This is a genomic window from Curtobacterium sp. JUb34 (assembly GCF_003755065.1).
Lineage (GTDB): Bacteria > Actinomycetota > Actinomycetes > Actinomycetales > Microbacteriaceae > Curtobacterium.
The window spans coordinates 894,834-1,347,516 of sequence record NZ_RJVH01000001.1 but is presented as its reverse complement, the minus strand read 5'-3'; the positions used below and the strand labels follow the sequence as shown (position 1 = coordinate 1,347,516).

The 452,683-nt window shown below is 70.8% G+C and carries 440 protein-coding genes, 4 tRNA genes and 1 riboswitch (1 of these 445 running past the window's edge); of the genes, 158 read left to right on the top strand and 286 right to left on the bottom strand.

All coding sequences use genetic code 11. The features are described from left to right. Positions 1–437: 437 nt before the first annotated feature. From tyrS to infC, 15 genes are all read right to left on the bottom strand, one after another. Positions 438–1,751 carry a tyrosine--tRNA ligase gene (gene tyrS, locus EDF63_RS06525; protein WP_123312133.1) on the bottom strand — a complete coding sequence of 438 codons (1,314 nt, stop codon included), beginning with the start codon at positions 1,749–1,751 and terminating at the stop codon, positions 438–440. A 126-nt stretch (positions 1,752–1,877) separates the two neighbouring features. Continuing rightward, the gene (locus tag EDF63_RS06520) at positions 1,878–2,573 is read right to left on the bottom strand and encodes a DNA-3-methyladenine glycosylase (RefSeq protein ID WP_185021304.1); all 696 of its coding nucleotides are present in this window, start codon (positions 2,571–2,573) and stop codon (positions 1,878–1,880) included. Next, positions 2,570–4,006, bottom strand: a complete 1,437-nt coding sequence (gene argH, locus EDF63_RS06515; protein ID WP_123312132.1) for an argininosuccinate lyase — start codon at positions 4,004–4,006, stop codon at positions 2,570–2,572. The genes EDF63_RS06520 and argH overlap by 4 nt, the downstream gene beginning before the upstream one ends. Positions 4,007–4,098: 92 nt before the next feature. Next, entirely contained in the window at positions 4,099–5,295 is a 1,197-nt protein-coding gene (locus EDF63_RS06510; protein ID WP_123312131.1) for an argininosuccinate synthase, read from the bottom strand. A gap of 9 nt (positions 5,296–5,304) precedes the next feature. Continuing rightward, on the bottom strand, positions 5,305–6,276 hold the full coding sequence (gene argF / locus EDF63_RS06505; protein ID WP_123312130.1) for an ornithine carbamoyltransferase: 972 nt from the start codon (positions 6,274–6,276) through the stop codon (positions 5,305–5,307). Further along, complete coding sequence (locus EDF63_RS06500) at positions 6,273–7,442, bottom strand: acetylornithine transaminase (protein WP_395871515.1); 1,170 nt, start codon at positions 7,440–7,442, stop codon at positions 6,273–6,275. The genes argF and EDF63_RS06500 overlap by 4 nt, the downstream gene beginning before the upstream one ends. A gap of 50 nt (positions 7,443–7,492) precedes the next feature. Then, a complete protein-coding gene (argB, locus tag EDF63_RS06495; protein ID WP_123312128.1) occupies positions 7,493–8,545 on the bottom strand; it encodes an acetylglutamate kinase in 1,053 nt (350 codons plus the stop codon). Continuing rightward, the gene (gene argJ, locus EDF63_RS06490) at positions 8,545–9,705 is read right to left on the bottom strand and encodes a bifunctional glutamate N-acetyltransferase/amino-acid acetyltransferase ArgJ (protein ID WP_185021322.1); all 1,161 of its coding nucleotides are present in this window, start codon (positions 9,703–9,705) and stop codon (positions 8,545–8,547) included. The genes argB and argJ overlap by 1 nt, the downstream gene beginning before the upstream one ends. 62 nt (positions 9,706–9,767) lie before the next feature. Next, positions 9,768–10,865, bottom strand: coding sequence for an N-acetyl-gamma-glutamyl-phosphate reductase (locus EDF63_RS06485; protein ID WP_123312127.1), 1,098 nt, complete (start codon positions 10,863–10,865; stop codon positions 9,768–9,770). 78 nt (positions 10,866–10,943) lie between these two features. Further along, positions 10,944–13,436, bottom strand: a complete 2,493-nt coding sequence (gene pheT / locus EDF63_RS06480; RefSeq protein ID WP_123312126.1) for a phenylalanine--tRNA ligase subunit beta — start codon at positions 13,434–13,436, stop codon at positions 10,944–10,946. Beyond that, on the bottom strand, positions 13,436–14,476 hold the full coding sequence (gene pheS, locus EDF63_RS06475) for a phenylalanine--tRNA ligase subunit alpha (RefSeq protein ID WP_123312125.1): 1,041 nt from the start codon (positions 14,474–14,476) through the stop codon (positions 13,436–13,438). Before pheS ends, pheT begins: the two co-directional genes overlap by 1 nt. 67 nt (positions 14,477–14,543) lie before the next feature. Further along, on the bottom strand, positions 14,544–15,407 hold the full coding sequence (locus EDF63_RS06470) for an RNA methyltransferase (protein WP_123312124.1): 864 nt from the start codon (positions 15,405–15,407) through the stop codon (positions 14,544–14,546). Between the two features lie 65 nt (positions 15,408–15,472). Continuing rightward, complete coding sequence (rplT, locus tag EDF63_RS06465) at positions 15,473–15,856, bottom strand: 50S ribosomal protein L20 (RefSeq protein WP_111086285.1); 384 nt, start codon at positions 15,854–15,856, stop codon at positions 15,473–15,475. 27 nt (positions 15,857–15,883) lie between these two features. After that, positions 15,884–16,078 (bottom strand): 50S ribosomal protein L35, encoded by a 195-nt coding sequence (gene rpmI / locus EDF63_RS06460; protein ID WP_111086286.1) that lies wholly within the window; start codon positions 16,076–16,078, stop codon positions 15,884–15,886. Positions 16,079–16,138: 60 nt separating this feature from the next. Beyond that, complete coding sequence (infC, locus tag EDF63_RS06455) at positions 16,139–16,825, bottom strand: translation initiation factor IF-3 (RefSeq protein ID WP_123312123.1); 687 nt, start codon at positions 16,823–16,825, stop codon at positions 16,139–16,141. Between the two features lie 288 nt (positions 16,826–17,113). Between infC and EDF63_RS06450 the strand changes: the two genes are divergently transcribed. Beyond that, positions 17,114–17,470, top strand: coding sequence for a DUF1844 domain-containing protein (locus EDF63_RS06450; RefSeq protein WP_173170823.1), 357 nt, complete (start codon positions 17,114–17,116; stop codon positions 17,468–17,470). A gap of 104 nt (positions 17,471–17,574) precedes the next feature. Here the strand turns inward: EDF63_RS06450 and EDF63_RS06445 are convergent, their stop codons facing one another. Continuing rightward, entirely contained in the window at positions 17,575–18,918 is a 1,344-nt protein-coding gene (locus EDF63_RS06445; protein ID WP_123312122.1) for a phosphotransferase, read from the bottom strand. A 141-nt stretch (positions 18,919–19,059) separates the two neighbouring features. Here EDF63_RS06445 and EDF63_RS06440 point away from each other — a divergent pair, with 141 nt between their 5' ends. The 4 genes from EDF63_RS06440 (at position 19,060) to EDF63_RS06425 (ending at position 24,386) form a co-directional block, all read left to right on the top strand. Next, complete coding sequence (locus EDF63_RS06440) at positions 19,060–20,520, top strand: CHAD domain-containing protein (protein WP_123312121.1); 1,461 nt, start codon at positions 19,060–19,062, stop codon at positions 20,518–20,520. Between the two features lie 73 nt (positions 20,521–20,593). Then, positions 20,594–21,049, top strand: coding sequence for a MaoC/PaaZ C-terminal domain-containing protein (locus tag EDF63_RS06435; protein ID WP_123312120.1), 456 nt, complete (start codon positions 20,594–20,596; stop codon positions 21,047–21,049). Positions 21,050–21,136: 87 nt separating this feature from the next. Further along, entirely contained in the window at positions 21,137–23,005 is a 1,869-nt protein-coding gene (locus EDF63_RS06430; RefSeq protein ID WP_123312119.1) for a glycoside hydrolase family 2 TIM barrel-domain containing protein, read from the top strand. A 151-nt stretch (positions 23,006–23,156) separates the two neighbouring features. Beyond that, complete coding sequence (locus EDF63_RS06425) at positions 23,157–24,386, top strand: hypothetical protein (RefSeq protein ID WP_185021303.1); 1,230 nt, start codon at positions 23,157–23,159, stop codon at positions 24,384–24,386. A gap of 31 nt (positions 24,387–24,417) precedes the next feature. Here the strand turns inward: EDF63_RS06425 and EDF63_RS06420 are convergent, their stop codons facing one another. Continuing rightward, a complete protein-coding gene (locus EDF63_RS06420; protein WP_123312118.1) occupies positions 24,418–25,476 on the bottom strand; it encodes an amidase domain-containing protein in 1,059 nt (352 codons plus the stop codon). Positions 25,477–25,586: 110 nt separating this feature from the next. Between EDF63_RS06420 and EDF63_RS06415 the strand changes: the two genes are divergently transcribed. Continuing rightward, the gene (locus EDF63_RS06415; protein WP_123312117.1) at positions 25,587–25,970 is read left to right on the top strand and encodes a hypothetical protein; all 384 of its coding nucleotides are present in this window, start codon (positions 25,587–25,589) and stop codon (positions 25,968–25,970) included. Between the two features lie 105 nt (positions 25,971–26,075). On the opposite strand, the gene EDF63_RS06410 is transcribed toward EDF63_RS06415, so the two are convergent. The 5 genes from EDF63_RS06410 to galU form a co-directional block, all read right to left on the bottom strand. Beyond that, positions 26,076–27,944 (bottom strand): hypothetical protein, encoded by a 1,869-nt coding sequence (locus tag EDF63_RS06410; RefSeq protein ID WP_148061740.1) that lies wholly within the window; start codon positions 27,942–27,944, stop codon positions 26,076–26,078. Between the two features lie 177 nt (positions 27,945–28,121). After that, positions 28,122–28,197: transfer RNA gene (locus EDF63_RS06405), tRNA-Ala, on the bottom strand. A gap of 73 nt (positions 28,198–28,270) precedes the next feature. Continuing rightward, positions 28,271–29,362, bottom strand: a complete 1,092-nt coding sequence (locus EDF63_RS06400; RefSeq protein WP_185021302.1) for a hypothetical protein — start codon at positions 29,360–29,362, stop codon at positions 28,271–28,273. A gap of 73 nt (positions 29,363–29,435) precedes the next feature. Beyond that, complete coding sequence (locus EDF63_RS06395) at positions 29,436–30,095, bottom strand: GNAT family N-acetyltransferase (protein ID WP_111086296.1); 660 nt, start codon at positions 30,093–30,095, stop codon at positions 29,436–29,438. An 87-nt stretch (positions 30,096–30,182) separates the two neighbouring features. Continuing rightward, positions 30,183–31,073 carry a UTP--glucose-1-phosphate uridylyltransferase GalU gene (galU, locus tag EDF63_RS06390; protein ID WP_123312114.1) on the bottom strand — a complete coding sequence of 297 codons (891 nt, stop codon included), beginning with the start codon at positions 31,071–31,073 and terminating at the stop codon, positions 30,183–30,185. 115 nt (positions 31,074–31,188) lie between these two features. Between galU and EDF63_RS06385 the strand changes: the two genes are divergently transcribed. The 3 genes from EDF63_RS06385 (at position 31,189) to mscL (ending at position 32,631) form a co-directional block, all read left to right on the top strand. Next, positions 31,189–31,773, top strand: a complete 585-nt coding sequence (locus EDF63_RS06385) for a 5-formyltetrahydrofolate cyclo-ligase (RefSeq protein WP_111086298.1) — start codon at positions 31,189–31,191, stop codon at positions 31,771–31,773. Between the two features lies 1 nt (position 31,774). Further along, on the top strand, positions 31,775–32,059 hold the full coding sequence (locus EDF63_RS06380; protein ID WP_123312113.1) for an FmdB family zinc ribbon protein: 285 nt from the start codon (positions 31,775–31,777) through the stop codon (positions 32,057–32,059). Positions 32,060–32,130: 71 nt separating this feature from the next. After that, positions 32,131–32,631: a large conductance mechanosensitive channel protein MscL gene (mscL, locus tag EDF63_RS06375; protein ID WP_123312112.1), complete on the top strand. Its 501-nt coding sequence runs from the start codon at positions 32,131–32,133 to the stop codon at positions 32,629–32,631. Between the two features lie 89 nt (positions 32,632–32,720). On the opposite strand, the gene EDF63_RS06370 is transcribed toward mscL, so the two are convergent. Continuing rightward, positions 32,721–33,302, bottom strand: a complete 582-nt coding sequence (locus tag EDF63_RS06370; RefSeq protein WP_123312111.1) for a CDP-alcohol phosphatidyltransferase family protein — start codon at positions 33,300–33,302, stop codon at positions 32,721–32,723. Positions 33,303–33,617: 315 nt separating this feature from the next. Beyond that, complete coding sequence (locus tag EDF63_RS06360; RefSeq protein WP_123312109.1) at positions 33,618–37,472, bottom strand: ATP-binding protein; 3,855 nt, start codon at positions 37,470–37,472, stop codon at positions 33,618–33,620. 162 nt (positions 37,473–37,634) lie between these two features. Between EDF63_RS06360 and EDF63_RS06355 the strand changes: the two genes are divergently transcribed. From EDF63_RS06355 to EDF63_RS06340, 4 genes are all read left to right on the top strand, one after another. After that, positions 37,635–38,507: a CoA ester lyase gene (locus tag EDF63_RS06355; RefSeq protein ID WP_111086303.1), complete on the top strand. Its 873-nt coding sequence runs from the start codon at positions 37,635–37,637 to the stop codon at positions 38,505–38,507. 10 nt (positions 38,508–38,517) lie between these two features. Next, entirely contained in the window at positions 38,518–38,985 is a 468-nt protein-coding gene (locus EDF63_RS06350) for a DUF6264 family protein (protein WP_123312108.1), read from the top strand. Positions 38,986–39,167: 182 nt separating this feature from the next. Continuing rightward, positions 39,168–40,415: an FAD-dependent oxidoreductase gene (locus EDF63_RS06345; protein WP_123312107.1), complete on the top strand. Its 1,248-nt coding sequence runs from the start codon at positions 39,168–39,170 to the stop codon at positions 40,413–40,415. 59 nt (positions 40,416–40,474) lie between these two features. Next, positions 40,475–41,353, top strand: coding sequence for an aldo/keto reductase (locus EDF63_RS06340; protein ID WP_123312106.1), 879 nt, complete (start codon positions 40,475–40,477; stop codon positions 41,351–41,353). Between the two features lie 77 nt (positions 41,354–41,430). Here EDF63_RS06340 and EDF63_RS06335 read toward each other — a convergent pair whose 3' ends face one another. Together EDF63_RS06335 and EDF63_RS06330 are read right to left on the bottom strand one after the other, a co-directional pair. Then, entirely contained in the window at positions 41,431–41,901 is a 471-nt protein-coding gene (locus tag EDF63_RS06335) for a hypothetical protein (protein ID WP_185021324.1), read from the bottom strand. After that, positions 41,901–42,311, bottom strand: a complete 411-nt coding sequence (locus EDF63_RS06330) for a hypothetical protein (RefSeq protein ID WP_123312103.1) — start codon at positions 42,309–42,311, stop codon at positions 41,901–41,903. The genes EDF63_RS06335 and EDF63_RS06330 overlap by 1 nt, the downstream gene beginning before the upstream one ends. A gap of 114 nt (positions 42,312–42,425) precedes the next feature. Between EDF63_RS06330 and EDF63_RS06325 the strand changes: the two genes are divergently transcribed. Further along, positions 42,426–43,391: an NAD(P)H-quinone oxidoreductase gene (locus EDF63_RS06325; protein WP_123312100.1), complete on the top strand. Its 966-nt coding sequence runs from the start codon at positions 42,426–42,428 to the stop codon at positions 43,389–43,391. Here EDF63_RS06325 and EDF63_RS06320 read toward each other — a convergent pair. The 3 genes from EDF63_RS06320 to EDF63_RS06310 are packed head-to-tail and all read right to left on the bottom strand — an operon-like array spanning position 43,388 to position 45,865. Beyond that, a complete protein-coding gene (locus EDF63_RS06320; RefSeq protein WP_123312098.1) occupies positions 43,388–44,164 on the bottom strand; it encodes an amino acid ABC transporter ATP-binding protein in 777 nt (258 codons plus the stop codon). The two genes, EDF63_RS06325 and EDF63_RS06320, sit on opposite strands and share 4 nt — an antisense overlap. Beyond that, complete coding sequence (locus tag EDF63_RS06315; protein ID WP_123293349.1) at positions 44,161–45,039, bottom strand: amino acid ABC transporter permease; 879 nt, start codon at positions 45,037–45,039, stop codon at positions 44,161–44,163. Before EDF63_RS06315 ends, EDF63_RS06320 begins: the two co-directional genes overlap by 4 nt. A 4-nt stretch (positions 45,040–45,043) precedes the next feature. Beyond that, a complete protein-coding gene (locus EDF63_RS06310; RefSeq protein ID WP_123312096.1) occupies positions 45,044–45,865 on the bottom strand; it encodes an ABC transporter substrate-binding protein in 822 nt (273 codons plus the stop codon). Positions 45,866–46,329: 464 nt separating this feature from the next. On the opposite strand from EDF63_RS06310, the gene EDF63_RS18400 reads away from it, so the two are divergent. The 3 genes from EDF63_RS18400 to EDF63_RS06295 all read left to right on the top strand — a co-directional run bounded on the left by EDF63_RS18400 (position 46,330) and on the right by EDF63_RS06295 (position 48,169). Further along, positions 46,330–46,821 carry a hypothetical protein gene (locus tag EDF63_RS18400; protein ID WP_131877413.1) on the top strand — a complete coding sequence of 164 codons (492 nt, stop codon included), beginning with the start codon at positions 46,330–46,332 and terminating at the stop codon, positions 46,819–46,821. Between the two features lie 152 nt (positions 46,822–46,973). After that, positions 46,974–47,597 carry a hypothetical protein gene (locus EDF63_RS06300; protein WP_123312092.1) on the top strand — a complete coding sequence of 208 codons (624 nt, stop codon included), beginning with the start codon at positions 46,974–46,976 and terminating at the stop codon, positions 47,595–47,597. Beyond that, on the top strand, positions 47,594–48,169 hold the full coding sequence (locus EDF63_RS06295) for a hypothetical protein (protein WP_123312089.1): 576 nt from the start codon (positions 47,594–47,596) through the stop codon (positions 48,167–48,169). Before EDF63_RS06300 ends, EDF63_RS06295 begins: the two co-directional genes overlap by 4 nt. 42 nt (positions 48,170–48,211) lie before the next feature. Here the strand turns inward: EDF63_RS06295 and EDF63_RS06290 are convergent, their stop codons facing one another. Genes EDF63_RS06290 through EDF63_RS06280 form a run of 3 tightly spaced genes read right to left on the bottom strand, consistent with a single transcriptional unit; the run spans position 48,212 to position 51,818 of the window. Next, entirely contained in the window at positions 48,212–48,709 is a 498-nt protein-coding gene (locus EDF63_RS06290) for a cupin domain-containing protein (RefSeq protein ID WP_260232988.1), read from the bottom strand. After that, the gene (locus EDF63_RS06285; protein ID WP_260232987.1) at positions 48,706–50,133 is read right to left on the bottom strand and encodes an amidohydrolase family protein; all 1,428 of its coding nucleotides are present in this window, start codon (positions 50,131–50,133) and stop codon (positions 48,706–48,708) included. Before EDF63_RS06285 ends, EDF63_RS06290 begins: the two co-directional genes overlap by 4 nt. Continuing rightward, positions 50,130–51,818: an adenosylhomocysteinase gene (locus EDF63_RS06280; RefSeq protein WP_123312085.1), complete on the bottom strand. Its 1,689-nt coding sequence runs from the start codon at positions 51,816–51,818 to the stop codon at positions 50,130–50,132. Before EDF63_RS06280 ends, EDF63_RS06285 begins: the two co-directional genes overlap by 4 nt. 49 nt (positions 51,819–51,867) lie before the next feature. On the opposite strand from EDF63_RS06280, the gene EDF63_RS06275 reads away from it, so the two are divergent. From EDF63_RS06275 to EDF63_RS06250, 6 genes are all read left to right on the top strand, one after another. Then, a complete protein-coding gene (locus EDF63_RS06275) occupies positions 51,868–52,143 on the top strand; it encodes a glutaredoxin domain-containing protein (RefSeq protein WP_123312083.1) in 276 nt (91 codons plus the stop codon). A gap of 413 nt (positions 52,144–52,556) precedes the next feature. Further along, positions 52,557–53,396, top strand: a complete 840-nt coding sequence (locus tag EDF63_RS06270) for an amidohydrolase (RefSeq protein WP_221180529.1) — start codon at positions 52,557–52,559, stop codon at positions 53,394–53,396. A gap of 42 nt (positions 53,397–53,438) precedes the next feature. Then, a complete protein-coding gene (locus EDF63_RS06265) occupies positions 53,439–54,308 on the top strand; it encodes a fumarylacetoacetate hydrolase family protein (RefSeq protein ID WP_123312079.1) in 870 nt (289 codons plus the stop codon). Further along, positions 54,308–55,066, top strand: a complete 759-nt coding sequence (locus EDF63_RS06260; RefSeq protein WP_123312077.1) for an SDR family NAD(P)-dependent oxidoreductase — start codon at positions 54,308–54,310, stop codon at positions 55,064–55,066. The genes EDF63_RS06265 and EDF63_RS06260 overlap by 1 nt, the downstream gene beginning before the upstream one ends. An 87-nt stretch (positions 55,067–55,153) precedes the next feature. Further along, entirely contained in the window at positions 55,154–55,831 is a 678-nt protein-coding gene (locus EDF63_RS06255) for a FadR/GntR family transcriptional regulator (protein ID WP_111086323.1), read from the top strand. A 96-nt stretch (positions 55,832–55,927) separates the two neighbouring features. After that, the gene (locus tag EDF63_RS06250; RefSeq protein ID WP_123312075.1) at positions 55,928–56,206 is read left to right on the top strand and encodes a GlsB/YeaQ/YmgE family stress response membrane protein; all 279 of its coding nucleotides are present in this window, start codon (positions 55,928–55,930) and stop codon (positions 56,204–56,206) included. Positions 56,207–56,300: 94 nt separating this feature from the next. Here EDF63_RS06250 and EDF63_RS06245 read toward each other — a convergent pair whose 3' ends face one another. The 9 genes from EDF63_RS06245 to EDF63_RS06205 all read right to left on the bottom strand — a co-directional run bounded on the left by EDF63_RS06245 (position 56,301) and on the right by EDF63_RS06205 (position 66,579). Further along, a complete protein-coding gene (locus tag EDF63_RS06245) occupies positions 56,301–57,269 on the bottom strand; it encodes an aldo/keto reductase (protein ID WP_123312073.1) in 969 nt (322 codons plus the stop codon). Continuing rightward, positions 57,266–57,592 (bottom strand): L-rhamnose mutarotase, encoded by a 327-nt coding sequence (locus tag EDF63_RS06240; RefSeq protein WP_123312071.1) that lies wholly within the window; start codon positions 57,590–57,592, stop codon positions 57,266–57,268. The genes EDF63_RS06245 and EDF63_RS06240 overlap by 4 nt, the downstream gene beginning before the upstream one ends. After that, on the bottom strand, positions 57,592–58,917 hold the full coding sequence (locus tag EDF63_RS06235) for an alpha-L-fucosidase (protein ID WP_123312069.1): 1,326 nt from the start codon (positions 58,915–58,917) through the stop codon (positions 57,592–57,594). Before EDF63_RS06235 ends, EDF63_RS06240 begins: the two co-directional genes overlap by 1 nt. Positions 58,918–58,951: 34 nt before the next feature. Then, the gene (locus EDF63_RS06230; protein ID WP_123312067.1) at positions 58,952–59,842 is read right to left on the bottom strand and encodes a carbohydrate ABC transporter permease; all 891 of its coding nucleotides are present in this window, start codon (positions 59,840–59,842) and stop codon (positions 58,952–58,954) included. Continuing rightward, complete coding sequence (locus EDF63_RS06225; RefSeq protein ID WP_123312065.1) at positions 59,835–60,809, bottom strand: carbohydrate ABC transporter permease; 975 nt, start codon at positions 60,807–60,809, stop codon at positions 59,835–59,837. Before EDF63_RS06225 ends, EDF63_RS06230 begins: the two co-directional genes overlap by 8 nt. Before the next feature lie 107 nt (positions 60,810–60,916). After that, complete coding sequence (locus EDF63_RS06220) at positions 60,917–62,155, bottom strand: sugar ABC transporter substrate-binding protein (protein WP_260232986.1); 1,239 nt, start codon at positions 62,153–62,155, stop codon at positions 60,917–60,919. 67 nt (positions 62,156–62,222) lie between these two features. After that, a complete protein-coding gene (locus EDF63_RS06215; RefSeq protein ID WP_123312061.1) occupies positions 62,223–63,560 on the bottom strand; it encodes an enolase C-terminal domain-like protein in 1,338 nt (445 codons plus the stop codon). A 318-nt stretch (positions 63,561–63,878) separates the two neighbouring features. Further along, a complete protein-coding gene (locus EDF63_RS06210) occupies positions 63,879–64,463 on the bottom strand; it encodes a TetR/AcrR family transcriptional regulator (RefSeq protein ID WP_123312059.1) in 585 nt (194 codons plus the stop codon). Between the two features lie 61 nt (positions 64,464–64,524). Then, positions 64,525–66,579 (bottom strand): MDR family MFS transporter, encoded by a 2,055-nt coding sequence (locus EDF63_RS06205; protein ID WP_123312057.1) that lies wholly within the window; start codon positions 66,577–66,579, stop codon positions 64,525–64,527. A 189-nt stretch (positions 66,580–66,768) separates the two neighbouring features. Between EDF63_RS06205 and EDF63_RS06200 the strand changes: the two genes are divergently transcribed. Both EDF63_RS06200 and EDF63_RS06195 read left to right on the top strand, forming a co-directional pair. Continuing rightward, positions 66,769–67,728 carry a phosphotransferase gene (locus EDF63_RS06200; RefSeq protein ID WP_148061739.1) on the top strand — a complete coding sequence of 320 codons (960 nt, stop codon included), beginning with the start codon at positions 66,769–66,771 and terminating at the stop codon, positions 67,726–67,728. A gap of 71 nt (positions 67,729–67,799) precedes the next feature. Beyond that, complete coding sequence (locus EDF63_RS06195; RefSeq protein WP_123312053.1) at positions 67,800–68,246, top strand: hypothetical protein; 447 nt, start codon at positions 67,800–67,802, stop codon at positions 68,244–68,246. Between the two features lie 33 nt (positions 68,247–68,279). On the opposite strand, the gene EDF63_RS06190 is transcribed toward EDF63_RS06195, so the two are convergent. From EDF63_RS06190 to EDF63_RS18620, 3 genes are all read right to left on the bottom strand, one after another. Next, positions 68,280–69,737 carry a flotillin family protein gene (locus EDF63_RS06190; RefSeq protein ID WP_123312051.1) on the bottom strand — a complete coding sequence of 486 codons (1,458 nt, stop codon included), beginning with the start codon at positions 69,735–69,737 and terminating at the stop codon, positions 68,280–68,282. A gap of 143 nt (positions 69,738–69,880) precedes the next feature. After that, positions 69,881–70,708: an ammonia-dependent NAD(+) synthetase gene (nadE, locus tag EDF63_RS06185; protein ID WP_123312238.1), complete on the bottom strand. Its 828-nt coding sequence runs from the start codon at positions 70,706–70,708 to the stop codon at positions 69,881–69,883. Positions 70,709–70,748: 40 nt separating this feature from the next. Further along, positions 70,749–70,916, bottom strand: coding sequence for a hypothetical protein (locus EDF63_RS18620; protein WP_185021301.1), 168 nt, complete (start codon positions 70,914–70,916; stop codon positions 70,749–70,751). A 409-nt stretch (positions 70,917–71,325) separates the two neighbouring features. On the opposite strand from EDF63_RS18620, the gene EDF63_RS06180 reads away from it, so the two are divergent. Further along, a complete protein-coding gene (locus tag EDF63_RS06180; RefSeq protein WP_123312049.1) occupies positions 71,326–71,763 on the top strand; it encodes a MarR family winged helix-turn-helix transcriptional regulator in 438 nt (145 codons plus the stop codon). A gap of 149 nt (positions 71,764–71,912) precedes the next feature. Beyond that, positions 71,913–73,349: an MATE family efflux transporter gene (locus EDF63_RS06175; protein WP_123312047.1), complete on the top strand. Its 1,437-nt coding sequence runs from the start codon at positions 71,913–71,915 to the stop codon at positions 73,347–73,349. A gap of 233 nt (positions 73,350–73,582) precedes the next feature. Here the strand turns inward: EDF63_RS06175 and EDF63_RS06170 are convergent, their stop codons facing one another. Both EDF63_RS06170 and EDF63_RS18615 read right to left on the bottom strand, forming a co-directional pair. Continuing rightward, positions 73,583–74,194: a copper resistance protein CopC gene (locus EDF63_RS06170; protein ID WP_123312046.1), complete on the bottom strand. Its 612-nt coding sequence runs from the start codon at positions 74,192–74,194 to the stop codon at positions 73,583–73,585. Positions 74,195–74,234: 40 nt separating this feature from the next. Beyond that, positions 74,235–74,402, bottom strand: a complete 168-nt coding sequence (locus EDF63_RS18615) for a hypothetical protein (RefSeq protein ID WP_185021300.1) — start codon at positions 74,400–74,402, stop codon at positions 74,235–74,237. A 213-nt stretch (positions 74,403–74,615) separates the two neighbouring features. Between EDF63_RS18615 and EDF63_RS06165 the strand changes: the two genes are divergently transcribed. After that, positions 74,616–75,329 carry an alpha/beta hydrolase gene (locus EDF63_RS06165; protein ID WP_123312237.1) on the top strand — a complete coding sequence of 238 codons (714 nt, stop codon included), beginning with the start codon at positions 74,616–74,618 and terminating at the stop codon, positions 75,327–75,329. A 122-nt stretch (positions 75,330–75,451) separates the two neighbouring features. On the opposite strand, the gene argG is transcribed toward EDF63_RS06165, so the two are convergent. Further along, positions 75,452–76,894, bottom strand: a complete 1,443-nt coding sequence (argG, locus tag EDF63_RS06160; protein ID WP_123293324.1) for an argininosuccinate synthase — start codon at positions 76,892–76,894, stop codon at positions 75,452–75,454. A gap of 110 nt (positions 76,895–77,004) precedes the next feature. Here argG and EDF63_RS06155 point away from each other — a divergent pair, with 110 nt between their 5' ends. Together EDF63_RS06155 and EDF63_RS06150 are read left to right on the top strand one after the other, a co-directional pair. Then, on the top strand, positions 77,005–77,559 hold the full coding sequence (locus EDF63_RS06155) for an RNA polymerase sigma factor (RefSeq protein ID WP_123312044.1): 555 nt from the start codon (positions 77,005–77,007) through the stop codon (positions 77,557–77,559). Next, complete coding sequence (locus EDF63_RS06150; protein WP_123312042.1) at positions 77,556–78,434, top strand: hypothetical protein; 879 nt, start codon at positions 77,556–77,558, stop codon at positions 78,432–78,434. The genes EDF63_RS06155 and EDF63_RS06150 overlap by 4 nt, the downstream gene beginning before the upstream one ends. Positions 78,435–78,545: 111 nt before the next feature. On the opposite strand, the gene EDF63_RS06145 is transcribed toward EDF63_RS06150, so the two are convergent. From EDF63_RS06145 to EDF63_RS06130, 4 genes are all read right to left on the bottom strand, one after another. Next, positions 78,546–78,620: transfer RNA gene (locus EDF63_RS06145), tRNA-Arg, on the bottom strand. A 13-nt stretch (positions 78,621–78,633) separates the two neighbouring features. Continuing rightward, the gene (locus tag EDF63_RS06140) at positions 78,634–79,737 is read right to left on the bottom strand and encodes an epoxide hydrolase family protein (RefSeq protein ID WP_123312040.1); all 1,104 of its coding nucleotides are present in this window, start codon (positions 79,735–79,737) and stop codon (positions 78,634–78,636) included. Between the two features lie 57 nt (positions 79,738–79,794). After that, positions 79,795–80,469, bottom strand: coding sequence for a cation diffusion facilitator family transporter (locus tag EDF63_RS06135; RefSeq protein WP_123312038.1), 675 nt, complete (start codon positions 80,467–80,469; stop codon positions 79,795–79,797). Beyond that, positions 80,466–80,819: a helix-turn-helix transcriptional regulator gene (locus tag EDF63_RS06130; RefSeq protein ID WP_123312036.1), complete on the bottom strand. Its 354-nt coding sequence runs from the start codon at positions 80,817–80,819 to the stop codon at positions 80,466–80,468. The genes EDF63_RS06135 and EDF63_RS06130 overlap by 4 nt, the downstream gene beginning before the upstream one ends. A gap of 119 nt (positions 80,820–80,938) precedes the next feature. Here EDF63_RS06130 and EDF63_RS06125 point away from each other — a divergent pair, with 119 nt between their 5' ends. Further along, the gene (locus EDF63_RS06125; protein ID WP_123312034.1) at positions 80,939–81,772 is read left to right on the top strand and encodes a CPBP family intramembrane glutamic endopeptidase; all 834 of its coding nucleotides are present in this window, start codon (positions 80,939–80,941) and stop codon (positions 81,770–81,772) included. 128 nt (positions 81,773–81,900) lie between these two features. Here the strand turns inward: EDF63_RS06125 and EDF63_RS06120 are convergent, their stop codons facing one another. The 3 genes from EDF63_RS06120 to EDF63_RS06110 all read right to left on the bottom strand — a co-directional run bounded on the left by EDF63_RS06120 (position 81,901) and on the right by EDF63_RS06110 (position 84,694). Then, a complete protein-coding gene (locus EDF63_RS06120) occupies positions 81,901–82,395 on the bottom strand; it encodes an HNH endonuclease (RefSeq protein WP_123312032.1) in 495 nt (164 codons plus the stop codon). Positions 82,396–82,777: 382 nt separating this feature from the next. Further along, positions 82,778–83,821, bottom strand: a complete 1,044-nt coding sequence (locus tag EDF63_RS19055) for a C40 family peptidase (RefSeq protein ID WP_123312030.1) — start codon at positions 83,819–83,821, stop codon at positions 82,778–82,780. A gap of 177 nt (positions 83,822–83,998) precedes the next feature. Next, positions 83,999–84,694 carry a metal-dependent transcriptional regulator gene (locus EDF63_RS06110; RefSeq protein WP_123312028.1) on the bottom strand — a complete coding sequence of 232 codons (696 nt, stop codon included), beginning with the start codon at positions 84,692–84,694 and terminating at the stop codon, positions 83,999–84,001. Positions 84,695–84,868: 174 nt separating this feature from the next. Here EDF63_RS06110 and serC point away from each other — a divergent pair, with 174 nt between their 5' ends. Further along, entirely contained in the window at positions 84,869–85,984 is a 1,116-nt protein-coding gene (serC, locus tag EDF63_RS06105) for a phosphoserine transaminase (protein ID WP_123312026.1), read from the top strand. 90 nt (positions 85,985–86,074) lie between these two features. On the opposite strand, the gene EDF63_RS06100 is transcribed toward serC, so the two are convergent. Next, a complete protein-coding gene (locus EDF63_RS06100; protein WP_123312024.1) occupies positions 86,075–86,782 on the bottom strand; it encodes a DUF3027 domain-containing protein in 708 nt (235 codons plus the stop codon). A gap of 4 nt (positions 86,783–86,786) precedes the next feature. Then, entirely contained in the window at positions 86,787–87,164 is a 378-nt protein-coding gene (locus EDF63_RS06095; protein ID WP_111085215.1) for a cold-shock protein, read from the bottom strand. Positions 87,165–87,273: 109 nt separating this feature from the next. Here EDF63_RS06095 and EDF63_RS06090 point away from each other — a divergent pair, with 109 nt between their 5' ends. From EDF63_RS06090 to EDF63_RS06070, 5 genes are all read left to right on the top strand, one after another. Next, positions 87,274–87,519, top strand: a complete 246-nt coding sequence (locus EDF63_RS06090; protein WP_148061738.1) for a hypothetical protein — start codon at positions 87,274–87,276, stop codon at positions 87,517–87,519. A gap of 28 nt (positions 87,520–87,547) precedes the next feature. Next, a complete protein-coding gene (locus tag EDF63_RS06085) occupies positions 87,548–89,311 on the top strand; it encodes a helicase-associated domain-containing protein (protein ID WP_123312020.1) in 1,764 nt (587 codons plus the stop codon). Positions 89,312–89,359: 48 nt separating this feature from the next. Further along, positions 89,360–91,057, top strand: coding sequence for a DNA repair helicase XPB (locus tag EDF63_RS06080; RefSeq protein WP_123312018.1), 1,698 nt, complete (start codon positions 89,360–89,362; stop codon positions 91,055–91,057). 51 nt (positions 91,058–91,108) lie between these two features. Beyond that, complete coding sequence (locus EDF63_RS06075) at positions 91,109–91,804, top strand: response regulator transcription factor (protein WP_017888045.1); 696 nt, start codon at positions 91,109–91,111, stop codon at positions 91,802–91,804. Between the two features lie 63 nt (positions 91,805–91,867). Then, positions 91,868–93,574: a cell wall metabolism sensor histidine kinase WalK gene (locus EDF63_RS06070; protein ID WP_123312016.1), complete on the top strand. Its 1,707-nt coding sequence runs from the start codon at positions 91,868–91,870 to the stop codon at positions 93,572–93,574. 557 nt (positions 93,575–94,131) lie between these two features. On the opposite strand, the gene groL is transcribed toward EDF63_RS06070, so the two are convergent. The 6 genes from groL to EDF63_RS06040 all read right to left on the bottom strand — a co-directional run bounded on the left by groL (position 94,132) and on the right by EDF63_RS06040 (position 98,964). Further along, positions 94,132–95,754 (bottom strand): chaperonin GroEL, encoded by a 1,623-nt coding sequence (gene groL, locus EDF63_RS06065; RefSeq protein WP_123312014.1) that lies wholly within the window; start codon positions 95,752–95,754, stop codon positions 94,132–94,134. 261 nt (positions 95,755–96,015) lie between these two features. After that, positions 96,016–96,219, bottom strand: coding sequence for a cold-shock protein (locus tag EDF63_RS06060; RefSeq protein ID WP_111085222.1), 204 nt, complete (start codon positions 96,217–96,219; stop codon positions 96,016–96,018). Between the two features lie 181 nt (positions 96,220–96,400). Then, complete coding sequence (locus EDF63_RS06055) at positions 96,401–97,006, bottom strand: LytR C-terminal domain-containing protein (RefSeq protein WP_123312012.1); 606 nt, start codon at positions 97,004–97,006, stop codon at positions 96,401–96,403. Next, positions 97,003–97,314: a DUF3263 domain-containing protein gene (locus tag EDF63_RS06050; protein ID WP_221180528.1), complete on the bottom strand. Its 312-nt coding sequence runs from the start codon at positions 97,312–97,314 to the stop codon at positions 97,003–97,005. Before EDF63_RS06050 ends, EDF63_RS06055 begins: the two co-directional genes overlap by 4 nt. A gap of 97 nt (positions 97,315–97,411) precedes the next feature. After that, complete coding sequence (locus tag EDF63_RS06045) at positions 97,412–98,491, bottom strand: DUF2332 family protein (protein ID WP_123312008.1); 1,080 nt, start codon at positions 98,489–98,491, stop codon at positions 97,412–97,414. Next, positions 98,491–98,964 (bottom strand): GNAT family N-acetyltransferase, encoded by a 474-nt coding sequence (locus tag EDF63_RS06040; RefSeq protein ID WP_185021299.1) that lies wholly within the window; start codon positions 98,962–98,964, stop codon positions 98,491–98,493. The genes EDF63_RS06045 and EDF63_RS06040 overlap by 1 nt, the downstream gene beginning before the upstream one ends. A 65-nt stretch (positions 98,965–99,029) precedes the next feature. Between EDF63_RS06040 and msrB the strand changes: the two genes are divergently transcribed. Beyond that, positions 99,030–99,437 carry a peptide-methionine (R)-S-oxide reductase MsrB gene (gene msrB / locus EDF63_RS06035; protein WP_123312006.1) on the top strand — a complete coding sequence of 136 codons (408 nt, stop codon included), beginning with the start codon at positions 99,030–99,032 and terminating at the stop codon, positions 99,435–99,437. A gap of 37 nt (positions 99,438–99,474) precedes the next feature. After that, positions 99,475–99,550, top strand: a tRNA-Thr gene (locus EDF63_RS06030). Between the two features lie 199 nt (positions 99,551–99,749). On the opposite strand, the gene EDF63_RS06025 is transcribed toward EDF63_RS06030, so the two are convergent. Together EDF63_RS06025 and EDF63_RS06020 are read right to left on the bottom strand one after the other, a co-directional pair. Further along, positions 99,750–100,781, bottom strand: a complete 1,032-nt coding sequence (locus EDF63_RS06025; RefSeq protein ID WP_123312004.1) for an aldo/keto reductase — start codon at positions 100,779–100,781, stop codon at positions 99,750–99,752. A gap of 81 nt (positions 100,782–100,862) precedes the next feature. Then, the gene (locus EDF63_RS06020; RefSeq protein WP_123312002.1) at positions 100,863–101,642 is read right to left on the bottom strand and encodes an alpha/beta fold hydrolase; all 780 of its coding nucleotides are present in this window, start codon (positions 101,640–101,642) and stop codon (positions 100,863–100,865) included. Between the two features lie 34 nt (positions 101,643–101,676). Here EDF63_RS06020 and EDF63_RS06015 point away from each other — a divergent pair, with 34 nt between their 5' ends. Beyond that, positions 101,677–102,414 carry an NAD(P)H-hydrate epimerase gene (locus EDF63_RS06015; protein ID WP_123312235.1) on the top strand — a complete coding sequence of 246 codons (738 nt, stop codon included), beginning with the start codon at positions 101,677–101,679 and terminating at the stop codon, positions 102,412–102,414. Positions 102,415–102,425: 11 nt separating this feature from the next. Here EDF63_RS06015 and EDF63_RS06010 read toward each other — a convergent pair whose 3' ends face one another. Beyond that, entirely contained in the window at positions 102,426–103,568 is a 1,143-nt protein-coding gene (locus EDF63_RS06010; protein WP_123312000.1) for a glycerol dehydrogenase, read from the bottom strand. A gap of 112 nt (positions 103,569–103,680) precedes the next feature. Here EDF63_RS06010 and EDF63_RS06005 point away from each other — a divergent pair, with 112 nt between their 5' ends. Beyond that, complete coding sequence (locus tag EDF63_RS06005; RefSeq protein WP_123311998.1) at positions 103,681–104,577, top strand: neutral zinc metallopeptidase; 897 nt, start codon at positions 103,681–103,683, stop codon at positions 104,575–104,577. Between the two features lie 81 nt (positions 104,578–104,658). Here the strand turns inward: EDF63_RS06005 and EDF63_RS06000 are convergent, their stop codons facing one another. Next, positions 104,659–105,603: a thioredoxin domain-containing protein gene (locus EDF63_RS06000; protein WP_185021298.1), complete on the bottom strand. Its 945-nt coding sequence runs from the start codon at positions 105,601–105,603 to the stop codon at positions 104,659–104,661. Between the two features lie 263 nt (positions 105,604–105,866). On the opposite strand from EDF63_RS06000, the gene EDF63_RS05995 reads away from it, so the two are divergent. Further along, positions 105,867–106,967 (top strand): ABC transporter ATP-binding protein, encoded by a 1,101-nt coding sequence (locus EDF63_RS05995; protein WP_123311994.1) that lies wholly within the window; start codon positions 105,867–105,869, stop codon positions 106,965–106,967. An 88-nt stretch (positions 106,968–107,055) separates the two neighbouring features. After that, entirely contained in the window at positions 107,056–108,369 is a 1,314-nt protein-coding gene (locus tag EDF63_RS05990) for a DUF4032 domain-containing protein (protein WP_123311992.1), read from the top strand. Between the two features lie 272 nt (positions 108,370–108,641). Here EDF63_RS05990 and rlmB read toward each other — a convergent pair whose 3' ends face one another. The 4 genes from rlmB to EDF63_RS05970 all read right to left on the bottom strand — a co-directional run bounded on the left by rlmB (position 108,642) and on the right by EDF63_RS05970 (position 112,884). Continuing rightward, positions 108,642–109,652, bottom strand: a complete 1,011-nt coding sequence (rlmB, locus tag EDF63_RS05985; RefSeq protein ID WP_123311990.1) for a 23S rRNA (guanosine(2251)-2'-O)-methyltransferase RlmB — start codon at positions 109,650–109,652, stop codon at positions 108,642–108,644. Positions 109,653–109,731: 79 nt separating this feature from the next. Beyond that, on the bottom strand, positions 109,732–111,141 hold the full coding sequence (gene cysS / locus EDF63_RS05980) for a cysteine--tRNA ligase (protein WP_123311988.1): 1,410 nt from the start codon (positions 111,139–111,141) through the stop codon (positions 109,732–109,734). A 17-nt stretch (positions 111,142–111,158) separates the two neighbouring features. Further along, positions 111,159–112,337 carry a 2-C-methyl-D-erythritol 4-phosphate cytidylyltransferase gene (ispD, locus tag EDF63_RS05975; RefSeq protein WP_123311986.1) on the bottom strand — a complete coding sequence of 393 codons (1,179 nt, stop codon included), beginning with the start codon at positions 112,335–112,337 and terminating at the stop codon, positions 111,159–111,161. 64 nt (positions 112,338–112,401) lie between these two features. After that, positions 112,402–112,884, bottom strand: coding sequence for a CarD family transcriptional regulator (locus EDF63_RS05970; RefSeq protein ID WP_017888066.1), 483 nt, complete (start codon positions 112,882–112,884; stop codon positions 112,402–112,404). Positions 112,885–113,093: 209 nt separating this feature from the next. Between EDF63_RS05970 and EDF63_RS05965 the strand changes: the two genes are divergently transcribed. Next, the gene (locus EDF63_RS05965; protein WP_148061737.1) at positions 113,094–113,558 is read left to right on the top strand and encodes a hypothetical protein; all 465 of its coding nucleotides are present in this window, start codon (positions 113,094–113,096) and stop codon (positions 113,556–113,558) included. Positions 113,559–113,649: 91 nt separating this feature from the next. On the opposite strand, the gene EDF63_RS05960 is transcribed toward EDF63_RS05965, so the two are convergent. Continuing rightward, positions 113,650–114,330: a response regulator transcription factor gene (locus EDF63_RS05960; RefSeq protein ID WP_111085241.1), complete on the bottom strand. Its 681-nt coding sequence runs from the start codon at positions 114,328–114,330 to the stop codon at positions 113,650–113,652. Further along, on the bottom strand, positions 114,327–115,493 hold the full coding sequence (locus tag EDF63_RS05955; protein ID WP_123311982.1) for a cell wall metabolism sensor histidine kinase WalK: 1,167 nt from the start codon (positions 115,491–115,493) through the stop codon (positions 114,327–114,329). Before EDF63_RS05955 ends, EDF63_RS05960 begins: the two co-directional genes overlap by 4 nt. A gap of 146 nt (positions 115,494–115,639) precedes the next feature. On the opposite strand from EDF63_RS05955, the gene phoU reads away from it, so the two are divergent. Both phoU and EDF63_RS05945 read left to right on the top strand, forming a co-directional pair. Next, the gene (gene phoU, locus EDF63_RS05950) at positions 115,640–116,308 is read left to right on the top strand and encodes a phosphate signaling complex protein PhoU (RefSeq protein ID WP_111085245.1); all 669 of its coding nucleotides are present in this window, start codon (positions 115,640–115,642) and stop codon (positions 116,306–116,308) included. 59 nt (positions 116,309–116,367) lie between these two features. Next, positions 116,368–116,916: an AAA family ATPase gene (locus EDF63_RS05945; RefSeq protein ID WP_123311980.1), complete on the top strand. Its 549-nt coding sequence runs from the start codon at positions 116,368–116,370 to the stop codon at positions 116,914–116,916. A gap of 58 nt (positions 116,917–116,974) precedes the next feature. On the opposite strand, the gene EDF63_RS05940 is transcribed toward EDF63_RS05945, so the two are convergent. Then, positions 116,975–117,721, bottom strand: a complete 747-nt coding sequence (locus tag EDF63_RS05940) for a phosphoglyceromutase (RefSeq protein WP_123311978.1) — start codon at positions 117,719–117,721, stop codon at positions 116,975–116,977. A gap of 45 nt (positions 117,722–117,766) precedes the next feature. On the opposite strand from EDF63_RS05940, the gene EDF63_RS05935 reads away from it, so the two are divergent. Continuing rightward, on the top strand, positions 117,767–118,543 hold the full coding sequence (locus tag EDF63_RS05935) for a class I SAM-dependent methyltransferase (protein WP_123311976.1): 777 nt from the start codon (positions 117,767–117,769) through the stop codon (positions 118,541–118,543). A 98-nt stretch (positions 118,544–118,641) separates the two neighbouring features. On the opposite strand, the gene EDF63_RS05930 is transcribed toward EDF63_RS05935, so the two are convergent. The 3 genes from EDF63_RS05930 to EDF63_RS05920 form a co-directional block, all read right to left on the bottom strand. Further along, positions 118,642–119,718 carry a folate-binding protein YgfZ gene (locus EDF63_RS05930; protein WP_123311974.1) on the bottom strand — a complete coding sequence of 359 codons (1,077 nt, stop codon included), beginning with the start codon at positions 119,716–119,718 and terminating at the stop codon, positions 118,642–118,644. Further along, positions 119,718–120,320 carry an FABP family protein gene (locus EDF63_RS05925; RefSeq protein ID WP_111085252.1) on the bottom strand — a complete coding sequence of 201 codons (603 nt, stop codon included), beginning with the start codon at positions 120,318–120,320 and terminating at the stop codon, positions 119,718–119,720. The genes EDF63_RS05930 and EDF63_RS05925 overlap by 1 nt, the downstream gene beginning before the upstream one ends. A 137-nt stretch (positions 120,321–120,457) precedes the next feature. Then, entirely contained in the window at positions 120,458–120,739 is a 282-nt protein-coding gene (locus EDF63_RS05920; RefSeq protein WP_148061736.1) for a hypothetical protein, read from the bottom strand. Positions 120,740–120,940: 201 nt separating this feature from the next. On the opposite strand from EDF63_RS05920, the gene EDF63_RS05915 reads away from it, so the two are divergent. The 3 genes from EDF63_RS05915 to EDF63_RS05905 are packed head-to-tail and all read left to right on the top strand — an operon-like array spanning position 120,941 to position 124,511. Continuing rightward, entirely contained in the window at positions 120,941–121,624 is a 684-nt protein-coding gene (locus EDF63_RS05915) for a response regulator transcription factor (protein WP_111085255.1), read from the top strand. Beyond that, complete coding sequence (gene mshD / locus EDF63_RS05910; protein WP_123311970.1) at positions 121,624–122,451, top strand: mycothiol synthase; 828 nt, start codon at positions 121,624–121,626, stop codon at positions 122,449–122,451. Before EDF63_RS05915 ends, mshD begins: the two co-directional genes overlap by 1 nt. Before the next feature lie 56 nt (positions 122,452–122,507). Next, the gene (locus EDF63_RS05905; RefSeq protein ID WP_123311968.1) at positions 122,508–124,511 is read left to right on the top strand and encodes a serine/threonine-protein kinase; all 2,004 of its coding nucleotides are present in this window, start codon (positions 122,508–122,510) and stop codon (positions 124,509–124,511) included. Between the two features lie 88 nt (positions 124,512–124,599). Here the strand turns inward: EDF63_RS05905 and EDF63_RS05900 are convergent, their stop codons facing one another. The 3 genes from EDF63_RS05900 to EDF63_RS05890 are packed head-to-tail and all read right to left on the bottom strand — an operon-like array spanning position 124,600 to position 133,046. Next, a complete protein-coding gene (locus EDF63_RS05900) occupies positions 124,600–128,835 on the bottom strand; it encodes an FtsK/SpoIIIE domain-containing protein (RefSeq protein WP_123311966.1) in 4,236 nt (1,411 codons plus the stop codon). 36 nt (positions 128,836–128,871) lie between these two features. Beyond that, complete coding sequence (locus tag EDF63_RS05895) at positions 128,872–130,290, bottom strand: hypothetical protein (RefSeq protein WP_123311964.1); 1,419 nt, start codon at positions 130,288–130,290, stop codon at positions 128,872–128,874. After that, the gene (locus tag EDF63_RS05890) at positions 130,287–133,046 is read right to left on the bottom strand and encodes a hypothetical protein (RefSeq protein ID WP_123311962.1); all 2,760 of its coding nucleotides are present in this window, start codon (positions 133,044–133,046) and stop codon (positions 130,287–130,289) included. The genes EDF63_RS05895 and EDF63_RS05890 overlap by 4 nt, the downstream gene beginning before the upstream one ends. A 252-nt stretch (positions 133,047–133,298) precedes the next feature. Between EDF63_RS05890 and EDF63_RS05885 the strand changes: the two genes are divergently transcribed. After that, on the top strand, positions 133,299–133,892 hold the full coding sequence (locus EDF63_RS05885) for a hypothetical protein (RefSeq protein ID WP_123311960.1): 594 nt from the start codon (positions 133,299–133,301) through the stop codon (positions 133,890–133,892). Between the two features lie 705 nt (positions 133,893–134,597). Here EDF63_RS05885 and EDF63_RS05880 read toward each other — a convergent pair. The 3 genes from EDF63_RS05880 to EDF63_RS05870 form a co-directional block, all read right to left on the bottom strand. Continuing rightward, entirely contained in the window at positions 134,598–135,044 is a 447-nt protein-coding gene (locus EDF63_RS05880) for a hypothetical protein (protein ID WP_148061735.1), read from the bottom strand. A 22-nt stretch (positions 135,045–135,066) separates the two neighbouring features. Then, positions 135,067–140,418 (bottom strand): DUF6531 domain-containing protein, encoded by a 5,352-nt coding sequence (locus EDF63_RS05875; protein WP_123311955.1) that lies wholly within the window; start codon positions 140,416–140,418, stop codon positions 135,067–135,069. A gap of 106 nt (positions 140,419–140,524) precedes the next feature. Beyond that, on the bottom strand, positions 140,525–140,806 hold the full coding sequence (locus EDF63_RS05870; RefSeq protein ID WP_027466625.1) for a hypothetical protein: 282 nt from the start codon (positions 140,804–140,806) through the stop codon (positions 140,525–140,527). 207 nt (positions 140,807–141,013) lie between these two features. Between EDF63_RS05870 and EDF63_RS05865 the strand changes: the two genes are divergently transcribed. From EDF63_RS05865 to pstB, 6 genes are all read left to right on the top strand, one after another. Then, complete coding sequence (locus EDF63_RS05865) at positions 141,014–143,179, top strand: RNA degradosome polyphosphate kinase (protein WP_123311951.1); 2,166 nt, start codon at positions 141,014–141,016, stop codon at positions 143,177–143,179. Further along, a complete protein-coding gene (locus EDF63_RS05860) occupies positions 143,176–144,123 on the top strand; it encodes an NUDIX domain-containing protein (protein ID WP_123311949.1) in 948 nt (315 codons plus the stop codon). The genes EDF63_RS05865 and EDF63_RS05860 overlap by 4 nt, the downstream gene beginning before the upstream one ends. A 305-nt stretch (positions 144,124–144,428) precedes the next feature. Continuing rightward, positions 144,429–145,532: a phosphate ABC transporter substrate-binding protein PstS gene (pstS, locus tag EDF63_RS05855; RefSeq protein ID WP_123311947.1), complete on the top strand. Its 1,104-nt coding sequence runs from the start codon at positions 144,429–144,431 to the stop codon at positions 145,530–145,532. Positions 145,533–145,706: 174 nt separating this feature from the next. Beyond that, a complete protein-coding gene (pstC, locus tag EDF63_RS05850; RefSeq protein WP_123311945.1) occupies positions 145,707–146,657 on the top strand; it encodes a phosphate ABC transporter permease subunit PstC in 951 nt (316 codons plus the stop codon). A gap of 13 nt (positions 146,658–146,670) precedes the next feature. Next, a complete protein-coding gene (gene pstA, locus EDF63_RS05845; RefSeq protein ID WP_123311943.1) occupies positions 146,671–147,756 on the top strand; it encodes a phosphate ABC transporter permease PstA in 1,086 nt (361 codons plus the stop codon). Positions 147,757–147,790: 34 nt separating this feature from the next. Next, positions 147,791–148,570 carry a phosphate ABC transporter ATP-binding protein PstB gene (pstB, locus tag EDF63_RS05840; protein WP_111085283.1) on the top strand — a complete coding sequence of 260 codons (780 nt, stop codon included), beginning with the start codon at positions 147,791–147,793 and terminating at the stop codon, positions 148,568–148,570. Between the two features lie 187 nt (positions 148,571–148,757). Here the strand turns inward: pstB and EDF63_RS05835 are convergent, their stop codons facing one another. The 3 genes from EDF63_RS05835 to EDF63_RS05825 form a co-directional block, all read right to left on the bottom strand. After that, entirely contained in the window at positions 148,758–149,639 is an 882-nt protein-coding gene (locus tag EDF63_RS05835; protein WP_123311941.1) for an anti-sigma factor domain-containing protein, read from the bottom strand. Beyond that, positions 149,636–150,235, bottom strand: coding sequence for an ECF RNA polymerase sigma factor SigK (gene sigK / locus EDF63_RS05830; protein ID WP_123311939.1), 600 nt, complete (start codon positions 150,233–150,235; stop codon positions 149,636–149,638). The genes EDF63_RS05835 and sigK overlap by 4 nt, the downstream gene beginning before the upstream one ends. A 592-nt stretch (positions 150,236–150,827) precedes the next feature. Further along, on the bottom strand, positions 150,828–151,457 hold the full coding sequence (locus EDF63_RS05825; RefSeq protein WP_123311937.1) for a DNA-directed RNA polymerase subunit beta: 630 nt from the start codon (positions 151,455–151,457) through the stop codon (positions 150,828–150,830). Positions 151,458–151,583: 126 nt separating this feature from the next. Here EDF63_RS05825 and EDF63_RS18395 point away from each other — a divergent pair, with 126 nt between their 5' ends. The 4 genes from EDF63_RS18395 to EDF63_RS05810 all read left to right on the top strand — a co-directional run bounded on the left by EDF63_RS18395 (position 151,584) and on the right by EDF63_RS05810 (position 153,158). Then, positions 151,584–151,745, top strand: a complete 162-nt coding sequence (locus EDF63_RS18395) for a DUF2207 domain-containing protein (protein ID WP_146249745.1) — start codon at positions 151,584–151,586, stop codon at positions 151,743–151,745. Positions 151,746–151,798: 53 nt separating this feature from the next. Next, positions 151,799–151,871, top strand: a tRNA-Lys gene (locus tag EDF63_RS05820). A 52-nt stretch (positions 151,872–151,923) separates the two neighbouring features. Further along, on the top strand, positions 151,924–152,673 hold the full coding sequence (locus tag EDF63_RS05815) for an SGNH/GDSL hydrolase family protein (RefSeq protein ID WP_185021297.1): 750 nt from the start codon (positions 151,924–151,926) through the stop codon (positions 152,671–152,673). A 164-nt stretch (positions 152,674–152,837) separates the two neighbouring features. Continuing rightward, positions 152,838–153,158 carry a hypothetical protein gene (locus EDF63_RS05810; protein WP_111085292.1) on the top strand — a complete coding sequence of 107 codons (321 nt, stop codon included), beginning with the start codon at positions 152,838–152,840 and terminating at the stop codon, positions 153,156–153,158. A 113-nt stretch (positions 153,159–153,271) separates the two neighbouring features. On the opposite strand, the gene EDF63_RS05805 is transcribed toward EDF63_RS05810, so the two are convergent. Further along, the gene (locus EDF63_RS05805) at positions 153,272–154,204 is read right to left on the bottom strand and encodes an aldose 1-epimerase family protein (RefSeq protein ID WP_123311933.1); all 933 of its coding nucleotides are present in this window, start codon (positions 154,202–154,204) and stop codon (positions 153,272–153,274) included. Beyond that, a complete protein-coding gene (locus EDF63_RS05800; RefSeq protein ID WP_185021296.1) occupies positions 154,201–155,046 on the bottom strand; it encodes a DeoR/GlpR family DNA-binding transcription regulator in 846 nt (281 codons plus the stop codon). The genes EDF63_RS05805 and EDF63_RS05800 overlap by 4 nt, the downstream gene beginning before the upstream one ends. Positions 155,047–155,110: 64 nt before the next feature. On the opposite strand from EDF63_RS05800, the gene galT reads away from it, so the two are divergent. Together galT and galK are read left to right on the top strand one after the other, a co-directional pair. Then, positions 155,111–156,208 carry a galactose-1-phosphate uridylyltransferase gene (gene galT / locus EDF63_RS05795; RefSeq protein WP_123311931.1) on the top strand — a complete coding sequence of 366 codons (1,098 nt, stop codon included), beginning with the start codon at positions 155,111–155,113 and terminating at the stop codon, positions 156,206–156,208. Beyond that, complete coding sequence (gene galK, locus EDF63_RS05790; protein ID WP_123311929.1) at positions 156,205–157,341, top strand: galactokinase; 1,137 nt, start codon at positions 156,205–156,207, stop codon at positions 157,339–157,341. Before galT ends, galK begins: the two co-directional genes overlap by 4 nt. A 22-nt stretch (positions 157,342–157,363) precedes the next feature. On the opposite strand, the gene EDF63_RS05785 is transcribed toward galK, so the two are convergent. The 3 genes from EDF63_RS05785 to glyA form a co-directional block, all read right to left on the bottom strand. Then, entirely contained in the window at positions 157,364–157,867 is a 504-nt protein-coding gene (locus EDF63_RS05785; protein ID WP_123311927.1) for a hypothetical protein, read from the bottom strand. A gap of 201 nt (positions 157,868–158,068) precedes the next feature. Further along, complete coding sequence (locus tag EDF63_RS05780) at positions 158,069–159,001, bottom strand: tetrahydrofolate dehydrogenase/cyclohydrolase catalytic domain-containing protein (protein WP_260232985.1); 933 nt, start codon at positions 158,999–159,001, stop codon at positions 158,069–158,071. Further along, positions 158,998–160,302: a serine hydroxymethyltransferase gene (glyA, locus tag EDF63_RS05775; RefSeq protein WP_395871447.1), complete on the bottom strand. Its 1,305-nt coding sequence runs from the start codon at positions 160,300–160,302 to the stop codon at positions 158,998–159,000. The genes EDF63_RS05780 and glyA overlap by 4 nt, the downstream gene beginning before the upstream one ends. A gap of 53 nt (positions 160,303–160,355) precedes the next feature. Continuing rightward, a riboswitch (ZMP/ZTP riboswitch) is annotated at positions 160,356–160,441 on the bottom strand. 37 nt (positions 160,442–160,478) lie between these two features. Here glyA and clpS point away from each other — a divergent pair. The 8 genes from clpS to nagA (EDF63_RS05735) all read left to right on the top strand — a co-directional run bounded on the left by clpS (position 160,479) and on the right by nagA (EDF63_RS05735) (position 166,648). Then, positions 160,479–160,784, top strand: a complete 306-nt coding sequence (gene clpS / locus EDF63_RS05770) for an ATP-dependent Clp protease adapter ClpS (RefSeq protein ID WP_185020990.1) — start codon at positions 160,479–160,481, stop codon at positions 160,782–160,784. Continuing rightward, positions 160,781–161,257 carry a DUF2017 family protein gene (locus EDF63_RS05765; protein WP_123311925.1) on the top strand — a complete coding sequence of 159 codons (477 nt, stop codon included), beginning with the start codon at positions 160,781–160,783 and terminating at the stop codon, positions 161,255–161,257. The genes clpS and EDF63_RS05765 overlap by 4 nt, the downstream gene beginning before the upstream one ends. After that, positions 161,254–162,183, top strand: coding sequence for an N-acetyltransferase (locus EDF63_RS05760; RefSeq protein WP_185021295.1), 930 nt, complete (start codon positions 161,254–161,256; stop codon positions 162,181–162,183). The genes EDF63_RS05765 and EDF63_RS05760 overlap by 4 nt, the downstream gene beginning before the upstream one ends. 77 nt (positions 162,184–162,260) lie before the next feature. Continuing rightward, on the top strand, positions 162,261–162,686 hold the full coding sequence (locus tag EDF63_RS05755; RefSeq protein WP_123311921.1) for a MarR family winged helix-turn-helix transcriptional regulator: 426 nt from the start codon (positions 162,261–162,263) through the stop codon (positions 162,684–162,686). 100 nt (positions 162,687–162,786) lie between these two features. Next, positions 162,787–164,124, top strand: a complete 1,338-nt coding sequence (locus tag EDF63_RS05750) for an MFS transporter (protein WP_221180527.1) — start codon at positions 162,787–162,789, stop codon at positions 164,122–164,124. A 39-nt stretch (positions 164,125–164,163) separates the two neighbouring features. Beyond that, a complete protein-coding gene (gene purU, locus EDF63_RS05745; RefSeq protein WP_395871512.1) occupies positions 164,164–165,069 on the top strand; it encodes a formyltetrahydrofolate deformylase in 906 nt (301 codons plus the stop codon). An 8-nt stretch (positions 165,070–165,077) separates the two neighbouring features. Next, entirely contained in the window at positions 165,078–165,485 is a 408-nt protein-coding gene (locus EDF63_RS05740; protein ID WP_123311917.1) for a YrdB family protein, read from the top strand. Then, positions 165,482–166,648 (top strand): N-acetylglucosamine-6-phosphate deacetylase, encoded by a 1,167-nt coding sequence (gene nagA / locus EDF63_RS05735; protein WP_123311915.1) that lies wholly within the window; start codon positions 165,482–165,484, stop codon positions 166,646–166,648. Before EDF63_RS05740 ends, nagA (EDF63_RS05735) begins: the two co-directional genes overlap by 4 nt. A gap of 5 nt (positions 166,649–166,653) precedes the next feature. On the opposite strand, the gene EDF63_RS05730 is transcribed toward nagA (EDF63_RS05735), so the two are convergent. Further along, positions 166,654–166,956, bottom strand: a complete 303-nt coding sequence (locus EDF63_RS05730) for a hypothetical protein (protein WP_123311913.1) — start codon at positions 166,954–166,956, stop codon at positions 166,654–166,656. A gap of 141 nt (positions 166,957–167,097) precedes the next feature. After that, positions 167,098–169,554 (bottom strand): GH92 family glycosyl hydrolase, encoded by a 2,457-nt coding sequence (locus tag EDF63_RS05725; RefSeq protein WP_260232984.1) that lies wholly within the window; start codon positions 169,552–169,554, stop codon positions 167,098–167,100. A 294-nt stretch (positions 169,555–169,848) separates the two neighbouring features. Between EDF63_RS05725 and EDF63_RS05720 the strand changes: the two genes are divergently transcribed. Then, the gene (locus tag EDF63_RS05720; protein WP_123311911.1) at positions 169,849–170,445 is read left to right on the top strand and encodes a hypothetical protein; all 597 of its coding nucleotides are present in this window, start codon (positions 169,849–169,851) and stop codon (positions 170,443–170,445) included. Between the two features lie 24 nt (positions 170,446–170,469). Here the strand turns inward: EDF63_RS05720 and EDF63_RS05715 are convergent, their stop codons facing one another. Beyond that, positions 170,470–171,366, bottom strand: a complete 897-nt coding sequence (locus tag EDF63_RS05715) for an SDR family NAD(P)-dependent oxidoreductase (protein WP_148061734.1) — start codon at positions 171,364–171,366, stop codon at positions 170,470–170,472. Positions 171,367–171,443: 77 nt separating this feature from the next. On the opposite strand from EDF63_RS05715, the gene EDF63_RS05710 reads away from it, so the two are divergent. Then, complete coding sequence (locus tag EDF63_RS05710) at positions 171,444–172,019, top strand: TetR/AcrR family transcriptional regulator (RefSeq protein ID WP_123311907.1); 576 nt, start codon at positions 171,444–171,446, stop codon at positions 172,017–172,019. On the opposite strand, the gene EDF63_RS05705 is transcribed toward EDF63_RS05710, so the two are convergent. Continuing rightward, on the bottom strand, positions 171,961–172,248 hold the full coding sequence (locus tag EDF63_RS05705; RefSeq protein ID WP_123311905.1) for a hypothetical protein: 288 nt from the start codon (positions 172,246–172,248) through the stop codon (positions 171,961–171,963). The genes EDF63_RS05710 and EDF63_RS05705 overlap by 59 nt on opposite strands. Before the next feature lie 45 nt (positions 172,249–172,293). Here EDF63_RS05705 and EDF63_RS05700 point away from each other — a divergent pair, with 45 nt between their 5' ends. Continuing rightward, positions 172,294–173,481: a MalY/PatB family protein gene (locus tag EDF63_RS05700; RefSeq protein WP_123311903.1), complete on the top strand. Its 1,188-nt coding sequence runs from the start codon at positions 172,294–172,296 to the stop codon at positions 173,479–173,481. Between the two features lie 9 nt (positions 173,482–173,490). Here the strand turns inward: EDF63_RS05700 and nagB are convergent, their stop codons facing one another. After that, positions 173,491–174,276 carry a glucosamine-6-phosphate deaminase gene (gene nagB, locus EDF63_RS05695; RefSeq protein ID WP_123311901.1) on the bottom strand — a complete coding sequence of 262 codons (786 nt, stop codon included), beginning with the start codon at positions 174,274–174,276 and terminating at the stop codon, positions 173,491–173,493. Between the two features lie 59 nt (positions 174,277–174,335). On the opposite strand from nagB, the gene EDF63_RS05690 reads away from it, so the two are divergent. Further along, positions 174,336–174,815, top strand: coding sequence for an NUDIX domain-containing protein (locus EDF63_RS05690; protein ID WP_123311899.1), 480 nt, complete (start codon positions 174,336–174,338; stop codon positions 174,813–174,815). Between the two features lie 165 nt (positions 174,816–174,980). Here the strand turns inward: EDF63_RS05690 and EDF63_RS05685 are convergent, their stop codons facing one another. From EDF63_RS05685 to EDF63_RS05670, 4 genes are read right to left on the bottom strand one after another with little or no spacing between them, the layout of a single operon-like run. Then, entirely contained in the window at positions 174,981–176,051 is a 1,071-nt protein-coding gene (locus tag EDF63_RS05685; protein ID WP_123311897.1) for an ABC transporter ATP-binding protein, read from the bottom strand. Further along, positions 176,048–176,938, bottom strand: a complete 891-nt coding sequence (locus tag EDF63_RS05680; protein WP_123311895.1) for an ABC transporter permease — start codon at positions 176,936–176,938, stop codon at positions 176,048–176,050. Before EDF63_RS05680 ends, EDF63_RS05685 begins: the two co-directional genes overlap by 4 nt. Beyond that, positions 176,935–177,915, bottom strand: a complete 981-nt coding sequence (locus tag EDF63_RS05675) for an ABC transporter permease subunit (protein ID WP_123312229.1) — start codon at positions 177,913–177,915, stop codon at positions 176,935–176,937. The genes EDF63_RS05680 and EDF63_RS05675 overlap by 4 nt, the downstream gene beginning before the upstream one ends. A 5-nt stretch (positions 177,916–177,920) precedes the next feature. Next, positions 177,921–179,063, bottom strand: coding sequence for an ABC transporter substrate-binding protein (locus EDF63_RS05670; RefSeq protein WP_123311892.1), 1,143 nt, complete (start codon positions 179,061–179,063; stop codon positions 177,921–177,923). Between the two features lie 198 nt (positions 179,064–179,261). Here EDF63_RS05670 and EDF63_RS05665 point away from each other — a divergent pair, with 198 nt between their 5' ends. Further along, a complete protein-coding gene (locus EDF63_RS05665) occupies positions 179,262–179,699 on the top strand; it encodes a YdeI/OmpD-associated family protein (RefSeq protein WP_123312228.1) in 438 nt (145 codons plus the stop codon). 126 nt (positions 179,700–179,825) lie between these two features. Here the strand turns inward: EDF63_RS05665 and EDF63_RS05660 are convergent, their stop codons facing one another. The 8 genes from EDF63_RS05660 to EDF63_RS05625 form a co-directional block, all read right to left on the bottom strand. After that, positions 179,826–180,689 carry an NAD(P)H-hydrate dehydratase gene (locus tag EDF63_RS05660; protein ID WP_123311890.1) on the bottom strand — a complete coding sequence of 288 codons (864 nt, stop codon included), beginning with the start codon at positions 180,687–180,689 and terminating at the stop codon, positions 179,826–179,828. Continuing rightward, the gene (locus tag EDF63_RS05655) at positions 180,679–181,419 is read right to left on the bottom strand and encodes a histidine phosphatase family protein (protein ID WP_123311888.1); all 741 of its coding nucleotides are present in this window, start codon (positions 181,417–181,419) and stop codon (positions 180,679–180,681) included. The genes EDF63_RS05660 and EDF63_RS05655 overlap by 11 nt, the downstream gene beginning before the upstream one ends. Positions 181,420–181,452: 33 nt before the next feature. After that, positions 181,453–182,424 carry a hypothetical protein gene (locus EDF63_RS05650; RefSeq protein WP_123311886.1) on the bottom strand — a complete coding sequence of 324 codons (972 nt, stop codon included), beginning with the start codon at positions 182,422–182,424 and terminating at the stop codon, positions 181,453–181,455. A 322-nt stretch (positions 182,425–182,746) separates the two neighbouring features. Further along, a complete protein-coding gene (locus EDF63_RS05645; RefSeq protein WP_123311884.1) occupies positions 182,747–185,869 on the bottom strand; it encodes a glycoside hydrolase family 38 C-terminal domain-containing protein in 3,123 nt (1,040 codons plus the stop codon). Positions 185,870–185,906: 37 nt separating this feature from the next. After that, a complete protein-coding gene (locus EDF63_RS05640) occupies positions 185,907–186,806 on the bottom strand; it encodes a carbohydrate ABC transporter permease (protein WP_395871437.1) in 900 nt (299 codons plus the stop codon). Then, positions 186,806–187,756, bottom strand: a complete 951-nt coding sequence (locus EDF63_RS05635; protein WP_123311882.1) for a carbohydrate ABC transporter permease — start codon at positions 187,754–187,756, stop codon at positions 186,806–186,808. Before EDF63_RS05635 ends, EDF63_RS05640 begins: the two co-directional genes overlap by 1 nt. Positions 187,757–187,863: 107 nt before the next feature. After that, positions 187,864–189,222, bottom strand: coding sequence for an extracellular solute-binding protein (locus EDF63_RS05630; RefSeq protein WP_123311880.1), 1,359 nt, complete (start codon positions 189,220–189,222; stop codon positions 187,864–187,866). Between the two features lie 202 nt (positions 189,223–189,424). After that, a complete protein-coding gene (locus EDF63_RS05625) occupies positions 189,425–190,267 on the bottom strand; it encodes a PhzF family phenazine biosynthesis protein (protein WP_123311878.1) in 843 nt (280 codons plus the stop codon). Between the two features lie 171 nt (positions 190,268–190,438). On the opposite strand from EDF63_RS05625, the gene EDF63_RS05620 reads away from it, so the two are divergent. Then, on the top strand, positions 190,439–190,948 hold the full coding sequence (locus EDF63_RS05620) for a hypothetical protein (protein WP_123311876.1): 510 nt from the start codon (positions 190,439–190,441) through the stop codon (positions 190,946–190,948). Positions 190,949–191,041: 93 nt separating this feature from the next. Here EDF63_RS05620 and EDF63_RS05615 read toward each other — a convergent pair whose 3' ends face one another. From EDF63_RS05615 to EDF63_RS05605, 3 genes are all read right to left on the bottom strand, one after another. Continuing rightward, the gene (locus EDF63_RS05615) at positions 191,042–193,456 is read right to left on the bottom strand and encodes a lamin tail domain-containing protein (protein WP_123311874.1); all 2,415 of its coding nucleotides are present in this window, start codon (positions 193,454–193,456) and stop codon (positions 191,042–191,044) included. A 165-nt stretch (positions 193,457–193,621) separates the two neighbouring features. After that, positions 193,622–194,542, bottom strand: a complete 921-nt coding sequence (locus EDF63_RS05610; RefSeq protein WP_123311872.1) for a hypothetical protein — start codon at positions 194,540–194,542, stop codon at positions 193,622–193,624. Positions 194,543–194,623: 81 nt separating this feature from the next. After that, positions 194,624–195,871 (bottom strand): ROK family transcriptional regulator, encoded by a 1,248-nt coding sequence (locus EDF63_RS05605; protein WP_123311870.1) that lies wholly within the window; start codon positions 195,869–195,871, stop codon positions 194,624–194,626. 85 nt (positions 195,872–195,956) lie between these two features. On the opposite strand from EDF63_RS05605, the gene EDF63_RS05600 reads away from it, so the two are divergent. Next, a complete protein-coding gene (locus EDF63_RS05600; RefSeq protein ID WP_123311868.1) occupies positions 195,957–196,412 on the top strand; it encodes a GNAT family N-acetyltransferase in 456 nt (151 codons plus the stop codon). Positions 196,413–196,426: 14 nt separating this feature from the next. Further along, the gene (locus EDF63_RS05595) at positions 196,427–196,774 is read left to right on the top strand and encodes an MGMT family protein (protein WP_260232983.1); all 348 of its coding nucleotides are present in this window, start codon (positions 196,427–196,429) and stop codon (positions 196,772–196,774) included. 39 nt (positions 196,775–196,813) lie between these two features. On the opposite strand, the gene EDF63_RS05590 is transcribed toward EDF63_RS05595, so the two are convergent. From EDF63_RS05590 to sucC, 8 genes are all read right to left on the bottom strand, one after another. Next, positions 196,814–197,239 carry a DUF805 domain-containing protein gene (locus EDF63_RS05590; RefSeq protein ID WP_123311866.1) on the bottom strand — a complete coding sequence of 142 codons (426 nt, stop codon included), beginning with the start codon at positions 197,237–197,239 and terminating at the stop codon, positions 196,814–196,816. Positions 197,240–197,276: 37 nt separating this feature from the next. Next, positions 197,277–199,085, bottom strand: coding sequence for an ABC transporter ATP-binding protein (locus EDF63_RS05585; protein WP_123312225.1), 1,809 nt, complete (start codon positions 199,083–199,085; stop codon positions 197,277–197,279). A 110-nt stretch (positions 199,086–199,195) separates the two neighbouring features. Then, positions 199,196–201,004 carry an ABC transporter ATP-binding protein gene (locus tag EDF63_RS05580; protein ID WP_123311864.1) on the bottom strand — a complete coding sequence of 603 codons (1,809 nt, stop codon included), beginning with the start codon at positions 201,002–201,004 and terminating at the stop codon, positions 199,196–199,198. 577 nt (positions 201,005–201,581) lie between these two features. Next, positions 201,582–203,216 (bottom strand): bifunctional phosphoribosylaminoimidazolecarboxamide formyltransferase/IMP cyclohydrolase, encoded by a 1,635-nt coding sequence (gene purH / locus EDF63_RS05575; protein ID WP_123311862.1) that lies wholly within the window; start codon positions 203,214–203,216, stop codon positions 201,582–201,584. Further along, positions 203,213–203,806 carry a phosphoribosylglycinamide formyltransferase gene (gene purN, locus EDF63_RS05570; RefSeq protein WP_111085342.1) on the bottom strand — a complete coding sequence of 198 codons (594 nt, stop codon included), beginning with the start codon at positions 203,804–203,806 and terminating at the stop codon, positions 203,213–203,215. Before purN ends, purH begins: the two co-directional genes overlap by 4 nt. A 41-nt stretch (positions 203,807–203,847) precedes the next feature. Continuing rightward, positions 203,848–205,833: a DUF6350 family protein gene (locus EDF63_RS05565; RefSeq protein ID WP_123311860.1), complete on the bottom strand. Its 1,986-nt coding sequence runs from the start codon at positions 205,831–205,833 to the stop codon at positions 203,848–203,850. 104 nt (positions 205,834–205,937) lie between these two features. Beyond that, the gene (gene sucD, locus EDF63_RS05560) at positions 205,938–206,825 is read right to left on the bottom strand and encodes a succinate--CoA ligase subunit alpha (RefSeq protein ID WP_123311858.1); all 888 of its coding nucleotides are present in this window, start codon (positions 206,823–206,825) and stop codon (positions 205,938–205,940) included. 11 nt (positions 206,826–206,836) lie between these two features. Next, complete coding sequence (sucC, locus tag EDF63_RS05555; RefSeq protein ID WP_123311856.1) at positions 206,837–208,006, bottom strand: ADP-forming succinate--CoA ligase subunit beta; 1,170 nt, start codon at positions 208,004–208,006, stop codon at positions 206,837–206,839. 178 nt (positions 208,007–208,184) lie between these two features. Here sucC and EDF63_RS05550 point away from each other — a divergent pair, with 178 nt between their 5' ends. The 6 genes from EDF63_RS05550 to EDF63_RS05525 all read left to right on the top strand — a co-directional run bounded on the left by EDF63_RS05550 (position 208,185) and on the right by EDF63_RS05525 (position 212,838). Then, a complete protein-coding gene (locus EDF63_RS05550) occupies positions 208,185–209,816 on the top strand; it encodes a RecQ family ATP-dependent DNA helicase (RefSeq protein WP_123311854.1) in 1,632 nt (543 codons plus the stop codon). Positions 209,817–210,013: 197 nt separating this feature from the next. Continuing rightward, positions 210,014–210,307, top strand: a complete 294-nt coding sequence (locus EDF63_RS05545) for a hypothetical protein (protein WP_123311852.1) — start codon at positions 210,014–210,016, stop codon at positions 210,305–210,307. A 47-nt stretch (positions 210,308–210,354) separates the two neighbouring features. Continuing rightward, positions 210,355–210,720, top strand: a complete 366-nt coding sequence (locus EDF63_RS05540; RefSeq protein ID WP_123311850.1) for a hypothetical protein — start codon at positions 210,355–210,357, stop codon at positions 210,718–210,720. A gap of 92 nt (positions 210,721–210,812) precedes the next feature. Continuing rightward, positions 210,813–211,616, top strand: coding sequence for an oxygenase MpaB family protein (locus tag EDF63_RS05535; RefSeq protein WP_185021294.1), 804 nt, complete (start codon positions 210,813–210,815; stop codon positions 211,614–211,616). 5 nt (positions 211,617–211,621) lie between these two features. Then, positions 211,622–212,230 carry a hypothetical protein gene (locus EDF63_RS05530; protein WP_111085350.1) on the top strand — a complete coding sequence of 203 codons (609 nt, stop codon included), beginning with the start codon at positions 211,622–211,624 and terminating at the stop codon, positions 212,228–212,230. Beyond that, positions 212,230–212,838: an FHA domain-containing protein gene (locus EDF63_RS05525; protein WP_123311846.1), complete on the top strand. Its 609-nt coding sequence runs from the start codon at positions 212,230–212,232 to the stop codon at positions 212,836–212,838. Before EDF63_RS05530 ends, EDF63_RS05525 begins: the two co-directional genes overlap by 1 nt. A 12-nt stretch (positions 212,839–212,850) precedes the next feature. On the opposite strand, the gene EDF63_RS05520 is transcribed toward EDF63_RS05525, so the two are convergent. Continuing rightward, on the bottom strand, positions 212,851–217,272 hold the full coding sequence (locus EDF63_RS05520) for an FtsK/SpoIIIE domain-containing protein (RefSeq protein WP_123311844.1): 4,422 nt from the start codon (positions 217,270–217,272) through the stop codon (positions 212,851–212,853). A gap of 107 nt (positions 217,273–217,379) precedes the next feature. Here EDF63_RS05520 and EDF63_RS05515 point away from each other — a divergent pair, with 107 nt between their 5' ends. From EDF63_RS05515 to EDF63_RS05470, 10 genes are all read left to right on the top strand, one after another. Beyond that, the gene (locus tag EDF63_RS05515) at positions 217,380–217,676 is read left to right on the top strand and encodes a WXG100 family type VII secretion target (RefSeq protein WP_071404660.1); all 297 of its coding nucleotides are present in this window, start codon (positions 217,380–217,382) and stop codon (positions 217,674–217,676) included. A 107-nt stretch (positions 217,677–217,783) separates the two neighbouring features. Next, on the top strand, positions 217,784–218,110 hold the full coding sequence (locus EDF63_RS05510; protein WP_148061733.1) for a DUF6507 family protein: 327 nt from the start codon (positions 217,784–217,786) through the stop codon (positions 218,108–218,110). A 2-nt stretch (positions 218,111–218,112) separates the two neighbouring features. Further along, the gene (locus EDF63_RS05505) at positions 218,113–219,999 is read left to right on the top strand and encodes a WXG100 family type VII secretion target (protein WP_148061732.1); all 1,887 of its coding nucleotides are present in this window, start codon (positions 218,113–218,115) and stop codon (positions 219,997–219,999) included. After that, the gene (locus EDF63_RS05500) at positions 219,996–220,859 is read left to right on the top strand and encodes a hypothetical protein (RefSeq protein ID WP_123311839.1); all 864 of its coding nucleotides are present in this window, start codon (positions 219,996–219,998) and stop codon (positions 220,857–220,859) included. The genes EDF63_RS05505 and EDF63_RS05500 overlap by 4 nt, the downstream gene beginning before the upstream one ends. Continuing rightward, entirely contained in the window at positions 220,859–221,539 is a 681-nt protein-coding gene (locus EDF63_RS05495) for a hypothetical protein (RefSeq protein WP_123311837.1), read from the top strand. Before EDF63_RS05500 ends, EDF63_RS05495 begins: the two co-directional genes overlap by 1 nt. Positions 221,540–221,544: 5 nt before the next feature. Next, on the top strand, positions 221,545–222,135 hold the full coding sequence (locus EDF63_RS05490) for a hypothetical protein (protein WP_123311832.1): 591 nt from the start codon (positions 221,545–221,547) through the stop codon (positions 222,133–222,135). Positions 222,136–222,159: 24 nt separating this feature from the next. After that, positions 222,160–223,011 (top strand): phosphoribosyltransferase family protein, encoded by an 852-nt coding sequence (locus EDF63_RS05485; RefSeq protein ID WP_123311831.1) that lies wholly within the window; start codon positions 222,160–222,162, stop codon positions 223,009–223,011. Beyond that, a complete protein-coding gene (locus EDF63_RS05480) occupies positions 223,008–224,588 on the top strand; it encodes a nicotinate phosphoribosyltransferase (protein WP_123311829.1) in 1,581 nt (526 codons plus the stop codon). The genes EDF63_RS05485 and EDF63_RS05480 overlap by 4 nt, the downstream gene beginning before the upstream one ends. Then, the gene (locus tag EDF63_RS05475) at positions 224,585–225,235 is read left to right on the top strand and encodes an NUDIX domain-containing protein (protein ID WP_123311828.1); all 651 of its coding nucleotides are present in this window, start codon (positions 224,585–224,587) and stop codon (positions 225,233–225,235) included. Before EDF63_RS05480 ends, EDF63_RS05475 begins: the two co-directional genes overlap by 4 nt. Positions 225,236–225,253: 18 nt before the next feature. Further along, positions 225,254–225,889, top strand: coding sequence for a pyridoxal 5'-phosphate synthase (locus tag EDF63_RS05470; RefSeq protein WP_123311826.1), 636 nt, complete (start codon positions 225,254–225,256; stop codon positions 225,887–225,889). 92 nt (positions 225,890–225,981) lie between these two features. Here EDF63_RS05470 and EDF63_RS05465 read toward each other — a convergent pair whose 3' ends face one another. The 5 genes from EDF63_RS05465 to EDF63_RS05445 all read right to left on the bottom strand — a co-directional run bounded on the left by EDF63_RS05465 (position 225,982) and on the right by EDF63_RS05445 (position 234,781). Next, positions 225,982–228,357: a GNAT family N-acetyltransferase gene (locus EDF63_RS05465; RefSeq protein WP_123311824.1), complete on the bottom strand. Its 2,376-nt coding sequence runs from the start codon at positions 228,355–228,357 to the stop codon at positions 225,982–225,984. Beyond that, complete coding sequence (locus tag EDF63_RS05460) at positions 228,354–229,727, bottom strand: lysine N(6)-hydroxylase/L-ornithine N(5)-oxygenase family protein (RefSeq protein WP_123311822.1); 1,374 nt, start codon at positions 229,725–229,727, stop codon at positions 228,354–228,356. The genes EDF63_RS05465 and EDF63_RS05460 overlap by 4 nt, the downstream gene beginning before the upstream one ends. After that, positions 229,724–231,082, bottom strand: a complete 1,359-nt coding sequence (locus EDF63_RS05455; protein ID WP_148061741.1) for a pyridoxal-dependent decarboxylase — start codon at positions 231,080–231,082, stop codon at positions 229,724–229,726. Before EDF63_RS05455 ends, EDF63_RS05460 begins: the two co-directional genes overlap by 4 nt. Before the next feature lie 231 nt (positions 231,083–231,313). After that, positions 231,314–233,758, bottom strand: coding sequence for an ATP-dependent helicase (locus EDF63_RS05450; RefSeq protein WP_123311818.1), 2,445 nt, complete (start codon positions 233,756–233,758; stop codon positions 231,314–231,316). Positions 233,759–233,770: 12 nt separating this feature from the next. After that, the gene (locus EDF63_RS05445; protein WP_123311816.1) at positions 233,771–234,781 is read right to left on the bottom strand and encodes a glycerophosphodiester phosphodiesterase family protein; all 1,011 of its coding nucleotides are present in this window, start codon (positions 234,779–234,781) and stop codon (positions 233,771–233,773) included. Between the two features lie 106 nt (positions 234,782–234,887). Between EDF63_RS05445 and EDF63_RS05440 the strand changes: the two genes are divergently transcribed. Next, a complete protein-coding gene (locus EDF63_RS05440; RefSeq protein WP_123311814.1) occupies positions 234,888–235,877 on the top strand; it encodes a DUF817 domain-containing protein in 990 nt (329 codons plus the stop codon). Between the two features lie 36 nt (positions 235,878–235,913). Beyond that, complete coding sequence (locus EDF63_RS05435) at positions 235,914–236,786, top strand: Bax inhibitor-1/YccA family protein (RefSeq protein WP_111083414.1); 873 nt, start codon at positions 235,914–235,916, stop codon at positions 236,784–236,786. Between the two features lie 288 nt (positions 236,787–237,074). Here EDF63_RS05435 and guaA read toward each other — a convergent pair whose 3' ends face one another. From guaA to EDF63_RS05410, 5 genes are read right to left on the bottom strand one after another with little or no spacing between them, the layout of a single operon-like run. Further along, positions 237,075–238,655, bottom strand: coding sequence for a glutamine-hydrolyzing GMP synthase (gene guaA / locus EDF63_RS05430; protein ID WP_123311811.1), 1,581 nt, complete (start codon positions 238,653–238,655; stop codon positions 237,075–237,077). Then, the gene (locus EDF63_RS05425) at positions 238,652–239,098 is read right to left on the bottom strand and encodes a DUF3817 domain-containing protein (protein WP_123311809.1); all 447 of its coding nucleotides are present in this window, start codon (positions 239,096–239,098) and stop codon (positions 238,652–238,654) included. Before EDF63_RS05425 ends, guaA begins: the two co-directional genes overlap by 4 nt. Positions 239,099–239,108: 10 nt before the next feature. Further along, positions 239,109–239,888 (bottom strand): SURF1 family cytochrome oxidase biogenesis protein, encoded by a 780-nt coding sequence (locus tag EDF63_RS05420; RefSeq protein ID WP_123311807.1) that lies wholly within the window; start codon positions 239,886–239,888, stop codon positions 239,109–239,111. Positions 239,889–239,893: 5 nt separating this feature from the next. Then, entirely contained in the window at positions 239,894–241,345 is a 1,452-nt protein-coding gene (locus EDF63_RS05415; RefSeq protein ID WP_123311805.1) for a cation:proton antiporter, read from the bottom strand. Positions 241,346–241,348: 3 nt separating this feature from the next. Continuing rightward, entirely contained in the window at positions 241,349–241,879 is a 531-nt protein-coding gene (locus tag EDF63_RS05410; RefSeq protein ID WP_071260110.1) for a cation:proton antiporter regulatory subunit, read from the bottom strand. An 84-nt stretch (positions 241,880–241,963) separates the two neighbouring features. Between EDF63_RS05410 and EDF63_RS05405 the strand changes: the two genes are divergently transcribed. After that, a complete protein-coding gene (locus EDF63_RS05405) occupies positions 241,964–242,464 on the top strand; it encodes a hypothetical protein (protein WP_123311803.1) in 501 nt (166 codons plus the stop codon). A 58-nt stretch (positions 242,465–242,522) separates the two neighbouring features. Here the strand turns inward: EDF63_RS05405 and EDF63_RS05400 are convergent, their stop codons facing one another. From EDF63_RS05400 to EDF63_RS05370, 7 genes are all read right to left on the bottom strand, one after another. After that, positions 242,523–244,409, bottom strand: a complete 1,887-nt coding sequence (locus EDF63_RS05400) for a glycerol-3-phosphate dehydrogenase/oxidase (RefSeq protein ID WP_123311801.1) — start codon at positions 244,407–244,409, stop codon at positions 242,523–242,525. 65 nt (positions 244,410–244,474) lie between these two features. Then, on the bottom strand, positions 244,475–245,593 hold the full coding sequence (locus tag EDF63_RS05395) for a GuaB3 family IMP dehydrogenase-related protein (RefSeq protein ID WP_123311799.1): 1,119 nt from the start codon (positions 245,591–245,593) through the stop codon (positions 244,475–244,477). A 219-nt stretch (positions 245,594–245,812) separates the two neighbouring features. Then, positions 245,813–246,004, bottom strand: coding sequence for a hypothetical protein (locus tag EDF63_RS05390; RefSeq protein WP_027466695.1), 192 nt, complete (start codon positions 246,002–246,004; stop codon positions 245,813–245,815). A 146-nt stretch (positions 246,005–246,150) separates the two neighbouring features. After that, positions 246,151–246,957 (bottom strand): ABC transporter ATP-binding protein, encoded by an 807-nt coding sequence (locus EDF63_RS05385; protein WP_185021293.1) that lies wholly within the window; start codon positions 246,955–246,957, stop codon positions 246,151–246,153. After that, positions 246,954–247,856, bottom strand: coding sequence for an ABC transporter ATP-binding protein (locus EDF63_RS05380; RefSeq protein WP_123293178.1), 903 nt, complete (start codon positions 247,854–247,856; stop codon positions 246,954–246,956). Before EDF63_RS05380 ends, EDF63_RS05385 begins: the two co-directional genes overlap by 4 nt. Then, on the bottom strand, positions 247,849–248,835 hold the full coding sequence (locus EDF63_RS05375; protein WP_123311797.1) for a branched-chain amino acid ABC transporter permease: 987 nt from the start codon (positions 248,833–248,835) through the stop codon (positions 247,849–247,851). Before EDF63_RS05375 ends, EDF63_RS05380 begins: the two co-directional genes overlap by 8 nt. A gap of 12 nt (positions 248,836–248,847) precedes the next feature. Next, positions 248,848–250,242, bottom strand: coding sequence for a branched-chain amino acid ABC transporter permease (locus EDF63_RS05370; protein WP_260232981.1), 1,395 nt, complete (start codon positions 250,240–250,242; stop codon positions 248,848–248,850). Between the two features lie 253 nt (positions 250,243–250,495). Between EDF63_RS05370 and guaB the strand changes: the two genes are divergently transcribed. The 3 genes from guaB to EDF63_RS05355 all read left to right on the top strand — a co-directional run bounded on the left by guaB (position 250,496) and on the right by EDF63_RS05355 (position 253,978). Beyond that, positions 250,496–251,998, top strand: a complete 1,503-nt coding sequence (gene guaB / locus EDF63_RS05365) for an IMP dehydrogenase (protein ID WP_123293173.1) — start codon at positions 250,496–250,498, stop codon at positions 251,996–251,998. 74 nt (positions 251,999–252,072) lie between these two features. Next, positions 252,073–252,456, top strand: coding sequence for a VOC family protein (locus tag EDF63_RS05360; protein ID WP_123311795.1), 384 nt, complete (start codon positions 252,073–252,075; stop codon positions 252,454–252,456). A gap of 190 nt (positions 252,457–252,646) precedes the next feature. After that, on the top strand, positions 252,647–253,978 hold the full coding sequence (locus tag EDF63_RS05355) for an ABC transporter substrate-binding protein (RefSeq protein ID WP_123311793.1): 1,332 nt from the start codon (positions 252,647–252,649) through the stop codon (positions 253,976–253,978). Positions 253,979–254,100: 122 nt separating this feature from the next. On the opposite strand, the gene rarD is transcribed toward EDF63_RS05355, so the two are convergent. After that, on the bottom strand, positions 254,101–255,063 hold the full coding sequence (gene rarD, locus EDF63_RS05350; RefSeq protein WP_185021292.1) for an EamA family transporter RarD: 963 nt from the start codon (positions 255,061–255,063) through the stop codon (positions 254,101–254,103). A 122-nt stretch (positions 255,064–255,185) separates the two neighbouring features. After that, a complete protein-coding gene (gene groES, locus EDF63_RS05345) occupies positions 255,186–255,482 on the bottom strand; it encodes a co-chaperone GroES (RefSeq protein ID WP_110893972.1) in 297 nt (98 codons plus the stop codon). A gap of 160 nt (positions 255,483–255,642) precedes the next feature. Between groES and EDF63_RS05340 the strand changes: the two genes are divergently transcribed. Further along, entirely contained in the window at positions 255,643–256,833 is a 1,191-nt protein-coding gene (locus tag EDF63_RS05340) for a class I SAM-dependent methyltransferase (protein WP_123311791.1), read from the top strand. Here the strand turns inward: EDF63_RS05340 and EDF63_RS05335 are convergent. From EDF63_RS05335 to glmS, 13 genes are all read right to left on the bottom strand, one after another. Continuing rightward, positions 256,826–257,596 carry a DUF4190 domain-containing protein gene (locus EDF63_RS05335; protein WP_123311789.1) on the bottom strand — a complete coding sequence of 257 codons (771 nt, stop codon included), beginning with the start codon at positions 257,594–257,596 and terminating at the stop codon, positions 256,826–256,828. The two genes, EDF63_RS05340 and EDF63_RS05335, sit on opposite strands and share 8 nt — an antisense overlap. Positions 257,597–257,674: 78 nt before the next feature. Further along, positions 257,675–258,730: a tRNA (adenosine(37)-N6)-threonylcarbamoyltransferase complex transferase subunit TsaD gene (tsaD, locus tag EDF63_RS05330; RefSeq protein WP_123311787.1), complete on the bottom strand. Its 1,056-nt coding sequence runs from the start codon at positions 258,728–258,730 to the stop codon at positions 257,675–257,677. Beyond that, positions 258,717–259,262 carry a ribosomal protein S18-alanine N-acetyltransferase gene (rimI, locus tag EDF63_RS05325; protein WP_123311785.1) on the bottom strand — a complete coding sequence of 182 codons (546 nt, stop codon included), beginning with the start codon at positions 259,260–259,262 and terminating at the stop codon, positions 258,717–258,719. Before rimI ends, tsaD begins: the two co-directional genes overlap by 14 nt. After that, a complete protein-coding gene (gene tsaB / locus EDF63_RS05320; protein WP_123311784.1) occupies positions 259,259–259,894 on the bottom strand; it encodes a tRNA (adenosine(37)-N6)-threonylcarbamoyltransferase complex dimerization subunit type 1 TsaB in 636 nt (211 codons plus the stop codon). Before tsaB ends, rimI begins: the two co-directional genes overlap by 4 nt. 24 nt (positions 259,895–259,918) lie before the next feature. After that, complete coding sequence (locus EDF63_RS05315; protein ID WP_123311782.1) at positions 259,919–261,085, bottom strand: Fic family protein; 1,167 nt, start codon at positions 261,083–261,085, stop codon at positions 259,919–259,921. Between the two features lie 154 nt (positions 261,086–261,239). Beyond that, positions 261,240–261,794, bottom strand: a complete 555-nt coding sequence (locus EDF63_RS05310; protein ID WP_148061731.1) for a hypothetical protein — start codon at positions 261,792–261,794, stop codon at positions 261,240–261,242. 37 nt (positions 261,795–261,831) lie between these two features. Further along, positions 261,832–262,440: an NAD(P)H-dependent oxidoreductase gene (locus EDF63_RS05305; protein WP_123311778.1), complete on the bottom strand. Its 609-nt coding sequence runs from the start codon at positions 262,438–262,440 to the stop codon at positions 261,832–261,834. A gap of 64 nt (positions 262,441–262,504) precedes the next feature. After that, entirely contained in the window at positions 262,505–262,975 is a 471-nt protein-coding gene (locus EDF63_RS05300) for a GNAT family N-acetyltransferase (protein WP_123311776.1), read from the bottom strand. A gap of 11 nt (positions 262,976–262,986) precedes the next feature. After that, positions 262,987–263,499 carry a tRNA (adenosine(37)-N6)-threonylcarbamoyltransferase complex ATPase subunit type 1 TsaE gene (gene tsaE / locus EDF63_RS05295; protein ID WP_260232980.1) on the bottom strand — a complete coding sequence of 171 codons (513 nt, stop codon included), beginning with the start codon at positions 263,497–263,499 and terminating at the stop codon, positions 262,987–262,989. After that, the gene (gene alr, locus EDF63_RS05290) at positions 263,496–264,662 is read right to left on the bottom strand and encodes an alanine racemase (protein ID WP_185021291.1); all 1,167 of its coding nucleotides are present in this window, start codon (positions 264,660–264,662) and stop codon (positions 263,496–263,498) included. Before alr (EDF63_RS05290) ends, tsaE begins: the two co-directional genes overlap by 4 nt. Beyond that, the gene (gene alr / locus EDF63_RS05285) at positions 264,659–265,762 is read right to left on the bottom strand and encodes an alanine racemase (protein ID WP_123311772.1); all 1,104 of its coding nucleotides are present in this window, start codon (positions 265,760–265,762) and stop codon (positions 264,659–264,661) included. Before alr (EDF63_RS05285) ends, alr (EDF63_RS05290) begins: the two co-directional genes overlap by 4 nt. Next, positions 265,759–266,133 (bottom strand): holo-ACP synthase, encoded by a 375-nt coding sequence (locus EDF63_RS05280; RefSeq protein ID WP_123311770.1) that lies wholly within the window; start codon positions 266,131–266,133, stop codon positions 265,759–265,761. The genes alr (EDF63_RS05285) and EDF63_RS05280 overlap by 4 nt, the downstream gene beginning before the upstream one ends. Before the next feature lie 7 nt (positions 266,134–266,140). Then, positions 266,141–267,988: a glutamine--fructose-6-phosphate transaminase (isomerizing) gene (gene glmS / locus EDF63_RS05275; RefSeq protein ID WP_123311768.1), complete on the bottom strand. Its 1,848-nt coding sequence runs from the start codon at positions 267,986–267,988 to the stop codon at positions 266,141–266,143. Between the two features lie 70 nt (positions 267,989–268,058). Here glmS and EDF63_RS05270 point away from each other — a divergent pair, with 70 nt between their 5' ends. Together EDF63_RS05270 and coaA are read left to right on the top strand one after the other, a co-directional pair. After that, positions 268,059–268,544, top strand: a complete 486-nt coding sequence (locus EDF63_RS05270) for a glutathione peroxidase (protein ID WP_123311766.1) — start codon at positions 268,059–268,061, stop codon at positions 268,542–268,544. A gap of 105 nt (positions 268,545–268,649) precedes the next feature. Continuing rightward, the gene (coaA, locus tag EDF63_RS05265) at positions 268,650–269,594 is read left to right on the top strand and encodes a type I pantothenate kinase (protein ID WP_123311764.1); all 945 of its coding nucleotides are present in this window, start codon (positions 268,650–268,652) and stop codon (positions 269,592–269,594) included. A 336-nt stretch (positions 269,595–269,930) separates the two neighbouring features. Here coaA and glmM read toward each other — a convergent pair whose 3' ends face one another. The 5 genes from glmM to truA form a co-directional block, all read right to left on the bottom strand. After that, positions 269,931–271,304 (bottom strand): phosphoglucosamine mutase, encoded by a 1,374-nt coding sequence (gene glmM, locus EDF63_RS05260; protein ID WP_123311762.1) that lies wholly within the window; start codon positions 271,302–271,304, stop codon positions 269,931–269,933. 22 nt (positions 271,305–271,326) lie between these two features. Next, positions 271,327–271,812, bottom strand: coding sequence for a 30S ribosomal protein S9 (rpsI, locus tag EDF63_RS05255; protein WP_111083442.1), 486 nt, complete (start codon positions 271,810–271,812; stop codon positions 271,327–271,329). Between the two features lie 37 nt (positions 271,813–271,849). After that, entirely contained in the window at positions 271,850–272,296 is a 447-nt protein-coding gene (rplM, locus tag EDF63_RS05250) for a 50S ribosomal protein L13 (RefSeq protein ID WP_071259898.1), read from the bottom strand. Between the two features lie 257 nt (positions 272,297–272,553). Beyond that, a complete protein-coding gene (locus EDF63_RS05245) occupies positions 272,554–275,637 on the bottom strand; it encodes an ExeM/NucH family extracellular endonuclease (RefSeq protein WP_123311760.1) in 3,084 nt (1,027 codons plus the stop codon). 81 nt (positions 275,638–275,718) lie between these two features. Further along, positions 275,719–276,573 (bottom strand): tRNA pseudouridine(38-40) synthase TruA, encoded by an 855-nt coding sequence (gene truA, locus EDF63_RS05240; RefSeq protein ID WP_260232979.1) that lies wholly within the window; start codon positions 276,571–276,573, stop codon positions 275,719–275,721. A 90-nt stretch (positions 276,574–276,663) separates the two neighbouring features. On the opposite strand from truA, the gene EDF63_RS05235 reads away from it, so the two are divergent. Both EDF63_RS05235 and EDF63_RS05230 read left to right on the top strand, forming a co-directional pair. Next, the gene (locus tag EDF63_RS05235) at positions 276,664–277,662 is read left to right on the top strand and encodes an ATP-binding cassette domain-containing protein (RefSeq protein WP_123311758.1); all 999 of its coding nucleotides are present in this window, start codon (positions 276,664–276,666) and stop codon (positions 277,660–277,662) included. Next, on the top strand, positions 277,659–278,492 hold the full coding sequence (locus EDF63_RS05230; protein ID WP_123311756.1) for an ABC transporter permease: 834 nt from the start codon (positions 277,659–277,661) through the stop codon (positions 278,490–278,492). Before EDF63_RS05235 ends, EDF63_RS05230 begins: the two co-directional genes overlap by 4 nt. 9 nt (positions 278,493–278,501) lie before the next feature. Here EDF63_RS05230 and EDF63_RS05225 read toward each other — a convergent pair whose 3' ends face one another. From EDF63_RS05225 to infA, 8 genes are all read right to left on the bottom strand, one after another. Beyond that, positions 278,502–281,708, bottom strand: coding sequence for a BTAD domain-containing putative transcriptional regulator (locus EDF63_RS05225; protein ID WP_123311754.1), 3,207 nt, complete (start codon positions 281,706–281,708; stop codon positions 278,502–278,504). Between the two features lie 40 nt (positions 281,709–281,748). After that, on the bottom strand, positions 281,749–282,867 hold the full coding sequence (locus tag EDF63_RS05220) for an aromatic acid exporter family protein (protein WP_123311752.1): 1,119 nt from the start codon (positions 282,865–282,867) through the stop codon (positions 281,749–281,751). 158 nt (positions 282,868–283,025) lie between these two features. Further along, positions 283,026–283,595: a 50S ribosomal protein L17 gene (gene rplQ / locus EDF63_RS05215; protein WP_123311750.1), complete on the bottom strand. Its 570-nt coding sequence runs from the start codon at positions 283,593–283,595 to the stop codon at positions 283,026–283,028. A gap of 63 nt (positions 283,596–283,658) precedes the next feature. Then, positions 283,659–284,654 carry a DNA-directed RNA polymerase subunit alpha gene (locus tag EDF63_RS05210; RefSeq protein WP_071259847.1) on the bottom strand — a complete coding sequence of 332 codons (996 nt, stop codon included), beginning with the start codon at positions 284,652–284,654 and terminating at the stop codon, positions 283,659–283,661. Positions 284,655–284,844: 190 nt separating this feature from the next. Next, positions 284,845–285,243: a 30S ribosomal protein S11 gene (gene rpsK / locus EDF63_RS05205; RefSeq protein ID WP_017885507.1), complete on the bottom strand. Its 399-nt coding sequence runs from the start codon at positions 285,241–285,243 to the stop codon at positions 284,845–284,847. A 9-nt stretch (positions 285,244–285,252) separates the two neighbouring features. Then, the gene (rpsM, locus tag EDF63_RS05200) at positions 285,253–285,627 is read right to left on the bottom strand and encodes a 30S ribosomal protein S13 (protein WP_058728274.1); all 375 of its coding nucleotides are present in this window, start codon (positions 285,625–285,627) and stop codon (positions 285,253–285,255) included. Positions 285,628–285,813: 186 nt separating this feature from the next. Continuing rightward, positions 285,814–285,930, bottom strand: coding sequence for a 50S ribosomal protein L36 (gene rpmJ / locus EDF63_RS05195; RefSeq protein WP_071276701.1), 117 nt, complete (start codon positions 285,928–285,930; stop codon positions 285,814–285,816). 70 nt (positions 285,931–286,000) lie between these two features. Continuing rightward, the gene (gene infA, locus EDF63_RS05190; RefSeq protein WP_017885509.1) at positions 286,001–286,222 is read right to left on the bottom strand and encodes a translation initiation factor IF-1; all 222 of its coding nucleotides are present in this window, start codon (positions 286,220–286,222) and stop codon (positions 286,001–286,003) included. 294 nt (positions 286,223–286,516) lie between these two features. Here infA and EDF63_RS05185 point away from each other — a divergent pair, with 294 nt between their 5' ends. Then, positions 286,517–287,803 (top strand): LCP family protein, encoded by a 1,287-nt coding sequence (locus EDF63_RS05185; RefSeq protein ID WP_260232978.1) that lies wholly within the window; start codon positions 286,517–286,519, stop codon positions 287,801–287,803. 128 nt (positions 287,804–287,931) lie between these two features. Here the strand turns inward: EDF63_RS05185 and map are convergent, their stop codons facing one another. The 44 genes from map to EDF63_RS04965 all read right to left on the bottom strand — a co-directional run bounded on the left by map (position 287,932) and on the right by EDF63_RS04965 (position 323,782). Continuing rightward, on the bottom strand, positions 287,932–288,765 hold the full coding sequence (gene map / locus EDF63_RS05180) for a type I methionyl aminopeptidase (protein WP_123311746.1): 834 nt from the start codon (positions 288,763–288,765) through the stop codon (positions 287,932–287,934). Between the two features lie 6 nt (positions 288,766–288,771). Continuing rightward, complete coding sequence (locus tag EDF63_RS05175; RefSeq protein WP_123311744.1) at positions 288,772–289,362, bottom strand: adenylate kinase; 591 nt, start codon at positions 289,360–289,362, stop codon at positions 288,772–288,774. After that, positions 289,359–290,681: a preprotein translocase subunit SecY gene (gene secY, locus EDF63_RS05170; protein WP_111083457.1), complete on the bottom strand. Its 1,323-nt coding sequence runs from the start codon at positions 290,679–290,681 to the stop codon at positions 289,359–289,361. Before secY ends, EDF63_RS05175 begins: the two co-directional genes overlap by 4 nt. Positions 290,682–290,828: 147 nt before the next feature. Next, a complete protein-coding gene (gene rplO / locus EDF63_RS05165; RefSeq protein WP_027466723.1) occupies positions 290,829–291,293 on the bottom strand; it encodes a 50S ribosomal protein L15 in 465 nt (154 codons plus the stop codon). Then, entirely contained in the window at positions 291,290–291,475 is a 186-nt protein-coding gene (rpmD, locus tag EDF63_RS05160) for a 50S ribosomal protein L30 (RefSeq protein ID WP_173168934.1), read from the bottom strand. The genes rplO and rpmD overlap by 4 nt, the downstream gene beginning before the upstream one ends. Then, positions 291,475–292,308 (bottom strand): 30S ribosomal protein S5, encoded by an 834-nt coding sequence (rpsE, locus tag EDF63_RS05155; RefSeq protein WP_123311742.1) that lies wholly within the window; start codon positions 292,306–292,308, stop codon positions 291,475–291,477. Before rpsE ends, rpmD begins: the two co-directional genes overlap by 1 nt. Continuing rightward, the gene (gene rplR, locus EDF63_RS05150) at positions 292,305–292,679 is read right to left on the bottom strand and encodes a 50S ribosomal protein L18 (RefSeq protein ID WP_031259041.1); all 375 of its coding nucleotides are present in this window, start codon (positions 292,677–292,679) and stop codon (positions 292,305–292,307) included. The genes rpsE and rplR overlap by 4 nt, the downstream gene beginning before the upstream one ends. Positions 292,680–292,681: 2 nt before the next feature. Then, the gene (gene rplF, locus EDF63_RS05145; RefSeq protein WP_111083459.1) at positions 292,682–293,218 is read right to left on the bottom strand and encodes a 50S ribosomal protein L6; all 537 of its coding nucleotides are present in this window, start codon (positions 293,216–293,218) and stop codon (positions 292,682–292,684) included. 6 nt (positions 293,219–293,224) lie between these two features. Next, positions 293,225–293,623, bottom strand: coding sequence for a 30S ribosomal protein S8 (rpsH, locus tag EDF63_RS05140; RefSeq protein WP_017885519.1), 399 nt, complete (start codon positions 293,621–293,623; stop codon positions 293,225–293,227). A 153-nt stretch (positions 293,624–293,776) separates the two neighbouring features. Beyond that, entirely contained in the window at positions 293,777–294,370 is a 594-nt protein-coding gene (gene rplE / locus EDF63_RS05135) for a 50S ribosomal protein L5 (protein WP_111083460.1), read from the bottom strand. Next, positions 294,370–294,729 carry a 50S ribosomal protein L24 gene (gene rplX, locus EDF63_RS05130; protein WP_111083461.1) on the bottom strand — a complete coding sequence of 120 codons (360 nt, stop codon included), beginning with the start codon at positions 294,727–294,729 and terminating at the stop codon, positions 294,370–294,372. Before rplX ends, rplE begins: the two co-directional genes overlap by 1 nt. A gap of 3 nt (positions 294,730–294,732) precedes the next feature. After that, on the bottom strand, positions 294,733–295,101 hold the full coding sequence (gene rplN / locus EDF63_RS05125) for a 50S ribosomal protein L14 (protein WP_111083462.1): 369 nt from the start codon (positions 295,099–295,101) through the stop codon (positions 294,733–294,735). 31 nt (positions 295,102–295,132) lie between these two features. Then, a complete protein-coding gene (rpsQ, locus tag EDF63_RS05120; RefSeq protein ID WP_111083463.1) occupies positions 295,133–295,417 on the bottom strand; it encodes a 30S ribosomal protein S17 in 285 nt (94 codons plus the stop codon). Next, entirely contained in the window at positions 295,417–295,737 is a 321-nt protein-coding gene (rpmC, locus tag EDF63_RS05115; protein WP_111083464.1) for a 50S ribosomal protein L29, read from the bottom strand. Before rpmC ends, rpsQ begins: the two co-directional genes overlap by 1 nt. Beyond that, complete coding sequence (gene rplP, locus EDF63_RS05110; protein ID WP_111083465.1) at positions 295,737–296,156, bottom strand: 50S ribosomal protein L16; 420 nt, start codon at positions 296,154–296,156, stop codon at positions 295,737–295,739. Before rplP ends, rpmC begins: the two co-directional genes overlap by 1 nt. 2 nt (positions 296,157–296,158) lie before the next feature. After that, complete coding sequence (gene rpsC / locus EDF63_RS05105) at positions 296,159–296,971, bottom strand: 30S ribosomal protein S3 (protein ID WP_017885527.1); 813 nt, start codon at positions 296,969–296,971, stop codon at positions 296,159–296,161. Then, a complete protein-coding gene (rplV, locus tag EDF63_RS05100) occupies positions 296,971–297,363 on the bottom strand; it encodes a 50S ribosomal protein L22 (RefSeq protein WP_111083466.1) in 393 nt (130 codons plus the stop codon). Before rplV ends, rpsC begins: the two co-directional genes overlap by 1 nt. Positions 297,364–297,388: 25 nt before the next feature. Then, positions 297,389–297,670 (bottom strand): 30S ribosomal protein S19, encoded by a 282-nt coding sequence (gene rpsS, locus EDF63_RS05095; RefSeq protein ID WP_017885529.1) that lies wholly within the window; start codon positions 297,668–297,670, stop codon positions 297,389–297,391. An 11-nt stretch (positions 297,671–297,681) separates the two neighbouring features. Further along, positions 297,682–298,521 (bottom strand): 50S ribosomal protein L2, encoded by an 840-nt coding sequence (rplB, locus tag EDF63_RS05090; protein WP_111083467.1) that lies wholly within the window; start codon positions 298,519–298,521, stop codon positions 297,682–297,684. Between the two features lie 18 nt (positions 298,522–298,539). Continuing rightward, positions 298,540–298,839 carry a 50S ribosomal protein L23 gene (gene rplW, locus EDF63_RS05085; RefSeq protein WP_111083468.1) on the bottom strand — a complete coding sequence of 100 codons (300 nt, stop codon included), beginning with the start codon at positions 298,837–298,839 and terminating at the stop codon, positions 298,540–298,542. Beyond that, positions 298,836–299,495, bottom strand: coding sequence for a 50S ribosomal protein L4 (gene rplD / locus EDF63_RS05080; protein WP_123311740.1), 660 nt, complete (start codon positions 299,493–299,495; stop codon positions 298,836–298,838). The genes rplW and rplD overlap by 4 nt, the downstream gene beginning before the upstream one ends. A 2-nt stretch (positions 299,496–299,497) precedes the next feature. Beyond that, positions 299,498–300,154: a 50S ribosomal protein L3 gene (gene rplC / locus EDF63_RS05075; protein ID WP_017885533.1), complete on the bottom strand. Its 657-nt coding sequence runs from the start codon at positions 300,152–300,154 to the stop codon at positions 299,498–299,500. A gap of 12 nt (positions 300,155–300,166) precedes the next feature. Then, positions 300,167–300,475 carry a 30S ribosomal protein S10 gene (gene rpsJ / locus EDF63_RS05070; RefSeq protein WP_017885534.1) on the bottom strand — a complete coding sequence of 103 codons (309 nt, stop codon included), beginning with the start codon at positions 300,473–300,475 and terminating at the stop codon, positions 300,167–300,169. A 508-nt stretch (positions 300,476–300,983) separates the two neighbouring features. After that, positions 300,984–301,811 carry a DarT ssDNA thymidine ADP-ribosyltransferase family protein gene (locus EDF63_RS05065; RefSeq protein ID WP_123311738.1) on the bottom strand — a complete coding sequence of 276 codons (828 nt, stop codon included), beginning with the start codon at positions 301,809–301,811 and terminating at the stop codon, positions 300,984–300,986. Between the two features lie 79 nt (positions 301,812–301,890). After that, positions 301,891–302,868 (bottom strand): DNA topoisomerase IB, encoded by a 978-nt coding sequence (locus EDF63_RS05060; protein ID WP_123311736.1) that lies wholly within the window; start codon positions 302,866–302,868, stop codon positions 301,891–301,893. A 190-nt stretch (positions 302,869–303,058) separates the two neighbouring features. Further along, on the bottom strand, positions 303,059–304,246 hold the full coding sequence (gene tuf, locus EDF63_RS05055; RefSeq protein ID WP_123311734.1) for an elongation factor Tu: 1,188 nt from the start codon (positions 304,244–304,246) through the stop codon (positions 303,059–303,061). 148 nt (positions 304,247–304,394) lie between these two features. Beyond that, positions 304,395–306,512 (bottom strand): elongation factor G, encoded by a 2,118-nt coding sequence (fusA, locus tag EDF63_RS05050; RefSeq protein WP_123311732.1) that lies wholly within the window; start codon positions 306,510–306,512, stop codon positions 304,395–304,397. Positions 306,513–306,599: 87 nt separating this feature from the next. After that, entirely contained in the window at positions 306,600–307,070 is a 471-nt protein-coding gene (gene rpsG / locus EDF63_RS05045) for a 30S ribosomal protein S7 (RefSeq protein ID WP_055950927.1), read from the bottom strand. Positions 307,071–307,075: 5 nt separating this feature from the next. Continuing rightward, positions 307,076–307,444, bottom strand: a complete 369-nt coding sequence (gene rpsL / locus EDF63_RS05040) for a 30S ribosomal protein S12 (protein ID WP_017885540.1) — start codon at positions 307,442–307,444, stop codon at positions 307,076–307,078. 228 nt (positions 307,445–307,672) lie between these two features. Next, complete coding sequence (locus tag EDF63_RS05035) at positions 307,673–308,830, bottom strand: hypothetical protein (RefSeq protein ID WP_123311730.1); 1,158 nt, start codon at positions 308,828–308,830, stop codon at positions 307,673–307,675. A gap of 36 nt (positions 308,831–308,866) precedes the next feature. Further along, entirely contained in the window at positions 308,867–309,352 is a 486-nt protein-coding gene (locus EDF63_RS05030; RefSeq protein WP_123311728.1) for a DUF6121 family protein, read from the bottom strand. A gap of 27 nt (positions 309,353–309,379) precedes the next feature. Continuing rightward, positions 309,380–309,940, bottom strand: coding sequence for a hypothetical protein (locus tag EDF63_RS05025; RefSeq protein ID WP_123311726.1), 561 nt, complete (start codon positions 309,938–309,940; stop codon positions 309,380–309,382). A 209-nt stretch (positions 309,941–310,149) separates the two neighbouring features. After that, positions 310,150–310,881, bottom strand: a complete 732-nt coding sequence (locus EDF63_RS05020; protein ID WP_148061730.1) for a hypothetical protein — start codon at positions 310,879–310,881, stop codon at positions 310,150–310,152. Then, positions 310,878–311,642: a hypothetical protein gene (locus EDF63_RS05015; RefSeq protein ID WP_123311722.1), complete on the bottom strand. Its 765-nt coding sequence runs from the start codon at positions 311,640–311,642 to the stop codon at positions 310,878–310,880. Before EDF63_RS05015 ends, EDF63_RS05020 begins: the two co-directional genes overlap by 4 nt. Then, entirely contained in the window at positions 311,639–312,691 is a 1,053-nt protein-coding gene (gene pilM / locus EDF63_RS05010; protein ID WP_123311720.1) for a type IV pilus assembly protein PilM, read from the bottom strand. Before pilM ends, EDF63_RS05015 begins: the two co-directional genes overlap by 4 nt. A gap of 13 nt (positions 312,692–312,704) precedes the next feature. Then, a complete protein-coding gene (locus EDF63_RS05005) occupies positions 312,705–313,538 on the bottom strand; it encodes an A24 family peptidase (RefSeq protein WP_395871402.1) in 834 nt (277 codons plus the stop codon). Continuing rightward, the gene (locus EDF63_RS05000) at positions 313,535–315,337 is read right to left on the bottom strand and encodes a hypothetical protein (protein WP_123311718.1); all 1,803 of its coding nucleotides are present in this window, start codon (positions 315,335–315,337) and stop codon (positions 313,535–313,537) included. Before EDF63_RS05000 ends, EDF63_RS05005 begins: the two co-directional genes overlap by 4 nt. A gap of 11 nt (positions 315,338–315,348) precedes the next feature. Further along, on the bottom strand, positions 315,349–316,053 hold the full coding sequence (locus EDF63_RS04995) for a hypothetical protein (RefSeq protein ID WP_123311716.1): 705 nt from the start codon (positions 316,051–316,053) through the stop codon (positions 315,349–315,351). Further along, entirely contained in the window at positions 316,053–317,435 is a 1,383-nt protein-coding gene (locus EDF63_RS04990) for a prepilin-type N-terminal cleavage/methylation domain-containing protein (protein ID WP_148061729.1), read from the bottom strand. The genes EDF63_RS04995 and EDF63_RS04990 overlap by 1 nt, the downstream gene beginning before the upstream one ends. Before the next feature lie 81 nt (positions 317,436–317,516). Further along, a complete protein-coding gene (locus tag EDF63_RS19050; protein WP_123311712.1) occupies positions 317,517–317,945 on the bottom strand; it encodes a type II secretion system protein in 429 nt (142 codons plus the stop codon). Positions 317,946–318,138: 193 nt separating this feature from the next. Beyond that, complete coding sequence (locus tag EDF63_RS04980) at positions 318,139–319,362, bottom strand: type II secretion system F family protein (RefSeq protein ID WP_123311710.1); 1,224 nt, start codon at positions 319,360–319,362, stop codon at positions 318,139–318,141. Then, positions 319,362–320,888 (bottom strand): type IV pilus twitching motility protein PilT, encoded by a 1,527-nt coding sequence (locus tag EDF63_RS04975; protein ID WP_123311708.1) that lies wholly within the window; start codon positions 320,886–320,888, stop codon positions 319,362–319,364. Before EDF63_RS04975 ends, EDF63_RS04980 begins: the two co-directional genes overlap by 1 nt. A gap of 19 nt (positions 320,889–320,907) precedes the next feature. Beyond that, complete coding sequence (locus EDF63_RS04970) at positions 320,908–322,575, bottom strand: GspE/PulE family protein (protein ID WP_123311706.1); 1,668 nt, start codon at positions 322,573–322,575, stop codon at positions 320,908–320,910. A 178-nt stretch (positions 322,576–322,753) separates the two neighbouring features. After that, complete coding sequence (locus tag EDF63_RS04965) at positions 322,754–323,782, bottom strand: GNAT family N-acetyltransferase (protein WP_185021290.1); 1,029 nt, start codon at positions 323,780–323,782, stop codon at positions 322,754–322,756. A gap of 85 nt (positions 323,783–323,867) precedes the next feature. Between EDF63_RS04965 and EDF63_RS18390 the strand changes: the two genes are divergently transcribed. After that, on the top strand, positions 323,868–324,263 hold the full coding sequence (locus EDF63_RS18390; protein ID WP_111083488.1) for a VOC family protein: 396 nt from the start codon (positions 323,868–323,870) through the stop codon (positions 324,261–324,263). A gap of 177 nt (positions 324,264–324,440) precedes the next feature. Beyond that, positions 324,441–325,598, top strand: a complete 1,158-nt coding sequence (locus tag EDF63_RS04955) for an Ig-like domain-containing protein (protein ID WP_148061727.1) — start codon at positions 324,441–324,443, stop codon at positions 325,596–325,598. A gap of 80 nt (positions 325,599–325,678) precedes the next feature. Here the strand turns inward: EDF63_RS04955 and rpoC are convergent, their stop codons facing one another. From rpoC to EDF63_RS04925, 6 genes are all read right to left on the bottom strand, one after another. After that, positions 325,679–329,560: a DNA-directed RNA polymerase subunit beta' gene (gene rpoC, locus EDF63_RS04950; RefSeq protein WP_123311697.1), complete on the bottom strand. Its 3,882-nt coding sequence runs from the start codon at positions 329,558–329,560 to the stop codon at positions 325,679–325,681. A 44-nt stretch (positions 329,561–329,604) separates the two neighbouring features. After that, the gene (gene rpoB, locus EDF63_RS04945; protein ID WP_111083490.1) at positions 329,605–333,093 is read right to left on the bottom strand and encodes a DNA-directed RNA polymerase subunit beta; all 3,489 of its coding nucleotides are present in this window, start codon (positions 333,091–333,093) and stop codon (positions 329,605–329,607) included. Between the two features lie 407 nt (positions 333,094–333,500). Next, entirely contained in the window at positions 333,501–334,112 is a 612-nt protein-coding gene (locus EDF63_RS04940; RefSeq protein WP_123311695.1) for a hypothetical protein, read from the bottom strand. A gap of 315 nt (positions 334,113–334,427) precedes the next feature. Then, a complete protein-coding gene (locus EDF63_RS04935) occupies positions 334,428–335,078 on the bottom strand; it encodes a response regulator transcription factor (protein ID WP_123311693.1) in 651 nt (216 codons plus the stop codon). After that, positions 335,075–336,316 (bottom strand): sensor histidine kinase, encoded by a 1,242-nt coding sequence (locus EDF63_RS04930; RefSeq protein ID WP_123311691.1) that lies wholly within the window; start codon positions 336,314–336,316, stop codon positions 335,075–335,077. Before EDF63_RS04930 ends, EDF63_RS04935 begins: the two co-directional genes overlap by 4 nt. After that, positions 336,313–336,882 (bottom strand): hypothetical protein, encoded by a 570-nt coding sequence (locus EDF63_RS04925; RefSeq protein ID WP_123311689.1) that lies wholly within the window; start codon positions 336,880–336,882, stop codon positions 336,313–336,315. Before EDF63_RS04925 ends, EDF63_RS04930 begins: the two co-directional genes overlap by 4 nt. Positions 336,883–337,025: 143 nt before the next feature. Between EDF63_RS04925 and EDF63_RS04920 the strand changes: the two genes are divergently transcribed. From EDF63_RS04920 to EDF63_RS04895, 6 genes are all read left to right on the top strand, one after another. Then, entirely contained in the window at positions 337,026–337,868 is an 843-nt protein-coding gene (locus tag EDF63_RS04920) for a spermidine synthase (RefSeq protein WP_123311686.1), read from the top strand. Between the two features lie 116 nt (positions 337,869–337,984). Further along, entirely contained in the window at positions 337,985–338,629 is a 645-nt protein-coding gene (locus EDF63_RS04915; protein WP_123311684.1) for a DUF4064 domain-containing protein, read from the top strand. Between the two features lie 125 nt (positions 338,630–338,754). After that, positions 338,755–339,585, top strand: coding sequence for a hypothetical protein (locus EDF63_RS04910; RefSeq protein WP_111083497.1), 831 nt, complete (start codon positions 338,755–338,757; stop codon positions 339,583–339,585). After that, a complete protein-coding gene (locus tag EDF63_RS04905; RefSeq protein ID WP_123311682.1) occupies positions 339,582–340,073 on the top strand; it encodes a SprT-like domain-containing protein in 492 nt (163 codons plus the stop codon). The genes EDF63_RS04910 and EDF63_RS04905 overlap by 4 nt, the downstream gene beginning before the upstream one ends. Before the next feature lie 47 nt (positions 340,074–340,120). Next, on the top strand, positions 340,121–340,816 hold the full coding sequence (locus tag EDF63_RS04900; RefSeq protein ID WP_123311680.1) for a CGNR zinc finger domain-containing protein: 696 nt from the start codon (positions 340,121–340,123) through the stop codon (positions 340,814–340,816). Between the two features lie 75 nt (positions 340,817–340,891). After that, a complete protein-coding gene (locus EDF63_RS04895) occupies positions 340,892–342,151 on the top strand; it encodes an Nramp family divalent metal transporter (protein ID WP_123311678.1) in 1,260 nt (419 codons plus the stop codon). A gap of 46 nt (positions 342,152–342,197) precedes the next feature. Here EDF63_RS04895 and EDF63_RS04890 read toward each other — a convergent pair whose 3' ends face one another. Both EDF63_RS04890 and EDF63_RS04885 read right to left on the bottom strand, forming a co-directional pair. Beyond that, on the bottom strand, positions 342,198–342,500 hold the full coding sequence (locus EDF63_RS04890; RefSeq protein ID WP_111083501.1) for a DUF427 domain-containing protein: 303 nt from the start codon (positions 342,498–342,500) through the stop codon (positions 342,198–342,200). Positions 342,501–342,566: 66 nt separating this feature from the next. After that, a complete protein-coding gene (locus EDF63_RS04885; protein WP_260232977.1) occupies positions 342,567–343,172 on the bottom strand; it encodes a hypothetical protein in 606 nt (201 codons plus the stop codon). Positions 343,173–343,269: 97 nt separating this feature from the next. Between EDF63_RS04885 and EDF63_RS04880 the strand changes: the two genes are divergently transcribed. After that, positions 343,270–343,902 carry a GNAT family N-acetyltransferase gene (locus EDF63_RS04880; RefSeq protein WP_123311676.1) on the top strand — a complete coding sequence of 211 codons (633 nt, stop codon included), beginning with the start codon at positions 343,270–343,272 and terminating at the stop codon, positions 343,900–343,902. A 3-nt stretch (positions 343,903–343,905) separates the two neighbouring features. On the opposite strand, the gene EDF63_RS04875 is transcribed toward EDF63_RS04880, so the two are convergent. Further along, positions 343,906–344,673: a carbonic anhydrase gene (locus EDF63_RS04875; protein WP_148061726.1), complete on the bottom strand. Its 768-nt coding sequence runs from the start codon at positions 344,671–344,673 to the stop codon at positions 343,906–343,908. A gap of 74 nt (positions 344,674–344,747) precedes the next feature. Between EDF63_RS04875 and EDF63_RS04870 the strand changes: the two genes are divergently transcribed. The 3 genes from EDF63_RS04870 to EDF63_RS04860 all read left to right on the top strand — a co-directional run bounded on the left by EDF63_RS04870 (position 344,748) and on the right by EDF63_RS04860 (position 346,305). Beyond that, entirely contained in the window at positions 344,748–345,230 is a 483-nt protein-coding gene (locus EDF63_RS04870; RefSeq protein ID WP_123311672.1) for a hypothetical protein, read from the top strand. A 132-nt stretch (positions 345,231–345,362) separates the two neighbouring features. Continuing rightward, positions 345,363–345,935, top strand: coding sequence for a DUF1684 domain-containing protein (locus tag EDF63_RS04865; RefSeq protein ID WP_123312217.1), 573 nt, complete (start codon positions 345,363–345,365; stop codon positions 345,933–345,935). Between the two features lie 10 nt (positions 345,936–345,945). Continuing rightward, entirely contained in the window at positions 345,946–346,305 is a 360-nt protein-coding gene (locus tag EDF63_RS04860) for a GntR family transcriptional regulator (protein WP_228511368.1), read from the top strand. A gap of 38 nt (positions 346,306–346,343) precedes the next feature. On the opposite strand, the gene EDF63_RS04855 is transcribed toward EDF63_RS04860, so the two are convergent. After that, complete coding sequence (locus EDF63_RS04855; RefSeq protein ID WP_123311668.1) at positions 346,344–347,177, bottom strand: endo alpha-1,4 polygalactosaminidase; 834 nt, start codon at positions 347,175–347,177, stop codon at positions 346,344–346,346. 288 nt (positions 347,178–347,465) lie between these two features. On the opposite strand from EDF63_RS04855, the gene EDF63_RS04850 reads away from it, so the two are divergent. Further along, positions 347,466–349,070, top strand: a complete 1,605-nt coding sequence (locus tag EDF63_RS04850) for a DEAD/DEAH box helicase (protein WP_123311666.1) — start codon at positions 347,466–347,468, stop codon at positions 349,068–349,070. A 144-nt stretch (positions 349,071–349,214) separates the two neighbouring features. Continuing rightward, positions 349,215–349,424 carry a CsbD family protein gene (locus tag EDF63_RS04845; RefSeq protein ID WP_123311664.1) on the top strand — a complete coding sequence of 70 codons (210 nt, stop codon included), beginning with the start codon at positions 349,215–349,217 and terminating at the stop codon, positions 349,422–349,424. Positions 349,425–349,523: 99 nt separating this feature from the next. Here the strand turns inward: EDF63_RS04845 and EDF63_RS04840 are convergent, their stop codons facing one another. Further along, positions 349,524–350,066, bottom strand: a complete 543-nt coding sequence (locus EDF63_RS04840) for an NUDIX hydrolase family protein (RefSeq protein ID WP_111083509.1) — start codon at positions 350,064–350,066, stop codon at positions 349,524–349,526. A 73-nt stretch (positions 350,067–350,139) separates the two neighbouring features. Here EDF63_RS04840 and EDF63_RS04835 point away from each other — a divergent pair, with 73 nt between their 5' ends. After that, positions 350,140–350,757: an alpha/beta hydrolase gene (locus EDF63_RS04835; RefSeq protein WP_123311662.1), complete on the top strand. Its 618-nt coding sequence runs from the start codon at positions 350,140–350,142 to the stop codon at positions 350,755–350,757. Positions 350,758–350,905: 148 nt separating this feature from the next. Here EDF63_RS04835 and EDF63_RS04830 read toward each other — a convergent pair whose 3' ends face one another. Beyond that, positions 350,906–351,562: a PadR family transcriptional regulator gene (locus tag EDF63_RS04830; protein WP_123311660.1), complete on the bottom strand. Its 657-nt coding sequence runs from the start codon at positions 351,560–351,562 to the stop codon at positions 350,906–350,908. Between the two features lie 161 nt (positions 351,563–351,723). Between EDF63_RS04830 and EDF63_RS04825 the strand changes: the two genes are divergently transcribed. Further along, positions 351,724–356,502, top strand: coding sequence for a DEAD/DEAH box helicase (locus EDF63_RS04825; protein WP_123311658.1), 4,779 nt, complete (start codon positions 351,724–351,726; stop codon positions 356,500–356,502). Beyond that, positions 356,495–357,274 (top strand): Fpg/Nei family DNA glycosylase, encoded by a 780-nt coding sequence (locus EDF63_RS04820; RefSeq protein ID WP_123311656.1) that lies wholly within the window; start codon positions 356,495–356,497, stop codon positions 357,272–357,274. Before EDF63_RS04825 ends, EDF63_RS04820 begins: the two co-directional genes overlap by 8 nt. 37 nt (positions 357,275–357,311) lie before the next feature. Here the strand turns inward: EDF63_RS04820 and EDF63_RS04815 are convergent, their stop codons facing one another. Further along, positions 357,312–358,238, bottom strand: coding sequence for a LysR family transcriptional regulator ArgP (locus EDF63_RS04815; protein ID WP_123311654.1), 927 nt, complete (start codon positions 358,236–358,238; stop codon positions 357,312–357,314). Between the two features lie 70 nt (positions 358,239–358,308). Here EDF63_RS04815 and EDF63_RS04810 point away from each other — a divergent pair, with 70 nt between their 5' ends. After that, the gene (locus EDF63_RS04810) at positions 358,309–359,028 is read left to right on the top strand and encodes a LysE/ArgO family amino acid transporter (protein ID WP_123311652.1); all 720 of its coding nucleotides are present in this window, start codon (positions 358,309–358,311) and stop codon (positions 359,026–359,028) included. A gap of 14 nt (positions 359,029–359,042) precedes the next feature. On the opposite strand, the gene EDF63_RS04805 is transcribed toward EDF63_RS04810, so the two are convergent. From EDF63_RS04805 to EDF63_RS04775, 7 genes are all read right to left on the bottom strand, one after another. After that, positions 359,043–360,518, bottom strand: a complete 1,476-nt coding sequence (locus EDF63_RS04805; protein ID WP_123311650.1) for an amino acid permease — start codon at positions 360,516–360,518, stop codon at positions 359,043–359,045. 133 nt (positions 360,519–360,651) lie between these two features. Beyond that, entirely contained in the window at positions 360,652–361,524 is an 873-nt protein-coding gene (locus EDF63_RS04800) for a hypothetical protein (RefSeq protein WP_123311648.1), read from the bottom strand. Between the two features lie 12 nt (positions 361,525–361,536). Continuing rightward, positions 361,537–362,355: an alpha/beta fold hydrolase gene (locus EDF63_RS04795; protein WP_123311646.1), complete on the bottom strand. Its 819-nt coding sequence runs from the start codon at positions 362,353–362,355 to the stop codon at positions 361,537–361,539. 138 nt (positions 362,356–362,493) lie between these two features. After that, positions 362,494–362,754 (bottom strand): type II toxin-antitoxin system RelE/ParE family toxin, encoded by a 261-nt coding sequence (locus tag EDF63_RS04790; protein WP_123311644.1) that lies wholly within the window; start codon positions 362,752–362,754, stop codon positions 362,494–362,496. Then, positions 362,751–363,011 (bottom strand): type II toxin-antitoxin system Phd/YefM family antitoxin, encoded by a 261-nt coding sequence (locus tag EDF63_RS04785; RefSeq protein WP_123311642.1) that lies wholly within the window; start codon positions 363,009–363,011, stop codon positions 362,751–362,753. The genes EDF63_RS04790 and EDF63_RS04785 overlap by 4 nt, the downstream gene beginning before the upstream one ends. 28 nt (positions 363,012–363,039) lie before the next feature. Beyond that, positions 363,040–363,552 carry a methylated-DNA--[protein]-cysteine S-methyltransferase gene (locus tag EDF63_RS04780; protein ID WP_111083519.1) on the bottom strand — a complete coding sequence of 171 codons (513 nt, stop codon included), beginning with the start codon at positions 363,550–363,552 and terminating at the stop codon, positions 363,040–363,042. Further along, a complete protein-coding gene (locus EDF63_RS04775; protein ID WP_395871508.1) occupies positions 363,549–365,141 on the bottom strand; it encodes an AlkA N-terminal domain-containing protein in 1,593 nt (530 codons plus the stop codon). The genes EDF63_RS04780 and EDF63_RS04775 overlap by 4 nt, the downstream gene beginning before the upstream one ends. Before the next feature lie 370 nt (positions 365,142–365,511). Here EDF63_RS04775 and EDF63_RS04770 point away from each other — a divergent pair, with 370 nt between their 5' ends. Continuing rightward, positions 365,512–366,048, top strand: a complete 537-nt coding sequence (locus EDF63_RS04770) for a molybdenum cofactor biosysynthesis protein (protein ID WP_123312216.1) — start codon at positions 365,512–365,514, stop codon at positions 366,046–366,048. A 76-nt stretch (positions 366,049–366,124) separates the two neighbouring features. Here the strand turns inward: EDF63_RS04770 and EDF63_RS04765 are convergent, their stop codons facing one another. From EDF63_RS04765 to folE, 5 genes are all read right to left on the bottom strand, one after another. Further along, positions 366,125–366,667: a type 1 glutamine amidotransferase domain-containing protein gene (locus EDF63_RS04765; protein WP_123311638.1), complete on the bottom strand. Its 543-nt coding sequence runs from the start codon at positions 366,665–366,667 to the stop codon at positions 366,125–366,127. 115 nt (positions 366,668–366,782) lie between these two features. Further along, entirely contained in the window at positions 366,783–367,436 is a 654-nt protein-coding gene (locus EDF63_RS04760; protein ID WP_123311636.1) for an HAD-IA family hydrolase, read from the bottom strand. 40 nt (positions 367,437–367,476) lie between these two features. Further along, positions 367,477–368,235, bottom strand: a complete 759-nt coding sequence (locus EDF63_RS04755; protein WP_260232975.1) for a pyrimidine reductase family protein — start codon at positions 368,233–368,235, stop codon at positions 367,477–367,479. Next, positions 368,232–369,167: a dihydropteroate synthase gene (folP, locus tag EDF63_RS04750; protein ID WP_123311632.1), complete on the bottom strand. Its 936-nt coding sequence runs from the start codon at positions 369,165–369,167 to the stop codon at positions 368,232–368,234. Before folP ends, EDF63_RS04755 begins: the two co-directional genes overlap by 4 nt. Continuing rightward, the gene (folE, locus tag EDF63_RS04745) at positions 369,164–369,775 is read right to left on the bottom strand and encodes a GTP cyclohydrolase I (RefSeq protein WP_123311630.1); all 612 of its coding nucleotides are present in this window, start codon (positions 369,773–369,775) and stop codon (positions 369,164–369,166) included. Before folE ends, folP begins: the two co-directional genes overlap by 4 nt. 157 nt (positions 369,776–369,932) lie before the next feature. Here folE and EDF63_RS04740 point away from each other — a divergent pair, with 157 nt between their 5' ends. After that, positions 369,933–371,408, top strand: coding sequence for an NCS2 family permease (locus EDF63_RS04740; protein WP_123311628.1), 1,476 nt, complete (start codon positions 369,933–369,935; stop codon positions 371,406–371,408). 52 nt (positions 371,409–371,460) lie between these two features. Here EDF63_RS04740 and EDF63_RS04735 read toward each other — a convergent pair whose 3' ends face one another. Then, positions 371,461–371,913 (bottom strand): hypothetical protein, encoded by a 453-nt coding sequence (locus EDF63_RS04735; protein WP_123311626.1) that lies wholly within the window; start codon positions 371,911–371,913, stop codon positions 371,461–371,463. Between the two features lie 132 nt (positions 371,914–372,045). On the opposite strand from EDF63_RS04735, the gene EDF63_RS04730 reads away from it, so the two are divergent. Next, positions 372,046–372,309: a hypothetical protein gene (locus EDF63_RS04730; protein WP_123311624.1), complete on the top strand. Its 264-nt coding sequence runs from the start codon at positions 372,046–372,048 to the stop codon at positions 372,307–372,309. 19 nt (positions 372,310–372,328) lie between these two features. On the opposite strand, the gene EDF63_RS04725 is transcribed toward EDF63_RS04730, so the two are convergent. Further along, positions 372,329–373,588: an MFS transporter gene (locus EDF63_RS04725; RefSeq protein WP_123311622.1), complete on the bottom strand. Its 1,260-nt coding sequence runs from the start codon at positions 373,586–373,588 to the stop codon at positions 372,329–372,331. Then, positions 373,585–374,157, bottom strand: a complete 573-nt coding sequence (locus tag EDF63_RS04720; protein WP_123311620.1) for a transcriptional regulator — start codon at positions 374,155–374,157, stop codon at positions 373,585–373,587. The genes EDF63_RS04725 and EDF63_RS04720 overlap by 4 nt, the downstream gene beginning before the upstream one ends. A 90-nt stretch (positions 374,158–374,247) precedes the next feature. Here EDF63_RS04720 and EDF63_RS04715 point away from each other — a divergent pair, with 90 nt between their 5' ends. Continuing rightward, positions 374,248–374,763, top strand: a complete 516-nt coding sequence (locus EDF63_RS04715; RefSeq protein WP_123311618.1) for a DUF1697 domain-containing protein — start codon at positions 374,248–374,250, stop codon at positions 374,761–374,763. A 24-nt stretch (positions 374,764–374,787) separates the two neighbouring features. On the opposite strand, the gene EDF63_RS04710 is transcribed toward EDF63_RS04715, so the two are convergent. Both EDF63_RS04710 and EDF63_RS04705 read right to left on the bottom strand, forming a co-directional pair. Further along, on the bottom strand, positions 374,788–377,298 hold the full coding sequence (locus EDF63_RS04710) for a glycoside hydrolase family 65 protein (protein ID WP_123311615.1): 2,511 nt from the start codon (positions 377,296–377,298) through the stop codon (positions 374,788–374,790). A 77-nt stretch (positions 377,299–377,375) separates the two neighbouring features. Continuing rightward, positions 377,376–378,143: an HAD family phosphatase gene (locus EDF63_RS04705; RefSeq protein WP_123311613.1), complete on the bottom strand. Its 768-nt coding sequence runs from the start codon at positions 378,141–378,143 to the stop codon at positions 377,376–377,378. A 147-nt stretch (positions 378,144–378,290) separates the two neighbouring features. On the opposite strand from EDF63_RS04705, the gene EDF63_RS04700 reads away from it, so the two are divergent. Continuing rightward, positions 378,291–379,643 carry an APC family permease gene (locus tag EDF63_RS04700; RefSeq protein ID WP_123311611.1) on the top strand — a complete coding sequence of 451 codons (1,353 nt, stop codon included), beginning with the start codon at positions 378,291–378,293 and terminating at the stop codon, positions 379,641–379,643. A 24-nt stretch (positions 379,644–379,667) separates the two neighbouring features. On the opposite strand, the gene EDF63_RS04695 is transcribed toward EDF63_RS04700, so the two are convergent. From EDF63_RS04695 to hxlB, 3 genes are all read right to left on the bottom strand, one after another. After that, positions 379,668–380,408 (bottom strand): alpha/beta hydrolase, encoded by a 741-nt coding sequence (locus EDF63_RS04695; RefSeq protein WP_123311609.1) that lies wholly within the window; start codon positions 380,406–380,408, stop codon positions 379,668–379,670. A 118-nt stretch (positions 380,409–380,526) separates the two neighbouring features. Then, positions 380,527–381,153 carry a 3-hexulose-6-phosphate synthase gene (gene hxlA, locus EDF63_RS04690; protein ID WP_111083537.1) on the bottom strand — a complete coding sequence of 209 codons (627 nt, stop codon included), beginning with the start codon at positions 381,151–381,153 and terminating at the stop codon, positions 380,527–380,529. A gap of 11 nt (positions 381,154–381,164) precedes the next feature. Beyond that, positions 381,165–381,728: a 6-phospho-3-hexuloisomerase gene (gene hxlB, locus EDF63_RS04685; RefSeq protein ID WP_123312215.1), complete on the bottom strand. Its 564-nt coding sequence runs from the start codon at positions 381,726–381,728 to the stop codon at positions 381,165–381,167. A gap of 111 nt (positions 381,729–381,839) precedes the next feature. Here hxlB and EDF63_RS04680 point away from each other — a divergent pair, with 111 nt between their 5' ends. Next, positions 381,840–382,685, top strand: a complete 846-nt coding sequence (locus EDF63_RS04680; RefSeq protein ID WP_123311607.1) for a LuxR C-terminal-related transcriptional regulator — start codon at positions 381,840–381,842, stop codon at positions 382,683–382,685. Here EDF63_RS04680 and EDF63_RS04675 read toward each other — a convergent pair. Next, positions 382,669–383,163 (bottom strand): helix-turn-helix domain-containing protein, encoded by a 495-nt coding sequence (locus EDF63_RS04675; RefSeq protein ID WP_123311605.1) that lies wholly within the window; start codon positions 383,161–383,163, stop codon positions 382,669–382,671. The genes EDF63_RS04680 and EDF63_RS04675 overlap by 17 nt on opposite strands. Before the next feature lie 318 nt (positions 383,164–383,481). On the opposite strand from EDF63_RS04675, the gene EDF63_RS04670 reads away from it, so the two are divergent. Both EDF63_RS04670 and EDF63_RS18385 read left to right on the top strand, forming a co-directional pair. Then, entirely contained in the window at positions 383,482–383,772 is a 291-nt protein-coding gene (locus EDF63_RS04670; RefSeq protein ID WP_123311603.1) for a hypothetical protein, read from the top strand. A 317-nt stretch (positions 383,773–384,089) separates the two neighbouring features. Beyond that, positions 384,090–385,667, top strand: a complete 1,578-nt coding sequence (locus tag EDF63_RS18385) for a tetratricopeptide repeat protein (protein ID WP_148061725.1) — start codon at positions 384,090–384,092, stop codon at positions 385,665–385,667. Here EDF63_RS18385 and EDF63_RS04655 read toward each other — a convergent pair. Together EDF63_RS04655 and EDF63_RS04650 are read right to left on the bottom strand one after the other, a co-directional pair. Then, complete coding sequence (locus EDF63_RS04655) at positions 385,664–386,371, bottom strand: response regulator (RefSeq protein ID WP_123311597.1); 708 nt, start codon at positions 386,369–386,371, stop codon at positions 385,664–385,666. The two genes, EDF63_RS18385 and EDF63_RS04655, sit on opposite strands and share 4 nt — an antisense overlap. Continuing rightward, positions 386,368–388,860, bottom strand: a complete 2,493-nt coding sequence (locus EDF63_RS04650; RefSeq protein WP_123311595.1) for an ATP-binding protein — start codon at positions 388,858–388,860, stop codon at positions 386,368–386,370. The genes EDF63_RS04655 and EDF63_RS04650 overlap by 4 nt, the downstream gene beginning before the upstream one ends. Positions 388,861–389,093: 233 nt before the next feature. Here EDF63_RS04650 and EDF63_RS04645 point away from each other — a divergent pair, with 233 nt between their 5' ends. Then, a complete protein-coding gene (locus tag EDF63_RS04645) occupies positions 389,094–389,858 on the top strand; it encodes an Abi family protein (protein WP_123311593.1) in 765 nt (254 codons plus the stop codon). A gap of 8 nt (positions 389,859–389,866) precedes the next feature. On the opposite strand, the gene kdpC is transcribed toward EDF63_RS04645, so the two are convergent. The 6 genes from kdpC to EDF63_RS04620 form a co-directional block, all read right to left on the bottom strand. Then, the gene (kdpC, locus tag EDF63_RS04640; RefSeq protein ID WP_123311591.1) at positions 389,867–390,469 is read right to left on the bottom strand and encodes a K(+)-transporting ATPase subunit C; all 603 of its coding nucleotides are present in this window, start codon (positions 390,467–390,469) and stop codon (positions 389,867–389,869) included. Positions 390,470–390,471: 2 nt separating this feature from the next. Beyond that, complete coding sequence (kdpB, locus tag EDF63_RS04635) at positions 390,472–392,565, bottom strand: potassium-transporting ATPase subunit KdpB (protein ID WP_123311589.1); 2,094 nt, start codon at positions 392,563–392,565, stop codon at positions 390,472–390,474. Further along, positions 392,562–394,244 carry a potassium-transporting ATPase subunit KdpA gene (gene kdpA, locus EDF63_RS04630; protein WP_185021288.1) on the bottom strand — a complete coding sequence of 561 codons (1,683 nt, stop codon included), beginning with the start codon at positions 394,242–394,244 and terminating at the stop codon, positions 392,562–392,564. The genes kdpB and kdpA overlap by 4 nt, the downstream gene beginning before the upstream one ends. A 14-nt stretch (positions 394,245–394,258) precedes the next feature. After that, a complete protein-coding gene (locus EDF63_RS04625; RefSeq protein ID WP_017887940.1) occupies positions 394,259–394,348 on the bottom strand; it encodes a potassium-transporting ATPase subunit F in 90 nt (29 codons plus the stop codon). Next, complete coding sequence (locus EDF63_RS18610) at positions 394,345–394,515, bottom strand: hypothetical protein (RefSeq protein ID WP_181437361.1); 171 nt, start codon at positions 394,513–394,515, stop codon at positions 394,345–394,347. Before EDF63_RS18610 ends, EDF63_RS04625 begins: the two co-directional genes overlap by 4 nt. Before the next feature lie 61 nt (positions 394,516–394,576). After that, entirely contained in the window at positions 394,577–395,533 is a 957-nt protein-coding gene (locus tag EDF63_RS04620) for a YafY family protein (protein ID WP_123312213.1), read from the bottom strand. 62 nt (positions 395,534–395,595) lie between these two features. Between EDF63_RS04620 and EDF63_RS04615 the strand changes: the two genes are divergently transcribed. Together EDF63_RS04615 and EDF63_RS04610 are read left to right on the top strand one after the other, a co-directional pair. Beyond that, a complete protein-coding gene (locus tag EDF63_RS04615) occupies positions 395,596–396,015 on the top strand; it encodes a VOC family protein (RefSeq protein ID WP_123311587.1) in 420 nt (139 codons plus the stop codon). 95 nt (positions 396,016–396,110) lie between these two features. Then, positions 396,111–396,644: a hypothetical protein gene (locus EDF63_RS04610; RefSeq protein ID WP_123311585.1), complete on the top strand. Its 534-nt coding sequence runs from the start codon at positions 396,111–396,113 to the stop codon at positions 396,642–396,644. 13 nt (positions 396,645–396,657) lie between these two features. Here the strand turns inward: EDF63_RS04610 and EDF63_RS04605 are convergent, their stop codons facing one another. Then, positions 396,658–397,470 (bottom strand): putative RNA methyltransferase, encoded by an 813-nt coding sequence (locus EDF63_RS04605; RefSeq protein ID WP_123311583.1) that lies wholly within the window; start codon positions 397,468–397,470, stop codon positions 396,658–396,660. Positions 397,471–397,505: 35 nt separating this feature from the next. Here EDF63_RS04605 and EDF63_RS04600 point away from each other — a divergent pair, with 35 nt between their 5' ends. From EDF63_RS04600 to EDF63_RS04590, 3 genes are all read left to right on the top strand, one after another. Next, the gene (locus EDF63_RS04600) at positions 397,506–398,261 is read left to right on the top strand and encodes an SDR family NAD(P)-dependent oxidoreductase (protein ID WP_123311581.1); all 756 of its coding nucleotides are present in this window, start codon (positions 397,506–397,508) and stop codon (positions 398,259–398,261) included. A 67-nt stretch (positions 398,262–398,328) separates the two neighbouring features. Next, positions 398,329–399,267: an aldo/keto reductase family oxidoreductase gene (locus EDF63_RS04595; RefSeq protein WP_123311579.1), complete on the top strand. Its 939-nt coding sequence runs from the start codon at positions 398,329–398,331 to the stop codon at positions 399,265–399,267. A 21-nt stretch (positions 399,268–399,288) separates the two neighbouring features. Next, complete coding sequence (locus EDF63_RS04590; protein WP_123311577.1) at positions 399,289–399,816, top strand: GNAT family N-acetyltransferase; 528 nt, start codon at positions 399,289–399,291, stop codon at positions 399,814–399,816. Here EDF63_RS04590 and EDF63_RS04585 read toward each other — a convergent pair. The 5 genes from EDF63_RS04585 to EDF63_RS04565 form a co-directional block, all read right to left on the bottom strand. Continuing rightward, complete coding sequence (locus EDF63_RS04585; protein WP_148061724.1) at positions 399,813–400,025, bottom strand: hypothetical protein; 213 nt, start codon at positions 400,023–400,025, stop codon at positions 399,813–399,815. The genes EDF63_RS04590 and EDF63_RS04585 overlap by 4 nt on opposite strands. Positions 400,026–400,089: 64 nt before the next feature. Continuing rightward, positions 400,090–400,320 (bottom strand): hypothetical protein, encoded by a 231-nt coding sequence (locus tag EDF63_RS04580; protein WP_123311573.1) that lies wholly within the window; start codon positions 400,318–400,320, stop codon positions 400,090–400,092. 34 nt (positions 400,321–400,354) lie between these two features. Beyond that, on the bottom strand, positions 400,355–403,510 hold the full coding sequence (locus EDF63_RS04575; RefSeq protein ID WP_260232973.1) for a GH92 family glycosyl hydrolase: 3,156 nt from the start codon (positions 403,508–403,510) through the stop codon (positions 400,355–400,357). Positions 403,511–403,557: 47 nt separating this feature from the next. Then, positions 403,558–405,207, bottom strand: coding sequence for a serine/threonine-protein kinase (locus tag EDF63_RS04570; protein ID WP_123311571.1), 1,650 nt, complete (start codon positions 405,205–405,207; stop codon positions 403,558–403,560). 120 nt (positions 405,208–405,327) lie between these two features. Further along, a complete protein-coding gene (locus EDF63_RS04565; RefSeq protein WP_123311569.1) occupies positions 405,328–406,146 on the bottom strand; it encodes a phosphatase PAP2 family protein in 819 nt (272 codons plus the stop codon). A gap of 103 nt (positions 406,147–406,249) precedes the next feature. Here EDF63_RS04565 and EDF63_RS04560 point away from each other — a divergent pair, with 103 nt between their 5' ends. Continuing rightward, positions 406,250–406,795, top strand: coding sequence for a hypothetical protein (locus tag EDF63_RS04560; RefSeq protein ID WP_123311567.1), 546 nt, complete (start codon positions 406,250–406,252; stop codon positions 406,793–406,795). A gap of 73 nt (positions 406,796–406,868) precedes the next feature. On the opposite strand, the gene EDF63_RS04555 is transcribed toward EDF63_RS04560, so the two are convergent. From EDF63_RS04555 to EDF63_RS04520, 8 genes are all read right to left on the bottom strand, one after another. Then, complete coding sequence (locus EDF63_RS04555) at positions 406,869–408,554, bottom strand: bifunctional 3'-5' exonuclease/DNA polymerase (protein WP_123311565.1); 1,686 nt, start codon at positions 408,552–408,554, stop codon at positions 406,869–406,871. A gap of 48 nt (positions 408,555–408,602) precedes the next feature. Then, complete coding sequence (locus EDF63_RS04550) at positions 408,603–408,809, bottom strand: hypothetical protein (protein WP_111083557.1); 207 nt, start codon at positions 408,807–408,809, stop codon at positions 408,603–408,605. A 34-nt stretch (positions 408,810–408,843) separates the two neighbouring features. Then, positions 408,844–409,614, bottom strand: a complete 771-nt coding sequence (locus EDF63_RS04545) for a hypothetical protein (protein ID WP_123311563.1) — start codon at positions 409,612–409,614, stop codon at positions 408,844–408,846. Continuing rightward, positions 409,611–410,471, bottom strand: coding sequence for a carbohydrate ABC transporter permease (locus EDF63_RS04540; RefSeq protein ID WP_185021287.1), 861 nt, complete (start codon positions 410,469–410,471; stop codon positions 409,611–409,613). The genes EDF63_RS04545 and EDF63_RS04540 overlap by 4 nt, the downstream gene beginning before the upstream one ends. Then, entirely contained in the window at positions 410,468–411,445 is a 978-nt protein-coding gene (locus EDF63_RS04535) for a carbohydrate ABC transporter permease (RefSeq protein WP_123311561.1), read from the bottom strand. Before EDF63_RS04535 ends, EDF63_RS04540 begins: the two co-directional genes overlap by 4 nt. An 11-nt stretch (positions 411,446–411,456) precedes the next feature. Continuing rightward, entirely contained in the window at positions 411,457–412,782 is a 1,326-nt protein-coding gene (locus tag EDF63_RS04530) for a sugar ABC transporter substrate-binding protein (protein ID WP_123311559.1), read from the bottom strand. Between the two features lie 23 nt (positions 412,783–412,805). Next, positions 412,806–414,056, bottom strand: coding sequence for a Gfo/Idh/MocA family protein (locus EDF63_RS04525; RefSeq protein WP_123311557.1), 1,251 nt, complete (start codon positions 414,054–414,056; stop codon positions 412,806–412,808). A gap of 148 nt (positions 414,057–414,204) precedes the next feature. After that, positions 414,205–414,993 (bottom strand): DeoR/GlpR family DNA-binding transcription regulator, encoded by a 789-nt coding sequence (locus EDF63_RS04520; RefSeq protein WP_185021286.1) that lies wholly within the window; start codon positions 414,991–414,993, stop codon positions 414,205–414,207. A gap of 132 nt (positions 414,994–415,125) precedes the next feature. Here EDF63_RS04520 and EDF63_RS04515 point away from each other — a divergent pair, with 132 nt between their 5' ends. Genes EDF63_RS04515 through EDF63_RS04495 form a run of 5 tightly spaced genes read left to right on the top strand, consistent with a single transcriptional unit; the run spans position 415,126 to position 419,816 of the window. Beyond that, a complete protein-coding gene (locus EDF63_RS04515; RefSeq protein ID WP_123311553.1) occupies positions 415,126–416,004 on the top strand; it encodes an SIS domain-containing protein in 879 nt (292 codons plus the stop codon). Next, on the top strand, positions 416,004–416,909 hold the full coding sequence (locus tag EDF63_RS04510) for an ROK family protein (protein ID WP_123311551.1): 906 nt from the start codon (positions 416,004–416,006) through the stop codon (positions 416,907–416,909). Before EDF63_RS04515 ends, EDF63_RS04510 begins: the two co-directional genes overlap by 1 nt. Further along, complete coding sequence (gene nagA, locus EDF63_RS04505) at positions 416,906–418,027, top strand: N-acetylglucosamine-6-phosphate deacetylase (protein WP_123311549.1); 1,122 nt, start codon at positions 416,906–416,908, stop codon at positions 418,025–418,027. Before EDF63_RS04510 ends, nagA (EDF63_RS04505) begins: the two co-directional genes overlap by 4 nt. Further along, positions 418,024–418,983 carry a 1-phosphofructokinase family hexose kinase gene (locus tag EDF63_RS04500; protein WP_123311547.1) on the top strand — a complete coding sequence of 320 codons (960 nt, stop codon included), beginning with the start codon at positions 418,024–418,026 and terminating at the stop codon, positions 418,981–418,983. The genes nagA (EDF63_RS04505) and EDF63_RS04500 overlap by 4 nt, the downstream gene beginning before the upstream one ends. Further along, entirely contained in the window at positions 418,980–419,816 is an 837-nt protein-coding gene (locus EDF63_RS04495; RefSeq protein ID WP_123311545.1) for a class II fructose-bisphosphate aldolase, read from the top strand. The genes EDF63_RS04500 and EDF63_RS04495 overlap by 4 nt, the downstream gene beginning before the upstream one ends. A gap of 28 nt (positions 419,817–419,844) precedes the next feature. On the opposite strand, the gene EDF63_RS04490 is transcribed toward EDF63_RS04495, so the two are convergent. The 3 genes from EDF63_RS04490 to EDF63_RS04480 all read right to left on the bottom strand — a co-directional run bounded on the left by EDF63_RS04490 (position 419,845) and on the right by EDF63_RS04480 (position 422,533). After that, positions 419,845–421,233, bottom strand: a complete 1,389-nt coding sequence (locus EDF63_RS04490; RefSeq protein WP_123311543.1) for an L-serine ammonia-lyase — start codon at positions 421,231–421,233, stop codon at positions 419,845–419,847. A gap of 55 nt (positions 421,234–421,288) precedes the next feature. Beyond that, positions 421,289–421,483 (bottom strand): PspC domain-containing protein, encoded by a 195-nt coding sequence (locus EDF63_RS04485; RefSeq protein ID WP_123311541.1) that lies wholly within the window; start codon positions 421,481–421,483, stop codon positions 421,289–421,291. A gap of 111 nt (positions 421,484–421,594) precedes the next feature. Then, positions 421,595–422,533 carry an NADP-dependent oxidoreductase gene (locus tag EDF63_RS04480; RefSeq protein WP_260232972.1) on the bottom strand — a complete coding sequence of 313 codons (939 nt, stop codon included), beginning with the start codon at positions 422,531–422,533 and terminating at the stop codon, positions 421,595–421,597. 79 nt (positions 422,534–422,612) lie between these two features. On the opposite strand from EDF63_RS04480, the gene EDF63_RS04475 reads away from it, so the two are divergent. Further along, positions 422,613–423,431 carry a shikimate 5-dehydrogenase gene (locus EDF63_RS04475; protein WP_123312209.1) on the top strand — a complete coding sequence of 273 codons (819 nt, stop codon included), beginning with the start codon at positions 422,613–422,615 and terminating at the stop codon, positions 423,429–423,431. A 136-nt stretch (positions 423,432–423,567) separates the two neighbouring features. Here the strand turns inward: EDF63_RS04475 and EDF63_RS04470 are convergent, their stop codons facing one another. Genes EDF63_RS04470 through EDF63_RS04460 form a run of 3 tightly spaced genes read right to left on the bottom strand, consistent with a single transcriptional unit; the run spans position 423,568 to position 426,170 of the window. Beyond that, positions 423,568–424,011, bottom strand: a complete 444-nt coding sequence (locus tag EDF63_RS04470) for an SRPBCC family protein (RefSeq protein WP_123311539.1) — start codon at positions 424,009–424,011, stop codon at positions 423,568–423,570. Positions 424,012–424,016: 5 nt separating this feature from the next. Continuing rightward, positions 424,017–425,462, bottom strand: a complete 1,446-nt coding sequence (locus tag EDF63_RS04465) for an NAD(P)/FAD-dependent oxidoreductase (RefSeq protein WP_123311537.1) — start codon at positions 425,460–425,462, stop codon at positions 424,017–424,019. Positions 425,463–425,501: 39 nt separating this feature from the next. After that, complete coding sequence (locus EDF63_RS04460) at positions 425,502–426,170, bottom strand: hypothetical protein (RefSeq protein ID WP_111083572.1); 669 nt, start codon at positions 426,168–426,170, stop codon at positions 425,502–425,504. 102 nt (positions 426,171–426,272) lie between these two features. Here EDF63_RS04460 and EDF63_RS04455 point away from each other — a divergent pair, with 102 nt between their 5' ends. Then, the gene (locus tag EDF63_RS04455) at positions 426,273–426,548 is read left to right on the top strand and encodes a hypothetical protein (protein ID WP_123311535.1); all 276 of its coding nucleotides are present in this window, start codon (positions 426,273–426,275) and stop codon (positions 426,546–426,548) included. Between the two features lie 32 nt (positions 426,549–426,580). On the opposite strand, the gene EDF63_RS04450 is transcribed toward EDF63_RS04455, so the two are convergent. From EDF63_RS04450 to EDF63_RS04440, 3 genes are read right to left on the bottom strand one after another with little or no spacing between them, the layout of a single operon-like run. Further along, positions 426,581–427,108, bottom strand: a complete 528-nt coding sequence (locus EDF63_RS04450; RefSeq protein ID WP_123311533.1) for a GNAT family N-acetyltransferase — start codon at positions 427,106–427,108, stop codon at positions 426,581–426,583. Between the two features lie 26 nt (positions 427,109–427,134). Next, on the bottom strand, positions 427,135–428,412 hold the full coding sequence (locus EDF63_RS04445) for an ABC transporter permease (protein WP_123311532.1): 1,278 nt from the start codon (positions 428,410–428,412) through the stop codon (positions 427,135–427,137). Continuing rightward, complete coding sequence (locus EDF63_RS04440; protein ID WP_123311530.1) at positions 428,409–429,155, bottom strand: ABC transporter ATP-binding protein; 747 nt, start codon at positions 429,153–429,155, stop codon at positions 428,409–428,411. Before EDF63_RS04440 ends, EDF63_RS04445 begins: the two co-directional genes overlap by 4 nt. Before the next feature lie 80 nt (positions 429,156–429,235). Between EDF63_RS04440 and EDF63_RS04435 the strand changes: the two genes are divergently transcribed. Next, on the top strand, positions 429,236–429,865 hold the full coding sequence (locus EDF63_RS04435; protein ID WP_123311527.1) for a TetR/AcrR family transcriptional regulator: 630 nt from the start codon (positions 429,236–429,238) through the stop codon (positions 429,863–429,865). A gap of 148 nt (positions 429,866–430,013) precedes the next feature. Here EDF63_RS04435 and EDF63_RS04430 read toward each other — a convergent pair whose 3' ends face one another. From EDF63_RS04430 to EDF63_RS04395, 8 genes are all read right to left on the bottom strand, one after another. After that, positions 430,014–431,024 (bottom strand): glycine betaine ABC transporter substrate-binding protein, encoded by a 1,011-nt coding sequence (locus EDF63_RS04430; protein ID WP_123311525.1) that lies wholly within the window; start codon positions 431,022–431,024, stop codon positions 430,014–430,016. Beyond that, a complete protein-coding gene (locus tag EDF63_RS04425) occupies positions 431,021–431,782 on the bottom strand; it encodes an ABC transporter permease (protein ID WP_111083579.1) in 762 nt (253 codons plus the stop codon). Before EDF63_RS04425 ends, EDF63_RS04430 begins: the two co-directional genes overlap by 4 nt. Beyond that, complete coding sequence (locus EDF63_RS04420; RefSeq protein ID WP_111083580.1) at positions 431,779–433,056, bottom strand: ABC transporter ATP-binding protein; 1,278 nt, start codon at positions 433,054–433,056, stop codon at positions 431,779–431,781. Before EDF63_RS04420 ends, EDF63_RS04425 begins: the two co-directional genes overlap by 4 nt. Further along, complete coding sequence (locus tag EDF63_RS04415; RefSeq protein ID WP_123311523.1) at positions 433,043–433,690, bottom strand: ABC transporter permease; 648 nt, start codon at positions 433,688–433,690, stop codon at positions 433,043–433,045. Before EDF63_RS04415 ends, EDF63_RS04420 begins: the two co-directional genes overlap by 14 nt. 208 nt (positions 433,691–433,898) lie before the next feature. Then, complete coding sequence (locus EDF63_RS04410) at positions 433,899–434,603, bottom strand: DinB family protein (protein WP_123311521.1); 705 nt, start codon at positions 434,601–434,603, stop codon at positions 433,899–433,901. Beyond that, entirely contained in the window at positions 434,600–435,211 is a 612-nt protein-coding gene (locus EDF63_RS04405) for a hypothetical protein (protein WP_123311519.1), read from the bottom strand. Before EDF63_RS04405 ends, EDF63_RS04410 begins: the two co-directional genes overlap by 4 nt. A gap of 58 nt (positions 435,212–435,269) precedes the next feature. Beyond that, positions 435,270–436,148, bottom strand: a complete 879-nt coding sequence (locus tag EDF63_RS04400; protein ID WP_123311517.1) for a phosphotransferase — start codon at positions 436,146–436,148, stop codon at positions 435,270–435,272. Between the two features lie 117 nt (positions 436,149–436,265). Further along, the gene (locus EDF63_RS04395) at positions 436,266–436,916 is read right to left on the bottom strand and encodes a ScbR family autoregulator-binding transcription factor (protein ID WP_123311515.1); all 651 of its coding nucleotides are present in this window, start codon (positions 436,914–436,916) and stop codon (positions 436,266–436,268) included. A 74-nt stretch (positions 436,917–436,990) separates the two neighbouring features. On the opposite strand from EDF63_RS04395, the gene EDF63_RS04390 reads away from it, so the two are divergent. Further along, complete coding sequence (locus EDF63_RS04390) at positions 436,991–437,434, top strand: hypothetical protein (RefSeq protein WP_123311513.1); 444 nt, start codon at positions 436,991–436,993, stop codon at positions 437,432–437,434. 21 nt (positions 437,435–437,455) lie between these two features. Here the strand turns inward: EDF63_RS04390 and EDF63_RS04385 are convergent, their stop codons facing one another. Both EDF63_RS04385 and EDF63_RS04380 read right to left on the bottom strand, forming a co-directional pair. Continuing rightward, positions 437,456–438,613: a PP2C family protein-serine/threonine phosphatase gene (locus EDF63_RS04385; protein WP_123311511.1), complete on the bottom strand. Its 1,158-nt coding sequence runs from the start codon at positions 438,611–438,613 to the stop codon at positions 437,456–437,458. Next, positions 438,610–439,386, bottom strand: a complete 777-nt coding sequence (locus EDF63_RS04380; protein WP_260232971.1) for a ThuA domain-containing protein — start codon at positions 439,384–439,386, stop codon at positions 438,610–438,612. Before EDF63_RS04380 ends, EDF63_RS04385 begins: the two co-directional genes overlap by 4 nt. A 51-nt stretch (positions 439,387–439,437) precedes the next feature. Between EDF63_RS04380 and EDF63_RS04375 the strand changes: the two genes are divergently transcribed. After that, a complete protein-coding gene (locus tag EDF63_RS04375) occupies positions 439,438–439,890 on the top strand; it encodes a DUF3817 domain-containing protein (protein ID WP_123311508.1) in 453 nt (150 codons plus the stop codon). A gap of 283 nt (positions 439,891–440,173) precedes the next feature. On the opposite strand, the gene EDF63_RS04370 is transcribed toward EDF63_RS04375, so the two are convergent. Further along, positions 440,174–442,384, bottom strand: coding sequence for an NADP-dependent isocitrate dehydrogenase (locus tag EDF63_RS04370; protein ID WP_123311506.1), 2,211 nt, complete (start codon positions 442,382–442,384; stop codon positions 440,174–440,176). 193 nt (positions 442,385–442,577) lie between these two features. Here EDF63_RS04370 and EDF63_RS04365 point away from each other — a divergent pair, with 193 nt between their 5' ends. Both EDF63_RS04365 and EDF63_RS04360 read left to right on the top strand, forming a co-directional pair. After that, entirely contained in the window at positions 442,578–442,943 is a 366-nt protein-coding gene (locus tag EDF63_RS04365; protein ID WP_123311504.1) for a hypothetical protein, read from the top strand. Between the two features lie 321 nt (positions 442,944–443,264). Beyond that, a complete protein-coding gene (locus tag EDF63_RS04360; RefSeq protein WP_123312207.1) occupies positions 443,265–444,956 on the top strand; it encodes a sodium:proton antiporter in 1,692 nt (563 codons plus the stop codon). Between the two features lie 19 nt (positions 444,957–444,975). Here EDF63_RS04360 and EDF63_RS04355 read toward each other — a convergent pair whose 3' ends face one another. Continuing rightward, entirely contained in the window at positions 444,976–445,470 is a 495-nt protein-coding gene (locus tag EDF63_RS04355; RefSeq protein ID WP_123311502.1) for a hypothetical protein, read from the bottom strand. Between the two features lie 162 nt (positions 445,471–445,632). Here EDF63_RS04355 and EDF63_RS04350 point away from each other — a divergent pair, with 162 nt between their 5' ends. The 6 genes from EDF63_RS04350 to uraD all read left to right on the top strand — a co-directional run bounded on the left by EDF63_RS04350 (position 445,633) and on the right by uraD (position 451,452). Next, positions 445,633–446,640 carry a M23 family metallopeptidase gene (locus EDF63_RS04350; protein ID WP_123311500.1) on the top strand — a complete coding sequence of 336 codons (1,008 nt, stop codon included), beginning with the start codon at positions 445,633–445,635 and terminating at the stop codon, positions 446,638–446,640. A 129-nt stretch (positions 446,641–446,769) separates the two neighbouring features. Beyond that, entirely contained in the window at positions 446,770–448,029 is a 1,260-nt protein-coding gene (locus EDF63_RS04345) for a hemolysin family protein (RefSeq protein WP_123311498.1), read from the top strand. Positions 448,030–448,144: 115 nt separating this feature from the next. Then, on the top strand, positions 448,145–449,056 hold the full coding sequence (locus EDF63_RS04340; protein ID WP_123311496.1) for a helix-turn-helix transcriptional regulator: 912 nt from the start codon (positions 448,145–448,147) through the stop codon (positions 449,054–449,056). Between the two features lie 39 nt (positions 449,057–449,095). Further along, entirely contained in the window at positions 449,096–449,821 is a 726-nt protein-coding gene (locus EDF63_RS04335) for a class I SAM-dependent methyltransferase (RefSeq protein ID WP_123311494.1), read from the top strand. Positions 449,822–450,002: 181 nt separating this feature from the next. After that, entirely contained in the window at positions 450,003–450,485 is a 483-nt protein-coding gene (locus EDF63_RS04330) for an FBP domain-containing protein (protein ID WP_123311492.1), read from the top strand. A 169-nt stretch (positions 450,486–450,654) separates the two neighbouring features. Further along, a complete protein-coding gene (gene uraD, locus EDF63_RS19045) occupies positions 450,655–451,452 on the top strand; it encodes a 2-oxo-4-hydroxy-4-carboxy-5-ureidoimidazoline decarboxylase (protein ID WP_123311490.1) in 798 nt (265 codons plus the stop codon). Between the two features lie 10 nt (positions 451,453–451,462). Here the strand turns inward: uraD and EDF63_RS18865 are convergent, their stop codons facing one another. Beyond that, on the bottom strand, positions 451,463–452,683 hold the 3' portion of the coding sequence (locus tag EDF63_RS18865) for a nucleobase:cation symporter-2 family protein (RefSeq protein WP_221180526.1). 432 nt of this gene lie beyond the right edge of the window; 1,221 of the gene's 1,653 nt are visible here — the last part of the coding sequence; the start codon falls outside the window, past its right edge — the gene reads right to left on this strand; it ends in the stop codon at positions 451,463–451,465.

The window sequence follows — 452,683 nt, the reverse complement described above, 5'->3', positions numbered from 1 at the left end:
ACCAACCCGAAGGAAGGCCAGGCACGAGGTCAATCAATAAATTGGCATTGACAATGTGCACGCTGTTGAGTTCTCAAGGACCAGACGCACTCCCCCGCTCGACACCCGAAGATGCTCCGCCAGAGAGGCTTGTGTACTTGGCTTGCCACCGGTGTGTCGTCGGACCCGGAGGTCCTGTGGCTCATCCCGAAGGGAGAGAACCGGTGGGCTTGTCATCCTAGGCGTCGAAGCGATCGAGCACAAGGCTCGATCTGAACTTCAGTGGAGGACGGTCCCGCTTGAGGGCCGGCGTGCTCTGGGCTTTCGCTCCAGCCGCTCCGCCGCACCTTTGGGGTGACGAGTAGGAACTTTACGCAGGCCTGGGCGGGTGTGCCAAGCCAGGCCCGATCCCGGGCGTGTCGCGTTGTGCAACACGCGTCGGCCGGGTGTCCGCAGGGTCAGGCCAGCGTGACACCGGCGAGGGTCTTCTTGCCGCGGCGGAGCACGAGGACTCCCCCGGGCAGGGCGAGGTCCGACAACGGTGCGGCGGGGTCCTCGGCACGGACGTTGTTCACGTACACGCCGCCCTGGTCGATCGCACGCCGGGCCTCGCCGAGGGACTTCACGAGCTCGGTCTCGACGAGGGCCCGTGCCACGTCGGCTCCGGGCTCGAGGGTCACCGATCCCGGCAGCTCCGCGATCGCCGACCGCAGCGTGGCCGGGTCGAGCGCACCGAGGTCGCCGTTGCCGAAGAGCGCGGCCGCGGCGTCGATCGCGGCCTGGGTCGCGTCGACCCCGTGCACCAGCGCAGTGACCTCGAACGCCAGGGTCCGCTGCGCTTCGCGTCGGAACGGTTCGTCGGCGACCGCCTGCTCGAGCCGCTCGATCTCGGCGCGGGACAGGAACGTGAACTCCCGCAGGCGGGCGATCACGTCGGCATCCGCGGTGTTGAGCCAGAACTGGTACAGCGCGTACGGCGAGGTCATCTCGGCGTCGAGCCAGATGGCGTTGCCCTCGCTCTTGCCGAACTTCGTGCCGTCCGAGTTCGTGATCAGGGGCGTCCCGAGCGCGTGCACCGTCGCACCCTCGGCACGACGGATGAGCTCCGTCCCCGAGGTCAGGTTGCCCCACTGGTCCGAGCCCCCCGTCTGCAGCGTGCAGCCGTACTGCCGGAAGAGCTCCCGGTAGTCGAGGCCCTGCAGGATCTGGTAGCTGAACTCGGTGTAGCTGATGCCCGCGTCGGAGTTCAGCCGCGCGGCGACGGCGTCCTTCTTGAGCATCGAGTTCACCCGGAAGTACTTGCCGACGTCGCGCAGGAAGTCGATGGCGGACATCGGTGACGTCCAGTCCAGGTTGTTCACCAGCCGCACGCCGTTGTCTCCGTCCGCACTGAGGAACCGGGACACCTGCGACTGCAGTCGCGCCACCCACTCGGCGACGGTCTCGCGGGTGTTCAGCGTGCGCTCCGCCGTCGGACGGGGGTCGCCGATGAGTCCCGTCGATCCCCCGACGAGCGCGAGCGGCTTGTGCCCGGCCAGCTGCAACCGACGCATGGTCAGGAGCTGCAGGAGGTTGCCGCAGTGCAGCGACGGTGCCGTGGGGTCGAACCCGCAGTAGTACGTGATCGGGTCACCGTCGAGGGCCTCTTGGAGTGCGGTCTCGTCGGTCGAGACCTGCACCAGACCACGCCAGCGCAGTTCGTCCCACACCGAGGCGAAGGTGGGGTCGTTCTGCTGGCGCGTCAGGACGTCTTGAGCGGTATCACTGGACACCCCGCCATCGTAGCGGCGGCGCACCACCGACAGGCGCCGTCGACCGGGAGGCCCGTGGCGCGTCCGGGCCCACGCCGCCGGTTCCGGCGCGACGCGGCAGCGGCGGGCCGGCCGTGCCGGTGGGGATCAGTCGAGGGCACCCTTGTGCCGTCGGTACGTCGAGACCGTCGGGTCGCCCGTCAACCAGAAGCGCCAGGGGTACTGCGCACCGCCGGCGATGCCGCCGACGCCGGTGCGCGGTCCGCGCGAGACGCGTGGGACCGTTCCGGCCCCGCCGGGGCCGGGTGCGGTCTCGGTCAGGAGTTCCTCGACGACCCGAGCCGGCGGGGCGGAGGCGAGCCGGGCCTCCAGGCCGGGTGCCAACGTGAGCACGAACGGACCGGACCCGTCGAGCAGCGAGGTGCCGTCGTCCTGCCCGAGCACCGCGCCGAGCGCGCCACCGAGGTTGCCGGGGCCGCGCGCCAACGCGACGTCGGCGACCGACGGGCCACGTCGTCCACGTGCTGTCTCGACACCCTCGATCACCTGCGCCCCGCGGAGCAGGGAGCCGGAGGAGGTGCCCGCCGGCGCGCTCACGACGTTGACGCAGGTGTGGATGCCGTACGAGCGGTACGCGTACAGGGTCCCCGGAGCGCCGAACAGGTGACGGTTGCGCTCGGTCGGCCCGCGGTGGCCGTGCGAACCAGGGTCGGTGGGCCCGAAGTAGGCCTCGACCTCGGTGATGCGCAGCGTCACACCCCGGCCCGTGATCGTCGCACCGAGCAGTGCGGGTGCGACGATCGGCGCAGGCTCGGCGAGCATCGCGAGCAGCCCCTCGGTCATCGCGTGAAGGGAGCGCCCTCGGCGAGGTCGTGGACGCGGCGCGTGACGGAGGCCAGCTGCTCGGCGACGCGGTCCGGAGCGGTGCCGCCGACACCAGAGCGGGACGCGACGCTGCCCTCGATCGTGAGCACGGCACGGACACCGGGGGTGAGGTGCTCGGAGACGGAGCGGTACTCGTCGTCCGTCGGGTCGTCGAGCTCGATGCCGCGCTCTTCGCAGTACCGGACCAGCGCACCGGACACCTCGTGGGCGTCACGGAACGGCACGCCCTGGCGGACCAGCCACTCGGCCACGTCGGTCGCCAGCGAGAACCCCTGCGGTGCGAGCTCGGCCATCCGGTCCGTGTCGAACGTGAGCGTCGCGATCATGCCGGTGAAGGCGGGCAGCAGGACCTCGAGCGTGGCGACCGAGTCGAAGACCGGCTCCTTGTCCTCCTGCAGGTCGCGGTTGTAGGCGAGCGGCAGGCCCTTCAGGGTCGCGAGCAGCCCCGTCAGGTTGCCGATGAGACGACCGGACTTGCCGCGTGCGAGCTCGGCGATGTCGGGGTTCTTCTTCTGCGGCATGATGCTCGACCCGGTCGAGAACGCGTCGTGGAGCCGGACGAAGCCGAACTCCTTCGTGTTCCAGAGGATGACCTCCTCCGACAGGCGCGAGACGTCGATGCCGATCTGCGCGAGCACGAACGCGAACTCGGCGACGACGTCGCGGGCGGCCGTGGCGTCGATCGAGTTGTCGGCCGGCCGGTCGAACCCGAGCTCCGCGGCGATCGCGGCGGGGTCGAGGCCGAGCGAACTGCCGGCGAGGGCACCCGCACCGTACGGGCTGACGCTCGCACGGCCCGCCCAGTCGCGGAGGCGCTCGAGGTCCCGCACGAGCGGCCAGGCGTGCGCCAGCAGGTGGTGCGCGAGGAGGACGGGCTGCGCGTGCTGCAGGTGCGTGCGACCCGGCATGATCGCCGCCGGGTGCTCGTTCGCCTGCTGGGTGATCGCGTCGACCAGGTCGATCACGAGCCGTCCGATGCGCCGCCCGTGGTCGAGCATGTGCATGCGGCCGAGTGTCGCGATCTGGTCGTTGCGGCTGCGGCCGGCGCGGAGCTTGCCGCCGAGTTCCGGACCGAGGTCGGCGATCAGCAGTCGTTCGAGGGCGCCGTGGACGTCCTCGTCGGACTCGTCCGGCAGCAGTGTGCCGTCCGCGTGCGCGGCCTCGAGCCGGTCGAGCCCGGCGAGCATGCGCTCGAGCTCGTCCGCCGTCAGGTACCCGGCCGCGTGCAGGGCCCGGGTGTGCGCGCGGGAGCCGGCGATGTCGTACGGCGCGAGCTGCCAGTCGAACTGCGTCGACTTCGACAGCGCGGCGAGGGCCGCACTCGGGCCGTCGGCGAAGCGGGCGCCCCAGAGGGCTCCGGTGTTGGTGGCGTCGGTCTTCTCGTCGGTCATGTCGTCCTGCGTCGTTGTCGTCGGGCCGGGTGGCGGTGGGGCGTCGTCCGCCGGGTGGCGGCGGGTGTCAGTCCGCCGGGTGGCGGCGGGTGTCAGTTCGCCGCGTCGCGGCGGGCGGAGATCTTGCTGGGGAGCGACCAGAGCTCGATGAAGCCCTTGGAGAGGGACTGGTCGAACGTGTCGCCGGTGTCGTACGTCGCGAGGTCGAAGTCGTACAGGCTCTGCTCCGACCGACGGCCGTTCACCGTCGCCCGGCCGCCGAGCAGCTGCAGGCGGACGTCGCCGGAGACGTGCTGCTGGGTGTGGTCGATGAAGGCGTCGAGGCTGCGCTTCAGCCCGCCGAACCACAGGCCGTCGTAGACCAGGTCGGCCCACTCCGACTCGACACCGCGCTTGTAGCGGTTCACGTCGCGCTCGAGGGTGAGACGCTCGAGTTCCTCGTGCGCCGTGATGAGCGCGATCGCCGCCGGGGCTTCGTACACCTCGCGCGACTTGATGCCGACGAGGCGGTCCTCGACGACGTCGATCCGGCCGACGCCGTGCTTGCCGGCCACGGCGTTCAGCTCCTGGACGATCCGCAGCACGCTGAAGCGCTGCCCGTCGAGCGCCACCGGGACGCCGCGCTCGAACGTGATCGTCACCTCGTCCGCGTCACGCTGCACGGCGGGGTCCTGCGTGTAGGCGTAGAGGTCCTCGGTCGGGGCGTTCCACGGGTCCTCGAGGAAACCCGTCTCGACCGCACGACCCCACACGTTCTGGTCGATCGAGTACGGCGACCGCTGCGACTGCTGGATCGGCAGCGCGTGCTGCTCGGCGTACGCGATCGCCTTGTCGCGGGTCAGGGCGAGGTCGCGGACCGGTGCCACGCTCCGCAGGTCCGGGGCGATCGCCGCGACCGCTGCCTCGAACCGGACCTGGTCGTTGCCCTTGCCGGTGCAGCCGTGCGCGACGCTGTCGGCGCCGAGCTGCTTCGCCGTCAGCGCGAGGTGCTTCGCGATGAGCGGGCGGCTCAGCGCCGACACCAGCGGGTAGCGCTTCTGGTACAGCGCGTTGGCCTTGAGGGCAGGCACGATGTACTCGTCGGCGTACTCGTCCTTGGCGTCGACCACGATCGACTCCACGGCCCCGCAGTCGAGCGCGCGCTGCCGGATCGCGTCGAGGTCCTCGCCGCCCTGGCCGACGTCGACCGCCAGCGCCACCACCTCTTTGCCGGTGGCGTCACGCAGCCAGCCGATCCCGACGGAGGTGTCGAGGCCGCCGGAGTACGCGAGGACGACGCGGTCTGCCATGCGGTGCGCCTACGCGGTTGCCGCGGCGGTCGCGGTCGCGGACGCGGTCGCGGACGCGCCGTTCGCGGCGAGGAGCCAGGCCAGCAGCGCCTTCTGGGCGTGCAGACGGTTCTCCGCCTCGTCCCAGATGATGCTGCGCGGCCCGTCGATGACGTCGGCGGTCACCTCGAAGCCGCGGTCGGCGGGCAGGCAGTGCATGAACACCGCGTCGTCGGCGGCGTGCGCCATGAGGGCGTCGTCCACCCGGTACCCGGAGAAGGTGTCCAGACGCGACTGCTTCTCGGACTCCTTGCCCATCGACACCCACGTGTCGGTGACCACGACGTCGGCGCCGGCGACCGCGGCCACCGGGTCGGTCACGACCAGCACGGACCCACCGGTCTCGGCCGAACGGTGCTCGGCATCGGTGACGACCTGCGGGGACGGCGAGAACTCGGCCGGGGCAGCGACGCGGACGTGCATGCCCGCCGTCGCGCCGGCGAGCAGGTACGACTGGGCCATGTTGCTCGCACCGTCGCCGATGAACGCCACCGTCTGGCCCGCCAGCGTGCCGCGGTGCTCGCGGATGGTGAGCAGGTCGGCGAGCAGCTGGCACGGGTGGAAGTCGTCGGACAGCGCGTTGACGACGGGGACGGTCGTGTCGGCAGCCATCTCCTCGAGGCCGGCCTGGCCGTAGGTGCGCCAGACGATCGCCGACACCATGCGCTCCAGCACACGGGCGGTGTCGGACGGGGTCTCCTTGCCGCCGAGCTGGCTGTTCGCCGTCGAGATGATCAGCGGGCTGCCGCCCAGGTCGGAGATGCCGACGTGGAACGACACCCGGGTGCGCGTCGACGACTTGTCGAAGATGACCGCGACGCTCTGCGGGCCGGCGAGGGGCTTCGCACCCCAGCGGTCGGCCTTCATCTGGTCGGCGATGTCGAGGATCGCGGACTGCTCGGCCTGGCTGAGGTCGTCGTCCCGGAGGAAGTGGCGGGTCATGCGGAGGTCTCCTGGGCGGCAGCGACGGCCGCGAGGCTCTGGGCGAGGATCGACACGAACTCGTCGATCTCGGCGTCGGACACGATGAGCGGCGGCGCGAGGCGCAGGCTCGACTCGTTCGGCGCGTTGATGATGAGGCCACGCTCGAGCGCGGCGGCGTTGACCGCAGCCGCGACCGGACCCGTGAGCCCGACGCCGATGAGCAGGCCGGTGCCGCGGACCTCCTCGACGAGCGGTGAACCGATGCCGGCGATGCCGGCTCGGATCCGCTCGCCCTTGACCACGGCGGCCGCGACGAGGTCGGCGCGCTCGATCTCGGCGAGCACCGCGTTCGCCACCCGGGTGCCGAGCGGGTTGCCACCGAAGGTCGAACCGTGCTGGCCCGCCGAGAACAGGTCGGACGCCCACCCGAACGTCACGAGCGCACCGATCGGGAAGCCACCGGCGATGCCCTTGGCCACCGTGATGGCATCGGGGGTGAAGCCGTGCCCCTGGTAGGTGAACCAGTTGCCCGTCCGTCCGACGCCGGTCTGGATCTCGTCGAGGATCAGCAGCGCACCGTGCTCCTCGGTCAGTCGGCGTGCCGCGAGCAGGAAGCCCTCCGGCAGGTCGACGACGCCGGCCTCACCCTTGATCGGCTCGATGATGATCGCCGCGACGGTGTCGTCGATCGACGCTTCGAGCGCTGCGACGGTGGAGTCGATGTGCTCGACACCCGGGATCATCGGCAGGAAGTCCTGCTGCAGCGCGGGCTTGCCGGTGAGCGCGAGCGCACCCATCGTGCGGCCGTGGAACCCCTGCTTGAGCGCGAGGATGCGGGTCTTCTGCCCGTCCGCGCCCTTGTTCAGGCGCGCGAGCTTGAAGGCGGCCTCGTTCGCCTCGGCACCGGAGTTGCCGAAGTACACCCGCCCGGCGTCGCCCGCACCGGTGATGCGCTTGAGGCGCTCCGCGAGCTCGAGCTGCGGCGGGGTCGCGAAGTAGTTCGACACGTGCACGAGCTTCGCGGCCTGGTCGGCGATCGCCTCGACCAGGACGGGGTGCGCGTGGCCGAGCGAGTTGACGGCGATGCCCGCCAGGAAGTCGAGGTACTCGTTGCCCTCGACGTCCCAGACACGGCAGCCCTGTCCGCGCTCGAGCATGATCTTCGGCGGCGTCAGGGATCGCATGAGCGACGCCCCGAACCGGTCGTTCCAGGTCTCGGTCTGCGTCTCGCTGCTCACTGCTGCTGCCCCTTCTCGGTCGTGCTGGCCACGTGTTGGCCGGTGCTGGTGCTCGTCGACGGTGCTGCCACGCGTCGGCCGATCTCGGCGTGGGTCATCTGGTTCTCGGTTCGTCGGCTCGGGTCCGGGATCACCTCGGTGCCCGCACCGCGCAGGGTGAAGACCTCGAGCAGGATCGAGTGCGGGATCCGGCCGTCGATGATCGTCGCCCCGCCGACCCCGCCGACCACGGCGTCGAGGCACGCGGTCATCTTCGGGATCATGCCCGACTCGAGGGACGGCAGGAGCTCGCGGAGCTCCTCGACCGCGATGAGGTCGACGAGCGAGTCGCGGTCCGGCCAGTTGCGGTACAGGCCGGGGACGTCGGTGAGCATGATGAGCTTCGACGCACGCAGCGCGATCGCCAGGGCACCGGCCGCCGCGTCGGCGTTCACGTTGAGCGCCTGGTCCGGGTGGGCGTCGTCGATCGCGATGCTCGAGACCACCGGGATCCGGCCGGCCTCGATCGCGGCGAGCACCCCGGAGGGGTCGACGTGGGTGATGTCACCGACGTGGCCGAGGTCGTACTCCTGCCCGTCGACGACCACGCCCTTCTGCTCACCGGTGAACAAGGACCCGCCGTCGCCGAACACGCCGACGGCCAGGCCTTCGCCGTGCTCGTTCATCAGGTCCACGATCTCGCGGTTGACCTCGCCCGCCAGGACGTCGCGGACGACCGTGATCGCCTCGGTCGTGGTGACGCGGTAGCCACCTCGGAACTCGGACTCGATGCCCTGTTCCTTGAGCGCGGCCGAGATCTGCGGACCCCCACCGTGCACCACGACGGGGTGCAGGCCGGCGTAGCGGAGGTAGACCATGTCCTCGGCGAACGCCCGCTTGAGATCGTCGTTCACCATGGCGTTGCCGCCGAACTTGACGACGACGACCTTGCCGGAGAAGCGCTTGAGCCACGGCAGGGACTCGATCAGGGTCGCGGCCTTGACCGCCGCGAACTCGTGTTCTTCTTCCTTCGTGAGGGGCGTCCCGGCCCCTTCGGTGTCGTTCGCCATCAGCTGGAGTACGCGCTGTTCTCGTGCACGTAGTCGTGCGTGAGGTCGTTGGTCAGGATCGTCGCCGCGTGCGTCCCGACACCGAGGTCGATGCGCACGTGGGTGTCGCGCGGCGTCAGGTCGACGGTGTCGCTCGGCTGGTCCGGCGCACCGGCGTGGCAGACCCGGACACCGTTCATGCTGACGTCGACCGCGTACGGGTCGAAGTCGGCGTCCGTCGTGCCGATCGCCGCGAGCACCCGGCCCCAGTTCGGGTCGTTGCCGAAGACCGCCGCCTTGAACAGGTTGTTGCGGGCGACGCTCCGGCCGACGGTCACGGCGTCGTCCTCGGTCGCGGCGTGCACGACCTCGATCGTGATGTCGTGGCTCGCGCCCTCGGCATCCTGCTGCAGCTGGCGGGCCAGGTCCGCGCAGACCGCGGTCAGTGCTTCCTGGAAGTCGCCGACCTCGGGTGTCACCCCGCTCGCGCCCGACGACAGCAGCGCGACGGTGTCGTTCGTCGACATGCAGCCGTCCGAGTCGACGCGGTCGAAGGTGATGCGGGTGGCCGCGCGGAGCGCCTGGTCGAGCTGGTCCGGCGTCTGCACGGCGTCGGTGGTGATCACGACGAGCATCGTCGCGAGCCCTGGTGCGAGCATGCCCGCGCCCTTCGCCATGCCGCCGACGGTCCAGCCGTCCTCGGTCACCACGGACTGCTTCGCCTTGGTGTCGGTCGTCATGATCGCCGTGGCCGCATCCGGGCCGCCGTCGGCGCTGAGTGCGGCGCTCGCCAGGTCGACCCCGCGCAGCACGCCGTCGCGGAAGGTCTGGTCGCCGACCCCGATCAGGCCGGTGGAGCAGACGACGACGTCGCCGGCGCCGATGCCGAGGGCGTCGCCCACTGCTTCGGCGGTCATGTGCGTGGTCTGGAAGCCGAAGGGGCCCGTGAAGCAGTTGGCACCGCCGGAGTTCAGGACGACGGCACGCGCAGCGCCGTCACCGACGACCTGGCGGGACCAGATCACCGGGTGCGCCTGCGCACGGTTGCTGGTGAACACCGCGGCCACGGCCGCGTCGGGGCCGTCGTTGACGACGAGCGCCACGTCCGGCTTGCCGCTGGTCTTGAGGCCGGCGGTCACGCCGGCCGCGCGGAAGCCCGCTGCTGCGGTCACACCCTGCAGGGCCGGGAGGCCCGTGGCCGCGTCCGTCCCGCCGGTGGCGGTCGGTCCGTTGCTTGCGTCGGTCACGGTGCGACTCCGTCCACGCTCAGGCCCAGGGTCTCCGGTAGACCGAGGGCGATGTTGGTCGACTGGACGGCGGCGCCCGCCGTGCCCTTCGCGAGGTTGTCGAGTGCCGTCACGGCGACGACGCGGCCCGCGGCCTCGTCGACGGCGATGCCGACGAGTGCGGTGTTCGCACCGATCGTGTCCGCGACCCGGGGGAACTCGCCCTCGGGCAGCAGGTGCACGAACGGCTCGTCGGCGTAGGCCTGCTCCCAGGCGAGTCGCACGTCGCGCGCGCTCACCCCGGGGGTGATCTTGGCGGTCGTCGTCGCGAGGATGCCGCGCGACATCGGGACGAGCACGGGCGTGAACGAGATGGTCACGTCGGCAGCACCCGCCACGACCAGGTTCTGCTGGATCTCCGGGACGTGCCGGTGCGTGCCGCCGACCGCGTAGGCGCTGGCGGAGCCCATGATCTCGGACGCCAGGTAGGTGTTTGCGAGCTTCTTGCCGGCACCGCTCGGGCCGACGCTCAACACCGCGACGATGTCGTCCGACTCGACGAGTCCGGCCTGGATGCCCGGCTGGATGCCGAGCGTCACCGCGGTGACGTTGCACCCGGGGACGGCGATCCGCTTGGTGCCGACCAGGGCCGAGCGCTGCTTGCCCTGCGATGCGATGTCCTCGACCTCGCGCCACTCGTCGGCCGAGCCGGGGGCCGGGGCGGCGAGCAGGAGCTCGGGCAGGCCGTAGGTCCAGGCGCCGTGGTACTCGCCGCCGTAGAACTGCTCCCAGGCCGCGGGGTCCGTCAGGCGGTGGTCCGCGCCGCAGTCCACGACGAGGGCCTCGTCACCGAGCTCCTCGGTGATCGCGCCGGACTGACCGTGCGGCAGCGCCAGGAACACGACGTCGTGCCCCCGGAGCGTCTCGGCCGTCGTCTTCTCGAGGGTCAGGTGCGACAGCGAGCGGAGGTGCGGCTGCGTCGCGATCAGCGGCTGTCCGGCGTTCGAGAACGCCGTCACCGTCCTGACGTCGAACTCGGGATGGGCGGAGAGCACGCGCAGGAGCTCACCACCCGCGTAGCCGGAGGCTCCCGCCACGGCGACGGATACGGACATGGGATTCCACCTTTGGTCGGACTGGTCGTCGAGAGAGTCGGAGGCGGCGACCCCGGGCGGTGCTGATCCCGTCGTGGGTCAGTCGCGCAGGGTCGCCCCGAATCGCTCGCCGGCACGTCGGACTGCGCCGTCACGGGCCTCGGTGGCCTCGGCAGCGGTCAGCGTGCGGTCCGTGGCACGGAAGCGCAGGGCGAACGTCAGGGACTTCTGTCCCTCGTCCACGCCGGAGCCCCGGTAGTCATCCACGAGCCGAGCATACTCCAACAGGTCTCCGGCACCAGAGCGGACCGCATCCAACACGTCACCGGCCGGGACCCCGGCGTCGACGACCAGGGAGAGGTCCTGCGTCGCAGCGGGGTACGACACGATCGGCGCGACCGCGACGAGGTCGGGGGCCGCGGCCACCATGGCGTCGAGGTCGAGCTCGACCACGGCCACCACGCGGGGCAGCACCGCAGCAGCGGACAGCTCCGGCAGGAGTTCGCCGGCGACGCCCACGACGGTGTCGCCCACGAGCAGCGACGCCGCGCGGCCCGGGTGCAGCGACGGGTGGGTGGTCTGCGCGACGCGGAGTTCGACGCCGACGGCCCACGCGACCTGTCGCGCCGCGTCGATCGCGTCGGCGATGCCGTACGGCTCGGCGGCGACGCCGGCCTGCTTGACGACTCGGTTGCCGGTGAGCAGCGCGGACACGTGGAACGGCTGTGCGGGCAGGGACGCGTCGAGTGCCTGGAGCGTCGCACGGTCGGGCAGCGCGGCACCGGCCGGGACCTCGTCGGTACCGAGCGTCACGCCCGTCGCCGGCAGGAACACCCGCGAGGTCTCGTAGAGCGCGACATCGAGCAGGCCGCGCGCCACGTTGCGGCGGGCGGCGTCGACGAGGGCCGGTACTCCGCTGCGGCGGAGCAGGTTCTGCTCGCTGTCGAGGGCGTTCGCGAGCACGACGCTCGGGCCGCCGTCCGGGTCGATCCCCGGGTAGGCGTCCTGGGTCGCCGCGGAGACGAACGGTGCCGTCACCGCTTCGACCAGGCCCGCCGCCGCGAGGGCCGCGGAGACCCGACGTCGCGCCTGCTGGTGCGGGGTGAGTCCGCGTCCGGGCGGGGCGACGGGCAGCACGCTCGGGATGCGGTCGTACCCGACGATCCGCGCGACCTCCTCGACCAACGTGGTGTCGTCGGTGAGGTCGGGGCGCCAGGTCGGCGGTGTGACGGCGAGCTGCTCGCCGTCGGCCTGCACCGTGGCACCGATCGCGCGGAGGGTGTCGACGACCTCGGTGTCGGTGTAGTCCACCCCGATGAGCTCGGCCGGACGAGTGGTCCGCATGGTGACCGTCGCGCGGGGCTCGGTGTCGACGAGGGTCGATCCGAGGGCGTCGGCCGTCCCACCCGCCAGCTCGACGAGGAGCTCGACGGCGCGGTTCGCAGCGGCCTCGGCCACGAGCGGGTCGACGCCGCGCTCGAAGCGACGGGAGGCTTCGCTCGGCAGCTTGTGCCGGCGAGCGGTCCGCGCGATCGAGACCTGGTCGAACCCGGCGGCCTCGATCAGGACGTCGGTCGTGCTCGCCGAGATCTCGGTCCGCGCACCGCCCATCACCCCGGCGAGTCCGACGGGACCGTCGTCGTCGGTGATGACGAGGTCCTCGGGGTCGAGCTTCCGCACGGCGCCGTCGAGGGTCTCGAGCGTCTCGCCCGCAGTCGCACGACGGACGCCCAGGCCACCACGCACGGTCGACAGGTCGTACCCGTGCAGCGGCTGGCCGAGCTCGAACATGACGTAGTTCGTGATGTCGACGGGCAGTGAGATCGAGCGGACGCCTGCCAGGGCGAGGCGGGACACCATCCAGGCGGGTGTCTTCGCCGTGGGGTCGATGCCGCGGACGACCCGGGTGACGAACGTGCTCGCGCCGACGCGACCCCGGATCGGTGCCTGGTCGTCGATCGTCACCGGGAAGCCCTCGGCCGTGCGGGGGGCGACGCGGTCGACGGGGTCGTGGAAGCTCGCACCGGTGGCGTGGGCGTACTCGCGCGCGACACCGCGCATGCTCAGCACGTACCCGCGGTCCGGCGTGACGTTGATCTCGACCGCGGCGTCGTCGAGGCCGAGGAGCGCGATGGCGTCCTCGCCCACGGTCGGCTCCATGTCGAGGTCCGCGAAGCGGAGGATGCCCTCGTGCTCGTCGCCGAGACCGAGCTCACGTGCCGAGGCGATCATGCCGTCGGATACGTGGCCGTAGGTCTTGCGGGCCGCGATCGGGAACGGGCCGGGCAGCACGGCGCCGGGCAGCGTGACGACGACGAGGTCGCCCACGTCGAAGTTGTGCGCACCGCAGACGATGCCGCGCGGCTCGGGCTCGCCGACGTCCACCTGGCACCAGTTGATGGTCTTGCCGTTCTTCTGCGGCTCGGGGACGCGTTCGAGCACCCGGCCGACCACGACGGGGCCGGTCAGGTCGAAGGTGTGGACGTCTTCTTCCTCGAAGCCGACCGACACGAGCGCCGCGTGGACGTGCTCGAGGGTGACGTCCTCGGGGAGGTCGACGGACTCGCCGAGCCAACGGAGTGGGACGCGCATCAGACCACCGTTCCGAACTGCTGCGAGAAGCGGATGTCGCCCTCGAGGAAGTCACGCATGTCGTTCAGGCCGTTGCGGAACTGCAGCGTCCGCTCGATGCCCATGCCGAAGGCGAAGCCCTGGTACTCGTCCGGGTCGATCCCGGCGGCACGCAGGACGTTGGGGTTGACCATGCCGCAGCCACCCCACTCGACCCACCGGGCGCCGCCCTTGGCGTTCGGCTGCCAGACGTCCATCTCGGCGCTGGGCTCGGTGAACGGGAAGTAGTTCGGGCGCAGGCGGATCTGGGCCTCGGCGCCGAAGACCTGGCGGGCGAAGTGCTCGAGCGTGCCGCGCAGGTGCGCCATCGTCAGGCCCTTGTCGATCGCGATGCCCTCGACCTGGGTGAAGACCGGCAGGTGCGTGGCGTCGAGCTCGTCGGCGCGGTACACACGGCCCGGGGCGATGACGTAGAGCGGGAGGTCGCGGGACAGCAGCGACCGCACCTGCACGGGCGACGTGTGGGTGCGCATGACGAGGTGCCGGTCGACGGGCTCGACGAAGATCGTGTCCGCCATGGCCCGGGCCGGGTGGTCCTGGTCGAAGTTCAGGGCGTCGAAGTTGAACCACTCGTGCTCGAGCTCGGGGCCTTCTGCCACTTCCCACCCCATGCCGACGAAGATGTCCGCGACGGCTTCGTTGAGGAGCGAGAGCGGGTGGCGCGAGCCGGTCGGGCGGTGCGCCGGCAACGCGGTGACGTCGACGCGCTCGGCCTCGAGCCGCGCGCGCTCTTCCGCCACGGCGAGGACCGACTCCTGCTCCGCGATCGCCGCGTTCAGCCGGCCGCGGGCCTGGCCGACGAGCTTGCCGGCGGCGGCCTTCTGCTCCGGCGGCACACTGCGCATCGACGCGTTCATCCGAGCCAGCGGCGACTGCTCACCGGTGTGCTCGGCCCTGGCCTGCTTCAGTTCGGCGACCGTCGTCGTGGCGCGGACGGCGGCGAGTGCTGCGTCCACGGCGTCGGCGACGGCCGATTCGCTGATCTCGAGAGGTTCTGACACGAGACCTAAGCCTACCGGCCGACGGGATACCACCCGCCTGCACCGGTCGGACTGTGGAGAGGAGGGGTCAGCTCCGGAGCGCGAACGCCGACTCGTACAGGCAGACCGAGGCAGCCGTCGCCAGGTTCATCGACTCCGCCTGGCCGTAGATCGGCACCTTCACCGCACGGTCGACGAGCGCGAGGTCCTCGGTGGTGAGCCCGCGGGCCTCGTTGCCGAACACCCACGCGGTCGGGCCGTCGAGCATGCCCTCGGCCCGGACCACCGGCAGGTCGTCTCCCGACACGTCGGCCGCGAGCACCGTGTACCCGAGCGCCTTCGCCCGCGCGATCGTGTCGGCCAGGGTCACGCCCACCGACACCGGCACGTGGAACAGCGAGCCCGTGGTCGAACGGACGACCTTCGGGTTGTACGGGTCCACCGACCGCCCGGTGAGGACCACCGCGTCGGCGCCGGCGGAGTCGGCGGCGCGGATGATCGTGCCGGCGTTCCCCGGGTCCCGCACCTCTTCGAGGATGGCGACCAACCCCGGCAACGTGGCCGGCTCGTCGGCGTCCCCACGGGCCTCCAGGTCGACGGCAGCAGCTGCGTCACCGACGCGACGGTCGGGGAAGACGTCCTTCACCGACGTCGGGAACTGCTGACAGACGGCGACGACGCCCTGGGGCGTCACGGTGTCCGCCATCGCGTCGAGCACCTGCTCCGTCACGAACCAGGTGTCGACCGGCGCGTCGTCGAGCCCGTAGCGGGCTGCGGCCGTCGGCGTCACGTAGAGCTCGCGCAGGAGCTCCGGGGCGTACTCGAGTGCTTCACGCACCGCCTGCGGCCCTTCCAGCAGGAACAAGCCCGTTTCGGCACGGACGTCCTTCTTCGACAGGGCCGCGACGGCCTTCACGCGTCCGGCACGGGGGTTCTCGAGGAGATCGCTCACGACCCAAGTCTAGGAACGACGAAACCCCCGCCGTGCGGCGGGGGTTTCGCGAGCAGAAGAACTGACTACGCAGCCTTCGGAGCCGAGGTGTCGGCCGGGAGGGCCTTCTTCGCGGTCTCGACGAGCGCGGTGAAGGTCTCGGGGTTGTTCACCGCGAGGTCGGCGAGGATGCGACGGTCGACCTCGACACCGGCCAGACCCAGACCCTGGATCAGACGGTTGTAGGTGAGGCCGTTCGCGCGGGACGCAGCGTTGATGCGCTGGATCCACAGGCGACGGAACTCGCCCTTCTTCGCGTGACGGTCGCGGTACGCGTAGACGAGGGAGTGGGTGACCTGCTCCTTGGCCTTGCGGTACAGACGCGAACGCTGGCCGCGGTAGCCCTCGGCGCGCTCGAGGATGACGCGGCGCTTCTTGGCGGCGTTGACCGCTCTCTTTACTCGTGCCATTGCACTATTCCTTTACGATCCGGGGGCTCAGTGGCCGAGGAGCTTCTTGACGTTCTTCGCGTCTGCCTTGGAGAGGACCTGGTCCTCGTTCAGGCGGGCCTTGCGCTTGGAGCTCTTGACCTCGAGGTTGTGACGCATACCGGCCTGCTGCTTCATGACCTTGCCGGTGCCGGTGATCTTGAAGCGCTTCTTCGACCCGGAGTGGGTCTTCTGCTTGGGCATGGTGGTGCCTTTCCGTGGGATGGATGGGGGCCGCGTCGTTGCGGGGTCGGTCGGGGTGACCTACTCGGCGGGGCTGTCGCTGTCGGCAGGCACGGAGGCCTGCTCGGGTGCGGCGTCCGCCGCCGGCGCCTCGGCCGGCTGGTCCTTCGCTGCGTGCTCGGACGCACGACGCTCGGCCTTCTGTGCAGCGCGCTTCGCGTTCTGCTCGCCCTTGACGTCGGACTTGTTCTTGAGGGGGGCGATGATCATCGTCATGTTGCGGCCGTCCTGGGTCGGACGGGACTCGACGACGCCGAACTCGGCGATCTCCTCCGCGAACTTGTGGAGGAGACGGACACCCTGCTCCGGACGCGACTGCTCGCGGCCACGGAAGAGGATCATCGCCTTCACCTTGTCGCCACCGAGGAGGAACCCCTCGGCGCGCTTGCGCTTCGTCTCGTAGTCGTGCACGTCGATCTTCAGACGGAAACGGACCTCTTTCAGGTCCGTGTTCACCTGGTTGCGACGGGCTTCCTTGGCCTTCTGAGCGGCCTCGTACTTGAACTTGCCGTAGTCCATGATCTTGGCCACGGGCGGCTTCGAGTTCGGCGCGACCTCGACCAGATCCAGTTCGGCTTCCTGCGCGAGGCGCAGTGCCATGGCGATCGGGACAACGCCGACCTGCTCACCCTGCGGGCCGACGAGTCGGACTTCGGGAACGCGGATTCGGTCGTTGGTACGGGGATCGGTGATGCGGAGCTCCTTCAATCAGGTGGTGGTCGTCCGGGACGTATGCCCTGGACGACAGCACGAGAGAGGAGATCTGACGCACGGATCGGAACCCGTTCGGCAGCCGCCCTGCGTCGGATCCGTGGACCCGACCGACGTGTGCACCCAGTTGCGGTGCACTCGCGGAGCGGTGGTGACCCGGTAGCCTGGTGGAACGCGGCCGCGGGTGGGAGAGACTCCTCTTTCGTGACACCGTCCGAGCGATCCAGGAGAACCTGGTGGCACACGGACAGCATCTGCCGCGAGAGAGTCTAGCAGAGGAGCACCGTGACCGACACCCCGATCGACGACGACGGCAGCGGCATCGACGCCGCCAGGGACATCTCGGAGGTGCCGGCCGTCGAACTCATCAACACCGTGGCCGTGCACCTGCTCAGCGCGGCGGCCGTGAAGGTCGGCCTGGCCGACGACCCGCAAGAGCAGACCGACCTCGACGAGGCGCGCAAGCTCATCACCGCGCTGGCCGGCCTGGTCACCGCTGCGGCGACCGAGATCGGCGACCACCACGCCCGTCCGCTGCGCGACGGCCTGCGTTCGGTGCAGCTCGCGTTCCGCGAGGCGTCGGCGATCCCGGACGCGCCGGGCGCCGGCCCGGGCGAGAAGTACACCGGCCCCGTCAACTGACGGCTGGCAGCTGACGCGCGACGGGCCCTGTCCGTCAGGGCGTCGGACGGGAGGCCCGTGGCGGGATCGCCACGGGCCTCCCGTCCGTCTCGGGGGTGCGTGGGTCAGGACGCGCCGCGGCCGACCAGGCGCGTGACGGCCGCGAGCGGGATGCCGACCCAGTCGGGTCGGTTCCGGGTCTCGTAGACGACCTCGTAGACGGCCTTGTCGAGCTCGAACGCGTCGAGCAGCTCGCGGTGGGCGCTGAGGTCCGCGCCGGTCCCCCGCTGGTAGCCGGCGAGGAATCGCACCCGGGCCTCGTCCGCCCACGCTGCGGCGTCGACCGGTTCCGCGTCGTGCGCCAACGCTCCGGCGACGTAGTCGAACGACCGGAGCATGCCGGCGACGTCACGGAGGGTGACGTCCGGCAACGAGCGTTCGGCCAGGGGACGGAGCGGCTCCCCCTCGAAGTCGAGGAAGACCCAGCCGCGCGGCTCGGGGGCGGCGAGCACCTGGCCGAGGTGCAGGTCGCCGTGGATGCGCTGCAGGTCCGGCCAGGGCGTCGCCGTGGCACCGGCGTAGACCGCTCGGATCGCATCCGCGTGCTCGGCGACGGCCGGGGCCTCGCGCGCGGCCGTGTCGAGCCGCTCGTGCATCGTCGCGACCGCTGCGTCTCGTCGGGCCGCGTCGGCGGGTTCGGACGGCAGCGCCTCGGCGAGGGTGCGGTGGACGTCGGCCAGCGCCGCACCGAGCTGCTCGGCCCGGTCACCGAAGGGTGTGCCGGCGTGTGCTTCCTCGAGCGCCACGCGCCAGGCGTCCTCGAGGCCCGGGAGGAACTCCTGCGCGAACGCGAGGTGGCCGGTCGCCGTGCCGCTGCCCTGTCCGACGTCGGGCCAGCTGCCCCGCAACGCGCCGTAGACCAGGGGGACCCGTGCACTGCCGGCTGCGGACAACGCGAGCTGCGTCGTGACGTCGGGGTTGTCGCCGTGGTGCAGGACGCGGAACACCTTGATGATGACCCGGGCACCGGACTCGGTGTCGCAGATGACCGAGGTGTTGGACTGCTCACCGGTCAGGACGCGCGCACCGGTGACCCGGCCGATGGAGCGCAGGCTCTGCGGGTCGGCGTCGATGCGTGCGGCGAGCGCCGTGATCCACGCGTGGTCGGTGGTGGCGTCGGCGATGGTGCCGTCGGGGCCGCTGGTCACGGGTGACTGGTAGAGGACCGGAGCCGCGGGTGCTGCGGGGGCTTCGTCGAGGACGAGTCGGGTGCCGTCGGCGGTGGAGAGGGTGCGCAGGCGCGGCACGGACCCCTTCGACGCGTACCACCGGCGGTCGGCGATCCAGGACTCGAGGTCGTGGTCGCTGGGTGCGGTGTCGCCGGGGTCGGGTGCGGTGTCGCGGGTGTCGGGTGCGGTGTCGCTGGTGTCGGGTGCGGTGTCGCTGGGGTGGCGGGCTCCGTCGCTCATGCTGCGGACCGTACGCGCCGAGTGCTGGCGAGGTGCCGAGTCCGTTCCTCATCCCTGCACAGCTCGCGGTTCTGGGCCACCCGTCCACAGAACGCGCCCGCGCTCGGACCGCACGGGCGCCGGCGGACGACACTTGCGGACATGCCGAGCCAGCACCCCGCCCCCGACACCGCCCGCACCGATCCCCGCCGGAGCTGGCGGGTCCCCGACGACCGCCGACTGCCCGCGCTCGAGCCCCTCGCATCGGCCGTCGAACGGCACGAGACCGTGACGCTCCGCGAGACCCTCTGGGACACCGAGGAGCGCGTGCTCGCGGGCGAAGGGGTGACGCTCACCCGCGCCCACGACGGTTCGTGGAGCCTCGACCGCGGCGAGGGTCCGGAGCCGCTGGGCCCGGACCTCGACTTCCCCGACGTCGAGCAGCCCCCGCGCGATGCGGTCGAGGTGTTCCTGCGCGGGCGGGCGGTGGCGACGGTCCGCCTCCGGGACACCACGACGACCCTCGTCACCCTGCGCGGCAAGGACGGTCGGGTCCGGGCCGAGATCGCCGACGTCCGGGTGGACGAAGGCGACCCGGACACCACCACGCTGCGGTCCGCGCGGTGGTGGGCGCTGTCGGACGACGGGCGGGACGGCGCCACCGCACGGGCGGCGGAGCGGGCCCTGGACGACGCGGCCACCGAGCCACCGTCGACCTCGGCCGTCGCGGTCCCGCCGACTCCCGTGCTCGCACCGGAGCGGCGCGGCAACCGGGCGAAGCGACCACGTTCGGGCACCGCTGCTGCGTTCGTGCTGCGGGTGCTCGAGTCGCTGCGCACCGACCTCGTCGCGGTCGACCCGCGGGTCCGTGCCGACGAGCACGAGTCCGTGCACGACTTCCGCAAGGTGGTCCGTCGGCTGCGGAGCGTGCTCGCGGCGTACCGCGGAGCGCTCGACCGCGACGCGACCGAAGCGCTGCGGGCCGCCCTCGCCCAGGTCGGACGGGTCGCCGGTGCCGCCCGCGACGCCGAGGTCCTGCACGGCGGGCTGTTCCGGTCGGCAGCGCGGGCTCCCGACGGATTCGTCGACGCGCCGACGCTGGACCGGATCGGCGAGCGTGCGGCGGCGCTCCGGAGCGCGGCCGCAGCGGAACTCCGCCAGGTCCTGCGTTCCGACGACTGGTTCCGCGCGCTCGATGCGCTGGACCAGATCCTGCTCCGCGCCCCGGCCGGACCGCACGCCCAGGACGACGCCGCCGCCTTCGTCGCGAAGCGCGTCGACCGCGAGCGCGCCCGGGTCCGGCGGCTGATCGACGGCGGATCGAACGACCTCGACGCCCTGCACGAGATCCGGAAGGCGGCACGGCGCCTGCGGTACGCGCTGCAGGCAGCCGGTGACGTCGCCGACCTGGGGAAGCGGCGGCTCGGTCGGCTGCGGCGGGTGCAGGAGACGCCCGGCGACGCCCTCGACGCCGCCCACGCGGCAGCCGCCTACCGTCGGCTGTCCGGTCCCGCTGCTCGGGACGGCGCCGACACCTTCGGGTACGGGGCGCTGGCGACGGCCGAGCACGCGATGCTCGAGCGCGGGCTGCGACGCTCGCGGAAGGTGCTCGCCCGGCTGTGAGCGAGGCCGGGCGTGATGCTCGGCGTGATGCTCGGCGCGCTGCTCGTCGGGCTGCTCTGCGAGAATCGCAGGCGTGCCCCACTACCTCGAGGACCTCGCCGCCGGACAGACCTTCACGACCCCGGGTCGCACGATCACCGAGGCGGACGTCGTGTCGTTCGCCTCGTGGACGAACGACAACAACCAGGTGCACACCGACGTGGAGTTCGCCGGCAAGACCCGGTACGGGCAGCGGATCGTGCACGGGCTGCTCGGCACCTCGCTCTGCCTGGGGCTGATCGCACGGACCGGGGTGTTCGAGGGGTCGGCCGTGGCACTGCTCGGGATCGACCAGTGGCGGTTCACCGCGCCGGTGTTCATCGGGGACACCGTGACCTGCGAGGTCGAGATCCTGTCGACACGCCTGACGAGCTCGGGGAAGACCGGCATCGTCGAGCGGACGGTCTCGCTGCGGAACCAGCGCGGCGACGTCGTGCAGCAGGGACGCATGGACGTGATGGTCCTGACGCGCGACGCCGCGATCGCCTGACACCGCTCCGGGCACCCACCGGTTCTGCCGGGTGGCAAACCTTGCGACGCCCTTTACAACGATGTACCGGAGCGGGAGCATGGAGCCATGAGCACGCTCGACGGCACCGTGGCCGCACCTGACACCGCATCCGCTCCCGCACTCCCCCTCGCCTCGCGGCAGGACGGCACGTACCCTCGGCCGCAGATGCTCCGCGCCGCCTGGGCCGACCTCGACGGCACGTGGTCCTTCCGGAACGACGGCGACGACTCCGCCTGGAGCACCGGGTTCCCCGACGCCCGCGACATCGTCGTGCCGTTCCCGCCCGAGTCCGTGGCCTCGGGGATCGACGAGCCCGGCTTCCACCCGGTGGTCTGGTACTCCCGTGCGATCACCCGCGCCGACCTCGAGGCCGCCGGACACGGCACCGCCGCACCCCGACTCGTCCTGCACTTCGGCGCCGTCGACTACCGCGCCCGCGTCTGGATCGACGGCCAGTTCATCGGCGAGCACGAGGGCGGCCACACGCCGTTCTCGTTCGACGTGACGGACGCCCTCGCCACCGACCCCGACGCCGACGCCGTCCACACCCTGGTCGTCCGCGCCGAGGACGACCCGCACGACCTGACCCAGCCCCGCGGCAAGCAGGACTGGCACGAGGACCCGCACGCCATCTGGTACCGCCGCACCACCGGCATCTGGCAGACCGTCTGGCTCGAGGCCGTGCCGACCGCCTCGATCGAGTCCCTGCGCTGGACCAACGTCGACCACGCCACCGTGCGCCTGACCGTCCGGATCGCGGGCGACCGCACCGGCGGCGAGCGCCTGCGCGTCGTCGCCCGGTGGGACGAGCGCGACGAGCACCTCGCCACCGTCGAGTCCACGCTCGGCGACAGCTCGGACGAGTTCGACGTGGTCGTGCCGATCTCGCGGCAGACGAACGGGCAGGCCGAGGACGAACTGCACTGGACCCCGGACGCCCCGCGCCTGGTCGACGCCACGGTCTCGCTGCTCCCCCGTGCCGGTACGACGCCGATCGACTCGGTCGCGTCCTACTTCGGGCTCCGCACCGTCGGGATCGACGGCGGCACCTTCCTGCTGAACGGCCGCAGCCATGACGTCCGCAGCGTGCTGAACCAGGGCTACTGGCCGGACTCGCACATCGCCGCACCGTCCCGCGAGGCACTGCGCCGCGAGGTCGAGCTCATCAAGGAGCTCGGCTTCAACGCCGCCCGCAACCACCAGAAGATCGAGGACCCCCGGTTCCTGTACTGGGCGGACCGGCTCGGCATCCTGGTCTGGGGCGAGGCCCCCGGCGCCTACGCCTTCTCGCCGCGGGCCGTCCAGCGCCTGATGCGCGAGTGGATGGACGCCGTCGAGCGCGACGCCTCACACCCGTCGATCGTCACCTGGGTGCCGGCGAACGAGAGCTGGGGCGTGCAGCACATCGCCACCGACCCCGCGCAGCAGGCCTACGCCCGGGCACTCGCCGACGTCACGCGGGCGATCGACCCGACGCGTCCGGTGATCTCGAACGACGGGTGGGAGCACACCAACTCCGACATCGTCACGGTCCACGACTACGAGGGCGACGGGCCGCGGCTCGCGGCGACCTACGCGGACGACACCGCACGGACCCGGCTCCTCGGTGGCATCGGCCCGGCGGATCGCCGCATCCTCGTCGGGGGTGCCGAGGACCAGGGCCAGCCCGTCATGCTCACCGAGTTCGGCGGCGTGAACTACCAGCCGGGCGTCCAGCGCGAGGACGGCTGGGGCTACACGTCAGCCAGCGACGGCGACGACTGGGTCACCCGGATCACGGCGCTGTACGACGCGATCCGGGCGAGCTCGTTCCTCGCCGGCTCCTGCTACACGCAGCTGACCGACACCATGCAGGAGACCAACGGTCTGCTCAACGCCGACCGCTCCCCGAAGGTGCCGATCGAGCAGATCCGTCGCGCGGTCACCGGTCGCTGACCGGGAGGCTCGCACTTCGTGAGCAGGAATGGTCGGGTCCGGCAGACGGACCCGACCATTGCTGCTCACGAAGCACGCAGATCGGCGCGCGGCCCGGCGCGCGGCCGGCCACCGGAGCGGGCACGGGCCCTGGTCTGGGAGGATCGGGCGGGTGACGAGCGTGGCGGAGACGACCCGGGCCTCCCGGTCGGGGGTGCGCAGCCTGCTGACCGGGCCCCGCAGTGCGTGGACCGCGCCCCTGCTCATCTGGGCGGCATCACGGGTGGTGAGCACGCTGCTGCTCGCGACGATGTACGTGTTGGCGACGGCGAACGACTGGACGTTCGCGTCGTACCGGCGGGATCCGTCGTTCTTCACGTTCTCCGGGTCGTGGGACGCCTCGTTCTACCGGACCATCGCGGAGCACGGCTACCCGGCCACGCTCCCCGTCGACGACGTGGGGCACGTGCTGCCAAACGCCTGGGCGTTCCTGCCCGTGTTCCCCGCGATCGTGCGGGTCGTGATGACCGTCACCGGAGGCTCGTTCTGGGTCGCCGGCGTGCTGGTGGCGACGATCGCGGGAGCCGGGGCCTGCGTGCTGCTGTACCGGCTGGTGCTCGCCGTGGGCTGCTCGCACCGGGCCCGCTGGGCCACCGCGCTCTTCGCGTTCGCGCCGACCGGGTTCCTGCTGCAGGTCGCGTACGCCGAGAGCCTGCTCCTCGTCCTGCTGTTCGGGGCGCTGCTGGCCCTGGTGCGGCGGCGGTACTGGCTGATCGCGCCGCTCGGGGTCGTCGCGGCGTTCACGAAACCCGGAGTCCTCGCGCTCGCGGTGGCGCTGGCCGTGCACCTGGTCGTGCGGTGGGCGGAGTCCCGACGGTCCGCGCGACCCGCCGAGGTGTTCCCGTGGCGGGACCGCATCGCGATCGTGGTCTCCGGACTCGTCGTCGCGGCAGCGGGACTCGCGTGGCCGGTGATCGCCTCGGCGGTGACCGGGCGGCCGAACGCCTACCTGGACACCGAGCTGTCGTGGTGGGTGGGGTTCGTCGGGCGACAGCACTTCGCCCCGCTGACGCCGTGGTTCGCGATGGCCTCGACCTGGCTCGGGCCGATCGGCATCGTGCTCGTGGTGGCGGTGCTCGGCGGTGCGGTGTGGTTCTTCACCCGACGGAGCACCCGCGCGCTCGGCACCGAGGTGCTCGCGTTCACGGCGTCGTACGGGCTCTACCTGGTGGCGGTGTTCCTGCCGCAGCAGTCGTTGCCGCGGCTGCTCATGCCGATGGCGCCGTTGCTCGGGTCGGACGTGTTCGTGCGGACGCGGCGGCGGGCGGTGACGTGGCTCGTGGTCGGGGTGTGCCTGCAGCCGGTCGCGATCGTGCTGCTGTGGTTCCTCGGGTACCCCTGAGCTGCGGGCTGATGCAAGTCGGCCTGTCTGCCTACGCGTCGAACGTGTGGAACCAGGCCGTCCCGCCCGGGTGCTGCACCGTGATCATCTCGTCGAGGTCGCGGTACGGGCCGTCCTGGTTGTGGCTCGCCGACTTGATGCGGATGGTGCCGTCGGACTCGGTGAAGACCTCGGACACGATGGTGGTGTGGTCCGGCGACCCGTTCGCGTTCCAGTCGTAGAAGACGATGTCGCCGACCTTGACCTTGTCGCGCTCGTCCGAGCTCCGACGCGTCAGCCCGAACTCCGCGGCGTTCGTCTCGAGCCACGGGTCCATCGTCGGGCAGTACGTCCACGTGGCGCTGTGCTCGGCACCGGCGGCCCGGTTGTACCAGTCGGACCGCTGCTCCCAGCCGCGGGCGATGAGCGTCTGGCTGACGTAGTTCGCACAGTCACCGCCGATCGGGTTCATGGTGCCGTACTCGGACAGGTTGTAGTCCTTCCAGTGCGCCATCGCGTACTGGAGCTGCCGGTCGACGTCGGTCAGCGCGGCGTAGGCCACCGACGACGTCGCGACAGCGGTGGACGGGTCGGGCACCGGGGCGGTCGTGGGTGCGGGCGTCGCCGTGGCCGAGTCCTGCGTCGCACCGGTCTGCCCGTCGTTCGCGGCACTGCCGTTGCCGTCCGACGACTGGTTGGCCGACGGGCTCGGCTCGATCGACTCGGTGAAGAGCGCGACGTCGGCGTCACCGGCGGTGTACATCGCCTGGTGCGGGGCCGTGAAGGTGACCTTCGACGCCGTGGCCGTGACGTCACGAGCGGCGACACCGCCGACGGTGACGCCCTTGACCGCGGCGAGACCGGTTCCCGCGACGGTGACGGTGACGCCGCCGGCGAGCGGGACCTGCGCCGGGGTCAGGGACTTCGCGACGGGCTTCGGGGTGGTCGTGCTCTTGCCGGCGTTGCCGTCCTCGGCGTTGTCGTTCTTGCCGCTGCTGCCGTTCTTCTTGCCGGCATCGTCGCTGCCGGACGAGCACGCGGCGACCGCGAGCCCGATCCCGGCGACACCGGCGAGGGACAGGAGGGCGCGACGGTTCATCGAGGCAGTCATGACACAGCCAGCGTAAGCGACACACCTGACGTTCCGGCACGGCATGATCGTCGTCGGGGGGCGAGCGTCCTCCGTGTCCGCACGGACGCCTTCGAGAGGATCAGCAGACCATGCCCGAGAGTCACGACTTCTTCGTCGCCACCGACCCCGAGACCGCTCGCGGCCAGGTCCGCTCGGCACTCGCCAACGAGGGCTACACGGTGGAGGACGCCGAGCAGGGCGCGCTCCGAGCCACCCGCGGCAGCCTGGGCCTCACGCTGCTCATCGGTGGCCTGGCGAACGACCGAACCTTCCACACCCGCTTGGACGTGCAGATCATGGTCACGCCGGACGGCCGCACGGTTGCACGGCTGCTGCGCGGGTCCGGCAAGTCCGCGATCAAGGGCGGTGCGCTCGGGGTCTCGCGCGGCAACCGTGCCTTCGAGCAGGCCGCGAACGCGATCCACACCGCGTTCGCGCAGGCGGGGGTGCTGACGGACAGCTTCGCGAGCTGACGCGGTCGCGTCGCCGGGGCGCGGGTGCGGACCGGTCCGCACCCGTTTTCCGACAGGACACCCGACGAACGACTCGTGGATCGTCGCGAACCGCGTGCGGCCTCGTCAGGAGCAGGACCAGTTGCGGTCGATCTCCGTCGAGCCGAACGGCGTCTTGTACTGGGTCATCGCGATCGGGCCGCCGAGGAGCCGCGCACCGGAGCATGCTGCCTGCGCCTGGTCGAGGCGGCCGTCACCGATCGCGATCCAGCTCGGCAGGGGCCGGAGCGGGCTCGTGGTCGGGACGGTGCCCATGATCGTGCGGAACTGGTACGAGGTCGAGTAGACGCCGATCTGCGTGACACCGCTGCGCTTCAGGGCCGCGACCATGCCCTCGAGCGCCACCCGGTTCTGACCGGTGTCGCTCAGGTGGGACAGGCCGGTCTCGACGTCGAGCCACCAGCGGTACTGCCCCGGGTTCGCGACGCCCCGGGTGTTCGCTGCTTCGTAGGCCCTGGCGTAGCCGTACATGTACGAGCACGCCGACGTCGTCTTCCAGGTCGGCTTCGCGCCAGACTGTGCCGTGCACGTGCCGTACGGGTTCGTCACGGACTGCCCGTCCGGCGCGGCGTTGGACGTTGGCCAGACCGATGCCGCAGCCGCCCCGGGATTGGCGAACAGCGCGTAGACCTGCGTCTTCGGCTGTGCGGTACCGCCGGCGGACGATGCAGCCCAGGACAGCTGCTGCTGCAGGCACGGGTTCGTGGTGTTGCCGAGGCTCGAGTTCACCCCGACGATGCCGAAGGACTGGTCGGTCGGCACGCTCTTGCCGCACTGCGGGTACGAGACGTCGACCCCCGTCCCCGACCCGCTGTTGCCGTTGAGGAAGTACCCCACGACGTCGACGTACACGGTGGCCCTGCCCGCAGACACCTTCGCCTGCACCTGCCCACCGGACGCCAGGGGTGCGATGAGCGCGTTGCCGATGGTCTGCCCCTTTGCGTAGACCTGCGTCGGCACACTCGAGGCGAGCCCGGCGCCGACGACGCGGAGCGATCCCCCGACGCTGCCGCCGCCGACCTTGGCGTTGATGACGGCCGCGGTCGCGTTGCGCGGCACACCCGCGGTCCCGGCGACGGTCACCCTCGTGGCGGTGGTGCCGGCGGCGACGGTCGCGGCGCGGACCGGGTGCGCCGACACGAACACCGACCCGTTGGCGTTCGGCGCGTAGTACCCGACGACGTCGGCGAGCACGCGCGCGGACCCGGAGGAGACCTTGGCCTGGACGGCACCGCCGGACAGCCGGACGGTGGTCGTGTTCGCGACGGTGGTGCCCTTGGAGTACATGAGCGAGACGACGCCGGCGTTGTTGCCGGACGGGGTGAGGCGCAGTCGGCCGCTCGTCGCGGGACGGGACACGTCGGCCTGCAGCACGACGGCAGTGGCGTTCGACGGCACGCCCGCCTTGCCCGCGACGACGATGCGCTTCGCGCCCGTGGTGACGGTGCCGTTCAGCACGTTCGTCGGCGCGAGCGGCGTGTAGGTCGACCCGGTGGCGCTGGTGCCGTACCAACCGGCGACGTCGAGGGCGACGGTCGCCTTGCCGGCCGAGACCTTCACCTGGGCCTTGCCGCCGGTGAGTCCGACCGTGGTGGTGCCGGAGATCGGTTGCGCCCTGGCGAAGTTCTGGATGGCGGGGCTCGCGGTGCTGCCGAACGGGGCGACGCTCACGTACGCGGCCGCACTCGGCGAGGTCACGGTCGCGGTCAGCACGACCGCCGTCGCGTTCGACGGGATGCCGTTCCGGCCGCCGAGCGTCACGGTCGTCAGCTTGCTCGTCGCGGTACCGGACCAGGCTCGCGCCGGCGCCACGGGCGTGAACCGCCCGGTGGTCGGCGCTGCGGCCGAGGCCGGCGCCACCGGGGCGACCACGAGCAGCCCGGCAGTGACGGCGAGCACCGTCCCGATCGATGCGATGGCAGTCCTGAAGCGCACGTGTTCCCCCGTTCCCCGCGCCCTGTCGGCGCACCGGGAGTCTAGGACGATGCGCTCAGCAACACACCACCCCTGTCCGCGAACTGTGCATGACGACACAGTGACGCGAGCCTGTGGAACACACCGAACGCAGAACGGCCCGGAACCTGTTGGTTCCGGGCCGGATCGGCTTTGCCTTGGTGGAGCTAAGGGGATTCGAACCCCTGACCTTCTCATTGCGAACGAGACGCGCTACCAACTGCGCCATAGCCCCAAGTGCTCGACCACACTAGCACCACCGTTCGGCCGAACCGAAATCGTGGCCAGCCGGTCGGGCGAGCCGCGACTCAGACCGCGCGGCGCCGACGCATGATCGCGTCGAGGTCGGCCTGCTGGTACGCGTCGTCGTCCAGGACACCCATGCCGGCCCACTTGCTCGGCGGACCCGTGGGCGTGGCCGGTTCGTCAGGCGTCGCGGCGACGAGCTCCGGGACGGCGGGAGCACGCAGCCCCAGCCGCTCGGCGAGACGCCCCTGGTCGTGCGCCGACAGCGACGCCGCCGCCTCTTCGAGCTCCGGACGCATCCGGGACACGGTGGCGAGCGACGGATCGGACTCCCCCGCACGGATCGCCGCGGCTTCGGCGTCCGCCTCGGCCTTGGCCTCGGCGACGCGCTCCTTGAGTCGCGCGGCGAGTTCGGCGGACGACTCCGGCGTGGCAGCGGGGGCCGTCGGACGCTCCACGTACAGCGGCTTCGGCACCCGGTTCGGGGTCCAGCTGCGGTCCTGCGCGGGTTCTGCGGACTGCTCGGTGGTCAGTGGCGGCGCCGGGTCCGTCCACGTGGTCGTGGGCCGGGAGGCACGGCTCGCGCCCGCCTCGGCCGCCGCGACACGGGTCTTCCGCGCCGTCGCCACCTGGTGCAGCTGGGCGAGGACCGCTGCGGACCCACCCGCGGCGAGGAGCCCGGCGACGCCGACGAGCCACAGGGCCGGTGCCGCGACGAAGACGACGAGCGCGACGACGACGCCGAGCGTGCCGAACAGGGTGGCTCCGAGGCGGGAGCGGCGCATGCGCATCGCGGTCAGGGCGGGCACCGACGACGCACGCTCGAGGACCGGGGCCTGCTCGGCGAGGCGGCGGGTGATCTCCCGCTGGCGCGCGGCTTCGTGGGCGCGGACGATGGCGGTGCGCTTGGCTTCTTCGGACCGGGCGACACGCTGCGCCTCGGCCAGTGACTTCGCGTTCATCTCGACACGGACCTCGTCGGGGAGCTCGGCGGTCTGCGCCAGGATCCGCAGGGTCTGCTGCAGCCGGATCGCGTTGCGTTCGGTGGCCAGGTACTGGCGTCGGGCGGCCCACGACGGCATCAGGTAGACGAGCCAGAGGACGGCCGCGACGAGCAGGACGATGCCGCCACCCCACGAGCCGATTCCTGCCATGCGAACACGGTAGGGGCGGGGGTATCCCCGTCGCGTGATTGCGGAACGCGTGTTGCGCGTGTCGCGGCGGAATCTACAGCCGGGGCGTGGTGGTGATCGGCAGCGCCGCTTCGTCACGGGCGGCGAGCGGTACGGCACCGAGGCCGGGTGGCACCTGCCCGCGGACCCACCGCTCGAGGACGCCCTCACGGACCTCTTCGGCCACGAGCGCGAAGCAGAAGTGGTCGCGCCAGTCGCCGTTGATGTGGATGTACCGGCGACGCAGCCCTTCGTACCGGAAGCCCAGCTTCTCGACGACGCGCAGGGACGGGGCGTTCTCGGGCCGGATGCAGATCTCGATGCGGTGCACCCCGACCGCGCGGAAGCAGTGGTCGACGGCGAGGGCGACCGAGATCGGGGTGACGTTGTGTCCGGCGGCGTCCTCGACGACCCAGTAGCCGATCGAGGCACTGGCCAGCGACCCGTAGGTGATGCCGGAGACGTTCAGCTGCCCGACGAACCGGCCGTCGAGCTCCATCGCGAACGGCAGTCCGAGTCCCGCGCGGGCGTTGGCCTGGAGCGCGCGGATGCTGCCGCGGACGTCGGTGGAGACGTGTCCAGAGGGGTTCGTGGCCTCCCAGGTGCGGAGCCACGATCGGTTCGACGCGAGTGCGAGGTCGAGGTCGCGCGTGTCACGGAGCCGGAGGGGCCGGATGGTGACCCGCCCGTGGGACAGGGTCGGGATCGTCGTCATCGCTTGGTTCCTCCGGGATCCCGCCGCTGTGCGGGACGGGGTGTCCCGCCCGGGTCCGTGTGCACGGACCCGGGCGGGATGGCCGACTCATTCGCCCGCGTTGAACTCCTTCAGCCACGACTTGAGGTCGGGGCCGAGGTCATCGCGGTCCGAGGCGAGCTGCACGATCGCCTTGATGTAGTCGAGTTTGTCACCGGTGTCGTACCGGCGTCCACGGAACACGACGCCGTACACGCCGCCGGTCCACTCTTCGGCGCTCGCCATCTTCATGAGCGCGTCGGTGAGCTGGATCTCGCCGCCCTTGCCGGGCTCCTGCTTCTCGAGGACGTCGAAGACCTCGGGGCGGATGACGTAGCGGCCGATGATGGCCAGGTTCGAGGGCGCCTCGCCCTGCGGGGGCTTCTCGACGAGCCCGGTGATCTTCACGACGTCGTCGGTGTCGGTCGGCTCGACCGTGGCGATGCCGTACAGGTGGGTCTGCGACTCGGGGACCTCGAGCAGCGCCACGATCGTGGCGTTCTTCTCACCCTGGACCTCGATCATGCGCTTGAGCAGCGGGTCGCGGGCGTCGATGATGTCGTCGCCGAGGAGCACGGCGAACGGCTCGCGGCCGACGTGCATCTTCGCGCGGAGCACCGCGTGGCCGAGGCCGAGCGGGTCGCCCTGACGCACGTAGTGCATGTCGGCGAGGTCCGTCGACTGGTTGACCTTCTGCAGCTTCTCGTGGTCACCCTTCTTCTTGAGGGTCTCCTCGAGCTCCGACACGTGGTCGAAGTGGTTCTCGAGTGCGTTCTTGTTGCGGCCCGTGATCATCAGGACGTCGGTGAGTCCTGCGCCGACGGCCTCTTCCACCACGTACTGGATGGCTGGCTTGTCGACGACGGGGAGCATCTCCTTCGGCATCGCCTTGGTCGCGGGGAGGAAGCGAGTGCCCAGCCCTGCCGCTGGGATCACCGCCTTGGAAATCTGGAAGCCCATGCCCCAGACCGTATCCGATCCGGGTTTCCGGGGCATGTCATCGCTACAGGGGACACGGCATCAGCGCGTTTCCCGGCGGGAAGCCGCAACGGATGCCCTCGGTAGACTCCTGCGCATGATCGCCGATCTCGGGAACGAGAAGCGCGCCCTGCGAGCCGAACTCCGGCAGCGGCGGCGCACCCGGACCACGACGGAACGCGACGCGGACAGCGCGGCGCTCACCGCCACCCTGCAGCGCTTCGCCGAGGAGCGCCAGGTCACCTCGCTGGCGCTGTACCTGTCGGCGTCCGACGAGCCGAACGTCCGCCCGTTCCTGAACTGGGCGTTCGCGCACGACATCCGCGTGCTCCTGCCGGTCACGCGCGAGGACGGCCTGCTCGACTGGGCGGTCGGCGACGGTGAGAGCGAGACCGAGGGGATCTTCGGCATGCCGGAGGTCGTGGGCGAGGTGCTGTCCCCGCTCGCCATCAACGACGTCGACGCGATCCTCGCTCCCGCGGCGGCGGTCGGGCACGACGGCGTCCGGATGGGATGGGGTCGCGGCTACTACGACAAGACCCTCGGGTCCATGGCGAAGCGCCCGCCCGTCTATGCTGTGATCTTCGACGCGGAGTACCTCGACGAGGTCCCGCGCGAACCCCACGACGAACCCGTCGACGGCATCATCACGCCGTCGCGCATCATCACGTTCCGGAGCTGACGTGCCCACCTACTCGTACCGTTGCACCGAGTGCGACAACGCGTTCGACATCAAGCAGTCGTTCTCCGACGCCACCCTGACCGAGTGCCCGGTGTGCGGCGGTGTCCTGCGCAAGGTGTTCTCCCCCGTCGGTGTGACGTTCAACGGCGGCGGCTTCTACCGCACCGACTCCCGCCCGGCGCCGAAGTCCGAGGGCTCGTCGAGCACGCCGGCGAAGTCGGAGACGAAGGCCACCCCCGCGAAGACCGAGTCGAAGCCGAGCACGCCGAAGCCCAGCGCGTCGTGACCACCAGGACTCCTCGCCGATAGGTTGATGGAGTCGCCGTCCGGCGGCTGTCCTCGACCGGAAGGAGTCCCGTGAAGGGCTTCAAGGAGTTCCTGCTCCGCGGCAACGTCATCGACCTGGCCGTCGCAGTCGTCATCGGTGCTGCGTTCACCGCGATCGTCACCACGATCGTCAACGCACTGATCAACCCGCTCATCGGCGCGGCGTTCAACGCGTCGAGCCTCGACGAGGCACTGGTCTGGAAGATCCCGACGGTGTCCGGCGGCCACGCGTCGATCCTCTTCGGCGCGATCATCGGCGCCGTGCTCAACTTCGTCATCGTCGCCGCGGTCGTCTACTTCGCCCTCGTCGTACCGGTCAACCACCTGAAGAAGGTGGCGTTCGAGCGCGTCAAGAACGACGAGGAGCAGACCCCGCAGGACGTGCCCCCGACCGACGTCGAGGTGCTGCTCGAGATCCGCGACCTGCTCCGCTCCCAGAAGGGTGTCTCGACGAGCACCGGGACCGGCGCCCACATCGCCCCGAACACCGCTCCCGAGGGACCCGGCATCGGCGGCTCGACGAAGCTCTAGCAGCGCACCGGAACCAGGTTCCGGACACGACACCACGGAGATCCGCGGTGCTGTGTCCGGAACCTGGTTTCGTTCGGGGCGGGTGACCGTCAGGCGGTGACGCGGCGGCGCTTCGCGAACATCGCCAGGGCGTACTGGATGCCGGCGAGCACGTGGCCCACGGTGCCGAGGTACACGAAGACCAGGGCGACGCCCCGCACCCACGGCGCGTTCTCGTCGACGGCGTGCACGGCCGAGAAGAGCAGCACCGGCAGGCCCACGAAGAGCAGTGCGGAACGGATCTTGCCCGTCCAGGTGACGTCGAGGTCCGGGTTGCCGCGGAACAGCACGCTCGACAGCACGACGAGCACGAGGTCGACGAGCACCACGACGGCGACGACCCACCACGGCAGCAGTCCGGTCAGCACGAGCGACAGCACGATCGCGATGATGGCGAGGCGGTCGGCGACGGGATCGATCGCCTTGCCGAGCTTCGAGCCCTGGTCGAACTTGCGCGCGATGAAGCCGTCCGCCCAGTCGCTCACCCCGATGACGACGAGTACGACGAGCGCCCAGCCCGGGTGTCCGGCGACGACGAGCCACACGAACACCGGGATCAGCAGCAGCCGGACCAGCGAGATCAGGTTCGGCCAGGTCTGCCAGTCGGGGCGCTGCCGTACGGTGTCAGTCATCGCAGGACAGGCTACCGGTTCACCAGTGGGGCGGGACGTCGCGCCGGAGCTGGTCGTCGTTCTCCCCGTCGCGGTGTCGCGCCGGTTCCGGTGGCGGTGCCGGGTCGTAGCCCGGCACCGGCTGGGTGGTGACACGTCTGCGGCGCCGCACCGGGCCTCCCGACAGATCGTCCGTCTCGCTTCCGGTCGACGCTGCTGGACCGGGAGGCGCGGCTGACGACGCGTCGTCGGCTCGCGTCCACGTGCCCACCAGCTGGTCCGTCTCCGGCGTCACCGGACCGGCGGGCCGCGAGGCCCGCCGACTCGGCCGGTCGGTCATCGGCGGGCGGGAATCGGCGGGATCGAGATCTCCTGCGTGGCACCACGGTCGACACCGAGCACCGCGGCGACGGTGTTCGCGACGCGGTCCGGGTCGGAGAACAGCTGGAACGCGTGCACCCGCACGTAGTGCCAGCCGAGTCGGCGCAGGACCTCGGGGCGCAGGCGCAGGGACTCGCGCAACGAGCCCTTGACGAGCGACGCGTCGGTCTCGATCGTGACGCAGACCCCGCCGTGCGCGGCCACCAGGCCGAGCTTGCCGCGGTGCCCGAGCGCGACCGGGATGCCACGCATCTCGAGCCGGCGGGCCAGGTCCACGAGCAGCGGGTCGGAGTCGTCCGGCACGTACTCGGCGGTGGTGCGCGCACGCACCTCGGCCAGGATCTCGGCGAGGGCGACGGTGCCGTGGCCCATCCGCTCGGCCTCGATGTCGGACGGCTGGAAGCAGGTGACGATCACCATCGAGCGACGCGCACGGGTCATCGCGACCGCCAGCAGCCGCTCGCCGCCGGGCTTGCCGAGCGGACCGAAGTCGCGCAGGACGCGGCCGTGCGGGGTGCGGCCGTAGCCGATGGAGAACACGACGCGGTCGCGGCTCTGCGCCACCGACTGCTCGAGCGTCGCCACGATGAACGGCTCGGCACGGTCGCCGATGACGAACTCGGTCAGGTCCTTGTGGCCCTGCGCCGCGGTCAGCACGGCCTGCTCGACGCGCACGGCGTGCTTCGCCGAGGCGGTGATGACCATGAGCGACTCGCTCGGGCGGGTTCGGGCGTGGTCGATGACGAGTCGGACCACGCGGTCCACCTCGGCGTCGACGCTCTCGACGGCGCCGGACTCGGGGTCCGGCACGGCCTTGCCGTCGCTGACGTAGTCGAGCGCGATCGAGCCGTGGCCGAGGAACGATCCGGCCCACGGGAGCGACTCGATCTTGCCGCCGTAGAAGCGACGGTTCACGAGCTCGGCCAGGTCCTCGCCGCCGGCACGGTACGACCGCGAGAGCGACAGGGTCGGCAGCAGGGTGGAGAGCTTCGCCAGGGCGGAGTCGGCGTGGAAGGCGTCGAGGGTGCCCTCGTCGACCTGCAGCGCACGGTGCTCGGGGTCGACGGTGATGCGGAACGGCGACGGCGTCTGCGTGACCGGGTCACCGAAGACGACGGTCTGGCGCGCACGACGGACGGCTCCGACGGTCTCGGCGATCGTCACGGCTCCGGCATCGACGAGGATCACGGTGTCGAACGGCATCGTGTCGGCGATCTGCGAGACCTCGTACGGGCTCGCGAGCCACACGGGCGCGATGGATCGGGACAGGTGCGGTGCGGAGTCCTGGAGCAGCCGCGAGGTGATCGCACCCTCGCGCAGCTGGGTCTTCAGCGCCGTGGCCTCTTCCGGCCAGTCGACGAGTCCGACCTTCCAGTTCTCGGCGAGCTGCCACGCGAGGCCCTGGGAGACCCCGGCCGCGTGGGCGTCGTCGACGAGGCGGAAGTCGGCCTCGACCCGGTCGAGCATGTCGGTGTTCGCGCCGAGCAGGGCCCGGTCGGACTCGAGCATGGTCTCGAGCGCGGACTGCCACCAGGCGAGCTCGAGCTCGGCCGGCACCTGCAGGTCCGGCACGTGCCGGTTCGCCAGGTCTGTGATGAGCGGCTCGAGCTGCAGGTCGCGCAGGGTCTGCATGAGCTCGGTGCGCTCCTGCAGGTTGTGCAGGACGTCGGACTCGGCCGCGAGCTCGGCGATGGTGGGGACGAGCTGGTCGACCGGGGTGTTCGCGAGCTGACGGTCGCGCTCGGTCCGGCCGAGCGGCTCGTCGAGGCGCGCGAGGTCCTCGGCGACGTTCGAGAACAGCACCTGCACGTCCGCGATGCCCGTGGGCACCTCGGGGTTCACGCCGGCGGCGACGTAGCGCTGCCAGAGCACGCGCTGCTGCTGCACCCGGGTCAGGGCCTCGTGCAGGTCGGAGACGTGCACGCCGGGGCGGACGTACTCGCGAGCGAGCTTCTTCAGGCGACGACGGTTCGTCGAGGACATCGGGGCACCCTCGCCACGCGGGGCCGTGGCGGCGACGAGCTCCGACACCGAGCGGTCGAAGACCACCGGCAGGAAGCGGTCGAGGGTGTCACGGATCTCGGTGAGCAGGCGCAGGTAGATGCCGAGCTCGTTGATCGTCGTGAACTGGCGCATGTGCGTCGTGGCGACGAGGTCGTGCGCGCGGCGGAGGAGCGTCGGCAGCCCCTCGGAGTCGAGGTCCTTGGCGATGCGGTGGGCGCGCTGGGCGCCGTCGCTGGTGGAGAACTTCGCGCCGTACCAGGGCGAGTCGTCGGGGCCGTAGCGGAACTCACCGAGGTTGGCCGCGCTGACCATCGTCTCGGCGACACGCGAGCGCCCCTCGACCATGGACGCCACGGACTGCTTCGACAGACGCGCGGTCGTCGACGGTGGGACCGGCAGGAGCGACAGCCGCGAGAGCTCGACCAGGCAGTCGAGCACCGAGACGCCGAAGTCGGCGTCCTTGCGGGTGAGCGAGCCGCGGTAGTCCTTCAGGACCTTGCGGAGCCGGACCAGGGCGTCGTCGACCTCGCGGAGGTTCGGACGTGCGGCCTTCTCGTTCCGCGCGATGGCACGGACGACGTCACGGCGCAGGGTCGAGGGCGTGACCGCGACGCCGGGCAGCTGCACCTCGCCGAAGCGGGCCGCGATGCCCCGCAGGGTCGCACGGCGCGGGCTCACCACGAGGACGCGCTTGTTCGCGGCGACCAGGCCACCCAGGGCGTTCACGATCGTCTGGGTGCCGCCGGTGCCGGGCAGGGTCTTCACGACGATGGAGTTGCCGGCCGCGATCTGCGCGATCACGTTCTCCTGCTCGTCGTCGGCGTCGAGCAGCAGGGTGTCGGTCTCCGGGCTGCGCTCGTCCGACGGCGTCTGCTCGACCGGGTGGTAGGACTGCTCGACCTGCCACTTGGCGCTCGGGTTGCCGGCGAGGGCGTCGAGCACCGGGTGGGACAGGTCGCCGGTGTCCTCGACCATGCCGGTCGCGACCTCGGCGAACGTGGAGACCACGAGCCGGGCGTGCACCGAGAAGCCGGGGATGTGCGCGGTCAGGCCGCGCAGTCGGTCGATGACGGGGTTCGGGGTGAACGAGCCGTCCTGCTGGGCGAGCGCCACGAAGGACTGCGCGTCGAGGATGACGCCGAACTGTTCGTGCAGGGCGTCGGCGAGCCCCGGGTTGAGCACGGGCTCGCCGAGGAGTCGGACCTCGAAGTCACGGCCGTGGCGGCGGATCGCCAGCGGGCGCAGGAGCACCGGGCCGCGGAACTGCTCGTCGCCGTGCTTCCAGTCGGCCATGCCGATGCCGAGCTTGACGGCGTCGATGCCGCGCACCGTCGCGAGCTCGGTGCCCTTCGCCTCGACCTGGCCGGCGGCGACACGGGCGGCACGGATGGCCACCTCGTCGCGGATCAGGCTGGACAGCAGGGTGGTCTTGCCGGTGATGAACTGGGCGAGGCCGCCCGGGTGCGTCGTCGACAGCTCGATGCGGGCGCGGGGGTGGTCGCTGAAGTGGGTGAGCGGGCTCGTGCCGCCGACGCCCGTGAGCTGGCCGCGCCAGCCGTCCCACGTCGGTTCCGCCGCGTTGCCCGCCTGCAGCCGGGGGTCGCCGAGGCTGATCGCCTGCGGGCTGGTCAGCTGCAGTTCCGGGCGGAGCGTACGGTCCGGTTCGTCGTCGGTCCGGTCCTCGTCCACGTCCTGCTGCTCGTCTCGGTCGTCTCGCTCATCGCGGTCGTCTCGCTCGTCGTCGGGGCGCGCGGGGGCACCCTCGACGGGGACGTCGTCGTTCACGTCGTCCTCACCGTCGGTCACCCTGTCCGCTCGCCACACATCCGACACTGTAGGCGGGAACGCGCGCCCTCTCTGGCAATGAACCGAGGTTTCGGGGTTTCCGGCCGACGCGGCACCCGCCAGACCGGCCGCGTCGCACGGCCGATGGGACGCCCGTGGCGTCCGATGTGGTACCAACGGGGCATGGCCATCGACGACCGCACCACCCCGTCCGCCCCCACGCCGAACCGGCGTCGATCGGTCCCCGCCGAGATCTCCCGCTCGTGGCTGCTCGTCTCCGGTACCGCGACCGACCGGTTCGAGAAGTCCCAGCGGTCCCGCGCCGACCAGATCATCCTGGACATCGAGGACGCCGTCGACCCCGCCGCCAAGCCCTCGGCACGGCAGGGCGTCGCCGCGTGGCTGGCCGGCGGCGGCGAGGCCTGGGTGCGGATCAACGACGTCACGACCGACTTCTGGGCCGACGACGTCGAGGAGCTCCGCGGCCTGCCCGGGCTGCAGGGCGTGATGCTCGCGAAGACCGAGTCCCCGGCGCAGGTCACCGACACGTGGCACCGGCTCGGCGGCCAGACCCCGGTGATCGCCCTCGTCGAGTCGGCGCTCGGCATCGAGGAGTCCGTCTCGATCGCGCGGGCGCAGGGTGCGTTCCGGCTGGCGTTCGGCTCCGGCGACTACCGCCGCGACACCGGCACGAGCGCCGACACCCTGGCGATGGCGTACCCGCGGTCGAAGCTCGTCGTCGCCTCGCGCGTCGGCGACCTGCCCGGCCCGATCGACGGCCCGACGGTGGGGTCGTCGCACCCGATCCTGCGCGAGCAGTCCCAGGTCGCGGTCTCGCTCGGCCTGACCGGCAAGCTGTGCCTGGACACCGAGCAGCTGCCCGTCATCAACGAGGTCATCTCCCCCACGCCGACCGACGTCGCCTGGGCGCAGGACTTCCTCGACGACTTCGAGGCCCGCGGCAAGGTCATCCGCGACGGATCCGACCTGCCGCGCCTGGGTCGGGCGCAGAAGATCCAGCGACTCGCACAGGCGTTCGGCGTGGAAGCGCGGTAGGACTGCTCCCATGACCTGGTCCAACGTCCCCGGCGGTCCGCCGCAGTCCTCGCCCGGCCCCCAGGACCCGCAGCGCGCGGCCTGGGAGCGCGGTGGCACCACGCTGTTCCCGCCCGCGAAGCTCGCCGACCGGATCTCGACCGTGCTGCTGCTGGCCTTCGGTGCGGTCATGACGATCGTCACCGCCGTCGTCGGCATCATCGCAGTCATCTCGGCGACCGCGACGTGCGACGCCTCGGCCGGGTGCACTCCCGGCGGCTACATCGGCGGTACGGCCATCGCGGTGGGTGGTGCGTTCGTGATCGGCGTCGCCACGATCGTGCTGGCGATCGGCGCGTGGATCCGCCGGAAGTCGTCGTGGTGGATCGCCGCGGTCGGCTTCGTGCTCGCGATCGGCGTGATCGCGTGGGGCGGGGTCGTCTTCGCGAACGCGGCCGACGGCGAGACCGCGTCGTCGTCGGTGTCCGCGAGCGCCTAGCGCCGACGCGCACCGCGCTGGTCCTGCCGGACCGACTCCGAACGACACGATCGATGTCTCACGACGTCGAGACTGTCGCACCGCGTCGCGTCGCGCGGGCAGACGCGACCGGGCGCCGGACGGGAGGCCCGTGGCGGACACGGCCCCGGGCCTCCCGTCCGACACGGCGTAGCGTCCAGGGCATGGTGACGGTGTCGCGGACGACGGTCGCGGTGGTCGGCGGCGGCCCCGCCGGGGTCGTCCTCGGACTACTGCTCGCCCGGGCCGGCATCGACGTGCGCGTCATCGAACAGCACGACGACTTCCACCGGGACTTCCGGGGCGACACCGTGCACGCCTCGACGATCCGGTTGCTCGACGAGCTCGGCCTCGGCGAGCGCTTCCGGGCGCTGCCGCAGTCTCGGCTCGACGACTTCTCCCTGCCGATGCCCGACGGGTCGCGGCTGCTGCTCGGTGACTTCTCGCGGCTCGAGCCCCCGTACGACCACGTGGCGATGGTGCCGCAGTGGGACCTGCTCGACCTGCTCGTCACCGCTGCCCGGCAGGAACCGTCGTTCGACATCGCGATGGGCCTCGCGGCGACCGGGCTCATCGAGGAGAACGGCGTCGTCACCGGGGTGCACCTGCGCCGGCGCGACGGGAGTGGGGACGCGGAGGAACTCCGCGCCGACGTCGTGATCGCGTGCGACGGACGGAACTCGGTCCTGCATCGGGCCGCGGGCTTCGTGCCGCGGGCGTTCCCGGTGCCGTTCGACACCTGGTGGTTCCGGCTGCCCCGGCGTCCGGGAGACGCGGCGAGCGCCCTGACGCCGGCGTTCTCCGACCGGGACGTGCTGCTGAGCTTCCCGCGGCCCGACTACCACCAGGTCGCGTACTTCGCCCCGAAGGGTTCGGACGCTGCACTGCGGGCCGAGGGCGTCGGCGCCTTCCGGGCGCGGGTGGCCCGGCTCCGTCCGGACTTCGCCGACCGGGTCGACGCGATCGGCTCGATGGACGACGTGCACGTGCTCGACGTCCGGATGGACCGGTTGCGGCGGTGGTGGCGGCCGGGTCTGCTGTGCATCGGCGACGCGGCCCACGCGATGTCCCCCGCGGGTGGGGTGGGGATCAACCTGGCGGTGCAGGACGCCGTGGCGACCGCCGCGATCCTGGTGCCGGCGCTCCGGCACGGGCGGAGCGGTCCGGCGCTGAACCCTGCGCTGGCCGCGGTGCAGCGCCGTCGGAGGCCACCGGCCGTGGTCGTCCAGTCGGCGCAGGCCGTACTGCACCGCGTCGTCTTCGAGCGGGCGTTCGCGGGGCAGCTGCGGAACGGGCCACCGCTGCTGCCCGTGCTGCTCGCCCGGTACGTGCCGCCGTCGCGGGGCCTCTACGCCCGGGGCATCGCCTTCGGCCCGCTGCCGGAGCACGCGCCGGGCTGGGCGCGGCGCTGAGCCGGGGACGAGCGACGCACCCTGGGCGTGACCGTGCGCCCCCGGCGCATGCTGGGCGCATGAAGCAACGAGTCATCGGAGACGTGTCGGTCAGTGCCATCGGTCTGGGCGGGATGCCCATGTCGATCGAGGGGCGCCCCGACGAACGACAGTCCATCGCGACCATCCACGCCGCGCTCGAGAACGGTGTCACGCTCATCGACACCGCCGACGCGTACCACCTGGCCGCCCACGACGAGGTGGGGCACAACGAGGAGCTCATCGCCCGGGCCGTGCGGGAGTTCCACGGCGACACCGAGTCCATCCTCATCGCCACGAAGGGCGGACACCTGCGACCGGAGGCCGGCGCATGGGCGCAGAACGGCCACCCGGAGTACCTGAAGCAGGCGGCGAAGGCCTCGGCGAAGCGCCTCGGCGTCGAGGCGATCGGCCTGTACCAGTTCCACCGTCCGGACCCCGCGGTCCCCTACGCCGAGTCCGTCGGAGCACTCGGTGAGCTGCTCGACGAGGGGGTCATCCGGATGGCCGGCATCTCGAACGCCGACCCCGACCAGATCCGGACGGCGAACGAGGTCCTCGACGGACGGCTGGCCTCGGTGCAGAACCAGTTCTCGCCGAAGTTCCGGTCGAGCGAGCCGGAACTCGAGCTCTGCGACGAGCTCGGGATCGCGTTCCTGCCGTGGAGCCCGCTCGGCGGCATCGCGAACGCCGCCGATCTCGGCACCGCCTACGAGGACTTCGCGTACATCGCGCGGGACCGTGGCGTCACACCGCAGGTGATCGCGCTCGCGTGGGAGCTGCAGAAGAGCGACGTGGTCGTGCCGATCCCCGGGGCGTCGCGCCCGCAGTCGATCCTCAACTCGCTGACCGCACCGACCGTGAAGCTGCGGCCGGAGGACGTCGCGCGACTCGACGCATCGCAGCCGGCTGCCGTCTGAGCCGCCCCGGCACGACGACGCCCCGCGGTTCCGGTCGGAGCTGCGGGGCGTCGTGGTGCCGGGGCCTGGTGTGGCGACTAGTTGCTCGGGCAGACCGCCGAGACCTCGTTCAGTGAGGACTGCACGTCGGTCTGGGCGTCCTTCGCCTCGGCGGAGTCGGCCGAGCCGCTGGAGGTGAGCGCCGAGGCGTACTCCTTCGCGTCCTCGGTGAAGTCCTCGAAGGCGTCGTGGACGTCGTCGTTCGTGACCTTCGGCAGCGCAGCGTCGAGGCGGTCGGTGAACTCCCCGACCAGCTTCGCGCGCGCCGCGGGGTCCGCCGGCGCCGAGGACGACGTCTGCTCGGCGATGAACGACTTGAGCTCGTTCTCGACCAGGGCGCACGCCTCGGTCGTGGTCTGCTTGGCGGCCGACGTCTTCGACGGGGCGGACGACTTCGACGGAGCAGACGTGTCCGCCGAGTCGCCGTCGTCGGACGATCCGCCGGAGCAGCCCGCCAGCAGCGCCACGGCGACGAGCGCCGTGGTCACCGCGGTGAGGGTGCGGCGCATCAGGAGTTGCACTCCTTCTGGAAGGCGTTGCCGGCGTCCTGCACCTTGGTGCTGGACTTCGTGAGCGCCGAGACGTCGGCCGACTGCGGGTCGTCAGCGATGTCCTCGATCTGGTCGACGAGGTCACCGTAGGCGTCCTCGAACGCCTCGCCCTTGTCCTGCAGGTCGTCGTCGGACAGGTCGTCGACGCCGTCGGAGATCTTCTCGTCGAGCTCCTTGAGCTTGGTGACGGCGGCGTCCGGGTCGGACTGCAGGTTCGCGGCCTCGGACTGCACGCCCTCGGCAGCGGACTTGACCGTCTTCTCGAACTGGGTGCACTGCTCGGCCTTCGACGGCCCGGTCGAACAACCGGCGAGCAGGGTGAGCGCAAGGCCGGCGGTGGCGAGCGCGATGAACTTGTTCTTCGGCATGGTGGAGAGTCCCCCTCGATCGGTCCACACTCCCCCGGATGAGGTGCAGATCCGTCATCGAGCGTACATGGGGCACTCACAGGATGACCGGCCGCCCGGCGTACCGTCGAGGGCATGCGCGCCATCACCTTCGACGACACCACCATGTCCGTGACCGACCTGCCCGACCCGGTGCCCGCCGCGGGCGAGGTGCTCATCGAGGTCGCCGCCGCCGGGGTGAACAACGCCGACCTGCAGCAGCGCGCGGGGAACTACCCGCCGCCGCCCGGCGCTTCGGAGATCCTGGGGCTCGAGGTCTCCGGCACCGTCCGGGCCCTCGGCGACGGGGTGACCTCGGTGGCCGTCGGCGACCGCGTGTGCGCCCTGCTGTCCGGCGGCGGCTACGCCTCGCTCGTCGTGGCTCCCGCGACGCAGGTGCTGCCGGTCCCCGACTCGGTCGACCTGGTCGAGGCCGCCGGCCTGCCCGAGGCCGCCTGCACCGTGTACTCGAACATCGGCATGCTCGCCCGACTCCGCCCCGGCCAGACCCTGCTCGTGCACGGCGGCACCGGCGGCATGGGCTCCCACGCCGTGCTGTGGGCGAAGGCGCTGGGCACGACGGTGATCGCCACGAGCGGCGGTGACCGCAAGGTCCAGGCGTCGCGGGACCTCGGTGCCGACCTGGTCGTCGACCACCGCTCCGAGGACTTCGTCGAACGCGTCCTGGCGTTCACGGACGGCGTCGGGGTCGACGTGGTGCTCGACGTCGTCGGGCCGTCGTACCTGGCGCGGAACCTGCAGGCCCTCGCGCCCAACGGGCACATCGCCGTCATCGCCTCGGGCAGCGGCAGCACCGCCGAGCTCGACCTCGGTGCCCTGATGCGGAAGCGGGCGTCGATCAGCGGCACGACGCTGCGCGCCCGCCCGCTCGCCGAGAAGGCCGCCATCGTCGCCGCCGTCCGCGAGCACGTCTGGCCCTTCGTCGCCGACGGCAGCGTCCGACCGGTCGTCGACACCGTCCTGCCGCTGGCCGAGGTCGAGGAGGCGCACCGGAAGGTCCGCGACGGCGAGGTCGTCGGGAAGGTGCTGCTGACGCCCTAGGCGTGGACGCGGGAGAGGAACTCGACCAGTGCCGGGTGCTGCGGTGCGTCGAGGACCTCGGCGGGGACACCCTGCTCGACGACCTCGCCCCGGTGTAGGAACACGATCCGGTCGGCGACGTTCCGTGCAAAGTGCATCTCGTGCGTGGTCATCAGGATCGTCGAGCCCTGCCGCTTCAGTTCGGTGACCAGGTCGAGCACCTCGCCGACGAGCTGCGGGTCGAGTGCGCTCGTGACCTCGTCGAGCAGGAGGAGCTCGGGGTCGGACGCGATGGCCCGGACGATCGCGACGCGCTGCTGCTGCCCGCCGGAGAGCCGGTCCGGGTAGGCGTCGGCGAACTCCGCCAGCCCGATGCGCTCGAGCAGCCGACGCGCGGTCGCCTCGGCCTGCGCCCGCCCGACGCCGTGCACCTGGCGCGAGGCGAGCGTCACGTTGTCGAGCACGGTCATGTGCGGGAACAGGTTGAACTGCTGGAAGACCACGCCGATGCGGGCGCGGACACCGTCGACGGCGATGCGGGGATCGGCGATGTCCGTGCCCTGCAGCAGGATCTCGCCGTCGTCGATGCCCTCGAGCAGGTTCACCGTCTTGAGCAGGGTCGACTTGCCCGAGCCGGACGCGCCGATGACGCAGATGACCTCGTGGCGGTGCAGCGTCAGGTCGATGCCGCGCAGGACCTCGTGCTCGCCGAAGGCCTTGCGCACCCCACGCAGTTCGAGGACCGCAGCGTCCGCACCCGACGCACCACGGGCCTCCTGGCCGACCTCGCTCATACGGTCCCTCCGATCTGCTCGCGCCGCTGCTGGCGGCGTGCGATCGCGTCCGTGACGCGGATCAGCGGCAGGCTGATCACCACGAACAGCAGTCCCGCGACGAAGTACGGCGTGAAGTTGTAGGTCTCCGCCTGGGCGATCTGCGCCGACCGGACCGCGTCGACGGCGCCGAGGATCGAGACCAGGCCGACGTCCTTCTGCATCGAGACGAAGTCGTTCATCAGCGCCGGTGTGACCTTGCGGATCGCCTGCGGCAGCACCACGAGCCGCAGGGTCTTCGCGTGCGACAGTCCGAGCGACCGGGCGGCGAGGCGCTGCGACGGGTGCACAGCCTCCATGCCGGCACGCAGGACCTCGGCGATGTACGACGAGTACGTCAGGACGATCGCGATGGTGCCCCAGACCTCGGCGGGCAGCCGCGGGAACACCCCGAGCCCGGGGATCCCGTACCCGACCAGGTACAGCACGATGATGAGCGGCAGGCCGCGGAACAGGTCCGTGTAGCCGGTGGCGAGCATCCGCAACGGGAAGAAGACCGGGTTCCGCAGGCCCCGCACCACCGCGAGCAGGGTGCCGAACACCGCGACGCCGATGGCGCTGAAGAACAGGATGCGGACGTTGAGCCAGAGCCCCAGCAGGATGTCCGGGAACGTGTCGATCGCGGTCTGCGGATCGAAGAACGACTGCTGGACCGCTGCCCAGCCCGGGGTGTTCACGACGCCGAAGTAGGCGATCGCGATCACCACGAGCGTCGACACCACCGACACCACGATCGACCGGCGTCCGCGCTGCCGGCGGTAGAGCCGCCGCTCGGCCTCGACCTGGCTCGGCGCGGCTGCGGCGACCGGGGTACCGGCGCCTGCTGGCACGGTCATGCGGTTACTTCAGGACCGGGGTGTTGGTCTCCGAGGAGAGCCACTTGGTCTGCAGGTCCTCGAGCGTGCCGTCGTCCTCGAGCGACTTGAGTGCCTTGTCCACCTTGCTCGTGAGCTCCGAGCCCTTCGGCAGGACGAAGCCGAACTGGTCACCCTTGCCGTCCGACGGGAACTGCGCCGACACCGTGCCGTCGTCGAGCTGCGCTGCGGCCATGTAGAACGCCGTCGGCAGGTCGGTGACGATCGCGTCGATCTGGCCGGACTTGAGCGCCAGGACGGCGTCGTCGTTCGAGTTGAAGACCTGCGGGGTGATCCCGAGCACGCTCTTCACGCTCGCGATCGACGTGGACCCGGTGGCGACACCGATCGCGTCCTGCTTGAGGGCGGCGATGCTCGTGTCGTCGACGGCCTTCGAGGTGCTGGTCGTCACCACGGCCTGCGTGGTCGTGTAGTACGCGCTCGACATGTCGACGGCCTTCTTGCGCTTGGCGTCGATGGAGAACTGCTGGACGTTGAGGTCCCAGTCCTTCGGCCCCGGGGCGATCGCGCTGTCGAAGGTGCTGCGCTTCCAGACGACGTCGGACTTGGTGTAGCCCATCTCCTTCGCGACCGCGTAGGCCACGGCGGACTCGAAGCCCTTGCCGGACTCCGGCTTGTTGTCCTCGATCCACGGCGAGTACGCCGGCTCACCGGTGGCGATCGTCAGCTTGCCGTCGGTGACGGTGCCGTCGTCGTTGCTGCCGCTGCCGGCGGCGCACGACGTCAGGGCGAGGGCGGCGACCGCGGCTGTTGCGACGGCGAGGGTGAGGCGGAGGGATCGGGTCACGGTCGGGCCTTCGTGCGAGGGGCTGGGGGCAGGTCGAAGTGTACTTCGCGGTGGGATACCAACGCGACTCCGGGTGCCCCTCGTGACCCGGTCTCGTGTCACACACCAGTCGACGGGTCGACGTCTGGCTGGTAATCTGGCGACGCGGGCTGAACCGAGCGCATGCTCGGCTGAGGTCTGAGATCAAGGGGCGTCCCAGCACGGGGCGCCCCCTTTCTGCGCTCTGGACCTCCTCCGCTCTGTCCCGCAGAACGACGGCGTCGTGCCGAGCGCACCAGGCGATCAGCCGAGATCTGCAGTCACAGCCGGTCGCGCATCAGCCTCCGATGCCAACCCAACGTCGACGACGCGGGAGGTCACGGCAACGACTTCCCGTCCGGCCAAGAGACGGGTTGCCTAGATCGCTGTCGCCGTGCAGTATGTGTGCATCCGGTAACACTTCACCGGCTACTCAAGGGTGAGAGATGACCAAGAAGAACACATTTTGTGCTGTACTCGTGTCGACCGCGGTCGCGGCTTCAGTGCTGGCACCCGCCGTCCCGGCACATGCAAGCGATGAACTCCTACGGGCCGCGATCCCGCCGCACGTCGTGGTCGATGGGAGCTTTGATCCCGACAGTGAGGTCGTAATGGTCGGCGACGGCCCCACGACCCAGTCCGGTAACTGTAAGGACCGCGCCTTCACGGTGCTACCGGTCATGGGCCAGTCCGTCAACGGCTGCAACGTGATCGGCTGGAACGCCGCAGCGCGGGCCCCGTACAAGTGGTACAAGCACATGGGTACCACCAACCCCTGCATCTGGGGCAAGGGGTTCAACTCCAAGCACGCACCCACCTGGACGGCGATCGGCTGTGGCTCGGGGCAGACGAAGACCGTTCCGTGGGGCAATGTTGCCGGCACCAAGAAGATGAAGGGGCTCACCGCGGTCGGCTGGGCCGGCGTGCAGTGGCAGTGACACGGCACAGCATGCGGCGACGCGGGCTCGGGGTCATCGCCTCGAGCTGCGTCGCCGCAGCTCTTCTGTCGGGTTGCGCATCCGGCGAACTTCGAGCGGCTCCTTCCGGCCCGGCGCCCCGGCCCGACGAGCCTGCGCTCGACGTGGCTTCGATGCAGTCGATCGCTGATCAGCTCCGCGATTCCGTGCCGTGCGACGACGCCGACGCGTTGCTCGATGACCTTGCCTTCTGGGACGCGATGCGGGGATTCGATTGCTTCAACGGTGGTGATGCAACGTTCGTCCGCGCCTACGCTCACACCGCGTCCGTTCCGCAGACGCTTGAGGACTGGGCCGACACGTTCAACGGGGAACGTGCCGTCGCTCGCGGTGAGAACTGGTACGTGATCGGACCACCTGCCATCGTCGCGGCGTTGGACGCTCCTCCAGACGCGCCGAAGATCGCCGGGGATGCCGGGTCCCCCACGAAGCTGACAGCGGAGCAGGACTACCTCACCACCTGCACGCAGTTCGTCGCGAGCGAGGGAGAGCGGTACGTGAACCATCCGAGTGGGCGCAACGAGACAGCGGCCCAGTACGACAGGTTGTTCCCGGCCGTCACTGCCGAAGTGCACGCAGCAGTCGACAGCCTCGGCAGGGACCGCATCCGCAAGGTCCCGGACACGGAGCGATGGGTAGCAGCGCTCTCACCGATCGGTCCTCGCCTCAAGGCGAAGTGCGCGACCGCGTACGAGAAGGTGGCCGCCACCGTGAGTCCAGTCGAGGGAAGCCCATGACGAGCACGTCCAGGCCTGCTTCGGAGCGCACCGCGGTCGCGACCACCGGAACGATCGCATCACTCAGCAGCACCGTCCTGTCCGTCGACAACCTGCTCGGCTTCGGTGGCTCCCACCTGTTCGGCTTCGGCGCGGCGGCGTTCTTCGTCGCGTTGGCCGTGCTCGGTGGATCGGCCTGCATGGTGTTCGCAGTGCGTGGACGTGATCTCGCACCCGGCGTCGCCGCCGCATCCGTGGCGGGGTTCGTCGTGACACAGTCGCCAGCTCTCGGCACCGATCTGTGGCTCCCGCTGTCGACCGCGTTGCACGCGCTCGTGCCGCTGGCGTTCGCGGCCTCCGCGCTCGTCACATGGAGCAGATCTCCGATGAAGGTGCTGCGCGTGGGGTCGTCGCTCACGGCGATCCTGGCGGTGTCGTGGGCGGTGGGCGGGTTCGTGCCGCTGTGGCTCGAGTTGTTCCTGGCCCTGCAGGCGGCAACGCTGCTCGCAACCACGGCCCTCATGGCCGGCCCGTTGCTTCCACGTGTTGCTGGCTTCGTGCGCAACATCTGGGACAACGCAGCAATCCGCTGACCAACCTTCACCACTCGACGCCGCGGTCACGCAAGTGATAGGTCAGTCGGCCATCGTGAAGTCCTCGAACGAGAAGCCCGGCGACACGAGGCAGCTCAGCAGCACCTCGCCGTCGTTCGGGATCGTCCGCTGCCACACGCCACCGTGCACGAACGCCTGCGCGTCGTTCACCCGGTCGCGACCGGCGTCGGGCCCGAGGGTGATCCGCGCACCGGGCTCGGGAGCATCGCCGGAGCCGCCGAGTTCGAGCTCGACGGTGTCCGGACCGTGCCACATCCAGATCTCGTCGCTCGTCACCCGGTGCCAGGCCGAGGCCTCGCCCGGGGGCAGCAGGAAGTGGATCAGGGTCGCGGCGGGGCGGTCACCCGCGGGCGTCGTCACCGTGGCCGGCGAGGTCCAGGTGCGGACGTACCAACCGCCCTCGGGGTGCGGCTCCATGCCGAGGGCGATGGCGCGCTTCGGCAAGTCGAGCCACTCGATCAGTGCGCCGTCGACGGTGCGACGGGCGGCCATGCCGGGGCGGGGTGCGGGCTCGGTCATGATTCCTCCACAGGGATGACAGGGCGGTCGGGTGATGGCGTGGTCACGCCGGTCAGCGCTCCGTCGACGGCGCGGACGACCCCGCGGATGACGGTGGCGGCTGCGCGCCCGGCGCCGTCCTCGACGAGCTCGGCGAGTGCGTCGGGCACGGTCCGGGCGTCGACGTCGAAGACGGCCAGGTCGGCGCGGGCGCCCACGGCGAGGTGGCCGATGCGGTCCGGTCCGACGGCGAGCCCCATGGCGTGCGCACCGCCGAGCGTCGCCGCCGCCAGGAGCCGCTCGTGCAGGTCGCGGTGCCCGTAGCCCTGGGCGCGGGCGATCCGGTGCAACGCGGTGACGTCGGCCATCAGGTCGAGGGACGGGGACGACGACAGCGAGTCGGTGCCGATGGCGATCGGGCTGCCCTCGCGCAGGTAGTCGGCGACGGGCGGCGGGTCGAGGCCGATGACGGCGTTCGACCGCGGGCACAGGGCGACGGCGGTGCCACGGGCGCGCAGGAGCGCCCGGTCGGCTGCGGTCATGTAGACGCCGTGCGCGATGTGGCAGTCCGGCCCGAGCACGCCGAGTCGGTCGACGAACGCGGTGGCGCTCGCCCCGAACCCGAGGGCTCGCAGCGCCCGGAACGAGGGCACGTTCGCCAGGTGCCAGTCGTTGCCGTGGCCGACGCCGTCGACACCGTCGAGTCCGGGGACGGGTCCGAGGGCGACGCGCTCCCCCTCGAAGGCAGCTTCGCCGAGGTGCAGGTGCAGTCGGAGTCCGCGCTGCCGGACGATGTCGGGGAGTTCGAGCAGGGGCGCGACCTCGAGCGAGTAGGGCGCGTGCGGTGACAGGCCGGCCCCGGGGGTGGTCGGGATCCGGGCGAGTTCGTCGAGCACCTGGTCGCGGCCGTGCGACTGCCAGGCGTCGTTCTCCCAGTCCATCACCTCCCAGTAGGCGATGCCGCCGAGGCCGGCGTCTTCGAGCGCGGTGGAGGCCTCGATGTCGGTGACGATGTCCGCGATGCTCGTGACGCCGGCGCGGATCGACGCCGCGGCGCCCGCAGCGGCTTCGGCCCGCCAGTCGTGCGGCTCGGCGTAGTCCTGGTTGAACGCGGCCGCCCAGTCCTCGAAACCGTTGTACTGGCCTCGGCCGACACTGGCCATGCCGGTGTACTGCAGGTGCGAGTGCGCGTTGACGAGCCCCGGCAGGAGGGCTCCGCGCCACTGCCGTTCGGTGAACGTCGTGCCGGAACCGGCGAGCTGGTCGACGACCCAGGACCGGTCGCCGACGTGCAGGATGCGGCCGTCCTGCACGGCGACCGCGCCGTCCGCGATCGGGGGCGCGGTCATCGGCACGACGACGCGTGCCGAGTGCACGACGACCGGGTGGTCGGCACGCGGGTACGTGGCGCTCGGGTGCAGGTCGCTCGGGGGCGCAGCGCTCATGCGGGGTCTCCGAAACGGCGCGTCCGGACGTCCGGCTCGCGGTCCGCCGGGTGCTCGGCAAGGGGGACGGGAGGAACGGGGTGCGCTCCGAAGGCGGCGAGCGCCGTGCGCGCGGTCGCGTCGTCGACCGCGGGGTCGATGGGCACGACGGCTCGCGCCAACTCGTCGCCCCGCTCGAGCAGCATGCGGACCGCCCCGAGCTGCGCCGCGAAGGACAGGTCCATGATCTCGATCGGGTTGCCCTCGGCCGCCGTGATGTTGATGCACCCGCCGCGGTCGAGCACGATGGGCCCGCCGTCGGCATCGGGGAACACGAGGCGCTCGGCCTTCGGGCCCACTTGCTGTCGGGTGGCGCCGGCCGCCATCGCGTCGGCCAGCGCGACCTCGTGGTCGACCCCGCCCGCGACGGCGACGACCGCCCCGTCCGCGCACGAGCGCAGCACCCGCAGGTCGATGGTGTCGGCGACCCCGGTGGCGCTCAGCACGAGGTCGGCGTCCTGCACGGCCTCGGCGAGCGGCGCGACGGCGTGGCCGGCGAACAGCGCCTGCAGGGCGCGCACGGGATCCGTCTCGGCGACCGTGACCCGGAACCCGAGGGCGGACAGCACCAACGCGACCCCTTCGCCGACGTGCCCGAACCCGGCGACGACCGCCGCGCCTCCCGACTTGACTCGGTGCGTACCGGACGGGAGCCCGTCGACCAGGTCGAGCACCGCGAACACCGTCGACTGCCCGGTGCCGTACCGGTTGTCGAAGAACGTCTTGGTGCGGGCGTCGTTGACGGCGACCACGGGGATGCCGAGCTCGCCCCGCGACGCCATCACGCGCAGGGGTCGGAGGCCGCTCGTGGTCTCCTCGGCCGCGCCGAGCATCGTCGGCAGCAGGTCCGGTCGTTCCTGGTGGGCGAGCCGGATGACGTGCGAACCGTCGTCGAGCAGGATGTGCGGCCGGGTGTCGAGCATCGCGAGGGCGAGCGCCTTCTGCTCCGGCAGTGTGGCGGTGCTGCTCGCGTACACCGGCAGACCCGCTGCCCGGAGCGACGCGGCCACGGCGTCGTCGGTCTCGTCGGCGTGCGCGTAGACGACGACCTCTGCCCCGGCGTCGCGCAGCAACAGGCTCAGCACCGCCGTCTTCGGCTCGAGGAACATCGCGACGCCGATGCGGGTGCCACGGAGCAGTCCGCCGTCACGGAGTTCCGCGGCGACCGCACGCGAGACGGGCATCGAGCGTCGTGCCCAGCGCAGGCGCGCGTCGGCGGCCGGGTCGTCCTCGGGGTCGCGACCGGTGGAGACCAAGAAGACGTCGTCGGAGAGCATCGGGACGCCGAGCACCCCTGGGCGTGCGGTGACGACGGGACCGAAGGCGTCCTCATCGACGGCGGGCAGGTGCCGGCCGGCGTCGATCACGATGAGCGTGGCGCCACGGGGACGGTCGGCCTCGCGCTCGATGGCGGGGGTGGAGTCCTCGGGGGAACCGAGGCACCAGAGCTGGTCGATCGGTTCGTGCTCCGCGGCCGGGCGTGCGCCGAGTCCGGTGAGCAGCTCGTGCAGCGCCGCGGCGTCGCGGGGGTCGCCACCGACGATGCGGAACCGGCGAGCCGCCACGAGCAGGTTCGTCACCGCGGCGAAGCGTCGGACGGCCGCCGACGCCCAGGATCGCGTCTCGGGGTCGGGTCCTGGCGGCATGCGTCAATCGTAGGGAATGCACGGGGGCCCGCCGACGTACTCTCTGGGCATGAGCGATGCAACCACGACCGAAGCGTTCGACAAGGTGACGATGTTCGGCGCGGACTGGTGCCGCGACTGCCGCCGGTCGAAGGCGCTGCTCGACACCCTCGGTGTCGACTACGAGTACGTCGACGTCGAGCAGGACCTGTCGGCGGCCGACCGGGCCGAGGCGATCAGTGGGCGGAAGAACATCCCCGTCGTGGTGCTGCCGAACGGCAAGCACTTCGTCGAGCCGTCCGACGCCGAGCTGCGCGCCGAGCTCGAGGCCTCCGGCGCCGTCTGAGCTGCGGGCGGCTCGGCCGAGATCTGTCGCTTCCGCGAAAGCGACAGATCTCGGCCGAACATCGGCGGCAGACTGTCGCGCTGGCGGCACCGACCGCGCGACGGGACGAGATCTGTCGCATTCGCAGGATGCTCTGGGATCAACCCGGCCGGGAGGCACGGTGCGCGCCCGACGCGCGCCGCGCCTCCCGGCCGGGGTCGTGTCCCGAGCCCGCGTGTCCGTGTCGAGCCCGGCTGGCGCCGGCGCTGGCACTGGCGCTGGCGCTTCCGCGAAAGCGACAGTGTGCCGCCGAACATCGGCGGCAGACTGTCGCTCTTGCGGACCGGACCGGCTGATGACGCCAACTTCTGTCGCTTTCGCGCCGAGCACACCACGCACGGGCGGACATCGGATGAATGGGGCATCATGAGCGCGTGATCATCGACGCTCACCACCACCTCTGGAACCCTGCCGACCGGCCGTACCCGTGGATGGACGACTCCGTCGCCCCGATCCGGCGGCGGTTCGACGTGGACGACCTCCGCGCGGCGACGCAGGGCACCGGCGTGACGCGGACGATCGTCGTGCAGGCCGTGCACGACCCCGGCGAGACCGCCTGGCTGCTCGAGCAACCCGGACCCGTCGCAGGCGTCGTCGGCTGGGTGGACCTGACCGCGCCGGACGTGACCGACCGGATCGCCGCCGTTCGAGCACTGCCCGGCGGCGAGCGCCTGGTGGGCATCCGGCACCAGGCGCAGGACGAACCCGACGCGGACTGGCTCGCCCGCCCCGACGTCGTCCGCGGGGTCCACGCACTCGCCGCCGCCGGCCTGGCGTTCGACGTCCTCGTCCGTGCGCGCGAGCACGCCGCCGCTCTGACCCTGATCGATGCCGTCCCCGAGGCGTCGTTCGTCCTGGACCACGCGGGCAAGCCGTCGATCGACACTGGCGATCCGGCCTGGCGGGGACGGATGACCGACTTCGCCGCGCGCCCGAACGTCACGTGCAAGGTCTCCGGTCTGCTCACCGAGGCCGGCCCGCACTGGCGCGACCGCCCGGTCGACCGGTACGTCCGCGGGGTCGTCGAGCAGTTCGGTCCCGAACGGTCGATGTTCGGCTCGGACTGGCCGGTGTCGACCCTGGCGACCGGGTACGCCGACGTCGTGCAGCGGACGACGTCGGCACTCGACGACCTGTCGACGACCGAGCACGAAGCCGTCCTCAGCGGTACCGCGGAACGCGTCTACCTTGTCCGCGGCCGCACTCAGACATAGGATGTCTTCGGCTGCACTGGCGCAGCCGGAGAGCGAGGAACGATGCAGTTCGCACGACTCGGCCCGGCGGGGAGCGAGATCCCCGTGGCCATCGACACCGACGGCGAGGTCTTCGACCTCCGCTCCATCACCAGTGACGTCAACGGGGCCTTCTTGGCCTCGGACCCGGTCGGCCGCGTCGACCACGCACGCAGCGCTGGCGACCTGCCGAGCATCGACCGAGACCGGGCCGACGGCATGCGGCGCGGTGCACCGATCGCCCGGCCCGGCAAGGTCGTCTGCATCGGCTTGAACTACCGCGACCACGCTGCCGAGACCGGCGCCGACATCCCCACGGAACCGATCGTGTTCATGAAGGACCCGATGACGGTGATCGGCCCCGACGACGAGGTCCTGATCCCCCGGAACAGCACGAAGACCGACTGGGAGATCGAGCTCGCGATCGTCATCGGCCGCACCGCCCGGTACTGCGAGTCCGATGCAGCGGCCGAGGCGTCGATCGCCGGCTACGCCATCGCGAACGACGTGTCCGAGCGCGAGTTCCAGCTGGAACGCGGCGGGCAGTGGGACAAGGGGAAGTCCTGCGAGACCTTCAACCCGCTCGGCCCGTGGCTGGTGACGCCCGGGTCGCTCGACGCCGCCGGTCTCGACCCCGCGGCACTCGCGCTCCGGCTGACCGTCAACGGCGAGGTCCGGCAGGACGGCACCACCGCCGACATGATCTTCCGGCCTGTGGAGATCGTCCGGTACCTGTCGCAGTTCATGGTGCTGTACCCCGGCGACGTCATCAGCACGGGCACCCCGGCGGGGGTGGCACTGGCCGGTCACGCGCCCTACCTGCAGCCCGGCGACGTCGTCGAGCTCACCGCCGACGGGCTCGGCTCGCAGCGCCAGACGGTCGGGGCAGCCTGATGGCAAACCCAACCGGCAGCCACGACGGCGTCCGGGCGATCGTCACCGGGGGCGCGTCCGGCATCGGCGCCGCGATCGCCGTCGCACTGCGGGACCGCGGGACGACGGTCGCCGTCCTCGACCTCCAGCCGTCCACCGCCGAGGGGTTCGTCTCCGTCACGTGCGACGTCAGCGACGACGCCTCCGTCCGCACGGCCGTCGCCACCGCCGTCGAGCAGCTCGGCGGCCTCGACGTCCTGGTGAACAACGCCGGCATCGGCGCGCAGGGCACGGTCGAGGACAACCCCGACGACGAGTGGCGCCGCGTGTACGAGGTCAACGTCCTCGGTGCCGTCCGGCTGTCGCGGGCCGCGCTCCCCCACCTGCGGGCGTCGGGCAACGCGAGCATCGTGAACACCTGCTCCATCGCCGCGACCGCGGGGCTGCCCCAGCGGGCGCTCTACTCGGCGACGAAGGGCGCGATCGCCGCCCTGACCCGCGCCATGGCAGCCGACCACATCCGCGAGGGCATCCGCGTCAACGCCGTGAACCCGGGGACCGCCGACACCCCGTGGGTCGCGCGGTTGCTGTCGACTGCCGGTGACCCGGCCGCGGAGCGCGCTGCCCTCGAGGCCCGGCAGCCGCACGGTCGGCTCGTGCAGGCGGAGGAGGTCGCCGAGGCGGTCGCGTACCTGACGAGCCCGCTCGCCCGGTCGACGACGGGCGTCGACCTGGCGGTCGACGGCGGGATGCAGGCCCTCCGGCTGCGGCCCGCCTGATGGTCGGCCCGTGACGACCGGGAGGCCCGGCTATCGTCGACCTGTCCGCTCGCGTCCGCGAGCGGGCCGGGATCAGGAGGTGGTGACGTGGCGTCGCTGACCGACGATGCGATCGCACGCATCCAGCAGATGATCGTGAGCGGTGAGCTCCAACCCGGGCAGCGCCTCCCGCCCGAGAAGGAACTGAGCGAGTCACTCGGCCTGTCGCGGAACAGTCTGCGCGAGGCGGTGAAGGCCCTCGAGCTCATCCGCGTGCTCGACGTCCGGCGCGGCGACGGCACCTACGTGACCTCGCTCGAACCGGGCGTCCTGCTCGAGGCCGTGTCGTTCGTCGTCGACATGCACCACGACCGATCCCTCGTCGACCTGCTCGAGGTCCGACGCATCCTCGAGCCCGCGTCCGCCGTCCTGGCGACCGCGCGGGCCTCGGAGCAGCAGATCGACGAGCTCGCCACGCTGATGCAGTCCGTCGGCGAGGACACCGGTGTCGAGGACCTCGTGGCCCACGACCTGCTGTTCCACTCGACCATCGCGGGCATCGGCGGCAACCAGTACCTGTCCGGGCTGCTCGACGCCCTGTCGAGCAAGACCGTGCGGGTGCGGGTCTGGCGCGGGCTGACGCAGAACGGCTCCGTGCAGCGCACCCTCGACGAGCACGCCGCGATCGTGGACGCCATCCGACGGCGCGATCCGCAGCTCGTGCAGGCCCTGGTGGTGTCGCACGTCGAGGGTGTCGAGCGCTGGTTGCGGCGCTCCCTCGACTGAAACCGAGAACGCGTGCAGGTGGGTGGGTGTTGCGTTGGTCGTCGGCCCTGACTCCGGCAACCATGCCGCGGCAACCGCACCCACGAGGAGGAAACCGTGCTCGGTCTCATCATCAGCTTGATCATCGTCGGACTCATCGCCGGCGCCATCGCCCGGCTCGTCGTCCCCGGCAAGCAGAACATCTCGATCCCCATGACCATCCTGCTGGGCATCATCGGCTCGTTCGTGGGCGGGTTCCTCGGGTTCCTGATCTTCCAGCACGACCCGATGGACGGCTTCTTCCAGCCCGCCGGCATCATCGGTTCGATCATCGGCGCCATCATCGTGCTGATCATCTACATCCGCTTCTCGGGTCGCAGCGCCAAGACCCGCTAGGCACCAGCGCCCCCGCCGGAACCAGGTTCCGGACACAGCACCACGGAAACGCCTGGTGCGGTGTCCGGAACCTGGTTTCGTTTCGGCAGGGACGTCAGTCGTGCAGCAGGCCGGCCGCGCGCAGGTCCTCCCACAGGGACTCCGGGACCACGGCCGCGGCCCGCTCCACGTTCGAGCGCACCTGCTCCGCGGACTGCACGCCGAGCGCGATCGCGGCGACCGCGGCCGCTCGGCGCGGGAACGCCAGCGCAGCCTCGGGCAACGTGACCCCGTGCTGCTCGCACACGTCGGCGATCGCGTTCGCCCGAGCGACGAGCTCGGCCGGAGCAGCCGCGTAGTCGTAGGTCGCCGTGGCGTCCGGCCGGTCCCGCCCGAGCAGCCCCGAGTTGTAGACCCCGACCGCGACGACCGCGACGCCGAGTGAGGCGCACCGGGCGACGAGCGCCGCCGCGGGCTGTTCCAGGAGCGTGTACCGCCCCGAGAGCATGACGACGTCGCAGAGGCCGGTGGACACCGCGGCGTCGAGGGCATCGACCGAGTTCGACCCGACACCGACGGCCCGGACGACACCCTCGTCCCGCAGCTCGGCGAGCGTCGGCAGTGCCTGTGTCAGGCCGTCCTCGAGCGAGTAGACGTCGGGGTCGTGCAGGTACGCGACGTCGACGTGGTCGAGTCCGAGCCGTCCGAGCGACTCGTCCAACGACCGCCGCACGCCCGACGGCGACGGGTCCCACTGCCGCACGGTGTCGTTCGGCACCGCGAACCCGCCGGACGCCAGGTCGTCCCCGTCGCCGCGACCGGGCACGAGCAGCCGCCCGACCTTCGTCGACACCAGGAACGAGTCACGCGGGCGGTCGGCGAGCGCCGCCCCGAGCCGTCGTTCGGACAGCCCGAGGCCGTAGTGCGGCGCGGTGTCGAACCCGCGCACGCCCTCGTCCCACGCGGCGTCGACCGTGGCACGGGCGTCGTCGTCGGACACCGCGCGCAACAGGTTCCCGATGCCGGCGCCGCCGAACCAGAACGGTCCCCGGTCGAGGTCGAGGTCGAGGTCGAGCTCCGTCATGCGTCCACCTGGCCGGCGAGCGACCAGACCCGCGGGATCCCGTCGTCGTTCCCCGAGTAGTCGTCGTCGGCCTCGAGCAAGGGGTTGATCGTCTCCTGCCACGCGGCGTTGACGGGGTCGTCGGCGAGCGCCCGACGCATCGCGCGGTAGTCCTCGACCTCGATGAGGTGGACCAGGTCCAGCCCGTCGCGCCACACCGTCCAGTCGTGCACGCCGGCCTCGCGCAGTCGGGTCGCGAGCGCGGGCGGGACCGAGGCGTGCACGGCGTCGTACGCGGCCTCGTTCCCCGCCCGCAGTCGGGTCCTCGACAGGATGCGCTGCATCAGTCGCGCAGGAACAGTTCGACCACCGGCACGGCGACGTCCGGCCGCACGATCGGCAGCGTGAGCGTCAGTGTCCCGGCCGGCTGCCCGCCGAGCCCGGTGTTCTGCGCGCGGGTCCCCGGCGGGATCTCGCGGAAGTGCAGCTCCGACGCGTCGTTCAACAGCTGCGCGTACGCCACCTTGCCGGCCAGGTCGGGCAGGTGCACGTGCTCGAACGGCCACGCGAACAGGTGCAGGTACAGGCGGTTGCCGTTCTGCGTGTACACGGTGTTGCGTGGCGCGACGAAGGACGACGGCCCGGCGCCGTAGACGGACCGGGCGTGCTGGTGCATCCACGTGCCGATGCCGTCGAGGGTCTGGCGGGAGACCCCGTCGAACTCGCCCCGGCCGGTGGGTCCGATGTTGAGCAGCATGTTCCCGTTGTTCGAGACGCCGTCGACGAGCATGCGGACGAGCAGGTCGACCGGCTTGAGGTTCACGTTGTCGCGGTCGTAGCCCCACGAACCGTTGAGTGTCTGGCAGGCCTCCCACGGCACCGGAGCACCGTCGACCTCCATCGGCTTGTCCGGCTGGTACTGCTCCGGAGTGACCAGGTCGCCGGGGATGTCGAGCCGGTCGTTCACGATGATGCCGGGCTGCAGGCGCTTCGTCAGGGCCATGAGCTCCTCGGAGCCCCAGTCGTCCCGACCCTTGCCGCCCCAGATGTCCTCGTGGTCGTTGTCCCGGTACGAGAAGTCGTAGAACAGGTAGTCGACCTGCCCGTAGTCGGTGAGCAGCTCCTCGACCTGACCGTGCAGGTACTCCCGGTAGCGCGACATGTCGCGGCCCTGGTCGAACGCCTCGATCTCCTCGGGCGAGTCGTCGCGCCGGGGGTGCACGCCGTCCACCGTGAAGTCGGGGTGGTGCCAGTCGATGAGCGAGTGGTAGAAACCGACCCGCAGCCCCTCGGCCCGGACGGCGTCGACGAACTCGCGCACGATGTCGCGGCCGAACGGGGTGTTCGTGGACTTGTAGTCGGTGAGCTTGCTGTCCCAGAGGCAGAAGCCCTCGTGGTGCTTCGTGGTGAGCACGACGTACTTCATGCCGGCTTCGCGAGCACGGCGGGCCCAGTCAGCGGCGTCGAACAGGTCGGGGTCGAAGTGGTCGAAGTACTTCTGGTAGTCGGCGTCGGTGATCCGTTCGCGGTTCTTCACCCACTCGTGCCGTGCCGGCAGGGCGTAGAGCCCCCAGTGGATGAACATGCCGAACCGGTCGTGGGTGAACCACGCGGGGAACCCGGCGGCGTCGGTCGCGGTCTGCGGCTCTGCAGGTGCGGTGATGGTCATGAGGCCAGTGTTCCTTTCAGAGGGGGGAGGGGTGTCACCGGCCGCCGAGGCCGCTGGTGACGATGCCCTTGACGAGGTGCTTCTGCAGCAGGACGAGCAGGATCACGGTGGGCAGCATCGAGATCACCGACGCCGCCATCACGAGGTTCCACTCGGAGCCCTGCTGCCCGAAGAACTGCTGCAGGCCGAGCGGGATGGTGCCCCGGGCTTCGACGTCGTTGACGATGACGAGCGGCCAGAGGAACGAGTTCCAGTACGAGATGAACGAGAACACCGCGAGGACGGCCATAGTCGGCCGGGCGAGCGGGAGCATGACCGAGAAGAAGGTCCGGATGGCACCGGCACCGTCGACCCGGGCGGCGTCGTCGAGTTCCTGCGGCACGGTCAGGAAGAACTGCCGCACCAGGAACGCGCCGAGGGCCGTGAACGCCCACGGGATGATGAGCGCCTGGAACGTGTCGACCCAGCCGAAGCCCTGCATCATCACGTACATCGGGATGACGAGGACGTCCTGCGGGATCATCAGCGTCGCGAGGAACAGGACGAAGACCGTGTTCCGTCCGCGCCACCGCAGCCGAGAGAACGCGTACCCGGACAGCACCGCGACGGCGACGTTGATCGCGGTGCCGGCAGCGGCGACGAAGATCCCGTTGAGGATGAAGCGGGCGAAGGGCAGGTACGTGAACGCCTGCGCGTAGTTGCCCCACTCGATCGATGAACCCCACAGGGTCGGCGGCGTCGTGAACACGTCCGCCGAGGGCTTCAGGCTCGTCGCCACCATGTAGATGAGCGGCGAGACGAACAGCAGGGCCACCAGGCAGAGCAGCACGTAGCCGACGGCGTGCCGCACCCGGCCGGACTGGCGGTGCGTGCGGGGCAGCGCCCGCGGGTTGATCGTCCGGTTGGACGAGGTCAGTTCAGTCATAGTGCACCCACCGCTTCTGTCCGAGGAACTGGATGGCCGTGATCCCGAGGATGATGACGAACAGCACCCAGGCGCCGGCCGATGCCAGTCCGAGCTGCTGCGTCTGGAACCCCGTGTTGTAGATGTACTGCACGAGGGTCTCCGTCGAGGTGCCCGGTCCGCCCTTCGTCAGCACGAACGGTTGGACGAACACCTGGAACGACGTGATCAGGGTCATCATCGTGGCGAAGAAGATGGACGGCGAGATGAGCGGGAACTTGATCCGCCAGAACATCTGCCAGGCGTTGGCGCCGTCGAGCTGTGCCGCTTCGAGTTGGTTCTCGGGCACCGAGTCGAGTGCCGCCGAGAAGATCAGCATGTTGTAGCCGAAGCCCTGCCAGACGCTCATCGCGACGACGGCGAGCATGGCCCAGTTGTCGTCGGCGAGGAAGTTCGGTGCGTTCACGCCGACGGTCGACTGCAGGGTCGCGTCGATGGCACCACCGGGCTGGTAGAGCATCCGCCAGACGACGACGTTCGCGACGATCGGCGTGATGGTCGGGATGAAGAACAGCACCCGGAACACGTGGCGGTGCCGGATCTTCGGTGTCAACCACGCGGCGAGGCCGAGCGAGACCACGAGGTTGAGCGGCACGTAGAGCACGACGAACAGCACCGTGTTGAGCGTGACCGTCCGGAAGATCGGGTCGGAGAACAGCTGCGTGTAGTTCGACAGCCCGGCCCACGACCGTTCGCCGAGCATCGGCCAGTTCATGAAGCTCACGACGAGCGACGCGAGGATCGGGAACGCCGTGAACACGACGAGTCCGATCGAGTGCGGTGCGGCGAAGGCGGCGCCCCACCACGAGCGGCGGCCGAGTTCGGCGTCGGCGCCGCCGGTCTTCCGGCGGGGTGTGCCGCCGGTCGCGACCGCGACCGGCGGAGCGGCGACCGCCGCTTCGGCGGGTGGGTCCTGGATGGTGGTCATGCGACGACCTCCTCGTCGTTCGCGCGGTCCTGCACTTCGGATGGGGCGGATGGGAGGCGCGGGGCGGGGTCGGCCCGCGCCTCCAGTCCGTCAGGGGGTGACGCCCGTCACTGCGAGCCGAGCTGGCTCGCGATGGACGACATCGTCTCCTTGCCGGAGGTCTGTCCGTTCACCGCCTGCAGCGCGTACTGCGCGAAGAGCTGGTTCAGCTGGTCGCTCTGCTTGTTGCCCGGCAGGGGCGTGGCGTCGTCGAGTCCGGTCTTCAGCGCGTCCTCGACCCCGTCGATGCCGGCGTTGTCGTACCAGGCCTGCTGCGCCGCGGTGCGTGCCGGGAAGGCGCGGCCCTGCTCGGCGAGCGAGGTGAGCGTGGCCTCGTTCGTCATCGTGCTGATGGCCTTGAACGCCTGCTCGGGGTACTTGCACTGCTTCGAGATGCCGAAGCCCGACCCGGCCGCGAACGAGCTGGGCCCGTCCGTGCCGGAGGGGATCGTGGTGATGCCGAGGTCGAACTTCACCTTGGCCTTCTGGCTGATGATCGACCACGGGCCGTCGCTGTACATCGCGACGTCGCCGGACACGAACGCGTTGTCGTCGGTGGAGCCGTCGGTGCTGGCCTGGGTGGCGTAGCCGTCCTTGACCAGGCCGCCGATCCAGTCGAGCCCCTCGGCGAACTCCGCGTTCGAGGCGTCGAGCGTGCCGTCGGCGTCGATCACGCGGCCGCCGTTGTAGCCGAGGATCATCGACTCGAGCGGGATGTCCTCGACGCTCGTGCCCCAGATCGGGGTGCCGGCCGCCTTGAGGTCCTTCGCGGCAGCCTCGAACTCGTCGACCGTCCAGCCGGGCTTCGGCTCGGCGACGCCGGCCTTCTCGAAGATGTCCTTGTTGTAGAACATGACCATGGGGCCGGTGTCGTAGGGCAGACCGTAGAGCTTGCCGTCGACCTTCATGCCGTCGAGCCCGGTCTGGTCGTACTCGCTCAGGTCGAGGTTCGCCTTCTCCGCCATGTCGTCGATCGGCACGAGGACGTCCGTGTAGTTCGCAGCACGGAGCGACTGGATGCTCACGATGCACGGCGCGGTGCCGGTGGAGAGCTGCGTGCGGAGCTTCGTCCAGTAGTCGTTGAAGGGTGAGCCCTGGATCGTGACGTCGACCTCGTCGTCGGTCTTGACGGTGTCGGCGACCTTCTGCCAGGCGGCCTTGTCCTCCTTCCCGGCGATCCACATGGCCCAGGTCAGGGCGTCCGCGGACTGGCCGTCACTGGCGGTGCTGCCGGACGAGCAGCCGGTGAGCACGAGGGCGGCAGCTGCTGCTGCCGCGAGCCCCGCGGTGAGTCGTCGTCGTTGCATCGGTGTCTCCACTTCGTCGTGGTGATGGGGTGTGTGGGGTGGGTTGCTGGCGTGCTTGCGTGCCGGCTCAGGCGACGCGGACCGCGTCGGGGACCGTCTCGGTGTCGACCACGGCCCAGGCCGGGCCGTCCGGGAAGGCGTAGGCGTCGAGGGAGCCGGCGAGCATCTCGGTGCCGGCTCCGGGGGCGGTCGGCGGCCAGTAGCGACCGTCGTGGACGTCCACCGGGGTCACGAAGTGCTCGTGCAGGTGGTCGACGAACTCGATGCAGCGGGTGTCGAGGTCGCCGGTCAGCGCGACGGCGTCGAACATCGACAGGTGCTGCACCGCCTCGCACAGGCCGACGCCGCCGGCGTGCGGGCAGACCCGGACGCCGTGCTTCGCGGCGAGGAGCAGGATCGCGAGGTTCTCGTTGACCCCGGCGACGCGGGTGGCGTCGATCTGCAGCACCGACATCGATCCCGCCTGGATGAGCTGCTTCGCGATCACCCGGTTGGCCATGTGCTCACCGGTCGCGACGGGGATCGGGGCGATCCGCCGGGCGATCTCGGCGTGCGCCAGGATGTCGTCGGGGCTCGTGGGCTCCTCGACCCAGGCGATGTCGAACGGGCGGAGCCGCTCGATCCAGGTGACGGCTTCGTCGACGTCCCACCGCTGGTTGGCGTCGATCGCGATGCGGACGTCGGGGCCGACCGTGGCGCGGGCGATGCCCATCCGGCGGACGTCCTCGTCGACGTCGCCGCCGACCTTGAGCTTGATCTGCTCGAAGCCCTCGTCGACGGCCTCGCGGCAGAGCCGGGCGAGCTTCTCGTCGTCGTAGCCGAGCCAACCCGGGGTGGTCGTGTACGCCTGGTAGCCCTGCTGCTCGAGCCGAGCCCGACGGGTCGCACGGTGCGGTTCGGCGGCCCGGAACAGCTCGAGCGCCTCGGTCGGCGTGATCGCGTCGGTGAGGTACCGGAAGTCGACCAGGTCGACGAGCTCCTCGGGGCTCAGGTCGGCGAGCAGTGCCCAGAGGGGCTGTCCGGCGCGCTTCGCCCGGAGGTCCCAGAGCGCGTTCACGACGGCGCCGATCGCCATGTGCATGACGCCCTTCTCCGGGCCGAGCCAGCGCAGTTGCGAGTCGTGGACCATCGCCCGCCAGGTGCCGCCCATGTCGGCCAGGACCGCTTCGGCGTCGGCGCCGACCACGTGGCCGCGCAGGGCGGCGATCGCGGCTTCCTGCACCTCGTTGCCGCGGCCGATGGTGAAGACGAAGCCGGTGCCGACGAGACCGTCCAGGGCGTCGGTCGTGATCTCGACGTAGGCGGCCGAGTAGTCGGGTGCGGGGTTCATGGCGTCGGATCCGTCGTGCTCCCGAGAGGTCGGGAAGCGGATGTCGCGCACGTGCAGACCGGTGATGCGGCTCATTCGTGTCTCCTGCCGTCCGGTCTCCGTCGACCGAACGAGGTAATCAAAACATCGGATGTCTCCGGCGTCAAGAGAACGCTTCGTCACGTTCTGGTCTCGAACGGCGCAAAGTCGTCGGATGGCTGTGCGCGTTGCGCCCGTGTGGCCGATCCGTGAAAGCGACAGATCCCCGCCGACTGTTCGCGGGGATCTGTCGCGCTCGCGGCACCGTCGACAGCGGGGACGCGCATCTGTCGCTTCGGCGGGGGCGACCGGACCACGGACGGGAGGCGCGGTGCGGGTCGGACCCACGCCGCGCCTCCCGTCCGTGGTCGCGTCTCAGGCGGTGGCGAGCCGGCCCATCTCGGCCACCACGCCGCGGAGGCGGTCCGCCAGCTCGTCGCGCGAGCCGTCGGCGAAGCGGTGCGCCGACTCGATGAGCGCCGCCATGACGAGCGTCACCGCGGTCCGCGCGGAGTCGACGTCGGTGCGCTCCGCGGCGACCTCGAACACGGCGAGCCGGGCCCGCGCCATCCACTGCAGCATCGCGGGCACCATCTCCGGGCGCTCCTGCACGAGTTCCTTCACGCGGCGGCGATCCGCGGGCAGCGTCACCGTCCGGGCGACGAGGTCGCACAGGTCCGACACGAGCGGACCCTCGGCGGTCAGGAACGCCTGCCGAGCAGCCTCGGGGACCGAACCGTCGGGGAGCCCGAGTGCCGCGTCGCCCTTCGACGGGAAGTAGTTGAAGAAGGTGCGGGGCGAGACCCCCGCGTCGGCGCAGATCTCCTCGACCGTGACACCGGCCAGGCCGCGGTCGATGACCAGTGCCAGCGCAGCCTGGTGGATCGCGTGCCGGGTCTGCTGTTTCTTGCGCTCCCGCAGGCCGCTGTCACCCGCCGGGTGGGATTCGATCGTGCTCACTGCTGCTCCTGGTGCGGGTCGGGGCCTCCCGTCTGGCGACGGGAGGCCCCGGTGGCCGCTCCTACGCGCGGTCCCGCTGGACGGGGATCGAACCGGTGACGGGCGCCGTGGGCGACCCCATCGTGTCGGCCGCCTTCACGGCCTGCACCTCGAGGTCGTCAGCGGTCCCGGCCTGGTCGGCCTGCTCCTGCAGGGCCGAGCTCTTGCGGAGCGGCGGCGCCTTGAAGAACCAGCTGAGGACGAACGCGAGCAGGATCACGGCGAAGCCGACCCAGTAGACCGTCACGGCCGACGCGTTGAAGCCGGTCATGAACGGCTTGGTCAGTGCCGGGGTCGCGCCGTTGAGGTAGGACGTGTCGCTCGTCTCGCTGCTCGAGCTGCTGCCGTCGCCGGCCCCCTCGTCGATCTGCTTCGACAGCTCGGGAGCGAGCTCACCGACCCAGTACGAGCGCTGCGAGGCGTCCGCCCAGTCGACCACGAGCGTGCCGTCCTGCACGCTGGCGTGCGCCTTGTCGGCTGCGGCGGTCAGGGCCTGCTGCTGAACGGCCTCCGGAGCGCCGGCCGTGGCCGTGGTCACCTGCGCCGTGGCCTGGTCGAGGCCGGACTGCACCTGCGACTTCAGCGGGGTGACGATCGGGTTCCAGATCTGCTCCATGACGCCCGCGTTCGCCTTCGCCGTGGCGACGGTCGGGTTCAGCGCGGCATCGAGCGCACCGGACAGGTTCTTCTGGTCCGCGGTGGCGTGCAGGATGTTCGCCGGCATGATCGAGAACAGGACGCTCAGCAGGACCGCCGTACCGAGCGTTCCACCGATCTGGCGGAAGAACGTGGCGGACGACGTCGCCACACCCATGTCTCGCGGCTGCACGGAGTTCTGCGAGGCCAGGGTGATGCTCTGCATGAGCTGTCCGAGGCCGAGGCCGATCAGGAACATCCCGATCATCAGGAACCAGAGCGGCTTGTCGATCGTCATGAACGTCAGGACGACGTAGCCGACCGAGACCAGGGCCGTGCCGATGACCGGGAAGATCCGGTAGCGACCGGTGCGGGCGACGATCTGCCCCGAGGCGATCGAGGCGATCATCAGACCGCCGATCATCGGCAGGGTCGCGAAGCCGGACTCGGTGGGCGTCAGGCCGGTCACGATCTGCAGGTACAGCGGGATCGTCAGCATGGCGCCGAACATCGCGAAGCCGACCAGGAACCCGAGGATCGTGGCCATCGAGAAGGTGCCCGAGCGGAACAGCTTGAGCGGGATGATCGCGTCGTCCTTCATGAGGGTCTCGATCACCAGGAAGGCGACGAGTCCGAGCGCGCCGATCACGTAGCAGGCGATGGCGCCGGCCGAACCCCAACCCCAGGTGCGGCCCTGTTCGGCCACGAGCAGGAGCGGGACGAGGGTCGCGATGACCGAGGTGGCACCCCACCAGTCGATGCGCGGCTTCGCCTTGGCGTCACCGAACTTCGGCAGGTGCAGGAAGGCGATGACCATCAGGAGCGCCGCGACACCGATCGGCACGTTGATCAGGAAGACCCAGCGCCAGCCGGTCACGCCGAGGATCGTGCTCGCGCCGGCGAACAGGCCGCCGATGAGCGGGCCGATGACGGACGAGATGCCGAACACTGCGAGGAAGTACCCCTGGTACTTGGCACGCTCACGCGGGGCGAGGATGTCGCCCATGATCGCCAGCGGCAGCGACATCAGCGCACCGGCACCGATGCCCTGGAAGGCGCGGAACGCGGCGAGCATGATCATCGAGGTCGACATCGTCGAGAGCAGCGAGCCGAGGATGAAGACCGCGATGCCGAAGATGTAGAGGGGGCGGCGGCCGAAGACGTCGGAGAGCTTGCCGTAGATCGGCGTCGTGATGGTCGACGCGATCAGGTAGGCGGTCGTGACCCAGGCCTGCTGGTCGAGACCGTGCAGGTCGTCGCCGATGGTGCGGATCGCGGTGCCGACGATCGTCTGGTCGAGCGACGACAGGAACATGCCGGCCATGAGGCCGTAGATGACGAGCAGGATCTGACGGTGCGACATGATCGGCTTGCCCGGCGTGCTGGCCGGGGAGTCGTGTCGTCCGCGCGACACCTCGACGGGTGCTGTGGCAGTAGACATGGGGGTCCTTCAGGGGTGCGTGGTGGTCGACGTGCGGAGCAAGGGACGCCGGAGCGTGCGCGGCTGGCCGTCGAACGGCGGGTCAACCTTGCAGACTCTGCAACTTTACATCACGAGCACGTTTGCCGCCAACGCAAACTTGCCATCCGTGCACGTTCGTGAACGGCTTCTCAGGTAGCGTCGTCGGGCATGGGGCGAACTGCGTGGACGGACGTGCCGGCGATCCTGCGCGAACGGGTGGAGCAGACCCTCGGCGGAACGGTGACCACCACCGAGTCCCAGGCGGCCGGGTGGTCGCCGGGGAGTGCCGACCGTGTGGTCACGGCCACGGGGCGGCGGGCGTTCGTCAAGACGGTCTCGCGATCGCGGAACGCCGATGCCTTCGACCTGCACCGCCGGGAAGCCCGTGTGGTGGCGCAGCTGCCGTCGACGGTGCAGGCGCCGCGCCTGCTGGACGCCTTCGACGCCACCGCCGACGGCGACGAATGGGTCGTCCTGGTCCTCGACGACATCGAGGGCGGGCACCCCGGGGCAGCACTCGACGGCAGGGACACCGCGGCGGTGCTCGATGCGCTGGACACCCTGCCGCCGGCGACCGGGGACCTCCGCGCCCTCCCCCGGATCGCCGACGACCTGCGCCACGAGTTCAGCGCCTGGGACCGGATGCTCGGCGACCCGACCCTGGCCGACCGGGTGGCCGAGGTCGTGCCGGCACACGTCCTCACCGCCGGACCCGCGATCGCCCGAGCCGCCGACCGAGCAGCGGCACTCGTCGACGGCGACCACCTCGTGCACGCCGACTGCCGTGCCGACAACCTGCTCGTCGACGGTTCCGGGGTCGTCTGGGTCGTGGACTGGCCGTGGGCGAGCATCGGCGCGCACTGGCTCGACCCGCTGACCTACCTGGTCGACACACTCGTCCGCGGCGAGGACAGCGACGTCGAGCACCACCTCGCCACCCACCCGGTGTTCGCCGGCCTGCCCGCCGCGACGGTCGACGCCGTCCTCGCTGGTCTCGCCGGACTGTTCTTCGAGCACGCGCTGCCGCCGGCACCGCCGAACATGCCGACCATCCGCGACTTCCAACGACGCGAGGGGGTCGCCGCGGCGGAGTGGTTGCTCCGCCGGTGGGACGCGGCGCCGCGCTGACGACGGGCAACAGGCGTCGGGTACCCCGACTGTCCAGCAAGCGCGGCACCCCGGAGCGTACGGTCCCCCGCATGACTGATGAGCACCGCACTCCGCGTCCCGAAGACGACGCAGCGCGCCTCGGTCTCGTCGTCGTCGGAGAAGCAGCAGCGCTGCACTCCGGTGACGAGGCGGCACTGGACGCGAGCGAACAGAACATCCGCGACACCATCGACGAGATGATCGACGAACCCCTCACCCCACGCCAGGAGCAGGTGGTCGAGCGGCTGGCGTCGGCCGGCGGGACCCTGACGGCGGGGCTCAGTGGCGCGCTCGCGGCGCAGACCGGGCGCAGCGTCGACGACGTCCTCGAGGGCGCGGCCCGCAGCGTCGTCTGGCAGCAGCGGCTCGCCGACCAGCGCGATGCCGCCGCCGCTGAGGATCCGCGCGACGCGAACGAGCGCAGCGGCGGCCAGCGCGAGGACGCCGGTGGCCAGCAGCGCGAGCGCCGCGACGAGAACGGGCGCGACGAGGACTGATCCTCGCCACGCCCGCTGCGCGTCCCGCTGCGACTACTCGGTCGGCTCCGCGACGCTGGTGGACTGCTCGCGGACGACGGCCCGGGCTGCTGCCTGTCCCGTCGTCGCGCTCTTGACGATGTCACTCAGGGTGAACCCGGCGGTCGTCCCGAGCAGGGCGTCGACCTCGCTGAACTGGCTCACGACGCTCTTCGACAGCGCGCCGGCGCCGTCCGAGGACACTACGGTCAGCTTGTCGATGTTGCCCATCGGCGCCGCGAGCTCGCGGGCGATGCTCGGCAGCGTCTCGATGGCCTTGACGCGCAGGACGGCCTCGGAGTGCTGTGCGAGTGCGTCGGCCTGGGCCTTCGTGGCGTCCGCTTCGGCCTGACCCTTGGCACGGATCGCGTCGGCAGCTGCCTCACCCTCGGCACGGGAGGCGTCGGCGGCCAGCTTGCGGGCCTCGGACTCGGCCTTCGCCTCGGCGGCGATCGCCTCGGCCGAGATGCGACGGGCCTCGGCCTGGGCACGAGCGGTCTCGACCTGGGCACCGGCGGCCGCTTCGGCCTCGACACGGGTCTTGCGCGCCTGCGCCTCGGCGACGGCGGAGACCTCGGACTCGAGCTCGGCACGCCGCAGCTCCGCACGCTTCTGCGCGGTGATCTGCTCCTGCTCGACGACGCCCTGCGCCGCACGGGCCTGAGCGAGCGGCCCGGCGGCTGCGGCCTCGGCCGACGCACGGTCGGCGTCGAGCTGCAGCGCGGCACGACGGATCGCCAGGGTGTTCTCGGCTTCGGCGATGGCCTGGTCCGCGGTGGCACGGGCCTCTCGCGCTTCGCGGTCGGCCTGCGCCTCGGCGTTCTCCGCCTCGAGCCGGACGCGGGCGCGCTCGGCACGGCCGAGGTCGCTGATGTACTCGTTGCGGTCCGAGATGCCCTTGATCTCGAAGGAGTCGACGTCGAGGCCCTGGCTGTGCAGGGCGTCCTTCGCCACGTCGAGCACCGCGACGGTGAGCTGGTCGCGGTTGCGGATGATCGTGGACACGTCGGTCGCACCGATCGACGCACGGAGCGAACCCGACAGGACCTCGCGCGCGAAGTCGTCGATCTTCTTCTCCTGCCCGAGGAACCGCTGCGCGGCCGCCCGGATCGAGGCGTCGGTCTCGCCCACCTTGACGAGCGCGACCGCTTCGACGTCGATCGTCACGCCGCGGGAGTCCTGGGCGTTGACGTTGATGTCGATCGCCCGCGAGCTGAGCGAGAGCTTCGCGACCTTCTCGAAGAACGGCCGGACCAGGACGCCAGCGCCGAGGACGACCTTGATGCCGGACTCGACGGTCTCGGTGCCGTCGTCGTTCTTGACCTTGCGCGAGCGCTTGCCGGTGATGATGAGCGCTTCGTCGGCGCCGGCGTTGCGGTACACGACCTTCGCGTAGATCAGCGCGATCACGGCGAGGACGATGATCCCCACGATGATCAGCGGGATGGCTCCGAGCGCGAACAGGACTTCCATGACTCCCCCTCCGGACCAGGCGACAGCCTGGATTCCGCATCTGTTGTTCCGTCGGCTCCCATCCTAGGAGACCGCGCGGACGGACAGGAGGCGCGCTGCAGGATCCCCTGCAGCGCGCCTCCTGTCGATGGTCGCGTCAGCGCCTACGCGCCCGCACGCCACCAGTCGTCGAAGGGCGTCGCCGGCACCTGGCGCTTGTGCTCGGTCGCGCGGTAGCGCGCCTCGATCGCCTCGGCGACCTCGAGCGGCACGTCGCGCCCCTGCAGGTAGGCGTCGATCTCGGCGTAGGACAGCCCGAGGTTCGCCTCGTCGGTCTGGCCGGGCGTCTCGTCGAGCAGGTCCGCGGTGGGGGCCTTCTCGTACAGGCGGGCCGGGGCGCCGAGGTGCTCGAGCAGCTGCCGCCCCTGGCTCTTCGACAGGCCGGTGAGCGGCGTGAGGTCGACGCCGCCGTCGCCGTACTTCGTGAAGAAGCCGGTCACCGCCTCGGCCGCGTGGTCGGTCCCGACGACGAGCAGCCCGCGCTGGCCGGCGACGGCGTACTGGGCGACCATGCGCATCCGGGCCTTGACGTTGCCCTTCACGAAGTCGCTCAGCTCGACTCCGGAGGCAGCGGTGTCCTGCATGACCCCGTCGACACCGTGCTCGATGTTGACGGTGATGCCCGGGTCGGCCCCGATGAACTGCAGGGCGAGCTGGGCGTCCTCCTCGTCGGCCTGCACGCGGTACGGCATGCGGACGGTCGTGAACTCGGCGGGGTGCCCCTCGGCGCGGAGCGACTCGACGGCGAGCTGGGTCAGGCGCCCGGCGAGCGTGGAGTCCTGGCCGCCGCTGATGGCGAGCAGGAACCCCTTCGCGCCGGTCGTGAGCAGGTAGTCGCGGAGGAACCCGACACGGCGGGCGATCTCCTGCTCCGGCTCGATGGTCGGCTGGACGTTGAGGTCCGCGGCGATGGCGGCTTGGAGTTCACGCACCACCCCAGTATCCCGCTGCACCGGCCGGTGTGCACAGCGTTCAGCGGACTGGTTCTGCGCCGACCGGCCGGATCGTGTTGTCGTGGTCGACGCCGATCGCGCAGGTGCAGACGACGCCGAGGGTCTCGGCGGTCTGCGTCAGCCGGAACCGCTCGACGTGCGGCGGGCCGACCCGACGGTCGAGCGGGTGGGTGTCGTGATCGTGCACGGTGGTCCTCACAGACTCGTGGTGGTGCGGATGTCCGGTGCGGCAGCGGCCCGAACCGCCACCGCACCGGAGGGCCCGAGGCGACCCGAACGCCGCGGCCCCGTGGAGACGCACGCCGGTACCCGCCGGCGCGCGTCGGAGGTCATGGACGCCGGTGGCGTCGCGCCCGGAGCGCAGTGCGAGTCATGGGTCCCTTTCCCGGGCGGAGGTCCGCCACTGCTGATCCATCCCCCGGCGGTGCGTCGGGAGACCTGAACGGTCCGGTGCCAGACCGAGGACGACGGGTGGTGAGGCCGCCTTCCTGTGCAAGCTACCAGGGGCGTGCCCCCGGCCCATACCCCCGTTCCGGGGTCGGACGGTGGAGGACCGCTCGTTGACAGTTAGAGATCAAACAGTTAGAGTCCTGATCATGCAGGCACCGGACCTCACCACCCCGCTCGAACTCATGCGGTGGATCGGATGGGCACAGCGCAAGGCGGCCGACGAGTGGGTCCGCGATCGGGACCTCACCCGCGAGCAGAGCTTCGTGCTCGGGTACCTGCAGCAGAACCCCGGGGCGATCCAACGCGACATCGCCGAGATCACCCGGACCAGCGCGGCCAGTGTCTCGAGCCTCCTGCAGGGCCTCGAGCGGCGTGGCCTCGTCGAACGACGCCCCGACGCCACGAACGGCCGGACGAAGACCGTGCACGCCACCCCGGCGGGCACCGACCTCATCGCCGGCTTCACCGACGCGATGGTCGCCCTCGACGACACCCTGCTCGCACCACTCGACCCCGACGAACGGGCCACCCTGCAGCGTCTGCTGCAGAAGGTGACCGCGGAGCTCGCACCGCCGACGCGGTAGCGCCCCGACCCGGCAACGTCCCCGACGCGGGAGCGCCGCCCCGGGACCGACGTCACCGGCGCGCTCGACGCGCCACGGGCCTCCCGGCCCCACCCCCGCACGCGACGACATCCCGTCGCGCCCTCCGCCCTGCCCAGAAGGAGGCAGTCATGACCACCACGACCCCCGAGAACACCGCCGCGGCCACGAACCGCTGGTACCTCTCCGCCGCCCCGATCGCCCGGGCCCTCGTGCACCTGTGCGTGCCGATGGCCGCCGCGATGGTCGTCAGCGCCCTGTACAACGTCATCAACGCCGGCTTCATCGGCGCGCAGCACGACACGTCGCTCCTCGCCGCGATCACCTTCGGCACCCCGCTGCTCGGCATCGTCATGGCCGTCGGCGGCGTGTTCGGTGTCGGCGGCAGCGCCCTGATGTCGCGCCTGCTCGGTGCCTCGGAGCACGACCCCGCCAAGGCCCGGGACATCAAGCACGTCGCCTCGTTCGCGCTGTGGGGTGCCGTCGTCACCGGCGCGGTCCTGGCCGTCGTCGGGCTCGTGTTCCTGCGCCCGCTCGTCGCCGTGCTCGGCGCCGACGCCGCAGCGGTCCCCGCCACGAGCGAGTACGTCGCCGTGATGCTCGCGTTCGTTCCGGTGCTCGCCTCGTCGTTCGCGCTCGAGCAGATCGTCCGCTCCGAGGGCGCTGCACGCCAGGCGATGATCGGCCTCGTCCTGTCGACCGTCGGCAACCTGGTCTTCGACGTGCTCTTCATCCTCGTGCTGCACTGGGGTGTCGGCGGCGCTGCACTGGCCGTCGGGCTCGCGAACGTCGTGTCGATCGCCTACTGGGTGACCTGGCTGCAGCGGAACAGCGAGAACGTCAGCTTCGCCCCGAAGTGGTTCACCCTCCGCGCCGACGTCCTGAAGCCCGTCTTCGGCATCGGCGTCGGCGAACTGCTGCAGTCGGCCTTCCTGATCGTCACCACACTCGTGCTCAACAACCTCGCCGCCGCCTACGGCGACGACCCGCTCGCCGCCATGGGCGTCGCGGTCCGCATCGCGCAGGTCCCGGAGTTCCTGGTGATGGGCGTCACGATCGGTGTCCTGCCGCTGCTCGCCTACGCGTTCGGCAAGGGCGACGCCGCACGGCTCCGGGCCGCCCTGCGCGGAGCCGCCGTCACGGTCGGCGCGATCGTCCTCGTGTTCTCGGGCGCGGTGTTCACGTTCCGCGAGCAGGTCTTCACGATCTTCTCCGGTGACCACTCGGTACTCGCGATCGGCCTGACGATCCTGACGGCACAGCTCGTCGCCGCGATCGTGAACGGGTTCACGGGGCTGCTCACCTCGCTGTTCCAGGCGACCGGCATGGTGCTGCCCGCGATGGTGCTGTCGCTGGCACAGGGCGTGCTGTTCGTCCCGATCGTGATCGTCGGCAACGTGTGGTTCGGGCTCGCCGGGATCATCTGGGCGCTCACCGTCACCGAGGTCATCGTGTTCGTGGCCGCCCTGGTGCTGTGGCTGGCATCGCGCGGGAAGATCGCCCGCGGTCTGGCCGCCGGCAGCGAGGAGCGGGCGGACGCCGCGCTCGCGGAGGCGCCCGCCGCGTAGCGCCGCGTTCGCATGGTGAGCAGAAGAGGTCGGGTCCCGTTCCAGGACCCGACCTCTTCTGCTCACGAAGCGGGGTGAACGCGGCCGGCGTCGGACGGGAGGCCCGTGCCGGCCGGGTGGCGGGCCTCCCGTCCGGTGCGTGCCGGGTCGCAGGCACGGCGCATGGTGAGCAGAAATGGTCGGGTCCCGGAAGGCGACCCGACCATTTCTGCTCACGAAGTGAGCGGGGCGCGCTACGCGCGGCCGCGGCCGCGGCCGCCGCCGCCGCCGCGGCGCAGGAGGAGCACGACGACGGCACCAGCGGCGAGGACCGTGCCGGCGCCGAGCGCGACCCAGACGCCGGGCGCGATCCCGGGCGCGGAGTCAGGGGCACCGTCCGAGGCCCCGGTGGCCGTCGCGGTCGACGTCGGAGACGGAGACACCGGTTCCGACGTCGGCGGAGTCGTCGCGGACGGTGTCGCGACCGCGGCCCGGTACTCGAACCCGTACGAGCCGTCGATCGGGTGCCCGTCCGGCGACACGTACCGCCAGAGCACCGTGTACGCGCCGTTCTCGAGCTCGACGGCCTTGCCCATCGTCATGCCGGACACGGTCACGTCGCCCGTCGACACGTCGGTGCCGTCGGCGTCGGTGACCTGGATCCGCAGTCCAGCGTCGAGACCCGCGAGCGGTGCCTCGCTGAACGTCAGGTCGATCCGGTCGAGCGGCTCGGTGACGACCGCGCCGTCAGCGGGCGTGCTGCTCGTCAGCGCCGAGTGCGCCGAGGCCGGCTGGACCCCGAGGATCGCGAACAACCCACCGATGACGATCGCGAGGGAAGCTGCCGTCGTTCGTCCTGTCCGCATGCACAGACTCTACAAGCCGTAGAGCAGCGGACCGGACGGGTCAGATCTGCTCGCCGAGGAAGTCGGCGTAGGACGGCTCGCGCCGAGCGTCGCCCGTGGCGGTGGAAGCGTGGCCCGTGCCTTCGAGGCGCTCGGCCACGAGGGCTTCGAGGTCCTCGGGCGACCGGAGACCGTGGCGGTGCCAGTCGTTCTGCATTCTGGCGGTCATGATGACCAGCCCTTCGTCGAGATGATGCGCATCTCGGATTCGTCCGGATCGACCCGCTGTGCCAGACCCCACATCTGTGAGGAGCATCGTGACGACGGGTCCCTGATGACCGATCCGGTACCTCCACGGTAGGGGTTCCGTCCGACGTCGTCGAGCGCGATGCGCTTCTCGGCCGACCGCGCGCCGCTGGCTGGTCGGCCGTACCGTCGACGCATGGAGATCCTCTTCGTCCACGGCGCCCTCGTCCGCGACGGTGCCTGGTGGTGGCAGCCCACCGCTGACCTGCTGCACAGCCGCACCGGCATCCGCAGTCGGGCGGTCGCCCTGCCCTCCTGCGGCGAGGGACCGGCGGGACACCCCGAGGGCGGGCTCGCCGAGGACGCAGCCGCCCTGCGTGCCGCCCTCGACGACAGCGACGGGGCGATCGTCGTCGGGCACTCCTACGGCGGCACCGTGATCGCCGAGGCCGGACGCCACGACGCCGTCGCACAGCTGCTGTACGTGTCCTCGTACCTGCCCGACGTCGGCTCCGCGCAGGCCGGCATCATGGCCGACGAGCCCGACCCCGTGTCGATCGGTCCGGCCGGTGACGGAGTCCTGGCCGTCGCCGGGTACGACGCCGCGTCCTTCGGTGCGCGCTTCCTGCAGGACGCCGACACGAGCACCCAACGCGCCGCCTGGGACCGGGTGACCGCCCAGACGGCGGGGGCGTTCGTGACGCCGACGACGGCAGCCGGGTGGCAGGACGTCGGCTCGACCTACCTCGTCTGCACCGAGGACCGCAGCACCACCGTCGGCCTGCAGCGCGCGCACGCGGCGCGGGCGACGCGGAGCGTCGACGTGTCGACCGGGCACCACCCGTTCATCACGCGGCCCGACCTGGTCGTCGAGCAGCTGGAGCTGCTGCTCGGAAGTGCCACGGCCTGAGCCGGGGCAGGGCGACGGACGGGAGGTGCGGTGCCAGCTGGCACCGCGCCTCCCGTCAGGCTCTTTGCGCGTCCACGGCGCGCGACCGGTCGTGTGGTACCGGTCACGTCGCTCTGCGCTCGTCAGTCGGTGCCGGAGTCGAAGGCCGCGCCCTCGGAGGCGAGGTCCGTCCGACGACCGAGCGCGTCCTCGGCGTCCGAGGCGATGACGGCGCCGCCGAGGATCTCCTCGGACTCGCCCGCCTCGAGCTCACCGACGAGCTCGGCCGTCGCACCACCGATGAGACCGGCGGCCGCGTACTGCTCGAGCCTTGAGCGGGAATCCGCGATGTCGAGGTTGCGCATCGTCAGCTGACCGATGCGGTCGTCCGGACCGAAGGCGGCGTCGCCGACCCGCTCCATCGAGAGCTTGTCAGGGTGGTAGGACAGCGCCGGACCGGTGGTGTCGAGGATCGTGTAGTCGTCGCCGCGACGCAGGCGCAGCGTGACCTCGCCCGTGACGGCCGAAGCGACCCAGCGCTGCAGGGACTCGCGGAGCATGAGCGACTGCGGGTCGAGCCAACGGCCCTCGTACATCAGTCGCCCGAGTCGGCGGCCCTCGTTGTGGTACGACGCGACGGTGTCCTCGTTGTGGATCGCGTTGAGCAGCCGCTCGTACGCGATGTGCAGCAGGGCCATGCCCGGTGCCTCGTAGATGCCGCGGCTCTTCGCCTCGATGATGCGGTTCTCGATCTGGTCGGACGCGCCGAGGCCGTGACGACCGCCGATCGCGTTCGCCTCGTAGACGAGTGCGACAGCGTCCGTGTACTCCTCGCCGTTGATCGCGACGGGGCGTCCGGCCTCGAAGCGGATGCTGACGACCTCGGTGGCGACCTCGACGTCGTCACGCCAGGCGGCGACGCCCATGATCGGCTCGACGATGTCCAGGCCACTCGAGAGCTCCTCGAGGCTCTTCGCCTCGTGCGTGGCACCCCAGATGTTGGCGTCGGTCGAGTACGCCTTCTCGGTGGAGTCGCGGTACGGGAAGCCGCGGGCGACGAGCCACTCGCTCATCTCCTTGCGGCCGCCGAGCTCCTCGACGAACTCGGAGTCCAGCCACGGCTTGTAGACGCGCAGACGCGGGTTCGCCATCAGGCCGTAGCGGTAGAACCGCTCGATGTCGTTGCCCTTGTAGGTGGAGCCGTCGCCCCAGATGTCGACGCCGTCCTCCTTCATCGCGCGGACGAGCATCGTGCCCGTCACCGCACGACCGAGGGGCGTCGTGTTGAAGTAGGTCTTGCCGCCGGAACGGATGTGGAAGGCGCCGGTCTGCAGGGCGACGAGGCCTTCTTCCACCAGGGCACTCTTCGCGTCGACCAGGCGCGCGATCTCGGCACCGTACTCGTGGGCGCGGCTCGGGACGGCGTCGATGTCCGGCTCGTCGTACTGACCGATGTCAGCCGTGTACGTGCAGGGGATCGCCCCCTTCTCGCGCATCCAGGCAACGGCGCAGGAGGTGTCGAGACCCCCTGAGAACGCGATGCCGACTCGTTCGCCGACGGGGAGACTGCTCAGGACCTTGGACACGGGGTCAATCGTACGGGGAGACCGGGGCACGCTACCGTCCAGCGCGACGGTTGTGGAGAACTCGTCCCGCGAACCGGGAACCGATCCGCTGCGCCCGGACAATACAGGGCATGAACCAGATCACGGGGGACCGAGCGGACTGGGCGCTGGGCATGGCCGGCGACGGCCGAGCGGTCGGACGGGTCTTCGACCGCCACGCCCCACGCCTGCGCCGGCACGCCGTCGGCCTCGTCCCCACACCGGTCGACGCCGACGACGTCGTGGCCATCGCGTTCCTCGAGGCCTGGCGGAAGCGCGAACGCGTCCGCTTCGTCGACGACTCCATGTTGCCCTGGCTGCTCGTCACGGCGACGAACACCGCGCACAACCTGACCCGCGCCACGCGCCGTCACCGGCTCTTCCTCGGGAGGTTCCCGGTCGACGACCCCGCTCCCGACCCCGCAGAGTCGTTCACCGACGCCGAAGCGGTCGCAGCGTTGCGCGGGCTCCCGATCGCAGACCAGCGGGTCCTCACCCTCTGCGTGCTCGAAGGCCTCGGCGAACGCGAAGCGGCCGCAGCCCTCGGGGTCGCACCGGGCACCGTGAAGTCCCGGCTCCACCGGGCGAAGGCACGACTCCAGCAGCAGTACTCGACGTCAGCGGAACCCCTCGGAGGCACACTGTGAACGACGACATCTCCCCTCGTCTCGCCGCGATGCGCGACGCCCTCGTCGCCGACGTCGACGCAACGGCCCACCCCGCGCGTCCGCGGCGACGACGACCCACTCGCGGCACGGTCGCCGCGGTCGTGACGGCCTTCGCCGTCGGCGCCGGACTCACCGGAGGGATCACGGCTGCGGCGCTCCCCGGCGCCACCGCGGACAGGGCACGCGAGGATCTGCTCGCGACGACGACCCGCTACGGGACGGTCGAGGTCAACCACGCATCGATGCTCGGCTCCCCCGCGTTCACCGTCACCCACGGCGACGCCTCGTTCTCCCTCGGCGCTCGGCCGGAGGGAGCCGACCGGGTGACGCTCACGTGGGAGTGTCTCGACCCCGGCACCTTCACGGTCGAGGTCGGCGGGACGACCGTCGCCGACGCCGTCGCGTGCACGCCGGGTTCCATGCCGCGATGGAGCCTCTCCCCGCTGACCGGATCCGGAGCGGCCGCCGTGTCGGTCTCCGGTGGCGGCGGTGCCCGCTACGCCGTGTGGGCGTCGTGGGCACGGTCGGCACGGATCGCGCAGCCCTCGCCCCAGCAGCAGGCTGCGATCGCCGACGGGACCATCACCCTGGCCGAGTACACCGCCGCCTTCGACCGGCTCGCGGCCTGCATGGCGCAGGCGGGGCACCCGATCGGCGACGTGGCGCCGTCGTGGTACGCCGACGGCTTGTGGTCGAGCACGGGCCCCGGCGCCGGCCCGTGGTACATCTGGTCGACGCCGACCGAAGCCGTCGACGTCCTCGACACGCAGTGCGCACCGCGCGAGTTCGAGCAGGTCGACACGATCTGGCAGGGCGAGCACCCGATCCCGGAGGACCCGCCGGCCGCGGGGTGATCCGCGGCGCAAGGCTTCGGTGCCCCTGGACGGCGCTGCAGGGACGCGAACCCCCTTCGACCTGCTGGTGCCCCTGGACGGCGCTGCAGGGACTCGAACCCCTCGACCTGCTGGTGCCCCTGGAGGGACTCGAACCCCCAACCGTTTCCTTAGGACGGAACTGCTCTTCCATTGAGCTACAGAGGCTGGCCCGTCCACTCTAGCGGCGGAACGGCTCCAGGAAGGTCGTGAGCTCGTCGACGTACAGCGCCGGCTGCTCGAACGGCGCGAAGTGTCCCCCGCGCGGCATCATCCGGTAGGACACCAGGTTCGTCGTCCGCTCGAGCCATGCGCGCGGCGGCTCCACGAGGTCGCCGGGGAACATCGAGAACCCGGAGGGCACCTCGACCCGTCGGGCCGACTGCTCCGGCGGGATCGCGGCGTTCGCGTGGTACATCCGCATCGCCGAGCCGATCGTGCCGGTGGCCCAGTACTCGGTCAGCAGCGCGAGCACCTCGTCCTGCGTGTACACCGACCACAGGTCGCCGTCGCAGTCACTCCACGACCGGAGCTTCTCGACGATCCACGCGGCGAGCCCGGCGGGTGAGTCGTTCAGGCCGACCGCGACGGTCTGCGGCTTGGTGCGGTGCATCATCGCGTAGGCGCCCTCGGCGTCGCGCCAGCGGGCGGTCGCGGCGACGAACCCGCGTTCCTCCGGCGACAACGTGTCGAGGTCGATGCCAGGCCAGGCGAGCCCGCCGTCGATGCGGTGCACGGCGACCACCCGGTCGGCGTGGTCGAGCGCGAGGTAGCGGGCGACGTGCGTGCCGATGTCCCCGCCGGCGACGGCGAACCGCTCGTATCCCAGCTCCGTCATCAGCTCTGCCCACATGCCGGCGACCGCGCGGGCGTCGATCGGCTGCGGCGGGGCCTCGGAGAACCCGTACCCGGGCATGTCCGGTACGACCACGTCGAACCCGGCCTCGACGAGCATCGGCAGGACCTTGCGGTACCGCCACCCGGAGTCGGGCCAGCCGTGCGCGAGCAGGAGCGGCAACGCGTCGGGCGTGCTGGCTCGGGCGTGCAGCACGTGGATCCCGGTGCCGTCGATCGTCAGCCGTCGGCTGGGCAGCGCGGCGAGCTGTGCCCGGTGCGCGTCGAAGTCGAAGCCGTCGGCCCAGTACGCGATGAGTGCCCGGAGTTCGTCGACGTCCGCCCCGAGCGACCACCCGGCGCCGGCGGGAGCATCCGGCCACCGCGTGGCACGCAGTCGCGCGCGGAGGTCCTCGATGGTCGCGTCGTCGATCTGCGGTGTCTCGCCCATGGCGGCGACGCTACTCAGCGGGACCGACACCCGGACCGCGGGCGCCGTCCGACGTCGTCAGCAGCAGTCGCAGGCGTCGCTCGCACGCTCGCCGGTCAGGGCGCCGACCGGCTGCTTGCAGGCGTCACCGCGCCAGGCCTCGAGCCCCTCGCGCACCGCGAACACGACGACGACCAAGCCGGCGACCGGATCAGCCCACGACCACCCGAACAGCGTGTTCAGGAGCAGACCGATCAACACCGCGGCGGACAGGTAGCTGCACACCAGGGTCTGCTTCGAGTCGGCGATCGCCGATGCCGAACCGAGCTCCTTGCCGGTACGACGTTCGAGCAGGCTGAGGAACGGCATCACGGCAAGGCTCACCGCCGCCAGCACGATCCCGACGGGGCTGTGCTCCGGCTCGCGCACCCCGGTCAGGGTCAGCACCGCGTCGACCGTGACGTACAGCGCCAACCCGAAGAAGGAGACCGCGATGACCTTGAGCGCGACGCGTTCCCGCGCTTCGGGGTCCGGCCCGGCGAACTGCCATGCAACCGCAGCGGCGGACAGGACCTCGACGACGGAGTCGAGTCCGAAGCCGATGAGGGCTGTCGAGGACGCCACCGAACCGGCGGCGATCGCGATGACCGCCTCGATGACGTTGTACGTGATCGTCGCAGCGACGATCCACCGGATCCGTCGCTGCAGCACTCGTCGGCGGTCGGGGACGACCGCAGCCGTCACCCCGGTCATGCGCCGGGTCCGCAGCAGAGCGGGACGTCGCAGTCCTCGTCGGTGCACGCTTCGCCGTCGTCGACGGCGAGCACGACCTCGAGAAGCGAGCGGATCGCGGCCCCGAGGTGCGGGTCGGCGATCTCGTACCGGGTGGAGCGCCCCTCGGGCACGGCGACGACGATCCCGCATCCGCGCAGGCAGGCGAGGTGGTTCGAGACGTTCGAGCGGGTGAGCCCCAGGTCGGTCGCGAGCCGGCCCGGGTGGACCGGCGCCTCGAGCATCTCGAGCAGGATCCGGGATCGTGTCCGGTCCGCCATCGCCCGGCCGAGCCGGTGCATGACGTCGAGCCGCGGTGCAGTGGTCAGCATGCACTGACCATACAGCGTTCGCTGACCTATTGGATCCCCATCGGCAGGCGGACCCGGGATGCGGCAGGCTGAGACCGTCAGCCACCCACCAGGCACCACACACACCACAGGGGAACCACATGACGGATCAGACGACCGAGAACGCGTGGCAACGCTTCTGGGCACGCGGCGGGTGGTGGCGTTCGATCCTCCTCGCCGCCGTCTACCTGCTCGTGTACCTCGGCATCAGTCAGCTGATCGGCCTGTTCGTGCGGCCGTTCATCGACCTCGACGACCTGTACGGCGACCCCGCGAGCGTGCTCTTGGCCTCGATCCTGCCGATCGGCCTGATGGGCCTGCTCCTGCTGCTGTTCGCGCGCTCACTCGGGTGGTTGCCGCCCCTGTTCCGCCGGCGCACTGCACGCGCCCCGCGGTGGATGTGGATCGCGGTCGTCATCACCGTCGTCCCGCCGGTGATGAAGCTCGCCGGCACCGACTGGTCCCGGTTCACCCCCACGCTCGTCCTCGCAATCCTGTTCTTCGGCCTCTGCGTCGGTTTTGCCGAAGAACTGCTCACCCGGGGTCTCACGGTCGAGCTGCTCGAACACCACGGGTACAGCGAGCGTGCGGTCTACGTGCTGTCGTCGGTCGTCTTCGGGTTGATCCACCTGCAGAACCTGCTCGGCGGCGGCAACCCGCTGCTCGTGTTCGCGACGGTCGGCTACGCGATGGGCTTCGGCGCGATGATGTTCCTCGCGCTCAGGGTGAGCCGGTGGCTGATCGTCCCGATGCTCCTGCACGCCCTCACCGACCCCACCACCCTGATGGCGGCGGGCGGGCTCAACGACGCACACGCCGTCGTGACCGGCGGATCGCACGCGCTGGTCACCTTCGCGTCGCTGTTCAACTTCGTCTACATCGCCTTCGGCATCGTTGCGGTCTTCCTCCTGCCGGGCCGCAAGCGCGCGCTCTGAACGCACCCACCTGACGGACTGGAGGCACGTGGCGGGTTCGCCATGCGCCTCCAGTCCGAACACGGTGAGCAGGAATGGTCGGGTCGGCGATCCCGACCATTCCTGCTCACGAAACGTGGCGCAGGCCGCTACGCGGCCACCAGGTACTCGTCCCACTCGGCCTGCGGACGTTCGATGCCGCGAACGACCCACGACGAACCGTGCGGGATCTTCGGACGGAAGCGCAGCCGCCACCCCATCTCCTGCGGGGTGCGGTCACCCTTCTCGTTGTTGCAGGCCAGGCAGCAGGCCACGAGGTTCTCCCACGAGTCCTGCCCGCCGCGCGACTTCGGCTGCACGTGGTCGATGGTCGTCGCGTGCCGGTCGCAGTACGCGCACCGGTTCGCGTCACGGCGCAGGACGCCTCGCCGCGACACCGGCACGAGTCTCGAGTGCGGGATGCGCACGTACCGGGTGAGGATGATGACGGACGGACGGTCGTAGCTCGACGTCGACCCGGTGACCGGGTGTTCGAGGTCGGCGGCGACGACGGAGGCCTTCTGGTTCATGACCAGCACGAGGGCTCGTCGGAACGAGATCACCGCGAGGGGCTCGTAACCGGCGTTGAGGACGAGAGTGCGCATTGGTTCCCTTCCGACGTGCCTGGACGGCTTCCAGGCGCTGCGGGTGCGTCGGACCGGGGTCCTTCGCAGGTGACCGTCGCTCGCGCACACGTCCCCTGAACCACGAAGAGCACCACCCGGATGGGCAGTGCTCTCGTCATGCAGGGGCGTGCTCGTGCACGCAGGCGGTGGTCGACCGTATGTCGATGCGCGCGCGCCGACCCATGGTTCGGGTCGTGCGGAACATCGACATGGGGTCTCCCTGCTCGGGGCCTTGCGGACCGGTGCAGCGCCAGGCTACGTCAGAAACCGGCCCGGCACGAGGGTGCACGGGCCGGTTCCGGCGATGTTCACGGGATCGATGCCCCGCGGTCGGGTCGGACGCCGCGGCGCCGCAGACGCCTCAGATGCCGAAGCGGACGATGTGGTAGTCGCTGGTCCAGATCGGACGGATCGACACGGAGCCACCGGGCTTCGGGGCGTCCATGATCATGCCGTTGCCCATGTAGAAGCCGTCGTGCGCCTCGTTGTTGAAGATGACGACGTCACCGGGCTGCGCCTCGGACTCGGGGATCGTGGTGCCGGCCTGGTCCTGCAGCGGCACGGAGTGCGCGAGGTTGATGCCGTACTGCGCGTACACGAACATGACGTAGCCCGAGCAGTCGAAGCCCGACGGGTCGGCGCCGCCGAAGACGTACGGGGTGCCGATGTACTGCTTGGCGGTCGCGACCACGGCCGGCAGCGAGAACGGGGTGTCCGCGGCGGTCGAGCTGGCCACGTAGTCGGCGGCGGACGGGCCGGTGTACGAGGCGTACTGCTCGGCGGTCTGCGCACGCGCGGCCTGGGTCGCGGACGCCTGCTCCTCGGCGTCGGCTGCGGCCTGCTCCGAGGCCGCGGCCTGGTCGGCCGCTGCCTGCTTCGCCGCTGCGCGGGCGTCGAGCGTCGCGGTCGAGGTCGCGCCGTAGCCGTCGCGGCTCGTGCCGGCCAGGGCCACCGCGTCGGACACCGAGAACTCCTGGCTCTCGGTCGCGCGGACCTGACGCTGGGCGTTCGCCGCGTCGGTGCCGGTGGCGGGCTGCGCGGCGAAGGCCGGTGCGACCGCCACGGTGCCGAACATGCCGGCGGCGACCGTCAGGACGATGGGGGCGAGGAACTTGCGCTTGCGCGAAGCCGAACTGGCCTTCGCTGCGGTGGCACTGGCTGCAGCCTGCGCAGCACGACGGCCGCCGGGGAGCGGCGCGGACCGCACGGGGACGACCTTGCGGGTCGGGCGCGCATCGGCCTGGCGGGCGGACCGCCGGGTGAGCGGGGCGTCGGTGGCGTTCTCGGTGTTCGTCGGGTTCGCGGGCGTCTGGTCGTCCGCGGCGGAACCGGTCTGCGTCAAGGGTGTGGTCTCCGGCGTCTCGTCATCACGCTGCCGTGGGTGTCCGGCGACGTGCAACCCCATCCGTTCGTCATCGTTTCCGATCGAGGCAGGAGACGGGTTCGAGACGTCCTGCCACGGGTCTCCGGCTCAGGCGCAGCGCGGGGACTCGACGAGTGTACGGGGCCGTCGTTACCTTGTCGAGATGAAACGGCCCGTTTGTAACGAAACGGTTAAGAAGCCCTGGTCAGAGCAGGGAAATCAGTTCCGCTCGATGTACACGTGCTGCGCGACCTCGACGGGGAGCTCGATGCCCGAGTCCTCGCCCTCGACACGCACGGCGACGTAGGCCCCGGCGCGCTGCACGCCCGCGAGCCGACCGGGCATGACGCCGGCCGTGCGGAGCTGGTGCAGGAGCTCGGGTTCGAACTGCACGGGCTCGCCCAGACGTCGGATCACGCCGGTCGCGACGGCGTCGGTGCCCTCGGTCGCGGCGACGATGTTCTGCACGCCGTCGAGGAACCCGGCGGCTGCGGGGCCGCCGATCTCGGCCAGGCCGGGGATCGGGTTGCCGTACGGCGACTCGGTCGGGTTGCCGAGCATCTCGAGCAGGCGGACCTCGACCTGCTCGCTCATGACGTGCTCCCACCGGCAGGCCTCGTCGTGGACGAAGGCCCAGTCGAGCCCGATGACGTCGGCGAGCAGTCGCTCCGCCAGACGGTGCTTGCGCATGACGTGGGTGGCGCGTGAACGACCCTCGTCGGTGAGTTCCAGGTGGCGGTCGCCGGAGACGACGACCAGGCCGTCGCGCTCCATGCGGGCGATGGTCTGCGAGACCGTCGGGCCCGAGTGACCGAGCCGCTCCGAGATGCGGGCGCGCAGCGGAACGATCGCCTCCTCCTCCAAGTCGAGGATGGTGCGAAGGTACATCTCCGTGGTGTCGACGAGATCGGTCACGGTCCGCCTCTCATGTCTGGGCCCAGCGGCCACCACCCTACTTGTTCGGACCGACGAACTCCGACCGACACTTGCACGGGGCAAGAAGAGCGCCGCAGCCGCACCCCGCCGGGCAACCCCGTCCGGCCGGTACAGGCGCACCAGCACTGGGATCGCGCTCGGTAGGATCGGCGCATGGCAGACATCGTCATCCCCGCCGAACTCCTCCCCACCGACGGCCGCTTCGGCTGCGGACCGTCCAAGATCCGCGGCGCGCAGCTCGAGTCCCTCGTGACGCGCGGGGCCACGATCCTCGGCACGTCCCACCGCCAGAAGCCCGTGAAGGACCTGGTCGGCAGCGTCCGCTCCGGGCTCGCCGACCTGTTCCAGGTCCCCGAGGGCTACGAGGTCGTCCTCGGCAACGGCGGTTCGACCGCCTTCTGGGACGCCGCCGCGTTCGGCCTCATCGAACGCCGTGCGGAGAACCTGTCCTTCGGCGAGTTCGGGTCGAAGTTCGCCAAGGCCGCCGGCGCACCGTGGCTCGAGGCGCCGCACGTCGTCGAGGCCCCCGGCGGATCACTCGCCGCGCTCGAGCCGATCGACGGCGTCGACGTCTACGCCTACCCCCACAACGAGACCTCGACCGGCGTGATGGCCCCGGTCGTCCGCGCCGCCGGTGACGCCGGAGCACTGACGGTCGTCGACGCCACGAGCGCCGCCGGTGGTGCCGCGTTCGACGTGGACGCCACCGACGTCTACTACTTCGCACCGCAGAAGAACTTCGCCTCCGACGGTGGCCTGTGGCTCGCGCTGTTCTCCCCCGCCGCGATCGAGCGCGTCGAGCGCATCGCGGCGAGCGGCCGGTACATCCCGGAGTTCCTGTCGCTCAAGAACGCCGTCGACAACTCGCGCCTGAACCAGACGCTGAACACCCCGGCGATCTCGACGCTGCTGCTGCTCGACGACCAGGTCCGGTGGATCAACGAGTCCGGCGGCCTGGCGTGGGCGGACACCCGCACGAAGACCTCGTCGTCGACGCTGTACGACTGGGCCGAGTCGGTCGACTACGCGACCCCGTTCGTCACCGATCCCGCAGCCCGCTCGCAGGTCGTCGCCACGATCGACCTCGACGACTCGATCGACGCCAAGGCCGTCGCCGCGACCCTGCGCGCGAACGGCATCGTCGACACCGAGCCGTACCGGAAGCTCGGCCGCAACCAGCTGCGCGTCGCGACGTTCACCGCGATCGACCCGGACGACGTCGCGAAGCTCGTGCAGGCGATCGACTTCACGGTCGACGCCCTGCGCTGACCCCACGCCCCGCCGTCCGGTCGGCGGACACCTGGGAAACGACGAAGCACCACGGGAGACCGTGGTGCTTCGTCGTTCTGGCGGTGCGGGTCAGGAGCGGTGGAAGTCCGGGTCGACCTCGCCCGCGTCGAGCTGGTCGACCACGAGGTCGGCGTCCAGGTCGACCGGCCGCACGCGCTGGGCGCGGCGACGGCGGGGCGGCTGCGGAGCCTCGTCGACTGTGTCGTCGTCACCGTCGGAGGCGTCATCGTCGACCTCGGCGAGCGCGTCGACGTCCACACCCTCGATGTCGTCGTCGTCCGACTCGTCCAGGTCGTCCTCGTCGGCGTCGAAGTCGTCGTCGTCATCCGACTCGTCGTCGGCTTCGTCGTCGTCCGCGTCGTCGTAGTCGGCGTCCTCGTCCGAGTCGTCGTCCGACTCGTCGTCGAAGTCGTCGTCCTCGTCGTCGTCATCCGAATCGTCGTCGGACTCCTCGTCCGACTCGTGGTCCTGCGCCGCCCGGTACTCGGCCAGTCGCTCGGACCACGGCACCCACTCCGGTGCCACGAGCGAACCGTCGCCGGGCATCAGCTCGACCTCGAGCACGGTGGGGTCCTCGTCGCCGACCTTCGCGACGCTGACGGTCCAGCGCCAGCCGGGGTACCCCGGCATGCGGTTCGCGAACAGGACGGAGACGACGCCGTCGCCCTCGTCCACGGTGCCGACGGGCGCGCCGATGCTCGACTCCGGGGTCACCTCGAGCAGCGCGGTCCGCGCCAGGTCGGTGTAGTCAACAGGTACTGCGTCGCTGTCTGTCATGGGGTCACGCCTCCAACTGGTCTGCGACGTGCCGCAGGATGGCGGCGAGTCGATCGCCGTTCTTCGGGTAGCGGCCGTGGCGGAGGTCTCCGCTGATCCGGTCGAGTTCCTTCACCAGGTCCTCGACGATCACGGCCATGTCGTCTGCGGAGCGACGGGTCATCCGGGACAACGACGGCTGCGGGTCGAGGAGCCGCACGGACAGTGCCTGCGACCCCTTCTTGCCCTGCACGACGCCGTACTCGAGCCGGGATCCCGCCTTCACGGTCACGACGCCGTCGGGCAGCGAGGAAGCGTGCAGGAAGACCTGGTCGCCGTCGTCTCCGGTGATGAAGCCGAAGCCCTTGTCGTCGTCGTAGAACTTGACCTTGCCGGTGGGCATGCGTGGACTCCTCGAGGTCGTGGTACGGCCGTGGTGCGTCGGATATCCTGGGTCGATGGCCAATCCGACCCGATCAACCGGGAACCCGCAGGATTCCGCAGAACCCCCGGTGACGTTCAATCGTACCGAACGCGCTCTGGCGTTCATGGTCGGTGGCATCTTCATCGCTGCGTTCCTCTGCATGGCGGCGATGATCGTCATGTGGCTGACGGTCCCGAGTGCGCAGGGCTCCATGCCGTGGCCGGTGATCATGGCGATCCCGCTCGTCGGGTTCCCGATCGGCATGGTGCTGGTCTTCACGCTCCTCGGCATCACCTGGACGCGTCGCGCACGAGCCAACCGGACGGCTCGCTGACGTCCGCCCCGGACGCTGGCACCGGACGATGACGACCACCGCCGACCTGGCCGCCCGACTCCGGGCGCTGCCGGACGACTCCCTCGAACGACTCGTCGCTGCGCGGAGCCTGCCCCCGGCCGCCCTCGGCGAGACCGGTCCGCAACGGATCACCGACTTCTTCGACCTGGCCGAGGCGCTCCGCACCGACGACGCCGTCGACGCCGCGGTCGAGCACCTGCCCCGCGCCACCATCCTGGCGCTCCGTGACGGCGGCGACGCCGACAGCCTGGGCCCGGCGATCACGCTCGGCCTGGCCGACGAGGACGGCGCCGTCGACGACGCGGTCGCCGCACGCGTGGCCGCTCACCCCGACCTCGTGGCACTGGAACGGTCAGGAGGCCCGGATCGCCCCGACCGCGCTCCGCACGCCGACGACGTGGCCGGTCAGGACCGCGCACGCACCTCCGGCGCGGAGCAGGCGTTCTCGAGCATGACCGTGCTCGCCGAACTGCTGCGTGCGGTGGACGCCGGCTCGGTCCGCGAACTCGTCAAGGGCGGCATCGGCACACCACTCGCCAAGGCCCTGGCCGAGCGCATCGGCACCGAGGCGGACGTCGTGCCCGGGAGACTGGAACTGCTCGACCGCGTGGGCTTCGCGGACCCGGGCTCCGGCCGCTGGACGGTCACCGACGCCGGGCAGGCCTGGCTGGTCGCCGACTGGCCGGACCGCTGGGCGACGCTGGTGTCGGCCTGGGCGGACACCCTCGGTACCGCGGTGCACGAGGTCCTCGCGCTCGCAGACGACGACCTGCGCGACCTCGTGGCACTCGGACGCTGGGCGTACCCCGCGGGCTCCCGTTGGCTCGACGCCCTCCTGCTCGACGCCGCCGGTACCGCCGGTTCGCTCGGACTCGCGGTCGACGGCATCGTCACGAGCACCGGCCGGGCGCTCCTGGACGGTGACGCCGGGCCCGCGTCGGAGGACCTGCCCGGCACCGTCGACCAGGTGTACCTGCAGCACGACCTGACCGTGATCGCTCCCGGGCCCCTCGCACCGGTCGACGACGCCGCCCTGCGCACGGTCGCCGTGCTCGAAGCCCCCGGGTTGGCCGCCCGGTACCGGATCTCCGAGGACACCCTGCGCGCGGCGTTCCGTGCCGGGCACTCCCGCGACGACGTCCTGGCGCTGCTCACCCGACTTTCGTCGACGGGTGTCCCGCAGCCGCTCGCCTACCTGGTCGACCAGGTCGCCGGACGCGACGGCAGCATCGTCGTCGACCGCGGCGAGGGTGGGGTCGGCACCGTGGTGCGCGGCACCGCGGACCAGCTCGACCTCATCGGTGTCGACGCCGAACTCCGGCAGATGGCGTGGGAGCGCAGCGACCTGACCACGCTGACCACCCGCTACCCGGCGCACGTCGTGCACACCGCGCTCGAGGACCAGCGCTACCCGGCCGTGCTCGCGACCGGCGCCCGCCCCGAGACGCACCACGGGCCTCCCGGTCGGCGCAGCCCCACCGGACGCTCGCCGGAACAGGCGGCGCACGCACTCGTGGAACGACTCCGCCTCACCACCCAGCGTGGTGACGCCGAGCCGGAGCAGGAGTGGCTGGGACGGCAGATCGACCTGGCCGTGCGCGGGCGGACGCCGATCCGGCTCACGGTCCGCATGCCGGACGGGTCCGAGCGGCCGTTCTCGATCATCCCGACCTCCGTCGCGGCCGGCCGCGTCCGCGGCCGTGACACCAGCGTCGACGTCGAACGCACGTTGCCGCTGTCGCTCGTCGTGGCGGTCGAGAGCGACGCCTGAGGGGCGCGGTCACCCGAACGCAGGTGACGACGGCTAGGCTGGCAGGTCATGAACGGACCGCTGATCGTGCAGAGCGACCGCACCGTGCTCCTCGAGGTCGCTCACCCCGACGCCGAGGACGCACGCCACGAGCTCGCGGCCTTCGCCGAACTCGAACGCGCCCCAGAGCACGTGCACACCTACCGCATCACCCGCCTCGGCCTGTGGAACGCACGGGCCGCCGGACACGACGCCGAGGCGATGATCGCCACCCTCGAGCGGTTCGCCAAGTTCCCCGTCCCGCAGAGCGTCACGGTCGACATCCGTGACACGGTGTCGCGCTACGGCCGACTCGTCATCCGGCGGGAGGAGCGCGAGGACGCACCGGTCATCGCGAACTCCCCCACCGAGGAACTCGAGCGCCTGCCCGTCCTGCTCCTGACCGCCGAGGACCCGTCCGTGCTGGCCGAGGTCATCCGGTCGAAGCGGATCAAGCCGTTGCTCGGCGACATGCGGAGTCCCTCCGAGGTCGAGCTGCAGCCGTGGGCTCGCGGGCAGATCAAGCAGGAGCTCGTGAAGCTCGGTTGGCCGGCCGAGGACCTGGCGGGCTACACGCCCGGGCAGCCGCACCCGATCGACCTCGACACGGCCGAGTGGCACATGCGCCCGTACCAGGAGCAGGCCGTCGACACGTTCTTCGCGCAGGGCTCCGGTGTCGTCGTGCTGCCCTGTGGCGCCGGCAAGACCCTGGTCGGCGCCGGTGCGATGGCGACCGTCAAGGCGACCACGCTCATCCTCGTGACGAACACCGTGTCCGCACGGCAGTGGCGCAGCGAGCTCCTGAAGCGGACGACCCTGCAGCCGGAGGACATCGGCGAGTACTCGGGCAGCGTCAAGGAGATCCGGCCGGTCACGATCGCGACGTACCAGATCCTCACCGCCCGTCGGAAGGGCGAGTACACGCACCTGTCGCTGCTCGACGCCCTCGACTGGGGCCTCATCGTGTACGACGAGGTCCACCTGCTGCCGGCGCCGGTCTTCAAGCTGACCGCGGACCTGCAGGCACGCCGTCGCCTCGGCCTCACGGCGACCCTCGTGCGCGAGGACGGCCGCGAGGGCGACGTCTTCTCGCTCATCGGTCCGAAGCGCTACGACGCTCCGTGGAAGGAGATCGAGGCGCAGGGCTACATCTCCCCTGCCGAGTGCTACGAGGTGCGCATCGACCTGCCGCACCAGGAGCGCCTGGAGTACGCGGCCTCGAGCGACGACGAGCGCTACCGGCTCGCCGCCACCTCGCCCGCGAAGACCCCGGTCGTGCGGGAACTCATCGAGAAGCACCGCGGCGAGCAGATCCTGGTGATCGGGCAGTACATCGACCAGCTCGACGAACTGGCCGCGTCGCTCGACGCGGCCGAGATCACCGGTGCGACCCCGGTCGACGAACGCGAGCGGCTGTACGACGCGTTCCGAGCCGGCGAGGTGGACGTGCTCGTCGTGTCGAAGGTCGCGAACTTCTCGATCGACCTGCCCGACGCCACCGTCGCGATCCAGGTCTCCGGTTCCTTCGGGTCACGGCAGGAAGAGGCGCAGCGCCTCGGACGACTGCTGCGTCCGAACAAGGACGGCCTGCCCGCCTCGTTCTACACGCTCGTCGCGCGGGACACCGTCGACCAGGACTTCGCGCAGAACCGGCAGCGGTTCCTCGCCGAGCAGGGGTACTCCTACACGATCCTGGATGCCGACCAGGTCCAGGCGCCCGTGGGCTGACGTACGCACCGCTCTCAGGAAACCACTAGGGAACGGTCAGAAGATAGGACCATGAGCGATGGCCCCAAGATCCTGATCGTCGACGACGAACCGAACATCCGCGACCTCCTGACGACCTCGTTGCGCTTCGCCGGGTTCGCCGTCCGTGCCGTCGGCAACGGCGCCCAGGCGATCTCGGCCGTGCTCGAGGAAGAACCCGACCTGATCATCCTCGACGTGATGCTCCCCGACATGAACGGCTTCGGCGTCACCAAGCGCCTCCGCTCGTCGGGCTACACCTCGCCGATCCTGTTCCTCACCGCGAAGGACGACACCGAGGACAAGATCACCGGCCTCACCGTCGGCGGCGACGACTACGTCACCAAGCCGTTCTCCCTCGACGAGATCGTCGCCCGCATCAAGGCCATCCTGCGGCGCACGATGAACGACGAGGAAGACGCGATCATCCGCGCCGGCGAGCTGACGATGGACCAGGACACGCACGAGGTCACGATCGGCGACGCGCAGATCGAGCTCTCGCCCACCGAGTTCAAGCTGCTCCGCTACCTCATGCTCAACCCCAACCGCGTGCTGTCGAAGGCGCAGATCCTCGACCACGTGTGGGAGTACGACTTCAACGGCGACGCCGGCATCGTCGAGTCCTACATCTCGTACCTGCGCCGCAAGCTCGACCAGTACTCGGCCGAGCCCATCATCCAGACCAAGCGTGGCTTCGGGTACATGCTCAAGGCGTCCAAGGCCTCGTAGCGTCCGTTCTTCACGGCGGCCGTCCGGTTTCACCGGGCGGCCGCTGTCTATCGTTGGGGCAGCATGCACACGCGAATGAGCCGCTGGTGGGACGGGATCTCCCTGCGCACCAAGATCACCGGGATCACGGTGCTCCTGGTGGCGCTCGGCCTGCTCGTCGCCGGGCTCGGCACGATGACCGTCCTGTCCACGTACCTGATGGCGCAGCTCGACAACAACGTCAAGGGCACCACGGAGCAGCTCGAGGGCCAGAACATCAGCGACGGCGAGCAGTACTGCAAGCTGTCGGTCGTGCTGTCGCAGAGCGCCTACGTCGCCGCGTACGACGCCGACGGCGACAAGATCTGCCAGACGAAGGCGTCGAGCCGTCCGGACATCCGCGAACTCGACTTCTCGGCAGCAGCGCAGAACGGTTCGCGCTTCTCGCTCTACGACAGCCAGCACAACCACGAATGGCGTGCCCAGGTCATCCCCGCGTCGCTGCAGAACCAGACGAGCGGCTCCACCGAGACCGGCTTCGTGCTCGTCGCGGTGTCGAGCGCCGACACCGACCAGACGATCCTGCGGTTCACCGCGATCTTCCTGAGCTTCGGCGCCTCGGTGATCCTGCTCGGGGCGATGCTCACGCGGCTGCTCGTCACCGCCACGTTCGACCCGTTGCGGGACGTCGAGGACACCGCCGCGCGCTTCGCCGCCGGTGACTTCAACCAGCGCCTCGAAGCGGACACCCCGAACACCGAGGTCGGCCGGCTCAACCGGTCCCTCAACGTCATGCTCGAGCGCATCGACACCGCGTTCGAAGATCGCCAGCGCACCATCGACCAGATGCGCCGGTTCGTCGGCGACGCGTCGCACGAACTCCGCACGCCGCTGGTGTCCCTGCGCGGGTACGCCGAGCTGTACCGGATGGGCGCCCTGCGCAAGGAAGAGGACGTCGCCCAGGCGATGGAGCGCATCGAGAAAGAGGCGAAGCGGATGGGTCTGCTCGTGCAGGACCTGCTCCAGCTCGCCCGCATCGACGAGTCGAAGCCGCTCGAGCTCGGGCCGGTCGACCTCGTCGCCATCGCACGGGACTCGGCGCTCGACACCATGGCGTCCAACCCGGACCGCGAGATCCAGGTGCTCGTCGAGGACGCCATGACGGGCGAGAGCGTGCCCCAGGCCGTGCGGCCGCCCTCGTCCTCGTCGTCGCTCTCGTCGGGCTCGTCGTCCGACACGGGCGAGGTCCCCCCGGCCTCGCCCACCTCGGCGAACACCACGGGCCCCATCGCGTTCTCGCGGCAAACGATCGCACGTCTCCGCGCTCGTCGGACCCGGGCGATGGACATCGAGGCCGGTGCCGCCCCCACCGACGAGACGACACCGCTGCCCACGGTCGTGATGCCCAAGCGCCCGCCGATCGTCCTGGCGGAGGAGAACAAGATCCGCCAGATCGTGACGAACCTGATGGGCAACGCCATGCGGTTCACCGAGCACGACGACCCGATCGAGATCGGCGTCGGCGTGGACGATGACCGCGGCATGGCCCACATCGACGTCATCGACCACGGCGAGGGGATCCCGGCGCAGCTGCGCGACAAGATCTTCCAGCGGTTCTGGCGTGCCGACACCTCGCGCGCGCGGGACACCGGCGGCTCGGGCCTCGGACTCGCCATCGTGTCGGGCATCGTCGCGGCACACCACGGCTCGGTCGAGGTCTTCGACACCGAGGGCGGCGGCGCGACCTTCCGCGTCTGGCTGCCCCTGCTCCCCCGCGACTACGCCGCCTGACGCGGGGCGCGGGGCGCGGCGCGCGCCCGCGCCCGCGCCCGCGCGTCCGTACCCGCGCCCGTGCCGGCGCCGACGCCGGTACCCGCGCCCGAGGTTCCAAAATCTCGGCATGTCGCGCTCCGTGGCGATCGAGTTCGGAACCTCGGCGTTCAGCACACGGCGAGTCGTGGAACCTCGGCGCACCGCGTCCGCCGCAAAGCCGTTCTTTCCGGAGCCGCGTCACAACGACCGGCGAGGCCGTCCAGCGACGAGGAGCGGCACGAAGCTCTCGCCCGGACGGAGCATGCGCACGAGACGCCGGCCCCGGCCACGGTCGGACGCAGCGACGGAGAACGACGCTGGACGGGCCTCCAGTCCGAACCGACCGGCTCCGCGAGGTTCCACGACATGCCGCGCGTTGATCGCCGAGGTTCCGAACAACGGCGAACCCGGCCCCGACATGCCGAGATTTCGGAACCTCACCGGACGGGGCGGGACGGGACGGGACACGCCCCCCGCCCCCGCACGCGGAAGGGCCCCGCACGCGCAGCGTGCGGGGCCCTTCCGGAACAGCGGACCTAGAAGTCCATGCCACCCGTCGGGTCGCCGGCCGGAGCGGCCGCGGCACGCTCGGGCTTGTCGGCGACGACGACCTCGGTCGTCAGGAACAGACCGGCGATCGACGCAGCGTTCTGCAGCGCCGAGCGCGTGACCTTGGCCGGGTCGATGATGCCCGCGGCGATGAGGTCGACGTACTCGCCGGTCGCAGCGTTGAGGCCCCAGCCCGACTCGAGCTCGCGCACCTTGGCGGCGACGACACCCGGCTCGAGACCGGCGTTCAGCGCGATCTGCTTGAGCGGCGCGTCGATGGCCACGCGGACGATGTTCGCACCGGTCGCCTCGTCACCCTCGAGCTCGAGGGCCTCGAGTGCGACGGCACCGGCCTGGATGAGGGCGACGCCACCACCGGCGACGATGCCCTCTTCGACGGCAGCCTTCGCGTTGCGGACGGCGTCCTCGATGCGGTGCTTGCGCTCCTTGAGCTCGACCTCGGTCGCGGCACCCGCCTTGATGACGGCGACGCCACCGGCGAGCTTCGCGAGGCGCTCCTGGAGCTTCTCGCGGTCGTAGTCGGAGTCGGTCGCCTCGATCTCGGAGCGGATCTGGCGGACACGGCCGGCGATCTGCTCGGCGTCGCCGGCACCCTCGACGATCGTGGTCTCGTCCTTGGTGATGACGACCTTGCGGGCACGACCGAGCAGGTCGAGCGTCGCGTTCTCGAGCTTGAGGCCGACCTCTTCCGAGATGACCTGGCCACCGGTCAGGATCGCGATGTCCTGCAGCATGGCCTTGCGACGGTCACCGAAGCCCGGGGCCTTGACGGCGACGGACTTGAAGATGCCGCGGATCTTGTTCACGACGAGCGTGGCCAGGGCCTCGCCGTCGACGTCCTCGGCGATGATCAGGAGCTGCTTGCCCGCCTGGATCACCTTGTCGACGACCGGCAGGAGGTCCTTGATGTTCGAGATCTTCGAGTTGACGATCAGGATGTAGGCGTCCTCGAAGACGGCTTCCTGACGCTCGGGGTCGGTGACGAAGTACTGCGACAGGTAGCCCTTGTCGAAGCGCATGCCCTCGGTCAGCTCGAGCTCGGTGCCGAAGGTGTTCGACTCCTCGACGGTGACGACACCTTCCTTGCCGACCTTGTCGATGGCCTCGGCGATGAGCGCGCCGATGGTCGGGTCTGCAGCCGAGATCGACGCGGTCGCGGCGATCTGGTCCTTGGTCTCGATGTCCTTCGCGTTGGCGAGGAGCTGGTCGGAGACGGCGGAGACGGCCTTCTCGATGCCGCGCTTGAGCGACACGGGGTCGGCGCCGGCGGCGACGTTGCGGAGGCCCTCGCGGACGAGTGCCTGGGCGAGGACGGTCGCGGTGGTCGTACCGTCACCGGCGACGTCGTCGGTCTTCTTGGCGACCTCCTTGACGAGCTCCGCACCGATCTTCTCGTACGGGTCGTCGAGCTCGATCTCCTTGGCGATGGAGACACCGTCGTTCGTGATCGTGGGGGCGCCCCACTTCTTCTCGAGGACGACGTTGCGGCCGCGCGGGCCGAGCGTCACCTTCACGGCGTCGGCCAGCTGGTTCAGGCCGCGCTCGAGGCCACGGCGGGCCTCCTCGTCGAAAGCAATGATCTTAGCCATGTGAGTTCTCGTCCCTCCCGGACGTCGTGGGGTCGTGCTGGCACTCAACGTGAGCGAGTGCCAACGCCGATTCTGGCACTCGCCCGGTGCGAGTGCAACACGATCTGGAGGCTCGTCACGTCTTCCCAGCACACGTTGCGCCAACAGCGCACCCCGACCACCGCCGCGGGCCGCCCGCCACGCACGCCGAGCGGCGCGGCCCACGCACGACGAACGCGCCGCCCCTGACGGGACGGCGCGTTCACGATGCGTGTCGTGTGGTCAGGCGGGTCGGACTGCCTCCGCCTGCGGGCCCTTCGACCCGGTGCCGACGTCGAACACCACTGCCTGGCCCTCCTCGAGGACCTTGTAACCCGACATGTCGATGGCCGAGTAGTGCACGAACACGTCCTGGCCTCCTCCATCGACGGTGATGAAGCCGAAGCCCTTTTCAGCGTTGAACCACTTCACGGTTCCGTTGGCCATGATCTCTTGCTCCCTGGTACTGCTGTGCGAACGACGTGTTCGTCGTCTGCAAGGGACTCTGCTGGAAGCACGCCGATCAGGCAAGAGGTGTGACGTTGTTTCACGTCGATTCCGACAGAAATCAACGTGCCCGAAACACGACCGTCACAAATGCGGACGGAACGGGCCCGCGGAATGCGGATCAGCCGGTGTAGTCGGCCCCGAGCACGACGCTCACATCGGCGTTCGGGAACGCTGCCGACTGCTGCACGGCGGTGACCCCGAGCTGCTTCGCGATGCCCTGCGCGACCGCTGCCTGCGCGGCCTGCTGGTAGTACACGATCGTCGACGTCGACCCGGTCGTGCCGGCGTCCCCGGTCGAGGCGACCTGCCAGCCGGCACCGGTCAGCGTGGCGCTGGCGCGGGCGGCGAGGCCGGAGGTGGTCGTGCCGTTCAGGACGACGACGGTGGTCGTGCCCTGCTGCGCCGGCGTGGCCGCGGCCGCTCCGGAACCGGCATCCGCACCGGCCGACGAGGAGGCCGAGGGCTTCGAGGTGGCGGACGCGGACGGCTTCGACGTGGCCGACGAGCTCGTCGACGCCGAGGGCGAGTCCGACCCGCTGAACGAGTAGCTGCCGTTCAGGAGTGCGAGGACGAGCACGCCGATGCCGACGAGCACGCCGGTGGCGAGTGCCGCCCAGGCGAACGCGATCCAGCCACGGCCACGGCGCTGGGCACCGCGGTGTGCGCCGACCCGGGGGCCGTCGGCGACGTCGTCGAACCGGTCACGGGGGAATCTGGTGCTCATCGTTCCTCTTCACGTCCTTCGGGAGCGCCGCCGGGCGCGACGAAGCTGCGCGTCGCCCGGGCGCTGGTGCGCGCGCGCCGGAGCCGCTGCAGCCTGGTGACGAGCTGCGGGTCGTACGCGAGTGCCGCGGGCGAGTCGATCACGCGGTTCAGCACCTGGTAGTAGCGCGCCGGCGACATCTCGAACTCGACCCGGATCTCCGCTTCCTTCGTGCGGTCGTGCCGTGCCCGGTCGTGCTCGAACGACAGCACGTGCCTGGCGAGCTCGGTGAGCTCGTCAGCGCGGTGCTCGTCGGTGGGGCTGGTCACGGCGGTTCCGATCACGTGTCGGGGAACGGGTCTCGCACATCGTAGGGGCGGAGAGCATCCGGACCCTGGCACGGCGCTGGACTGTCGCGAACACCGGTCACAGGTTCGGGTCGCGGAACCAGCGCACCCGCGTGCCGAACGGGTCCGAGACGGCGACCGCGGTGCCGTCGATCGAGGCCGTGGCGAAGGCGTCCGGATCCGCGGGGTCGACGTCGTCGGGCACCGTCGCCGCGACACCTCGCAGGATCCCGGTGCGTTCGAGCGCGATCCAGTGCACACCGCGTTCGCGGACGCGGTCCACGAACCGCTGGCGCTCGGCACCCGGCACGTAGACCAGGGTCCCGGTGGTCAGGACGACTGGCTCCACGTCGTCCGGCAGGGCGTCCAGTGCACGGTCGAGGTCACCTGGCAGCGTGCCGACGAGCCGGACGGGAGGCACGGCGAGCGTCGCGCGCGCAGCCTCGCGCATCAGGGCGATCCGGTCCGTCGCCTCGGGCGGGACGGCCTCGACCAACCGGTCGAACGCGCCCGGTGCGGCGAGGTCGATCGGGTTCGGGTCGAGCGCGACCCGTGCACCGACCCGCATCGGACTGCTCGCCGGCGCGGGCACGTCGCCGGTGACGTCGACGACCAGTCGGATCGATGGGTCTTCCGGCGCCGTGTGCATCCGGACGAGCTCGGTGCGCACCCCGCCGTGGTCATCGCGCCCCGAGGAGTCGGGGCGCGACGACCGCACCGGGGCGCGATCCGTCGGCACCCGGGACTCCGACGTCCGGTGGTCGAGGGTCACCCGGTCGGGGATCGAGCAGAGCCCCGCCGCGGCGCCGGCGTCGACCAACCCGAGCGGCCGCGGTGTCCGCTCGGCGAGCGCCGCGAACAGCGGGACGACGGGACCGAGCCGTCGCGGGTCGTTGGCCTGCACCGTGGCGGAGGCGAGGGCCGTGACCAGGGCGGGGCGGGCCTCCCGTCCGATCGCGCGCAGCGCACCGGGGTCCGACGGGTCCGCGCCCAGCCGCCGCGCGACGGCGAAGAACAGCTCCGGCTGCCGCTGCTGCTCGGGGACCTCGGCGAGGAGCGCGACGAGCGCGGGGTCGAGCGACCGTGCCCACGCGGCGTACGTCGGCGAGACCGCCTCGATGCGGTCGGCGTAGGCGGCGTACCGGGCTCGTGTGTCCATCAGTGCCCGGGGCGGTGCATGCCGACGTGGCGGATGCCGGCTTCGTCGTACGGTTCCCCGAACCGGACGAAGCCGTACCGCTCGTACAGGGCCGCGACGTACTCCTGGGCGTGCAGGACGAACGGGTCGTGCCCGTGTCGGTCGAGGACGGCGGCGACGAGCCGTCCGGCCACGCCCTGTCCGCGGTGCTCCGGGTGGGTGGCGACCCGGCCGATCACCCACGCTGGCGGCGACGCATCGGCCGGGTGGTCCTCGTCCGCCGCCGGACGGATGAGGCGCAGGTACCCAACCGCATCGGTGTCGGTGCCGAACCACCAGTGCTCGGTCTCGGGCTCGCGGTCACGGCCGTCGAAGTCCTCGGCCGTCACCCGTTGTTCGAGTGCGAAGACGCGGTTCCGGAGCACCACGATGCCGTACAGTTCGTCCGTCGTCAGACGGGTCCAGCGGGCGTGGCGCACGGAATGCTCGGACATCGTCGCGAGTTTACTGAAGTGGTCGGGAGTGCCCGGAAGAACCCGACCGGAAGCAGGAGGAACCAATGGCATACAACGTCGACAAGTCCGACGCCCAGTGGCGCGAGGAGCTCTCCCCGGACCAGTACGCCGTCCTGCGTCAGGCGGGGACCGAGCGGCCGTGGACCGGTGAACTCCTCGACGAGGAGCGTGCCGGCGTCTACACCTGTGCGGCCTGCAACGCAGAGCTGTTCAAGAGCGGCACGAAGTTCGACTCCGGCTGCGGCTGGCCGTCGTTCTACGAGTCGGTGAACCCCGACGCCGTGCAGCTGATCGACGACAAGTCGCTCGGCATGGTGCGCACCGAGGTCCGTTGCGCGAACTGCGGCTCGCACCTGGGCCACGTGTTCCCCGACGGTTTCGGCACCCCCACCGGTGACCGGTACTGCATGAACTCGATCTCGCTGAACTTCTCGGAGAAGTCCGGCGAGTGAGCGTCCGACGCCCTCACCGGTAGGATGAGCGGCGTCAGCCGGCATGGCGCAATTGGTAGCGCACCGTACTTGTAATACGGGGGTTGCGGGTTCAAGTCCCGCTGCCGGCCCCACGACCGCCGTCCGGCGGAGCGATGCCCCGGGTGATCACTCACCCGGGGCATCGGCGCGTGTGGAACACGGATCAGGGAGTGTTCCGGGCGCTCGACGCGGTAACCAGCCGGTCGTGCGACGAGGATGACACCTCACCGAACCGTGCGTCCACACCCGGACCCCACATCAGCGCGAATCCGCACGAACGTGCACGGATCTTCAGCGTCCGCCGGTGATCTTGCGTTCCCGCTGAGCGACGCCGGCGGTGCCGTACGGGTAGTCGTCGATGCGCGGCGCGCTGGCGTCTGTGAGCTGCGTGAGCTCCGCTTCGGTCAGCACGAGGTCGGCCGCACCGAGGTTGTCCTCGAGCTGCGACACCGTCCGGGCGCCGAGGATCACGCTCGTCACCGCCGGCCGGGCGAGCAGCCAGGCGAGGGCGACCTGCGACCGCGATGCGCCGTGCGCGTCGGCGACCGCGGACACCGCGTCGAGGACTGCCCAGGTGCGCTCGTCGCCGTTCCGTGCTTCCCACGCCTCCATGCCGCGCGACGGGTTCTCGCCGAGTCGGGTGGAGCCGGTGGGGGCTTCGTCGCGCTGGTACTTGCCGGACAGCCAGCCGCCGGCCAGGGGCGACCAGGGCAGCAGGCCGATCCCGGCGTCGAGGCTGGCGGGGACGATCTCGTGCTCGATGTCGCGGACGAGCAGGTTGTACTGCGGCTGCAGGGTGACCGGCGGTGCCCAGCCGTGCGCCTTCGCCTCGTAGACGGCCTTCGTGATCTGGTAGCCGAGGTAGTTCGAGAACCCGTAGGACCCGATCTTGCCCGCGGAGACGGCGTCGTCGAGGAAGCGCAGGGTCTCCTCGATCGGCGTCAGGGCGTCCCACGCGTGCATCTGGTACAGGTCGATGTGGTCGACCCCGAGGCGCTCGAGCGAGGCGTCGAGGGCGACCCGGAGGTGCCGGCGCGACAGGCCGACGTCGTTCGGGCCGTCCCCCTGCGGGAAGCGGCCCTTGGTGGCGAGGACGACCTGCTGCGCCTCGGTGGGGTGTGCCGCGAGCCAGCGGCCGATGATCCGCTCGGACTCGTTGCCCGAGTAGACGTCGGCCGTGTCGATCAGGGTGCCGCCGGCCGCGACGAACGTGTCGATGATGGTGTGGGAGGTGGGTTCGTCGGCTTCACTGCCGAACGTCATGGTGCCGAGGGTCAGCGTCGACACCGATGTCCCGCTGTTGCCGAGGAGTCTGTAGTCCATGGCCGGGACGGTACGCGCGACGGCCTTCGTCAGCGAGGACCTGGCAGTACCCGTCAGCGCGACGCGGACAACGCGCGCCGGTCAGGAACGCAGGAACGCCAGCGCAGCCTCGCGGAACGCCCGCGACGTCGGCGCGTTGAAGTGGTTGCGCCCGGGGATCTCGAAGAACGACGCGTCCGGGGCCGCCTGCGCCAACCGCACGGCGCTGTCGCGGATGCCGTCCTCGCTGCCGGCCGCCATCAGGATCGGCTGCGCGGGGGCGTTTTCGGGCGTGGGCTCGATGCTGTTCCGCATCCCCTCGACCATCGCCACGAGCGCTGCGAGGTCGTTCCCCTCGACGTTCCCGGCCATGGTCAGGTAGCCGTTCGTCACGCGGTCCTCGATCGGCGTGCCGTCCGCCAGGTACGCCTTCGCCTGGTCGACCCGCACGCGGCGCATCGGGTCGGCGTCGGGGATGCCGCCGAACACCGCGCGGGTGATGCGGTCCGGCAACCGTTCGGCGGTGTGCCAGCCGACGCGTGCGCCGAGCGAGTACCCGAGGAACGCGACCTCGTCGAGCAGGTACGTGTCGATGACGGTGGTGACGTCCGCGACGAGCAGGTCCATCGAGTACGCGCCGGGATCGCGCGGCTTCGCGCTCGCGCCGTGCCCGCGCTGGTCGAACGCCAGTACGCGGTAGCCGGCGCGGACGAGGTCGCGGGTCCAGCCGGAGGCGTGCCAGTTCAGCACCGCTCCGGAGGCGAACCCGTGCACCGCGACGACGGCGGGTGCGTCGGGATCGCCGAAGTCGTAGGTCGCGAGCCGGAGGCCGTCGGGCGACATCACGATGCGGGGACGGGGCGCTTCGGGGACGAGTGACATGTCCCCTCCAGGGTAGCGGGGCACTGTGGTCGCCATGGACGGCTACGGCGGTGACCAGATCCGAGCGGCGGAGCGGCCGCACCTCGACGCGGGCGAGCCGCTGATGCAGCGGGCGGCCGACGGGCTGGCACGCGTCGTCGGCGACCTGCTCGACGACCCGGCCGTCCGGCCGGGCGACGGACCAGGGTCCGTCCTGCTGCTGGTGGGCAGTGGCGACAACGGTGGTGACGCCCTGTTCGCGGGTGCGCGGCTGGCGGCGGCCGGGAGGCACGTGGCGATCCTGCGCGTCGGCTCACGGGTGCACGAGGCGGGCCTGGCAGCGGCGCTGGACGGCGGAGCGCGCCTCCTGGACGGTCCGTCCGGTCCACCCGCCGGCGGTGTGCCGGCGCACGACGGCGACCGCCTGGCCGCGGTCGCGACCGACGCGGCGCTCGAGGCCGACCTGGTGCTGGACGCGATCCTCGGGATCGGCGTGCGGGGGCCTGCGGCGCTCCGCTCCCCCGCCCGCGAGGTCGTCGACGCCGTCCGCGAGCTCGCCCGCGACCAGCGCGCACCGTTCGTCGTCGCCGTCGACGTGCCGAGCGGCATCGACGTCGACACCGGCGGGATCGCGGACGACCACGTGCTGCACGCCGACGTCACCGTCACGTTCGGCGGGGTGAAGGCCGGGTTGCTGATGGGGCCGGCCGCCACCCTCGCTGGACGCATCGAGCTCGTGGACGTCGGGATCGGCGCGGACCTGGCGACGATGGAGCCGCTGGTCCGCACCTGATCCCGATCCGATCAGTGGTGCTGGTAGAGCACCGGCTCCGGCAGGCCGTGCTCGGCGCGGATGCTGCGCGCGATGCCCTCGATGGCGATGAGGGCGTCGACCACGAGTTCCGGCGTGACCGGGAACGGCATGTTGTGGATGGTCTCGCCCTCCACCGTCGCGGCCTCGGCCACGGCGCGGAGTTCCGTCGTGTGGTCGACGGTCAGACCGATCTCGGTGAGGGTGTTCGGCAGACCGACCTTCGTGGTGAAGACGACGAAGTCCTCGATCTCCTCGGCGGGCGCGCCCTCGAGCACGAGCTGCGCGATCGTGCCGATGTTGACCTTCTGGCCGTGCGCCAGGCCGTGCGCCTGCGGGGCCGCGGTCAGTCCGTTGTGGATGGCGTGCGCCGCCGCGAGCCCGCCGGACTCGAACCCGAGGCCCGACAGCAGGGTGTTCGCCTCGACGACCTTCTCGAGCGCGGGCGTGACGACCTTGGCCTTCACTGCCTCGATGGCCTGCAGGGCGTTCTCGTGCAGCAGCTTCCAGGACAGCTCGGCGAGCGCGACGCCGGTCTCGGTCTGCAGGCCGCCGGCCATGGTGTCGGCGTTCGCACGCTTGGCGGCGCGGGCCTCGACCCAGGTGGCCAGGGCGTCGCCGATGCCGGCGATCAGGAACTGGACGGGGGCGTTCGCGACGAGCTTCGTGTCGATGAGCACGAGGTCGGGGTTGTGGGGGAAGAACCGGTACTCGATGAACTCGCCCGCCTCGGAGTAGATCACCGCGAGCGCCGACGTCGGGGCATCGGTCGACGCCGCGGTCGGCACACTGGCCCAGCGGATGCCGGCGAGGTGCCCGGAGGCCTTGGCTGCGTCGATCGCGGATCCGCCGCCGAGTCCGACGATGACGTCGGCGTCCGTCGAGCGGATCTCCTCGACCAGGGCGTCGACCGCCTCCGGGGTGGCGAACCGGCCGAACCCGACACGTTCGATCCGCAGGTCCGCGGTCCGGAAGCTCTCCGTCACCGCGGCCTCGACGATGCCCCACACCACGTCGTCGGCGACGATCAGGGGGCGCTTGCCGATGGGGGCGACGAACTCGCCGACGCGGGTGATCGCGTCCTTGCCCTGCACGTAGCGGGCGGGGCTCATCACGGTGCTGATGGGAGTGGCCATGGTTGCGGTTCCTTCCGGTTGTACGACACGTGTCGGGGTCGCCGACGTCCTCGACGGTACGCGCGGGGCATGCGTGCGGCGTGCGAGTCCCGCGGCCCGTACATTCGGGGGCATGACGTTCAACGACGACTCGCGACTCTCCGGCGGCCGAGTGAAGCGCCGGGGCCGGACCGCCGCGGTCGCAGGCGGCGGCGTCGTCGGGATCGGCGCGATCGTCGTGCTGCTGCTCAACGTGTTCACCGGTGGCAACCTTGACCTCGGTACCTTCCTCGGCGACGGCACGACACAGATCCAGCAGCAGGGCGAGACGGTCGACGCCGCGCCGGAGTGCCGCACCGGCCGTGACGCCAATCTGCAGGTCGAGTGCCGGATGGAGGGGGCTGCCGAGTCCCTCGACGGCTACTGGACCGCCGAGGCCCGGACGCTCGGCATCTCGTACACGGCACCGGACTTCTTCCTCTTCGACGGCTCGACCGACACGTCGTGCGGCCAGGCGTCGGCCGCCACCGGACCCTTCTACTGCCCGCCGGACCGCGCGATCTACCTCGACACCGCCTTCTACGACGACCTGCAGTCGACGTACGGGTCGTCGGGCGGGCCGCTCGCGCAGATGTACGTCGTCGCGCACGAGTGGGGCCACCACATCCAGCAGCTGCAGGGCGCGTTCGCCAGCACGGACCGCTCGGGCACCGGGGCGTCGTCCGGCAGTGTCCGCGTCGAGCTGCAGGCGGACTGCTACGCCGGCGCCTGGGTCGGCGACGCGGCGAACACCGAGGACGCGGACGGCGAGACCTTCTTCGAACCGATCAGCCGGGCCGAGATCGCCGATGCGCTGTCCGCCGCGAGTGCCGTGGGCGACGACAGCATCCAGGAGCGCTCGAGCGGCCGGGTCGACCCGGACTCGTTCACGCACGGTTCGAGCGAGCAGCGTCAGCGCTGGTTCGTCCGCGGATACCAGCAGGGCGCGACGAGCTGCGACACGTTCAGCGTCGCCGGTTCGTCCCTGTAGGCACTGGACCCGGCCACGGACGGAACGGGAGGCCCGGTGCCAGCTGGCACCGGGCCTCCCGTCTGTCTGTCCGTCAGCGCGTCAGCGCTTGGTCGGTGTGGGCGTCGGCGTCGCGCTCCGCGTGCGCGAGGGCGTCGCGCTCGGCGTGGGGGTCGGCGTCGCCTCGGTGGCACCGGCCGCGGTGACCACGAAGGTGCGGAAGTCGTCGTTCGTGATCGGCGACGTGAGCTCGTACTGCTGCCCGTTGACGAGCACCAGCGGCGTGCCGGGGAACTCGCTCAGCGACGAACCGGGGATGTCCCCGCCGGACACCGCGGTCGTCTGCTCGTCGACCCACTTGCTGTAGTCCTGGTCGGCGATGCAGCTCGTGACGGCCCTGCGGTCCTGCAGACCGGAGACCCCGGTGACGACCTTGGTGAGCTGCGCATCGGTGAGGCCGGGTGTGCCCTGTTCCGGCTGCTCGGCGTAGAGCGCCTTGTTGACCGCGTAGAACTGGTCCGGCGAGTGCTCGGCGACGCAGGCCGCGGCGTTCGCGGCGCGCAGCGAGTACTTCGTGCCCTGCGACCGGTTCGACAGGATCGCGAGGGGGTGGATGTCGACGGTGGCGGCGCCGGAGTCGACCAGGCTCTCGATGTAGTCGCCGTTGGCCTGCTCGAACTCGCCGCACGTCGGGCAGAGGTAGTCGACGTACAGCGTGATGCGCACCGTGCCGGCACCGGCGGTCGCCGAAGCACTCGGCGTCGTGCTGCTCGACGCGGTCACCGGCTTCAGGCCCTCGCCGAGGGTGATGCCACCCTGCGACATGGTCGACGGCCCGGGGCCGGCGGGCTTCACGGAGTCGACCAGGACGAGCGTGACGATGGTGGCCGCTGCGAGCAGCACCACACCGAGTCCGATCTGGAGTCCGAGCCTGGTCCCGCGCTGGCGGCGCTTCTGCTGTGTCCTGTGGCGCTGCGCTCGCTGTCGGGCGGCTTCGCGGCGCTCGTTCCGCGCGGCGCGGGCGTCACCCTCGGGGCGGTTGGTCATCGGTGCGTCGTCCTCCTGATCGGCGTCCGCACGACCTACCCCGCTCGGCGGACGGACCCGGCGATTGTAGTGGGCCGCTCTGGGAACCACCCAACCACGCTCTGGGAACCGACCGGCCAGGTGGAAAACAGTGGCGCACCCGCGAGAACTCGTGTTGTATGAACCTCGATGGTCGACGACGACCATCCGGGGCCCTCGCGGGCTGACCGCTTCACTCGGATCGTCCGGCACGTACCTGCCGGTGAAGAAAGGACCGAACGCTCATGGCGTCCGTCACCTATGACAAGGCAACCCGTCTCTACCCCGGAGGCAACCGTCCCGCGGTCGACTCCCTCGACCTGGACGTCGCCGACGGCGAGTTCCTCGTCCTCGTCGGCCCCTCGGGTTGCGGCAAGTCCACCTCGCTCCGCATGCTGGCCGGCCTCGAAGAGGTCAACTCCGGTCAGATCCGCATCGGCGACCGCGACGTCACGGACGTCCCGCCGAAGGACCGCGACATCGCGATGGTGTTCCAGAACTACGCGCTCTACCCGCACATGACCGTCGCCGAGAACATGGGCTTCGCGCTCAAGATCGCCGGCGTCGGCAAGGACGAGCGCGCCACCCGCGTGCAGGAAGCCGCCAAGCTCCTCGACCTCGAGGACTACCTCGGTCGCAAGCCGAAGGCGCTCTCCGGTGGTCAGCGTCAGCGCGTCGCGATGGGCCGTGCGATCGTCCGTCAGCCGCAGGTGTTCCTCATGGACGAGCCGCTGTCGAACCTCGACGCCAAGCTCCGCGTCCAGACCCGTACGCAGATCGCGTCGCTCCAGCGTCGTCTCGGTGTCACCACGGTCTACGTCACGCACGACCAGACCGAGGCACTGACCATGGGTGACCGCATCGCGGTGCTCAAGGACGGCATCCTGCAGCAGGTCGGCACGCCGCGCGACCTGTACGAGAAGCCGAACAACGTCTTCGTCGCGGGCTTCATCGGCTCGCCGGCGATGAACCTGCTGCCGGCCGACGTCGTCGAGGGCGGCATCAAGTTCGGCACGCTCAACCACGCGATCGACCGCGACACGCTCTCCAACGCGCGTTCCGGCCAGATCACGGTGGGCATCCGCCCCGAGGACGTCGTCGTGGCGCAGTCGGGCGAGGGCCTGCCCGTCACGGTCGACGTCGTCGAGGAACTCGGCGCCGACGGCTACCTCTACGGTCATGCCGACGTCAAGGGCACGCGCGTCGACATCGTCGCCCGCGTGGACGGCCGTTCGCACCCGTCGATCGGCGACACCATCGTGGTGACGCCGAAGTCGGGCCACGTGCACGCCTTCGACACCGAGTCGGGCGAGCGCCTGGACGACAAGGCCGTCGTCAGCGCGTAACCGAAGCGCACTCCCCGAGAGCCCGCGCCGCCTCACAAGGGCGGGTCGCGGGCTCTCGGCTGTCCCCCACGACACCGAAGGATCCACCGTGCCCGACTCGATGTCCATCACCGCAGCCACCGTCGACCCCGGCCTGCTCGACCTGCCGTGGGACCTGCCGCTGGCGGACTGGCCGGACGAGACCATCGTCGCCCTGCCGAAGGGCATCTCCCGGCACCTCGTGCGCTTCGTGCACCTGAGCGGCTACGTCGCCGCCGTCAAGGAGACCGGCGAAGAGGTCGCCCGTGCCGAGTACGACATGCTCCGCACGCTGCAGCGGATGGACGTGCCGTGCGTGGACCCCGTGGCGGTCATCACGAACCGCGTGGACGCCGACGGCGAGCAACTGCACCCCGTGCTCGTGACGCGGCACCTGCGCTTCTCGCTGCCGTACCGCGCGCTGTACTCGCAGACCCTGCGCCCGGAGACCGCCACCCGGCTCGTCGACGCGCTCGCCCTGCTGCTCGTGCGGCTGCACATCATCGGCTTCTACTGGGGCGACGTGTCGCTCTCGAACACGCTGTTCCGTCGCGACGCGGGCTCGTTCGCCGCGTACCTGGTCGACGCCGAGACCGGCAAGCTCTACCCGGGCGGCCTGTCGAACGGGCAGCGCGAGAACGACCTCGAGGTGGCGCGCGTGAACATCGCCGGCGAACTCCTCGACCTCGAAGCGGGTGGGCGGCTCGACGAGAACGCCGACCCCGTCGACGTCTCCAACCGCATCGTGGCGCAGTACCGGACGCTCTGGACCGAGCTCACGGGCACCGAGCAGTTCGACATCAAGGAGCGCTGGCGCATCAACGACCGCGTCGAGCGGCTCAACGAACTCGGCTTCGACATCGAGGAGCTCTCGATCCACACGACCGAGGGCGGTTCGCAGGTGCGGATCCAGCCGAAGGTCGTCGACGCCGGGCACCACCAGCGACGCCTGCTGCGGTTGACCGGCCTGGACGCCGGCGAGAACCAGGCCCGACGTCTGCTCAACGACCTCGACTCGTACCGGGCACGCAACGGCCGCGACGAACTCGACGAGGAGATGGTGGCGCACGAGTGGGTCTCGCGGGTCTTCGAGCCCGTCGTGCGTTCGATCCCCCGCGACCTGCGCGGCCGGCTCGAACCCGCCGAGGTCTTCCACGAGCTGCTCGAGCACCGCTGGTTCATGTCCCAGCAGGAAGAGCGTTCGGTCTCACTGCCCGAGGCCACGACCGCCTACATCAACGACGTGCTGCGGCACCGCCGTGACGAGCGCCTGCTGATCAACCCGCCGACGTCGTCGATGACGCTGCCCATCCCCGTGGTCGACGACGCCGAGCCCGCGGGCGACGAGTCCGACGACGTCGAGGACTGGCGCGCCACCGTCTGACCGCGCGCGCGTTCCCGTTCCCGTTCCCGTTCCGCCGAGGTTCCGAGATCTCGGAACCTCGGCGCGCGAAACGGCCGTCTGTGGAACCTCGGCACGACGCGTGCGGCGAGTCGTGGAACCTCGGCAGGACGCGTGCGGCGAGTCGTGGAACCCCACGGACGCGCTGAACCCCACGGACACACGGGAGGCCCGGCACCGGTCTCGTGGACCGGCACCGGGCCTCCAGGTGGTGACGTCGACCGCGCGGAGCGGCCGGGCAGACGCCGGTGCGGCTACTCGGCGCGACGGCGCCGGGCGACCTCCCACAGGGTGACGCTCGCCGCGATGCCGGCGTTGAGGGACTCGGTCGCGCTCGAGATCGGGATCGACACGATCGCGTCGCAGGTCTCGGTGACCAGGCGCGACAGGCCCTTGCCCTCGGAACCGACGACGATCACGATCGGGCGGTCGGCGAGCGCGAGGCCGTCGAGCTCCACGTCGCCGTCGCCGTCGAGACCGAGGACGAACAGGCCCATCGACTTCAGGGACTTCAGCGTCTGGGTGAGGTTCGGGGCCATCGCGACGGGCGTGCGGGCCGCGGCACCGGCCGAGGTCTTCCAGGCCGACGCGGTCACGCCGACCGAGCGACGCTGCGGCACGATGACGCCGTGTCCGCCGAACGCCGCGGTCGAGCGGATGATCGCACCGAGGTTGCGCGGGTCGGTGATGCCGTCGAGGGCGACGAGCAGCGGGACCTGGTCGCGCGAGAACGCCTGCTCGACGATGTCCTCGGACACGGCGTACTGGTACGCCGGCACCTTGAGCGCGACGCCCTGGTGGACGCTGTCGTGGCCGGTGATGCGGTCGAGCTCCGGGCGCATGAGCTCGATGATCGGGACGCCACGGTGGTTGGCGAGCGCGAGGATCTCCTTGACGCGGTCGTCCACCTCGATGCGCGAGGCGATGTAGAGCGTCGACGACGGGGTCTTCGTGCGGAGCGCCTCGAGCACGGAGTTGCGTCCGGTCACGAGCTCGGAGTCGTCGGTCTTGCGTGCCGGCGGACGGCCCGTGCGACCCTGCGGGGTGCTCGAGGAACCGTGACGACCCTTGGCCGCCTCGAAACGGTCCTTCGCGGCCTTCCGCTTGCCGGCGGGGTGGTAGGGGCGGTCCTCGGCCTTCGGGGTCGGCTTGCGACCCTCGAGCGCCTGGGCGCCCTGTCCGCCGGATCCGACCTGCTTGTTGCCCTTGCGACCGGTGCGGACGGCGCCGGGCCGACCCTTCTTGCTTCCCGAGACGTTCTTCATGCGTAGCTCCTGTTCGGCACTGCCGTGTTCAGGCGATGCTCCAGCGTGTTCCGACCGGAATGGTCTGCGGTGGCTTCGATCATGCGATGCTCCAGCGTGTTCCGGACGGGGTGTCCTCGATCGTGATGCCCGCGGCGGCGAGGTCGTCGCGCACGCGGTCGGCCGCGGTGAAGTCCCGTGCTGCCCTGGCGTCCGCGCGCTCCTGCACGAGGCGTTCGACGAGAGCGGCGAGCGGGCCTGCCGAGGCGTCCTGGCCGCCCCCCGACCAGTGGGCGGCTCGCGGGTCGATGCCGAGGACCTCCACCATCGCGGCCACCTGATGGTACGCGACCCCGAGCGTTTCCGCATCGTCGGCGTCCAGGGCGGCGTTGCCGGTCCGCACGGTCTCGTGCAGGACGGCCAGCGCCTGGGGCACCGCGAGGTCGTCGTCCATCGCGGCGGCGAAGGCGTCCGGCACCGCGGGGGCGTCGGCGAGGCGCACCCCTTCGAGCCGCACCTCGGCCCGCTGCAGGAACCCGTCGATGCGATCGTAGGCGGCTTCGGCCTCGGCCAACGAGCCGTCGTGGTGGTCGATCGAGGAGCGGTAGTGCGCCGCCCCCAGGAAGTACCGCACCACGGCGGGGCGGGCAGCGGCGAGGAAGTCGGCAGCGAAGATCGAGTTGCCGAGCGACTTCGACATCTTCTGGCCCTCGACCGTGACGAGTCCGTTGTGCAGCCAGTAGGACGCGAACGGGTCCCCCGCGGCGGTGGACTGCGCGAGCTCGTTCTCGTGGTGCGGGAACCGCAGGTCGAGTCCGCCGCCGTGGATGTCGAACGCCGGGCCGAGGTACCGCCGCGACATGGCGGAGCACTCGATGTGCCAGCCCGGGCGACCGAGGCCCCACGGGGAGTCCCACGCCGCGGTCGACGGCTCCCCCGGCTTCGCACCCTTCCAGAGGGCGAAGTCGCGGGCGTCGCGCTTGCCACGGGGGTCGGCGTCGGTGGCCTCGACCATGTCCTCGCGACGCTGCCGGGTCAGGGCACCGTACGACGGCCAGCTGCCGGTGTCGAAGTAGACGTCACCGGAGTCGTCGGCGGCGACGTAGGCGTGGCCGCGGTCGATGAGCTTCGTGATGATGTCGTGCATCTGCGGCACGCTCGCGGTGGCGCGGGGCTCGTACGTCGGCGGCAGGATGCCGAGGGCGTTGTACGCGGCGGTGAACTCGAGCTCGACGCGGTAGGCCCGGGCGAACCAGGCTTCGTCGGTGCCGGCGGCCAGGTCGAGCACCTTGTCGTCGATGTCGGTGACGTTCCGCACGAGGGTGACGCGGAGACCGCGGTAGGTCAGCCAGCGGCGCCAGATGTCGTAGACCAGGGCGGAGCGCAGGTGCCCGATGTGCGGCGACGACTGCACCGTCGGACCGCAGACGTAGACGCTGACCTGTCCGTCGACCAGGGGGACGAGGTCGACGACGGCTGCGGCGCGGGAGTCGTAGAGGCGAACGGTCACGCCCCAAGCCTAGGACGTCAGGCCGGTCGGACGAGGGCTGTTGCGATCGCGGCGAGCCCTTCGCCCCGACCCGTGAAGCCGAGGCCGTCGGTCGTCGTGCCGGAGACCGCGACGGGGGCTCCGACCACGGCGGACAGGGCGTCCTGCATCTCGACCCGACGTGCACCGATGCGCGGTCGGTTCCCGACCACCTGGACCGTGACCGAGACGGGGGCGAGGCCGGCGTCGAGGAGCATCGTCACCGCACCACGGACGAAGACGTCGCCGGCCGCGCCGGCGTAGGCGGGGTCCGCCGTGCCGAACGTCCCGCCGATGTCGCCGAGTCCGCCGGCGGACAGCAGCGCGTCGCACACCGCGTGCGCCACCGCGTCGCCGTCGCTGTGTCCGGAGAGCCCGGGTTCGCCGGGGAAGTCGAGCAGGCCGACGCGGCACGGCGACGCCGCGTCGAACGCGTGCACGTCGACCCCGAGGCCGAGCCGGACCGCCGAGGCAGCGGGGACACCCGGCACCGAGGCCCGCGACCGGACGATCGACTCCGCCCGCCCGAGGTCCCACCGCGTCGTGATCTTGAAGGCATCGGCGTCGCCCGGCACGGAGCGCACCGTGCCGCCGGCCGCCTGGAACACGCCGGCGTCGTCGGTCTCGGACTGCGTCGACGCCGCGTACGCCCGGCGGAGCGCGTCGAGCGGGAAGCCCTGCGGCGTCTGCACCCCGACGAGTGCGGACCGGTCGACGGTCTCGACGACGACGTCACCGGCGACCCGCTTGATCGTGTCCGTGACGGGCAGCGCGGGGACGTACCCCGCACCAGCGCCCGAAGCGACCGCGTCGAACACCCGGTCGAACTGCGCAGCGGGTGTGAGGCACCGAGCCGCGTCGTGCACCAGCACCGCGGTGACGGAGTCCGGCAGCACGGCCAGGCCGGCCTGGACCGAACCATGGCGATCCGTGCCTCCTGGGACGACCGCCGTGTAGGCGACCGCAGCACCCGCGGCCGTGGCGACCACCCGGCGGCAGTCCTCGAGCAGCGCCGACGGCGCGACGACGACCACCAGCGTCGGGGACGACGACGAGAAGAGCGGCTCGAGCGCGCGCGCGAGCATCAGCTGCCCGGCCACGGGCACGAACGCCTTCGCGGTGCCGATGCCGAGTCGGGTGCCGGACCCGGCCGCAACGACGACGACCGCCCGGTCCACCCCTTCGGGGAACCGTGCGGTCGTCGTGGTGTTCAGTGCTGCTGCGCTCAGTGGTTCGACGCGCTCAGGACGCGAGGACCTCGTCGAGGACGGTCGATGCCTTGTCCTCGTCGGTCTTCTCGGCCAGGGCCAGCTCGGAGATCAGGATCTGCCGCGCCTTGGCCAGCATCCGCTTCTCACCCGCGGACAGGCCGCGGTCCTGGTCGCGACGCCAGAGGTCGCGGACGACCTCCGACACCTTGATGACGTCCCCGGAAGCGAGCTTCTCGAGGTTCGCCTTGTACCGGCGCGACCAGTTGGTGGGTTCTTCCGTGAACGGTGCCCGGAGGACCTCGAACACCTTGTCGAGTCCTTCCTTGCCGATCACGTCGCGGACTCCGACCAGGTCGACGTTGTCCGCCGGTACCTCGATCGTCAGGTCACCCTGCGTGACCCGCAGTTTCAGGTAGACCTTTTCCTCGCCCTTGATGACGCGCGTCTTGACTTCAGAGATGGTTGCCGCCCCGTGGTGGGGGTAGACGACGGTCTCGCCGACCTCGAATTGCATGTATCAGGCTCCGTTCCCAGACTTCCAGTTTACCACAAGGGGTGTTCGGGTAAGGGGACCCTCAGCACTGGGGCTTCCCGGTGATCGCTAGGATGGAGCGGGACCGTCCGGTCCTCATCGACTTACGGAGGAATCTCTTGCGAGCTCGGGTACTCGTGTCCGTCGCCGTTGCGGCAACCATCGCGCTGGGCGCCACCGGGTGCGAGTTCATGTCGCCTGCGCACACCGTCGACATCAAGCAGATCACCGACGGCGTGAACGTCTCGACCGGCAAGGTCGACGTCCGCAACGCCATCCTGATCTCGGACGACGGCGAGGGCGCACGCTTCATCGGCACGCTCGTGAACAACTCCGACACCGACGGCATCACCGTCTCGGTCGAGATCGGTGGCGACACCGAGACCGTGCTGGTGCCGGCGAACTCGCACGTCGACCTGGCGAACGACTCGCAGCACGACACCCTCGACTTCGACAGCGCGGACGCCGAGCCGGGTTCGCTCGTCAAGGTGTACTTCTCCTACCCCGACGCCGAGGGCGTCTCGGCCAACGTGCCGGTGCTGACCACCTCGCAAGAGGAGTACGCCACCCTCGCGCCGACCTCGACCCCCGAACCGACCGGTCAGGTCACGCTGCCGGTCGAGACCCCGTCGGCCACGCCGACGGACGGCGAGTAGCCGCACCGCGCACGCGCGAGCGCATGCGCTTCAGACCGGGAGGCCCGGTGCGAGTCCAACGGACTCGCACCGGGCCTCCTGTCCGTCCGTCTCAGGCCTCGATGCGGTACCCGAGCCCGCGTACCGTCACCAGGATCTCCGGGGTGGACGGCACGCGCTCGATCTTCGAGCGGATGCGCTTGATGTGCACGTCGAGCGTCTTCGTGTCGCCGAAGTAGTCGGAGCCCCACACCCGGTCGATGAGCTGGCCACGGGTGAGCACCCGCCCGGCGTTGCGGAGCAGGAGCTCGAGCAGCTCGAACTCCTTGAGGGGCATCGCCGTCTCCGAGCCGTCCACCGACACCGTGTGCCGCTCGACGTCCATCCGGATGCCGCCGACCTGCAGGATCCCGCTGTCCGCCGGGTCGTCCTCGGTGCGACGCCGCAGGACCGCGCGGATGCGGGCCAGCAGCTCGCGGGTCGAGTACGGCTTCGTCACGTAGTCGTCCGCGCCGAGCTCGAGCCCGACGACGATGTCGACCTCGGAGTCCTTCGCCGTCAGCATGATGATCGGGGCGTTCGACCGGGTGCGGATCTGCCGGCAGACCTCGGTGCCGGACAACCCGGGCAGCATGAGGTCGAGGAGCACCAGGTCCGGGTTCTCCGAGTCGAACTTCGACAGCGCGGTCACGCCGTCGGCAGCGACGGAGGTCTCGTACCCCTCGCGCTGCAGCAGGAACTCCAGGGGCTCGCTCAGGGCCGGCTCGTCGTCGACGATGAGGATCTTGGTCACGATGGCTGCTCTTCCAGTTGCTCTTCGAGTGCGGTGGTCAGTTCGGTGTCCGCCTCGGGCAGGCGGATGGTGAAGGTCGAGCCCTTGCCGGGCTGCGACCAGACACGGACGTCGCCGCCGTGGTTGCCCACGACGTGCTTGACGATCGCCAGGCCGAGGCCGGTGCCGCCGGTGGCGCGCGACCGGGCGGGGTCGACGCGGTAGAAGCGTTCGAACACCCGGTCGAGGTCGGCCTCGGGGATCCCGACGCCCTGGTCGGTGATCGCGATCTCGACGAAGCCCTTCGCGGACCGGACGCCGACGCCGACGCGGGTGCCGTCGGGTGAGTACTTCACCGCGTTGGCGATGAGGTTCGACACCGCGACCTGCAGCAGGCCGGGGTCGCCCATCACCCGGAGCTTCGACTTCTTCGCCCGGATGATCTCGATCGAGCGGGCGCGGGCGACGACCTCGTTCGCGTCGATCGCGGCCTGCACGATCTTGTCGACACCGGTCTCCTCGCTGTTCTCCAGCGCGTCGACCGACTGCAGCCGGGACAGCTCGATGATGTCCTTCGTCAGGGCGCCGAGCCGTTCGGACTCGGTGATGAGCTGCGCGGCGAACTTCTTCACGTGCGCGGGGTCGTCGGCCGCGAGGACGAGCGTCTCGGACAGCAGGCCGATGGCGCCGATCGGGGTCTTCAGCTCGTGCGAGATGTTGGCGACGAAGTCACGGCGGACCTCGTCGATGCGCCGGCTCTCGGTCAGGTCGTCCGCGGTGATGAGCACGTACCGGTTGCCGAGCTGGGCGGCACGGAAGCTGAGGTACCCGATGAGCTCCCCGTGGCGTCCGCGCGGGAGCTCGAGGTCCTCCGCCCCCATCTCGCCGCTCTTGCGCACCCGGTCGACCAGGTCGAGGAGTTCCTGGTGCACGAGCCGTCGCCGGACGACGAGCCCGACGGTCAGCGCCTGGGGCGACGCGGCGACGACGGTGTTCGACGGGTCGATGACGACCGCCGGGTTGTGCATCGTCGCGATCACTGCTGCGACGCCGTCGGGCAGGGTCCGCTCTGCCACGTCGGCAGCACGTGCCGTGCGCTCGGCGGTGATGATCAGCACCACGACGCCCGCGCCGAAGACCCCGCCGAGGAGCATCGACAGTGGCACGAGCCACGCGTTGTCCATGTCGCCAGTGTAGGGATGGTCACGCGGGGTTCCGGTACCGTTCACCCGCCTCGGAAGGCCGGAACGCGAAGCGTTCAGCCCCACGTCACCGTTCGTTCACCTGGGCTGACGACACTCGACCGGTACGCAGAGAGAGGTACTCCCCCATGCGCGAAGTCTTCCAGCAGGAACTCCAGGACGTCCAGGAGCGACTGACCGAGATCGCCGGACTCGTCGAGTCCGCCATCACCCGGGCCACCCAGGCCTTCAGCGACTCCGACGTCGCCCTCGCCGAGGAGGTGATCGCCGACGACCAGAAGATCGACGAGGCCGCCAACAGCCTCGACGAGATCGCCATCGACATCCTGGCCCGCCAGGCACCGGTCGCCCGCGACCTGCGCGTCGTCGTCACCGCCCTGCGCGTGAGTTCCTCGCTCGAGCGCATGGGTGACATGGCCGAGCACATCGCGCAGCTCGCCCGTCAGCGCTTCCCCGAGAAGGTCGTGCCGAAGGGTCTCCGCGGCACGTTCAAGGAGATGGGCAAGCACGACGTCGCGATGTCGCAGAAGCTCACGCGGCTGCTCGCGACCGAGGACATCGCCCTCGCTGCGGAGATCCGCGACGAGGACGACGCCGTCGACGAACTGCACGCGAGCGTCTTCGACTTCGTCCTCGGCGAGGCCTGGAAGGGCGGGCCGATCGACACCGTCGACGCCACCCTGGCCTCGCGCTACCACGAGCGCTTCGCCGACCACGCGGTCTCCATCGCGAAGAAGGTCGAGTACCTGGCGACCGGCGACTGGACCGGCGCGTCCACCTCGACCGCCGCGGTCTGACCCGGTTCGGTTCCGTTCCGCGGCGCTCGGCACCCGCTCGGTTCTGCGAGGATCGACGCATGGCCCAGGTCGCGATCATCGTCAACGGCATGCCCGGTTCCGGCAAGAGCACGATCGGCGCGGCGCTGGCCGAGGTGCTCGGTTGCCCGTTCCTGTCGAAGGACCGGATCAAGGAGCCCCTCGCCGACGTCGTCGGCCCGATGATCGCGTCGCGTCCGCTCGGCGGGATCGCGATGGACACGATGTGGTCCATGGCGCGGGCCGTCGAGAACGGGGTCGTCCTCGACGCCGTCTGGCTGCCGTCGCGTGACCGGGACCGCCTGGAGGCCGGGCTCACGTCCGCCGGGTCGCCGCGCGCCGTCGAGGTGTGGTGCGACACGGACCGGCCCAGCGCCGAGGAGCGGCTGCGCGACCGGTACGACCCGGGCACCGTGCCGGTGCGGCACGAGGTGCACGGCGACCTCGACGAGGTGCTGGCCTTCTGGGACGAACACGAGGACGACGCTCGACCCGTCGGGTTGCCGGGCGTCCCGGTGATCCGGGTCGACACGACGAGGCCGTACGACGTCGGCGCCCTCGTGCAGGAGATCGCCTCGCACTTCGTCTGACCGGCCGCACGACGAACGCCCCGCCCGGACTCCGGACGGGGCGTTCGTCTGTGCCGAGCTACTTCTTGGCGCCCTGGGCGGCCACGGCGGCAGCGCCGGCGGCAGCGGCCTCGGGGTCGAGGTAGTACGCCGGCTTCGTCGGACGGAAGTCGTCGTCGAGCTCGTACACCAGCGGGATGCCCGTCGGGATGTTCAGCCCGGCGATGTCGTCGTCGGAGATGTCGTCGAGGTGCTTCACGAGCGCGCGGAGCGAGTTGCCGTGCGCGGTGACCAGCACGGTCTTGCCCTCGCCCAGGTCCTTCGTGATGTCGGACTCCCAGTAGGGCAGCAGGCGGTCGATCACGAGCTTGAGCGACTCGGTGCGGGGCAGCTTGTCGCCCAGGTCGGCGTAGCGACGGTCACCGGCCTGCGACCACTCGGCGCCGTCGGCGATGGGGGGCGGCGGGACGTCGAACGAACGGCGCCACTCCATGAACTGCTGCTCGCCGTACTCGGCCAGCGTCTGGGCCTTGTCCTTGCCCTGCAGGTCGCCGTAGTGGCGCTCGTTGAGGCGCCAGTCGCGCTTGACCGGCAGCCACGCCAGGTCGGCCTGGAGCAGCGCGATGTCGGCCGTCTGGATCGCACGGGTGAGGAGCGAGGTGTACAGGACGTCGGGGACGATGCCCGACTCGGCGATGAGGTCGCCGGCGCGCTTCGCCTCCTTCTCGCCCAGCTCGCTGAGCCGGACGTCGACCCAACCGGTGAACAGGTTCTTCTGGTTCCAGTCACTGTTTCCGTGACGGAGCAGGACGAGCGTGGAGGTCATGCTGCCGAGTCTACCGAGCGTCAGCAGGCCCGTACCCTTGACGGCATGCCCATCGGGAACGTGACGCGCGGGACGACCGGGTACAACCGGCTCCGCCGTGTCGACCGGTGGATCGCGTCGTTGCCCGCGCTCCGCAGGACCGACGACCCGCTGGTCGCGGACGTCGGGTACGGGGCCTCGCCGACGACGACGCTCGAGCTGCGCGACCGTCTGGCCCGGGTGCGTCCGGACGTCGAGGTCACCGGCATCGAGATCGAACCGGCACGCGTGGCGTTCGCGAACGCCGGTACCCGCGACGGCGTGACGTTCCGGCTCGGCGGCTTCGAGACCCCGACCCCCGGACAGCGTCGACCGGCCGTGATCCGTGCGTTCAACGTGCTGCGGCAGTACGACGAGTCCGCCGTGGTGGCGTCGTGGCGGGTCATGCAGGACCGCCTGCAGCCCGGCGGGGCGCTCGTCGAGGGGACCTGCAACGAGGTCGGCCGGGTGGCCTCGTGGGTGACGCTCGACGACGTCGCCCCTCGGACCTTCACGGTGTCGCTCCGGCTCGCCGGGCTCGACGTGCCGAGCATCGTGGCGGAACGGCTGCCGAAGGCCCTGATCCACCGGAACGTGCCCGGCGAACGGGTGCACGCGTTCCTGCGCGACCTCGACCTGTCGTGGGCGGTGGCGGCTCCGCTCAGTACGTACGGGCCCCGGCAGCGGTGGATCGCCACGGTGCGGGGCATGCGCGACCGCGGGTGGCCGGTCCGGCACGGGCCGACGCGGTGGCGGCTCGGCGAACTCAGCGTGCCGTGGGACGTGGTCGAGCCCGCCACCTGAGGGGGCGAGTCTCGCGCTCAGCGACTGATCTCGCGCTCCGGGGCCCGCGAAGTGTCGCTCGGGCCGAGTCTCGCGCCAGCATCGACCCGCGACGGCGACTAGGAGCGCTTGACGGCTCCGAGGCGGGGCAGTCGCGGGACGTTCGCCGTGGCGCCGGCCTCCGGCGGGACGATGGTCTCCTGCGCCGCCGTCACCACGACGTCGTCGGCGGTGAGCGTCAGGGTCGCGGTGGGGTCGAGGGAGCGCTTGACCACAGCGAGACCGATCGGCCCGAGTTCGTGGTGGACCGCCGAGGCGGCCAGCCGTCCGACTTCCTTGTCGCCGAGCACCACGGGAGTCCCCGGAGCCGGCAGGACAGCGTGCGACCCGTCCAGGTGCAGCTGCACGATCCGACGCGGCGGGTGCCCGAGGTTGTGCACCTTCGCGACGGTCTCCTGCCCGCGGTAGCAGCCCTTCGTCAGGTGCACGGCGGAGCGGAGCCAGTCGAGCTCGTGCGGGATGGTGCGCTCGTCGGCGTCGGACAGCGTCGGGCGCCAGGCGGCGATCCGCAGTGCCTCGAACGCCAGCAACCCGGCGACGGGCCGGTCGGACGCTGCCAGACCGGTCGCGGCCCCCGGCGTGAGCACCGCGATCCGGAGGCTCCAGTCGGAGCCGGGGTGGGCCTCCAGGCTGGCGTAGCTCCACCCACCGGGCGTGACGGCCGCCCACGGGTCGACCCACTCGACGACCGCGTCGTCCACGGCACCGGTGTCGGTGAAGGACCCGACGGTGACGAAGTCGGCACTGCGGTCCGCGACCTCGACCCGGAGCATGAAGCGCATCGAGTCGAGCCAGGCGGCGAGCGGTGCCGCGTCCTGGGGCTCGGTGAGGAGCCACGCGACCGAACCGTCGTCGACCACGCGGGCGGCGTGCTCGACGCGGCCGGACTGGTCGAGCACGAGGGTCTCGGTGCTGACGCCGGTCGGCAGGCCGGTCAGCTGCTGCGAGGTGATCGAGTTGAGCCACGACAGGCGGTCCGGTCCGGCGACGGTGACGACGCCGAGGCCGAGCTCGACGACGGCCGAGCCACGTTCGAGCAGCCGCTGCTCACCGATGGGGTTGCCGAAGTGTGCGGCGGGCGCGCCGAGCGCACCAGATGACGCGACGAACCCGTCGCGCACCGCGAACGCCGACATCAGTCGACCTTCGCGAGCTGCCCCGAGGCGTGCGAGGTGAGTTCGCGACCGAGCGCGGCGATGTCCCACGCCCAGAAGAGCTTGCCCTCGACCAGGCCGTACAGGCGGGTCGCGGCGGAGTAGTCCTTCGCGTTCGGCGAGCGCATCACGGCGTCGGTGGCCAGGTCGATCCGGCCCTTGAGCACCCGGCCGACGTAGAGCTCGTTGACACCCGTCGGGTGGACGATCGCGGCTTCGACGTCGAAGCCGTCCGTGGTGTTGCGCAGCGCCTCGACGCTCTCGACGGTGCTGAACGGGGTCGGCCCCTCGCCCAGGAGCATCGCGGGGCCGCGGTCACCGGGTTCGGTCGGACGGTCGATCCGCCAGTAGCCCATCTCGGCGGCGAGCGGGGTGTGGTCGTCGTCGAGCAGCCACGTGGTGGACGAGTAGTTGAGGTACGGCAGGCCGTCGTGGCTGAAGCTCACGCGCTGGCCGAACTCGTAGGTACGGGGCGCCTCTTCGTCACCGACGGGGTACTCCACGACGCCGGTGCCCTCCCAGACGCCGACGAGCCACGACAACGGGACCAGTTCGGGCGCCAGGCCCTCGGGGAGCTCGATCAACGCTGACCCTTGAACAGCTTCACGACGACGACCACCGAGATGAACGCGATCGCGAGCGACGCCAGGCCGAGGAGGCCCACGTAGAACAGCTCGAGCGCAAGCAGCGAATCCATGCCCCGGAGTCTACGCGGCTCGGCTCAACGCGCCAGGAGCACCACCGCGGTGACGAGCACCACGACGAAGGCACCGGAGGACGCGATGCTGATCCGCTCGACCAGTCCGTCCTTCGTGGCGGTGATGAGCTGGAGCACGAAGCTCACCATCACGCAGGCGACGAACACGAGCAGCAGCCACGCGAAGGCGTCGCGCTCGGCGAGCGTGAGGACGAGCACCGCCCCGGCGACGGCCAGGATCCAGACCGGCAGGACGGACGTCAGCGTGAGACGCCGCTGGTCGGTGGGCTGCACTGGCTGGGTCACGCGTTCCATCATGACAGGGGTCACGGCCGGCGCGCAGGCGCAGCGCGGCCGTGCAGCGCCGCGGTGCGCTGCGGTGCGCTGCGGTGCGCTGCGTGCGCTGCGTGCGCGCTTGCGGGTTCCCGCGCAAACCGTCCGGCCGGATGAGGACTTCCCGAGCATCACTAGGATGTGTCCACGACGTCATCCACCTGCGGAGGTCCTGTGGCACAGCTCCTGGTACTCACCTCGACCGCGCCCGGCGACGTCCTGCCGAGCCTGGGTCTCCTGAGCCACAGGATCCGTCACGTGCCGGCCGAGGCCGCCCAGCTGGTCAACGCGCCGCAGAGCGACCTGATGTTCGTGGACGCCCGCACCGACCTGGTCAGTGCGAAGGCCCTGTGCAAGATCCTCGCCTCGTCCGGATCGACGACGCCCATCGTGCTCGTGGTCACCGAGGGTGGGCTCACCGCCGTCAACAGCGACTGGAACGTCGACGACGTGGTGCTCGAGAGCGCCGGCCCCGCTGAGATCGACGCCCGCATCCGGCTGTCAGCGGGCCGTGCGGCCAAGGGGCAGTCCAGCTCGAAGATCCAGGCGTCCGGTGTCGTCATCGACGAGGCGAGCTACTCGGCGAAGGTCCGCGGCCGGCCGCTCGACCTGACGTTCAAGGAGTTCGAGCTCCTCCGCTTCTTCGCCACGCACCCGTCGCGCGTCTTCACCCGCGAGCAGCTGCTCAGCGAGGTCTGGGGCTACGACTACTTCGGTGGCACCCGCACGGTCGACGTGCACGTCCGTCGGCTCCGCGCGAAGCTCGGCGACCTCGAGTCGCTCATCGGCACGGTCCGCAACGTCGGGTACCGCTTCAACGTCTACGACGACGAGGCCGAGCGCCTGATGGGCCAGTAGTGCCGGACCTCGCACGGTTCGTCGTCCCCGGCGAGGCGCCGCCGTTCTCCGACCAGACCCTGGTCGACGTCCGCGCGGGGCGCGCGACGGTCCTCGAGGCCGACGACGGGGTCGCCGTGGTCCGCGACGCTGAGCTGGAACTCGTCGTCGACCGGGAGGCCCGTGGGCACGGCACCGGGACCGCCCTCGTCACGCAGGCGCTCGCGCTGGGCGGCGGGGCCGCTCCCGTGCTCGCCTGGGCACACGGGGACCACCCGGCAGCGCGTGCACTGGCCGATCGGTTCGGCTGGCGCGCCGTCCGGACCCTGCTGCAGCTCCGGGCGCCGATCGACGAGGCCGACGCCCCGTCCGTCGACGTGCCGGCCGGGTACAGCCTGTCCGCGTTCCGACCCGGCACCGAGGACGAGGCCGACTGGCTCACCCTGAACGCCGCGGCCTTCGCGCACCACCCCGAGCAGGGGCGGATGACGCTCGACGACCTGCACGCCCGCGAGTCGGACGCCTGGTTCTCCGGCGACGACCTGCTGCTGCTCCGCGACGCCTCCGGGCAGCTCGCCGGCTCGTGCTGGCTCAAGGTCGAGGACGGCATCGGCGAGTTCTACGCCGTCGCCGTCCGGCCCGACCTGCAGGGGCAGCGGCTCGGCGGGGTGCTCATGCGCGCGGGCACCGCTCGGCTCAGCGGCCGTGGACTGACCGCCGCCGCACTGTACGTCGAGGGCAACAACGAGCCGGCGCTGGCGCTGTACCGGCGGTCCGGGTTCACGCAGCACGCGATCGACGTGCAGTACGCCGCGCCGGAGCACGCGGAGGCTCCGACCGGCCGGTAACATTGCGTGGTCGGCGAGGGGTCGGCCGTTGGGGGAATCGGGAAGTCGGGGACGCAGTGGCGCAGTACGGTCAGGGTGAGCCGCTCGGTGCGTCGTACCGGTTGGTCGAGCTGCTCGGGACCGGTGCCACCGGCGAGGTCTGGCGCACCGAGCACACCGCGACCGGCGAGCACGTCGCCGCGAAGCTGCTCCGTGCCGAGCTCGCCGCCGACCCGCAGATCGTCGAACGCTTCGTCCGCGAGCGCTCGGTGCTCCTCGCCCTGCAGCACCCGTCCATCGTGCGTGTCCGCGACCTGGTCGTCGAGGGCGACCGGCTCGCGATCGTCATGGACCTGGTGCCGGGTGGGTCCGCGCGCGATCTGCTGGCATCGAACGGTCCGCTGGCCCCACGGGACGCCCTGACCATCACCGCCGAGACGCTCGACGCCCTCGCGGCCGCACACGAGCGCGACGTGACCCACCGCGACGTCAAGCCCGACAACGTGCTGCTCCAGACCCCGTGGGTCCCCGGTGCGACCGGCGACGTCCGGGTCACCGACTTCGGCATCGCGTCCGTCGTCGCCGAGCGCGAGCGCACCACCACCGGGCTCCTCGGCACGCCGCAGTACATGGCGCCCGAGTCGATCAGCCACGGCCGCGCGGGTCCCGCTGCGGACGTCTACGGCGCCGGGGTCATGCTCTACGAGCTGTTGTCCGGCCGCACACCCTTCGCCGGACCGGGCACGGACTTCGCCGTGGCGTACCGGCACGTCACGTCGAACCCGCCGCCGCTCGACGTGCCCGATGCGCTGTGGTCTGCGGTGTCCGCCCTGCTGACGAAGGACCCGAACAGCCGTCCTGCAGCAGCGGACGCCGCGGCGACCCTGCGCCGGCTCGCCCGGTCCCTCGCGTCGGCCCCGGCGCTGGCCGCGACGAGCGACCCGGACGCGTTCGACGAGGTCGAGCGGCCCGCCACCGTGGTCCGCGGGGTCCGCCCGGAGCACGACGCCGACCGGGGCGACACCGGGACCCCCGAGGACGAAGCCGTGGTCGGCCCGGCGCCGGAACTCGGCCCCGCCGGTTCCCAGACCGTCATCCGGCCGATGGCACGACAGCCGCTGCCGGCCGCGCCCGCTGCCGAGCCCGCACCGGCGCGTCGGTTCACCCGCCCCGAGTGGCTGACGAACCGTGCGCTCCTGTTCGGCGGTCTCGGCATCGTGCTCGTGGCCGCGCTCGTCGTCGGCGGGGTCGTCTGGCTGCCCGGTGCGCTGCGGAAGACGCCGGGCGCCGGCACCGCGACCGCACAGGCCGCCAACGCCTACCAGCAGGACCGCCCACTGCCCACGGGCCTCTCCACCACCCGCCGCGCGACCATCGACCCCGCGAAGGGCACCGTGGACCTGCGCGTCACGTACGCGGCGCAGGCGTCGGCCCTGACCGGTCCGTTCCTCGAGGTCGTCCCCGGTGCCCGCTCGAGTGCCTCGTGCCCCGCCGTCACCTGGACCGGCGAGGGCATCTCGGCGAAGCGCAACCAGCCCTCACTGACGGGTGTCGACACCGCGTGCGCCTGGGCCCTGTCCGGCGTCGAGGTCCCCGCCGGCGGCGACGTCACGGTCGAGGCCTCGGTGCCGCTCGCCTCCGTCACGGACGGCGCGGCGTTGCAGACGTGGCTCGACGGCGTCGGCGAGGCGACCACAGCTGCCGTGACCGACGACTCGGTGCGCGGGACCGCCTACCCGGTGCAACGGTTGCAGGGCATCGAGGTCCGGACGCCCGACCGCACGGTCAGTCAGACGGCCCTGCCGGTCACCCTGGTACCGGTGTGGCCGAACGGTGCCGACGAGCTCAACCCGCTCTACCGCAGTCCCGCCACGGGACGCCCGTCGCAGATGCTCGTCGACGTGGCCGGCGGGGAGTCCGGCGTGCGGTTCGCCGACGGCTGCTCGGGGGCACTGGCGGTGTCGTCCGACGGGCTGGTCGTCACGGCCCTGTCGGTCGCGCCGTCGTGCACGGTGCGGGCGACGGTGGGGAACTTCACGAACCTCGAGAGCTCGCCCTTCGGGATCACGACGCGCGACTGAGCGCGCTCTGGTCGTGACTGCGGGTCGATCCTGCCGTCCGTGGCGGACGCGGCCACGGGCCTCCCGGCCGATGGTCTCGGCGTCGCCGTCAGCTGCCGGCGGACGCGGTCTGCACGAGACGGACGGCCCCGCCTGATGCGGCGTAGCCGCGGCCGACGGTCAGCGCGACGGGCGCGCGACGCGGCAGCGTGACGCCGAGGAGCTCGCCGTCGTAGTCGACGTCCGGCTGCAGCAGCACACCACACCGGGACTTCCGGACCGAACGGGTCCAGTGGCTGTACATCGACCGGAGGTCAGCGGACCGGCCGGCCGCCACGACGCACAGTCCGGGGCGCTCGGTCGTGAGCAGCGTCGCGATGGCCTGGTCACCGTCCTCGAACCGCTCGGCGTCGTCGACCAACAGCAGCACCGGACCGCGTTCGAGCCGGAGCCCGGCCAACAGGGCGGGGACCTCGTCAGGGCCGACGGCGAGGCGGTCGAAGGAACCGGAGGCGAGCGGGGAACGGCGGTCACAGATCGCCCACACGGCCGGACGCACGCCCTCGGCTGTCCGCGCGAGCTCGGCGACGGCGAGGAGCACGCTCGACTTGCCGGACCGGGCCGGACCGGCGATCAGCACGTGTTCGCCGTCGTAGACCTCGACCGACGCCGGCTGCAGATCGTCCTCCGCGATGCCGATCGGGATCCGCCAGGGCTCACCCGCGAACACCGCTCCGGCGCCGAGCTCGTCCACGAGCACGGCATCGGGGAGCCGACCGACGGCGCTCGCCTTCCGGCTGCTGCCCGGACGGGTCTCCGCGATCCGGGTGACGGCCTCGGCGAGCGGGACGTCCGGGGTCGCGACGTGCGACTGCAGCCGCATGGTCGAGTCGATGAAGCGGCCGGGCACCGGCGGCGGGACGTCCTTGGGGCGGACCCCGATGGACGCGTAGTCGTAGGGGTCCGCGAGGCGGAACATCCACTTCTGCGTGGTGACCTCGTCCATCGCCGACGGCACGGCCTTCGCGCGCGTCGTCGAGACCGCGAAGGAGATGCCGAGCGCGGGACCCTCGGCGTAGACGCGGTACAGGGCGTCGAGCAGCTGCTGCCCCTCGAAGTCCTGGTACTCGTCGCGCAGGGCGGCGAGGCCGTCGATGAGCACCACGGCACGACGCCCGCCGGGTGCCGCACGACGACGCTCGAGCTCGACGCGGAGGTGCCGCAGGAACCGCGTCTGCAGCTCCCCCGCGCCCGCACCGGAGCCGACGTAGGCCGTCGTGTGCGGCAACTGCGCGAGCGGAGCGAGGTCCCCCGGACCCATGTCGAGCACCAGCAGGTCGAGCTCGTCGGGGCTCGACGCTGCCGCGAGCTGCAGCGCGATCGTGGCGAGCGCGGTGCTCGTCCCGCTGCCCGGGATGCCCATGAGCATGAGGTTGCCCTCGTCGAGGTCCCATCCGGTGGTGACCTGACGCTGGTGGTCCGGGTCGTCGGCCAGGGCGACGGGGACGGTGCCGGGTCGTGGGTCGGCGCCCGGACCTGGCTCGGTGAGCTCCGCCAGTTCGACGCGGTCGCCGAGCGCCTCGGGCCAGATCGGACGCGGCGGGGCGTACCCGGCTTCCGTGTTGGCCTGCCCGATCGCCTCGATCAGCTGGTCGAGGTCGGTGACGTCCGACGCGGTCGGCGCCGGTGCCGGCATCGGCGCGGGGACACCGAACACGTCGGTCGGACGGACCGAGACCGGCTGCTCGGCACGCTCGTCACGGGCTCGGCCGGTGACGAGGGCGGTCTGCACCGGGGTGATGTCGTCCTGCCCGAGCTTGACGTAGGCGCGACCGGTCTGCTGTCGACCGATCCCGGCTGCGGCGGGGACCCCGATGACGTTCGTCGAGTCCTCGCGGCTCTGCACCCGCAGGGCGACCCGCATGTTCGTGTTCGCGAGGATGTCCTCGCTCACCACACCGGCCGGCCGCTGGGTGGCGAGGATCATGTGGACGCCGAGTGTGCGGCCGACGGCGGCGATGCTGACGAGCGACGTCAGGACGTCCGGGAAGTCCTTCGCGAGCATCGCGAACTCGTCGACGACCAGCAGCAGTCGCGGCATCGGCTCGACCGGCTTCGTCGCCAGGTAGGCATCGAGGTTGTCGATGTCGGCTCCGGCCGCGGCGAACACCCGCTGGCGTCGCTCGAGCTCGGCCTCGAGCGCACGGATCGCTCGGTCGGCGAGCTGCTCGTCGAGGTTGCTGATCGTGCCGATGGTGTGCGGCAGTCGCTCGCAGGCGGCGAACGCGGCCCCGCCCTTGAAGTCGACGAGCAGGAAGTTCAGACGCGTCGGGTCGTTCCGCGCTGCGAGCCCGGCGACGAGCGACCGCAGGAACTCGCTCTTGCCCGAACCCGTCGTTCCGCCGACCAGACCGTGCGGGCCGTCGCGCACCAGGTCGATCTCGAGCACACCGCTCTCCGACGAGCCGATCGGGGTCGAGAAGCCCGTGCGCGTGTCCCACGCCGTGCGGATCCCGTCGCTCGACAACAGCTCCGGCAGGCGGACGAGCGCGGGCAAGGACGCCCCCGGCACGAGCAGTTCGGGATCGTCGAAGTGCGCCACGCTGCGGGCGCTGCGCTCGGCGGTCTCGACGCTGAGGCCGGCGAGCACGACGTCCTCGACACGGGTCCGGTCTTCCGGCCGGTAGACCGTGGCCGCGGCATCGGCACCGACCGTGATGATCGACGTGCAGGCGGCGGGGAGCTGCTGCTCGTTGGTCGCGATGACGATGCCGCTCACCCGGCGCGGTCGCTCCCCCGGGCGCAGGGACTGCCCGGGCACCGTGCGGCCCTGGCCGAGCAGGTTGCGGGCAGGGGCATCCCGTCCCTCGGTGAGCACCTCGGAATCGACCACGACGAGCAGGTTCGGCGTCGGCAGCTCGTCGATCGACTCCCGCAGGCCACGGAGCATCGCCGCGCTCTGGTCGCGTTGTGCCGACATCCAGCGGGCGCCGGTGCTGCTCCCCGCCACACGCGCATGCGGCAGCCAGGAGGCCCACCCCCAGTCCTCCGCGCGGCCCGCGTCGCAGAAGACGCCCACCGTCAGGTCCGCGGGACCGCAGTGCACGGTGGCCTGCGTGAGCAGGCTGCGCGCCAGGGCGAGGGCGCCCTGACGATCGCCGACGATCCCGACGACGCCGGCGTCGGACAGGTCGGCCACCACCGGGGCGGCCGTCAGGCGACTGTCGGCGATGGCGGCCTTCGCCTCGTCCTCGAGCTTCGCGGTCGCTGCACGCTGATCGACCTCGGGCCGCCAGGGAGCGTCCCCGGTGCCGGCGTGCAGGCTCAGGAAGTCCTCGTCGTCCGAGCGGCGCTGCCACAACAGGGTGGTCGGCAGTTCGGCTCGCCGAACCACGGTCGCCGGATCGGGCACGAGCTCCTGGCGGCGGGCAGCCTCGACGGCCGCGGCTTCGGAGATCTCACCGCGGAAGGACTCCACGGCCTCGGCGAAGCGGGTGTCCTCTTCTTTCAGGTTCTTCGCGCGGCGGTGCTTCTGCTCGAACCACATGCCGATCGCGGTGACCGGGGAGAGCAGGGCGAACAGCGCGAACCGCGCGTCGCCGAGCAGGAGCACCATCGCACCGGCGAGCACCAGGGGTGCCGCGACGGTGATCCAGCTGAACTTCGAGGCCGGCGGCACGTCCTTGCGTCCGGGCGGCACGACCGTCTCGGCGTCGGAGGTCCGGCCGGCGCGTGGTGGGCGGTTGAACGGTGCCGTCGCCGCCGGGGTCAGGTTCGCCATCGAGCCGGCCGCGGGCACGGGGACCTCGTCGAGCGCCGGCCGGACGAGCAGCACGGCTCCGCCCACGATGACGCTCGTCGTCCCGGTGAGCAGGACGCCCTCGGCGTCGATGCGCTCCCCGGCGACGACGGTGCCGTTCGTCGATCCCGCATCACGCACCCGCACACCGTCGTCCTCGCGCTCGATGGTGCAGTGCTCCCACGACGCGCTCTCGGTGGGGAGCACGACGTCGGCCTGCGGCGCCCGGCCGACCACGAGCTTCCGCCCGCGCGGGACCGGCACCACGAGGCCGGCCTCGAGCCCGCCGGCGAGCGTGACGGTCCAGCCGTCGGTACTGAGCGGCCGTTCGTCGGGGGTTCGTCCGATGCGGGATCCCTCGAGCAGCACGAGGTCCCGGAGCGGGGTGTCGACGCTGGTGCGGTGCCCGTCGACCGCCAGGGTGGTGCCGGGTTCGAGCGTGAGGCCGATGGCCGCGGACACGAGGTCCCCGAGCGAGGATGCGCCGGACCACCCGTCGACCTCGACCGCATCACGTCGGTCGTCGAGCTCGATCAACAGGCGCATGCTCGCGTTCCTCTTCCGGGTCGGTGCGTTGGTGGGTCAGTCCGTGCTGGAGTCGTCGAACCAGACGAGCGACGCGGTCCGGGCAGCGTCGGTTCCGCTCCCGGTGCCGTCGCCGGACGCGGTGCTGGCCGGACGGAGACCGAGCTGCTGTGCCGACGCCGCGAGCACCGTCGCAGGCGTCCCGAGTGCCCGCTGCCGCGTGAAGTCGAGTGCCGGACCGGCGATGCCCGCATCGGCGTCGAGGTCGAGCGTGGCGAGGGCATCGGTGACGTCCGCCGGCTCGACGCTCCGCGCCGAACCGACGGCGCGGACCAGGGCGACGACGGCGTCGTGGCTGCGCGAGTCCGCTGCGCCCGCGACCGCCGAGAACGGCTGGTCACCGGTCAGGTTCTCGGCGTCCTGGTCACCGGCGAGCACCCGGACACCGCCGAGGAAGGCGGACATCGCGCGGCCCCCGGCATCGGAGGCCAGCGCTCGGGCGTCGTCGGTGGCGACACCCACGGTGCGGAAGGCGCCGCTGAGGCTGCCGCCGGCTTCGACGAGCGCTGCGCCGAACGCCGGGCTCGTCGCATCCGGGGTGAGGACGACCGGCACCGTGACGTTCTCGGCCTGGAGCGCGGCGACGAAGGCACCCTGGCGCTGCGCGGAGCCACTGACGACGACCGCGTCGGAGTCCGGCGTCACCGTCTTCGCGTCGGCATCGGCATCGGCATCGGCATCGGCGTCTTCCTCGTTGCTCGTCGCGCCGGTGCGTTCGGCGACGGTCGTGGCCAGCGCTGCAGCGTCCGCGGTGTCGTCCCCGTCCAGGACGTGCGCGACCCGCAGACCCGCCGGAGCACCGCCGCCCAGGTCGACCAGCAGTGGCGCGTCGGCGTCGCCGAGTGCCGTGGTCATCGCCGTGCTGATCGAGCCTGCCGCCGGCGCCGTCGACCAGGAGTCCTTCTCCGCCGGGGCGTAGGGCAGGACGACCGGGATGCCCTTCGCCGCAGCAGCAGTGAGGGCGCCGGACACGTGGCTGCCCGACGAGGCGACGACGATGCCCGCTACCCCGCTCTTCGCGAGGGACTCGACCGCGGTCTTGCCCCCGGCAGCGGTTCCGCCGTCGTTCTTCGTGACGAGCGCGACGTCGGTGCCACCGAGTGCGAGCCGACGCTCCGCCACCAGCGCACCCTGCGCCGCTTCGTTCCACTCGGATCCCTCGCCGTCGCCGAGGGTGACGATGACGCCGATCGTCGTCTTCGCCGGGACGTGCGCCACCGTGATCTTCACCGGCACGGTCGCCGAGACCGCTTCGGCCGGGGTGCTGCTGCCGAACGCCCGGAACGTCAGGACGGCGGCGACCACCGCGGCCACCAGGAGCACCGCGATGCCGACGAAGAGCAGCGGACGGCGGCTGCGCGGACGCGTTCCGTCGGCGCTCTCGGTCGCCGTGGCTTCGGTCGTCTGGTCGCTCATCGGTCCGCCCCGATCCGGAAGGTGTACAGCGTGGTCGACGTCGCGCTGGCGGGGACCTTCAGCTGGAACGCCGGCAGCGTCGTCGCCGCATCGAGCGACGCACGGAACTGCTCCTGCTGGAGCAGGATGCCGGCGACGTCCTCGGCGCGGACGTTCGCGTATCCCGCGGCGTTCTGCGACGCCAGGGCGAGCTGGTAGTCGGCGGAGTCGGACTTCGCCGCGCTCGTGGCCATGGCGCCGAGGATGCCGGAGCCGTTGACCTTGCGGTCGCCGAGGTCGAGCATCACCCGGTTGAGGTCGCCGGTCAGCAGCGTCGAAGCGCCCTGCACGTCACGCGTCGAGGCGCTCGTGCTGGCCGCGATGCGCTCGAGGCTGGACGCCGTCTGCCGGTCGACCGCCGAGGAGAGCTCCGAGCCTTCCTGCTCGAGCGTGCTCTTCTGCTCGTCGATCGTGCCCTTCGAGTCCTTCGTGACCTCGCCCGAGGTGGACCGGAGGCCGGCGATCGACTTGTCGAAGGCCGAGATGACGGCGTCACGACTGCCCTTCGCCGTCTCGCTGACCTGCCGCACCTGCTGGTCGATGATCTTCTGGACGTCCTTCTCGGACTGCGTGGACGCGTCTGCGAAGGCCTTGCGGACGGCGTCCTGCAGCTCGGTCTGCTGGGCGCTGATCGCGGTCAGCTGGGTGCCGACCACATCGCTCGACTTCGTTGCCTGCTCGACGAGTTCCTCGAGCTGGCGGGCTGCGCCGTCGACCGAACCCCCGTCGTTGCGCACCGCTCGACGCACCTCCGCGATGCCGTCGTCGAGTGCATCGACATCGTCGGACAGCGTCGTGATCGCGGCACCGATGCCGGTCGCGGAACGGAGATCGGTTGCCGCGATCACCGCGTCCCACTGCTTCGCCTGGTCCGTGAGGCGTTCATCCATCGGGGTGCTGAAACGTCCACCGGGCTTTAGCGTCGTGCCCTCTTCGGCGCCGGGGCAGGGGGTCGCGGTCAGGTAGCCCCGCAGCGCATCCGCCTGTTCCGCGTCGAGCTGGTCGGTTGCCGCGAGGGCGCAGAGCTGGTCGGCGACCACACGGTTCTGCGCCTGCATCGAGGTGCTGAACAGACCATCGTCGACGTTGCCCACGAGCCCGCTCGCTGCGATGGCCTGCCGGTTCACCGTCGTGACGGCGTCGCGCACGGGGCCGAGGTCGTCGGCGGTCTGGTCACGCAGGTCCTGCAAAGACTGCAGGGAGCGAGCAACCTCGCCGGTGCCGTCGCTTCCGAGTGCCTGGACCGCGCGGTCGATCTCGCCGAGCTTGGCGCGCAGGGCATTCGACTGCTCGATCGCCGTGTCCGCGAGCTTGGGGTCGAGCTGGTCGGCGAGCTGCTGCCCGGTGCTGACCAGACCGATCAACGAGGTGCTCACCGCACGCGACGATTCCCAGAGCGCGCAGGTCAACGATCCACGGGCCTCCTGAGGGGCGCACGTCGCTGCGTCCGGGGACGCCGGGCCGACGGATCCCGCCAACTGCGCACTGACCTGCTGCTTGCACGCCTCGCTCGCGTCGGCGTAGCCCTCGAGCTGCGACGAGACGCGGAGCAGGTTGCCGTAGACGCTGCCGCCCGCGGTCGAGGGCTTGGGCGTCGCCGCGCATCCGTTCCCGTCAAGGACGGGAGCGGGCGCCGTCGCCGAGGTGTCGCCGAGCAGGCTGTCGAGACTCGTGGTGGTCTGCTGGAGCTGCTGCAGCACGGTGGACTGTGTCGCCTTGACGGTCGTGCCGAGATCGCCGTTCAGGGAACCGAGCTCGCCGGACAGGGACCGCATGGTGCCCGCCAGGGACGAGCTGCTCTCCTTGAGCCGCTCGGCCGTGCTGACTCCGAGGGTCTTCGACGTGGTCTCGAGGTTCGACCGGACCTCGGTGATGGTGCCACCGGCGCGCGCCAGCACCTCGTTCACCTGCGAGATCAGGTCGATCGTGCGGCGCTGGAGCGCGAGTTCGGAGTCGCTGTCGGACCCGAAGGCCGCGTTGACGACGCCCGTGGAGGACAGGTCCGTGGACAGCCCGGGCTGCGCGGCGACGTCGAACGTGGGCGCCGTGAAGTCCTTGACGTCGGCGACGAGGTGCAGCGTGCTGCTCGCGCCGGATGTCGGCGGTGCCAGCAGGCGGCCCCACTGGACGACCGCGTCCCCGTCCTCGTTCGTGCTGACGACTCCGTCCGTGGACGAACCGGAGTCAGCGGCATCGGTGACGATCCGGTCGGCCGCGGTGCCGGTGAGGACGGTCGAAGCGGCGACGCTGAAGGGCGCGCCCACCAGCGCCGGCGTCGAGCGAGAGGTCCCGGCGACGTCGTAGGTCAGGTTCTTCGACGTGACCGTGAGGTTCTCGATCGTCAGGTCGATCGCGATCCGGCCCGAGTACCCGTCGAGGTCGGCGAGGTCGGTACCGGTCTTCTTCGACGTCGAGTACTGCGTCGTGATGCGGAGCGGGAGGTCACCAGCCGCCTTCGCGGGGTCGTGATCGGTCGTCGCCGACGAGGAGTCCTTGCCCGCGACGGAGATCGCGGTGTCGGAGATCGACGTGATCGAGCCGTCCGCGGCCAGACGCGTGTCGACCGTCTGCAGGATCCGCGACGGGTCAGCCACCGGCTTGTCGTCGGACGTGCACCCGGCGAGCACCAGCGCGGCGACGCCGGTGACGGCGACCGCCCCCACGAGTCGGCGACTGGTGCTTCGTGCTCCGGTGTTCCCGGCACGCTGGTTGATCACGGTCTTCCCCCCAAGAGAATCGTCGAGCACATCGATGCTAGTTGCTCGATGGCGTCGGGTCCGCGTCGATCGGCCGCCCTGGCCGCCCCCGTTCGGGCCACACGCCTGGACTGGCATACAACGTATCGCATCCGGAGCGTCGCGACATCGCTGTCCACAGCCGCGCTGATACTCTGCACGCATGATCCAGGGGGACCAGGGCTCCGGGCCCATCGAACGACGACGTCCGGACGCACGACCGGGGGCAGATCGGTGACACTCAACCTCTCGCCGGTCCTCATCGCGCTGATCGCGATGATCGCGATCCCGGCCGCCGTCAGCGCGCTCGTCCGCCGGAGCGATCGCAAGCGACCACCGTCCACCGTCGTGGGCGACGAGGCGTACGGCGTGCTCTTCACCGTCCGCGCACGCCGGTGGAACTACCTCTTGCTCCGGATCATCGGGATCGTGTTCATCGTCGTGGGAGGGTTCTTCTTCCTCGCCACGCTCACGCTGCTTGACGACCCTGACGCGATCGGGATGCTCATCACTGCTGTCGCCATGGTGCTGTTCGGGATCCTGTTCGTCTACCTCGGCGTCGGGCAGAAGCGCCGTCGCGTCGAGGCGTACGACTCCCAGCTGGTGGTCACCCCGATGTTCCGCGCAGCACGGACCATCGACCCGACGGCGATCAAGCACATCCGTCCCACCACCAACCGATTCGGCGGCCTGGACATCAAGGTGAACGGGCAGCGCGGCGTCATCAGCGTCATCTCCATCGATGCGGCCTACCCGGAACTGTGCGCATGGCTCGAGCAGCGTGCGCCGGCGCAGTGGAACGACTTCGTCCGGGTCTTCGGGCGCTGACGAGCGCCGCTTGTGGAATCGCAGACATGACGGCGCAGATTGGATCTGCTCACTATCGCGTGTCGTACACGCGGCGAGAGGGCTCGGTCACGCCAAGAACCATCGCCCCGCCCTCGCGCGCAAGAGCAGCACTACGCCATTCATCCGCCAACCGTCTAGATGCTATCCGGGCACCTCTGCGTAGCGGTAGATCGTCGGGACCACTTTCACGACCTTGAGCATTTTCCGTAGCTTGAACGAGCCAGCGCCAAGTTCGAAACGGTATTCTGCACCCGCACTCACTGCGGACGCTACATCGTTCATGTTCGAGCGATTCACACCAACCCAAAGCAGATTCCCACAGTCGGTGTGGAAGTTCACTTGGGGCTGCGAACCGCCCCTCGACGAATGAACTTCCGCAGCAACGGACCGGACGCGACAGACAACGTTCACGCGGTGCTCATCGTCATACTGCCCTAATACCCACGGGCCGACACCGAATGCAGAGACGGGGACCACCACGAGACCCACAAGAACGACGATCGCGCTCGCGCGGTCACGAAGACCACGACCACGGATACTTCTTATGTGCCGCGCCGTCCGTCGCCCATACTCCCTGCTGCGTTCTACTCGTCGACGGCGTCGCACGATCGCTCCTGGCTCATACGCTCGTATCCATTCACCTCGGCTCGGTCGAGCGCATGGTCGTCAATGGCAGATGCGAGGTCAAGCGGGTTCGAAGCTCTTCACGTAGACGGCTTGGCGGATTGCATTCAGGAATCCCCGCATGTTGTAGGACCCCTCTCCTACGTCGAATCTGTAACGCCCGCCCTCGACGACACCCCGGGCGATGTTGTCCTCGTTGTCGCGCGTGACACCCCACTGCAGCACGAGCGTTCCGCAGTCAGACGTCTCGAACACGACTTGAGATGTCGACGACCCAACGCCCTTCAACGAACGAGAGGAATCGATGCTGCTGTGCGCCGAGCTGACCGTGCAGATCGGCTCGACCCGATGTCCGGCGTCGTACGCCTTCAAAGTTATCGGTCCGACGAAGAAGCCGAGCAGCGGAACCAAGACAACGAACGCCAGGACGATGGAAGCAAGAATCCGCCTCCTGCGCACGAGCCTTCTCTGTGCTGTGCGTTCGAGCGCCGATCTCGTCAACTGCAACTCCGATGTTCGTTGTTCCGCATCAGCGGCTGTGGAGACCAACCGTAGGCCCGCCGGCACCTGACACGGCGCCGTTGATGGCATCCTTCAAGTAGTCGCCCGGATCCTTCCCGGTGAGGACATCGTTCAAGACAGCGCCGCCCGCTCCGGCTGAGCGATCGATTGTCTCTGACGTGATCGTGTTCCACACCGCCGTCGATCCGCGAACCGCGTGCTCAGGAACGAAGACGTGTCGGCCGCTGGGCTCGGGGAGCATCACATGCCGACCGCCCGTCGGGCTGAAGGAGTCCGCCACCCATCCCCCGAGCCGAGACGAGCCAACACTGACTGCCGCGCCGGTAGCGAAGCCAGTGGCTCCCGTCTGGATGAACCCGCCGACAGTACGATCCTTGCCGTTGAACGCGTAATCCGTCATGTTGGACGCAGAGCCCGCGGCCCCGGCCGAGAGCGCAGACCGGCCCGTTGAACTCAGCAAGGTTCCGGCCAGGCGCTCCGCTCCTGGCACGGCTACTCGCGCAACGTTGGGCGCAAGGCGACCGAGTCCCAGCGCCGCGCCGCCGCCAGCTGCCCCGCCCACCGCTCCCACCACCGCGTCGATGCCGGCTGCTCGCCAATCCACTTCACCCTTCGTGGCTTTCTGTGTCGCCACAGAGATACCACCGGACATCAGGGCACCGGAAGCCGCCAAGAGTGCGACACCCGCCGGTCCACCCACTCCGGTGCACATGAGCGCGATGCCGCCAGCGATCGCAACCCCCGCGACCACGTACTCCCAGTTGTCGTCCCACCAGCTCCCGACAGCAGCGATCGCACCCTGGTTCGCATCCCGGTACGCCTGCAGGTCCTTGTCCGTCGCCGGCCGCAACCCGAGCGGGTCGACCGCGTGCAACGGGTCGTTGCCCGCGTACGAGTACGGGTTCCCCGACCACGCCGCCCCCAGGATCGGCGCGAGCGGATCGACCGACAGGAAGCCTCGCGCCGCAGGGTCGTACACACGTGCCCCGAGCCACTCCAACCCGGCGACGGACACCCCGCCCGAGCCGGTCAGTGCCACCCCCGCGGGCAGCCCGACGTCGGTGACGGCAGCGAGCGCCGCCCAAGGGTCCGCAGCGTCGGTGGCGCGCGCGCTGCGCCACGCGGGCTGCGTGACGACATCGCCGATCGCGGTGACACCCCCCGGCAGGTCGAGCAACGACGTGTCGGCAATGCTGATGAGCGACGGAACGACCGCGGCGGAGTCCCACCACGCCGCGACCCCGGCCACCTCGGCGAGTTCACCCAGGGCATCGACCCAGACGTCGAGCCGACCGGTCTCGGCGTACGAGGCGTCGCGGTCGACGACGGCAGCGAGGTACCCCAGGTCGGACCACGCGTACTCGGTGGTGGATCCGTCAGCGGCGGTCCGTCGGATGCGTCGACCGAGACCGTCGTGGACGTACTCGATCCGGCCGGCTTCGGTGATCGTCGCGACCAGCTGACCGGCAGCGTCGTACTCGTGGCGCGTCTCGACACCGCCGACGGTCTCGGCGACGAGTCGCCCACGGTCGTCGTAGGTCCACGTCGAGTCCCCGGCACGGACGAGCTGGCCGGCAGCGTCGTACGCGTACGACACCACTCCGGACGGTCCGTCGACCGCGGTGATCCGCGCGTCGGCATCGCGCTCGATCCGCGTGCTGGTGGCACCGTCGAGCGTGGTCGAGGTGTGTGCGACGAGGGCGCCACCCTCGTACGACCACGACTGCACCAGTTCGCCGGTGGCCGCCTGGACGATCCGACCCGAGGCGTCGTAGGAGAACGTCCCGGCAGGGGCGCCGTCACGGTCCACCCCGACGACGCGGCCGACGGCGTCGCGACGGTAGGTCGTTCGGGTCCCGTTCGGATCGACGCGAGCGATGCGGTTGCCGTCGGCGTCGTACTCCCACGCGACGGACCGGTCGCCTCGGGCACGGCGGACGAGCAGGCCACGGCGGTCGCGCTGGAGCTCGTGCTCGATCGTCCGACCGGCACCACGGGTGTGGTCCGACACGACGACCGTGCGGTGGACGGCGTCGCGGGAGATCTCCGACTGCACCGCACCGTCGACGAGCACGGCCCACTGTCGGCCGGCCGCGTCGTACGTCCACTCGGTCGTTCGTCCCTCGGAATCCGTTTGCCGGACTTGACGGCCGGCGGCGTCGTAGGCCGCGGTGGTCGTCCGGCCGAGCGGGTCGGTGACCGCGACCACACGGTCGGCGGCGTCGTACTCGCGTCGAGTGGTCCCGCCGGCAGGGTCGGTGATCGTCACCAGGCGCCCGCGCTCGTCGTACTCGAACGAGGTGGCCCCGTCGAGACCGTTGACGACCTGGATCAGCTGCCCGGCTGCGTCGTAGCGGAACCGACGACGGCCGAAGCGTGCGTCGTGGCTGGAGACGAGCCTCCCGGCCTGGTCGTAGCGGAACCGCGCGGTGCCGGAACCCGGAGTCGTCTGCGTGACCACGCGCCCGACGGCGTCGTACGTGATCTCCTCGACCTCGTCGGTGGGCAGGGTCCGGGCCACGACACGGGAGTCCGCGTCGTAGGTGAGCGTCGTCCGCGCCCCCGCGGCGTCGGTGGCTGCGGCGGGACGCCCGCAGGCGTCGTACTCGTACGTGGAGCGCGCGCCCGAGGGGGCGACCAACGCGACGACGCGACCGGCGAGGTCGCGCTCGAGTCGGGTCAGTCCGCCTTCGCCGTCGACGAGTTCGACGGGGCGACCGGCGGCGTCGTAGGTGATGAGTTCGGAACCGGTCTCGTCAGACGTGGACTCGACGGGTCGGCCGTACTCGTCGAACCGGACGGTCGCCGAGTCGAAGGCGTCACGCAGGGTCGCGACGCCGGTCGCGACGTCGTCCGAGAACTCCTGGCGGACGCCCGTCGGGTCGATGGTCGCCGTCAGCTCGCCGACGACGTCGTACTCACGACGCCAGGTCGCGCCGGCGGGGTCGGTGACGGCCTGGAGGCGCGACAACGCGTCGTGCGCGAACGTCCAGACCGCGCCGCCCGGCAATGCGAGCTCCGCCAGGTTCCCCTGGTCGTCGAACGTCCGCGAGACACGCCGACCCAGCGGATCGATGGTCGTCGCGAGTTCACCGTTCGGGGCGTAGTCGAACGTGGTGCGTGCTCCGAGTGGGTCCACGACCGCTGCGATGCGTGAGCCGGCGCCGTACTCGAAGCGCCAGACGGCCCCGTCGGCGTCACGCCGTTCGACGAGGAGCCCTGCTGCGTCGTAGCGGTACTCGCTCCGGGCGCCGGACGGGCTGACAGCGGCGACCGGGCGACCGGCGGCGTCGCGCTCGATCCGAGCGGTGGCGCCGACGGCGTTCGTGGTCGCGACGAGCTCGCCGAACGCGTCGTGGTCGAAGGTCAGGACCACGCCGGTCGGGTCGACGACGTGGGTGAGCGCGCCGTCTCGCCAGGTCAGCTCCGTCCGACCGCCGACCGGGTCGGTGATCACCGACGGGTCGCGGTCGTCGCCCACGTACTCGTAGGTGACGACGGCGCCGGCCTCGGTGACGACGGTCGTGACGCGGTCCTGCTCGTCGTACCCGTAGGTCAGGTCACCGCCGGACGGCGTGACGGTGCGGGTCTTCCGGCCGCGGTCGTCGTACGCGTGCACGGTGACGGACCCGTCGCGCTCGGTCGCCGACACCAGGTTGCCGTGGCGGTCGTAGCTCATCGACTGGCGGCGGTCGTCGGAGTCGATGACCCCGACGAGACGCCCCTTGGCGTCGGCGATGTAGGAGTTCGACCTGGATCCGTCGTGGTCGGACACCACCGTGACACGACCGGGCAGGTAGGCGAAGCGCACGGTGCGGCCGTGCGGGCTGACCTGCTCGACGACGCGGCGCTGGTCGTCGTAGGTGTTGTCGACCTCGACGACACCGGCCGCGCTGGTGACCGTCATGATCAGGTCGTCGTCGTTCCAGCCGTAGGTCCGGGTGCCGACGGCATCGGTCACCGTGACGAGGCGGCCCCGGTCGTCGTACCCGTACTCGACGCGGCGGCCGTCGGACGCGCGGAGCACCGTGACCCGGCCGTCGACGTGGTCGACGTCGATCGAGCGGCCTCGCTCGTGCACCAGGCGGACGACGACGTCGTCGCTGTTCCGTTCGATGCGGACCGCTGTGCCGGCTCCGCCGCGCTGTCCGAGCCACTGCCCCGACGGCGAGAACTCGATGCGCTCGCCCTGGTTGTCGCGGACGACGAGCCGGTCGCCCTCCACGGAGAGCCAGCGGTTCTCGCCGACGCCGCGCGCCCAGCCCTCGCCGTCGCGCGGGAACCGGACCTGGCGGCCGTCAGCACCGACGAAGGACGCGCCTTCGTCGTCGATGAGCAGCCGGGTCTCGAGGATCGACGCCCACCCCGGACCGAAGAGCCCGACGTGCTGGTCGAGGGAGTTGTACATGCGGGTGACCTGCAGCGCTGCAGATGCACCGGTGAACCCGAGGTCGAGCTCCGGTTCGAGGAAGTTGCCCGTCGTGGTGTTGACCGGGTCCATCGAGTAGCCGGTCGTCGGCTGGGCCCCGTAGGCGGACGGCGGATCGAACTGCAGGTCCGTGCGGGACTGCGAGACCCCGGCTGCAGCCAGAGCTGCGGCGAGCGCGGCATCCGAGACCGTGGAGACGGCGCCTTCACCGCCGGCAGCAGCGAACGCGTCGGCGATGGTGTTCGCCCACGTGACGTCCTGGCCGTTGGCGGTGATCCACTGCTCGAAGGCGTTCACCAGGCTCGTCGCGTCGATGTGCCCCCAGGAGCACTTCGACGCGAAGTCGGTGAGCTTGCCGCGCACACCGGCCGGCTTGCCGTCGAGGGACTGGTTCAGCGTCGACGACCCGGTGGCGAACGAGCGGAGGTCGGCGGGCTTCGCGGACGACGTCCCGCCCCCACCCCCGCCACCGGAGCCGGGGTTCGGCGTCTGGCGCGGAGTGCTCGGTCCGGTCGCCTGGTCGAAGGTCGGTGCGTCCTCGTGGTGGACGGTGGGCGGCACGGGCGCCCCGGCGACCTTGTCGTGCACCCACTCGAAGAAGTTCCGGTCGCCGTACTCCGCTTCCCAGTCGCGGGCTTCCTTGCGACGAGCGTTCTCCCGCTCGGCGGCGGCCTTCATCTTGTCGACCCACCCCGCGACGGTGCGGAGGTTCGCGGCGATCGTCGAACCGTCGGACGCTGCCGTCGACGCGTTCTGCGCGAAGAGCTCGGAGAAGTGCCCGCGGAACTCTTGCGACGCGGTCGTGACGTAGGACTGCCGTGAGCCGGCCTGTCCCTCGATCGACTCGGCCGCGCCGTTCAGTGCCGTGCTGAGTGCGTCGGCCGTGGCGTTGTCGAACTCGACCGGATCGTTGCCGTGCAGGTCAGCCATGGTTCATCCCCCGAAGTCGTACTGGTCGTGCTGGTCACGCGGCCCCACCGACCGCGAACGCCCGGACCGCCGCGAGCGCGACGGTCCGGGCGGAACGAGTGGCTGCTTACGCGCCGCCACCCGCGGTGAAGATGTCCTGCGAGATCTTGTCGAGCTGCGTGCGGAGCTGCTCGAGCTCGGTCTTCGCCTTGTCGAGGGCGGCCTTGGTCTCCGGCCAGGTCGACCCACGGAACGTCGCCGCGAGCGGGCCGTCCCAGACGTTCGAGTCGGACAGGATCCGGCCCTGGGCGTCGAGCTGCGAGATCTGGTCGGTGAACCCACCGTTGATGATCGACTGGACCTGACGGATGGCGGTCTTGGCCTGCTCGGTCGAAAGGACACGCGACATGATGAACCTCTTTCATTCGTAGCTGCACCCCCGCGCAGTGGAATCCCCCCGGAGGCTCTGACGGGACCCACCATACCCACAAACCGGCGCAGATGTCACCGTTCGTATATCGTGACCGTTCCTTCACAAACGGTCCGTTCACCGCGGGTTTCCACAGCGTCCACCGGAGCCCCTCCGGCCGTGGTGCCCTGGTGGCAGGATGTGGACATGGACACCGAACCGCAGCTCGACGGCGAATCCGTCGCACCCGACCTCGACGACTTCGACGAGGTCGTCGAGATCGAGCACGAGTCGCTGCCGTCGGACCGCTACTTCGACCGTGAGCTCAGCTGGTTGCGCTTCAACCAGCGGGTGCTCGAACTGGGCGAGGACCGCACGCAGCCCCTGCTCGAGCGTGCGAACTTCCTGGCGATCTTCGCGTCCAACCTCGACGAGTTCTTCATGGTCCGGGTCGCCGGTCTGAAGCGCCGCATCGACACCGGCATCGCCGTCCCGACCAACGTCGGCCGCGCACCGAGCGACGTCCTGCGCGACATCGCGAAGAAGGCCCACGAGCTGCAGGACCGCCACGCCCAGGCGTTCATCGGCTCGCTCAAGCCCGACCTCGACGCCGCCGGCATCCACATCGAGCACTGGTCCGACCTGGACGAGGCCGACCGGCTGCGGATGCGCGAGTACTTCAACGAGCAGATCTTCCCGGTCCTCATGCCCCTGGCGGTCGACCCGGCGCACCCGTTCCCCTACATCTCCGGGCTCTCGCTCAACCTGGCGGTCCGGGTCCGCAACCCGAAGTCGCAGCGGCAGGAGTTCGCGCGCCTGAAGGTGCCGCAGAACTTCTCCCGCTTCATCAAGCTGCCGGACGACAACTCCGGGCGGATGCGGTTCATCCCCCTCGAAGACCTCATCGCGAACCACCTCGACGACCTGTTCCCGGGGATGGAGGTGCTCGAGCACCACGTGTTCCGGGTCACCCGCAACGAGGACGTCGAGATCGAGGAGGACGAGGCCGAGAACCTCATCCAGGCCCTCGAGCGCGAACTGCTGCGTCGCCGGTTCGGTCCGCCCATCCGCCTCGAGATCACCGAGGACATGGACCCGGTGACCCTCGACCTGCTCGTGCGCGAGCTCGACATCACCGAGCAGGAGGTCTTCCGGCTGCCGTCGCCGCTCGACCTCGGCGGCCTGTTCGAGATCTCGAAGATCAACCGTCCGGACCTGCACTACCCGAAGCACGTGCCGACGACCCCGGTGCAGTTCCAGCCGGGCGAACCGAACACGAAGCCCGACCTGTTCCGCGCCATCAAGGCGAACGACGTCCTCGTGCACCACCCGTACGAGTCCTTCGCGACGAGCGTGCAGGCGTTCCTCGAGCAGGCCGCGGCCGACCCGCACGTGCTCGCCATCAAGCAGACGCTGTACCGCACCTCTGGTGACAGCCCCATCGTCGAGGCCCTGATCGACGCCGCCGCCGCGGGCAAGCAGGTCCTGGCGCTCGTCGAGATCAAGGCGCGCTTCGACGAGCAGAACAACATCACGTGGGCCCGCAAGCTCGAGAAGGCCGGCGTGCACGTCGTCTACGGCCTGGTCGGGCTGAAGACGCACTCGAAGCTCGTGCTCGTCATCCGGCAGGAGGGCGGCACGCTCAAGCACTACAGCCACATCGGCACGGGCAACTACAACCCGAAGACCTCGCGCATCTACGAGGACATGGGCCTGTTCACCGCGGACGACACCGTGGGCAAGGACCTGACACGCCTGTTCAACGAGCTGTCCGGCTACGCGATCGAGAAGAAGTTCAAGCGGCTGCTCGTCGCACCGCTGCACCTGCGCAAGGGGCTGCTCAAGCGCATCCAGACCGAGGCGGACAACGCGCGCGCCGGCAAGCCGTCCGGCATCCGGATCAAGGTCAACTCGATGGTCGACGAGCAGATCATCGACGCCCTCTACCTGGCCAGCCAGGCCGGTGTGCCGGTCGACATCTGGGTGCGCGGCATCTGCTCGCTCAAGCCGGGGATGGAAGGGGTGAGCGACACCATCCGGGTGCGGAGCATCGTCGGCCGGTACCTCGAGCACTCCCGCGCGTTCGCGTTCCACAACGAGGGCGACCCGGCCGTGTTCATCGGCAGCGCCGACATGATGCACCGCAACCTCGACCGCCGGGTCGAGGCCCTCGTGCGGTTGACCGCGCCGGACCACATCAACGAGGTGCTCGAGATGTTCGACCTGGCGATGGCCGACACCGCGAGCTCGTGGCACCTCGAGTCCGACGGCGAGTGGACGCGGCACTCGACCGACGATGACGGTCGTCCGCTCGAGGACGTGCAGAATGTGACCATGCGGAAGATCTCGGCTCGGAAGCGCTCCACTCGGTGAGCGGCGGTCCCTCGGGCCCCGTCCTCGCCGCCGGCGCAGTCGTCTGGCGCGAACAGGACGGCACGCCCCTCGTGCTGCTCATCCACCGCGACCACCACAAGGACGTCTCCCTGCCCAAGGGCAAGGTCGATCCGGGTGAGGCCGTCCCGACGACCGCCGTGCGCGAGATCGACGAGGAGACGGGCTACCGCGTGCACCTCGGTGCCCCGCTCGGCACCGCCGAGTACGTGCTGCCGAACGGCCGCGACAAGGTCGTGCACTACTGGGCTGCGCGCGTCTCGGCGAAGGAGTACGCCCGTGCCGGCGACTTCACCCCGAACCACGAGGTCGCCGCACTCGAGTGGGTCACGATCGACGACGCCCGCAACCGCCTGACGTACGAGCGCGACGTGGCGATCCTCGACCGGTTCGCCGAGCGCGCCGCCGCGGGCCACCACCGCACGTTCGCCCTGATCGCGCTGCGGCACGCGAAGACCGTGCCCGGCTCCGACTGGAACGGCCCGGACGCCACCCGTCCGCTCCTGCCCGTCGGCCGCTCGCAGGCCAAGGCCGCGGCGTCGCCGGTCGCCGCGTTCGGTCCGAAGAAGATCGTGAGCAGCACGGCAGCACGGTGCCTCGCCACCGTCGAACCGCTGTCGGCCACGACGAAGCTCGGCGTCTCGAGCAGCTCCGACATCAGCCAGGACGCCCACGACCGCGGCGCCGCCGACGTCAAGGGCGTCGTCCGTCGGCGACTCGACAAGGGCAAGACCGCGGTGCTGTGCTCGCACGGGCCGGTGCTGCCGGACATCATCGCGCGGATCGCCACCGCGACCGCCGACGACTCCGGCCGGTTCGACCTGCGCCGTGCCGCGATGCTGTCGGTCGGCGACTTCTCGGTGATGCACATCGCCGGCGAGACCCTCGTCGCCGTCGAGACCCACCGCAACACGATCCCGGCGTAGCGACCACACGCCCTGCACCCGGCCGCGCGCCGGGCGTGCGCCGTGCCCGACAACGCGATCCGGGCCTCCCGTCCAGCGCTCTACGGAACATGCGTCTGCATCTTCCGTGCGCACGCACGACGTCCCGATCCTGCTCCCGGCGCGGCGGCGCCGCACGCCGCCCCGACCGGGACAACCCCTCGTTCACCTTCCGTTCACCAACGCGCGTGATCCCCGTCACCTCGCGTCCCTACAGTCGCTCCCGGGTCGGCACCGGCCCAGGGACCGCAGTGGTCCCACTGCACCCCATCCCCGAAGGGACCCCTGTGAACATCAAGCGAATCGGTTCGATCGCAGCAATCGCGATCGCCGGCGCAGTCGTGCTCTCCTCGTGCGCGGCGAACGAGGACGCGGGCAGCACCGAGTCCTCCTCCAGCAACAGCGACTACTCGAGCCTCTCCGGCACCCTGACCGGCTCCGGCTCGTCCGCCCAGCAGACCGCGCAGGCGACCTGGGCCGCCGGTTTCCAGGACCAGGCCTCGGGCGTGACCGTCAACTACTCGCCCGACGGTTCGGGCGCCGGTCGCAAGAACTTCATCGCGGGGGCCGCGGACTTCGCCGGCTCCGACGCAGCACTGAACGACGAGGAGCTCTCGGGCTCCTTCGACCTGTGCAAGGCCGACACCAAGGCCATCGACATCCCGGTCTACATCTCCCCGATCGCGATCGCCTACAAGGTCGACGGCGTCAGCGACCTGACCCTCGACGCGAAGACCATCGCGGGCATCTTCTCGGGCAAGATCACCAAGTGGAACGACTCGCAGATCGCCGACCTGAACGACGGCGTCGACCTGCCGGACGCGAACATCACGGTCGTCCACCGCTCCGACGACTCGGGCACCACGCAGAACTTCTCGGAGTACGTCTCCGCGAACGCCGGCGACGTCTGGACCGAAGAGCCGAGCCAGACCTTCCCGTACTCGGTCGGTGACAGCGCGAAGGGCACCTCCGGTGTCGCCTCCGCGATGGGCAGCGCCACCAACGCGATCACCTACATCGACGACTCCGGCGCGGGCGACCTCGACAAGGCGAAGCTGATGGTCGGCGACAAGGCCACCGAGATCTCGGCCGATGGCGCCGCGCAGGTCGTCGCCGACTCGAAGGTCGCCACCGGCCGCGAGGACAACGACCTCGCGATCGACATCGACCGCAAGGACACCGCTGACGGTGCCTGGCCGCTCGTCCTCGTCTCCTACGCCATCGCGTGCCAGGAGTACAAGGACTCGGACAAGGCCGACCTGGTCAAGGGCTTCCTGAGCTACGTCGTCACCGGCGACGCGCAGGACGCCGCGGCGAAGGAGGCCAAGTCGGCCGCCCTGTCGTCCGACCTGGCCGAGAAGGCCGCTGCCGCGGTCGACTCCATCAAGTAACACCCCCAAGCGCCCGGACGCCGGTCCCACCCACCTGACCGGCGTCCGGGCCCTTGCCCGTCGCGACGCGAGCAGCCCGGCCCGACAGCCAGCGCCCGTCCGACCGGCACCTCCGCACCACGTACGTCCCCCCGAACCCGTCGCCTCCCCCGGCGTACCTCCGACAGGAGCCCCATGACGACCGCACCGGCCCAGCCAGGGGCCACCGTCACCCCCGAGAAGCCGAAGGCCGTCGTCCGCGTCGGTGACCGGGTGTTCTCCGCCGCCTCGGTCATCGCCGGCGGCCTCATCCTGTTCGTGCTCGTGCTCGTCGCCGCGTTCCTCGTCTGGCAGAGCATCCCGGCGTTCTCCGCCAAGGTCGGCGAACTGCCGAACAACGCCACGAACTTCTGGGACTACGTCGGCCCCCTGGTGTTCGGCACCGTCTGGTCCGCGCTCATCGCGCTCGTGATCTCGGTCCCGCTCGCCCTCGGGATCGCACTGTTCATCTCGCACTACGCACCGCGGCGGCTCGCCCCGGTGCTCGGCTACGTCATCGACCTGCTCGCCGCCGTACCGTCGGTCGTCTACGGCCTCTGGGGCATCGTCGTGCTGGCGCCGTTCGTGAAGCCGTTCTACGCCTTCCTGAACGAGTACCTCGGGTGGTTCCCGCTCTTCTCCGGTCAGGCGTCCGGCACCGGCCGCACCATCCTGACCGCGTCGATCGTCCTCGCCGTGATGGCGATCCCGATCATGACGGCCGTCATGCGCGAGATCTTCCTGCAGGCCCCCACGCTCAACGAGGAAGCCGCCCTGGCCCTCGGTGCGACGCGCTGGGAGATGATCCGCCTGTCCGTGCTGCCGTTCGCCAAGTCCGGCATCGTGTCCGCGATCATGCTCGGGCTCGGTCGGGCCCTGGGCGAGACGATGGCGATCGCCCTGGTGCTGTCGGTCTCGACGAACGTCACCTTCCAGATGCTGACCTCGCAGAACCCCTCGACGATCGCCGCGAACATCGCGCTGCAGTTCGCCGAGGCATCGGGGACCGCCCTGAACGCCCTGATCGCGTCGGGTCTGATCCTGTTCGTCATCACCCTGGTCATCAACATGCTCGCGCGGTACATCGTCCGCACGCGGGTCAGCTGAGAGGTCGCACCCGATGTCCCTCGCTCTCCGTCAGACCGGCACCGCCGGCAACGTCTACGCCAACGGCAAGCTGCACCGCTCGGTGCCGTGGCTGCTGCTGGTCGGCAGCTGGGTCGCCCTGGTGGCCGTGTTCGCCCTGCTCAACGCCGGCGGTGCGGTCAAGGACTTCAACGTCGTCGCCGCGCTGTTCCTCGGCACCGTCCTGTTCGACGTCCTCATCGTGGTCGTCTCGCGCATCGTCGAGGGCGGCCGTCAAGCCGTCAACCGGCTGATCACCTCGCTCGTCATCACGGCCTTCGTCATCGCGGTCCTGCCGCTGGTGTCCCTGCTCTGGACCGTCGTCGCCGACGGCCTGGCCCGCTTCGACGCGAACTTCTTCTCGTACTCGATGCGCGGCGTGATCTCCGAGGGCGGCGGCGCGATCCACGCCCTCATCGGCACGCTCGAGATCACCCTGTTCGCGGCGCTCATCTCGGTGCCGATCGGTCTGCTCACCTCGATCTACCTGGTCGAGTACGGCCGCGGCGCGCTGGCGAAGGGCATCACGTTCTTCGTCGACGTCATGACGGGCATCCCGTCGATCGTCGCCGGTCTGTTCGCCTACTCGCTGTTCGCGCTGTTCCTCGGCCCGGGCGCCCGCTTCGGCCTGGTCGGCTCCGTCGCCCTGTCGGTGCTGATGATCCCGATCGTCGTGCGTTCCACCGAAGAGGTACTGAAGATCGTGCCGATGGAGCTCCGCGAAGCGTCCTACGCCCTCGGCGTCCCGAAGTACCTCACGATCCTCAAGGTCGTCCTGCCGACGTCGCTCGCCGGCATCACCACCGGCGTCATGCTCTCGATCGCGCGCGTCATCGGCGAGACGGCCCCGCTGCTCGTCACCGCCGGCTTCACCGCGAGCATGAACTACGACCTGTTCAAGGACCCGATGATGACCCTGCCGGTGTACGCGTACACGCAGTACTCGCAGCAGGGCGCCAACCCGCAGCCGTTCGTCGACCGTGCCTGGACCGCCGCGCTGGTGCTCATCCTCATCGTGATGGCGCTCAACCTGCTCGCCCGGTTCGTCACCCGACTCTTCGCCCCCAAGCTCTCGCGCTAGCGAACCCACTTCCCCACCCACCAGAAGGATCAACGTGTCCAAGCGCATCGAGGTCGACGGCCTCAACGTCTACTACTCGAAGTTCAAGGCGGTCGAGGGTGTCGACATCACCATCGAGCCCCGCACCGTCACCGCCTTCATCGGCCCGTCCGGCTGTGGCAAGTCCACCTTCCTCCGCACCCTGAACCGCATGCACGAGGTCATCCCCGGCGCCTGGGTCGAGGGCTCGGTCAAGATCGACGGCGACGACCTGTACGGCCCCGGGGTCGACCCGGTGCTCGTCCGTCGCCAGGTCGGCATGGTCTTCCAGCGTCCGAACCCGTTCCCCACGATGTCCATCAAGGACAACGTGCTGGCCGGCGTGAAGCTCAACAACAAGCGCGTCTCGAAGTCCGAGGCCGACGACATCGTCGAGCGCTCGCTGCAGGGCGCGAACCTGTGGAACGAGGTCAAGGACCGCCTCGACAAGCCCGGCATGGGCCTGTCCGGCGGTCAGCAGCAGCGTCTCTGCATCGCCCGCGCCATCGCCGTGCAGCCCGACGTGCTGCTGATGGACGAGCCCTGCTCGGCGCTCGACCCGATCTCCACCCTGGCCATCGAGGACCTGATCGAGGAGCTCAAGAAGGAGTTCACGATCGTCATCGTGACCCACAACATGCAGCAGGCGTCGCGCGTCAGCGACAAGACCGCGTTCTTCAACATCGCGGGCACCGGTGCGCCGGGCAAGCTCATCGAGTTCGACGACACCGCGACGATGTTCTCGAACCCGTCCGTGCAGGCCACCGAGGACTACGTCTCGGGTCGCTTCGGTTGATCGGCATCCGTCCGTCGTGCTGACGGACGACCGGGAGGCCCGGTGCACGTCCGCCACGGACGCGCACCGGGCCTTCGTGGTTGCGCTGGGTGCGGGGGTCGAGCGCCGGGGTCGAGCCGACGCAGAACGACACCCCCGATGTCGTGCGACGTCGAGGGTGTCGTTCGGGGTCGATCTTCCGGGAGGGTCAGGCCGAGGTGGTCGGGACCGCCATGATCGGCGTCGTGGTCGGCTGCTCGGAACCACCGGCCGGCTCGACCGTCATGCCGATCGTCGCACCGTCGGACATCGAGCCCTTGAGCACGGCCGAGTGCACGCCGTCGGCGACACCGTCGACCAGGCCAGCAGACTTGATCGTGCCGCCCTGTTCCTCGGAGCCGATGTACCAGAGCTCGTACGTCTTGCCCTTGGGTGCCTGCTCGACACCGTCGAGGATCACCGCGGACTTGCCGAGGTCGTTCGACCACACGACCGTGGCCGTGCCGCCGCCCTCGACCTTGGTGGTGCTGCGCTGGAAGTCCGAGGCGGCGTAGATGCGGTCGAGTCCGCTGGACGCCTGCGTGGTACCCGTCCCCGGCCCGTCGGACGGACCGTTCGCGACACCGACACCCAGGCCGACACCGAGGAACACCACGGCGACCGCAGCAGCACTGGTGAGCATGGCTGCCGGACGCTGGAACCAGCGGCGGCGAGCCTCGGAGGTCGCCCGGCCACCGGTGGTGGAGCCGTCGGCGATCGAGGCGACGTGCCTGGCGGGCTCGGGACGGGCCTCCTGGACGGAGGTGGTCTCGGCGACCGGGGTCTGGTCGACCGCCGTGTCGGCCAGCGGTGCGGCCTGCGGGGTCGTCGCGATCTGTGCCAGCAGCGACGCCTTCAACGACGTCGGCGGCTCGATCGGAGCAGCGGCGAAGGCCAGCTGCAGCGCGGTCTCGCGCAGCGAGTCGGCTTCGGCCTGGAGTTCGGGCGACGTCGTGAGGACGTCCTCCAGGAGCATGCGCTCATCGTCGGACAGCGCGTCGAGTGCGTAGGAACCCGTCAGCAGGGCGGGGTCGTCGTGTCGTTCGGTCATGAGGTCACCCCCATCTCGTCTCGGAGTCGGATCATCCCGTCACGGAGACGGGTCTTGACGGTGCCGATGGGGACACCGAGGTGTTCGGCCATCTCGCTGTGCGAGAAGCCTCCGTAGTACGCGAGCTGCACGGCCTGCCGCTGGAACTCGGTCAGCTTGGCCAGCGCCCGACCCACACGTTCGTGTTCGATGCGGATCTCGACCGACTCGGAGACCTGGTCGAAACCGGCCTCGAGGTCGCGGATGCCGATCTTCGTGTCCCGGTCGTGCGACGCCTGCGAGGCACGGACCCGGTCCACCGCTCGGCGGTGCGCCATGGTCAGGACCCAGCTGGAGGCGGTCCCGCGCTTCCGGTCGAACCGGGTGGCCTGCTGCCAGACTTCGAGGAAGACCTCTTGGGTGACCTCTTCGGACTGGGCGCGGTCCCGGAGGAGGCGCGTCACGAGCCCGAGGACCCGGCCGGAGAGGACGTCGTAGAGGTCCGCGAAGGCGGCTTGGTCACCGGAGGCAACCCGAGCCAGGAGGTCGTCCGGCGATGCCTGGGCTGGCTCTGATGAGCTCCAGCGTTCGGTGTCGCTATCCACGAGGGCAAGCATTGCAGGTTTCCCTCCTCTCGGGTGCGTCGGCGGCCGGTTGTGGCCGTTCTGTCAGGGGGTGCTGCGTGTGCCGTGGTGCTGGTGGTGCTGTGCTGCGGTCCACCCGGGTAGGGCGAAGCCGCCGCGTCGTGCGGTCGAGACGAGAGGCCAGCGTGACCCACAGGGAATTGACCGGCGGATACCGGTCCGGGTCACGCCGGGCCTCTCGCGTTCGTGACGGTCATCAAGTCCGTCACGCTGATGATTCGGCGCGGTGCCCGTGGTGGATTGGATCGGTTGCCGAGAAGTTGTGGGGAGGCCGCGTCCGGGCCGGCTGCCGGGCACGCCCGGGTCCGGATCTGTCCACCGAGAGTGAACAGGGCAGCGGACACAGCCCACGCGTCGTAGAGTTGGTGTCGCCGGGCCGCAGCAAGCCCCGGGCTCCAAAATTCGCCGCTTCGAGCGGCCTCGCGCCGAGAGGCGCTTCTGCGGCCCGGTTTTTCTCTGCCCGGTTCGTCTCGGACCGGTTGTTCTCTGCCCGGTTCGTCTCTGCCTCGTTGCGGCTGTCGCCGTCCGACCGGGAGGCACGGTGCCGGTCCGGCTGGTCTGCTCGCTAGTCCAGGCTGTCGCGACGCCAGAGCGCCGCCGCCTCGGTCAGGTCGGCCGCCAGCTCCGTCAGACGGAGCGCGCGGGTCGTCAACTCGCTCGCGCGGGCCTCGGCCGTCAGGTCGGAGTCGTCCGCCACAGCCGTCGCACCCGCCGCCGTCAGCCGGCAGAACGCCGCACCCCGGTCCAGCGCCACCGCGAAGTCGCCCGTGTACAGGCCGTGCAGGATGCGGTCCGCCAAGGTGAGGATCTCGGCAGGACCCGTCGGCTGCTCAGCACCCGCGACGGCCTGGTCGATCGTGCCGATGCGCTCCGTACCGCGCGCGAACAGGAAGGCGATCTCCTCCGGGTTCTGCCGGATCACGGTGCGGACGAGGTACACCCGCCAGAGGGCCCCCGGCAGCGTGTGGGCGCCGACACGTGCCCAGAGTTCGGCGATCGCGTCGATGCCGTGCACGTCCGTGTAGGTCACGAGCCGCTCGACCACCGCGGGGTCCGGGTCCTGCCGCACCCGGTGCAGCAGCGCGTTCGCGGTCTCGTGCGCGACACGGTTCACGACGGCCGGGTCCTCGCCGCCCTGGATCGCAGCGAACTCGGCATCGGTGAAGTGGACAGGACGGTGGTGATCGCGAGGCACCGCGTCAGTGTAGGCACGGCCGGTGACACGCCCGCCCTCCGTTCGCCCAGAACGCAACGACAGCGCCGCGGGTACGGTGTCTCGTCGGGAGGCGCTCCTCCCGTACGTGAAGGAGAGGACTCCCCCATGAACCCCCTGCTCATCATCCTGGCCGTCATCGCGGTCATCCTGCTGTTCGTCGGTGGCTTCACCGCGAGCCTCAAGTTCCTGCTGTGGGTCGGCATCGTGCTGCTCATCGTGGCCGTCGTCCTGTGGCTGCTGCGCACGCTCACCGGGCGTCGCGGCTGACCCTCGGCACCAGGTTCTTCCCAGAGGCCCTCACCCGCTAGCCTTGCGGGTGAGGGCCTCTAGCTCAGTTGGTAGAGCACCGGACTTTTAATCCGAGGGTCGTGGGTTCGAGCCCCACGGGGCCCACACACCCTTCCCTTCGGCGGCTGGCCGGACTGCGTTGTCTAAGATGTGGCGGATGGCACGACGACTCCTTCCCGGCATCGCGCTCGGAGCTATGGCTCTCGGCGTGAGCGGGCTGCTCGTCATCCTGCCGACCGTGTCGAGTGCCTGCCAGCCCGTCACGACGTCGGCGAGCGTCTCCTCCGCACAGGTCGCCGACGCCATCGCCCCCGGCTCCGACGTCCTGATCGTCGGCGACTCGTACACCTCCGGCCGCGGCTCGACCAGCGGTGTCGACGGGTGGGCACAGGACCTCGTGGCCGACCGGCACTGGGACGCCACCATCGACGGCTACCCGGGTACGGGCTACGTCGACACCGGTCGCACCGGGTCCTCGCACTACACGTTCGGCCCTCGCCTGGAACGGCATGCCGAGGACGTCGATCCACAGCTCGTCATCGTGCAGGGCAGCCAGAACGACTGGCTCGTCGACTCGTCGACGCTGCAGGCCCGGGTCGAGAAGACCCTCCGCGACGCTGAGCAGACCTGGCCGGACGCCGTCGTCGTCGCGCTCGGGCCGTCGGCGCCGCTGCCGTGGGCGAAGTCGACCGTCGGGGTCGCCGCCTCGGTCTCCGCTGGGGCAGCGGCAGCGGGCGTGCCGTACATCGACGCGCTCGCCGGGCAGTGGTTCACCGCGGCGAACAGCCCGGGCTACGCGGCGATCGACGGCGGCCACCTCAACGACGCCGGCTACCAGTACCTGGCGGACCGGGTCTCGGAGTCCCTCGACGCGCTCGCGGCACCCGGCGACGAGCGCTGCGCCTGACCACCAGACCGGGGTACAAGTCGTCCCCAGCTGGCTCATGGCAGATCCCCTGCACACATCAGCCTGCGCACAGCCGACTGTTGGCCTGCCGCCGATAGTGTCGTTCCCGGATCCGATCACCGGGTCCTGCAGCACCGCACCACCACGAACGAACGGGGTACACCGTGATCGAGCCCATCGAAGCCACGCAGACCAGCAGCACCGGGGACGCGCGCCGCATCGTCGAGCTCGCCGCAGCGACCAACACGACGATGAGCAACGAGCTCCTGCTCGACACGCTCCGCCGCAATGCTCAGGTCACGACCCGGCACATCCGCAAGGACTTCATCGAGGTCGCGACGGCCACCGCGGTCCTCGGCTACGTCTGCCGGCAGCGCAAGGACTTCATCGCCCTGCGCGGGGACGACCCGGCCTGGGCACACGAGGTCGGCCGGTACGCCAGCGAGTCCCTCGCGGTCGAGGCGCTCCGCATGCGCCGCGGCTGACCCGCAGCTCCGAGACGCCGGTCTCTCCGGCGACAACCCCGCGAAAGCGACTCTGTGCCGCGAACCTTCGGCGGGACGGAGTCGCTTTCGCGAGACGGATTGCGGTGGGGCGATCAGGACCAGACGCGGCGGATGCCCCAGGTGCCGGTCCAGGTCTCGTCGGGCTCGAGCCAGCGCAGGCCTTCACCGGAGTTCAATGCGTTGGCCGGAGCGGTCATCGGCTCGACCGCCACCGCGAGGCCCTTGCCGTCGCCGCGGGGGTACTCGCGCGAGGTGAACACCTGCACGTACGGGAACGAGGCGTCCTGCCAGAGCTGCACCCCGTCACCCTCGGGGCCGTGCAGCGTCGTGTGGCGGACCCCGTTGGCATCCGGGGTGATGTCCGAGTACGCGGTGTCGAGGTCCGCGTCACCGGCACGCTGTCCCCGGCGCAGGTCGAACGGCGTGCCCTCCACCGACACGGACCCGTTCGGCACCTTCTGGTCGTCGACGGTGAAGGCGGTGGCGGCGTCGAGCGTGACGACGAGGTCGTCGGCCGGGGTGTCGCCGGCACGCAGGTACGGGTGCGCCCCCACCGCGAACGGTGCGCGGACGCCGGAACGGTTCGTGATCTCGTGCGTCACCCGGATGCCGTCGTCCACGAGTTCGTGGTGCACGCGGGTCTCGAGGGTGAACGGCCAGCCGTGCTGCGGGTGGATCGTGGCCTCCTGCACGATCCCGGTCTCGGTCTGCGACACCACGCGGTACGGCGCGAAGCGGAGCAGGCCGTGCGATGCGTTGCCGTACTTCGGCTCCGAGATGTCCAGCTGCTGCCGCTTGCCGTCGAGCTCCCAGACCCCTCCGGCGACGCGGTTCGGCCACGGCACGAGCACGATGCCGTTGGCGCCGGGCGGCTGCTCGGTGACGGGGAACGGCTCGGTCAGGTCGAAGCCGGCGACGCGGAGTTCTCGGATGCCGGCGGCGACCTCGGTCACGACGGCCTCGACGACGCCGTCCGGTCCGGCGTGGTGCAGGCGGTACTGGCCACCGGTGGGTGCTGCGGTCATGGGGTGTGGTTCCTTCCGGGTGTGTCCTCGCCGTCCGCGACGACGACCTCGACGCCGGCCGCCCGGATCGTGGCGACCGCGTCGGCTTCGACCTCGGCGGTGACGACGACGTCGATGTCCTCGAGCGCGCGGACGACCCCGATGTGGGCCCGGCCGAACTTCGACCCGTCCGCGACGACGACGGTACGCCGAGCGGTGGCCGCGAGCATCCGCTTCGCCTCGGTCTCGGGCAGGTTGACGTTGGTCAGACCGTGCGCGACGTCGACGCCGGTGCCACCGAGGAACACGACGTCAGCGGCGATCATCGGCAGCAGCGTGTTGTTGAACGGCGCGACGAGCGAGTGCTGCAGCGGCCGGAGCGTGCCGCCGGTGACGATCACGGTGAACCGCGGCACGGCGCGCTCGAGGGTCAGGGCGGTGGTCAGCGAGTTCGTGACGACCGTGACGTCGACCAGCTCCGTGCGGGCGACGAGCGCCTCGGCGACGGCGGCCGGGGTGGTGCCGACGTCGAGCACGACGCATTCGCCGGACCGCACGAGCGCAGCGGCCGCACGGCCGATGGCGGCCTTGGCCACCTGGTGCTCGACGGCGGTCTCCTCGAAGGGGCGCTCGGTGGACCCGGCCCCGAGGCGGACCGCGCCCCCGTGCACCCGACGGATCCGGGCCTCCTGGTCGAGGACCGCGAGGTCCTGCCGGACCGTCACCTCACTCGTGCCGAGCGACGCGGCCAGCGCGGCGGTCCGGACCATGCCGGGTGCGCCCTCGACGATCGAGACGATGCGGTCCTGCCGGAGGGGTGCTGGCAGCGATCCGGCCAGGAAGGAGAGGTCGTCGTCGGTCACGGGTCCAGTTTCGCTTGCTTCCGAAGACTTTCGCAATGCTTCGGATCGGGGCTAGGCTGTTCCGGTGATCACCAAGCGCGCGACGAAGCTCGCGGACGGCCGCGACCTGTTCTACTTCGACGATGCGGACAGCACCCTGCCCGCTGAGCGTGCCATCGACGAGCGTGCGCTCGACCCTCGGCCCGAGACCGCGCGGATGCGCCAGGACGTCCTGACCGGCGAGTGGGTCTCCATCGCCGCGAGCCGTCAGAACCGCGCGTTCCTGCCGCCGGCCGACCAGGACCCGCTCGCGCCGCAGACACCGCAGAACCCGTCCGAGATCCCGAGCACGTACGACGTCGCCGTGTTCGAGAACCGGTCGCCGTCGTTCGGTCCGCTGCTCGAGGCCGATGACGCCCCGTCCTCGCTGCAGTCCCTGTCCGACGTCGGCCTGAACCGGCAGCTCCGGTCCGTCGGCCGGTGCGAGGTCGTGTGCTTCTCCCCCGCGACCGAGGGGTCCTTCGCGTCGATCTCCGAGTCGCGCGCCCGCACGGTGGTCGAGGCCTGGGCGGACCGCACCGCCGCGCTCTCCGCGATGCCCGGCATCCAGCAGGTGTTCCCGTTCGAGAACCGCGGTGAGGCGATCGGCGTCACGCTGCACCACCCGCACGGGCAGATCTACTCGTACCCGTACATCACGCCCCGCACGCAGCGCCTGCTCGACTCCATCGAGCGCTTCGGGCCGGACCTGTTCGAGCAGCACCTCGCGAACGAGCGCGCCTCGGACCGGGTCGTGCTGCAGGGCGAGCACTTCACCGCCTTCGTGCCGTTCGCCGCGCGGTGGCCCATCGAGATCCACATGCTGCCGCACCGCCACGTCCCCGACTTCGCCGGCCTGACCGAGGCCGAGAAGGACGAGCTGGCCCACATGCACCTGCGCCTGACGCGGGGCATCGACAAGCTCTACGACGACCCGACCCCGTACATCGCCGCGTGGCACCAGGCACCGGTGCACGTCGGGCGGGACACCGTGCGGCTCATGCTGCAGATCACCTCGCCGCGTCGAGCGGCGGACAAGTTGAAGTTCCTGGCCGGCAGTGAAGCCGCCATGGGCGCTTGGATCGGGGACCTGGTCCCCGAGAAGGCGGCCGAGTTCATCCGACAAGGAGTCGAGCGAGCATGACGTTCCAGCAGGCCTACGGGTACGAGCCGACCGTGCGGTACTCCGCCCCGGGGCGCGTCAACCTGATCGGTGAGCACACCGACTACAACGACGGGTACGTCCTGCCGTTCGCGATCGACCGCCGCACCACCGCGTCGATCGCTCCGCGGCCGGACCGTCGGCTGCGTGTCTCGTCCGCGTTCGACGCCGGCACCGTGCTCGAGCTGTCGCTCGACGACCTCGACCCGTCGAACATGACCGGCTGGTCGGCGTACGTCTTCGGCATCGCCTGGGCACTTCGCGAGCAGGCCGGCGCGGACCTGTCCGACAAGACCGGGTTCGACGTCTTCATCGAGTCCGACGTCCCCGTCGGGGCCGGCCTGTCGTCCAGCGCCGCGATCGAGTGCGGCGTCGCGCTCGCCTTCAACGACCTGTGGGAGCTCGGGCTCGACCGCAAGACCCTCGCCCGCGTGGGGCAGTACTCCGAGAACCACGCCGTCGGCGCACCGACGGGCATCATGGACCAGTCCGCGTCACTGCTCGGCGAGCAGGACGCCGTCGTGTTCCTCGACTGCCGCACGCTCGACACCGCCGTGGTCGACCTGGCGCTCGAGGCGAACGGGCTCGAGATCCTGGTCATCGACACCCGGGTCGAGCACGCGCACGCCACCGGCGGGTACGCGGCTCGTCGTGCCTCGTGCGAGAAGGGTGCGCAGGTGCTCGGTGTCGAGGCCCTGCGCGACGTGAGCATCGACGACCTGCCCCGTGCGCAGGAACTGCTCGACGACGAGACCTTCCGCCGCGTGCGCCACGTCGTGACCGAGGACCAGCGCGTCCTCGACACCGTCCGGACGCTGCGCGAACAGGGGCCGCGCGCGATCGGTTCGCTGCTCGTCGCGTCGCACGAGTCGATGCGCGACGACTTCGAGATCTCTGTGCCGGAACTCGACCTGGCCGTCGAGACCGCGGTCGAGCACGGTGCCGTCGGTGCGCGGATGACGGGTGGTGGGTTCGGTGGCGCTGCGATCGCGCTCGTCGACCAGGAGTCGCGCGGTGCGATCGCCGACGCAGTCGCCGCTGCCTTCGCCGCCGCCGGGTACCGCGAGCCGAACGTCTTCACGGTGCACGCTGCGCAGGGCGCCCGCCGCGACTGAGTCCCTCGCCGAGACTCGGGCGTCAGCGGGTCATGTGACCCGTGGTGACCGTGACGCCACCCCACGGGAAGCCCTGGGGGTGCAGCACCTCGTGCTGGAGCTGGTCCGTCACGACGTGGCCCTGCCACACGCTGTAGACCAGGAACCCGGCGATGATGCACACCGGAACCGCCAGGTACGCCGAGTACCGAACGATGTCGCCGAGGGTCCGGTGCCCGTACCGCGCGAGCGTCGGCGGCAGGACGATCCCGACGACCACGACGAGCAGCAGCGCCGCGAGGGCGGCTGGCGCGACGTGCGCTTCGACCTGCACCGTGATCGGTGCGGTCTCGAGGACCTTGCCGCCGTTGTCGATCCAGTTGTCGTCGGCGTCGACCCCGCCGTAGCCCGTCGACGTGCTCCAGAGCACCAGGTTCGGTGACAGCACCAGTGCGACGACCCCGATGAGCGCCAGGCCCCACGCACGCGGACGAAGCTGCTTGCCGGTGGCCGCCATCACGGGCGCGGTCTGGACGTTCTCCCCCATGCGGTGACCGTAGCACTGGGGCAGGCTCCGCACCCGTCCCCAGTACGCGCGGGGCGGGGGCGAGCCGTGCCTCCCGGCCGCCCGTGGACGCGACCGCCCCGCCGAAGCGACAGATTCCCGCGAACAGTTCGCGGGAATCTGTCGCTTCTGCGGCACAGACCGCGGCACGAACGGACGCGCGCCGGCCGACCGACCCGCCCCCTACTTCAGGTGGCGCTCCGCGGCCTCGACCACGTTCTTCATGAGCATCGCGCGGGTCATCGGGCCGACGCCGCCGGGCACCGGCGACATGAAGCCCGCGACGGACGCGACGGCGGGGTCGACGTCGCCGTGCAGCTTGGCCTTCCCCGTCTCGTCGTTCACCACGCGGGTGATGCCCACGTCGATCACGGCCGCACCGGGCTGCACCCAGTCCGGCTTGACGAGCCCGGCGACCCCGGCGGCCGCGACGACGATGTCGGCGCGACGGCACTCCGCGGCGACGTCGGCCGTCAGGGAGTGGGTCAGGGTGGCGGTGGCCTCGAGGCGGGTGAGCAGCAGACCGAGCGGCCGGCCGACCGTCAGCCCCTGCCCGATGATCGTGACGTGCGCGCCCCGGATCGGGATGTCGTACGCCTCGAGCATCGCGACGATGCCCCGCGGGGTGCAGGGCAGGGGCGCGTCGATCGTGCCGGCACCACCGGGCACGGCGAGCACGAGCTCACCGAGGTTCGTCGGGTGGAGGCCGTCGGCGTCCTTCGACGGGTCCATCAGCTCGAGCATCGGCGTCGGGTCGATGCCTTCCGGCAGCGGCAGCTGCACGATGAACGCGGTGACCCGGGGGTCGTCGTTCATCTGCAGGATCGCTGCTCGGATGTCCGCAGCGCTCGCGGACGACGGCAGGTCGATGCGGTGCGAGTCGAGCCCGATCTGCGCCGAGTCGCGGTGCTTGCCCGCGACGTACGACATCGAACCGGGGTGCGACCCGACCAGGATCGTGCCGAGCCCCGGACGGATGCCGTGCTCGTGCAGCCGGTCGATGCGGACCCGCAGTTCCTCGAGGGTCCGGGCGGCGAGGGCGGTGCCGTCGATGCGGACGGCAGTGCCCTCCCCCGCCCATCGTTCGACGGGCAGGGAGGTCAGGGCGTCGCTCACGCGTAGAGGGGGAACGCGTCGGTCAGGGTCTTCACCCGGGCCGAGAGCGCTGCGATGTCCGGGTTCGGCATGAGGGTCAGCGCGATGATGTCCGCGACCTCGGTGAACTCGGCGTCGCCGAAGCCACGCGTGGCGAGCGCCGACGTGCCGATGCGGACACCCGAGGTGACCATCGGCGGACGCGGGTCGAACGGCACGGAGTTGCGGTTCACGGTGATGCCGACCTCGTGCAGCAGGTCTTCGGCCTGCTTGCCGTCGACCTCGGAGGTGCGCAGGTCGACGAGCACCAGGTGCACGTCGGTGCCACCGGTCAGGACGTCGATGCCGGCCGCGCGGGCGTCCGGCTGCGTGAGCCGATCCGCCAGCAAGCGGGCGCCGCGGATGGTGCGCTCCTGGCGGGCCTTGAACTCGGGGGTGCCGGCGAGCAGGAACGCGGTGGCCTTGGCGGCGATCACGTGCATGAGCGGGCCACCCTGCTGGCCCGGGAAGACCGCGGAGTTCAGCTTCTTGAACAGCGTCTCGTCGTTGGACAGGATGATGCCCGAGCGGGGGCCGCCGAGGGTCTTGTGCACCGTCGACGAGACGACGTGGGCGTGCGGGACGGGGGACGGGTGCAGGCCGGCGGCGACGAGGCCGGCGAAGTGCGCCATGTCGACCCAGAGCTTCGCGCCGACCTCGTCCGCGATCTCGCGGAACTTCGCGAAGTCGAGCTGACGCGGGTAGGCGGACCAGCCGGCGATGAGGACCTTCGGCTGGTGCTCGATGGCCTTGGCACGGATGTCGTCGTAGTCGACCTCGAACGTCTCGGGGTCGACGCCGTACGCCACGGCGTTGTAGATGCGGCCGGAGAAGTTGAGCTTCATGCCGTGGGTCAGGTGACCGCCGTGCGCGAGCTCGAGGCCGAGGATCGTGTCGCCGGCGCTGGCGATCGCGTGCAGGACCGCGGCGTTGGCCGTGGCGCCCGAGTGCGGCTGGACGTTCGCGTAGGACGCCCCGAAGAGCGCCTTGGCACGGTCGATGGCGAGCTGCTCGGCGACGTCGACGTACTCGCAGCCGCCGTAGTAGCGCTTGCCGGGGTAGCCCTCGGCGTACTTGTTGGTGAGGACGGAGCCCTGGGACTCGAGCACGGCACGCGGCACGAAGTTCTCGGACGCGATCATCTCGAGGGTGTCGCGCTGACGGCCGAGCTCCTGCTGCAGGACGGCGGCGATCTCGGGGTCGACCTGGTCGAGCGGGGCGTTGAAGGCTGCGCGGTCGGTGTCGACGGAGCCGTCGACGGCGGGCAGATCGGTGATGGACACGGTTCTCCTACGTGGGTTGGCGACGACCGGGAGGTCGCGCACGGACGATCGGTCGGTGCAGCCCAGGCGTACGGCCGCGCACCGTGTCAGGTGTCGCTCCCCGATGGTGACCCATCCAACGCCAGTCGCGACGTGACGATCGTACCGAGCCGCCCGCCCTGTGTCACCCTGGATGCATGACGCTGACCTCGCCCGACGTGGACGAACGGACCACCCCGGACGAACGCACCAGTGCCCGCGCGGACACCCCGTGGGTCACCGTCGTGTGGGACGACCCGGTGAACCTGATGTCCTACGTCACCTACGTCTTCCAGCGGCACTTCGGCTTCGGACGCGAGCAGGCGGAGCGGCTCATGCACCAGGTGGACACCGAGGGGCGGGCCATCGTGGCGACGGGGCCGCGCGAGGCGATGGAGGCCCACGTCCAGTCGATGCACGGCTACGGCCTGCAGGCGACCGTCGACAAGGCCCCCGAAGCGTGATCCCCTTCGTCCGCCGCGCCGACGGCGTCCACCTCGGCATGTCCTCCGGCGAGCGCGGGCTGCTCACGTCCCTGACCGAGCAGCTGCGCCAGGTGCTCGACGGCGATCTGTCGGTGGACCCGGTCACCGAGCGGATGTTCCCGGACGCCTACCCGGACGACGACGACGCCAGCGCGGAGTTCCGGAGGTACACGCAGTCCGACCTGCTGGCGCAGAAGACCACGAACGCGACGACCGTGCACGAGTGGCTGACGGGCACCCGCGACGGCGCCCTCGCCCCCGAGGACGAGCAGGCCTGGCTCCGCACCCTGACCGACCTGCGGCTGACGATCGCCGACCGTCTCGGGATCGTCGACGCCGACGACGAGGAGCGTTCGGTCGAGGCCGACGCGGGCGTCGGCCTGCGCGACGTCTACGACTGGCTCGGGTACGTGCAGGAGCACCTGATCACGACGATGACCGACCCGCGGTGACGGTCGCCTTCCGCGCTGCCACCGAGGACGACCGGGAGGCCCTGCTCGCGTTCTCGACGTCGGAACCGGTCGCGTGGATCGGTCCGGACCGGTACCGCGCCGAGTCCGGCACGGACAACTACCGCCCGGAGTGGTCGTGGCTGGCCGTGCGCGACGGCCGTCCGGTGGCGCGGGCACTCTGGTGGGGCGGCACGGATGCCGCGGCGCCGTCGACCCTCGACGACCTGCTGGTGGCTCCCGACGTGACGGACGACGACCGTGTGTCGATCGCCGCCGGGCTGATCACGGCGGGGACCGCTGCGTTCGGGGTGGTCCCGGAGTGGATCGTCGACGTCGCGGTGGACTGGCACGACGATCCCGCAGCCGTCGCCGCGGTGTCGTGGCGCACGGCGGCCGCTCGGTCGGCGGGACTCGGACGGTCGACGGAGCGGGTGAGTGTGGCGTGGACGCCGGAACGGGCGGGGGCTCCGGTGCCGTCCTCGCTCCGCTTCCGTGCCGGTGACGACGACGAGTTCGCGGACCTCTTCGCCCGCGTCGCGGTGGGGAGCCTCGACGCGCACACCGTGGCGTCGGTGGACGAACTCGGCCCGCGGGGCGCCGCCGCCGACGACCTCGAGTTCTACCGTTCGCTCCCCGGATCACGGGACGGCTGGCGGGTCGCGCTCGACGCCGACGGCCCGGTGGTCGGGTTCGTCCTGGCGACGCGGACGGCGTACGACGCGGCGATCAGCTTCATCGGAGTGCTGCCGCAGCACCGTGGCCGCGGTGTGGTCGACGGCCTGCTCGCTGAGGGACTGCGCGTGCACGCCGAGGCCGGCGAGCCGAAGGTGGTCGGCACGACGGACGCGGCGAACACCCCGATGCGCCGAGCGTTCGAACGGGCCGGCTTCGTGGTGACGAAGCGCCGGATCGTGTTCGAGCGCTGAGCCCGGTCCGGAGCAGCGCGCCCGGAACTCGCAAGGGAGCCTTGCAAGTTCTGCTGTCGAAGTAGTACCGTTTCGGTATGGAATCACCCGATCCGACCGTGCTCGCCGGTGACCTGCTGACGCTGTACGGCCGGATCCGGCGCACGCTGCTGACCGGCAAGGCCGACGACGTCACGGCGTCCCAGACGGCCGCGCTCGGCCGCCTGCTGCGGTACGGCGAGACCACGGTCGCCGAGCTCGCCCGCGCCGAGGGCGTCCGGCCGCAGTCGATGGGCGCGACCGTCCAGGCGCTCGAGGACCTCGGCCTCGTCGAACGGCGTCCAGACCCCGCCGACGGCCGCCGGGCGCTCGTCCGCGCGACCGACCGGGGCGCCCGTGCCCGCGAGGACGCCTGGACCACCCGCACCCGCGTCCTGACCGACCGGCTCGCCGCGCTGCCCGACGCCGACCGCGACACCGTCGCCCGAGCGATCGCGATCCTCACGCCGCTCACCGAACGCTGACCCCGGAAGAAGCACTCCCACGTCCACCTCGACCGCTCCCACCCCTGTCGTCGCCCCGGGCAGTACCGCCAGGGGCTTCGGCCCGAAGCTCCTCATCCCGGTGCTCGTCGGACCGCTGCTCAACCCGATCAACACCACGATGGTGTCCGTCGCCCTCACGCCGATCTCCCGCGACCTCGGGATCGGAGCGGCGCAGGCGATCTGGCTCGTCGCGGCCCTGTACCTGGCGAGTGCGATCGCGCAGCCGACGATGGGCAAGCTCGCCGACCGCTTCGGCCCGAAGAAGGTGTTCCTGACCGGGCTCGTGATCGTCGGCGTCGCCGGTGTCGTGCCCGAGTTCCTGACCGGCTTCGGCGGCGCGGTGTTCGCCCGCGTGCTCATCGGCATCGGGACCTCGTCCGCGTACCCGGCGGCACTCACCACCCTGCGGCAGCACTCGGCGCGGATCGGGAAGCCGACGCCCCCACTCGTGCTCGGAGCGCTGTCGATCACCTCGCTCGTGTCCGCGGCGGCCGGGCCGCCCCTCGGCGGCGCGTTGATCGCGGCGTTCGGCTGGCACGCGATCTTCCTGGTGAACGTGCCCCTCGCGGCGTTCGGCATCGTCGTCGCGTCGATGTGGCTGCCGTCCGACCGCCTCCGTCCGCGTGACGACGAGGCCCTGCCCGTCCTCCAGGCACTCGACCCGTTCGGCATGCTGCTCATGACGGGCACCGTCTCCGCGCTGCTCGTGTTCCTGCTCGACCTGTCCGCCGGGCTGTGGTGGCTGCTCGCGGTTGCGATCGTGCTGCTCGTCGCCCTGGTGCTCTGGGAGCTGCGGGCGGTCCGGCCGTTCGTCGACGTCCGGATGCTCGCGCGGAACGGCGCGCTGTCCCGCACCTACGTGCGGCTGTTCCTGACCTACCTGCTCGCCTACACGATGACCTACGGGTTCTCGCAGTGGGTGCAGGACGTCGCCGGGTACTCGAGCGACGTCGCCGGGTACATCCAGCTGCCCGCCGCGATCGTGGCCGGGATCGCGTCCTTCGTCGTCGCGCGGAAGACCGCCGTGCGCGGGCCGCTGATCGTCGCGGCCGTCGTGCCGATCGTCGGCGGGGCGCTCCTGCTCTTCCTGCACACCGGGTCGCCGGTCGTGCTGCTCGCCCTGGCGCCGGCACTGTTCGGCGTCCCGCAGGCCCTGGCGTCGGTGTCGAACCAGGCGGCGCTGTACCGGCTCGTGCCCGCGTCCTCCATCGGCACCGCGGCCGGGCTGTCCCGCACGGCGGTGTACATCGGGGCGATCGCGGCGTCGTCGCTCATCGGCGGCGTGTTCGGTCAGGCGCCGACGACGCCCGACCTGCACCTGCTGGCCTGGGTGATCATCGGCGTCGCGGTGCTCCTCACGGTCCTGACCCTGGCCGACCGCCGCCTCCGCACGGCTGCCGCCACGCCCGCTTCGTGAGCAGAAATGGTCGAGTCGCGTGACGGCACTCGACCATTTCTGCTCACGAAGCACCGCGCTCGCCGCGCCCGGTACCCTGATCCGGTGACCGACCCGACCCCCACGCACTGGACCCTGACGCTCGTCTGCGACGACCAGCCCGGGATCGTGCACGCCGTCTCCGGAGCGGTCGTCGCCGCGGACGGCAACATCACCGAGTCGCAGCAGTTCTCGAGCGTCGACACGAACACGTTCTTCATGCGCCTGCAGGTCATGGCCCCCGTCGACCGCGCGACCTTCGAGGCTGCCCTCGCCCCCGTCGCCGCCCGCTACGACGCCCGCGTCCAGCTCGACGTCGTCGGTCGCCCCCTGCGCACCCTCGTGCTGGTGTCGAAGGCCGGCCACTGCCTCAACGACCTGCTCTACCGCCAGCGCGGCGGGCAGCTGCCGATCGAGGTCCCCCTCGTCCTGTCCAACCACCCGGACCTGTCCGAGCTCGCGTCGTTCTACTCGGTGCCGTTCGAGCACCGGCCCGTCACCGACGCGGACAGCAAGGCGGCCATGGAGCGCCGTGTGCTGGAAGCGGTCGAGGAGCACGACATCGAACTCGTCGTCCTCGCCCGCTACATGCAGATCCTGTCGCCGGAGCTCTGCGCCGCGCTCCAGGGCCGAGCGGTCAACATCCACCACTCGTTCCTGCCCGGCTTCAAGGGCGCGAACCCCTACCGCCAGGCCCACGCACGCGGTGTGAAGCTCATCGGCGCGACGGCCCACTTCGTCACGAGCGACCTGGACGAGGGCCCGATCATCGAGCAGAACGTCGTCCGTGTCGACCACACGAAGGACCCCGCCGAGCTGGTCTCCATCGGCCAGGACGAGGAGTCCCGCACCCTCACCCAGGCAGTGCGCTGGATCGCCGAGGACCGTGTCCTGCTCGACGGCGCCCGCACCATCATCTTCAAGTAGGCAGCACCATGACGAACGCCCCGCAGTCCCCCGTCGACTGGGAAGCGGTCCCCGCGCCCGCCCCAGCCGGCAAGCAGCGACGCCCGTTCGACGCCTGGCGCGTGCTCCGCATCCTGGTCTGCACGGTCGGCCTGCTCTCCCTGGCCTTCTGGGGGTACTGGTCGTGGCAGCTCCCCCTGCCCGGCTACCTGTTCATGGTCGGTGCCCCGCTGTTCGCGGCCGTCGTCTGGTACTTCTTCCGCTCGCCGGCCTCGCCGATCGAGACCGACATCGTCGGCAAGACGATCGTCGAGGTCGCCCTGGTCGTCGCCGCGGGCGCGACCTGGATCTCCATCGGCCTGCCGATCGTGGGCATCGTCTTCATCGTGATCGCCGCCCTGAGCGGCGTGATCGCGTTCCGCAGGGAGACCGCATGACCGCCACGGGCCTCCAGACCGGCCGGGAGGCCCAGCGCACCCTGGTGCGCGCATCCCACGTCGTCGACGTGGCCGGCTCCACGGCGGACGGCTGGGTCCTGCTCACCGGTGACGTGGTGCACGCGGTCGGATCCGGCCCCGAAGCCCCCACGGCGGACCGGGTCGTCGACCTCGGCGATGCGGTCCTGACGCCCGGGTTCATCGACCTGCACGGGCACGGCGGGGCGACCGAGTCGTACGAGGACGACTCCTTCGCCGGGTCGCTGGCCGTGCACCGTGCGCACGGCACGACCCGCTCGGTCCTGTCGCTCGTCGCCAACCCGGTCCCCGCGCTCGCGGACTCACTCGCGCGGATCCGTTCCGTGATGGCCGCGGACCCGCTCGTGCTCGGTGCGCACCTGGAGGGGCCGTTCCTGTCCCCGCACAACAAGGGCGCCCACAACGAGTCGTTCCTCATCGACCCCTCGCCGGCAGCGGTCGAGGCACTGCTCGAAGCCGGCGAGGGCGTCATCCGCCAGGTCACCATCGCTCCGGAACTCCCCGGCGCGCTCGACGCCGTCCGGCGGTTCGTCGCCGCCGGGGTCACCGTCGCCGTCGGGCACACCGTCGGCACGTACGACCAGGCCCGTGCCGCGTTCGACGCCGGTGCGACGCTGCTGACCCATGCCTTCAACGCGATGCCGGGGCTGCACCACCGTGCACCGGGGCCGATCGGTGCCGCCGTGGCCGACGACCGCGTGACGCTCGAGCTCATCCTCGACGCCGTGCACGTGCACCCGGTCGTCGCGGACACCCTGCTCCGTGCAGCCCCGGGCCGGGTGGCGCTCATCACCGATGCGATGGGTGCTGCTGGCGCGGCGGACGGGTCCTACCGGCTCGGGTCGCTCGACGTCACCGTGACGGACGGCGTCGCGCACGTCGCCGGGACGGACACCATCGCGGGGTCGACCCTGACGCAGGACGTGGCGTTGCGGAACGCGGTCTCGCTCGCCGGACGGACGCTGCCCGAGGCCGTCGCGGCCCTGACGAGCGTGCCGGCTGCGGCGATGGGGCTCGACGACCGGCTGGGGCGACTGGCACCGGGCTCCGCGGCCGACCTCGTCGCGCTGTCACCGACGCTCGAGGTGCAGCGAGTGTGGGGCGGCGGGCGCGAGCTGCGCTGACCCGGTCACCGCCGGGCGAGTGCTCCTGCGACGAGCCGGAGCAGCAGGGCGACCGCGCCGACCACGGCGACGGCGACCCCGATGACGACGACGATCACGAGTCGGGCGAGGGCGTGCGCCTCGGTCTCGTCCTCGCGGACGCCGAGGTACGACGCACCCACGAACACGAACGTCGCAGCGACGAGCAACAGCACGCCGATCCAGGTCGTGGCGCGGAGCGCGGCCGGTGCTGGTACCCGGTTCCGCTCGTCCGGCGACGCTGGTCGGGCCTTGGCGCCCTCGGTCTCCCAGTCGGCGAGTTCGGTCATCGTGGTCCCTCTCTGTCGGGTCGATCGTAGGGCCTGCACGTCAGGACCAGATCCCTCCGACCAGCGTGCTGGCCGTTCGGTCGACGCTCTCTGAGCGATCACCGAGCGCCGTACTCTCCGAAGGACGAGCCTCACCCCGCGTCAGCGGTCGATCGGGCGTTCCCGAGCACCGGTCGCCCACGTCGTGTCCGCGGTGTCCCCGACCCGGAGCGACAGCGCGCCACCCCGGGTGACGACGGACGCCGGCACCCACGACTTCTCGAAGGTCCGCCCGTTCAACCGCGCACCGTGCACGTACGGCGCCGTGCCGGAGGACCGGACGACGATCCGCTCCCCGCTCGACCGCCGGATGTCGACCGTGCTGAACGTGGGGCTCCCGATGAGCATCTCCGCCCGCCCCGGCGTCTGCGGGAACAACCCGATCGACGCGAAGACGTACCAGGCGCTCATCGTGCCCAGGTCGTCGTTGCCCGGCAGCCCGCTCGGCCCCGTCGAGTACGCGTCGTCGACGACCCGACGCACGGTCTCCTGCGTCTTCCACGGCTTCCCGAGCGCGTTGTACATCCACGGCGTGTGGATGTCGGGCTCGTTCGTCGGGTCGAACTTCGTGGCGTCGCCGCCGGTCACCGCGAACGCACCAGTGCTGTCGTGGAAGAACGCGTCGAGTCGCGCGACCGCCGCGTCGTCGCCGCCCAACGCAGTCGACAGCCCCTGCACGTCCTGCGGCACGAGCCAGGTGTACTGCGCACTCGTGCCCTGCGCGAACCCGGTGCCGGTCGAGGGCGACCAGTCGGGCGTCCACGATCCATCGGCCTGGCGAGCGGCCTGGTAGCCGACGGCCGCGTTGAAGGTGTTCTTCCAGTAGGTCCCGCGCTCCGCGAACATCCGGGCGTCGGAGCGCAGCCCCAGGGAACCCGCCCAGTACCCGAGCGCACTGTCGGAGATCGAGTCCTCGAGCGTCTCGGCAGCGCCGCCCCAGCACGAGCAGTCGTCGTTGGCGGCGTACTGGCGCTGCAGGTACTCGTCGAGCGCGGGGCGTTGCGCCAGGCACTGGCCCGGGCACCCGATGTCGCTCTCGGCGTCGGCGTTCTCGACGGTCGCCTGGTGCTTCAGCGAGGCGTAGGCGGCTCGCACGTCGAAGTTCCGGACCCCCATCGCGTACCAGGTGGCGAGCGTCGCGGCCGAGGGGTCCCCCGTCATCACGTGCGTCGGCGCCCCGAGGTGGAGCCAGCGGTCCCACACCCCGCCGTTCTGCTGGGCGAACCGCAGCATCGACTGCGCCATGTCGCCGGCGACGTCCGGCCGCAGCAGTGCGAGCAGTTGGATCTGCGCCCGGTACTGGTCCCACCCGGAGTACGTGCCGTAGACGGCCCGGTGTCCCCGGTCCATGCGGTGCACCCGCTGGTCCGGCCCCAGGTAGCGGCCGTCGCGGTCGTTCAGCGTGTTCGGCTGCATGAGGGCGTGGTAGACGGACGTGTACAGCTGGGTGGTCCGGTCCGCGGTGCCGCCTCCGACGCGCAGGCGCGACAGTTCACGGTTCCAGGAGGCCCGTGTGCCGGCCGCCACGCTCGCGACGGTCGAGCGCGGGGTCACCTCCCCGTCGCGGTTCGCGACAGCGCCTGCCGCGCTCACGTACGAGATGCCGATCTTCGCGTGCACCGACGCACCGCGACGCGCGTCGAACCCGACCCACGCGCCGGAGCCGCGTCCGGCACGGTCGGCGCCGGTGAGGTACCCCTCCCCACCGGAGGAGGACGTGCCTCCCGGTCGGACCGTGCCGTCCTGCCAGGTGCCGGTGCTCGTGAAGGCGCGGTCGAAGGTAGCGGTGAAGAACAGCCGGTAGTAGCTGCGGCGGTCGGGGTTGGTGGCGCCGCCGCCGTTCGCGCGGCGGCTGCAGAAGCCGCCGGTCAGGACGCTGCCGCTCACCGTGCGGGTGCGGGGGTCGACGCGGGTGGTCGCGGCCTCGCTGCCGTTGATCGAGTTCGAGGTGCGGAAGAGCAGGTTTGCGTCCTTGCCCGCCGGGAACGCGAACTCGCCGATGCCGGCCCGGGTGGTGACGGCGAGGTCGGTGCGGACGCCGTTGTCGAGCGCGACCCCGTAGCGACCCGGGCTCGCGGACTCGTCGTCGTGCGAGTAGCCGGCGGCGTAGACCGCGTCGGTGGAGTCGGACGACGGCGAGGTCGTGACCGGGGTCGTGACGGGCATGATCGGCACGTCACCCGCGGCTCCCGGTGCGCAGCCGGCGCCGTTGAGGTGCGTCAGGCTGAAGCCGCGCAGCCGGTTCACGTCGTACGAGTAGCCGTTCGCGACCGGGGTCGAGGTCTGGTCGCCTGCGGTGCCGGTGGGGCTCCACTGGAGCATGCCGAACGGGGCGGTGGCACCGGGCCAGGTGTTGCCGTCGCCGCTGGTGCCGATGAACGGGTCGACGTACCGAGCCGGGTCGGAGACAGTCCTCCCCGCGTGCGTCGCCTGCGCTGACGGCGAGGCGACGGCCGGCGCGGCGACGATCCCCGTCCCCAGCAGCGCGGCGATCGTGGCCACCGCGGCGAGCGGGAGCGGGCGGACGAGCGGGCGACGGTGCACGCGGGAACGGTTCACGTCGGCGACGCTAGCCCCCTCGGACGGGGGACGTGCGGTCCGTCACCGGCCCCTCTCCTGCTGTTCACCTCGACCGGTCTGCAGTGGATGCTGGTGGACGTCCCGGCCAGGGCGTAGTGTTCGCGGCGTCCGGCCCGGACCCGCTGACGTCGGGACGGGTCGGCCCCGCACGGGTTCGTGGCCCGCCTCGAACTCGCTCACTCGCGGCTGCACACGCCTGCCGGCCGCAGTCCTCGCCACCCGACCCGATCACGGTGATCCGCGTCGGCCGCTCGGCTCCACCAAGGACCGGCCATGAACCACGCGCTCGTCACATCGCACGCGCTCGACACGACCGCGATGCTCATCATCGTGGTGGCGGCGACCAGCGGCTGCACCATGCCAGCGACCGAGGACACGCTCGCGACGCCGGAGTCCTCCGGCGTCGGACCGCCGACGGCGGCGTCGACGGTCCCGCCCACATCGTCGGGCTCGTCCGCCGAGCCACGCCCCGCCCCGGCAGACCCCGCGCGGCCGCGCGGCCCCGGAGCGGACGTCCTCGAGGGCGCCTGGCGCACGGAGCTCTCGCGCCAGGACCTCGGCTTCGCCCCCTCAGGTCGTGCGACACCGCCGCGGAACCGGAGCGGCCTCAGCGAGGCACCCGAATGGCGTGTGCTCGTCTTCCACGGATCGCGTCTCACCGTGCTCGGCGGCACGAGGGTGGACCCGACCAGCATCGAGGAGATGATGTTCAGCGCGCGCGGTGCGGTCCTGACGATCGAGTCCGATGGGCGCGTCTTCCGCGTCCGCTGGACGGTCTCCCTGGACGGGTTGGTCCTCACGCCGACGGCGGACGGCCCAGTGCCCCCGGCGGTGCTCGTCCTGCACCCCTTCGCCCGGGTCCACGACTGACCTGGCCGGCCGGAGCACGCCGGGTCAGGCTCCGGCGCGCGCGGCGACCTCGTCGACGAAGGTGCGGACCCGCTGCCGGAACACCGGGTCGGCGGCGGTCCCGCGGACGGGCACGATGTGCAGCCGCCGGTCACCACGACGGAGTGCCGGCCCGACGAACACCCCCTCGGTGACTTCCGCGGCGGTGGCTGCCCAGAGGGTCGAACGAGCGCCGTCCGCAGCGGTCCGGGCCAAGCTGCGTGCGACCATGCCGCCGAGGCGCTGTGTCAGGGTCTCCGCCTGGTCGTTCATCCCCGTCGCCGCGATGCCGGGGTGCGCGATCACCGACCGGATGTCCGAACCGGCAGCACGGAGTCGTTCACCGAGGTCGACGCTCAGCGCTGCGGCCGCGGTCTTGGAGGCGGTGTACACACCGAACTGCGAGTAGTCGTCCGGACCGTCGACCCCGCCCGGACCAGGTACGCGGCGAGTGCGCTGCGACAGGTTCGAGCCGACGAGCACGACGCGGGGCGACGGCCCGCCGAGCAGCGGGAGCATCGCCTCGGCGAGCACGGCCGGCCCGACGACGTTCGTCGCCCAGGTGCGCTCGATTCCTTCGTCGGTGCGCCCGAACGTGCCGATCGTCGCACCGGCGTTGTTGACGAGGGCGTCCACGACGATGCCGGCCTCGGCGAGCTGCCGGGCGAACGCCGTGACGGACGCGACGGACGCGGTGTCGACGAGCCGCGCCTCCAGGTCGAGACCCACGGGGAAGACGCGAGCCGCCTTGTCGAGGTCACGCACGCCGGCGACGACGCGGGCGCCGGCCGAGGCGAGGGTCGTAGCGACGACGAGGCCGAGCCCACCGGTCGCGCCGGTGACCACCACGGTCCTGCCGTGCTGGTCGGGCATCGCTGCCGGTTCCCACTCGAAGCTGTCCATCGTCGTCTCCTGCTCGTGCGGCGCACCCAATCGGATGATTCATCCGGAACGCTAGCACAGCCGGATAGAGTGTCCACATGACGATCGCGATGGCCCGGCCCGAGGCGCTGCGCTCCGACGCCCAACGCAACCGGACGGCACTGCTCGACGTCGCCCGCACCTTCGTCGACCGGGGCGAACCGGCCCTGCTCAACGCCGTCGCGCACGAGGCCGGAGTGGGGGTCGGGACGGCCTACCGGCACTTCCCGAGCCAGCAGCACCTGCTCGAAGCGCTCGCGATCGACGCGCTCGAGGACATGCTCGACCAGGTCCGCGACGCCGTCGTGCTGCCGGACGCAGCCGATGCGCTCCGCGGGGTCGTCACGGCCGCGTTCCGGAGCATGGTGGACGACGCAGCCCTCGGTGACCTGCTGACCAACGGCGGGTTCTCCTGTGCGGACACCGCTGCCCTCGCCGGCGACCTGGTCGTGTCCGTCGACGCGCTGCTCGCGCGGGGACGCACCGAGGGGATCGTCCGGTCCGACATCGACGCCGACGACCTCCGCCGACTGCTGTGCGGGCTGCGCGAGGCCGCCGTCGCCGGCGGTACCCGGGTCAGCGATCCGGAGCGCTACGTCGAGATCCTGCTCGCCGGGCTCCGTCCGACGAGCTGACCGACGCCCTGATCGCGGCGAGGCCGACCAGCGCCCCGAACCCGCAGACGGCGACCGCCGCCACCGCGACCGCGATGTAGGCCGCTTCGGTCGAGGACCCCCGGTAGGGCATGTCGTCGAGCCACCCCAGTCCGGCGATCACGATGACCAGGCCGATCGCGACACTGCCGACGACCACCAGCACCGCGTCACGGACGGCCCGGAGCACGGTGCGCGAGCGGTGTTCCACGGGTTCATCCTGCCGTGCGACGGCGGGCACTGTCAGGATGGGCGCATGAGCGTCATGGTCTCCGTGTTCGATGCGCACCGCAGCCGTACGAGCGAGAAGTACACCGCGTACCCGCCGGACGTCCTGCCGATGTTCGTCGCCGAGATGGACTCGATGCTCGCGGAGCCCGTGCGTGAGGCCCTCGTCGCCGCGGTCACCAACGGCGACACCGGGTACGTCGGCCACGGTCGGGCGCTGCCCGAGGCGTTCGCGGACTTCGCCGAGAGCCGATGGGCCTGGCGGGTCGACCCCGACCTCGTCCGCACCACCACCGACGTGTCGGTCGCCGCGGTGGAGATGCTGCGCCGGATCATCGAGCCCGGCGACCAGGTCGTCATCATGCCGCCCGTGTACCCGCCGTTCTGGGAGTACGTGTCCGAGGCCGGCGGCACCGTGACCGAGGTCCCGCTGCTCGCACCCGACGGCCCCGCCGATCCGTTCGACACCACCGCCGGCTGGCGGATGGACCTGGACGGCCTCGCGCAGGCGTTCGCCGACGGGGCCCGCACGGTGCTGCTCTGCAACCCGCACAACCCCCTCGGGCTGGTGCACGACCGCGCGTCGCTCGTCGCACTCGCGAAGCTCGCCGCCGAGTGGGACGCCGTCGTCGTCTCGGACGAGATCCACGCGCCGCTCGTGCACGCCGACGCGGTCTTCACGCCGTTCGTGGAGTCCTGCCCCGAGGCAGCCGCGCTCGGCGTCTCGTTGACGAGTGCGAGCAAGGCCTGGAACCTCGCGGGGACGAAGTGCGCGCTGATCGTCGGCGCGTCGGAGCGGGCCCGTGCCTGGTTCGATGCCCTGCCGACCGAGGTGGTCGAGCGCACCGGCATCCTCGGCTACACCGCGAGCGTCGCCGCGTTCAGCGAGGGAGAGCCGTGGCTCGCGTCACTGCTCACCGAGCTCGCCGCCAACCGCCGCACCCTGGCCGAGCGGATCGGTGACGTCCTGCCCGGTGCCGAGTACCGGCAGCCGCAGGCGTCGTACCTGGCGTGGCTGGACCTGCACGCCCTGCCGTGGGGCGACGACCCCGCAGCACTGCTGGTCGACGAGGCAAAGGTCGCGCTGGCCTCGGGCCCGGCGTTCGGACGCCAGGGTCAGGGGTTCGCGCGGCTGAACTTCGGGTGCTCGGCCGAGACCCTGGATGACGGTCTCAGCCGCCTGCACACCGCGTTCCGGCAGCGCGCAGACGGCTGATCGTCGGTTCTACTCGAACACCTGCCACGCCGGCTTGTTCGCGTACGTGTAGCGGTAGTAGTCGGCGAGCTGCAGGCCGGCCGCGGCTTCCTCGTCGACGACGACCGTCGCGTGCTCGTGCAGCTGCAGGGCCGAACCGGGGACGAACGAGCTGAGCGGCCCCTCGACCGCGGCGGCGATGGCGTCGGCCTTGGCGGAGCCCTGCGCGACGAGGACGAGCTGCTGGGCCTCGAGGATGGTGCCGAGTCCCTGCGTCATGCAGTGCGTCGGGACCTGCTCGGGCGAGTCGAAGAACCGCGCGTTGGCGTCACGGGTGGAGGGTGCCAGGGTCTTGATCCGGGTGCGCGAGGCGAAGGACGACGTCGGCTCGTTGAACCCGATGTGCCCGTTTGCGCCGATGCCGAGGATCTGCACGTCGATCCCGCCGGCAGCTCGGATCGCGGCGTCGTACTCCTTCGCCGCGAACTCCAGGTCGTCGGCACGACCGTCGGGCACCCGAACCCGCGAGGGGTCGAACCCGAGCGGTGCCACGACGTCGCGCGCGATGACACTGGCGTACGACTCCGGGTGCTCGAGCGGGATGCCGACGTACTCGTCGAGGGCGAACCCGCGAGCCTCGGCGAACGAGATCTCGCCGGCACCGACCCGACGCTGCAGGTCGGTGTAGATGCCCTGCGGGCTGGATCCGGTGGCGAGACCGATGACGGCGGACGGCTTCTTGGCGACGACGGACGCGATCTTGGCCGCGGCGACGCGACCGACCTCAGCCGGCGTGGGCAGGATGATGATCTCCACGGTCCCATGCTACTGGTCATGACCAGTCTCCGACAGGGCGGGATCGGTAGCGTGGGCGCATGCCCACCCCCGACTTCGTCCTGTCCCTCCGCTCGAGGATCGGCACCGATCCGCTGTGGCTGACGGGCGTCACCGCCGTGGTCACGCGCGGTTCCGGTGACGACCAGGAACTGCTCGTGGTCCGTCGTGCCGACAACGGCGCCTTCACCCCGGTGACCGGCATCGTCGACCCGGGTGAGGAACCGGCCGTCGCCGCCGAGCGCGAGGTCCTCGAGGAGGCCGACGTCGTCGCCGTCGCCGAACGGCTGGCCTGGGTGCAGGTGCTGCCGGAGATGACCTACCCGAACGGCGACCGGGCGCAGTACCTCGACCTCGTGTTCGTCTGCCGGTACGTCTCGGGCACCCCGAACCCTGCGGACGGCGAGAACACCGAGGCGTTCTGGGCACGGCTCGACGACCTGCCCGACATGCCCGCGAACATGCGGGCCCGCGTCGCGGCCGCCCTGTCCGACGAGCGCGAGGCGCGCTTCCAGCGCTGACCCCCACCGGACGGGAGGCGCGGGGCGGCCCCGCCCCGCGCCTCCCGTCCGCCCGTGGTCGCGCCCACCCCGCGAAAGCGACAGTGTGCCGCCGACGTTCCGCGGGGAACTGTCGCTTTCGCGGAGGGGACGCGCCTGGCCCGGCGAGGACTGTCGCTTTCGCGACTACGCGAGCGGGGCGACCGCCACGGGTGCGCCGAGCAGCCGGACGGCGACGGGCTCGCCCGCGGCGCGACGGTCGCCGACCTCGTGCTGCACGGTCACGACGGTGTCGCCGTCGAGGCGGACGGTGGTGCGGCGGATCGACCCGAGGAAGCTCGACGAGACGACGGTGCCGGTGATCCCCTCCGGGGCGAAGGCGACGTCCTCCGGTCGGACGTAGGCGAGCACCGGCCCGTCCGGGACCGAGGCATCGAGTGCCGGCACGCGGAACCCGTACACGAACACGTCGCCGCCGCGCAGGTCGCCCTGCAGCCGGTTCGACTGGCCGACGAAGTCCGCCGTGAACGCCGACGACGGGGAGCGGTAGAGCTCCTCGGGCGTGCCGACCTGTTCGATGTCACCGGCGTTCATCACGGCGATGCGGTCGGAGACGGCGAGCGCTTCCTCTTGGTCGTGGGTGACGAACACGGTGGTGATGCCGAGGTCGCTCTGGATCCGGCGGATCTCGTCGCGGAGCGAGACCCGGACCTTCGCGTCGAGGGCGGACAGCGGCTCGTCGAGCAGGAGGACCCGGGGCCGCGTGACCAGGGCCCGTGCGAGGGCGACGCGCTGCTGCTGGCCGCCGGACAGCTGGTGCGGGTAGCGCTCGGCGAACACACCCAGGTGCACCATGTCGAGCGCCTCGACCACGCGGCTCCTGCGCTCGGCGGCGGGGACGCGGCGCATCTCGAGGCCGAACGCCACGTTCTGCCGCACCGTCATGTGCGGGAACAGCGAGTACTGCTGGAACACCATGCCGATGTCCCGCTTGTTCACCGGCGTGGCGGCGACGTCATGACCGTCGATGCGGATGGCGCCGGAGTCGATGGCCTCGAGGCCTGCGAGTGCTCGGAGCGCCGTCGTCTTGCCGCACCCGGACGGTCCGAGCAGGGACACGAGCTCCCCCGGTTCGACGCGGAGCGACAGCCCGGCCAGGGCGCGGTGCGTGCCGTAGTGCTTCTCGACGGCCTCGAGCTCGACGACGGCGCCGGTGGTGGCGAGGGACGCCGGGGCTGCCGGTGCGGTGACGGTCATGCGGACTCCTTGACGGGGGTGCTGCGGACGGCGCGGACACGACGGACACGACGGCCCGAACCGATGCGGCCGATCAGGACGAGCAGGACGAACCCGAACACGAGCGCGGCGACCGAGAAGATCGCGGCGACGTACGGGTCGGTCTGCTGCACGAGGACGAGCGCGGTCTGGAAGGTGGTGCGGGACAGGAACGCCGCGAGCGTGTACTCCCCGAGGACCACCGTGATGGTGAGGAAGCACGCGGCGGTGATGCCTCGGCGGAGGTTCGGCAGGAGCACCCGCCACGTGACCGTCCACCACGACGCCCCGAGCGACCGAGCGGCCTCGGACAGCACCGTCATGTCCGTCGCGGTGATGGCGGCGGCGATCGGGCGGAACGCGAACGGCAGCGTGATGATGCCGATCGCGAAGGCCAGCGTCCAGGCGCCGGACCCGAAGACCCGCGAGACCACCTGGTAGACGGGGATGAAGCCGACGACGAGCACCACGACGGGGACGGTGATCGGCACGATGCAGACGAACTCGAGGACGCGGCGGAGCCTCGGGTAGCGCAGCGCCGTGATGATCTGGGCGGGCAGCAGGACGAACAGCACGATGCCGACGGCGATCACCGCGATGAGCAGCGACGCCCGGAGCCCGTCGAACACCGGCTGGTAGGTGAACGCGTTGACCGGGTCGGTGACGGCTGTCCAGTGCGCGAGCGTCAGGCCGCCGTCGGTCCCCTGCCGGAAGGTGAACTGCACCAGCGCGGCCAGCGGGACCGCGAAGGCGATCCCGACGACCGTCAGCACGGCCGTGGCGGTGACCCGCGACGGGGCCGCGCCGAAGCGGCGGACGCGAGCCGCGCCTCCCGGCCTCACCGGACGCACCGGGGCCGCCCCGCTCATCGCTGCCACCTGGCTGCCCGGCGCTGCAGCAGTGCGTACGCACCCATCACGACCGCCATCACCACGACCATCCCGAACGCGAGCACCCCGGCGACGTTCTGCAGGCCGATGAGCGTCTCGCTGGTGAGCTGCGTGCGGATCGTGAGCGGCACGATGCCGCCCTGCGAGATGAGCGCGGCGGCGGTCGCGAAGGACGAGAACCCGTTCGCGAAGAGCAGGAGCAACGAACCCCAGAACGCCGGCGCGAGCACGGGCAGGGCGATCCGGCGCCAGTACGTGGCGCGCGAGGCGCCGAGGGTGGCGGCGGCTTCACCCCACTGGGTCTTGACGCCCTCCAGTGCGGGCATGAACGTGAGGACCATCAGCGGAACCTGGAAGTAGACGTAGGGGATCACGAGTCCGGGGACCGTGTACAGGAAGGCGCCGTCCGCGTTGAGGTCGACGTGGAAGGCGGCGACGAGCCACGTGGTGACGAGGCCCTGCGCGCCGATCGTGGCGATGAAGGCGAAGGCGAGCATGACGCCGCCGAACTGAGCGAGGACGCTCGCGGCCGAGTCGATCATCGACCGGACGAGCCCATCGGGCCGCAGTGCCGACAGCGCCCAGCAGACGAGCGCTCCGATGACGGCGCCGATCACCGCGGACACGGCCGACAGGCCGAACGAGCCGCCGAAGGCCCGCAGGACCGACGGATCGGCGAACGCGGCGAGGTTCGTGAGGGTGAACGCGCCGTCGTCGGTGAAGAACCCGCTGCCGACCGCAATCACCGCGGGGACGGCGAGGAAGAGCAGGACGTACGCGGCGAACGGGGTGAGACCGAGCCAGGCCAGGCCGACGCGGCGCCGGACGCGGGGTCCGGCGCCGCGTCGGACGGCATCGGCGGACGCTCGTGCGGACGTCGGGAGCACGGGGCTCGTCACGCTCGTCGCCGGTGCGCTCGCCGATGGCGCGGGCGCGCCCGCCGATGCGGTGGTCATGCTGGTCAGGAACCCATCGTGGCGGACCACTTGGCCGACAGCACCTTCGCGGCGTCCGCCACCTGCGCGTCGGTCAGCTCGACGTAGTCCTTCGGCGCGCCACCGGCTGCGTCGAGGGCGTCCTGGTCGACCTTGCCGGACTGCTCCATGGCGGCGAGGGTCGCGGGGAACGCGCCGGCCTGCAGGTACAGGTTCTGCGCCTCGGGGCTGGCGATGTACTCCTGCCACAGGCGCGCTGCGGCGGGGTGCGGGGCATCCTTGTTGATGGCTTGCGAGTAGTACGAGCCGAGCGCTTGGCCCTCGGGCACGACGGTCTTCCAGTTCTTGTTGCCGCTCGCACCCGCTGCGGGGCCCCACGCGAGGTTGTTGTACGACCACTGGATGACGACAGGCGTCTCACCCGAGGCGACCGTGGCCTGCGTCGGCAGCACGTTCTGGAAGTTCCCGGCCTTCTTGAGGTCACCGAAGTAGTCGACGCCCTTCGTGATGTCGTCGGCCGAGCCGCCGTTCTCGAGCGCAGCAAGGTACACCGCCGACGCGGCCTGGTTCGCCTGCGTCGGGTCGCCCGCGATCGAGACCTTGCCCTTGTACTCGGAGCCGAGCAGGTCGTTCAGGTCCTTCGGGGCGTCGGAGATCTTCGACGAGTCGTACCCGATCGACATCAGGCCGGTGTAGTCGCGGGTCCAGGCACCGTCCTCGTCCTTCAGGTCGGTGGGGATGTCGCCCCAGTTCGCGACCTTGTAGTCGGTGAGCAGGCCGAGGTTCTCCTGCAGCACGGCGTTGCCGAGGTCGAGCACGTCGGGCGCGGTGGACTGGCCCTTCTGCGACTTCACGGCGGCGACCTCGTCGGCGCTCGAGCCGTTCGGGTTCGCGGAGTTGACCGTGATGTCGTACTTCTTCGTGAAGCCGTCGATGATCTTGCCGTAGTTGGCCCACGACGGCGGCAGCGCGATGACGTTGAGCTGCCCCTCGGCCTTCGCGGCCTTGACGAGGGCGTCCATGCCGCCGGATGCCTCGGCGCTCGTGGCGGTCTTCCAGTTCGTGTCGTCCTTCGTCGTGCTGGCCGAGCTCGTGGCCGAGCATCCGGCGAGGGTGACGATCGCTGCGGCGGCGAGGGCGATGCCGGCGATGGTGCGCTTGTGCTGCACGGGAGGTGCCTTTCGGGTGGGTGCTGCGGGTCCTTCGGGTGGAGCCGGGGTTGTCGGCCCGGGACGATCGTGGAGGCGGCCGGTTTCCGTCCCGTGCTGCCGCGGTGAACGGTGGCGGAACAGCGGGTACGCCTGTACGGTTCTGCTGATTTCCCACCACGGGTGCACGGTCGCGCCCACATCGGCCTGGAGGCACGGATGCAGTTCACGACGACGGTCATGCTGGCGAGGAAGACGGCCACCGGGCTCCCGGTCCCGTCGTCCGTGATCGATGCGCTCGGCTCGGGGAAGCGCCCGCCCGTGGTCGTCACGATCAACGGTGGCTACACCTACCGGTCCACCGTCGGGGTCATGGACGAGCAGTTCCTGGTGCCGCTGTCCGCAGCACACCGCGAGTCCGCCGGGATCGCTGCCGGCGACACCGTCGAGGTCACGCTCGTCGTCGACACGCAGCCCCGGACGATCGACCTGCCCGACGACCTGGCGGCGGCGCTGCAGGACGCCGGCGTGCGTGCGGAGTTCGACACCCTGTCGAACTCGCGACAGCGAGCGCTCGCCGACCCGGTGTCGCAGGCGAAGGCGCCGGAGACCCGAGCGCGGCGCATCGCGAAGGCCGTGGAGGCGCTGCAGGGCTGAGGTGGGGCGGGCGGGGCGCGGCGCGGGGCGTGCCTGGTCGAATCGGGCGTACCTGGTCGGAAGTTCTTGGCAGGTACGCCCGAAAGTGTGAGGTATCGCGCGCGTTCTGGGAACGAACGGGTGCGCTCAGGCGCCGAGCTCGACGAGCACCCGCGGGATCTCGGTCACGAGTTCGCTCGCCAGGTAGCCGAGCGGCCCGACCTGCACCGCGAGACGGTCCCCCGCGGCAGCGTGCACGTAGGACGCCCATGCCACCGCCTGCGCCGGTTCCGCGCCACGAGCCAACAGGCCCGTCACCGCACCCGACAGGACGTCGCCGCTCCCGCTGGTCCCGAGCCCACCGGAGCCCGTGCCCTTGATCCAGGAACGCCCCCGAGGAGTCGCGATGGCGTCACCGAGGGCAACGACCGCCCCGAACCGTTGCGCGATCGCCATCGCGTCGGCCACGTCGTCGTCGCTGCCCTCCCGACCGAGGAGCCGTTCGGCTTCGCCGGAGTTGGGCGTCATCACCAGCCGACCACGGAGCGGTTCCAGCAGCTCCCGGACGTCGGCCGCCACCCCGAGGGCGAAGGCATCGAGCACGATCGTGGTCTGCGGTCCGACGACGCCGGCGAGTCCGGCCACGAGGTCACGGGTGCCGTCGGGATCGTCGAGTCCCGGGCCGACCAACACCGCGTCCGCGCTCGCGGCCGAGTCCGCGATCCCCTCGATCGCGCCGACGGCGACGTGACCGTCCGCGTCCTCGTCGAGCGGCTCGACACCGGACTCGGGCACGGCGACGGCGACCTCGTTCGCGATGCTCCGTCCCACTGCGAGGGTGAGTCGCCCCGCTCCCACCCGCAGTGCGGCGAGCGCCGAGAGCATCGCGGCTCCCGGTGTCCGCGCGGCGCCGCCGACGACGAGCACCTGCCCGCGCCCGTACTTGCCGGCACCGGCCTCGGGGAGTGGCCAGTCACGGAGGAAGTTCGGGGTGATGGGTTCAGCGGGCATGCTCGTCGTCCTTCCGTCCGGTGTGCGCGGTGACTTCGTCGTCGTCGAGGTGGCCGACGGCGGAGAACTCCTCGAGCACCCACGGTGCACCCGCACGGTCGCGGCGGAGCCGGGTGAGGGAGGCGTTCGCGACCGCGTGCGTCCGGGCGAACTCCATGAGCGTCGGCTCGTCGAGGTCCAGGCACACCGCCACGATCAGCATCACGACGGCATCGTGCGCCGCGATGACGAGCCGCTCGGTGCCCTCGATCCGTTCGACGTCGCTCAGTGCCGACCGGAGCCGGAGCATCACGTCGGCCCAGGACTCGCCGCCCGCAGGCCGGTGGTAGTACTTGCCGAGCCACTGCCGGCGACGTTCCTCGTCGGGCTGTCGGTTCCGGACACCCTGCAGGGTGAGCAGGTCGAGGACTCCGAGTTCGCGGTCGCGGAGCCGCTCGTCCACCCGCTTCTCCGGTTCGGCCAGCCCGCCGGCCCCGAGCGCGATCTCGATGGTCTGCTGCGCGCGCAGGTACGGGGAGACCCACAGCGCCACGGGCACGTCGTCGATGCCGCGGTCGGCGAGTTCCTGTCCGAGCGACCGCGACTGGGCCTCACCGAGCGGGCTGAGCGGGACGTCGGCGTCGCGGTACTCGACGTCGATGACGTCGTCGCCCGCGGCCTCGGCCCGGGCAGCGGCGACGTTCGCGAGCGATTCACCGTGGCGGACGAGCCAGATCTCCTGCACTGCCATGCCGCCACGCTAACCAGGCCGCGCTGAGCCGGCTCACCGACGCCCACCGACCGCGGTGGACCGAGCGCTCCGGACCGGGCGGATCGCGCACGGCAGCCCGGCGGCGCGGAGTCGCAGTGCCAACGCATCGAGGTCGAACAGGTCACGCCACTCGAGCCGGATGATCGTCCGGACACCCGGCACCGTGAGCAGCCTGGCATGACGACGTTTCTCGTCCAAGAACACCTCGGTCTGGCTTCGGCCGCCGAGGTAGCGCTCCTGCGTGTACTTCGCGCGTCCGTCGATCTCGACGACGACGCCTTCGGCCGGGAACCAGAAGTCGACGGCGGACCGGCGACCGTCGACGACGAACTCCTGCTGCAGCACGGGAGCGGGCAGCCCGAGCTCGCGGAAGACCACGCGCGCGAGTGACTCCGCCGGGGAACCCGAACGCCCGTCGGCCAGGTCGAGCACCTGGGCGGCCCGGGCACGCCCGCGAGCACTCGGGTGCACCGCTCGCCACAGGTCGTCCGCGCCGATCCCACTGCGCAGCGCGGCGTCTGCCACGACGACCCCGGTCCGCAGGTCGCCGGCCATCGCGATGTCGACCACCGTCCGTGGGACCGCCGTCACCGCGAGGTCGCCGACCCGTACCCGTTCGGCGCCGGACACCGGTCGCGTGTGCAGGACCAGCTCGGCGGTCCTGCCCCGGTACATCGACTCCGGCACCGTGGCGTGTACCGGGACGCTCCACCCGCCGAGCGCCGGCAGCCCGTGCACCGCGGCCGCGGAGTCGTGCGACGCCGTCGCGCGGGTGCCGAGCCGACCGAGCCGCGCGTGCACACGGGTCACGTACCGCTGCCGTGGCCCGGCCGCATCCCACGCCGCCCCGTCCACGAACGCGTTCGGCCCTGCCCGGACGAGTCTGCCCGGACCGTGGAGCCGGGTCCGGCGGCGCAGGGTGGTGGCGTCGAGGCCGGCCTCACGCGTGGGCGAGGCCCGGAGGATGGGCAGCGGTTCGTTCATGGAGGAGACGATGCCCGACCGGCCACGCGCCCAGGCGGCCGACGTCGAGGTCTGTGGACGGGCCTCCAGGCCTGCCCGCCTGTGGAGGGAGAACGTTCCTTCCCAGCGCGGACGCGATCCCAAGCGGAATCGGGCGTACTTGGTCGGAACTTCCGACCAGGTACGCCCGAAACGACCACCTACGCCCGAAACGACCAGGCCAGCCACCCACCCACCAGCCCACCCACCCACCCGCACGCGACACGGCGCCGGACGGAACGCACCCGTGTCCCGTCCGGCGCCGCGGTCTCTCCCCCCGAGGGGGACCGAGGGGCCCGCTGCCTCAGGCCCGACGCACCCGCACCGTCACGATCTCGAACGGACGGAGGGTCAGCACGACGGGCTCCCCGGCCCGCCACGACGATGCGTCGACGGGGCGTTCGAGCAGGTCGACGGCCGTCACGGACGCGACGTCGAACCCGAACGACACCCCGACGTCGGTCGCCCGACCGCCCGAGGCCTCGTACAGGCGCACGATCACGTCACCGGAGCGGTCCTCGGCGAGCTTCACGGCCTCGACGAACACATGCGGCGACGACACCGAGACGAGCGGGTCGACCGTGGTCGTCCCCTCCACCGTGCGGACCGGCAGGTTGAGCCGGTACCCGGAGTCGGCGGCGTCGAGCACCGACGCCCCCACCCGCAGCACGGTCCGGAACACGTGGTGCCCCTGGTCGGCGTTCGGGTCCGGGAACGTCGGCCCGCGCAGCAGTGACTCGCGCACGAGCGTCGTGGTCCCGCCGTCCGGCCGCGTGGAGCGTGTGATGTCGTGCCCGTAGGTGGAGTCGTTCGCCACCGCGACGCCGAACCCGGGCTCGGCGACGTGCACCCAGCGGTGCGCCGAGGTCTCGAAGCGGGCGTGGTCCCACGAGGTGTTCTGGTGGGTCGGCCGGTCGATGTGGCCGAACTGGATCTCGCTCGAGGCGGACGACGCACGGACGTCCACCGGGAACGCGAGCTTCAGCAGCTTCTGGTGCTCGTGCCAGTCGACCTCGGTCTCGATGGTGAGCTCGGGCTCGCCCTCGACGGCGGAGTACCGGGTCGTGAGCGTCGACGACCCGAACGACCGTTCCACCACGAGCGAGGAGCCGTCGATCGCGACCGAGGAGGCCGTCAGCACGGTGCCGTTGCGCTGGTACGCGCGGTCGATGTCCCACGCCTCCCACTGGTTCGGGGTGTCGCGGAACACGGTGTACTCGGCTGCGGCCGCGCCCGGTGCGATCGCGTCGCGGCCGCTGGCGCGGTCGACGAGCGACACGACGTGGCCGGCTGCGTCGACGGTCGCCGTGACGACGCCCGTGTCGAAGACGAAGTGGTCGCCGGAGCGGACGGGAGGCACGGGTCGCGGCGCCGAGCCGAGCGAACCGCCCAGGGCGGTTGCGTCCCCTGCCGCGACCGGCGAGGCGTTGAAGCGCACGACGTTCCCGGACGAGCCGCTCCCACCGACGGCGTCGGATCCGGACGGCGCATCGAGCAACCCGCTGCTGCCGCTGCCGCCCGCAGCCGTCGACGACGACGCACCGACCCCGGCGAGCGCCGCAGCGCCCCCGTTCGCGAGCGCGGTCGTCGCGTTGCCGATCAGCCCCTCGAGCACCTGGGCGATCTGCGCGTAGTTCTCCTCGGCGTTCTCGTAGACCCAGGCGATCGAGGACCCGGGCAGGATGTCGTGGAACTGCTGCAGCAGGACGGTGTGCCAGGCGCGCTCGAGTTCCTCGTAGGGGTAGTCGAGCCCGAGGCGCACGGCTGCGGTCGACGCCCAGAGCTCGGCCTCGCGCAGCAGGTGCTCGGAGCGGCGGTTGCCCTGCTTCGTGCGGATCTGCGACGTGTAGGTGCCGCGGTGGAACTCGAGGTACATCTCACCGGACCACACACCGGGGGTCGGCAGCACCCGTTCGAGCTCCTCGAACACCTGGGCGGGGGTGCCGAGCTGCACGCGGGGCGAGCCGTCCAGGTCGTGCTGGCGTCGGGCTGCGGCGACCATCTCACGGGTGGGGCCACCGCCGCCGTCGCCGAAGCCGTAGAGCAGCATCGAGGTGTTCGCGACGCCGCGCTCCTTGTTGTTCCGCTCACCGCGGTGCAGGTCGGCGGCGGAGACGTCGGAGTTGTAGGTGTCGGCCGGCGGCAGGTGCGTCAGGATGCGCGAGCCGTCGATGCCCTCCCAGTGGAAGGACGTGTGCGGTATGACGTTCGTCTCGTTCCACGACGGCTTCTGGGTGACGAACCACTTCGAGCCGGCCGCTCGGACGATCTGCGGGAGCGCCCCCGAGTAGCCGAACGAGTCGGGGAGCCAGGCCTCGGGGGTGTCGATGCCGAACTCCTCGAGGAAGAACCGCTTGCCGGCGACGAACTGTCGTGCCAGTGCTTCGCCACCGGGCAGGTTGGTGTCGGACTCGACCCACATGCCACCGACGGGGATCCACCGGCCCTCGGCGACGCGCTGCTTGATCCGGGCCCAGATCGACGGGTAGCCGTCGCGGATCCACGCGTACTGCTGCGCGGACGAGCAGGCGAACGTGAAGTCGGGGTCGCGGTCCATCAGGTCGAGCACGTTCGAGAAGGTGCGGGCGCACTTGCGGATCGTCTCGCGCACCGGCCAGAGCCAGGCGGAGTCGATGTGCGCGTGGCCGACGGCGATCGCCCGGTGTGCGGCAGCGCTCGCGGGGACGGCCAGCACGGGTGCGAGGACCTCGCGGGCGTCGGCGGCGGTGCCGGCGACGTCGTCGGGGTCGAGGGCATCCGCTGCGAGTTCGAGTGCGTGCAGGACGTCCGCGCCGCGGGTCCCGTCGGTGGGGAGTTCCGCCATCAGGCCGCGCAGGACCCAGAGGTCCTGCTGCAGCTCCCACACGGTGTCGTCACGCTCGACGAGCTCGAGGGAACGCACGCGGTAGATCGGCTCGTCGCCCGCGGTGGAGCGCGACCCGAGCGGCGTCGCACCCTGGAACGAGTCACCGCCGATGTCCGGGTTCGCACCGGCCTCGACGTAGAGCTCGAAGGACTCCCCAGGCCCGACCTCGACGGGCACGGTGTCGTTCCGCGGCTCGACGCCCTTGATCGTGGAGCCGTCGGTGCGGTACGCCAGTCCCTCGGCCTGGAACCCCGGGTGCCGCTTCGTGAACCCCAGGTCCACGAGCAGCTCCGCGGTGGTCCCGGGCGCGGTACCGAAGTCCGCCGGCACGGTGCCGGTGATCCGGAACCAGGTGGTCCCCCACGGCCGGCCACCCCAGGCGCTGCCCACGGTGAACGGTTCGTACGCCTGCTGGACGGCGGAGTCGAACGGCACCGGCTCACCCGGCACCTCCCACGCCTCGATCGTGACCGGCGCCGAGCGGCGGTGGACGGCGGGGTCGACATGGTCGCGGACGAGGCGGGCGATCCGGGCCTCGACGAGCGGTTCGTCCTTGTGCATGTGGTTCCTTTCGAGTGAGCCGGCCGGGGCCAGCAGATCAGCCCTTGATGCCGCCGGCGAGGGCGTTGCCGCCGCCGAGGCCTCGGGACACGATCACGTAGAGGGCGATGACGGGCACGGAGTAGACGATGGAGAACGCGGCGAGCTGTCCGTACGCGACCGCCCCGTTCTGTCCGAAGAAGTTGAAGATGCTCACCGCGGCGGGCACCTTCTCGGGCGAGAGCAGCAGGACGAACGGGACGAAGAAGTTCCCCCACGCCTGGATGAACACGAAGATGAACACCACCGCGATGCCCGGACGCATGAGCGGGATGACGATCCGCGTCAGGGTGGTCATCATCGACGCCCCGTCGGTCCACGCTGCTTCTTCGAGCGAGATCGGCACCGAGTCCATGAAGTTCTTCGCCATCCAGATCGCCATCGGCAGGCTGGTCGCGGCGAGGAAGAAGATGCAGCCCCACACGTTGTCGATCAGGTTGAGCGACACGAACAGCGCGTAGACGGGCACCATCATCGCGGTGATCGGCAGGCCGGTCCCGAACAGGATGCTGTACAGGAACGGCTTGTTGACCCGCATCTTGTAGCGGGACAGCGGGTACGCGGCGAGCAGTGCGAAGACCACGGTGACGACCGCAGTCCCGCCGGAGAGCAGCAGGCTGTTCGCGAGCGGGATGAACGACAGCTCGGGCGTGAGCACCTTCGCGAAGTTGTCGAGCGTGAACTGCGTCGGCAGCTTCACCGACAGCGACGCCTGGGTGTCGACCGAGGCGAGGACGAGCCAGAGCAGCGGGACCGCGAAGCACACCGCGATGACGAGCAGCACGACGTTCGCCACCCACCGCATCGTGCGGCCGCGCGGTGACGTCATGTGCAGCGAACCGGGAGCGGTCACCGCACGGGTCGAGGTCGGGTCGAGGGACGGGGCAGTGATGGCCATCAGTCCACCTCCGGCTTGAGCGCGCGGATGTAGATGATCGAGAAGACCGCCCCCACCACGAGCAGGATGGTCGCGATCGCGGTCCCGAAGCCGAGCTGCGAGAACTTGAACGCCTCCTGGTACGCCAGGATCGGCAGGGTCGACGAGTTCGTGCCCGGTCCGCCACCGGTCATCACGAAGATGAGGGTGAACACCGACAACGTCTGCAGCGTCGTCAGCATGAGGTTCGTCGAGATGCTCCGCCGGATCACCGGGAGCGTGATGTACACGAGACGCTGCCATCCGGTCGCGCCGTCGACCTCCGCCGATTCGGTGATCTCCTCGGGGACCTCCTGCACGGCGGCCGAGTAGACGAGCATCGAGAAGGCGGTCCCGCGCCAGATGTTCGCCAGGATCACGGCGAACATCGGGAATGTGTAGAGCCAGTTCGGACCGCTGATGCCGATCGACGCCAGGAAGCTGTTGAGCGTGCCCTCGTCGTTGAAGAAGGCGTACGCGGCGAACGAGGCGACGATCTCGGGCAGCACCCAGGCGGCGACGACGAAGGTGCCGACGATCGCCCGGACGGCCTTGTTGGCGGACCGCATCAGGAGCGCGAGGCCGAGCCCGAGCACGTTCTGGCCCACCACTGCCGAGGCGAGCAGGAACACGATGGTCAGGACGACGGACTTCGGGAAGTCCGGGTCCTGGAAGAGTTCGACGTAGTTCTGGAAGCCGACGAACTGCTGGTCGGCAGCGCCGGCGCCGGTGAGTGCGGAGTTCGTGAACGACCCGTAGAACGACGAGATGACGGGGCCGAGCAGGAAGATGACGAGCAGGACGAGGGCGGGCAGGAGCGGGACCGCTCGGCCGACGTTCCGCAGCGGTCGCCGCTTGCGCGGCACAGGTGGATCGGTGCGTTTCGGCGCACCGGGCGCCGACAGCGTCGGGGCGAGGGGGGTGCTGGACACGATGGGTGCCTTCCGGGTGCGGAGGGGTTCCGAAGGTGGGGAAGGACGGACGGGAGGCGCGGTGCGGGACCGCCCCGCGCCTCCAGTCCGTCAGTGGGTGACGTCCGTCAACCAGCGGAGACGGTGTTCTCCTTGCCGACCACCTGCGTGACGGCCTTGTCGTAGGCGGCAGCCGCCTGCTTCGGCGTCTGCTGCCCGGTCATGACCGCTTCCATCGCGACCTGGATCGCGTTGGACACCTGCGAGTAGTCACTCGTCGCCGGGCGGAAGTTCGTGTTCTCCACCAGTCCGGAGAAGAACTTGAACGTCGGGTTGGCGTCGGTGTAGGCGGTGTCGTCCGCGACGTCCTTGCGGACGGCGATCTGGCTGTTCTCGGTGTCGTACTTCAGCGAGCCGTCCTTGTCGAGGAAGCTCGTGATGAAGTCGAACGCTGCCTGCGGGTTCTTCGACTTCGCGCCGACCGCCAGGGTCCAACCACCGGACATCGAGTTGTAGCCCGGGTCCTGACCGTTCTGCGTCGGCATCGGCGCCTGACCCATCACGTCGTTCCACTCGGCCCACGGCGCGGTGCCGGACTTCAGCCACGTGCCGGACTGCCACGAACCGTCGAGGTCGATCGCGAGCTTGCCCTTCGGCAGCCACGTCTGGGCGATGGTCGTGCCGACGTTCGTGTCGAGCGCCTGCTGCGGTGTCGGGCCGAGGCCGCCCTGGTAGACGTCCTTCACGAACTGCAGCGAGTCGACGAACTGCTCCGAGCCCGTGACCCACTTCTTGTCCTTGTAGAGGGTGTTGCCGGAGCCGTCCGCCCCGTAGAGGAGCATCTCGAAGCCCTGCATGGTCGACGCTTCGCCCTGCGCCTTGCCCGAGTAGATGTTGAACGGGATCAGGTCGGGCTTCTTGTCCTTGATCGTCTTCGCCGCGGCGAGCACGTCGTCCCAGGTCTTCGGCTCCCACGGCACGGTCAGTCCGACGGACTTGAAGATGTCCTTGTTGTACCAGAGCGCACGGGTGTCGGTGCCCATCGGGACGCCGTAGATCTTGCCGTCGTCACCCTGCCCGGCCTGCTTGGCGTTGTCGAAGAACTGGTCCCAGTCCTTCCACTTCGCCGTGTACTTGTCGAGCGGCAGGAGGTAGCCGGCCTCGGCGTCGGCCTTGACGAGGAAGGTGTCCTCGTACATGACGTCGGGAGCCGTCGCGGGCGCCTTGTTCATGAGCGCGAGCTTCGTGTAGTAGTCGTTGCCCTGGGCCTGGATCGGGACGAGCGTGACCTTCTTGCCCGGGTTGTCCTTCTCGTACTCCTTCTTGACGACCTTCATCTGGGCGTCGAGCTGCTGGAAGGCGCCGAACTTCTGGTACGCGATCTTGATCGTGTCGCTCGAGGCGGACCCCGAGGCTGAGCAGCCTGCCAGGCCGACCGCGGCGACGGCCACGGCTGCGAGTCCGGCGATGATGCGGGTGCGTTTCATCGGTGCTCCTTTGCACGGGTGACGTCCGCGGGCTCCATCGCCCGCGCGCAGGATTAGTCCAGCGTATGGACTTATCCGTGTCAAGGAGTTTCTCGCACTGGTTCGGGCGTACCTTGCCGAATCGGGCGTACCTGGTCGGAAGTTTCGACCAGGTACGCCCGATTCCGCTTCCCATCGCGTGCGTTCTGGGAAGGAACCTCCGTCAGGAGATCGGTGTCGCGCTCCCCGTCACGGTGATCCCGCCGGACGCGGGGACGTCGACGAGCAGCAGGCTCGGGCGGCCGACGTGGCGACCCTGCCGGATCGTGACGCGGTCCCCCGGCTCGACGGCACCGACCTCGCGCAGGTACGCCCCGGTCGAGGCCGCCGCCGAGGCCGTCGCCGGGTCCTCGGTGATGCGGCCGACCGGGAACAGGTTCCGCGCCTCGTACTCACGCTCCCCGGCCCGGTGCAGCACCGTGACCGTCCCTTCCCACCCGGCCTCGCGCTGCAGGTCGGCGAGGGGCCCGGGTGCGAAGCGGAACTGGTGGAAGAGCTCCCGGTCGTGCAGCACGAGCACCGGGTGCCAGTTGCCGGCGAAGGACTCGAGCACCGGGAAGCCCGAAACGATGTCCGCGGCCTCGAGCCCGAGTAGGTCGAACAGCCGTGCCAGCAGGGCCGGGTCGATGTCCCGCGTCGCCGGTTCGACGCTCGTCATCGCGACCTGCACCGCGCCGTCCGGACCGGTGGTGGCGTCGAGGGCGACCTCGCCGGCTGCCGTCGTGAACACCCGGCGGCCGAGCCCGGCGCGTTCGGCGAGCGCCACCGCGAGCGCCACCGTCGCGTGCCCGCAGAACGGCACCTCGGCACCCGGCGAGAAGTAGCGGACGCGAGGGCCCGTCGCCGTGGTGCCGACGACGAACGCGGTCTCGGGGTAGCCGACCTCGCGGGCGATCGCGAGCATCTCGTCGTCGGACAGCGCCGCCGCGTCGAGGACCAACCCAGCGGGGTTGCCACCTCCGGGCTCGGCGGCGAAGGCGGTGTACCGGAGGATCTCCTGCTGCATGCCCTGACGCTACTGCGGGGCCGGGGCCGTCCGCGCGGGCCGATCGGCGATGGGTGGCCCGACGTTCGGGTGGCCCGAGGTTCGGGTGACTCGACAGGTGGGGGTAACCCCCGCACGACTCCGGGTGTGCACGTGATGTTTCAGCAGGTGATCCGTCACGAGACTGGGTCCATGAGCATCGACACGCGCCCCACCACCGCCCGCCGGACCCTTCGCATCGCCCTTGCTTCGACCGCCGCGCTCTCCGCGCTCCTGCTGACCGCGGGGTGCAGCGTGCTCGAGGACATCGTCCCGAACAAGACCCCGCAGAAGCACTTCGCCACGTACTCCGACGCGCCGCGCTCCGGCGAGTCGGACGACATGGCGTTCTTCATGCCGGAGTGGGTGCCCGAGGACGCGAAGGACATCGACGTCCGCCTCAACGCCTCGGCACCCGGGTACGTCATCGGGTTCGCCTCGAAGGAGGGCGTCGACACGGACGCGTGCACGCCGCTCGACGAGTCGTACGGCGGCACCGCGATGACCGCCGACTTCCTGCCCGAGGAGCTCCCGACGAAGGGCCTCGTCACCTGCGGCGACGGCCGCGCGGTCACCGAGATCGACGGCCGCTGGTACGGCTGGACCACGAAGGACGCCATCCCGGGTCAGGACGACTCGAACACGCTGCGCACCGACGGCTGACGCACCCACCGCACATGGTGAGCAGGAATGGTCGGGTCCGCTGTGCGAACCCGACCATTCCTGCTCACGAAGTGCGCCCGCGGGGACTGGGGACTACTCCGCAGCCACAGCCGCACGTCGGCGACGCACGACCAGCACACCCGCGCCCGCCGCGAGCAACAGGAACGCCACCAGCGCACCGGCACCGAGGCCCGCAGCACCCGTGAACGCGAGCTGCCCATCCGTGGTGATGGTGAGCGGGGTCCACCCGATCAGACTCCCGTCCGCAGCGGTCACCGCCAACCGGTGCGCACCGGCCATCGTGTCCGCCGGGATCGTCACCCGTACCGTCCCGTCGGACGCGACCACGGCGGTCCTGATCAGGGTCGGGGTCGAGAACAGCCAGACGTCCACGACGTCACCGGCCGACGCAGTGCCGACCGTCACCGTGATCGTCTCCCCCGCACGAGCCGACGCCGGAGCCAACACTCCGCCACGGTTCGCCTCCGTCAGCAGCGACTCCGACGGCGCCACCGGAGCAACCGGGGCAGCCGGGGGTCCGGGGGTCGGGCCCGCGGTGGGCGTCCCACCCGGGGTCGGAACCGGCGTCGGCGCCGTGCCGCCGTCGCCCGGGGTCGGGGTCGGGGTCGGGGTCGGCGTGGGCTCCGTGCCCGGGTCGGTGCCACCACCCTCGCACGGGTACGTCCCCGTGCGGAGCGAGAACCCGTCCGTGTCGTTGTCGTCGGCGTAGAACGTTGCGCGCTCCCCGTCGGTGCAGACGCCGGAGACCGCGAAGCCCTCGTTGGCGAGGGTCCGGTCGGCGTTCGACGGTGCCTCGAAGACCTTCGCGGCGGTGAAGGCACCGTCGGTCAGCTCGTACAGCACGGTGCGTCCGGCGCAGGCGTCGTCGCACACCACCCAGAGCGCGTCGAGGGTCGGGTCGAACTGCACGTCGGCGACGACGGCGAACGGCGTCCCGATGGTGGCCACGCGCTGGAACGAGCCGTCCGCCATCAGGGCGTACGCGTACACGCTCGCGGTGCCCTCGACGCCGACGAAGAAGAGCCCCTCGCCGTGTCCGGCGTAGCTCGACGGTGCGTAGGCCGCGCCGGTGTGCTCGTCGGCGAAGCCGTGCGCGGTGAGCCAGGTGTCCGGGATCCAGGTGACGCCCTCGAGCCCGGCGTTCGCGCCGAGCCCGGGGAAGTCCGCGGCGAGATTCCACTCGTCGGTGGCGCGCAGGGTCGACTCGGACCCGTCGATCGTGGCGTAGCGCAGGACCGACGGACGGCTGGTCTTCGACACTTCGTTGTCCCGCTCCGTCGACACGTACACGGCGCCCGGGTCGTCGCTCGTGACGGTGACGCCCTCGGCGTCCGGGGTCCCCGTGCCGTCGGCGTACCGCAGGTCCGTGCCCGCAGCGTTCGACGGTGCCCAGCCGCCCTGGCCGTCCGAGGTCAGGTGGTAGAGCAGGCCGTCGCCGTTCTGCACGGCCCAGAGCTGGCCGTCCCGCGAGCTCTTCGAGGTCGTCCAGTCGATGCCGCTCAGGTCGCCGGAAAAGGTGTCCTCGTCGTCGAGCACGGTCTCGTCCGGGCCGCCGGGCCAGGGCTCGGCGGTGACGACGCCGGCGAACCGGTTCGCGGTGCCCTTCGTCGGCTCGGCGGTGTCGGCGAAGTCGCCGGTGCCGTCCGGGTTGCGGCCGTACGTGGCGGCAGCGTGGGCCGTCCACGAGTACGAGTCGACCAGCGCACCCCGCGGATCGACGACCCGGGCGGAGTCGGCCTTGCCGAGTCCGAAGCCGAAGTCCGCCTCGTCGAGGACGGTGAAGCCACCGGCCGCGACGGTCGTACCGGCGGGGATCGTGTACGCGTGGTCGTCCTCGCTGTCCCGCAGGACGTACCCACCCAGGTCGACCGTGGCGCTGCCGACGTTGGTCAGCTCCACCCAGTCGCCGGGGGTGCAGTCCTGCGACTCGACCTCGTTGATGCGCACGGGCGAGGAGCAGTCGTTGGCGGTGCCCTTCGTCGACGTGGTGGTGTCGACGAGCGCATCGGTCCCGTCGGCGCACCGGCCGTACGTGACGACCGCGTGGCTCGTCCACGAGTACCGGAGCACCAGGTCGCCGGCGGGGTCGTACACCCGCGCGGTGTCGGCGCCGCCGAGCCCGAAGTCGAACCCGGGTGCGGTGGCCGAGAGCTGGTCGATGACGAAGTACCCGCCGGGGGCGATCGTCGAGCCGGCGGGCAGGACGTAGGCGTCGTGGGTGCTGTCGTCGTCGAGGAACGCGTAGCCGGTCAGGTCGATCGACGCCGTCGACGTGTTCTGCAGCTCGACCCAGTCGGTGTCGTCGCCGTTCGACTCGACCTCGTTGACGACGAGGCCGTTCGCGGCGGCCGCTCCGACGCTCGGGTCGTCGTCACCGACGGCGGCGAGGGCCGGGCTGGCCGTGACGATGCCGGCACCGACGGCCAGCGCGGTGGCGACCGCGGCACCGAGCCGCAGGGAGTGGGGGCGCAGGGCAGGAGTGCGCATGCAGGTCCTTCTCGGGAGGGGAGGGGAGACCTGCACGACTGTTCAGCACCTGCGCGTCCGACCGGTGGCCGGACGGTGAACGACAGGTGTCGCGCGGCGGCCCAGCGCCGCGACCCCTCAGTGCCCGCGACCGCTCAGCGCCCGCGACCCCTCAGCGCGCGACTCTCAGCCCTGCGCGACCCCGGAGAAGTCCGGCGACCCGTCGGGCAGCGCCGGCAGCGGCGTGCCGTCGACGTACCGCGGCCACGCCAGGGCACGCGACGACGCCGGACGCGGCTCGTACCGGTACCGGTCCCCGCCGACCGGACCGACAGCCGTGGCAGCCGTCGGGGCGTCCGGCACCGGGGTGGCACCCCACGTCGCGATGGGCGCCGCGGGCGCGATCGGGGGCGCTGCCGGCTGCGCTTCCGGCGTCGGCCACGAACCGACCGCCGGCGCCGAGGCGGCGCCCCGCGGGCGGAACAGCGCGTTGCTGAGCGGCACGACGACCGTTCCGAGCAGGTCGAGGATGACCACCACCCACACGAGTCGCCAGTACCCCCGCGCGTAGTCCACGTCGGGTGCGAGCAGCGGGATCGACAGCAGGAGCGCGAGCAGCGCGATGACGCCGACGGTGGCCTTGGCGACGACCTGGAGCGCGGGCGTCGGGTACCGGCGGTGGATGACGAGCAGCAGGTGCACGTGCAGGAGCGCCACCCGGGCGACGCCGACGAGCCAGATCCAGTGCCAGAACCGCTCGGCGACGAGCCAGAGGTCGTCCCCACCGGACGGGGTCGTCGGGGCGAGCCAGACCTTGTACAGCCCGGCGACGAGCAGGTACATCGAGGTCACGATGCTGGCGAACGCGAAGGTGCCCGATCGGCGCGACGACACGTCGGCGTCGTACCAGGACAGCAGCGCGAAGACGACGACCACGACGATCGTCAGGAGCAGCTGCACCGCGACCCGTCCGAAGTCGCCGAGCAGCACGGCCACGATCCCGACGAGCCCAGCCGCGACGACGGCGCCGATGATCGTGCGGAAGACGAGCGGTCGGACCTTCGCCCAGCGTCGGTCGATCGTGCCGTCGGTCCCGTTGTCCGTCATCTGTCCCCCGTCGTTCGCCGCGCACCTGGCGGACACGTCGTTCGCAGCGTAGCGGGAGGTGGCGGCGGTCCTCGACCGTGGTCAGCGACGGATGAGCAGCCCGCTCGCCCGCGGGGACAACGCTGCGTCGAGCACCAGGCACGCGGCACCCACCGCGGCGACGTCGGCACCGCGGTCGCTCTCGACCACGTCGACGGGGTGCTTCGGGACGAGCAACGGCGACCCGACGATCGCGGCACGGGCGGCCGGCAACGCCGCACTCGCGATGCGCGACCAGAACGGTCCGCCGAAGACGACCCGGTCGATGTCGAGCAGGTTCACGATGACGACCGCGGCGTCGCCCATCACGGTGCCGGCCTCGGCGGCGAGCGCGACGGCGGCCTCGTCCCCGGCGTCGATGGCCTCGGCGAGTTCGTCCCAGGCCCGGTCCACCGCGTCGAGCGATCCCTGGGACCCGGCGGTCAACGCCACACCCCGCTCCCGCGCGATCCGCACCAGCCGGTCCGGCGCCACGGCGGCGCCGACCTCGCCCCGGGTGCCGGACCCGTCCGGGGTGCCGGCGAGCGACCGCTGGTCGACCATGATGTGCCCGGCGTCCCCGGCGTTCGACCCGACCCCGCGCACGGGTTCGTGGTCGACGACGAGCCCGACGCCGAAGCCGGTGCCGAAGTACACGAACGCGAAGTTCCGGGCCGAGGACTCCCCCGCCAGGAACATCTCGCCGACCGCTGCGGCCGTGACGTCCTTCTCGAGCAGCACCGGGTGGCCCGTGGCCTCAGCGAGCGCGTCGCGCAGTGGCACGTCCCGCCACCGGGGCAGGAACGGCGGGTCGACCACGATGCCGGCGTCGACGTCGATGGGGCCGGGGCTGGCGATCCCGACGCCGAGCACCCCGTCGACGTCCACGCCCGCGTCGGCGATCAGGCCGTCGACGGCGGAGCCGATGGTGCGGACGACCTCGGACGGGTCGTCGGCGGTCGGGGTCGAGGTCGTGGACGCCGCGACGACCGTGCCGGCGAGGTCGAGCAGCACGTAGGTGACCACGGCCGGGTCGACGTGCACGCCGACGGCGTAGCGGCTGCCCGGTTCGAGCCGCAGGATCGTGCGCGGCTTGCCCCGACCGGCGACGACGGTGCCGGACTCGACGATCATGCCGGCCTCGATCAGGAACCGGGTGACGTTCGACACGGTCTGCGCGCTGAGGCCGGTGCGCGAGGCGAGTTCGACGCGGCTCAGGCCGTCCGGTGAGCGTCGGACGGCATCGAGCACGACCGTGCGGTTGAACCCGCCGATCGACGGGAGGTTCGCTCCACGCCGATGTTCTGCCATTCCGCGACCATACCGCGGCAACGGTGCGGTCTCGGTCTCCGGTCCGCGCTGGCCCCCGCACGGGTCGCACCGTTACCCTGGCGGCATGGCCGACCTGCGTCTCGAACCACTCTCCGCGAAGACCGCTGCCGCGGCGAACTCCCTGACGCTCAAGCCGGGTCAGGAACAGTTCGTGCAGCCGACCACCTACGGGGTCGCCGAGTCCGACGTCAAGCCGAGCTCCGCGTGGACCCGGGTGGTCCTCGACGGCGACGAGGTCCTGGGCCTCATCATCGGTTCGTTCGACGCCGACAATGCGCAGGAAGAACTGCGCAGCGCCATCTGGCGGGTCAACGTCGCCGGCTCCGCGCAGGGTCGCGGCGTCGGCCGCTTCGCCGTGCACGGCCTTGCGGACGAGGCCCGCAGCCGTGGGCAGGAACGCCTGACGGTCGTCTACGAGCCCGGTGGCGACGACAGCCCCGAGGCGTTCTTCCGCGCCGTGGGCTTCGAGGTCGTCCGCGAGACCCAGTACGGCGACCACTTCGCGGTCCTGACGCTGTAGTACCCACCAACGACGTGGTCGACGTGGACATCCCCACGCCGGAGCCCGACTTCGGGGCAGCGGTCGCCGAGGTCGTCCGGATGATCCCGCCGGGTCACGTCATGACGTACGGCGACGTCGCCGCGGCGCTCGGTTCCCGCGCGTCCCGTGCGGTCGGCAAGGTGATGGCCCACGAGGGCGCGGACCTGCCGTGGTGGCGCGTGGTGCGCGCGGGTGGGCACCCGCCGCTGCACCACGAGGTCCGTGCGCTCCAGCACTACCGCGCCGAGGGCACGCCGCTCGTGCAGGGGACGGCGGCCTGGAGGCTCGACATGCGTCGCGCGCGCTGGTCGCCGTCCACGGACGCGGACGACCCGTTCTGACGGCCGGCCCGCGCAGGTCGGCCGACAGCCCGGCAGCGGTCAGCGCTCGAAGCGCTCGCCCTTCGGGCTGGTCGGGATCAGGCACAGCAGGTACACGACGAGCGAACCGATGCCCGGCACGACGTGCAGGAACTGCCAGAAGCCGGACAGGCCGGCGTCGTGCAGCCGTCGGGCACCGAGGGCGAGCGAGCCGATCAGGGTCGCGAGGCCCCAGAGCACGAAGAGGTAGGACCCGACGGGGTTCTCGAACAGCGCGGTGTCCGGCGTGAACGCCTGCGGGACGAGCTGCAGCACGAGGCCGATCGCGAGCGACGTCAGCCACCACCACCAGAACTCGGCGCGCGAGGCCCGACCGGTGAACACGGTGTACTTCCGCCAGAACCGCCGGACGGCCTCGGTGAAGGGTGCGCCGTAGAAGGGGTCGCGGAGGGCGACGCCGCCGGGCTGCACGCTGTCGTTGCTCATGGAGCAAGCCAACCACGTGGTGCAGCCCGGCCGCGTCCTACACGAGCGAGTCGCGCCAGGCCGCGTGCAGCTGGGCGAACCGCCCGGTGCCGGCGATGAGGTCGGCGGGGGTGCCGTCCTCGACGATCTTGCCGTGCTCCATGACGAGCACCCGGTGGGCGATCGCGACGGTGGACAGGCGGTGCGCGATGATCACCGCGGTCCGGTCGGCGAGCAGGGTCTCGAGACCCTCCTGCACCAGCCGCTCCGAGGGGATGTCGAGCGACGCCGTTGCCTCGTCGAGGATGAGCACCTTCGGGTCCGCGATGAACGCCCGTGCGAACGAGAGCAGCTGTCGCTGCCCCGCCGAGACACGACCGCCGCGCTTGTTCACGTCGGTGTCGTACCCGTCGGGGAGCGCCATGATGAACTCGTGCGCGCCGACCGCCTTGGCGGACGCCTCGATCTCGGCGCGGGAGGCCCCCGGCTTGCCGAGCGCGATGTTGTCCGCGACCGTGCCGGAGAACAGGTACGCCTCCTGCGTGACCATGACGATCGCGCGGCGCATGTCCTTCGTGTCGAGGTCGCGCAGGTCCACGCCGTCGAGCTTCACCGAGCCCTGCGACGGGTCGTAGAAGCGCGCCATGAGCTTGGCGAGCGTCGACTTGCCGGCGCCGGTGGACCCGACGAGCGCGATGGTCTGCCCCGACGGGATGTGCAGGTCGAACTCCGGCAGCACGACCTTGCCCGCGTTGTACGCGAACACGACGTCGTCGAAGTCCATCTTCCCCGTGGCGTCGGCCAGCTTCGTCGGCTTCACGGGGTCCGGCACACTCGGCCGTTCCTCGAGGACGCCGGAGATCTTCTCCATCGCCGCCGAGGCCGACTGGTACCCGTTGTAGAACATCGCGAGTTCCTGCGCCGGGTCGAAGAAGCGCTTGGCGTACAGCGCCACCGCGAGCAGCGCACCGACCTCGAGCGACCCGTCGACGATCCGGAAGCCGCCGACGATGACGACCGCCGCGAGCGTGGCGTTGCCGATGAGCACGAGCACCGGGTCGAACGTCCCGAACAGGTTGAACACCTTCGTGTTCGCCAGCCGGTAGTCCTCGACGAAGCCGCCGTACTCGTCCTTGTTGCGGGACTCCTTGCGGAACGCCTGCACGGCGCGGATGCCCGTCATCGTCTCGACGAAGTGCACGATCACGCGCGCCGAGGTGACGCGGGTGGCCCGGAACAGCGTCTGCGAGTTCGTCTGGAACCAGCGGATCAGGAACCACAGCGGCACGAGCGACACCGCGAGCACGAGCCCGGACGTCGGGTCGAGCAGCACCAGGGCCACGGCGGTGAACACCATGTAGAGCACGCCCTGGATGAGCTGGTTCAGCCCGGAGTCGAGCAGCTCGCGGATCGAGTCGAGGTCACTCGTCTGGCGGGAGATGATCCGGCCGGACGTGTAGGTCTCGTGGAACTCGAGCGACAGCCGCTGCGTGTGCAGGAACACCCGCTTGCGCAGGTCGAACAGGATCGCCTGGCTGATCCGTGCGGCGAGCACGGTGTACCAGGCGGTGAGCACCGCACCGAGGACGGCCACGACGATGTACGTCGCGACGACCCCGAACGCCGGCACCCAGTCGTTCTGGTCCATCACCGCGGGCAGGGCGTTGTCGATGCCCCACGCGATGAGCGCCGGACCCGCGACGGTGCCCGCCGTGGAGACGACGACGACGATCCCGAGCAGCACCAGGCGGAGCTTCAGCGGGGCCGCGAGGGAACCGAGCAGGGCGAGGGAGCGACGCCGCAGGCGCTTGCTCTCCGCCTTGGTGAAGTCCTCGCGCTCCTCGCCGCGCACGCCCAGGGTGGTGATCGAGGCGGTGACGGGCGCGGCAGACTGCGTGTCGGCGATGTCGTCGACGACGGGATCAGCGCCTCCCGGCCCGGCCGACGTGTCGAGCGGCAGGTTCTTCTCTTGCTGGCTCATGCCATCGCCTCCTGTCGTGCGGTGGCGTCATCGTCGTCGAGCGACGAGATGACGTAGCGGTAGTGCTCGTTGGTGGCCATCAGGTCGTGGTGGGTCCCGACGGCGGTGATGACGCCGTTCTCCATCAGGGCGACCCGGTCGGCCAGCGTCACCGTCGACGGACGGTGCGCGACGATGAGCGACGTCGTCTCGGCGAGGACGCGGCGGAGGCCCGCCTCGACCCGCGCCTCGGTGTCGACGTCGAGCGCCGACAGCGGGTCGTCGAGCACGAGCACCGACGGCCGGGCGGCGATCGCACGGGCGAGCGCCAGACGCTGTCGCTGTCCACCGGACAGCGACAGGCCCTCTTCACCGACCCGGGTGTCGACGCCGTCGGGCAGGTCGTCCACGAAGGACGCCTGCGCGATGTCGAGCGCCTCGCGCATGAGCGCCTCGGCCTCGTCACCCTCGACGTCCGGACGACCGAGCAGCACGTTCTGCCGCACCGTCGTCGAGAACAGGGTGGCGTCCTCGAACGCGACCCCGACGTGGCGTCGCAGCTCTTCGCGGGTGAGGTTGCGGATGTCGACCCCGTCGATCGTCACCGATCCGCCGGTCACGTCGTACAGGCGCGGCACCAGCGACAGCAGCGTGGTCTTGCCGCAGCCCGTGAGCCCGACGAGCGCCATGGTCTCGCCCGGCTGCAGCTGCAGCTCGACGCCGTTGATCAGGTCCGGGTACTGCGGCGCGGAGTCCTGGTACCGGAAGTGCACGCCGTTGAACGACAGCGCACCGTGCGGCTCCGTGATCGTCTTCGGGTGCTCCGGATCCGTGATCGTGTTCTCGGAGTCCATGACCTCGAAGAAGCGGTCGACCGCCGTGCGGGTGTCGAACGTCATCGAGAGCAGGAAGCCGATGGACTCGATCGGGAACCGCAGCACCGTCGCCGTCGCGAAGAACGCGAACAGCTGGCCGACGCTGAGCTGCCCCTGCGACGCCAGCCAGATGCCGGCGAGCAGACACAGCGCGAACGCGACGTCCGGCACGAGCAGCAGCCACAGCCAGATGCTCGCGATGGCCTTCGCCTTCTTGATCTCGGTGCCACGGAGCGCCTCGGCCTGCTCGCTGAACTCCTCGAGCTTGGCGCCGCCGCGGCCGAACGCCTTGAGCACGCGGATGCCGTGCACCGACTGCTCGACGCTCGTGGCGAGGTCACCGACCTGGTCCTGGCTGCGGCGCGCGACGACGGAGTACCGACGCTCGAACAGCAGCCCATTGATCCACAGCGGGATCGACGCGATCAGGAAGATCAGCCCGAGCAGCCACCCGAAGGTGAACAGCACGACGAAGCCGACGACGATCGTCACGACGTTCACGACGAGCAGGACGACACCGAAGGCCAGCCAGCGGCGGATCAGCGACAGGTCCGACACAGAACGGGACAGCAGCTGCCCCGACTCCCACCGGTCGTGGAACGCGACGGGCAGGTCCTGCAGCTTCGCGTACAGCGAGTTCCGCATGCTCGCTTCGATCCGCGTCGAGGGGCGCATCACCATGCGGCGGCGCGAGGCGATGAAGAACGCCTCGAGCACACCGAGGGCGAGGACACCGAGACCGGCGGGCCAGATCTGTGCTCCGTCCTTCGATGACAGCGGACCGTCGACGAGCCACTGCAGGACGTAGGGGATTGCGAGCGCCACCAGGGAGGCTCCCATCGCTGCGGCCATGCCGCCGATGAGGCGCCCCTGGTAGGGCTTCACGTAGGGGTAGATCCGCGCGATCGCGCGGAAGGTGGACGGGCGCGCCGTGGTGGGCGACTTGGACATGCGTTGCGTCCTCATGCGTCTGCCGGGTCCCCGGGTCGCGCTGCGCGGTACCGCCTGCTGCGTGCGTACTTGCGTGCGGCTGGCGTGCGGTGCGTGCGCGGCCTCGACCTGGAGGCTCGGTGTGGCGTTGCGTGGTGATCATCGGCCGGGCGCGTGGTCGCGCCTCCGCCGTCACTCGCGTGACGTCGGTCGGGCCGGAGGGCACCGGGAGACACTCGTCCCCCGGGTTCAGGCGGGTGGTTCGCGGACGCTGGTCGTGCGGCGCCGCGAGGCCGTGGGAACGGCCTGGCTAGACGGCGGCCGCGACGCGCGGTCGCGGTGCGATCAGGGATCGCCGTGCGGGAGTGGTCCCCACGACGGACACGAGACCTGCGCGGGCGGCCGTCGCCACGGTTCCGGTCATGTTGTCCATCGTCACTCCAGTCGTCGTCTTCGTCACCGTTGTGTCCGCGGTGCCACCGGTCCCGAGGGATCGTCGGCTGCCTGTCGCGGAGCCTTACAGACTATTCACAGTGACTCGCAGCGCGCAATAGGGTGCCACGATTTGTTCACTTCAGTGGAAGAAGTGACGCTCGCCTCAGTGGAAGAAGTGCCGCTCGCCCGTGAAGTACATCGCGACCCCGGCGGCCTTCGCTGCGGCGATGACCTCGTCGTCGCGGACGCTGCCACCGGGCTGGGCCACCGCGCGCACACCGGCGTCGAGCAGCACCTGCAGACCATCGGCGAACGGGAAGAACGCGTCGGACGCCGCGACGCTGCCGGTCGCACGATCACCGGCACGGTTGACCGCCAGGTGGCACGAGTCCACCCGGTTGACCTGGCCCATGCCCACCCCGACGCTCGCGCCCTGGTTCGCCAGCAGGATGCCGTTCGACTTGACCGAACGGCTCGCCTTCCACGCGAACGCCAGGTCCGCGAGGGTCTGGTCGTCGGCGGGCTCGCCGGCGACCAGGGTCCAGGTCGACTGGTCGAACGCCGTGAAGCGGTCGGCGTCCTGCACCAGGAAACCGCCGGAGATCTGCTTGACCTCACGCGGGGCCAGGGCGAAGTCGGCCGGCAGCGTGAGCAGGCGGATGTTCTTCTTCCGCGACAGGATCTCGAGCGCCTCGGGGTCGAACCCGGGGGCGACGACGACCTCGGTGAAGATGTCCTTCACGGTCTCCGCCATGGCCACGGTGACCGGGCGGTTCGCGGCGATGACCCCACCGAAGGCGGACAGCGGGTCGCAGGCGTGTGCGGCGGCGTGGGCCGAGGCGATCGGGTCGGCGGCGTCGGCCGGGGCGATCGCGATGCCGCACGGGTTGGCGTGCTTGATGATCGCGACGGCGGGGGTGTCGAAGTCGAACGCGGCACGGACGGCGGCGTCGGCGTCGACGTAGTTGTTGTACGACATCTCCTTGCCGTGCAGCTGCGTCGCCTGCGCGATACCGGTGCCGTCGGTGCTCGTGTAGAGCGCGGCAGCCTGGTGCGCGTTCTCGCCGTAACGGAGCGTGGCGGACAGGTCGGCGGTGACGCTGAGGTGCTCGTCGAACGCGCCGGGCGTCGCGATGTCCCCGCTGGTCGTCGGCGCTGCGGCGGCCACGGCGACGTCGCTGGCGAAGTAGGACGCCACCGCCGTGTCGTACGCCGCGGTGTGCGCGAAGGCCTGGGCGGCGAGGCGCTTCCGGAGCTCGAGGGAGGTACCGCCGGCGCGGACCGCCTCCACGACCTCGGCGTAGGACGCCGGCGACACGACGATCGCCACGTTCGGGTGGTTCTTCGCCGAGGCGCGGACCATCGCGGGACCGCCGATGTCGACGTTCTCGACCACGGTCGCGGTGTCGGCACCCGACGCCACGGTCTCGACGAACGGGTACAGGTTCACGACGACGAGCTCGAAGGCCGCGATCCCGAGGTCGGCGAGCTGCTGCTCGTGCGACTCGAGGCGCAGGTCGGCGAGCAGGCCCGCGTGCACCGACGGGTGCAGGGTCTTGACCCGGCCGTCGAGCGACTCCGGGAACCCGGTGACGCTCGAGACGTCGGTGACGGCGAAGCCCGCGTCGCGGATGGTCTGGGCGGTGGAGCCCGTCGACACGATCTCGACACCCGATTCGGCGAGGGCGCCGGCGAGCTCGAGCAGGCCGGACTTGTCGCTCACCGAGATGAGTGCGCGGCGGACCGGCACCACGTCACGGTCGCGGTAGAGGCTGGGGTCGGCTGCGTGCACGCTCATGCGCTCGGGGTGCCCTTCAGGTCGGTGGTGCCGTTGGCGATGTCGAGGATGGTCTGGATGAGCAGGCGGCGCTCGACCGGCTTGATGCGGTCGTGCAGCGTCGACTCGGAGTCGCCGGGGAGCACGGGGACGCGCTCCTGGGCGAGGATCGGGCCGGTGTCCACGCCGTCGTCGACCGCGATGACGCTCGCACCGGTCTCCGTGACGCCGGCCGCGAGGGCGTCCCGCACGCCGTGGGCGCCGGGGAACTCGGGCAGGTACGCCGGGTGGGTGTTGATGATGCCCGGGGCGAACTCGGACACCACGGCCGGGGGCAGCAGGCGCATGAGGCCGGAGAGCACGAGCAGGTCGGGCGACCACGGGCGGATCTGCTCGGCGAGGGACTGCCCCCACTCGGCGCGGGTCTCGTAGCGCGAGAACGGCACCGTGAAGGTCGGGATCGAGAACTCCTCGCCCAGACCGAGGCCCTCGGCGTCGCGGTCGGCACCGATGGCGACGACACGGGCGGGGTACTCGGCGTCGAAGGTCGCTTCGAGCAGGGCTCGGAGGTTCGACCCGGTACCGGAGATCAGGACGACCAGTTCGAGCACGGCACCAACCCTACCGGGACCCGCGCGTCGTGACGTCGGCGCTAGTGATCGCCCTTCGGACGGCGCCACCAGGGCAGCTCCTCGTCGGGGATCTGGTCGGTGACGTCCCAGTTCGTCGGACGGGCCGACCGGGTGGGAGCGGCGGCGGGAGCCTCGGGTGCGGCCGGTTCGTCGTCCACGTCGTCCCGTCCGGCGACGAACTCCTCGGTGCTCCACGGGAACGCCGGCTGCGCGTCGGTGTGGTCGGCTGCGGTCGTCGGCGCGGGAGTCTCCGCCGCAGGCCGTTCCGGAGCGGGTGCGGGGCGCTGCTGCTCGGCGTCGGCACCGGTCACGCGGTCGCGGAGTCCACCTGCTCGCTCACGGAGTCCACCGGCTCGCTCGCGCACACCGTCGGCGGCACCGTGCAGTCGATCGCGCAGGGCGCCCATCGCGGCACGTCCCGACGAGCGGTGCTCGGTCGGGCCCTCGTCGGCCAGGCGCTCCGAGGCGACGGCGTCGGTCTTCGCCCATGCCGGCAGTTCCACGTCGTGGTCGGGATCGCGCGGGGGTGTCCGAGGCGTTTCGCTGGGCGCCGGCACGACCCTCTCGTCGGCGATCGGTTCCGTCGGGTTGTCGACCGTGGCGCGCGGGCGGGCAGCGGTCGAGCCGTCGTGGGACTCCTCGACCACGAACCGGTGCACGTCGGTGGTCCGTCCCGCGCCGGCCTGGTCGAGCGCGGCGAGCAGCGATCCCGTCCCGGCCTCGCTTCTGCTGCGGTCCGCGTCGTCGTCCGCCTCGGTCCAGCGCTCCCGTGTCCAGCCACGGTCGGGCAGACGGACGAGGTCGCTGCCCGCCGCGAGGGCGATGACCGCCGGCAAGCCGATCTCGAGCGCGGCGAAGCCACCGACGACCAGGGCGTGGGGACCGACGTCGGCCAGCCGTCCGGGGCCGAACGACCCGGACGACACCCAGGCGATCAGCCCGGTCAGGACCGCGGCGACGATGCCCGTCGCGACACCGGCGAGCGCTCGGTGGAGTGCGGAGTCGGCGTTCCCCAGCGCACGGACGAGTCGCGGGCGCATCGAGCCGCCGATCGCGAAGCCGGCGATCACCGGCACCAGGATCCAGACGAGCCCGAACGTGTGGCCCGAGGTCGGCAGTGCGCCGAACACCGGCAGGCCGGGGATCGGGCCGAGGGTCGTGGCGATCGGGGACACGCTCGACCCGGTGCCGATGGCGAACCCGGGGCCGATCAGCCACGAGGTCGCCCACCCGACGAAGTCCGGCAGGAACGCGAGCTGCCCGACGGTGAGGGCGATCCCGCCGATCACACCGGCGTGGGACTGCTCGTACAGCGTGATGACCTCGGCGAACGAGGTGAAGAGGAGGAGCCCGACGACGACTCCGGCGAACGCGACGACGACGGCGGTCGCGGCGGTCCCGGCGCGGAGCCCGAACCCGGCGACGGTCCGCCAGAGCACGGGCACCCGGTCGAGCAGGTCGATGACGCGTTGTGTGGCGGGGTCCGCCGGCAGGTCGCGCCGTCGTCGGCAGACCTCCGAGCTGATGAGCGCCGGGATCCCGAACCACAGGGCGGGCAGGACCACGGACTGCCAGATCGTCGGCTGCGTGGCGGCGGAGGTCGACGACAGTGCGACGCCGAGGCCGAGCACCGCGACGACCGCCGTCCCGACCAGCAGGCCGGTGGTGCGGTGCTCCGTCTCGGCGAACCGACGACCGGCACGGGCACCGAGCCAGGCGGTCACGACCGCGAAGCCGAGCGCCGCGAGCGTCACGTTGATGGGGTCGGCGGCACCGCTGACCCCGGAGCTCTTCGCCACCGCCGACCCGAGCAGGAACGAGACGTCGACGCCGTGGCCGACGAGCCAGACGCTGCCGGTCGCCTTCCAGAACACGTCCCAGTCGACCTGCAGCCCGTACTCGAACCCCCAGAGCAGCGTGAGCGGGACCAGGGCGATCCCGATGCCGACGCCGACCGTCACGACCGCCTCGATCGCGGCGAGCAGAGCGGTTCCCAGGCGGTTCATCGCAGCGAGGATACGTGAGCCGGCCCCGGAACGACGGGAGGCTCGGCGCGGAACCCGCACCGAGCCTCCCGGCTTCGTCCCGGCCGTCTGCCGGGCAGTGGTCGCTAGCGGGCGGCGACGACCTCACGCAGCAGCGCAGCGGTCTCGGACGGCGTCTTGCCGACCTTGACGCCGGCGGCCTCGAGCGCCTGCTTCTTCGCCTCGGCGGTGCCGGCGGAACCGGACACGATCGCTCCGGCGTGACCCATCGTCTTGCCCTCGGGGGCGGTGAAGCCCGCGACGTAGCCGACGACCGGCTTGGTGACGTGCGCCTTGATGAACTCGGCTGCCCGCTCCTCGGCGTCGCCGCCGATCTCACCGATCATCACGATGGCCTCGGTCTCGGGGTCGGCCTCGAACGCGGCGAGCGCGTCGATGTGCGTCGTGCCGATGACCGGGTCGCCGCCGATGCCGATGGCGGTCGAGAAGCCCAGGTCGCGCAGCTCGTACATCATCTGGTAGGTCAGGGTGCCCGACTTCGAGACGAGGCCGATCGGACCCTTGCCGGTGATCGTCGCCGGGGTGATGCCGACGAGCGACTCACCGGGCGTGATGATGCCGGGGCAGTTCGGCCCGATGATGCGGGTCGTGCCGCCCTTCGCCTTGGCGTGCGCCCAGAACTCGGCGGCGTCCTGCACGGGGATGCCCTCGGTGATGACGACGACGAGCGGGATCTCGGCGTCGATGGCCTCGAGCACGGCGTCCTTGGCGAAGGCCGGCGGCACGAAGACGATGGAGACGTCCGCACCGGTGGTGTCGATGGCCTCGCGCACGGTGCCGAAGACGGGGAGCGACACGTCGCCGTGGGTGACGGTGGTGCCGGCCTTGCGCGCGTTGACGCCGCCGACGACCTGGGTGCCGGCCTTGAGCATCAGTGCGGTGTGCTTGGTGCCCTCGCCGCCGGTGATGCCCTGGACGATGACCTTGGAGTCCTTGTTGAGGAAGATCGACATGGTCAGTCCCTTCAGGCCGCTGCGGCGGCGAGTTCGGCGGCCTGCTCGGCCGCGTCGTCCATGGTCGCGGCGACGGTGACGAGCGGGTGCGCTGCCTCCGCCAGGATCCGACGACCCTCTTCCACGTTGTTGCCGTCCAGGCGCACGACGAGCGGCTTGGTGGCCGCGTCACCGAGGATGCCGAGTGCGGCGACGATGCCGTTCGCGACGGCGTCGCAGGCGGTGATGCCGCCGAAGACGTTCACGAAGACGCTCTTCACCTGCGGGTCGCCGAGGATGACGTCGAGGCCGTTGGCCATGACCTCGGCCGAGGCGCCGCCGCCGATGTCGAGGAAGTTCGCGGGCTTCACGCCGCCGTGGCGCTCACCGGCGTAGGCGACGACGTCGAGCGTCGACATGACGAGGCCCGCACCGTTGCCGATGACACCGACCTGGCCGTCGAGCTTGACGTAGTTCAGGCCGTGGGCCTTCGCCTTGGCCTCGAGCGGGTCCTCGCTGGCGGAGTCCTCGAGGTCCTTGTGCGCGGGGTGGCGGAAGTCGGCGTTCTCGTCGAGCGAGACCTTGCCGTCGAGCGCCAGGATCTGGCCGTCGCCCGTGCGGACGAGGGGGTTCACCTCGACGAGCGTGGCGTCCTCGCCCTTGTAGACGTCGTAGAGCTTCGAGAAGACGTCGGCCACCTGGTCGACGAGCTCCGCCGGGAACCCGGCCTGCTCGGCGATCGCGCGACCGGCGGCCGCGTCGATCCCGGTGAGCGGGTCGACCTCGACGCGGGCGAGCGCCTCGGGCTTCTCGACCGCGAGCTGCTCGATCTCCATGCCGCCCTCGACGCTGGTGAGCGAGAGGTAGGAACGGTTGGCCCGGTCGAGCAGCACGGAGAAGTAGAACTCCTCGGCGATGTCCGCACCCTGCGCGATCATGACGCGCTCGACGGTGTGGCCCTTGATGTCGAGGCCGAGGATGGCCTGCGCGTGCTCGAACGCCTCGTCAGGGGTCTTCGCCACCTTCACGCCGCCGGCCTTGCCGCGCCCACCGACCTTCACCTGGGCCTTGACGACGACGACGCCACCGATCTTCTCGGCCGCCGCTCTCGCCTCTTCCGGGGTGTCGGCGATGATCCCCTGCAGTACGGGGACGCCGTAGGACTCGAAGAGGTCCCTGGCCTGATACTCGAAAAGATCCACGCTGTTCTTCTTCCCGCACGGTTCGTGCGATCGGCATCGGTTTCCCGGTCGCGCACTCCACATCGAGGGTCGCTCGATGTCGAGACAACGGCCGGGAACCAGCCTAGCGCCGGACCGTGAACGTCCGGTGCGCGCGATCCCGGCCCGTTCCCCAGCGAGCTCCCGGCACGGTGGATCGGTGAACGCTGCACTCCGTACCCGCACCGCCGACGTGTTCGGCTGGCGCCTCCGCCCCGACCAGGAGTCCGTCATCGACGCCGTGCTCGACGGGCGCGACGCGCTCGCCGTGATGCCGACCGGATCGGGGAAGTCGGCGATCTACCAGGTCGCCGGCCTCGAGCTGGAGGGCGTCGTCATCGTCGTCTCACCTCTCGTGGCGCTGCAGGAGGACCAGGTCGTCGGACTCGAGCACCACGTGGACGCTCCCCGCGCGGTCGCGATGAACGCCACGAGGAAGGCCCGGGACGTCGCCGAGGCCTGGGACGCGATCGCGGCGGGCGAGGTCGGCTACGTGTTCCTGGCACCCGAACAGCTCGTGAAGGACGACGTGCTCGAACGACTCCGCGACGCCGGTGTCGCGCTCGTCGCCGTCGACGAGGCGCACTGCATCTCGTCCTGGGGGCACGACTTCCGACCGGACTACCTGGCGCTCGGCGAGGTCGTGGAACGCCTCGGCCGGCCGCCGGTGCTCGCACTGACCGCGACGGGCTCCGCTCCCGTGCGGGACGACATCGTCGAACGGCTCGGCATGCGTGACCCGTTCGTGCTCGCCTCGGGGTTCGACCGCCCCGGCATCCGGCTCGAGGTGGTCCGGCACGCCGAGGACGCCGAGAAGCGAGCGGCCGTGGTCGACCAGGTCGTCGGACTCGACGGGGCCACCGTCGTCTACGTCGCCACCCGCGCCGCGACGACGGAGTACGCCGACGCGATGGCCGCCCGCGGTCGCCGCGCGCGGCCGTACCACGCCGGCATGCGGGTGACGGAGCGCGAGGCGGTCCACACGGGGTTCCTCGACGGCGACGTCGACGTGGTGGTCGCCACGAGCGCGTTCGGCATGGGCATCGACAAACCCGACGTCCGCTTCGTCGTGCACGCCGACGTGCCCGAGTCGGTCGACGCGTACTACCAGGAGATCGGGCGGGCCGGCCGGGATGCCGAGCCGGCCGGCGCGACCCTGCACTACCGGGCCGAGGACTTCGGCCTGCGCACGTTCTTCGCGTCCGGTTCGCCCCGTCCCGCGTCGGTCCGCGCCGTGTTCGACGCGGTCCCGGCCACCGGTCCGATCGCCCGGTCGGCGCTCGCGGAGGCCTCCGGTCTGTCGTCACGGACCGCCGGTCGTGCCCTCAACGCCCTGCTCGACGCCGGCGTCCTGCGCGACGACGTCGACGGGGTCACGCGGGTGCCGGACGGCCCGGCGACCGCGGCCCACGCGGCCCGCGCAACGGCGGACCGCACGGCGGAGCGCGAACGGGTCGAGGAGTCCCGCATCGCGATGATGCGCCAACTCGCCGAGACGACCGGGTGCCGACGGCAGTTCCTGCTCGGCTACTTCGGCGACGAGCTCCCGGAGCCGTGCGGCAACTGCGACACCTGTTCGTCGGGGACGGCCTTCGACGGCGGAGCCCACGTGGCCGACGGCGCGAACGACGACGTCTGGCCGCCGGATGCCCGCGTCGAGCACGCCGAGTGGGGCACCGGCGTGGTGATGAGCACGGAGGAGGACCGCATCACCGTCTTCTTCGAGTCCGCCGGGTACCGCACGCTCGGACTCGCCGACGTCGCGGAGCGCGACCTGCTCCGGCGCGTCTGACGCCCCTGCGCTGACCGGCGGGGGAAGGCGCGGTCGCTCGACCACCCGTCGGCGACCGCGCTCCACTCCCCCGAGCACGGGCGATGCTGCCGTGGCGGTGTGACCGGCAGGTGACCTCCGGGTGAACGCGACGCGAAACCGGACGGTCGCCAGGTGCCGGCGGGTAGGCAGGAAGCCCGCAACGGAAAGGAACCACCATGAGCGATCCCGGCATCAGCCCCGTCGACGACTTCGAGGCCCAGCAGCGCCGCGACGACGACATCGACCGCGAGCACGTCGGCCCGTACGAGGTGGACGAGTCCGAGGAGTCCCTCGAGACCGTGACGAACGACGCGGTTGCGGGCGAGACCGTCGAGCCGCAGCCCGGTGACGGCACCGACGACGGCCCGACCGGCGGCTCGCCGCGCGAGGGGTCGCCCGACCTCTGGGAGCACGACGCCGACGAGGACCGCCCGGACCTGGGCAACGACCTCGGCACCAAGCCGCTCTGACCGGCGGCCCCCAGGGACCCGCGGAACACGGCCCGTAGCATCGGGCCGTGTTCCGTCGTGTCCGTGCCAGCGTCCGCAGCATGCCGTCGGCCGCCCGCCTGGTGGCGATCGCGGCGATGCTGCTCGTCGCGGCCTCGGCGCACCTCGCCGCGCAGTCGGAGCCCGCGGGACGATGGGTCCCGCTCCTCGCGATCGCGGTGGTCGGAGCCGTCGTCACCGGAGCACCGAGCCGCCGCTGGCCGCTCCCTGCGATCTGGCTCGTCGCCACCCTGCTCGCCCTGACCGGCGACGTCCGGGTCGACGGCACGTACCTGGTGATCGCCCTCGCGACCGGTGCGGTCGCGCTCCTCGCGGCGATCGCCACTGATCTCGTCCCCGTCCTGCGGGCGCGACGCCGACGGGGTGGACCGTGACCACCCCACGGTCTGGAGGCCCGGTGTCGGGCCCGCACCGTCCCTCCAGGCACGGCCGTCACCCCGTTGGCGCGGTGCGCCGGAACCGGCTGGTGGGGCCCACCTCCCGGCAGCAACACGGTCGCGTCCACGACCGCGACCTGCGTCGGTTCCTCGCCGACAGCACTCCCGTGGCCGCGGGCGGCCGCGCCATCCTGCTGCAGATCGCCGACCCGGTCGTCGCGGCGGGGGTCCGCCGGCACTCGGACTTCGCACGACGACCGCAGCAGCGGCTGGCCCACACCCTGATGTTCGTGTACGCCGTCGTCTCCGGCACGGAGCAGGACGCCGCGATCGCCGCCCGTTTCGTGAACCGGGCCCACGTCCCCGTGACGGGCGCGGACGACGTCGACCGCCAGCTGTGGGTGGCCGCGACCCTGTTCGACTCGGCACGTCGGGCGCACGACCTGTTCGGTGCGCCCGTCACGGCGGAGCGGGCGGAGGACGTCCTCGCCGCCTACGCCCCGATCGCGACGACGCTGCGGGTGCCCGCCGATCGCTGGCCGACGTCGGTCGCTGCCTTCGACCGGTACTGGGCGGACACCCTCGACCGGCTCGAGGTCACCGACGACGCCCGCGAGGTGGTGCGGGACCTGCTGCACCCGCGATTCGCGCCGCTCTGGGTGCGCGCTGCGATGCCCCTGGTCCGGATCGTCACGGTGGGGATGCTGCCGGAGCAGCTGCGCGCCGCGTACGGGTTCGCGTGGGGGCCGCGCGAGCAGCGGCGGTTCGGTCGGACGGTCGCGCTGGTCGGCGGTGTGCGGTCGGTCCTGCCCGGCGCACTGCTGCGGCTGCCGGGCCCGCTGCTGCTCCGGGCGATGCGCCGGACGGCCGGGCGACACGCCACGGTACGGTAGCGGGCATGTCGGTCGACCACTTCGCCATCACGGTCCCCCGCTCCTGGTTCGAGCTGCCCGTCGAGCCGGAACGCCGCGACGACCGGATCAGCGCCCTCGTGCAGGAGCGCATCGAGGACCAACGCGAGCTCTGGGACCACCGCACCGAGATCGTCCGGGCGCTCCGCCGGTTCGCGCGGTCGGCGTGGGACAGCGGTGCCCGGTACTGCGCGGCCTTCGCCGAACCGAGCGAGGACGGCATCGTCTCCGGCGCCCTGACCGTCACGGTCCTGCCCGCGCCCGAGGCCGGCGGCGACCCGCTCGCCGCCCTGACCGACCACGTCGCCGCGCTCGGTGGTGACGACGACGGCATGCACGTCGACGTGCACGAGGTCCCCCGGGTCGGCCGCGTGCCGCGTGTCTGGGGTGTCTCGACCGTGCAGGCGCCGGACGGCCGCGGCTCGTTCGACGTCGTGCTCATGCAGACGTTCGTGCCGGCCGGTGACCAGGTCGCGCTGGTGAGCGTGTCCTCGCCCGCGACCGACCTGGCCGAGCCCCTGTACGAACTGTTCGAGACCGTGACCGACACCTTCGAGCTCATCGACTCGGCCACCGTCGGCGGCGGGGTCGACTGATGCGGATCTGGCCGTTCCGGAAGCGCCGGAAGCCCGTCGAACCCGTCGTCGAGCGGGTCACCGTGGACGACCTCGCGCGGATGGCGCAGCGCGGCGAACTCGCGCGTGCGGTCGTCACGCCGCCGCCGGCTCCCCGCGCCAGTGCCGACCGGGTGCGGGCGACCGTCGCGCAGCTGCCCGGGCGTCCGCTCGGCTCGGCCGGTGGGACGGCTCGACGCGACGCGGCTCCGGCGCGCCAGACCGCTGCCGCGGTCCTGGTCCTCGACGACCACCAGCGGGTGACCGTGTCCGGCGGTGGGCTGATCGGCCGCGACCCGGCGAGCGCCCACCCGGACGGCGGCTACGCGCACATGATCGCGCTCGAGGACCCCGACAAGCTGCTCAGCCGCACGCACCTGGAGTTCGGGTTCGGCGCCGAGGGCTCGCTCTGGGTGCTCGACACGGCGTCGGCGAACGGGGTCGAGCTGCGGCGGCCGGGGTTCCCGGCGACGATGGTGCCGCCGGCGCAGCGCACGGTGGTGCAGCCGGGCGACGTCGTGGTGTTCGGCGGACACACCCTGCGCGCCGAACCGCGGACCGCGCTGGTCGGCGACGCCCCACTCGGCTGACGGAGCGTCGCGTCAGTCGGCGGGCACCTGCACGAGTCGCAGTGCCTGGTCGGCGTCGTTGAGCAGTGCTCGTCCCGGCACCCGGTCCTGCGTCACCAGGCTCTTCGACAGCTTCGTGCCGATCAGGTCGCCGTCGACGGTGCTGAGCGGCGCGAGCAGCATGCCGCGACGGGCCTTCTTCGCGTCGACCTGCCAGCCGCGGAACCCGCTCGCGACGCCCTCGACGTCGCCGGCGATGACGAGTCCGACCGAACGTCCCCGGTCGGAGTCCATGATCGCCCGGAACACCGGTTCGGCCGGGGTCTCCTTGAGCGCCTCGGCGTCGTCGACGAGCACGAGCGTGAAGCCGTCCGAGCCGGTGTCGACCGCGGCCGAGAGCCCCTCGGCGCCGATCCCGGCGTCGGTGACGACGGTCGCGCGCGGTGCGCCCTCGAGCGCGCGGAGCGGAGAGTCGCGCGGCGTGACCGCGACGACCGACCCACCGGCCGACAGCACGTGCCGGGCCATCGCGACGAGCGCCGTGCTCTTGCCGGACCGCGGACTGCCGGCGACGATGAACACGGGGGTGTCCTGCACGAAGTCGTGCGTGAACAGCCGGAGCTCGTCGCCGCCGACGCCGAGGGCGACCCGGCCGACCGAGGCCTCCGCCGAGGGCAGGTACCGCACGGCCTCCTCGAAGGTGATGGACCTGGGCAGCACGTCGATCCGGAACGGCTTCGGCACGGTCGCGGGGACGTGTGCGCGGACCTCGTCGCCGATGCCGCGGAGCGCCGCCGCCTGGTCGCGTCCACCGAGGCCGCCGGGCAGCACGGCGACCTGGGTCTCCGTCGCGGTGGCGTTCCGGAAGCCGCGGCCGGGCGGGATCGACTCCGGCAGCTTCTTGCCGTTGATGCCCTCGTAGTTGTAGTCGCCGCGGTCGGCCAGGGCGAGCAGCAGCTTCCGCTCCACCTGGCTCGACATCCGGCCGGAGGTCAGGGTGCGGTCGCCGGAGACGATCAGGTGCACGCCGACGCCGACGCCCTCGCGCAGCAGCGTCTGGACGGCGTCGTGCAGCGCACCGTTCTCGGCGTCGGCCAGGGTCGCCATGAAGCTCTCCCACTGGTCCAGGAACACGACGACGTGCGGCAGCGGGGTGGTGTGCTCGTCGGACCGCTGCTCGGCGATGGACGAGTAGCCGCCGCTCGCGAACGCCGCCTGGCGCTCCTGGACGGTGCGGAGCAGGATGCCGAGCAGCCGTGAGACCCGGTCGGGCTCGTGCCGCTGCACCACGGCGCCGCAGTGCGGCAGGGCACCGAGCGCGAGCAGGGCGCCGTTGCCGCAGTCGATCCCGTACAGGTGCACGTCGCCGACGCCGAGGCGCAGGGCCATCGCACCGGCCAGTGTGCGGAGCGTCTGGCTGCGGCCGGAGCGCGGCGACCCGATGACGAACAGGTGCCCGTCGGCGTCGAGGTCGAACACCGCGGGGCGCTGCTGCTGGTCGGCGGGGTGGTCCTCGATGCCCCAGGCCACGGCGAGCGGCGGCAGGTCCGCGGTGCCGGCAGCACCGGTGGCTTCGACGTCGTCGAGCCCGACGACCGCGCCGAGCGGGGGCAGCCAGGGCTTCCGCTGCTCGGGGGTGCCGAGGGCACGGGTGGCGTCGCTGATCGACGCGACGAGGACGCTCAGGTCGGTGACCTCCACGTCGCTGGCGGCGGCCTCGACGGCTGCCGGGCGGGGGGCTGGTTCGCTGTACGAGGCGAAGGTGAGCTCGCGGACCAGGGCGGGCCGGGCCTCCTGGTCGTCCGTGCCGGGCCGGCGTCCGCCCACGCGACCGGACTGGAAGGGCAGCAACGAGGCGGCACCGAGCCGCACGTACGCGCGACCCGGCGTGGTCTTCGCGATCCGCGCGGCGTCGTTCGCGCCGATCACGTCCTGGCTCTCGGACTGGTCGGTGACACGCAACGCGATCCGGAGGTTCGTGTTCGCGCGGATCTCGGGCGACACGACACCGCCGGGGCGCTGTGTGGCGAGCACGAGGTGGATGCCGAGCGACCGCCCGCGCTGGGCGATGTTGACCAGGCCCTTGACGAAGTCGGGCAGCTCGCGGGCGAGCGAGGCGAACTCGTCGATGACGATGAGCAGCCGCGGCAGGCTCGGGATCGCGTCGCCCGACGCGGCGCGCTTCGCCTGCAGGTCCTGGTAGTCCTCCAGGTCCTTCGCACCGACCTCGGCCAGGGCGTGCTCGCGGGTACGGAGCTCGGCGCCGAGCGACTCGAGCGCACGCTCCACCTGGTGGGTGTCGAGGTCGGTGACCATGCCGACGGTGTGCGGCAGGTCGACGCAGTCCTTGAACGCCGCACCGCCCTTGTAGTCGACGAGCACGAAGTTCATCTCGTCCGGCCGGTTCGCGACGGCGAGCGACGCGACGATCGTCTGCAGCAGCTCCGACTTGCCGGAGCCGGTGGTGCCCGCGACGAGTCCGTGCGGGCCGTCGTTGCGCAGGTCGATGGCGAACGGCCCGTCGATCGACGCGCCGATGACGGCGGTCGTGCTGCGCCCGCCGAGCAGCCACCGGGCCTGTACGGCCTCGGACGTCGGCGGTTCGAGCTGGAGGACGTCGAGCAGCCGCGCGGACGACGGGATGGCGCCGTCCTGCACGTCCGGGCTGGCGTCGACGATCGGCGACAGCGAGCGGGCGACCCACTCGAGCCAGTCCTGGTCGACCAGGTCGGGTCGGGCGTCGTCGATGCGCTCGCTGCGCTGCTGGGTGACCCGGATCCGGTCGTCGCGGACGACGACCACGGCGTCGCACTCCTCGGGCAGGAGCCGCTCGTCCAGGTCGAGGCAGATGCTGAAGACCCCGACCGCCGGCCCCTCCTTGAGCACCTGCACGAGCGACGGCATCGCACGCAGGCGCCTGGCGCCGTCCATCACGACGACGATCTCGTCGGCCGGCGGGGTCTTCTTGCCGATCCCGGCCTCCTTGCGGGCGTCGATGATCGCGGCGAGCTCGGCGATGGCGCGCGCGGTCGTCGCGGCGTTCGACGCGATGCTCGTCATCGGCTGGTCGGCGCCGTCGCGGCGCACGTGCGGCAACCAGGACATCCACTCCCACAGCGCGGTGCGGGTGGTGTCGGTGAGCAGCGTGAAGGTGACGTCCTTCGGGCTCTGCAGCGTCGCGAGCTGCGCGACCACCCAGTTCGCCAGCCTGCGGGCGTCGTCGTCCGGACCGGCGATGCCGATCACGCCACGCTCCGCCAGGCGGATGCGGACCGGCACGTCGGTCGCGTCCCAGGCGACGGTCCGCTTGTGCGACAGCTGTTCCGGGTCCTCGATGGTCACCTCGGACCGCTGCGTCGCCGTGCCGACACGGACGAGCAGGTGGTCGGGGTCCGTCCGGCGTCGCTCCCACAGGCGCGGCAGCGGTGTCACCGCGGTCTCGTAGACGGCAGCCGGGTCGGGGGCGCTCGCGATCCAGCGCGCCCGCTCGGACTGGAGGCTCTCGGTCGCGTCCGCCTCGATGCGCGCCTTGGTGTCCTCGTACTCCACGATCCGCTGGCGGTACGTCTTCTTGCCCTGCCGGCGGCCCTGGAGGCCCGTGATGATCATCAGGATCGGCGACAGCAGGGCGATGAGCAGGTAGATCCAGCGACCGGTGGTCGACACGAACATCACGGCCATGCCCATCGGCGCCAGCGCCATCAGGATGGGCAGCGCCCGCGCCGGGGGCTCGGTCGGCGGGGCCGGGAGCTGGTAGCGGGTGTGCTCGTCGGGCGGCAGGATGCGCGGCGGCCGGTTGTACTCGAGCGACATGCCGTCGTCGGCGAGGGACAGGTGCGCCCCGCGGTCCGGCGCGCGACCGAACCCGAGCAGGACCCCGCCGATCGCGAGCTGCGCGGTCTCCGGCCAGTCGGTCTCCTCGGTGACGGCAGCACCGTCGAGCACCGCGCCGGCGAAGCCGTTCGCCGGACGGACCTTGGCGCCGTCGGCCGTGACCGAGACGAGCAGGGCGACCTCCGGAACGGTCTCGGCTCCGGACGCCTCGGCCTCGACCTCGTCGGTGGTGCTCACCGGCACACGGACCGTGGCGTTCGTCGCCGTGCCGATCGTCACCGTGCCGGTGCCCACCCGCACGATGGTCCCGGCGTGCAGCCCGGACACGATCCGGATCTCGGCATCGGTCAGTGGGCGGAGCGGCTGCGGCGGCACCTGCTCGAGGCTGCGCGCCACCACCACGCCCTCGCGCACACCGGAGTCGGCGACCGTCGCGGCCAGGTCGAGCGGCTGCTCGCCGACGAAGTACGCCGGGGTCCGTCCGGATGCCACCACGTCCGTCGCGATGAGGCGTTCGGCCTCGGCGACGAGCTCGCCGACCGCACGGGTGTCGTCCCCGTCGACGTAGACGTTGGCGGTCTGGCCGCTCTCGCGGTCGACCATCGTGAACGTGAAGGTCATGGCATCCCCCGTAGCGTTGACTACATGTCGCAGGACGATGGTAGTGTCCCCTGCAACACGCCCCGTTGGGGGGACATGACGAAACTCCGGGGAAAGGGAGTCACACCGTGGCGAACATCAACGTCTCGTACGCAGACCTCGAGGCAGCAGCCTCCGACCTCAAGGCGGGCCAGGCGGACATCGAAGACCGCCTCTCCGCACTGCAGCGCAAGATCCAGCAGCTCATCTCCGACGGCTACGTCACCGACAAGTCGTCCGTCGCGTTCGGTGAGTCCTACGACGAGTTCAACCGTGGCGTGACCCAGACCGTCCAGGGCCTCGAGGGCCTGTCGACGTTCCTGTCGAAGGCGTCGCAGACCCTGTCCGAGACGGACGAGTCGCTCGCTTCCGGCCTCAAGGGCTGAGACCGTCGTCGACCCCGTGCCCCGCGATCACGTGGGGCACGGGGTCGTCGCGGTTCCTGTGGCGCCGTCGTGGCGGCGCCGGTTCGTGATCGGGGAGGGATTGTTCCGTGGCAGGCAGACTGCTGGTTGACCTGATGGGGCTCGGGGAGCTCCAGACCGACCTGACGACCGTGCACGGCACGCTCGAACAGGCGCACAAGCGCGTCGACGCGTCCGACGACGAGATCGGATCGGGGACGGTCCAGAACGCCCTGCACGACTTCGACCACCGCTGGGGCGACAAGCGCGACAAGATCAGCGACTCGACGAAGGCGTTGGCGGACATGCTCAGCGCATCCGTCGAGACCTACACCGAGACCGACGCGCAGCTCGCACAGGCGCTGCAGGTCAACGACGAGAACGGCGGCGGACCCGCCGCCTCGAGGGCGGTGTAGTCATGGGGCGACCATCGGGGTGGGACGTCGTCGATCAGGGTGACGACCCGGTCAAGGGTGATCCATCGACGTTGCGGATGATGTCGCGGGAGTACCAGCGCATCTCCGACGCCGCCGAAGACGCCTCGACCCGGTTGAACTCCGTGAAGCGGTCCGGGTGGCTGACCGACTGGGAGGGCGAGGCCGCCGACGTCTTCGTCGACGCGATCGAGGACACCCCGACGGACCTGAGCAAGCTCGTGGCCTCGTACGAGGCTGCCGCGACCGCGTTGTCGGACTGGGCGGACACCGTCGACGACACCCAGTACCGCGCCGACGGTGCGCTCGCGGACGCGAAGGACGCCTCCGGGGACCTCGCCGCGGCGCAGGACCGGCTCGCCGATGCGCAGTCGAACCTGTCGCACTACCAGTCGGCATCGTCCGACCTGTCGAAGGTCGCGGACAAGTACCCGGCCGGGTCCGACGTGCCGGACGGGGTGGACGTGCCCTCGCCGGCGCAGTTGCGGGCAGCGTCCGACAACGCCTCCGTCGCGCAGGGCTCCGTGTCGTCCGCGCAGGGCGACATCGCGGCCGCGCAGTCCCGGATCGACGCGGCGAAGCGACTCGTGGCGGATGCCAAGGGCGACTGGCAGCACGCGGAGCAGCGGACCGCGACGAAGATCGGCGAAGCGGCCGACGCGGGGCTCGGGAAGCAGTCCGGGTGGGACAAGATCTTCGGGTCCGAGGCGTGGGAGACCATCGTCTCCATCGCGAAGGTCGTCGTCGCCGTGGGCGGCATCATCGTCATGATCATCGGCGGGCCACTCGCCTGGATCGTCCTCGGCGCCGCCCTGCTCGTGCTCGCCGACACCCTGTACAAGATGTCGAAGGGCACCGCCGACGGGTGGGACCTCGCCTTCGCGCTGCTCGACTGCATCCCCGGGATGAAGGGCATCACCACCGCGGCGAAGATCGGTGAGGAGTTCGCGAAGGGCGCCTCGCTCGCCGCCAAGTTCAGCTCAGCCGGTCGGCACGTCGCGTCGGAGAGCCGACAGCTGTTCGCACCGGGTCTGCACCTGGTCAACAACCTGCGCCACGGTGCCGCGCTGCGCTCGGTCGAGTCGCTCCGCGCCCTCGCCGTCCACGGTGGGTCGGCGGCGGTCGGTTCCCTCCGGCGCCCTGGGGGCGGCTTCATCGCCTCGATCCGATCGATGCCGGAGATCGCGAACAAAGCGACGCAGGCGTACTGGGACAACGGCGGCTCGTCGCTCGCAGAACTCGCACGGCACTGGCAGGGCGGCAAGGGCGGCTTCCAGAGTGGCTACCTGGGTGTCGACCGCTGGGCGAACGGCGACGCCGGCTCGCTCGTCGGGCAGACGCTCCAGATCAGCGGTCCTGGCCACGGCAACTTCTACGTCCCTGACGGCACCATGCACGCCGGTGGCAGTGCCTCGAACTACAGCGAGTCCGTGCAGGTGGGCGTGCAGTCGCCAGCCGGACACGACGGCGTGCCTGCAGGGGCACAGACGCACTCCGACTACCGCAACACGGGTGACAGCTACCTGGTGAACCAGCCGCTGCCGCACGCCGAGGGCACCGCGCAGGCGAACACCCAGTTCGGCGGTGGCGGGCAGCACCAGCTGTTCACGGACAAGTCGACGAACGACCTCGTGAACGCCGGCGTGCTCAGCCCGGTCGACCAGGCGGGGAACGTCGTCCCCGACGGGATGAACCAGGTGCTGATGGACCCGGCCACGCGGAGTCCGCAGCCGGGGGTCCTCACGACGCACCAGTACGCGAACGCGCTGCAGGACCTCGGCGCCCGTGGACCGGCGGTCGCGGCAGGCATCGTGACGGCACCGTGGGACATCAGCGAGGCAACGCAGTCCGTCCAGGACCGACTGCGGTGACCCGGAGCGGCGTCACCCGGGCGGGTCACGAGCTCCTGGACCGGTCACCGTCCTGGAACGCCCTGCCCGAGCGCGCCACGGACGGCCGGTGGGCCATCACCGACACCGTCGATCCGCTCTGGCCGGAGTACGGCGCGAGCCTGCCACTGCTCAACGCCCTGTCGTCCGACGGGTACGAGGTCGAGGACCTCGACGGCACGCTGTTCGAGCGTGGGCGCCAGGTCGTCGTCCCGCGCTCGGCACTCGTCCACACGACGTCCGCGCCCGCGGTCCTCGAGTCGGTGGCCCTGGCGGACTCGTTCCACGTTGCATCGTTCGCGGTCGACGGTCGAACCGACGTCAACATCGAGGACGGCTGGAAGAACGAGTACGAAGTGCGCCGATTCCGCACGACGTTGAGCCCGGACCGAGCAGCGATCGACCGCCACGAACCCGGTGTGGTGCCGACCACGGTCTCCCGCATCGAGAAGACCGTGGAACCGCTGCCGGTCGACGGGCGCGGCACCTACACCGTGCCGTCCACCGGCCCGTACGAACAGGGATGGGGCAGGCTCGCGCCGGTCGTCCGCACGATCGCGGAACTGGGGCTCGACGTCCGTCCTGACCTCGGTGCGTACACGACGCTGTCCGGTGTCGTCCGCCCGACGTGGGGCACCGAGATCCGCGGAGCCGACGACTGGACCGAGCTGCTCGCCCGGTTCGTGTTCCCGCCGGGCATCCACTCGGAGGTACTCTCCGATGGGTACGCGATCATCCGCGACATCCCCCACCCCGGCGACCCGCTGCACCCGACGTTCGCGCTCGTGTTCACACCCCCGTCGACGGCACGACCGAGCCTGTTCGCGAGGATCTTCTCCTGATGAGCACCACCACGAACATCACCTCCGCACAGCGACGCGCCTTGATGGTTCGCTCGCGCTTCGCGTTCGCGGCAGCCGAGGTCGTCGCACTCCGACACGACGAGCAGGGAATCCCGCTCGGCGTCGTCAGCCCTGAAGGCACCCCGCTCGCGCTGGCGTTCACCGATCCTGCAGCGGCCGTCGCCCGCATCCCGGCAGGTGTCGCCGCCACGCCGCTGTCGCTGCCGATGTCGCGCCTGGTCGCCGGCTTGCCGACTGACTGGGGTCTCGTGCTCGACATCGACCAGCCCTACCCGCAGGTCGTGCAGCCCGACGAGAAGCAGGCGGTCATCGCCGCGGGCGGCCCGTTCCCCGACGGCGCCGAGGTCACGCTCCGCCCTGCACCGTCCGCGTCCCAGGGGTTCTCCGACGCACTCGCCGAACGGGCGCCACGCACGCCGGGCGTGGTCCGGGTGTGGCTGTTCCGCCACGGTGTCGACATCGTGCCCGAGGACCTGATGGTCGTGCTGGCGACGACGGATCGCAACGCCGCGTTCGCCTTCTCCGAGATCGTGTTCGAGGTCGCACGCGCGCACGACGTCCCGGTGCCGGTCCTCACCGCCTGGATCGACGAGCTCCCCGTCGAGCACGCCACGTGGGTCCGGCAGCAGCAGCCGCTCGCGCACGTCGAACGGCGCTGAGATCGATGGACCGTGGACGCTCGGCTGCCGTGGTCCAGCGGGTCGGCATCCCGGTCGAACTGCACCTGGTCGTCGACTCGCGCGGCCGGCCGGAACGGGAGCAGGCCGACCGCGGTGCCGCGGTGCAGTGGGCCTACAGCGATCCGACCGACCGTCCGACCGGCTTCGGTGCCGGGACGCAGTGCATCTCCAGCGACACGCTCCGCCAGCGCGAGGCCACGGGCTCGGTACGGTTCGTCATCGACCCGGCGGGCCCGTCCCGCGCAGGTACGGAGTTCCTCCCACCTCCTCGGCCGCCGGTGCTCGCCACGCTCCGGTCCGTGACGTCGACTCCGCTCGGGACGGCCGCCGGCCTCTGGGCCGCGATCACCGCCGACACCGTCTCGCCCGGGCGGTCGCTCATGCTCCGTTCGGGTCGGTGGTCGCTCCCCGTGGTGCTGACTGAGCAACCCCGAGCGACGGCTGAGGCGATCGTGCACGCCCTCGGCAACCGACCGCACCCGGCGATCTTCGTGGTCGAAGGTGCCCGAGGGCTGCCGCGTCCGTGGCGGACCGGAGCGCACGCAGCCGTCGAAGCCGCGTTCTTGTCGCTCTGACAAGTACTGTGGTACGGTCGAGCCATGGCAGTCGAACTCAGCACCTGGGACGCCCAGGGCAACCAGACGACACCGACGTTCTCCACCATGCGGTTCCCCGCCGGTGAAGCCCACGTCAAGGTCGCGAACGACACCGACGAGCCGGGGGGACTCACCGAGATCGCGACCCTGCGCGGCACGAGCGGCGACGACCTGATCATGCTCGGCATGTGGGCGGACGCCGTGCGGCAGCGCGGATCGAGGTCCGTCGCGCTCGTCCCCTACCTGCCCGGAGCCCGGCAGGACCGCGGCCTGCCGTTCGGTGCGAAGGTCTACGCGGACCTCCTCAACGGCTTCCACCTCGACCAGGTCATCGCGTTCGACCCGCACTCGCCGGTCATCGTCGGCCTGGTCGACAACCTGACCGTCGTCACGAGCGAGCAGGTCGTCCGTGACGCCGTGGTCGGCGCACCCGAGCACGACGGCGGCGCCCCGTACACCGGCATCATCGCTCCGGACAAGGGCGCCGTCCCCCGTGCGACCGCGGTCGCCGAGGCGTGCGGGCTGCCGCTCTACCGGGCCGAGAAGCACCGCAACCCCGACACCGGCAAGCTCGACGGCTTCACCTGCGAACCGCTGCCCGACGCCGGCCGGTTCCTGGTGGTCGACGACATCTGCGACGGCGGCGGCACGTTCGTGGGGCTCGCGGGCTCGACGGGCCTGCCCAAGGAACGCCTCGGCCTCTGGGTCTCGCACGGTGTCTTCTCCGGCCGGGCAGCACAGCTCGCCGACCACTTCGGCGAGATCGTCACCACCGACTCGTACCCCGCGCAGAACGCCATCGACGGCCTGCGCACGATCGCACTCACCCCCTACCTGACGGAGCAGATCCGATGACGCAGACCACGAGCACCACGACCAGCACGAGCACCGGGATCGAGCCGCGCATCACCACGGCGAGCCCGATCGCGCCGCTGCTGGCCGTCGACGGCTACAAGCACTCGCACCGGCAGGTCTACCCGGCAGGCACCACCCGCATCCTGATCAACTGGACGAACCGGTCGAACGCGCACATGCCCGAGTCGACGCACGCCGTGGTCTTCGGGCTGCAGGCGTTCATCCAGCGCTCGCTCGTCGAAGCCTGGGCACCGTTCTTCGCCGCCGACGAAGACGAGGTCGTCCGGCTGTTCGACGAAGCGCTGCAGAGCTACTTCGGCCCGAACCACATCGGCACCGACCACGTCCGGGCCCTGCACCGCCTCGGCTACCTGCCCCTCGAGATCCGTGCGCTGCCCGAGGGGACCCTCGCACCGATCGGCGTCGCGACCCTGACGGTCGAGAACACGATCGACGAGTTCTACTGGCTGCCCAACTACATCGAGACCGCGCTGTCCGCCTCGATCTGGCACCCGTCGACGGTCGCCACGAAGGCACTCGAGTACCGCGACCTGATGGAGGACTGGGCCGCCCGCACCGGCGCGGTCCCGGCCGGCATCGACTTCGCCGCGCACGACTTCTCGTTCCGTGGGCAGTCGAGCATCGAATCGGCCGCAGCGGGTGGCGCGGGCCACCTCCTGTCGTTCCTCGGCACCGACTCGATGCCGTCGCTCGACTTCATCGACCGCTACTACCCGGGCGACAACGGTTGGGTGGCCGCGAGCGTGCCCGCCACCGAGCACAGCGTGATGTGCGTCCGCGGCGCCGACGGCGAGCTGGCGACGTTCGAGCAGATCCTCGACGTGTACCCGACGGGCATCGTCTCGGCGGTCAGCGACGGCTTCGACCTGTTCAAGGTCATCACCGAGACCCTCCCGCAGCTCAAGGACCGCATCACCGGTCGTGACGGCAAGCTCGTCATCCGCCCCGACTCGGGCGACCCGGTCGACATCGTCACCGGAACCGTGCACGGCGTCGACGACGCTGAACTGTTCGCGGCCGACCGCAGCCACGAGCAGAAGGGCGTCGTCGAGCTGCTCGACGAGATCTTCGGGCACACCGTGAACGAGCAGGGCTTCAAGGTCCTCGACCAGCACATCGGCGTCATCTACGGCGACAGCATCACGCTCGACCGTGCCCGTCGCATCTACGAGCGCTTGGCCGCCAAGGGGTACTCGAGCGACAACATCGTTCTCGGTATCGGTTCGTACACGTACCAGTACATGACCCGCGACAACCTCGGCAGCGCGGTCAAGGCGACGTGGGCACTCGTCGACGGCGAGCCCGTCGACATCCAGAAGGACCCGAAGACCGGCAGCGGCAAGAAGAGCGCGAAGGGCCGCATCGCCCTGCACCGCGACGAGACCGGTGAGATCCGGCAGACGGACCAGGCCACAGCCGACGACGAGGCGACCAGCCTGCTCCAGCCGGTGTGGGTCGACGGACGCTTCACGCGCCTCCAGTCCTTCGCCGACGTCCGCCAGACGCTCCGCCACGAGCGCGCGGCCCGAGCCACCCGCCGGGCGGCCACCGCGTGAACGACGCCGCAGCGGCGATCCGCGACCAACCGCTCATCGCGATCGACGTCGTCCCGATGTCGTTCACGACGGCGGGCGGTCTCCGGGTCGCCACGGTGCGGCGGGCGTACGCGCCGTACGCCGGAGAGCAGGCCCTCCCCGGCGTGCTCCTCGACGGCACCGAGATCCTCGCCGACGGTGCACGGCGCGCCCTGCGGGCCAAGACCGGGGTCGGCCCGACGGCGGTGCGCCACCTCGCACAGGTCGGCGCGTTCGACGGACCCGACCGCGATCCGCGGAGCGCCGCGATCAGCATCGCGTTCCTCGCGGTCATCGACCCGGCAGCGGACTCTGACGCGACGTGGCACGACGTCGGCGCGCTGCCGCTCGGCCTGCCGTTCGACCACGACCGGATCGTCGACGCAGCCCTCGAGCGCGCCCGGGTACTCCTCTGGTCCGACCTGCCGTTCACACGAGCACTGCTCGGCGACCCCTTCACCACGGCCGATGCCGCTCGGCTGCGGATCGCGCTGACGGGGACGACACCGGACCCGGGCAACCTCAACCGGACGCTCCGCACGAACACCGCGCTTGCGCGGGTCGACGCCACTGCGAGCGCGGGGCCGCGGGGTGGGCGTCCCCCGGCAGCCTGGACGTGGCAGGACTGAGCACGGTTGGGTGGACGCATGTCCTCCTCCCTGTCCGGTGACGACTCCCTGCACCTGCCCGAGTTCGACGCACCTCCGGCGTCACCGCTCGACCTCGCGCAGCAATGGCTCGACGCTGCGGACGAACGCGACGTCTCCGAGCCGAAGTCGATGACCCTCGCCACGGCCGGGGCGGACGGCCGAGTGTCCGCCCGCACCGTCGACGTGAAGCGGCTCGACGACCGGGGGCTCGTGTTCGGCACCTCGACGCTCAGCCCGAAGGGTCGCCAGCTCGCCGAGAACCCGCACGCGGCACTCCAGGTCTACTGGCGCGAGACGATGCAGCAGCTCCGCTTCGAGGGCCGGGCGGTGCAGCTGTCCGACGACGAATCAGACGCGCTGTTCGCCGACCGCTCACCGAAGTCCCGCGCAGCCACCGCCATCGCCGACCAGTCCGCCGTGCTCGAACCCCGGACGCTGCAGGACCTGATCGACGACGCCAACGTGCTGCTCGACGAGTCCGACGACGCCGTTCCACGGCCGGCTGGGTGGGTGGCGTGGCGGCTCGAGCCCGACGTGGTGGAGTTCTGGCACGGCAGCCGCGACCGGATGCACCGCCGCCTGCAGTACGTGCTCGCCGACGGCGTCTGGTCGGCCATCCGCCTGCAGCCGTAGTCGAGTCCGCTCCGCACAACCAAAGTGCACTCGAACCGCGGGATTCCGCGGCGCGAGCGCACGTTGGTTGTGCGAGTGGGAACGGAACCGCCCTACCGCCCGATCGGGTTCGCCATCGCCCCCGCCCGGATGAGCGACGCCGACTGGTCCGCCAGGTCGACCATCGACAGGGTGTTCCGCAGCTGCAACCGGTTCAGGCACGAGTGCTCGAACGTCGGTACCCGCAGGTCCAACGGTCGACGGCGGTCCGGGTGTGCGGCGGCGTGCGTGTCGATGCACTCCCCCACGACCTCCCAGAACCGGCCCTCGGGCAGGACCCCGTCGTCGTCGAGGATCGCGGCGACGAACCGCAGCACCCCGTCGAACACGTCGGTGAACACGGCGAGCGCTGCTTCGTCATCGGACACCGGGTGCACGATCCGGTCGATGTCGGCCGGCACCGGACGGTCGTCGTGCCGCCCGAGCACCGCGGCCTCTTCCCCGATGTCCTTCATCACGGCACGGACCACGGCGCCGTCGCGGACGACGAGCACGAGGTTCTCGCCGTGCGGCATGAACACCAGGTCGTGCACGGTCAGGCAGTGCACGACGGGCAACAGGTAGGCGTCCAGCCAGCGCCGCACCCACGCGTCGGCAGCAAGCCCCGACGCCTCGATCAGCGCCGAAACGACGGCGTCGCCCGAGGCATCTCGGTGCAGCAGCGCCGCCATCGTCAGCAGTCGCTCGCCGTCCGTCACCCGCGGCAGCGGGCTCTCCCGCCACAGTGCCGCGAGCATCTTCCGCTGCGGCGAGGACACGTCGACCCGGTGGTACGCGTCGCCGGTGTACCCGATGGCGGCGTGCTCCCGCAGCACCGAGAACCCGACGGACGCGAGCGTCGGGTCGGCGGCGACGATCGACGCGACCCAGTCGTTCACCGCCGGGGTGTTCCGCATGTACGCGGGCGACATCCCCCGCAGGAACCCCATGTTCTGCACGGCGAGCGCCGTCTTCACGTACGAGCGCGTCGGATCGGTTCGGTTGAACGCGGTACGGATGGACTGCTGCGGCTGGTACTCGTCGGGCCCCTCGCCGAGGTCGACGAGGTCCTGCCGCCCGAGGTCCGGCGCGAACGTGACGGCGATCCGGTGCTGCCACTGCCAGGGGTGCACGGGGATCCACACGTAGTCGTCGGGGTCCAGGCCTCGACGTTCCAGCGTGGAGCGGAACCCGGCCACGACCGTCTCGGAGAGCTCCGACTCCCAGTGCGCCTGCTCGGTCCCATCGGCGGCGAGCGCCAGGTGCGTGTGCGCGCGTCGGGCGGCGAGCCACCGGTAGCGGAACCGGCCCCCGGACTCCGGCGCGAAGGCCCGGTACTCGTCGAGCCCGAACCCGATCCGCCCGTTGGCGGCGACGAAGGCCGGGTGCCCTTCGGTCATCGCCGACTCGACGTCCTGGAAGGACGCGGTGGCGCCGGCGACGCCGCCGTCGGACCGCCCGCGCGCCAGCTGCGCGGCCGACGGCCCGCCCCGCCGGTGCTTCGCGGCGGCGCTCGCCAGGGTCGAGGCGATCTCCTCCAGGTACGTGCCGAGCAGCTCGTCCGGGATCCCGAGCACGTCGCGCAGTTCGAGCACGAGGTCCTGGGCGCTGAGCGCGACCGGGGCACCGCCGCGGGTCCGCGTCAGCGAAGCCTCGTCGATCGACCAGTGCTCGAGCACGTGCCGCCGCGCCCGGAACCGGTAGGTGGAGTCACCCGCGTCCAACCGCCAGCCGTCGCCCTCCTGCGTGGGCGCGATCAGCCGTTCGTGGGTGAACTCCGCGATGGCCTTCGCGACGAGGTGCCGTTCGGCGGGTTCCAGGTGTTCGGGCCGCAGGTGGGCGGCCGGCTCGTCGTCGTCGGACACACCGATCCGGTCGGTCTCGAGCACCGACAGCAGGGCTCGCTTGCCGTCGACGTCGACCTCTCGCAGCGCGCGGAACCCGACCTCGGCGTTCTTCGCCTGCACCGCGGTGTTCCGCACGTCCGGTTCGACGACGACCCGATGTGCCCCGAGGGCGTCGCGGCAGTGCTCGACGACGGCGCGCATCACGGCGCTCGTCAGTCCGTGTACGCGGCCCCCGGCCGGCGCCGGTGCGACGAGCAGGTGCATGCCGACGTCGCCGGGCTCCGCCGCCCACACGTCGGTGAGCAGGACGGCCGAGGGGTCGTAGGTCTCGGCCAGGAAGCACGGTTCGCCGTCGCGGCGGCCGAGCCACGCGGCCTGCGCCGGGTCCGCCTGCACGCCGGTCAGGTAGTCCCGGACGCCGTCCACGTCGAGGTCGCCCATCTCCCACCACGACGACGCCGGGTGGGCGAGCCACGACTGAACGACGGCGGCGTCGCGTTCCGGGTCCACGGGTTCGACGGTCAGGAGGCCCGGAGCGGCTCCGGCGGACACCGTCGCCTCGGGCGCACCGGCCAGTGCAGTGCTCGTCACATCGGCGCTCATGCGGGCACCTCCGCGCGCTCGGTGACCTGCCGGTCCGGCGCGCGGTGCGCGCCGGCGACCGGGGCCGTCGACTGGTCCGTGTCGGGCAGGCCGAACTCCTGGAAGGCGATCCGGGCCTCCAGGCCGTACACGGGGCGACCCGTGACGGACCGGATGATCGACGCGTTCCGCCACGCGCCCATGCCGAGGTCGGGCGCGGTCAGGCCGTGCGTGTGCTCCTCGGCGTTCTGCACCCAGATGCGCCCGCCGAGCGTGTCGACGTGGTGGTCGCGCGCGACGGCCAGGCGACCCTGGGAGTCCCGGGCGACGAGGTGCTCGACCGGATCGAGGAACCGCGGCGCCCGTGGGCGGTAACCGGTGGCGAGGACGAGCCGCTCGACCTCGTGCTGGTAGGTCTCGCCGAGCTGCTCGTGGCGGAGTGTCAGCCGGTACGTGCCCCGGTCGGCGAGCCACTCCGCGTCGACGACACTGGTCTCGGTGCGCAGGCTCGTCGGGATCGGGCCACGTGCGCTGATCCGGTACAGCTGGTCGTAGAGCTCGTCGACGAGGTCGGCGCTGATGCCCTTGTAGAGCCCGCGCTGCTCGCGCCCGAGGTGATCGCGGACGGCTTCGGGCAGGGCATGGAAGTGGTCGGTGTACTCCGGACTCGTCATCTCGAGGGTGAGCTTCGTGTCCTCCATCGGGAAGAACCGCGGCGACCGGGTGATCCAGTCGAGGCGGTAGCCGTCCTGCCGGATGTCCTCGAGCAGTTCGCGGTAGACCTCGGCGGCGGACTGCCCGCTGCCGACGACGGCGATCGACCCGGCGTCGCGCAGGGCGTCCCGGTTCGGCAGGAACTCGGCGGAGTGGATCGCCGGCCCGGCGATCCCGCGCAGCGGGGCGGGGACCGACGGCTCCGTGCCGATGCCGACGACGACGTGGCGTGCGCGGTACGTCTCGGGACCCTGATCGGTCTCGGCGTGCACCGTGAACACGTCCGTCGTCGGGTCGTGCTCGACCGCCGTGACGGACCGACCCCAGCGGAGGGTGTCGAGTCGGTCGGCGGCCCAGCGGCAGTAGGCGTCGTACTCGCTGCGCAGGGGGTGGAAGTCCTCACGGATGTAGAACGGGTACAGGCGGCCGGTCTCCTTGAGCCACGCGAGGAACGAGAACGGCGACGTCGGATCCGCCATCGTCACCAGGTCCGCCATGAACGGCACCTGGATCGTGGCGTCGTCGAGCATCATGCCGTGGTGCCAGGCGAAGCCGTCGGCGGCGTCGAGGAACACCGCGTCGAGGTCGTCGAGCGGGTCGGTCAGGCAGGCGAGGCCGAGGTTGAACGGGCCGATGCCGATGCCGATCAGGTCGTGCACAGTGCGGTCGGTGGTCATCGCGTCGCTCCTTCCGGGGCGGTGGTGGTCGCGCGGACGCGTGCTGCCGTCGCGGCGACGTGGTCGAGCGAGGCACGCATCTGCGCCGGGGTCGTCTCGGGGTTGAGCAGGGTGAGCTTGTTGCACGGGCGGCCGTCGATCACGGTCTTCGCGATGAGGACCCGGCCCTCGGCGAGCAGGGCCGCGCGGATCGGGGCGACGAGCGCGTCGGCCTCGTCGTCGGTCACCCCGGCCGGCTGCCAGCGGAACAGCACGGTGCTGAGCTGCGTCGGGGCGACGAGCACCAGGTCGGGGTCCTCCTCGACGATCCGGTGGGTGGCGGCGGCGAGGTCGATGACGGCGTCGAACGCGGTGCCGATCGCGTCGGCCCCGGTCGCGCGCAGGGTGGCCCAGAGCTTCAGGGCGTCGAAGCGGCGGGTGGTCTGCAGCGACTTGTCGACCTGGTTCGGCTCGGCGGCGTCCTCGGGGTTGAGGTAGTCGGCGTACCAGGCCGTCCGGCGCAGGTCGGCCGGGTCGCGGACGAGCAGTGCGCTCGAGGACACCGGCTGGAAGAAGGACTTGTGCAGGTCGGTCGTCACGCTGCGCGCCCGCTCGATCCCGGCGAGCAGGTGCCGACGCGTCGGGGACACGAGCAGTCCGCAGCCGTACGCGGCGTCGACGTGCAGCCAGACGTCCTCGAGGTCGCACACGTCGGCGATCGGCTCGATCGGGTCGATGACCCCGCGGTCGGTGGTGCCGGCGGTCGCGACGACCGCGATCGGTGTCCCGCCCGCCGCCCGGGTCACGGCGATCGCCTCGGCGAGGGCTGCCGGCCGCATCCGACCGGCATGGTCGGTGGCAACGTCGACCACCGCCTCGAGCCCGAGGAGCCGAGCGGACTTCGCGATGCTGAAGTGGGTCTCCGCCGTCGTGAACACGGTACCGGCGACGCCGACGGCTTCGCGTGCCAGCAGCAGTGCCTGCAGGTTGGACTGCGAGCCACCCGAGGTGAACACTCCGTCACCGGCAGCGAACCCAGCCCGGCGGGCCAGCCAGTCGACCACGTGGCGTTCGATGTCCGTGCCGATGCGGGACTGGTCCCAGGTGTCGACCGACGGGTTCACCGCCGCGAGGACGGACTCGGCGGCGACCGCTGGGAGCGCGACCGGGCAGTTCAGGTGCGCGAGGTAGCCGGGGTCGTGGAACCACACCGCCTCGCGGACGAACAGGTCGTCGAGTTCGGCGAGCGCCTGCTCCGTCCCGACCGGGGCGGCGTCCAGGTCGACGGCGCGCACCCGGTCGTGGAGCGCACGCGGGTCGGTCGCGGTCGTCGGCCGGTCCACGGTGGCGAAGCGGTCGGCGAGCCGGTCGACCATCGACCCGACCGTCGATCGGTAGCGCTCGGCGGTGGCCGCGGTCAGGATCTCGATGGGGGCTGTCTGATTGAGAGCTGTCACGTTAGGTAAGGCTAACCTCACCACGTTTTCGGTGTCACCCGAACAGGGGTGGACTCCCAGGTCTCGGGCGTGGCGCGACGTCCTCGTGCCCACGACGAACGCACCCCGCCGGGGAACCGGCGGGGTGTACGGACGTTCAGCCGACTCTGGCTAGAGCTTCTCGATCGGCGCGATCTTGATGAGCAGCTTCTTGCGACCGGCGGAGTCGAACGCGATCTCCGCGATGCGCTTCGCGCCCTGGCCGGTCACCGCGGACACCGTGCCCTCACCGAAGTCGACGTGCTTGATGCGGTCACCGGCGACGAGTTCCATGTCCCCGTTGTCACGGACCTGGCCGGACACCCGGTTCGCCCACTCGGTCTTCGGGCGGGTCTTCGACGCGGCCGCCGCACGGTCGTACGAGCCACCGCCCCAACCGCCGCCACCGCGGTACCCACCGCCGCCGCCACCGCCGATGCCGCCCTCGCGCTTGGCGTTCAGCGCGCGGGGCTGCGTACCGCCACGGCTGTTCGCCATGCCCGGCGACTGCTTCCACTCGATGAGCCCCTCGGGGATCTCCTGCAGGAAGCGCGACGGCATCGCGACGTTGACGTCGCCGAACTGCGCGCGCGTCATCGCCAGCGACAGGAACAGGACCTTCTTCGCGCGGGTGATGCCGACGTAGAACAGGCGGCGTTCCTCGGAGGGGCCACCCGGCTCGTTCGCGGACATCCGGTGCGGCAGCAGGTCTTCCTCGACCCCGGTCAGGAACACGGCCTCGTACTCCAGACCCTTGGCCGTGTGCAGCGTCATGAGCGACACCGTGCCCGACGAGTCGTCGAGCTCGTCCGCCGCAGCCACCAACGAGACCTCGGTCAGGAAGTCCGTCAGCGTGCCCTCGGGGTTGTTCTTCTGGAACTCGCGCGTCACCGCCACGAGCTCGTCGATGTTGTCAGCGCGGGCGGCGTCCTGCGCGTCGGGCGACTTCCGCAGGTTCTCGAGCAGGCCGGAGCCGTCGAGCAACTGCGTCAGGGTGTCGACGACCGGCTGGGTCTGGGCCTTCTCGGACACGGAGTCGAGCAGCGCGGCGAACGCCGTGATGGCGTTGCGGACCTTCGGGCCGAAGCCGAGCTCGTCGGCGTGCCGCAGGGCATCGCGCATCGTGGTCTCGTGCTCGTCGGCGTAGCGCTGCAGGGTCGTCTCGGTGACGGACCCGATGCCGCGCTTCGGCACGTTGAGCACACGACGGAGCGCCATCGGGTCCGCCGGGTTCGCGACGGTGATCAGGTACGCCATGGCGTCCTTGATCTCGGCACGCTCGTAGAACTTCGTGCCGCCGAGCACCCGGTACGGGATCGCGGCGCGGATGAAGATCTCCTCGAGCGCACGGGTCTGCGAGTTCGTCCGGTAGAACACCGCCATGTCGCGGTAGTCCATGCCGTCCTCGCGCAGGCGCTGGATCTCGTCGGCGACGAACTGTGCCTCGTCGTGGCCGGTGTACCCGGTGAAGCCGACGATCTTCTCGCCAGCGCCGACGTCGGTGAACAGGTTCTTCGCTTGACGGTCGAAGTTGTTCGCGATGACGGCGTTCGCCGCGTCGAGGATGGTCTGCGTCGACCGGTAGTTCTGCTCGAGCAGGATCACCTTGGAGTTCGGGAAGTCGCGCTCGAACTCGACGATGTTGCGGATGTCGGCCCCGCGGAACGCGTAGATCGACTGGTCCGAGTCGCCGACGACGGTCAGGGACGCCCCGGCGATCGAGCCGTCGCGCTCGCGCATGCGGGCGACGTGCTGGCCCGAGTCCTCGAGCTTGTCGACCTGCTCGACCGGCACCGGACGCGTGAGCTCGCGGATCAGTGAGTACTGCGCGTGGTTCGTGTCCTGGTACTCGTCGACCAGGATGAAGCGGAAGCGCCGCTGGTACAGCGCAGCGACCTCGGGGAAGGCCCGGAACAGGAAGACGGTCTGGCCGATGAGGTCGTCGAAGTCGAAGGCGTTCGCCCGGCGCAGGTCGTTCGTGTACCGACGGAAGACCTCGGTGAACATGACTTCCTGCGGGTCGTTCACGTTGATGTTGCGCGCGTAGGAGTCGATGTCCTGCAGCTCGTTCTTGAGCTTCGAGATCTTCGACGCCGCTGCGCCCACGGTGAGCCCGAGCGTGTCCGCCTCGAGGTCCTTGATGATCCGCTTCAGCAGGGCCTTGGAGTCGGCGGAGTCGTAGATCGTGAACGACTGCGCGAACCCGAACCGCTCGGCCTCGCGCCGGAGGATGCGCACGCACGCCGAGTGGAACGTCGAGATCCACATGCCGTCGGACTCGCCGCCGACCAGCGCCCGGACACGCTCGCGCATCTCGGCCGCGGCCTTGTTCGTGAAGGTGATCGCGAGGATCTGCGACGGCCAGGCTTCACGGTTGGCGAGCAGCAGCGCGATGCGGCGCGTGAGGACGCTCGTCTTGCCGGACCCGGCGCCGGCCACGATCAGCAGGGACTCGCCGCGGTACTCGACGGCTTCCTTCTGCTGGGGGTTCAGGCCCGCGGTGAACGGGTCTTCGTACGCACGGGCACCGGCGCCCGGCTCGGGCGTCGATTCGAAGGGGTCGAGCACGATCGTCATGTTCGGGACAGTCTAAGCGGGACCCCCGACAGCCGACCGGGCGAGGACCGCCAGGTCGGTGTGGTCCGCGAACACCCCGTCGAGACCGGTCCGGATCACCGAGGTGTACCAGCGCTCCCAGTCCCCGAAGGCCGCGACGTCCCCGCCCCGGCGCAACGGCCCGGGCAGGAACCGGTTCTCCGGCCGGAGCGTCCACGTGTAGACGGCGAGCCCCGCCGCGTGGGCACGGTCGACGATCGCGCTCCGCACCGGCGTCGGGTCCTCGAGCGCGACGCTGTCCACCCCGGCCATCAGCGTGCCGAGGTCGACGCTGATGCCGTGGAACTCGGTCGCGAAGGACGCGAGGGCGTCCTCGGAACGCTCCGCGGCGTAGGTGGGAGCCAGCGATCCGTGGGACGCGACCTCGTCGGCGGCGCTGCCACGGGCCTCCTGGAGGTACACCAGCCGACCACCCGTGTGCCGCTCGCGCAGCTCGCGGAGCACGCCCTTCTCGAAGCTCTCGACCGTGAGCCGCTCGTCCCGGCGCCACCCGGCGTCACCGAGCGCGCGGTCGACGAGCTCGTCCATCGGGAAGCCCGCACGGTCGAAGAAGGCCGCGTGCTTGACCTCGGCGACCAGCCCGACCGGACGAGGCGCGGCGTCGAGGATCGCGAGCAGGTCCTCGAGGCGCAGGATCGGTTCCTCGCCGTCGTGCTCGGCCGACCCGGGCCGCAGCGCGGGCAGGCGCTCGCGGGTGCGGAGCGTCTGCAGCTCGGCCCACGTGAAGTCCTCGGTGAACCAGCCGGTCAGGGACTGGCCGTCGATGGTCTTCGTCGTGCGCAGGTGCCGGAACTCCGGGTGGTCCGCGACGTCGGTGGTGCCGGACACCTCGTTCTCGTGGCGGAGCACGAGCACGCCGTCCTTCGTGGGCACCAGGTCCGGCTCGATCGCGTCGGCACCGAGCTCGATCGCGAGCTCGTACGCGCTCCGCGAGTGCTCGGGGCGGTAGCCGGACGCACCGCGGTGGGCGATCACGAGGGTCATGGCGCGACCCTACTGGGCCAGGGTGACGGCCGACCGTCCTGTGTCGCGGGACACACGCACCCGGCCGGAGCCCGTGCTTCCCAGCATCGACGCTGACCATCGCCGCATGACCGTCCGCTCGCTCTCCACCACCGTCGAGGCCAGGATCGACCGCGCCGCCCGTCGCCTGCTCGACGCCGGGCACCAGCCGCACCGGCCCGTCCGGCTGTTCGTCACCGAGTTCCTGGTGTTCGGCGCGAAGCAGGCGTGGGCGTGCGCGTTCGGGGCGCTGCTGCTCGGATCGATGGCCGTGGTGCACGTCACCGTGCCGGCGCCGTACCGGAACGACGTGCTGACCGGTGTCGCGGTGCTGCTGCAGGTCGGCATGCTCGTGTTCGGGCTCGAGACCGTGCGGGAGCTCCGGGTCGTCCTGCTCTTCCACGTCGTCGGCACCGTGATGGAGGTCTTCAAGACGCACATGGGCTCGTGGTCCTACGAACCCGGCGGGTTGTTCGTCGTCGCCGGGGTCCCGTTGTTCTCCGGCTTCATGTACGGCGCAGTCGGGTCCTACATGGTCCGCGTGTACCGCCTGTTCGATCTGCGCTTCGACCGGTACCCGCGGCAGTGGCTGCTCGCCGTCGCCGCTGCCGGCGTGTACCTGAACTTCTTCGGGCACCACTTCCTGCCCGACGCCCGCTGGGTCCTGCTCGCGCTCGTCGTGCTGCTCTTCGCCCGCACGACCATGCACGTCCGGATCCACCGGGCGACGGTGCGCATGCCGGTGCTCGTGGCGATGGGACTCGTCGCCGTGGTCATCTGGTTCGCCGAGAACGTCGCGACCTGCGCCGGAGCGTGGAGCTACCCCGCGCAGCTCGCGCAGTGGCAGCCGGTTGCCCCGACCAAGATCGTCGCCTGGTTCCTGCTCATGACGATCTCGGTCGCGCTCGTGACCTGGCTGTACCCGGTGCTGCCGTCCGGGTCGGCGCGCTCGACGGCGGACTCTCGACGTCTTCGAGGCGTGCGTGCAGCGGGCGCCCATAGGCTGCCGTCGTCAGGGCCCCCGGGCCCGCGTCCGCTCGCCGCGAATCCTCAGCCTTCCGCGACCGAGCGCACCTAGGCTGAGAGGACTCATATCTCCTAGGAAGAGGACACCATGGCCTTCAAGCCCGGTTTCGACCAGTCCCCCGCCTTCAACGCCCAGGGACCCAACACCTGGGGCGGGCGCGGCGCTGGTCAGCAGCAGGCCGGCTGGGGACAGACCCCGCAGCAGGCACAGGGCGGGATGACCCCCGAGCAGCTGCAGTACATGTACGACCGCCCGGCGGCATCGACGGTCGACACCGACCGCATGTCGTACGAGGACACCATCGTCAAGACGCTGCTCGCCTTCGGTGTGCTGCTCGTCGGCGCGGTGGCCGGCTGGAACCTGCCCCCGATCGTGTGGATCGTCGGCGCGATCGTCGGGTTCGTCCTGGCGCTCGTGAACACCTTCAAGAAGAAGCCGTCGCCGGGTCTGATCCTGACGTACGCGTTCTTCGAGGGGCTCTTCGTCGGCGGGATCTCGAACTTCTTCGAGTACAACTTCACGCAGACTGGCGGCATCGTCGCCCAGGCCGTGTTCGGCACCCTCGGGGTGTTCGCGGTCACGCTGCTCCTGTTCCTGTCGGGCAAGGTCCGTGCGACCCCGAAGGCCACCCGCTTCTTCCTCATCGCGATCGTCGGGTACATGGCGTTCTCGCTCGTGAACCTGGTCCTGATGTGGACCGGTGTGACCCAGAGCGCCTTCGGCCTCATGGGTGTGACGTTGTTCGGTATCCCGCTCGGCGTCCTCATCGGCATCTTCGTCGTGGTCATGGCGGCGTACTCGCTGATCCTCGACTTCGACCAGATCAAGACCGGTGTCCAGCGCGGCGCCCCGAAGATCTACGCGTGGACCGCGGCGTTCGGCCTCATCGTGACGCTCGTCTGGCTGTACCTCGAGATCTTGCGCATCCTCGCCATCGTCGCGAGCAGCGCGCGCAACTAGTACCACCGCGTCCACGAAGGGCCCCGGCGCTGCCGGGCCCTTCGTCGTTCCCGGAGCAGGGGGGCTGTGGCGTTGTGGGGCTCGCCGTGCCCGCGGCGCCGAGGTTCCACGACATGCCGCCGGTGTGACGCCGAGGTTCCACGGGTGCCCCGGGGGAGGCGCGAGATGCCGAGATTTCGGAACCTCGGGGAAGCCCGACCCGCGCAAGCCCGACGCGCGCACGCACCCCCGGACGCTCGGAGGCCCGGCACGCAGTGCGTGCCGGGCCTCCGGTCGTTCAGGGGAGCGTCACTCCCACTCGATCGTCCCCGGCGGCTTCGACGTGACGTCGAGCACGACCCGGTTGACGTCGGGCACCTCGTTCGTGATGCGGTTCGAGATCTTCGCGAGCACGTCGTACGGCAGGCGCGTCCAGTCGGCGGTCATGGCGTCTTCGGACGAGACCGGACGGAGCACGATCGGGTGCCCGTACGTGCGACCGTCACCCTGGACGCCCACGGAGCGGACGTCGGCGAGCAGGACGACCGGGCACTGCCAGATCTCCCCGTCGAGGCCGGCCGCGGTGAGTTCCTCGCGCGCGATCTTGTCGGCCGCGCGGAGCAGCTCCAGCCGCTGCTTGTCGACCGAACCGACGATGCGGATGCCGAGTCCCGGACCGGGGAACGGCTGGCGGCCGACGATGACCTCGGGCAGGCCGAGCTCGCGGCCGACGGCACGGACCTCGTCCTTGAAGAGCGCACGGAGCGGCTCGACGAGCTCGAAGGTCATGTCCTCGGGCAGGCCGCCCACGTTGTGGTGCGACTTGATGTTCGCGGTACCGGCTCCGCCGCCGGACTCGACGACGTCGGGGTAGAGCGTGCCCTGCACGAGGAACTTGACCTCGGCATCAGAGTCGGACGCCTGGGCCTCGAGCACCAGCGCCTCGGCCGCGGCCTCGAACGTCCGGATGAACTCGCGCCCGATGATCTTGCGCTTCTGCTCGGGGTCGCTGACGCCGGCGAGGGCGTCGAGGAACTGCTGCTCGGCGTCGATCGTGATGAGCCGGACACCGGTGGAGGCGACGTAGTCCTCTTCCACCTGCTTGCGCTCGTCGGCGCGGAGCAGCCCGTGGTCGACGAAGACGCAGGTGAGCTGGTCTCCGACGGCCTTGTGCACGATGGCCGCGGCGACGGCGGAGTCGACACCACCGGACAGGCCGGCGATGACGCGGTTCGACCCGACCTGGGCCTGGATCCGGGCGACCTGCTCGTCGATGACGTTGCTCGAGTTCCAGTCGCCGGGCAGACCGGCGGCGCGGTGCAGGAAGTTCTCGAGGACGGCCTGGCCGTGCTCGGAGTGCTTCACCTCGGGGTGCCACTGCACGCCGTAGAGCTTGCGCTCGTCGGACGCGAAGGCGGCGACGGGGGTCGAGGCGCTCGACGCGAGGACCTCGAAGCCCTCGGGTGCCTTCGCCACGGAGTCACCGTGCGACATCCACGTGACCTGGGACACGGGCTGCCCACCGAGCAGGACGCTGTCGGTCCCGCTGACGTCGACGGACGTGGCGCCGTACTCGCGCAGGCCGGTGTTCGCCACCTCGCCACCGAGGGCGGTCGCCATGGCCTGGAAGCCGTAGCAGATGCCGAGCACGGGGACACCGAGCTCGAGGATGTCGCCGTCGAGTGACGGGGCACCGTCCTCGTAGACGGACGACGGACCACCGGACAGCACGATGGCGGCCGGGTCCTTGGCGCGGATCTCGTCCGCGGTGATGTCGTGCGGGACGATCTCGCTGTAGACGTTCGCTTCACGGACCCGACGCGCGATGAGCTGCGCGTACTGGGCCCCGAAGTCGACGACCAGGACGGGACGCTGTTCGGTCTCGCTCACCGAGCGGCCTCCTTCTCACGCTGCTGGGCAGCGATCAGCTCGTGGTAGGTGTCCATGGCCTTCTGCTGCATGCGGTGTTCGACCACGAAGGACATGAACGGGATGATGCCACCGAGGGCGATGAGCAGGAAGCGGGAGGGCCTCCAGCGCATGATGCTCCACAGACGGAAGTCCGTGAAGAGGTAGAGGACGTACAGCCAGCCGTGCGCGATGAGGATCGCGATCGACAGGTTGAACGTGCCGGGTGCTTCGCCGGCCGTGCCGTTCGGCACGAAGAACGGGCCGTTGCCGAGCTGCATCTCGAGCTGGAGCGGCGTGTACTTGATGATGACCTCGATCACGAGGGCCAGCAGCAGCACACCGGTGATGTACGCGGAGACGCGGTACCACTTCACCGCACCCGGGATCTTCGGGACGTCGCGGGTTCGGACGGTCAAGGCCATGACGACCAGCCTACCGTCGGTCGGCGAGGGCCCCGTCGACGCTGAGGGCTGCCTCACGCCGCTCCTCCTCCTCGCGCTCCCAGGCGTCCTTCACGAACCGATACCAGAGGAACACCGCGAAGCCGGCGAAGACGACCCACTCGATCGCGTAGAACAGGTTCAGCCAGTCGAACTGGACCTCGCGCGACGGCGCACGGTCTGCGATGGTGCCGAGGTCGGCGGCCTGCGCGGTGGCGCCGTCGGCCACGACGTACCCGAGGTACATCCGGTCGTCGAAGGCATGCCACGTGTTCACGAAGCGGGCTGGTGCCACGGCGGAGTACTCCGCCTGCTTGTAGGTGTCCTGGTCGGGCGACTCGGCCGGGTAGTACCGGCCCTGCACCGTGATCGTCTGTCCGTCCGCCAGGCGGTCACCACCGGCGACGGCGGCCGACCGCTGGTCGGACCACCCGATGACGACCGGGAGGCTCGCCCCACCATCCGAGTCCACCATGTGTCCCACGGTCTGGTACGTCCCACCCCCGGTGCGGCCGGTCAGGATCGTGGTGTCGCCGGCGACGAAGGTGCCGGTGACGGTGACCTTCTGGCCGGCGATGGTCTCGCTCGCGGGCTCTTCGGGAGCGGTGATCGCCTCGAGCGTCTTGCGGGTCTCGGTGGTCGCCGGCAGCGGTTTGCCGTTGGCGATGCTCCGCTCGAGCTGCCACTTGCCCAGCCCCGCGAACACCGCCGCCAGCACGAGCGCCAGCACCAGCAGCGCGATCCACCTCGGTCGTCGGGCAACGGCCCACATCTGTATCAGTACTCCGGATCGCGCTGTCGGACCGGACGCTCGGGGCGCTCGGTGGGGATCTCGACGGGCGACGTGACGGGTTCGTCGGTCGCCTCCGGTGACCCATTCTCCTGCTCGTCCCTGCCAGCGGCCTCCACGAGCGCGAACTCCTCCGCGAACTGGCGGTCCCGCTCGGCACGGCGGGCCGCGGCGGCGGACGCTGCTTCGTCCGCTTCGGCCTCGGCGGCCTCGGCGGCGGCAGCCGCGGCGACCGCACGACGACCGCCGAGCCGCCCGCGCAGGCGGGCGAGACGGGCGGGGCGCACCACGAGGCGGCCGATCCGCTCCGAGTTCACCGCGAGCAGGGGCCCGAGGATCGCCATGACGAGGACGTAGAGGCCCGCGAACGCGGTGATCCGCGCCTCCAGTCCGGCGGCAGCCGAGAGCGTCGCGAGGATCAGCGCGAACTCGCCACGGTTCACCAGGATCACGGCGGTGTTGATCCCCTGCTGGACGTTGAAGCCGTTCATGCGCGCCACGATCTGCCCGGCGACCGCGTTCAGCACGACGGTCATGCCGATCGCACCGAGGACCGGCCAGAGCACCTCGCCGAAGGTCGACAGGTCGAGACCGAGCCCGAAGTTCACGAAGAAGAACGCGGCGAAGACGTCACGCATCGGCAGGGCGAGCTGTTCGATGCGGTCGCGGTACCGGGTGGCGCCGCAGAGCAGGCCGATGACGAAGGCGCCGATGGCGTCGGTCACGCCGAGCAGGTCGCCGATGCCGCCGAACATGACGGCGAGCCCGAAGAACAGCACCGTGAACAGTTCGTCGTCACGCGTCGCGAAGATCTTCGACACCCACTTGCCGGCGAACCGGGCGAGCGTGAACATCACGATCAGGAAGCCGAACGCGAGCGCGAGCTTGCCCACGACGGCCCAGGCGTTGGTGTCGCCGGACAGCACGACGGAGACGATCGCCAGGTAGATGGCGATGAAGACGTCCTCGATGACCGTGACGCCCAGGATCATCGGGGTCTCGTCGTTCGCGAGCCGTCGCAGCTCGATGAGGAGCTTCGTCACGATCGCGCTCGACGACGTGGCCGTCATACCGGCGATGATCAGGGCTTCTCGGGTTCCCCAGCCGAGCGAGAACCCGAAGGCGAACCCGACACCCATGTTGATGACGACGTAGGTGCCGCCCGACACGAGGAGTTTGCCGGCGTTGCCGTAGAACTCCTCTTGGTCGAACTCCAACCCGAGGTTGAACAGCAGCAGGATGAGCCCGAACGTCGCGATGAGCTCGATCGTGTGCGACTCGACGCTCAGGCCGATCCACGGGGTGTGCGGGCTCGCGATGAGCCCGACGATCATGTAGATCGGGATCGCCGGCAGACCGATGGTCTTGCCGAGCCGCCCGAGCACGTAGGCGATGACGAACAGCACACCGATGGTGAGCAGTTCACCGCCCAGGTGCATGCCCTAGCTCTTCCGCGGGGCCTCGGCCGATGCGGCCGCAAGCTCTCCGCTGCGGTAGAAGGAGAAGGCCTTGGCGACCTTCTCGGGGGAACCGGCGACGACGATGGTGTCCCCGGGGAACACGACGAAGTCCGGCGAGGGTGCCGGGTTGGCGCTGTCGCCACGGACGACGGCCACGACGGTCAGGCCGATGAAGCCGGAGTCGTGCAGGTCGCCGAGGGGCTTGCCGGCGATCGCGTCGTCGTAGTCGACCGAGAACCAGTCGATGGACAGGCCGGGGATCTCGTCGAGCTTGTCGAGGCCCTCGGTGATCCGGGTGCCGCCCAGGAGTTCGGCGAGGGTGTGGGCCTCGTCCTCGCTGAGGCGCAGCGAGACCTTCTCGGACTTGTCCGCGCCGTCGGAGACGTCGGCGAACGAGATGAGGTCGGAGTGACCCGACCGGTGCGTGATGACACCGCACTTGCCACCGTCGTCGGTGTAGAAGCTGTGCAGCACGCCGACTCCGGGGAGTTTGACGCGATGGACGTCGACCATGATGGCTCCCTTTTCGAGTACCCCGATGATAACCACCGGGGGTGCCCGGCCATTCCACACCTGCCGGGCCGCTATCGTCACCGCATGGGGAGAACTCGGATCGTCGTCGGGGTCGTCGGGACGCTGGTCGTCGCGCTGTACGCGGGGTTGCTGGCGCTCAACGCGCTCGTGCTCGATCCGCTCGGCGCGGTGCCCGGGCAGTCGCTCGGTGCGATCTACCGCCACCTCGACGCGCAGGGGTACCAGGTGCGGACCGACGTCGTGGCGGTGCTCGTCATCGCGGCGGTCGGCATCGCGTTGGCGGTCACGGTCCTGATCGTGACGCTGGTCCGGCGGACGACGGCGCACGTCGCCGCCGTCTGGCTGCTGGCGATCGTGGCCGCAGGCGCCGTCCAGGTGTTCGGTTCCGGGTTCCAGCTCGGGATGGACGTGGCCGACGGCTACGGCATCGGCGGCGAGGACCACACCATCTGGGCCGGTGTCCTCTACGGCACCAGCCTCGTCGCGCTGCTCGCGATCCCGGTCGTGCTCGTCGTCGGCGAGCGACGCCGTGGTCGCACCGTGGCGGGGACGCTGGCCGCCTGACGGACGCACCCCGGGCCTCCCGTCTGGAGGCCCGTGGCCGCGTCCGCGACGCGGGTCGCTACTCCGGCTCGCTCGTCTTCTCCCCCACGACCTGCTCGTCCGACGCCTTCGCGCCCTCGGCGCCGCTGCTGCGGCCGCCGCCCACGACGACGTCGTCCTCGTCGAAGCCGAACGCGATGTCCGGTGCCTCGAGCCGCACGCGGTCGGCGCTCTCGTCGTCGGGCTGCAGCTGCGACTCGCGTTCCGCGGCCACGCGCTTCAGGTAGTTCGACACCTCGTGCTCGGTCGTCTCCTGGTCCCAGTCGAGCACGTCGGCCATGAGCTTCGCGGCGACCGGGGCCGCCGACTCACCGCGGTCCCAGGCCTCGATCGAGATGCGGGTGCGGCGGGCGAGGACGTCCTCCAGGTGCAGGGCCCCCTCGTGCGAGGCGGCGTACACGACCTCGGCGCCGATGTAGTCGTCGGCGCCCGGGAGCGGCTCGGCCAGGGTCGGGTCCTGCTCGACGAGCTGCAGCACCTCGGTGGCCAGGGTGCCGTAGCGGTTGAGCAGGTGCTCGATGCGGACCTTGTGCACGTTGAAGCTGCGGGCGGTCCGTGCGCGACGGTTCCACGCGGCCGGGTACCCCTCGGCGCCGAGCAGTGGGATGTCCTCGGTCGTCGACGCCGGGATCTTGCCGTCCATCGCGGCGACGGCCTCGTCGATGGCGTCCTTGCCCATCACCCGGTAGGTCGTCCACTTGCCGCCGGCGACGACCACGAGCCCGGGCACGGTGTGCGCCACCACGTGCTCGCGGCTGAGCTTCGAGGTCTGGTCGGACTCCCCCGCCAGCAACGGGCGGAGGCCGGCGTAGACACCCTCGACGTCCTCACGGGTGAGCGGGACGCGGAGCACCTTGTTGACGTGTTCGAGGATGTAGTCGATGTCCGCCGCGGTCGCCGCCGGGTGCGCCTTGTCGAGGTACCAGTCGGTGTCGGTCGTGCCGACCAGCCAGTGCCGGCCCCACGGGATCACGAACAGCACGCTCTTCTCGGTGCGCAGGATCATGCCCATGTTCGACTGGAACCGGTCGCGCGGGATGACCAGGTGCACGCCCTTCGACGCCCGCACCTTGAACTGCCCGCGGGTGCCGATCATCGCCTGCGTGTCGTCCGTCCAGACACCCGTGGCGTTCACGACCTGCTTCGCGCGGATCTCGAACCGCTCCCCGGTCTGGATGTCGTGGGCCTGCGCGCCGACGACGCGCTCCCCCACCTTGATGAAGCCCTCGATCCGGATCCGGCTCGCGGCGTGGGCACCGTAGGACACCGCGGTGCGGACGAGCGAGGCCACGTAGCGGGCGTCGTCGACCTGGGCGTCGTAGTAGGTCATGCCGCCGACGAAGGCGTCCTTCTTGAGCGACGGCATCGAGCGGAGTACCTGCGTGCGGCTGAGGTGCCGGTGGTGCGGGACCCCGGGCGGGCGTCCGCCGGACCAGCTGAAGGCGTCGTACATCGCCATGCCGATGCCGATGTAGAACCGCTCCCACACGCGGTGGTTGAGCGGGTACAGGAAGCGCACCGGCTTCACCAGGTGCGGTGCGATCCGCTGCAGCAGCAGCCCGCGTTCGATGAGGGCCTCGCGCACGAGCCCGAAGTTCAGCTGCTCCAGGTAGCGGATGCCGCCGTGCACGAGCTTCGACGAACGGCTCGACGTGCCGGAACCCCAGTCGCGGGCCTCGACGATGCCGACGGTCAGGCCGCGGGTGACCGCGTCGAGCGCGCTGCCCGCACCGACGATGCCGCCACCCACGACCAGGACGTCGAGCTCCTTCGTCTTGAGGGTCTCGATCGCCGCCGCGCGTTCATCGGGGCCGAGCTTGGCCGCGGGGTCGAACCCCGCTCCCGGCACGACGTCGCCAGGACGTCCGGCCGAACTGGTCTGCTTCGTGGTGCTGGACTTCGCCATCGTCGCCTCCGGGTCACGGTCGGCGCCGAGGCGTCACCCGCGTCGGTGCACGGGTGCCACCAGGATCACTGGTGGTACGGCGCCACGACCACTTCTACTCGCTGGAACTCCTTGGCGTCGGAGTATCCGGTCGTCGCCATCGATCGGCGCAGTGCACCGACGAGGTTGGCACGGCCGTCGTGGGTCGGCGTCGGACCGTTCAGCACGTTCTCGAGCGGGGCGATCGTGCCCACCTCGACCCGGCGGCCACGGGGCAGCTCCGGGTGGTGCGCCTCGGCACCCCAGTGGAAGCCGCCGCCGGGCGCCTCGGTGGCACGGGCGAGCGCGGTGCCGAGCATGACGGCGTCCGCACCGACCGCGATCGCCTTGACGATGTCGCCGGCGGTGTCGAGCCCGCCGTCGGCGATGACGTGCACGTAGCGGCCACCCGACTCGTCGAGGTAGTCACGACGGGCACCGGCGACGTCGGCGACCGCGGTGGCCATCGGCGCGTGGATGCCGAGCGCGGCGCGCGTGGTCGACGCAGCGCCGCCGCCGAACCCGACGAGGACACCGGCGGCACCGGTGCGCATCAGGTGCAGCGCCGACGTGTAGGTCGAGGCGCCGCCCACGATCACCGGGACGTCGAGCTCGTAGATGAACTTCTTGAGGTTGAGGGGCTCTTCGTTCTGCGACACGTGCTCGGCCGAGACCGTCGTGCCGCGGATGACGAACAGGTCGACACCGGCGTCGACGACCGTCTTCGAGAACTCCTGCGTGCGCTGCGGGCTGAGCGAGCCGGCGACCGGGACCCCGGCGGCACGGATCTCGGCCAGGCGCGCGGTGATCAGCTCCGGCTTGATCGGCTCGGAGTAGATCTCCTGCATGCGCTTCGTGACGTTGCCGTCGGTGAGCGACTTGATCTCGTCGTAGTAGGGCGTCGGGTCCTCGTACCGGGTCCACAGCCCCTCGAGGTCGAGGACGCCCAGGATGCCGAGCTTGCCCATCTGGATGACCGTGGCCGGCGAGGACACGGAGTCCATCGGCGCGGAGAGGATCGGCGACGCGAAGGTGAACGCGTCGATCGACCACTGCACGCTGACGTCGCGCGGGTCACGCGTCCGCCTGGAGGGGACCACTGCGATGTCGTCGAACGCGTACGCCCGACGTCCGCGCTTGCCTGCACCGATCTCGACTTCGCTCACCCGGCAAGCCTACCGGGCGGGTCCGGGGGCGTGCACGGACCGGACGGTGCGGCTCGCACCGTGCGAGGTCTGCCGCGATCCGTGCGAGGCCTGCCGCGTACGGTGCGAGGTTCCGTGTTCGGTGCGAGGTCGCGAGGGTCGCACGACGTGCGGAACCTCGCACCACGCAGCCATCACCGCGCAGCCATCACCACGGAGCCGTCAGCGCGGGCGCAGCCGTCAGCGCGGACGCCGCGGCGCCCGTCGGCGCTTCCGGAGCGCCCGCAGCACGAAGCCGAGCAGGAGCGCGAGCACCACGAGGACGACGAGCAGCACGGCCGCGACCTTGACGAGCAACGCCGCCCCGACGAAGAGCGCGATGAACACGAGCCAGACGAGGGCGTCGAGCACGAGGGGTCCGGAGGTGCGCACCCGCGGAACGATACCGACCCGCGCGGGGCGAGCCGCGCCTCCTGGCCGGGTACAGGAGCGGGGCCGTGCGGCGCGAAGCGACCACGCACGGCCCCACCCATCGCGGATACCACCCCCACAGCGGTACCCGCAGTCGACGCAGCGCGCTAGCGCCCTGCGTCGACGTCCTTGGCGAGCGTCCCCAGGTACAGCTCGATGACCTTCGGGTCGTCCGCGAGTTCCTTCCCCGTGCCCGAGTACGCGTTCCGCCCCTGGTCGAGCACGTACCCACGATCGCAGATCTGCAGACAGCGTCGCGCGTTCTGCTCCACCATGACGATCGACACACCGGCCTTGTTGATCCGTCGGGTCCGCAGGAACGTCTCGTCCTGCCGCACCGGCGACAGGCCCGCGCTCGGCTCGTCGAGCAGGAGCACCTTCGGGTCCATCATCAGCGCGCGCGCCATCGCGACCGACTGTCGCTCACCGCCGGACAGGGAGCCGGCCCGCTGGCCGCGCCGCTGCGCGAGCACCGGGAACAGGTCGTAGATGACCTCGAGCCGCTCGGCGAACTTGCGGGGCCGCAGGTACAGCCCCATCTGCAGGTTCTCCTCGATGGACAGCGAGGGGAACACGTTGTTCGTCTGCGGGACGAAGCCGACGCCGGCCTGGACGAGCTTGTTCGCCTTGAGGTTCGTGATGTCCTCACCCTGCAGCGTGACCGATCCCTCGCGGATCGACACGAGACCGAACAGGGCCTTGAGCAGGGTGGACTTGCCCGCACCGTTCGGTCCGATGATCCCGATCAGCTCGCCGGGGTAGCAGTCCAGGTCGCAGCCGTTGAGGATGTTCACGCCCGGCAGGTAGCCGGCGACGAGGTTCTTCGCGCTCAGCACGGGCTCGCGTTCCAGCGTGGCCGCCTGGGACGGACTGGAGGCGCTGCTCGCGGTCGTGGGGTCGACTGCGTCCGTCATCGGGTCTTCTCCTCTGCTGCTGCGTCCGCCGCGTCTTCTTCCGCGACTTCCTCCGCCAGTTCCTCGAAGGTCTCCTCGGTGAGGAGCGAGTCGTCGCCCAGGTCGGTGTCGTGGTGCGCACCGAGGTACGCGTCGATGACCGCCTGGTCGTCCATCACGGTGTCGGCCGGACCCTCGGCGACGACCTTGCCCTCGGCCATCACGACCACCCAGTCCGAGATGTGCCGGACCATGTGCATGTCGTGCTCGACGAAGAGCACGGTCATGCCGTCGTCGCGCAGGGACTGGATGTGCCCGAGCAGCGACTGCGTCAGCGCGGGGTTCACGCCCGCCATCGGCTCGTCGAGCATGATCATCGTCGGGTCGGACATCAGCGCCCTGGCCATCTCGAGGAGCTTCCGCTGCCCGCCCGACAGCGAACCGGCGTAGTCGTCGGCCTTGTCGTCGAGCTTGAAGCGGGCGAGGAGGTCCTCGGCCTTCGCGGTGATCTCGCGCTCCCGCTTCGCCCACACGGGCTTGATCAGCGCCGCGAAGAAGTTCTCGCCGGGCTGGTCGCGGGCGCCGAGGAGCATGTTCTGCATGACGGTGAGCCGCGACAACGCCTTCGTCAGCTGGAACGTGCGCACCATGCCGCGGTTGGCGATGTGGGTCGCACTCGTCTTCTGCAGGGTCGCGCCGTTGAACTGCGTCCTCGCGCCGGGGCTCGGCTTGTCGAAGCCCGTCAGCAGGTTGAAGAAGGTCGTCTTACCGGCACCGTTCGGGCCGATCAGGGCCGTGATGGAACCGCGCTGGACCTCGAGGTGGTCGACGTCCACGGCGGTCATGCCGCCGAAGTGCCGGGTGACGCCGTCGACGGTGAGGATCGGGTCGGCCTTCGTGTAGCCGTAGGTCTCAGACACTGAACGTCAGCTCCTTCTTGTTGCCGAGCAACCCCTGTGGACGGAACACGATCAGGAGCATGAGCGCGACGCCGACGAGCACGTAGGAGAACTGCTCCGCCTGCTGCGCGTTCATGATCGAGTCCGGGATGAAGTCGCCGGCCAGGGTGCGGATGAAGAGGCGGAGGACGAAGAAGAGCACGGCACCGAGCACCGGACCGAACACCGTCGCGGCACCGCCGAGGATGAGCGCCGTCCAGATGAAGAACGTCATCGAGCGGCCCATGGCGTCCGGCTGCACCGAACTCGGCAGGACGTAGATGATGCCCGCGATCGCACCGAGTGCGCCACCGAACACGAGCGCCTGCATCTTGTACGAGTAGACGTTCTTGCCGAGGGAGCGGACGGCGTCCTCGTCCTCGCGGATCGCCTTCAGGACACGACCCCAGGGGCTGCGCATGAGCAGGAAGAGCACGAGCGTGAACAGGGCGACGAGCGCCCAGGCCGCGATGCGGATCCACCAGCCGTTGACACCGTTGTTGGCGTAGGTGAACCAGAGGATCGTCGTGGTGCCGTCGGGCAGCGGGCTCAGGGCGGTGAAGGGGTCGCGGTAGCTCGACCCGGTGATGCCGTTCGAGCCGCCGGTCGTCGTGGTGAGCAGGCTCGAACGGCCGACCATGCGGATGATCTCGGCGCCGGAGATCGTCACGATCGCCAGGTAGTCGCCGCGGAGCCGCAGGGTCGGGACGCCGAGGATGATCGCGAACACGATGGCGACGAGCAGTGCGATGAGCACCGCCATCACGAACGGCAGCCCGTTGGTGATCGAGATCGCGAAGCCGTAGGCACCGAGCAGCAGGAACGCCGCCTGGCCCATGTTCACGAGCCCGGTCAGGCCGAAGTGCACGTTCAGTCCGATGGCTGCCAGCGCGAACGCCGCCGTGGTCGGCGCGAGGGCCTCCTGGGTGAGCGAGGACAGCAGGTTGAGGATGTAGTCCATGCGCGTGCTCCCTTAGCCGACCCGCTCGGCGCGGCCGAAGATGCCCTGCGGCCGGAACAGCAGGATGAGGATGAGGATGACGAGGGCGGTGGCGTACTTGAAGTCACCGGGGAGCACGAGGTTCGTGAGCTCGACGACGACGCCGATGATCATCGACCCGACGAGTGCGCCGTAGGCCGTGCCGAGGCCACCGAGCGTGACCGAGGCGAACATGAGCAGGAGCAGCTGCAGGCCGGTCTGCCAGTTCACGCCGTTCAGGACGAGGCCGAGCATCACGCCGGACAGCCCGGCGAGACCGGCGGCGAGCGTCCACACGAAGCGGATGACCCGGTCGACGTCGATGCCGGACGCTGCGGCGAGCGCCGGGTTGTCCGACACCGCACGGGTGGCCCGGCCGAAGCGGGTCTTCGCCAGGAACAGCCCGGTGGCGACCAGGACGACGAGCGCGATGCCCATCGCCACGTAGGACTGCACCGTGAGGGTGACCCCGGCGAACCGGACCGTCTCGGGGTTGCCCTGCTGGATGCGGACGGTCGCTGCGCCGAAGAAGTACTGGAACGCGTACTGGGCGGCGATCGACAGACCGATCGTCACGATCATGAGCTGCGTGAGGCTGATCCGCTTGCGCCGCAGCGGTCGCCAGATCCCGGCGTCCTGCAGGTACCCGGTCGCCGCGCACAACAGCGTGACGACGATGCCGGTCACCCAGATGTTCCAGCCGAGCTGGTTCGCGAACACGTAGGCCAGCAGCCCGCCGAGGGTGACCTGCTCGCCGTGCGAGAAGCTCGACAGCCCCGTCGTGCCGTAGATGAGCGAGAGGCCGATCGACGCGAGCGCGATGAGCAGGCCGAGGCGGATGCCCGAGGCGAACTGCTGCCATGCCCGCTGCGGGCTGACGCTCGACGAGTCGGACGTGGTCGTCGCGCCCTTCTGGTCGGACAGCTGGAAGATCTGTCCGACGTTGGCGTTCAGCGTCGCCTGGACCTTGCGCTCGGCGTCGGCCGCGTTCGTCAGGTACTGGCCCTTCGGCAGGGTGGCCTGGTCGACGCTGACGGTGTACTCGCCGGCCTCGTCGACGCTGACCGACCAGCGGCCGTCGGCGTTCGTCGTCGCCGTCTCGGCGAAGCCACCGGGGCCGGCGACGTCGACGTCGACGTCCTCGGCCGGTTCGCGCTCGGAGTCGGTGATCGTGCCCTGGATGCACCCGTTGTCGGGGCTGACGGTGCAGGACTGACTGGTGGCCGGCGCCGACGTGGCGCTGAAGGCCGGCAGGGTGACCGCCCAGTCGATCAGGAAGGTCGCCAGGAACGCGGCGACGAGCACGGCCGCGAGGACCGGTCGACGTCGCGCCTGGCGGAGGCGGAACAGACGCGGCTGCGCCCGTCCCGGAGGAGTGATGGATCCCACGGAAGAGCCTCTCGTTCGGATGACGAGGAACCTATGGGGATTTTGTGACACCCGTGTTTCCAACACGTTCCCTGTGTGATTCGTACCCGAACTGTGACGTTGTGGAGGAACGCCTCCGAAGGGGGCGCGATCCGTTCCCCCCAGGCGGAACGCGGAATAGCGGGAGGGCCCATGCGCGTTACTATGTCCTATCCGGAACCCGCCGTTGCGTTCCCGGTGTCTCGACCACTTCACTCGCCCACGAAGGGGACCCATGGACCAGCCGGATCCGTTCGGATTCATCGGACTCACGTACGACGACGTCATGCTCCTGCCGGGGCACACCGACGTCATCCCGAGCGAGGCGTCCACCGCGTCCCGGCTCACCAGGCGGATCTCCGTCAACGTCCCGCTGCTCTCCGCGGCGATGGACACCGTCACCGAAGCCCGCATGGCCATCGCCATGGCGCGGCAGGGCGGCATCGGGATCCTGCACCGCAACCTGTCCATCGAGGACCAGGCGGCCTACGTCGACAAGGTCAAGCGCTCCGAGTCGGGCATGATCACCAACCCGGTGACCACCACCCCGGACGCCACGGTGGCGGAGGTCGACGCGATCTGCGGTCAGTTCCGCGTCTCCGGCCTGCCCGTGGTCGAGGCGGACGGCACCCTCGTCGGCATCATCACCAACCGCGACATGCGGTTCGTGGCGACGTTCGAGCAGTCGACCACCTTCGTGCGCGACGTCATGACCAAGGCGCCGCTGATCACCGCGATGGAGGGCATCGACCCGGAAGAGGCCATCGCGATCTTCGCGCAGCACAAGATCGAGAAGCTGCCCCTGGTGGACGCCGAGGGCAAGCTCCGCGGTCTCATCACCGTCAAGGACTTCGACAAGAGCGAGCAGTACCCGGACGCCACGAAGGACGACGAGGGCCGACTGCGCGTCGGTGCCGCGATCGGCTTCTTCGGTGACGCCTGGCAGCGTGCCGAGGCCCTGCGTGACGCCGGCGTCGACGTGCTCGTCGTCGACACCGCAAACGGCGAGAGCGAAGGCGTGCTCGACATGGTGCGCCGTCTCAAGGCCGACCCGTCGTTCGCGGACATCGACGTCATCGGCGGCAACGTCGCGACCCGTGCCGGTGCGCAGGCGCTCATCGACGCCGGTGTCGACGCCGTCAAGGTGGGCGTCGGGCCCGGCTCGATCTGCACCACCCGCGTCGTCGCCGGCGTCGGTGTGCCGCAGGTCACCGCCGTGTACGAAGCCTCCCTCGCAGCACGCGAAGCCGGCGTGCCGATCATCGCCGACGGTGGCCTGCAGTACTCGGGCGACATCGCCAAGGCCCTGGTGGCCGGTGCCGACACCGTCATGCTCGGCTCGCTGTTGGCCGGCACCGACGAGTCCCCCGGCGACCTGGTCTTCGTGGGCGGCAAGCAGTTCAAGGCGTACCGCGGGATGGGCTCCCTGGGCGCACTGCAGACCCGCGGCAAGAAGACCTCGTACTCGAAGGACCGCTACTTCCAGGCCGACGTCCCCAACGACGACAAGCTGATCCCCGAGGGCATCGAGGGCCAGGTGCCCTACCGCGGCTCGGTCGGCAACGTCGTGTACCAGCTCACCGGTGGGCTCCGGCAGTCGATGTTCTACGTCGGCGGCCGCACGATCCCGGAGCTCAAGGCCCGCGGCAAGTTCGTCCGCATCACGGCTGCCGGGCTCAAGGAGTCGCACCCGCACGACGTCCAGATGGTCGTCGAGGCGCCGAACTACCGCAGCTGAGCCGACTGCACCCCGAACGCCCCGCTCCCCACCGGAGCGGGGCGTTCGTCGTCTGCCGGCAGTAGTGTCACGGCATGGTCAGCGTCGTCTCCCACACCACGATCGACTGCCGTGACGCCTACGCCCTGTCGGAGTGGTGGAAGCAGGTCCTCGGCTACGTCGACATCGCCGACGACCCGAACGCCCCCGGGCACGAGGAGTGCATGATCACCGCACCCGACGGCTCGCACCAGGTGCTGTTCATCCAGGTCCCCGAGGCGAAGTCCGTGAAGAACCGGATCCACTTCGACCTGCGTCCCACCGACCGCACGCGCGATGCCGAGGTCGAGCGGCTGCGGGGCATCGGTGCGACCGAACTCGCGGACCTCCGCCACGACGACGGTGGGTGGGTCGTGTTCGCGGATCCGGAGGACAACGAGTTCTGCGTGCTGCGTTCCGCGGCTGAACGCGACGGCTGACGAGGGACCGGTCCGGGCGCCGATCCCTGATCCTCCGCACAGGAACGTCACGGCTCGGTAACGAAACAGTTTTGCGTACCGCCCCGTCACACGGGCGAAACACACGGACCCTACGTTTCTCGACATCCAGTGGAGGCGCCGCGTTCGACCCGAAGCGGCAACGCCTCCGCGCAGAGAAAGGGCTCCACGGATGATCAGAACCACCCGTGCCACCACGGCACTGGCGTTGGCAGGCGCGGCAGCCGTCCTGCTCGCCGCGTGTTCCACGACCAGCAGCGGCGACTCCCCTTCCAGCTCGGCGTCGAGCGACGCGAAGAAGGACCCCGCCGCCAGCTGCAAGGCCCCCGACACCCCCAGCACCGACGCGCTGAAGATCGGCACGATCCTGCCGCTCACCGGCTCGCTCGCCTACCTGAACCCGCCGGCCGAGTCCGGTGTCGGCCTCGCGGTCAAGGACATCAACGCCGCGGGCGGCGTCCTCGACAAGGACGTCACCATCGACCCCGCGACCGACTCCGGCGACAGCAACGACATGACCGTGTCGAGCTCGGCTGCGACGAAGCTCGTGAACGCGAAGGTCCCGGTCGCGATCGGTGCCGAGTCCTCGTCGGTCACGCTCAACGTCATCGACCAGCTCACCAGCAACTGCATCGTCGAGATCTCGCCCGCGAACACCGCGAGCGACCTCTCGGGCTACTCGTCGTACTACTACCGGACCGCTCCGCCGGACTCGGTGCAGGGTTCGGCGCTCGGTCAGCTCGTGACCGGTGACGGCAACGCCAAGGTCGCCTTCCTCGTCTTCAACGACACCTACGGCACGGGCCTCCGCAACTCGGTGCAGTCCGCGGTCGAGGCCTCCGGTGGCCAGGTCGTCTACGGCGGCAAGGGCGAGGGCCAGGAGTTCCCGCCCGGTCAGACCACGTTCTCGTCCGAGGTGACGGCCGCGCTCGCAGCCAAGCCGGACGCGATCGTCGTCCTGGCCTTCGACGAGACGAAGTCGATCATCCCGGAGCTCGTCTCGCAGGGGAACACGGCGAAGATCTACATGTCCGACGGCAACACGGCGGACTACTCGAAGGACTTCGACAAGGGCACCCTGACCGGCGCCCAGGGCACCATCCCCGGTGCCTCGCCGAAGGACGACTTCAAGAAGCAGCTGTCCGCCTTCTACAAGGACTCGTCGGGCAAGACGCTCGCCGACTACTCGTACGCGGCGGAGTCCTACGACGCCACCGTCCTCGCCGCCCTGGCTGCGGTGAAGGGCAAGGGCACCGACTCCGGCACGATCCAGGCGAACATGGCCGCGGTCTCCGGAGCCGACGGCGGCACCGAGTGCGCCACGTTCAAGGAGTGCGTCGCGCTCCTCGACGACGGCAAGGACATCCACTACACCGGCCCGTCCGGCATCGGTCCGTTCGACGACAACAACGACCCGTCGAGCGCCTACATCGGCATCTACAAGTTCGACGGCGACAACAAGCCCGTCTACCAGAGCGCCATCCAGGGCGCGGTCAAGAAGTAGAGCACCGGCTCCACCCCACGAAAGCGACAGTCCGCCGCGGGTCATCCGCGGGGGACTGTCGCTTTCGCGTGCGGGCAGCTGCGCCGTGCTGACGGGCGGACGGGAGGCCCGGGGTGCGCCCGTCAGGCGGGCTCGGCCGGGGGAGGTGCGAGCGCTCGGCGGCGGGACGCCCGCGCGGCGGCGAACGAGTCCGCCGTCAGCACCACGAGCGCCAACCACACGATGCCGAAGCCGAACCAGCGCGCCGGCGGCATCGCCTCGTGCTGCACCACCACACCGACGAGCAGCTGCATCACGGGCGCGAGGTACTGCGTCAACCCGAGGGTCGACAGGCTCACCCGCCGCGCCGAGGACGCGAACAGCAGGAGCGGGACCGCCGTCGCCGGCCCCGTGAGCACCGTCACCAGGACGTGCACCCAGCCCTCGCTCGTGAACGTCACGCCGCCGCCGAGGCCCGTCGCACCGAGGACGACCAGCGCCACGACCGCGATCGGCAGCAGCCACACGGTCTCGATCGTGAGGCCACTCAGTGCGTCGACCGTGCCGCCGACGCGCTTCTTCACCAAGCCGTAGAGGCCGAAGGAGCACGCGAGCACCAGCGAGATCCACGGCACCTGGCCGTAGCCGACGGCGATCACGACGACCGCCACGACACTGATGCCGACGGCCGCCCACTGCGCCGGCCGAAGCCGTTCGCGCAGGACCACGACGCCGAGTGCGATCGTGACCAGGGGGTTGATGAAGTACCCGAGTGCCGCCTCGACGGTGTGGCCGGTGGTCGTCGCCAGGACGTACACGGTCCAGTTCACCAGGATGAGGACCGCGGCCAGGCCCATCACGGCCATCACCCGCCGCTGCGCCATCAGGGTGCGGGTGCGGAGCCACGAGCGGGTGACGGCGATCGCCACCGCGCAGAACACCAGCCCGAAGACGATGCGCCAGGCGACGATCTCGAACGCGCCGGCCGGGGCCATGGCCGCGAAGAGCAGGGGCATGAGGCCCCAGAGCCCGTACGCGATGATCGCCTGCACCACGCCGACGGATGCCTCGCTGCGGACGGGTCGCGCCGGACTCGGTTCACTCACGGAACCATCCTAGGAACGACCGCTGACTCGCCGGACGGACCACGGGCCTCCCGGTCGCCCCGAACGCACGGACGCCCCGCCGGCCGACAGGCCGAACGGGGCGTCCGAGAGGAGTACTGGACTCAGTTGACGACGACCGCGAGGACGTCACGGGCCGACAGGACCAGCAGGTCCTCGCCCGAGTACTTGACCTCGGTTCCGCCGTACTTGGAGTAGATGACCTTGTCACCCACGGCGACGTCGAGCGGGACGCGGTTGCCGTTGTCGTCGATGCGACCCGGACCCACGGCGACGACCTCGCCCTCCTGGGGCTTCTCCTTCGCGGTGTCGGGGATGACCAGACCGGATGCGGTGGTCTGCTCCGCCTCGACCTGGCGGATGACGATGCGATCCTCGAGCGGCTTGATGCTGACGGCCACGGTGACCTCTTCTTTCTCGGTACGGACTCGGTACAGATGAAAACCGGGTTGGCACTACGCACAGGAGAGTGCCAACGCCAACTCTAGGGGGACACTGGCACTCGGTCAATCCGAGTGCCAGCACATCAGGGGAACATCCAGCACCTGGGAGGATCGGGACATGGAAGCCGCCGAACTCGCCGCACTGCTGACCCCTGACGGGATGGCCCTGCTCGACCGTACCCCCGGCGTCTCGGACGGCGGCGAGATCGTCCGGGTGGTGTCCCGGCTGCGGTCCGAAGGCCACGACCCGCAGCTCGTCTCGGCGGTCCTGACCCAGGCGAAGCTCCGGCAGAAGGCCCGTGGCAAGTTCGGCGACTTCGCCGCCCGCATGCTCTTCACCGAGGCCGGACTCGAGCAGGCGACCCGCCTGCAGGTCGCCGCACAGCACGCCGGGCGCTTCGCCGCGGCCGGGCTCACGCGTGTCGCCGACCTCGGCTGCGGCATCGGCGGCGACGCGATGGCGATGGCCGCGCTCGACCTCGACGTCACCGCGGTGGACCGCGACGAGGTCACCGCTGCGGTCGCGACGCACAACCTCGCGGTGTGGCCGAACGCACGGGTCGAACTGGGCGACGCGGCCGCGTTCGACGTCTCCCGCGTCGACGGCATCTGGATGGACCCCGCACGTCGGACCTCCGGCCACTCGGACACCCGTCGCCTGGCCGACCCCGACGACTGGTCGCCGTCCTTGGACACCGTGTTCACCGCCGCGACGAGCACCCCGACGGGCGTGAAGCTCGGGCCCGGCATCGACCGCGACCTGATCCCCGACACCGCCGAGGCGCAGTGGACCTCCGTCGACCGCGAGGTCGTCGAGCTCGCGCTGTGGTTCGGGCCCCTCGCCCGGCCGGGGATCCGCCGAGCGGCCACCGTGATCGGTGCGCACGGCATCGCCGAGATGACCGGCCCGGCCGACGCCGAGGACGCTGAGGTGGGCCCGCTCGGCGCCTACCTGTACGAGCCGGACGGCGCCGTCATCCGCGCACGGCTCATCGGCGACCTGGCACGCGCCCTCGACGGCCACATGGTCTCCGACGGGATCGCGTACGTGACCTCGGACCGTGCCGTGACGACGCCGTTCGCCCAGGGCTTCCGGGTGCTGGACACCATGCCGCTCGACGTGAAGCGCCTGTCGGCGCGGCTCGCCGCGGACGGCATCGGCACCGTGGAGATCAAGAAGCGCGGCGTCGACGTCGACCCGGCGCAGTTCCGCAAACGGCTGCGGCTGCGCGGGACCGGCAGGGTCACGCTCGTGCTCACCCGCCTGGACGGGCGGCACAGCGCGGTCTTGTGCGAGCGGCTCAGCTGATGAAGGCGCCGGTGCCCGAGTCGTAGTCGTAGGTGGAGTACGAGCTCTGGCCGATCACGCCGAGGAAGATGATGAAGGCGATCCAGATCAGCCAGACACCGGCCATCACCCAGCCGGCGATGATGCCGGTGAGGGCGAGGCCGCGGCCGGCTTCGCCGTTCTGCTTGATCTTGCCGAGCGCGACGTGGCCGAGGATCGCGCCGGCGGGGCCGAGCAGGATCGCGATGAACCACATCGGGACGGCGGCGAGGCCGAACACGATCGACAGGATCGCCAGCGTGTTGGTCTTCGGGCGCTGCGCGTAGGGCTGGTAGCCGGTCGAACCGTAGGCGCCGGCGGCGTAGGGCTGCTGCTGCGGCGCGTACGGGTTCTGGCCACCCTGGGGCTGCGCGTAGGGGTTCTGGCCGCCCTGGGGCTGCGCGTACGGGTTCTGCTGCCCGTAGGGGTTCTGGGCCGCACCGTACGGGTCCTGGGGCGCCTGCGGGGCCGAGTACGGGTTCTGCGGCTGCTGCGGCGCCGCGTACGGGTTCGACGGGTGCTGCTGGCCGTACGGGTTGGACTGCTGGGGCTGGCCGGAGGGGTTCGGCTGCTGCGGCGCCGCGTACGGGTTCGACGGGTGCTGCTGTCCGTACGGGTTCTGCGGCTGCTCGGGAGCCGACGGGGCCTGCGGTGCGTCCGGAGCGGGCGTCCCCTCCGGCTGCCCACCGGTCGTGCTGCCCGGCGTCGTCTCGCCCGGCTTCGGCCACTCGTTCTGATCGGACACCGTCCACCCCTCTCGGCGCCCGGTCTCTCCGACGCCACGTGAATCCTGCCACAGGCACCCGACGGCCGACCGGACGGTTCAGACCTGGACGGTCGTCACCGGCAACGTCGAGTCGGCCGCGATCCCGAGGTCGCTCGGCGCGTGCCCTTCGGCGACCAGGCGCGCCCCGACGGCCGCGATCATGGCGCCGTTGTCCGTGCACAGGTCGAACGGCGGGATCCGCAGCTGCACCCCGGCCGCCGCACAGCGTTCCTCGGCGACCTGCCGCAGCCGGGCGTTCGCGACGACACCGCCACCGAGCAGGAGCCGGTCGACGCCGGTGTCGCGGCAGGCGTTCAGGGCCTTGGTCAGCAGGACGTCGACGACGGCTTCGCGGAAGCTCGCCGCGACATCGGCCACGGGCACCGCTCGCCCCTCGTCACGGCAGCGCTCGACCCAGCGGGCGACGGCGGTCTTCAGCCCCGAGAACGAGAAGTCGTAGCGGTGCGCGGCCAGGTCCTTCGGCAGCGTCAGGCCGCGGGGGAACCGGATGGCCTTCGGGTCGCCGTCGGCCGCGGCCCGGTCGATCTGCGGCCCGCCGGGGTACGGCAGACCGAGCAGCCGTGCGACCTTGTCGAACGCCTCGCCCGCGGCGTCGTCGATCGTCTCGCCGAGCAGTTCGACGTCGCCGACCAGGTCCTTCACCAGCAGCAGCGACGTGTGCCCGCCGGACACCAGCAGCGCCACCGTCGGGAGCTCGATGTCGCTGCCGTCCGTGCGCAGGACGTCGGCACCGACGTGCCCGACCAGGTGGTTGACGCCGTAGAGGGGCTTGCCGGTGGCGACGGCGAGCGCCTTCGCGGCCCCCACCCCGACCATGAGCGCACCCGCCAGACCGGGTCCGGCGGTGACGGCGACGGCGTCGAGTTCGTCGAGGGTGACCCCGGCCCGCTCGAGCGCCTCGTGGAGGGTGGGGGTCATCGCCTCGAGGTGGGCGCGTGCGGCGACCTCGGGCACGACACCGCCGTACCGGGCGTGCTCGTCCATGCTCGAGGCGATGACGTTCGCGAGCAGGGTGTTCCCCCGCACGATGCCGACGCCGGTCTCGTCGCAGCTCGTCTCGATGCCGAGCACCAGTGGTTCAGTCCCGCTCACCGAGGGCCTCCTGTCCGATGGGTCCGACGCCCGACGACCGCTCGGCGTCCGGGCCGGGCAGCTCCGCCCGCATCACCCACGCGTCGACGCCGTCCGGCTGGTAGTAGCGCGGCCGGGTCGCGATGTGCTCGAACCCGAACGCCGTGTACATCGACTGCGCGACCGGGTTGTCGGCGCGCACCTCGAGGAAGACCTCGCGCACACCACGGCGGCGGGCCTCGTCGAGGAGCTCTGTGAACAGCTCCCGCCCGAGCCCCTTGCCGCGCTGGTCCGCAGCGACCGCGATGGTCTGCACGTCGGCGACCGGGTTGCCCGCCAGCGAGGTCAGTCCGGCGTACCCGACGACCAGCGGTGCCGCGGGTTCGTCGACGGTCTCGATGACGATGTAGTACCCGTGCGGCGAGTACAGCTCGCCGGACATCTGGGACGCCGACCAGGCGTCCGTCGGGAACGAGACGTGCTCGAGCCACATGATGTCGTCGAGGTCCTGCGGGTGCGCCCGCCGCAGGCGGAGCCCGTCCGGCAGGGTCACTGCTTCACCCGTTTCGGGGCACCCGGCACCGTGACGTCCGGTTCCCGCAGGTACAGGGGGGTGTCCTGGTCGAACCCCGTGCCGGACCGCAGGCGGTCCGCGGCGAGTGATCCGAGCCTCCAGGCAGGGATGGACAGGGCCGTCACGCGGTCCCAGCCCACCGCTTCGGGCCGGGAGGCACGGATCGCCTCGTCGAGATCGGCGGGCCTGGCGAGACCCGGACCCGCAACCCGCGTGCCGGTCTGGTCGTACGCGCTCCAGTAGACCTCGCGCCGGCGGGCGTCCGTCAGGACGACGAACGGTCCGTCCCGTCGGCCGTCGCGCTCGTCGGCCGCGACCGCGTCGTGGCTGACGAGCGGCAGGACGGGGACGCCGACCGCCGCGGCGAAGGTGCGCGCGGCAGCGATGCCGACGCGCAGGCCGGTGAACGGGCCGGGGCCCATGCCGGCGACGACACCCGTGACGTCCGCGCCGGTGATGCCGGCCTCGGCGAGCGCGTCGGCCAGGAACGGTCCGATCACCTCGGCGTGCCGGCGGCTTTCCTCGGTGTCACGGGTCACGAGGGCGTGGCCGGTGGCCGGGTCGACGACGGCCACGGACGTTCCGGCGGAGGTGTCGATGGCGAGGAGCACCCGTCCATCGTAGGCGGGGTGGGATCAGGTCTCGTCGAGGCTGCCAGCGACCGCGTTCCAGATCTCGTCGGCACGCCACCGCTCGCGTCCGCCTCGGCCCGAACGCCCCAGCGACCGGAGCCAGCCGTACTCCTCCGCGCGGCGGAGGAGGGACGAGGCCGTCGGCTGCGAGACGTCGAGCGCACGCCGGACGGACGTGACCGTCACGACCGGGTTCTTGAAGACCACGTCGACGAGCCCAGGGAGGGCCGAACGCTCCGTTCGCGAGGCCAGGCGGTACCGCTCGCGGATCTCGACGAGCTTCCGGATCCGTTCGGCGCTGTCGTTCGCCCGGACGGTCACCGCCTCCGCGAAGAACTGGATCCACTCGTCCACCTCCCCGCGCTCCCGGACGGCCCGCAACCGCTCGTAGTACTCCGTGCGGTGCTGTTCGAAGTAGCCCGAGATGTGCAGGATCGGCGCCGGCAGGATGCCGTCCGCGATGAGCGAGAAACCGATCAGGAGCCGGCCGATCCGGCCGTTACCGTCGAGGAACGGGTGGATCGTCTCGAACTGGTAGTGCAGCAGCGCACACTTCACGGTCACCGACATCGTGTCCAACCGTCCGTTCACGAACCGCTCCCAGTCGTCGAGCGTGTCCGGCAGGTGGTCCTGGTGCGGTGGGATGAAGCGTGCGGTTTCGGGTCGAGCGTTCGGTGATCCGATCCAGACCGGCGAGCGGCGGAGCTCTCCAGGAGACTTCTCGTCGCCCCGCACGTCGCGCATGAGGGTCTCGTGCAGCGCGCAGATGAACCGCTGCGTGATCGGCAGGTCCGCGAGGAGGTCGACGCCCTCGCGCGCCGCTCGGAGGTAGTTGTCGACCTCACGAAGGTCGTCGTCCAGGATCTCGTCGTCGTTCTCGACGCTGAGCACATCGCTCAGCGACGCTTGTGTGCCCTCGATCCGCGAGCTCGCAAGGGCTTCCTGTGCCATGGACGGGCCGAGCAGCAGTTCCGGCTCCTGCACGAGCTGCCCGAGTCCGGCCAACCGGCCGATGGCGATGTCGGCGCGTGACACCGCAGCGTTCGTCACGGGCTCGAGGACGAGTTCGCGTGGGAGGGGCGCAGGCAAGAAGTAGGCGTGCGGCCACTCGGACAACGGACGCGTCGTGAGCGTGCCGAACCGATCTGAACGGAAGTCTTCTCGGCGCATCTCCTCATCATAAGCAAAGTGCCCTCCGCCCTATAACTTCAGGTCGAACTTCCAAGCACCGGCACGTGGAGAGCGCGACGACACTCGATCCGTCGTGCTGTCTCGGGAGCGTCGCCCCGGCTCTGCAGATGGCCACCCCCAGGCGGCAGAAGTGTCACGAGACGGTCCCGGTCGGCTGAGCCGACGCGGGGCCGCGTGGCGCAGGTGTGGGACGCGGCGGCTCGTCGAAACGGACCGTGCTGGTGGGCGACGTCGCGCCCGTACTCGTCGCGGCCTCGTCCGCTGCTTCTCGGAGGTGCCGCAGCCGGGACCGCACACCGCCGTCCTGGCGACGCAGGACGATCGCGACGTCCGCCACGGACATCCCCGCCGCCGTCATCGCCTCGAGCCCGGTGTCCTCCTGCTGCGTCCACGGCGCGTAGGCGGCGGGCCGGTCGAGCCGAGCAGCGTCGACCTGCGGGTTGCCGGTCGGTGCAGCCCGGACCGCCAGTGGGGACGACGGGTCGTCTGCTCCGGACGTCGTGGCGACGGCCGGAGCCGGCGTCGACTGCGGGCCGGTCGCCCGGACGTCCAGGCAGGCGACGGCGGTCACCGGATGGCGTGCCACGACCGCTCCTGCGGGCGACCGGAACACCAACTCGGTGTCGTCACGGTCCACCGTGCCGACCTCCACGTCGCTGAAGCCGCCGGTGTCGAGGACGATGCGCATGGTTCCCCCGTTCGCGCTGACCAGATCTGCTGCGAGGCTACCGGTCGCCGGCCGGTGCACGGTCGACGACCGCTCGACGGACACCCTCCACCGCCGCGGCGACCGCGCGCTCACGGGCCTCGGCGCGCTCGGTCTCGGAGTCGTGCACGAACACGGTGGCGCCCCTGCGGGCACCGCAGAAGTCGACGATCCCGTGCTCGACCTGCGTCCGGAGCGCCTCGGCGTACCCGTGCCGTTCGTACACGCCGGCGTCGTCGCCCGCGATCGGCACCAGGTGGACGGTGAGCCGTCCGAGCGCTCGACTGATGCCGCCGTCCGTGTCGACGACGAACGCCCAGCCGTTCACGAACACGCGGTCGATCCACCCCTTGAGCACCGCGGGCACGGACCACCACCAGACCGGGAACACGAGGACGAGGTCGGTGGCGCGGTCGATGCGCTGCTGCTCGGCGACGACGTCGGCCGGGGCGTCCGTGCCGGTCCGGTAGGTGTGCCGGTCGGCCAGCGTGAAGCGCGGGTCGAACCCCTCGGCCGCCAGGTCGGCGGTCTCGACCGTCCCGGCCGGCAGGGCGTCCCGCAGGCGAGCCGCGAGGTGGTGGGTGAGCGAGTCGGTGTCCGGGTGGGCGGTCACGATGAGCGTCGGCACACCGCATCCTCCCGGAGCCGGCTGGGCGGCACCGGGACGCCCGCTGTCGCCCGGCCGTGCCGGCTCACACCGCGGTCAGGTCGAGGGACCAGGCGACCTCGTGCGCGAGCTGCCCGGTCCGCCGGAACGACCGGACCTGGTGCGTGTCGGCCAGGGCGGCCGCCAGGTCGTCGCGGTCGGCGGCGGCGAACCCGAGCGACTGCCAGAACGGACCGGAGCGCCGCGAGAACAGCCACGCCCGTCGCGCGCCCGTGGTCGCGGCGTGGTCGACGGCGAAGCGTGCGAGCCGGGTGCCGTGGCCGAGCCCCCGGAGGTGCGGCGCCACCGCCACGCTGCGGACGAGCACGTGGACACCGTCGGCGCTCGTCTCGTACCCGGTGCTGCCGACCACGCGGCCGTCGTCGGCACGGTCGACCCACAGCCGGACGGTCGGCTCGAGACCGGCAGGGTCGAGGCCAGCACGGTCGAGGCCGGCGACGGTCAGGTCGGCACCGACGAGGAAGGTGCGGAGGTCGTCGACCGCACCGGTGTCCACGCGCTGCAGGGTCAGAGGTCGACGCCCGTCCAGCGCGGGCCGGACGCGGTGACGACGACGCGGCGGGGCTCGTCGGGGACGTCGTCGGGGTCGTCGGCCTCGGTGGTGCCGGAGGCGTCGGCACCGGTGGCCCGGGTGATCTCGACGTCGAGCACGCTGTCGCTGATGCCGTCGACCATGCCGCGGCCCCACTCGACGACGACGATCGATGCGTCCCAGTCGAGGTCGAGGTCGTCGAGCTCCACGGGGTCGGACAGCCGGTACGCGTCGACGTGCACCAGGTCCGGGCCGGCGGTGGTGGGGTGCGTCCGGGCGAGGACGAAGGTCGGGCTCGACACCTGGCCGCGCGCGCCGAGGGCAGCGCCGAGGCCACGGGTCAGTGTCGTCTTGCCGGCACCGAGCGGCCCGGTGAGCACGACCAGGTCACCGGCACGCAGGACCGCGGCCAACCGCGCTCCGAGTTCGCCCATCGCGTCGGTGCCGTCGACGGCCGTGTCGAGCAGGACGTGTGCGGCCTCGGTCACGACTGGTCGCCCCGCAGGTACTCCCCGACGCGTCCCTCGATGTCGTGGCCCTCGTAGAACCGAGGCACGCGGGTCCCGATGCGGCAGACGATCTCCTCGCCGATGGTGCCGAGCGAACGGCCCCAGTCGAGGACCGTCATCTCGTCGTGCTCGCCGGTGCCGAACAGCGTCACGGTGTCACCGGTCTGCACGTCGTCGTCGCCGACGTCGACGAGGAACTGGTCCATCGCGACGCGGCCGGCGATCGGGTAGCGCCTGCCGCCGATCGCGACCTCGATGCGACCCTGCGCCAGACGCGGGACGCCGTCCGCGTACCCGACAGGCACGAGCGCGAGGGTGGTCTCCGAGGTGGTGCGGTACGTGTAGTCGTACGAGACGCCGGTGTCGACGGGAACCCGCTTCGTCTTGGCGACCGAGGCCGTCAGGGTCATCACGGGTTCGAGCCCGAGGTCGGCCGCCGAGACACCGTCGGCGCCGGGGATGCCGAACAGGTTCGCACCCATCCGGACCATGTCCTTGCGGAACTCCTTGCGCTCCAAGCCGGCGAGCGATGCGGCGACGTGCTCCATCGGGACGTCGAGCCCCCGGTCCTCGGCGATCTCGATCGCGGCGTCGAACACGGCGACTGCGGCGCTGTCCTCGTGGTCGGACGACTCGGCCAGGTGCGTGTACGCGGCGACCACCTCGATGCGGCCGTTCCGCTGGGCGTCGCGGGCGAGCTCGACGAGTGCGGGCCAGTCCGCCGGGGTCGCGCCGTCGCGGTGCAGTCCGGAGTCGACGCCGAGGTGCACCCGGGCCGGGCGCTGGTCGACGGCGTCGACGATGCGCTGCAGCTCGGCGACGTTCGAGACGCCGAGGTCGACAGCCGAGTCGATGGCGTCGCGGAAGTCGAGGTCCGGGTCGTGCTGCCAGGTGAACAGGTGGACGTCCTCGCCGACGCCGATCGACCGCAGGCGCAGGGCCGCGGGGACCGTGAGCACGCCGATCCACCGGATGCCGGCGTCCACCGCGGCGAGCGCGATCGGTTCGAGGCCGTGCCCGTAGGCGTCGGCCTTCATGATCGCCATGACCGCGACGGGGTCCATCCACTCGCGGACCAGGTCGAGGTTCGCGCGGTAGGCGTCCAGGTCGATCCGTGCCTGGCGCAGGGGTGCGGAGCTCACGTCGTCCTCCGGTGCACGCTGTGGCCGACCCGGGCGACCACCTCGTAGTTGATGGTGCCGATCGCGGCGGCCCAGTCTTCGACCGCGGGGTCGCCGTTCGCCGGGTCGCCCCAGAGCACGGCTTCGTCGCCGATGCTGACGTCGGCGTCGCCGATGTCGACGTGCATGGCGTTCATCGCGACCCGTCCGACCACCGGGAACGTGCGGTCGCCGATCCGGACCGAGACCCGGTTGCCGAAGTCGCGGTCGAACCCGTCGGCGTACCCGAGACCGATGACCGCGAGGCGGGTGTCGGTCGACGCCCGCCAGGTGTAGCCGTAGGACACGCCCTCACCGGCGCGGACGTCGACGGTGCGGAGCACGGCGGCGGTCACACGCATGGCCGGCCGGAGCCCGAGGTCGGCGGAGGTGCGGTCGGCGAACGGGCTCAGGCCGTACAGGGCGAGTCCGACGCGGGACAGGTCGCGGCGGGTCTCCGGCACGACGATGCTCGCGGCACTCGCGGCGAGGTGCACCAGGTCGGGCACGATCCCGTTCGCGGCGAGGCCGTCGAGCGCGCGCTGCAGTGCGGCGTCCTGGTCGAGGTCGTCCGTGCGCGACGCGTTGGACAGGTGCGACATCAGCCCCTCGACACGGGTGCGGTTGCCGCCCCTCGCCAGGGCCCCGGCGGTGGCGAAGAGCTCGGCCCACTCGGACTCGACCGCACCGTTGCGACTCAGGCCGGTGTCGACGCAGATGTGCACGGCACCGACCTCGGAGTCGGCAGCGGCCGACAGCTGCTCGACGCTCGACACCGCCGGGGTGATGTCGTACTGCGCCGCGCGGCGGAAGTCCTCGTCGGGGGCGTGCAGCCACGCGAGGATCCGGACGTCGTCGTCGATGCCGCCCTGACGGAGCGCGACGGCTTCGTCGATGTCCGCGACGCCGAGCCACTCGGCACCGGCGTCCACGAAGGCCCGAGCGGCGTCGAGCGCGCCGTGGCCGTAGGCGTTGGCCTTGACCACCGCGATGACGCCGGACGGTGCGACCTGCTCGGCGATCGTCGCGTAGTTCTCGATCAGGGCCTCACGATCGACCGTGATCCCGGTGAACGCACTCACTGAACCGTCCCCTCCAGGACCACGAACGCGGTCGCGATCCCTCCATCATGCGAGAGCGACAGGTGCACGCTCGTCACGCCACGCGCATCCGCCACCTGTCGCGCCTGTTGGTGCAGCGTCAGCGACGGGTTGCGCTGGTCGTCCGACACGACCTCGAGGTCCTGCCAGCTGAGCCCCGCGCTGGACCCGAAGGCCTTGATCAGGGCCTCCTTTGCCGCGAACCGTGCCGCGAGTGACGCGATCGGCCGTGGTTCGCCGTCACGGACCTGCTCGGCCGGGGTGAACAGCCGCGCACGCATCGCAGGTGTGCGCGACAGCACCCGCTCGAACCGCTCCAGGTCCACCACGTCGACCCCGATGCCGATGATCATCGTGCGACTACTCGACGGTGACCGACTTCGCGAGGTTGCGCGGCTGGTCCACGTCGAGGCCCTTGGCCGCGGCGAGCTCCATGCCGAACATGTGCAGCGGCGCCACGGCGAGCAGCGGCTCGAACAGCGGGGTCGCGAGCGGGATCCGCAGGACCTCGTCCGCGAAGGGCAGCACGGCGGCGTCGCCCTCTTCCGCGATGGCGATCACCCGGGCACCGCGGGCGCGGATCTCCTGGATGTTCGAGACGACCTTCGGGTGCAGCGAGCGCGGGTCACGCGGGGACGGCACGATGACGAAGACGATCTGCCCCGGCTCGATGAGCGCGATCGGACCGTGCTTGAGCTCACCGGCGGCGAAGCCCTCGGCGTGGATGTACGCGAGTTCCTTGAGCTTGAGCGCACCCTCGAGCGCGATCGGGTAGCCGACGTGGCGGCCGAGGAACAGGACGCTGCGGGTGTCCGCCATCCATCGCGCGAGGTCCTTGATGCCCGCGGCGTCGTCGATGGTCTGCTGCAACTTCGGAGCGAGGCCCTCGAGCTCCGCGACCTGCTCCGCGATCTGCTCGGTCGTGAGCGTGCCGCGCAGGGTGGCCAGGTGCAGTCCGAGCAGGTACAGCGCGACGCCCTGGGCGATGAAGGCCTTCGTCGAGGCCACGGCGACCTCGGGTCCTGCGTGCGTGTAGATCACGGCGTCGGACTCGCGCGGGATGGTCGCGCCCTGGGTGTTGCAGATCGACAGGACCTGCGCGCCCTGCTCACGGGCGTACTTGACGGCCATCAGCGTGTCCATGGTCTCGCCGGACTGGCTGATCGAGACGACGAGCGTGCGGTCGTTCAGCACCGGGTCGCGGTAGCGGAACTCGTGCGCGAGCTCGACCTCGACCGGGATGCGGGCCCACTGCTCGATGGCGTACTTGCCGAGGATGCCGGCGTAGGCAGCGGTGCCGCAGGCGATCACGATGACGCGGTCGACGGTCGCCAGACGCTCGGCGATCGGGTCGAGGTCGGTCAGGGTCACGGCGCCGTCGTGCACGCGGCCGAGGATCGTCTTCGCGACGGCCTCGGGCTCCTCGCTGATCTCCTTCGCCATGAACGAGGACCACCCGCCCTTGTCGGCGGCGGAGGCGTCCCAGTTCACCTCGAACTCGCTCGGGGTGGCCGGGGTGCCGTCGAAGTGGATGACGTCGACGCCGTCGGGGCGGATCGTGGCGATCTCGTCCTGGCCGATCGACAGCGCACGCTGCGTGTAGGCGACGAACGCGGCGACGTCCGAGCCCATGAAGTTCTCGCCGTCACCGAGGCCGACCACGAGCGGGGAGTTGCGACGGGCGCCGACGACGACGCCGGGCTGGTCGGCGTGCACGACGAGGAGCGTGAACGCCCCGTCCAGTCGCTGCACGGCCTGCTGCATGGCGGCGGTCAGGTCACCGGTCTCGCGGAACGCCCGACCGACCAGGTGGGCGGCGACCTCGGAGTCGGTCTCGCTGCGGAACTCGATGCCCTCGGCCTGCAGTTCGGCGCGCAGCTCGGAGAAGTTCTCGATGATGCCGTTGTGGATGAGGGCGAGCTTGTCGCCGTCGGCCAGGTGGGGGTGCGCGTTGCCGTCGGTCGGACCACCGTGGGTCGCCCAGCGGGTGTGCCCGATGCCCGTGGTGCCGTCCGGGATCGGCGACGACTCGAGCTCGTCGACGAGGGCCTGGAGCTTGCCCGCCTTCTTGGCGGAGACGAGGTCCCCCGCGGGGTCGACCACGGCGATGCCCGCCGAGTCGTATCCGCGGTACTCGAGGCGACGGAGGCCACCGAGGAGGACGTCCTGGCTGCTGTTGCTGCCGACGTAGCCGACGATTCCACACATGGAAGCGATCCTACGGTCTGCCTGAGCGCGGACCCTGCGAAGCAGCAGGGCTGGGGATAACGTTTCGGCCATGGGACGCTTCGACGACATCGCCATCACCACGCTGCACGGCGAGGACACCACGTTCGGTTCGTTCGCGGACAAGGCGGTGCTGGTCGTGAACGTCGCGTCGCGGTGCGGTCTCGCCCCGCAGTACGAGCAGCTCGAGGCCCTCCAGAAGCAGTACGGCCCTCGGGGCTTCACGGTCCTCGGGTTCCCGAGCAACCAGTTCCTGCAGGAGCTCGGCTCGTCCGAGGCCATCGACGAGTACTGCTCCACCACGTGGGGCGTGACGTTCCCGATGTCCGAGAAGGTCAGGGTCAACGGCAAGAGCGCCCACCCGCTCTACCAGGCGCTGAAGGAGACCCCGGACGCCGACGGCAAGGCCGGACGGGTCAGCTGGAACTTCGAGAAGTTCCTCGTCGCCCCCGACGGCACCGTCTCGCGCTTCCGTCCGACCACGAAGCCGGACGCCCCCGAGGTGATCGCGGCCATCGAGGCCGCCCTGCCCGCCTGACGCACCGCGCCCTGCGGACGCACACCGAGCACTGGACGGGAGGCCCGGTGCAGGTGAGCCGGTCAGCTCACCTGCACCGGGCCTCCCGTCTGTACGCTCGTCCCCATGCCGATCCCGGAGACCGCCGTCGCGCACCCGACCCCGTTCGTGGAGATCCCGCGGCACGAGTGGTCGCAGCTCGCACCCAAGGAGCACCTGTCGCTCACCGAGACCGAGGTCGTGCAGCTGCGCGGGCTCGGCGACCGGTTGGACATGCAGGAGGTGCAGGAGGTCTACCTCCCGCTGTCGCGACTGCTCACCCTGTACGCCGCCGGAGCCCGCGACCTGCACGCCGAGACGAGCCGGTTCCTGGGTGAGCGGGCCGGACGCACGCCGTTCGTCATCGGCGTCGCCGGGTCCGTCGCCGTCGGCAAGTCGACCGTCGCCCGTCTGCTGCGCGAGCTGACGAAGCGCTGGCCGGACACCCCTCGGGTCGAGCTCGTGACGACCGACGGCTTCCTGTACCCGAACGCCGAGCTCGAGCGTCGGGGGATCATGGACCGCAAGGGCTTCCCGGAGTCGTACGACCGTCGCTCCCTGCTGCGCTTCGTGAGCCAGGTGAAGAGCGGCGCGACCGAGGTCCGGGCGCCGTACTACTCGCACCTGGTCTACGACATCGTTCCGGACGCTGAGATCGTCGTCCGACAGCCGGACATCCTCATCGTCGAGGGGCTGAACGTCCTCGCCCCACCGGTGCACGGGCGGCTCGCGCTGTCCGACCTGTTCGACTTCACGATCTACGTCGACGCGAAGACGAAGGACATCGAGTCCTGGTACGTCGACCGGTTCCTCGCCCTGCAGGAAGAGGCGTTCTCGAGCCCCGACTCGTTCTTCCACCGGTTCGCGTCGCTCTCACGCGAGGACGCCGTCGAGACGGCGACGCAGGTGTGGCGGGCGATCAACGAGCCGAACCTGCTCGAGAACGTCCTGCCCACGCGCTCCCGCGCGACCCTGGTGCTGAAGAAGGGCGCGAACCACAAGGTGAACTCGGTCCTGCTCCGCAAGATCTAGCGCGGGTGCGCGCGGGTGCGCGCGGGTGCGCGCGGGTGCGCGCGGGTGCGCGCGGGTGCGCGCGGGTGCGCGCGGGTGCGCGCGGGTGCGCGCCCCGGTACGGTCATCGCGCCCCCAAGAGTCGGGGCGCAACGACTGCAGCGGGGCGCGCAGCGCAAGCGGGACGCAACGACTGCAGCGCAGCGCAAGCGGCGCGCGACGCAAGCGCGACGCGGTCGCGAGCGCGGGCTTGCGCCCCAGTACGGTCATCGCGCCCCCAAGAGTCCGGGCGCAACGACTGCACCGGGGCGCGAACGGGGCGCGCGCGCAGCGCGAAGTCGCGCCCGGCACCCCGGCCTACGCGGCGTCGAGCGCCAAGCGCTCCTGCACGACCGCGGCGAGCTCCTCGGCGATGCGCTGGGCGTCGTCCTGCGAAGCGGCCTCGACCATCACGCGCACCACGGGCTCGGTGCCGGACGGGCGGAGCAGCACGCGGCCGGTGTCACCGAGTGCCGCGGACGCCGCAGTCACGGCGTCCTGCACGCCCTGGTCGGCGAGTCCGTGACGGTCGACGCCCCGGACGTTGAGCAGGACCTGCGGGAACACCGTCATGCACGAGGCGAGCTCCTGCAGGGACTTCCCCGTGCGCGCCATCTCGGCGACCAGGTGCAACCCGGTCAGGATGCCGTCGCCCGTGGTGGCGTACTCGTTGAAGATGATGTGGCCGGACTGCTCGCCACCGATGGAGTAGTCGCCCTCGGTCATCTTCTCGAGCACGTACCGGTCACCCACGCCGGCTTCGATCACGGTGATGCCCGCGTCGGCCATCGCCCGCTTGAGCCCGAGGTTGGACATGACCGTCGCGACGAGGGTGTCGTCCTTCAGCCGACCGCGTTCCTGCAGCGACAGTGCCAGGATCGCCATGATCTGGTCACCGTCGATGGCGTTGCCCGCGGCGTCCACGGCCAGGCAGCGGTCCGCGTCGCCGTCGTGCGCGATGCCGACGTCCGCGCCGTGCTCGAGCACCGCACGGGCCAGGTTGTCGATGTGGGTCGAACCGACACCGTCGTTGATGTTCCAGCCGTCGGGCTCGGCACCGATGAGCGTGACGCGGGCCCCGGCGTTCACGAACACCTCGGGCGAGACGCCGGCGGCGGCGCCGTTGGCGCAGTCGAGCACGACGTGGATGCCGTCGAGCCGGTGCGGCAGCGTGCCGAGCAGGTGGACGACGTAGCGGTCCTCGGCGTCGGCGAAGCGCGAGATGCGCCCGACGTCGATGCCGGTTGGGGTCGGCGCGGAGTGGTCGTGCATGGCCGCCTCGATGCGGTCCTCGACCTCGTCCGGCAGCTTGCGACCACCCGTGGCGAAGAACTTGATCCCGTTGTCCGGGGCGGGGTTGTGCGACGCGGAGATCATCACGCCGAAGTCGGCGTCGATGTCCGCGACGAGGAACGCCGCAGCGGGGGTGGGGATGACCCCGGCGTCGAGGACGTCGACGCCGGCGGAGGCGAGTCCGGCCGCGACAGCGGAACCGAGGAACTCACCGGAGACGCGCGGGTCGCGCGCCAGGACCGCGCGCGGGCGCGGCCGACCGGACGCCCGGCGGGCGTCGGCGTGGTGTCCGTGTGTGAGGACGGCCGCGCTCGCCTGGGCAAGACCCAGTGCGAGCGCGGCCGTCAGCTCGCCGTTGGCGAGACCACGAACCCCGTCGGTACCGAACAGACGCGGCATTGCGATCTTCAGCCGGTGACGACTAGCGCTTCGAGAACTGCGAAGCCTTGCGGGCCTTCTTGAGACCGGCCTTCTTGCGCTCGATGACGCGGGCGTCACGGGTGAGGAAGCCGGCCTTCTTGAGGGTCGCGCGGTTGTTCTCGCGGTCGATCTCGTTCAGGGTGCGGGCGATGGCGAGGCGGAGCGCGCCGGCCTGACCCGAGGGGCCGCCACCGGTGATGCGGGCGACGACGTCGTACGAGCCGAGGAGCTCGAGGACCTTGAACGGGTCGTTGATGAGCTGCTGGTGCAGCTTGTTCGGGAAGTAGTCCTCGAGCGAGCGACCGTTCACGACGAACGTGCCGGAGCCCGGGACGAGGCGAACGCGCGCGATGGCCTCCTTGCGGCGCCCGACGGCACCGCCGGAGACGTTGAGGATCTGACGGGGAGCGGCCTCGGCAGCGGCGGGTGCGCTCTCCGTGGTGAAGCTCTCCGGGGTCTGGTCGAGGGAATCAGCGATCTGAGCCATGAGTTTCTCTATGTCCTTGAAGTCGTCGTGGCCGGAACTACTGTGCGACCTGGTCGAAGATGTACGCCTTGGGCTGCTGCGCGGAGTGCGGGTGCTCCGCGCCGGCGTAGACCTTCAGCTTCTTGAGCTGCTCGCGACCGAGGGTGTTCTTCGGCAGCATGCCGCGGATCGCCTTCTCGACGGCGCGGGTGGGGTGCTTCTCGAGCATCTCCGGGTAGGAGGTCGCCGTCAGGCCGCCCGGGTAGCCCGAGTGACGGTAGTAGACCTTCTTCGCGAGCTTCGAGCCGGTCAGGGCGACCTTGTCGGCGTTCACGATGATGACGTAGTCACCCATGTCCATGTGCTGGGCGAAGGTGGCCTTGTGCTTGCCGCGCAGGAGCGCCGCGGCGTGGGTGGCGAGACGGCCGAGGACGACGTCGGTGGCGTCGATGACGATCCAGTCGTGCTGGACGTCTGCCGGCTTCGGTGAGAACGTGCGAGTCACAGGAGTGCTGCTTTCGTGTCGAGGTGAGGAGTCCGTGAATCCCACTCCGGTCGGGGTTCCCCGCGGCAGAAGCCGGCGGAACGCCCGGGTGGAGGGCTCATCTGACTGTCCGGCGCGCGTGGCGCACAGACCAAGGTGAGAGCCTAGCGGATACGGGTCGCGTCGGTCAAACGCAGCCACTGCCGGACGGGAGGCCCGTGACCGCCTGGCCACGGGCCTCCCGTCCGTCCTGCACTCGCGCCCACGGCGCGTGGTGACTACGCGGCGGCGGTTGCCGCCCTGCGGCGGCGCACGATCACGACGCCGGCACCCGCCGCGAGCAGCAGGAACGCGACCAGCGCTCCGGCACCGAGCCCGGAAGCACCCGTGAACGCGAGCTGTCCGTCCGCCGTGATCGTGATCGGGGTCCAGCCGATCAGGCTCCCGTCAGCAGCCGTCACCGCGAGCCGGTGCGCACCAGCGGGGGTATCCGAGGGGATCGTCACCCGCACGGTGCCGTCGGCCGCGACCACCGCGGTCCCGATCAGCGTCGGGGTCGAGAACAGCCACACGTCGACCGTGTCACCGGCAGCCGCCGAGCCGACCGTCACCGTGATGGTCTCCCCCGCACGGGCCGTCGCCGGGGCGGACACCCCACCGCGGTTCGCCTCGGTCAGGAGCGACTCCGACGGTGCCGCCGGGCCAGCCGGAGGGGTGATCCCGTCGACCGGCGGCACCGGGGTCGGAGTCGGAGTCGGAGTCGGAGTCGGGGTCGGCGTCGGCACCGGGGTCGGGTCCGTCCCGGGGTCCGTGCCCGGGTCCGTCCCCGCGGCGTCGAGGTCGAAGCCGACCAGGATCGGGTCGTGATCGCTCGCGCGGAACACGTCGTCGGTGTACAGGTCCGACGCGTTGTAGTTGTAGCGGCTGTACTCCAGGCCCACCGACTCGACCGAGTTGATGTTCCAGATGTCCACGCCCGTGACCGTCTCGGCAGCGGCGGGTGAGGCGAACACGTGGTCGAGCGACCCGCTCAGGCCGGAGAACACGTACGAGTACTCGGTGGCGTCGAGCGCCGGGCCGAGGTCGGTGTAGCCGGCGTCGTCGAGGACGACCACCGGGTCCTCCTTGCTGTAGGCGTTGAAGTCGCCGAGCATGAACACCTTGTCGGTGCCGTACTGCGCCTGCATGTCGGTGGAGAAGGTCACGAGGGCCTTCGCCTGCCGCACCCGGTCGGCGTTCGAGGCGCCCTGGCCGTCGCCCTGGTCGGCGTTCTCGCCGGTCCCGGACCCCTTCGACTTGAAGTGGTTCGCGATCACCAGGAAGTCGTCGTCCGCGGTGCCACCGACCGGGCGGAACGCGTCCGCGACGGGCTGGCGGGCGTTCGTGAAGGCGTCGTCGAGCAGGATCGTGGACTCGCCGACGGGTGCGACACGGTCCTGCTTGTAGATGAGCGCGAGGCGGATGACGTCCTCGCTCGCCGGCACGGTCGCGGGCGACTTCGCGTACGCCCAGGTCTCCTCGCCGGTGGCGGCGTTGAGCGCGTCGACGAGGGTGGCCACGGCGGCGTCGCGGTCCTGGCCGAAGCGGGCCGAGTTCTCGATCTCCTCGAGCGAGACGACGTCGGCGCCGAGGCCGTTGATCGCCTTGACGATCTTCACCTGCTGACGCAGGAAGTCCTCTTCCTCGGCAGCACCGCGGGCGTCGCAGCCGGAGTTGACCGTGACGGGGTCGCCCGCGCGGTCGGTGTAGTACGAGCAGCCGGTGAGCTGGTCGCCGGTGGTCGGGAAGTAGTTCAACACGTTGAACCCGGCGAGCTTGAGGTCGCCGCCGACGTCCTGCGGCGTCGCCTGCCGCACGGTCGAGAACGACGCGGGCAGGTCGGCTGCCGGGGTCGCGCCGGTGATCGGCGCGGTCGGCTGGAACTTCCACCCGCTGTTGCGGTAGTCGAGGACGACCGGCTGCGAGAACGTGGCGGTCGCGCCGACGGTGACCGGGCCCTGGGTGAGCCACGACACCGGGATGCCCTGGTTCGCCTTCGTCAGGAAGTTGGTGCTGGCACCGTCGTCGAGCGTCACCTTGCGCGCGGCGTTCGACGCCGCGACGGCCTTCGCCTCGGCGCTGCCCGGACGGCCGACCTCGGTCGGCTGGACGAGCCGGCCCGCACCGCTGGCGAGGACGACCTCGCCGTACTGGTTCGTCGTGTAGTTGTCGGCGACCGTGTAGGAGCCCTGCGGCGCGATGAGCATGCTCTCGAGCGACTCCCGCTGTGCGTCCGAGGACGGGAACGCGACCGCGGCGGGCTGCGGGGCGACGACGGTGTCGGCGAGCTTCTCGAAGGACGCCGCGCTCGACACCGTGAGCTCGGTCAGGCCGAAGTACTCGGAGACCGCTCCGGTGACCCGCACGTGGTCGCCCTCGGCCACCAGCCCGGCGGTCGCGGACGAGAAGACGAAGACGGCGTCCGAGGCCGTGTGGGTCCCGAGGTCGATCGCGCCGCCGGTGCCCGGGGTCTGGATCGTGTAGCCGTTGAAGCCGCCGGACGCGTAGACCGCGGTGACGACGCCGTCGGTGGTGACGGTCTTGCCGGCGTAGGGCGAGGTGTCCGTGGTGCCCTGCAGCTGGGCGATGGTGACGGCCTCGGCGGGCGCGCCGGGGTCCGTCGGCTCCGTCGGGTCGGTGGGCTCGGTCGGGTCGGTCGGCGCGGTCGTCGCACCGGCGGCGTTCCGCGGCGTCAGGGTGGTCGTCACCGAGAAGTCAGCGCCGTTGTCGTCGGTGTCCGTGGTGCCCTGACGCACGAGGCCGTTCGGCACGCCGTTCGCGCCCTCGACGGTGCGTACCGTGCCCTCGTACGTGTTCGAGGCGCCGTAGCCGAGCAGGTCGACGACGCCCGCGGTACCGGTCGGCACCGGGCCGGCGGCGAGCGCCAGCGGTGTGGCGGCGTTCGACAGCACGATCGTGCCCGTCGTGCCGGAGGGGTTCAGCGACGCGGTGTCGTCCGCCGTCGGCAGGTCCGCACCGACCGCGGTGGCCCCGCCGTTGCCGGCCATCGACACCAGGAAGGTGCCCTCGGCCGGGACCGTGCCCTCGAGCGCGCTCGTCGAGAAGGCGCCGGTGCTCGTCGCCGAGCGGTACTGCAGCGACCAACCGTCGAGTGGCACCGGGGCGTCGGTCGGGTTGCCGATCTCGATGAACTTCTGGTTGTAGAAGGCGCCGTTGCTGCCCGCCTTCAGGTAGGCCTCCTCGATGACGAGGCCGCTCCCCTCGGGGTTCGCGGTGGCGGCGGTGACGGTGACGAGCGGGGCGGCGAGGAGCGTCGCGGCAGCCGTGGCGCACAGCAGAGTGCGCCCGAGGAGGTTGGGCATGCCGGCACGCTACCGACCTGCGGAGTCCCTCAGGTTGCGTCGAGGTAAATGATTGCGCTCGGCAACATCAGGGACGGGTGCTCACTCGCGCCGCGCCCGCGTCTGCTCCGCCCGCCCGGCGAGCTCCCCGTCCGCCGGGTACCCGACCTCGGTCAGGGTCAGTCCCCTGGCCGGCGCGGTCTTGAACGCGCTCGTCCGCGTCTCGGCGACGCGGAGCTCCTCGAGCCGCTCCGGCCCGAACCGCCCCTCGCCCACGGCGATGGTCGCCCCCACCATCGCACGCACCATCGAGTGGCAGAACGCATCGGCCTGGAGGCGCGCCACCAGCACGCCGTCCGGCTCGCGGTCCCAACGGAACTCCTGCAACGTCCGGATGGTCGTCGCGCCCTCGCGCGGCTTGCAGAACGTCGCGAAGTCGTGCAGCCCGAGCAGCCGCAGCGCACCGCGCTCCATCGCTGCCGGGTCGAGGCTCGCCCCGTGCCAGACCGTGTGCCCGCGCCGACGTGGATCGCGCGGGGCGTCGGCGTCCGCGATCCGGTACTCGTACCGTCGCCAGAGCGGCGAGAACCGGGCGTCGAACCCGTCCGGCGCGAGCGAGGCCCGGGTGACGACGACGTCTCCCTCGGGTGCCGCGATGCCGTTCACGCGTTTGACGAGTCCGTCGAGCGGCGAGCGTCCCGAGCCGCGCTTGGCGCTGAGCGCGTCCAACTGCTCGGCGGACAGGTCGAGGTGCGCGACCTGTCCGGTGGCGTGCACGCCGGCGTCGGTGCGTCCGGCGACGGTGAGCAGCGGCGGCTCGCCCCACCGGGTGAAGACGGTGGCGAGGGCGGCTTCGAGCGCGCCCTGCACGGTCCGCAGGCCGGGCTGCCGGGCCCACCCGGAGAACGCGGCCCCGTCGTACGCGATGTCCAGCCGCAGTCGCACCGTTTCGCTCACGTCCCCACGGTAGCCATGTCAGCGCCACGTCAGTGCCGCGTGAGCGCCCCGCGGCACCATCGTCCTCGACATCGACGAAAGGACATTCCGATGACCACGACACCGCTCGCGGTGGAGGCCTCCGGCCTCGTGAAGACCTTCGGGACGAACCGCGCAGTGGACGGTGTCGACCTCCGCGTGGAGGCCGGCACGGTCTACGGCGTGCTCGGTCCCAACGGCGCCGGCAAGACCACCACCATCTCCATGCTCGCGACCCTGCTCAAGGCCGACGGCGGCGAGGCCCGGATCTTCGGGCACGACGTCCGGCGTGAGGCGCAGACGGTCCGCACCCTCATCGGGGTGACCGGTCAGTACGCCAGTGTCGACGAGACGCTCAGCGCGACCGAGAACCTGGTGGTCTTCGCGCGCCTGCTCGGGCTGTCCCGCGCCGACGCGAAGCGCAAGGCCGTGGAGCTGCTCGAGCGCTTCGGGCTGACCGAGGCCGCGTCGCGCCCGCTCAAGAACTTCTCCGGTGGCATGCGTCGCCGGCTGGACCTGGCCGCGAGCCTCATCGCCCAGCCGCCGCTGATCTTCCTCGACGAGCCGACCACGGGGCTCGACCCCCGGACCCGTGCGCAGATGTGGGACACCATCCGCGAGCTGGTGGCGACGGGGTCGACCGTGCTGCTGACGACGCAGTACCTGGACGAGGCGGACCAGCTCGCCGACCGCATCGCGGTGATCGACCACGGCAAGGTGGTCGCCGAGGGCACGAGCGACGAGCTGAAGGCCTCGATCGGGAGTTCGTCGCTGCAGCTCCGCCTGACCGATGTGCTCCGGCTCGACGCCGCGCGCACGATCGTGCGGAACACCCTCGGTGTCGACGCGGTGGCCAGCCCCGAGGGTTCGCGCCTCACCGCACCGATGTCGGACCCGGACCGTGTGACCGACCTGCTCGTGTCGTTCCGCGAGGCCGGCATCGCCCTCGCCGAGATGAGCGTGCAGAAGCCCACCCTCGACGAGGTCTTCCTGACCATCACGGGTGCTCCGGCGACCACCGACGACGACACCGACAGCACTGACCGCGAACTCGCAGGGAGCATCGCATGACCACCATCACCACCCCCACGGGCACCGCTGCGCCCCGGGTCACCCCGCGCCCCGGCGTCGGTGCGAGCGGTCTCGGCGCCACCGTCCGGCAGTCGCTCACGATGGCGTACCGCGGCCTGATCAAGGTCCGGCGCACCCCGGAGCAGCTGTTCGACGTCACCCTGATGCCGATCATCTTCACCGTGATGTTCACGTACATCTTCGGTGGCGCGATCGCCGGTGACGTCGCGAGCTACCTGCCGATCATCATCCCCGGCATCCTCGTGCAGACGAACATCACGTCGTCGATCGTGACGGGCGTGCAGCTGCGCGAGGACATGGACAAGGGCGTCTTCGACCGCTTCAAGTCCCTGCCCATCGCCCGGATCGCCCCACTCGCGGGTGCGTTGCTCGCCGACACCGTCCGGTACGCGATCGCCACCACGATCACCTTCACGGTCGGCATCATCATGGGCCTGCGTCCGGCCGGCGGCTTCGGCGCGGTCGTCCTGGCCGGGTTGCTGGTCATCGTCGTCGCCTGGGCGATCAGCTGGATCTTCGCCTACTTCGGCGTCGTCGCGCGGACGGCGTCGAGCGTCTCCGGCATCTCCAACATGGTGCTGTTCCCGCTGACGTTCCTGTCGAACGCGTTCGTGCCGGCGGACACCCTGCCGGACTGGTTGCGCTGGTTCTCCGAGGTCAACCCGATCTCGCACCTGATCACGGCGGTCCGCGACCTCGTGAACCACGGCACGGTGGGCGTCGACCTCTGGATCAGCCTGCTCGGCGCAGCCGTCGTCGTCGCGGTCTTCGCACCGCTGACGGTCCGCGCGTACATGCGGAAGGCCTGACGGGCGCCGTCAGCGCACGCGGAACCGCAGCTCCTCGAGCAGGAGCCGCGCCTGCGAGACGGCCTCGGCCCGGTTCGATCCGGCCGAGGCCGTCTCGGCGTCCGCCGGCACCGTGGCGCCGAGGGCGTCGGCCAGCACCTGCCGCATCCGTGCGTGTGCGAGCACGCCGAAGTCCTGCCGCGAACCGAGTCGGATCGCCAGCCCCCAGCACCGGGCTGCGTGCTCCCGCTGTCCGTCACGGGCGGCGGCGAGCGCCAACCCGAGCAGGGCGGTGCCGATCACGGGCAGGTCCAGCCACCACGGGTGGACGCGCAGCATCACGAGCGCACCGACGCGCAGGCGTCTCGCGACCGGCACGTCGTCGACCGGGAGGCCCGGCGCGGCTCCGTCGGACCGGCGCACCGCCGCCTCGTCCCGCGCCGCGATCCGCGCCGAGCCCACCATGAGCGTCCAGTGGGGTGTCTGCTTCCGCAGGGGCAGCACGGAGTCCCACGCGCGGGCGTACTCCGCCGCCGCGTCGTCGAGGGCTCCCTCCCAGCGCGAGCACTCCGCGCCGATCGCCATCGCGAGGACACCGATCTGCACCCGGTCCTCGTCGAAGCCGCCGCGGGCCTCGACCGGCCGGTGCTGCAGGTCGTCGGCGACCTGCCGGGCACGGACGACGTCGCCGGTGCTCGCGGCGCAGAGCCCGACGGTCCAGCCGATCTCGTACAGGTCGTCGTCGGCCCCGAACCGTTCGAGCTGTTCGCGGGCGACCTCGGCGGAGCGCAGGGCGTCGGCGTGCCGGCCGGTCTGCGCCAGGAGCTGGGTCATCGTGACGGCGATCGACCCGGTGGTCCAGGCGTCGTCACTCGTGCGCGAGAGGGTCGCGGCGCGGGTCGCGTACCGCAGGGCGTCGGCGGACTCCCCGTCGTTCTCGGCGAGGGGCGCGCTGAGCATGTTCGCCAGGCAGGCGACACCCGGCTCCGGGTCGTCGCGGTAGCGGGCGAGCAGGGTGTGACCGTCGGCCGGTCGCCCCAGGGTGAGCAGCAGGGCCGCCTGGGCGTCGAGCACGGCGAACCCGGTGGTGCCGTCGCGCATCACCCGGCGCAGCGTCGACACCGCCAGGGCAGCGGTCCGCTTGTCACTGAACGCGGACGACCCGCCGGTGACCACGAGCCCGAGCACGGTCGCGGCACGGTCCTCGGCCACCGGTCCGGTACGGCGCAGGACGGGGACGACCTCGGGGCCGAGTGCGACGACCTCGCCGTGCGCCCCGCGCAGCGACCAGTAGCCGCCGAGGGCCGCGAACAGGTGCGCGACCGCCGAGGTGTCGTCGGCCGCCAGGCTCCAGCGGAGCAGGGTGACGAGGTTGTCGGATTCGCGGGCGACCTCACGGAACCGGTCGAGCTGTGCGGCACCCGTGATCGTGAGCAGGTTGCGGTCGGCCGCGAAGTCACGCCCCCAGCCGATCATCGCCGTGCGGACGGCCTCGGTCGCACCGCGCGCCTCGAGCCGGGTGGCCCCGAACTCACGCACGGTCTCGAGCAGCCGGTACCGCACGGGCTCGCCCTCGTGCTCGACGAGCTGCACGAGCGACTGTTCCACGAGTTCGGCGAGGTCGTCGAGCGCATCCGCCCGGCGGTCCGGAGCGGCGACGGCCTCGACCGCGTCGACCGCGAGCCCGTCCGGGAACAGTGCCAGACGCGTCAGCAGGTCCTGCGCCCCGTCGTCGAGCAGGCGCCAGCTCCACTCGATCACGGCGAGCAGGGTCCGGTGCCGCTCCGGGGCGCTCCGGTCGCCCCCACGCAGGAGCGCGAACCGGTCGTCCAGTCGGCGCTCGATCTCGTCGGCACTCATGCCGCGGATCCGAGCCGCCGCGAGTTCGATGGCCAGTGGCGAGCCGTCGAGCCGCGTGCAGATCCGGCGAACGGCGTCCACGGGCAGCACGGCTCCGGGTCGTGCGGCCCGCGCCCGCTCGGTGAACAACCGGACCGCGGCGCCGTCGGCCTCGACGGGCAGCGGCGCCAGGGGAGCCACGACCTCACCGGCGATGGCGAGCGGGGCGCGCGAGGTCGTCAGGATCCGCAGGGTGGGCACGGTCGCGAGCAGGTCCGCGGCGAAGGCGGCGACCTCGGCCACCAGGTGTTCGCAGTTGTCCAGGACGAGCACGGTGGGTCCGTCGGCGAGTGCTCGCACCACGCGGGTGCGCAGGTCTGCGGCGACGGCGTCCCGGAGCGACCGGGTGGACCGGAACTCGGCGATCCCGAGCAGTGCTCCGAGTGCCGGCACGACGTCGTCGCCCGTGGCGAGCGGCGCCAGCTCGAACACGACGACGCCCTGGGTCGACGGCAGGTCGGCTGCGACCGCCTGTGCGAGGCGGGTCTTGCCCAGCCCACCCGCACCGAGGATGGTGACCAGCCGCCCCGTGGACAGCAGGTCCGCCACGGCGACGAGGTCCTCCTGCCTCCCGACCAACGTGTTCGGCGCGGCACGCAGCCCGATGCGCCGGACGCTGCCCGTCGCGGGGCCGGACCGGCGCAGCAACTCGGCGTTGAAGCGGACCAGGTCGGCCGAGGGATCGGCGCCGAGTTCGTCGGCAAGTCGGTCGCGGTGCGCCGCGAAGACGGCGATGGCCTGGCTCGTGCGGCCGGCCGCGGCGAGGGCGCGCATCGAGCCGGCGACCGCGACCTCGTCGTAGGGGTCGGCGGCGGCTTCCGCCGCCCAGAGTTCGGCGGCCTCGTCGGCGTGGCCCTCGTCGAGCAACGTGCCGCCGAGCGCCCTGCGGAGCGTGCGACGGATCGCTGCGGCACGGTCCGTGAGCGCGGCACCCAGGTCCCCCTCGACGTCGGCGCCCGGATCGCCGCGCCAGAGGTCGAGTGCAGCGCGGACCGCTGCCGGTCCCGCGACGCCCGTGGCACGCTCGGCGCGGGCGAGGTCGACGTCCTCGGGGTCGCCGCCCAACGCGTACCCGGTGCTCGTCGACACCACGAGGCCCTCCGCCACGCTCCGGCGCAGACGGGACACGAGCGTCTGCAGCGCCGCGCGGGCGCCCCGCGGCTGCGCGTCCGGCCAGAGTTCCTCGATCAGGGACTCGGTGGTCAGGGCGTGACCGCGCGCGAGCACCAGTGCCGTCAGGAACGACCGTGCGAGCGCGCCCGGCACCGCCGTCTGCTCGCCGTCCGCACCCGTCACCGTGACCGGTCCGAGGACGGCGATGCGGGGTGGGACGGTCACGGTGCGAGTCTACGGAGCACGGGTCGTGCCGGATCTCGTGTCAGCCGCGCGGACGGTGGAACGCCGACGGGCCGGTGCGGGTGTCGAGGTTGTCCGTCGCGCGGCGCTCGGACTCCACGATGCCCCGCAGTGCCACCAGCGCCGACGCCGTCACCGCGACGTGCGAGGGGTTCTCGCGCGAGGCGTCGAGCGCGTGCTCGAGCCGCTCGATCGCCTCGTCGCCCTCGTCCTCCGGGCAGTCCCCGCGGATGACGCATGCGAGCTGGCGGATCGCGGCGGCCAGCGGCTCCGTGAAGGCCGGGTCGGGCCGGCCGAGGTTCGAGGAGACCGGACCGGACCGCGCCACGAGCTCGGTGAGGTCGGTCGTGTACCAGGCGACGCGCTCCAACGCGCGGAACCTGGCGCCGTCCTGCTGCAGCCGCGCGCGGGACCCGCGGAGCGCCCCACGCGGGTTGATCTTCCGGCTCTCGTGGGCGACGGACACCCGCGCGCGCACGTCGGCGATCGCACGGTCGAGCTTGTCCTGCTGCCGGTTCCAGGCGTCCTCGTCCCGCTTGCCGCTCTCCAGCACGTCCGCCAGGCCTTCCAGGTGCGCGGCCAGCACGGCGTTCACCTCGTCGATCCGGCGCTCCGCGTCCCAGAAGTGCAGCGGCGGGAACACCAGGAAGTTCACGAGCAGGCCGACGACCACGCCGATGCCCATCTGCACCAGGTACCCGAACGAGTAGCCCTCCGCGTTGGCCCCGCCGACGAGCAGCACGAACAACGCCGCCGTCGAGACCCAGGTGCTCCCCTCGCCGAGCACCCGGAACCCGCCGACGAGCACCCCGATGCCGACGGCCAGGGCCACGGCGAGGATCCCCGGGTCCCCCACGAGCATCGTGAAGCCCGCGACGGCGATGCCCAGCAGGATGCCGACGAGCGTCTGGATGCCGTTCCGCAGTCCGGCGTAGACCGTCGTCTGCATCGCGACGATCGCCCCGAGGGGTGCGTAGTACGGGTAGTCGGACGCGACCCCGGGCACGTGCCTGGCGATGACCCAGGCCAGTGCCGCGGCGCCGGCGGCCTTGGCTGCGTGCAGCAGTCGCGGCTGCGTGCCGGACGTGCGGCTCCACCGCCATGCGCGGCGACCGACTCCCGCGATGTGTTGGAACTCCATGTGGTGACTCTCCCTGTCGGGCGGACACGCTACGGGGCGCCCACTGGGAAGGCGACGGTCCTGCGTTCTCCGGACGTCGGGGCGGCTGACGGCCCCCCGGACACGACGAAGCCCCCACGACCTGGGTCGCGGGGGCTTCGTCGTGGTGACGCGGGGTGCTACTTGGCGTCGTCGCTCTTCTCGGCGGCGTCGGCCTCGACCTCGGCAGCAGCCTCGGTCTCGGTCTCCGACTCGACCGGAGCGGACTCCTCGGTGGTCTCGGTCTCCTCGACCGGGGCCTCCTCGGTGGTCTCGTCGGCGGCCGGCTCCTCGACCGGAGCGGCGGCGGCCGGAGCCGCGGTGCGCTTCACCGGCGCGGGCGTGCCCGAAACCGGCTCGAGGACGAGCTCGATCGACGCCAGCGGGGCGTTGTCGCCCTTGCGGAACCCGAGCTTCGTGATGCGGGTGTAGCCGCCCTGACGGTCCTCGACCTGCGGGGCGATCTCCGTGAACAGCGTGTGCACGACGGACTTGTCGCGCAGGGTCGCGATGACCCGACGACGAGCGTGCAGGTCGCCGCGCTTCGCGAACGTGATGAGCCGCTCGGCGACCGGGCGGAGGCGCTTGGCCTTCGTCTCGGTGGTCGTGATGCGACCGTGCGTGAAGAGGGCGTTGGCGAGGTTGCTCAGGAGCAGGCGCTCGTGAGCGGGACCGCCACCGAGGCGGGGGCCCTTGGTGGGCTTCGGCATGTCAGTTCTCCAGTGGTGAAAGTGGTGCGCGCGGTGTCAGCGCGCTTGCGCGTGAGCGCGAGATCAGTTGTTGGACTCGTCCTCGTCGTACCCGCTGTAGAAGTGGGCGCCGTCGAATCCGGGGACGGTGTCCTTGAGGGACAGGCCGAGCTCGGTGAGCTTGTCCTTGACCTCGTCCACCGACTTCTGACCGAAGTTGCGGATGTTCATGAGCTGCGTCTCCGACAGGGCGACGAGCTCGGACACCGTGTTGATGCCCTCGCGCTTCAGGCAGTTGTAGCTGCGGACCGACAGGTCGAGGTCCTCGATCGGCGTCTGCAGCTCGTTCGAGAGGACGGCGTCGACCGGCGCGGGGCCGATCTCGATGCCCTCTGCGGCCGTGTTGAGCTCGCGGGCGAGCCCGAACAGCTCGACCAGCGTGCGACCGGCCGACGCGATGGCGTCACGCGGCGTGATCGCCGGCTTCGACTCGACGTCGACGACCAGGCGGTCGAAGTCCGTGCGCTCACCGGCACGCGTCGCCTCGACGCGGTAGGTGACCTTCAGGACCGGCGAGTAGATCGAGTCGATCGGGATCTGACCGGCCTCGGAGAACTCGGAGCGGTTCTGCGTGGCCGAGACGTAGCCACGGCCACGCTCGATCGTGAGCTCGAGCTCGAACCGCGCGGTGTCGTTCAGGGTCGCGATGACGAGTTCCGGGTTGTGGATCTCGACGCCGGCCGGAGCGGAGATGTCCGCTGCGGTGACCTGACCGGCACCCTGCTTGCGCAGGTAGGCGGTGATCGGCTCGTCGTGCTCGCTGGAGACGACGAGGCTCTTGATGTTGAGGATGATCTCGGTGACGTCTTCCTTGACACCGGGGACGGTGCTGAATTCGTGGAGGACACCGTCGATGCGGATGCTGGTGACAGCCGCGCCGGGGATCGAGGAGAGGAGCGTGCGGCGCAGCGAGTTGCCGAGGGTGTAACCGAAGCCCGGCTCGAGCGGCTCGATGACGAAGCGCGAGCGGTGCTCGGAGATCGACTCCTCGGTCAGGGTGGGGCGCTGTGCAATGAGCACTGTGGGATTCCTTTCGGCGAAGTGTCCGCTATATGACACTTGGCGGTACGACGGGGCCGCGTGGGCCCCGACGGGTCTGTTGAGTTGTGATCACGCGCACCGATGTGCGCGATCGAACGACCAGGAATGGCCGCGGGCCCTGCCCGACCCCGTCAGGGGACGAGCAGGGCGCGGCCGGTTGCTCCTCGCGTCAGACGCGACGACGCTTCGGCGGGCGGCAACCGTTGTGCGCCTGCGGAGTGACGTCGTTGATCGAGCCGACCTCGAGGCCAGCGGCCTGGAGCGAACGGATCGCGGTCTCGCGGCCCGAACCCGGACCCTTCACGAAGACGTCGACCTTCTTGACGCCGTGCTCCTGCGCCTGACGCGCAGCGGACTCGGCGGCGAGCTGCGCCGCGAACGGCGTCGACTTGCGCGAACCCTTGAAGCCCACGGCACCCGAGGACGCCCAGCTGAGGACGGCACCCGACGGGTCGGTGATGCTGACGATCGTGTTGTTGAACGTGCTCTTGATGTGGGCCTGGCCCACTGCGACGTTCTTCTTCTCCTTGCGGCGCGGCTTGCGCGCGGCAGTCTTGGGGGTAGCCATCGGGGTCTCCTATCGAGCCTTCTTCTTGCCTGCCACGGTGCGCTTCGGTCCCTTGCGGGTACGCGCGTTGGTCTTGGTGCGCTGACCGCGCACCGGGAGACCACGACGGTGGCGAAGACCCTCGTAGCTACCGATCTCGACCTTGCGGCGGATGTCGGCGGCCACCTCGCGGCGGAGGTCACCCTCCACCTTGAAGTTGCCCTCGATGAAGTCACGGAGGGCGACGAGCTGGTCGTCGGTCAGGTCCTTGACGCGGATGTCACCGGAGATACCGGTCTCGGCGAGTGCCTGGACCGCGCGGGTACGGCCGACGCCGTAGATGTACGTGAGTGCGATCTCCACGCGCTTCTCGCGCGGGATGTCGACGCCTGCTAGACGTGCCATGTGATGGCTGCTCCTGTTGTCGATGGAGGTGTGGAGCAGTACCGGTGCCCGGGCCTCCGACCCGAGGTGTCCCCCGGCCGTCGTGCGGCCGGGTTCTGGTACTGCGTTGTCGATCTTCAGTTGTGGGTCGTGCTCGAGCAGCCTGCTGTCCGAGGGACAGCGTCGGTGCCGGTCACGCGCCCGGGACTAGCCCTGGCGCTGCTTGTGACGCGGGTTGCTCTTGCAGATCACCATGACGCGGCCCTTGCGGCGGATCACTCGGCAGTGCTCGCACATGGGCTTGACGCTGGGGTTGACCTTCATTGTTCTTTCCTCGTGCTCGCTGGCTTCGTGCGCGGCAGGATTGCCGAGCCGTTCCTTTCCAGCTCGCGGATCACTTGTAGCGGTAGACGATCCGGCCGCGGGTCAGGTCGTACGGGCTCAGCTCCACGATCACGCGGTCCTCGGGGAGGATGCGGATGTAGTGCTGGCGCATCTTCCCGGAGATGTGCGCGAGGACCTTGTGTCCGTTCGTCAGCTCAACGCGGAACATCGCGTTGGGCAGAGCTTCGAGCACCGAGCCTTCGATCTCGATGACGCCGTCTTTCTTGGCCATAGCCTCACTGTCGCTTGGTTGTGGAACAGGTGTGATCCCCGAACCGGTCTGCGGGTCGGTCGCCACACCCGAGAGGGCATGACACACCAAAGATCGATCTTATGTGGTAAACCCGCAATTGCCAAGTGCAAGCACGGCACGCCCCCTCACCTGGGGCTTCCGGTGACGTGCCTGAGTGTTCCACAGTGGTTTGACGGCGCGCTCCGGGCCCGCGCTTGCGCCAGGACCGTAGCGTTGCTCCGCAGCCACGTCCGCCGCCGACACACCCTGCGCGGACCACCGAACGGAGACCACGTGCCCGACGTCACCCGACGCCCCTTCGCCGCACACGGCAAGCTGGCCCGCCGCCGCGGCTGGACCACGCTCGTGACCGTCGTGGCCTCGGCGTTGGCCGTCGTGCTGGTGAGCGGGACGAGCGTCGCCGCCATCGCCGGCGCCCAGCTGGCGACCGCACCGCAGACCGTGCAGCTCAGCACCGACGACCAGAGCACCGCGAAGACCGCCGACATCACGGCGATCAAGGGCGGCGCGAACATCCTGCTCATCGGCAGCGACACCCGCGTGGGGCAGTTCGACTCCGACGAGGACGTCGAGGGTGCCCGCAACGACGTCACGATGCTCATCCACATCTCCCAGGACCACCAGCAGCTCACCGCGGTCAGCTTCCCCCGCGACCTGATGGTGCCGATCCCCGCGTGCACCAACCCCGCGACGGGCACCACGTACCCCGCGTCGACCTCCGCCATGTTCAACACGGCACTCGGCAACGGCGGCGTCTCATGCGTCGTCGACACCGTCGAGAACCTCACCGGTCTGAGCATCCCCTACGCCGGACTCATCACCTTCGACGGCGTGATCGAGATGTCGAACGCTCTGGGCGGCGTCGACGTCTGCGTCGCGGAGCCCATCGACGACACCTTCACCGGCCTGCACCTGACCGCCGGCTCGCACAACCTCGAGGGCTCGGACGCGCTCGCGTTCCTGCGCACCCGTCACGGCGTCGGCGACGGCAGCGACCTCGCCCGAATCAGCTCGCAGCAGGTGTTCCTGTCGGCCCTGCTCCGCAAGGTCACGTCCGACGGGACGCTGTCGAACCCCATCACCCTCTACAAGCTCGCCGGCGCGGCCCTGTCGAACATGACGCTGTCGGACGGTCTGGCGCAGACCCGAACCCTCGTCGGGCTCGCGTCGGCACTGCGCGGCATGAGCACCGCCAACATGCTCTTCGTGCAGTACCCCGTCGCCGACGACCCCGACGACAGCGCGCGCGTGATCGTCGACCAGGAGACCGCCCACACCCTCAACGTGGCGCTGCAGAACGACGTGAAGTCGTCGCTGAGCGACTCGAGCACCGGGCGCGCGTCCGAGGAGTCGCCGACCGCCGGGGGCACCGCGACGAGCACACCGTCGACCGGCACGACGCCGTCCGACGCGAGCTCGTCGTCCGCGTCGGGCGGCGCAGCGTCCGGTACGTCGTCCGCGCCGAGCTCGTCCGCCACCAGGACCGCGACGTCGACGCCGCTGCCGTCGTCGATCACCGGGCAGAGCGCCTCCGAGCAGACCTGCTCCGTCGGCAACTGAGCGCCGGACGTGGCCGACGGCGCGGCGCGCCCGGGCACTGGACGCACGCGCCTGCGCGCGGCGGCAGACGGGTCGGGAGCGAGCCGCGCCTCCAGGCCGTCACGACCGGGGCGGACGGGAGGCCCGACCTACGGGATCGGGACGGGCGTCACACCCAGCGGGGCCAGGCCCGCGGCGCCGCCGTCGGCGGCCGTGAGGACCCACACGCCGTCGGCGTGCACCGCGACGCTGTGCTCCCAGTGCGCGGCGTCCTGGCCGTCCGCGGTGCGGACCGTCCAGTCGTCGTCGTCCGTCGTGCTGTCGATCGACCCCGCCGTGACCATCGGCTCGATGGCCACCACCAGGCCGGGCTTCACCGCCGGCCCGGCGCCGCGGACGCGGTAGTTGAAGACCGGCGGGTCCTCGTGCATGGACCGACCGATGCCGTGCCCCGTGTAGTCCTCGACGATGCCCCACGAACCGGTCTCGTCGATCGCGTCCTCCACCGCAGAGCCCACCTCGTGCAGGTTCTTCGCGTGCGCGAGCGCTGCGATCCCGTGCCAGAGCGACCGCTCCGTGGTGTCGCAGAGGGTCTGCCGGGCGGCGGTGACGCTGGCGTCCCCGCCGGGGACGACCGTGGTGAACGCGCTGTCGCCGTTCCAGCCGTCGACCTCGGCGCCGGCGTCCACCGAGACGATGTCGCCGGGGGCGAGCACGCGGTCGCCGGGGATGCCGTGCACGATCTCGTCGTTGACGGAGACGCACAACGTGTGCCGGTAGCCGGGCACGAGCTGGAAGTTCGGGATCCCGCCGCCGGCGCGGATCGTCCGCTCGGCGATCTCGTCGAGCGCGCCCGTCGTGATGCCGGGCCGGATCGCGGCACGCACGGCATCGAGCGCCTCAGCGGTCAGCAGACCAGGCCGCACCATGGCGCGGAGCTCGTCGGGCGTCTTGTAGATCGAGGGCTTGCGGAAGCGGACCACGCCGGGTCAGACGCCCGCGGTGAGCCCGCGAGCCGTCAGCGCGGCCTGGATGCGGTCGCCGACCTCGTCGATCGGGCCGAGGCCGTCGACGTCGACCACGAGGCCACGGTCGCCGTAGGCACCGACGATCGGAGCCGTCTGCTCCGCGTAGACCTGCTGACGACGACGGATCGTCTCCTCGTTGTCGTCGCTGCGGCCCTGCTGCTCGGCCCGCTTGAGCAGCCGACCGACGAGCTCGTCCTGGTCGGCGACGAGCTGCACCACCGCGTCGATCCCGGTGCCCTGCTCGGCGAGCAGCGCGTCGAGGTACTCGACCTGCCCGACCGTACGGGGGTACCCGTCGAGCAGGAACCCGTCGGCCGCGTCCGCCTCGTTCAGGCGGGACTTCACGAGCTCGTTCGTCAGGGAGTCCGGCACGTAGTCGCCGGCGTCCATGATCGCCTTGGCCTGCACACCGAGCGGCGTGCCCTCTGCCACGTTCTTGCGGAAGATGTCACCGGTCGAGATCGCCGGGATCCCGAAGGACTCGGCGATCCGTCCGGCCTGGGTGCCCTTCCCCGCTCCGGGGGGTCCGACGATGATGAGACGTGCGCTCAACGGAGAAGCCCTTCGTAGTGACGCTGCTGCAGCTGCGAGTCGATCTGCTTCACGGTCTCGAGACCGACACCCACGATGATCAGGATGCTCGCGCCACCGAACGGGAAGTTCTGGTTCGCGCCGAACAGCGCCAGTGCTGCCAGCGGGATGAGCGCGATGAAACCGAGGTAGAGCGAGCCGGGCAGCGTCACCCGGGTGAGGACGTAGTCGAGGTACTCGGCGGTCGGACGACCGGCACGGATGCCGGGGATGAACCCGCCGTACTTCTTCATGTTGTCGGCGACCTCTTCGGGGTTGAAGGTGATCGCCACGTAGAAGTACGTGAACCCGACGATGAGCAGGAAGTACAGCACCATGTAGAACAGGTTGTCGCCGGAGACGAGGTTGTTCTCGATCCAGGTGACCCACGCCGCGGGCTCGGAGCCGTCGGACGGCTTGTTGAACTGCGCGACCAGGGCCGGCAGGTACAGCAGCGACGACGCGAAGATGACGGGCACGACGCCGGCCATGTTGACCTTGATCGGGATGTACGTGTTGTTGCCGCCGTAGGTCCGGCGACCGACCATGCGCTTGGCGTACTGGACCGGGATCCGCCGCTGCGACTGCTCGACGAACACGACGGCCATCATGATGACCAGTCCGACCAAGATGACGAACAGGAAGAGCTCGAACGACTGCGACTGCTCGATGGCCCAGAGTGCCGACGGGAACTGCGCCGCGATCGACGTGAAGATGAGGAGCGACATGCCGTTGCCGATGCCGCGCTCGGTGACGAGCTCGCCCATCCACATGATGAGGCCGGTACCGGCGGTCAGCGTGACGACCATGAGCATGATCGCGTACCAGCTGTCGTTCGAGATGATCGACGAGCAGGAGGACGACGCGTTCGTGCCGAAGAGGGCACCCGAGCGGGCGACCGTGATCAGGGTGGTGGACTGCAGCACGCCCAGCGCGATCGTGAGGTAGCGCGTGTACTGCGTCAGCTTCGCCTGACCGGACTGGCCCTCCTTGTAGAGGGAGTCGAAGTGCGGGATGACCACGCGCAGGAGCTGCACGATGATCGACGACGTGATGTACGGCATGATGCCGAGCGCGAAGACCGAGAGCTTCAGCAGCGCGCCGCCGGAGAACAGGTTGATCAGGTCGTAGAGACCACCCGACGACGAGGCGCTGGCGAGACAGCTCTGCACGGCCGCGTAGTCGACGAACGGTGCCGGGATGTACGACCCGAGGCGGAACAGCGCGATGATCGCGAGGGTGAAGCCGATCTTCTTGCGAAGATCAGGGGTGCGCATGATGCGCGCGACCGCTCTGAACACGAGGACTCCGAACTTCTGGGACCGGGGCCGACGATCGCGGCCGTTCCGGTGTCGGTCGGCAGGGCCGACCTGGCCGGCGGATGCCGGCCACTGTCAAGGAAACCGTAACGGCGGCCCGTGCGCAAACGCACGGGCCGCCGACGGGGGTTACTGGGAGACGGTGCCGCCAGCAGCCACGATCTTCTCGGCGGCGGACGCCGAGACCTTGTCGACCGTGACCGTGATCTTCACGGTGATGTCACCCTGACCGAGAACCTTGACCTTCTCGTTCTTGCGGACGGCGCCCTTGGCGACCAGGCCCGCAACGGTGACGTCGCCACCATCGGGGTAGAGCTCCGAGATCTTGTCCAGGTTCACGACCTGGTACTCGACCCGGAACGGGTTCTTGAACCCGCGGAGCTTCGGGGTGCGCATGTGCAGCGGCATCTGCCCACCCTCGAAGCCGACCCGGACCTGGTAACGGGCCTTCGTGCCCTTGGTACCACGCCCAGCGGTCTTGCCCTTCGAGCCCTCACCGCGACCCACACGGGTGCGGTCCTTCTTGGCGCCCTCGGCGGGGCGGAGGTGGTGCAGCTTCAGCACCTGCACGCGCTCGTTCTTCTCGTCGCTCATGCGTCGACCTCCTCGACCTTCACGAGGTGCGCCACCGTCGCGATGTACCCGCGGTTCTGGGCGTTGTCCTCACGCTCGACCGTACGGCCGATGCGCTTGAGACCCAGGCTGCGGAGCGTGTCGCGCTGGTACTGCTTCTCGCTGATAACGGACTTGATCTGCGTGATCTTCAGCGTTGCCATCACGCACCTGCCTTCTCGGTCGCGGCACGCAGTGCTGCGGCCTCGGCCTGGAGCAGACGAGCCGGGACGACCCGCTCGACGTCGAGGCCACGACGGCTCGCGACGGCGCGGGGCTCCTCGAGCTGCTTCAGAGCCTCGACGGTCGCGTGCACGATGTTGATGGTGTTCGACGAACCGAGCGACTTGCTCAGGACGTCGTGGATGCCGGCGCACTCGAGGACGGCGCGGACGGGACCACCGGCGATGACACCGGTACCCGGACCAGCCGGACGCAGGAGGACGACGCCAGCGGCGGCCTCACCCTGCACGGGGTGCGGGATGGTGTTGCCGACGCGGGGGACGCGGAAGAAGTTCTTCTTCGCCTCTTCGACACCCTTGGAGATCGCCGTGGGGACCTCCTTCGCCTTGCCGTAGCCGACGCCCACGAGGCCGTTGCCGTCACCCACGACGACGAGCGCCGTGAAGCTGAAGCGACGACCACCCTTGACGACCTTCGACACGCGGTTGATGGTCACCACGCGCTCGAGGAACTGGCTGTCGCCACCGCGGTTGTTGCGGTCGCGGCCCTGCTGACGGTCACGACCGCCACCACGACGGCCACGGTTGTCGGCCGAGTCGCGGTTGTTGGACGCGGAACCGGCAGCGGTCTCGACGGGACGCTCGGCGACGGCAGGTGCCTCCGCCTCCTTGCCCTTCGCGGCGGTGTCGGTGCCCTCAGCGGTCGCCTCGGTGGCCTCGGTGGCCTCCGTGCTCGCCTCGGTGGTCTCGACGGCGTCCGTGGCCTCGACGGCCTCGGTCTTGGCGTCTTCGTTGGTGTTCGCGTTGTCGCTCACAGGTTCAGCCCTCCTTCACGGGCACCATCGGCGATCGCGGCGACGCGACCGGCGTACTTGCTGCCACCGCGGTCGAAGACCACGGCCTCGACGCCAGCCGACTTCGCGCGCTCGGCGAGGAGCTCACCGACGCGACGGGCCTTGGCGGTCTTGTCGCCGTCGAACGAGCGGAGGTCTGCCTCCATCGTCGAGGCGCTTGCGAGGGTGTGACCCTTCGCGTCGTCGATGACCTGCACGAACACGTGACGCGACGAGCGGGTGACGGCGAGACGGGGACGAGCCTCGGTGCCGGTGATCTTCTTGCGGAGACGGTTGTGACGACGCGCCTTGGCGGCCGCCTTGCTCTTGCCTCGTGTCTTGAGGAGTCCCATGATCACTTACCTGACTTTCCGGCCTTGCGGCGCACGTTCTCGCCGGCGTAACGGACACCCTTGCCCTTGTACGGCTCGGGCTTCCGGAGCTTCCGGATGTTCGCCGCCACTTCGCCGACTGCCTGCTTGTCGATGCCGGCGACCGTGACCTTGTTGTTGCCCTCGACCGCGAAGCTGATGCCCGCGGGCGGCTCGACCGTGATCGAGTGGGAGTACCCGAGCGCGAACTCGAGGTTCGAGCCCTTCGCCTGCACGCGGTAACCGGTGCCGACGACCTCGAGGCCCTTGGTGTAGCCCTGGGTCACGCCGATGATGTTGTTGGCGATGAGGGTACGGGTCAGGCCGTGGAGCGAACGCGACTCGCGCTCGTCGTCCGGACGGGTGACGAGAACCTGGTTCTCCTCGACCTTGGCCTGGATGGGCTCCGCGATGACGAGCGCGAGCTCGCCCTTCGGGCCCTTGACCGCCACGCTCTGACCGTCAACGGAGACGGTCACGCCGGCGGGGATGTCGATGGGAAGACGTCCGATTCGTGACATTGTCGATCACCACACGTAGGCGAGGACTTCCCCACCCACGCCCTTCTGCTCGGCTTCGCGGTCGGTCAGCAGCCCGGACGAGGTCGAGAGGATCGCCACGCCGAGGCCACCGAGGACCTGGGGGATCTCCGTCGACTTCGCGTAGACCCGGAGGCCCGGCTTCGACACGCGCTTGATGCCGGCGATCGAACGCTCGCGCTCGGGGCCGTACTTCAGGTCGATGGTGAGGGTCTGCCCGACTCGGGCGTCCTCCACCTTCCACTCGCTGATGTAGCCCTCACGCTTGAGGATGTCGGCGATGTTCTTCTTGAGCTTGGAGCTCGGGAGCGCGACGGCGTCGTGGTGCGCGGAGTTCGCGTTCCGCAATCTGGTCAGCATGTCTGCGACCGGATCGGTCATCGTCATGATGTTCGTCCATTTCTCGCCTGGTTTCGACACCCGTTCCACGAATGCCGACCTGAGCGATCGAGTGATCCCGGGGCGGTTCCCCAGGATCGGTGTGTTCGTGCGTGCGGGCCGGAGGACGTGAATCCTCCGGCCCGCACCGCCCGAAGTAGTTTAGACCGTCTGCTCGTTGGAGCGGAACGGGAAGCCGAGCTGACGGAGCAGCGCGCGTCCCTCGTCGTCCGTCTTCGCGGTGGTCACGACAGTGATGTCGAAGCCGCGGACACGGTCGATGCGGTCCTGGTCGATCTCGTGGAACACGGACTGCTCCGAGAGACCGAACGTGTAGTTGCCGTTCCCGTCGAACTGCTTGTCGCTGAGACCGCGGAAGTCGCGGATGCGGGGCAGTGCGAGCGAGATCAGGCGGTCGAGGAACTCCCAGGCGCGGTCACCACGGAGGGTGACGTGCGCACCGATCGCCTGACCCTCGCGCAGCTTGAACTGCGCGATGGACTTGCGAGCGATGTTGACCTGGGGCTTCTGACCCGTGATCGCCGTGAGGTCCTTGATGGCCCCCTCGATGATCTTCGAGTCGCGAGCGGCCTCGCCGACACCGGTGTTCACGACGACCTTGACCAGGCCGGGGACCTGGTTGACGTTCGCGTAGCCGAACTGCTCGGTGAGCGTGGCCTTGATCTCGTCCTTGTACTTCTGCTTGAGGCGCGGCTGGGCCTTGGGGGCCTCAGTCGTTGCAGTCGTGTCAGTCATCAGAGCGTCTCACCTGACTTCTTGGCGTAGCGGACACGGACGGTCTTCTTGACCCCGCCCTTCTCCACCTCTTCGGTACGGAAGCCGACGCGGGTCGGCTTCTTCGTCTTCGGGTCGACGAGGGCGACGTTCGACACGTGGATCGAGGCTTCGTGCTTCTCGATGCCACCCGTCTTCGAGCCGCGCTGCGTCTGGCCGACGCGGACGTGCTTCGTGACGAAGTTCACGCCCTCGACGACGACGCGCTGCTTGTCCTTGAGGACCTCGATGACCTTGCCCTGCTTGCCACGGTCGCCGCCACGCTCCTGCGTCGCGCCCGTGATGACCTGGACGAGGTCACCCTTCTTGATGTTCGCCATGGCTTACAGCACCTCCGGCGCGAGCGAGATGATCTTCATGAACTTCTTGTCACGGAGTTCGCGACCGACCGGACCGAAGATGCGCGTGCCGCGCGGGTCGCCGTCGGCCTTGAGGATCACTGCCGCGTTCTCGTCGAACTTGATGTAGGAGCCGTCCTGACGACGGGTCTCCTTCTTGGTGCGAACGATGACCGCCTTGACGACGTCACCCTTCTTCACGTTGCCGCCGGGGATGGCGTCCTTCACCGTGGCGACGATGACGTCACCGAGACCGGCGTAGCGACGACCCGAACCACCGAGCACACGGATGGTCAAGATCTCCTTGGCACCCGTGTTGTCGGCGATCTTCAGGCGGGATTCCTGCTGAATCACTGCTGTCTCCTATTCCGAAGCAGGCCGAGGCCTACTTGGCCTTCTCGAGGATCTCGACCAGGCGCCAGCGCTTGGAAGCGCTGAGGGGACGGGTCTCGCTGATCACGACGAGGTCGCCGACACCAGCGGTGCCGAGCTCGTCGTGGGCCTTCACCTTGGACGTGCGACGGATGATCTTGCCGTAGAGCGCGTGCTTCACGCGGTCCTCGACCTCGACCACGATGGTCTTGTCCATCTTGTCGCTGGTCACGTAGCCGCGACGCGTCTTGCGGTAGCCGCGAGTGAGGGCGGCGGAGGTCTTCTCTTCGTTCGCCATTACTTCTCCTCGGCGGTCTCGGCCTCGGTCGACTCAGCCGGCTTGTCAGCCTTCTTCGTCGTCTTCTTGGCCTTGGTGGCGGTCTCGACGGGCGCGGGAGTGGCACGGATGCCGAGCTCGCGCTCGCGGAGGACGGTGTAGATGCGTGCGATGTCGCGCTTGACGGCACGGAGACGACCGTGGCTCTCCAGCTGGCCGGTGGCCGACTGGAAGCGGAGGTTGAAGAGTTCCTCCTTGGCCTTCTTCAGCTCGTCAGCGAGACGCTCGTTCTCGAACGTGTCGAGCTCCGTCGGACGGAGCTCCTTGGAACCGATCGCCATTATGCGTCGCCCTCCTCGCGCTTGATGATGCGTGCCTTGAGGGGCAGCTTGTGGATTGCACGGGTCAGCGCCTCACGGGCGATGTCCTCGGTGACGCCGGAGAGCTCGAAGAGCACACGACCCGGCTTGACGTTGGCGACCCACCACTCGGGCGAGCCCTTACCGGAACCCATGCGGGTCTCAGCCGGCTTCTTCGTGAGCGGACGGTCCGGGTAGATGTTGATCCAGACCTTGCCGCCACGCTTGATGTGACGCGTCATGGCGATACGAGCGGACTCGATCTGACGGTTGGTCACGTACGCGGGGGTGAGGGCCTGGATGCCGTAGTCGCCGAAGCTGACCTTGGTACCACCGGTTGCCTGACCCGAACGCTTCGGGTGGTGCTGCTTGCGGTGCTTGACTCGACGGGGAATAAGCATGGTTACGCCTCAACTCCTGCGCCGGCCGGCGCGTCCTGCGGGGCCTGCTGCGGGCGGCGGTCACCGCGGTCGCCGCCACGACGGTCGCCGCCACGGTCGCCGCGCTCACCGCGCGGGCCGCCACGACGCTCGGGGCGCGACGAACGCTGGTTCGCCTGCTCGCGAGCGAGCTCCTTGTTCGTGATGTCGCCCTTGTAGATCCAGACCTTCACGCCGATGCGGCCGAACGTGGTCCGGGCCTCGTAGAAGCCGTAGTCGATGTTCGCGCGGAGGGTGTGCAGCGGCACACGGCCTTCGCGGTAGAACTCCGAACGGGACATCTCGGCGCCGCCGAGACGACCCGACACCTGGATGCGGACACCCTTGGCGCCGGCGCGCTGTGCACCCTGCAGGCCCTTGCGCATGGCGCGACGGAACGCGACACGAGCGGAGAGCTGCTCGGCGATGCCCTGCGCGACGAGCTGGGCCTCGGTCTCGGGGTTCTTGACCTCGAGGATGTTCAGCTGGATCTGCTTCTTGGTGAGCTTCTCGAGCTCACCGCGAACGCGCTCCGCCTCGGCGCCGCGGCGGCCGATGACGATGCCCGGACGCGCCGTGTGGATGTCCACGCGGACACGGTCACGGGTGCGCTCGAGCTCGATGCGGGCGACACCGGCGCGGTCGAGGGTCTTCTTCAGGTACTCGCGCACCTTGATGTCCTCGGCCACGTAGTCGGCGTAACGCTGACCGGCCTTCTTGCTGTCGGTGAACCAGTGCGAGACGTGGTCCGTCGTGATCCCGAGACGGAAGCCGTACGGGTTGACCTTCTGGCCCATTAGTTGCTCGCCTTCTTGCTCGTCGCGGCAGCCTCGGCCTCTTCCGGCGTCGCGAGGACGACCGTGATGTGGCTGGTGCGCTTGTTGATGCGGAAGGCCCGGCCCTGGGCGCGCGGCTGGAACCGCTTCAGGGTCGTACCCTCGTCGACGAAGACGCGGCTCACGTAGAGGTCGCGCTCGTCGAGGAAGCTGTTCGTCGAGTCAGCCTTCACCCGGGCGTTCGCGATCGCCGAGGCGACCAGCTTGTACACGGGCTCCGAAGCGCCCTGGGGGGCGAACTTCAGGATGGCGAGCGCCTCGTGGGCCTGCTTGCCGCGGATCAGCTCGATGACGCGACGGGCCTTCTGAGGCGTGACGCGGATGTGTCGCACGCGTGCGATCGACTCCACCATTTCGTTCCTCCTCTGCGTCCCCGCGTTAGCGGCGACGGCCCTTCTTGTCGTCCTTCACGTGACCACGGAAGGTGCGGGTCGGCGCGAACTCGCCGAGCTTGTGACCGACCATCGACTCGGTGACGAACACCGGGATGTGCTTGCGGCCGTCGTGCACGGCGATGGTGTGCCCGAGCATGTTCGGGACGATCATCGACCGACGCGACCACGTACGGATCACGTTCTTGGTGTTGGCCTCGTTCTGCGTGACGACCTTGCGGAGCAGGTGCTCGTCGACGAAGGGGCCCTTCTTCAGACTGCGTGGCATCTTCTGAACTCCTACTTGCGCTTCTTGCCGGCGTTACGGCGACGGACGATGAGCTTGTCGCTCGGCTTGTTCGGCTTGCGCGTGCGACCCTCGGCCTGGCCCCAGGGGCTGACCGGGTGACGACCACCGGAGGTCTTGCCCTCGCCACCACCGTGCGGGTGGTCGACCGGGTTCATCGCGACACCACGCACGGTCGGGCGGACGCCCTTCCAGCGCATGCGGCCGGCCTTGCCCCAGTTGATGTTCGACTGCTCGGCGTTGCCGACCTCGCCGATCGTGGCGCGGCAGCGTGCGTCGACGTTGCGGACCTCGCCCGACGGCAGACGGAGCTGCGCGTAGGGGCCGTCCTTGGCGACGAGACGCACCGAGGCGCCGGCGGAGCGGGCCATCTTCGCGCCGCCACCGGGGCGGAGCTCGATGGCGTGCACGACGGTACCCACGGGGATGTTGCGCAGCGGCAGGTTGTTGCCGGGCTTGATGTCGGCGCCGGGGCCCTGCTCGATGACGTCGCCCTGCTTGAGCTTGTTCGGCGCGATGATGTACCGCTTCGTGCCGTCCACGTAGTGCAGGAGCGCGATGCGCGCGGTGCGGTTGGGGTCGTACTCGATGTGAGCGACCTTGGCGTCCACGCCGTCCTTGTCGGAGCGACGGAAGTCGATCACGCGGTACTGGCGCTTGTGGCCACCACCGATGTGACGCGTGGTGATGCGGCCGGAGCTGTTGCGACCACCGGTCTTCGGCAGCGGACGAAGCAGGGACTTCTCCGGAGTCGAACGGGTGATCTCAGCGAAGTCGGCGACCGACGAGCCGCGACGACCGGGGGTCGTCGGCTTGTAGTTACGAATAGCCATGATTTATCCCTCTGGTCCTCAGCCGACAGCCGTGAAGATGTCGATCGAACCGGACTTGAGCGTCACGATGGCGCGCTTGGTGTCCTTGCGCTTGCCGAGACCGAACTTGGTGCGGCGGGTCTTGCCCGGGCGGTTCAGCGTGTTGATGCTCGCGACCTTGACCTCGAAGATCTTCTCGATGGCGAGCTTGATCTCGGTCTTGTTCGAGCGGGGGTCCACGATGAACGTGTACTTGCCCTGGTCGATGAGCGCGTAGCTCTTCTCCGAGACGACCGGCGAGATGATGACGTCGCGCGGGTCCTTGTTGAAGCCGCTCATGCGGTGATCTCCTTCGCGGTCTTCGACGCGATGAAGGCGTCGAGGGCGCTCTTGCTGAAGACGACAGCGTCCGACTTGAGGACGTCGTAGGCGTTCAGCTGGCCGTACGAGAGCGCGTGGACGTTCGGCAGGTTGCGGATCGACTTGAGCGTCAGCTCGTCGTTCGACTCGAGCACGATCAGCACGTGCTTGACCGGCGCGACCTTCTCGAGGAGCGTGCGGGCGACCTTGGTCGAGGGCACGTCGGCCTCGACGAAGCCGTCGACAGCCGAGATGCGGCCACCGCGGGCGCGGTCCGAGAGCGAGCCGAGCAGCGCTGCGGCGATCATCTTCTTGGGGGTGCGCTGCGAGTAGTCGCGGGGGGTCGGTCCGTGGACGACGCCACCACCGGTGTGCTCGGGAGCACGGACGGAACCCTGACGGGCGCGGCCGGTGCCCTTCTGCTTGAACGGCTTGCGACCGGCACCGCGGACTTCGCCGCGGTTCTTGGTCTTGTGGGTGCCCTGACGCGCGGCTGCGAGCTGCGCGGTGACGACCTGGTGGATCAGCGGGACGTTGGTCTCGACGTCGAAGAGAGCTGCGGGCAGCTCGACGGTGCCGGACTTGGCACCCGATGCGTCGAGGACGTCGATCGTGGTTGCGGTCGTGGTGGCCATGATCACTTACCCTTCACGGCGGTGCGGACGAAGACGGAGCGGCCACGAGCACCGGGGACGGCGCCCTTGACGAGCAGCAGACCCTTCTCGGCGTCGACGGCGTGCACCGTGAGGTTGAGGACGGTCACGCGGTCGCCACCCATACGGCCAGCCATGCGCATGCCCTTGAAGACACGCGACGGGGTCGAGGAAGCACCGATCGAGCCGGGCTTGCGGTGGTTGCGGTGCGCACCGTGCGAGGCGCCGACGCCGTGGAAGCCGTGGCGCTTCATGACACCGGCGAAGCCCTTGCCCTTGGAGGTACCGACGACGTCGACCTTCTGGCCCGCCGTGAACGTGCTGTCCACGGTGAGCTCCTGGCCGAGCGTGTACTCAGCGGAGTCGTTGGTACGGATCTCGGTGAGGGTGCGACGCGGGGTCACGCCAGCGGCCTCGAAGTGACCGGCGGCCGGCTTGTTGACCTTGCGCGGGTCGATGGCGCCGGCGGCGATCTGGATCGCCTCGTAGCCGTCGCGCTCAGCGTTGCGGATCTGGGTGACCACGTTCGGGCCGACCTCGATCACGGTGACGGGGATGAACTTGTTGTTCTCGTCCCACACCTGGGTCATCCCGAGCTTCTTGCCGAGGAGGCCCTTGACGGTCTTGGTTGAGTTCGCCATTGGTCAGCCCCCTTACAGCTTGATCTCGATGTTGACGTCTGCCGGCAGGTCGAGTCGCATCAGCGAGTCAACGGCCTTCGGCGTCGGGTCGACGATGTCGATGACCCGCTTGTGCGTGCGCTTCTCGAAGTGCTCGCGCGAGTCCTTGTACTTGTGAGGGGAACGGATCACTGCGATCACGTTCTTCTCGGTGGGGAGCGGCACCGGGCCGACCACGGTCGCACCGGCACGGGTCACCGTGTCGACGATCTTCCGGGCCGACGTGTCGATGACCTCGTGGTCATACGACTTGAGCCGGATGCGGATCTTCTGTCCCGCCATGTGTCTCTTGTCCTCTCTGCGCCGCGCACCCTCTGGCCGCCTGACGCCGCTCGGCTCTGCATTCCTGCAGACCGTGCTGTTTTCCTGAACCAACCGGCCGCATCCGCTGGGGATGACCGCTGTTCACCTGTCAACCGCGCGGGCGACCTTGGCCGTCCAGCGTGGGCAATCGACTTCCTCGCACTCCGGGCGCAACAGTGTCGCGTCCGTCATGACCTCGGGGAGTCGTGTTCTGCTGCCTGCGGCCCAACCCAGCCCTGCTGAACAGGGGGGTTGTGCACTGCCAGAGCAGTGATCCTGCGGACTCGCACCCGCGGGGAATTCGGAACCGGACAAGTCTCGCATGTCCCGAGCCCACGTGCAACCCGGGCGTGTCGCGGGATGCCGGGCGTGTCGACACCGGCTCGCTTCCCCGGATCCACGCGGATCGGACGGTCGGGAGGCACGGCTCGCCGCCGCAACGCGGAGCGCCCTCCGGAGATGGTCCGGAGGGCGCTCGTGGAGACGGTTACTCGGCCGTCACCGGGGGCACGAACCAGGGCGGGAAGACCGCCACGCGCGGCGCGTGTCCGCCGTGGTCGGCGAGCACCGCACGGACCGTCTGCCGTGCCTTGTCGTTCGGTACGCCGATCACCGCGACCGACGAGAACGGCACGCTCGGCCCGGCGAGGAGCTCGAGTCCGAGCATCTCCGGGTCGGAGAAGTCGGTGCGACGGATCAGGTTGGTCGCAGCGTCCGGGCCGACCGCGAACCGTACGTCGTCGGCGTCGGCGTCCTGGTCGGCGACGACCACCGAGGCACCGAACGCCGACACCGGGACGACGAGCACGACGTAGTCGACGGCGCGCGTGCGGCGTGCGGCGTCGGACCACCGCTCGCCCTCGGCGCCGGTGCGGAGTTCGTCCCAGCGGACGGCGTCCGGCGACAGCGTGAAGGGCACGTGGCTGGCGATGGTGCTGCCGTCGGGCGCTTCGGCCTCGGCGCGGGCGGCACGGGTCTCCGGGCTGCTGACGTCGACGGCGGGCTCCGCCTGGTCGGCCGCCAGGATCGCGCCGGACCCGACAATGCCGTCGAGGTTGTCGATGTGGGTCACGTGGTGCGCGCGCAGCGACGCGAAGACCCGGGCCTCCGGCAGCTCGGCCGACGACGACCGCAGTGACGTCGGCGAACGGAGCGACGTCCCCGGGCCGGAGGCCGGCGGGTCGACGCGCAGGTTGGTGGTGATGCGGGTCCGCCGTGGCGTCGGAGCGGCAGGGATCGCCGACTCCTCACGCTGGCGGGGCGCGCAGATGTCGCAGAGTTCGGTGGGGAAACCGTGGATGCACTCGTCAGTCACGACTGTTGTGGGTCCTTCCGTGCCGTGTGGGGTGGTCCGGCACGTCGACCAACGCTACGTCATCCGGACGCCCCCGGGGTCATTGTCGGTAGAGCAGCGCCCGGACCTCGGACTCGGCGGCGTGGATCCGAGCCGGATCGATGGTCTCACCGTGCTCGTAGGCGTCGAGCAACCGCGGGTCGATGTAGCTCTGGCGGCACACCGTCGGGGTGTTCCCGAGCTCCTCGCTCGCGGCCTTCACGGCATGGGAGACGGCGCGCTTCCGCTTCGCCTCCGACGACAGCGGACCGGTCTGTGCCAGGTCGACGGCCGCCGCCACCGTGCCGTGCAGGGTGCGGAAGTCCTTCGCCGTGAACTCGTCGCCCGCACGTTCCTTCACGTAGGCGTTGATGTCCTCGGCGGAGAGCGGCTCCCATTCGTCCCCACGGCGTTCGCGGAACGAGAGCAGTCGCGCGTTCGGCCCGCGGCGCTTCATGCCGGCGATCACCGTCGCGAGGTCCGGGTCGTGGATGGACGACGACCACTCCTGGCCGCTCTTGCCGGGGAAGTCGAGCTCGATGTCGTCGCCGGAGACGTGCGCGTGGGCACAGAGCAGGGTCGAGAGTCCGCGACTGCCGTGCTCGGTGGCATACCGCTCCGAACCGACCCGGAGGGACCCCTGGTCGAGCATCCGGAACGCCGCAGCGAGCGCCCGGCGGCGATCGGGCTCCGGGCGGCGGAGGTCCTGGGTCACCCCGCGCCGCGCGACCGGCAGCGACTCGGCGAGGGCGAGCGCGCGGTCGTACTTGATCCGGTCCATCCGCTCGCGCCAGGACGGGTGGTACATGTACTGCCGTCGACCGGCACCGTCGATCCCCGTCGCGAGCACGTGCCCGTTCTCGTACGGCGAGATCCAGACGTCGTCCCAGGCCGGCGGGATGACGAGATCCTCGAGCCGTTGACGGACCGCGGCATCGGTGACGGTCGTACCGTCGGGATCACGGTACGAGAAGCCGCGTCCGCTCCGGACACGGTGGTAGCCACGACCGGAGGTCGTGGAACGGCGCAGGCGGGTCACCTGTCCGAGCCAACTCCACGATGCCTGGGACGCCGCACGGGGCGGACCGGCGCCGTCGCAGCGGACCCGCCCCGGGCCTCCCGTCCGACGCCCGTGCGAGCCGTGAGCGGCCGTCAGTGGCGCGTGGACGGGAGACGACAAAGCGGGGCCGAGCCCGAAGGCTCGACCCCGCTGAGGCAGGTAACCGGAGTTACTTGAGGATCTTCTCGACCGTACCGGCGCCGACCGTACGACCACCCTCACGGATGGCGAAGCGGAGGCCCTCTTCCATGGCGATCGGCTGGATCAGCTCGACCGTCATGGCGACGGTGTCACCGGGCATGACCATCTCGGTGCCCTCGGGCAGCGTGATGACGCCGGTGACGTCCGTGGTGCGGAAGTAGAACTGCGGGCGGTAGTTCGCGTAGAACGGGTTGTGACGCCCGCCCTCTTCCTTCGTCAGGATGTACGCGTTCGCCTGGAACTCGGTGTGCGGCGTGACCGAACCCGGCTTCACGACGACCTGGCCGCGCTCGACGTCCTCGCGCTTGAGGCCACGGATGAGCAGACCGGTGTTGTCACCGGCGACCGCCTGGTCGAGCAGCTTGCGGAACATCTCGATGCCCGTGACGGTGGTCTTCTGCGTCGCGCGGATGCCGACGATCTCGACCTCCTCGTTCAGGTTGAGCGTGCCACGCTCGACGCGACCGGTGACGACCGTGCCACGACCGGTGATCGTGAAGACGTCCTCGATCGGCATCAGGAACGGCTGGTCGGTAGCGCGCACCGGGTCCGGCACGTGCTCGTCGACCTGGGCCATGAGGTCCTGGACCGACTTGACCCACTTCTCGTCGCCCTCGAGCGCCTTGAGCGCCGAGACCTGCACGACGGGAGCGTCCTCGTCGAACTGCTGCGAGCCGAGGAGCTCGCGGACCTCGAGCTCGACGAGCTCCAGGATCTCCTCGTCGTCCACCATGTCGGACTTGTTCAGCGCGACGACGATGTACGGGACGCCGACCTGGCGGGCGAGCAGGACGTGCTCACGCGTCTGGGGCATCGGGCCGTCGGTGGCGGCGACCACGAGGATCGCGCCGTCCATCTGCGCCGCACCCGTGATCATGTTCTTCACGTAGTCGGCGTGACCGGGGGCGTCGACGTGCGCGTAGTGACGCTTCTCGGTCTGGTACTCGACGTGCGAGATGTTGATCGTGATGCCGCGCTGGCGCTCCTCGGGAGCGTTGTCGATCTGCGCGAAGTCACGGGCCTCGTTGAGGTCCGGGTACTGGTCGTGCAGAACCTTGGTGATCGCCGCCGTGAGCGTGGTCTTGCCGTGGTCGACGTGACCGATGGTTCCGATGTTGACGTGCGGCTTGGTGCGCTCGAACTTGGCCTTGGCCACTGTGGGTCCTCCTCAGGACTCGGAAGCGTCATCCCCGGCCGGCCCTGGATGGGCTCGCGACCGTTGATGCGCGGTGTGTGTCTTTACTTTACTTGGTGGCGGGGGGCCCGTCGCCGGGCACCCCCGCCTGTGGAGAGACGCTCGAGCGTCACTCCCCCGCGTTCTTCGCGATGATCTCCTCGGCGACCTTGGCCGGGACCTGGCTGTAGGTCTCGAAGGTCATCGAGTAGACCGCACGACCAGAGGTCTTCGACCGCAGGTCGCCGACGTAGCCGAACATCTCGGACAGCGGCACGCTCGCGCGGACCACCTTGACGCCCGAGGCGTCCTCCATCGAGGCGATCTGGCCACGACGGGAGTTCAGGTCACCGATGACGTCGCCCATGTACTCCTCAGGAGTACGGACCTCGACGGCCATGATCGGCTCGAGGATCGCCGGACCGGCCTTGCGGGCCGCTTCCTTGTAGGCGATCGAACCGGCGATCTTGAACGCCATCTCGGACGAGTCGACGTCGTGCGCCGCGCCGTCCTTGAGGGTGGCCTTCACGCCGACCGTCGGGTACCCGGCGAGGATGCCGACCTGCATGGCGTCCTGGATACCGGCGTCGACCGACGGGATGTACTCGCGCGGGACACGGCCACCGGAGGTCGCGTTGACGAACTCGTAGACCTTCTCGCTCGTGACCTCCATCGGCTCGAGCGCGATCTGCACCTTCGCGAACTGGCCGGAACCACCGGTCTGCTTCTTGTGGGTGTAGTCGTAGCGCTCGACGACCTTCGTGAGGGTCTCGCGGTAGGCCACCTGGGGCTTGCCGACGCTCGCCTCGACGTGGAACTCGCGCTTCATGCGGTCGACGAGGATGTCGAGGTGGAGCTCGCCCATGCCCTTGATCGTCGTCTGACCGGTCTCGGCGTTGAGCTCGACGCGGAACGTCGGGTCCTCTTCGGCGAGCTTCTGGATGGCCGTGGAGAGCTTCTCCTGGTCGGCCTTCGTGTTCGGCTCGATCGCGACCTCGATGACCGGCTCCGGGAACGTCATCGACTCGAGGACGACCTGGTTGGTCGGGTCGCACAGGGTGTCACCGGTGGTGGTGTCCTTGAGGCCGATGACCGCGTAGATGTGGCCAGCGGTCACGTTGGCGACCGGGTTCTCCTTGTTGGAGTGCATCTGGAAGATCTTGCCGATGCGCTCCTTCTTGCCCTTGGTCGAGTTGATGACCTGTGCGCCGGACTCGATCGAGCCGGAGTACACGCGGACGTAGGTGAGGCGACCGAAGAAGGGGTGCACCGCGACCTTGAACGCCAGGGCCGAGAACGGCTCCGACGCGTCGGGCTTGCGGATGATCTCCTTCTCCTCGTCCTTGACGTCGTGGCCGATCATCGGCGGCACGTCGAGCGGGGACGGGAGGTAGTCGATGACGGCGTCAAGCATCGGCTGGACACCGCGGTTCTTGAACGCGGAACCGCACAGCACCGGGTAGAGCGTGCTGCTCACGGTGAGGGCGCGGATCGCGGCCTTGATCTCGTCGACCGAGAAGTCGGTGTCGCCCTCGAGGTAGCGCTCCATGAGGACGTCGTCCGCCTCGGCCACGCGCTCGATGAGCTTCTCGCGGTACTCGGCGGCGCGGTCCTGCAGGTCGGCCGGGATCTCCTCGATCTCGTACTTCGCACCCATCGCGACGTCACCCTTGGCGTCGCCGCGCCAGGTGAGTGCACGCATCTGGACGAGGTCGACGACGCCTTCGAACGAGCTCTCGGAACCGATCGGCAGCTGGAGCACGAGGGGCTCCGCGCCGAGGCGGTTGATGATCGTGTCGACGGTGTAGTAGAAGTCCGCGCCGAGCTTGTCCATCTTGTTGACGAAGCAGATGCGCGGGACGTTGTACTTGTCCGCCTGACGCCACACGGTCTCGGACTGGGGCTCGACGCCCTCCTTGCCGTCGAAGACGGCGACGGCACCGTCGAGGACGCGGAGCGAACGCTCCACCTCGACCGTGAAGTCCACGTGACCGGGGGTGTCGATGATGTTGATCTGGTTGTTGTCCCAGAAGCAGGTCGTCGCGGCCGACGTGATCGTGATGCCGCGCTCCTGCTCCTGCGCCATCCAGTCCATCGTGGCAGCGCCGTCGTGGACCTCACCGATCTTGTGCGTGATGCCCGTGTAGAACAGGATGCGCTCGGTCGTCGTGGTCTTGCCGGCATCGATGTGCGCCATGATGCCGATGTTGCGGACCTTGTTCAGGTCGGTGAGCACGTCCTGTGCCACAGGGTTCCTCCGGAAGAGTTGTAGGAGAGGTTGGCGGCCGTCCGGGCGCCGGGGTTCTTGACCACCGGTGCCCGGACGGTGCCGGGACTACCAGCGGTAGTGGGCGAAGGCCTTGTTCGACTCGGCCATCTTGTGCGTGTCCTCGCGGCGCTTGACCGCGGCACCGAGACCGTTCGACGCGTCGAGGATCTCGTTCATGAGACGCTCGGTCATCGTCTTCTCGCGACGGGCCTTGGCGTACGAGGTCAGCCAGCGGAGCGCGAGGGTGTTCGCGCGGTGCGGCTTGACCTCGACCGGGACCTGGTAGGTCGAGCCACCGACACGGCGGCTGCGGACCTCGAGGGTCGGACGGACGTTGTCGAGCGCCTTCTTGAGCGTGACGACAGCATCCTGCTGGTTCTTGGCAGTGACGCCCTCGAGTGCACCGTAGACGATGCGCTCGGCGAGGCCCTTCTTGCCGTCGAGCAGGATCTTGTTGACGAGCTGGCTGACGATCGGCGCACCGTAGACCGGGTCGGCGACGACGGGACGCTTGGGGGCGGGACCCTTACGAGGCATCTAACTCAACCCTTCTTCGCGCCGTAGCGGCTACGAGCCTGCTTACGGTTCTTCACGGCCTGGGTGTCCAGGGCGCCACGGATGATCTTGTACCGCACACCGGGGAGGTCCTTCACACGACCGCCACGGACGAGCACCATCGAGTGCTCCTGGAGGTTGTGGCCCTCACCGGGGATGTACGCCGTGACCTCGGTGCCGTTCGAGAGCTTCACACGAGCGACCTTGCGCAGTGCGGAGTTCGGCTTCTTCGGGGTGGTGGTGTAGACGCGGGTGCACACACCACGCTGCTGGGGGTTCGCCTTCAGGGCGGGCGCCTTGGTCTTGGTGACCTTCGGCGTACGACCCTTGCGAACCAGCTGCTGAATAGTAGGCAACTGTTCTCCTGGTTCTTCGCTCGTGCTCTCTGGCCGGCGCGATCCGCCGGCTTCCTCGTCCCACGCTGATGACCGCCTGACGGCGGAGGAACCTGCGGGGGACGGAGTGGTCCGGCTGGGCGATCCCGCTCGCCGGACTTTTCGGGCGCGCCCGAGGGCGCACACCCAGAAGAGACTACCCGCGTAACGGAACGAAATCAATCCGGGCCGGCACCACGCCGGACACCGTCATGAGCCGGTGTCCGAGGACCCGTTGCCGACCGCCGAGCGGAACGTCGCACCGGAGCTCGAGAACCCCGTGATGTACCCGCTCGCGTTGACGTTGAGCGGCCCGGCCGAAGCCGTCCCGGTGCCGCCCGCGCCGGCGATGTCCGCCGTGAAGGTCGCCCGACCGAAGGTGGTGGTGGAGACCAGCCACCCGTTCGAGGTCCAGCTGCCGACGGCGACCGTGGGGCGCGACTCGAGCGTCCACTTCTCGTTCGTGTACGTGTACGCGGGGTTCTCGCCGTAGGCGTAGAAGCTGCACCCGGCCGGTGCAGCGTCGTTCGAGGCGATGCAGCCGTCGACCCATGCGTCCACGGCCCGCTTCGCCGCCTGCTCCCCCGCGTTCGTGAGCGCCGCGGTCATCTGCACGGGTGTCGAGGCGCCGACCCCGAACCCGCCCACGTCGGCGCTGCCGCCCGTGGCCTTCGTCCACTTGCCGCCGTCGTACGTGACCGCGTAGGTCCCGGGGAGCGCGCGGAGACTGACGGCGCCGTCCTTCGAGGTCTTCGTCGACGTCCCCGCGACCTGCACCGAGGCGCCGGACGGGCCCCGGACGCTGACGTCGACGCTGCCGAGCTCGGGCGCCTGCAGCTCCCACACCGGGAACACACCCCAGTCGGTACCGGTCTTGTCGAGCGTGAAGGTCGCCGCGACCTCCCGTCCGCTCTGGCGGAGGTAGGCGCGAACGGTGGCGGTGTCGCCGTCCGTCCGCGTCGCAGCCACCCGGTAGCCGGTGACCTTGGCCGTCGCCTTCGCGTACGCGGCGTCGGTGAGGAGCACGTCCGACTTCGTGCGGTCGATGCCGGCGGCGTCGAGGGCCTCGGTGACCTTCCCCGCGGTCAGGTCGTCGAGGAACGCCCGCACGGGGCGGTCGGCCGAGTGGGTGGCCGAACCGACCGAGAACCCGACGACGCCGGCGACGAGCAACAGCACGACCGCGGTGCTGCCGGCGATGATCCCGACCAGCTGGCCGCGGCGGAGCTTCCGGCGCGGAACGCGCGGAGCGGGCGTGGTGAACCCGGCGCCTGCCGGCCCCTCGTGCGTCCCGCGGATCGACGCCACCGGCGGCACGGCTCCCCAGCCGCTCTGCTGGTCCGGATCCGGTGTGTGCTGGTCGCTCATGGTTCCCCCGTTGCGTGTGCGTCGTGCCCGGGCAGACTACCGCCCGGCGATGTCGTCGCCCGCGACCGTCGACTCCTGCCGCCGGTCTGCGTCAGGCGTCCGAGCCGTCGTCCGCGCCTGGTGCCGGGCCATGGAGATCCCGCCGATCACCGACAGGAGCGCCACCACGACGGACCCGACGACGAACGGGCCGAGCGCGTAGCCAGCCGGGAAGACGAGGAGTTCGGTCAGGTCGCGGCGGATCACGGCGTACCCGACCGCGCCGACGCCGAGCATCACCAGGTAGGCGGTCGCGGCCGCCACGAGTCCGGTGACCCCGGGGTTGCCCTCACGCGCGCCGACCGCGGTCGCGAGGAACACCACCACTGCGGCACCGATCACCATGGCCGGGCCGAGGTACGGGGTGGCGTCCGGCTGCGCGATCGCCTCGACGTCGGCGAGGAGCGCTTCGAACCCTGCGACGGCGACGACGAGCGCGATGAAGAGGACGGACGTCATCGTCGCGATCAACCACCGGGACATGAGGTGATCGTATCGCCGCCGGGGCGGTCAGCGGGTGGCTTCGGTCCGCTCCGCGTGGTCGGCGTGGTCGGCGTGGTCCACCTGCTGCTGTGCTGCGGCGACGAGGGCGAGTGCGATCGTCGCGGTGATGATCGGGACGGTCTCGGTCATCGGAGCGGCCTGCGTCGTGCTGGTGGTCGGCGCTGCTTGCGTCGTGCTGGTGGTCGGCGCTGCTTGCGTCGTGCTGGTGGTCGGTGCGGCCTGGAGGCCCGGGGCTGCGTCCGCCTCGGAGGGCTCCTCCGGCTCGTGGTCGCGCAGGGCGGGGCCGATGATCGGCAGGACGCCGGTGGTGGACGCCGGCTCGGCGTGCAGGACGGTCGCCTCGGAGGCCGCCGGCTCGCCGCGCTTCGCCGCGCGACGGGCGCGCCCCATCTTCACCAGGACGACCACGGCCACGATCGCCCAGATGCCGTTGACGATGGTCGACGGCACAGCGTGGTGTGCGGCCACGTTGACCGCGACGGCCAGGCCCCCGACGAGGTTGAAGAGCTGGTAGACCGGCCCGTTCGGGAGCTTCCCCGTGGAGAAGAGTATGTAACCTGCCAGCACGGTTACTGCACCGAACCAACCCAGGAATTCAACGATTCCGACCAACACGCGCGACTCCGGGCACGACGAGGAACGGCCGATTCGAGCCGACCGTTCGAGAGAGGATGAGCAGCCGCGATCACGGCCTCGTGAGCATCGTACGCAGGCCGACGGGTGTCGCGGAAGAGGGGTCGGCGTGGCGCGTCACACCCCAGTCCGCGGGGGTCGGATCAGCCCTTGGCAGCTGCGGTCGAGCTGGCGTCCGAGAAGACGTAGATCGAGCCGCTGAACGTCCATGACGGCTCTTCTGCCTGCGCGTCCGAGTCGGCGGCCGCCGTGCTCGGCGACGACGACGAGATCGAGTCGATCAGGAAGAGCCGCGCGTTCGACTGCACTCCCTTGACGAAGGCGAGTGCCTCGGGGAACTCCCCGTTCACGGTCACGGACACTGGGATGACGGAGAAGTTCTGCGCCGTGATGCTGCTGTCGGTTGCCGTCTCCGGTGCAGCGGGTGTGGTCGCCGCTGCCGTCGGTGTCGCCGAGGACGTCGCCGTCGCGGCGCTGTCGGACGATGCCGGCTCTCCGCCCGTCGTGCCTTCGGGGGTCGCCGCTGGCGGGTTGTACGCCGTCGCGTCCCCCACGGTGATCGTCGCGACCTGGACCCCGGTCGCGTCCGCGGTCCCGTTCAGCTGGCTGATGAACGACGAGGCGCCCGCGGAGTCCGGCACCGACGCCCGGAGCGTCGCGAGCCGGGTCCGCATCTGCGGCAGGCTCTTCGCCTGTTCGCGGAGGCGGGCTATCTCGGCACGCGTGGTCGCGTTGCCGGCGCTGATGCTCTCGGTGTCGCTCTTCGCCGTCGCAGCTCGGTCGAGCTGCGGCTGCACGCCGAGGAAGAACCCGCCGGCAGCAACCACGACCGCGGCGACGACCGCGAGCAGGAGCATCAATCGGTTGCGGCTCATGATCCGTCCTTCGCTGCGTACTTGCCGTCGTAGACCTTCTCGTCGAGGTGGATCGTCATGTCCACCGTGTAGACGTTCGTCGACGTGTCGAGCGTCACCGAGTTGGCGTTCGCGTCGACGAACCCGCGCAGCCCCTTCACGGAGTCGAGCCAGGCCGGCACCGACGGCAGCGTCGGGCTCGCGGCATCGATCGTGAGGGTCGCGACGCGTTGGCCCTGCAACGGACTGGTCGCCTGCGCGTAGGCCTCGAGCGGGGTCGCCGAGTCGATCTGGACGCCCGTGATCGTCACACCGGCCGGGAGCGAGTCCTGCACGCGTTGGAGCGTGGTCTGCCAGTCGATCTCGGTCGAGCCACCGACCTGCTGGGCGGCGCGCAGGAGCTCGGACTGCGTCTCCGTGCTGCGCACCTCGCGGTACTGCTGCTGCTCGACCAGGAGTGAGTCGGTCTGCTCACGCGCGGCTACGAGCTGGGCGTCGGCCTGCATCGCCGACGCGGAGGCCAGGACGACTCCGGCTCCGACCGCCACTGCGACGACCACGACACCGAGCCAGGCCCGTCGGACGATCGCGCGCTGGCGACGATCGATCAGGACCTCGGTCGGCAGCAGATCGACTCGAGGTACGCCACCCACGACGATTGACTGGCCGGCGCCGCGCCCTTGACGCTTCGTCCGTTGGGCGGTGTCCGCCGCGATCCGGACCTCGTGGGCGGCCCCGGTGCCGCGTCGCGCGCGCTTGGAGGGCTCGAGGATCTTGGTCATGCTGCGCAGCTCCCTGTCGCGAGGCCCCAGGCGACCGCCACGGCGAGACCGCGGCCGGCGACGTCCTCTCGCCGGATCGATCGGCTTGTGGGCGCGTCGGCGAACGGGTCTCCGACGCTGACGTCGATGCCCGTCGCAGCCTGCAGCGCCTCGGCGAAGCCCGGCAGCTGGGCGCCACCGCCGGCGAGGACGAGGCTCTGCACACCGGACCCGGGCCTCGTGCTGACGAAGTAGTTCACGGTGTTGCGCAGACTCGTCAGCAACTCGTTGCTGAGATCGCGGACGGTGGCGGCGGCGCGGATGTCGTCGGGGGTCTGCGCTCGGGCGCCGAGCCCGATCCACCGCTTGACGGCCTCGGCCTGGTCGACCGCGATGTCGAGGGCCGTCGCGAGGGTCCCGGTCAGGTCGTCGCCGCCACTCGGGATGATGCGCACGAACTGTGGGACGCCGTCGGTCGCCACGACCACCGTCGTGGTGTTCGCTCCGATCTCGGCGAGTGCGTGGGTCCCGGGGAACCGCGATGCGGGGAGGTAGACGCGGGTGAGGGCGAACGGGATCAGGTCGACACCGATCGGGTTCAGGCCAGCGAGCTGCACCGCGCGGACGTTCGCGAGCACCGCGTCCTTGATGGCCGCGATCAGGAGCCCGTGCACGACCGGGCCGTCTGCACCGTCGGACTCGGACACCGGGTAGAAGTCGAGGATCGCGTCGCCCACGGGCACCGGGAGCATGTCCTGGACCTGGAAGGGCAGCGACTCCCGGATCTGCGCGAGCGGTGCCTTCGGGACCGTGAGGTCGCGGGAGAGCACCCGTTGGTTCCCCATGCCGAGGACGACGTCCTTCGACCGGAACCGTCCGACGCGCCAGAGCTCCCGGAGACTGGCCGCGATCGTGTTCGGTTCGAGCACCTCGCCGCGCTTGGTCGCGCCGACGGGCAGGGGGACCTCTGCCACGCGCTGGATCACGGGGTCCGGCTTGTTCGGGTTGGTCACCTCGACAGCGCGGATCGTCTCACCGCCGATGTCGATCCCGACGACGTTCTTCGCCATGTGTGGTCCTTCCTCAGGCCAGTCCGATGATCCGCAGGTACCCGTCGAGGACCAACTGACCGATGAACACACCGAGCCAGGCACCGCCGAGCATCCAGGGGCCGAACGGGATACCGGAGCCGCGCTTCGCACGTCCGGCCACCATGAGGCCGATGGCGAAGCTACCGCCGAGCAGGAAGGCTCCGAAAGCTCCCACTGCGAGGGGTCCCCATCCGAGGTACGCGAGCACGAGGCCGAGCACTCCGGCGAGCTTCACGTCGCCGAGCCCCATCCCGCCCGGGACGACGAGCGCCAATGCCAGGTAGCCGCCACCGAGGACGGCCAGACCGACGCCCGCGCGCAGGAGCGCACCCCAGTCACCGCTCAACGCGCTCGCGGCCGTCAGCAGCGCGGCGAGCACCGGGTAGGCGGGCAGCACGATCCCGTTCGGCAGGCGGTGGACGTCCAGGTCGATCAACGCGAGCGCGACCGAAACCGCCATCAGGTACAGCATCGCGACGAGGACGGTCGTCGCGACCGCCGCAGCACGGGCATCGGTGGCAGCGAGCAGCGCAGGCCCGAAGCGCAGCACGACGAGGGCGAACAGGGCCGCCGTCGCGAGTTCGACGAGGGGGTAGCGGACCGAGATCGGCGCGGCGCAATCACGGCACCGCCCGCGCAGCACAGCCCATGAGAGCACCGGGACGTTGTCCCGTGCCCGGATCTCGTGACCGCACCGCGGGCACGCGCTCGCCGGTGCGACCACGGACAGACCGGCCGGGACCCGGTGGACCACGACGTTGAGGAACGACCCGATGGCGAGCCCCGTTGCCGCTGCGAACCCGACGACCATCACCGCGGCGGTCACCGTGGGCTCCCGCCTGCGTCGTAGGCCGGCTTGACCTCGATCTGGGAGGTCACCTTGTACGTGGTGACCACGGGCTGCGGGAAGAACGGCGGGGTGTAGCTCGCGAGACTCGTGTCGTAGCCGTACGCCTTGAGGTACCCGTTCGATCCCTTGCCCACGGCTCCGCGGTAGCGCTGGGCGATCGAGCCGTTCACCGTCAGGGTTCCCCGGTCCCCGCCGTAGGCGTAGTTCTGCACCGTGAACGTGCCCTGGTTCGACAGGAGCGCTCCGGCGACCGTCCGGTTGTCCGCGAGGAACGCGTACGCACTGGCGCCGCTGAAGTACATCGGGTTCCAGACCATCACGGCCTCCTGCCCGACGATGCCGAGCACGGTCGAGGCGGCCCGCCCCGTCACGTACTGCAGGTCTCCCGTGATGTAGACGTAGTTCTCGGCGGACAGCGTGATCGACGCATCGACCTTGCCGGACACGAAGAGGTCACCGTTGCTGCAGCCGTATGCGGTGCTGAACGGGACCGGCGTGCCCTGTGCGTTCCGTGGGTTCGACTCCGAGTACGTGCCGGAGTACCCGGAGATCTGCCCCGTGTAGGGGAAGCCCAGTCCGTTGTCGGTCACCGACGGGCTCTTCATGCACGCGGACGGTGCGTTGCGGGTCGTGTACTTCGACCAGTAGTAGTTCGGGTTCGTGGTGCTGCCGCTGCCCGCGGAGGCCGGCTCGTCCTGCACGTAGACCAGGTTGTTGGCGAGCAGACTCGTGCTCAGTGTGGCCCCCGCCCCCTGCAGGTCGGCGATCGCCCCGCACTTCGGCGGGGTCGAACCGTAGGGACTCGACTTCTGCAGGTTCGTCGCGAGCGTGAGCGGCGAGCGGACCGTCATCTTCCCGTTGCCGAGGAAGGTGATCTGGGTCGGGCCCGTGTACAGGCAGCCGGTCCCAGGGGTGGTCGAGGTGATCGCTGCGTCGTCGGAGTACATCCGGTCGCGACCGGCACTGATCGTCGATGGGGGCGTGTAGGACCCGACCGTCTCCGGCTGGTAGCCGCTGTAGTACTGGTACGACGGCGTCCGCTTCGGCGAGCACCCGTAGTCGGTGGTGCCGACTGCGGACTGCACGGTGTTCTTGAACGTCCCGCCGCAGATGAGCATCACGTCGTTCGACCGGATCGGCCCGTTCAGGGTGTCACCGTCCTGGAACTGGATCCGCGAACAGGCACTCTTGCCGCCACCGGGCGAGTTCGAGAACGTCGCGTTCTGGTAGACGTTCGAGCAGTCCTCGCCGGTGATGTCCGGATCGCCGGACTCGTAATCGGTCCAGTACAGGTAGTTCGAGAACCCGTCGGGCTTGACGTTCGCGACCAGGGTCCTGGTGGTGTTGCCTGCCTTGCCGGTCACCTGGACCCGGACGATGCCCTGCTGCCCGTAGATGCTGTTGTCGACCGCGTACCGGTAGAACGTCGAGCCGCTGGCACCCGTCGAGTCCGGCACCGCAACCCAGGTGGTGAACGCAGCGTTGTCCCCGGTGCGGTTCGGGAACGTGTTCCCACTGCTGAACGGCTGGGCGGTGTCGCCGTACTTCGTCGCGTAGGTGTTGTCGGCGTTGACCCGCGACTGGTAGTCGGCGAGCCCGGCGTACGCCGCCGCCATCGCGTTGGCGTAGTCACGATCGGAAGCCGACTTGGTCGCGCCGGACGTCGAGAGGCCGACCATCGTCGCGGCGAGGATCATCACGATCACCCCGATCCCGAGCACGGCGGTGAGGGCGACACCCCGGTCGTCGTCCCGCGAGCGGATCGCGTCGAGCATGCGGCGCACGGTCAGCCTCCGAACTGCAGGTTGGGCATGCCCACGGTGCTCGTGAGCGAGACGTTGTTGGCGGCAGACGGCTTCGCCGCCTCCCGTTCACCCACGGTCAGTGCGACCGTGACAGAACGGACCGACTGCAGGTCGGCGGCGCTCAGACCCGTCGCGCCGGGCATCAGCGCGTTCCCACCGGCATCCCGGTACGTGAACAGTGCCGTCGGCACGACCGACGACGCGAGCGTCAGCGTCGAGGTCGGGGTGTTGCCGAGCGTCGCCGTCGTCGCGCGAGGGAACTCGAAGTAGCTCTTCGACGCGTCGGTCGCCGTGCCGTTCCACTTCGTCTCCGTGATCGTGCCCTTCGAGGCGTTGAGGGTGAACTGCACCTCGACGGGCTGGACATCGACCGCGGAGTTCAGGTTGATGTAGGCGAAGAAGCGCACCGAGGTCGCCGAGGCGTACTGGAACGCGTACTGCGTGTCGACGCCGCTCGCCACCGGGTTGTTCGACGCGACCCGGAACATCCGTTGCATCTCGCGCATCGCGGTCGATGCCACTCGGGTGTTGCTGTCCACTCCGGTCGTCGTCGTGGACGCGCGGGTCACGGAGGCGAAGAAGGCGCCTGCCATCGCGAGGAGCAGGACGGTCACGCTCATCGCGACGATGAGCTCCGCGAGCGAGAGGCCCTGGTCTTCACGACGCAGCCGGGCGAGCGCGCGCATCACGGTGCCCGCCGGGGGTCGAGCAGGACCTTGCCGGACGACGTCGAGACACCCGCCGCGGGGGTCGCCGAGGGAGTACCGCTGCTGAGGGTCAGCGAGACGATGCCCCCGATGATCTTCAGCACGGTGCCGGACTGGAAGGAGTAGGTGCCGTACGGCAGGGCGATCGTCGCGGTCTGGTTCGACAGGCCGGTGAACGTGTAGGTGACCGGCGTCGCACATCCGGGATCTCCCGAGTTCGCGGCCGGGGCGACGGTCGTGGCCGTCAGGGCGTTGTCCGTCTTCGACGCGAGCTTCACCGTGACGATCTGGACCGGCGCCTTGACCGCGTTCGTGCCGGCCTGCGGCTGCGCGAGCGCGCGCGGTGCCACCGCAGTGCCCTTCGCCGTCGTCCAGTTCTCCGGGTCGACGCTGAGACAGGTCGCAGGGGTCCCCGGCACCGCTTTGTAGCCGTCCGCGTAGGGGAACACCTGCGCCGTCGTCCCGGCCGCGTACGGACCGTAGTCGGCGGTCTTCCGACGGAGCGACACCGGACTGCTGGTCGGCGGGGTGAAGGCGGTGGTGCTCTGGTCCGGATCCGACCACTGCGGCACCACCGTGAGCGCGGTGTCGTAGTTGAAGTTGGCCGCGGAGGTCTGGTTCGTCTGCACGGTGACGGTCGTCGACGGCCTGGCGGTCTGCGCGCCGAGCGAGCCGGACGACGTGCCGTCGTCGATGTTACCCGGCTTCGTGAGCGTGACGTCGTACCGCCCGGGCTTGACGTTCAGCGCGTACGTGCACCCCGTCACGTCCGTCTGTCCGATCGCCGAGGTGATCGCTGCGGCGCCGTTCGGGTTGCTGGCGTTCGGCGCGATCGTGACGCCGACTCCCTGGTTGCCCGAGCCGTCGACCTTGGACACCGAGACGACGATGGTGCCGAGGTTCGCGGCCGTCACCGAGGTGGTCGGCGCGACCATGCTGTTCATCGAGATCGACTGGGTCGCACCACGCCCACCGGCCGTCCAGCTGATGGTCATCGACACCCGCTTGTACGCCAGCGGTCCACCGCCGGACCCACACGCGTTCGCAGTGCCGGAGGTCGGGACCCAGCGGGCCGTCTGCTTGACGGAGTAATCGACCCCGTTGCGGGTCAGTGAGTCGGTCGCGTCCGTGACACCGAACAGGTTGCTGCTCGTCCGCGCCTTGTCGATGGCGTCCTGGGCAAGACCGATCGCGACTTCGCGCGACCGTGAGCCGTGCGCGAGGTAGAGGGAGCTTGCGATCCCCATGGCGACACCGGCTGCGATCATGGCGAACACGGTCATCGCGACGAGCACCTCGATGATCGAGAAGCCGTCGTCTCGTTCGCGGGCATCGCGAAGGAGCTCGGTCAGTCGCAGCATGGTCACCTCCGATGCGCCGCGTTCGTGGAAGACGGACTCCGACTCGTCACGAGCCGGAGTCCGTCTGGGAACCCGAAGGGGTCAGGGGCAGGTGCCGTCCTTCGCGCCGCCGTCCTGGTCGACGTAGAAGTTCTTCGTCGAGTTGCTCGTGACCTGGATGCAGAACGACCCGGCGGTCACGTCGGACTTCTTGATCTCCGGCGCGACCCCCTTGCCGGCGTCGTAGGTCCCGCTGGCCGAGTAGCCGGCGAGTCCGGCGAGCTTCGACGGGAACGTGTTGTTCTGCGTGTAGGCCGCGATGACCGCCGTCTTCGCGTTCTGCAGGTCCGACTTCGCCGAGGCGTCCTTCGCGTTGTTCTGCACGTTCAGGTACACCGGGATGGCGATCGCGGCGAGGATGCCGATGATGATGACGACGACCAGGAGCTCGATGAGCGTGAAGCCCTTCTCCTCCTCGGCCAGCAGGCCCTTGCGGCGAGCGTCGAGCTTGCCCATGAGAGCGAAGTACATGGTGGTTTCCATTCTTCTGGGAATGCGATGGGGATTGTGCCGGGGACTGCTCCGCCGCCGGACACAAGAGTATTCAGGCGCGTTTCCGGGCGTAATCCCGAGAACGGGGGGTCTCGAGGTACTGAAATGCCCCCAGTAACGGGGGCATTCCATGGGTACGTGCCCCCGGACGAGGGACGCCGACGTGCTGTGATTACTTGACGAGCGAGGTGATCTGGAAGATCGGCAGGTAGAGCGCGACGATCATGCCACCCACCACCACGCCGAGGAATGCGATCAGCAGTGGCTCGATCAGGGATGTGAGCGCCTCGGTGGTGGACTCGACCTCGCTGTCGTAGAACGCAGCGATCTTCTCGAGCATGATCTCCAGCGATCCGGCGTCTTCACCGACCGCGACCATTTGCGAGACCATTGCTGGGAAGATCGATTCTTTTGCCAGCGGCGCGGCGATGGAATCACCTTTCCGCACGGCTTCGGAAACACGCCGAAGTGCTTTCTCGACCACATAGTTGTTCGACACTTCTCCGGCGATCTGCAATCCCTGCAGAATCGGGACACCGGCCCCGATCATGTCCGAGAGGTTGCGGGAGAACCGCGCGATCACGATCTTGCGGTTGAGCTGCCCGAACACCGGGAGTCGGAGTTTCAACGGGTCCACGAACGCGCGGACCCGTTCCGTGTTCTTGTTCGCGCGCCACCACACCCAGAACGCGATGGCGGCGACGAGCAGGACGGGTCCGACGTACACCATTGCGTTCGACGCGTACACGAGCACCATCGTCGGCAGCGGGAGCTGCCCGCCCAAGGACGAGAACATCTTCTGGAAGATGGGCACGATGAAGATGAGCATGATGACGACTGCCACCAGCGACATCACGAGCACCACGACCGGGTAGGTCATCGCCGACTTGATGGTCGAGCGGAGCTTGTGCTCCTTCTCGAAGTTCGTGGCGATGGAGTCCATGGCCTGGTCGAGGAACCCGCCGGTCTCGCCCGCGCGGATCATGTTGATCATGATCGGCGGGAAGTCCACCGGGTACTTCGCCACGGCGTCGGAGAACGAGACGCCCCGCTCGACGTCGTCGCGGACCTTGCCGAGGATGTCCTTGAGCTTCTTGTTCTCGGTCTGGTCGGCCAGGATCGACAGCGCCCGGAGCAGGGAGAGGCCCGAGGTGAGCATCGTCGAGGCCTGCCGCGACATGATCGCCAGGTCCTTGAGGCCGACACCCTTCTCGAACCCGGGGATCTTGATCTCGGTCTGCAGCCCCGTGCCGGCCTTGGACTCGGTGATCGCGATCGGCGAGACGCCCATGCCGCGCAGGCGCTGGACGACAGCGCCCTCGGACGAGGCGTCGAGGCGCCCCTTGACGAGCTTGCCGGCACCGTCGCGCCCGCGGTAGTCGAATGCGAGTGACATCAGTGGCCTCCGGAGAACTTGTCGCCGAAGTCGATCCCGCTGGCGGCGATCGCGGCTGCCGATGAGTCGGACGGGGACTCGACGCGCTGCACCAGCCGGTCGAAGCCCTCTTCGTCGTGCACCTTCTCCATCGCGGCCTTGCGTGAGATCGTGCCGACGTTGACCAGTTCGGCGAGGTCCTGGTCCATGGTGTGCATGCCCAGGTCGCGCCCGGCCTGCATGGCCGAGGTGATCTGGTAGGTCTTGCCCTCGCGGATCAGGTTGCCGATGGCGGGGGTGATCGTCATGATCTCGGTGGCGACGACGCGACCGACGCCGTTCGCCTTCGGCACCAGCGTCTGGCAGACGACGCCCTGCAGGGTCGCCGCGAGCTGCGTGCGGATCTGCCCCTGCTGGTGCGGCGGGAAGACGTCGATGACACGGTCGATGGTGCCGGGGGCGCTCTGGGTGTGCAGGGTGGCGAACACCAGGTGACCGGTCTCAGCGGCGGTGAGTGCGACGGAGATGGTCTCGAGGTCGCGGAGCTCGCCGATCAGGATGACGTCGGGGTCCTGGCGGAGCACGTGCTTGAGGGCGGCGGCGAAGGAGTGCGTGTCGGCGCCGACCTCGCGCTGGTTGATGATCGCCCGCTTGTGCTCGTGCATGAACTCGATCGGGTCCTCGACCGTCACGATGTGGTCGGCACGGCTCTCGTTCACCAGGTCGATCAGGGCGGCGAGGGTCGTGGACTTACCGGAGCCGGTGGGGCCGGTGACCAGGACGAGTCCGCGGGGCAGGCCGGCGAAGTCGCCGACGTGCTCGGGGATGCCGAGCTGCTTGAGCGTCTTGATCTTCGTGGGGATGATGCGGAAGGCCGCGCCCCAGTTGCCGCGCTGCTGGTAGAAGTTCACGCGGAAGCGGTACTCCGGCGACAGCGAGTACGCGAAGTCGAGTTCCTGCTCCTGGTCGAACTGGCCGGCCTGCTCGACCGACAGCAGCGTCTTGAGGGCCGCGATGACCTTGCCGCGCGACCACGAGCCGCCGGGCACCGCGGGACGGAGCGAGCCGTCGACGCGGACTGTGGGCGGGGCGTCCGCGGTGACGTGCAGGTCGGACGCGCCCTGGTACACGACCTGGGCGAGCGCGGTGATGAGGTCGGGGTCGGCGACCTCGCGGGCGTGGCGGGCGAAGTCGATGTCGCCGCCGAGCGTGGCGTTCGGTGCGGGCGCGACCGGAGCGACAGGCAGCTGCTGCGTCGGGGTCTCGGCGTAGCCGTACGTCGCGGTCGACGACGGCACCGCGGCGGGCGGCGTCGCCGGGGTGGCGAGCGGCTGGGCGACGGGCACCGCCACGGGCGATCCGGACGGTGCAGGCCACGCGGCCGTGTCGTCGCCGAGGTCGTAGACCTGCTCCGGCGGAACCGCCGCGGCGGCAGCGGCCAGGCGTGCTGCGCGCCGGGAGCCCACCTCGGTGCCGGGGTTGCCCGGGTGCCAGCCGGCGACGGGCTCGTCGCCGGGGATCGTGATGTCGTACACGGAGTCGGTCATTGGCTGCGCTCTCTCGTGCCTACGCGACCACGCGCAGGATCTCGTCGACGCTCGTGAGACCGAGCTTGACCTTCTCGAAGCCGTCCTGGCGGAGCGTGAGCATCCCCTGCGCCTGGGCGACACGGCTGATCTCGGCGCTCGAGGCACGCGAGACGGCGAGGCGCTCGATCTCCTCGGTGACGGTCATGACCTCGTGCAGGGCGATGCGGCCGCGGTACCCGGTGTTCGAGCAGACCGCGCAGCCGATGGGGGCGAAGAACGCCGGGACCTCGTCGCCGGGGCGCAGGAACCCGAGGGTCCGGAGCTGTTCGGCCTCGTACACGGCGGGCGCCTTGCACCGGTCGCACAGCCGTCGCGCCAGACGCTGGGCGACGACGGAGTCGAGGGCGGAACCGACCAGGAAGGGCTCGATGTCCATCTCGGTGAGACGGGTCACCGCCGATGGAGCGTCGTTCGTGTGCAGCGTGGACAGCACGAGGTGACCGGTGAGGGACGCCTCGATGGCGATCTGGGCGGTCTCGTGGTCGCGGATCTCGCCGAGCAGGACGACGTCGGGGTCGGACCGCAGGATCGAGCGCAGTGCGGACGCGAACGTCAGTCCGGCCTTCGGGTTGACCTGGACCTGGTTGATGCCGGCCATCCGGTACTCGACCGGGTCCTCGACCGTGATGACGTTGATCTCCGGCTTGGCGACGGCGTTCAGCGTCGTGTAGAGCGTCGTGGACTTGCCGGAACCGGTGGGCCCCGTGACCAGGATCATGCCGTACGGCTTCGAGTACGACCGCTGGTACGCCTGGAAGTTCTGCTCGAGGAGGTTGAGGTCCTTGAGGGTCAACGACGTGTTCGTGTTGTCGAGGATCCGCATGACGACCTTCTCGCCCCACACGGTGGGCAGCGTCGCCACACGGAGGTCGATCTGGCGGCCGCCGTGACGGACCGACATGCGGCCGTCCTGTGGCTTGCGACGCTCGGCGATGTCGATGTCGCTCATGATCTTCAGACGGCTGATGACGCCGTTCTGGATGTTCTTCGGTGCGGGGGCCATCTCGTGCAGCACGCCGTCGATGCGGTAGCGGATCCGGACCTCGTGCTCGCCGGGCTCGATGTGGATGTCCGAGGCGTGGTCCTGGATGGCCTGCGATACGAGCAGGTTGACGAAGCGGACGATCGGGACGTCGTCGAGGGCGCCGTCGGCCAGGTCGACCTGGGCCGACGAGCTGACGGCGGCTTCTTCCTCGAGCGACGAGGTCAGGTCGTTGAGTTCGTCGTCGGCACGCAGGTAGCGGTCGAGCGCGGTGAGCAGGTCGCGCTCGTCCACCTGGAGCGGCTTGATCGGTCGGCCGGACGCAGCGCGTGCGTCGTCGATCGCCAGCACGTTGGTCGGGTTGACCATCGCGAGGATGAGCAGCTCGCCCTCGAAGCCGACGCCGAGGACGCCGTGCCGGCGGCAGAGCGCCGCAGGCAGGATCGAGACCGCCGTGCCGTCGACCGGGTAGTCGGTGAGCGGGACGGTCCGGGAGTTGTTCGAGGCCGCCCGGGCCGTGATGAACTGCGCTTCGCTCACGACGCCCTGGTCGACCAGGCCGCGGATGGCGCGCTCGTCGAGGTCCTCGTCGCCCGTCATCGAGTCGAGGTGCTCGATCGGCAGAGCGCCGTTCAGGATGAGGATCTCGGACAGGGTCGCCATGAGTCCTGTGCCTCCTTGGACTCGCGCGCGGCGAGACGTGGTCGGGATGCGCACCACCAGGGATGTGGCGCTCGACCACGCTACTTCTGCGACAGTCGTCGGCCGCAGTCCCAGAAGGAGGGGGCGGAGGGGGTCTGGATGCACCCAGAACTGGGGTCCAGGAGCCCCGCCACTGCGGTCAGAGCGACGTCGACGCGGTGACGTGGACCTCGCCGGCGACGAAGCCGAGACGTTCGTAGATGCGACCGGCTCCGCTCGGGTTCTCGGCGTCGACGTGCAGCACCGCCGCGGACAGGCCGTCGGCGCGGATCGCCTGCAGGGTCGCGTCGAGGACGATCGGCGCGAGCCCCGTCCCCCGAGCGGCACGGACGACGCCGACCCAGTGCACGTACCCGTACGAGCGGCCCCGCGCGGCGAACCCGTCGGGCTCGACCTCGACGATCGTGAACGCCAGGACGGTGCCGTCAGCGCCCACGACGACCCGCGACAGGTCCAGCCGGCTCTTGTCCGAGGTGAGGAACCCCCGCCAGTCCGAAGCGACCATCGGCTGGGAACCCCAGTGGTCGCGGAAGGCGTCGTTCTTGGCCGTCCGGAGCGGTTCGATGTCGTCCACCGTGACGGGCCGCAGGACGAGTCCGTCCGGCAGCGCGGGGACCGCCTCGGAGGCCCGCCCCCGGTCGTCGAACACGACCTGCATGTCGAGCCAGGTGCGCACCGGCGCGAAGCCGAGGTGTGCCGCCAGCCGGAGCGCCGAGGACCCCTGCAGCCCACCGACGTCGAGCGTGGCCGGCAGGTCGACGTCGAGCGTCGCCAGGCGCTGCCGGGCACGGCCGACCTGCCACGCGAGCACCCGTCGTCCGATCCCCTGCCCGCGCAGGTCGGGGTGGACCGCCCCGTCGAGCACCGCGCGCGCGGCGGTGACCCGGGAGGGGACGTCGATGACGATGCCGTAGGCCTGCACATGCCCTCCAGCATCGACGCCCACCACGGTGTCCCGGGCGACGTCCAACCCCTCGGTGGACAACGACCGTTCGAGGTCGGCTGTGGAGGGCCGAGCGTGCGGGTCGTCGACCGCGGCCGACGCGATCGCGACGGCGTGCATCGCCCCGACATCGTCGAGCGCTCCGGCACGGAACGTCAGCCCGCCGACCGCCGTGGGGAACGAGAGGTGTGCCGGGGCCGTGATCCGTTCGCGCAGGGTCGCCATCACTCCACCCTGCCAGTTCCGCCGCGCAGCGAGAGACCGCGGGAAGACCCTCGACGAGCAGGCCCGACCGGGACCATCATGAGACATGGACATCACGAGTGTGACCGTCGGGCTGCCCGTCACCGACATCGAGGCGTCCTGCCTCTGGTACGGCGCCGTCTTCGAGCGCACCGAACCGGACCTCGAACCGGAGGACGGTGTCGCCGAGTACGAGGTCGGCGGGATCTGGATCCAGCTCTACGAGGACGACTCCGCCGAGGAGAACCCCGTGAGCGTCCGGTTCGGCGTCGACGACGTCGGCGCACAGCACGCCCGTATCGGTGCCCTCGGCATCGACATCGGCCCCGTCGAGTGCGTCGACGGCGCCGTGAACTGGTTCGACGTCCGCGACCCCGACGGCAACGTCCTCAGCTTGTTCTCACTGGTCGACGAGACCGGTCGCGGATCCGGGCGCGACAACGGCGCGGACCGCGCGCTCTAGACGACACCGCGTGCCGGCCGGGAGGCCCGTGGCGGCCTGGCACCGGGCCTCCCGTCCGCCTCGTCATCACGACCACCGCCGTGCCCCTGTCCGGGGCGTTCTGCCATGCAGCACGCGTGTGAACAGTTCGTTCCGGGGTCTGGACAGGGCGCATCCAGCTGGTGCAGCATGTGCGGCATGCAACTGTTCCACATTTCAGATACTCCCCGCGCTCGCTGGCTCGCCTTCTCCGGAGCGCTCGTCGTCATGCTCGCCGTCGTCGGCGCGGCCACGCCAGCCCGTGCAGCCGTTGCCTTCACCGCGCGGGTGGCGTCGATCGCCCACAACGCCGGGACGGTGACGGTCACCGGGACCGGCGATCCAGGGGACCTCGTCACCGTGCGCCCTTCGGACGGCGCCCCCGTCGACGCACGTGTGCGGACCGACGGCTCCTGGCGCGCAGCGACGCACGTCGAGGACTTCGGCGACCACACCTTCACGGTCTCGGACTCCCTCGGGTCACCGGCCCGCACCCTCCACGCGACCACGAAGCCGGTGACCTGGGCCGGGATGGTGATCGTGCGCGAGGGCTGGAACCGTTCGCTGAAGGTCATCGCTGCTTCCGGCTTCGAGCCCGGCGCGCGGCTCGAGTTCAGCGTGGACGGCGTCCCGTCCGGGTCGACGAAGGTCGATCGCGACGGCGCCGTTGCCCACCGCATCACCGGCATCGGGTTCGGCCGGCACACGCTCACCACGGTCGAACGCTTCGACGGCGCCGAACAGCTCCGGATGAACAACACCGCCGACCAGGCTGGAGACCCGATCGTGGACGACGTCCGGGTCGACCCGGTCGCACGGACCGTCCACGTCGAGGGCCGGGGTCCGTCGGCGACCGACATGCGGTTCGTCGACGAATCCGGGGCTCCCTGGTCGCTCGTCGACGGGACGGACTGGATCGTGAACTCCGACGGGACCTGGAGTGCCGACCTCGCGTACCCCGCCCCCGGCACGCGGTTCATGGGCATCACCGCGGAGGTCCACGAAGCCGGTGTGCTCATCGGTTCCGCGACGACCGGAGCGATGATCCCGTTCCCCGTGACCGCCTCGGTCCAGCGCTTCACCCCGGGCAAGCTCGTGCTGTCCGGGACGGCGGAGCCGAACGCCCGGTTGTCCTTCACCGACGCCGACGGTGCCCCCGCGCGGGATGCCGACGGCAACGAGGTCGAGCCCCGCGTGCCGGGGAGCGGCGCGTGGACGGTCACGCTCGACCCGCGCACCTTGGCTGGCGGGACCGTCACGGTGCACGCCACGGGCGACGACGGGCCGCTCGGCTCAGCGACGGTCACGTACCGCTGATCGCCGACGCACCGCAGGTCGTCCGTACGCGGAAGGGCCCCGCATCCAGGAGGATGCGGGGCCCTTCGACGTCACTGGGTTCAGTTGTACGTACCCGGCGTGAAGTCGTCCGACGAGAAGCTGTCGAAGTCGACGAAGCTCAGGTCGGCGTCCGAGAACGACGAGTCGTCAGCGAAGATGCGGTTGGGGTACCGCTCCGCCTTCGCCTCTTCGGTCGCGTTCACATCCACGTCGCGGTACCGGCTGAGGCCCGTCCCGGCGGGGATGAGCTTACCGATGATGACGTTCTCCTTGAGGCCGACGAGGTGGTCCTGCTTGCCCTCCATGGCCGCCTGCGTGAGCACGCGGGTGGTCTCCTGGAAGGAAGCGGCGGACAGCCACGACTCGGTCGCGAGGGACGCCTTCGTGATGCCCATGACCTCCTGGCGAGCCGAGGCGGTCTTGCGACCCTCCTGCAGCGCCGCACGGTTCAGCGCGTTGTAGCGCGACCGGTCGACGAGCTCACCCGGCAGCAGGTCGGTGTCGCCGTGGTCGACGACGGTGACCTTGCGGAGCATCTGACGGACGATGACCTCGATGTGCTTGTCGTGGATCGGCACACCCTGCGAGCCGTAGACGTCCTGCACACCGTTGACCAGGTGCTTCTGGACCTCTCGGACACCCTTGACCCGGAGGACTTCCTTCGGGTCGACGGTGCCGGCGATGAACTGCTCGCCGAGCTCGACGTGCTGGTTGTCCTCGATGAGGAGCGTCGCACGCTTGAGCACCGGGTAGATGAACGGCTCGTCGCCGTTGTCCGGCGTGAGGATGATCCGACGACCCTTGTCCGTGTCCTCGACGACGACGCGGCCGGGGGCCTCGGCGATCGGGGACGCGCCCTTCGGGGTACGGGCCTCGAAGAGCTCCGTGACACGCGGCAGACCCTGGGTGATGTCGTCGGCCGAGGCCGAACCACCCGTGTGGAACGTACGCATCGTCAGCTGGGTACCGGGCTCACCGATGGACTGGGCGGCGATGATGCCGACCGCCTCACCGATGTCGACCAGGTTGCCCGTGGCGAGCGAACGGCCGTAGCACTTCGCGCAGACACCGACGGCCGACTCGCAGGTCAGGACCGAGCGCACCTTGATGCTCTCGACACCGGCAGCGAGCAGCTTGTCGATGAGGACGTCACCGACGTCCTCGCCGGCCTCGGCGACGACCGTGCCCTTCGCGTCCACGGCCTCGGTGGCCAGGGTGCGCGAGTAGACGGTGTTCTCGACGCGCGGGTCGCGGACCAGCTTGCCGTCGGCGTCCACGGTCGCGATCGGCAGCTCGAGGCCACGGGTCGTGCCGCAGTCGTCCTCGCGGATGATGACGTCCTGCGAGACGTCCACGAGACGACGGGTGAGGTACCCGGAGTCCGCGGTACGGAGCGCGGTGTCGGCAAGACCCTTACGAGCACCGTGCGTGGCGATGAAGTACTCCGCCACGGTCAGGCCCTCGCGGTACGAGTTGATGATCGGGCGGGCGATGATCTCGCCCTTCGGGTTGTTCACCAGACCACGCATACCCGCGATGTTGCGGACCTGCAGCCAGTTACCACGAGCACCCGACGACACCATGCGGTTGATCGTGTTGTCGACGGGGAAGTTGTCCCGCATCTCCTGAGCGATCTCGTTGGTGGCCTCGGTCCAGATCTTGATCAGGTCGGCGCGACGCTCGGAGTCGGTGATCAGACCCTTGTCGAACTCGCCCTGCACCTTGGCGGCCTGGACCTCGTAGCCCGCGATGATCTCCTTCTTGCGAGGAGGCGTCACGACGTCCGACAGGGCGACGGTCACACCGGAGCGGGTGCCCCAGTAGAAGCCGGCGTCCTTGATCCGGTCCAGCGCAGCGGCCGTCTCGGTCTTGGAGTAGCGCTCGGCGAGGTCGTTGACGATCGCGGAGAGCACACCCTTGTCGGTGACCTTCTGGACGAACGGGTAGTTCGCCGGGAGGGTCTCGTTGAAGAGCGCACGGCCCAGGGTCGTCTCGAGCAGCACGGTGTCGCCCTGCTCGTAGCCCTCGGGTGCTTCACCCTCGGCGAAGTGGACACCCGACATGCGGATCTTCGCCATCGCGTTGAGGTGCAGCGTGTGCTGGTCGTTGGCCAGGATCGCCTCGGCGACCGAGGAGAACGCACGGCCTTCGCCGACGGCGCCCTCGCGGACGGTCGTCAGGTGGTGCAGACCGATGATCATGTCCTGTGCGGGCAGGGTCACCGGACGGCCGTCGGACGGCTTCAGGATGTTGTTCGAGGCGAGCATCAGGATGCGGGCCTCGGCCTGGGCCTCGACCGACAGCGGCAGGTGCACGGCCATCTGGTCACCGTCGAAGTCCGCGTTGAACGCGGCACACACGAGCGGGTGGAGCTGGATGGCCTTGCCCTCGACGAGCTGCGGCTCGAACGCCTGGATGCCCAGACGGTGCAGCGTCGGTGCACGGTTCAGCAGCACGGGGCGCTCGCGGATGATCTCCTCGAGCACGTCCCACACCTGCGGACGCGAACGCTCGACCATGCGCTTGGCCGACTTGATGTTCTGCGCGTGCGACAGGTCGATCAGGCGCTTGATCACGAACGGCTTGAAGAGCTCAAGCGCCATCTGCTTGGGCAGACCGCACTGGTGCAGCTTCAGCTGCGGGCCGACGATGATGACCGAACGGCCCGAGTAGTCGACGCGCTTGCCGAGCAGGTTCTGGCGGAAACGACCCTGCTTGCCCTTGAGCATGTCGCTCAGGGACTTCAGGGCGCGGTTGCCGGTACCCGTGACCGGACGTCCACGACGACCGTTGTCGAACAGCGCGTCGACCGCTTCCTGGAGCATGCGCTTCTCGTTGTTCACGATGATCTCGGGGGCACCGAGGTCGAGCAGGCGGCGGAGACGGTTGTTGCGGTTGATCACACGACGGTAGAGGTCGTTGAGGTCCGACGTGGCGAAACGGCCACCGTCGAGCTGCACCATCGGGCGCAGCTCCGGCGGGATGACCGGCACGACGCCGAGCACCATCGCTGCCGGCGAGTTGCCGGTGGCGAGGAAGGAGCTGACGACGCGCAGACGCTTGATCGCGCGGATCTTCTTCTGGCCCTTGCCCTCGGCGATCTGCAGGCGCAGCGCCTCGGCCTCGGCGGCCAGGTCGAACGCCTCGAGCCGGAGCTTGATCGCCTCGGCGCCCATGTAGGCGTCGAAGTAGATCCCGAACCGGTCCTGGAGCTCGTGGAAGACGGCGTCCTCGGGCTTGAGGTCGCCCACCTTGAGGTTGCGGAAGTCCTCCCACACACGCTCGAGACGGGTGATGTCCTCGTCGAACGACTTGCGGACCTGGGACATCTCCTTCTCGGCGGTGTCCTTGGTGCGGCGCTTGACGTCGGCCTTCGCACCCTCTTCCTCAAGGGCTGCGAGGTCGTCCTCGAGCTTCTTGAGGCGGTCGGCGATGATCGAGTCGCGCTGGCCCTCGAGGGTCTTGATCTCGAGACGCATCTCGTTCTCGAGACCCGGCATGTCCGCGTGACGGCCCTCTTCATCGATGTCGATGATCATGTACGCCGCGAAGTAGATGACCTTCTCGAGGTCCTTCGGCGCCATGTCGAGGAGGTACCCGAGGCGCGACGGGACGCCCTTGAAGTACCAGATGTGCGTGACGGGGGCAGCGAGCTCGATGTGGCCCATGCGCTCACGACGGACCGAGGACTTGGTGACCTCGACGCCGCAGCGCTCGCAGACGATGCCCTTGAACCGGACACGCTTGTACTTGCCGCAGGCGCACTCCCAGTCGCGGGAAGGACCGAAGATCTGCTCGCCGAACAGACCGTCCTTCTCGGGCTTCAGGGTGCGGTAGTTGATGGTCTCCGGCTTCTTGACCTCGCCGTACGACCACTGACGGATGTCCTCGGCGGTCGCGAGGCCGATCCGAATGGCGTCAAAGGAAGTTGCTTCGAGCAATGTTCTTCTCTCTTGCTTGATTCAGGCTTCGTGTACGGGCGGGATCAGATGTCGTCGACGGACGACGACTCGAACCGCGAGGAGATGTTGATGCCCAGTTCCTCCGCAGCGCGGAAGACCTCGTCATCGTTGTCGCGCAGGCTGACCGCCTGGCCGTCGGCCGAGAGGACCTCGACGTTCAGGCAGAGCGACTGCATCTCCTTCATGAGGACCTTGAAGGACTCGGGGATGCCGGGCTCCTGGATGTTCTCACCCTTGACGATCGCCTCGTAGACCTTCACGCGGCCGAGGATGTCGTCGGACTTGATCGTCAGGAGCTCCTGGAGGGCGTAGGCGGCGCCGTACGCCTCGAGCGCCCACACCTCCATCTCGCCGAATCGCTGTCCACCGAACTGCGCCTTACCACCCAGCGGCTGCTGCGTGATCATCGAGTACGGCCCGGTCGAACGGGCGTGGATCTTGTCGTCGACCAGGTGGTGCAGCTTGAGGATGTACATGTAGCCGACCGAGACGGGCTCCGGGAACGGCTCGCCGGAGCGACCGTCGAAGAGCTGCGCCTTGCCGGACGAGCCGATCAGGCGCTCGCCGTCGCGGTTCGGGAGGGTCGAGTCGAGGAGGCCCTCGATCTCACGCTCGTACGCACCGTCGAACACCGGGGTGGCGACCTTCGTGCCCGGAGCGGCGCTGTGCGCTGCCTCGGGGAGCGCCGACGCCCACTCCTGGATGCCCTCGACGTTCCAGCCCTGCTTGGCGAGCCAACCGAGGTGGATCTCGAGGACCTGGCCGAAGTTCATGCGGCCGGGGACGCCGAGCGGGTTCAGGACGATGTCGACCGGGGTGCCGTCGGCGAGGAACGGCATGTCCTCGACCGGGAGGATGGTCGAGATGACGCCCTTGTTGCCGTGACGACCGGCGAGCTTGTCACCCGCGGTGATCTTGCGCTTCTGGGCGATGTAGACGACCACGCGCTGGTTGACACCAGAGCCCAGTTCGTCGTCGCCGTCCTGCGAGTCGAACACCTTGACGCCGATGATCGTGCCCTCTTCACCGTGGGGCACCTTCAGCGAGGTGTCGCGGACTTCGCGCGACTTCTCGTTGAAGATGGCGCGGAGGAGGCGCTCTTCAGCGGAGAGCTCGGTCTCGCCCTTCGGCGTGACCTTGCCGACGAGGATGTCACCGGGGCGGACCTCGGCACCGATGCGGATGATGCCGCGCTCGTCGAGGTCGGCCAGCAGGTCCGGGCTGACGTTGGGGAGGTCACGGGTGATCTCCTCCTTGCCGAGCTTGGTGTCGCGGGCGTCGACCTCGTACTCCTCGATGTGGATCGAGGAGAGCGTGTCGTCCTTGATGAGGTTCTGCGACAGGATCATCGCGTCCTCGTAGTTGTAGCCCTCCCACGGCATGAACGCGACGAGGAGGTTCTTGCCGAGCGCGAGCTCGCCGTTCTCCGTCGCGGGACCGTCGGCGATTACCTCGCCCTGCTCGACACGCTCGCCGGCCGAGACGACCACGCGGTGGTTGTAGCTCGTGCCCTGGTTGGAGCGGTCGAACTTGCGCAGGTAGAAGGTCTGCGTGCCACCCTCGTCGAGCTGCAGGGTCACGGCGTCGGCCGAGACCTCGGAGACGACACCGGCCTTGTCGGCGGTGACGACGTCACCGGCGTCGATCGCGGTGTAGCCCTCCATGCCGGTGCCGACGAGCGGCGACTCGGAACGGAGCAGCGGGACCGCCTGACGCTGCATGTTCGCACCCATGAGGGCGCGGTTCGCGTCGTCGTGCTCGAGGAACGGGATGAGCGACGTCGCGACCGACACCATCTGGCGCGGCGAGACGTCCATGTAGTCGACCTCGCCCTTGGCGACGAGTTCGACCTCGCCGCCCTTCTTGCGGACGAGGACCTTGTCGTCGGCGAAGTGGAACGAGTCGGTCAGCGGGGCGTTGGCCTGCGCGACGACGAACTCGTCCTCTTCCGAGGCGGTGAGGTAGTCGATGGTCTTCGTGACCTCGCCGTTGACGACGCGACGGTACGGGGTCTCGATGAAGCCGAACGAGTTGATCCGACCGAACGACGCGAGCGAGCCGATCAGGCCGATGTTCGGGCCTTCCGGGGTCTCGATCGGGCACATGCGGCCGTAGTGCGACGGGTGGACGTCGCGGACCTCGACGCCGGCACGCTCACGGGACAGACCACCCGGGCCGAGGGCCGAGAGACGACGCTTGTGCGTCAGGCCCGCGAGCGGGTTGTTCTGGTCCATGAACTGCGACAGCTGGGACGTTCCGAAGAACTCCTTGATCGCGGCGACGACCGGACGCACGTTGATGAGCGTCTGGGGCGTGATCGCCTCGATGTCCTGCGTGGTCATGCGCTCGCGGACGACGCGCTCCATGCGGGACAGACCCGTGCGGACCTGGTTCTGGATGAGCTCGCCGACGGCGCGGATGCGACGGTTGCCGAAGTGGTCGATGTCGTCCACGTCGAGGCGCAGCTGCACCGGCTCGCCGTCGCGCACGCCGTTCAGCGTGGTCTTCTCGGCGTGCAGGGACACGAGGTACTTGATCGTCGCGACGATGTCCTTGACGGTCAGCACCGAGTCGGACAGCGGGGCGTCGATCCCGAGCTTGCGGTTGACCTTGTAGCGGCCCACCTTCGCCAGGTCGTAGCGCTTCGAGTTGAAGTAGAAGTTGTCGAGCAGCGCACGCGCGGCCTCGGCGGCGACCTGCTCGCCCGGGCGCAGCTTGCGGTAGATGTCCTTGAGCGCCTCTTCCTTCGTGAGGATGGCGTCCTTCTCGAGGGTCGACTCGATCGAGGCGAAGCCCTGGAACTCCTCCATGATCTCCTCGCTGGTCAGACCCAGCGCCTTGAGGAAGACCGTGACGGACTGCTTGCGCTTGCGGTCGATGCGCACGCCCACCTGGTCGCGCTTGTCGATCTCGAACTCGAGCCAGGCACCACGCGAGGGGATGACGCGAGCGGAGTAGATGTCCTTGTCGGACGTCTTCTCCTGCTGGCGCTCGAAGTACACGCCGGGCGAACGGACGAGCTGCGACACGACGACGCGCTCGGTGCCGTTGATGATGAACGTGCCGCGTTCGGTCATGAGCGGGAAGTCGCCCATGAAGACCGTCTGCGTCTTGATCTCACCCGTCATGTGGTTCATGAACTCGGCGTTGACGTACAGCGGAGCGGCGTAGGTCTTGCCGCGCTCCTTGCAGTCGTCGATCGAGTACTTGGGGTCCTCGAGCTCGGGAGCCGTGAACGAGAGCTGCATGGTCTCGCCGAGGTCCTCGATCGGGGAGATCTCCTCGAAGATCTCCTCCAACCCGGAGTGCAGGGCGAGGTCGGTGCGACCCTGCTCCTGTCCCTCTGCGAGACGGGCCTTCCAGACGTCGTTGCCGACGAGCCAGTCGAAGCTCTCCGTCTGGAGTGCGAGCAGATCAGGAACCGTGAGGGTGTCCGTGATCTTGGCGAACGAGAGTCGCGAGTGGTTGCGACCGTTCTTGGGGTTGGTGGATGCGTTGGGCGCAGCAGCCAAGGGTGTGACCTCCGTAGGCCCCGTCGGGCCGATACTGACGAGCAGCATGTAGGTGAGTAGATTGATCGCTCGGCGATCCCCGCGAGTTCATGCCCTGTGACCACGCCGACGCGTGCCTGACGCGGAACGTCGGTGCACGTGTGGGATGATCTCCGTGAGCGGGACCCGCCGCCATATACGGGTCCGGCTGCACCAGGGCGAGTTGAGCCTGGAGGCTCAGAACTCTGCGTCGACCGCAATATGACGACACGGATGCCAGGGAGCGCGAACTGTCATCATAGTTCGCGCCGAGACGTGCTGTCCAGTCCTGGCTTGACCGGATTCGGCAGTGGCGTGTATAAGCCGCCCGGTGCCCGCGGAATTCCCCGCCCGCGCACCCGGCCCGTGCAGTGGACGCGACCGCCCGCTCAGCCGAGGCGTTCGCGCTCGACGTGCCCCGTGCCTCCCGACCGGCCCTGCCGTCCCGCCAGCGCACGGAATGCGTCCTCGGGTCGGCGGGTGCGCACGAAGGTGACGCGACCACGGTCGTCGGTGAGCTCGATCCCGAGTCCGGGGGTGAGGATCAGGGCGCGCACGCCGCGGCCGATCCGCAGGCCGACTCCGCCGTAGGTGCGGGCGTCCGCCTCGACGAGTCGGACGTCGGCGATGCGCCGCCGCGCGATGCGCCGCGGGGGCAGCGGCCGGAAGTGCAGCGTGACGTGCGTGTCGGTGACGGCGAACCCGGCTCGTGCGAGCAGCAGCAGCACACCCGCCACGACCGCGACCAGCGCCGGCACGATGAGCGCGGCCTCCGGTGCGTCGCCCGGCCAGGCGGTCACCGCCGCGGTCAGGCCGAGCCCACCGAGGAGCAGGACCGCCCCGACCACGCGCATCCAGGTGGGCGCCGTCTCGTGGTCGGCATGGGCCGGACGGGAGGCGCGGATCACCCGCGTCGGTCGGCTCGCGGTCGTGCGCGGAGTGGCGCGGGTCGTCGGTGCGCCCAGGCGCGTGGTGGGCACGCTCATCGTGTCGGCGGTCATGTCGGGTTTCCTGCGGCTCGGCGGAGTGTTGCATCCCGTATTTTACATGACGGGTGCGATGTGATCACGGCCAGCGCGCGCGGGTGACCGGAAGGGGCGCGCGGAGCACGCCCGCGACGCGCACGGCCGAGCGGTGGGGGCGCTCGACGGCACGTCGTGGTCACGTCGGAAGGGCGGACGCGCGCGGTGTGGGGCACTGCACGCATCGACGCGGTTCCGCGTGACGACCGCATGAACGGTACGGAACGAGTCTTGGCGTCCGCTGGCCGTCCATGTGTACGCATTCATGTACCCGCCGGTACCGGACACCGAGCGTCAGCGCAGGACGCGCGCGACCGCCTCGGCGCGGGTGGCGACCCCGAGCTTCGCGAACACCTGGTTCACGTACGACTTCACCGTCGGCACCGTCAGGAACAACTCCGCCGCGATCTGCGGGTTCGTCCGGCCCGCCGCGATGTGCTCGAGCACGTCGGCCTCGCGCGGGGTGAGGTCCGGGAACCGCTCGCGCAGCGCCGGCACAGCGCGCGCGGACGCCGTCGCCCCGCCACCCGCGAGCTGCGCCACCAGCCGCGCGCCCACCGTCGCGTCGAACGTCGACTGCCCCGAAGCGACGGCCCGGATCGCCGTCGCGATCTCGGTCCGCCCGGCGTCCTTCGTCAGGTACCCGCGGGCACCCGCGCGGAGCGCGGTCACGATGGACTCGTCGTCCGCGTAGGTCGTCAGCACGAGCACCGCCACCTGCGGGTGGTCGGCGACGATGCGCGCGGTCGCCGTCGGCCCGTCCGTGCCGGGCATGCGCAGGTCCATCAACACGACGTCGGGGACGTCGCGGTCCACCGCCGCGATCGCCTCGGCCCCGTCGGCGGCCGCACCGGTCACCTGCAGGTCCGGCACCAGCGACAGCACCGTCACCAGGCCGTCGCGGACGATCGCCTGGTCGTCGACGACGAGGACACGGATGGTCACGAGGCCTCTCCCTCGGTGGCGGCCACGGCGTCGACCGGCAGGTGCATCGCGACGACGAACTCGTCGTCGGACCGCTCCGCCTCGACCGTGGCGCTGCTGCCGAGCTCAGCGAAGCGCTCGTGCATCCCGAGCAGGCCCTGGCCGCCGCCGGTGAGCGGGTTGGCCACGACGACGTCGACGGCGTCGCCGTCGCGGATGACGGACAGCGACACGGGGCGGCCGGACGCGTGCCGGCGCGCGTTGCTGAGGGCTTCGCGGACGACCTGGACCACGGCGGCGCGGTGCGCCTCGTCGAGTGCGGCCAGGGTCGCGTCGCCCTGCACCGCGATCGCGCCACCGAAGGAGCGGTGGGCGTCGACGAGGGCGGTCAGGTCGGCGCGGTCCGGCACGTGGTCGTCGGACGTCCGGGAGGCCCGGTTCGCGTCCGGCACGTCGGCCGGGCTCGTCCGCACGGCCGGGTCCGGGGCCGTGGCCGGTTCGGGCCTCGCGTCGTCGCGCAGTGCGTGCACGGCGCGACGGGCCTCGGCCAGGCCGTCCGCCGCCAGGGTCCTGGCCTCGCCCGCACGCTTCGTCGCGTCGTCGACCCGGCCGGCCTCGAGCAGGGCCTCGACCGCGTCGAGCTGCAGCACGAGGCCACCCAACGAGTGCGCGAGGACGTCGTGGATGTCCCGCGAGGCCCGGGACCGGTCGGCGAGGAGCTGCGCCCGCTGCTGCTCGCGCTCGGCCTGCTGCGCACGGTCGGCCGCGATCCGGAACTGCCGGCGGCTGAAACCGATGAGGACGCCGAGCAACAGCCCGCCGCTCGTGCCGAGGACGAACTGGACCGAGGCGTGCTCGACCGTGGCGCACACCGCGATGACCACGACCGCCCCCACCGCTGCCACCGCTGCCGCCCAGACCGGCACCCGGAGGTTCGCGCCGAGCAGGACGATCCCGACGATCACGGGGACGATCATGAGCGAGTCGGTCGCCACGACCGTCAGGGATCCGGCGACGATCATCACGACGCCGGCGACGAGGAGGACCCGCTGCGTCCGACCGGACTCGCGGAGGGCCCACGCGGCGAGCGCCACCGCACCGACCACCCACACCCACGCGGGGAGCTGCTGCTCGAGGCCGTTCTTCACGAACCAGAACGCGACGACGGCGACACCGAGGGCGTTGAGCCCCCAGGCCGTGGCGGAACGGGACCGACCCCCGGGGAGGTCGGTCGGGTCCTGTCCGCTCAGCAGGGTCACCGCACCATCATGCCGCGGGTGGTGCGGCCGCCGTGGGTCTGGTCTCCGCGGTCTCCGCGGTCTCCGCGGTCTCCGCGGTCTCCGCGGTCTCCGCGCGGGATGCGCTGGTCGATCACCAGGGCGCGGGCAGCACGGTTCAGCGCGAGGACGAGGAGGATCGTGCCGGTCGAGGTCAGCAGGTGCGCACCGAGGTGGCCCCCGAGGACGTCGAGGCCGATGCGGACGACGATGAGCACGATCCAGAGCGACGCCCCGAGCCAGCCCGTGCGGGACTGGATCGTCCGACCCTTGCGGTCCGGGGTGGCGACGGTACGGAACCGGGTGATGGTGCCCATCGTCAGGCCGACCCCGATGGTGATCAGGGCCTCGATCCCGAGGAACACCACGTCGGTCGTGGTGACCGTCGCCGACGTCTGCGCCAGGACGACCACGCCGACGATCGCCATGATCATCGGCGTGCGCCAGATGCGCGCCGGGTCGAGGTACTGCCAGGTCGCCTGGCGGTACCCGAGGAAGCCGACGAGTGCGACGCCGAGCAGGACGTTCGCGAGGAGCTGGACCGACATGGTGGGTGCCTTTCGTGGTGGTCCGGCGGGCGTTCCCGACCGGTGACCCCAGCCTCGTTCCGGGGCGTCCACGGGCACACCAACCAGGGGTGGGGGCACGGGTGGTGATCGTGGAGCCGGTCCGGTGGTGTTCGATTGACGGCATGGCTGATGCGTTCGACGGGTTCCGGATCGGTGCGGGGTACTCGGTGGTCGAGCCGGACCGGCACCGTCCCGGGTCCTTCACGCTCGTCGTCGACGGCACACCGCAGTCGCACGTCGACCTCGAGGACCCGACCCACCTGGCGTTCGAGTACATCCGGCGGATCGGGCACGCGATCGACCTGCTGCCCTCCGGCCCGGTCACCGCGCTGCACCTCGGCGCCGGTGCCCTGACGCTCCCCCGGTACGTCGCCGTGACCCGGCCGGGCTCGCGCCAGCAGGTCATCGAACTCGAGCGCGACCTGGTGGACCACGTCCGTGAGGTCCTGCCGTTCCCACGCGGCGCGTCGATCCGGGTGCGGTACGGCGACGCGCGCGAGGTCCTCGGCAAGCTCCCCACCGGGCTGCGCGGCACCGTGGACCTCGCGGTGGTCGACGTCTTCGGCGGGTCGCAGATCCCGGCGCACGTGACGAGCATCGAGTTCTACCGCGAGGTCGCCGCGTTCCTGTCGCCGACCGGCATCGTCGCCGTGAACGTGGCCGACGGCGCGGGGCTCGCGTTCGCGCGTGGGCAGGCGTCGACGCTGCAGGCCGTGCTGCCGTCGGTCGCGGCGGTGGCGGACACCGGGATGCTCAAGGGCCGTCGGTTCGGGAACATCGTGCTGCTCGGCTCGCCGACCGACCTGCCGATCGCCGAGATGCCGCGGCGGTACTCCTCGGACCCGATGCCGGCGAAGGTCGTCCACGGTGCGGAGTTGCGGGCGTTCATCGCCGGGGCCCCGATCGTCACCGACGCGACGGCCGTGGCGTCGCCGGAGCCGAACCGGAGCGTGTTCGGCGGCTGATCCCACGCCGACGACGGGGGCGGCGCGCGAGGCCGTTCCCGGGCACTCGGCGGGTGCGGCTGTCAGGATGGTCTGAACGACCGCGCAGGTGCGCGACCGAGCGATGGGATCCCCTGATGACGAACGACGACCGGAGCAACCAGGACCGGACGGGCGACGGCCAGGCGCCGAGCTGGGGCGGAGCCCCGCAGCAGCAGCCCGCCGCCGAGGCACCGCGGTACGGCGAGCGGAGCGACTCGACGCCGCAGTACGGACAGCCCGCTCCCCGGTACGGCGAGCAGCAGGACCAGTACGGGCAGCAGCAGTACGGGCAGCAGCCGTACGCCGCGGCGCCCGCGAGCTCCGGTTCACCGGCGTGGCAGAGCTACGAGGAGCCGAAGGCCAAGAAGAAGACCCTGGGCGTCGTGGCGTTCGTCGTCGGTCTCGCGGCGCTCGTCGTCGGCGTCATCGGCGGGTACCTGTTCGGGCAGGCCTTCGGCGGCTCCGAGGCCTTCCGCGACTCGATGGAGAACAGCGGGGCGACGCCGAGCGACTCGCAGATCACCGAACTCATGACGTCGTCCGCCGCCGTCACCGGGTCGCTCATGTTCTACCTCGGCACCGCCCTCGGCCTGTGGGCGATCGTGCAGGGCATCATCGCGGCCGTGACCAAGCGCGGGCGTGCCTGGGGCGTCGTCGCGATCATCCTCGCTGTCGTCGCGGTGATCGCCTTCGGCATCGCCATCGGCTTCGCGGCGGTCGCCGCGAGCGGGATGTCCTGATCCGCTGACCAGCCGCTCCGACGGCCCGTCGTGCTCCGGCACGGCGGGCCGTTCTGCGTCCACAGCGCGAAGCCTGAGCGCGTCGCACCGGCCGCTCCCGGCAGAGCGCGGCTACCCTCGAACCGATGTCCCTCCCGCCCGACGACCGCCAGCAGCCCGACCCGTCCGACCCGTCCCGTGAACCGCGCCACGCGGCTCCCGTGACGGCCGGGGTCAGCCCGGGCAGCACCTTCGCGCCCATCAGCCTGCGACCGGCGGTCGACGTCGACGCCGTGCACCAGCGTCTGCGCGACCTCGGTCAGAGCCGCAGTACCGAAGCCCTCGCGGAACGCGCCGAGCTCCTCCGTCTGCTCGGCCGTCTCGACGAGTCGCTCGTCGTCGCGGAAGAGGTCTTCCGCCTGGCGATGTTCACCGGGGAGCGCCAGGACAAGGTCGCCGCCCGGATCCGTCGCGCGCACATCCTGCACGACCTCGGTCGGCACGAGCGCGCGGCGACCGAGGCCGCCCTGGCCCGTGACACCGCCGCGACCGAGGAGTGGCCGGAGCTCGAGGGCGCCGCCGCCGAGATCGAGGGCTGGTCGCTGTTCGAGAACGACCGCTTCGAGGAGGCCCGCGCCGCGCTGTCCCGCGCCTACCAGGCGTTCCGACAGGCGGGTGCGCCGTCCGAGCGGACCGACGCCCTGCGCACCGCGGTCGAGGCCGCGATGCGCGCGTCGATCACACACCCCGCGGAACCGGCCGACAAGCCGCGGACGGCTCGTGAGGTCGCCGCCCGCCGCGCCGAGGACGACGAACCGACCATGCGCGTCGCCGAACCGGTCAAGCAGGTGCCGCCGATCCGCCGCCGGGTGCTCGGTGCGCCGGACGCCGCCCGCACCGAGGCCGACGACATCTGGGGCCGGATCGCCGCCCGGGCAGCCAAGAAGGGCCAGGCCGACCCCCGCGCCGACCAGTGACCGCACTCGAGACGGTCCGCTCCCGCGCCGAGGCCCTCATCACCGAGCACCTCGGCGCCGGTTCGTGGGCCTTCGGCTTCGACCACGCGAAGACCCGCGCCGGGCAGTGCGACTTCGCCCGCAAGCGCATCACGGTCAGCCGGCACCTCGCCGCACGGTTCTCGGACGACGACGTCGAACAGGTCCTGCTGCACGAGGTCGCCCACGCCCTCGCCGGGGCCCGCGCCGGCCACGGTCCGAAGTGGAAGCGGACCGCGGCCGCCATCGGGTACACGGGTTCGCGGCTGCACGACGGCCCGATCGCCAGCGAGCTCGCACCGTGGATCGGGACCTGCCCCGCCGGACACGAGCACTTCCGCTACCGGACGCCCACCCGTCCGCTCGCTTGCGCCCGGTGCTCCCGCCGGTTCGATGCCCGCAACGCCATCGTCTGGCGACGTCGGAGCGCGGCGGACGACCCCTCGACGGTGGCCTCGACTACCGCATGAGTCCGTCGGCGCGCGGAGGCGCGCCGGTAACCCGTTAGCCTGGACGGATGCACACGGGGCAGCACATCCGCACGGACGCCGGTTCCACCTGGTTCTTCGACGCCGGTCGGATCGCCCTGGACTTCGCGCACACCGGCGGGTTCGCCGACGACCCGGACGGCCGCCGCCCCCGGTCGCAGCTCGGCGAACTGCTCGCGAGCCCGGCTGACCTGGACGAGTGGCTCAGCGACCACACCGAGCCCATCGACGTCGGGGCGAGCGCCCGTGAGCTGCAGGACGCCCGCGCGCTCCGCGCGGCGATCGCGCGACTGGCCGTCGCCGCGGCCCCCGGTCCGGCGACCACCGCCGCGGAGCGGACCGCGGTCGCGGCAGGCCTGCGCGCCGGGACCGGCCGCACGCGCCCCGCGCCCGACGACATCGACACCGTCAACCTGTTCGCCGCCCTGCCGGACGTGCCCCCGAGCCTCCCGGGTGGCCGACGCCGCGCCGGAGCCAACCGCGTCCGCCTGGCCCAGGCCCTGTCCAGCGTCGCGCGCGACGCGGTCGCGCTGTTCACCGAGGTCGGCTTCGACGACGTCGAGGCCGACGGCCGCCCGACGCGCCTGAGCCGCTGCTCGGCGGACGACTGCGCGCTGGTGTTCTACGACTCCTCGCGGGGCGGGACACGCCGCTGGTGCTCCATGCAGCGGTGCGGGAACCGCGCCAAGGTCCGGGCGCACCGCGCTCGGCGCGCAGCCGCCTGACCACTCGCCCTCCGCCGGGATCGCGCCTTCCAACAAAAAGATTCGGCATGCCGAATTCTCTGGCATGCTGGAGTCGTGACCGACACCGCCGCCGCCAGGACCACCGAGCACCCCTCGGGCGCACCGCGGCGACGGGCTGCCGGGCTCACCCTGCTCGGCCCGGCGTTCGTCGCGGCCATCGCCTACGTCGACCCCGGCAACGTCGCCGCCAACCTCACCGCCGGTGCGAAGTACGGCTACCTGCTGCTCTGGGTCCTGGTCGCCGCGAACGCCAGCGCCGTGGTCGTGCAGTACCTGTCCGCCAAGCTCGGCGTCGTCACGGGCAAGTCCCTGCCGGAGCACCTCGGGCTGCGGATGCGCCGCACCCCGCGCCTGCTGTTCTGGGGACAGGCCGAGATCGTCGCGGCCGCGACCGACGTCGCCGAGGTGATCGGCGGCGCACTCGCCCTGCACCTGCTGTTCGGCCTGCCGCTCGTCGCGGGCGGACTCATCACCGGCGTCGTCTCCATGCTCCTGCTGACCCTGCACAGTCGCCGCGGGACCCGCACGTTCGAAGCCGTCGTCACCGCGATGCTCGCGGTCCTGACCGTCGGGTTCTGCGCCGGCCTGCTGTTCGCCCAGGTCTCTCCCGCCGAGCTCGTCAGCGGCCTGGTTCCGCGGTTCGAGGGCTCCGAGTCGGTGATGCTGGCGGCGTCGATGCTCGGCGCGACGGTCATGCCCCACGCGGTGTACCTGCACTCCGCACTGGCCCGGGACCGGCACGGCGACGTCCCCGCCGGTCCCGAGCGCCGCCGGGTTCTCGTCGCCACCCGGTGGGACGTGGGCCTCGCACTGGTCGTCGCCGGTGGTGTGAACATCTGCATGCTCGTCCTCGCCGCGGCGACGCTGCCCGGCGTCGCGGACACCGACTCGATCCCCGGCGCACAGCGGGCGATCGCCGAGCACGTCGGACCCGTCGTCGGCGTGCTGTTCGCGGTGGGTCTGCTGGCGTCAGGGCTGGCGTCGACCTCGGTCGGCTGCATGGCCGGCGCCGAGATCATGAAGGGGCTGCTGCACGTGCGGATCCCGCTGGTGGCACGGCGCGTGATCACCCTGGTGCCGGCGATCGTGCTGCTCGCGGTCGGTGCCGATGCGACGATGCTGCTCGTGGTGAGCCAGGTCGTGCTGAGCTTCGGGATCGCCTTCGCGATCGTCCCGCTGGTGGTCTACACGTCCCGCCGGAGCGTCATGGGCTCCGACGTGAACGCCGCGACCACCCGCGTGGTGGCGTGGGTGATCGCGGCGGTCATCGTGGCGCTCAACGTCGCGCTGATCGTGCTCACCCTGACGGGATGAGCACCGACGGTGCGCGTCGACGCGGCGCGCGACACGACGTCGGTCGTCACTCGACGACCGTGACGTCCTTCCAGAACGCGACGTAGCCCGAGTAGTCCTTGCCGACCCGGTCGAACGACGACGGGATCGGCGTCGGGTAGGACCACGCACGGTCCTGCAGCGCCTGCCCGTCGACGTTCACCGTGAAGTACTGCGTGTCGCCCTTCCACGGGCAGTGGTACTGGGTGGGGCTCTCGGTGAAGAGCTCGGACTTCACGCTCGACGGCGGGAAGTACCAGTTGCCCTCGATCTTGATGAGGTCCTCTTCCGGGGCCTCCGCGATCACCGTGTCGCCGACGACTGCCTTCATGCGTTGCTCCTTCGCTCGCTGGTGCCGGACGGCCTGGACGGCGCACCGGCCCTGTCCGCCCGAACGCTACGCCCGGCCCCGTGATTCCCGCAGGACGACCAGGTCCGGCCCGACGGCGAGTGCCGCGTGCACGTCTTCGCGTCCGAGGACGGACGCGCTCTCGGACGCCGTGACCAGGTGCTTCACCGCGCGCCGGAGCCCCGTGTACGCCGCGCAGGCGGCGGCGGCCTCCGGCGCGGTGTGGTCGATCCCGACTGCGGCGAGCGCGTCGACGACGGCACCGGCCGCGAGCAGGTCCTCGACCGCGAAGTCGGGGGCGTAGGGCACGTCGACGGCTTCGCCCGCGGCCTCGGCCGCGTCGTCCAGGGCGCCGGCGTGGTGCAGCCCGGCGGCGACGACGGCGACGACGCAGCGGTCGCCGCGCTCGGCCTGGAGGCCCGTCACCCGTTCCGCGATCGCGGTCGCGTTGCCGAGGTGGCCGAGCACGACCTCCGGCCCGTCCGGTACCCGGGCGGTCGCGTTCCGGAGCGCGCGGCGCTGCGCCGCCGCGTCCGGCGAGCCCGGCAGGACGTCCACCCAGACGACGAGGTGTGCGCCGTGCGCGATGCGTGCGGCCCCGCCGGCGCCCCACGCGAACCGGACCTGGTACTGCTCCTGGGTGCGTTCTGCCACGTCCGTCACGATAGCCGTCCGGACGATGCTGTCCCTCTCCACAGGGTGACCGTCCCGACAGGCTCCGCCAGGGTCGACGACCGTAGGATGCACTTCCATGGAGATCGCCCCCGCGCCCACCCTGACCGGCGACCGTGTGACGCTCGAGCCCCTCTCACAGGAGCACGCGGACGACCTGCGGGCAGCGGTGACCGACGGCGATCTGTGGCGGACCTGGTACACCTCGGTCCCCGCGCCGGCCCAGGTCGAGGACGAGATCGACCGGCGTCTCGCCGAGCACGAGGCCGGCCGCATGGTGCCCTTCGCGGTGCGGGACCGTCCGACCGGTCGCGTGGTCGGTTCGACGACCTTCATGAACATCGACCCGGGCAACCGGCACGTCGAGATCGGCAGCACCTTCCTGGCGAAGTCGGCGCAGCGGTCGGGCATCAACACCGAGTCGAAGCTGCTGATGCTGTCCCACGCGTTCGAGGCGTGGCAGTGCATCGCGGTCGAGTTCCGCACGCACTGGCACAACCACCAGTCCCGCGCCGCGATCGCCGGCCTGGGCGCGAAGCAGGACGGCGTCCTGCGGAACCACTCCATCGGCCGCGACGGCACGCTCCGCGACACCGTGGTGTTCTCGATCATCGCGTCGGAGTGGCCGGCTGTCCGGCTGTCCCTGGCCGAGCGGCTCCGGCAGCACGACCGCGCCGAGGGGTCCCGCCGCCGGTCCGCCCGGCACGCCTGACCGTCAGAGCGTGTGACGGACGGTCCGGTCGCCGAGCGGCTGGACCGGACGCGCGTTCTCGACGTGCGCCGCCTCGAGGTCGGCGAGCTGGTCGGCGCCGAGTTCGATCGGTTCCTCGAGCACGATCCACCGCACGCCTTCGGTGCACGGCGGCGTGGTGAGCGAGCCCTCGTACGTCGCGAACGACCTGACCTCCGGCAGCATCGCCTCGATGTCCACCGTGCTCTCGCGGCCGGCACCTGCCGTCGCCCCGGCGAGGTAGCTCTCGTAGGCGGGGTTGTGCGTGCCCCGCTCGGCGAGGACCCCGACGACGGTCAGGTCGCCGCGGCCGTCGGCGTGCACGAAGTGGAACTCCGCATCGGCCGGCTCGCCGTCGACGGTGTGCTCCGAACCCGCGTGGAAGTGCATCTGGACGAGGTCGAGGTCCTCGCCCGCGATGCTCGTCGAGGCGCCGTCACCGGCCGTGAACTGCACGGTGTGCCCGTTGTCCGCCGTCAGACCCCGGACGGCGCCGGAGCCGACGAGGTCGAGGTCGGCGCCACCGCGAGCTGCCGGCAGGTCGATCGGGGACTGCCGCTCGCCGGTGCCGCAGGTGCCGTACTCGTCGGCGAGGGCGCCCCAGCGCTCCGGTGACCCGGCACCCTCGTACGACCACGACGTGCCGGCGTCGTGCGCGTCGGCCTCGGGAGGCGTTCCCGCCGCGCAGCCGGCGAGGACGAGGAGGACGGCGGGGGCGGCGAGCAGGGGGAGGCGGTGGTGAGTGGTTCGCATGCTGTACACACTCACATACGTGTATTTCACATTTGCCGAGAGCGGGTGTGGGCCGCGAGCGTAGGGTCCTCGGCATGCACGTCGGTATCCGGATCGTCCTCGACGCGCCGGTGGCCGCCGTGCGCGACGCCCTGCTGTCCCCGTCCGTGATGGTCGCGGTGACGAAACCGTTCCTGGTGTACCGCTCGCGCAGCCCCGAGGGGTTCCCCGAGCGGTGGGAACCGGGACACCCGCACCCGATCACCGCGAGTGCGTTCGGGCTCGTGCCGAGCGGCGACACGCACGTCGATCTCGACCTGTACGAGATCGACGGAGTCCCCGTGCAGCGCGACAACGGGGGCGGGACGAGCGGGCTGTTCGGCCGGATGACGATGCGCCACCGGATGGCCGTCGTCCCGGCTCCCGGCGACCGGACGCTGCTGATCGACCGCCTCAGCTACCGGATGCGGCCGTGGCCGCTCGGCGCACTGCTGTGGCCGGGGATGTGGGTCATCTGGCAGTGGCGGGCGTACCGGATGCGTGCGCTCGCACCCACCTGGCGGACGGATGCCGACTGACGCAGGGCGAGTCGGGCCTCCCGTCCGCCGCGGAGCGGGCGTAGCCTCGACCACGTGAGCCAGACGCGCCCCCAGGAGCCGACGACCGACGACCGCGTGCGGAGCACGCTCGCGACCGTGGACTGGCGGCGCATGACGTTCGACCTGTACCGCCGTGTCCGTGCGACGCCGGATCCGCAGACGGCGCACGCGCTGTGGCGGGAGACCCGCGACGCGATGTTCGCGGAGCACCCGGCGTCGCCGCTCCTGGACGACGATGCCCGGGACTTCGAGTCGCTGCCCGTGCCGGACTACGACCCCGCCTGGCGGTTCCAGGTCCGCATCGAGGCGACGGAGCCAGCCGAGTTCGACTACGAGACCGGCACCGACGGCACCGTGCACTTCGATCGTCTCGGCGTCGTGACGGTCCCGGGCGTCGGCACGCTCGACGTCTGGTCGCACGGCGGCTACGGGGGCGGGCTGTTCGTCCCGGTGAAGGACTCCAGCGCCGGCAAGGCCCGCGGCACGTACGGCGGCGGACGCTACCTGCTCGACACGATCAAGGGCTCGGACCTCGGCGGCGACGACGCGGACTCGCTCGTGCTGGACTTCAACTTCGCGTACAACCCGTCGTGCGCGTACGACCCGGCGTGGGCGTGCCCGCTCGCGCCTCCCGGCAACACCGTGCCGGTGCCGATCCCGGTCGGCGAGCAGTACGACTTCTAGGGTGGAACGCATGACAGGTCTGGTCGCACTCGACGCCGGCGGACGCGTGCCGCCCTTCGAGCAGGTCCGCTCGCAGATCGCGGCGCAGATCGGTGCGGGGTACCTCGTCGACGGCGAACGACTGCCGAGCGTGCGCGGCCTGGCCGACGAGCTCGGGCTGGCGGCCGGGACGGTCGCGAAGGCCTACCAGCTGCTCGAGGAAGCCGGACTCGTGCACACCGCGCGTGGCGCCGGGACACGGGTGGTGCGGCCGGCCGAGGTGCCGGACGCGGTCGCGGACGCCGCACGTGCCCTGGCGGCCGCTGCCCGCGCTGCCGGGCTCTCCGCCGACCAGGCGGCCACCGCGCTCAAGGACGCCTGGCCCGCGTAGCCCCGGAGGCTCCGGGCGGACCTGGCGCTTCCGGGCGCTCAGCAGCGCTTGTAGACGTACGCGTCGTCCTTCGGGGTGACCAGGTCGCGGTCCCGCAGGATCGTCATGGCCGGGCGGCTCTTCAGCTTGCAGACCGAGCCCCACGAGCGCTCGAGGGTGTCCGAGTACTCCACGTCGATGACCCGCCCGCCGTAGACCTTCGTGTACGCCGCGCACTCCCGGTACTGCACGCACTCCTCGGCGACGACGAAGTCGAACCCGGTCTGCTTCTGCCCCGACGCCCCGAGCTGCGGCGTGTTCTTCTGCCCGACGGCCAGGCCGTGCCGGTGTCCGGCGGCCACCAGCGACTTCGCGAGCGCCAGGTTGCCGGCACGGGTCAGCAGCTTCCCGCTGCGGGTCCACGAGTCGAGGTTGTCGAACTCGACCGCGTCGAACCCGCGGTCGCCGCAGCGGGCGACGGTCTTCGCGATCACCTTCGTGATGAGCGCGCGCTTCGCCGCCGTCCGGGTGTCGAGCAGCATCTCGTCCGGCCACCCCGGGTCGGACACCGGCTTGCCGGCCCGGTCACGCAGGATCGCCGACGGGTACGACTTCGTCCACGTGCGAGCCGCCTCGGGCTGTGTCTGGAACCCGTTGACGTAGCAGATGTCGTACGTGCCCTTCGCGGGCTTCGCGGTGCTGTCCCGTTCGACGATCGTCACGCCGGACGGCGGTGTGTAGGAGCCGCCGAGCTGGTAGTCGGGGCGCCCCGAGGTCGGCAGGTTGCGGTAGCTCGCCGCAGCGCTGGTCGGAGCAGCCTCGGCGCAGCCGGCCGTGCCGAGGACGGCCACCAGGGCCATCGCGGTGGTGATCAGGACGGTTCGCGTACGCACCCCGGAATCCTCGCATGCGCACGTCGAACTGCCCGGTCCTGGGTTCTGCGGGGTGCACGCGCTATGCTGGTGGTACTCGAGACGCCGATCGTCTCGTGCGTCGTACGGACGCCCCGAACTCCCGACCACGTTCCACTGATCCTCTGGTCGATGATCGAGCACCTCCCGAAGGTGCCCAGGCTTCTCTGCTGCGGCGACTGCGCCAGCCACCTCTGTTGGCGCGCATCCCGCCCGCGCGCTGCCTCAGAGCGCGCCCACAGCCGGTCTCATCCGGCTCGAAAGGTCACCATGACCACCAATGACCTCCGTTTCTCCGACCTCGGCGTCCCCGCGCCGATGGTCGCCGTCCTCGCCGACCAGGGCAAGGAGACCGCGTTCCCGATCCAGGAGGACACGCTCCCCGACTCCCTGCAGGGCAAGGACGTCCTCGGCCGCGGCCGCACCGGCTCCGGCAAGACGATCGCGTTCGCGATCCCGCTCGTCGCCCGTCTCGCAGCCAGCGGCCGCAAGCGCCGCGCCGGCCGCCCCCGCGCCCTGGTGCTCGCCCCGACGCGTGAGCTCGCGACCCAGATCGACGTCGCCCTCGCCCCGCTCGCCAAGGCCATGGGCCTGAACACGACCACCATCTTCGGTGGCGTCGGTCAGGGCCGTCAGGTCGACGCCCTGCGCGGCGGCGTGGACGTCGTCGTCGCCTGCCCGGGCCGGCTCGCCGACCTCATGCAGCAGGGCCACGTGAACCTCGGCGACATCGAGGTGACCGTCCTCGACGAGGCCGACCACATGGCCGACATGGGCTTCCTGCCCGGTGTCACCAAGATCATGCAGGCGACCCCCGAGAACGGACAGCGACTGCTGTTCTCGGCCACGCTCGACAACGGCGTGGACAAGCTCGTCAAGAAGTTCCTGCACAACCCGGTGATGCACTCCGTCGACGAGGCAAACAGCCCCGTCGAGGCGATGACCCACCACCTGTTCGAGGTCGCCGACGCCGACGCGAAGAAGCACCTCGTGAGCACCCTCGCCTCGGGCAACGGTCGCCGCATCCTCTTCATGCGCACGAAGCACCACGCCAAGCGCCTCGCCAAGCAGCTCAGCAGCCAGGGGATCCCGGCCGTCGACCTGCAGGGCAACCTGTCGCAGGGCGCTCGTGAGCGGAACCTCGCGAAGTTCTCGTCCGGCGAGGCCCTCGTCCTCGTCGCCACCGACGTCGCCGCCCGCGGTGTGCACGTCGACAACGTCGAGCTCGTCGTGCACGTCGACCCGCCCACCGAGCACAAGGCGTACCTGCACCGCTCGGGCCGTACCGCCCGTGCCGGTTCGTCGGGTGACGTCGTCACGGTGACGATGCCCGCCGAGCGTCGCGACGTCGCGCAGATGATGCGCGCCGCCGCGATCAAGGTCACCCCGCAGCAGGTCACCGCGACGTCGCCGGCGGTCACCACGCTCGTCGGCGAGGTCGCCCCGATCCGCCACGTCGCCGAGGAACCCGCGCAGCAGCAGCGTCAGCCCAAGCAGCGTTCCGCCGATTCCGCCGGTGACCGCGGTCGCCGTGGTCGCGGCGGTCGTCCGGGAGGCGCGGGTCAGCCCGCGCGCTCCGGCTCGGCTTCCGAGTCCGCCGGTTCGGCCGGGGGCCGTCAGGGCCGTCCGGCTCGTGGCGCACGGTCCGAGGGCGCCGGTCGCTCCGCTGCGGCGGGTGCGGGCTCGACGGGCGGTCGCCGCAGCGGCGGCAGCCGTCGCGCCGGCAGCGACACCGTGCGCGGTGGGTCGTCGGCGGTCTGGTCCTCGGACGGCGGCTACGCCGCGGGCCGTGGAGCCGGCCAGGAGTCGGGCGGGGGCCGTCGTGGCTCCTCGCGCCGCGCCTCCCGTCCGGCCGGCGCTGCAGACCGCCACTGACCTGCCCGACCCGGCCACGCTGACCCGCGGGGGACAACCTTGAGGTCGGCTGCGAGCCCACCACCGCGACGGGCGTAGTTTCTCCTGCACCGGACGCCGCGCAAGCGGCTGACGGGGAAACGTCCGCTGTTGGAAGGAGTGCCTATGGCTGGGATCGAAGACATCAAGAACGCCGCTGAGAAGGCGGCAGGCAAGGTCAAGGAGGCCGTCGGGAACGCGACGGACAACGACCACCTCAAGGCTGAGGGCAAGACCGATCAGGTCAAGGCCGACACCAAGCAGGCGGGTACGAACGTCAAGGACGCCGCTTCCGGCGTCGCCGACAGCCTCAAGAACGACCGCGACACCAAGTAACAAGCCGGTCCAGTACCGTGCTGCGAAGCCCCCGGATCCGATCGGATCCGGGGGCTTCGTCGTGTCCGGGTGCTGCCTGTTCGAGGACCGGGCCGGTCGTCACATGAGCGCGCCGACCGAGGCGAGGCCCGCGCGCAGCAGGGCACCGCGGCCACCCTCCATGTCGTCGGCGACGCCGTCGGACGCGGCTTCCATCGGGGTCATCCAGGTGAGCTCGAGGGCGTCCTGCCGGGGCTCGCACGTGCCGGTCACCGGGACGACGTAGGCCAGCGAGATCGCGTGCTGCCGCTCGTCGGTGTAGACGGATGCGCCGGGCAGCGGGAAGTACTCGGCCACCGTGAACGGCGTCGGGCTCGACGGCAGCTGCGGGAACGCCATCGGGCCGAGGTCCTTCTCGAGGTGGCGGAAGAGCGCCGTGCGGATGGACTCACCGAACATCACACGACCGGACACCAGGGTGCGCACGATCGAACCGCTCGGGGCCACGCGCAGGAGCACCCCGACCTCGGTCACGACGCCGAGCCCGTCGGTGCGGACGGGGATCGCCTCGACGTAGCAGATGGGGAGTCGACGACGCGCGTTGGCGAGTTCCTCGTCGGACAGCCAGCCGGAGTCGGGGTCGGGGGTTTGCAACGAGGCCATGCACCGTGTCTACCAGGGACGGCGTCGAGTTCGGCGGAAGGCGCGGGACTTGGGGATGGTTAGCGTTGTCCACATGATCGATGCAGACCTGGTGCAGTGGACGCGTCCCGCGGGGGAACGCGCGGGGACCCCGCTGCTCGTGACCATGCACGGCGTGGGGTCGAACGAGCACGACCTGCTCGGACTCGCCCCCGCACTGCCGGCAGCCTGGACGATGGCGTCGCTGCGGGCACCGATGCCGTGGGGGCAGGGGTTCAGCTGGTACCCGCTCGGCACACCCGGTTCCCCTGCACTCGAGCCCGTCGACGCCGCGGCCGCCGGGGTGCTCGCGTGGATCGACTCCGTCGCCGCCGACCACCCGCGGATCGGCCTGCTCGGGTTCTCGCAGGGCGGGTCGATGGCGCTCCAGCTGCTGCGGGCACGGCCGGCTGCGTTCGCGTTCGCGGTGTCGCTCTCCGGGTTCGTCGTGCCGGGGGTGACGGACTCGCGTGACGAGGCCCTCGCCGACGTCCGACCGCGGGTGTTCCTCGGGCACGGCGACCTCGACCCGGTGATCCCGGCCGAGGCCACCGCGCGCACGCAGGCGTGGGCGGCGGCGAACACCACCGTGACGGACCGGACGTACGAAGGGCTGCGGCACGCGGTGTCTGCAGCGGAACTGGCGGACGTCGCGGCGTTCATCGGGGCGTAGGCGCGGGACGCGCTTGGTGAGCAGAAATGGTCGGGTCCGACGTGCGGACTCGACCATTTCTGCTCACGATGCGCGGGGGTCAGCCCCGGCGACGACGGACGGGAGGCACGGTGCGGGCTGGCACCGTGCCTCCCGTCCGGTTCGTCGGTCAGTCGGCGAGGATCTGCAGCAGGTCCTTGCGGAGCTGGTCGACCTTGGCGGTGGCGGCCTTGGCCTGGTCCTCCGTCGCGGTCGTGCGGTACATCTGCAGGACGCCCATGGTCTTCCGGAGCGCCTCGAAGAACTCGCGCTGGGCGTCCGGGATCCCGGGCGCCGCGTCGAGTGCCGCCGCGATCTCGTCGGCCTTCGACTCGGCCTCGGCCTTGCCGGCGTCGGTGAGCTCGAAGAGCGTCTTGCGGCCGTCGCCCGACGAGACCACGAGGTCTTCGTCGACGAGTTGCTGGAGTGTCGGGTAGACCGAGCCGGGGCTCGGCTTCCACGCGCCGCCGGTGCGCTCGGCGATGGTCTTGATCGCGGCGTAGCCGTTCTGCGGTCCCTCGGCCAGCAGGCCGAGGATCGCGAGACGGACGTCACCGCGGCGGCGGCGTTCGCGACCGAAGCCGGGTCCGCCGAAGCCGCCGAAGCCGGGCCCGAAGCCCATGCCCGGCCCGAAGCCCGGGCCGAAGCCACGGCCGCCTCGACCGCCGTGCTCGTGGTCACCGCGGTCGCGGCCGGGGAACCCGGCGCCGTGGTGCTGCCGCGCGCCGCCGAACCGGGGGCCGCGCGGGTGGTGGTTGCTGTCGTTGTCGTCGTGCATGGGGCGCATGGTGCGTCCTTCCTTGGTGCTGAGTCGGCTCGCGATCGGTCTGACTGGTTTCATCTTCGTCGTATCGCGATGTGTTTACGATAGATCGCTAACTGTCGTTCTGTCAAGGGGTACTCCGCACTGGGCCTGCTGTCGGTGGTGCCGGGCAGGATGGGCGGACCATGACGGACGTCTTCGAGCGCTTCTCCCCCGCGACCGCGGAGTGGTTCCGGGGCGCGTTCGACGCCCCGACCCCGGCACAGGCGGGCGCCTGGGACGCCATCTCGACGGGACAGCACGCACTCGTCATCGCACCGACCGGTTCCGGCAAGACCCTGGCCTCGTTCCTGTGGTCGATCGACCGGCTCATCAGCGCGACGGATCGCCCACCGGCCAAGCAGCGCACGCGCGTCCTGTACGTCTCACCCCTCAAGGCCCTCGGCGTCGACGTCGAGCGGAACCTGCGCAGCCCGCTCGTCGGGATCACGCAGACGGCCCGGCGGCTCGGCACCGAACCACCAGAGGTCACCGTCGGGGTGCGCAGCGGTGACACCCCGTCCTCGGACCGGCAGAAGCTGCTCCGCCAGCCGCCGGACATCCTCATCACGACGCCCGAGTCGCTGTACCTCATGCTCACCTCGCAGGCACGCGAGACCCTGGTCAACGTCGACACCGTCATCGTGGACGAGGTGCACGCCGTCGCCTCGACCAAGCGCGGGGCACACCTGGCCGTCTCGCTCGAGCGCCTCGACGACCTGCTCGACAAGCCCGTGCAACGCATCGGGCTGTCCGCAACGGTCCGACCGCCGGAAGAGGTCGCGCGGTTCCTCGGGGGTCGGGCGCCGGTGACGATCATCGCCCCGCCCGCGCAGAAGACCTTCGACCTGCGGGTCGTCGTGCCGGTCGACGACATGGCCGAGCTCGGTGCTCCGCCGGTCGGTGCGGACGCGTCCGACGCGCCCTCGAACGGCTCGATCTGGCCGCACGTCGAAGAGCGCGTGGTCGACCTCGTCGAGGAGCACCGGTCGACGATCGTGTTCGCGAACTCGCGGCGACTGGCCGAGCGACTCACCGCGCGGCTCAACGAGATCCACGAAGAGCGCGTCCTCGCCGCGGCGGCTCCGGCCGAGGTCGCAGACGCGTTGGTCCCGGCGGGGGTCTCGCCGGCCGACGACGGGCTGCCGGTGGCGCGGGGTCGCCCGCAGTCACCCGCGCGGACCTCGGCACACGCGGTCGCACCCCAGGGCACGAAGCGACCGCCGGCGCAGATGATCGGCGCGTCCGGGCAGACCGGTGGCGGCGGCTCGGACACTGCAGTGCCCGTGCTCGCCCGAGCCCACCACGGCTCGGTGTCGAAGGACCAGCGCGCGATCATCGAGGACGACCTGAAGTCCGGTCGGCTGCGGTGCGTGGTCGCGACGAGTTCGCTCGAACTCGGGATCGACATGGGCGAGGTCGACCTCGTCGTCCAGGTCGAGGCGCCGCCATCGGTCGCGAGCGGCCTGCAGCGCGTCGGCCGTGCCGGGCACCAGGTGGGCGAGATCTCCCGCGGGGTGCTGTTCCCGAAGCACCGCGCCGACCTCGTCAACAGTGCGGTCACGGTGGAGCGGATGGTCACGGGCCAGATCGAGTCGATCTCGGTTCCGGCGAACCCCCTCGACGTCCTGGCGCAGCACACGGTCGCGGCCGGGGCGATCGACACCGTCGACGTCGAGCACTGGTTCGACCTGGTCCGACGCAGCGCCCCGTTCAGCGGCCTGCCCCGCTCGGCGTTCGATGCCACGCTCGACCTGGTGACCGGACGGTACCCGAGCGACGAGTTCGCCGAACTCCGCCCGCGGCTGGTGTGGGACCGCGTGCACGGCACCCTGACCGGACGCCCCGGCGCCCAGCGCCTCGCGGTGACGAGCGGCGGCACGATCCCGGACCGCGGCATGTTCGGCGTGTTCATGGTCGGCGAGAAGGCGTCGCGCGTCGGCGAGCTGGACGAGGAGATGGTCTACGAGTCGCGCGTCGGCGACGTCTTCGCCCTCGGCGCGACGAGCTGGCGCATCGAGGAGATCACCCACGACCGGGTCATCGTGAGCCCGGCCTTCGGACAGCCCGGCCGGGTGCCGTTCTGGAAGGGCGACGGCATCGGCCGCCCCGCCGAACTCGGTCGTGCGACCGGGGCGTTCGTGCGCGAGGTCGAGGGCTCCTCGGACGACGACGCCCGGGCCCGGGTCGCCGCCGGTGGCCTCGACGAGCGCGCCGTCACGAACCTGCTGACCTTCCTGCGCGACCAGCGCGCGGCCACCGGCCACGTGCCGAACGACACCACGCTCGTGGTCGAGCGCTTCCGCGACGAACTCGGCGACTGGCGGCTCATCCTGCACTCGCCGTACGGCATGCAGGTGCACGCACCGTGGGCCCTGGCGGTCGCGGCGCGGCTGCGCGAACGGCACGGCATCGACGGCGACGCGATGGCCGCCGACGACGGCATCGTGGTGCGCATCCCCGAGACCGACGCCGAACCGCCGGGTGCTGACCTGTTCGTGTTCGAGCGCGACGACCTCGAAGCGCTCGTCACCGACGAGGTCGGCGGGTCAGCGCTGTTCGCCGCGCGGTTCCGCGAGTGTGCGGCACGCGCCCTGCTGCTGCCCCGACGGAACCCCGGGCAGCGGTCCCCCCTGTGGCAGCAGCGGCAGCGGGCGTCGCAGCTGCTCGAGGTGGCCAGGAAGTACCCGTCGTTCCCGATCGTGCTCGAGACCGTGCGCGAGGTGCTGCAGGACGTGTACGACGTGCCCGCACTGCTCGGGATCGCCGACGAGATCGCCGGTCGTCGCATCCGCCTGGTCGAGACCGAGACCGAGACCCCGTCGCCCTTCGCCCGCTCGATCCTGTTCGGGTACGTGGCCGCGTTCATGTACGAGGGCGACTCCCCGCTCGCCGAGCGTCGGGCAGCGGCGCTGTCGCTCGACTCGACGCTGCTCGGCGAACTGCTCGGTCGGGCCGAACTGCGGGAGCTGCTCGACCCGGCGGTCATCGCCTCGGTGGAGCAGGACCTGCAGCGGCTGTCACCGGACCGTCGCGCCCGCGACGCCGAGGGGCTCGTCGACGTGCTGCGGCTGGTCGGGGCGCTCGACCTGTCCGAGGCCGTCGACCGCAGCTGGCTCGCCGGCGCTCCGGACCGCGGGGCGGCCGACGCCGAGGTCCAGGGGATCCTCACCGCCCTCGAACGGGACCGCCGCGTCCTGTCGTTCTCGCACGCCGGAGCCACCCGCTGGGCCGTCATCGAGGACGCCTCACGCCTGCGTGACGCGCTCGGGGTCCCGCTGCCGATCGGTGTACCGACCGCGTTCGTCGAACCCGTCGCCGACCCACTCGGCGACCTGGTCGGCCGGTACGCCCGGTCGCACGGGCCGTTCTCCGCACAGGAAGCCGCCGGCCGTCTCGGCCTCGGGATCGCCGTGGTGCAGGACACCCTGCGCCGCCTGGTGGCCGACCGTCGGGTGGTCGAGGGCGAGTTCCGGCCGGATCGTCAGGGCGCCGAGTGGTGCGACGCCGAGGTCCTGCGGCGGATCCGCACGAAGTCCCTCGCCGCGCTCCGGCACGAGGTCGAGCCGGTGTCCCCCGACACCCTGGCGCGGTTCCTGCCGGCCTGGCAGCACGTGCAGACCCCGGGCACCCGCGGCGGCCTGCGCGGGGTCGACGGCGTCCTGCAGGTGATCGACCAGCTCGCCGGGGTCGCGCTGCCCGCGAGCGCCTGGGAGACCTTGGTGCTGCCCGCGCGGGTGACCGACTACTCCACGAACATGCTCGACGAGCTCACCGCCACCGGAGAGGTCCTGTGGTCGGGCGGCGGGACCCTGCCCGGCAACGACGGGTGGGTGCGCCTGCACCTGGCCGAGACGGCGTCGACGACGCTCGCCGAGCCCTCCGGCGACGAGACCACCGAGCTGCAACGCGACGTGCTCGGTGCCCTGGCCGGCGGTGGTGCGTACTTCTTCCGCCAGCTCGGGCAGGCGGTCGGCAGCACGGACGACCAGGCCCTGACGACGGCGTTGTGGGACCTCGTCTGGGCCGGACAGATCACGAACGACACGTTCGCGCCGCTCCGCTCGATGCTCGGTGGCAAGGCGAAGAGCAGCAGTGCCCCGCGGGCCCGTGCGTACCGCGGGCGCCGACGTCCGACGATGCCGACGCAGTCCGGTCCGCCGTCCGTCGGCGGCCGCTGGTCCCTCCTCCCGCTGGCCGAGTCGGACTCGACCCTGCGGGCCGCCGCGACCGCCGAACAGCTGCTCGAGCGGTACGGGGTCGTCACGCGCGGCGCCGTGCAGGTCGAGGGCGTCCGGGGTGGCTTCGCCGGCGTGTACCGGGTCCTGTCGCGGTTCGAGGAGTCCGGGCGTGCGCGCCGCGGGTACTTCATCGAGGGCCTCGGCGCCGCACAGTTCGCCACCGGGCCGACGATCGACCGGCTCCGCACCTACGCACGCGACCTCGACGACGACGAGCGCGTCGACCCGGACCGGAAGCGCGAGGCGCTGACCCTGGCGGCGACCGACCCCGCGAACCCGTACGGTGCGTCGCTGCCCTGGCCGTCCGAGGACCGGGCCGCCGGTGACGCGGACGACACGACCACCGACGCCGCGGGATCGGCATCACCGGCGGCCTCGACACCTGCCACCACCGGCACCCGCGGCCACCGGCCCGGGCGCAAGGCCGGAGCGCTCGTCACCACCGTCGACGGCCGGCTCGCGGTGTACGTCGAGCGCGGCGGCAAGTCGGTGCTGACCTTCACGGACGACCCCGCCGACCTCGCCGTCGCGGCCGCATCGATCGCGGGCATCGTGCGGACGGGCCTGCGGAAGCTCGCGGTCGAACGCGTCGACGGCGAGTTCGTCCTCGGGACCCCGCTCGGCTCCGCGCTGGGCGAAGCCGGCTTCACCGCCACCCCGCAGGGACTCCGGCTCCGTGCCTGAGGGCGACACCGTCTACCGGGCGGCGCACCGGCTGCACACGGCGCTCGCGGGCAAGGTCCTGACCCGCAGCGACTTCCGGGTGCCCGCATTCGCGACCGTCGACCTGGTCGGTCGTACCGTCGACGAGGTCGTGCCCCGCGGCAAGCACCTGCTGCACCGGATCGGGGACCTGACCGTGCACTCGCACCTCAAGATGGAGGGGCGGTGGGACGTCTACGCCCCCGGTGAGCGCTGGCGACGTCCGGCGCACCAGGCACGCGCGATCCTCGACGCCGAGGACGTCTCGACCGTCGGGTTCACGCTCGGGGTGCTCGAGGTGGTCCCCCGCGACCAGGAGTCCGAGGTCGTCGGACACCTCGGCCCGGACCTGCTCGGCCCCGACTGGGACGCCGACATGGCGCTCGAGAACCTGACGCGGGACCCTGCGCGTCCGGTGGGCCTGGCCCTGCTCGACCAGCGGGTGCTCGCCGGCCTCGGCAACGTCTACCGCAACGAGCTCTGCTTCCTGCGCGGGGTGCTGCCGACCCGACCGGTGGCCGAGGTGCACGACCCCGCTCGGACGATCGCCCTGGCCAGCCGGCTCATCCTGGCGAACCGGGACCGCAGCCACCGGGTGACGACCGGCGTCGACCGCCCAGGGCGTCGGTTCTGGGTCTACGGACGCGCGGGCAAGCCGTGCCTGCGGTGCGGCACCCGGATCCGGCGAGGGGACCTCGGCGACTCGGAGCTCACCCTGCGGGACACCTACTGGTGCCCACGCTGCCAGAGCTGAGCCGCAGGCGCGGGCTCAGGCACAGGACCGGCTCGCATCACGGGGAGACGGGATGCAGCCGCTCGGCCGCGGTCGACCGCACGGCGTCGCTCACCCGCTCGAGCAACGGCGACGCCAGGTTCCACCGCTGCCACCACAGTGCGACGTCCGCGCGGCGCGTCGGCGTGAGCTCGAGCAGCTCGCCCCGTGCCAGGGCATCGAGGCACTGCGCCTCCGGCAGCATCCCCCACCCGAAGCCGAGCGAGACCGCCCGCGCGAAGTCGGCCGAGGTCGGGACGAAGTGGCGTGGACCGGCGGGCGCGTGGCCGAGCACGCGACGGAGGTAGCCCTGCTGCAGGTCGTCGTCGCGGTCGTAGTCGACGAGCGGCACCCGGTCGAGGCGACTCAGCATGCGTCGTTCGGTGTCGGCGTCAGCCAGGTAGCGGTCGACGAAGGCCGGCGACGCCACGGCCCGGTACCGATCGATGCCGAGCGGCACCGACGAGCAGCCCTGCACGGGATCCGCCTCGGCGGTCACGGCGCCCATCACCGTGCCGGCGCGCAGCAGTTCGGCGGTGCGGTCCTGGTCCTCGCGGTGCAGGTCGAAGACCACCTCGGTGTCGGCGCGGACGCGTGCGAGGGCGTCGAGGAACCACGTGCTGAGCGAGTCGGCGTTGACGGCGAGCGGGATCGACGGCATGGCGGACCCCGTTCCGCGGGCGTCGGTCTCGCCGAGTGCCCGAGCGGTCTCGTCGTCGAGCAACCGCACCTGGCGTGCGTGTCGGAGCACGACCGCACCGTCGGCGGTCGGCGCCACCGGGGTCGTCCGCTGCAGCAGGACCCGGCCGACCTGCTGCTCCATCGACTTGATCCGCTGGGAGACCGCCGACGGGGTGATCGCCAGCGCTCGGGCAGCCGCGTCGAGTGTGCCGTGGTCGACCGCTGCCAACAGGGTCTCGAGGTGCTCACGCTGGAACCGGACCATGCAGTGCAGCTTACGGCGCTGAAGGAACGTGAGCTGGCCTACAGGCCTGGCCGCGCCTAGCGTCGTCGACGTGACCGCACTCCTCCCCCTGCTCGCCGGCCTCGGCACCGGACTCGCCCTGATCGTCGCGATCGGCGTGCAGAACACCTACCTGCTCCGGTTGGCGGTCAGCTCGGGCCTGCGCGTGGTCGCGGCGGCGGTCGTCGTGTGCGCGGTGTCGGACGCCGTGCTCATCGTCGCGGGGGTGCTCGGCGTCGGGGCCGTCGTCGACCGGTTCCCCGTGGCGCTCCTGGTGGTCCGGTTCGTCGGGGCCGCGTTCCTGGTGACCTACGGCGTGCTCGCCGCGCGACGGGCACTGCGGCCGTCGAGCGACGCCATGCGCGTGGCCGACGAGGCGGCGGACGACGGCGTGCCGGAGCCGGCCGCGGGCAGTGGACCCGCCCGGCCCGGGACGGTGGCGGCGGGGCGGACACGCTCCGCGCCTCCCGGCCAGGCGGTGACCATGCGCACGGCGGTGGCGACCATGCTCGTCTTCACGTGGGCGAACCCGCACGTGTACCTGGACACGCTGGTGTTCCTCGGGTCCGTCGCGAACCAGCAGGGCCCGGACGACCGCTGGCTCTGGACCGTCGGGGCCGTCGCGGCGAGCTGCCTGTGGTTCGGTGCGCTCGGGTTCGGCGGGCGACTGCTCCGGCCCCTGTTCGCGAAGCCGCTGACGTGGCGGGTGTTCGACGGTCTGGTCGCCGCCGTGATGCTGACGTTCGGCGTCCTGCTGGTCGTCGGCGCGTAGGAGGCGCAGGGCCCCTACTGCATGCCCTTGCCGACGCGGCTGTTGCGGCGGCTGTAGCCGAAGTAGATCGCGAAGCCGATGACGAGCCAGACGACGAAGCGCAGCCAGGTCTCGACCTCGAGGTTCAGCATCAGCCAGAAGCACAGCACGGCCGACAGGATCGGGATCACCGGGGACCACGGCACCCGGAAGGCACGGGGGGCGTCCGGGCGCGACTTGCGGAGCACGATGATGCCGATCGACACCAGCACGAAGGCCGACAGGGTGCCGATGTTGATCATGCCCTCGAGCTTGTCGACCGCGGTGAAACCGGCGAGCAGCGCGACGACGACCCCCGCGACGACCTGCACACGGACCGGCGTCTGCGTCTTCGGGTTCGTCTTCGAGAACCAGCGCGGCAGCAGACCGTCGCGGCTCATCGCGAAGACGATGCGGGACAGGCCGAGCAGCAGCACCATCACGACGGTCGTCAGGCCGATCAGGGAGCCGATGGCGATGATGCCGGCGGCCCACGGCAGTCCGACGATGTCGAACGCGGACGCCAGGGAGGGCGCGTCCTCCTGGGCCAGACGCTGGTACGAGACCATGCCGGTGATGACGATGCTGACGCCGACGTACAGCAGTGTCACGATGCCCAGGCCGATGAAGATGCCGCGCGGCAGCGTCTTCTGCGGGTTCTCGGTCTCCTCGGCGCTGGTCGCGACGACGTCGAAGCCGATGAACGCGAAGAACACGAGCGATGCCGCAGCGAGCAGCCCGAAGACGCCGTACTGGGCAGGCTCGGCACCGGTGAACCAGGACACGAGCGACTGGGTCCAGACGCTGCCCTCGGCACCCTTGGCCGGCTCGGCCGGCGGGATGAAGGGGGTGAAGTTCGCGGCCTTGACGAAGAACGCACCGGCGACGATGACGAACACGACGATGGCGACCTTGATGATCGTGATGACCGCCGAGACCCGCGACGACAAGCGGGTGCCGAAGGCGAGCAGCACGGTGAAGATGCCGACGATCAGGACGGGACCCCAGGTGAACGGGATCGGGCCGAGCTGGATCGTGTCGGGCAGGTCCACGCCGAACACCCCGAACGCGGTGCTGAGGTAGATGCCCCAGTACTTCGCGATGACGGCGCTGGCGGTGAGGGTCTCGAGGATGAGGTCCCAGCCGACGATCCAGGCGAGCAGCTCGCCCATCGTGGCGTAGGTGAACGTGTACGCGGAGCCGGCGACGGGGATCGTCGAGGCGAACTCGGCGTAGCACATGATCGCCAGGCCGCACGTGACGGCGGCGAGCACGAACGAGATGATGACGCCCGGTCCGGCGAAGTTCGCGGCGGCGTTCGCTCCGACCGAGAAGATGCCGGCACCGACCGCGACGGCGATGCCCATCGCGGCGATGTCGAACGTCTTCAGGGAGCGTTTCAGGGACCGGCCCTGCTCCTCGGAGTCGGCCAGTGAGGCCTCGATCGACTTGATGCGGAGCTTCGTTGCCATGGGGTGGATCCCGTCATCGGCTGGGCGGCGGACCCCGCGAGATTACTGGTGTACCACCCCGGCACGCAAACAGCGGGGACGCGTGGCGTCCGTCCGGCGCATCGTGGCCAGCGACCGGGAGGCCCGGCTCGGCTCAGGCGGATCGGCGCCAGTCACGCAGGAACCGCGCTCCGGCCTCGTCGTGGATCACCCCGTCGGGTGCGGTGAGCACGGGGTACGGCGTCGTCGGCACGCCGTCCGAGGGACGGACGTCGACGTGGGCGACGTCGTGGCCGTTCGCGTGCAGCCAGTCGGCCATCGCGTAGTCGCTGCGGGAGTCGCCCATCGTGCGCCAGGCCGTCGGCAGGTCGCCGTCCCGCGCGAGGAGCTCGAGCGACCGCGCGGCCCCCATGTCCTTGCCGCTCCGGTCGGACTCGACGTCGGTCGAGATGATCGTCGGGTCGATCCGCCACTGCACGGCGCCGTCGGCGTCCGGTCGGACGTCGTCGAGACGCCGCACTCCGAGTCCGCGACGTTCGAGGGCCGCCATCGCCTTCGCGTCGAACTCCGGCTGACGGGCCAGGTACGTGGCGTTCGGCACTTCCACCCGCTGCTCGATCGACACCATGGCGCGCTTCGTCTCGTCGAAGAACACCAGGTCGGCGTAGTCGGTGCGGACGAGCTCGCGCATCTCGTCGGCGTAGTCGCGCGGGAGCGCCAGGTCCTCGGCGACGGTGAGCTCGCCCATGCCGCCCTCGTACTGCGGGCCGATCGAGCACCAGACGGCGCCCTTCTCGCAGACGGCGTGCACGCGACCGCCCTCGGCGAGACCACCGGCCAGCAGCGGTCCGACCACCTCGCTCCGGATGAAGGCGTCGCTCCGGCCGGTGTTGAAGACGACGGGGATGCCCTCGGCGGCGAGGGCGACGAGGTCCTCGATGATGCTCGGGATCGCGATGGTGCGGGAGACGGGGCTGGCGATGGGCCCGTCGACGTCGAGCAGGAGACCGAGACGAGGTTGGTTCACGGCACCATCCTCTCAGCCCCGCGTGACCGTCCTCGCGGTGAACTCGTCGAGCACGGCACCGATCGCCACCGGGTCGGGCACGTGGCCCTGCCCGGGGACCTCGACGTAGTCCGAGCCCGGCACGGCCTCGACGACCGCGCGGGCCGCGTGCCGCATCCACTCGTGGCCGTCGCTGCCCGCGGCGACGAGCACCGGCACACCCACCGCTGCCGCGACCCGCTCCGGGATCGCGAGGCCGTTGAGCACCCGCACGTCGCGGCTGAGCACGTGGGCGTCGACGACCAGGGACCGCCAGAGCGCTCCCCGGAGCCGCAGCGCCGAGATCTGCCCCATCGGCACACCCAGGACGTGCGCGAGGAAGGCCCGGACCGCTTGGGATCGCCGGCCGGCGGCGACGTGCTCGTCGAGCAGGTCGGCGAAGACGACGTCGTCGGCGTGCGGGTCGACCGTCGCGCGGTACGGCGGCTCCCACAGCACGGCACCCCCGAGCGGGACACCGGCGGCGAGGCCACGCAGGACCACTCCCGCGCCGACGCAGAGCCCGAGCGCGGCAACGGGTCCGTCGGTGCTGGCCACGACGGCCGCGAGGTCCTCGACCTCGCGCTCGATCGCCCACGGGGTCGTGTCGCCGCTCGCGCCGCGCCCACGCCGGTCGTACGTGATGACCCGGTACCGGTCCCGCAGTCCACCGGTCAGGCGCTCGACCGTGGGGGTGCCGTGGTGGTCGAAGGCGCCGCCGACCACGACGAGCGCCGGACCGGCCCCGGCGTCGGACACGGCGAGGACCGTGCCGTCGGCGGAGACGACCGTGCGGTCGACGTGCTGGTCCATTGGGGCCTTCCGAGAGGGTACGACGGCGCTGCGTCGGGTCCTCGGGAGGGACCGGGCGGGTCGGTCCTCTGAGCATGACAGCGGAGCGCTCCCACGTCACCACCCGCAACCAGGGGGAGACGACCGATCCGACTGCGATCAGCGCTTGCGGTAGATCTCCCTCCGGTGCCCGGCACGGACGACGACCACGATGAGTCGGCCGTCGTCGATCAGGTAGAGGAGCCGGTAGTCGCCGACACGGACCCTCCACTCCGGGTTGTTCACCAGTTTGCGCGCCGCAGGGGGTCGTGGTTCCTCGGCGAGGATCGCGAGGACGCCCTCGACGAGTCGTCGAGCCTGCGGCGGGAGCTTCCGGATGGACCGGGCAGCGTTCGGCTCGAACTCGACTCGGTAGGTCATCCCATACCGAGCTCACGTTTGAGGTCTTCCCACTGCACGTTCTCGCCGCCCAGGCGCTCGTTCTCGATCCGGGCATCCTCGAGCGCCTGCAGGTCGTCGAGGTCCTCGGCCGCCTCGAGCAGGCGGTCCAGGACATCCGCGTCCACCACTGCCGCGACGCGCTTGTTGCGCCGGGTCAGGTAGACGGGTTCGTGCCGGGCGTCGTCGATGATCGACGCCAGGCGGCCACGTGCTTCGGAGATCGACACTTCGCTCACCTGTACATTCTAGAGCGTTTTGTACAACTCAGACGAGCGCCGTGGTGCCGACCGACTCCCGCTCGAGCAACGACCGCTTGACGTCGAGGCCCCACGCGAAGCCCCCGAGTGTGCCGTCGGAGCGCAGCACCCGGTGGCACGGCACGAAGAGCGCGGGCGCGTTCCTCGCACACACACTCGCTGCGGCCCGCACGGCGTCCGGACGACCCATCGCCCCCGCGAACTCGGTGTAGGTCAGGGTGCCGCCGGCAGGGATGCGCCGGAGCTGCCGCCACCCCTCGGTGAACAGGTCGGTACCGAACTGTCGCACCGGCACCTGCATGGCGTGCTCGACCTCGCCCGAGTAGAAGGCGTCCACGGCGTCGGCGGCGGCGACCGTGCCGTCGACGATCCGACTGGGTCGGTACCGGTCGGCGAGGCGCCCGAGGATCCGGTCGACGGAGTCGGTCCAGCCCGAGGCGAGGACCCGGCCCTCCGCGTCCTCGAGCACGGTGAAGGCCCCGTCCGGGGTGTCCAGGGTCTGGATGGTTGCGTCGGTCATCGTTCGTCCTTCCGAGGGTCGTCGTCTGCGCGGCGCGCACGGCCGGTGCCGTGCGCTGGTGCACTGGCGGCCGTCGCGATCGCGCGGTCGATGATCGGTCGCCAGCAGTGCATCGTCAGGTAGCTCCGCCAGGGCGCCACCTGCTCCGACCATAGGGAGAGCTCACGCGCCGTTCCGGGCAGTCCGAGTTCCTGTGCACCGTTGCGCACCGCGAGGTCGCTGTGGAGGAACACGTCGGGGTGGTGCCGGACCCGGAGGGCCACGTAGTCGGCGGTCCACGGCCCGATGCCCTTCACCGCCAGCAGCCGGGCCCGCAGCTCGTCGAGGGACTGCCCGCCGTCGACCACGAGCGACCCGTCGGCGAGCGCCGCGGCGACCCGCAGGATCGTGTCGACGCGGGCAGCCGGTCCGCGCAGTACCTCGTGCCCGCGGACGGCGATGACGGCGGCGGACGGGAAGAGCAGGCCGTCCGGCATGATCGATGCCGGCACGGCAGCGCCGAGCGCCGCGACGAGCCGCGTCTGTGCCGTCCGGGCCGCGGCGACGGAGACCTGCTGCCCGATCAGGGTGCGGAACACGATCTCGTGCGCGTCGACCGCCCCCGGCAGCCGCAGTCCGGGGACCCGCTGCACAGCCGCGGCCAGCTCGGGCACGGAGCCGAGCACGGCGTCGACGGCGACCGGGTCGGCGTCGAGGTCGAAGTACGAGCGGACGCGGGCGACGAGCGTGGGCAGGTCGGACAGGTCGCTGACGCGCACCCGCAGGTCGATCCCGGTGCCGCGACCGGCGGCCGTGGAGCCGGGTGTCCCCGAGACCGCGGCTGACGCGCTGAACCAGCCCGGGCCTCCTGGCAGATCGAGCAACCGCCCGTAGGAGGTGACCCGCCCCGAGTCGTCGGTGTCCACGTGTTCGAGGCCCGGCAGGGCGTGCAGCGCGTGCCAGTCGAGGAGCCCCTGCGCGTCGAACGGCGGCCGCGCGGGCAGGTGCACGTGCAGTACGCCGTCCGGGGTGGGCCGTGGCGTCCGGCGCGCACGCAGTTCGGACGGGGTGACGGCGAAGACCTCGCGGACGGTGTCGTTGAACTGGCGGATGCTCGCGAACCCGGCGGCGAACGCGACGTCCGCGATGGGCAGGTCCGACGACGTCAGGAGCGTGCGTGCCGTCTGGGCGCGGTGCGCGCGGCTGAGTGCTTTCGGTCCGGCGCCGAGCTCGGCCGTCATGATGCGGTTGAGCTGGCGTTCCGAGTAGCCGACCCGCGCGGCGAGCCCGGGGACGCCGTCGCGCTCGACGACGCCGTCGAGGACGAGGCGCATGGCGCGTCCGGCGACGTCCTCGCGCAGGTCCCACTCGGGGCTGCCGGGGGTCGCCTCGGGCAGGCAGCGCTTGCAGGCGCGGAAGCCGGCCAGGTGCGCCGCGGCGCTCGTGCGGTAGAAGGTGACGCCGGTCTCGCGGGGCGTGCGTGCCGGGCAACTCGGGCGGCAGTAGATGCCGGTGGAGTGCACAGCCGTGACGAACTGGCCGTCGAAGCGTGCGTCGCGCGACGCGACGACACGGTAGCGCTCGGCGTGCAGCTGGTCGGTTCCGGGGATGGTCACGGGCCCAGCCTGACACGCACCACCGACCGCGACTGGCGGAAATCGGACGGCGCGGCGGGGCGGGCACAAGCGCGTCCGTCGCGTTGGCGGGCGGCGTGGCGGCGCGGGGCGCGTGGCGGCTCGAGGTTCCGAAATCTCGGCATGTCGGCGCTCCGTGCGCGCAGCCGTGGAACCTCGGTGGCGCGCGCACGGCGTGTCGTGGAACCCGGGCGCCGCCGCAGCGACGCCGGCGTGCCACCGACCGGGCCGCCGTCGACCGGGAGGCCCGGCTAGCGTTGGGTGGGTGACCTCCGGAGACGACGTGGCCGCGTCTGACCACCGGGTCGGCTCCGTCGACCTCGCCGACAGCGTCGATCACGTCGGCCTGCCGTTCCGGGCCGACGTCGAGATCGCGCTGTTGCTCGTCGCACGCCGCCACCGTTACGAGGGCCGGCCAGCCGACGGCGCGGTACCGGTCCGACCGGACGACCCGGACGAGTTGCGGGACCGCATCGAACTCCGCGCCGGGCTCGGCATCGTCGGCGACCGCTACTTCGCCGCGCGGGCGCACGTGCGCGCCTCGGTGACGGTCATCGGGCTCGAGGGACTCGAGGACGTCGCACGGTCACTCGGCGCACCGGTCGACCCCGTGGCGACCCGGCGGAACGTGTTCCTGCGCGGTGCCGACGTCGAAGCGCTCCGGGGCGAGCCGTTCTCGCTGCAGAGCCCCGGCAGCGGTGCCGTGCTGTTCCGCGGGTACCGGCCGGCGAACCCGTGCGCGTGGATGGACCACGAGGTCGCGCCGGGGGCGTTCCGGGCGATGCGCGGACGGGGCGGGGTCCGGTGCGATCCCGAGTCCGACGGTGTGCTCACCCTCGGACCCGCGGTGCTCCGGACGACCCGCCCCGTCGCGCTGGACTGATGACGGCGCCGTGAGCGGAGGCGCCATCAGCGGCGGCGCCGTCAGCGGCGGCGCCGTCAGCGGCGGCGCACCGTGCTCACGCGGTGAGCGCGCTCTCGATCGCGTCGACGAACGCCGGCAGGTCGTCGGGGTTGCGCGACGTGATGATGCCGCCGTCGACCTGGACCTCCTGGTCGACCCACTCGGCACCCGCGTTCCGGACGTCGGTCTGCAACGACGGGAACGAGGTGATCGTCTTCCCGCGCAGCACACCCGCCTCGATGAGCGTCCACGGGCCGTGGCAGATCGCCGCGACCGGCTTGTTCGCCTCGACGAAGGCCGTGACGAGGGAGACCGCCGAGTTGTCCTGCCGCAGGGTGTCGGCGTTGATGGTGCCGCCGGGGACGACGAGTGCGTCGTACCCGGTCACGTTGACACCGGCGATGGTGGTGTCCGGGTCGAGGGACTTCCCGGGGTCCTTGTCGCCGACGAGGGTCGCGATCGGACCGGACTCCTGCGCCGCCACCGTCACCGTCGCACCGCGCTCGCGGAGCTGGTCGACGGGCACGACGATCTCGTCCTGCTCCACGCCGTAGTTCGTCGCGATGACGAGGACCTTCTTGCCGTCCAGGGTTGCCATGGTCGCTCCTTCCGCGGCCCGGTGGTTCCGGCCGCACGTGCGACCCGGTGGTTCCGGCCGCACACCCGAGGGTCGTCGGGGAGCGCTGAACGTGCCCGCAGGACGCAGCGAGCCCTCAGCCGCGGATGCGGAAAGCGGACCCTTCTGCCTCGACGGCGATGCCGTCGTACCCCGACACCCGGTGCAGCCCGACCGTGACGTCGGACTCGTGCGGGCCGACGACGACCGTGGTCGCTCCCGAGGCGATGGCCGACTCGAGGCCGGCGGGGGCGTCCTCGAACGCCACGCAGTCGGAGGCGTCGACCCCGAGCAGCGCGGCACCGCGCAGGTACCCGTCGGGGTGGGGCTTGCCGTGCTCGACGTCCTCGGACGGCACGAACGCCGTCGGCATCGTCAGTCCCGCGGCGGCCATCCGCCCGCTGGCCAGGTCGCGCGGCGCACTCGTCACGAGCGCCACCGGGACCCCCGCGGCGAGGAGCCGGTCGACGAAGGCCGCGGCGCCGGGGATCTCGGAGATGCCCTCGCTGCTCGCGCTCTCCTCGGCGACCAGTTCGGCGGCGGTGCGCAGCTGCTCGTCGCGGTCCAGGTCGGGCAGGAAGTGCTGGATCGTGCTGATCGCCTGGCGGCCGTGCGAGAACGCCAGGATCTCGGCCGGGTCGATGCCGCGCGACTGCCCGAACCGGGTCCAGGTCGACTCGACCACCGCGGTCGAGTCGACGAGCGTCCCGTCCATGTCGAAGAGGACCCCGGACGCCACGATGTCGATCACGCGCCCGACCCTAGCCGACGCGGTCGACCGGCACCGGGGCTCAGGCGGGCGGCTCCGCCCGGACGTACCGGGTGAGCAGCACGTCACCCGCACCGCGGAGCACGTGCGCTGGGCGCATCCGCCGCAGCTCCGGGGAACCGCCGCGGGCGATCCTCGGGCCGGCACCGCCCTCGAGCGACGGGTCGATCGTCAGGGTCAGCTCGTCGACGGCGTCCGCGGCGATGAGCGAGCCCAGGAACGACGGACCGCCCTCGCAGTGGATCGTGCCGAGCCCCCGCGCCACCAGTGCGTCGCGGACGAGCGACACGTCGACCGATCCGGGATCGGCCCCGGGGCTGCACGGCACGACGTCGGCGACGGACGACAGCGCGACCCCGGTCTCCGACGCAGCCGCAGCAGCGGAGGTCAGGACGACGGCCCGGACCGGTGCCTCGGTGAACACCCGCGAAGCAGGATCGAGCGAGAGCGACCGCGAGACGATCGCGAACACCGGGTGGTCGGGCATGCCGTGCGCCCGACGCCATGCCACGTCGGCGTCGTGCAGCACCATCGGCCCGTAGCCCTCGTCGCGCACGGTGCCCGCGGCGACGAGCACCACGTCGGCCACCCGGCGCAGCAGGTCGAACACGCGCAGGTCGTCCGGGCCGCCGAGCGAGCCCGAGACACCGGCAGCCGAGGCGGACCCGTCGAGCGTCGCCACGAAGTTCACCCGCAGCCACGGCGCCGAGGCACCCGCGGTGTACAGGTCGAGCAGGTCGTCGTCGGACAGGTCCGCGATCGACGGGGGCAAGAGGTTCACGTGTTGTGCCTCGATTCCACCGGTGCCCGCCAGCCGAGCGTCGCCTCGACCATGCGCATCGCGTCGACGCTCTCGGCGACGTCGTGCATCCGGACGATCCGCGCACCGAGCATCGCGCTCACCGTCGCGACGGCGAGCGAGCCCGCCAGGCGTTCGCCGCGCGGGCGCCCGAGGGACTCCCCCACGAAGTCCTTGTTCGACACCGCCGCGAGCACCGGGTAGCCGAGCGCCACGACCTCGGGCAGCCGCCGGGTGAGCTCGAGGGTGTGCACGGTGTTCTTGTTGAGGTCGTGGCCCGGGTCGACGACGATCCGCGACTCGGGGATACCCGCGGCGAGCGCCCGGTCGACGCGCTCCCGCAGGAACCCGACGACGGACGCGGTGACGTCGTCGTACTGCGGCGGTGCCTCGAGCGGACGACGGGGTTCGGCGAGCGAGTGCGTGATGACGATCGTCGCTTCGGAGTCCGCGACGACGGCCGCCATCCGTGGGTCGGACAGGCCGGTGGTGTCGTTGACGACGCTCGCGCCGGCCGCGATCGCCGCCGCGGCGACCTCGGGGCGGAAGGTGTCGACGCTGATGGTGACGTCGGACTGCTGGGCGAGCTGTTCGACGACGGGGACGACGCGGTCGACCTCGTCGGCGGCGGGCAGTTCCGGCCCGGGGGCGAACTTCACGCCGCCGATGTCGACCCAGTCGGCACCCTGCTCGGCCGCTCGGACAGCGGCCTCGACGGCCCGGTCGAGCTCGAACGTGGCGCCGCGGTCGTGGAACGAGTCCGGGGTCCGGTTCACGATCGCCATCACGGCGATGCGGTGGTCGAAGTCGATGGTGCGGCGGCCGATCGTGCGCACCGGGTCACGCAGGTCGGGCACCACCCAGCCGGGTCCGGCTGCGCCTCCGACGCCCGGGAGGCCCGGGAGGCCCGTCACGCGTCCGCCCCGTCGCTCGCCACGTGCGTGGTGTCCGTCACACGCCCCGCGCCGATGAGCGCGATCGCCTCGGACCGGCCCGCGGCGTCGGCCAGCGAACCGGTCGCCGCCACCGTCACGGTCGTCGATCCGGTCTGGCGCTCCCCGCGGGTCGTCACGCACTGGTGCTGCGCGTCGAGGACCACGAGCACACCCTCGGCGCCGAGCCCCTCGGCGATCGTCGCGGCGACCTGTTCACCCAGCCGTTCCTGCAGCTGCGGGCGCGAGGCCACGGCGTCGAGCACCCGGGCGAGGGTGCCGAGTCCGATCAGGCGGTCACCCGGCGCGTAGGCCAGGTGCGCGACCCCGAGGAACGGCAACAGGTGGTGCTCGCAGACGGACCGGAACTTCACGTCGCGGACGATGACGAGTCGCCCGCGCTCACCGTCCTCGGCGTGCACGGTGCCGTCGCGGGCGATGGCGACGGCGTCCGTCCCGATGCCGGAGAAGAACTCTGCGTACGAGTCGGCGACCCGAGCGGGAGTGCGTTCGAGCTCGGGGCGATCGGGATCCTCGCCGATGCCGAGCAGGAGTTCGCGCACCGCGGCCTCGACGCGGGCACGGTCCATGCGTGACGTCACCCACCCATCCAACACCAGCCATGGCCGGAGAACGCGAGCCGGCGCCCAGCGCGAGGTGCGCGACCGGCGTGGGACGGGCCTCCCGGCTGCCGCAACCTGTGAGGTCCGTGTGACACGCCCGAAACCCAGCGTCCTTTAAACTCTCGTGGTGAGCGCCCCGCAGACCGACACCACACCCCGGAACCGCTTCGCGACCGGCCTCGACCGATACTTCTCCATCACGAAGCGCGGATCCACGATCCCGCGTGAGATCCGAGGCGGACTCGTCTCGTTCGTGACGATGGCGTACATCGTGATCCTGAACCCGTTGATCCTCGGCGGGTTCAGCGCCGACCAGGCCGCCAAGGACGTCTCCGGCGGTTGGCTCGAGAACGCACAGGTCGCCGCCGCGACCGGACTCGTCGCCGGGCTGATGACCATCGCGATGGGCGTCATCGCGAACCTGCCGTTCGGCATCGCCGCCGGCCTCGGGATCAACTCGTTCCTGGCCGTCAGCGTCGTGCAGCAGGTCACGTGGGCCGAGGCGATGGGTCTCGTCGTCATCAACGGCGTGATCATCGTGATCCTCGCGTTGACCGGGATCCGGACGATGATCTTCACCGCCGTCCCGGCACAGCTGAAGGCCGCGATCACCGTCGGGATCGGCCTGTTCATCGCCTTCATCGGACTCGTCGACTCCGGCTTCGTGCGCTCGTCCGGGCTCGCGTCCCCGCCCCTGCAGCTCGGCGAGGACGGCTCCGTCGGCGCCCTGCCGACCATCGTGTTCCTGATCGGCCTGGTGATCATCGGCACGCTCATGGCCCGCAAGGTCAAGGGTGCGCTGCTCATCGGCATCGTCGCGACCACGATCATCGCGATCATCCTGCAGGCGATCTTCCAGGTGCCGACCTCGGTCGACTCGAAGACCGGGTGGAACCTCAACGCGCCCGGCCTGCCGAGCGCCCTGTTCGCGTTTCCCGACCTGTCGCTCGTCGGCCACGCCGACCTGTTCGGCGCGTTCAGCCGCATCGGGCCGTTGGCCGCGTCGATGCTCGTCTTCACCCTCGTGTTCACGAACTTCTTCGACGCGATGGGCACCATGACCGGTCTGGCGAAGGCCGCCGGCGTCGCGAAGCCCGACGGCACGTTCCCCCGCCTGAAGTCGGCGCTCGTCGTCGAGGGCGTCGGCGCCATCGCCGGTGGTGGCGCCTCGGTGTCGTCGAACACCGTCTTCATCGACTCCGCCGCCGGCATCGGCGAGGGTGCCCGCACCGGCATGGCCTCCGTCGTCACCGGCCTGCTGTTCCTGGCGTCGATGTTCCTCACCCCGCTCACGCAGGTCGTCCCGCTCGAGGTCGCCGCGGCCGGACTCGTCGTCGTCGGCGCGCTCATGGTGGCGCAGGTGGCGGACATCTCGTGGTCGGACTTCGGCTCGGCCCTGCCCGCGTTCCTGACGATCGTCGTCATGCCGCTGACCTACTCGATCGCGAACGGCATCGGCGCCGGCTTCATCAGCTGGGTGCTCATCAAGCTGCTGTCCGGCCGTGGCCGTGAGGTCTCGTGGCTGCTCTACGTCGTCGCCGCGGGCTTCCTGCTGTACTTCGCGCGCGGGCCGCTCGAGGCGCTGCTCGGCGTCGGCTGAGGCCAGGTCGCCGGGACGGTCAGTCTGCGAGAGCAGGCCGGGAGGCCCGTGCTCAGTCCGGCAGGTCGCTCGGCGTCGCCTCGTGGTGGCGTCGACCGCCCGTCCGCCGGTCCTCCTTCATGCCCGCCTCGAACAGGTGGCGGCGTCCCTGCACGAGCTCGTCCCGCGCGGTGCGCTCGAGCTCCTTGGCGAGGGCGTAGTACCCGTCGTCGTAGTCCTCGACGACCTGGTACGTCCAGCGGCCGGCGATGACGTTGCGGCCGACGAGCTCCGTGTCGATGCGGTCGGCCAGTTCGGCGTGCCCCGCCTCCCGGAGCTGTTCGACGGCCTCGCCGAGGTTCAGGTCGGCGGTGCCGGTCATGCGGTGGAAGCCGTAGAGCAGGCCGCGGGCGTGCTCGATGACCTCGACCGCGGCGGACAGCGTGCCGAGTGCCTCGACCGTGGCGTCGGACACCCCCTCGGGGACCTGGTGCTGTGCGTCGGGACCCTGATCGTCGTTCGTCATGCTCCCCGTCTACACGACGGCGTCTGCGCCCGCGGACGGCATCGTCCACGACCCGCCGTCGCCTCGCCGAGCGCTTGCGGGGTCGCTTCGGGCGACCTAGCATTCGAACACACGTTCGAACAAGGAGACCCGATGATGATCACGGAGACGGCCGCCACGGTGTGGTGGGCCGAGGGCGCGCCGAGCCGGCTGGTCTGGGCCGGACGCCGCTGGCGGGTGAGCGACACCCCGACCCGTCTGACCGTCACACGGGCCGAGCTGCCGACCGCCATCACCCACGCACCCGAGCGCACGGTCGGCTGGCGGTTCCAGGCGACCGCCGACGACGGGGACACGCTGGTGGTCGACATCGTGCCCGAGGGCAACGGCTGGGGCGTCGCGCGGACCTGGACGTGAGCACCGCGTCGAGTGTGGACTAGGTCGTCACGCGCTCGACCGGCGCCCGCTCGGGATCCGGTCGTTCCATGAGGCGCCAGGCGCCACCCGTCAGCGGCGCGAGCGTCACCACCGTGTAGAGCACGACGACCACCCCGAACGTCGCCTGGACGCCGACGCCGTCGGCCGCGAAGCCGGCGAGCAACCCACCGAGGGGGATCCCCGCCCAGGACCCGGCTCCGAGCAGCCCGAACACCCGGGCGCGCATGTGCTCCGGGATGCGCTCGAGCTCGACGGCCCCGAGGATCGGGTTGAGCGACCCGGCGGCGAGCCCCGACAGCGCCGCCGCGGCGAGCATCCACGGCAGCCCGAGGCCGAGTGCCGGCACCAGGAGCGAGGGCCCGCCGGCGAGCACGAAGCACAGGACGAACGTGATCCGACGGGGAACGCGGTGTGCGACGTACCCGAAGGCCACCGACCCGAGGAACGCCGCACCGCCGAAGGTCCCCGTCACGAAGCCCAGCGCCTGCGCCCCACCGAGGGTGTCGGCGGCGTAGAGGGGGAGCAACGTCGTCGACCGGGCCGCGTCGAGCAGGTTCGTGACCAGCACGAGGGCGATCACGAGCCGGAAGAACGGGTCGCGGACGCAGAACCGGAAGCCCTCGGCGATGTCCCGCCAGTACCCGTTGGTCGGAGCCGCATCAGCGCCCGCGCCCGCTCCGTCGTCCTCCGCCGGACGGACCAGCACCGCGGCGAGCAGGGCTGCGGTGGCGAACGCCACCGCGGTGCAGACGAGTGCCGCCATCGGGCCGGCAGCCGCCACGAGCACACCGCCGAGCGGCGCGCCGATGAGCACCGACAGTCGCTGCGACGCCTCGAAGTGCCCGACCGCCCGCTCCAGTGGAACGCCGGCCGATCGCGCGAGTCCGGGCAGCAGGACCCGACGTGCGGACTCCCCCGGCAGGTCGAACAGACCGCTCACGAAGACGAGCGACAGGAGCGCCCAGAACGGCAGCCCCACGGTCCAGGCGAGCACCGGCATCGCCAGCAGGGTCGCACCGCTGACGAGGTCCGACGCCACGCTCGACCGGACGAACCCGACCCGCTCGACGAGCGCCCCGCCGAAGGGGCCGCCGAGGACGATCGGCACCGTCGCGGCGAAGGCGGCGATCCCGACGTCCGTCGCCGAGCCTCCCCGCGCGAGGACGGCGAAGGGCACGGCCACGGTCGTGACGACGTTCCCGGTCCTCGAGACGGCCTGGACCGCGAGCAGCGCACGCAGCCGGGCCCGGGCGTTCACGCTCGCCCCATCCGGTAGCTCTGCGTGACGGCGATGACGCGCTCCGAGCCGTCGCCTGGCGTGTGCGCGTCACTCACGGCCGTCCACCGCTCGACCACGGCACGCAGTTCGGCGCCGAGCCCGCCGAGTTCCTCGACGGTCAGTCGCAGCACCTCGTCGGAACTGGTCGACGCCGCGACCCACGCACGCCCCAGGACGGGCGCCTGGTCGATGAACCGCCCGTACTCGGCCGCGTACGCATCGGCGACGGTGTGGTCGAGCGCGGTCGTCGCGAGCATGCGTTCCGGATCGTCGAACGCGTCGGCGAGGTCCCACGACGTGTGGTCCGCCGTCGCCCGCCACCACCGTTCCCGCCGGTCCGAACCGAGCTCCGGAGCCGGCTCGATGAAGTCCGCGTCCGCCAGCCGCTTGCAGTGGTAGCTGATCGTGCCGGGCGCTTCGTCGATCTCCTCGCCGAGCATCGCCGCGGTCTGCGGCCCACCGGAGCGCAGGAGCCCGACGATCCGCAGTCGGGTCGGGTGGGCGAGGGCGCGCATGTGGGCGGCGTCGTCGAGTCTGCGGACGGTCATGGTCCGACCCTAGATGCACAACAGTTCTTGCGCAACGATTCTTGTGCAGTTGACCGGCTGAACCGGCCAGCGCCGCGCTACGGTTCGGGCATGGCGAAGTGGATCGCGCTGCTGCGCGGAGTGAACGTCAACGGCATCACGATCAGGAGCGCCGACCTCGCGGACCTGTTCCGAGGGCTCGGCTTCGCCGACGTCCGCACGGTGCTCGCGTCCGGCAACGTGGTGTTCGACACGGATGCCGACGCCTCCACCCGCAAGACGACGATCGAGCAGGCGCTTCGCGACCGCTTCGGCTACGACGCGTGGATCGTGCTCGTCCGCCACGAGGACCTGGCGGCAGTGATCGAGGGGTTCCCGTTCGACCGGGCGGACGACCGGCACGACTACGTGGTGTTCGGCTCCGACGACGACGCCCTCGACGCACTGCTCACCGACCTCGCAGTCGACGCCACGGTCGAGCAGGTCGCCCGGGGCGACGGAGTCGTGTACTGGTCCTGCCCGAAGGGCTCGAGCACGGACACCGTGTTCGCGAAGCGGGCCGGGGCAGCACGCTTCAAGCGCTCGACCACGACGCGCAACACGAACACCCTCCGGAAGCTCCTGTGACCCGAGCGAGCTCGGACCGCCGCCCTACGCGGTCGTCTCGTCGACGTCGAAGTCGCGCTCGAGCGAGATCGTCGGGATCGACGCCGTGATCACGGAGCCGTCCGCACGGAGCGTGCCCTGGATGTCGCTCGTCGTCGGGGCGTGCCCGGACATCCGCGGCCCCTGGTGCGGCAGCGGCACCACGGTCGGCTCGCCGGCCTCGATGTCCCACTGCTGGTTGTGCACCCACGCGGTGAAGCCCGAACCCGTCTCGACCGTGAAGGTCATGGCGTCCTGCCCGAGGTCCACCCGGACGCGCGATCCACGCACGGTCAGGCGGTAGGTCAGGGCGTCCCAGTGCCGCGGCAGCCGCGGGTTGAACGTCATCCGGCCGCCGTGGTCGCGCATGCCGCCGAACCCGTTGACGAGCGCACCCCAGATGCCGCCGGTCGACGCGATGTGCACGCCGTCCGAGGTGTTGCCGTGCAGGTCGGCCAGGTCGACGTAGAGCGCCGTCTGGAAGTACTGGTCGGCGAGGTCGTGGTACCCGACCTCGGCCGCCATGATCGACTGCACGACCGCTGACAGCGTCGAGTCGCCCGTGGTGAGCGCGTCGTAGTAGTCGAAGTCGCGGCGCTTCTCGGCCGCGGTGAACTCGTGCCCCTGCAGGAACAGCGCGAGCACGACGTCGGCCTGCTTGAGCACCTGGAACCGGTAGATCACCAGCGGGTGGTAGTGCAGCAGCAGCGGGCGCTTGGACTCGGGGGTGTTCTCGAGGTCCCAGAGTTCCTTGTCGAGGAACTGGGCGTCCTGCGGGTGGATGCCACGGTGCGGGTCGAAGGGGATCTCCATCGACTCGGCAGCGTGCTCCCACTCGACGAGCTCGTCGGGGCGCAGGCCGGTGCGTCGGATCATCCGGTCGTACTCTTCGACGTCGTCGGCCGCGAGCTCGCGGCACGCGTTGACCGCGAACCACAGGTTCGCCCGCGCCATGACGTTCGTGTACAGGTTGTCGTCGACCACGGTCGTGTACTCGTCGGGTCCGGTGACGCCGTCGATGTGGAACTTCTTGTCGCCGTTGGAGCGCCAGAAGCCGAGGTCGGCCCAGAGCCGAGCGGTCTCGACGAGCACGTCGATCGCTCCGCGCTTCAGGAACTCGGTGTCTCCGGACGCCCGCACGTACTGCATCAGGGCATGGGCGATGTCGGCGTCGATGTGGTACTGCGCGGTGCCGGCGGCGTAGTACGCGCTGGACTCCTCGCCGTTGATCGTGCGCCAGGGGAACAGCGCGCCGCGCTGGTTCAGCTCACGTGCCCGTGAGCGTGCCGCGTCGAGCATGTTGTAGCGGAAGCGCAGGGCGTTCCGGGCGACGATCGGCGCCGTGTAGGACAGGAACGGCAGGACGTAGATCTCCATGTCCCAGAAGTAGTGTCCGCCGTACCCGGAGCCGGTGACGCCCTTGGCGGCGATGCCGTGTCCGTCGGTGCGGGCGGTGGCCTGCGCGAGCATGAACAGGTTCCACCGGACGGCCTGCTGGATGGCCGGCTGCCCGGCGATCTCGACGTCGCTCCGCGCCCAGTAGTCGTCGAGCCAGACGCGCTGCTTCTCGAACGTCTCGTCGATGTTCTCGGCGTGCGCCCGGTCGAGCGTGCGGTCGCAGCGGTCGGCGAGTTCGCGCACCGGGACACCGCGGGAGGTGTGGTACACCACGTGCTTCACGAGTCGGATCGGCTGGCCGGCGCGCGCCTGGACGCGGTAGACGTGCTTCGCCAGGTCGTCGTCGATCGACGACGACTCGTCCCAGCTGTTCTCGGTCTCGAGGTGGTGCTCCACGCCGACGCAGATCGTCATGCCGGAGCTCGACGCCTGGTAGCCGAGCAGCGAGCGGGCGCCGGTGCTGCGCTTGAGCTTCGGTTCGAGCACCCGGTCGGTGAAGGCCTCGGCCTTGCGCGGGTCGAAGGCGTTCGCCGCCGCGCGCATCCCGGCGTGGTACTCGTCCTGCACGTCCTGGCGGTTCAGGATCTGGCTGGACAGCAGGATCGAGGCGTCCGCGTCGAGCACGGTGACCTCGTAGTCGATCACGGCGAGGTGCCGATCGGTGAACGACACCAGACGGCGGGACCGGATCAGCACGCGCTTGCCGGACGGCGTCGACCACTCGGTCTCGCGGAACAGGTAGCCGCCGCGGAACTCGAGCCGCCGCGTGTGGCGGAGGATGTCCGCCTCGGCCAGCACCAGGGGCTCGTCGTCGACGTACAGCCGGATCACCTTGGCGTCGGGCGCGTTGATGATCGTCTGCCCGGTCTTCGCGAACCCGAAGGCGTCTTCGGCGTGCCGGATCGGCCAGGTCTCGTGGAACCCGTTGATGTACGTGCCGTACTGCACGCCGCCGCGGCCCTCGTCGAGGTTGCCGCGCAGGCCGAGGTACCCGTTGCCGACGGCGAAGTTCGTCTCGGCGACGCCCTGCTGGTCGGGGGTGTACTCGGTCTCGACGAGTGCCCACTCGTCGATCGGGTACCGGACGCGGTCGAGCGGGTCCGAGGTGATGGGGTTCATGGTGCTCCGTGGGAAGGGAGAGTGGCGTGGGGACGTCGGTTCGACCGGGAGGCGCGGCTCGCCTCCGGTCCGCTGGCCTACGTGGTGCTGGTGGTCGCCCGGGGAAGGTCCGCGACCAGGTCGGCGAGGTCCGTCACGACGACGTCGGCACCGTGCGCGCGCAACGCGTCGGCGCCCGCTCCGCGGTCGACCCCGACGACGAGGCCGAAGGCCCCGTTCCGGCCGGCTTCGACACCGCTCGTGGCGTCCTCGACCACGACGCACTCGGCGGCGGTCAGACCGAACCGTCCGGCGGCGTCGAGGTAGGTGTCGGGGGCGGGCTTGCCGGCGAGGCCGTCCTGACGTGCGACGAGGCCGTCGACGACGACGGGGAACCGGTCGAGGATGCCGGCGGTCCGCAGCACCGAGACGGCGTTCGCGGAACTCGAGACGACCGCGACGTGGAAGCCGGCGTTGATCGCGGCGGTGAGGAACCGGAGCGAGCCCGGGTACGGCTCGACACCGTGCTCGTCCAGCTCGGCGGTGAACTCGGCGTTCTTCCGGTTGCCGAGACCGCACACGGTGTCGGCGTCCGGGTCGTCGTCCGGGGTGCCCTGCGGCAGGTCGATGCCCCGCGACCCGAGCAGCGAGCGCACGCCGTCGTACCGCGGCTTGCCGTCGATGTACGCGAAGTAGTCGGCCTGCGTGTACGGCGCGACCCCGTGTGCCTCGAGGTACGGCGTGAAGAGCCGGCTCCAGGCGCGCATGTGCACGTCGGCGGTGGGGGTGAGGACACCGTCCAGGTCGAACAGGAGCGCTCGCGTGTCCGCGAGTCGCGCGGGTGTGCGCCGGGTCGGCGTCGTCATCTGCAGCCCTTCAGGGAGAACGGGGGTCGTGGACGTTGCTCTCGTCGAGTCTAGGACCGCTCCAGCACGGGTGTTCAAACGCGCCCGACGGCCTGTGAACTCCCTGAGGCGCGGGTCGACACGCTGGTCCGGACGGAAGGCTCCACCATGACCAGCGAGACCGCGGCACGCCCGCACGACGGCACCGGCTCCAAGCTCCGGCAGGCCATCACCGGGCCGCTCCTGTACCTGTTCATCCTCGGCGACGTCCTCGGCGCCGGGATCTACGCGCTCATGGGCACCCTGTCGCAGGACGTGGGCGGGGCACTCTGGGCACCGCTCCTGCTCGCACTGCTGCTGGCCCTGCTCACGGCGGGCTCGTACGCGGAGCTCGTGACGAAGTACCCGAAGGCCGGCGGCGCCGCGGTGTTCGCGGAGCGCGCCTACAGGACGCCCATCGTGTCGTTCCTGGTCGGGTTCAGCATGCTCGCCGCGGGGGTCACGAGCGCCGCCGGTCTGTCGCTCGCCTTCGCCGGCGACTACCTCGGCACGTTCGTCGACCTGCCGCCGGTGCCGACCGCGATCGTGTTCCTCGCGCTGATCGCCTGCCTGAACGCCCGCGGCATCTCGGACTCGCTGCGGAGCAACGTCGTGATGACCGTCATCGAGGTGTCGGGGCTCGTCATCGTCATCGTGGTGGTCGCCGTGATGCTGGGCGGCGGTGGCGGCGACGTCTCCCGCATCGGTGCGTTCCCGGCCGAGGCGAACCCCGCCCTCGCGACGCTGAGCGCGGCGATCGTCGCCTACTACTCGTTCGTCGGCTTCGAGACCTCGGCGAACGTCGCGGAGGAGGTCCGCGAGCCGAGCCGGGTCTACCCCAAGGCCCTGTTCGGCGCCCTCGCCACCGCGGGCGTCGTCTACGTCCTGGTCGGCCTCGCCAGTTCGATCGCGTTGCCGGCGTCCGAGCTGTCGGACTCGACCGGCCCGCTCCTGGCCGTGGTGTCGGCCAGCGGGGTGCCGATCCCGGACTGGGTCTTCAGCCTCATCGCCCTGGTCGCCGTCGCCAACGGCGCCCTGCTCACGATGATCATGTCGAGCCGCGTCACCTACGGCATGGCGGAACAGCGGCTGTTGCCCGCGCTGCTGGCGAGGGTGCTGCCGAACCGGAAGACGCCGTGGACCGCGATCGTGGCGACCACCGTCGTCGCGATGCTCCTCACCCTGGTCGGCGACGTGGGCGTCCTGGCCGAGACCGTCGTGCTGCTGCTCTTCGTGTTCATCAGCACGAACGTCGCCGTCCTCGTGCTGCGCCGTGACCGCGTCGACCACGAGCACTTCCGCGTGTGGACGTTCGTCCCCGTGCTCGGCGTCGCCTCGTGCGTGCTGCTGTTGACGCAGCAGAGCGGGCAGGTCTGGCTGTACGCGGCGATCCTGCTCGCCGTCGGCGTGGTGCTGTACTTCGTCGCCCGGGTGACCGGGCGGCGCTCTGGACGCGACCACGAGGCGGGCGTCATCCGCTGACGCGAAGCACCACGGGCCTCCCGGTCAGCGCAGGCCGGGAGCCGGCGGCAGGTCGCGCGCCCACGCCTCGATCGCCGACGAGATCTGCTGGCGGGCGTCCTCGCGGCTGATGGTCGCCGTGCGGTCGCCCGGCTGGTCGCCGTACGCGCCGAAGTCGGCGTGGTTCGAACCCTGGACCTCGGTCATCGTCGCGGTCGACGGCAGCAGGTGTCGGGCCGCGTCGACCTTGTCGGGCGTCGAGAGCCCGTCACGTGAGCCCGAGACGCTCAGCACGTCGATGTACGACGTGCTGATGTCGTTCGCGCAGTAGCTGCCGAGCAGCAGCAGGCCGTCCGCGTCCTGCGCGAGCTGGCAGGCGCGCACCCCGCCCAGCGAGTGCCCGCCGACTGCCCACGTCGCGACGTCCGGCGCGTGCGCCTCGAAGGTGGAGAGCGGCCGGGTGTCGAAGAACGCGAGGTTCAGGGTCGGCTTCGTGATGACGACGGTCGTGCCGTTCGCGACCACCTGCCGGAAGGTCGCCATGTACGCGTACGGGTCGACCTTGGCGCCCGGGATGAACACGATGCCCTTGCCGTCGGCCTGCCCCGTCGGGGTCATCACGACGGAGTCACCGGCGTCCTGGACCGACACGCGGTCGTCGCGCCAGACCTGGAGCGCAGCGCTCCGGGTGCCCTGCATGACGATGTGCGCCCAGACGAGGAACACCACCACGACCACCAGCAGCACGGCGACGATCCACGCGGTCCACCGCAGTACTCGGTTCATGCGACCACCGTACGGCGCACCAAGACCGGCGGCGGTCGCTTCGTGAGCAGAAATGGTCGGGTGCGGGGTACGCACTCGACCATTTCTGCTCACCATCGCGACGCGGACGCCGCGGGGGCTACGCCGTGATGGCGGCGCGGATCTCGGCAGCTGCGGCGCCGACGTCCGACGCGCTGTAGATCGCGCTGCCGGCGACGGCGATGCGGGCACCGGCCTCCTGCACTGAGGCGACGGAGGACGCGTTCACGCCACCCGCGATCGAGAAGGGGACACCCGACTCCTTGCCGGCGTCGAGCAGCGTCGAGAACGTGAAGCCCTCCTCCGCCTGCTCGTCGAGCCCGGCGTGGACCTCGACGAACTCGGCACCGAGCGCGACGACCTCGCGGGCACGGGCGGCCTTGTCGGAGACGCCGATCAGGTCGACGACGATGCCCTTGCCGTGCTTCTTCGCGGCCTTGACGGCCCCGACGATGGTCGAGTCACCGGCGACACCGAGGACGGTGACCAGGTCGGCACCGGCCGAGAACGCGATGTCGGCCTCGAGCTCGCCGGCGTCCATGGTCTTGAGGTCGGCGAAGACGATCTTGTCCGGGTGCGCTTCCTTGATCGCGGTGACCGCGGACAGGCCGGCGCTCTTGATCAGGGGCGTGCCGAGCTCGAGGACGTCGACGTGCGGCGCGGCCGCGGCGGCGAGTTCGAGGGCGGCTTCGGTGGTCAGGGTGTCCATGGCGAACTGGAGCTGCATGTGGATGCCTTTCATTCGAGGTTGGCGTGTCGGGGCCAGAGGTCGTCGGCGGACTGCCCGCCGCGGGACCAGAGCGTGTGGAACAGGGCGTCGCCGACCAGCGCGACGGCCTGTTCGAAGAGGCTGCCGGCGTACTGGGCCGAGGCCGTGCCGGAGCGGTCGGTCTTCGTCGCTGCCGGCAGCACGAGGGTGACGTCGGCGACCTCGGACAACGGGGAGTTGTCGGTGGTCGACAGTGCGACGACGGACGCTCCGACGTCGTGCGCGGTGCGGGCCGCCTGCACGATGCCGCTGGTCGTGCCGGATCCGCTCGCGACGAGGAGCACGTCCCCGGGGCGGATCGCGGGCGTCGTGGTCTCGCCGACGACGTGGACGTCACGACCGAGGTGCATGAGACGCATCGCCGTCATGCGCAGTGCCAGGCCGGACCGGCCGGCGCCGTGCACGAAGACCCGGTGGCTCCGGTCGATCAGGTCGAGGGCGCGCTCAGCCGACGCGTCGTCGACGTTCGCTGCGAGGTCGGTGACCTCACGCACGATCACGTCGAACGCTGCAGGGAGGGTGGGTTCTGCCATGTCCACGAGCATGCCGTCACGCGGCCCGGTGCACCGCTACCCGCGTCGGCAGGCTCCCCACCCGATCGGGTGGCCCCGTCCGCACGGGTGGGACAGGTAGGTTCGGCTCCCATGGACGCATCGGGAACGGACCGGGAGGCCCGTGGCGGCTCCGCCAGTCGGCTCGCCGCCTCGGAACACGCCAGGACGGTCGCCGAGCAGGCGGACCGCCAGGCGCTCACCCTCGAGTCCGTGCTCGCCGTGCTCCGGTCACCGCGGGTGTCCGACGCCGCCGCGCGGGCCGAGGCCGTCGAGATCGCGTCAGCCGCGCTCGTCGACCTGCGCACCGAGACCGACCACCAGCGCAGCACCCTGCTCGAGCCGGTCACCGGAGCGTTCTCACGGCTGCGCGCCGACCTGCGCCCGCTCGTCCGGTTCGGTGACCTCGACGTGCAGTTCGTCGAACCGCCCACGACCGGCCGTGCGCTGCCCGGCGACGTCGCCCACGCCGCCCGGGCCATCGTCCGGACCGCCGTGCTCGCCCTGGTCGACGGCGGTGCGGCCAAGCGCGTCCGCATCCAGTGGGACTGCGACGGCCGGAACCTGCTCATGCAGCTCCGTGACGACGGGTCCGGCACGCTCGACGTGCACGACGACGCCATGCGGCCGATCGCGGAGCGCGTCGTCACCCTCGACGGCCGCGTCCAGGTGTCGAGCACACCCGACTGGGGCTCCGTGCTCGACATCTCGCTGCCCCTCGACCCGTCACCGACCGAGGTGGACTCGGTCGCGGACGACGACCTCACCCCGCGGGAGCGCGACGTGCTGCGGCTGCTCGCGACGGGCGTCGGCAACCGCGAGATCGCCGAGGGCCTGGGCATCAGCGTGAACACCGTGAAGTACCACGTGGCGAACCTGCTCCGGAAGCACGGTGCCCGCACCCGTGCCGAGCTCGCCGCCTTCAGTTCCCGGGCGTGATCCGCCGCGACCGTGACAGCGGGTACCGGCGGTCGAGCGAGGGTTCGACGACGGTCGCCATCAGGAACTGCGAGAGCAGTCTGCCGGCAGCCCAGTAGACGGGGATCACGAGGATCGCGATGCCGGTCCAGATCCCAGCGCCGATGAGGGCGATGGTGCCGAGCGTCACGACGATGCCCACGCCCGAGTACAGGTACTGCCACCCCCGAGTCGCCGAGTCACGCTGCACCTGCTGCAGCTCCGCACGCTCGTCGAGGCCGCGCACCCCGGGCTCGAGGGACTCTCGCTCCTCAGTGACGAACAGGTCGCGCACGGGCACTTCGAGTGCCGCGGCCACCGACGACAGCGACTCCAGGCTCGCGTCGTTGCCGCTCTCCATCCGCTGCACCGTCCGCACCGCGAGGCCGCTCGCCTCGGCCAGTCGTTCCTGGGTCCACCCGCGCAGTCGCCGGAGCTCCCCGATCCGCATCTCGTTCATGTCCCGAACACTAGGGTTCCGCGGAACGACGCACCACGACACGGACCCGACACCTGCACGACAGCGACCCGCCAGCCACCCGACAGCGGTCTCCCTGCCTTCGTCACTGCCCTCCCGGCGCGAAGCGGCGCTTAGACCGCAAACGACGGCGGGGCACTCCGTCTGCGGTCACGTCGTACCCCTGAGCGCCGTCGCGCGCAGTGCAGCATCCCATGCGAGATGCGCCCCGCGTCCCCCAAACGGAGGACACCGCTTCACAGGAGGCGATGGTTTAATGGGGTATCGCCCCACCGGGGTCATGCCCATCGCGGAGGACCTATGAACGATTACACCGGATTCAAACCCGTAGGCGAAGTTACCGCCGACGACCGCGCGCGCATCCCTGCCGGTAAAGCTGGCGTGCGCCGCGACGACAGGTACGCCGTCGCGGTGAACGAAGACGGATCGATCCTGTTGACACCTCTCGTCTCAGTGGCAAAACGAGAGTTACTCGTCTGGGAGGACGAGATGGTTCGGAACTCACTGGCGCGAGGACTCGCCCAGAGCGCCGCAGGTGAAACAGTCGACCTCGGTGACTTCTCCGAGTACCTCGAGGAGGACGAGGAGTGAGCTTCACGCTTCTATTCACACGCGAAGCCAAATCGAACCTAGACTCCCTTAGCGGGGCATCAGATTCTGTCCGATTGAAAAAGGTCAGGCGCGCATTAGCCCGACTGCAGCAAGATCCACGTTATCCTTCGCTCAATTCTCACAAGTACAGCTCACTCAAGGGCTCGGATGATGAAGAAGTGTGGGACTCCTACGTAGAGAACAACACGCCGTCCGCGTGGAGAGTCTTCTGGCATTACGGACCTGGCGCTGGCGTAATTACCATCGTGGCAATCACCCCGCACCCGTAAACGACCTTCCCCGACCTTATGAGCGCGATGAACAACGACACCAATTCTGAAAGCCAAATCCTGCTCGATGCTCTGGTGTCATACGCGGACGCATGCACTTTGCCGACGTTAACGCCGACTTGTCCGTTCTACGAGGAACGAGATGGAAAACCGACATGCGACGAACAATGTCGGGACATCGCTCAAGCACGCGGGGCCGAGCCGCGCAGAATTAGAGCCAAGAACCTTGGCGGGCTTGTCATGCTGGGGCGAGAAATACCAGTGCGAAGCATCGCTGGCCGAGAGGATTTCGATGCTGCAGAACTGCGGCTTCGGCACGAGCACGACGAGCCCTATCAGCAGCCAACGGCGTCCCTACTCGTGGGCCTCCGGGACACCATTTCAACGGGAGCGTATAAGGGAGCAACAAATACAGGAGAGGGGCTTGCCTACTGGGGCGAGCTTGAAAGACGAGAATTCCCAATCGAGCACGTTATGGCGGGCGGAATCTCGGACTCGATCGCCACCATTATCGCCCTGTCTGTAGCCACGCCTATCTTGTTCGCGAAGGAGCTCACCCCATTCGGTCGAGCTGCCGGAGCTCTCGAAGATACCTCTAATCCCCATCGGGAAGCATGGACCGCCGCTCTCCGAGCAGCAAACGAATCGGCGCGAAACCAGCCTTCATCACGGCTACATGGTTTCAAGCCGAGCGCTCGGTCGGTGCGCAGCATGCTGGGGCCACTGGTCGCGCGAGACATCTCTGACGAGCGCTTCGCGGAAGCTCTCGCAGAAGAACCGTTGCTCGCCTTCGCAACAGCCCCAGAAACCCTTAGGCGCATAAGCGCTTGGCTTGCACATTTGTTCGAAACCGATATCGAAGCCGCCCTCGCCACCAGCGCACCCGAGCACGCCAGTACCTTTGCAGCATTTCCGCTACGCCCGCGCGACGAAGTTGCGAAATGGCTTAGCGACCGCTTCTTGCTCACCGATTTGAACCATTGGTCTCCGACCTCTCTCACACTTGAATGGCGCTACTTGAGCGGGTTCCGCGATACCGACTGTCCCACAAGAGTACTTGCTGAGAGGGCACTGGACAGGTCAATTGTAGGAGAGCAGGCCCTAGCAAGCCTTGGTGATAAGCAGCCACGACGAATACCGCCTCAGGCGCTCAGTCCAGACCTCTTCGTGCAGCCGGCAACCGCTGCCCTCAATAGTAAACATTGGGACACTGCGGTTGGCATTTTTGAAGGTTTGACCCGCATGATACCGACGGATCATGACGCTTGGAACAACTTAGGGTTTTGCCAACTGGCTACAAATCCGCAGGAAGCTTTGTCGTCGTTGGAGCATGCCATGTCGCTCCGCCACGGGGACACAGTTGTGAGTGCGGCGAATAGGGCCCTGGCACTACACCTGCTTCACAGAGATGACGAGGCGCTCGTCGTCGCCGACCAGCACATCGACGCCGTAGAGTCAGCGCATCACACAGCCGTCATGTGGAAGCATCCATCGGAAGAAGTCAATACGTTACTCGACGATGTCGAGCCCGTTGCATACTTGCAGCAGCTTCGCGCTCACATCCTTGGGAAGGACTGTGAACAGTACCCCGTAAATGCGAACTAGGAGTCTCGAAGTTTCTCCTTTGGCGTCGGTGCGAAGCGGTAGCCCATGCCGGACTCCGTCACCAGGTACCGCGGGTGCGCTGGGTCGGGCTCGAGCTTCCGCCGCAGCTGCGCCATGTACAGCCGCAGGTACCCGGAGTCGTTGCCGTGCGTCGGCCCCCAGACCTCGGTCAGGAGCATCTCGCGGGTCATCAGGCGGTCGGGGTTCGTGACCAGGACCTCGAGCAGGCGCCACTCGGTGGGGGTCAGGCGGATCGCGGGGCCGCTCCCCGGCGTCACCTGCTTCGCGACGAGGTCCACGACGAGTTCCCCGATGCGGATCGTCGGCGCGCTGTCGACGCCGGCCGGTGCCCGTCGCCGCCCGAGGGCCCGCAACCGCGCCAGCAGTTCGTCCATCTGGAACGGCTTCGTCACGTAGTCGTCGGCGCCGGCGTCGAGTGCGTCGACCTTGTCGGACGAGTCCGTCCGTCCGGACAGGACGAGCACCGGGACCTGCGACCAGCCCCGGACACCCTCGAGGACACCGATGCCGTCGAGCCGGGGCATCCCGAGGTCGAGCAGCACCAGGTCGGGACGTTCGGTGATGACGGCGTCGATCGCAGCGCGGCCGTCCTTCGCCGTCACGACGTCGTACCCGCGGGCGGCGAGCGTCACGGAGAGCGCTCGGACGAGCTGTGCGTCGTCGTCGGCGATCAACACCTTCATCGGAGCTCCACTCCCACGTGCCCGGCGATCGGCAGCCGCACCACCACGGTGAGTCCACCGCCCGGGGTGTCGTCGACCTCGATCGTGCCGCCCATGCCCTCGGTGAACCCGCGAGCCAGGGCCAGGCCGAGCCCGAGGCCGGTCTCGTTGTCGGTGTCGCCCAGGCGTTGGAACGGCTGGAAGACCTCGTCGACCCGGTCGGACGGGATGCCCGGACCGTGGTCGGCGATCCGGAGCTCGACCCCGCCCCCGAAGGCGCTCGCCGCAACGCGGACGCGGGTGCCGTCCGGGGCGTACCGGACGGCGTTCGCGAGCACGTTCACGACGACCCGCTGCAGCAGGACCGGGTCCGCGAGGACCGGGGGCAGCTCCGCCGGCAGGTCGAGGTCGACGTCGTCCGGACCGAGTTCCAGCTCGTCGAGCGCCGGCGCGACCACCGTCTCGAGCGCGATCGATGCGGGGGTGACCGCGAGCACACCCGCCTGCACGCGGCTGACGTCCAACAGGTCCGCCAACAGCACCGCCAGCTGACCGAGGCTCTCGTCGGCGGTCGCGAGCAGCGCCTCCCGGTCGGCCCGTGACAGGTCGACGTCCAACGCACGCAACGACTGGACGGCGGCTGAGGCGGCCGCGATCGGCCGACGCACGTCGTGGCCGACGGCCGCGAGCAGGGCGCTGCGGACCCGGTCGGCGGCGGCGATGCGTTCAGCGCCGACGGCCGTGCGGGTCAGCTCGCGGTGCTCGACGGCGGCGTCGAGCTGTTGCTCGACGACCCGCAGCAGCCGGCGCTGGGTCGGGTCGTCGGGCGCCCCCGCGAACTCGAGCACGGCCCCGGACGCCAGCGTCGTGGACGCGTCCGGCGTCGCGCCGAACTCGCCGGAGGTGGCCGGTACCTCGTCGCCCTGGCGGATCCGGACGCCGGCGAAGCCGAAGGCCTCACGGGTGCGGTCGAGCAGTGCCTGCAGGGCGTCGTCGCCGCGGAGCACGCTGCCGGCGATGCCCATCAGGAGCCCGGACTCGGCCGAGGCGCGGCGGGCGGCACGCGATCGACGCGCGGACCGGTCGACCACGAAGCTGACGAGCACCGCACTGATCACGTACATGACCAGGGCGAACAGGTGCCACGGCTGCTGGACGGTGACCATGTAGAGGGGTTGCACGAAGAAGTAGTCGAGGCTCAGCCCGGACAGCACGGCCGCGAACACCGCCGGCCACATCCCGCCCACGAGCGCCACGACGAGCACGAGCAGCTGGTACGCCAGCACGTCGACGGTGATGGCGTCGGGGTCGCTGCCGATCGACAGCGCCCAGGTGAGCAGGGGTCCGACCAGGACCGACAGCACGAAGGCGGCGATGACCCGCCCGCGCGACAGGCTGCCACCGAGCTTCGGCAGGGTGATCCCGCCGCCGGCACGCTCGTGGGTGACGACGTGCACGTCGATGTCGCCGGACTCCCGGATCACGGTGTTGCCGATCCCCGGACCGGTCAGTGCCGCGGCGAGCCGACTGCGTCGGCTGACGCCGATGACGATCTGGGTCGCGTCGATCGACCGCGCGAACCGCACGAGGGTCGACGGCACGTCGTCGCCGACGACCTGGTGGTACGTGCCGCCGAGCTGCTCGAGCAGGGTCCGCTGCTTGCCGAGCGCCCCCGGGTGGCGCACGCGCAGACCGTCGTTCGTCGTCACGTGCACGGCCGCGAGTTCGCCCCCGGCACTGCGGGCGGCGATACGGGCACCGCGACGGAGCAGGGTCTCGCCCTCGGGCCCGCCGGTCAGGGCGACCAGCACCCGTTCCCGGGTCTCCCAGCGGTGCTCGATGCCGTGTTCGGCGCGGTAGGCCTTGAGCGCGTCGTCGACCTCGTCCGCCAGCCAGAGCAGCGCGATCTCGCGCAGTGCCGTCAGGTTGCCGAGCCGGAAGTAGTTCGACAGCGCCGCATCGATCCGGGCAGCCGGGTACACGAGTCCGTCGGACAGCCGCTCGCGCAGGGCAGCCGGGGCCAGGTCGACGACCTCGATCTGGTCGGCCGCGCGCACCACGGCGTCGGGGACGGTCTCGCGCTGCACGGTGCCGGTGATCTCCCGCACCACGTCGCCGAGGGACTGCATGTGCTGCACGTTCACCGTCGAGATGACGTCGATGCCGGCGTCACGCAGGGCCTCGACGTCCTGCCAGCGCTTCTCGTTCGCACTGCCGGGGGCGTTCGTGTGCGCGAGTTCGTCCACGAGTGCGACCTCGGGCGCCCGGGTGATGACGGCGTCGAGGTCGAGGTCGTCGAGCTCCACACCACGGTGCGCGACCGAGCGGCGGGGCACCACTTCGAGTCCGGTGACGAGGGCGGCGGTGGCGGCGCGCTCGTGCGTCTCGACGACGGCGACGACGACGTCACGGCCCTCGTCGAGCAGCCGGCGGCCCTCTTCGAGCATGGTGAACGTCTTGCCGACGCCCGGTGCGGCACCGAGCAGGACCCGCAGCTTGCCGCGCTTCACGTGCTCATCCTCTCGCGTCCGCTGTTGCGGGGCAGCCGGTCGACTGATATTCTCCTCGTAACCGTTCCCACCAAGGCTCGAGCCTCGGCTTCCTCAAATCGGGTGGGACTGTCCCGTCCCGCGTCCGTCTCGGACGCGGGACGGAGTTCTTCACCGCTCACGTTCGTTCCCCACGCTGTAGTTGCTGCCGGCTTGCCCGAGATCATCAGTTCCCTCGATCTCGGAGCCTCTCGATGCAGGACGCCTCGGCCGCAATCTCGCGCTACCGCGCAGCGCAGTTCCGCCAAGCACTGCGCGAACGAGGTCTCGACCCTTCCGACGCCTCGGTCCGGAGAGTGCACGATTTCGACAGTGCGCTCCGCTCCGTCACCCTCGGTCTGTCCGAGCGCATCGAGCTCGCCCTGCGTGGCCATCTGGACGCACTGGGCGCAGCTCGATTCGGATCGCACTGGTACCTCGACCGTCGGGCGTTCCGTGACACGTTCGATCACCGCGCGCTCCTCCGACATGCTCGGGCGGCGCTCGACCGAACGGCAGATCCCGCCATCCGTTCGGCGTGGCAGGAGCGGCGCTTCGAACGGGTGCCGTTCGGGATGCTCGCCGAGGAGCTCAGCCTCGGTGAACTGTCCCGCCTCACCTGCGGGTTGGAACCCGCCGCTCGGGACGAGATGGCGGAAGCATTCCGCTTGCCCCCTGCGACGCTCCGTCCGTGCCTGCACCACATCACACACGTCCGGAACTGCTGCGCCCACCACACGCGACTCTGGGGCCGCAGCTTCCGGATCCCGCCGCCGACCTTCCGCTCCCCCGCGGACCTGGTCGCTCGACTCGAGGGGCTGCCGAAGCGCGCGCCGGTGCACTCCCTCGAACTGCTCGCACACCTCGCCGAGACCGTCGGGCAGTGCGACCGTCACGCCGATGCCGTTCGACGGTTGATCGACGAGCACGACGATCTGATCGACGGCATCGGCGGACGGCCGAGCTGGGCGGCGAGGTGACCGCACGGTCAGGACAGCTTCGCCAGCGCCAGGTTCAGCGACAACACGTTCACGACGGGCTCACCGAGGAACCCGAGCTGCCGCGACTCGGTGTGCTCGGCCACGAGCGCCCGCACGTCAGCAACCGACAGGCCGCGCGCCGAGGCCACCCGCGCGACCTGCTGCGACGCGTACGCCGGGCTGATGTCCGGGTCGAGCCCCGAGCCCGACGCCGTGACCGCGTCCGCCGGCACCTGCGCGGCGGGGACCCCGTCGGCCTTCGCCATCGCCGCACGACGCTCCTCGACGGCCTTGAGCAGGTCGGCGTTGTTCGGCCCGAGGTTCGAGCCGGACGAGGCCCCGGCGTCGTACCCGTCCTCGCCGGCGGCGGACGGCCGCGACTGGAACCATCGATCGGCCTGCTTGCCGGTGAACGACTGCCCGATCAACGAGGAACCGACGGCCGTGCCGGACGAGTCCGTGACCATCGAGCCGTTGGCCTGGGCGTGGAACGCCGCCTGGCCGACCCCCCAGACGGCGAGCGGGTAGCCGACGCCGAGCACGACGGTGGCGAGCAGGGTGAGGCGGACCGCCACACCGGCGGAACGGACGGTGGAACGTGCAGATGCCATGACTAGAACCCCGGGATGAGACCGACCACGAGGTCGATCAGTTTGATGCCGATGAAGGGGACGACCACGCCGCCGAGCCCGTAGACGAGCAGGTTGCGGCCGAGGATCGACGACGCTGCTGCCGCGCGGTACTTGACGCCACGCAGGGACAGCGGGATGAGCGCCACGATGACCAGCGCGTTGAAGACGACCGCCGACAGGATCGCGGACGACGGGCTGTGCAGCCCCATGATGTTGAGCGCCGCGAGCCCCGGGAACGCCGCCTGGAACATCGCCGGGATGATCGCGAAGTACTTCGCGACGTCGTTGGCGATGGAGAAGGTGGTCAGGGCCCCGCGGGTGATGAGCAGCTGCTTGCCGATGCGGACGACGTCGATGAGCTTGGTCGGGTCGGAGTCGAGGTCGACCATGTTGCCCGCCTCCTTCGCCGCCGTCGTGCCGGTGTTCATCGCGACGCCGACGTCCGCCTGCGCCAGGGCCGGGGCGTCGTTGGTGCCGTCACCGGTCATGGCGACGAGGTTGCCGCCCTCCTGCTCGCGCTTGATGTAGGCGAGCTTGTCCTCCGGGGTGGCCTCGGCGAGGAAGTCGTCGACGCCGGCCTCGTGCGCGATCGCGGCCGCGGTGCGGGGGTTGTCGCCGGTGATCATCACCGTGCGGATGCCCATCGACCGGAGCTCGGCGAACCGTGCGGCCATGCCGTCCTTGACGACGTCCTTCAGGTGCACGACGCCGAGCAGGGCGACGGCGCCGTCCGAGGATCGGCGGCCGACGACGAGCGGCGTCCCGCCCTGGTCGGAGATCTCGGCCACGGTCGAGTCGATCGCGGCCACCAGACCCGCGTCGGGGGTGTCCGCCCAGGCCAGTACGGCAGCAGCGGCCCCCTTCCGGATCTGCGATCCGTCCGGCAGGTCCAGACCGGACATGCGCGTCTGCGCGGTGAACGGCACCTCGACGGCGCCGTCGGGCACTGCCGGCGTCACCCCGGCGTCGGCAGCGAGCGACACGATCGAGCGACCTTCTGGCGTCCCGTCGGCGGCGCTCGACAGCGCGGCTGCCTCCATCAGCGAGGTCTCGCTCACGCCCGGCACCGGCACGACGCGTGACGCCCGACGGTTGCCGTACGTGATCGTCCCGGTCTTGTCGAGCAGCAGGGTGGTGATGTCTCCGGCGGCCTCGACCGCGCGGCCGGACATCGCGAGCACGTTGTGCTGCACGAGCCGGTCCATGCCGGCGATGCCGATCGCGGAGAGCAGGGCCCCGATGGTGGTCGGGATGAGGCAGACGAGCAGGGCGATGAGCACCGGCACGCTGACCGTCGCACCGACGAGTCCCGCGATGGGCTGCATCGTCAGGCAGACGATCACGAAGACGATCGACAACGAGGCGAGCAGGATGTTCAGCGCGATCTCGTTCGGCGTCTTCTGCCGTGCCGCGCCCTCGACCAGGCGGATCATCCGGTCGATGAAGGTCTCGCCCGGGGTCGAGGTGATGCGCACGATGATCCGGTCCGACAGCACGCGGGTGCCACCGGTGACGGCACTGCGGTCGCCACCGGACTCGCGGATGACCGGTGCGGATTCACCCGTGACGGCCGACTCGTCGACGGACGCGATGCCGTCGATGACGTCGCCGTCGCCCGGGATCACCTCGCCGGCGACCACGACCACCACGTCGCCCTTGGCCAGGTCGACCGATGCCACCTCCTCGGTCTCGTTGCCGACCGCTGCAGCGTCGGCCTGGTCGTAGCCGAGCACCCGGCGGGCGCTCGTGGTCGAGCGGGTCTTCCGCAGGGTGTCGGCCTGCGCCTTGCCCCGCCCCTCGGCGACCGACTCCGCCAGGTTCGCGAAGACGACGGTGAGCCAGAGCCACACCGCGATCGCGATGGTGAACGCGGACGGCTCGACGACGGCGGCGGCCGTCGTCAGCGCTGCGCCGACCTCGACGATGAACATGACGGGGTTCCGCCACATGAGTCGCGGATCGAGTTTCCGCAGGGCGCCCGGGAGGCCCGCCACCAGTTGACGGGGTCCGAATGCGGACGAGCGGGTGGCCGGCTCCACTGCGGTGCGCGGTTCCGGCTCGGTGGTCACGGTCATGACAGTCCTTCTGCGAGCGGGCCCAGTGCGAGCACCGGGAAGTAGGTGAGAGCGGTGACGATGACGGCGACGCCGCCGAGCAGCCCGATGAACAGCGGGCGGTGGGTGGGCAGCGTGCCGGCGGTCTCCGGCACTCGGTCCTGGGCGGCGAGGGACCCGGCGAGCGCCAGGACGAACACCATCGGCACGAAGCGGCCGAGCAGCATCACGACGCCGAGCGAGGAGTTCATCCACGTGGTGTTCGCGGTGAGTCCGCCGAAGGCCGAACCGTTGTTGTTCGCGCCCGAGGTGAATGCGTAGAGCAGCTCGGACAGCCCGTGGTTGCCGGGGTTGAAGATCGACGTGCCGAGCACCTGCTCGCGGACGCCGGGGATGACCAGGGACAGCCCGGTGGCGAGGAGCACCAGGGTCGGCGTCACCAGGATGTACAGCGCCGCGAAGGTCATCTCCTTGGCGCGGATCTTCTTGCCGAGGTACTCCGGCGTCCGGCCGACGAGCAGGCCGCCGATGAACACCGTGATGACGGCGAGCACGAGCATGCCGTACAGGCCGGAGCCGACACCGCCCGGGGTGACCTCGCCGAGCATCATGTTCAGCATCGCCATCATCCCGCCGATCGGGGTGAAGCTGTCGAACATGCCGTTCACCGCACCGGTCGAGGTCGCGGTCGACGTCGTGCCGAACAGGGTGGTGCCGAGGATCCCGAACCGGGTCTCCTTGCCCTCCATCGCCGCTCCGGCCGCGTGCGTCGCGAGTCCGCCGCCGCCGAGCTCGGCGATCGACATCACCGAAAGGGACACGAGGAAGATCGCGCCCATCACGGCGAGGATCGCGTAGCCCTGGCGGTCGTCACCGACGAGCCGTCCGAACGTGCGGGGCAGCGAGAACGGGATGACGAGCATCAGGAAGACCTCGACCAGGTTCGTCCACGCCTGCGGGTTCTCGAACGGGTGCGCCGAGTTGGCGTTGAAGTAGCCACCGCCGTTCGTGCCGAGTTCCTTGATCGCCTCCTGCGACGCGACGAACCCGTCGGGGATGTGCTGCGTGCCACCGATGAGCGTGGTGACGTCGGTGCCGCTCCCCCACGACTGGATGACACCGCCGGCGACGAGCACGATCGCGAACACGAACGCACCGGGCAGCAGCAGGCGACCGACACCGCGTACGACGTCCACCCACACGTTGCCGAGGGTGCCGGACTTGCGGCGGGCGAACCCGCGCACCAGGGCGACGGCGACGGCGAGGCCGACGGCGGCGGACAGGAAGTTCTGCACCGCGAGGCCGGCCATCTGCACGCTGTACCCGACGGTCACCTCGGGTGAGTACGACTGCCAGTTCGTGTTCGCGACGAACGACGCCGCGGTGTTGAACGCGAGCGACGGGCCCACGGCCGGCAGGCCGAGGTCGCCGGGCAGCACGACCTGGACGCGCTGCAGCAGGTAGACGAGCAGGAGCCCGACGACGCTGAAGAGCAGGACGCCGCGCAGGTACACGGGCCACGACTGTTCGGCGTCCGGGTCGACCCCGATCAGCCGGTAGACCCCGCGCTCGACGCGGTTGTGCCGGACGGGTGTGAAGACCTTCGCCATCCAGTCGCCGAGCGGGCGGTAGGCGACGACGAGCAGCAGGACGAGCGTGGCGACCTGGGCGATGCCCGCCCAGACGTCAGCGGCGCCCACGCCCACGGCGCCCACTAGAACCGCTCCGGACGCACGAGCGCCCAGACGAGGTACACGACTGCGGCGATGCCGAGGACGGCGGCCGCGATGGTGATGCCGATCACAGCCGTTCCACCCCCTTGGCGATCAGTGCCACCACGCCGAACACGGCGAGGACACCGGCGACGACGAACACGTCGAACACGAGGGACTCCAGAAGGTCTGCGGTGTCCGCGCCGGGCGACGCGGACGGCACCACGTGCGGTGCCGAGACCGATGCTGGGTCCTGCACCGGGCCTCCCGGTCGCTCCTAACGGTTTCCTCACGCCGCCCTGGCGGACGCATGCGCCCCGCTAACGCGCGCTCGCCGCCCGGAGTCGAGCTGCCGACGCGACGGTGGCGTCACGGAGGTCGTCCGGACCCTCGACGACGAAGTCGACCGCGAACCCCGCGAACGCTCCGGCGAGCCCCGGCCAGGACCACGAACCGAGCGTGACCCGACTCCGCTCGTCGGGCAGGGACTCGACGACGGCGTCCTCGGGCAGGTACGGCGTGACGGTCCGGGCGTCGGCGGCCGTCATCGTCACCGAGCCGGTGCACGGCCACACGTCTGCCTGCGCCGATCCCTTGAACCGCGCCGACACGAAGGCCACGGGGTCGCCGCCGGGGACGGGTCGCGGCGTGAACGGGACCCGGGTGCGCATCCGCGGGGTGATCCGGTCGATGCGGTGCGTGCGCCAGTCGCCGCGGTCGAGGTCCCAGTCGAGCAGGTACCAGCGGCCGTTCCGCGCGACGACCGCGTGCGGTTCGACGCGGCGGGGTGGGCGCAGGTCGTCGTCGCCCGCGTACGTGAAGCGGAGGACCTCGTGCAGGTGCACCGCCTCGCTCACGGCGACGAGCACGTCCGGGTCGGTGCGGGTCCGGCCGGACGTCGTCACGGCCTGCACCGCGTCGACCCGCGACCGGAGCCGCGCGGGCATGACCTGCCGGACCGTCGCGAGCGCTCGGGCGGCTGACTCCGCGATGTCCGCTCCGGAGGCGGGTGCGACGGCGAGCGCCAGGGCGATCGCCACGGCCTGGTCGTCGTCGAACAACAGCGGCGGCAGGTCGGAGCCCGCTGCGAGCCGGTACCCGCCGGCGGGACCGCGCAGCGCTTCGACCCGGTACCCGAGCTCGCGGAGGCGGTCGACGTCGCGGCGGACCGTGCGGGGGCTGACCTCGAGACGGCCGGCGAGCTCGTCGCCCGGCCAGTCGCGGTGCACCTGCAACAACGAGAGCAGCGCGAGCATGCGCGAGGAGGGTCCGGCCATGTCGATCATCCTCGTCGAAGAAGCGGACATGATCTGACCGCATTGCCGGTCATCCTCGTTCCATGAGCATCGAAACGACGACCCACCTCAACTTCGACGGCAACGCCCGCGAGGCCCTCGACTTCTACGCATCGGTCTTCGGCGGCGAGGTCACCGCCGCCACCTACGGGCAGATGGGCGCCCTCGACGATCCCGCCTGGGCCGACCGGGTCGTCTTCGGCCAGGTCGCCACCGACGCCGGGTTCCGGGTCATGGCCTTCGACGTCTGGCCCGGGCAGCCCTACGACCAGGGATCGAACGCCTTCTACGTGTTCGTGCACGGGGACGACGCCGCCGAGATCGAGCGGTACTGGGCCGTGCTGTCCGAGGGCGCCGAGATCCGGCAGCCGCTCGCCCCTTCGGCCTGGGCGCCACTCGCGGGGCAGCTCCGCGACCGGTTCGGCGTGGTCTGGCAGCTCGACGTCGCGGCGCCGACCGAGTGACTCGGCGGTGCGGCCGGGACAGCCCCGGCCGCACCGACGCTCGGAAGATTGTGAACCGCTTCCACACGGAAACCGGCCGCCGGTAGCGTGCTGGCATGCCCGAGTTCCGTCCGATGCCCGGCTACGAGCTCGGGGACGGATGGGTGGCCGCACGCCGACGCCGCTCCCGGCTCGGCCGCGTGTGGCGCTGGATCGGGCCACCGGTCGCACTCGTCGCCGTCGTCGCTGCCGCGCTGCTGTTCCACTGGTACGCCGGCGTGGCCGACCAGGTCGAGTGGGAGTGCGCCGTGTCCACCTGCGGGACGAACGACCCGCGGTCCTTCGCGCCAGAGGGGTGCTGGGCGCTCCTGGCACTGGCTGCGCTCGGCATCGGACGGCTGCCGGGGCGCTGGTGGTGGCGAGCCGGACTGCTGCTGGCGTTCGCTCTCGTCGCCGCCTGGTCGATCGACTGGTGGCGGATGCCCGGGATCGACCTCGGCCTGTTCGTGACGCCGATCGGAGCCGGGGGCGTCGGCGCCGTGCTGCTGCTCGCCCGGATCGGGATCGCGGTCGACCGTGCGCGCGGGCGGGCCCACACCGCGCGCCGGCGGGCCGAACAGGGCAGTCCGCGGGACGTGGCCGAGCGCTGACCCGGTCGGAGGATCAGTCCGCGCGGCTCCACGTACTCACCGTCACGGCCGCGGTCACGCTCGTCGGCGCGAACACCTGCTCGGGGTCGACGTGGTGGTGGCTCGGCCCCATGTGCACGACGTCCTGGACGTCCTCGGCGGACAGGTCCATCGTCCACGTCAGGTCCTCGGAGGACCGCAGCAGGAACGACGGCGTGAGCGAGTCGTGCAGCCTCCGCTCCTTCTCGGGATCCACCGTGATGGTCGCCTCGGCCAGCTCCGCCAGGTGTCCGGTGCGCGGGGTCACCACCACGAGGAGGCCCTCGGGGTGCAGCACCCGCGCGTACTCCGTCTGGTTGCGCGGCGCGAAGACGTCCAGCACGACCGCGGCAGCGCCGTCGACGACCGGGAGGCGCTCGGTCACGTCCCCGACGACGGCTCCGGCACGTTCGTGGACGCGGGCCGCCCGTCGGATCGCGATCGCCGACAGGTCCAACGCGACCCCGAGCCTCCCGTCCGCCGCGCGCAGCGCATGCGCCAGGTACGTCCCCGGACCGGAGCCGACGTCGAGCACGATGCCGGGCGCCGTCGCCTCGGCGACGACCGCGGCGAGCGCCCGCTCGACAGGCGCGTAGTGGCCCCGCCCCAGGAACCGCAGCCGGGCCTCGACCATCTCCGGGGTGTCCGCGGTGAGCGCCCGACGCTTCGCCGCCAGGAGCGTCAGGTGGCCCTGCTTCGCCTCGTCGAACCGGTGCCCGGTCACGCAGCCGACCTGGCCGCCGTCGACCCGGCCGAGCGGCTCGGCGCACACGGGGCAGGCGAGCATCGGCAGCAGGTCGTCACGCACCGGCCCAGCGTACGGGGCCTCGCTAGCCTGGCCGGATGTCGCTGCAGCAGCTCTTCGGTCTCGACGGACGCACCGCCCTGGTGACGGGAGGCAGTTCCGGCATCGGACAGGCGATCGCGGTCGCCCTGGCGGACGCGGGCGCGCACGTGCTCGTCGCAGCTCGGACACGGTCCACCATCGATGCGACGGTCGATGACATCCGTGCCGCTGGCGGCTCGGCCGACAGCATCGTCGCGGACCTGTCCACACGCGCCGGAGCACACGCACTCGCCGATGCGGCTGGCGACGTCGACGTCATCGTGAACTCGGCCGGGATCAACCTGCGGCCTCCGATGGCCGATCTCGACGAGGGCACCTGGGACGCCACGATGGCCGTCAACCTCGACGCGCCGTTCGTGCTCGGGCAGCGGCTCGCGCCCGGCATGGCCGCACGCGGGTACGGCCGCATCGTCTCGATCAGCTCGCAGCAAGCACACCGCCCCTTCGCCGCCAGCGGCGCGTACGGGGTCTCCAAGGCAGGTCTGGAGGCGCTGGCCCGGTCCCAGGCAGAAGCCTGGTCCGCGCAGGGGGTCACCTCCAACGTCCTCGTCCCCGGTTTCGTGCGCACCCCGCTCAACGAGCGGCTCAGCGCCGACCCCGCGGCGGTGTCGGCACTCGCGGCACGGACGCTGGTCGGGCGGAACGGCCTGGCGTCGGACTTCGCGGCGGCGGCGGTGTTCCTCGCCGGCCCCGGGTCGGCCTACGTCACGGGGCAGTCGATCGCGGTCGACGGCGGGTTCTCGGTCCACTAGGTCCTTCGGCGCCTGAGGTACTGGCAGGGCCTGCCTGTGCCCGGGACCGGCTGGCAGGATCGACGGCGTGAAGACACTGGAGTTGCCACAGACGGACCTCACCGCATCCGACGTCGTCGTCGGCCTGATGCGGATCAACGACATGAGCGACGAGGACATCCGCGCGCTCTACAGCGCCTCGCGTGACGCGGGCGTGAACATGTTCGACCACGCCGCGGTGTACGGCGAGTGGCACGGCTGCGAGGAGCGGTTCGGTGCCGCCGTGACGCTGTCGCCCGCGGAGCGCGCAGAGATCGTGCTGCAGACCAAGGTCGGCATCCGGCCGACGCCGAACGGTGCGTACTTCGACTTCTCGTACGAGCACATCCTCGAGTCGGTGGACGAATCGCTCGCCGCGCTGCAGACCGACTACGTCGACGTCCTGCTGCTGCACCGCCCCGACGCCCTGGTCGAGCCGGAAGAGGTCGCGAAGGCCTTCGACGAGCTGCACGCCGCCGGCAAGGTGCACCACTTCGGCGTCTCGAACCACACCCCCGGCCAGGTCGACCTGCTCAAGAAGCACGTCCGCCAGCCGCTCGCGTTCAACCAGGTACAGCTGAGCATCACGCACGCCAACGTCATCGCGCAGGGCCTCACGGCGAACATGGGTGGCCTCGACCAGTCGATCTCCCGCGACAACGACATCCTCAACTACTCGCGGATCAACGACATCACGTTGCAGGCCTGGTCGCCGTTCCAGAAGGGCTTCTTCGACGGCGTCTTCCTCGGCGACCGCGAGCAGTACACCGAGCTGAACGACGTGCTCGAGGAGGTCGCCGCCGCACACGGTGTCACCCCGACCGGCATCGCGGTCGCGTGGATCACCCGCCACCCCGCGCACTTCCAGGTCGTCCTCGGCACCACGAACCCGCAGCGCGTGCGCGACTCGGCGGCCGGCTCGGACGTCGAGCTGTCACGCGAGGAGTGGTACCGCATCTTCACCGCCGCGGGGCACACCGTTCCGTGAGCCCATCGGGCAGGGGGGGTCGTGCTCCACGAACTCGCCCTGCCCGTCCGCCTCTCCTCCCGCGCCGGTTCAGTGGTGGTGCGGAACGCGGTCGACAGCGACCTCGACGCGCTGATGGCGCTGCTCTCCGACGACCCCATCAGCGCTGCGCGTGGTGACGTCGCCGCGCCGGAGGACCGCCCGCAGTACGCCGCGGCCCTTCGATCGATCACGGACGACCCGTCGAACGCACTGCTCGTCGCCGAGGACGAGACCGGACGGCTCGTCGGCACGCTGCAGCTCACCCGGATCCCGGGCATGGCTCGCCGGGGTTCGACGCGGTTGCTGGTCGAGGCCGTCCGCGTGAGCAGCGTGCTCCGCTCCGGCGGCATCGGGAGTGCCCTGATGCGCTGGGTCACCGACGTCGCGGCCCCGGAGCTCGGGACGCCGCTCGTGCAGCTCACCTCGGACGCTGCACGGACCGATGCGCACCGGTTCTACGAGCGCCTCGGCTTCACCGCGTCCCATGTCGGCTTCAAGTACCGCGTCCCCGGCGTCGGCGCGCGCTAGTCGTCGGAGGCGGAGCCGGCAGACCGCGGCGACGGCACGTGCACGTCGACCGGGGACACCCCGGCGGGATCCGCGGAGGCACCGCCCACGACGTCGAACGAGATCCCGAGCATCGCCGGGTCCTCGTCGAGTTCGAGCCCGTCCTCCTTCGCCTGGTCCTCCGGGATTGCACGGCCACCAGACGGGTCCCACGAGTTCGCGATCGACATGCGCACGAGCATGCCCGAGCCGCTTGGCAATCGCCCAAGAAACCCCGGTGGACCCCCGGAACGGTCAGAGGTCGTCCGGGTGCAGCCGCTCGCCGGCCTGCGGGCGCCGGAACACCGGGCCACCGCCGGCCTCGTCCTCGTCGTGGTGGCTGACGGGCGAGACGCTCGGGTCGGCGGAGTCGTCGCCGACGTCGGCGCCACGGTCCTCCTCGATCTCGAGTTCCGCCTCGTCGGAGCCGTCCACGGGGATGGCGGCGCCCTGCTGTTCCGGATCGAACGGTGTGCTCATCGACATGGGCCGAGCATGCTCCGGCCTGGTGAACAACGCGTCAACGCTGTCCGTCCGCCGCGATCAGCTCGAGCTGGGTCAGCGCCACGTCGGTGCCCGCGGTGAAGACGAACGACGAGCCGCCGCCGATGATCCGGAAGACGCGGGTCTGCCCGGCCCAGGTGAACTCGGCGCCGTCGACGGCCGTGACCGTCTCGCCGAGGGACACCTGCCACGAGTACGAACCCGGAGTCGCCACCGTCACCGTGTACAGCGAGGCGGCGGGGCAGTCCACGTCGAACGAGACCGACTCCCCCGCGGCGAGCGCCGACACCGTGCGCCCGGTGTCGTCGACCAGCGGCGACGCCCCGACGGGCAGCAGGTCGACGGGGGCGTCCCGGTAGCCGTGCACCTCGGACGCCGACACCGGGCGGGTGTCCGACGCCCAGCCCTGCGGTTCGGGTGACAGCGTGAAGACGATGTGCGACGCCGACACCACCACGTGGTGCGGGATGCTGACCGACGTCCAGGGCGACCCGTCGACCGTCACCGACGCGACGTACGCACCTGCGGAACCGTCGGCGATCTCGATGACGGTGGGCGTTCCTCCCGGCTGCTGCAGCACCGTCCTGCGGACCGACGGCGGCACGAGCACGTAGGTGCCCGTGGACGGCGCCAGCGGGTACAGGCCGATCGTCGCGAAGACGTACCAGGCGCTCATCTCGCCGTTGTCCTCGTCGCCGGGGTAGCCCTGGCCGAGGTCGGAGCCGACGAACAGCCGCTCCAGCGATTCCCGCACGATGCGGTGCGCGTCGTCGTGCCGCCCGGTGAACATCGGGAAGAACGGGATGTGGTGCGCCGGCTGGTTGGACAGGCCGAGCATGCCCATCCGGACGTCTCGGGCCTCGGTCATCTCGTGGATCGGGAAGCCGTACGCGCCGGAACGGACGGTCGCACCGGTCTCGGGTGTCGCGAAGAACGCGTCGATCGCGGCGTCGAACCGGGCCGGCCCGCCGTGCAGGTCCACGATGCCGGCGCCGTCGTGGGGTGCGGTGAAGGCCGTGCCCCAGGCGTTCGTCTCGGTGTAGTCGTCGCCCCAGTCGCGCGGGTCGAACTCGGTGCCGACCCGCCACGAGCCGTCGGGGTCGCGGCCGATGAAGAAGCCCCGCTCGGAGTCGAACACGTGTCGGTACTGCAGGGACCGCCGGGCGAACCACTCGGCTTCGGCCTCGTACCGGGACAGGTCGGCGGGCGTGTTCGCCCGTGACGCGAGCAGGCCCGCCATGACGGCGAGTCCCCAGTCGTTGATCGCGGCGTCCAGGGTCCAGGACATCCCCTCGGACGTCGCCGTGTCGACGTGGCCGCGGAAGGCGCCCGGGAGGCTCCCCTTCCGTCCGACCCGCTCGTCACGCGGCGGGACGGTCGCGTTCCGGACCGCGCTCCGGTACGCCTCGGCGAGGTCGAACCCGGTGATGCCCTTCGCCGCGAGGTCGGCGAAGACGGTGTCGCTCGTGGTGCCCGTCATGCAGTCCTCGGCGCCGGGGGCGCTCCAGCGCGGGGTCCACCCGCCGTCGTGGTGGTGCTCGACGAAGCCCTGCGCGAGCTCACCGGCGGTCTCCGGGGTGAGGAGCCCGAGGAGCGGCCAGGCGGTGCGGTAGGTGTCCCAGAACCCGTTCGTCGTGGTGAACGGCCCCTCGACGACCTCGGGTCCGGGCTCGTCACGGATCGGGTCGGCGAGGACGGCTCCGTACGGCGAGCGGTGGCGCGGCGATCCGGTCAGGGCGGTCTCGCCGGCACGGTTCGGGTAGAGGAACAGCCGGTACAGGCCGGAGTACAGGCTCGTCAGCTGGTCCGGGGAGGCTCCGTCGACGGAGAGCGTCGCGAGCTTCTCCGTCCACAGCGCCTCGGCGCGGGTGCACATGGTGTCGAAGGTGCCGGCGTCGTCGAGGTTCGCGCGGGCGTCCTCGATCGAGACCGTCGAGATGCCGAGCAGGACGTCGACGGGACGGCCGCCGTCCACGGTCAGCCAGCCGCGCAGCTCGTGCTCGCTGATGCTGGTGTGGTCCGCGGTCACGTGCGGGATCCGGACGTGCACGTGGTGCGGCGGGGTGCCGGGGCGGTCGTCGAGGACGGCCTCGACCATGGCGGTGCCGTCGGTGATCGTCACCGAGACGTCGGACACCCGGCCGTGGTGGTCGAGCACGATGCTGCGGGTCCCGGTGAAGCGGAACCCGAGGGCGAACTCCCCCGCGGTCATCTCGGCCGTGACACCCTGGTCGAGGGCGACGCGGTACCGGTGCGGACCGTCGAGTTCGTCGTCGTGGTCGAACCCGAGGGCACGTGCGGCCCGGTCGACGTCGGGGGTGTCGAGGGGTGACGGCATCACCTGGAACACGCCGCGGTCCCCCATCCACGGCGACGGGATGTGGCTCGTCGCGAAGGCCTGGATCGCCGGCCGGACCCGCCCGTCGGCCTCGGTGCGGGCGTGCTCCTGGTACGCGTACGGCCAGCGGTTGCTCGACGCGTCGGTCATCGGCAGGCCGAACACACCGCCGTGCGGGACGCCGACGAGCGGGGCGTTGTTGCCGCGGGAGAACCGTGATGAAGCCTGCGTGCCGCGGGTGGTGCGGACGTGGTCGAGCGGCGTGGTCGGCGTCGGCCGAGCCGGGCCGATGCGGACAACGTCGAGCCAGCCGCGCAGGGCTGGACGCTCGCCGTCGGCGTCCGACGGCTGCGTGTCGGAGCCGAGCCGGGCCTCCAGTCGGTCGACGACCCGCCCCGCGAACGGCGTGAGGTCCACCACGCGACGGTTCCACTGGTCGACCCACTGCTTGCGGGCCGTGTCCTGCGCGTCGGGCGTGAGCGCGTCGCCGTACTGGTCGCGTGCGTGTCCGCCGTGCGCGGTCTCCTGCTCGCTCAGTCGCGTGCCGTCGGTGAAGACGACGTCGACGGCGAAGGCCGTGGCGTCCCAGAAGTGCGGCAGGTCCGCCTCGGTGGGCTCGACTGCGCCCTGCGGCAGCGTGCGCTCCGGGAACCAGACCCACGACAGCTCGTCGCCGGGTGCGATCACCCGGCCGTCGGAGCCGGGGACGAGCGCCACCACGGCACCGTCACCCGCGGGTCGTTCGACCAACCACCCCTCCGCCGATCCGAAGCCGACACCGTTCCGCGCCGCGACGGCCGTCGTCGGCCCACCGCTCCGTTGCAGTTCTCGCACGGGTCCAGCGTATTTGGTCCAGCGTCTGGACGAAAACGCTCGGCGTGTCAGCCCTTGTTCCGCCCGGGGGCGTTCTCCGAGTTGCCGGGACCTGCGTCCGCAGACGTGTCGGTCGTGGTGTCGGTTGTCGTGTCGGCCGCGCCGTCGGCTGGGTCGGCGCCGTCCTGCGGCTCCTGCACCGGGTTCGAGACCGGCGCGCTCGGCTCCGGACCGACGGACGGCTCCTGGCTGGGCTCGGCGGGCTCACTCGGCTGCTCGGCCGGCTCGGACGGCTCGGACGGCTGCTCCGCCGGCTCGGAGGGCTGCTGCTCGGCCGGCTGACTCGGCTGCTGCGGCTCCTGGCTCGGCTGCTGCTCCTCGCTCGGCTGCTGTTCTTCCTCGCTGGGCTGCTGCTCGGTCGGTGCGGTCGAGGTCGTGTCCGTCGGGGCCGGTGTGCCGTCGTCGTCGCCGTTCAGCGCGAACACCGCGACCCCGATGCCGACCAGCACCAGGACGACCACGACGATCGCCGTGATGATCGGTCCCTTGCGTCGCTTCTCGCGCTTCGCCGGGTCGTCACCGGAGCCCGGTCGGACGGGCGGGGCCGCTGGGGGCACCCCGCCACCTCCGCCGGTCGGGCCGACGGCGCCGCGCTGGGCACCGAGGACGGTGGTCGACACGTCGTCCGCCGCGTTCGGCTGCTGGGCGTCCATCACGCGGGTCGCGTCGTCCGCGCCCGGCTGTCCACCCGGACGGGAGGCACCGCTCGCCGGCATCACGCGGGTCGCGTCGTCCGCGTGCGCGGCCATCGGAGCCGTGGCTGCGGCGGCTGCGGCTGCTCCCGCTGCCGCGCCGGCGCCCGCTGCTGTCAGCGTCCCGGGGCCGCCGGGCAGGAGTTGCGTGGCGGCTCCGGGATCGTCGCGGCCCAGAGCGCGGAGTCGTTCGGCCGCCTCGCCCGCACTCGGCCGCTCGGACGGGTCCTGCGCCGTCATCACGTGCAGGAGCGTGCGCCAGGCCGTCGGCAGGTGCTGGTCGATCTCCGGACTGCGGGTGAGTCGTGCGGTCGCGGACTCGATGGCGCTGCCCGGGAACGGTGTCTTGCCCGTCAGGCACTCGAGCAGCACCAGTCCGAGCGCGTAGACGTCGGCCTTGCCGGTGATCTCCTGCGCCAGGACCTGCTCCGGCGCGAGGTACGCGGCGGTCCCCATCACGGTGCCCGTCCCCGTCACACGCGAGGCGTCACGCAGCAGGGCGATGCCGAAGTCCGCGAGCTTGACGTGGCTGCCGTCGCGCTCGAGGAGCACGTTGGCGGGCTTCACGTCGCGGTGGACGATGCCCTGCGCGTGCACGGCGCTCAGCCCGTCGGCCACCTGTGCGCCGACGCGGGCGGCGGTCGTGGGGTCGAGCGGTCCCTCGCGCAGCCGGGTGGCCAGGTCACTGCCGGGCACGAGTTCCATGACGAGGTACGAGTCGCCGTCGGCGTCGTCGAGGGCTGCGTCGTACAGGGTGACGAGGGCCGGGCTGCGCAGCGTCGCGAGGGTCTGGATCTCCGACTCGGCACGGGCGCGTTCACCGTGGTCGACCGGTCCGATGCGGAACACCTTGACGGCGACCTCACGTCCGAGCTGCTCGTCGACCGCCCGGTACACGGACGCCATGCCACCGTGTCCGAGCGTGCCCGTGACGCGGTACCTGCCGCCGAAGACCCGTTCTTCCATGACGGGCAACCTACCGGTAGCGGCTGACGGCGCTCTGCCGTTCGGGCACGGCGGGGCGGGGCCTGGCGACTTCGTGAGCAGAAGATGTCGGGTGCGGGCGAGCAACCCGACGTCTTCTGCTCACGAAGTGATGCGGTCGACGTCCGGCGCGGGCTCGGCACCGTGGCGGAGCGCCGTCAGGTACAGCCGGTGCGCCGTGATCACGAGGGCGAGCCAGGCGAGTCCGAGCGCCCACGCCGCCAGCACGTCGGTCAGCCAGTGGTGTCCGAGGAACACCCGCGACGCCCCGACCGACAGCACGAACAGGGTGCCCACGACGATCGTCCACACCCGGGTGACGACGCGCGACTGCCGCAGGAGCAGGAGGTACACGATGGTGCCCACGATCACCGTGGAGTTGAGCGTGTGCCCCGACGGGAACGACGGCGACGTCTCGTACGGCGGCACCGCGTCGGACAGCGGCGGACGTGCACGGCCGATGAGGTCCTTGCCCGCGATCGTCATGAGCAACGAACCGCCACTCGCCGCGACCAGGAGCACCAGTGGCGTCCACGCACGGCGCTGGATCGTGAACCCGACCAGGAAGCCGAGGGCGACGATCGGCATCCCGATCGTGCCGGCGATGTCGGTCCACCAGGTGACGAGCGTGTCCGCCGTGGGTGATCGGAGTGTGAGCGCCCAGTCGAGGACGGGTCGGTCGAGCACCGCGACGTCGTCGGCTTCCCGCACGGCGTCGTAGACCTCGGAGGCGATCCACGTGGCGAGGACGGCGACACCGAGACCCACGGCGAGGGTCAGCAGCAGGACGGGCATGGCGCCGAAGCGCTTGCCGAGCGCGGTCCACGCACCGGCGACGCTGCGGCCGGCACGGGAGCGCCAACGGGTCAGGTCGACTTCGCCGACGGTGCGGTCGGCGGCGTCCCCGCGTTCGGTGTGCATCCGTCCACCCTGCCCGAAGGCGCCGGGAGCCGTCCCGGCCGAACGCTTCGCCGGTGAGTATTTGACATGCTACGTTGCAGACGTCACGAGAGAGAGGTTGAACATGCGAGCAACGAAATGGCGAGGGATCACCATCGCGTGCGGGGCACTCCTTGCAACCGTCGCCGGTGTTGGCATCACGGCACCAGCGAACGCGGCGACCGCGAGTGCCGTCGAGACCTACGAGCTCGACGGCATCACCGTGCAAGGGCTCCCGAAGTTCACGAACCATGCGGCGCTCCTCGACTACGTCGCGACGAACTCGGTCAGTACTCGGCTCGACGCGGAGACCGGCAGGATCATCTCGGTCGCACCTGTTCCTCCTGCTGAGCGACAGGCGAAGGTGTCCGTACGGAACACCTGCAAGTCCGGAGATGCGTACTGGGCAGCCGCTGCGACGCCGTACACGAACAACTGCTTCTACGGCTCCGCCGGGACCTACACGTTCCCGAGCGGAGGCACGTTCTCGAGGAAGTTCTACATGGGGAGTCACACGGCGCGCGGGGGCTGGAAGTACGGCGGCAAGCAGAACCACACTCCGAAGCAGGGGCCCGGATCGGTCGCGACGCTCGACACCGTGACACAGATCAACCGCGGCCAGCTCTACTGACCGTGCCCGCTCGGGTGCCCCGTGCCGTCCTCCAGCACGCGGCACCCGACCAGGCGCTGCGGCGACAGCCCGACTAGTCCTTCGCCTCGGAGTACGCACCCACCACCGCGACCGACAGCGGGAACGTCACCGGGAACTCCTGGAACAGCAGGCGTCCGGCATCGACCGCGGCCTCGCGGATCTGCGTCGCCACCCACTCGGCGTGCTCCTCCGGCGCGTGCACCACGATCTCGTCGTGCACGAAGAAGACCAGGTGCGGACCGTCCGTCACCGCGCCGGGGAACCGCGCGGTGAGCCGGGAACGCAGTGACCCCATCCACGCGAGTGCCCACTCGGCCGCGGTCCCCTGCACCACGAAGTTCCGGGTGAACCGCCCCCAGCTCCGGGCCCGCGACTCGACGGCACGCTGCATCGCCGGGGTCCCCTCGACCGTGTATGCCTGGTTCCGCGCCTCGAACCACGACGCCTCCGGCACGGGCGACGTCCGACCGAGCAACGTCGTCACGGGTTCGCCGCGCTCCCCCGCCCGAGCGGCGCGTTCGACCAGGTCCAGCGCGCGCGGGAACGCCCGCACCAGGCGCGGGACGAGCCGTCCGCCCTCGCCCTGGGTGGCGCCGTACATCGCGCCGAGCATCGCCACCTTCGCCTGCTGCCGGGTCTCGACCGCCCCCGAGGCCACCACGCCGTCGTACAGGTCGCGTCCGTCGCCGGCGGCGGCCATGGCCCGGTCACCGGCCATCGCCGCGAGCACGCGCGGCTCCAGCTGTGCAGCGTCGGCCACGACGAGCTTCCAGCCGGGGTCCGCGACGACGGCCCCGCGGATGCCCTTCGGCAACTGCATCGCTCCCCCGCCATCGGCCGCCCAGCGCCCGGTGACGACACCGCCGACCACGTACTTCGGGTGGAACCGGCCGTCGCGCACCCAGTCGTCGAGCCACGTCCACCCGTTCGCCGTCAGGAGCCGTGCGAGTCGCTTGTACTCGAGCAGCGGCTCGATGACGGGGTGCTCGATCTCCTGCAGTTCCCACTTGCGGGTGCTCGTCACCATGAGCCCGGCACGGCGCAGCGACCGCAGGACGTCGGCCGGCGAGTCCGGGTTGAGCGTCGGGTCGTCGAGGCGCTCGCGCACGACGGCGGCGATCTCCTCGAGCCGCCGCGGTCGCACGCCGTAGGGCACACGCGGCCCGAGCGTCTCCTCGAGCAGCCGCTCGTGGACGTCGGCGCGCCACGGCAGGCCGGCGTGCAGCATCTCCGCCGCGACGAGGGCTCCGGCGGACTCGGCGGTCGTCAGCAGCCGGAGCGCGCCGGGTGCCGTCGACCCCGCGACCGCCGCGAGCTGCGCCCGGAACTCGGCGACCGGGTCGACGTCGTCGTCCGGCACCGACGCGGTGAACAGGGCGTCGTCGAAGAGCTGGGCCTGCGTCGGCCGGACGACCCGGACCTCGGCCACCGGAGCGTCGAGCGCGTCCGCCGGTGCCGCCGCGAGTGCGGAACCACGCGCTGCCAGCGCGGCGCGCAGGATCCGTCGGCACAACCGCAGGTCGACGCAACGGCCCACGCGCCCACCGGCGGCGAGGACGGCCGGGTACCAGCGTGCGGTGTCGTCCCAGACCCAGCGCACGCCCGGTGCGTCGTGCGCCGCGACGAAGGCCGGGAGGCCCGGCTCGTCCAGACGGATCGGCTCGCCGTCAGCGGTCCCCGCGTCGGTCAGGGGCGTCGCGAGGACGCCGCCGTCGACGCGGCGGAGGACGAGGTGCACGGGACGATCATGCCGTGCCCCACCGTCACTGGCTGACGGGGTGGCGGGTCAGGCGCGCTTCGGACCGCCGGGGCGCACGGCTGCGGTGTCGGCGACGTCGATGCGGACGTCACCGTCCTCGGCTCGGGACACCTCGACCCGGGGGTCGGCGTCGTGCGCGTCGGACCCGGACATGCGTCGGAAGGTGTCCTGGCGTCGTTCCTCGAACGTCATGTCCACGCCGTCGTCGAGGTGGTCGTGGTCGGGCTTCGTCATGCGCTGCACGGTACGCGCTGACGGCTCCGCGCGATCAGACGGGTGCGGTCCCGGTCCGTTCGGTCCAGTGCGCTCCGGCCGCCCACCGGTCGAGGACCGCCCGGGGCAGGCGACCGGACGCGTTCGAGGCCCGGGCTGTGGCCAGCGGCACGCCGAACACGAACTTCGCCACGCTCTCGTCGCCCTCGGCGGCGTCGTGCGGGCCGGGTGGTGCGAGCCGGAACCGTCGGGCGAAGCGCACCAGGTTCGCCTCGGGACCGAGCACCGCGGCCAGGCCGGGGTCGAGGATCCACGAGCGGCACTGCCACCGCTCGGCGGCGAGCGCCGGCGCGAGGGCTCGCAGGACCTCCGGCGCGCGGGCGAACGACCGGTCGCAGGCGTCCGGGTCGAGCGGCTCGGTCTCCGGGACGTGGATGCCCCAGGCCGGCTGGCCGTCCGGCAGGCGGTCGCCGAGTTCGTACTGGAGGCGCCCCACGGCCACCACCCGACCGGTCGCCACCGAGACGAGCCAGTCCACCCCCGTGCCACGCAGGCCGTACCGGTCGAGTTTCCGGTCGACGTCGGCGACGGACGCCTCGGCCAGGCTGCGCGGGAGCCCCCGCGCCTCGAGCGCCACGGCGTTGCCGGGTACGGCCGCGCGGAACGCGGCGACCAGCAGGGCGTCCCGCTGCGCGGGATCCGCGTCGGCGACGGTGGCGGCCAGTGCGGCCGCCACCGTGGCGGAGTCGTCCGGTGACCCCACGGCGGCGGCGAGGACCGCGACGGACGCGGGACGGGCCTCCTGGCCGGGGGTGTCGACAGTCACTTCAGACCGGACGAGGCGAGCCCGTCCATCATCCGCCGCTGCAGGACGACGAACATGATGAGCACCGGGGCCATGGCCATCAGGCTCGCGGCCATGAGCACCGGGTAGTCGATGGTCCGGTCGCTCGACAGCGTCGCGAGGCCGGCCGCGAGGGGCATGTCCTCGGCACGCGTCGAGACCACGAGCGGCCAGAGGAGCTCGTTCCACGACCACAGCACGGTCGTGATCGCGAGCACGCTGATCGAGGGACGGGCGAGTGGCAGCATGATCCGCCAGAACGTCTGGAACGGGTTGGCGCCGTCCATGCGCGCAGCCTCTTCCAGCTCGGGCGGCATGTTCAGGAACGCCGTCCGCATCAGGAAGGTGCCGAACGCGCTGAACAGCCCCGGTGCGACGATCCCCATCAGGGTGTCGAGCCATCCGAGCCCTTGCACGATCTGGTACTGCGAGATCAGGTACACCTGCGACGGCACCAGCAGGATCGACAGCACGATCGCGAGCAGGACCGCCCGGCCCCGGAACCGCATGCGGGCGAAGGCGTAGCCGGCGAGCGTGCAGAGCACGATCTGCGCCAGCGTGCGGATGATCGTGACGTACACGGACGTGCCGAGCTGGCTGAGGAACGGCAGGCGCTCGAACACCTGCGCGTAGTTCTGCCACTGCAGCTCTCCCGGCCAGAACGTCGGGGTGACGGACTGCACCTGGGCGTTCGTGGACAGCGACATGATGATCTGCCACACGAACGGGAACGCCATCGCGAAGCCGCCGACGCCGAGGACGACGTGGATCCACCAGTGGCTGCCGCCGCGGCGGCCGGGCCGACGTGCGGCCCGTGGCGGTGTGACGGTTGCGGTCATGCCTGCACCCACTTCCGTTGGACGCGGAACTGCACGAGCGTGACGATGCCGATGAGCAGGAAGATCACCATGGCGATCGCGGCCGCGATGCCCTTGTCGTTGTCGATGAACCCGGCGCTGTAGAAGTAGAAGACGAGCGACATCGTCTTCGGGATCACCGGGTTGGTGCTGCCGAGGATGGCGTAGAGCAGGTCGAAGAGCTGGAAGCTCGAGATGGTCGTCACGATGACCACGAAGAAGATGCTCGGGCTGAGCAGCGGGACCGTGACGGAACGGAACTGCCGCCAGCGGCTCGCGCCGTCGAGTTCGGCGGCCTCGTACAGCTCTGGTGGGATGTCCTTGAGGCCCGCGCCGAGGATGATCATCGAGAACCCGAGGGACGACCACAGGCCGACGAAGCTCACCGCGACGAGCGCGAACCCGGGCGTCGAGATCCAGTACGGCCCGTCGATGCCGAACAGTCCGATGAACCAGTTCACGATGCCGTAGTCGCCGTTGAACATGATGCGCCAGACGAGCGCGATCGCGGCCGGCATGGCGACGTAGGGCAGGAAGAAGAGGACCCGGTAGAACTGCGCGAACCGCAGGCCCGGGGTGTTCAGCAGACTGGCGAGCCAGACCGCGATCGGGATGCCGGCCAGGACGATGACCGTGTAGACGATCGTGTTGAGCAGCGACTGGTACAGCTGCGGGTCACCGGCGAGGCGGACGTAGTTGGCGACGCCGCTGAACGTCGCCCCGCCGAACACGCCCCAGCTGGTGAACGAGTACCAGAACGTCTGGATGATCGGCCAGATGTAGAACGTGCCGACGCCGACGAGCAGCGGGAGGACGAACAGCCACGGCCACCAGCCGTCGGTCCGTCGAGGTGCGCGCGTGCCGCCGGCCGCCGGGCCGGGGGCGCCCCGCCCGGACGACCGCGTCGTCCGGGCGGGGGCGGAGGCGGCCTGTGGCCGCTCGGTGTTGATCGTCATCGGCTCGGGACTCACTGTTCCTTGGCGAGGGCGGCGTCCATCTTCTGCGCGAGCTGCTTCGCGACGTCGTCGACCGGGGTCGAACCGTCGAAGGCGTTCGGCAGGAGGTTGGTCTCGAGGGTGTTCCAGGCGGCGGTGTTCTTCGACACCGGCAAGGGCTTGGCGTAGTCGACGGCGTCGAGGAACACCTGGAGGTCGGCGTCCGGCATCGTCTTCGTGAAGGCGGACTGCGTGCCCTCGTAGGCGGGGATGACGGCGCCCATGTCGCCCTGCTGCTGCTGGGCGGTCTCGCCGGCGAGGTAGGCCTGGAGCGCCTGCGCCGCGGCCTTGTTCTTGCTCGCCTCGGACACGACGTTCGAGACACCGTGGATGACGGTCGCCTGCTCCTTGCCCTTCGGCAGGGGGTACACGACGACGTCCTTCTCCATCGCGGTGCCGGTCAGGGCCGAGCGGAACCAGCTGCCGCCCTGGTACATCGCGAGCTTGCCCGACGTGAACCACTGATCGGCGGTGGTGTCGGTGAGCTGCTTGATCGACGGCGAAGCGCCCGAGTCGATCAGGTCCGTCCAGAACTGCAGGCCCGCTTCCGAGGCCTTCGAGGCGTACTCGGACTTCGTGCCGTCGGCGTTCACGACCGATCCCCCGGCCTGGAAGATCGTGTCGTAGTAGGTCGTCTGGCCGTCCATGCCGCCGGCCGCGCCGTACGCGCCGTCGGCCTCGAGCTTCTTGCTGAGCTCGGCGCCGGTCTCCTGGAAGTCGTCCCAGGTCCAGTCCTTCGACGGCAGGTCCATGCCGGCCTTCTCGAACAGGGCCTTGTTCACCCAGACGCCGATGGTGTCGAAGTCCTTCGGCACGCCGTACTGGGTGTCGTCGTACGTGTACAGGTCGTTCAGCGCGCTCGAGTACTTCGCGGGGTCGATGTCACCGGCCTTGACCGCACCGGTGATCGGCGCGAGCTTGCCGTTGGCCGCGTACAGCTGGAAGTTCGGGCCGTTCATCCAGAACAGGTCGGGCAGCGTGTTGCTCGAGCCCTGGGTCTGCAGCTTCGTCCAGTAGTTGGCGAACGGCGTGACGTCGACGCTGACCTTGATGTCCGGGTACTCCTCGTTGAAGCCCTTGAGGTTGGCCTTGATCGCCTTGACCTGGTTCTCGTCCCAGACGGCGTACGTCAGGTTCGCCTTGGTGTCCTTCGCGGCAGCGGTGTAGTCACCGCCGGAGCTCGACGCCCCGGAGGACGTGGAGCACCCGGCGAGGAGTGCGGCCGCGCCGAGCGCGGCGACGGCGCCGACGAGGATCCGGCGGACGCCGGTCCCTCGGGCGGGGATGTGTGCGGTCATCGGGAGGTCCTTTCGCACGGCCGTCAGGAACCGACGGTCTGGGCGGGGTGGGTGGGGTGCGGAGCGGGTCGTGTGGAGGGTGTGGCGGGCCGGCTGAAGTGCGCGATCGTCTCGGCCGGCAGCGGCGGGACGTCGATCGGGACGGAGCCGGTGCGCAGCGAGCGGGTCGCCAGGGCACCGGCGGCGACCGCGGCGCGGGCCGCGATCGGGGACAGCTCCGTCGGTTCGCCGAGGGCGACGGACCGCAGGAACTCGGTCATGGTGATCAGGTCGGCGTCGGCGTGGCCGTCCTCGACGCCGTCGATCGGGTACTCGCGGTCCCCCGCGGTGTCCCAGCCACGACGGTGCGTCCAGACCTTCACGACGCCACCGCCGGTGTCGCCGATGTTCTCGAGGCGGCCCTCGGTGCCGATGACCGTGTAGTTCCGCCAGTAGTCCGGGGTGAAGTGGCACTGCTCGTAGCTGGCCTGCACACCGTTGTCGAGCGTCATCATGACCATCGAGACGTCCTCGACGTCGACGACGGGGTTCAGCCCGGTCTGGGCGAGCGGCGGCCAGTTGTCGTGGGAGAACCAGTCCCCCATCAGCTCGCCGCTGCGGTCCCTCCGGTCGGTGACGTCACCGTAGACGGACAGCGAGCCCATGCCGACGACGCGGCTGGTGTCGCCGCCGCCCAGCGCGTGGATGACGTCCAGGTCGTGGCTGGCCTTCTGCAGGAGCAGGGAGTTGACGTTCGCACGGTCGGCGTGCCAGTCCTTGAAGTAGTAGTCCCCGCCGTTGCCGACGAAGTGCCGGCACCAGACGGCCTTGACCTCGCCGATCTCGCCGCGGTCGACGATCTCGCGCATCAGGCGGACGACGGCCGCGTGACGGAAGTTGTGGCCGACGTAGAGCGGGGTGCCCGTCTCGGCGGCGGTGTTGAGGACCGCATCGGCATCCTCGACCGTGATGGCGAGGGGCTTCTCGAGGTAGACGGCGATGCCCGCGCGGAGCAGGTCGATCGCGATCTCGGCGTGCGTCCGGTCCGGGGTGGTCACGATCGCGGCGTCGACCTGGCCGGTGAGGTCCCGGTGGTGCTCGACCACCAGCGCGTCGGGGTACTCGGCCCGCCCGCGCTCGCGGCCCGCTGCGGTGACGTCCGCCACGGCGACGACCTGCGCCCGCAGTGCCGGTTCCGCGGCGACCGCCTCGGCGACGTGCCGTGCGATGGCGGACCGCTGGCCCATGCCGATCACCGCGACGCGGAGGATCCCGTTGTCAACGCCCATGCTCATCTCGCTCCCTTGCGTGATTGTGACGCCCATGATGCCGAATCGATCATGAATGCACAATAGGCGCTCACGGATCGCTCATGGGTCCACGGCGGGAGGGTTTTACACGATCGAAACGTCACGCCCGGGATCCGGGCGCTCGTCCGCCTGCTCAGTCGGCGACGACGAGCTCCACGCCGGCGCTGGCGAGATCGGCTGCGAAGGCCGGCGATACGGGCTGATCGGTGACCAGGACGTCGATGCGGTCCAGCGGGCAGATCCTGGCGAAGGTCGACCGCTCGATCTTGGTCGAGTCGGCGACCACGATGACCCGTCGCCCGACCGACGCGAAGTGCCGGCTGACCTCGGCCTCGCCCTCGTGCATGGTCGTGGCGCCGTACTGCCCGGTCAGGCCGTCCACCCCGAGGACCACGAGGTCGAGTGCGAACTCGTCGAGGGTGTCCCGGACGAGCGGTCCGACGAGCTCGTACGACTGCCGCCGCGCCACCCCGCCCGTGACCACGATCTTGACGTTGGCGCGGACGGACAGCTCGTAGCCGACGTTGAGCGCGTTCGTCACGATGGTGATCCCGAACTCGCCGTCGGCCCGGATGAACCGCTCGCTCTTGCCGAGTTCACGAGCGACCTCGGTCGTGGTGGTGCCGCCGTTGAGCCCGACGGTCTCGCCGGGCTGCACCAGTCGTGCGGCGGCGCGGGCGATGGCGGTCTTCGCCTCGGCCTGGCGCGCGATCTTGTACTGCAGGGGCAGTTCGTAGCCGGCCCCGAGCGCCGCTGCTCCCCCGTGCGTGCGCGTCACGAGCCGCTGGTCGGCGAGCGTCGTGAGGTCCCGTCGGGCCGTCGCCGCCGAGATCCCCAGCAGCTCCCCGATCTCGGCGATCGACACGTTGCCGCGTTCGCTCACCAGTTCGAGCAGGGCGTTCAGCCGCTGTTGGGGGGTCATGACGGCCATCCTACGGTGCCATCGCGACCGCTCGGTGATCGGAATTGACGCTTTGGTCTTCCATCGCGCACGATCGCTCGCTACGCTTCCTGATCATCGATCACCCGGATCGAACCGGACCGGAAGGCTCCCATGACCGACACCTTCGTGAGCGCCGAACTGGCCTCCCAGCCGGAGACCTGGCGCGCCGCCGCAGCACTCCTGCCCACCTTCTCGGATGCGCTCCCCCAGCCCGGTGAACGCGTCGCGGTGATCGGCTGCGGCACGAGCTGGTTCATCGCGATGAGCTACGCCGTCGCCCGTGAGCAGGCCGGCCTCGGGGTCACCGACGCCTTCGCGGGCTCCGAGTACCCCGCATCGCGCGAGTACGACCGCGTGCTCACCATCAGCCGCTCGGGCACCACGACCGAGATCGTCGACCTGCTGCAGGCCCTGCCGTCGCAGCGCACCGTCCTGATCACGGCCGTCGCGGACAGCCCCGCCGCAGCCGTCGCCGACGACGTGGTCGCACTGCCCTTCGCCGACGAGCGATCCGTCGTGCAGACCCGGTTCGCCACCACGGCGCTCGCCCTGCTGCGCGCGTCGATCGGCGACGACGTCGACGCCCTCGCCACCCAGGCCGAGACCGCCCTGACGGTGCCGATCGAGGACCTGCTCGACGCCGAGCAGGTCTCCTTCGTGGGCCGTGGTGCCGCCGTCGGTCTGACGTTCGAGGCCGCGCTCAAGACGCGGGAGGCCGCACAGTTCTGGGCCGAGTCCTACCCGGCGATGGACTACCGGCACGGGCCGATCGCCATCGCGCAGCCCGGCCGGCTCGTCTGGTCGCTCGGTGCCGCGCCGCAGGGGCTCTCCGACGAGGTCGCCGCCACCGGTGCGCGCTTCGTGCAGCACGACCTCGACCCGATCGCCGGGCTCGTCGTCGTGCACCGGTTCGCCGTCGCCCTGGCCGAGGGTCGCGGGCTGGACCCGGACAACCCCCGTTCGCTGACGCGGTCGGTCATCCTCACCTGATGGCGGGCGCAGGCGCGGTGCTCGGGGTCGACGTCGGCGGCACGGGCACCAAGGCTCGGCTGACCGACACCGACGGACTCGTCCTGGACGAGACCCGGGTCCCGACGCCGCGCGACGACCCGTCGGGGGACCGACTCGCCGTCGCCGTCGCCGACCTGGCAGCCCGGGCGCTCGACCACGGTCATCTCGACGCCGTCGGGCTCGTCACGCCGGGTGTCGTCGACGAGGCCGCCGGCACCGTCGTCCTCGCGGTGAACCTCGGATGGCAGGACGTGCCGGTCCGTGGCCTCGTGCAGGCCGAGCTCGTCCGCCGCGGCATCGACGTCCCGATCGCCTTCGGCCACGACGTCCGCGCCGGCGCCCTCGCCGAGACCCACACCGGCGACACGGCGCTGTCCCGCGGATCGGTCGCCTTCGTGCCCGTCGGCACCGGGCTGGCCAGCGCGCTGGTCGTCGACGGGCAGGTGGTGTCCGGGGGCGGATGGGCGGGGGAGATCGGCCAGGTGCTGATCCCGTCCGGACCGCACGCGGGGCTCCGGGTCGAGGAGATCGCGTCGGCCGGGGGAGTCGCACGCCGCTCCGGCTCCGCATCGGCGCACGCAGCCATGCTCCGGGTGCGTGACGGCGACCCCGTGGCGACCGCCGTCTGGGACGACTGCGTCGCCGTTCTCGCTGACGCGCTCGCGTGGACGACCGCGGTCGCCGGGTGCCACACCGTCATCGTCGGCGGGGGACTCGCCGAGTCCGGCCCGCTGCTGTTCGGGCCGCTGCGCACGGCGGTGGCCGAACGGCTCGTCGGGGTCCGCGCTCCGGAGGTCCTGCCGGCCGCCCACGGCGACGCCGCCGGAGCCATCGGCGCGGGCATGCTCGCTCGGCGGCTGCTCGAGAGCGGGGTCCTGCTGTGACCACGCTCGTCCGCGCGCCGCGCATCGTGACCGCTGCCCCCGACCTGCACCACGGCTGGATCCTCCTCGGCGACGACGCCACCGTGCTCGCGGTCGGTACCGGCACACCGCCGCGCGCAGGCACTGCGGTCACCGTCGAGGGCACCGTCGTACCGGGCTTCGTCGACCTGCACGCCCACGGCGCCCTCGGCCACGACTTCGCGACCTGTTCCACGGAGGACGCCCGGACAGCGGCGGCGCACCACCGGTCGCGGGGGACCACGACCCTCGTCGCCTCGATCGCCACCGGACGCCCCGACGACACCGTCGCAGCGCTCACGCGCCTGCGCCCACTCGCCTCGGACGGAACGCTGGCGGGCGTGCACCTCGAAGGGCCGTGGTTGTCCCCGGCCCGCCGCGGAGCCCATCGGATGGACCTGCTCCACGCCCCGGACCCCCTCGAGGTCGACGCGTACCTGGCGGCCGCCGACGGCGCGCTGCGGATCGTCACCCTCGCCCCCGAGCTCCCCGGCGCCCTGGAGACCGTGGCGCGGTTCGTCGCCGCCGGGATCATCGTGGCGATCGGACACACCGACGCCTCCGCCGAGCAGACCCGCCGTGCGATCGACGCCGGCGCCACGCTCGTCACGCACCTGTTCAACGGCATGCCGCCGCTGCACCATCGCTTGCCCGGGCCGGTCGGGGTCGCCCTGACCGACGACCGGGTCCTGCTCGAGTGCATCGTCGACGGGCACCACCTCGACCCGACCACGATCGGGCTCGTCCAGCGGAGCGCACCGGACCGCCTGGTCCTCGTGTCCGACGCGATGTCGGCGACGGGCTGCCCCGACGGCGACCACACCATCGCCGGGTCCGCGGTCTCCGTCCGCGGCGGTGTCGCGATGCTCGCCGACGGGTCCTCGTTGGCGGGCAGCACGATCACCGTCGCCGACGCGGTCCGCCGACTGTCGACGAGCGGGACCGCCGTGCCCGAGGTCGTCGCCGCCTCCGCCACCCGCTCGGCTCGGCTGCTCGGTCGACCGGCGCCGCTCACGGTCGGCGCACCCGCCGACCTCCTCGTCCTCGACCCCGACACCGGTTCGGTACAGCCGCTCCTGACACCGGCGGTGGTCGCGTGATCGTCGTCGTCACACCGAACCCCGCCGTCGACGTCACGTACCGGGTCGCCGAACAGCGCATCGGCGAGACCCAGCGGGTGCTCGACGTCGCACGGCACCCGGGTGGCAAGGGCCTGAACGTCGGCCGGGTCCTGGCGGCGACCGGTGTCGCGACGCACGCGGTCCTGCCCCTCGGGGAGACGCCCGGCCGCTGGATCTCGGACGCGCTCGACCGCCTGGGCCTCGACCACACCGACGTCGCGGTGTCCGGTACGACCCGCACGACGGTCACCGTGGTCGACGACATCGCCCACCCGACGATGTTCGGCGAGCCCGGCCCGGTGCTCACGGCCGTCGAGTGGGACGCCGTCGCCACGGCGGTCGGCGGACTGCTCGCCGACGCCGACACCACCGCCCTCGTCGTGTCTGGTTCGCTGCCCAACGGAACCGCGCCCGACGTCGTCGCGAGCTGGGTCGCCACGGCGCACGGGCACGGCGTCATGAGCGTCGTGGACTGCTCCGGTGCCGCGCTGCTGGCGGCGGCGAGCGCCGGCGCCACGGTCTGCAAGCCGAACCGCGAGGAACTGCTCGAGGCCACCGGTGCCACGGACGAACGTGCCGGCGCGCTCCGGCTGCTGGAACTCGGTGCCGGTGTCGTGGTGGTCTCCCGCGGGGCGCACGGCATCGCCGCCCACACCGCGGACCACGTGCTCGAGGTCCCGGCGGTACCCGGTGTGTCCGGCAACCCGACGGGCGCGGGCGACGCGGCGACCGCCGGTCTGGTCGACGCTCTGGTCGGCGCGGGTACCCGGCAGGGCCCCGGTGCACCGTTCGCCGACGACACCCTGCTCCGGGCCCTCCGGTCCGCCGCCGCCCACGGGGCCGCCGCCGTCCTGCGCCCGGTGGCCGGCGAGGTCGACCCCGCCGACGTCCACCGCTTCCTGACCCACCCCGACCGAACGAGGACCCCAGCATGATCACCGACCTGGCCCTGACCGGCCTGCTCGACACCGCCCGCACGGCACACCGTGGGGTCGGCGCGTTCAACGTCGTCCTGCTCGAGCACGCCGAGGCCATCGTCACCGGGGCCGAGCGGGCCGGGCTTCCCGTCATCCTGCAGATCAGCGAGAACTGCGTCCGGTACCACGGTGGGCTCGCGCCGATCACGACCGCGACCCAGGCGATCGCCCGGGCCGCCGACGTCGACGTCCTGGTCCACCTCGACCACATCGAGGACCCGGACCTCGTCGCCGCCGGGATCGACCTCGGCGTGGACTCCGTCATGTACGACGGCTCCCACCTGGACTTCGCGGCGAACGTCGCCGCCACCCACGACCTCGCGGTGCGGTGTCACGCCGCCGGCGTCGCCATCGAGGCCGAGCTCGGCGAGGTGGGCGGCAAGGACGGTGTGCACGCTCCCGGCGTCCGCACCGACCCCGTGGACGCCGCCGCGTTCGTGGCCGACACCGGGGTGGACGCCCTGGCCGTCGCCGTCGGGACGTCGCACGCGATGCAGACCCGCGAGGCCTCGGTCGACCGCGACCTGGTGGAACGCCTGCATGCCGCGGTGCCGGTCCCGTTGGTCCTGCACGGCTCATCGGGGCTGTCCGACGACGAACTGCGCGGGGCGGTGCGCGCCGGCATGACGAAGATCAACATCTCGACGCACCTGAACGGCCTGTTCACCCGTGCCCTGCGCACCGTGCTCGACGAGCGCCCCGATCTGGTCGACCCGCGGAAGTACGTGTCGGCGGGGCGCGAGGCGATCTCCACCGAGACCGCACGACTGCTGACGCTCCTGCACGGCTGAGCGGTGGCGGCACGAGCAGCCGCAGTCCTCAGCAGAGCGGGACGTTCACCGCGAGCCCGCCCATGGCGGTCTCCTTGTACTTCGACGACATGTCCGCCCCGGTCTGCCGCATCGTCTCGACGACCTGGTCGAGTGACACGTGGTGCACGCCGTCCCCGCGCAGGGCCATCCGTGCGGCGTTGATCGCCTTGTTCGCCGCGATCGCGTTCCGCTCGATGCACGGGATCTGCACCAGGCCGCCGATGGGGTCGCACGTCAGGCCGAGGTTGTGCTCCATGGCGATCTCGGCAGCGTTCTCGACCTGTTCCGGTGTGCCCCCGAGGACCTCGGCGAGCCCGGCGGCCGCCATCGAGGCAGCGGATCCGACCTCACCCTGGCACCCGACCTCGGCGCCGGAGATCGACGCACGCTCCTTGTAGATCGAGCCGATGGCGCCCGCGGTGAGCAGGAACCGCACCACGGCGTCGTCCCGGTCGGCGGCGGTGATCGCGGGGACGTACGTCAGCGCGTAGTACAGGACCGCGGGGATGATGCCGGCGGCGCCGTTGGTGGGTGCGGTGACGACCCGGCCACCGGTGGCGTTCTCCTCGTTCACCGCCATGGCGACGAGGTTCACCCACTCCATGGCGAACAGCGGGTCGTGGTCGGGGTCCTCGCGGGTGAGCTGCTCGTGCCAGGTGCTGGCGCGGCGGCGGACGTCGAGGCCGCCGGGCAGGCAGCCGTCCCGTCGGACGGAGCGCTCGACGCACGAGTCCATGACGGCGTGGATGCCGAGCAGTCCGGTGCGGACGTCGGCGTCGGTCCGGGTGACCGACTCGTTGGCGAGCGCCACCCCGCTGATCGGCAGACCGGACGCGGCACAGGCGGCCAGCAGCTCGGCGCCGCTCGAGAACGGGAACGGGACACGGTCGTCGACGGGGATCGCCGCGCCCGCGACGACGGCCCCGTCGCCCTCGCCCTCGCTGTCGCGCGCGATGAAGCCGCCGCCGATCGAGTAGTAGGTCTCGTCGGCCAGGTCGGCACCGGATGCGTCACGGGCGCGCAGCCGCATGGCGTTCGGGTGCCGGGGCAGCATGGTCAGGGGGTGCAGCACGATGTCGGCGAGCCGGAACGGTACGGTCGCTCCGCCGTCGAGTCGGAGCACGCCGTCCCTTTCGAGGGCATCGAGCGCCGCTGACATCGCGTCCGGGTCGACGGTCTCGGGGTGGGACCCCATCAGGCCGGCGACCACGGCGCCGAGGGTGCCGTGGCCCTGCCCGGTCGACGCGAGCGAGCCGTACAGGTCGACGGCGACGGACGCGACCGGGAGCCCGGCCACCAGGGTGGCGAACTCGGCACCGGCCCGCATCGGCCCGACGGTGTGCGAGCTCGAGGGACCGACACCCACGCTGAACAGATCGAAGACGGAGACCGGCACGCCGTCACACTAACCCGTCCGGACGGACCGGGTCTCGGACTGGCCGCGCCGAGTCTCAGCGGCGGGCGTTGCCCTCGGCCGGCACCACGAACCACAGGACGACGTAGGCGATCCACAAGGGGCCGGGGAAGAGGCTCAGGATCACCCAGCCGATGCGGACGAGGGTCCGGGACAGGCCGAAGCGGTCGGCGAGGCCGGCGCAGACACCGGCGAGGATACGGCCGTTGCGGGGACGGGAGAGTGTGCTCATGGGGACGACGTTACGCAGTCTCGGGGCGCCCGAGCATCCGGGCCACACCCGGAGCGCAGTGGGGGAAACCCCCGGCCGTACCCCGAGCCGCCGAACGACCCCCGGCACCCGTCAGGGGATCAGCACGATCTTCCCGCGCGTGTGCCGCTGCTCGAGCTGCTCGTAGGCGTCCTGCACCCGGTCGAGCGGGTACGTCGCCGCGATCGGCACCTCGACCTCGCCGTTCGCCACCTGCATCGCGAGGGCCCCGAGGATCTCCGGGTCGGCCGTGTCCGCACTGCCGGATGCCTTCGCACCGACCTCGGCGGCGGCCTCGAACGCGATGATCGTCTCGATGCGGTCGACCGGCACGCCCAGGGCGATCCCCAGGTGCACGTACTCGGGTCCGTAGGTGTCGATGACGGCGTCGATGCCGTTGGTCGCGAGTTCGGTGATCCGCTCCTGCAGCCCCTCGCCGTACGCGACGGGTCGTGCTCGCTTCGACCGGAGCCACTCGTGGTTCACCTCGGACGCGATCGCGATGACGTCGATGCCCTCGTTCGTCAGCAGTTGGGTGACGAACCCGCCGACACCACCGGCAGCCCCGGACACGACGACGGTCTCGCCGGGTCGGGGATCGACGGCACGGACGGCGGCGGCCGCGGTCGTCGCGACGATGTCGAGCCCGCCGGCGACGGTCCAGTCGAGCAGTCGCGGCTTCTGCACGACCTGTTCGGCCGGCACCGACACGTACTCCGCCTGGCTCGCGCGGTCCCACGACCACCCGAGGACCTCTTCACCCTCGTCGACGCCGTCGACGCCCTCGCCGACCGCCACGACGATCCCGGCGAAGTCGGTGCCCTGTCCGGACGGCAGCGCGTCTGCGGACCCGCCGTCGAACAGCCCCTGGCGGATCGCCGACTCGCCGGGGTTGATGCCGGCGGCGCGGACGCGCACGAGCACCCGGCCGGCGGAGGCCTCGGGGGCGGGGACCTCGGCGACGTACAGCACGGACCGGTCTCCCCACTCGTCGAAGCGGACAGCGCGCATGGTCTCCGGGATCACAGTCATCGCGTCCGACGGTACCCCGAGCTCGACGAACGGTCCCCGTGGACCGCTCCATCGGCGCGACGGTGGGAGACTGGGCGACATGCCCATCCTCAACAAGGACATGCAGGTCTGCATGTCGCTCGCGGCCCGGCCGAGCAACATCGGCACCCGGTTCCACAACTTCCTGTACGACGAGCTCGGGCTCAACTTCCTGTACAAGGCGTTCACCACGACCGACCTGCCCGGCGCCGTGGCCGGCATCCGTGCCCTCGGCATCCGTGGCTGCTCGGTGTCGATGCCCTTCAAGGAGGCGATCATCCCGCTCGTCGACCACATCGAGGAGTCCGCCGCCGCCATCCAGTCGGTGAACACGGTCGTGAACGACGACGGCGTGCTCACCGCGTCGAACACCGACTACGAGGCGATCGCCGCACTGCTCGCCTCGCACGACGTCGACACCGCGTCACGCGTGCTGCTCCGCGGTTCCGGCGGCATGGCGAAGGCCGTCACCGCGGCGTTCCGTGGCGCCGGCTTCGACCACCTGACGGTCGTCGCCCGCAACGAGCAGACCGGCCCGGCACTCGCGTCGCAGTACGGCTACGAGTGGGTCGCCGAGGAGCGCGAGGCGGGGGAGACCGACCTGGTCGTCAACGTCACGCCGCTCGGCATGCGCGGCGACCAGCAGGACGCGCTCGCCTTCGCCCAGGACCGGATCGAGGCGGCCCACACGGTCTTCGACGTGGTCGCGTTCCCGTCGGAGACCCCGCTGGTCCGCGCCGGCCGCCAGGCCGGCAAGCACGTCATCACCGGAGCCGAGGTCATCGCGCTGCAGGCAGCACGCCAGTTCGAGCGCTACACGGGCGTCGCCCTGACCGACGACCTGGTGGCGCGCGCCAGCGAGTTCTCGCGCGCCGAGTAGTCGACGCGACCACGAGGACGGACGGGAGGTGGGCCCCACACGCCGGTTCCGGCGTGACGCGCCAGCGGCACGACGGCCGTGACGGGAGGGACGGTGCCAGCTGGCACCGTGCCTCCCGTCCGTCCGTGGGGACGTCTCAGGCGTTCGCCGCGCGTCCGACGGCCACCCACCCGAGCCGGCGCAACGTCTCGTGGTTGCGGACCCAGATGAGCGGCTGCATGAGGAAGTCGGGGACGTACGAGCCCGGACCGGCGACCGCGTTCTCGACGATCGTCACCTTGCAGCCCTTGCGGTGCGGCTCCACGGTCAGTTCCACGCGTGCCTCGCCGATCGGCCACCCCTTCGGCTGGATCACCATGCGGTGCGGCGGGTCCCACACCAACGAGGTCGTGACGTCGTCGATGACGACCGGCCACGCGCCGAACGAGTGGTGCAGGTGCGTGCCGACCTGCGGCCACCCGGGCTCCTGCGCGCGCATGCGTGAGGCGCCGACCACCCAGGTCGTGTAGAGCCAGCCGTCGGCGAGCACGTCGAAGACGTCCTCGGGCGAGCAGTGCAGGATGCGGACGTTCTTGGCCATGGTGTTCAGCCTTCCGGGGTGAGGTCGACGTCGTCGGGCAGCCCGAAGGTGTGCCGGAGCGCGCTCTTCGCGGCACGCCATCCAGCCATGCCGTGCACACCGGGGCCGGGCGCGGACGACTCCGAGCACAGGTACATGCCGCCGCCCATCCGCCACGGGTCGCTGGACAGCACCGGGCGCTCCACGAGCTGCCAGAAGCTCGCAGCACCGGCGGCGATGTCGCCGCCGACGTAGTTCGGGTTGTGGTCCGACATGTGCGCCGCCGTGCGGCTCGACGACTGCAGGATCGTGTCGCGGAACCCCGGTGCGAACCGCTCGACCTGCCGCGTGATCGCCTCGGTCTGGTCGACGTCGGACCCCGCCGGCACGTGCGCGTAGGCCCAGAACACGTGCTTGCCCCCCGGCGCACGGGTCGGATCGACGACGGTCGGCTCCGAACCGAGCACGTACGGGCGTTCGGCGTGCCGGCCGTGCGCGACCGAGCCCTCCGCCGCGGCGATCTCGGCTCGCGTCCCACCGATGTGCACGGTGCCGGCCCTGCGCAGCGCCTCGTTCGTCCACGGCACCGGGTCGGACAGTGCGAAGTCGACCTTCGCGGCCGCGTTGCCGAACCGGAACCGCCGGAGCGCACCGCGCTTCGGCGTCGGGATCTGCGAACCGGCGATCCGCAGCATGCCGGGCACGCTCGTGTCGAACAGCACCGCCTTCGCCGGAGTGAGGTCACCGAGGGACCGGACCTCGTGCCCGGTGACGATGCGACCGCCGTGCGCGACGAGGTCGTCGGCGAGCGCGTCGACGATCGACTGGCTGCCGCCGATCGGCACGGGCCAGCCGCGGGCGTGTGCGTAGGCGCCGAGCGACAGCGCCGCGGCGGCCGTCGACAGCGAGGGCATGTGCTGGATGGAGTGTGCGGCGACGCCGGACACCATCGCCGGCGCGGCGTCCTGCCGGAAGCGGGCGTTCCAGGCGCTGCTGCCCTGCTCGAGGGCGCGCAGGCCGAACCGCAGCACCGTGAGCGGGTGCCGTGGCACGTGCAGCAGGGCGTCGGTCGCGAAGTCGGCGACCTGGTCGGCCGATCGGGCGAGCGGGCCCATCAGGTTCCGGAAGGCGGGGCCGTCCACACCGAGCTCGGCGGCCGTCCGCTCGAGGTCCTGGTACGCGATGCCCGCGCGACCGCCGTCGAGCGGGTGCCCGTACTGCACCTCGGGCAGGCGGAGCTCGATGCGCTCCTCCATCCGGAACAGCCGGAAGAACTCTGACTGCAGCGCCATCGGGTGCACGGCCGAGCAGACGTCGTGCAGGAACCCCGGCAGCGTGAGCTCCGCGGTGCGGGCACCACCGCCGATCGTGTCGTTCCGTTCGACCACCTCGACGGACAGGCCCGCACGGGCGAGCGTCACCGCCGCCGCGAGTCCGTTCGGTCCGGCCCCGACGACCACCGCATCAACCATGGTCCGAGCCTAGGGACTCGTGTCTGCGCGTGGTCCCGGTCAGGGGCGAGCGACGTCGGGGTCAGCCGGGTCGGAGCCGTCCTCGTCGCCGTCGGCGTCGTCGGGCTCGTCGGCGTCGACCGGGGTCGAGCCCACGGGGTGCTCGGCCAGCAACGTCGCGAAGTCCTCGTCGAGCATCTGCTGCAGGCGGTCGTCACGGCCGATCTCGTAGTCGTCGGCCGGACGCTGGGCCCAGCCGAGACGCCCGACGACCGTGGTGCCGATGTCGTCCCAGGCTCGGGCGCGGGCAGCGAGCACGATGCCGTCGACGAAGTGCTGGTCGTCGCGGCGCTTGTCGAGCATCGTCGCGAGTTGCTCGTACGTCGCCTCACGCGTGCGGAGCTTGAGGTCGTCGCCCCGCCGGTAGTCGTGCTGGTGGCGTGAGCGACCCTTCGACTTGCTCGACGTCGACCGGATCTCCCGCATGCGGGCGGCGTCGCCGCGCTGTTCCTCGGCCATGCGGTGGAGTTCCTCGCGCGCAGCCTCGGCGATCAGCGCGTGGTCGAAGTAGCCCTGGTCACGCAGGGCGTTCGTGATGATCCGGTTGCCGACCGCGATCGTGACCGCGGCCTTCGCGATGAGGAAGCCCTCGTCGACGGCACGCTTCAGTTCGACCTGGCTGATGGGTCGATCGCGCACGTCGTGGTTGCGTCGTCCGAACAAGGCCATGCTCCGACGATACCGGCGGCGGGTGACCATCCGTCCGCAGGCGGACCCGGATCAGGCCCTGGAGGGACGACGCACCCCGAGCGGTTCCGTAGCGTCGGGTTCATGGTCACGTACTCGGAATCCCCCCGCACCGGTCTCGGGACGGCGAGCCTGGTCCTCGGGATCTGCTCGCTGCTCGCCGGATGGACGTTCGTCGCCCCGATCGTCGGGCTGTGCCTGGGGGTCGCTTCGCGGAGCCGGGAACCGCTCGCCCGTGGTCGCGCGGGGTGGGGGATCTTCCTGAACCTCGTCGCGCTGGCCGTCTGGATCCTGCTGCTCGTGCTGGCGGTCGTCGGCGGCGCGTTCGCGGTCTGGCAGGGCGCGACGCAGGGCTCCTGACGCACGCGCACGGGGGAGGCGGGGATCCTCGCCTAGAGCAGCAGGCCGTAGACGGCGACGTCGGCGCGGACGGGCCCGAGCGGCAGCGCGCCCCGCAGGGTCCCCTCGTGGGCGAACCCGAGCCGCTCGGCGAGCGCGCGGCTGCGGACGTTGTCGACGCCGGTCCGGATCTCGAGCCGTGCGGTGCCGCGTGCCCGCGCGACCTCGACAAGGACCCCAGCGGCCCGCCCCGCGACACCGCGGCCCTCGTGTCCGGCGTCCACCCAGTAGCCGAGGGACGCCTGGCCCAGGTACGGGTCGAAGGTCAGCGACGCCACCCCGACGATCCGGTCGTCGGACCGGATGACGCACGGGAGCGCACGGTCCATCGCGAACTGGCCGAGCAGCCGTTCGGTGTGCAGCCCGATGGTCTCGCGGTCCTGCGGGTCCCACGCCCACGGCTCCGCCGCACGCAGTCGGCCCAGGTTCGCGCGCACGAGTTCGAGCACCTGGTCGACCGTCGTCAGGTCGCGCAGCGTCAGCGTGTACCCGTCGCCGAGGTCCCGCCCGAATGCCGCCACCCGTCAGAGACTATGCACGCCGGGCGCTACTCGTACCGGAGCGCCTCGATCGGGTTCTGCCGCGCGGCGCGGCGTGCGGGGAGGGTGCCGGCGAGGAACGCGATGAACATCACGACGAGGATGATCGTCGCCACCGAACTCGGCGCGAACTGCATGATCTGCAGCCCCGGCAGGTCCTTGAGGAGCGTGTCGGCCAGGACGTTCGAGATCCCGGTGCCGAGCAGGATCGCGACACCGGCACCGATCGCGCTGCCGAGGAAGCCGATGAAGACCGCCTCGAGCGAGAACAGCGTGTAGACCTTGCCGCCGCCCATGCCCATCGCCTTCATCAGGCCGATCTCGCGGGTGCGCTCCTGCACGCTCATCAGCAGCGTGTTGATGATGCCGAAGCCCGCCGCCACCAGGGCGATGACGGCGAAGGCGTTCAGGACCCCGACGATGCCGCTGATGACGGTCTGGAACTGACCGAGCTGGTCCTGGATGGTCTGCCCGAGGAACCCGTCGTCCGACAGTGCCTTCTTGACCGTGGTCGCGGAGGCCCCGGAGTCGAGCGTCGCGGTGGCGCTGGCGTACGAGGTCGCGATCGAGTCCGGCTTGCCGACTTCTTGTGCTGCCTGCATCGCATCGGTGAGCGCGGCGTTCGCCCCGGCACCGCCTCCGAACAGCGACTCGTTCTGCACACCGACCACCGTGGCGGTGAGGGTGTGCTCCTTGCCCTGGTAGTCGTCCACGGCGAAGGTGAGCTCCTTGCCGACGGCGGCCTTCGCGCTGCCGAGTCCGAGGTTCTCCAGGTAGTTCGTCGGCAGGATCACCTGGTTCGCGTCGGTGTCGTCGTCGAGCTGCTTCCCGCTCGCCAGGTCGGCGTCGAGCTCGCCGGCGTTGGCCGTGAGCGAGACGACGTACTTGCCGTCGTCTCCGTGCTCGGCGTACTTCGGTGCGAGGGCGACCGCCGGACGGATGCTCTTGATGCCGTCGATCGCGCGGATGTCGTCGACGTCGGACTGCGACAGGTACGAGAACGACGCCGGACCACGGTCGACGCTCTGGCCGGACTCGTCGGGGTCGTACTCCGCCGGGCCGCTGTCGGTCGACGCGGTGTCGACGGCCTTCGTGATGGTCAGGGAACCGGTGTCGCCGATCGAGGAGACCTGGGTGTCGATGTAGTTGCTGACACCCGTGCCGATCGCCGAGGTGAGCGTGATCGTGAAGGCGCCGATGAAGATCGCGATGACCGTCAGGGTCGTGCGCAGCTTCGACCGGAAGGTGTTCGCGACCGCGGTGCGGAGCAGGTCGAGGAAGTTCATGCGGAGTGCCTTCCGTGCGTGGCCTGCTGGTCGACGGCGGCGCCGGCCGTGGGCACGCCGTCCGATCCACCGACGATGAGTCCGTCGCGGACGTTGACGCTGCGGTCGCAGCGGGCGGCGAGTTCTTCGTCGTGGGTCACCACGACGAGCGTGATCCCGCGTTCGCGCTGCAGGCCGAAGAGCATGTCCTCGACCACCTGCCCGGTGTTCGTGTCGAGGTTGCCGGTCGGCTCGTCGGCGAAGATGACGCTCGGCTCGCCGACCAGTGCGCGTGCGATGACCACGCGCTGCTTCTGCCCGCCGGACAGGTCGTTGGCGTCGTTCTTCGCCTTGTCGGCGAGGCCGAGGGACTCGAGCGCCGCCATGCCGCGGCGCTTCCGCTCGGCACCGGAGACGCCGGCGATCTTGAGGGGGAGCACGACGTTGTCGAGCACCGAGGTCTTGGGGGTCAGGAAGAACTGCTGGAACACGAACCCGAAGGTGCTGTTGCGCGTGCGGTTCACCTGCCGCGCACCGAGTGTCGCCGCATCGGTGCCGTCGAGCAGGACCTGCCCGGTCGACGGCTTGTCGAGCAGTGCGAGCAGGTGCATGAGCGTCGACTTGCCCGAGCCGGACTTGCCGACGATCGCAAGGCTCTCGCCCTGGTGCACCTGGAGCGACACCCCCTTGAGCGCGTCGAACCGCGTCGGGCCTCGGCCGTAGGTCCTGGCGAGGTCTCGGGCCTCGAGCACGGGAGTGGTCATTGCCCCACCGTAGTGTCCGGTGCACGACTGCAAGTTTGCGTTTGCTGTAGATCATGTGACGTTCCGGTTACAGTCGGGCCATGCCCGACACCGCGCCCGCCACCGAGATGGGTCTGCGCGACCGCAAGCGCATCGAGACCCGCAACCGCATCGCGGAGGCGGCTCGGTCGCTGGCCCTCGAGCAGGACATCGACCGCACCACGATCGAGCAGATCGCCGCCCGCGCCGAGGTGTCACCGCGCACGTTCTTCAACTACTTCGAGAGCAAGGAGGACGCGGTCCTCGGGCACACCGAGCTCGACCTCGACCCCGCCACCCTCGACGCGCACCTGGCCGCCGTCGCGGGGGAGCCGGCGGCGCAGGCCGTGGTCGACCTGGCGTTCCTGGTGTTCGGCTCGTCGTTCGGCGACGAGCACGAGCGACTCGAGCGCAAGGAGGTCATCGTGCGGTTCCCGCAGCTGATGCGCCGCCAGGTCGCGCGGATGACCACGGTCGCCGAGGCGATGACCGGCGCGGTGCGCACGATCCTCGAACGCGATCCCGCCTGGGGGCCGGACGCCGCGACCCCGCAGGCGGCCGAGATGCTGCTCGGCATGTGCATGACGGGACTGCGCAGCGCCGCCCGGCACGAGGGCTCCGACCCGGAAGAGGTCCGCGCCCGCGTCGTCGCGTCGATCCGCGACACGGCTGCGCGCATCGCTGCGGCTTGAGACGCAACCACAGACGGACGGGAGGTGGGCCCCACCAGCTGGCACCGGGCCTCCCGTCCGACACATGGTGAGCAGAAATGGTCGGGACCCGTCCGGCGACCCGACCATTTCTGCTCACCAAGCGACCGAAAGTCGACCGCGGCCCGCATCACGGCTTCGTGATGAAGCCCTCCTTGACCATCCAGTCGAAGGCGACGTCGGCCGGCTCGCGCCCCTCGACGTCGACCTGACGGTTCAGCTCCTGCAGCACGGCGTCGGTGAGCTTCGGCGAGATCTGGTCGTAGACGTCGGCGAGCTGCGGGTACTCCTTGAGCGTGGCCGAGTCGAGGACCGGGGCGACGTTGTACGCCGGGAAGAAGCCCTTGTCGTCCTCGAGCACGGTCAGGCCGAGGGACTTGATGCGGCCGTCGGTGGTGAAGACCTCGCCGAAGTTGCACTTGCCGCGGTCGGTGGCCGTGTAGACCGTGCCGGTGTCGAGGATGCTGACGTTGTCGCTCGGGATCCCGTTGTCGCCCGAACCGCCGAGCTCCAAGCCGTACTTCTTCAGCATCGGCTTGAACCCGTCGGCACGCGAGTTGAACTCCGACTCCACGCAGAAGGTGCGCTGGTCGACGGGCAGCTTCGCGATGTCGGAGAGCGTCTTGACGTCCCCGAGCTCCTCGACCGCCTCGTCGCGGACCGCGAAGGCGTAGGTGTTGTTCATCGGCGCCGGGTCGAGCCACGTGAGCCCGTTGCCGGCGTCCTCCTGCTTGACCGCTTCCCACTGCTCGGTCTTGTCCGGGATCCCCTCGGCGTGGCCCATGAAGGTCAGCCAGGCGGTGCCGGTGTACTCGTAGGTCAGGTCCGCACCGTGCGAGGTCATCAGCTCACGGACCGCGACGCTGCCCGGCACGTTGGTCTCGTCGGTGACGTCGAACCCGGCGGCCTTCGCGGCGAGCACGGCGATCTTGCCGAGCACGAGCTGCTCGGTGAAGTTCTTCGACGTCACGGTGATGTGGGCGCCGTCCGGCAGGTCGTCGATGCGCTCGATGGTGCCGGGACCGGCCTCGGGGACGAAGGACGTGGCGGGCTGCAGACCGCAGCCGGCCAGGACGAGCGCGGTGGTGCCGGCGAGCACGACGGCGGCCCCGCGGCGGAGGCGGCGGGTACGGCGGTTCATCGGAGTCCCTTCGGACGTGCGACGGTCTCGACCACGCGGCCGAGCCAGTCGATGGAGAGGGCGAGGAGCGCCACGAGCAGCGCCCCGGCGACGAGCACCTTCGGCAGGAAGAGCGTCACGCCCGTGGTGATGAGGAGACCGAGACCACCGGCACCGACGAACGTGGCCAGGCTCGCGGTGCCGACGAGCAGCACGAGCGCCGTCCGGATGCCGGACAGCATGACCGGCACCGCGAGGGGCAGCTCGACGCGCATCAGGACGCTGAACGCGCTCATGCCCATGCCACGGCCGGCCTCCACGAGCCGCGAGTCGACGCTCTGCACACCGATCATGGTGTTCCGGAGCACCGGCAGGATCGCGTAGAGCACGAGCGCGACCACGGCGGACCAGCTGTTCAGGCCGAGCCACGCGGCGAGCAGCACGATCAGGCCGACCGCGGGGGCCGCCTGCCCGAAGTTCGCGACGGCGAGCACGTACGGGCTCGCCCGGCGCAGCGGTCCGCGCGTGAGGACGATGCCGAGCGGGATGCCGATGACGAGCACCAGCACCGTCGACTGCAGCGTGAGCACCAGGTGTTGCCCGGTGAGCGCCAGGATGTCCGACGGGTTGAGCGTCGTGCGCTCGGTCGGGGTCAGGTCCGCCGTGGCGAGCCAGATCGCGAACCCGGCGAGCACGACGAGGATCGCGATCGGCTGGAAGAGCAGGCCCTTCCAGGACGTGCTGGCGCCGGTGGCGGGTCCGGCGGCGACAGCACTCACAGGTCTTCCCCGGAGGGCGCGATCACGGGCGCCGCCGGCGAGGACGGCAGCGTCTCGATCTGGTTGGTGTTCGTGCCGACCGGCGTGTAAGCGCGGTCGTCAGCGGCTGCCGCACGCGACCGGGTGATGGCCTCCATGACGACCTCGACCGTGATGACACCGCGGAACGCCTCGCCCCGACCGGTGACGAGTGCGGCGCCCGCGCTGGAGACGAGCATGGTGTCGAGCGCGTCGTTGAGCGTCGAGGCCTCGCCCACGATCGGCAGTTCCGGGTCGACGCCGTCCGGGATCCGGTCCAGGCGCTCGAGCTGCCGGCGCGACGGCCAGCCGATCGGCCGCTGCCGACGGTCGACCACGACGGCGTGCCCGTGACCCCCGGCCTCCTGCATGCGCTGCAGGACGGCCTTCGCCTCTTCGCCGGGGGAGCAGGTCACCGCGGAGACGACCTCGACGTCGCGGACCCGGTTCAGGGTGAGCTGCTTCAGCCCGGCCCCCGAGCCGATGAAGTTCTCGACGAACTCGTTCGCCGGCTCGGCCAGGATCCGCTCCGGGGTGTCGTACTGCACGATGTGCGCACCCTCGGTGAAGATGACGATCCAGTCGCCGAGCTTCACCGCCTCGTCGAAGTCGTGGCTCACGATGACGATCGTCTTGTGCAGCTCTTCCTGGATGCGCAGGAGCTCGTCCTGCAGACGCTGCCGGGTGATCGGGTCCACCGCGCCGAACGGCTCGTCCATCAGCAGGACGGGCGGGTCCGCGGCGAGCGCCCGGGCGACACCGACACGCTGCTGCTGGCCGCCGGAGAGTTCGCGGGGGTAGCGGTCGCGGTAGGTGTCGGGGTCGAGCGAGACGAGGTCGAGCAGCTCGTCGACGCGCGCCGCGATCTTCTCCTTCGACCAGCCGAGCATCTTCGGCACGATCGCGATGTTCGCGGCGACGGTCATGTGCGGGAAGAGCCCGCCGGCCTGGATGACGTAGCCCATCCGGCGGCGGAGCTCGTCGGCGTCGATGCCGGTCACGTCGTCGTCCCCGACGACGATGCGGCCTTCGGTGGGCTCGATCAGCCGGTTGATCATCTTGAGCGTGGTCGTCTTGCCGCAGCCGGACGGGCCGACGAGCATGACGATCTTGCCGGCGGGGATCTCGAGCGTGATGCCGTCGACGGCGGGCTTCGACTGTCCGGGGTACCGCTTGGTGACCTCGTCGAGCAGGATGCTGCGGCCGGTGACGTCCCCGTCGGGCGCGGTGGTGGTGGCGGAGTCAGTGCTGGACACGGATACCTCTCGAGATGGTCAGGCGGCCGAGGCCGATGAGGAGCAGGTCGAGGACGAGGGCGAGCAGGACGACGCCGATCACCCCGACGACCACGGAGTACAGGGCGTTCGCGCCGCCGAGGCGCGAGAGTCCGGAGAAGATGAAGCCGCCGAGCCCGGGACCGAGGGCGTACGCGGCGATGGCCGCGATGCCCATCACCATCTGTGCGGACACGCGGACACCGCTCAGGATGATCGGCCAGGCCATCGGCAGTTCGACCTGCACGAGGGTCCGGAAACGGCTCATGCCGATGCCCCGCGCCGACTCGACGACGCTGGGCGGGATCTCGGCGAGGCCGACGACCGCGTTGCGCAGGATCGGCAGGGCGGCGAAGAAGACGACGGTGACCACCGAGGGAAGGACGCCGAAGCCGAGCGGGACGATGAGCAGGCCGATGACCGCGAAGGACGGCAGGGTGAGGCCGATGGCGGACACCCCGTTCGCGACGGAGGTCAGCCGGGGGCTGCGGTAGACGAGTGTGGCGAGCACCACGGCGATGACCGTGGCGAGCACCGTGCACTGGACCACCAGCGAGAAGTGCTGCCACGACGAGAACCAGATCTGGCTCCATCGCTCCACGACGTACTGGAACACGGGTGGGCGCTCCCCTTCCGGTCGGCCGAACTGCCCACGGGTCGGGGCACAAGCTGCGCCAAAGCTACGCAGGGCTCGGAGCGACCGCACGACGGGGAGCCGGCGAACGGATCGTTTCCTGTGCGGAGGACCTGCGGGAAATCCCCGGTCACGAGGCGGTTCGGCCGGCGAGCCTGAGAGAACGGTAACGATCGTGAGGCGGCGTCGGCTACGTGGCCAGGCCCCGCAGTCCGGAGCGCTCGGCGATGTCGACGAGCTGCTCGCGCCAGAGGACCCACTCTTCCGGGCTCTTGTCGGCCAGGTTGCCGTCCCCGTCGCCCGCCAGTCCGTCGAGCATCTCGCGGACGATGTCGGCGTGCCCTGCGTGCCGGGCGGTCTCGTACGCCATGTGCACCAGGATCCGGTGGAGCGTGACCTCGCGGTGCTCCTCCGGCCACCACGGGACGGTGCCGCGGGCGTCCAGGTCGAGCGCCTCGATGGTCGCGTCGGCGTGCGCAGCGCTGCGGTGGTGGAAGGCCACGACGTCGTCCAGGGTCTCGTCGAGCGACGCGTACATGTCGTCGCCGTCCTCCGAGTCGAGCCAGGCGGGCGCGTCCGGCAGCGGTCGGCCGAACACCTCGCCGAAGTAGCCGGCCTGCACCCCCGCGACGTGCTTCACGAGTCCGAGCACGTTCGTGCCGGTCGGGGTCACCGGCCAGCGGGCCTGTCGTTCGGCCAGGCCGTCGAGCTTGCCGAGGAGCGCGGCGCGGTGCTTCTGCAGGTACCGGTGCAGCGTCCGCTTCACCCCGGCGGCCGAGGCCAGGGGATCGGTGTCCGACGACGCGCCCTCGTCCGACAGGACCGCGTTCCCGCTGGACGCGAGCCCGGCGGTCGTCGCGGGGTGGACCTCGGGGACGGCGTCGGTGCTGCTCATGCCCTCGATCGTGCCACCACGACGTCCTGCAGGCGTGCCGATTCCTGCACGGCCACGCGCTCCGCGGTGAGCAGCAGCCCGGCCACCTCGGCCGAGGTACGCGCGGGGGCGTCGTTCCAGCTCGTCAGGTCACGCACGCGGCCCATCCGGACGTCGGGCGCCGGGCACCACAGCACCGGCGCACCCTCGTCCACGGCGAGCGCGTGCCAGACGAGGTCGAGCGAGTGCTGGACCCGCGGCGAGTGCACGGCGTGCGGTCCGCCGGCGGCCGAGACGACGGCGCCGACCAGGCAGGCGGCGACGAGCGGCCGACCCTGCACGTCCATCGCGGCGGCGCTCGTGGCGTTCCGCGTCCGGCCGTGCTCGTCGAGGTACGCGAACCAGGCGTGCTGGATCCAGCCGCGTTCGACGACGCCGCGCGCCTCGGACAGCAGGTGCTCGAGCTCGCCGAGTTCCTGCAGCCGGGCCTCGACCCGTCGGACACGTGCGGCGGCGCGGCGCTCGGCGAGGCGGTCGAGGAACCCGCGCAGGCCGGTTCGGTCGGATCGGGTGGGAGCGGGAGAGGCGTCGGTGGCGACGTCGTGCTGGACGCGGAACTCGAGGGTCATGAGGGCCCCTCCGATCGGCTGTGCACGGATGGTGCGGTCACGATAGCCCCGCGGGGTCTCAGCCGTCCAGCACCGCGTCGATGCTGCGCCGGGCGACGCTCCGGAAGGCGCGTTCGTCGGACGTCGCGAGCGCGGAGGCGAGCGCGATCGCCCACCCGCGGGCGCGTCCCCAGGTGGCGTCCGGGGCGGCGACCAGCGTCCGGAACGTGTGGCGGGCCTCCCGGTCGAGCGTCAGCCAGGCGGTGGCGAGGTCGACGGCGGGGTCCCCCGAGGTCACGTCGCCGAAGTCGACGACCGCCGACAGGCGTTCGTCGCCGTCCGGCGTCCGGTCCACGAGCACGTTGAAGGGGTGCAGGTCGCCGTGCACCCAGACGGGAGGCCCGGTGTGCGTGGGCAGCGCCGCCGCGGTCCGCCAGGCCGCTGCCAGCTCCACGGCCCGGGGCACGTCCTGCGTGGCGAGTCGCGTCAGGACGGCGTCGCTGCGCGTCGCCAGCGGCACCGCACGGAACGGGTTCGCCGGTGCCTCGGCCGGAGCCGGCACGTGCAGCCGTCGCACGAACTCCGCGAGCGCCTCGGCGACCCGAACCCCGGCAGCACGCTCACCGACGGGCGCACCGGGGAGCCACGGGACGACGCTCCACGACCAGGGGTACCCGAGCGCAGGACGGCCCACGCGCACCGGAGCCGGCACCGGGACCACCGGTCCGACGCGGGCAGCGATCTCCGGCAGCCACCGCTGCTCGTGCTCGACCAGGCGTGCTGCGAGCTCGCGGCGCGGCAGCCGCACGGCGTACTCGTCGCCGAGCCGCACGATGACGTTGTCCCAGCCGTTGGCGACCACCACGAGCCGTCGGTCCGCCAGGTCGGGGTGCTGGTCGTGGAGCAGCGCTCGGACGAGCGGGACGTCGACGTCGACCTCGGCCGGTGGTGTGGGCACCGGCTCAGGCTAGTGGGCCGCCGGACACATGCCCGCGAACGGGGGCGGGTGCGGAAACCGACCGCTGGGTATCCTCGGGAGGACGGTGACGTGGGTGTTTCCCTGGGGGGACCCGCGTCACTCCGGGGCGATGATCGCGACGAGTCGGGGGACCTCGGGTCGCAGGCGCTCCGTGACCAGCGCGGCGAGCAGCACCGTCCAGAGCTCCCGCAGGCGCTCGTACAGGTCGGTGCGGTCGGCGAGCACGTCCGACACCGTCTGCACGCCCGTGTAGGCGGGGATGACCACGCGACCCACCAGTTCCGGGTCCCACCGGGCGTCGACCTCGCCGGCGTCGATCGCCTGGCGGACCGTCTGCGCGATGACGGCCATCCAGTCGGTGTACGGGTCCTGGCGGGGGACGTCGCGCGTCGCGACCTCGGTCGACAGACGGATGCCGGCGCTCACGACGACCTCGGTCACCATCTGGGTCGCCAGTCCCTGCGACATCCACATGAGGGCCTCGAGCGGCGTCCTGCTCCGGGCGATCGCGACCTCGCCGTACCGCCGGGAGACCTCGTGCTGCTGGGCGATCACGGCGCCGGCCAGGTCGGCCTTCGAGGCGAAGTGGAAGTAGAGCGCACCCTTGGTCAGACCGATCCGCTCGGCGACGCCGTCCATCGACGCACCGAGGTACCCGCGGTCGTCGAACTCGGCGGCCGCGGCCCCGATGATCGCCGCGCGGGTCTCGAGCGCGCGCTGCTGCCGGGTGCGTCCGTCCTGCGCCATCACCTCCCGATCGTAGTCCCGCTCCCGGGGCACGCACGGCCCGCGTCCGGGCGGGTGCCCTACGGTTGGCGGCCATGGACGGATGGCGGAACCCTGCGCGGTGGGCGCGGACCGGTCGGTGGCTGCTGCTGCCGATCGCGGTGCTCGACTGGGTGGCCCTCGCGCCGCAGACCATCGTCGTGGTCGCGTTCCTGATCGCCGTCGTCGGCCTGGCAGGCATGGCGGCCGCGCTCGTCGTGCACATGCTCGGGCGCTCCCGCGGGGCGATGGCCCTGCTCGGCGTCGTGCTGCTGCTCGGCGGGCTCGTGGTGTTCGGCCTCGACCCGTTCCCCGGTTCGTTCCCGCTCATCGACGCGTGGTGGCCCGAGTCGATCACGCAGCCGCAGGTGGTCGGCAGCGCCTACTGGCAGCTGGCCGGTCTCGGCATCGAGCTCGCCGGCTTCGGGCTGCTGGCCACGCTGCTCGTCGTCGCGCTCACCGGCGCGCCCCGATCACGGCAGGACCGCTTCCGCTCCTGACGCGCGACCGGTGACCGGCGGTCAATGTCGGCCGAGCACGACCAGCGTCACGTCGTCGGCGGCGCCGGTCGGCACCAGGGCACGGACCCGCTCGACGACCGCCGCACCGGTCGGTTCTGCGGCGACGAGGGCGGCCAGGTCGTCCAGGTGTCGGAGCCCTTCGAGCGCCAGGACACCCTCGGTGCACACCGCCAGCCGATCGCCCGCCGCCAGGTCGAACGCGACGGGGGACCTCGGCACGGACTCCGGCTGCAGGCCGAGCGGCAGGTCGAGCGAGTGCAACGCACGGCTGCTGCCGTCGGCGCGGACGAGCACCGCGAGGCCGTGGCCCGCGTCCCCGAACTCGACGTGCCCCGACGTCGGGTCGAGCCGCAGGTGGAAGAGCGACCCGACGGCGTCCGCAGCCGACAGGTCGGGGGTGATCTGGGCCTCCAGACCGCCGATCGCGTCCGGCAGGGCGGTCTCGGTCCGCGCGACCACGGCACCACGCACGGTCGAGGCGAGCAGGCCGGACGCGCGGCCGGCCGCCGCGACGCCGCCCACGGTGACGTGCAGCGCACCGTCGGCGGCGAGTCGCCAGTCGGCGACGTCCCCGCCGCCCTGCTGACGACGCAGCGCGAGCGTGTCCAGGTCGTGGCCGGGGACCTCGACGCGTTCGGGGACCAGGCTCTCGCGCACCCGGCTGATCCGACCGCGGTCGATCGCGTGGCCGAGTTCGCGCTCGGCCCAGCGGGCGAGGTCGCGGAGCAGGTCGAGGTCCGCCGCCGACATCTCGCGCGGGGTCGCGTCCATGATGCACAGCGTGCCGACCCGGGTGCCGTCGAGCATCGTCAGCGGCGCCCCCGCGTAGAAGCGGATCCCGTGCTCCGCCACCGCCGCGGTGTGCGCGTACCGATCGTCGAGCGAGGCGTCCGGGATCACCATCGGCTCCGGGCTGAGCACCGTCGTGGCGCAGAACTGCTCGCTCGCGGGCACGCTCGAACCCTGGTGCCAGCCGAACGTCGACTGCGTCGTGACGACGTCACTGTGGACGAGGTTGAGGAAGGTCAGCGGCACGCCGAACGCCTCGTGGGTCATGCGGGTGATGCGGTCGAAACGCTCCTCGGGGCCTGCCCCCAAGACCTCGAGCGCCTCGATCACCGCGGTGCGTCGGTCCGCACCGTCGAGATGGTTGGTCACCCGTCCTGTCTACCCGTACCGTCCGTCAGGAACCAGTCCCGCGGGTGCTGGTCGGCCGTCAACGTGCGTCGCTCGGACACCGGGGCGGCCCAGGAGGCCGCGTTCGACAACACCCGCTGGATGTCCGGGTGGTGGTAGACGGGGTACTCCTGGTCGCCGGGGGAGAAGTAGAAGACCTTCCCGAGACCACGGCGGTAGGCGACGCCGGACCGGAACACCTCGCCGCCCGCGAAGGTCGACAGGAAGACCTCTTCGTCGGGGCGCGGGATGTCGAAGAACTCGCCGTACATCTCCTGCCGGTCGATCACGATCGGGTGCGGGACCCCGGCGGCGATCGGGTGCTCCGGCGCGATCGTCCAGACGAGCTCGCGTTCGCCGTCGTTCCGCCACTTCAGCGAGCAGGTGGTGCCCATCAGGCGCTTGAACGGCTTCGAGTAGTGCCCGGAGTGCAGCACCACCAGGCCCATGCCGGCGTGCACGGCGTCGACGACCAGGTCGACGACGGCGTCGCTGACCTGGTCGTGGGCGGCGTGGCCCCACCAGAACAGGACGTCGGTCGTGGCCAGGCGTTCGGCGGTGATGCCGTGGTCGGGCTCCTGCAGCGTGGCGGTGCTCACGGTGGCGTGGGGGTGGTGCTCGCGGAGCGCTGCGGCGATCACGGTGTGCATGCCGTCGGGGTAGTGCCCGATGACCGTCGCGTCACCGCGGGTCTCGTGCACGTTCTCGTTCCAGACGACGATGTTCAGGGGACGGGATTCGGTCGGCACTGACATGGCTCCCACGCTAGCGGGTCTTCTCCAGGGGCGGTCCGCGACGATGTGGGCATGACTCCCCGCTCCCTGTTCCGCGCCGCCGCGGTCGCCGAACTCGTGACCTGGACCATGCTCATCGCCGGGATGGTGCTCAAGTACGGCCTGGACGCCGGCGACTGGGGCGTCCGGATCGGCGGCGGGGTGCACGGCTTCGTGTTCCTGGCCTACCTGGTGGTGACGACCGTCGTCGCGGTCAACCAGCGCTGGTCGGCCGGTGCGCTCCTGCTCGGCTGGGCGAGTGCCGTCGTGCCGTACGCCACGGTGCCGTTCGAGGTCGCGGTGGCCCGGCGCGGCATGCTCGAGGGCTCGTGGCGCCGCTCGCCGGACGCGCACTCGGGCTTCTGGGACCGCCTGCTGTTCTTCGTGGTGCGTCGTCCGGTGGTCGCGGTCGGCATCGGGGTGGTGGCGGTCGCCCTGGTGTTCGTGGTGCTGCTCGCCGCGGGTCCGCCCGTGCCGCGCTCCTGAGTCGCCGTTCTCGCTCCGGCCGCCGCGAGGCCGGCCGCCGCGAGATCGGCCGCCGCGAGATCGGCCGCCGCGAGGTTCCACAACACGCCGCTCAGGTTCGCCGAGGTTCCGGAGACGGGCCGTGCGCGACGCGACATGCCGAGATTTCGGAACCTCGGGAGCGGGGGCTCGGGGGGCGGGTGACGGGGTGACGGGGGCGGGTGACGGGGGTGGGGGCGCGTGACGACGGACGGGAGGCCCGGTGCCAGCTGGCACCGGGCCTCCCGTCCGTCAGGTGGTGCTCCTAGAGCGCGGCGAGCGTCGCGTTCAACGTTGCGGACGGGCGCATGACCGCACTCGTCTTGGCGTCGTCGGGGCGGTAGTAGCCGCCGATGTCGGCCGGGTGGCCCTGCACGCCGTTCAGCTCGTCGACGATCTGCTGCTCCTGGGCATCGAGCTTCCCGGCGATCTCGGCGAACGCCGCCGCGAGCTCGGTGTCCTGCGTCTGCGCCGCGAGCTCCTCCGCCCAGTACTTGGCCAGGTAGAAGTGGCTGCCGCGGTTGTCGATCGAGCCGAGCTTGCGGCCCGGGGACTTGTCCTGCTCGAGGAAGGTCCCGGTGGCACGGTCGAGCGTCTCACCGAGGATCTTCGCCCGCTCGTTGCCCGTCACACCGGCGAGGTGCTCGAGGCTGACCGCCAGCGCGAGGAACTCGCCGAGGCTGTCCCAGCGCAGGTAGTTCTGCTGCACGAGCTGCTGGACGTGCTTCGGGGCCGAACCGCCGGCGCCGGTCTCGAACAGTCCGCCACCACCGAGCAGCGGGACGACGGAGAGCATCTTCGCCGAGGTACCGAGCTCCATGATCGGGAACAGGTCGGTCAGGTAGTCGCGCAGGACGTTGCCCGTCACGGAGATGGTGTCCTCGCCGCGGCGGATGCGCTCGAGCGAGAAACGCATGGCGTCCTCCGGCGAGAGGATCTCGATCTGCAGGCCCTCGGTGTCGAGCTCGCCCAGGTACTGGCGGACCAGACCGATCAGGTTCGCGTCGTGCGCACGGGTCTCGTCGAGCCAGAACACGGCCGGGGTCTCCGAGGCGCGGGCACGGGTGACGGCGAGCTTGACCCAGTCGCGGATGGCGACGTCCTTGGTCTGGCAGGCGCGCCAGATGTCGCCGGGCTCGACGTCGTGCTCGATGACGACGTCGCCGGCGGCGTTCGTCACGCGGACGACGCCTGCACCGGGGACCTCGAAGGTCTTGTCGTGCGAGCCGTACTCCTCGGCCTTCAGCGCCATCAGGCCGACGTTCGGGACGGAGCCCATCGTCGCCGGGTCGAAGGCGCCGTTGATGCGGCAGTCGTCGATCACGGTCTGGTAGATGCCGGCGTAGCTCGAGTCCGGGATCACGGCGAGGGTGTCGTGCTCGTCGCCGTCCGGGCCCCACATGTGGCCGGAGGTGCGGATCATCGCGGGCATCGAGGCGTCCACGATGACGTCGCTCGGGACGTGCAGGTTCGTGATGCCCTTGTCCGAGTCGACCATCGCGAGCTCGGGGCCGGCGGCGATGCCGTCGGTGAAGGCCTGCTTGATCTCCGCACCGTTCGGCAGGGCGTCGAGGCCCGCGAGGATCGAGCCGAGGCCGTCGTTCGGGGTGAGTCCGGCAGCCGCCAGGTCGGCCCCGAAGCGCTCGAACACCGACGGGAAGAACGCCTTGATGACGTGGCCGAAGATGATCGGGTCGGAGACCTTCATCATCGTGGCCTTGAGGTGGACGGAGAACAGGACGTCCTCGGCTGCGGCGCGCTGGATCTGCTCCTGCAGGAAGGTCTCGAGTGCTGCGACGTGCAGCACGGTGCCGTCGACGACCTCGCCCTGCACGACGGGGATCGACTGCTTGAGGACCTGGGTCTCGCCACCCTCGGCGACGAACGTGATCGTCAGGACGTCGTCGGCGGGGGCGATCCAGGACTTCTCGTTCGACCGGAAGTCGTCGACGCCCATGGTGACGACGTTGGTCTTCGAGTCACGCGACCAGGCACCCATGCGGTGCGGGTGCTTCCGGGCGTAGTTCTTGACCGACAGGGGCGCGCGGCGGTCGGAGTTGCCCTCGCGCAGCACGGGGTTGACGGCGCTGCCCTGGACGCGGCCGTAGCGGGCGCGGGCGTCGCGCTCCTCGTCCGTCTTCGGCTCGTCGGGGTAGTCCGGCAGGTCGTAGCCCTGCGACTGCAGCTCCTTGATCGCGACCTTGAGCTGCGGGATCGACGCCGAGATGTTCGGCAGCTTGATGATGTTCGCCTCGGGGGTCTTCGCGAGCTCGCCGAGCTCGGCCAGGGCGTCGTCCACGCGCTGCTCGTCGGTGAGCCGCTCGGGGAACTGGGCGATGATCCGGCCGGCGAGCGAGATGTCGCGCGTCTCGACGTCGACACCAGCGGTGCCGGCGAAGGCCTGGATGACCGGGAGGAAGGAGTGGGTGGCGAGGAACGGCGCCTCGTCCGTGAGGGTGTAGATGATCTTGGCCATGCTGGCGGGTACTCCCTTGTTCGACCGTCGGTACGTCCACGGTACTCGTGGCGCAGGATGTCTCGACATCAAGATACATGGTGCGGCCTGCGTCCGGCAGGTACTCGGCAGACGTCCTGGAGGCGCACTGGCGACACATAGGAACGCCCGGTGGACTGGTCTTCCGCAGTTCCCGAGCCGCAGGAGGGTGACCATGTCGACGACGCGTCAGACGCCGGAGGAGTTCGGGTGGACCGCGGAGGACCTGCGCTCCGCCTACGCCTCGGACGGCAGTGGCCCGTACCGGTACGCCCCGGACGGCAGTGGGCCATTCTCGTACGACGTCGACGGGTCCGGTCCGTGGCTCGTCGGCCCGGAGCCCCGCCGCGGGCCAGCACGGTTCGCCCCGCGCGACCGGAGCCGGCGCGGGCGACTCCGCAGGATCGGGACCGCCTGCACCGCCGGAGCGCTGGCACTCGTGCTCGCCGTCGGCAGCGTCGCGGTCATCGCGCACACCGCCCCTCCACACCCCTCGGTCCAGGCGAGTGTTCTCCACAGCCCGGACACCGACGGGACCTGATCGCCCGGACGGTCGCGCCCACCGCACCGCACCGTGCCGGTTCCGCCGTTCGGTGCGCGGGTGACCGCCGCGTGCGCGCCTACTGCGCCGCACCGCGCCGCCAACCACGCACGGGATGACGACGCACGCACCGTGCGGACAGGAGGCACGCGGCCACGCCACCACGAGCCTCCCGTCCGTCCGGCGGTCGCGCCCACCGCACCATGCCGGTTCCGCCGTGCGGTGCGCGGGTGACCGCCGTGTGCGCGCCTACAGCGCCGCACGGAACCGCCAACCGCGCACGGGATGACGACGTCCGCACGGTGGTGCCACGCTGGACCGGTGACCGAACTCCTCGTGGTCGGCGTCATCGCCGTCATCGCCATCGCGGGTGCCGCCGTGCTCGGGCCCCGCATCGGGGTCGCGGCGCCGCTCGTGCTCGTCGTCGTGGGGATCGTCGCGAGCCTGCTGCCGTTCGTCCCGGACGCCGAGATCGAACCGGAGTGGATCCTGGCGGGGGTCCTGCCGCCGCTGCTGTACTCGTCGGCGGTGTCGATGCCGTCGATGAACTTCCGGCGCGAGTTCGGCGCCATCAGTGGCCTGTCGGTCCTGCTCGTCATCGCGTCGAGCCTGGTGCTCGGCCTGTTCTTCGCCTGGGTGGTGCCAGACCTCGGGTTCTGGTGGGGGATCGCCCTCGGCGCGATCGTCAGTCCCACCGACGCCGTCGCCACCTCGATCGTCAAGCAGACCTCGGTGTCGCGCCGGGCGATCTCGATCCTCGACGGCGAATCGCTGCTCAACGACGCCACCGCGCTCGTGCTCCTGCGCACGGCGATCTTCACCGCGGGTGCATCGTTCTCGTTCTGGGGCGCGCTCGGCGACTTCGCGAAGGCCGTCGCCATCGCCGTGGCCATCGGCTGGTTCGTCGGCTGGTTGAACGTCTTCGTCCGTGCCCGGGTGCCGAACGCCGCGGTGAACACGGCACTGTCCTTCGCGGTGCCGTTCGTCGCTGCCCTGCCGACCGAGCACTTCGGCGGGTCCGGACTCGTGGCTGCGGTCGTCGCCGGGCTCTTCACCGGCATCGTCGGGCCGCGCAGGCTCCCACCGGGGCACCGCCTGTCGGACGCGCAGAACTGGCAGACCATCGAGCTCGTGCTCGAGGGCGCGGTGTTCCTGACGATGGGGCTCGAGCTCGCGTCGATCCTCGGCGACGTCCAGCAGGAGCACGCGGGCATCGGTCCGGCGCTGCTCATCGCCGTCGGTGCCCTCGTGCTCACCGTGCTCGTCCGTGCGGCGTACGTCGTGCCGCTGCTGCTGGCGCTGTCGGCGAGCGCCAAGCGCGGCGAGCGGATGCAGGAACGCTTCGCCGCGATGCACGCCGGCGACCGCGACGCGATGAGCGAGGTGATCCGCGAGCACCGGCCCGGCAACCGCGCGCCCTCGGAACGGGAGCTCGACCGGTTCACGACGCGCGTCCGCCGCACCCTGGCGGACATCGCGTACTACACCAAGGCACCGCTGGGTTGGCGGGAGGGCACCGCCGTGGTCTGGGCGGGCATGCGTGGAGCGGTGACCGTCGCCGCTGCGCAGACCCTGCCCGAGGGCACGCCGCAGCGATCGCTCCTGGTCTTCATCGCGTTCGCGGTGGCCCTGTTGTCGCTCGTGGTCCAGGGCGGCACGATCGGCCCGCTGCTCCGGCGGATCGCGGCACCGGCACCGGACACCGCCGCGAAGGACACCGAGGAACGCCGACGACTGCTCGACCTCATGCGCGGTGCTGCCGAACAGGTCCCGGGGACGCGCGAACAGCCGCCGGCGACGAACGAGGAGCTCCGGGCTGCCGACCCGGCCGAACTCCGGGCGTGGATGGGCCGCGAGAAGGCCCGACGGCTTGCGGTGCTCGAGGCACAGCGCGCGGCGATCCTCGATGCCCGCGACGACGGCACGTTCGACGCCGAGGTGCTCGAGTCGATGCTGCAGAACCTCGACGCCGAGCAGATCGCCCTCGAGCTCCGCGGGGCACCTGCCCGCTGACGGCTGGCTGTCGCGCCGGTCAGGTGCCGATCGAGACGCGGAACACCCGCACGCCGGCGGCCCGGAGTGCTGCGAGCCCGAGCCGCATCCGCATGCTCCGGAACGGCCGCTCGAACCCCGACGGTGCCGATGCCGCGTCGATCTGGTGCAGCACCTCGGAGGTCAGGGTGCGCTCGACCTTGGGCGCCAGCCGCGTCAGACCCGAGACCGTCACGACGATCCGGACGGCGTGCGGCACGAGCAGCGGGTCGATGAGCTCGGCGGCCTCCTGCGCACGATGGAACGCGGGGTCGTCACCGGGGCGTCGGATCGCGATGACCGCGAGTTCGGCGTCCCAGGTCTCCTCCGGGTCCGGCAGGTCGTCCACCCCGATGACCCGCATGCGGGCGGCATCGATGCCCGCGCGCACCGCGGCGGCGCGGAGCACGGGCAAGAGCTCCTGGGTGCCGGCGAGCACGACGTCGGCGGTGCCGAGGTCGACCTGCGCGGGCCGCTCTCGCGGCGATCGGGCCATGGTGCGGGTCCTTCCGTCGCTTTCCCACGACGCTACCGATGTCGGACGGTCGGGGGACGCCGGAGCCCGCAGTGGTCAGGGGGCTCCCAGCCGCGCCGGTAACGAAAAGATCACGGTGGGGCCTGTACAAAGCGACAGAGTCGTGCAGAATGGTGGGCGGCCATGACGACTGCACCCGAACTCGACCAGCACCCGGAGACCCCGGTGGTGCACCTGTCCCGTCGCGCTGCCCTCGAGGCCGAGCGCGCCGCAGCCCGGAAGCCCCAGCGCCGAGCAGGCAAGCCGGAGAAGCCGGAGAAGCCCGCCAAGGCAGCCACGGTCGCGAAGCCCGTCGGCCGCCGCGCCACCGCAGCCCGCGCGACGACCGAACACGTCGACACCCGCATCACGCGCGTGGTCCGCCGCCCCGCCGCGACCGTGACGAGCGTCACGAAGGCCCCACGGGCCTCCCGGTCCGGTCGTGCCGGACGGATCACCCTGACCAGCGCGGCTGCCGCGATCGCGATGTTCGCCGCCTCGGCGATGCCCGCCCACGCCAGCGCCGGCACCTCGATGGCGACCTCGACCATCGCGCCGATCGTGCGGACCCAGGACTACGCGGTCACCCAGGCGGTCACCGCGACCGGACTCGACCGCGACGGGTTCACCGTCGGCGGCGGCACGACGCGCACGGTCGTCACCGCGGGCGGCACGGCGGACGCGAGCGGCATCGCGGGCGAAGCCGTGTCCTACGGCGGAGCCGTCCGGTCCCCGTTCCCCGGCCCGGTGCAGATGAGCTCGGGCTTCGGCTACCGTTCGGCACCGTGCGGCGCGTGCTCCTCGCTGCACCAGGGCCTCGACTTCACGCCCGGCATGGGCACGCCCATCGGCGCCGTCGCCGCCGGCACCGTCCGGATCTCGGGCACGTACTTCTCGTACGGCAACGCCGTGATCATCGACCACGAGATCGACGGCCGCCAGGTGTCGACGCTGTACGGGCACATGATCCCGGGGTCGTCGCCGCTCAAGGTGGGCGACCAGGTCGAGGCGGGCCAGTTCATCGGCCTCGTGGGCTCCTCGGGTGTCTCGACGGGCGCGCACCTGCACCTCGAGGTCCTGATGGACGGCGTGACCCCGATCGACCCCGAGGCGTGGCTCGAAGCCCGCATCGGCCGCTCGCTCACCACGTAGCGCCGAAGCACGCACAGCAGACGTCGAGCGCTGGTGGGGTGACATCCCAGAAGCCCTGTGCAGACTCACAGGCATGGACGATCACCACAGACCGCCCGCCCGTCGTCGATCCGAGGAAGCTGCCCGCTGATGGGCGCCGACACCTGGATCGCCTTCGGGCTCGTCATCCTCTTCGTGCTCGTCGGCGGGGTCTTCGCCGCTGCCGAGATCGCACTCGTCTCGCTCCGTGAGTCGCAACTGCAGCAGCTCGAACGCCGGGGCTCCCGCGGCCTTCGGGTCGCCGAGCTCGGACGCGACCCGAACCGGTTCCTCGCGGCCGTGCAGATCGGCGTGACCGTCGCCGGGTTCTTCTCGGCTGCGTACGGTGCCTCGTCGATCGCACCCGACGTCGCGCCCCTGTTCACCGGCCTCGGACTCGGCCAGGGCGCCGCCGAGACGGTCGCCCTCGTGCTGATGACCCTCGTCATCGCCTACCTGTCGCTCGTGTTCGGCGAGCTCGTGCCGAAGCGACTCGCGCTGCAGCGTGCCGAGGGCTTCTCGATGCTCGTCGCGCCGACCCTCGACCGCTTCGCGACCCTGATGCGCCCGGTGATCTGGGTGCTGTCCGCCTCGACGAACCTGGTCGTCCGTGCACTCGGCGGCGACCCGAACGCCCGCAGTGAGTCGATGAGCACCGAAGAACTCCGCGGACTCGTCGACGAGCACACCGGCGTCGACGAGCAGGGGCGCCGGATCGCCCGGAGCGCGCTGGACGCCGGTGACCGGATCCTCCGTGAGTCGATGCGCCCCTGGTACGACGTGTCGACGATCGACGCAGGACTGACCATCGCCGAGGCCACCGACCACGCGATCGAGGTCGGGCACACGCGGTACCTCGTGACCTCCGGCGGGCGCGACGAGGTCGACGGCTTCGTGCACCTCCGCGACCTGCTCCGGCCGAGCGACCCGTCCGCGCCGGTGTCGACCCTGGTCCGCCCCGTGTTGGCGCTGCCGGAGACGAAGTCGTTGTCCGGCGCGATCGCGGACATGCGGACCGACGGACACCAGATCGCCCTGGTCGTGGACGAGTACGGCGGCAGCGCGGGCATGGTCACGCTCGAGGCGCTGCTCGAGGACCTCGTCGGACGAATCCGCGATGAGTACGACGAACCGACGGCCGAGCACGACGGCGTGGACGGGTCCACGGTGCTCGAGGACCTCGTCGCGGACGGCGGCCCGGCGCTGCCCGACGGCGACTACGAGACCGTCGGCGGGCTCGTGCAGGTCCACCTGGACCGCGTTCCTGAGGTCGGCGACGTGGTCGCCGCGGGCGGCCACCGCCTCGAGGTGACCGCCATGGACGGTCACCGGGTGGCGCGTGTGCGGATCACGGCCGACGTCGGCCCGTAGACGCGACCGCTTGTGCTCGGGAGGCCCGTGGCGGCGCCGCCACGGGCCTCCCGTCCGCCCGGCGGGTACCGCCAGTGCCTGCCGGACGGACAGCGCCGCCACGTACGCTCTCCCCATGGGTATCGACGTGCGCAACGAGATCCGCGACTTCCTGTCCTCCCGACGGGCGCGGCTCACGCCGGAGCAGGTCGGCATGCCGTCCTTCGGCGGCGGCGTCCGCCGCGTCCCGGGGCTCCGGCGCCACGAGGTCGCCATGCTCGCCGGCGTCAGTGTCGACTACTACACACGACTCGAGCGCGGATCGCTGAAGGGCGTCTCGGACAGCGTGCTCGAGGGCCTCGCGAGCGCACTGCAGCTCGACGAGGACGAGCGCGTCCACCTGTGGGACCTGACCCGCCTGGCGAACTCCGGCGTCAAGACGATGCACCGGAACGTGCCCACCCGGGTCCGCCCCGGCGTGCAGCGCCTGCTCGACGCGATCACCGGGGCGCCGGCGTGGGTGCGCAACGAGCGTGGTGACGTGGTCGCGACGAACGAACTCGGTCGCGCGCTGTACTCGCCGATGTTCGCCGGCCCCGGGCGCCCCGTGAACACCGCCCGCTTCACGTTCCTCGACCCGGCGGCCCGAGACTTCTTCCCGGACTGGGCACAGACCGCGAAGGACGCCGTCGCCGTGCTCCGTGCGGCAGCGGTGTCGAACCCGTGCGAGCCCGGACTCATCACCCTCGTCGGGGAGCTCTCCACGCGCAGCGAGGAGTTCCGCGGCTGGTGGGCCGCGCACGACGTCCGACTGCAGCGTGCCGGCGGGAAGCGCATCGACCACCCGATCGTCGGGGAACTCCGGCTGGCGTACGAGGCGCTCGACCTGGTCGCCGACCCCGGCCTGACACTGTTCACGTACTCGGCCGAGCCGGGAAGCGAGACCGAACGGTCGCTGGCGCTGCTCGGCACCTGGGCGGCGACGGAGCGGGCCGAGCAGTACGCGGCCCTGCGCGAGTCGGAGTCGGAGTCCGAGTCGGTCGACTGAGTGCTGGTCGGCCCCGGACGCCGTCCGTAGGCTGACGTCGTGACCAGGACGACGGACGGATCAGCCGGGGCCGCCGACTCCGGCCGCAGCGGCCAGGGGCACCGGCAGCACCGCCGACCCGAGCCCGCGTTCGCCCGCGCGATCGCGAAGGCCCTCGGCGACGCTCGCAGCGTGCTGGACGTCGGCGCGGGTGTCGTGTCGTACGCGCCCACCGACCGCGACGTGACCGTGGTCGAGCCCGCCGGGTCGCTGCCCTTCGACGACGACGCCTTCGACGCCGCGATGACGACCTTCTCGCTGCACCGGTGGGGCGACCTCGAGCGCGGGCTGGCCGAGCTGCGCCGGGTGACCCGTGGCCCGATCGTGATCCTGACGTACGACCCGGCCCGCATCGAGGACTCCTGGCTCGCCGAGTACGCACCCGAGGTGATGGCGACCGAGGCCCGTCGCCACCCCGCGCTCGACCGCATCGCCAGTGCTCTGGCCGGCGACACCGTCACGAACACCCCGCTGCCGATCCCGTTCACCTGCGTCGACGGGTTCTCGGAGGCCTACTACGGCCGCCCGGAACGCCTGCTCGACCCGGGTGCCCGGAACGCGGACCCGGCGTGGAACTCCGTCGACGAGCTCACCGCACGGCGATCGGTGTCGGCCCTCCGTACGGCGCTCGACTCCGGCGAGTGGGACCGGCGCCACGGGGCGCTGCGGATCCAGCCCGCGCACGACGGCTCGCTCGTCCTGGTGACGGCCGTCCCCGCCGCTTGACAGGTCGACGTAGGCTGGTCGCGTGAGCTTCCAGGAGGTGGTCGGCGCCCGTATCGCCGGCATCAGGGCGTGAGGCCCCCGGTCGTGCCCGCAGGCACGGCCGCCCTCGTCGAACCCTGACCTCCTCCGCCCGGTGCGGTGTGCGTCCGCACGCCCCGGGCCCGCTCGAAAGCGATCCACCATGCTCCCCATCACGGAGAAGACCCTCCGCACGTCCTTCGTCAACGCATCCCGCAAGGAGACGACCGACATCACCCTGCCCGCCGGCTTCGAGACGCTCGACTGGGACGCGTTGGACTACCTCGGCTGGCGCGACCCGAAGATCGGTCGGCGTGCGTACGCCGTCGTCCCGACCCTGGACGGCGAACTGATCGGCATCCTGTTCCGGCAGGCCGAGGCGTCGTCGCGCTCACGGGCCCAGTGCTCGTGGTGCCAGGACGTCAAGCTGCCGAACGACGTCGCGTTCTACAGCGCGAAGCGGTCCGGGCCGGCCGGCCGCAACGGCAACACCGTCGGCACGCTGGTCTGCCAGGACTTCCAGTGCTCGCGGAACGTCCGGAAGCTGCCGCCGCCCGCGTACGAGGGCTACGACGTCGAGGCGGCACGCCTGCGGCGTATCGAGGACCTGCAGCTGCGCGCAGCGTCCTTTGCAACGGAGGTCTGAGACGCCGGCGTCGTGCGCCCGCGACGCGACGGACGGCGGACGGGAGGCACGGGGCAGGGCCGCCACGGGCCTCCCGTCCGGCAGACGCGCCCGTTTCAGGGCCGCGGGTCGCGTTGCGGGGAAACCGCCCGGTAACGCGGGTGAAACGGACGTTCCATAGCCTCGGCACATGGACCTCGGCGACCTCGACGACGCGACCGCCCCCGACGCTGCCGCGGTGATCCGGAAATGGGCCGACGTGCCCGCGTGGGTCGACGCCCTGGTGGCCGCGCGACCGTTCGGGACGGTGCCGGCGCTGCTCGACCGCGCACGCACCGAGTCGGCGTCGTGGGGTCCGCCGGAGCTCGACCACGCCCTGGCCCAGCACCCGCGGATCGGGGAGCGCACGACCGACCCCTCGTCGGCCCGCGAGCAGTCGTCGATGCGCACCGCCGACGACGACGTGGCTCGCCGGATCGCCGACGGCAACGCCGCGTACGAGCAGCGCTTCGGTCGGGTGTTCCTGGTGCGGGCCGCCGGCCGGACCCCCGAGGAGCTGTTGGCCGAGCTCGACCGTCGCCTCGCGGGCGACCCGGCGGTCGAGACGCAGGAGGCCGCGGCTGCCCTCGCCGACATCGCCCTGCACCGCATCCGTGCGACGTTCGCCGTCCCGCACCTGACCACCCACGTGCTCGACGCCACCACCGGCACCCCGGCGGTCGGCGTCGGCCTGACCCTCAGCACCGTCGACGGTGCGGTCGTCGCGACCGGCACGACGGACGCCGACGGCCGCGCCGCGCTCGGCCCCGACGTGCTCGCGCGCACCGACCACGTCCTGCGGTTCGACACCGGTGCCTACTTCGCCACCACCGGGACCCCGACCTTCCACCCGTTCGTGACCGTGGCGTTCCGCGTCACGGGCACCGAGCACCTGCACGTGCCGCTGCTGCTGAGCCCCTTCGCCTACAGCACCTACCGCGGGAGTTGACCGCCGTCGTCTAGGCCGAGGGCTCGCTGCTCGACTCGCGCGGTCCGCGCGGGTCGGGCAGCGCGATCGGCGCCGTCGACCGCACCCCGTCGTACGAACCGACCGCCGGGTCCTCGCCGTACCGCTCGGCCACGGAGCGCGACCCGAGCAGCAGGTTGAGCAGGATCGCGGCGACGGCACCGGCCGAGATCCCCGAGTCGAACACCAGCGTGAACCAGGTCGGGAACTGCCCGTAGATCTCCGGGGCGACGGTCGGCAGCAGCGCGATGCCGAGCGGCAGCGCCACCACGAGGACGTTCCGGTTGTCGAACCGCACCTTCGACAGCGTCCTGATGCCCGAAGCCGCGACCATGCCGAACAGGGCGACGCCTGCACCACCGAGCACCGCGTGCGGGATCGCCTCGACCACCGCGGCGACCTTCGGCACCAGGCCGAGCACGACGAGGATGCCGCCGGCCGCCGTCGCCACGTACCGGGAGCGCACGCCGGTCAGTGCGACGAGCCCGACGTTCTGCGCGAACGCCGTGTACGGGAACGTGTTGAACACCCCGCCGACGACCGTGCCGAGCCCGTCCGCCCGCAGGCCGTCGGCGAGCGTGCGCTTCGACACGGGACGCCCGGTGACCTCGCCGACCGCGATCACGTCGCCGGTGGTCTCGGTCATGATCACGAGCCCGACGACGAGCATCGACACGATCGAGGCGAGGTCGAACGTCGGCAGCCCGAAGTGGAACGGCGTGACGACGGCGAACCAGCCCGCGTCACCGATGCCCGACCCGTCGACCATGCCGGGGACGAACAGGGCCACGACGGTGCCGACCAGCAGCCCGAACAGCACCGACACCCGCGCGAGACCGCGCGGAGCGAAGCGTTCGACCAGGACGATCGCGAGCAGGACCCCGGCGGCGAACGCGACGTCGAGCGGGTCCGCAGCACCGTCCTCCCCGCCGTCGGTCACCCAACCGGCCGCGACGCTCATGAGCGACAGGCCGATGATGAGGATGACCGTGCCGGTGACGATCGGCGGGAACAGCCGGACGAGCTGCGCGAACCACGGCGCGACGACCACCATGAAGACCCCGCACGCGATCGTCGCCCCGTAGACGGCGGTGATGCCGTGCTCGGTGCCGATCGCGATCGGCGGGAACAGCCGGACGAGCTGCGCGAACCACGGCGCGACGACCACCATGAAGACCCCGCACGCGATCGTCGCCCCGTAGACGGCGGTGAT

Bases quoted from the DNA above. Each gene is read 5' to 3' on its own strand.
- EDF63_RS06170 (WP_123312046.1), bottom strand. From the start codon at position 74,194: ATGCGGACAGGACGAACGACGGCAGCTTCCCTCGCGATCGTCATCGGT.
- EDF63_RS06000 (WP_185021298.1), bottom strand. From the start codon at position 105,603: ATGACCAACCGCCCCGAGGGTGACGCCCGCGCCGCGCGGAACGAGCGC.
- EDF63_RS06430 (WP_123312119.1), top strand. From the start codon at position 21,137: ATGAGCACGCTCGACGGCACCGTGGCCGCACCTGACACCGCATCCGCT.
- rpsQ (WP_111083463.1), bottom strand. From the start codon at position 295,417: ATGGCGAACGAAGAGAAGACCTCCGCCGCCCTCACTCGCGGCTACCGC.
- EDF63_RS06245 (WP_123312073.1), bottom strand. From the start codon at position 57,269: ATGACGGAGCTCGACCTCGACCTCGACCTCGACCGGGGACCGTTCTGG.
- EDF63_RS05420 (WP_123311807.1), bottom strand. From the start codon at position 239,888: ATGTGGGCCGTTGCCCGACGACCGAGGTGGATCGCGCTGCTGGTGCTG.
- EDF63_RS06215 (WP_123312061.1), bottom strand. From the start codon at position 63,560: ATGAGCCGCATCACCGGTCTGCACGTGCGCGACATCCGCTTCCCGACC.
- glmM (WP_123311762.1), bottom strand. From the start codon at position 271,304: ATGCCGCGTCTGTTCGGTACCGACGGGGTTCGTGGTCTCGCCAACGGC.
- EDF63_RS06295 (WP_123312089.1), top strand. From the start codon at position 47,594: ATGACGAGCACGTCCAGGCCTGCTTCGGAGCGCACCGCGGTCGCGACC.
- EDF63_RS04475 (WP_123312209.1), top strand. From the start codon at position 422,613: ATGCCCATCCTCAACAAGGACATGCAGGTCTGCATGTCGCTCGCGGCC.
- EDF63_RS05675 (WP_123312229.1), bottom strand. From the start codon at position 177,915: ATGACCACCGCATCGGCGGGCGCGCCCGCGCCATCGGCGAGCGCACCG.
- EDF63_RS06445 (WP_123312122.1), bottom strand. From the start codon at position 18,918: ATGAGCGACGGAGCCCGCCACCCCAGCGACACCGCACCCGACACCAGC.
- EDF63_RS05715 (WP_148061734.1), bottom strand. From the start codon at position 171,366: ATGGACAGCTTCGAGTGGGAACCGGCAGCGATGCCCGACCAGCACGGC.
- clpS (WP_185020990.1), top strand. From the start codon at position 160,479: ATGACGCTGACCTCGCCCGACGTGGACGAACGGACCACCCCGGACGAA.
- EDF63_RS18615 (WP_185021300.1), bottom strand. From the start codon at position 74,402: ATGACCGCCAGAATGCAGAACGACTGGCACCGCCACGGTCTCCGGTCG.
- EDF63_RS05440 (WP_123311814.1), top strand. From the start codon at position 234,888: ATGACCGTCCGCTCGCTCTCCACCACCGTCGAGGCCAGGATCGACCGC.
- EDF63_RS06485 (WP_123312127.1), bottom strand. From the start codon at position 10,865: ATGTCCGTATCCGTCGCCGTGGCGGGAGCCTCCGGCTACGCGGGTGGT.
- EDF63_RS04990 (WP_148061729.1), bottom strand. From the start codon at position 317,435: ATGCTGCGACTGACCGAGCTCCTTCGCGATGCCCGCGAACGAGACGAC.
- EDF63_RS06400 (WP_185021302.1), bottom strand. From the start codon at position 29,362: ATGGCAGGAATCGGCTCGTGGGGTGGCGGCATCGTCCTGCTCGTCGCG.
- EDF63_RS04865 (WP_123312217.1), top strand. From the start codon at position 345,363: ATGACGTTCGACCTGTACCGCCGTGTCCGTGCGACGCCGGATCCGCAG.
- EDF63_RS06415 (WP_123312117.1), top strand. From the start codon at position 25,587: ATGCCCGAGAGTCACGACTTCTTCGTCGCCACCGACCCCGAGACCGCT.
- EDF63_RS05385 (WP_185021293.1), bottom strand. From the start codon at position 246,957: ATGACGGACGCAGTCGACCCCACGACCGCGAGCAGCGCCTCCAGTCCG.
- EDF63_RS06015 (WP_123312235.1), top strand. From the start codon at position 101,677: ATGGACGGCTACGGCGGTGACCAGATCCGAGCGGCGGAGCGGCCGCAC.
- EDF63_RS04980 (WP_123311710.1), bottom strand. From the start codon at position 319,362: ATGTCACTCGCATTCGACTACCGCGGGCGCGACGGTGCCGGCAAGCTC.
- EDF63_RS06135 (WP_123312038.1), bottom strand. From the start codon at position 80,469: ATGACCGGGGTGACGGCTGCGGTCGTCCCCGACCGCCGACGAGTGCTG.
- EDF63_RS04825 (WP_123311658.1), top strand. From the start codon at position 351,724: ATGACGGACGTCTTCGAGCGCTTCTCCCCCGCGACCGCGGAGTGGTTC.
- EDF63_RS05680 (WP_123311895.1), bottom strand. From the start codon at position 176,938: ATGAGCGGGGCGGCCCCGGTGCGTCCGGTGAGGCCGGGAGGCGCGGCT.
- rpmC (WP_111083464.1), bottom strand. From the start codon at position 295,737: ATGGCGATCGGTTCCAAGGAGCTCCGTCCGACGGAGCTCGACACGTTC.
- EDF63_RS04510 (WP_123311551.1), top strand. From the start codon at position 416,004: ATGGCGGGCGCAGGCGCGGTGCTCGGGGTCGACGTCGGCGGCACGGGC.
- argH (WP_123312132.1), bottom strand. From the start codon at position 4,006: ATGACCGACGAGAAGACCGACGCCACCAACACCGGAGCCCTCTGGGGC.
- EDF63_RS05720 (WP_123311911.1), top strand. From the start codon at position 169,849: ATGAACCACGCGCTCGTCACATCGCACGCGCTCGACACGACCGCGATG.
- EDF63_RS05965 (WP_148061737.1), top strand. From the start codon at position 113,094: ATGTCGCCTGCGCACACCGTCGACATCAAGCAGATCACCGACGGCGTG.
- EDF63_RS04780 (WP_111083519.1), bottom strand. From the start codon at position 363,552: ATGACCGACGCAACCATCCAGACCCTGGACACCCCGGACGGGGCCTTC.
- EDF63_RS05400 (WP_123311801.1), bottom strand. From the start codon at position 244,409: ATGGCGAAGTCCAGCACCACGAAGCAGACCAGTTCGGCCGGACGTCCT.
- rpsC (WP_017885527.1), bottom strand. From the start codon at position 296,971: ATGGGCCAGAAGGTCAACCCGTACGGCTTCCGTCTCGGGATCACGACG.
- EDF63_RS05605 (WP_123311870.1), bottom strand. From the start codon at position 195,871: ATGGCAGAACATCGGCGTGGAGCGAACCTCCCGTCGATCGGCGGGTTC.
- EDF63_RS05730 (WP_123311913.1), bottom strand. From the start codon at position 166,956: ATGACCGAACTCGCCGACTGGGAGACCGAGGGCGCCAAGGCCCGACCA.
- EDF63_RS04410 (WP_123311521.1), bottom strand. From the start codon at position 434,603: ATGAGCAGCACCGACGCCGTCCCCGAGGTCCACCCCGCGACGACCGCC.
- EDF63_RS04860 (WP_228511368.1), top strand. From the start codon at position 345,946: ATGACAGGTCTGGTCGCACTCGACGCCGGCGGACGCGTGCCGCCCTTC.
- EDF63_RS05700 (WP_123311903.1), top strand. From the start codon at position 172,294: ATGAGCGTCATGGTCTCCGTGTTCGATGCGCACCGCAGCCGTACGAGC.
- EDF63_RS06085 (WP_123312020.1), top strand. From the start codon at position 87,548: ATGACGACCACCGCCGACCTGGCCGCCCGACTCCGGGCGCTGCCGGAC.
- EDF63_RS06055 (WP_123312012.1), bottom strand. From the start codon at position 97,006: ATGAGCACCAGATTCCCCCGTGACCGGTTCGACGACGTCGCCGACGGC.
- EDF63_RS04670 (WP_123311603.1), top strand. From the start codon at position 383,482: ATGAACGATTACACCGGATTCAAACCCGTAGGCGAAGTTACCGCCGAC.
- EDF63_RS04975 (WP_123311708.1), bottom strand. From the start codon at position 320,888: ATGACCGACTCCGTGTACGACATCACGATCCCCGGCGACGAGCCCGTC.
- EDF63_RS06265 (WP_123312079.1), top strand. From the start codon at position 53,439: ATGCAGTTCGCACGACTCGGCCCGGCGGGGAGCGAGATCCCCGTGGCC.
- rpsG (WP_055950927.1), bottom strand. From the start codon at position 307,070: ATGCCTCGTAAGGGTCCCGCCCCCAAGCGTCCCGTCGTCGCCGACCCG.
- EDF63_RS06370 (WP_123312111.1), bottom strand. From the start codon at position 33,302: ATGACTGACACCGTACGGCAGCGCCCCGACTGGCAGACCTGGCCGAAC.
- EDF63_RS04920 (WP_123311686.1), top strand. From the start codon at position 337,026: ATGGCTGATGCGTTCGACGGGTTCCGGATCGGTGCGGGGTACTCGGTG.
- EDF63_RS04715 (WP_123311618.1), top strand. From the start codon at position 374,248: ATGGCGAAGTGGATCGCGCTGCTGCGCGGAGTGAACGTCAACGGCATC.
- EDF63_RS06345 (WP_123312107.1), top strand. From the start codon at position 39,168: ATGGTGACGGTGTCGCGGACGACGGTCGCGGTGGTCGGCGGCGGCCCC.
- rplF (WP_111083459.1), bottom strand. From the start codon at position 293,218: ATGTCACGAATCGGACGTCTTCCCATCGACATCCCCGCCGGCGTGACC.
- EDF63_RS04735 (WP_123311626.1), bottom strand. From the start codon at position 371,913: ATGACGAACGACGATCAGGGTCCCGACGCACAGCACCAGGTCCCCGAG.
- EDF63_RS04915 (WP_123311684.1), top strand. From the start codon at position 337,985: ATGACGAACGACGACCGGAGCAACCAGGACCGGACGGGCGACGGCCAG.
- EDF63_RS06330 (WP_123312103.1), bottom strand. From the start codon at position 42,311: ATGCCGAAGAACAAGTTCATCGCGCTCGCCACCGCCGGCCTTGCGCTC.
- EDF63_RS05360 (WP_123311795.1), top strand. From the start codon at position 252,073: ATGGTCAGCGTCGTCTCCCACACCACGATCGACTGCCGTGACGCCTAC.
- EDF63_RS04390 (WP_123311513.1), top strand. From the start codon at position 436,991: ATGGACGGATGGCGGAACCCTGCGCGGTGGGCGCGGACCGGTCGGTGG.
- EDF63_RS05410 (WP_071260110.1), bottom strand. From the start codon at position 241,879: ATGGTCGACGTCCATCGCGTCAAACTCCCCGGAGTCGGCGTGCTGCAC.
- EDF63_RS04695 (WP_123311609.1), bottom strand. From the start codon at position 380,408: ATGAACCGAGTACTGCGGTGGACCGCGTGGATCGTCGCCGTGCTGCTG.
- kdpB (WP_123311589.1), bottom strand. From the start codon at position 392,565: ATGACCGTGACCACCGAGCCGGAACCGCGCACCGCAGTGGAGCCGGCC.
- EDF63_RS05415 (WP_123311805.1), bottom strand. From the start codon at position 241,345: ATGCACCTGGGCGGTGAACTGCTCACCATCGGTGTGCTGTTCGTCATC.
- EDF63_RS04845 (WP_123311664.1), top strand. From the start codon at position 349,215: ATGGCTGGGATCGAAGACATCAAGAACGCCGCTGAGAAGGCGGCAGGC.
- EDF63_RS05465 (WP_123311824.1), bottom strand. From the start codon at position 228,357: ATGAGCGCCGATGTGACGAGCACTGCACTGGCCGGTGCGCCCGAGGCG.
- hxlA (WP_111083537.1), bottom strand. From the start codon at position 381,153: ATGCAGCTCCAGTTCGCCATGGACACCCTGACCACCGAAGCCGCCCTC.
- EDF63_RS05710 (WP_123311907.1), top strand. From the start codon at position 171,444: ATGACGATCGCGATGGCCCGGCCCGAGGCGCTGCGCTCCGACGCCCAA.
- rplR (WP_031259041.1), bottom strand. From the start codon at position 292,679: ATGGGACTCCTCAAGACACGAGGCAAGAGCAAGGCGGCCGCCAAGGCG.
- EDF63_RS05485 (WP_123311831.1), top strand. From the start codon at position 222,160: ATGGCAGTCGAACTCAGCACCTGGGACGCCCAGGGCAACCAGACGACA.
- EDF63_RS04710 (WP_123311615.1), bottom strand. From the start codon at position 377,298: ATGAACCCCATCACCTCGGACCCGCTCGACCGCGTCCGGTACCCGATC.
- serC (WP_123312026.1), top strand. From the start codon at position 84,869: ATGGCAGACATCGTCATCCCCGCCGAACTCCTCCCCACCGACGGCCGC.
- EDF63_RS06240 (WP_123312071.1), bottom strand. From the start codon at position 57,592: ATGCAGCGCATCCTGTCGAGGACCCGACTGCGGGCGGGGAACGAGGCC.
- EDF63_RS06005 (WP_123311998.1), top strand. From the start codon at position 103,681: ATGACGTTCAACGACGACTCGCGACTCTCCGGCGGCCGAGTGAAGCGC.
- pstC (WP_123311945.1), top strand. From the start codon at position 145,707: ATGACGACCGCACCGGCCCAGCCAGGGGCCACCGTCACCCCCGAGAAG.
- EDF63_RS04440 (WP_123311530.1), bottom strand. From the start codon at position 429,155: ATGACCACTCCCGTGCTCGAGGCCCGAGACCTCGCCAGGACCTACGGC.
- EDF63_RS06220 (WP_260232986.1), bottom strand. From the start codon at position 62,155: ATGCAACGACGACGACTCACCGCGGGGCTCGCGGCAGCAGCAGCTGCC.
- uraD (WP_123311490.1), top strand. From the start codon at position 450,655: ATGGACCTCGGCGACCTCGACGACGCGACCGCCCCCGACGCTGCCGCG.
- EDF63_RS05280 (WP_123311770.1), bottom strand. From the start codon at position 266,133: ATGATCATCGGCATCGGGGTCGACGTGGTGGACCTGGAGCGGTTCGAG.
- EDF63_RS04620 (WP_123312213.1), bottom strand. From the start codon at position 395,533: ATGGCCGGACCCTCCTCGCGCATGCTCGCGCTGCTCTCGTTGTTGCAG.
- EDF63_RS05340 (WP_123311791.1), top strand. From the start codon at position 255,643: ATGGAAGCCGCCGAACTCGCCGCACTGCTGACCCCTGACGGGATGGCC.
- EDF63_RS06340 (WP_123312106.1), top strand. From the start codon at position 40,475: ATGAAGCAACGAGTCATCGGAGACGTGTCGGTCAGTGCCATCGGTCTG.
- EDF63_RS18400 (WP_131877413.1), top strand. From the start codon at position 46,330: ATGACCAAGAAGAACACATTTTGTGCTGTACTCGTGTCGACCGCGGTC.
- EDF63_RS05935 (WP_123311976.1), top strand. From the start codon at position 117,767: ATGCCCATCGGGAACGTGACGCGCGGGACGACCGGGTACAACCGGCTC.
- EDF63_RS04535 (WP_123311561.1), bottom strand. From the start codon at position 411,445: ATGACGATCAACACCGAGCGGCCACAGGCCGCCTCCGCCCCCGCCCGG.
- infA (WP_017885509.1), bottom strand. From the start codon at position 286,222: ATGGCCAAGAAAGACGGCGTCATCGAGATCGAAGGCTCGGTGCTCGAA.
- EDF63_RS04835 (WP_123311662.1), top strand. From the start codon at position 350,140: ATGATCGATGCAGACCTGGTGCAGTGGACGCGTCCCGCGGGGGAACGC.
- EDF63_RS04375 (WP_123311508.1), top strand. From the start codon at position 439,438: ATGACTCCCCGCTCCCTGTTCCGCGCCGCCGCGGTCGCCGAACTCGTG.
- EDF63_RS05035 (WP_123311730.1), bottom strand. From the start codon at position 308,830: ATGAGCGACCAGCACACACCGGATCCGGACCAGCAGAGCGGCTGGGGA.
- EDF63_RS04680 (WP_123311607.1), top strand. From the start codon at position 381,840: ATGGACGCATCGGGAACGGACCGGGAGGCCCGTGGCGGCTCCGCCAGT.
- EDF63_RS05230 (WP_123311756.1), top strand. From the start codon at position 277,659: ATGACCACCATCACCACCCCCACGGGCACCGCTGCGCCCCGGGTCACC.
- EDF63_RS06075 (WP_017888045.1), top strand. From the start codon at position 91,109: ATGAGCGATGGCCCCAAGATCCTGATCGTCGACGACGAACCGAACATC.
- EDF63_RS06320 (WP_123312098.1), bottom strand. From the start codon at position 44,164: ATGAGCGAGGTCGGCCAGGAGGCCCGTGGTGCGTCGGGTGCGGACGCT.
- EDF63_RS05685 (WP_123311897.1), bottom strand. From the start codon at position 176,051: ATGACCGTCACCGCACCGGCAGCCCCGGCGTCCCTCGCCACCACCGGC.
- EDF63_RS04830 (WP_123311660.1), bottom strand. From the start codon at position 351,562: ATGCGCCCCATGCACGACGACAACGACAGCAACCACCACCCGCGCGGC.
- EDF63_RS04910 (WP_111083497.1), top strand. From the start codon at position 338,755: ATGTCCCTCCCGCCCGACGACCGCCAGCAGCCCGACCCGTCCGACCCG.
- EDF63_RS04580 (WP_123311573.1), bottom strand. From the start codon at position 400,320: ATGTCGATGAGCACACCGTTCGATCCGGAACAGCAGGGCGCCGCCATC.
- EDF63_RS18385 (WP_148061725.1), top strand. From the start codon at position 384,090: ATGAACAACGACACCAATTCTGAAAGCCAAATCCTGCTCGATGCTCTG.
- EDF63_RS04965 (WP_185021290.1), bottom strand. From the start codon at position 323,782: ATGGCGACCCTGCGCGAACGGATCACGGCCCCGGCACACCTCTCGTTC.
- EDF63_RS04570 (WP_123311571.1), bottom strand. From the start codon at position 405,207: ATGGAAGAACGGGTCTTCGGCGGCAGGTACCGCGTCACGGGCACGCTC.
- EDF63_RS05625 (WP_123311878.1), bottom strand. From the start codon at position 190,267: ATGCAGCAGGAGATCCTCCGGTACACCGCCTTCGCCGCCGAGCCCGGA.
- EDF63_RS06155 (WP_123312044.1), top strand. From the start codon at position 77,005: ATGAACCAGATCACGGGGGACCGAGCGGACTGGGCGCTGGGCATGGCC.
- EDF63_RS05805 (WP_123311933.1), bottom strand. From the start codon at position 154,204: ATGACCGCAGCACCCACCGGTGGCCAGTACCGCCTGCACCACGCCGGA.
- EDF63_RS05030 (WP_123311728.1), bottom strand. From the start codon at position 309,352: ATGTCCCGGTGGTTGATCGCGACGATGACGTCCGTCCTCTTCATCGCG.
- EDF63_RS05895 (WP_123311964.1), bottom strand. From the start codon at position 130,290: ATGAGCGACCAGACGACCGAAGCCACGGCGACCGAGAGCGCCGACGGA.
- EDF63_RS06205 (WP_123312057.1), bottom strand. From the start codon at position 66,579: ATGTCTACTGCCACAGCACCCGTCGAGGTGTCGCGCGGACGACACGAC.
- EDF63_RS05455 (WP_148061741.1), bottom strand. From the start codon at position 231,082: ATGGTCGACCGGCTCGCCGACCGCTTCGCCACCGTGGACCGGCCGACG.
- EDF63_RS05470 (WP_123311826.1), top strand. From the start codon at position 225,254: ATGTCCTCCTCCCTGTCCGGTGACGACTCCCTGCACCTGCCCGAGTTC.
- EDF63_RS06060 (WP_111085222.1), bottom strand. From the start codon at position 96,219: ATGGCCAACGGAACCGTGAAGTGGTTCAACGCTGAAAAGGGCTTCGGC.
- EDF63_RS04655 (WP_123311597.1), bottom strand. From the start codon at position 386,371: ATGAAGGTGTTGATCGCCGACGACGACGCACAGCTCGTCCGAGCGCTC.
- EDF63_RS05020 (WP_148061730.1), bottom strand. From the start codon at position 310,881: ATGAGCCGCAACCGATTGATGCTCCTGCTCGCGGTCGTCGCCGCGGTC.
- folE (WP_123311630.1), bottom strand. From the start codon at position 369,775: ATGGACCGTGCCCGCGTCGAGGCCGCGGTGCGCGAACTCCTGCTCGGC.
- EDF63_RS04540 (WP_185021287.1), bottom strand. From the start codon at position 410,471: ATGACCGCAACCGTCACACCGCCACGGGCCGCACGTCGGCCCGGCCGC.
- EDF63_RS05425 (WP_123311809.1), bottom strand. From the start codon at position 239,098: ATGGCCTTGACCGTCCGAACCCGCGACGTCCCGAAGATCCCGGGTGCG.
- EDF63_RS05995 (WP_123311994.1), top strand. From the start codon at position 105,867: ATGGCGTCCGTCACCTATGACAAGGCAACCCGTCTCTACCCCGGAGGC.
- EDF63_RS04525 (WP_123311557.1), bottom strand. From the start codon at position 414,056: ATGAGCATGGGCGTTGACAACGGGATCCTCCGCGTCGCGGTGATCGGC.
- EDF63_RS05530 (WP_111085350.1), top strand. From the start codon at position 211,622: ATGTCGGTCGACCACTTCGCCATCACGGTCCCCCGCTCCTGGTTCGAG.
- EDF63_RS04840 (WP_111083509.1), bottom strand. From the start codon at position 350,066: ATGGCCTCGTTGCAAACCCCCGACCCCGACTCCGGCTGGCTGTCCGAC.
- argF (WP_123312130.1), bottom strand. From the start codon at position 6,276: ATGACCCGCCACTTCCTCCGGGACGACGACCTCAGCCAGGCCGAGCAG.
- EDF63_RS04395 (WP_123311515.1), bottom strand. From the start codon at position 436,916: ATGGCGCAGGACGGACGCACCCGGCAGCAGCGCGCGCTCGAGACCCGC.
- rplQ (WP_123311750.1), bottom strand. From the start codon at position 283,595: ATGCCGAAGCCCACCAAGGGCCCCCGCCTCGGTGGCGGTCCCGCTCAC.
- EDF63_RS06520 (WP_185021304.1), bottom strand. From the start codon at position 2,573: ATGACCGAGGGGCTGCTCGCGATGCTCGCCGAGCCTGCGCCGATCGTC.
- sigK (WP_123311939.1), bottom strand. From the start codon at position 150,235: ATGCTTGCCCTCGTGGATAGCGACACCGAACGCTGGAGCTCATCAGAG.
- EDF63_RS05520 (WP_123311844.1), bottom strand. From the start codon at position 217,272: ATGACCTTCACGTTCACGATGGTCGACCGCGAGAGCGGCCAGACCGCC.
- EDF63_RS06195 (WP_123312053.1), top strand. From the start codon at position 67,800: ATGACTGATGAGCACCGCACTCCGCGTCCCGAAGACGACGCAGCGCGC.
- EDF63_RS04370 (WP_123311506.1), bottom strand. From the start codon at position 442,384: ATGGCCAAGATCATCTACACCCTCACGGACGAGGCGCCGTTCCTCGCC.
- EDF63_RS04940 (WP_123311695.1), bottom strand. From the start codon at position 334,112: ATGACCGCCGACACGATGAGCGTGCCCACCACGCGCCTGGGCGCACCG.
- EDF63_RS05015 (WP_123311722.1), bottom strand. From the start codon at position 311,642: ATGACCAAGATCCTCGAGCCCTCCAAGCGCGCGCGACGCGGCACCGGG.
- EDF63_RS04880 (WP_123311676.1), top strand. From the start codon at position 343,270: ATGGAGATCGCCCCCGCGCCCACCCTGACCGGCGACCGTGTGACGCTC.
- EDF63_RS05355 (WP_123311793.1), top strand. From the start codon at position 252,647: ATGATCAGAACCACCCGTGCCACCACGGCACTGGCGTTGGCAGGCGCG.
- rpsH (WP_017885519.1), bottom strand. From the start codon at position 293,623: ATGACGATGACCGATCCGGTCGCAGACATGCTGACCAGATTGCGGAAC.
- EDF63_RS05235 (WP_123311758.1), top strand. From the start codon at position 276,664: ATGACCACGACACCGCTCGCGGTGGAGGCCTCCGGCCTCGTGAAGACC.
- EDF63_RS06095 (WP_111085215.1), bottom strand. From the start codon at position 87,164: ATGCCCACCGGCAAGGTCAAGTTCTACGACGACGACAAGGGCTTCGGC.
- EDF63_RS04955 (WP_148061727.1), top strand. From the start codon at position 324,441: ATGCAACTGTTCCACATTTCAGATACTCCCCGCGCTCGCTGGCTCGCC.
- EDF63_RS05865 (WP_123311951.1), top strand. From the start codon at position 141,014: ATGGACACCGAACCGCAGCTCGACGGCGAATCCGTCGCACCCGACCTC.
- rpsI (WP_111083442.1), bottom strand. From the start codon at position 271,812: ATGGCTCAGATCGCTGATTCCCTCGACCAGACCCCGGAGAGCTTCACC.
- EDF63_RS05590 (WP_123311866.1), bottom strand. From the start codon at position 197,239: ATGAGCAACGACAGCGTGCAGCCCGGCGGCGTCGCCCTCCGCGACCCC.
- EDF63_RS04435 (WP_123311527.1), top strand. From the start codon at position 429,236: ATGCCCGACACCGCGCCCGCCACCGAGATGGGTCTGCGCGACCGCAAG.
- EDF63_RS06040 (WP_185021299.1), bottom strand. From the start codon at position 98,964: ATGTCCGAGCATTCCGTGCGCCACGCCCGCTGGACCCGTCTGACGACG.
- EDF63_RS05245 (WP_123311760.1), bottom strand. From the start codon at position 275,637: ATGCCCAACCTCCTCGGGCGCACTCTGCTGTGCGCCACGGCTGCCGCG.
- rlmB (WP_123311990.1), bottom strand. From the start codon at position 109,652: ATGAAGAACGTCTCGGGAAGCAAGAAGGGTCGGCCCGGCGCCGTCCGC.
- EDF63_RS05655 (WP_123311888.1), bottom strand. From the start codon at position 181,419: ATGGCAGTGCAGGAGATCTGGCTCGTCCGCCACGGTGAATCGCTCGCG.
- EDF63_RS05375 (WP_123311797.1), bottom strand. From the start codon at position 248,835: ATGGACTACATCCTCAACCTGCTGTCCTCGCTCACCCAGGAGGCCCTC.
- EDF63_RS04380 (WP_260232971.1), bottom strand. From the start codon at position 439,386: ATGTCAGTGCCGACCGAATCCCGTCCCCTGAACATCGTCGTCTGGAAC.
- EDF63_RS06315 (WP_123293349.1), bottom strand. From the start codon at position 45,039: ATGACCGTGCCAGCAGGCGCCGGTACCCCGGTCGCCGCAGCCGCGCCG.
- EDF63_RS04340 (WP_123311496.1), top strand. From the start codon at position 448,145: ATGGGTATCGACGTGCGCAACGAGATCCGCGACTTCCTGTCCTCCCGA.
- EDF63_RS18390 (WP_111083488.1), top strand. From the start codon at position 323,868: ATGGACATCACGAGTGTGACCGTCGGGCTGCCCGTCACCGACATCGAG.
- rplE (WP_111083460.1), bottom strand. From the start codon at position 294,370: ATGACTGACACGACTGCAACGACTGAGGCCCCCAAGGCCCAGCCGCGC.
- EDF63_RS05600 (WP_123311868.1), top strand. From the start codon at position 195,957: ATGGCCGACCTGCGTCTCGAACCACTCTCCGCGAAGACCGCTGCCGCG.
- EDF63_RS06420 (WP_123312118.1), bottom strand. From the start codon at position 25,476: ATGACTGCCTCGATGAACCGTCGCGCCCTCCTGTCCCTCGCCGGTGTC.
- EDF63_RS05645 (WP_123311884.1), bottom strand. From the start codon at position 185,869: ATGCACAAGGACGAACCGCTCGTCGAGGCCCGGATCGCCCGCCTCGTC.
- EDF63_RS05660 (WP_123311890.1), bottom strand. From the start codon at position 180,689: ATGCCCGCTGAACCCATCACCCCGAACTTCCTCCGTGACTGGCCACTC.
- EDF63_RS04875 (WP_148061726.1), bottom strand. From the start codon at position 344,673: ATGCGAACCACTCACCACCGCCTCCCCCTGCTCGCCGCCCCCGCCGTC.
- EDF63_RS06225 (WP_123312065.1), bottom strand. From the start codon at position 60,809: ATGACCACCATCCAGGACCCACCCGCCGAAGCGGCGGTCGCCGCTCCG.
- EDF63_RS04530 (WP_123311559.1), bottom strand. From the start codon at position 412,782: ATGACCGCACACATCCCCGCCCGAGGGACCGGCGTCCGCCGGATCCTC.
- pstA (WP_123311943.1), top strand. From the start codon at position 146,671: ATGTCCCTCGCTCTCCGTCAGACCGGCACCGCCGGCAACGTCTACGCC.
- rplV (WP_111083466.1), bottom strand. From the start codon at position 297,363: ATGGTGGAGTCGATCGCACGCGTGCGACACATCCGCGTCACGCCTCAG.
- nagA (WP_123311915.1), top strand. From the start codon at position 165,482: ATGACCGCCACGGGCCTCCAGACCGGCCGGGAGGCCCAGCGCACCCTG.
- EDF63_RS04365 (WP_123311504.1), top strand. From the start codon at position 442,578: ATGTCGACGACGCGTCAGACGCCGGAGGAGTTCGGGTGGACCGCGGAG.
- EDF63_RS05785 (WP_123311927.1), bottom strand. From the start codon at position 157,867: ATGGGGGAGAACGTCCAGACCGCGCCCGTGATGGCGGCCACCGGCAAG.
- EDF63_RS04445 (WP_123311532.1), bottom strand. From the start codon at position 428,412: ATGAACTTCCTCGACCTGCTCCGCACCGCGGTCGCGAACACCTTCCGG.
- EDF63_RS05545 (WP_123311852.1), top strand. From the start codon at position 210,014: ATGAGCGATCCCGGCATCAGCCCCGTCGACGACTTCGAGGCCCAGCAG.
- EDF63_RS06385 (WP_111086298.1), top strand. From the start codon at position 31,189: ATGATCGCCGATCTCGGGAACGAGAAGCGCGCCCTGCGAGCCGAACTC.
- EDF63_RS06175 (WP_123312047.1), top strand. From the start codon at position 71,913: ATGACCACCACGACCCCCGAGAACACCGCCGCGGCCACGAACCGCTGG.
- coaA (WP_123311764.1), top strand. From the start codon at position 268,650: ATGCCGATCCCGGAGACCGCCGTCGCGCACCCGACCCCGTTCGTGGAG.
- EDF63_RS05755 (WP_123311921.1), top strand. From the start codon at position 162,261: ATGGAATCACCCGATCCGACCGTGCTCGCCGGTGACCTGCTGACGCTG.
- glmS (WP_123311768.1), bottom strand. From the start codon at position 267,988: ATGTGTGGAATCGTCGGCTACGTCGGCAGCAACAGCAGCCAGGACGTC.
- rpsM (WP_058728274.1), bottom strand. From the start codon at position 285,627: ATGGCACGTCTAGCAGGCGTCGACATCCCGCGCGAGAAGCGCGTGGAG.
- EDF63_RS04850 (WP_123311666.1), top strand. From the start codon at position 347,466: ATGACCACCAATGACCTCCGTTTCTCCGACCTCGGCGTCCCCGCGCCG.
- EDF63_RS05495 (WP_123311837.1), top strand. From the start codon at position 220,859: ATGAGCACCACCACGAACATCACCTCCGCACAGCGACGCGCCTTGATG.
- EDF63_RS05480 (WP_123311829.1), top strand. From the start codon at position 223,008: ATGACGCAGACCACGAGCACCACGACCAGCACGAGCACCGGGATCGAG.
- EDF63_RS05690 (WP_123311899.1), top strand. From the start codon at position 174,336: ATGCCCACCCCCGACTTCGTCCTGTCCCTCCGCTCGAGGATCGGCACC.
- EDF63_RS18395 (WP_146249745.1), top strand. From the start codon at position 151,584: ATGAACCCCCTGCTCATCATCCTGGCCGTCATCGCGGTCATCCTGCTG.
- EDF63_RS04700 (WP_123311611.1), top strand. From the start codon at position 378,291: ATGACCAGCGAGACCGCGGCACGCCCGCACGACGGCACCGGCTCCAAG.
- guaB (WP_123293173.1), top strand. From the start codon at position 250,496: ATGGACCAGCCGGATCCGTTCGGATTCATCGGACTCACGTACGACGAC.
- EDF63_RS19055 (WP_123312030.1), bottom strand. From the start codon at position 83,821: ATGGGGTTGCACGTCGCCGGACACCCACGGCAGCGTGATGACGAGACG.
- EDF63_RS06180 (WP_123312049.1), top strand. From the start codon at position 71,326: ATGCAGGCACCGGACCTCACCACCCCGCTCGAACTCATGCGGTGGATC.
- EDF63_RS06335 (WP_185021324.1), bottom strand. From the start codon at position 41,901: ATGCGCCGCACCCTCACCGCGGTGACCACGGCGCTCGTCGCCGTGGCG.
- EDF63_RS06025 (WP_123312004.1), bottom strand. From the start codon at position 100,781: ATGGACTACAGACTCCTCGGCAACAGCGGGACATCGGTGTCGACGCTG.
- EDF63_RS06500 (WP_395871515.1), bottom strand. From the start codon at position 7,442: ATGCGATCCCTGACGCCGCCGAAGATCATGCTCGAGCGCGGACAGGGC.
- EDF63_RS05490 (WP_123311832.1), top strand. From the start codon at position 221,545: ATGGACCGTGGACGCTCGGCTGCCGTGGTCCAGCGGGTCGGCATCCCG.
- rplP (WP_111083465.1), bottom strand. From the start codon at position 296,156: ATGCTTATTCCCCGTCGAGTCAAGCACCGCAAGCAGCACCACCCGAAG.
- EDF63_RS06045 (WP_123312008.1), bottom strand. From the start codon at position 98,491: ATGGACACACGAGCCCGGTACGCCGCCTACGCCGACCGCATCGAGGCG.
- EDF63_RS06235 (WP_123312069.1), bottom strand. From the start codon at position 58,917: ATGACCATCACCGCACCTGCAGAGCCGCAGACCGCGACCGACGCCGCC.
- EDF63_RS06395 (WP_111086296.1), bottom strand. From the start codon at position 30,095: ATGACGACGATCCCGACCCTGTCCCACGGGCGGGTCACCATCCGGCCC.
- EDF63_RS04805 (WP_123311650.1), bottom strand. From the start codon at position 360,518: ATGGCAACGAAGCTCCGCATCAAGTCGATCGAGGCCTCACTGGCCGAC.
- EDF63_RS04600 (WP_123311581.1), top strand. From the start codon at position 397,506: ATGTCGCTGCAGCAGCTCTTCGGTCTCGACGGACGCACCGCCCTGGTG.
- EDF63_RS06140 (WP_123312040.1), bottom strand. From the start codon at position 79,737: ATGGGCGAGACACCGCAGATCGACGACGCGACCATCGAGGACCTCCGC.
- EDF63_RS06020 (WP_123312002.1), bottom strand. From the start codon at position 101,642: ATGTCACTCGTCCCCGAAGCGCCCCGTCCCCGCATCGTGATGTCGCCC.
- EDF63_RS05270 (WP_123311766.1), top strand. From the start codon at position 268,059: ATGGGACGCTTCGACGACATCGCCATCACCACGCTGCACGGCGAGGAC.
- EDF63_RS04520 (WP_185021286.1), bottom strand. From the start codon at position 414,993: ATGACCCCCCAACAGCGGCTGAACGCCCTGCTCGAACTGGTGAGCGAA.
- EDF63_RS04790 (WP_123311644.1), bottom strand. From the start codon at position 362,754: ATGACCTACCGAGTCGAGTTCGAGCCGAACGCTGCCCGGTCCATCCGG.
- EDF63_RS06070 (WP_123312016.1), top strand. From the start codon at position 91,868: ATGCACACGCGAATGAGCCGCTGGTGGGACGGGATCTCCCTGCGCACC.
- EDF63_RS06290 (WP_260232988.1), bottom strand. From the start codon at position 48,709: ATGACCGAGCCCGCACCCCGCCCCGGCATGGCCGCCCGTCGCACCGTC.
- EDF63_RS04350 (WP_123311500.1), top strand. From the start codon at position 445,633: ATGACGACTGCACCCGAACTCGACCAGCACCCGGAGACCCCGGTGGTG.
- EDF63_RS05665 (WP_123312228.1), top strand. From the start codon at position 179,262: ATGCAGTTCACGACGACGGTCATGCTGGCGAGGAAGACGGCCACCGGG.
- rplC (WP_017885533.1), bottom strand. From the start codon at position 300,154: ATGGCGAACTCAACCAAGACCGTCAAGGGCCTCCTCGGCAAGAAGCTC.
- EDF63_RS06300 (WP_123312092.1), top strand. From the start codon at position 46,974: ATGCAGTCGATCGCTGATCAGCTCCGCGATTCCGTGCCGTGCGACGAC.
- EDF63_RS04815 (WP_123311654.1), bottom strand. From the start codon at position 358,238: ATGGTCCGGTTCCAGCGTGAGCACCTCGAGACCCTGTTGGCAGCGGTC.
- EDF63_RS05580 (WP_123311864.1), bottom strand. From the start codon at position 201,004: ATGTCCAAGTCGCCCACCACGGCGCGCCCGTCCACCTTCCGCGCGATC.
- rplD (WP_123311740.1), bottom strand. From the start codon at position 299,495: ATGGCCACCACGACCGCAACCACGATCGACGTCCTCGACGCATCGGGT.
- EDF63_RS04565 (WP_123311569.1), bottom strand. From the start codon at position 406,146: ATGCACACCGAACGCGGGGACGCCGCCGACCGCACCGTCGGCGAAGTC.
- EDF63_RS05945 (WP_123311980.1), top strand. From the start codon at position 116,368: ATGGCCCAGGTCGCGATCATCGTCAACGGCATGCCCGGTTCCGGCAAG.
- EDF63_RS04795 (WP_123311646.1), bottom strand. From the start codon at position 362,355: ATGGACCAGCACGTCGACCGCACGGTCGTCTCCGCCGACGGCACGGTC.
- EDF63_RS04330 (WP_123311492.1), top strand. From the start codon at position 450,003: ATGCTCCCCATCACGGAGAAGACCCTCCGCACGTCCTTCGTCAACGCA.
- EDF63_RS06325 (WP_123312100.1), top strand. From the start codon at position 42,426: ATGCGCGCCATCACCTTCGACGACACCACCATGTCCGTGACCGACCTG.
- EDF63_RS06510 (WP_123312131.1), bottom strand. From the start codon at position 5,295: ATGGCAGACCGCGTCGTCCTCGCGTACTCCGGCGGCCTCGACACCTCC.
- EDF63_RS04925 (WP_123311689.1), bottom strand. From the start codon at position 336,882: ATGTCGGTCCAGCTCCTCGCGAACGTCCTGCTCGGCGTCGCACTCGTC.
- phoU (WP_111085245.1), top strand. From the start codon at position 115,640: ATGCGCGAAGTCTTCCAGCAGGAACTCCAGGACGTCCAGGAGCGACTG.
- EDF63_RS05620 (WP_123311876.1), top strand. From the start codon at position 190,439: ATGAGCATCGACACGCGCCCCACCACCGCCCGCCGGACCCTTCGCATC.
- rpmJ (WP_071276701.1), bottom strand. From the start codon at position 285,930: ATGAAGGTCAACCCCAGCGTCAAGCCCATGTGCGAGCACTGCCGAGTG.
- EDF63_RS04765 (WP_123311638.1), bottom strand. From the start codon at position 366,667: ATGGCAACCCTGGACGGCAAGAAGGTCCTCGTCATCGCGACGAACTAC.
- EDF63_RS06275 (WP_123312083.1), top strand. From the start codon at position 51,868: ATGAGCGATGCAACCACGACCGAAGCGTTCGACAAGGTGACGATGTTC.
- EDF63_RS04675 (WP_123311605.1), bottom strand. From the start codon at position 383,163: ATGAACGAGATGCGGATCGGGGAGCTCCGGCGACTGCGCGGGTGGACC.
- EDF63_RS04705 (WP_123311613.1), bottom strand. From the start codon at position 378,143: ATGACGACGCCGACCCGGCGCACACCCGCGCGACTCGCGGACACGCGA.
- EDF63_RS04405 (WP_123311519.1), bottom strand. From the start codon at position 435,211: ATGACCCTCGAGTTCCGCGTCCAGCACGACGTCGCCACCGACGCCTCT.
- EDF63_RS04455 (WP_123311535.1), top strand. From the start codon at position 426,273: ATGGTCACGTACTCGGAATCCCCCCGCACCGGTCTCGGGACGGCGAGC.
- hxlB (WP_123312215.1), bottom strand. From the start codon at position 381,728: ATGGCAGAACCCACCCTCCCTGCAGCGTTCGACGTGATCGTGCGTGAG.
- EDF63_RS04585 (WP_148061724.1), bottom strand. From the start codon at position 400,025: ATGTCGATCGCGAACTCGTGGGACCCGTCTGGTGGCCGTGCAATCCCG.
- EDF63_RS04355 (WP_123311502.1), bottom strand. From the start codon at position 445,470: ATGGCCCGATCGCCGCGAGAGCGGCCCGCGCAGGTCGACCTCGGCACC.
- EDF63_RS05000 (WP_123311718.1), bottom strand. From the start codon at position 315,337: ATGCTCGACGCGATCCGCTCGCGGGACGACGACCGGGGTGTCGCCCTC.
- galU (WP_123312114.1), bottom strand. From the start codon at position 31,073: ATGGGCTTCCAGATTTCCAAGGCGGTGATCCCAGCGGCAGGGCTGGGC.
- EDF63_RS06285 (WP_260232987.1), bottom strand. From the start codon at position 50,133: ATGAGCGCTGCGCCCCCGAGCGACCTGCACCCGAGCGCCACGTACCCG.
- EDF63_RS05220 (WP_123311752.1), bottom strand. From the start codon at position 282,867: ATGGAGTTCCAACACATCGCGGGAGTCGGTCGCCGCGCATGGCGGTGG.
- EDF63_RS04870 (WP_123311672.1), top strand. From the start codon at position 344,748: ATGCACGTCGGTATCCGGATCGTCCTCGACGCGCCGGTGGCCGCCGTG.
- EDF63_RS05875 (WP_123311955.1), bottom strand. From the start codon at position 140,418: ATGGCTGACCTGCACGGCAACGATCCGGTCGAGTTCGACAACGCCACG.
- EDF63_RS06190 (WP_123312051.1), bottom strand. From the start codon at position 69,737: ATGGAAGTCCTGTTCGCGCTCGGAGCCATCCCGCTGATCATCGTGGGG.
- EDF63_RS05610 (WP_123311872.1), bottom strand. From the start codon at position 194,542: ATGACGGACAACGGGACCGACGGCACGATCGACCGACGCTGGGCGAAG.
- rpsS (WP_017885529.1), bottom strand. From the start codon at position 297,670: ATGCCACGCAGTCTGAAGAAGGGCCCCTTCGTCGACGAGCACCTGCTC.
- EDF63_RS05505 (WP_148061732.1), top strand. From the start codon at position 218,113: ATGGGGCGACCATCGGGGTGGGACGTCGTCGATCAGGGTGACGACCCG.
- EDF63_RS04645 (WP_123311593.1), top strand. From the start codon at position 389,094: ATGCAGGACGCCTCGGCCGCAATCTCGCGCTACCGCGCAGCGCAGTTC.
- rpsK (WP_017885507.1), bottom strand. From the start codon at position 285,243: ATGGCTACCCCCAAGACTGCCGCGCGCAAGCCGCGCCGCAAGGAGAAG.
- EDF63_RS05630 (WP_123311880.1), bottom strand. From the start codon at position 189,222: ATGAAACGCACCCGCATCATCGCCGGACTCGCAGCCGTGGCCGTCGCC.
- EDF63_RS05940 (WP_123311978.1), bottom strand. From the start codon at position 117,721: ATGACCTCCACGCTCGTCCTGCTCCGTCACGGAAACAGTGACTGGAAC.
- rplT (WP_111086285.1), bottom strand. From the start codon at position 15,856: ATGGCACGAGTAAAGAGAGCGGTCAACGCCGCCAAGAAGCGCCGCGTC.
- EDF63_RS04615 (WP_123311587.1), top strand. From the start codon at position 395,596: ATGAGCATCGAAACGACGACCCACCTCAACTTCGACGGCAACGCCCGC.
- EDF63_RS04560 (WP_123311567.1), top strand. From the start codon at position 406,250: ATGCGAGCAACGAAATGGCGAGGGATCACCATCGCGTGCGGGGCACTC.
- EDF63_RS04345 (WP_123311498.1), top strand. From the start codon at position 446,770: ATGGGCGCCGACACCTGGATCGCCTTCGGGCTCGTCATCCTCTTCGTG.
- EDF63_RS05310 (WP_148061731.1), bottom strand. From the start codon at position 261,794: ATGCGCATCGTCCTCGACACCGGCGGCTTCAGCGACGTGGAGGTCGGC.
- kdpC (WP_123311591.1), bottom strand. From the start codon at position 390,469: ATGGCATCTGCACGTTCCACCGTCCGTTCCGCCGGTGTGGCGGTCCGC.
- EDF63_RS04900 (WP_123311680.1), top strand. From the start codon at position 340,121: ATGCACACGGGGCAGCACATCCGCACGGACGCCGGTTCCACCTGGTTC.
- EDF63_RS04610 (WP_123311585.1), top strand. From the start codon at position 396,111: ATGCCCGAGTTCCGTCCGATGCCCGGCTACGAGCTCGGGGACGGATGG.
- EDF63_RS05835 (WP_123311941.1), bottom strand. From the start codon at position 149,639: ATGACCGAACGACACGACGACCCCGCCCTGCTGACGGGTTCCTACGCA.
- EDF63_RS05870 (WP_027466625.1), bottom strand. From the start codon at position 140,806: ATGTCGCGTGTCCTTTCGACCGAGCAGGCCAAGACCGCCATCCGTCAG.
- EDF63_RS05815 (WP_185021297.1), top strand. From the start codon at position 151,924: ATGGCACGACGACTCCTTCCCGGCATCGCGCTCGGAGCTATGGCTCTC.
- EDF63_RS06230 (WP_123312067.1), bottom strand. From the start codon at position 59,842: ATGACTGAACTGACCTCGTCCAACCGGACGATCAACCCGCGGGCGCTG.
- EDF63_RS04460 (WP_111083572.1), bottom strand. From the start codon at position 426,170: ATGGCCTTGTTCGGACGACGCAACCACGACGTGCGCGATCGACCCATC.
- rplW (WP_111083468.1), bottom strand. From the start codon at position 298,839: ATGAGCGGCTTCAACAAGGACCCGCGCGACGTCATCATCTCGCCGGTC.
- EDF63_RS05740 (WP_123311917.1), top strand. From the start codon at position 165,078: ATGACGAACGCCCCGCAGTCCCCCGTCGACTGGGAAGCGGTCCCCGCG.
- pheT (WP_123312126.1), bottom strand. From the start codon at position 13,436: ATGCGCGTCCCACTCCGTTGGCTCGGCGAGTCCGTCGACCTCCCCGAG.
- EDF63_RS05955 (WP_123311982.1), bottom strand. From the start codon at position 115,493: ATGGACAACGCGTGGCTCGTGCCACTGTCGATGCTCCTCGGCGGGGTC.
- EDF63_RS06100 (WP_123312024.1), bottom strand. From the start codon at position 86,782: ATGACAGACAGCGACGCAGTACCTGTTGACTACACCGACCTGGCGCGG.
- EDF63_RS05650 (WP_123311886.1), bottom strand. From the start codon at position 182,424: ATGAACGAACCGCTGCCCATCCTCCGGGCCTCGCCCACGCGTGAGGCC.
- msrB (WP_123312006.1), top strand. From the start codon at position 99,030: ATGGCATACAACGTCGACAAGTCCGACGCCCAGTGGCGCGAGGAGCTC.
- EDF63_RS05970 (WP_017888066.1), bottom strand. From the start codon at position 112,884: ATGCAATTCGAGGTCGGCGAGACCGTCGTCTACCCCCACCACGGGGCG.
- EDF63_RS05525 (WP_123311846.1), top strand. From the start codon at position 212,230: ATGCGGATCTGGCCGTTCCGGAAGCGCCGGAAGCCCGTCGAACCCGTC.
- EDF63_RS05450 (WP_123311818.1), bottom strand. From the start codon at position 233,758: ATGACGATCGTGCTCGACCCCTTCGAATCGACGCCCGAGCCGGGCGCC.
- EDF63_RS06260 (WP_123312077.1), top strand. From the start codon at position 54,308: ATGGCAAACCCAACCGGCAGCCACGACGGCGTCCGGGCGATCGTCACC.
- EDF63_RS05565 (WP_123311860.1), bottom strand. From the start codon at position 205,833: ATGAACCGCCTGGGAACCGCTCTGCTCGCCGCGATCGAGGCGGTCGTG.
- EDF63_RS05445 (WP_123311816.1), bottom strand. From the start codon at position 234,781: ATGACCCTCGTGATCGCCCACCGCGGTGCGTCCGGCTACCGCCCCGAG.
- rplX (WP_111083461.1), bottom strand. From the start codon at position 294,729: ATGGCGAACATCAAGAAGGGTGACCTCGTCCAGGTCATCACGGGCGCG.
- EDF63_RS04430 (WP_123311525.1), bottom strand. From the start codon at position 431,024: ATGAACCGCCGTACCCGCCGCCTCCGCCGCGGGGCCGCCGTCGTGCTC.
- EDF63_RS05930 (WP_123311974.1), bottom strand. From the start codon at position 119,718: ATGTCGGCGTTCGCGGTGCGCGACGGGTTCGTCGCGTCATCTGGTGCG.
- EDF63_RS04550 (WP_111083557.1), bottom strand. From the start codon at position 408,809: ATGACGAAGCCCGACCACGACCACCTCGACGACGGCGTGGACATGACG.
- EDF63_RS06200 (WP_148061739.1), top strand. From the start codon at position 66,769: ATGGGGCGAACTGCGTGGACGGACGTGCCGGCGATCCTGCGCGAACGG.
- argB (WP_123312128.1), bottom strand. From the start codon at position 8,545: ATGGCGAACGACACCGAAGGGGCCGGGACGCCCCTCACGAAGGAAGAA.
- EDF63_RS04970 (WP_123311706.1), bottom strand. From the start codon at position 322,575: ATGGCGACCCTGTCCGAGATCCTCATCCTGAACGGCGCTCTGCCGATC.
- rplO (WP_027466723.1), bottom strand. From the start codon at position 291,293: ATGAGCGACGAGAAGAACGAGCGCGTGCAGGTGCTGAAGCTGCACCAC.
- rpmD (WP_173168934.1), bottom strand. From the start codon at position 291,475: ATGGCAACGCTGAAGATCACGCAGATCAAGTCCGTTATCAGCGAGAAG.
- EDF63_RS04720 (WP_123311620.1), bottom strand. From the start codon at position 374,157: ATGACCGTCCGCAGACTCGACGACGCCGCCCACATGCGCGCCCTCGCC.
- EDF63_RS05900 (WP_123311966.1), bottom strand. From the start codon at position 128,835: ATGCGCCTGTTGATCGAGCTCGACGACCGACGTGATGCGGTCGAGGTC.
- EDF63_RS19050 (WP_123311712.1), bottom strand. From the start codon at position 317,945: ATGTACTTCGCTCTCATGGGCAAGCTCGACGCTCGCCGCAAGGGCCTG.
- EDF63_RS06120 (WP_123312032.1), bottom strand. From the start codon at position 82,395: ATGCGCACTCTCGTCCTCAACGCCGGTTACGAGCCCCTCGCGGTGATC.
- EDF63_RS04495 (WP_123311545.1), top strand. From the start codon at position 418,980: ATGATCACCGACCTGGCCCTGACCGGCCTGCTCGACACCGCCCGCACG.
- sucD (WP_123311858.1), bottom strand. From the start codon at position 206,825: ATGTCGATCTTCCTCAACAAGGACTCCAAGGTCATCGTCCAGGGCATC.
- EDF63_RS06350 (WP_123312108.1), top strand. From the start codon at position 38,518: ATGACCTGGTCCAACGTCCCCGGCGGTCCGCCGCAGTCCTCGCCCGGC.
- rpmI (WP_111086286.1), bottom strand. From the start codon at position 16,078: ATGCCCAAGCAGAAGACCCACTCCGGGTCGAAGAAGCGCTTCAAGATC.
- rpsJ (WP_017885534.1), bottom strand. From the start codon at position 300,475: ATGGCGGGACAGAAGATCCGCATCCGGCTCAAGTCGTATGACCACGAG.
- EDF63_RS05615 (WP_123311874.1), bottom strand. From the start codon at position 193,456: ATGCGCACTCCTGCCCTGCGCCCCCACTCCCTGCGGCTCGGTGCCGCG.
- EDF63_RS06130 (WP_123312036.1), bottom strand. From the start codon at position 80,819: ATGCTGACCACTGCACCGCGGCTCGACGTCATGCACCGGCTCGGCCGG.
- EDF63_RS04485 (WP_123311541.1), bottom strand. From the start codon at position 421,483: ATGAGCACACTCTCCCGTCCCCGCAACGGCCGTATCCTCGCCGGTGTC.
- EDF63_RS05315 (WP_123311782.1), bottom strand. From the start codon at position 261,085: ATGCGCCGAGAAGACTTCCGTTCAGATCGGTTCGGCACGCTCACGACG.
- EDF63_RS06440 (WP_123312121.1), top strand. From the start codon at position 19,060: ATGCCGAGCCAGCACCCCGCCCCCGACACCGCCCGCACCGATCCCCGC.
- rplB (WP_111083467.1), bottom strand. From the start codon at position 298,521: ATGGCTATTCGTAACTACAAGCCGACGACCCCCGGTCGTCGCGGCTCG.
- EDF63_RS06010 (WP_123312000.1), bottom strand. From the start codon at position 103,568: ATGGCCACTCCCATCAGCACCGTGATGAGCCCCGCCCGCTACGTGCAG.
- EDF63_RS06165 (WP_123312237.1), top strand. From the start codon at position 74,616: ATGGAGATCCTCTTCGTCCACGGCGCCCTCGTCCGCGACGGTGCCTGG.
- EDF63_RS04890 (WP_111083501.1), bottom strand. From the start codon at position 342,500: ATGAAGGCAGTCGTCGGCGACACGGTGATCGCGGAGGCCCCGGAAGAG.
- EDF63_RS04995 (WP_123311716.1), bottom strand. From the start codon at position 316,053: ATGCGCGCGCTCGCCCGGCTGCGTCGTGAAGACCAGGGCCTCTCGCTC.
- pilM (WP_123311720.1), bottom strand. From the start codon at position 312,691: ATGGCGAAGAACGTCGTCGGGATCGACATCGGCGGTGAGACGATCCGC.
- galK (WP_123311929.1), top strand. From the start codon at position 156,205: ATGACGTTCCAGCAGGCCTACGGGTACGAGCCGACCGTGCGGTACTCC.
- EDF63_RS05460 (WP_123311822.1), bottom strand. From the start codon at position 229,727: ATGACCACCGACCGCACTGTGCACGACCTGATCGGCATCGGCATCGGC.
- EDF63_RS04465 (WP_123311537.1), bottom strand. From the start codon at position 425,462: ATGGTTGATGCGGTGGTCGTCGGGGCCGGACCGAACGGACTCGCGGCG.
- groL (WP_123312014.1), bottom strand. From the start codon at position 95,754: ATGGCTAAGATCATTGCTTTCGACGAGGAGGCCCGCCGTGGCCTCGAG.
- purH (WP_123311862.1), bottom strand. From the start codon at position 203,216: ATGAGCGTGCACGCAGCCGACCCCAGCCTCTACCGCGACCGTGACGTG.
- EDF63_RS04470 (WP_123311539.1), bottom strand. From the start codon at position 424,011: ATGGCCAAGAACGTCCGCATCCTGCACTGCTCGCCCGAGGACGTCTTC.
- EDF63_RS04730 (WP_123311624.1), top strand. From the start codon at position 372,046: ATGATGATCACGGAGACGGCCGCCACGGTGTGGTGGGCCGAGGGCGCG.
- EDF63_RS06280 (WP_123312085.1), bottom strand. From the start codon at position 51,818: ATGCCGCCAGGACCCGACCCCGAGACGCGATCCTGGGCGTCGGCGGCC.
- EDF63_RS06355 (WP_111086303.1), top strand. From the start codon at position 37,635: ATGGCCATCGACGACCGCACCACCCCGTCCGCCCCCACGCCGAACCGG.
- EDF63_RS06125 (WP_123312034.1), top strand. From the start codon at position 80,939: ATGACGGATCAGACGACCGAGAACGCGTGGCAACGCTTCTGGGCACGC.
- EDF63_RS05435 (WP_111083414.1), top strand. From the start codon at position 235,914: ATGGCCTTCAAGCCCGGTTTCGACCAGTCCCCCGCCTTCAACGCCCAG.
- EDF63_RS05640 (WP_395871437.1), bottom strand. From the start codon at position 186,806: ATGGCCATCACTGCCCCGTCCCTCGACCCGACCTCGACCCGTGCGGTG.
- EDF63_RS06080 (WP_123312018.1), top strand. From the start codon at position 89,360: ATGAACGGACCGCTGATCGTGCAGAGCGACCGCACCGTGCTCCTCGAG.
- EDF63_RS04480 (WP_260232972.1), bottom strand. From the start codon at position 422,533: ATGACTGTGATCCCGGAGACCATGCGCGCTGTCCGCTTCGACGAGTGG.
- EDF63_RS04515 (WP_123311553.1), top strand. From the start codon at position 415,126: ATGACCGACACCTTCGTGAGCGCCGAACTGGCCTCCCAGCCGGAGACC.
- EDF63_RS05405 (WP_123311803.1), top strand. From the start codon at position 241,964: ATGGGGAGAACTCGGATCGTCGTCGGGGTCGTCGGGACGCTGGTCGTC.